Consider the following 381368-nt stretch of genomic DNA (forward strand, 5'->3'; position numbering starts at 1 on the left):
GGATAATTCTCGGGACGCCCAGACTCCCTCATGGTTTAGCCCTGGTCTCCACGCGTCTACTTAGCTTTATCCCCTAGATTGGCCGGAGTTACTTGGGGAGACGCCAGGAGGCGTTGGGCTGTCAGGTAATCGTAAGCTAGACTATGGCATCCTCCGTGTAACTGCGAAGGCCACCCCATGATGCCACCGGATCGCTATAGCAAGGGTGCAATGATTGCTACAGGGATCGCCGTGATCGTGGCACTGTGCGTTTTCAGCCTTCTGCTTTTTAACGCGTTCGCTAGATTACCCCCATCCGAAGACGAGCCGTGGAGCGTGATGTCATACGACGAGCGGTTGGCCACGGAACGCTGAAACTCGCTCAGGAAGAAGTTCGAGAGCGGCATTGCTGATCCCATGGCGATCATAAGCGTCGCTGCCGAGGCCTAGGGCAAGGAACTTGGAATCGCCGGGGTAGGGTAGGCCACCTTCTGAGCGTTCAACTAACACAGGATGGTTGTCGGAGTTTTCGAGCGGTCTATCTCACTGCAATTTCGCAGAAACCATTGCGGCCCGCGCCTGAAAATCGCGAGCGATCCGAATGATTTCAGCGTCAAACATTGCCAGTTCTGCCAAGGCGATGGGGCGAGGCAGGGTGACTTTTTGGCCATCGGTCATGACCAAATCCAGGCTTCGAAAATGCTGTAGCGTCCTGTTAAAGTGAACTGTGCTCATGCCGACGATGTCGGCAACTTCACTCTGAACAAGGGGCAGTGTGAAAGTATTACCGTGAAGCATCCCCATCGCACTGAGCCGAGCAAAAATTTCGTAGAAGAAATAGGCGACACGCTCTTTCGCATTACGTTGACCGAGAAGCAGCAGCCATTCTCTTGTAACAGCGTGACGAGTGAGCTCTTCATAAAACAGGGCCCGTTCAAGACGTGGCCGGTTCTCCACCAGCGCGATGAAACTGTTTCTGTCAATTGCGTGAGCCCAAAGCTCGGTGGCGGCGACAACGGAGTCCGTGGCGCCAAAGGGCATAATGATGCCTTTGTCGGTAAGCTCTCCCGGTAGAAGAATGGCACTGATCTGACGGCGGCCGTCTGGGAGAACACGCTGCCTTAGAGCCCAGCCAATTGCTGTCAGCCAAAGAACATCTGATCGGTCACCCTGTTGGACCAGGGGATCGTGCTTATCGAAACGTATCGGGGGGCCAATGATATCCTGGAATGCCTCAATGTCGGCTTCCGGAATAGCGCCCGCACCAGAGAGCCTGTGTGCAAACAACCTGATGGTGGAATTGAGCTGGATCATCCAAATCCTTTCCCACCGTCGAAATATCCGCCTGTTATCTTCCGCACTCTAAACATAATTGAATTTTTTTAGGCCCACCAAACCCGCGAAGGTCAGATTGTCGCTTGGTTCACAAATTCAGCCTACCACCGCTTTTTAGTAACGTTCCATCTTAAGCGTGATACGATGAACCACAAAATGTGGATTTCTTATGCCTCGGTTTTACTTCGATACCGTCGAGAATGGTAATGTGTATACTGACACGATGGGAACCGAACTTTCTTCACAAATCGAAATTCCTAAATCGGCCAGCCGATTTCTCGCCGAACTTGCCCAAGAGTTTCTGCTCCTACATTCAGGGGAAAAGCTTGCACTTGAGGTCCGTGTGCGGGACCAATTTCACACTGTGTTGCACGTTTCTTCCGTGATTTACCTTGCGAAGAACAATCTTTTAGACCCGCAATGAAGCGCGCTTGCCACCCCACCTTTGCAGTAAGCAGCGATGGGTATCCCACCGTTGCCCTAAATGCCTTTGGTCCTTGAATCAGTGCCGCCAGATTTGGTCTCTGGGATTCCCGTGTTTCGATAACATACGTGTGTCGTTATTTTTTCCGGAGATGTCATAAGAGCCTGTGCGTTGGGGGCGGGTAACCATGAGACAGGTCATTGGTGGTGGTGCTTGCGGAGATATCCTGCGTTCAATCGGAACTTACTCGTCTCTGGGGGGCTCCGACGAGTGGCCTGGCTCACTGAGGGCGACGGTCAACCTCGTGTTGAATTCCCGCCAGCCTATGTTCGTGGCTTGGGGGCCTGAGCTTACTTTTCTCTACAATGACGGCTATGTGCCCATACTCGGGAGGCGTCACCCTTGGGCCATGGGCCAGCCGTTCAGACAGGTCTGGCCTGAAATTTGGGAAGATATTGAGCCACTAATCGACAGGGCGCTGGCCGGTCAGGCGAGCTGGATGGAGAATATGCGCCTTGTCATGGAACGTCATGGCACTCCGGAGGAGACTTGGTACACATTTTCCTATTCGCCGGCATTTAACGACGACGGCACCATCGGGGGCATGTTCTGTTCATGCATCGAGACCACAAATCAGGTTAAAGCCCAGCGCCTGTCCGAATATCGGGTTCTTCTTGATGAGGAACTGCGGTCAGGCAGCGACTCTGCCGAGACGATGTATCGCGCTTCCATGCTCCTGGGCCGCAAGCTTCGAGTGGCAAGGGTAGGCTACGGTGACATCGACACATCGGGTCAATTCGTCACTGTTGAACGAGACTGGACAGATGGATCCGTGTCTACCGTGGCGGGAACACACCGTATGGAGTCGTTTGGCCCCGATATTATCGCTGAATTGCGGACCGGCAAAACCATGTCGGTGAACGATGTGGACACCGATGCAAGAGTAGGAAGCCGGTCGGAAGCCTTCGCTGAGATTTCAACGCGATCAGTCTTGGCGGTTCCCCTTCATCGCTACGGCATTTTCAGGGCTATGCTTTATCTGCATCATCACAGCCCAAGGTCATGGACGCCAGAAGATATCTCCCTCGCGGAAGAAACGCTCAAGCGCACATGGGATGCGGTCGAGAGGACCCGAGCCGAGGCATTGCTTCGCAAAAACGAAGAACGATTACGGTTTCTTGACAGTCTCGGGCAGGCGACCATCGCCATAACAGATGCTGACTCCATCCTTCAGTTTACCACACGGCTCGTAGGGGAATATCTGGGCGTAACCAGTTGCGCTTACGCAGACATGGATGAAGACGGAGATGGTTTCACGATTAGAGGCGACTGGTCTGAAGACGGATCCACAATTGTCGGTCATTACAGCTTGGCTGATTTTGGCGAGCTCGCGGTCGAGAGGCTGAACGCGGGGCAGCCGCTTGTCATCAATGACAATGCTACCGAAATCGCACCGCATGAAGCGGCGACCTTTCAGGCGATCGGGATCCGAGCCACAATTTGCATGCCTTTGGTCAAGCAGGGAAGGCTATCGGCCTTAATGGCGATCCATGATAGGGTTCCAAGACGCTGGACCGAACGTGAGTTGTCTGTTGTGTCCGCGGTGACTGAGCGCTCTTGGGCACATATCGAAAGAGTTGGCGTCGTCGCTGAGTTGGCAAATCTGAACCGAAACCTTGAGGCCATGATCGAAGAGCGGACGCTCGAGCTCATGGCTGCGGAAGAGAGCCTTCGCCAAGTCCAAAAAATGGAAGCTGTGGGGCAACTGACAGGGGGGCTGGCTCACGACTTCAACAACATCCTTGCGGGCGTGGGTGGTAGTCTAGAGCTTATGGCCAGACGTCTCGAACAGGGACGGGTCACGGAAATTGGCCGCTACATCACTGGGGCGTCGGAGTCCGTGAAACGGGCCGCTGGGATCACTCAGCGAATGCTTGCGTTTTCACGCCGTCAAACTTTGGATCCCAAGGCAACAAATGTCAGAGCCCTCATCGAGGGTATGAGCGAACTCATATCCCGTAGTGTGGGACCGTCTATTTCTGTCAAGGCCAGCCTGGATGATGAGCTCTGGTGCTCTTTTATCGATGCAGTCCAACTTGAAAGTGCGCTTCTCAATCTCTGCATAAACGCGCGTGATGCCATGCCAAATGGTGGCGCAATCACCATTAGCGGACAAAACTATAGCGTCGGTCCAGATGACTCCAAGAAGCTTGGCCTGACCATTGGGGACTATGTTCGCGTCTCTGTCCAAGACACCGGAACCGGCATGCCACTCGACGTCATCGCACGAGCGTTTGATCCGTTCTTCACAACCAAGCCCATCGGCAAAGGTACTGGTCTGGGCTTGAGCATGGTTTACGGCTTCGCTGGACAGTCTGGTGGCAACGCCCAAATTTCGTCCACGCTGGGAGAGGGGACGACCATCACTCTGCACATCCCGCGCTATGAGGGCCTTTTTGAAGAACCATCTCAAGCGGAACAGTCTGAGAAAACCTATCAGGCGGTCGAGCAATTACCGATCTTATTGGTAGACGATGAGAGCCTCGTCAGGATGTCGGTTGCGGAACAGCTAGAAGACTTCGGTTATAGGGTTGTAGAGGCACAGGATGGTCCATCAGCGATGTTAGCGTTGGATCGCTTGACCAGGATCCAGATGCTGATCACAGACGTCGGTTTGCCAAATGGAATGAACGGCAGACAATTGGCTGATGCGATCAGATCGCGGTTTCCTCAGCTCCCTGTTCTATTCATTACTGGATATGCGGAAAAGGAAGTGCTCGATAACGGTGATCTGAGCGACAATATGGGCGTTTTGACCAAACCGTTTACGTCCAAGCAGCTGGCAGAAGCAGTGGGAGTGCTGCTTCAGTAGAGAGATCTTTTAGGTTCTCGCGCCACCTCGAGCTGCGTCCGCGAGCCTTCAACCTGATCCGCCGACACGGCAGATCAATTGCATAGCTATGGGCATGATGAGCGATGCGCCAACCACCTTTAAGGAAAGAAATTTCTGCAAAGATCGTACGCCTAACTTGCAGCAATGGACCTTAGGCCCGCGACGAATACATTGCAGCAGCAGCCCGTTAAATCGCTTTTGCTTATTGGTAGTCTTCGTAAAGCTTTTGGCGCCACATCATGATAGCTGATCTACGATACGCGGCGGAAGTACCCAGTGATGCAGTTTCGGTACGTATATATTGGGACGACGGTCAGCCGGTAGGCTCGATCGATGTGCCGCCAAAATTGGAGAACTGGATTGAAGCGGAGAACTTGCCTTCCCTTGAGCCCCTGCCTGTAACGTCAGCAATAGCCTATGCCATCGTCTTGGCGTCTCGGATTGACGCCGATCTCGTAGTTACAGGAGATCCTTCGGCCTGGCTGAGCACGTGGGGAAAGCTCATATCAACACCAACAAGATGGAGCGATATCTGCTTAGCAACATAAGACAGGTGAGACTAATCAGGATACAGCATGTCAGCTGCGAGTCCTCGGGGCCAAATGCCGTTTGGAACCCGATCCAGTGCTCATTGTGAAAACCGTCGGTAACGTCCAGACTGCTCAGCAGAAGCTGAAGCGCTTTTTTGCCATGTGACTCATTTTCGCTAACCCTGAGGCTTAATGAACCAAGGCGCTCGAGCCCGCTCGACCTTCATCCCAGCGGCCCAGGCATGTCTGCACACTAGGTCTCCGCTACAATAGCCGGCGAAGAGTTTCAGGGTCTTCGTGGCCGCGATAGAACTCCAGAATTACTTCGGAAAATATGGGCTCGTCAGGTGCAGCGTGTTTAAAGAGCGTCATGCATGACCGGAATTTTAGATCATCTGGGCTGCTGAGGATTTCGTAAGCAGTCTTTATACCTCGATGTTTCAGGATGGCTTTCGTAGCTTCACGCAGTCTGGAACCAAGAACAGGGTGCGAAAAATACTCTCGAGCGTGGCTGAGTCCCGTCAGCGAGAAGCGTTGTGACATTTCCGAATGCCCCAATCCTAGCAACTGAGGAAAAGTAAACCACATCCAATGGCCCTGTTTTTTTCCTCGCTCCAACTCTGACAATGCCAAAGCGAACGTGTCGGCCTGCGCATCGATAAAATGCTGAAGCATTCAGCTTCTCCTGGGATGAATGTAGCACGCATCAGCATGCTTCATGTGATCCGTCCTGCACCCCGATAATTATGACAACGTGTCGTAAGCCTGGTACCGGCGGTGAAGTAAGAGTTAGCCTTGCAACTGGCTATGACGCGGCCGACACTTACTCTCAAGACATCCGCGCCCCGTGTCGATGAGGCGGTATCCAAACCTCTGCGGGGCGGCGACAGCGTCGCCTTACCATTATCCACTTTTCAGACGCCAAAGCCTCTTTAAGGAATTCCTTGGCCGTCGTTCAGCGAAGTATAAGGGACGCTGGTCTTAATCCTCGGTCCAATTACTTCTTAGCGGTCGCGCCTGCCTCGTTAAGCGCGGCGAATTTCAGCGTGACTGTGGCGATGTTTTCATCGAGCCATTGGGCCATGGCAATCTCTTCTTGGAGGTTCAGTTCGAGGTCGGAAATGGCTGTCTGATTGCCGCTGGCATTAGCCAGAGCGATTAGAGACTTATAGGCGGCGATCTCAAAGTTCTCGAAGGCAAAGTTCGCCATGGAATTTTTTAAGATTTCGTCTGGAGCAACGGTATGCCCGACGGCGGCAAAGGTTCCTGCCAGAGACAAGGCAAGATCCTTGAGGCTCGATTTGTCTTCGCCTAAGGCGTCAAGGATTGTCTCAAGACGCCGAATTTGCCCTTCAGTTTCCCTGATGTGTCGCTGCAGCTGAGCTTCGACTTCAGGATAGGTCTCGATTCGATTGGCCTGTGGCTTCATTATCGAAAGCGCTTGGTTTTCCATCGCATGTGCATTGCGAAGGCCGGTGATGAAAAGGTCGCGAGAGGAAGTCGTCATAGCAATCTCCTGTATGAGCGGAACGAACGACACCCGCTGCTCGGAGTTGCGCAATCTATCCAAGGTGTATTGGCCGAGGCGCCATCGGGGATCGCAATAAAGATCATCCTCCCTTTGGCCTATTAAAAACCAAAGTTGAATTATTATCAGGGCTCTCTAGGAAATCAAAGTAATGAAAGATGTAGTGGCGCTTGTGACCGGTGGCAGTCGCGGAATTGGCCGAGGAATTGCTCTTGCTTTATTAGCTGAAGGGGGAACGGTGCATGTCACCGGCCGGACGATGACGGAAGAGCAGGCTAGGGCACATCCACAGGGCTCCGGCTCCTTGGAAGGGTTGCGCGCGGAGGCCAAAGTTCTGCCGGGGCGTCTAGTGTTGCACCGATGCGATCATGGCATTGATGCAGAGACCGAAGCTGTTCTCGAGCAAGTTTGTCGCGACCGTAGGCTGGATATTTTGGTGAACAATGCATGGCCTGGTTACGAGCGCATGGTGGAGAACGACGACTTCACTTGGGCTCGGCCTTTTTGGCAACAGCCAACCTGGCGTTGGAACTCAATGATAGACGTGGCGCTGCGCTCGGCCTTCATAGTGTCCAAGATGGCAGCGCCCACTATGATCGATCAAAGACGTGGACTGATCGTCAATATCTCTTTTTGGGCGGCTGAGATGTTCAACGGCAATGCCATCTACGGCGTGGCAAAGGCGGCCACAAATAAGATGGCTTTCGACTTCGCGCATGACTTGAAAGCTCACAACGTCGCATCTCTCGCACTATATCCTGGATTGGTTCGAACCGAAGCAGTCATGCGGGCCGCTGAGTTTTTTGATTTGTCCAACTCGGAGTCGCCGCAGTTCATTGGCCGTGTCATAGCCGGCCTATGGAAAGACGCAGAGTTGATGGAAAAATCTGGCAAGGTGCACGTCGCGGCGCACCTGGCCAAAGAATACGGGATCTCAGACATCGACGGACTCAAACCACGTCCGCTGACTGCATCTGACATTGTATAGCTTACCGCCTCTCCGTGTGCGTGGTGATGAGCTTGGAGGAGCGTGGGATCTGGTGCGGTGACTGGGAAAGCCAGCAGAGCGAGTGGGAAATATGAAAACCAAACAAGCTTCGCCGACGATCGTTCGAATGCGCAAGTTTATCGACCATGAACTTACTGCATTGCCGGTGGCAGGCGTAAACATAGGGCGATTTGATGAAGCACGTCACAGATTGCAAGCGCACCTCCTTCTTCACAGTGCCTACAGCAACGGGCTTGGGTACGTCCCCGACGTCGACCCTTGGTGGAAAGGAGTCTCCAGCGACGAAGAGTTCGATCCTGCGTTGCTGACAGTCGCAGAAAACGAGTCCGGCGAAGTTATCGGGTTTCTGCATGCTTGGGATTCGGGATTCGTAAAAGATGTGGCGGTCGCAGCCTCAGCTCGCAGGCGCGGTATCGGAACGGCTCTCCTGAATGATATCTTCCATGCCTTCAAACGTCGGGGCGCCAGCAGGGTCGATCTGAAGGTCATGTCAACGAATTACGCGGCCATTGCGTTATACAAAGCTGCAGGAATGAGCGTTGTTAATGAGGTAGGTTGATGTGCGGACGCTTCACCAACGAGCTGACTTGGGCGCAGCTTCACGCACTCTACAAGCTTGCTGACGAGCTTTTCCCGGTTAAGTCGAACCTGCAGCCGCGGTTCAACATCGCGCCGACACAGGATGTGGATTTCGTCCACCTCGATAAAGCCGGGAACATGGAGCTCGACCGCGGTCGGTGGTGGCTGGTGCCGTTTTACGCCAAGGAGCTGCCAAAGAACGCCATGTTCAACGCTCGCATCGAGGGCGTCGACACGTCCGGCGCTTTTCGCGAAGGCTTCAAGTCGCGACGCTGCCTGATCCCCGCAGACGGTTACTTCGAATGGACGAAGTCGGAAATCGACGGCAAAAAGGATCCCTGGCTTTTACAGATGCCAGGCGGCGCGCCTTTCAGCTTCGCCGGCATATGGGCCCATAACGACAATTTAGGCGTGACAAGCTGCACCATCATCACGGCGCCGGCGGTGCCTGAGATATCTGACATTCATGATCGCATGCCGATCATCCTGCCGCCAGAGGCTTACCGCACGTGGCTAAACACAGAGATCCAAGGCAAGGAGGCCAAGGCGCTTCTGCTCGATGCCCAAATCGACAGTCAGCTTGAATTTCACCGGGTCAGCCGCGAGGTGAATTCCAGTCGCTATGAAGGGACGGATACCAAAAAGCCACTGATCAACTCGCTATAGGGATGAGCAAATGATGAAACTTTATGGAGTGCGAGGCTGGGGCTCGGGTATCGTTGAGATCATGCTGTCGTTGTCCAAGATCGAATACGAGTTTGTTGACGTCACAGGCTTTGATAAAGATGGATCTCCTCGGACTAAACTGTTGGCCGTTAATCCACTCGCCCAGGTTCCGACGCTCGTATTGAAGAGTGGTCAGGTCATGACCGAGACTGCTGCGATCGCCTTGATGCTGATCGATCGAGTGCCTGACCTTGCTCCACCCGCCGGGACCCAAAGACGCGAAGAGTTCTACCAGCTACTGATTTGGCTTGTGGCCAACGTCTATCCGACGTTCACGTATGGTGACTATCCGCATCGATGGTCGCCGTCAGCTCAACGAGAACTTCGGTCTGCAACCGACCACTATCGTCAAAAGCTTTTTCTCTGGCTGGAAACCAAGGTTACGGCGCCATTCGCGATGGGCGAACAGGTGACCGCAATAGACGCGTATCTGTCAGCTATGACGTCATGGCGTCCGGGCGCTGCCTGGTTTTCCGAGCATTGCCCAAAGATTTTGGAATGTGCTCATTGTTTGGAGGCGGTGCCTTTAGTGACCTCGGTCATTCACTTGAATGGTTGGTCTCACATCAAAGGGGATTAGTCTAAAACCACTTCATGTAACCAATATCGATTACATCCACCCATCCAACAACTCATTCTGCAACTATGAAGCTCGCCCACTATCAGCACATCGATTCCAGTGACGGCCTTTGGCATCTCGTTCTCGATCTTGAGAAATCCACGACAATTCCGGAGCATCAAGCTCACATCGACTGGAAACTCTCCGAGCCTTGCTCTGATCAGCTTCTTCATCGATATTCAGAAGACCTAAAGGCTTCCGGATTTGCTGTCTTCAAAGGGCTTCCACTGGTTTCGCCCGGTGCGGAGCCTGTCACCGAGACGTAAGCCAGCTTTTGCTATCGTCGTCAGACGATGAAGAAGCCGCGCTACAGCAAGAAGGCAACATTATTGGGTGCGATGTTCGTTTTCGCTCTCGCTGCTTTCCTGTGCTTTATGATCCGGCAGGCATTCCCAGGTCTTACTGCCTCAGGAACATAGTCCATACGCGATTTTGCGCGATTGTCGTTGAACCTCAGCAGTTGGCCTCATGGCCAGCCAGCCTCGTCACGGCCTTTAGCGACACAATCCACGCAACGCCCCCTACGGCAGGCATCGGATGGCCCGGTAAAGGGGGTCCGAACCATGAAGTCATCAATCCGCTGTTCTTAAAGCGAGGCGCATCAGCAAGGGTGAAGTCCCTGTGGTCATGGCAGTCAAGACCAATATATCTGATATCGACTGCAGGGGAAATTTAGATCAGTTCAAAGCCGCAGGCGGCGAGGGAGACTTCGTTTCTGCGCCCATTGGTCACGCATTGTCGTTCGAGCCTGCTTTTTGGACGCAACACGTAGGCCAATACCTTCAAAGCCTAGCGGATTAAGGAAAACTAGGAGGGCGGCGTTGCGACCCACCTAGCACAAAAGCCGACAGTCCGCTACCTACCCGTTGCGGACGCCGCCATCTAACTCGAGATGTTCTACGACTGTCATTATGATCGTCGGCTCACGCTAACATTGTCCCATGAAATTGGCAGTACTAGCCACCACAGTGTCATATCCCTCAAAGTCAGATGACTCAGCACGGTGGCTCAAAATTCATTCCAATCTGCAGAAACAGCCGCCGATCCGCTCACAGCGAGCCTGGGGACGCCGTGTTTTGCGTGGTCTGTAGATGCCCGGGTGTGCTGAACACCCAATCGCGAACTATCGACAACGAACACTTCGACCAGGCTATCTAGCCTACTCGCCTGGCTCTCGGTCTGCTCAATGGCTGCGTTTGTTTGTTCCACCAAAGCTGCGTTGTGTTGAGTCATCTCTTCCATCTGCCCCACTGCAGAATTGACCTCCGCGAGCGCTGTTGCTTGTTCTCCGTTTACACGCGCAATCTCGTCCATGAGGTCTGCGTTTTCTTGAACGCGGTTGACCGACGCACCAAGACGCTCAGTGGCGAGCGCAACGAGATTTGTTCCTTGCGCGACAGCTGTGTTCGATTGCTCGATCAAACCCTTCACTTCTTTTGATGCACCTGCGGCTGATTGCGCAAGCCGCCGAACCTCCACGGCGACCACGGCGAAGCCTTTCCCCGCATCACCTGCGCGTGCCGCTTCAACCGAAGCGTTGAGTGCTAGTAAATTTGTTTGGAAGGCGATGTCGTCGATCAACCCGATAACACTCGAGATTTTCGATGTTTGAGACCTGACTTCGTCCATGGCCAAATTGGCCTGTTGCATAACCTGTCCAACTTCCGCAGCCCCTAGTGCGACTTCACGAGCATTGCTTCGTGCCGCGTCGGTCCGTTGAGCATTCTCAGCGACGTCCTGCAACAGCTGCTCTACAGCGGCGCTCGTCTCCTCATTTGCAGCAGCTTGTCGAGTGGTTCGCTGGGCGAGGTCGTTTGCGCCAGCCAGGATCTCACCCGTAGCTGAACGCAGCACACCTGACGTCTGGCGGAGTTCATAAACAATGCCACGCAACCGGTCGACAGTGTCATTGAAGGCTAGCCGTACTTGCTCAAGTTCCCCCGGGAAAGCGTTTTGGAGGCTACAGCGAAGATCCCCCTCAGCGAGCACGGCAAGTACAGCGCTCAGTTCGCTTACAGCCGCCTTACGTTGTGTGATGTCGTTGGCATATTTTACAACTTTATAAGGACGTCCATTGGCGTCGAAAATGGGATTATAAGATGCTTGTATCCAGACTTTACGTCCATCTTTACCAAGCCGCTGATACTCACCCGACCAAAACTCCCCGGCAGCCAGCTGGCTCCAAAACTCGCTGTAAGTGGGTGATTTGGCCTCTTCGGGCGTAACAAACATACGATGATGCTGACCGCGTATCTCCTCCAGTCGGTATCCCAACGCTTTACAAAAATTGTCGTTGGCGGTGAGGATTGTACCGTCTAGTGAGAATTCGATCACTGCTTGGGAGCGGGAAATAGCTGCAATTTGGCCTTGGGCGTCTGCTGACGCATGGTGGCGCTCGGTGACATCACGTGCCACCTTAACAATCCGGTACACTTGCCCGTCAGCCCCGATAAGGGGGTTATAGGATGCCTCGATCCAAACTTCCGTACCGCCCTTGGCAAATCGCCGGAACTGAGCGCTTTCGTACTTCCCTGTCGCGAGCCTGCTCCAGAACTTTTTGTATTCGGCCGATGCTGCATAATCCGCGTCGAGGAAAATACTGTGAGGTTGTCCCTGAACTTCCGCCAGAGTGTATCCCATGACCGAGAGGAAATTTTCGTTGGCTGTGATGATGGTGCCATCGGGCTGAAATTCGATCATAGCCTGCGACAGGTTAAGCGCGGTTACAGTATCAGCGTTGACGGAATTACGAGTGGCATTTCGACTCCGAAACAGTCGGAAACTCATCTTGCATGTATTTCTGTTAAGTAATGCATCGGCGTGGTCATCGAAGCCCAACTTTAGCTAAGCTGGCCTCACCCCACATGTCGCTGTACTAACGGGCCTAGGAACACGCTGGATCCTCAAAATACGATGTGAGCGTTCTGGTTAGTTACCCGAATATAAACTGGGTGACTGCCGCCCCCCAGTTTTGGAGGTCCGCCACGCACCGTAATTGAGAGCTGCCACGCATGGCTAAGGTTCGTGTGCTATCTTGATGTGAAGTTATACGGGTGTGAACGCATGGATACCCAGCGGGTCGTAAAGCGCCAATTCTTCATCTGTGGGAGACTCGAATAGGTGTGATCACCTGAAGACGTCATTCCGTGAGATTTCGAACGTATCGGCTGGACGCGCAGCGTTCCGGTTGGCGATCCTGTTCCAGAGCTCCTCGAACGGAACATCAAGGAAGCATTGGGCGACCTGCGCACCAGCGGCGAGCGTCTTCCCGGCAGGCGTCTCGTTCTGCCCGTGGCCACACTCCCCCAATCTACCACGACGCTGCAGTCAAGGCGAAGGACTTGGAGTGCGATCTGCCATTGCAGATGCTCAACTCGGCTGCGGCAGGGCCCATGTTCAGCTTCTGGCGTGGAAATTCGGGGTAATGCCTATGCATCCAGTGGTCGCTGGTCAGTAAGCGGTGTCCTACCCCCACCTTTCTCCCATTTGTGAGCCATGAGATTGCGCACTGATTAANGCCAGAGGCCATTTGGTCTAAACCTATGCGGTCATCACCGGATCTTCCAGTGTGGCGTAGAAGTTTACCTTGGCTTCTGTTGGCGGGCTCTCAACAACCGCCTCGAGCAGCCTATAGTGATTGAACCAAGGAACCCATTAAAGAGTGGCGAGCTTCATCTCATAGCCGCGCCAGGGGTAGGGTTGAGAGCTGGCCTCTGCCTTGCAGAAACCGTTGATGGTCTTGCCAAAGCACTGTCATGAGAGTCCCCATCGCTGCCCACTGACGGCTCAATGCCGGCCTCGGCCAGCCCCATGGGCAGTCCGCTACGCATGCCATTCGACGAGGCGACGGGCAGAGGCATCGATGATTTCGGCTCAACTGCGCAGCATTTTTCGCGAGCCCAAGTAAACGAAGTTGGACCATGTGGCGACATGGGTGAAGTCCGAAAGCAGGAACTGATCAGGTGCAGGGGCATGAAACTGACGCTTGCCGTGATCGAGTGGGCAAGGAGCTAACTTGTCGCTGATTGTGGTGCGAACTGGCTTCCTTTGAGTGCCCCCCGCAGGCCGAGGCTCCAGGATAAGTTTTTGCACCGTGCATCTTGCAACATCGACCCCTTCCCGCTGCATCTGTCGCCAAACCTTGCACGCCACAGACCGAAAAGTTCTCGGCAACGACCCGCATGACCTTGGGCCTCAAGGGCTTCATAGCGTTGGGCAGGCGTCGACGGTCGCGCGGGACCAAGCCGCTAGACAACATGCTCATGCTAGTTGGACGGGGCGACTGGCCAAGCCCAACAGATCGGCTCGACCCCGTAACAACCATGATGTTCTCCAATAAAGGCGAACATCGCTTCAGTGGGCGGTCGAGCTACGCCTCGGCGAAGTGTGCGGGAGGCTTTGCGTAGGATCTCAATGGCCTGCCGCAGTCCCAATTCTCCCACTCCAGAGCCTTAAGCTTCTCTGCCACATCGCTCGGCGCGCTGGCCACCATCGACCTTGGCCTCCTTCACCCAGTCGTTAAGGAAGTGGGCCGAACAGCCGATCTTCTGGAAACCGAAACCACGGCAGCCCAGCGCGACGGATACTCCCCGCCATGCTCCAGCACCATCCGCACCGCTCCGGTCCGCATATCAGGGGAATACTTTTTCGTTGTCCAGCTAATAAAGCTCCGTTTTACTTGGGAGCCAGAATCGGCGATAGCCCCTAGCGGGTTATGCCCACAAGGCATTCTGTCTCGCGGGTCTTTTGGTTGCGGAAGCGCGCAACACTCGAGACCCTAAATTCGTTCTGGTCTCCTGAGGATGATCCCTGCTCCGGTTTATTTTCAACTGCATCAATAGTTTAATGATTAAAAAACTGGTAAAATTCGTCCAAATTCAGCATACTGAGTTGGATCAGAGTCCAAAAACCAGTTAGAAAACCGATCGGTCACTCGGATATAGAGTTGGTCCGGGTAGCGCAGGACGAACCTTTGAAAAAGTTGAGGACTAGACTTTTGCTGGCTCTGGCAGCTGGGGCTCTTGTGGTCTGGAGCATGATCCTACCGGTAGTTGGACTGCTCTACGTAGTAGGCGTCCTTAGGTAACGACAACTACTGAAGACTTGGACAAGGCGCGTCTAATCGGCCCATGGCATTGGTTTCCCCTTTCCGACTAAATGCATGGCCTCTATGCAAAAGACTGCTACCCACGAAATCCGTTGAAATTCATAGGATTTACCTTCCTCCGCGCGCTAACCATTTCTGAAAATACGAGGTACCTTGGCTTCTCGCGCTAATTCTTTGAGTGTAATGAAGCCTCAAGCATACTTGGGGACACTTTTATGCACATCACGATGATTGGCAGTGGTTACGTCGGCTTAGTCAGTGGCGCCTGCTTTGCAGATTTCGGCCACGACGTGACCTGCGTCGATCTTAACGAAAAGAAAATCGAAGCCCTCAAGAACGGTCAGATTCCAATCTTCGAACCCGGCCTCGATACCTTGGTCGCGAACAATGCCAAAGCAGGCCGCCTGAAGTTCACCACCAACCTGGCTCCCGCAGTTGCAAAAGCCGATGTGGTCTTTATCGGGGTAGGCACACCATCGCGCCGCGGCGACGGCCATGCGGATCTTTCCTATGTTTATGCTGCCGCTGCCGACATTGCCCGCGCCGTGCAAGGCTTCACCGTCGTAGTGACGAAGTCGACTGTCCCAGTTGGCACTGGCGACGAAGTCGAACGGATTATCCGCGAAACCAACCCGGGCGCCGACGTGGTTGTCGTTTCGAATCCGGAATTTCTGCGCGAAGGCGCTGCCATCGACGACTTTAAGCGTCCCGACCGTATCGTCGTTGGCTTGGAAGACGAGCGCGCCCGCGACGTGATGACCGAAGTCTATCGGCCGCTTTACCTCAACCAGGCGCCGCTGATGTTCACCGGCCGCCGCACAGCTGAGTTGATCAAGTACGCCGGCAACGCTTTCCTTGCGATGAAAATCACTTTCATCAACGAAATCGCCGACCTGTGCGAGCGCACCGGCGCCAATGTGCAGGATGTTGCGCGCGGTGTCGGTCTAGATGGCCGTATCGGCAGCAAGTTCCTCAACGCTGGCCCGGGCTATGGCGGCTCATGTTTTCCTAAGGATACATTGGCCCTGGTGAAGACCGGCCAGGATCATGACTCCCCTCTTCGCCTTGTCGAAGCAACCGTCGAAGTCAACGACCGCCGCAAGCGTGCCATGGGCCGCAAAGTGATAACAGCAATGGGTGGCAGCGTCCGCGGTAAGACGATCGGCATTTTAGGACTGACCTTTAAGCCAAACACTGACGATATGCGCGACGCGCCTTCGATTGCCATTGTTCAGGCGCTCCAAGACGCAGGAGCAAAAATACGCGCTTTCGATCCCGAGGGGATCGAGATGGCAAAGCAGGTGATCAACAACGTCGACTATGCCGATGACGCCTATGACGTTGCCGATGGCGCCGATGGACTTGTGCTCGTTACGGAATGGAGCGCATTCCGCGGCCTCGACCTCAAGCGTCTTCACGCGGCGATGAAAGGCAACACCTTCGTCGACCTTAGAAATGTGTACCGGCAAAAAGAAGCAGAGGCCGCCGGCTTTTCTTACACCAGCATTGGACGCCCTACGGGCGTCGATCAGTCGGCTGGTACGATCGCCGCCGAGTAGATGACCTCGTCGATCCTGTGATCGATTGAGCGACTGTACAGATGGAGTGGGGGAATGAACCTAGACAAAACAGCGTTGGACGGCGTGGTGGAGATCGTCCCCAGCCGGCACGGCGATCATCGCGGGTACTTTTCGGAAACGTTCCGGGACGATTGGTTTCAGGCGAACGTCGCCAACTTTGCGTTCGTGCAGGAAAATCAGTCGCTCAGCCGCGCTCCCGGCGTTTTGCGCGGCCTCCATTTTCAATCCAATCCTTCCGCTCAAGGCAAGCTTGTGCGCTGCATCTCCGGTTCGATTTTCGATGTTGCCGTCGATATTCGGGTCGGCTCGCCCTCTTTTGGCAAATGGGTCGGCGTGACCCTCACTGCTGAAAAAGGCAATCAGCTATGGGTGCCCCCCGGGTTCCTGCATGGCTTTTGCACCATGGAGCCAGACTGCCTGGTCGCCTATAAGGTGACGGCCTATTACGACCGCGCCTGCGACAAAGGCGTAAGCTGGGACGACCCGGCGATCGGCATCGACTGGCCAGATATCGTCGATCCCACACAGCTCTCGCCAAAAGACACGCAGCAGCCCCGCCTCGCTGACCTGCCGAAATACTTCACCTTCGAGGGACACTGACATGCGGGTTCTCGTTAGCGGCGGCGCCGGCTTCATCGGATCCGCGCTCGTGCGTTACCTTGTTATCGAAAAGGGATATGAGGTCCTGACGGTCGACAAGCTGACCTATGCGGGTAATCTCCAATCGCTCAAACTGGTCGAAGGCCGGCAAAACCATCGGTTCTTGAAGGCCGACATTTGCGACCGGCGGGCAATGGATGAGGCGCTTGAGAGCTTTCGTCCGGACCGTGTTATGCACCTGGCCGCTGAAAGCCATGTCGATCGCTCGATCACTGGCGCGCAGGACTTCGTCCAGACGAATGTCATCGGTACGTTCACCCTCCTCGAAGCGGCGCGGGCTTACTATGGCAAGCTTGACGCAGAGGCTCAGGGGCGCTTTCGGTTTTTGCATGTCTCGACAGATGAGGTCTACGGTTCGCTCGGCGATGAAGGTTTTTTTACAGAGACCACGCCATATGATCCCAGCTCGCCCTACTCGGCCTCGAAAGCTGCGTCGGACCATTTGGCTAAGGCTTGGGAACGCACCTACAAGATGCCGATCGTGGTCTCGAATTGCTCGAACAATTATGGGCCCTATCACTTCCCCGAAAAGCTGATCCCGCTGACTATTCTCAATGCTCTCGCCGGCAAGGACCTTCCCGTCTATGGCAAGGGCGAGAATGTGCGCGACTGGCTCTTTGTCGAAGATCACGCGCGGGCGCTTGATGTCATCATCGAGCGCGGCCGCATTGGCGAGACCTACAATGTCGGCGGCCGCAACGAACGCCGTAACATCGATGTCGTGCGCCGCATTTGCAGCGTGCTCGATGACCGCGTGCCCAGTACTCAACCGCGCGAAGAGCTGATCCGGTTCGTAACCGACCGACCAGGTCATGATGCGCGCTATGCGATCGATGCGACCAAGCTTGAGAATGAGCTCGGTTGGCGCGCCCTCGAAAACTTCGATACCGGAATCGAAAAGACGGTGGATTGGTATCTCGGCAATAGCTGGTGGTGGGAGCCGCTGCGCGATCGCTATGCTGGCGAACGCCTCGGTGTATTGCCTGCTGCGTCGGCGAAGGTTGGCTGATGCGCCTTCTCGTCACCGGCAAGACCGGACAGGTTGTCACCGCCCTTATCGAGCGTGGCGCCGCGACAGGGATCGACATTGTTGCTCTCGGACGGCCGGAATTTGATATGGCCAATGCCCAGGCTGGCATGGACGCGATCGCAGCGGCAAAACCAAACGCCATTGTATCCGCTGCAGCTTATACAGCAGTCGATAGGGCAGAAAGCGACGAAGCGGCAGCAGAAGCTGTCAACGCTACAGGGCCAGGCGTGGTCGCGGGCATTGCAGCGCAACTGGGCGTACCCGTGATCCACCTGTCGACTGACTATGTCTTCGACGGGAGCAAACCCGAGCCTTATGTCGAGACAGATCCGACCAACCCGCTTGGTGTCTACGGTCGGACCAAGCTGGGTGGCGAGCAGGAGCTAACAGCTGCGACGCCCAACCATGCCATTCTTAGGACGGCTTGGGTCTATTCGCCCTTCGGCAATAATTTCTTGAAAACGATGCTGCGCGTTGGCGCGGACCGGCCCGAATTGCGGGTGGTTGCGGATCAATTAGGAAATCCGACATCGGCATTAGATATTGCCGACGCTGTTCTTCAGGTGGCGCGCAACCTGATAGAGCAACCAGACAATCATGAGCTCCGCGGCGTCTTCCACATGGTGGGCACTGGAGAAGCCAGCTGGGCGGACTTCGCGACAGAAATCTTCGCGATCTCCAAGCAACTGGGTGGGCCATCACCAAACGTGTCCCGCATCACTACAGACGAATACCCGACGCCAGCGCGGCGGCCGGCCAACTCAAGACTAAACGCATCCAAACTGCAGAACATCCATGGCGTGGCACTACCCGCCTGGCAAACCTCAACCCGCGCCACGATCGCTCGGCTCCTGGCCAGCACCGTTTGATGCGCATGACGATTTCTTTGGAGCAGATACGATCATGAAGGGCATCATCCTTGCCGGCGGCAGCGGTACCCGTCTTTATCCAATCACCAAAGCTGTCTCGAAGCAGCTTATGCCGGTCTATGACAAGCCGATGATCTACTACCCGCTCACCACGCTCATGCTGGCGGGCATCAGAGACATTCTCATCATCACGACGCCTCATGACAGTGAGGGCTTTAAGCGCCTTCTCGGCGATGGATCGCAATGGGGCATATCGCTGTCCTATGCGAGCCAGGAACATCCCAATGGCCTCGCCGAGGCATTCATCATCGGGGCCGATCATGTCGCTGGTGGTCCCTCCGCCCTGGTTCTCGGAGACAATATCTTCTACGGCCACGGGCTACCGGAACTGATGAATGCCAGCACGGCCCGCCAGAGCGGCGCCAGCGTGTTTGCCTATCATGTGACCGACCCTGAGCGGTACGGCGTCGTTGAATTCGACACCGACATGCGCGCTGTATCGATCGAAGAGAAGCCCATAAAGCCGCGCTCCAACTGGGCAGTAACGGGACTTTATTTTTACGACGAGCAGGTCGTCGACATTGCCGCAAACCTCAAACCATCCCCACGCGGCGAACTTGAGATTACAGATGTGAACCGAACCTATCTAGAAAGGAGCGAGCTGTCAGTTGGACTGATGGGTAGAGGTTACGCTTGGCTGGACACGGGCACGCCAGACAGCCTCCTCGATGCCGCGCAGTTCGTCGCTACACTTGAAAAGCGCCAGGGATTCAAAATTGCATGTCCAGAAGAGGTTGCTTACCGCATGGGCTTCATTGACGTGGAGCAGATCTCGAAGCTCGCCTTGGAGCTAAGAAAAAGCACTTATGGCGTATATCTCAGCAGCGTGGCCAAAACGTAAGTTCGTGAAATTCCGGCCGCCATAAATTTCTATCAGATCGAGAAAAATCCATGCGCTATTTCGTGGCCATCGCCTCGCGTTACGGCGCCATAGTGATCCAGTTCGCAATTGTAGTTCTTGTGGCTCGCTCACTAACGCTGAGTGACGCGGGAATCTATTTCATCGCCTTCAGCTTGGTTGCCACCCTTTTCCCACTTGCCGGCCTCGGCATGCCCGATGGAATGGTAAAGGCTGTCGGACTCGCAATTGCCACCAACCAGGATGGATCTGTATTACCAAGCGTAAAACGTGCTGCACTCTACACTGGTCTGACGACAATCTGCTGCGGGCTAATTGGCATGCTAGCTGCTTCGTTCGCAGGGGTAGAATTTTTCCTCAGCTTTGCAATTGCCTGTTGGTGGGCACTTTATTGCTCTGTTTTTTTCTTCAGCCAACTGTTGGTAGCTCTTCATAAGCCCGGACCAGGAGCCTTCTTTGGATATACAGCTACTAATTTTGCCTATCTTGTAAGTCTCATTCCCTATCTATTCATCGTCCATAACCCAACCGTTCTTCAAACGCTTTGGATAGCTGTGCTTGGATCGGCAATTTCTGCGCTTTTCGCGGGGTTATATTCAGTGCGAGCATTGGCGCCGTACATCTCTTCAAGCGACGTGACAAATCCAAGCCCTATGTTCCGAGTAGGATTTAGCCTGGCCGCCTCCCGTCTTTTTCAGGCATCGCTTGCATGGACTCCAATCTGGACCACGGCTTACATCCTTGGCCCGGAGGCATCTGCAGTTTATTCAGCCGGAGGCAGGCTGATGGTGGGAGTAACTGCCGTTGTGGCCTCATTAAGGTTTGCTGTACGGCCAGAGATAATCAAGAAAGCAGCTCTTGCAGATTGGCGAGCTATAGAGCGCTTGGGCCGCATTATCTCACTCGGTTCCACGGGCCTCGCAGTTGTTGCGTTAGCGGGCGTCTTAATTTTCGGCCCTTTCGTCATCCCACTAGTTTTTGGACCAGACTACGTTCAGGCGGTTCCTGTCCTAGCCGTGCTGTTAATAGGTGCCATAGGGGAAGGCATCGGCGGGCCAGTAGACGAGGTACTCAAAATGACAGGATACCAGCAGTTCGTACTGATGACCGTGGTAGTTGCAGCACTCTCTATAGTGTTGTTGTCCGTCACATTCTCTCAAGGCGGGGTAGTTGCAGTCGCCGCCGCCCCCGCGATAGTTTTTTGTGTGATGTACGCGTCACAGGTACGCTTCCTATACAAAAAGACAGGCGCCTTATTAGGCCCTCTACTACCTCGGAATTAAGAAAATGAAGTTAGCAATCATATACGTTCTTTATAGATCGTACGACGTGCTTGAAAAAATGCTATTAGATCAGGATTGGAAAACAATATCCAATCTAGATATCGATATTTTTGTGGTCGACAACACCACTGGTTCAGAAAAAAGAATTGATTACGCAGACCATTGTAAATTGAATTACGGCGTCAACGTTCTCGATCCTCAAGATAACTTAGGATATTTTGGGGCACCCAGATGGGCGTTAAAGAAAATTTCCAACCCTGAAGATTATGACTATGTCGTAGTCTCAAATGTGGATCTGACATATTCAATCGTGGATATGTTCAAATCGCTTCAATCGAAGAACGCGAATGAAAGTAAAGATGTCGGCATGTACGCGCCTTGCCTGGTAGACGATCGCGGCCAAATGACAAGACAACTTCACTATTACAGCAAGCCCAGTAGGAAAAAATACGAATTTCTTTCAAAAGTGTACAGTAACTACGGGACAGCGTTGATCCACCGACTTGCTGCCGATGTGAAGAGACGCATCAGACGAGAATCTAGCCCCAATCTGCAGCCATTCCTTTTTGCGCCGCACGGAGCGCTGATGATTTTCACAAAGCGCTATGTGCAAATTCCCGGCAGTTTCGACCATCCAGCGTTCTTGTTTTGCGAGGAGGTTTTCGCAGGCGCAAAGTGTGAGGCGGCAGGGCTACGATGTGAGCTTGCGCCAGACATTGCCTATCAGCACGACAATCATGGCTCGATGGGCAAGATACCATCGCGCGCGATAGTTGAATATCTTCGTCAAGCTCATCTAGCCGCAGCACAGTGGCTATGATGGCCGACCGTAATGGGATTCAAGCTCGCGTACAGCTTCAGTTTCAGATTGTTGCAACATTCAATTTTGGGGCGACGCGTTGACTAGAAACGTGTCGCTTAGCAAAATATTTTAGAGCTAGGGGACCAAGCACGAAGCACGCAATGTGTGACGTGAAGCTGAAAAAGCTAATGACGAAACTCCAAAGCATGAAACAAATAATTGCTGTGTAGAGAGAAAACATCATCAGCCGACCTCTTCGCATGCCCTTGTAGGCGACACCTCCCAGAGCCCCTAATAAGAAGCAAAACACCCCAGCGCCCGTGAAGCCAAAATCCATAATTAGTCCGCGAAAGATCGTGTAAACATTTCCCCTCTCGCCGGCAGCGAGCGCAACATACTCATCAAAACCGCCTTTAACGCGTTCTGCGATTCCGAGGTTATCTAGAATACCTGTAAAAGTATAATAGCCGAAAGGGGTCTCTACCCTGCCGCTCCATCCTTCCCACCACATGGAGAACGACGGCAAACTACCAAATGGCCACTTTCTTAAGTGTTGCAAAACTTCAGCAGCGTCGCGTGCGCCAGACTCGCCGAAGCGAAGGGTTTGAACAAAATAGAAGAGGCCCAGAACTCCGGCACCACCTAAGATCAGAGTTAACAGTACGCGGGCGTTCCAGAGTTTTATGGGAGCGAACTTGTTGTTCACTATCGCCTTACCGTAAATAAAAGCGAACGCCACGATTGAAGCGGAAAATATAATCGGGGCACGAGTGGTGATGATGATATTACCGAACCAAAAAATCAGAATCGGAACATATGCCCACCAGGCATGCTTAAATCCCAACCCAAGGGTTACACCTAGCACGATAGCGTACGTCAGCAGCAAGGAATTCGCGACGTTATAGGTCATGGGAAGACCTAACCCCGCGGTGTAACGCTCTTGGGTAATTTGCTGGGCGATAGACATTAACCCAGACGGAGAAAGGAGCTGCACAAAGGAAGTGCCGGTGGTTTGGAGAGTAATCAAGAGGCCTGCCACTGCCGAGACATAACCCAGAATGTATAACTGTCCCCGTCTTAGTTCGAAATTCGTTATCTTTGTGGCTCTAGGACTTATAGGTACGGCAAAGTAGCCTACAGTGCTCCCCAGTAAGGTTGTAATTAGAAAGACAGAGACAATCATCAATCCGTCAGCGGTCATTGAATATTCCGGAGCAAAAAGCGTAGTTCCAATCACGCTCGCGCTCATGACAGCCGCAAGTAACGTGGCTGGCCCGAGCCACGATCGCTCCACCAATGCCGAGATGAAGGGCATGGCAGAAACTACAAGCCAAGAAATTTCGTACATTCGCAGATCTCGACGCTATACTGCAATATACAATTTGTATTTAACAGTAATTATCACTTTTTGTCGTTCAAATTTGGATTACAATAAAATATTTAGCATGCATTTCATTTGTGCATAATCCCAAGAACTACTTAAAATGTAATTCTAGTACATTTTGTATTTCTCTAAGTTTATCAACATTACTTTCTATCCTATGCAGCCTTTTGATCGCAAGTGAAGCCTGAACCTCCGAAGTCGCGGCGATACCTTCAGATACAACATCTCGCGTTTCGAAGTCGGAGTGGTCTGTTATGGATACGGCAATCGCGTGAAAGCTTTGTACGCGCGCCTGCAGTCCTGCGCGCTCCCTCTCGTATTCATCGATTGCTTTGCCAATGGCTGATGTAACTAAACTTACTCTCTTTTGGTCAGCCTCCAGATCGCGATCGGCTGATCGAGTTTTGAAAACTCTTCCAAACATAGATAGCACCTTTACGAAATTGCCCGCTGGCCTGCGCAGCACGCAACCGCGTTATCCATTAAACCGTATTGTATTAGCCTCTGGAGGCGTATTTGGTCTAGATAGCAGTCATCTCGGGGGATTGGTATTTGTCAGACGGCGCGATAGTAGTTTTCGGCGGCAGCGGTTTTGTTGGAACACATTTGGTTCGGCGCCTAAAGCGCCTTGAGCCAGACCGTCCGGTTATAATCTTTGATAGACGCGCTCCGAAGACGCTACCAGGGGGCGTCCAATTTATCGAGGGCGACGTAAGACGTTCTGGATCATTCGAGTTACCTGATAACGTTTCGCAAATATATAATTTGGCAGCTGTACACACTACCCCAGGCCATCCCACCCACGAATATTATGAAACAAATGTACTTGGCGCGTTAAATATTACAGAATACGCACGCCGCCATGGAATAAATTCCATACTTTTTACTAGCTCGATTTCTGTCTACGGACCCAGCGAGCAAACTAAATCGGAACACACACCGGTGGCTCCCGAGTCAGCGTATGGATGGTCAAAATGGCTGGCGGAAGAAATCCATAGGAGTTGGCTCGCAGAAAAATCAGAGCGTCGCTTGGTCGTCTGCAGACCAGCCGTAATTTTCGGCCCCGGCGAGGGTGGCAATTTTACACGACTTGCCAGTCTTTTGAAGCGCGGCATTTTCGTATACCCTGGTCGAAAAGATACGATTAAGGCGTGCTTCTATGTCGAGGACCTAATTCAGACTTTTGAATATGCATTGAAGCATGAAAGTCGATACATCCTCTACAATGGATGCTATCCCGACAGATACACACTGCAAGATATAGTCGAAACTTTCCGGAAAAATCACTTTCCAGGCGTGAAGACTATTTTGGTTCCTAAGACGATTATGCTTGCGGCCGCGGCTGCGCTTAGACCGGCATCTGCGGCGGGCCTTGGGATCCATCCAGATCGGATAATGAAATTGGTTCGTTCCACAGACATTACGCCAGGCTGGTTGCAAGAGCAAAATCAAGCCAAAAATGGTCAGCTCAGTGGTGCAATTGATCGATGGCACGAACAATCACCTACTTTCATCTGACGATGTAAAATTCGATTCCTGAGATCAAAATGCTCCTCGCGACAGCCGCCCTATTAACGTTTATTTTCGCTATTCTCTTGGTCTACCCGTACATAATTTATCCAAGGGTTTTGCAGTATTTTCCGAGAAAGCCTATTGTGACACGACCTGTAAATGCAGGAAACGGATCACAGTTCAGCCTCCTGTTTTGCGCTTACAATGAAGCTGCTTCATTGCCGGCGAAGATCGAGAACCTGAATAAATTGAAGTCTCAATACCCTGGCATAGAGGTGCTGGCATTTGACGACGGATCGTCAGATGGGACGGCCGAGATGATCGAGCAGGGAGCCCCCTTTGTACGCCTAATCAAAGGCGCCGGGAGAAGTGGTAAAGCCCGAGGCATGAAAACATTAGCCCCTTTGGCAACTGGCGAATACCTAGTATTTACAGACGCTAATGTGCTTTTGGACGACAATGCACTGGACGCCTTGGCAATAGCGTACACCGATAATTCAGTTGGCGGCGTTTGCGGCGCACTCCATTACTTGGGTGCAGACGGTACTGTCACAGCGTCGGTCGGCGGGCTTTATTGGCGCATAGAAGAAAAGATAAAAGACCTAGAATCCTCTACTGGATCAGTAATGGGGGCAGATGGTTCGATATTCTCAATTCGGAAAAATCTGTATCCTGAATTTCCGGACACTGTGCTTGATGACTTTACCGTATCTATGGAAGTCGTATTTAGAGGCAAACGCCTGATCAAAGATAATGACGTTGTAGCATATGAAAAGCTCGTCTCAGCAAGAGCGGACGAATTCAATCGTAAGATACGTATTGCAGCCCGCGCTTATCACACTCATCAGATACTAAGAAATAAACTGCGCAAGTTGGACAAACTAGATAGGTTCAAGTATTTATCACACAAACTTATACGATGGTTTGGTGGAGCTTTTTTTGTTGCTGGAGCATTATCGGGGATAACAATGATGTTCGCTGCAGATCAATTCTCAGGCTGGATCAGCATTGGAATTTTGGCCGCCTGTTTACTAATTGGGTCCTCTAACAAAATTCGAGTTTTATCTTCGGCGTTCGAAATTCTATTAGCGATGTTCGCAACGTTAATCGGCGTTACAAAGGCTATACAAGGAAAGACATTTGTTACTTGGAGACCGGCGAAGTCACGATAGAGATACTAGCGATCTTATAGCCGAACGATCTCGCTGAAGCTCCTGAGTTTAACAATGTAAAATTCTGTGTTATAATTCGGGGGCAGAAGTCATGCTTGCCTTTATGCTTTCTCGAATAGCGATCTATTCTGTCGGTCAGGCGCTTCACCGCATCGTCGACACGGTTGACCGCTTGGGTCAATCCACCTTCGGTCGCAAAGTTCTCAGCGGCATAAAGCTTGTGCGCTTCGAGCGACCGGCGCAGCTCATCCTCTGCCAGCTTGGCGCGGCTATCGACCGCGCCAACCAAAAGGCCGGCATCCTTTTCGAGCTTATCGATTGCCGCGTCGCGCTTGCCCAGCTCGGCCAGCACCCAGCTTACGATGTGCCAACCAGTCAACAGCGCAACCGATCCTGTACCCGCCATCCAGATCAAAACCTCCCACGTCACGGTGCCGGTCATCAGTTTGCCAGCCCTTCTGATTTGTTGACGTTGAACTGGTAGCAGCGACGTTTCGAGGCGTTAGCCATGTCAAGCTGGACACGCTCGCGTAGGAGCACAGTCGCCACCTCCTGCCCCGCCAATAACGAAGCATGAGGTGTGTCGATTGCACACTCCGCAGGTTGCGGTTCGAGCGTCACCTGCGCTGTCGCAACGCCAAGTCGCACGCCAGCATCAATTTGCTGACGCTGAGACCCGACCGTGCAGCCAATCAATGTCAGTGTCAGTAAGCACGCAAGAGCGGCCTTCAGTGGCAAGTTCGGCTTCATAGTCGGCAATCTCCTGATCGAGTCGGGTCTGCGCCTCCATGGCCGCCCTCTCGCTATTGGCTAAGGCTTCGCGATAGATGCGAAGGGTATCTGCGCCCGCCATCCTTTGCCGCTCGCGTTCGGCATCTTCCGCGCGCTTGGCGGCATCCATGATGCGGATCGTCGCCGCGTCATTCGCTTTGTCGGTCGCGGCCTGGAGGATCGCCGGCCGCTCGATATGATCGAAGATGAGGCCTCTGCTAAACCAGCCAACGGGTCCGGCAATGATAGCGGCCGAGACTGCCGCCGCCATCAAGCTCAAACGAGCGAAGTCGAACATCACCGCACCCCTTCTAGGCAGAAGCGCTGTTCGTCGGCGCGGCGATTGATAAGGCCAGGCACAACCTTGCCGCTCGGGCGGTTCCACATGGGAATAGCGTTGCATGCGCCCCGATAGTCGCCAGCATTGGCCTTTCGAGCGACTGTGGAGCCACAGAACGCACCAGTACCGATATTGTAAGACAGGGAGAGGAAGGCGACATATGGCTTGTCGGGCACAGCATCCGGCGAAACGAGGCATTTCCGCATGCCAGCCTCAAACTCGATCAATGCGTCGCCCAGCATCACCTGACATTGTGAAACGGTGTAACTGTCGCCGAGCTTCACGCCACGCGTCTCGTCAAAGCAAACGGTCGGAATGCCGTTCGCCAGGCGGTCGGGGTAGACGACGGTGCGCAATCCCTCCCAGCCACCGACGAGCGCGACTGCCGAGGCCATCAGGGTGGCGCCAATTTTGAGACGGCTACGGGTTGCCACTGAACCGCGCCGGGACTGTCGGAGGCTCTAGCTCCCAGGTAGGATAGAGCCTGATGAGCAAGACAACGAACAAGTTTTCTCCCGAGGTGCGAACCCGGGCGGTGCGGATGGTGCTGGAGCACGGCGGTGAGTATGCGTCGCGCTGGGCTGCCGTTGTTTCGGTTTCCCAGAAGTTCGGCTGTTCGGCCCACGCCCTGAACTACTGGGTGAAGAAGGCTGAGGTCGCTGGCGGCCGGCGCGCTGCGGTGTCCAGCGAGGTGGCCGAGAAGCTCATGCTCTGGAGCGGGAGAACCAAGAGCTTCGGCAGGCCAACGAGATCCTGCGCAAAGCCTCCGCATATTCGCCCAGGCTGAGCTCGACCGCCCGCTGAAGCGCTGCAGGGTCCTGCCAGTCGCCCCATCCACCTATCATGAACATCTTGCCCAACGCCTGGATTCCTCGCGGCTGTCGGCCCGTGCCCAGCGAGATGAAGATCTCAAGCCTGAGGTCATGCGTGTTTGCCGAGAACTTTTCGGTCTATGGCGTCCGTAAGGTTTGGCGACAGATGCAGGGGCAAGGGTTCGATATTGCACGATGCACAGTGCAAAGACTGATGCGGGAACTGGGCCTGCAGGGTCTCATTCGAGGCAAGCCAGTGCGCACCACGATCAGCGACAAGGCCGCTGCTTGCCCGCTCGATCACGTCAATCGTCAGTTCCATGCTCCAGCGCCCAACAGGCTCTGGGTCTCCGATTTCACCTATGTGGCGACCTGGGCTGGGTTTGCTTATGTGGCCTCGCGACAAATGCTGCGCATTTGCGCTGAAGTCATCGACGTCTACGCCCCCTATATCGTGGGCTGGCGGGTCAGTCGCACCGCCCATGCCAGCTTCGTGCTCGACGCCCTTGAGCAGGCTATCCACGACCGCCGCCCCATCCATCGCGGCGGTCTGGTTCATCATTCGGACCGCGGATCACAATACGTCAGTATCCGCTACACCGAACGCCTGGCCGAGGCCGGACTCGAGCCTTTAGTCGGCAGTGTCGGAGATAGCTACGACAATGCCTTGGCCGAGAGCATCAATGCTCTCTATAAGGCCGAGGTGATCCACCGACGCGGGCCTTGTCGGACCATCGAGGCCGTCGAGTTTGCCACCCTCGAATGGGTCGACTGGTTCAATCACCGGCGCTCCTCGCGCCCATCGGCAACATCCCGCCGGCCGAAGCAAAAGCAAACTTCTACGCCGCGCAGGAACAACCGGCCATGGCCGCATAACTTAAACCAAATAGCCTCGGGCAAAGCCGGCGCGGTTCACGGGCCGAAGTGCGATGTTCGATAACTGGCTTTACCTGGAACAATTCCAGGCCCTCGAGGATGGGAAATGGTGAGCTCGCCACTCGATATTTTTTCAATTTCAGCAGATGAGCGCGTTCTGATCACCAGCCTTACGCGCGGACGATAAGCTGCTAGCTGATCTTCGTTTCAACACCGATCTAACCGCCCGATAGGATAGCTGAAAAAAAGCTCTGGCCTTCTCCTCGCAGCGGCGGTGGCGTTGGATCTATTGAGGCCAAATTTCGAGCCTGAAAGCGTCAGACGACGTAGCGCCACCACCTCAACCTTTCGCCTGGCTTGCGCGCTTCCAGAAACGGGTATCCAAGCGGCCAATCGGTGCGCCGGCTTTGGGAGAAAGCGCCCTGCCCATATCCGAATTCGATGTGCGGCTTTAGACAACGCCTTGATCCACCAGGATTTTCCGACCCTTCTCATTTCGTTAACCATAAAAATCATCTCCGAGGCCGAGATGACGATTAGGCCTTGTGCAACGAAAACGGATCCTGATGTTAGCGGTGTCGGCGCCCAATGGCCCGATATGGTTGTCTCTCAAAATCGAGAGAGCGGCTGACGGAAGGTCTCGCAAACCCGCCGCCAGCCTGACCATCCAACCCCTGGTTTAGACAGAGGTCCAAATGGCTAATCTTTCTTCTATCGCCACGGCTGTGGCGAGCAAGCCCCTTCCTGCTTTTTCTCCTCAGAACGATCTGCCCGTTCTCGCCAACGGCAGGGTCCATCATGCGCTGATGTCCCCCTCGGTCCAAGTCCGGATCCTCGCTCTGATCGACGAAACTGGCTCTACGACGCTCGGTGAAGTCGTGGCGCACTTCCCGGACCACTCAGATCCGGTCGGAGCTGTTCTCGTCATGGCCGGTCTTTGCCTTCTTAGACTTGACCATGCCGAGAAGCTCCTCGATGCTAACACTCGTGTGCGCCGTTACCCGGTGAATGGTTTTCCGCCCGAAACCATGATGCTGTCCCCGCCAGAAAAGAAGCAAGAAATCGAGCCTGTGAAGGAGCCGGCTCACCCTGAACCCCTCAAGCTGCCAGCAAGCCTTCGGAGGCTTGAGGCGCGCTCTTTCCGGCCCACGGTCGTGATTGGCTCCGGCGACGATCGCCGCGACTTTGCGAAGATGCAAGAGCTTCGCCGGCCCGGAATTTACGGGCTCATGAACAGCAGCAGTCTTTATATCGGCTTCGGCATTGACGCCGGAAACCGCGTCGCTAGCGGGCAGCAGCCTATCCAGGACATCGAGACAATTTTTGTCATCACAGATGCCGAAAATATCCTGACGGCCGATGATGCCGAAGTCGCTGAGCGGATTCTCTGGTCTCGGGCTGCTGCGGCCCGGGAGCGTCTCATGGTCAACGGTTTGCCAAGTGGTGTTGCTGTTGATCTGCAGCGCTTTAGCGACATCGACGCATTCGTCGCCGAAGCCTGTCTGACCTTGCGGCATGAGGACGTGCTCTTTACCCGCGGGTCGCCGCGCACGGTATTGGCGGGGCCCCGTTCCGAACCGGGCCGAACTGCGCCACCACGGCTTTTCGACGATCTGCCGGATGGCGAGGTCATGGAGTTGGTCTTCAATGAGGGGCGTGTGGCGCTTGCTGCGCGGAGCTCGGACGACGACTGGGTTCTCTTGAAGGGCTCTGAAGTGCGGCCGGAAGTCGTTCAAAGCGCCAATTCTTCCGCAAGCTTCTTGCGGGCTGCTTGGCTCCATTCTGGCATTCTTGTCCCGTCGCCTGACGGGATAAGCTATCTGCTGACGAAAGACATGCGGTTCCGCTCGGCCGGTGCCACCGCTCATTTCGTGACCGGAAGCAAAGGTCGTGGCCGTGGCGGTTGGCAGCCGATCGACCCGGATGGCGGCTTCGATCCAGAAACCGCGGCGCTGATCGCATCCTGAGCGGCTTCTCGCTTCCTCAATTTCAATCACATCCCATTCATCCGCGCGGACAGGCCGACAGGTCCTGTCCGACGCCTCGGAGCATATTTCCATGTCCGATTTTTTCGACAACAGCGACGACCATGATGACGAAGTCTCCCCGATCACCATCGACGAGACCGATGTTTCAGAAAAGGAATATTCTGGACCAGCCCTTGCTCATATGTCGCTGAGTGCTGCTCTCAATCGCAAGGGCCGCGCTCTTCTGAAGCGGCATCCGAACCTGAGCATCGTGCATGTGCCAGACCGCGAGTGGATTCCTGTTATCGCTGCCGCGATCAAGAATCTGGACAAAGCGCCTGCCGTGCAGATCGCCGCAGACCGGTACAAGAAAGCCGGCGTCTACCAACGGGTCGGCCATGACGAACTCGCCTACCTTCGCACCGGACGAAGCATTCTCTATATCAGCCAAGATCCCGATGAGATCTTGGCTGAGGCGGTGCTAGCGGCGGCCGATATCCGCATCACGCTCGAGCCCATGAGCGCGGCCCTGCTTCGTCGTCTGATCCGCCGGATCACGAATGGGACCGCGCGTGGGGTTACCCAAGACATGGCCCGTCTTCCGATCTCGGTCATTCTCGGCATCGTGCGTCCAGAGCGAACGGCACGGCAATGCGTTCAAGGGCTGCAACGCGCCTTAATGCGCAAGCCGCGACCAAAGCCGCCAAACGTCCCGCTCCTGACCGATCTACCGCTGACCGATGGCGTCAAACGCTGGTCAAACGAGGCTTTGACAGATCTCAAGGCTGTTGAAGCAGGCACACTGGGAGCCGAAAATCTAGTTTTTGGCCTCCTCGAAGGACCGCCTGGAACCGGCAAGACCTTAATTGTCGAAAGTCTCGCGCATACCGCTCATTGGAATTTCATCTCGACCTCAATCGGGGCTTGGTTCGCTTCGGGCGATGGCGCACTCGGTGGCGTTGCCAAAAATTTGCGCAACTTCATCGATGACATCATTGCACACGAGCCAGCGGTGGGTTTCCTCGACGAACTGGATGCGCTGCCCAACCGGGCGACCATCGACAACCGTGCAAGAGACTGGTGGACGCCCGTCGTCACGTTGTTCTTAACCGAAATCGATCGGCTCCGGACATCCGGGAAGCGCGTCCTTCTTCTAGGCGCCACGAACTACTACGATCGCCTCGACGGTGCCCTCATTCGTCCAGGCAGATTGCAGCAGCGTGTCTCGGTCCTCCCTCCGGGGACCCAGGATGAGGTTGCCGCGGTGTTCAGGCACTATCTGCGCTCCGACCTTCTCCCTGCCGAGATTGTCAAACTGGCCAATATCGGCAAAGGCGCGACGCCTGCGACGATCGAAGGGTGGGTGAAAGAAGGCCGCAATCTTGCACGTTCTCTCGGCCGCCCGCTCGGCGCCAAGGACATCTGGCAGCAGATGATTCCACCCGATGACCGGAGCGAGGCTGATATCGCGGCAATCGCCATCCACGAACTCGGGCATGCCCTAGTGGCACATCGGCTTGGCCATACCGTGGAAAGAGTGTCGATCGTTGCAGAAGGTGTGAGCGCTGGTCACACAAAAATGCGCATGCCCAGTCTCGTCCCCACCTGGTCCAGCCAGCTCGACCTAATCGCAATCAATCTTGGCGGGCGCGCTGCGGACATCCTTGTTGGAAACGGCGCGAATGCTGGGGCGGAGCGTGACCTTGCGACCGCAACCGAACTCCTGATCGCGGCGCATAACAGACAGGGTTTGCGGGAAAACCTGGTTTATTTGCCGCAAACCAAGCTGGATCCCGCGAGCCACGAGACGCTCAATGCGGAACTCCACCGTCAGCTCGAACGGGCCCTCGAGCTTCTTCAAGCCGATCGAGAAATCCTCCTCACCCTTGCAGCACGCCTTGCGGACGAAAAGCTGCTGAGTGGGGATGATGTGGCGCAAGCGCTTGGGCGCACAGCGCCGCCACCGGAGCGACAGGAGTCGAAGCGAACCGCGGGCCGAAAGGCCTCACGACCGTCCCGGGGAGTGATCAACCCATGACCGCACTCATCAGAAAAAGGCACGTCGTCAGCCCTGCTCTTCAAAGAAAGATCCGGCGCCACCGCCGGGCCTTTCAACATTATGGACAGCTCATTCCGCTAGGGGATCCAATCGATCTGCGCTTTTCTCCAGACCATGCCGGCATGCTGGATCGCGTCCAACGGCAGGAGTATCGCGCACGGATGGCATTCCTTGCTCATCGCGTTGGCTCGCTCGCCGACGTCACCGCGAAAGCGGGCTATCTGCTTGGTCATGCCAAGAGTGAGTACCAGATTTCCGGCCCAGAAGAGCTCGGCGTCTTCCTTCGATCCCTTATACCGCGCGAATGATCCACCCTTGGCCCGTGTAGTTGCCGCATCGACTGTCGCCGTATGGGTCAAGTGCGCAGCAGAACAGCTCTCGCTTGGAGGGGGGTGAACGCCAATATCGATTATGGTGAAAGGTCGCCTTTGAGCAGCGTCCATGCCGGAACGTCGAGGGCTTTCGCCAACCGTGAAATATTGTCGAGCGAGATATTGCGAATGCCCCGCTCGACATCGCTGACGTAAGTTCGATTGACGCCGGATTCGAAGGCCAGCGTTTCTTGGCTCATGCCTTTTTCCGCGCGCAGCAGCCTCAAGTTGCGCGCGAAAGTCTCTCTCAAATCGTCTGGATGATTGCGTTTCACGCCGCCAGTTGAGCGGCATTGTTGCATTTAAGGCGACCGGATTTAAGATACATTAGCATGTCGCTTTTAAGGTACATCCAGATTGTATTCTGGGGACCTCAATGACCTTACGTTCTATCCTCGCCACTGTGGCCATTGCGCTTTTAGCGTCCGCCGCTGCCGCACAAGACATCGTGCCTGAAGTGCTCTTGCAGCCCGCCCAGTCAAGCGTTCCGGGCCGGACCATCGACATTCGCGGGCTTGTAACCGGCATGAGCGTCGAGGAAGCACGATCAGCCTTTGCCGATCTCGGGGGCGACGCGCCAAACGAGAACACCTCAAGCTTTGTGCTTTCGGGAAAGGGGCAAACGGTTCAAAGCGCGCCTTACACAAGCGTCCTTTACCAAGGCGATGAGACCGACCAACTGAGCGCCAAATTTTCTGCACTCTCGAGCGGCAATCAGATCACGCTGGTCGCCCGGGAGGCCGACTATCGGCGCGCGCCCGAGGCCGCGCCGCTTTTCGATGATTTCGTCAGCGCACTGGTTGCCAAATATGGCGAACCCAGTTTCCGCAAGGACGGTCGCGAGGTCACCTATCTTCGCTGGACATACAAAGATGGATTGCCCGTGCCCTGCTACCCCGAAGGCACGCCGCAATGTCTCGAGCCGCAATCGGCCATGATGATGCTGCCGCAACAGGCCGAGGCCTTTGACGTGATCGTCTCAGCAATGGTCGGTCGCAAGCGCGGAGAAGACAGTCTGATCGCATTCAAACTGGCCCTGACCAGCCTTGAACTCAAGCTTGCGGCGGATATGGCCGACGAGGCCGGCATGCGCCCTGCCCTTGAACAAGCCATCGCGGCTGCAGCCGCAAACGCGCCAAAGCCAAAACTCTGATCAGCACGCCAATCGGACCATCAGCATGACCTCGACGGAATCCAAACTCCAGTCCCAACCCACCGCTTTCAGAACGAAAGGCGCAGCCCTCCGTGTCGCGGCGCTTGTCATTTCCCTCATTGGGCTTCTGCTTCCAGCAGCGACGAGCTCGGCTTTTGGCACGACCCAGTCGACCAGCGGCTTCCAGATCGCGAACTGGTCCATCCTCGGGCCTCTTGCGATCGGTCTGGCGCTCATTATGCCAGGCGTTACGCCGCGCTATGGGAGGTTGGCCGATATCGTAGCGGCTGTCATCACCGCAATGGTCCTCATCTATCTGTCTTACGCCGTGTTCGACGCCTGGCGCCAAGTGTCAGAACTGACCGGACAAGCCACCGATTTCATGCGTGGCATGGCCGGCAATAATTCCGACATGCAGGCCTATGCCAACAGCTATGGGCAAACCCTTGGCGTCAGCGTGATGCCTGGGTTTGGTCTTGTGGCCATACTCGTTGCCACAAGCCTGATGGCCATGCTTTCCTGTCGCATCAAGCAATAGCGAGCATCTTCGAACGCTCATCGCCGAAGAGATGCGACGTCGCAGGAGCCAGGCCTTTTAGGCTGGCTCCCAACAATATCGATCACGTCCAAAGATCAAGATCGACATTCTCGACATAGCGGGCAACCACTGCCACCGATCGCCAGCCACCGGCGCGCATGATCTGCAATATGCCGTTGCCATTGATGGTAAGCTGCTGCGCCGCCCCAACCCGCAGCGAATGGCCGGACACGCCTGTCCTGGCATCTTCGGCCGCGGCGCTGCGGCGGGCCAGTTTTTTCAGTACCCGCGACACGACCACTGGATCGAGATAACGCTGGAGCACGCGGTCATCATAGACTGGCCGGAACAGTGGACCGCGTTCTATGCCGGTTTGCTTGAGCCAACGACGAAGGCATTCGCTCGTCTTGGTCGAAAGGGGCGCCGTACGCCCCTGCCCGGTTTGATCGTTCTTGGCGCGTCGAACGAGGATCGAAAAATTGCCGCGAACATTCGTCGTCAGATCGTCGGCCCTGAGACGCACGAGTTCGCTGCGGCGGCAAAGCGTATCAAAGCCCACCCTGAGCAGAGCCTCGTCGCGAAGACCGATGAGATCGTCAGTGCATGCGGCAATGAGGGTGTCGAGAAGATCGGTTTTGACGCCAAGAGCCTGACGCGGACGTTCAGGCTTTTTGCGTTGGGCCCGTCGCATCGCCAGGTAAACGTCATCGTCCCTGGTCGGATCCTCATGTCGCAACAGCCGATGAATCCGCGAAATGCCGCAGAGCCGGCGTTTGAGGGTGGAGGGGCGCAGACGCCCAGCCTCCTCATCGACATAGAGAACGACCGTATCGGGCGATGCAGGAAGAAAACTCAGTCCACGCCCCTCGCACCAGAGCGCGAACTGATTCACATCCGAAGTGTAGCCGCGCAGGGTCTCGTCCGCATAGGCGCCCTCGAGCTTTTCAAGACCCTGCCTCCAGTCGGTCGTGATGCGGCACCAGACACGAGCGCTCTCGCGCGCGAGGGCTTTTGACGGTGTTGGCGTGCGCGAACTGCTTTGGCGAGAGCCAAGCTGATCAGGTGCGCAGGACGACGCGCAAACCTGATGACCAAGCGGACGATACGCCCTCGCTCAACTCCATTGGTACCCACCGATTGCTCGGGAGAATGACTTTCCGCAGAGCGCTGGCTCGGAAAGGCGATCAATGTTCTCGACGACGATGGCCATTTCCCCCGCGGTGCCCGATCGTTGAGGTCGGCACCGGGCGGACCTTTGCTTTCGATATCGCGGCCGCAGGAGATCACAGTGAAAGGCGTCAGCACACCCGGTGCGCGGCTCAAATGCCCTGCATCAACGAGCGCCATGATGGCGGTGACTGGTGCCGGATGACCAGGCAGCGCCGCTACGAGATCACCGATCGTTACACAGCCGGTTTCGATCACGACGCCCATCAGGATCGCCTGTACGTCGTAGTCGACCGCCCAGTGCTGAGCGACGCCATCGGCATTGATGCCAGGGTGTTCAGAATTAAGTTTATGAAAGAGCGTTGAACAAGGCTTGCCTGCACAACTGCAAGCGTCGAGAAAGGGATCAACCACTTGGGCCTCCGAGAAGGATTGAGTGGCGAGGCTGCCGAGACCGCGCCAACGGTTTCGGCAGCCGCTCTTAGTCAAAGAGCGCCACGAAAGACCAAATTGGCCTTCTGTTCCCGGAAATGTTTATTCCTGTTTTGTTCTACAAGGGTCGGGACGGGACGGACCGATTTCATCGTTAAAATCGGTTAGGCAGCCTCGGAAACGCGCTATAATTTTAATCGAATTGCTGCGCGGATCCGGTCATAGCCGCAGGTGCGAGGGCGCTGGGATCGGCCGCGGGGCCAGGCAAAAGTCCGATAACGCCATTTGCTCGAACCGCGATCATCAAGGCCGGGCATCTGAAGAAGCGCCACCTGCGCGAAAAAGATCGGCTCGAGCCCTCAATGCATTTTGGATCAGAAGGCAATGAGTTGAGAAAACCTCATTCATAGTGATCGGGGCGCTTATAACGATCTCAGTAGAACGACACGCCGTAGCGGACTGTTTCAGAAAAATGTCCGGCAAGGGTTGCCGCGCCTGTGCGGAATTCTCTCCCCGAGCCAAGTCTGACTTGGCAAGTCTGCGGTCCTTGTCGCATAGACAGGTCTTTATCAGGCGAACCCAGCGAGACCACATCGCTGCGCGGAAATAAGAAGGGGCTGAGATGAAGATCGCTGCTGTCACCGGCTTTTATGACGTTGGACGCGCTCACTATGATGGCCGGACGCCGGAACGCTATATCGACTGGCTCAATCTGACGCTTCAGACCCCCCTGCCCTTTTTCGTGTTCCTTGATCCCGATTTCGACGCCTCCGACATTGTGTTGAAGCCCGGCGACCGCATCGTACGTGTTGCACGGTCCGACCTCACCATGTTCAAGCACGCCGATCGCATCCAAGACATCGTTGCCAATAGCCCGACCGTTAATCGGCGCGATGTCTCTTTCAATATCCCTGAATATGGGATGATCGTGATGTCCAAGCTCGAAATGGTCAAACGCGCGGCTGAAATATCGGACGCTGATTTTCTGGTCTGGATCGACGCAGGACTGTCCCGCTTCATCCCTGACCTCGGCGACGGCAAGATCAAGGTCAGGGAAGCTGATCTCAAAGGCGTCAACCTTGGCATAACAACCACGCTCCATCTCGCCCAGCGGATGCGCATCGGCAAATTTCCGCGCAAGATGGTTGGACGAACGCTGGCGATGATGAGCGCGGGTGACTTCATTGTCAGGCGCGAATTCGCGCACGAGCTCTCGGACCGCATGGATTTTCTCGTCGAGACCGAATGGCTTCCGGCGGGACTTTGGGACAACGAGCAGGTGGCGATCGGATCCTTGCTGTTCCGCGGCGGGCTGCCCGGCACCCGCATCATCCGGACCCATGTCGGCGGCGGCGCCAATACCGTGAGTTGGTTGTTCGGGGCCGAACCTTATGGCCGCAAACCGCCTTTATACGTGCGCTGGAGAATTCTCCTCGACGAATTCCGGACAAGGTTTGCCGACCGCAAGGGCTGCTATCTTCCTGGAGATTTCCCGGAGCAGGCGTTCCAGACCTGGAGAAACGTTCGCCGAAGCATTTAGAGCTTCACCCTCGTCGTCCGAGCCTGGCTTGTCTGTCTCCTCGACCGCGCGAAGCCATTTCTTTGTCGCCCCGCGCCAATGAGCTCAGCATAGCTCAGTGATCACCGAGCGATGATAGTCCGAGGCCGTGCCTAGTCTAATCTTTTCTGAAAGGGATGACGCGTTTTCGAACACCATAGAATTGCTGCGCCCATAAGTTACGACCCGCCATGACAATGTCCCGCCTGACGAAATCCCGAATGTTATGTCCAGTTCGACGCCAGAAATTTTGGCTGTCGAGCAATGAACGTTCGCGGCGGAAAGTCTCAAGGTCGCTCCCGGCACGATCGCTATCTGACAGTTCCGTTCGGTCTTCTTGCAATATCAGCGCAGGGTCCAGCTGACGCACGACAAGACTTTTCGATATGGACTGCCGGGGGTTAAACATCGCTTCATCGGCTGGATTACGCAGAATATCTTCGCTGGCCGAAATGCGCTGGGCTCCATTGCGTGAAATGATATAGCCGGCTGAACCTGCTACCGAAGCGTGAAGTTTGAAAACTGCGAAACCCGGGAAGACATGCTCGGGCTGCGGGGCAAGGCGTAGCCGCACGTTATCTGCTTCGATCCGGAGAAGGTCGACGCCAAGATGATGACGTTCAAAATCATCTAAAAGCTTTCCCAGCGAAGCGGAAAGGATAACATCGTCTTCGAAGATGGCCGCGAACCTGCTGCCTGTCGCCAAAAACTGCCTCATCGCCGCCTGATGACTGAGACTGCAGGCAAGCTCACCTTCAGTCAGCCAGCGATAAGCTTTGAAATTGCCAAATCGAGCCTTCTGCTCTTCGGTTATGGCAGCGGGCGTCAACGCTTCTACCCTTTCTGCGACAAGACCCAGGCGATTGAAGCGCGCTTCCATGCGCTTCCGACGATCAGTCCTTGCCGCCAGGTTGATGTAGTAGATTTGCATCTTGCGTCGACACGTCCCGAATTTTGATGCCGTTGCCTCTACCGCTGCGAAGGACGCGGTGGGTAATCAGTCTTTTAGCGGCGAACGAGAACGACCACCATATCCAGTGTCAAGCTCGTCTTGAGTACCCTTTGCCTGAGTTCAACGGAAAGAGTTCGCGCTCAGAAGCCGAAGTTCTGCGCAGTTTCGGGATCGCCATTCCATTTTTGGGCCGTTGAAAATACTCAGCAATCTTGGCCTGTTCGTCCTAGCTTTTCAGTACTCCAAAAAGTGGGACACTTCTGTTCTGATTGGGTTCACCAGGGCGCTAGAGTCGGAGCCGGTAGACCGTCGCCGTCAGACCTGCCCTTCCCAAGCCATACCGGGCGAAAGCCATCCCAGCCGCAATAGCTCAGGCGGCCATCGGCACGCAGCGTGCCAAAGGCCGAGTTGGGCGCACCACACTCCTCACAGAAGTAGATTGGAAATTTATGGGTAGCGTCAGCAGTCAGTGAGATAGCGCCGCTCTCGGATTGGAACTCGGTCGGTATCGACTCGTCTCTTGCGGAGCTGACTGCTGACGCTATGTTCGACGGGAGGAACGGTCCAGGAGCGCGCATGCCCTGATACGAGATCACTGTTACTCCAGCCCAGAAAAAGGACCACGTATAGGCCGGCCGAGCGATATTCGTTTCGAAGATGAAAGCTTCAGACGGGCAAGTGCCGCCTCCGGAATGAGCGAGCGTCTTCCATGGCGCCGCACCTTTGAGCGAGAGCACGAGGACAATTCTGCCTTCGATGGCGTACGCTAGAGGCCTCCTATCAATATTGGAAAGACGATGTTCACCAGCCTTTGCGGCTGGCCTTGCATCGAGCGATGCGCCCAGCCTTTATCTGTTGAGGAAGAAGCACATGCGCGATCTAATGTCGGTTGCTGCTAGGGCCTTGATCGGCTTTACTGGCGTCTGGGCTTTCTCGATGCCCGACAGAACTCCTCGATGCTTCCTGCGGCCATTGCGGGTGTCGGTCAGAACTGCAATATTAAGGGCAATGTCAGCATCGAAAGCGGCGAGCGCATCTATCATGTGCCCGGCCAAAAATATTACTCCGCTACGAAGATCGACGCCCGGTCTGGGAAACGCAGGTTCTGCCTAGAGACAGAAGCTCGGCAAGCTGGTTGCGGAAAGTCTGGCGTCTAAGAAAACCCCAGGAGAACAGATGTCGCCCGTTTTCAAGATCGCACTCGCCACGGTCGCGCTTGGCGTCTTTGGCTTTGTCGTCGATAGCGCCACCGATGGCGGCCATTGGATCATCTGGGCAGCCGCCGGCGCAGTTTATGGCATCGTCTGCCATCCTTGGTTTGCCGCTCTGAAGAAAAGCTAGGCGCTAATTACCCGCGACGGCATCTCGGCCTACATCTTTTCCATATTACCAAGAACTCACTTTACGAAGCCGTCTCAGCATTGTTCAAAAGGCATCGTTCAGGGCCATCCCATGCCGTAGTCAGTGACCCTGAACGACAACGGTAGAGGGAGGCTTCGTTTTTCGCCAAATGAAGCCTTCCTTGCCGATGGGCCGAAGAAGTTTCCCGTTGTTGGACAAAGAAAAACCCCGCTGGAGCGGGGCTGAATGGTCACCAATGCTAACGCGCCGATGTACTACTGGTGCCGAACTATCACGATCGGATCAGTCCTTGTCATAGGTGCGAGGGTCTTCTGAAGGCTTAGGCGCCTGTGCGCCTGATTGCCCACCGCCTGCAACCTTATCTAGCGCTGCGTCAGGAAGCTCGTCAGTTTTGCCGGCCGTGTTGTTTTTCGAAACGTTTTTGGTCATCGAATTCTCTTAGTTACTTGGTCCGTACGGCCTGTTCCTGATCCATGCCGACCGGAGGGTTACAGGCTGGCGATCCGCCGCCAGCAACCTTATCGAGTACACTGTCGGGAAGTTCCACGGATGGTTTGGTGAAGGCTGGAGAAGAAGGCTTGCTGTGCTTGGTCATACGAGGCTCCTCGAACTGAATCTTCATTAGCAGGCAAACGAACAAGGCGCTTGGGCGAAAAGGCTCAAAGCATCCCAATCCTACGCCTCGGTGTCTCACTCCCAGATGACGTCAAGACGTACAGATATGGCGCCTAGCCCAACTGATCGCTTTTGGCTTCGCCATTCTGCTGGATTGCGTCTTCACCGCCCTGACAATGATCGTAGGCGCCCTGCTCTAGCTAGATTAGCAAGCAACTACATCGCCCGTTGCACATTGATCGTCGCTACTGACGCGTAGCAATCCCCTTGACGACTAGGCCCCTGCGACCCTCCCTGGCGCAGGGGCTTTTTTATTCCCTTGATGTTGGGCCCGCCTGTTTACCAACAAGGCTAAATGAACTCGCCGATTGCGCAGCCTGAGATAGAACTGAAATCGCGGCGGCCGTCGCTGGCGGGTCATGGGGTAACGCGTCGCAGCATTCGCTCCATGGCCCGCTACGGCGTGCATTTCGGCTGCGGTTTTTTTGCAAATTTCCCAAAAACCGACTTTAGACGTCCGTCTTAGCACTTTGCAAAAGACATCGCTCGGGGCCATCCCATGCCGTAGTCAGTGACCCTGGACAACAACGGCGGGTAACGGTTTTGCTCGTACGAAGTCTTCCGTTCGTATTGGTAGCGAGGCTTTCCATCTCCGGCATTTTTAAAACGCAGACGGTCCAAACTCGCCCACCTGTTGGATCTTAACGGCTCGTTAGTGCGTTCGTGTCGCAACAAGGAGGCGATCCGATGAGCGAACTTTATCTACTTGGTGCGCTGGCTGCTGCAGCCTTGATCGCCTGGGCCTTCTTTTCCCCAGCCGACTTAACGACCGACGATTAAGTCTTCGAAGCGCCACATGCAGGTTTCCGTATTCTATTCAGCTGGCACACGCGCGGTCTTAATTATGCCTGCGAGCAAGACACTTGAATTGCCAGAGAGTGTTAGTGGCATGGCTTGGGCGCCAATGCAGGACACGAGCCTAGCAGATCCTCTCTTGCGCCACGCTGCACCTGTCATCGAGGCCGAAATCAGCGCATATGGCTTCTCAGTCCTACCGCTTGTCGAGCAGACCGAAGAAGGTCGGAGGCATCAACCTTTTTGGAGACGCTGGAGGCAGCCAGGGCTGTAGGCCGGCAGTTCAATCTCCCGAGCATCTGGTCCGAAATTTTTGAGCGCGAGCCCAATGCCATGCGGGACGAAAGCTGCCGCCAAAGCGGTCGCATTGATGATCAATTAGGAAAGAGTGGAGAACCGTGCCCCTTCAATCGGGGCTGGCCTTCGGTTGACACCTTCGGAAAGGCACAGGCGTTTGGAGCGGTCGGGCGGAAGTAGGCACCAACCAAAGGGCTTTGTTGTCGGTCTCGCCGAAATCTGACCACGCCCCTCTGAGACTGCCTCCTCGGTGGAACCACGACCGGACAGTCGACGACCCGAAGAAGTCACTGCCGCCCAAAAGACCGGCAGCGACCGATAGTGAAAAGATCAGGCGGCTACCCCGGCTTCGGCCGCCAACTGCCCGAGCTTGACCTGAACAAGCAGGCTCAGTTCGTCATAGACATTCCATTCGTCGACGATCTTGCCGTTCTTCCAGTGGTAGTGGCTCATGCCCATGACTTGGACGCGCTTGCCGGTCGGATCCCCCAGCGTGCCGAGGATGCCGTAGCCGAGGTGGTGGCCTTCCATCAGCCAGCGCACCGCAACCTTGGTGCCGCCCTCTTCGCAGGGGTTCGAGGCCACATGCTGGACTTCGAACGACGCGTCCGGCAGCGAGCCGATTAGTCCCAGATGCTGATGAATGATGGCCGCCTGACCATAAAGCTCCTTCATCAGCGGCCCGTGATATTGAGCATTGGGCGCATAGTCGCGCGCGATGCGGCCGAACATGCGCTTGGTGAAAACCTCATGCAGCATTTCGATCGTCTGCGCTTCGATGTCGTTATGCGCGAGCGAGGTATCGGCCTTTTCGGTTGGCGGGGTCTGGCCGAGAAAGCGGCGGTTCTCGCCGATGTCGAGCGAGATCAGGCCAGCATCGAACTTGGCCTTGGCCGTCTTCATCGCAAAATGGTGCGGATCGAGCCCAAGCTGCTGAATGATGGCCATGGTGTCCGCCACGACCCATTCGCGATAGATCTTATTCTGGTGGATCATGCAGTCGGCAATGGTGCGGCTGACGAAGGGCCTGCCGGTAGGCTGGCCAAGATGACCATATTGGGTATGGCGGCCTGAGCCCGTGACGAGATGGCTCGTATAAAAGCCTTCCTTGTCATCGCCGTTCCAGATCACCTGCGTGCCCATGCCGCGGCGCTCGGGGAAGGACACGAGACGCTGGATGGTGTCGCGCACCACGTCTTCACGATTGTAGATCGTGCCCATCGTGCCATAGAGCACGCAGTTATGGGTGTAGTGAGTGTAGATCAGCCCGATATCGCGCTCGTCCCAGATTTTGTGGGTGCAGCGAATGATGTAGTCGACGATATCGGTGTAAATATCGTCGAACCCTTCGAGCGATTGCGAGCGCGGCCGATCGGTCGGCGCCAGATCAGAATAATCGCGGCGTTCCACCTGCAGCACGTTTTCAACGGCGACGGGCGAAGTGGCCTTGGTCTGGGGTTTGCTCGTTGCGTCGCTCATTTCCGCTCCTTGGGTCTGTGACGGCTCATTCGAGAGTGTTTCATTTGTCCAAGCCAGCCAGTCGCGCACATGACGCGCCACAGCGGCAGGATTTTCAAGCGGGCTGAAGTGCCCTGCCTTCGGAATGGTAAAATAGCGGGCCACGGCAATGCCGCGCGCCAATTCTTCATGCGCCTCGAGCGGGCACACCTGTTCATCTGCCCCCGCCAGCACCAAGGTCGGCACGGCAATCGCGCCAAGCCGCGGCCGGCCATCGGCGCGCGCAATGGCGATCTCCGATTGCTCGGCCAAGACATCCGCGCCGGCATCCTCGGCCATGGCAATAAGCAGCTGTCTGAGCTTAGTATTGTCAGCGTGAACCGGCGACACGAGCTTCGTCCAGCTGTTAGAAATGTACGAGGCCATTCCATTCTGCCGCGCCTTGTCGACGGCGTCGCGCCGCACGGCCCAGTTTGTGTCTGGGTCGGGCCGCGCCGTCGTATCGATGAGCGCGAGCCGCTCGACCCGCTCTGGCGCCTGCGCCATCATCTCCAGCGCCACGATCCCACCCAGCGACACGCCAAGCAGCGAGAAGCGCTCAGGCAGGTCTTTAAGGAATTTTGCAGCCATCGCCTCGGCAGATTGTGCGCCGGTCAGCGGCGCGATTTGAACATAGGGATGATCGAGTTCAGCTAAGAGTGGCGCGAACAACCGCGCATCGCAAACCGTACCCGGGAGCAGCACCAATGGGGGCCGCTCGGCGTCCTCCTCTCGATGCTCCAGCTTGGGATTGGCGTGCGTGTTCATCTTGACCGATCAGAGGCGAGCTCCAACCAAAGATGGATGCTCATTTCGCAAAAAACTCTGGCAAATTTTGAATACGTATGCAAGATCAATCTCACCTCATGGACGGCTTTCAACGTTACTGGAATGCTAACGGATCGCCGCCCCTCGCTGTCGTTTCGGAGACCTGATGCTATGAGCAATTCCCCCTTCCCCGGCGTCACCTACGTCAAGGCGCCAGAGCGGTCCTCGATCGGCGACAATGCTCCCGTCGAGACCCTCGTCTCCGAAATTATCGCCAATGTCCGCGCCAACGGCGATAAGGCGGTCCGCGAATATTCGGCCAAGTTCGACAAGTCCGACATCGACGCTTTCGAAGTCACCACGGTCGAACGCGAAGCCGCGCTCGCAGAACTTGATCCGCAAACCCGCAAAGATACCGAGTTTGCCATTGAAAACGTTCGCAAATTTGCCCAGGCGCAACTCGCGACCATCCTGCCCCTCGAGGTCGAAACCCTGCGCGGCGTCCATATGGGCCACCGCGTCATCCCTATTCAGCGCGTCGGCTGCTACGTCCCCGGCGGCCGATATCCGCTCCTCTCCGCCCCGATCATGACCATCGTCCCGGCCAAAGTCGCCGGCGTCGACGAAGTCATCGCCTGCCTGCCGCCCAATGCCCATAAGGCGATGATCGCCGGCTGCCATCTCTCTGGTGCGGATAGGATTTTCCGCATTGGCGGCGCACAGGCAATAGCCGCCATGGCCTATGGCACCAAGACCGTTCCGGCCGTCAACAAGATCGTCGGCCCCGGCAATGCCTTCGTCAACGAAGCCAAGCGCCAAGTTTTTGGCCCGGTCGGAATCGATCAACTCGCTGGCCCGTCTGAGATTTTTGTCGTCGCTGACTCTTCTGGCGATGCCGAAATGATCGCGACCGACCTCCTCGCCCAAGCCGAGCACGACATCCGCACCCGCGTCGGCCTCATCACCACCGATAAGGCGCTCGCCGAAGCGACGCTCAAGGAGGTCGAAGCCCAGCTTGAGACCCTCTCGACGGCCAACACCGCCCGCGAAGCCTGGATCAACTATGGCGAGATCACCATATGCGAGGACGAAGCCGCGATGATCGCCTATTCCGATCTGATCGCTGCCGAACATCTTCAGGTCCACACCGTGGACGCCAAGGGTTTTGCCAAAAAGCTGAGGAATTACGGTAGCTTGTTCATCGGCGAACTTGCCAGCGTCGTTTATTCCGACAAGTGCTCGGGCACCAATCATACCCTGCCCACTATGGGCGCCGGCGCCTATACCGGCGGGCTCTGGGTCGGCGCCTATGTAAAAATCGCCACTCACCAGTGGCTCGACGAAGAAGGGGTGAAGCAGGTCGCACCGCCCGCCGCCCGCCAATCCGCGAGCGAAGGCCTCGAAGGCCACCGCCGCGCCGCCCAGCTTCGTTTGGATCGCATGCAGGCCAAGTAAGCAAAAGGCCCGCGCAAAGCGGGCCTTTTCATCTCTCCATCGTCCCTTCATCCGGCGCTTTGCGCCGCCTTCCTCCCGAGGGGGGAGAAGAAGAGATCGGCACACACCGGTTGTTCCTGGCCCCCCGGGCAGAGGTGACCCGACGAAGCCGGGTCGGTGAGGGGGGCTCACCCCAGTCAAGAGTCTATCGATGAGAGGCAGAGGTTTAGCAGCAAGCTACCGAACTAGGTGATCTTGTCAGCCTCAAGCCAAGCCGCACGCAGCTTCTCAACCGTAAAGCCGGGCGCCCGCGCTGCCGAAAGGATCGGCACTTCCTTACGCATGACGACGTCGATCGCCCAAGGCATCAGCTCGATATGCTCTGCCGGGATAACGACAGCTCCGTGACGATCGGCATGGATCAGATCGTTGGGTCGCACGCTCATGCCAAAGACGGTGACGGAACAATCAAGCTCTGTCACATGCACAAAAGCATGGCTCGGGCCCACGGCGCCGGCGATGACCTGATAGCCTTCATCGAGCATGCCAAGGTCGCGCAGGACGCCATTGGTCACCGTGGCAGCGACACCAAGCCCCTTGTGCTGGGCCACCTGCATCTCGCCCCAGAAGCCGCCGATGACATGGGGCCAATCGGTATCCTCGATGACAGCCACGATCGGCCCTTCGCCTCCCGAAACATATTCATAATACTGCATGCGCAGCGCCCGCACTTCAGTGGCGGGCTTCTGTGCCGGCGAAGAAGCCCGGATCTTTGCCGTACGCGCAAAGCCCACCACTGCCGGCAGGGACGGATCGGCGCAAACCACCGGCGTCTTGGTAAACCCCTCGGCAGTGCGGCCGCCCATCACGTGCTCGAGTGCGTTGCACACGGTCGGCGTATCGGCCTTGCGCAGGGCGGCCAGCGCCTCAGGTGAAATCTTTGCCATATCCAATCTCCCTCAACAGCCGTCACCACCCGGCTTGTCCGGGTGGTCCATGCCGCGACAGGCAATGGATTGCCCGGACAAGCCGGACAATGACGGCAACAATGAACTACGCCGCCTTGCTGGCGATCTCCGCGCCCTCGCTCAGCGCCTTCAACTTCGCCCAGACGATATCCGGGTCAACCGCGCCAAACCCGGCGAAGGTCGAGAACCCGCAATCGGTCCCCGCAATCACTCGTTCGGCCCCAACGATATCGACAAAATTCTTGAGCCGCTGCGCAATCAATTCCGGATGCTCAACGAAATTCGATGTCGAGTCGATCACGCCCGGGATCAGCACATAATCATCCGGCAGATCGACATTCTTCCAGTCCACCCATTCATGCGCATGACGTGGATTGGCGCCTTCGAACAACAGCGCCCGCGGCTTGGCCTTCAGCAAACTCGGCAGGATTTTCTTCAGCGCGATGTCGCAGATATGCGGGCCTTCGTAATTCCCCCAGCACACATGCATCCGCACCTTATCCCCCGGCACATTGCGCAGGGCATGGTTCATCACCTCGATATGCTTTTCCGCCGCTGTGACGAAGCCAGCATCGTCGAGATCCTTGTACATCATGTGACGCCCGAGCCCGAGATCGGGCGCATCGAGCTGCAGGATGAACCCGGCCTCGACAATGCCCTCATATTCGACGCGCATGCCCTCGGCGACGGCTTCGAGATAGTCGTCCTGTGTCTTGTAGAATTCATTGGGCTGGAACAGCGCAATGACGCCCGGCGTCGCCGAATTCATGAACCCCTTGGCATAGCCATTGGCTGAAAGCGCGGCCTGAAACGCATCGACATCATCCTTGAGCGGCTCAAGGCTCTTCACCGTGATTTCGCTGACGCATTTCGGTCGGCGGTAGGTCGGCGTGCCACCAGAGGAGGCCTGGCGTTTCAGAAAATTTGGGAACAGCTCAAGGTCGGCAGGCGGCCGACGTGAGCTGTCGCCGTCAAAGCCAGTCAGCCGATCTTTGATATAGGTGGCGTAAGAAATCTTGCTCATCTCGCCGTCAGACGGCAGGTCGATGCCCGCCGCCTTCTGCTGCGCGACGATGTCCTTCACCGCCGCCGAAATGATCTCGTTGAAGCCGGCTTCCTCGATCGGGACGCCGGCCTCCTTGGCGAACACAAGATCGGTCACCTGTTTGCTGCGCGGCAGCGAGCCGACATGCGTGGTGAGGATCTTATGTGCCATGCGTTTACTCCGCGGCTTGAGCGGTTGCGAACTCTGGGGCGGCCGGAGAGGCGGCGCCGCGGATAACGAAGGTGATCGCATCGGCCGAGGCCGGATTGCGGAAGCCGTGCGCAAGGCCAACCGGCACGGTCAACGTATCGCCAGCACCGAGGATCAGCGAGCCGCCGTCCCAGGTGAACTCCAGCGTGCCGGACTGCACGAACAGTACTTCCTGCTCCAGACGCGCATGCGACGGCACGATCGCGCCGGTTTCAAGTTTCAGGCGGCGCACGGTAAAATCGTGCTTCCAATGGCCGACGATCGGGCCGGCCTTGATGCCGTCCTGCCCGTCTACGTCGCCGATTACAGGCGCTTCTTCAACGCCTTCGCCGGCCAGAGGCGAATTGGGATCGCCCTTGATGTCGGCAGCCTTGATGGCATATTTCGACAGTTCGGACATCGGCGGGGTCGCCAGTTCCTTCATCTTGGCTTCGTCCGGCGGCAATTCAAGCTCAGCGCCTTCCGGCACCTTCTCGCCCAGGGTCGTATCGACGAGCTTACCGCCCTTGAGCAGTTTGAGCCCGAAATCCTCGGCCATCTTGAAGACGCTCGGCGCCCAGACAACCTTGCCCGGATCATCATGGCCGAGAACCACCGCGAGGAAGCCGGTGCCTTCATCGCGCTTTTCAAAACCGCGGAACATATGGGTCGGCACCGTCGCCACATCACCCGGCTCGACGTCGAGATAGCCTTCATCCTTGTTCGCGCCAAAAACGAAGCGCCACTTGCCGGTATGCACGAGGAATGTCTCGGCGGTCAGGTGCGAATGCTGCGAATTCACGCAGCCAAAGGGCTGCCGGGCAGCACCGAAGTTGAAGCCGTGGGCTTCCGGGATATGCACGACCTGCGCCGGATTCTCACTCACGCCCGGCCCGATGATGGTAAAGTTCTCTTTGCGGTCCGATCCCGGCGTACGCGCGTCAATAAAGGCATTGCGCAGGCCTTTCAGATCCGCATAGCGCACCAGGCGCTTTTCCATCTCGGCCTGGGTCCAAGTCTTGTTCTCAGTCATGGCGATATCCCCTTTTCGCTGGCAGGATAACAGTTTTGCATTCGTATGCAATATGGCACGCAATGGAGGCGGAAGCGTGTCGTGGAAGACATCGGCTCAGCCTTTTGCGGGTTTGAAAATGCGCCGTCCGTCGACATCAACGACACCGGCTTTGGGCAGGCGGGCTGACGTGCGGACGACCAGTTCGCCATTGAGAATGCGGTGTTCAGCCTCGATCTCACCGCTCGAAATCTGATCCATCAGGATGCTGACCGTCGCTTCGACCATGCGTTTGAGCGGCTGGCTCATGGAGGTTATGCCATAAGAGGTCCAGCGTGCGGCGCCGACATCGTCATAGCCGACGATTGAGATATCCTCTGGCACCGACAGACCCAATTCATGCCGGGCCACGTCCATCACGGCCACAGCCATATGGTCGTTGGCGACAAAGAGTGCATCGGGCCGATCGGGCTTCGAAAGCATCTTTCGCGCTGCAGCTTCCGCTTCGGCGCGATCATAATTCGCCACCTCGACCATGATCTCGGTATGCCCAGCGTCCGCGAGAGCTTCTTTGTAGCCGGCAAAGCGATCGCGATTGGTCGACGAGCTTTCAAGCCCGGAAATATAGCCGAATTTCTTATGCCCCCCAGCAACAAGAAATTCCGCCACGCGCCGCCCACCTTCGCGATTGCGCGTCGTCACGCTCGACACCGCATCACGCTCGGTCGTGCGGTTGAACAGCACCACCGGAATACCAGCCGCCGCGCATTCTTCCGACAGATCAGACGATAGCGAGGTCGAGGCGAGCACAATGCCATCGACGCGATACTGCATGAGTTGATCGAAAATCGGGTCGCTATCGCGATCCATGAAGCCGGTGAACAACAGCAGGCGGTAATTCTCTTTGGCCAGCAGCCGTCCCAGCTCTTCGAGCACATCGGGATAAAAGAGGTTCTCGAGATAGGCCATCACCACGGCGATGATGCGCGAGCGATTGGTGATCAGCGAACGAGCAATGGCATTGGGCCGATAGCCAAGTTCCTTGGCGGCAGTCATCACCTTGGCGCGGGTTTTGGGCGAGATGGACGCGCCGGGCGTAAAAGTGCGGGACACGGCGGATTGCGACACGCCTGCGCGGCGCGCCACTTCCGAAGAGGTCACCCCCGGCTTTTTTACTCCGCTGTCCATCCACCATCCACCAAGAGCGCGGTGCCGGTGATCAGCCCCGCCGCCTCCGAGGCCAGAAAGACGATCGGCCCCATGATATCCTCCACCCGACCCAATCTTCCGAGCTTGATCTTGGACAGAACCCAGGAGCGGAAATCGGGATCGCTCAGATTCTTGGCCGTCAGTTCGGTTTCGATAAATGTCGGGCACACTGTGTTGACACGAATATTGCTGGCACCGAGCTCAATAGCCATGGCCTTTGTCAGGCCTTCAACAGCATGTTTACTGGCAGAATAGACAGCGCGATTGGGTCCACCGACATGGCCCATCTGCGAAGAGACATTGATGATCGAGCCGCCCTGCCCGCTTGCCTGCAATTTTCCGACAACAGCCTGAGTGACGAAAATCGTTGCGGCAAGATTAAGTTGCATCACCGCCTGGTAGTCTGGCTCGGTGATCCCGCCAATTGACGAGTGCCGCGCCGTGCCTGCCGAATTGACGAGGACATGGTAGGGCTCGCTTTCCTCCACAAATGCACGGACGGCGTCGAAATCAGTGATGTCGATGGCGACACCCTCGGCCGCAAGACCCGCCTCGGCCATCGCGTTGACGACGCGCTCGACATCTTCCGCCGTGCGCGCAGCCACAGTCACTTCGGCGCCGGCTTCAGCAAGCGCCACGGACGCCCCAAGCCCGATGCCGCGCGTTCCCCCGGTCACGAGGGCCCGCTTTCCATCGAGGCGAAATGTCGGCGTTTGGGGCAGGCTCATGGTTTACTCGGCAGCTTTGAGAGGTGCAGCGGCCGTACCATAAGGCACATTGCGTCCGCCATAGCGCCGAACGCGAATATTGGCCTGCTCGGCATGGCCGACAAAGCCTTCGAGCATCGACAGGCGCGACCCATAAGCGCCGATTGTCGCCGAGGCCTCGTCGGTCGTCACCGTCTGCCACGTGCAGGTCTTCATGAATTTGCCCACCCAGAGGCCACCGGTATAGCGCGATGCCTTCATCGTGGGGAGGGTGTGATTGGTGCCGATGACCTTATCGCCATAGGCCACATTGGTGCGCGGTCCGAGGAATAGCGCACCGTAGTTCGAAAGCTTATCGCGGAACCACATGTCCCGGTCGGTCATGACCTGCACGTGCTCCGAAGCAATGCGATCGGCCTCGGCCAGCATCTCTTCGTAGCTGTCGCAGACGATGACTTCGCCGAAGTCGGCCCAGGATTTTTTTGCGATATCAGCCGTCGGCAGAATGGTCAGCAAACGCTCGATCTCCGCCATAGTGTCGCGGGCCAGCTTCTCCGAATTGGTGAGGAGGATCGCCGGGCTCGTCGGACCATGCTCCGCCTGACCGAGAAGATCAGTGGCACAGAGTTCGCCATCGACGGTTTCGTCAGCAATCACCAGCGTTTCTGTCGGGCCGGCGAAGAGGTCGATACCAACACGACCATAAAGCTGCCGCTTGGCTTCGGCGACGAAGGCATTGCCGGGGCCAACCAGCATGTCCACGGGCGAAATGCTTTCGGTGCCGATGGCCATGGCGCCAATCGCCTGGATACCACCAAGCACATAGATCTCGTCCGCACCGGCCATGGCCTGCGCAGCGACGATCGCTGGCGCCGGTTTGCCATTGAATGGCGGCGCACAGGTGATGACACGCGGGCAGCCGGCAACCTTGGCCGTCAGAACCGACATGTGTGCGGAAGCCAGCAGCGGATATTTCCCGCCCGGCACATAGCAACCGACGGCTGAAATCGGCACGTGCTTATGGCCCAGCGTCACGCCCGGCATGGTCTCGACTTCGAGGTCGAGCATCGTGTCCTTCTGCTTCTGCGCGAAATTGCGAACCTGCTTTTGAGCGAACTCGATGTCGTGCAGATCCTGATCGGTCAACTGCGCTTTGCAGTCGTCGATCTCTTTCTGGCTCAGCCGAAAGTCCGGACGATCCCACCTGTCGAACTTTTGCGACAGTTCGCGCACAGCTGCGTCGCCGCGCTTTTCGATGTCGCCCAAAATGCCTTCGACCGTCGCGCGAACCTGGCGATCCGCCTCCGCCCGCTCCTCGACACCCTTACCGCGCTTGAGCCAAACCGGCATGGAACGCTCCTCTTATGGTTGGTTGAAGCATACTGAATACGTATGCAATAGTTCAAGTGAATGACGTCAGCCAGTTCAACTTTGGCTGCAGTCAGCTTGGTATTGGTGGTCGCCGCAGGCTGAAATCTGTGGCCTGCTCAAAGGCATGACCGACCTGGATTATCCGAGCTTCGTCGTGATGGCGTCCGATGATCTGCATCCCGATCGGCAAGCCCTCGTGGAAACCAATGGGCATCGCCAAGACCGGATGCCCCGAAACATTGAAGCCAATGGTCCGCATCGGCGTCCAAACCGCTTCCTTTTCAAAAGGCGCCGCTTCCAGCGCTGTCGTCAGAGCGCCAACCGTGATGATGACATCATGTGCATCGAGTGTTCGGTTGACGCCTAACGTAAACTCACGCCCGATCTGCCGAGCCGCTGCCAGTTCGCGATCGTCGATCGCGAAGCCACCAGCAAGGCTGAGGAAAGCGCGACGGCCATAGGCTTCGGGGTGCTCCCGCAACTCTTCGGCATGAAAATCGAAACTTTCCTTATGGAGGATCGCCGCGGCCGCAATTTCGACCGACGGATAGTCCGGCAGATCGATCTCGCTGATCGTAGCGCCCAGTTCACTGAGCTTTGACACGGCAGCATCCATGGCCGCCACCACGGCCGGCATGACCTGCGGATCGTTGGCAAACCAGTTGCGGGCGTAGCCGATTCTCAGTCCGCCAATCGGCTGACCTAGGAGACGCGTCGCAGCCCCGTCGTCATTCTTGCCGGCAATCACATCGAAAGTCAGTGCCGCTTCGGCGACGGTTCGGCTCATCGGCCCGACATGATCCATGCTCGGCGACATGGTAAGGGCACCATCCTTGGGCACCGACCCGAATGTCGGCTTGAAGCCGACCACACCGCAATAAAACGCCGGACCGCGCACCGAGCCGCCCGTATCCGTACCGATCGTTGTGCGGAGGAGCCCCCCTGCAACCGTCACCGCACACCCCGAAGACGAACCACCGGTAATATGCTCAAGGTTCCAGGGGTTCTTCGCGGGCGGAAACAGCCCGCGCTTATCCGGCCCCACCGTGCCCCATTCGTAGGTCGCGAGCTTGCCGATGATCACTGCCCCAGCCCCACGCAGCCGCCGCACCACCTCAGCATCTGCGTCAGCGATGGCTTCACGCCGTCCCGGCGCGTTCGCGGTTGTTGCAAGGCCTGCAACGTCGATCATGTCCTTGATGCCGACTGGAATGCCATGAAGTGGGCCACGATCCTGCCCCTCGGCAAGTTCGGCATCGGCCTTATGCGCGTCCAAACGTGCTTGGTCCCCGGTCACGGCATAAAAAGCCAGATAGGATGAATCCCGTTCTGCGATCCTCTGTAAGGTCGCTTCGATCAGTGCAACCGACGTCAGCCGGCCATCGCGCAGCCGCGCGCCAAGCTCGGCGATATCGAGATCCAACACCGCATCGTCAGGCGCTGCCCGCGTCGGCCCTGCGAGACCATCGCTCATCCAGGCGGCAAGACCAAAAAGGCTTTGAGACTCACCTTCGCTCAAGCGCAGCCCGGCTGCCTTAGCACGATCGCGGAAATAGTCGGCCCGATTGGACCGGTCGTCACTGCACATTTCAGGCGATCCGCGCACCAGTCGGATGATCGAAGAGATGGCAGGCCGTGGCGGGAATGGCAACGCGCGCCATGTCTCCGATTTCGGCGCGATAATCCTTGCTGACCTTGATCGAAACTAGTTCGCCCGCAACGCGCATCGACAGCATGGTCGCTTCACCGAGGAGTTCGACCGTATAGATCGGCGCCTCAATCTGCCCATTGCTTTCTGCCAGCGTCGCATCTTCCGCACGAAAGCCCAGCGTCACCGGCCCCTTGGCCGCCGAGGTTAGCCCCTCGATACGAATACCAGCCGCAGTAAACGCACCGCCCTCGATTGATCCCTTGATCAGGTTCATCGCCGGCGAACCGATAAAGCTCGCAACAAACGTATTGGCCGGACGATCATAGATCTCCATTGGTGTGCCGACCTGCTGCACCAGACCCTTGTTCATTACCACGACGCGATCGGCCAGGGTCATGGCCTCGATCTGGTCATGCGTCACATAGATCGTCGTGCGCTTGAGCGTATGATGCAGGTTCTTGATCTGGGCTCGTGTCGAGACACGAAGCTTCGCGTCGAGGTTCGACAGCGGCTCATCCATCAGGAAGGCATTGGGCTCGCGCACAATCGCCCGCGCCAAGGCCACCCGCTGGCGCTGGCCACCCGAAAGGGCTGCCGGACGACGCTGCAGGAAATCATCGAGCTCCACCATTTTGCTCGCCGCCATGACGCGCTCATGATGCTGATCCTGCGGGATCTTCCGCACTTTCAGCGGAAAGCGGATGTTCTCGTAGACCGTCATGTTAGGATAGAGGCCATAGCTCTGGAACACCATCGAGATGTCCCGATCCTTGGGCTCGAGCTTGTTGACTAGCCGATCTCCGATCCAGATTTCGCCTTCGGTGATCTCTTCGAGTCCGGCGATCATCCGCATGGTCGTCGTCTTGCCGCAGCCCGAAGGCCCGAGCAAAACCAGAAATTCCTGATCGGCAATATCGAGGTTGAAATTGTCGACGCCGACGAAATTGTTCCAGCGCTTCGAGACGTTCTTGAGACGGATCTGGGCCATGATTGTTATCCCTTGACTGCGCCGGCCGTGAGGCCCGAGACGATCTGGCGTTGGAAAAAGAGCACGAGAATAAAGAGCGGCACAGTGGCCGAAACCACGGCTGCCACGGCAAACATGACATTGCCCTGCTCCTGCACCGACCCAAGGAAGCTCGAAATCTTCGGCACCATGGTCTGGTTGTCGGCGCTCAGCAGCATTGAGGTCACCGCAAAGTCATTATAGGCGAGAAGAAAGCTGAAAAGCCCCGTCGTCACCACGCCCGGCCACATCACCGGAATGATCACGCGGCGGAACGCTTCGAAGCGTGAACAGCCATCAACCATCGCGCTTTCATCGAGGTCCTTGGGGATTGAGAGGAAGAACGAGTGCAGCATCCAGAGGGTAAATGGCTGGTTGATGGCGACGAGCACAATGATCGAGGTCGGCAACACGCCCCAGATATTGAGCTGGAAGAAGGGCAGTAGATAGCCTGAAACCAAGGTGATATGCGGCATGGCGCGGAATACCAGCGCCAAGATCAGGATCCAGAAAGCATAGCGCTGGCCCGAACGCGCCAGGGCATAGCCACCGAGGGTGCCGAGGGTAAGCGAAATGATTGTGACCGAGACGGTCACGATGGCCGTATTGCCGACGGCCCGCCAGAATTCGCGGGTCACCCAGGCGCCATAGTAACCCGAGCCGGTAAAGGCGCTGCCGTCGTTCTGGCGCTGGGTATAGACGCCGAAAATCGCGTTCCACCAACTTTCGCGGGAGAAGAAGTCAGGCTCGACCTTGAATGATCCCCAGACCGTCCAGAAGAATGGAAAGGCGGCAAGGACGACCCAGACGACGATGAAGCCGGTGATCAGGATGGTGAGGCCCAGCGGGCGCTTGTGGGATAGCGTGGCTTGGGACATGTCAGACCACCTTATGGTTGAATTCGCGCCAGGTGCGGACCAGTACCGGCGTAAGGAGAATGACGACGCCGATAATGGTCAGAACCGAAGTGGCGCCTGCCGAACCGAAGAGCTGCGCATCACCAGCGAGATCATTAAAGATCATCCAACTCAGTGAAGTCGCATTGGCCTCAGCCGAGAAACCGACGATCGGTTCGAACACGCGGAAATTGTCCATGAGCTGCACCAACGCGACAAAGGTCGCGAGCGGCGCAAGATGCGGAATGACGATATAGCGAATGCGCTCCCAGCGCGAAGCGCCGTCGATCATTGCCGATTCAAGCGTATCGGCCGGCACGGTCTGGAGCCCTGCATAAAAGACCACGAAGCTGAACGGCGCATTGGTCCAGACGCCATAGAACAGCAGCGAGAACCAGGTCAGCGCCGGCGACTGACGCAGCGACAGGGTTGGATCGTTGAAGACGTGGCGCAGCGTTGCGCCGATGATCCCATTTGGCTGGATCATCCAATAAAGGATCAGCGAGCCGATCAGTGGCGTGATGATCATGGGCAGGAGCGAAAAGAAGATTACCGGTCCCTTGGTGACCTTTGGCAGCGTGTTTACGGCCAGTGCAATGGCAAAACCGAGTGCCATCGCCAACGGGGTCACGACAAAGCAGAAGACCAGCGTGAAGCTGAGCGCCTTGTAGAACGGCAGATTGTAGATGCGGGTGACGATATCGCCAAAGCCATTATTGCTGGCAAGGATAGCGCCAATCTCGTTCACCGCCAAATGGCCACGGTTGAGATAGGTCCCAAAACCATTGAACTGGCCCATCGGCTGCGCGGCCTTGAGCTCGGCCGTCGCCGAAGTATCGACGCGCGTTTCCTTGGTACATCCGCCAAACGGCTGGCAGCTTTCCACCTCAACGAGAATGCGCCCATGTTCGACATGGAAACTCTGCACCACGACCGAAACGATCGGCAGCGCGATAAAGAGCGCCATAGCGATCAGGGAGGGCAGAATGAAAGCAAAGAATGTCTTGTGCGGCATGCAATGCCTCCTCGAAGTTTGAGCGGGGAGTACGCACTGAGCGTGCACCAGGAAGGGCGCGATGTCTCAGTCGACACCTTCCCGTTTGTGGGAGGGATCAAGGGTGAGGGTCGATCGCCGCGATATCGTGGCTCACATCCCCCCTCCCCGCCTCCCCCATCAACGTGAAGCTGCGGTTCAGTGCACCGGGGCAGTCACCTGCCCCGGGAAAGAGACGACCTTAGAGGTAGCCGCCTTCCTTGGCAGCGGTGTCATAGGCGGCCTTGACGTCCGCCAGGGCCTGGGTGGCGTCTTCCTTACCGGCCATGTATTCCGCCAATTCCGAAGAGAGCGCAGTGTGCAGCAGACCCATATAGGGCTGCATCGGATAAGCACGAGCACCGGCATTTGCGGTCGCGATCACGCCGACGGCGTTCGGGCCGGGTTCATAGCCAGACACGAGCCAGGTCGCGACGGCTGGGTTGGCAGCAACCATTTCGGGGCTAATGCCATGCACCATGGCCTGGAAGGAGGCGGCAGCGTCTTCATCCGAAATGTTCTTGGCGATGGTGAAACCATCCCACCAGAGCGCAACGGCCGGGACCGTCCCGCCACCGATGGTCGGCGCGCCAGCCATGACGGTGTTTTCGACGACGCCTTCGGCAGCGCCTTCACCCTTGAGCATGTCGCCCGCGAGCGAACCCCACTGCACCATCATGGCAACCTTGCCGGCCTTGTATTCGGCCTGGATGCCGTTGGCGTCAAAGGTCAGGTAGTCCGGATCCATATAGGCGGTCAGCGCCTTCATGGTTTCGAGAACCTTCATGCCGTTTTCGTTGTCGATGGCGAGTTCGGCCGAGCCGGGCGCGAAGAACTCGCCACCGGTGCCGAGATAGGCATTGACGAATTCTGCAGCGAGGTCCCAACCGGGCTTGTCGGAAGCAGCCAGCGGATATTCCATCAGGCCATCGGCTTTGATCTTTTCCGCGGCAGCCAGCATGTCTTCATAAGACTTCGGCTCGGCAATGCCTGCCTTGTCGAGAATATCCTTGCGATAGAAAAGATGCTGAGCATTACCCATGAAGGCGACAGCCATGGTCTTGCCGTCGATCTTGATCAGCTGGTTCGGCTGCAGCGAAGCGCCATACTCAGCCACGAGATCGTCGAGCGGACGAATGAGATCGTCATTCATCAAAGGAACGATGGAATTGTTGGCGACGACCGCAACCGTATATTCCGCTGGATTGATCGAGAGCGCCGGCACCTGGAGGTTCTTGTGCTCGGCCGTGGCGTTAGCAGTGACTGTCACGGTATCGCTGGCGCATTCTTCGGCCGTCGTGTTGACGAGACGCAGCGCCTCAAAGTCATTGCTCAGAATACGAACCGAACCGGCTTCGATCCCGCATTCGGCATAAGCAGCACCTGCTCCAAGGGCCAAAGCAAGCGTCGAAACGGCGAGCATAAAGAAGGGCTTCATTGTGTTCTCCTGGCTCGGCACATTCGTGCCGGTGCGTTATCGCGACGTCCCTGGATGTCGCACTCCCCGCTGGCGTTCCCTGCCAACCACATCCGAACGCACCCCATTTTGCATTCGTATGCAAAATGAAATTTGCACATTTCCGCGGCTTCAGCAAGATCGCAAATTCGGTTACGCCCGCTCAATCGCGGGACGCGGGAAAACGTCACGCAATCCAGAGGTGAATAGTCTGCAGCACGCATTGGGCGAGGAGATAGCCGAAGTCTCTCGACCTGCAGTCATCAGGTTTCGGCTTCGCGCACGAATTGTGCAAAGGAGTGCGGGTGCCTGCCCTCAAATGATGGGGGGCAAAAAACGCGACCGTTAGGTGCCGTTATCGAACATTCGCCGGGTCGAGGGCCCGCCACCGCGGCCACCTGCCAACGTGCATTTAGGTTCGGCAGCATCCTACCGCAATCGAATTCCGACTCCCCCGCCTCCCTCAGAAGTCGGTAAATTTCATCGCGGTTTCCGCCACTCAACAACAAGGGCTTGGTTTCTTGGTTCCGCCGCTCGGTAATGATCTTTCGCTGGAGCAAGGGTGGTGCAAGCTTCACTGACCACGGCGAATGCTGCATAATGCTTAGCAGCTGGCGTCGAAATGACCCTCTCTCATCGATCAAAAAACGTTGCAGCGATGACTGCCTTCGGAGCGTGAAAAGACGCTATTTCACCACCTGGTTATATTCTATAAAACCTTGAAATATAAAAGATGTTATTATATAACGGAAGGCGATATTGTATCTCTTGGTACACCACTTTGTCCCAAAATTGTCCCAAAGGACGGCCACTGCCTTCTCGGCAGTCATTTTCCGACCGGATCGAATCCACCCATCATCGTGGCGATGGGAGGTGTGTCTGTCGCCCGCGTGAGGCAATCGGCATGACCTGCGAGCACCTATGAATTTCGGCGGACGCCAAGCCAGAAGCAGGTGATGAATCTGTCGTCAGCATTGGCGATACTTTGCCATTTAACTCCTACGTCATCACGCGACAGATTGAGCCAGCGTTCCACGCACCTAGCGCCGGAAATTCATTTCGAGGCATTAACCGCTCCCCGATTTAACAGCGGCTTCCGACAACATGCGCCATCGAACTCCAGGCTGAAATCATGGTTGATAGAGTCAGAAGTAAAGTTGGCCTACTTCCCAGGTTTCGAACATTTTGGGTTCGAGGCGTTATCCCAGTTCCCAAAAGCTTTCCGAAAACCGTTGAACCCGATCCCGTTTGACTATCGCCGTCAAACCGGAGGCAGCCAGCGCAAGATTCAAGCCTGATCAGCCTCGTCAACCTACTGTTAACGAAGCCGGCCGAGGACAACGGCTCTCATTCTCAGCATATAATTAACTATGAAGACGACTAGACCGTTAAGTTCCCACTCTGTCACCACGCCCGCTTCCAAGGACAGTGGATATGATTATCCGGAGGTCCAAGAACAGGCATTGGCGTAATTTATAGTCGTAATCTCGGCTTGCGAGACGCGCAGGTTGGCTCATGTCGATGCCGTCTATTTGAGAAAGGCCGGTGATGCCCGGAACAAGTTCTAGAATCCCAAATTTTCGTCGCAATTCCAAAAGCTCTGCTTGCACTGGTAGGCAAGGCCGTGGACCAACCAACGTCACCTCGCCCGCAAGCAGATTGAGTACTTGGGGCAGCTCATCCAATTTGCTGCGGCGCAAGAACCGACCCAACGAAGTTACAGCACTGCCGGAGATCTCGTGGGTAGCCAATTCGCGCGTCCCAACCTGCATTGTGCGAAACTTGTAACACCGAAAAGGCGCCCCGTGGCGGCCAACTCTAGTCTGCACAAATAGTCCAGGACCGGAAGACTGCAGCCGCACTCCAAGCCAAATGAGTGCCAGAAGCCACCAAAAGGCCAGAAGGATCGTTAAAGCGGCCGCTATGTCCATCAGGCGCCTGACCCCATGATAGAACAGATTACCATCCTGCCCATCGGTCAAAATAACACTGAGATCGTTTGGTCGGCGCTTAGCAATGGCAACTAGGTAGTCGGCAATCCGGTCAACATGAACTACCGGCCGAAAAGCACTTAGAACGGTCTCGGCTCGACGTCTAAAGGAGCCGTTCCAAGAATTCAGGAATGACCAGCGCCCTCCCCAACGGTCGCCATGCACCGCGGCCAGATAGACGGTCAGGACATCTATTTCTGGGACCGCGCTGAGTGCATTAATCGACGCCCGCTTACTCACAGCATAAGGCTGAGTTCGGTTTAGGTCGAGCGCGTGTAAAGACGAGATATTGACGAACCGCTTCACTCCGGCAGCGACAGCTAACTCCGCTAACCAGACTACAAAATCGACATTGACCGTCGAAAACTGCTTCAGCGTTCCCTCAGCATCTGAATTTCGAACGGCTAGGTTTACCAGCAAATCAGAGCCATGCGCCAACTCCGCGAGATTCTCATAGCTGGTGCACGCGTGTCCTGGATATTGCTCGCGCAACTTCTCCATATCGCGGCCCACAAGTAACAATTGAATCCCGCGCTGCTTAAGCCGTGGCACAAGCATGGACCCAAGGAAGCCGGATGCGCCGGTCAGAATGATCTTCATTAGTCTCCTCGTCGAGGTCGCTCCCACCAACGGGAATGGCAGTCGCGCATCAAACAAGAAACTGCCGAAGGCGCAAGATATGTCAAAAGAGAACATCAGCGAAACACGTGTGCGATGCGACTTCCATTTGAGTGTGCAACAACAATGCTGCACTCCGCACATTCTGACCGCTCATTCTCACCGTTGGCATCGCTAGCGGAATTCTGTAGGGGTCAATTTTTGAGAGCTGGTTGCTACGGCGATCGTCAATTGGACTGTTGTTAGAGCGCGGACGGAGATCGACCCCTATATGCCCATATCCAGCCTAACGTTGCACAACAAGCAGAAGCTTATCGCCTGGCTGGGCAGTCTACCGAGGTTTTCGAAACGCGTGATAATCGTTGCCTTCGATGTGCTCGCCCTTTCATTTGCGCTATGGGCAAGCTTCTCGTTGCGATTTGGATCCTGGACCCCACCCAACACCATCGGCCAGTTTGTGATGATAGGCTCGGCCCCGCTGGTCGCGATCCCCATCTTTGCACGTCTCGGGCTATACCGCGCCGTGATCCGTTACCTTCCGGAGCGCGCTCTCTGGAGCATATTGCAAGCGACGTCATTGGCTGCGGGATGCTGGCTTCTTCTCGTTTTTCTGTCCGCTATGTCCGGATACACGATCGTGCCCAGATCTGTGCCAATACTATATTGGGCAATCGCGACCATGCTCATCGGAAGCAGCCGATTTCTGGTGAAGCGGTTCTTATGGTCGAGCCGCACCACACAAGCCAAGCACCGCCAGATTTTAGTCTATGGCGCCGGAGAGTCGGGTGCACAATTAGTCACAGCGTTGCGCAGGAATGGTGGCGACCGCATCGTCGGATTCATCGATGATAACTCATCTCTGCATGGCCGCGACGTTGCGGGTATTCGCGTTTTTCCGCTTTCACATTTTGAGCGACTGGTCGAACAGCACGGTATCGACGAAGTTATTCTTTCGATACCGAGTCTGACCTCTCAGAGAAAACAAGAGATCATCGCGCGAGTGTCGGGACAAGGCGTCAAGATAAAGACACTGCCGCCCATTTCAGAGCTAGTGAGCGGCAAATACCTTGTCAGCCAGATTCGAGACATTGAGATCGATGAATTGTTGGGACGATCAACTGTACCAGCTGATCGAGCGCTCGTTCGAGAGATAATTGAAGGTCGCACCATCATGGTAACCGGCGCCGGTGGGTCCATCGGCTCGGAACTTTGCCGCCTCATTGCCCAATGGTCGCCCCAGCGCCTCGTCTTGTTCGAAAGCAATGAGTTCGCACTTTACAGGATCGATCGTGAGCTCACCGCAGCCTACGATCATGCCATCGTCCCCATTCTCGGTTCGGTTGTTGATCGGCGCAGGCTGGAATCTGCTATTGACGCGTTTGGTGTGCAGGTCCTGTTTCATGCGGCGGCCTACAAGCACGTACCGCTGGTAGAAGCGAATGCTCTGGAGGGGATCAGAAACAATGTCTTGGGCACCCTCAATGCCGCGGAGACGGCGTTGAGTAAGGGGGTCGAGCATTTCGTGCTCATTTCTTCAGACAAGGCGGTGCGGCCAACTAACGTCATGGGGGCCACAAAGCGCTGGGCAGAGTTGATCATTCAAGACACGTCAGCGAGAGCCCTGGCTCGCCAAACCGGCCAGCGGTTCTCTGCCGTACGGTTCGGTAACGTACTGGGATCAAATGGTTCAGTAGTGCCCCTATTCAAGGAACAAATCGCTGCTGGAGGCCCTTTGACTTTAACGGATCCTGGCATGACCCGGTATTTTATGTCTATTCGAGAGGCAGCCGAGTTGATCGTGCAAGCAGGACAACTGTCTCAGGGTGGAGATATTTTCCTACTTGAGATGGGATCCCCAGTGCTGATCAGCGATTTGGCCGAAAATATGATACGGCTCGCAGGCTTCAGTGTTCGTAATGCCGATAACCCAGAAGGCGACATTGAAATCGTTGTGACCGGAAAGCGTCCCGGCGAAAAAATGTATGAAGAGCTGTTTTACAACGAGGCCGACGCCGCACCCACCGGCCACCCGAAAATTATGCGCGCAACACACCAGGCGGCCATCAACTTGGAAGAATGGATGCTTCGGCTAAAAGAGGCAGTGGACACAGAAAACGAGTCGGACGCTCGGCGAATTCTATTCGAAGCCATTAGATAGTGCTCGAGACGCGTCGGTAGCAACGCGAAATCTCGGTACGCATCAGTACTATGACAAGGCCTTTAAACGCTCATCGAGCGTTCAAAATCCTGAAGAGATACTGCCCATAATTACTCTTGCCGTAGGATATCGCAAGTCTTTCGAGCTCACTACTGTCGATGAGTTTCAACCGGTAGGCGACCTCTTCGAGGCACGCAATTTTGAACCCCTGCCTGCGCTCCATGGTCGCGACAAACTCCGAAGCCTCCAACAGGCTATCGGGCGTCCCAGTGTCCAGCCAAGCATAGCCACGCCCCATGTGCTCTACGTTGAGTGTACCTTGATCGAGATATGCCCGATTGACATCCGTAATCTCCAGTTCGCCACGGGAAGACGGCTTTAGGTTAGCAGCGATGTCCACCACCTTCTCGTCGTAGAAATAGAGCCCGGTTACGGCCCAGTTCGACTTCGGTTTGCTCGGCTTTTCTTCGATTGAAACGGCCCTGTTGGTCGCGTCGAACCCAACAACGCCATATCGCTCCGGATCATTCACGTGATATGCGAACACGGTAGCGCCGTCACCACGCGACATCGCGCTTCCGAAAAGGTCGCTTATGCCGTGGCCGAAAAAGATATTGTCACCAAGAATCAGACATGATGGTTCGCCGTCTACGAAATCGGCACCGATAATGTAGGCCTCCCCCCACCACCATTCATTCTCTAGGTACCACCTTACGGTCTTTTCGATACCGCTGTCGAAATCCCTCCTGCGCGCGCCAGCCCAACTCCTCCTCCAGTTTGGAGGCGTCGATCGCGTAGCGAGCATCGTGACCCGGTCGGTCCGCTACATATGTTATGAGACTGGTGTGTGACGAAGATTTCGGTGCGAACTTATCCATCAGCTCGAAAATGCGAGTGACGACATCTATATTTCGGCGTTCATTGTGCCCGCCGACATTGTACGTCTGCCCAACCCGGCCGCGCTCTGCGATAATGTCGAGTGCACGCGCATGGTCCTCTACGTAGAGCCAATCACGAATATTGGCACCATTCCCGTATACTGGCAGCGGCTTACCTTCCGCCGCATTAAGGATCGTCAACGGGATGAGTTTTTCCGGGAAGTGGTAGGGCCCATAGTTGTTGGAGCAAAATGATGACTGGAAGCCCATAGGTGCGCTCCCAAGCTTTTGCCAAATGGTCAGAGGCGGCCTTTGAAGAGGAATAGGGAGAGTTTGGATCGTAAGGCGTCGTTTCCGTAAACTGGCCTTCCTCGCCCAGCGATCCGTAGACTTCATCAGTCGAAACATGCAATAAGCGGAAGTCGGCCTGCTGCCTGTAATCGAGGGCGCTCCAATAGTGCCGGGCGCATTCGAGCATGTTGTAGGTACCGATAATGTTCGTATCGATGAATTCTCTGGCACCCGTAATAGAGCGGTCGACGTGGCTCTCAGCGGCAAAATGCATGACCCGCTCTGGTCGAAATGTCGACATCGCCTCTTAAATCACGGCGAAATCGCATATGTCCGCTTTCAGGAAGCGGTAACCTGGTAGTCCGGAAACGGCCGCAAGAGATGTCAGCGTCCCCGCATAAGTCGGTTTGTCGATATTAAGTACGTCATAGCCCTTAACCCGCAGCAAATAGCGTATGACCGCAGATTCGATGAAGCCTGCGCCACCTGTGACCATCACCTTCATAACGTTTATCCTTAAGCGAGGTTAGCGAACCTAAGTGGTCTCATACCTAAAAGCCTGACCAAGATTGGCTAACGTCGGCTGCTTGCGATCCTTGTCGGAGAGTATCGCATCGCCGGACAAAACAGGCCATTTTATGTTGACGTCCGGATCGTCCCAAGCCAGACCGCGATCATGTTCCGCGCTGTAATAATCCGTGACTTTGTAGCTGATCACGGTATTTGGCTGCAGCGTGCAGAAACCATGCGCGAAACCCGGCGGCACCCACAATTGACGGCCATTCTCGGCGGAAAGCTCCTCTGCAACAAACTCACCGAATGTTGGTGAACCGCTACGGATATCAACCGCAACATCAAGCAAGGCGCCGGACGTACATGAGACCAGTTTGCCTTGCGCCTTCGGTTCTAGCTGAAAATGCAAACCGCGCACCGTACCAGCTTCCGTCGACATCGATGAATTTTCTTGGACGAATGTGTATTGCCCAACCTCGGCCTCGAACACAGAGGCCCGAAAGCTCTCCATAAACCACCCCCGCAGATCACCCAGCTTCTTAGGGGTTATCAAAATTGGCCCGGGAACCTTTAGTCTTACAAAAAGCATCATGCTCACTTGCCTAGTTCAGCGGCGTACTACCCGGAAGTGCACCGATTTGAGAGCGTGCCTCACTGGAGCCGGCACGTGCGGGTATAACCGGTAGAATACCTTTTTGGCTGCCAGACGAGGATCCATCAGCATGGACCACCGGCGCTTTCGCATTAGCGGAGAGAAATACTCACGGTCCCCCGATATCAATATTCCGTAGTCGGTGAGTTGACCTAACCGACGAATTTTGAACCGCCGGAAAAGGTTCATCCACCCTCTCTTCACCACCGGATTTTCTCGCTGATCTGCGCCAAATCTCTCAAAAAGCAGCATCGCCTCGCCGAGCTCAACCTCGATGTCGTCTCGACAAATCTCGGTTACCTGATGGGTAGCATTGGTCGGCGTGGAAATCAGCGCTTCTGGCGTGAACGCGAACTTGCGGTTTCTCATGAGCATACGGAAATAGTAGTCGATATCGACAAGCCATTTCATCCGCTCATCATAATTGAGATTGGCAGTGCGCCTACTGATGGTGGCACTTGGCGCGCCAATGCAGTTTCCGAGGAACAAGCTCGCAGGATCAGTCTTCAGATCGGCAATCTGCTTGTCATCCGGACAGTGAACGCGTTTGAGACCGCTATCAACATGGTTAACTAGTGTCGCAGAAAAGCCAAAGTCAGCTTCCGGACTATCTTCCAGGAGCTTAACAAAGAGCCCCAATGCATCCCGCCGAATGAAATGGTCGTCGTGGTGAAGAATTTTTACGTATTCGCCGCGGGCCATATTGACGGCCGCATTCCAGTTGCGAGGAGACCCAAGTGAGGGCGAGTTGTGAACGTAGTGGAGCTTATCACCAAAGGAGAACTCCGTCAGCAGATCACGCACGCTCGAGTCGTTCGAGTCGTCTGAAACAATAATCTCGTAGTCCGTAAAATCTTGCTCCTCAATCGAGCGCAAAGTTTCCCGGAGAAACTCCACCTGACGGTAGGCCGGAATACAAATAGAAACTTTCACAGCCAACGCTCCAATATCCTGATCAGCTTTCGCACTACACGTTGTCGAAACATTCTATGAGGAGCTTGCGTCGGCACATCTTCTTCGGGAGAGCGAGTCTGGAATGAAAAGTAATCTTGCGCCCACCAGAAAGGCGCGATGAGCATACCCTTACGCTGCTCGACAAGCAGCTTGCATCGCTCCCATGCCTGAAGATTATGGCGCTTTCGCTCTTCGTCGGCAGAACCGCTAGTCAGTGAAAGGTTTGTATTGCGAGACCCCGTGCTCACATAATAGGTCGCAGTGAAATCCTCAACCACGGCCGGCTCGTGGTAGAAAGCCAGCCGGAGTAAAAAATCCCAATCCTCAGACCGATCCAGGTCCTCGCAGAATGGCCTATACCTTAGGCTGACATGCAACCTATTTCGGTCAATCAGGAAGCTATGGATAGGGAGAAAGTTCTCCTCCCATAGAGCTTTCAGGGAGAAAGCAAGCCTTCTGAAGGGACGGGTCTCGGACACCACTTGCAGCGCCTCGTCCTCTCTGCGCAGGACTACCTGTGCGTAGGCCCACGCGCGTCCGCTACCCTCGATCGCTTTCTGCAGTAACTCAACATGGGAAGGTTCCAGCGTGTCATCGTCATCCAGGAATCCTACGTACCGCCCCTTCGCCGTGTCCCAGCCTATATTAAGGCTCTCTGCACGTCTGTCGCCCAACCCAGCATTCCTGATCGCGTGCACCTGCAGATCAGGAAATTCGCCCGACAATAATTGCACGCCTGTCCAACGCTCATCATCCGACCCTTGGTAGACGATAATTATTTCTAGCGGGCGCTGATTATTGGCTAGGACACTTTCGAGAGCACGCCGGATTTCACGCGGCCTTTCGCCGACTGTGCGCATAACTATGCTCACCAGATTGTTTTGGAACATCTGATGTTTCTCCATCACGACAGCCTGATACGAGCCGAAATTCGCCTAAGCGCAGCGTTAATCCGCCGCGCAGTTTGCAAGAAAAGCCGTTTAGTACGAGGTTGCGGCTTCAAGTCTTTGATATCTTCAGCGGACAAGTAGTGCTTAGTGCTCGAATTGACTGCCAGGTCGAAAAGGTTTGTTCCCGTCCTCTGTGCTGTTTCAAGAAACTTGCTGCGAAGAATCGAATGCAATGCCTCAGCGTCCCAATATCCACTTCGTCCATTCGCCTGTTCCAAACGGAGGAACCATGCGGCGAGATTCGGCATGTAGTCAGCGATGGCTATAGGCCGCTCTAATATCACACTTTCATGCAGCGCAATGTCCTCATCATCTACAAGGACTCCACACTCTTCTAGCATCTTCCTGCGCACACGCAGAGAGGCAGCGTACTGCTTGTCAGACGAATCGGAACTTACTTGTTGCGCATGTAGTCGATAATTCAGGACTACATCGTGGAGGTTGGCTGCCCTTACAGTTAGTAACAGGCGACTCCAAAGGTGATAGTCTTCGGCATGGCGGAAGTCGTCGTCGTACCGCATGAGGCCTCGATCTACCAGCTCTCGCCGAAAGGTTAGCGCCGGGTGAGCCAGCGGGCAGTAAAAGAGCATTGCGGCGCGTATCGCCTCATGGTCCGTCGGAAAATGAAAATCCTTTGTAGAAATATTCCCAAAAAAGCGGATCCCACCACCAACTATCGCTACCTCGGGATTAGCCTGGAGATAAGCGACCTGCCTCCCCAAGCGCTCTGCATCACATACGTCATCAGCATCCATCCGGGCGATCAGTGGCGCTCGGCATTGAGCATAGGCATGATGGAGCGTAGCTATTAGCCCCATGTTTCGGTCGTTCCGAAGCAATCTTAGCCGGGCGTCGTGCGCGAATGACTTTAGAATCTCGCTCGTTCCATCCGTCGAGCCGTCATCCACCACCAGTAGCTCGAAATCGCCGAAGCTTTGGCCGAGTACGCTGGCGACTGCTTCCGCAAGGAATTTTTCCGCGTTGAATGTAGGGATAACAACGCTTACAGCCGGGCCGGCGCCAAGGCCACTCACATTCGCACCCAGCGAGCCGGGAGAAGATCGCGTGGATCTGGGGTGTTCCCAGCAAACCATTGTAAGGGCGCAACGGTGACGGAATCCTCACGACCGTCAAGCCATGCGCCCCACCAGCTGAAGGAGCTGTTCGCGATCACGTGATGGCGACAAGCCGTCATCAATCGCAAGTCCTCATAGTTTGACGCTGCGTCGTTGTCGCGTACGAGATACATGGCGCCAGGCAACTTTAGATTTGCGGCGACCCAGTCATGATCATCAGAAAAAACATACGCAACCAAGTCGAGGCCTGTCACATCACGCAGGTACGTGACGGCACGCTCGTAGTAATCGATACCACAAGTGCCGTGGAAGGCAGCCGCGGCTGGCGTCGATACGTAGTCTCCTCTGCGGATATGCAGGGATACAGAATTGGTGCTCGCGATCTGCTCCAGCCAACGCAGGTTGGCCGCGCTCGGCGGATTGCGGATCGCGAAATCCGCCCTAATGACTTCCGCTACATCGCCAAAATATTTTTCAGACTGCCAGTAGCCATCCAGGTAGGTATTGTCGGGTAGACCTATTACCTGTTCATCAAACGTAAACGTGCGCTCCGCGTAAAGTCTGAGCGGTCCGGGCCGAAACCTACGGAATATACGATGAAAACGTCCTTCACCCGGCATGTTAGGTACCAGGTAGCTCGGCGCGTCTGAAATAGGCGCATTGAAACAGGCCATGCCGAACGCATGAGTCTTGTAGTCGCCAAAGGCTCGGCGATCGATGCGAAACGGCACTCCAAGCCTTTCCGCCAACGCTCGGCCGGCAGCATACTGAAACATTTGGTTGCCAAGGCCACCGATTAAACGACTAACGATCATATTTATAGCTTGAGCTCTGTCGCAATTGCCTGAATGCGCGTACGCGCCTCTGAAGCAGGGAGTTCCCACCAGGCGCTTCTAAGGACGGCTTTGATTTTGTCCGCCGGAAACCGATAGCCGATGCATCGCGCCGGGGAACCTGCCATGATCGCAAACGGCTCCACATCGTGATTGACGAAAGAATTGGCTCCTATGACCGCCCCTATGCCTACATTAACACCACGACGTATCACGCAAGATGCGCCGATCCAAACATCGTGACCAATGACGCAATCAGCGCGGGTGAGTTTTTCATAGGGCTCGTCATAGAACAGAGAGCTAGTTGAAACTTGATCCAGGAAATGCTCTCCAGGACCAATTAGCACCCCATCAGCAACGGAAACATAGCGGCCAATATTTGTTTTTGTTATATGGCAATTGAATCCTATATATGTGTTCGCGCCAATGTTACTGTCTGGCGATACTATGCTCCCTTGCATTACTTTTGTATTTTCGCCATTAAAGAATGGAGCGGTATTATCATCGGAATTGATGCTTTTAACCAACGGCATTTGTAGTGAGCCCTGAACGTCCCTCGCGATGCAGTCGCGAGCAATCCAGTGGGCCCATTCGACTGATGCAGCACTCAACGGCTTTTCCAGAAGCGCGTCGTGTCGATCGCGAGCCAAAAGCAAGTCAGCTGGGCCTTGTGGCAGTGCAGCGCGTAGTATCCATTCGGCAGCCTCGCGCTGGCTGCGATCTTCTGCCGTTCTTGATCTCGATACAGCGAGCAGCGCGGCCGTTTCCGGTCGCAGCCCACGTGCAACGATAGAACGTGCGAATCGGTAAAGCGGCCTCTTTAACCATGCGATGATCGCGCGTTTCGTCATGGTTGTCGGTTACCTGTCCCCCGGCCGAATAGCTTAGAAAATGCCTTGGTGAGAACTCTTCCAGACGATGCCGGCTCCACACCTCCAACAACATCGTCTAAAGTGATCGGGAATTCTGAATTCGGAGCCAACGTCAATCGCGCTGGAGGACGGTCGACTACTAACGTTTGAAGCCTAATCGCGAGGTTGGCAAAAAACTGTAGATTGTAGAGATAGTATAGGCGTGCCCTCGCTATATAACCGAGGCTATCTTCGTATACGTCCGGTGTGTTGAGCAGACGTTCGATAGCATTCAATGCCGCGTCAGGATCCTCGATATCGATTCTAAGATACGCATTTTCAGGCAAATAGCGCTCAAGGTTGCTGCATCCATAATAAATTGGGTAGCAGTACGCTAGCAGCGCGTCCGGCAGTTTCTCAGTAAGCCAATCTGGACCCTGGTAGTTTTCTAGCACGATTGCGAAACGGTACGAAGACAGCAAGTCCCATTTGCTATCAAAATCGCGTATTCCACGGCCCCAGACATCTATGCGATCTCCGAAGCGGGCCTTGAGCTTATCGACAAATTCGAGCCTTCCGCGGTGACCGTCGGTAAAGGCCTTGTCTGATGATATGACGCACATTTCACGTTGCTTGGGAAAAGGTTGCATGGACGCAAGCTCGTCGAAAGTCTTCTCTACAAACCAGGGATGCCCCTGTTGAATTCTGACTTGTCCGCCGTGGTCGAGGTCATTCCGCCCGCTGACTACATGGGCAAACTGGTTCAAAAACGCCGGCTTGTATGAGCCAACTGAATCAGGCTCTCCAGCGATAAAGATAACGTTCTCCGGCGGGCATATTGTTTCCTCTGGTTGAGATAAGGACTCGAAGACAACCCACGCGTCGCAACGCTCTACAAACTTATCCACATGGAACCTAAACGGACCCCATTCCATCTGAGCATTAGGCGTTTGGCGGGCCCAAGGCCAGTTGGGGGCGCATGTAGTGAGTTTGATATCTATCATATCAGTCGGAAATCCGCTCGAGCTGCCACTGAGGCCGCAGATATACGTGACCGAATGTCTGCTCCCGTTCGTGCTGCAGATTGAACAACGTCGGGCGGCTGATCCGAAAGGGCTGCAGTGCATTACTGGCGAAGTAATCACGTACGCCAAACTGGCTCGAGTGGACCTCCAGAACGTAATCACCCGCTACAAGGAACCCCTCCGGAATTTGTGCCGTCGCGCGATAGGTTCCCGGCTCTACACTTTCCAGGTCCGGCGCGAGATCCGCAAGAAGTACCCGCGAAATAATCTCGCCGAATATACTCTTGATGTAAAAGCCTATCCGGAAGTTCCTGAGGGACTCCTTCGCATGGTAGATCAATTCGATATCGATCGGCAGATTGCCGTCAAAGTTAAAGTTAGGATTCTTGCGGCCGCCTTGGGTGGCGTGCACAGCAAGCAAGTCGATCTGGTCCGTTTCCAGAGGCATGTTGGCACCACCGACATGCATGGCATGCCTCATGTAGTCGCCAATCGCGTCATCGACCCGCGTCTTCTGCTTGATCCGACCATGCTCAATGAGAATTGCAGTTTCGCAAAGGTCCTTAACGGCGCTCATGCTATGACTGACAAAAAGTACAGTTCGGCCTTGCGATGCAAGTTCACGCATCTTTGCATAGGATTTCTGCTGGAAATGAGCGTCCCCTACGGACAGAACCTCGTCAAGGACGACGATATCAGGCTCGAGGAACGCAGAAACAGCGAATGCCAACCTCACGTACATTCCGCTAGAATAGCGTTTAACTGGCGTATCCAGAAAACGTTCAACTTCTGCAAAGTCTACGATGGCATCAAATTTCTTCCGTACCTCTGCACGAGACATACCGAGCAGCGCGCCATTAAGAAAAACGTTCTCTCGGCCCGTCAGCTCTGGATGAAAGCCTGTACCAACTTCAAGAAGGCTGCTTAGGCGCCCCCGGATTTCAATGCGCCCTTCCGTGGGGGACATAACGCGCGAAAGTATCTTCAACAGCGTGGACTTGCCGGCGCCATTTCGCCCGACGATCGCCATTCGCTCGCCTTGTTCTACCTCGAAGCTAATGTCGCGGAGAGCCCAAAAGTCTTCGTCCGAGGATGATTGATTTTGATCCCCTCGTGTCAGAAATTTTCCTAAAAGGCCACGCCGAGCGCCTTTGCTTTGCTCTTGGTGATGAATCCTGAACTTCTTAGATATGCCGTCGACGACAATGCTCTTACTCATGGTCAGAGCGCGTCCGAAAAACGGTGTTCACTACCGCGGAAGAAACGCAGACCTGTCCAGAGGATCAATGTGGTCACTATTACAGACACCAGTACCTCGATCGGCCGCAAGCCCTGTGCATCGCCTAGGAGAGTCCAACGAAATCCGTCAATGATTCCAACCATGGGATTCAGAGCATACAGCAGACGCCACTTCTCAGGGACAACACTACTAGCGAAACCAACCGGCGACAGATAGACGCCAAGTTGGAGAACAACGGGCAGCAAGTGCCGATAATCACGATACCAGACACTCAAAGCCGCAACCCACAGACTCGATCCCAAAATTAGGAAACATAACTGCAACAAAAAAAGCGGCAGAAATAGCGCATTGAGCCCTGGCGGCATGCCGTAAACGAAGGACATAACGAGATATACCGTCATGGCCAATAGGAAATCCGCCAGCCCTACCAATACGGAAGACAACGGGATGATGAGGCGCGGAAAGTAGACCTTCGACACCAAGTTGGCATTGCCCACAACACTGTTGCTTCCGTCCGATAGCGCTGCCGAAAAAAACAGCCAAGGCAGCAATCCCGCGAACACCATGAGTGCATACGGCGCTCCGTTGGAAGGAAGATTGGCGATATTACCGAACACTAGAGAGAAGACCAACATAGTAGCGAGCGGACGCAACAGTGCCCAACCTATGCCCATGGCCGTCTGTTTGTAGCGTACCACCATATCGCGCCACACCATCATGCCAAGGAGCTCGCGCCCTTCCCAGAGCTCGTTCCAATAGCGCTGCCCGTCAGGCTTGGACGTGATTACAGTTACCGGTCCGACTGCGTGCGCCCGCGCCGCCTTAATTTCGTTAGCGTCACCACTCATGTGTTTGCCGACTTAGTGAGCTCGTTCAGGGCGGCCCTCAGAGTTTCGAACTGCTCCGTCAGTTCATAATGATGATTACCGATGAAAAGCCCGTTCTCGTCGAGATCGTCGGCGTTCTTCAGCCCCCCGTGGATCTCATAGTCAAACCAGCGTAGCACCTCATTCTTGGCAAAGTTCCCAGCCACGATCGGGCGTACGTCGATCTTGTGCGAGTTGAAGACGCGCACAACATCCGCACGCTTGAATGGCATCCCCGCTTCAACAATCAAGCTGAACCCGAACCAACTGCTCTCGCCAATTTCCTCTTGCGTACGGAATTGCGGATACTCGCGCATAAGCTCCTTAAAAAGCTGCGCATTTCTCCGGCGCTCAGAGACGATGTCTGGAAGTTTTCGGACCTGCTCAATCCCGATCGCGCCGCTCATTTCCAGCGGACGCAGGTTGTATCCGGGAAGAACGAACTTGAACGACTCTACAAAGGCATCGTCACTTTTAGTGCCCGTCAGTAAGTTGTGCTTCGGCAGGTTGCGCGTCCAGCCATGGGCACGCACGGAAAGCATGATATGATAGAGTTCCTCGTCATCCGTCACCACCATCCCGCCTTCCATCGTGGATATATGATGACTGAAGAAGGCGCTGTAACTGCCCAATAGCCCGAACGTGCCGGTTTGACGACCGCCATATGTGGCGCCTAGTGACTCGCAATTATCCTCGACAACGATGATATTGCGTTCGCCAACAATGTTGCCGATGGCAGCGAAATCGTTGGAGTTTCCGAGCAGATTGACAACCATGATCGCGCGCGTCTTTTCAGTCACCGCATCCGCGAGAGCGCCTAGATCGTAGTTTAATGTGTCCCGGTCCACGTCAACAAATTTGAGCTTGAGACCGTATTGCTGAAGTGGATGGTACGTCGTGCTCCAAGAAACCGCCGGCACTATGATTTCATCGCCTGCCAGAAGCGCGTTATCCTTGCGGAAGCGTAGCGCAGCGATCATCAAGAGATTGGCCGATGACCCTGAGTTCACCATTACGCAATAGCGACTGCCTGTGTAGGCAGCGAACTGCTTTTCAAACTCTTGAACATGCGCTCCCATGGTGAACATGTCAGACTCGATCACCCGCTGGATCGCCTGATACTCTGCATCATCCCAGGTCGATGTCGCCAAAGAATAGTTGCGATTGCTCATGCCTGATGTCCCTGCAAATAAAATTGGTAGGTCTGCTCGACGCCCTGATCCAGATTTGTCGTCGCGCGCCAGCCCCATTCTTTAAGCTTGTCGATATTCACAAGCTTCTGAGCCATGCCTTCCGGTTTGGTAAGATCGTGAACGAACGTACCCGAATACCCGACAATACGGGCGACAGCATGATAATAATCGAGGATCGATAAGTCCGAACCGAGGCCAACGTTCATAAGCCCAGGTAGCGCCTCAAACCGCTCCACTGCACTCCATACACAGTCGGCAAGGTCGCCGGCATACATAAATTCGCGCCTTGCGTTACCCGTGCCCCAGACTTCCACTTCTGTGAGACCGGTCCTCTTGGCCTGAGAGACCTTATGGATAATCGCGGGAACGAGATGCGAATGCGCCGGATCGAACTTGTCGTGCGGCCCGTAAAGATTGCACGGGACCAACGTTTTATACTGAAAGCGCGGATCTTCGCGTTCGATATATTCGCAAAGCCGAGCAACGAGAATTTTCGCCAGAGCGTAGCCTTCGTTGGTTGGCTCTAACTCCCCCGTCAAAATCATCTCTTCGCGTAGAGGATTCTGGGCATTGCGCGGGTACATGCAAGAGCTTCCAAGGTTCAGCAGGCGCGTCACCCCGGCCTCACGAGCCGCCAGAAGTATGTTGCGCCCCATGTCAAGGTTGTCTGTGAGGAATGCAACGGGTTCGCGGATATTTGCCTGAATGCCGCCAACACGGCCAGCAGCATGAATAACGAAATCCGGCTTATACCGTTTGAACCAGCTACTGACGGACGCAAAGTTCCGCAGGTCTAGCTCTTGACTAGTAGGTCTGAGCATCTCGTGCTCTGCCGCCTTCGAGTGGTCAATAATATTCCGACCGACCATTCCGCGGCCACCGGTTAGCAAGATGCGCATACGATTCCAAGGTAGCTAGAGGGACAACCAACAACCCGCGTCAGTCACGACGGTCGAATGCATCAAAACCATGCTGCTTAACCAGCTCGTCTCTTTGCGCTGAAATTAGATCCTCCCGGACCATCTCGGCCACCAAATCCGAGAATTTAGTCCGTGGCTCCCATCCCAGCTTCGTTTTCGCTTTTGTCGCATCGCCTAGCAGAGTCTCGACTTCTGTCGGCCGGAAATAGCGTGGATCAACCTCTACTATCGGACTGCTTAGGGTCGCGCCTCCTGGTTTAATCCAGTAGCCCTTCTCATCGACGCCGGCCCCCTCCCACCGGATTTGCATATCAAGCTCCTTCGCTGCAGCGTCTACGAAGTCACGGACACTGTACTGCACGCCTGTGGCTATGACAAAATCCTCAGGCTGGTCTTGCTGGAGCATCAGCCACTGCATTTCCACGTAGTCACGCGCGTGACCCCAATCGCGCTTCGCATCCAGGTTGCCGAGATAGAGACTCTGCTGCAGCCCAAGTTTAATTCGGGCGAGTGCTCGCGTAATTTTTCTGGTGACGAAGGTCTCGCCGCGGTTGGGGCTTTCGTGATTGAACAAAATGCCGTTACAGGCATATATTCCATAGGCCTCGCGGTAGTTGACGGTAATCCAGTAAGCGTAGAGCTTCGCAACTGCGTATGGGCTACGCGGATAAAACGGCGTGGATTCCTTCTGCGGCACCTCTTGAACCAATCCATATAGTTCAGATGTACTTGCCTGATAAAACCGAGTCTTGCTGGTCAAACCAAGAATACGAATAGCTTCCAAAATTCTCAACGCACCCAAAGCGTCTGAATTTGCCGTGTACTCCGGCTCCTCAAAACTTACCGCCACGTGACTTTGCGCAGCTAGATTGTAAATTTCATCCGGCTGGACCTTTTGGATAACGTGAATAAGGCTGGATGAGTCCGTCATGTCGCCATGATGAAGGACAAAGCGCCCATCTGAAACATGCGGGTCCTGAAATAAATGATCGATACGATCGGTGTTGAAGAGAGACGTCCTTCTCTTCAGCCCATGTACCTCATAATCTTTCTCCAGCAAAAATTCCGCTAGATAGGCACCGTCTTGACCGGTAACACCTGTAATGAGAGCGATTTTTTTCATGCTTATTACCGCGGCAAGCTTTACTATTTAAATAATCCACATATTTCGCATGCAGCGACGCAAGTGGATCACAGGTGAGGTTTGAAGAGTATGGGGTTCACGCCGGGATATAAGAACTCTGGTTTTCGGTCAACAGAGCTACCGAACTGCGGCCAGCCTAAGCGTGACTATCACCCCCTACCCGCAATCATCCGATGATACAGGGCCAAAGTCTGCCCGATCACTTGTTGCGATGAGAATTCCGTTTCGACACGAGCCCGCCCCCTTTTACCCATTTGCGCGCGGAGGTCAGGATCACAGATGAGCTTCAGCAACGCTTGTTGCAGTGACGTTGCGTCGCGCGGCGCGACGAGCAGGCCATTGTCACAGTGGCGTACTGCGTCGCGGCAGCCAGGAACGTCGGTTGTAACGCAAGGTAGACTCGCGGCCATCGCCTCGAGAAGCGACTTCGGCAAACCTTCTCGATACGATGGAAGACAAGCGATTGCTGCCTGCTGAAGCACGGAAGCGATGTCTGTGCGAAACCCCCAGAACTCAACATGCCCCTCTTTGCGCCAATCTCTGAGTGTGGCCTCATCAATTGAAGCTCGATTGCCTGGATCAATATCACCGATGACAGCAAACCTAACCGAGATACCCGCCCGTTTTATCCGACGGGCCGCCTCGACAAATTCACCAATCCCCTTGTCCCAGAGAAGTCTCGCGACCAGTACGACCAAAGGTGGCGACGCAAAAACCCCTCCCGCCGGGTAGTCATCCGGCCTAACACCTGCGCCCGCTATCAACACTGCGTCATTCTCCCGCACGTACCCCCCGTTCGCAAAGGTGCTTAGGTCGTCATTGTTTTCAAATACCACCTTGCTTCCACGCGGATTCATTAGACGCTTCAATGCGATCTGAGCGATGGGGCGCAGTAATCTGGTTGTAAATGACCGGGACGAGAACAAGTAACCAGTTCCGACGACAGCATTAATGATGTGAGGTATACCGCTGAACTTCGCCGCTAGACTACCGATCAAAATCGGCTTCAGTGCCACTTGGTGCACTAAGGCGGGCTTCTCATAACTGAACACTCGCCAGACATGAAATAAGGCCTTCACCCCCCCCAGGGGATTCAAAGAGCGACGATCCAGATCGAGGTGGATAACCCTTAGCCCAGCAGCTTTGATGCGCTCGCCATGATCAATAATACGGGTGAGTACGACAACTTCATATCCGGCATCACGAGCCGCCATCGCCCGCTCTAGGAAATGCGAATAGAAGAACCAATCGACGGATACAAAAAAAACTAGCTTCGGACGAGACGTAGTCATCCGTCAAATCCGTCACGTTTTTGCCTTGCGGTTCGATAGCGTCCAATTCCTGGAAGCCATCTTGCAAAAATTGCCTTCCCAGAAGCTAAAAGAAAGCCGTAAAGACGCCGCCAACTTGGGGCTACCAACCACTCTCTCAGCCAATGCCCCGCAACCTCGGCATAGCCAATAGAGGACATTATCGTTTGCCGCCTGTGCACACGATACTGTAGCAGCGGGCTCGGCAGATTGGCCATGGTTGCACCAGCCCTTTGCGCACGCAGCCACAGATCGGTATCCTCAGAAGCAAACCCGCCTAGGTAACCTTTCATATCCAGAAGAAACTGCCGACGAATGGCGACGGCGGGATGACAGAACACTGTACGCGTTGGCAACGCACGCACGATAGCCCGATGGGTTATGGGAAAATCCATTTGCCCAATGCACTTGCCAGCATCATCGATCAGCACCACTGCAGACCCGAGTATATCAACCGCTTCTGTTGCGAGACTATGTCTCAACACACCAAGACGCTGGGGAGTGCACACGTCGTCCGAGTCCATGCGTACAAGGTATTCCCCACTAGCCTCGTTTGCCAACACGTTTAAATTGAAAGCAAGTTGACCGACTGCAGTTCTAAAAAGACGGATGCGATTATCTTTAGAACAATATGAGACAAGCTTAGACCACAATGCATCATCACAATCGTTCGCAGCAATCAAGAATTCGAAATCGCGATCTTCCTGCATAAGGACGCTGTCGATTGCTTCGATGAGCCAAGGGTTATCTCGATTGACGCACATGACAAAAGACGCACTCGGACCAGGCGCATCACCTACTTCCATTCGCATGCGAGCCACATCTATCCTTAGTCAGCGATTTGTCTAATTTTTAGCCCGCGCGCCCGGCGTCACGCTGTGGCACAGCGCCCGTTCTGCCGCAGTTAGCAATCGGTCGCAATGGGGTACGATCGGAAGTGGTGGATCACCTCAATATTTAACCAAGCAAAAAGCCGCCGATCGTTCCGCTATTGGCATAGCCGACAAGAAGGGCCCGTTTGACGAAACAGGGCCCTCTCTTCTGCCCGTAGAGTTTAGGGCCTGCCGACTACGGCACGGGATGACCCTAAGCGCGATCCAGCCTCTTGCTCTTCAATTCGGATCCGGTCTGATATAGGCCGGCGGAGTGGCGTCGGAGAGATGGATGAGCCGGATCAAATCAGGGCAACTCGATACCGTCCAAGCTCTCCGGGGATTAGCAGCATTTCTTGTTATGCTCGCACACCTAGGCGGAATTGGCTCGCTGTACTCTTCGCTGCCCCTATTCGGCGCCCATCATGGCATTATCGGCGTCGACATATTCTTCGTTATCTCTGGGTTTATAATGGCCTACACCACCAGGCAAAGCTGGGGCATGGTTGGTCGTTTTGTATGCGCGAGAGTTACCAGAATTTACCCACTTTGGTGGCTTTGCTTGCTGATTGAAGCACCCATCATCTTTTCCTATCTAACAGGGTTCTGGGACGAATACGGAGCCTACTACATCAAATCACTGCTTCTGCTGCCGGCAACAAATCCGGGAGGAGAACCCTATCCAGTTTTAAGCCCCGGTTGGACGCTCATTTACGAGATGATCTTTTACGCCGTGTTCGCAGCCGTGATGACTACGTCTCGTGCAGGACTGACGGCCAAGATCACAGTTAGCTTGGTGTCACTTTGTCTAGTGGCGTTCATCCTGCCGACTGACTGGGACCTTACCGTCTACCTTCGGAACCCGGTCTATCTCGAGTTCGCTTTCGGCGTAGCGCTAGCAAGCGCTTACTCTCGTCGAAAAATTTCGGGCCGGCTCTTACTATGCTTGTTGGTTACAAGTGTTGTGGTCGCGTCAACGTATTCATTAGGCCAGTCGGCGAGGTTCATATATTACGGAGTGCCAGCATCATTGTTTGTTGCAACTGCGCTATACCTGCAGCAGCAAAACTGGCGAGTTCCGGCCTTTGCAAGATGGCTTGGAGACATTTCATATCCCCTTTACCTCCTTCAATCGATCGTCATGTTCAGGATGACGCCTGTTGTTTTGGGATGGAACATCTTTTCCGGACCTATGACATTGGTCGCCGTGGCAGCTTTATGCATAGCGGCCAGCGCAGCTGTACATTACTTATTCGAACGACCCGTGATGAACGCGCTCAAGCGAAGAAAAACACCCGCCACGACTCCCGCGTAATTCGACGCAGCCTAAAAGCAAAATTCTCCAGCGTTTTTCGTTGGTTGCCCGTGGCTTAATGGGGAGAGGGAAAGGTATTTGCCGCTTCGCCTAACTAGGCGAGACCAATTTGAGGTCAACAGTGAGGTATTTGCAAGTATCCGGCCGTCCAGCAAGATGTGGGGACACTCTGCCGACAAGGAAGGCCCATTCGGGGAAACAGGTCCTCCTCTGCAGGTCGAGTCCAAGGGCTATTGACTACGGCATGGGATGATCCTCAGCGCGATCTATCAAGCCCGATGCCGGCGGGCGGCCTGTCAAGTCGACAGGCCGAAGGTGAAAAAGCCGCGGCTCGTGATTTTTTGGATCACGCGATGGCCTTGGGGTGAACATCCAGCAGGGCCGCGTCTAAGACCCACGCCAGATGCTCGGCTCTATGGACTTGTCGGGCCGGAATTGATTTCGTGGAAATGGAGAAGGCTTCTCCCTCCTCAGCGTCGAAGCCTTCTTGCCCCATGCGCTCCAGCGTCCGGAGCCGTGCCACGGTCTCGTCAACCTTGGGCTTGCGGTAACGCAACAGCGACTTGATATCGACGTGCCCTGAAAAGTCCATAACCAGCTCGCTGGTCCAGCCGGCGTCAAAGCAACGGGACACCGCCTCGTGACGGAAGTCATGCCAGCGCAGCGTCCTAACACTTCCGAGGTCTGGGCGTCCGAGTGCCTTGGCTCTCTTGGCAGCACGTGCATATTCGAAAGCCTTCTTGAGCTTGCTGCCTGTGCATTTGAAGATTGCTCCACCATCCTGGCGCCCCGGCAGCGCTTCGACGATGTCTTGGGCGAGCTGCGAGAGGATGAGATAACGTCCACGACCATTCTTCGCATCAGCAAGCCAGATGGTTCCTGCTTCAGCATCGTAGTCTCTCCATTGAACCCGGAGTTGCTCGCTGCGCCGGCAGCCAGAGTCCAGCGCGAATTGCGCTGCAAGCGGCACGATGGGGTCATCCGCTGCGTGTAGTTCCGCAAACAGCAGTTCCTCCTCTTTCTCCAGCAGACGTCGCGGCCGCTCGTCGATCTCACGTGGCGGCTTGATGTATTCGAGCGGGGAACGACGCAAATCGTATGTACGAACGGCTTTTGCAAAGAGCGGCTTGAGCATGGTAAAATCGCGGAGCACCGTGTTCGGCTTCACCGTTTCGAGCCGATCCTCGATCCAATCCTCAAAGATATCTTCGGTAGCGTCCGAGAGCGGCGTCGACATCAGAACAGGATAATTTCGTTTGATGGCCTTGAGCCGGTAGAGCTCTTCTTTGGCGCCCTTGATTTTGCGCGTGCCGTTCTCGATCGCGGTTATGGCAGCGTCGATTACGTCCGCTACGGTTTTACGATGAGAGACCAAGCGGTCCACTTTGTGACCGCGATCATGGTCGCTCAGCACCTGACGCACAAACCGCTTGGCTTCCTCCAGGTCATCGAAAGATACTGTTTGGCTCGGGAAGCCTTTGCGGCGGATTTTGACCTGGTAGGAGGTCAGACGACCGTCCACGGAATCCGTTCGTAGATATGATCGGCGCCTTTGAGTTTTACAGTCGGCATACGTCTTTCTCGCGTTCTGGCGAAAAGATCGTTCACGCTGACGGCAGGAGCAACCGAGATCGAATCGTTTCTGTGGAGAGAGAGCGTTGTCCCAAAACTTGTCCCAAATTTAATGTTTTACATCAATTACTTAGGCTAAGTATTGGTGCACTCGACGAGATTCGAACTCATGACCTCTGCCTTCGGAGAGCGACGCAGGACAAGCGCCTCATGTAAACGCAGCCGCTCGGTTACCATCGTCGATTATCATGAGCCGGAAGGCCAGTCGGCGGTCAACAACAGTTGACGACTTGTTCTTGTGGATGCACCTCAAGAATGGATGCGGGTATGAGAAGTTCGCGGCTAACGCTCGTCTCGCTCCGGCACTAAGCGAGGACCACCGAATTTCCTCCTGAATAGCGGCGGCCGTCTGCATCGGTGGGACCAGGAAATGTCTGATAACGCCGAATATTGGATAGAGGTTTGGCAAATGACACAAAAGACCGTTGATGCACATCTGCGGTCAACCGGACTACTATTATCTCCAAGTGATGCTGCGTCTAAGGGATCTTTCTGAAAGGTCGAGCAACTGCCAGGATTTCTCGGATGGAGCGAAGGCAAAGCCTTTTGTCGATACTGATGCTTGGGTTCCCAATCGACGGCCGATAGGCCAGACTTCTGTTTGCGAGAGCCATTATCTTCAGAGCTGATTGGGGCATATTCCAGAGCCGCCTCTCTCTGCCACCACGTCAACAAACTCGAGCCTTGTAACTCAGACGAATTTTGCGCCGTTAAGGCGGTTGTTTTTCGCGGTGCACCTACGCATCTGGAAGTCGTGAGCCCTTTCCCCGCCATAGCCCACGAACTCTATCGCTCTGAGACGCAGCATCCCTAGTGGCTGCTACGGTTCAAGCAACATGATCGGCTCCGCCTCAGATGCGGCTTTCAGCGCATGAGGACCCCCCTATGTCGCCATTTTTGAAAGCGGGGTACGACGCCCTCAACTTTTTAAGAGAGTTAGCCCGAACTTGGCTGCGATCCCTGTCCTGGCTCATCGCAACAGCAGAAATCCTGCGACAAGCAACGCCGTAAACGCCCCATTGAGCGCCATGGCGATGCCGGCGAAGGCGCCGGCGGTGTCGTTGACCTGAAAGGCGCGAGCCGTGCCGATACCGTGCGCGGCGATGCCGACGGCAAAGCCGCGCGCTGCATAATTGCGGACCCCCAAGGCGTTCATCAGCGGCGTGACGGTGATGGCACCGGTGATGCCGGTCAGGATGACGAGCACGGCTGCGAGCGAGGGAACGCCGCCCAGACCCTTGGCCAGTTCCATGGCAATGGGTGCACTCACCGATTTTGGCGCAATGGATGCCAAGACGTCTGCCGGCGCGCCGAAAGCCGCGGCAATGGCAAGGGCACTGCCCATCGCCGTCAAGGAGCCAGCGACCAGCGCCGCAATGATGGGCAGGATGGAGCGCCGCACCGCAGCAAGATTGCGATAGAGCGGCACAGCCAGCGACACAGTCGCCGGCCCGAGGAGAAAATGCACGAACTGCGCGCCCTCGAAATAACGTGGGTAAGACGTGTGCGTGAGCAGCAGCAGCGGGATGACCATGGCCGCGGTCAAGAACACGCTGTTGGCGAGAGGCGAATTGCCAAGGCAGGCCGCGATACGCAGGGACAGAATATAGGCCGCAAGCGTTACGCCGAGCCAGGTCAGTGGCGATGCGGCAAGGTAGACCCAGATTGTGCTCAAGCCGCTCATCCCTGCCTCCGCCTGATCCATGCTTCGGTGGCAAGGAAGACGCCTACGGTGACGACAAGCGTGAGGACGGTCGATCCGAGGACAGCCAGGAGCAGCGGACCGCCCCAAGCGAGGATCATGTCGCCATATTGAATAATGCCGATAGCCGAAGGCACGAAAAGCAGGGATAAAATGCCCAGCAAGCCATCGGCCGCGGCGATGATGGGCCGGGCGCGATCGCCAAGACGGGTCAGCAGAGCCAGAAGCAGCAGCATGCCGGCGACGGGACCTGGAAAGACAAAGCCGGGCAAGACCAGGCGGAGCAGTTGCACCAGGGTTTCGCCAGCCAATTGGCAAAGGATCAATACGGTGAAGCCGGCCAGCCAGTCGGCCGGCCGCAGCGGCTTGGCAGGATTGTCAATCATCGAGAACGACCAGTGTGAGGCGGCCTAGTGGAGCACGTTTTTGATCACGCGCCCGTTCGCCATGATCAACGGCATGTGCGCGCCGTCGTCCTGAAGCAGGGAAATGTCGGACAGCGGATTGCCGTCGACGATAAGCAGATCGGCAAAGGCGCCTTCGGCGATCACGCCGACCTGGCCTTCGAGCCGGCAAAGCCGCGCGCCGATCACAGTCGCCGATTGGATGATCTCTTGCGGTGTCAGCACCTTGGCGAGAAGATCGAATTCCATGCAGTGATACTTGCGGAGCTGCCCCAACAGGTCAGAGCCAAAGGCCATGGGCAGGCCAGCGTCGCGCATGACCTCGAGCGAACGCAGGCCACCCTTGCGAACGATGTCTATCTTGGCAAACTCGGCGGCCCCCAGTCCATGAGCCTCACCTTCGAGCGCCAGCGCATCATAGGCAACAAGCGTCGGCACGGCAATGCAGCCCTTCTCGGCAGCCATTCTGGCGGTGTCCGGCTCGATCAGGTTGCAATGTTCGAGGGAATGGACGCCAAGCTCTACGCAGCGGGCAATCGAGCGGTCGGTATAGACATGGGCGGCGACATAGAGCCCGGCATTATCCGCCTCTTCCACCATAGCGAGGATTTCGTCGCGCGAATATTGAATCGAGTGGATCGGGTCATTGGGCGAGGAGACGCCACCATTGGCCATGACCTTGATGAAGTTGGCGCCCTCCTTGATCATGGTGCGGCAGGCGGCGCGGACATTGTCGACGCCATCGACGATAAGGCCCATTGAGCCAAGGCGGTCCGAAAAAAGTCCCGGTCGGTCGTCGGTGCGATTGCGCAGGTCGGCATGGCCGCCGGTCGTCGTCAGGCCCTTGCCGCAGATGACGAGACGAGGGCCCGCGATGACGCCTTCATTCACCGCGCGGACGAGGCCATAATCGGCGCCGCCCAGATCGCGGAGCGTGGTGAAGCCGCGATGCAGGGCTTCGTCCATGACCCGGACAGCGCGCAGGGCCGCGAGGGACGCGGGCGCGATCATATTGGCCCAGAGATCGAGCGTTTCGGCAACGACATGAACATGACAATCGATGAGACCAGGCATGATGGTCTTGCCAGCGGCATCGATGATTTCCACGCCTTCCGGACGGGCGAGGCCGGCACCGATGGCGGTGATCCGCTGGTTTTCGACCAGGACATCCAGACCGGACTTGAGGACACCCGCTTCGGCGTCGAGCACATTGCCGCCGATGAAAAGATAAGACGTGGTCATTAGGTCAACTCAGCGGTTGTGGCAGGCGACGAGGCGACCATCGTCGCGAGCCGTCAGGGCGGGCTCGGTGGTCTTGCAGACGGCGGTGACGAGGGGGCAGCGCGTATGGAACGGGCAGCCGCTCGGCTTTTTGGTCGCGCTCGGAATATCGTCATTACTGGCGCTGAAACTGTGACGCTTGCGCGGATCACGCGAGGGCGCCGAGCGCATCAGCAGTTCGGTATAAGGATGGCCGGGTGCGGCAAAGATCGCGGCTTTCGGGGCAATCTCGACGATCTTCCCGAGATACATGACCGCCACACGATGGGAGATAAACTCCACCACGCCGAGATCATGCGAGATCGCGAGATAGGAAACGCCAAGATCGCGTTGCAGATCGCTGAGGAGATTAAGGATCTGCGCCTGCACCGACACATCGAGGGCCGAGACGGGTTCGTCGCAGACGATGACGTCGGGGTTGAGGGCCAGTGCCCGGGCAATGCCGATGCGCTGGCGCTGGCCACCGGAAAACTGATGGGCAAAATTGTCGGCCTGGTCCGGACGTAGACCCACGCGCTCCATGAGTTCGGCGACGCGAGCATCGCGCTCGGCGGAGGTGCCGACATTGTGGATGTCGAGCGGGGCGCGGATGATGTCCTTGACCCGCTGGCGCGGATTGAGCGAGGAGAACGGGTCCTGGAAGACGATCTGCATCCTGCGCCGATAGCTCTTCAGCGCCGCGCGGTTGAAGCCGCGGATTTCCTGGCCGTCGAACTGTACCCGCCCGCCCGTCGGTTTGACGAGACCCATGAGCGCGAGGCCGGTCGTTGACTTGCCGCAGCCGCTTTCGCCCACAAGGCTGAGGGTCTCGCCGCGATTGAGCGAAAAGCTGACGCCGTCGACGGCTTTCACCGCGCCCACCTGCCGCTGCAGCACGCCGGCGCGAATGGGAAAGTGCACTTCGAGATTTTCGACCGAGAGCAAGGGGGTGCGATCAGGCTGCATCATCGTGCTCCCAGCAGGCAGCCCAGTGACCGGGGCGTTTTTCTTCAAATGGCGGTCGTTCTTCAAGGCAGCGCGCCGAGGCGCCGGGGCAACGCGGCGCGAAGGCACATCCCTTAGGCAGGGCCCAGAGCGGCGGGACGGTCCCTGGAATATCGGCCAAGCGATCCCCGGCTTCGCTCGATGCGCCGGCACCGGGCACGGCGCCCATCAGGCCGATCGTATAGGGATGAAAGGGGCGATCGAAGAGATCGAAAATACTCGCTTCCTCGACCTTGCGCCCCGCATACATGACGATGACGCGGTCGGCGACTTCGGAAACAACGCCGAGATCGTGGGTGATAAGGATCTGCGCCGTGCCGAGGCGCTTTTGCAGATCAGAGATCAGGCCCAGGATCTGAGCCTGGATGGTCACATCGAGCGCCGTGGTCGGCTCGTCGGCGATAATGATCTTTGGATCGCAGGCGAGTGCCAGGGCAATCATGGCGCGTTGGCGCATGCCGCCCGAAAGTTCATGCGGAAACTGACCCGCGCGACGTTCGGGATCGGGCATCTGTACGAGGCGCAAGACATCGACGGCCCGGGCATCGGCCTCGCGGCGGCTGCATTTGCGATGCTGGCGCACGGATTCCGCGATCTGTTCGCCGATGCGCAGCACGGGATTGAGCGCAGTCAGCGGTTCCTGGAATATCATGGCGATCTTTTCGCCGCGAAAATCCTCAACCTGGCGCTGGTTCATGGCGAGAAAATCTTCGCCATCGATCAAAACCTTGCCGCCGGCGATCTTTGCAGCATCCGGCAGGAGCCGAAGGAGCGACAGCGCGGTCATGGATTTGCCGCAGCCGCTTTCCCCGACGATGCAAAGGGTCTCCCCTGCCCTGACGGACAAATTCATGTCGGAGACGACGGCGAAAGCGCCATTAGCGCTCTGGATCTCGATTTCGAGATCCGAGACTTGCAGAACCGGGAGAGAGGTATCTGTGGTGATGTCGCTCATTGCCGTCGTCTCCTATGTCGGGCAAGGGGTGTGCCCGACATGTTGGGAATATTAGTCGGTCGCGCCGTCGAGATTGCCGACCATGAAGCCATAGTCGCCGCTATGGACGAGGTTGCGGGTCAGGTGCTGCATGATCATCACGCCGTTCTCGAATGGGGTCGGGATTTCTTCGAGCACTTCGAACGTGTAGGGGCTGACGACGCGCCCGAGCAGCTGGCCGCCCTTGATCACCTCACCATTGGCCGGGGCCAGCGGCTCGAGCCAACCGCCCTGGGTCGGACGAATGCCGGCCAGTTCATTGACGACGATCTGCTTGGGATTGGTCCAGGGATCGCCCGGGATGGCGCCGATGGTCTTGAGCATGTTGAGCACACCGTCGACGGTCTGCTTCACGTAAGGAGTCTGGTCGACGATACCGCCACCAAGTTCGATCACCGCCACCGGGATATTGCGGGTGTCAATGGTCACCGACTTGGTAGTGCCGCCGAAGACGGTGCCCTGCTTGTTCTCAACCGGCCGATAGAGGAGCTTTGAGCCGAAGGCGCGCGACAGGCGCTCGTCGTTCCAGATGTAGACATAGTCGACGGTCGGACGATCGGTGCCTGAATGGAGATCGATATGCACGTCGATGACGTTGAGGAACTCATTGGTCAGCGCATGGGCGAGCTGCTGGGAATAGGTGCCCTTGGGATTGCCGGGAAACTGGCGGTTGAGGTCGACCTTATCGATAGTCGCAAAGCGCTCGTTGACGGCGAAGGCATAGGGATTGGCGACGGGCAGCAGCAAGATGCGGCCCTTGAGCGGCTGGTCCTTGAGCGCGCGATAAAGGTCGAGAACGGCTTGGGAGCCGCTGTTTTCATTGCCGTGGATCGAGGCGGAAATGCCGATGGTTGGGCCATCTTCCTCGCCGACCAGTTCGTGAATGAAGAGCACAGCGTCGCTGCCATCGGCATGGGTCGTGAACTTCGGGCGAAGCTGGTTGATGGACTTGACCATGAAAGAATTCCTTTAGTTACTTTGCCTTGGCGGATTTGCCGCCGCCGCGAGAGAGCTGGCGCGGGTCGAGCACATCGCGCAGACCATCGCCGAGGAGATTGAAGCCGAGCACGGTCACCATGATGGTCGCGCCCGAAATGATTGAGAGCCAGGGCGCGTCGCGCATGAAGCGGGTGCCATAGGCAAGGGTCCACCCCCAGGTCGGGGCCGGTGGCGGCAGGCCGAAGCCGAGAAAACTCAGCGCCGATTCCGAAATGATCGCGGTGCCGAGGCCAAGCGAAGCGAGGACGATGATCGGCCCAAGGGCGTTGGGCAGGATTTCCCTGAAGATGATGCGCATTGGACTTGCGCCCAGCGCCTTGGCCGCCTGCACATAGTTCTGTTCGCGCAGCACCAGGGTCGTCGAGCGTACGACGCGGGCATATTCGGTCCAGGCGACGACGATAATGGCAAGCGCCACATTGGTGATGCCTGGGCCAAGCACCGCAACGATGGCGAGCGCGAGGACGATTGCTGGAAAACCGAGGAAAATGTCGGTGATCCGCATCAGGACTTGATCGACCCAGCCACCGAAATACCCCGCAACCAGCCCAACGACCGTACCAATGGCAGCCGAGACCGCAACCGCGATGACGGCGATGGTCAGCGAGATGCGGGCGCCGAAAACCAGACGAGACCAGAGGTCGCGGCCGAAATTGTCGGTGCCGAGAATATGCTCGAGCGTCGGACCGTCGAAGCGATTGCGCATATCCATCTGCTCTATGCCATGGGTCGCGACAAAGGGCGCGAAGATGGCAAGAAGGATGATGGTCAGCGAGATCAATGCGCCGACGACGAGCGAGACATTGGTGAAGGCTTTTGGCAAACGCATGGTCATCACCCGAGCCGAATGCGCGGGTCGACCGCTGCGTAAAGAAGATCCACCACAAGGTTCACTAGCGCGAAGACGATGGCGAAGGTGAGCACGATTCCCTGGATCAGCGGCAGGTCACGTTGCGAGATCGCGGCAATGGTGAGCTGTCCGAGGCCCGGCCAGGCAAAGATGGATTCGGTGAGAACTGCCCCGCCAAGTAGAGCACCGAAGCGAAGGCCGATCACACTGAGAACCGGGAGAAGCGCATTGCGCAGGGCATGACGGATCACGACGCGCCCCCTGCGAAGCCCCTTGGCATAGGCGGTGCGCACGAAGTCCTCGCGCAGCACTTCGAGCATCGAGGCGCGCACGAGACGCGAGATGATGGCCGCCGAGTTCGCCGCCAGCGCCAATGCCGGCAGGGCAATATGGCTGATGGAATCCCAGAGCACTTGCGGGCGTCCGGTGACAGCCGCCAGGAATGCTTCCGGCAGTGGCACGCCACGACCGATGGATGGCAGCCAACCAAGCTGAACGGCAAAGAGCAGCATGAGCAACAGACCGAGCCAATAAACCGGCATGGACACGCCAAGCTGGGCAAAGAGCATGGTGACGGTGTCGATCCACGAACCCTGACGAATAGCGGCGAGGACGCCCAGCGTCAGTCCGATCAGGGTGGCGAGAAGCAGCGCCACGACGGCAAGTTCGATGGTCGCGCCGAGGCGCCCAAAGATAATCTCGGCGACCGGCTGATTCTGGAAGATCGAGCGTCCCATATCGCCTTGCAACAGAGCAGCGAAATAGTCCCAAAGGCGGATATACCAGGGGTCATTCAGCCCCAAAGTATTGCGCAGGTTGGCGATGGCTTCCGGCGTCGCGTCCTGGCCGAGCAGCACGGCGGCCGGATCACCCGGGATGATCAACAGGAGACCAAAGGTGACCACCACCATGCCGATAGCCATGGGGATCAGCAGCAGCAGCCGGCGGATGACATAGGCTAGCATCGGCATTGCCCTTGTGTGTCGGAGTTGCGCTCAACCAAGGATCACCTCGTCGAGTTTGCGCGGAAATTTGGTGAGACTGTCTGGACCATTTTCGGTGACGAGCACCGTATCGGCGAGGCGGAAACCGCCAAGGCCGGGGACATAGAGTGCAGGTTCGGATGAGCAGACCATGTTGGGCACGAGCACAGTATCGTCGCCGCCTTCCACCCATGGCGGCTCGTGGAACATCACACCCATGCCGTGGCCGACGCGATGGAGGCAATATTGCCCGCCCCCCTGCTCGCGGATAAAACCGAGCGCCCGATCATCGGCCGAAGCGCAGGTGGCGCCGGCAACGAGCCCGGCCGTTCCGATGGCCTGGGCTTCCTGGGCAAGATTGTAGATGCGTTCCTGCTCTTTGCTGGGTTCGCCGAGGATAAAGGTGCGCTCGCTTTCAGCAGCGCGCCCGCCAACCCGGCAACCGAGCGAGAGGATCATGCTTTCGCCGCGCTGCGGGCGATGCCCGGTCGGCATGCCATGTGGAAAAGCCGAGCGCAGGCCGGAATAAACGAGACCGCCGGCAATGCCCTGGACGAGCATGATGTCCTCGTGCTCGCGATACATCGTGTCGAGCGCGTGGCGAATGATATGGGCCTCGATCTCGATTTCGGTCGGCATGGTCTTGCCGCTGCGCAGCGCCTCGTCGATGACAGCAACGCCTGCGCTCACCATCGAATCGGAGATCCGCGCGGCTTCGCGCTGCAGCACCAGTTCTTCTGGACGCTTGGTCAGGCGCATTTTTCCGACGATGCCAGACGCCGTCACCTTGGCATTGGGGAATGAACTTTCGATCTGGCCCACGCGGGCCAGCGAGATGCCAGGCGAGTGCGCCACGGTCCCCTTGATGTCGCCGAGGGTGCGGGCAAGGACGGCGAAGGGACGATCGCGGCCGGGGAATTCGAAGTAAACGACGAGCTCCGCCGCGGTCTTCTGGTCGAGCGCATGGTGGCGTTCGAGTTCGGGGATCAGCAGATAGACGTCGGTCTGCGTCAGCGCAAAGACGACGGGGCGTTCGGTCGTGTAGTGGGAAAAACCGGTCGTATAGATGACGTCGTCATTGGAATCGAGCAGCAGCACATCGACGCCGTCTTCGGCCATCCGCGCACGGATATCGCGATGGACGGAGGCGTAATAGTCGGCGCTGAGGCGCTGGGAGAAGGCCATGGCGATGTCCTTGGAATGGGCATGAGGCCGGCCGGCACAGAAGCGCCGGCCGGGATGGTCTCAATCAGTCGGTGAGGCCGATCAGGCCACGCAGATTGCCGCGCGGTGTCGCCTGGACTTCGACGGGCAGGTCCTTGGCGTAGAACAACTGATAGCCCTGGGCCGAGATGATGTAATAGGGCAGCTCTTCCGCCAAGATCGTCGCAGCCTTCTGATAGGCAGCGGCACGGCCAGCCTGATCGAGGGTCGAACGGCCTTCCTGCAGCAGCGCATCGACTTCGGGATTGGAGTAACCACCCCAATTGGTCGGCCCGCCGGTCGAGAGCTGGGCAAACATCAGGCGATCGGGATCGACGATGTTGAGCCAGCCGAGCAGCGCGATCTGGTGCTTACCCTGCTGCACATAGTTGGTCGAGAAAGACGGCCAGTCGGTGATCTGCGCCGTTGCCTTAACCCCAGCCGACTCGAACATGGCCTGGAGGAATTCGACGGTCTGCACGCGGTTGGTGTCTTCGCTGTGGGTCGAAAGAACCACTTCGAGGTCCTTACCGTCCTTGTCGAGGATGCCGTCGCCATTGCTATCGGTCCAGCCAAGCTCGTTGAACTGGGCGATGGCCCCTTCCATGTCGAAGGTCGGTTGCGCAATGGTGTCCAGATAGGCCCAGGACGAGGGCAGGATGATCGAATGCGCTTCCTGATCGACTCCCTGATAGATGTCCGCAACGATCGTCGTCTGATCGACGAGCTTGGCAAAGGCCTGGCGCATCTTCGGATCTGCGAGCAGCGGATCCTTGACGTTGAAATTGAGGTAATTGACGCCGAGGCCCGCGGTGATGACATTGCCGAAACGATCGTCGGCTGCGAGGCGCTCGATATCCTGAGGGGCGAGCGGAGACTGAATGACGTCGAGATCGCCGGCTTCGAAAGCCTGCGAGCGGGCCGAATTGTCGCCGATAATTTTCAGCGTCACGTTTTCGATGGTCGGTGCACCGCGCCAGTAATTTTCATTGGCTTCTAGCACGATCTCGCTGCCACGATTCCACGAGACGAGCTTCATCGGCCCCGCACCGACCGGATTGAGCGCGATATCAGTGCCGCCTTCGACAAGCGCCTTGGGAATGATGCCGATATCGAGATAGGTGAGAAGCGGCGCATAGGGCGCCGAAAGCGTAAACTTGACCGTCTGCGGATCGACGGCTTCGACAGCCGAGATCGGCGCGTAGAGCGCACGGCTTGGTGCATTGAGATCGGGGTCGATCAGCGTCGTATACGTGAAGACGACATCGTCGGCCGTCAGCGGGCTACCGTCCGAGAATTTGAGGTCCGGCCGCAGCTTGAAAATGAACGTCTGCGGATCCGGCGTTTCCCAGCTTTCGGCGAGGTCCGGCACCGGCTCGAGGCTCGGGGTGATGTGGACGAGGCCGGAATAGATGAGGTCAGCGGTGCGCGAGGCAGTGGTGTCGCGCATCAGGCGCGGATCGAGCGTACCGGCGTCCACGTCCATCCCCACGATGAGCGTGTCCTGATCCTGCGCGACGATCTCCTGCATCGGCAGCATGCTCAGCGCGACAAGAGCGCTGGTCGTCAAAAGTAGTTTTCTCATTCCCTGTTCCCTTGCTTTGACTAATTAAGCGGATAGTCGGCCCGCGAGCTGACCGCCCTTGGCGCGCCTGAGATCGGCGAGCCGCGGGGCCAGAATGGTGTCGAGCGCGCCGGAATCCGGCGCATGGCGATATTCGAAACATTGGACGCCGGGCCGCACGAGTTGGGCCACATGATCGGCGCCCGAGGCATAGACCACCGCATCCGAGCCGGCGATCACCTCGGCCAGATCATCGGCCGAAGACCAGGTGACGCGGATATCCGAGATATGCGGGGCAAACTCACGCACGCTTGGACGCATGATCGCGATATATTCCTTGAAGTGGGTGACGGCAGCGACGCGCGACCGGGAGTCGAGCCCGGCCAGGTTCTGCCGCGTGCGCTGGGACGGAATGAACCGCAGGCCGAGCACTTCCCCACCCTCGACCAGCGCACGGACCTCCGCTTCCCTGTGCCCGAAGGTCAAGACGATATCGGCAGCGGCACAGGCGCGGCGCTGTGGACCGTCTTCGCGAATGCTGTCGAGCGTGACGAGATCGATATGGTCGTTGCTCGCAAGCGTCGGACGGATTTCCTCGACATAGTCGCGGCCCGGCCCCTCGAAAATACAGACAAAAACGATATTGAGCCCGGTGGTCGGGCGCCGCATCTGCGCGCCAGCATTGATCATCGAGACAAGCGCCATCGAAGACACGCCGAGCGCCTCGGCCTTGGCCAGGATCGCCTCGATATCACCGCGCAACGCATTGATCGGCTGGCCGGAGCCTGCCGCAGCCAGGGGATCGCGTGCGGTAAAAGCGCCAAGTCCCGCCCGCATCTCGATCAGGCCCTCATCGCGCAGCTGCTGATAGACCTGACTAACGGTCATCGGCGCGATGCCGATCTCGCTCGCCAACTGCCTGACCGACTGCAGCTTGGTGCCATAAGGCATGTCGCTGAACGCAAGCATATAGCTCAAAAGGCCATGCAGTTGCGTCCCCACCGGAACGGGAAGCGACTTGTCGATGCTGGACGCGTCTAACGTAAACATGTGTTCTACCACGTTGATACACTGACCGTAACCGCGCGTTCTCTACATCGCAAGTGGGCATGCAATTTTTTTGTACAGCGTTTGATTTCGCTGTTTGAATGTGCACAAATGGATGAAATCACGCGAAAATCTGCGGTAAGTTAAGCCGCCGCAGACGAACCGATCATGTTTTCCTGCTGAAGGTGTACTAATGGATTATAGCAACCTGGGCCGTACGGGCCTTAAAGTCTCGCGACTGGCACTCGGCTGCATGACCTTTGGCTCACCGACCTGGGCGCCATGGGTTCTCGACGAAGCCGCCACGCGACCGATCATCGACAAGGCCGTCGATCTCGGGATTAACTTCTTTGACCTCGCGGATATGTATTCGCTGGGCGCAAGCGAAGAGGTGGTCGGCAAGATCCTCTCCGCGCAAAAGCGCCAAAAGCTCGTGCTCGCAACCAAGCTCTACAACCCGATGAGCAGCGACCCCAATGATCGCGGCCTATCGCGGAAGCACATCTTCGAGGCGGTCGATGGCAGCCTGAAACGCCTCGGCACCGACTATATCGACCTCTACCAATTGCACCGGTTCGACTACGACACCCCGCTCGAGGAAACGCTGGATGCGCTCAACGACGTGGTGCGCGCGGGCAAGGTGCGCTACCTCGGCGCCTCCTCAATGCATGCCTGGCAATTCATGAAGGCGCTCGGCTTGCAGCGTGCCAATGGCTGGGCCCCGTTCGTCTCGATGCAGCCGCACTACAACCTGATCTACCGCGAAGAAGAACGCGAAATGCTGCCGCTCTGCCGGTCCGAAGGCATTGGCGTTATCCCTTGGAGCCCACTCGCCCGAGGGCGCCTTGCGGCACGCACCGACACCGAAACCACTCGTTCGCAAACCGACAAGACCGCGTCCGCGCTCTATGATCGCTCCCGCGAACAGGATGATGCGGTGGTTGCAGCCCTCCGGACCGTTGCCGAGCGCCATGGCCGCCCACCGGCCCAGATTGCTTATGCATGGGTCGCGACACGCCCCGGCATCACAGCCCCTATCGTCGGCATTTCAAAGCTTCACCAATTCGATGATGCCGTCGCCGCGCTCGAGGTGAAACTCAGCGGCGAAGACGTTGCCCTCCTCGAAGCCCCCTACCACCCCAAGCCGGTCGCCGGCCACCAATAGGACGTTTCTCATGCTGATCGGCAATGAACTTGCGGGCCTGACAGCCGGCATCGACGCGCTTTATCGCAAGACACCCCGCAGCGATGGCTTCCTCGATAAGGAAGGCCTCATTCCCGTGGCCATGGCAGAAGTCGAACCGATAGGGCTGCGCGACTACACCGAAGTGCGCGAAAAGCTTGAGGCGCTCGCTATCCGCAATGCCAGCGAGGCCGAAACGCCGCTTCGCCGCGACTATGTCGCCGAAATGATCGACTCGCTTCTCGCGCTCGTGACCACGTTCGAAGAAAAGCCGATCAGCTTCGCCGACCGTGTTGCCCGGCAAATCCGCGTAAAAACGCAATTGGTCTCGGATGCGGAACTGGATGTCTATCGCCAGACAATCCGCGAAAAACTAGACGAACTTGGCTATGCCGGCGGCAGTCTCACCGACGATTTCAATCGGTGGGAAGCCCAGGCCCGCGTGCCCAAGGAGGCGGTGCTCGCAGAACTCAAAGGCTTGATCCTCGAAGGCCGCGAGCGCGTCGACGCCACCATGTATCCCTTCGCACACGAATGGATGGAGCCCGAAGGCGTCACCGCCGTGCCCTTCTCCGCCTATTGCGACTATCCAACGCGAAAAGTGCTGCTGAACCTAGACTTTCCCTACACCCGCTTCTCGCTCAAGCACCTGGCAACGCACGAGGTTTTCCCCGGACACCTCGTCCATATGAACCTGCGTGAGCGGGCCGTCGCCGAGGGCAGGATGCCACTCGACGGCGCCCAGGTGGTGACGAGCTCGGCGAGCAGCGCGCTCTTCGAAGGCATTGCCGACAATGGCATGTTTTTCCTCGATTGGGTCGATGGCCCCGAGGACGAACTCGGCGTTGCCCTGCAGCGACTGCGCAGCGCGATGCGCTGCAATGCCGCCTGGATGATGCACGCCGAGGGCATGAGCCTTGATGAGATTGTCCCCATCACGGCCGACAAGGCCTTGCAGGACCCGGTCACCGCGCGCTCGCGCCTCGCCTTTCTCAACCACAACCTCCGCGCCCCCTTCGTTTATGCCTATTACGGCGGCGACTTGGCCGTGCACGAGGTTTGGAAAACGGTCCCCAAAGACCGACGCAGCGATTTCTGGAGCTATCTCTACGACAACATGCACACGCCAACGACGCTCGCCCAATATTGGCAATGAAGGGCGGCCATCTCGCCAACATGGTGTTGGTCGACACCTTAGAGTTGATCGCGGCAGGCGTACGAAAGCTGCGATCAGTACTAACGCAGCTTCGGCGGCGCAGAAGCGGCATACGGAGCGAAACGCGCTGCAAAAGTGAGGGGTCAGCAACCAATTCCAGCGGCGATATAGCCTCCGAGATTGTCGTCTTAGATGGCATGATCCTGTTGCCCAAGGCTAAATCTGGAGGGAAGCAGCGGAGTTAGGATGGTGGGCGGTCGGCTGCAGTGCGCAAATCGACCAACGAATCATCGTACCTTTGCGTCCGAAGAAAATCGACAAATGCGCGCAAGGGTGCGGGGACGAGGCGGCGTCCCGGATAATAGAGAAACGGACCGGAAAAGCTGGTCCACCATGGTTCGAGCACCGGAACGAGGGCGCCGTTGGCAAGGTGAGGGCGTAGCCAGTCTTCGAACAAGGCGATGATGCCCGAGCCGGCAATGGCGACATCGATGGCCAGTTCGGTCGCTGCACCGGCCTGCACGATTAGCGGACCGTTCGGCACGATGCGGACCTCTTCGCCGTCACGTTCGAAATCCCACGAAAAGACGACGCCACTCGGGAAGCGGCCCTGGATGCAGGCATGGTCCAGCAAGTCGCGCGGATGCTGAGGCGTACCGCGGCGCGCGAGATAATCCGGTGACGCTGCAAGCGCGAAGCGCTGCACCCGCGGCCCAATAGGTACGGCAATCATATCTTGTGCCAGTCGCTCCTCATAGCGGATGCCCGCGTCGCAGCCGCTGTCGAGGATATCGACGAAGTTCTCATCGGCGATAATCTCCACCCGAATATCGGGATAGGCTGCGAGAAAGGCCGGGAGGATCGCTGGCAACACGGTGCGGGTGGCGCTGGTGGGAACATTGAGCCGCAACGTTCCGATCGGCTTGTCCCGATGTGCATTGACCACATCGAGCGCCAACCGAATTTCCTCTAGCGCTGGCTCCAGCCGCCCAAGCAGGTCACGCCCCGCTTCGGTGGGCACGACGCTCCGCGTGGTGCGGTTGAGAAGGCGCGTTCCAAGGCCAAGTTCGAGCCGACGCACGGCATCGCTGAGGCTCGATGCACTCTTGCCCAACACCCGGGCTGCATCGCGGAAACCGCCGAGCCGTGCCACCGTTGCAAAAGCCCTGAGATCGTTGAGATCCTGATCCATTGTCCGCCTGCCTGCACAGCGTGTGCCGATAATGCTTACTTATCATCAAAATCGCCAATGACTAATTAGGCTGCAGCAATGGAGAACGAGATGTCCAATATTCAGACTGCCGGCACCTATCGCCTCGGCGACCGTGACGTGAACCGCCTCGGTTATGGAGCAATGCAGTTAGCAGGCTCTCACGTCTTTGGGCCGCCCAAGGATCGTGAAGCGGCGATCGCCGTGCTGCGCAGCGCAGTCGCCAACGGAGTCAATCACATCGACACCAGCGATTTCTACGGTCCACACGTCACCAATCAGATTATCCGCGAGGCCCTCCACCCGTATGGGGATGATCTGACAATCGTCACCAAGATCGGGGCGGTTCGGGGCGATGACGCCTCTTGGCTGCCAGCCTTTTCGGCTGCTGATCTCACTCGCGCCGTTGAGGATAATCTGCGCAACCTGGGTCTCGAGGTGATGGAGGTGGTCAACCTGCGCATCATGTTCGGCATGGAGCCAACCGAAGGCTCTATCGAAGCGCCGATGACCGCCGTGGCCCAATTGCAGCAGCGGGGCCTCATCAAGCATATCGGGCTCAGCAGCGTGACGCCAATCCAGGTCCAGCAAGGTCGTTCGATCGCGGAGATCGTCTGCGTGCAAAACCAGTATAATCTCGCCCATCGTGGCGATGATGCTCTGGTTGACGAACTTGCAGCTGTCGGTATCGCTTACGTGCCGTTCTTCCCCCTTGGCGGATTTGCGCCTCTCCAATCGTCCACCCTGTCGGACGTGGCTCAGCGGCTTGGCGCCACGCCCATGCAGGTCGCGCTTGCCTGGCTCCTGCAACGCTCGCCAAATATCTTGCTGATCCCCGGCACATCGTCCGTGGCGCATCTGCAGGAAAACCTGGCCGCCGCCAACTTAGTCCTGCCGCCTCAAGAGATTGCCGCTCTGGATCAGATTTATACCATCGGCGCCTGATGGGCAGAGTCGTGAAGGGCCGGTTTTTACGGCTGGCCCTTCTCACCGGGTTCTGACCAAGACAGAGGGCTCAGAGCGAACTGTCATTCCGGAACGGTCGCCTGATCTGCCCGAACCGAATCCGACCGGGCATCGTGGCGTTGCTGCGATGCTCGGATCGTTTGCCAATTGGCTTCGCTCCAATGCGCGAGCGGTATGAGCGTCGTGGTCAGGGTATGCCCAAGTTCGGTGAGCTCATACTCGACCCTTGGCGGCACCGTCGCATAGGCGGTGCGTGTCACGAGCCCGTCGCGCTCAAGTCCACGTAAGGTCAGGGTCAGCATGCGGTGCGTTATCCCGCCGATCTCGCGCATGATCTCGGTAAACCGCGCAGGTCCATCGGTCAGCTCCGACACCACCATAATGGTCCACTTATCGCCGATCCGGTCAAGCACTGCGGCAACGACCCTGCAATGATCGGCGCGGTTCGGATCGATCCCGGGGGTCACGGGCTTGCTTGGCGTCATCATGTCTCCAATCCGATCATGGGTGATCGTAAGCCACCATTCTGTGCGTTCTTGTGGGTATGGCCGATATCAAACATATCGTCACGTACATTTTGTTCGTAAAAGAGATTGGACCTCAGATGTCAGTCATTGCAATTCTCGGCGCCGGCCAGGGCATGGGCCACGCGATCGGCAAATTGTTCGGTAAGGAAGGCTACAAAGTTGCGCTATTGTCGCGCGATGCCGCCAAGCTTGCGTCGCTCGTCGCGGACCTCACCGCACTTGGCATCGACGCTGCAGCCTTCCGTGCCGACGTGACGGACGTGGACTCGATCAAATCCGGCCTTGCTGCCGTTAAGGCGCATTTCGGCGCGATCGACGTCCTCGAATATTCTCCGTCCAACGCCACCCTGCCGCAGGCGCCGGCATCGCGGGTCACGCCTGATACCCTGCAGCCATGGTTCGAGTTCCAGCTCTTTGGCGCAATTGCCGCCGTCGCCGAGGTCTTGCCAGATATGCTGGCGCGCAACAGCGGTACGATCCTTGTGACCACCGGCGCGTCTTCCGTGCGCCCAGAAATGGGCTATCCGGCCTTTGCCGCCGCAGGCATCGCCATGGGCGCATTGCGCAACTGGTCTTTAGCGCTCCATACCGAAGTAGCGCCCTCAGGCGTGCAGGTCGGTCATGTGGCAATCGGCGCCTTCATCGGCCAGGATGCCGAGGCCACAGCCGACGCCATAGCCCCGCTCTATTGGGAGCTTCATACCGAGCGCGACGCGCTCGAGCGGGTCTTCCGCTGATCACCGGAGAGGGCAAGAACCTCGGCAGGATCTTTCTCGGAAGAGCGTGGCTTATAGCTATGCTTCACAGCAAGCCCGGCCCAGACCTATTTCAAGCCCAAACCGCGTGCTCAATTTTAGCGCAATAGCCCGAAATTTCACCAGCCCACGATCATCCAACCGCCCGCCGCGCCCAATATCCGTTGATCTTGGGCGCGGTTTGGCTTGGCATGGTCCTTGCAAAGTCATGGTCAGAGTTGGTGGCTAGGGTTCCGGCGCAGATGCGCGACAGGTCCGAGAGCTGCCGCTGGTCCGGGAGACATCGGGCCAGATGCACGGCGGGATAAAAGCCCGGGAGACCTCGTAAGCCAGGGAATGGCGAGCGCAGCGTCTCGCCGTCCCTCAAGTTCGGAGGGATCGGCATGAAGCCGGCAGAAGCTAAAGCAATATTCCGGTGGCGCTCATGACCGCTGTCAAGCGCATGTTCGTGCTGCTCTGCGGTTACGAAATCCTGCCGATGACCGTGTCGCTGCGCGGCGCCGATCCGAAATTCATCGTCTCCGTCCCGATCTGCACCTATCTCCTCGACACACGTGACGGCTGGGTCCTTCTCGATGCCGGGCTCGATAGCCATCACCTGGTCGATCCCGGCCAAATAGAGAAATACTTTTCTCCCGGCCGCTGGTTTCCGCCGCCGGTCGTCAAGCCGGTCCACGAAATGGAAGCCCAGCTCAAATCGATCGGCATCGGTTTTGAGGACATTTCCGTCCTCATCCTCTCCCATCTCCACGCCGATCACAGCGGCCACATCAAGCGCATGCCGCAAGCGCGCATCGTCGTCCAAAAGCGCGAATACGACTACGCTTTCTCGAACGCCGAAAAGATCGCCTACTTCCCCGAAGACTACGACCTTCCCGGCCTTAGCTGGGACGTCATCGACGGCGACTCCAAAATCCTCGATGGCATTGAAGCCATCTTCACCCCCGGCCACACGCCGGGTCACCAATCGCTCATCGTCGATCTGCCGCAAACCGGCAAGGTCATCCTCACCGCCGATGTCGGCGATTGGATCGAAAATTTCGATCAAGAAATTCTACCCGGCTCCGCCACGAGCGACGAAGAAGCCATCGCCTCGATCCGCCGCATCAATGCGCTCCGCCAGCAAACCGGAGCCCCGATGTTCCTGACCCACGATCCGGTGCTGGTGCAAAAAATCAAACTGGCGCCTGACTACTATGCGTGACCCCGTCCTCTCCATCCGCGGCCTTCACGTTCGCCTCAGCCGCGATGGTCAGGCGAGTACCGTCCTCGATGGCATCGATCTCGACATGGCGCCCGGCGAAGTCGTCGCGCTTGTCGGCGAAAGCGGCTCCGGCAAATCGACGATCGGCCTCGCCATCCAGGGCCTCCTGCCCGCCGAAAGCCAGCCCGACATTTCGGGCAGCATCCGCCTCGCCGAAAGCGAAGTCGTTGGCGCCAAGCCGGACGCGTTACGCCAGATCCGCCGCACCCTCGTGCGCGGCGTGCCGCAGGACCCGATGGGCGCGCTTAATCCCACCATGACCATCGGCCGGCAAATGGCCGAAACCGGCCTCACGTCAGTCGAAGTGCTCGATTGGCTGACCCGCGTCGGCCTCCCCGACCCAGAGCGTATCGCCCGCGACATGCCCCATCGTCTCTCGGGCGGTCAGCGCCAGCGCGTGCTGATCGCCATGAGCATGGCTGCGAAGCCGCGGCTTCTCATTGCCGACGAACCGACCACCGCCCTCGACGTCACCGTCCAGGCGCAAATCCTCGCTTTGCTTACCGATCTCGCGCGCGAGCAGGAAACCGCCATCCTTTTCATCACCCACGATCTCGCCGTCGCCGCCGAACTCTCCGATCGTGTCATGGTGCTGTTCGGCGGCCGCGTCGCCGAGCTCGGCGACACACGAAAAGTAGTCGTCTCCCCAGCCCATCCCTATTCTGCCGGCCTGCTCTCCGCGCGCTTCGATCTCGACACCGATCGCAATCGCCAGCTCACTAGCCTCTCGATCGATCGCGATCGCCGTCGCCCGGAAGGTACCCATTGCAACTACCAGGCACGCTGCCCCCTCGCGAGCAGCGCGTGCCGCCTCCAGCGGCCGGACCTCAAGGAAACCGCAGCCGGCTCCCGCGCCGCCTGCTTTCACAGCGACCGCGTTCCTGAACTTCTCCTCAGCGCCCGCACTGCGCCGGAATGGCCCGAAGCTATGGCAAGCGATGCCGATGCCCTAGAACTCTATCGTATCCGCAAGAGCTTTCCCGCCGGCCGCAACACGCTCTTTGGCAAGAAGCGTCACACCCAAGTGCTCGCCGGCGTCGATCTTCGCATCCGCCTCGGCGAATGCGTGGCCCTTGTCGGCGAAAGCGGCTCGGGCAAATCGACGCTCCTCCGCATTGCCGCCGGCCTCACCCAGGCCGACGAGGGTGATGTCTCCTGGTTCGGCGGCGTACCGCCACAAGTGGTCTTTCAGGATGCCGTTGCCGCGCTGACGCCATGGCTCTCGATCGGCGAGCAGATCCGCGATCGCCTGCGCCCTCTTGGCCTTAACCGGTCCGAACAGGACAAGCGGATCGCCGAAGCCCTCAATCTTGTCGGCATCGATCCGGCCCTTGCCGAGGCCCTGCCCTCCGAACTTTCCGGCGGCCAGTGCCAGCGTGTCACCGTCGCTCGCGCTGTCGTCGTGCCGCCGCGCCTCCTTCTCTGCGATGAGCCGATCAGCGCCATGGACGTCTCCCTCGCCGCCCAGACGCTCAATCTCCTCGGCACCCTCCGCCGCCAATTGGGCATGGGCATGCTGTTCGTCACCCACGATCTCGCCGCTGCGCGCCTCATCGCCGATCGCATCGCCGTCCTCGAAAAAGGCCAATTGGTCGAAATTGGCGAACCCGACCAGATCATTTCCGCCCCGCAGGCGCCCTATACCAAAACCCTGGTCAGCGCCGTTCCGCGGCTCCATGCGCAGGAGGCACGGCTATGAGCGTCATGACCTCCGGACCCATCACCAGCCAAAACACCGGCGGCTGGCTGCGCCGCATCGGTTGGCTCGAACGCGTCGGTCTCCTCGGCGTTCTTGCCGTCACCTTTCTCGCGGTCTTCGGCCCGCTGATCGCGCCGTTCGATCCCATGCTGCGCGTCGCCGATGCTTATCTGCCGCCCGGCGCGACCCACCTGTTCGGCACCGATGAAATCGGCCGCGACCTATTCTCGCGCGTCCTCCTCGGCGTGCGTTACACCTGGCTTCCGGGCCTCGCCGTCATCGGCATCGCGCTCGTCATCGGCAGCGCCGTCGGCGTCTTCGCCGGCATGATGGGCGGCTGGGTCGATGCACTGTTCCAGCGTATCGTCGAGCTTTTCCTCGTGCTGCCCTCGACGCTGATCGCCATCTCCGTCGTCGCGGCGCTTGGCCCCGGCCTTCTCAACACCATGATCGCCATCACCATTTTCTGGTGGCCTTGGTATGCCCGCATGACGCGCGACGAAGTCCGGCGCATTCGCAGCCGCCCCCATGTCGAGGCCGCCCGGATTGCTGGTGTCAGCCGCATGCGCCTCATGCTGCGCTATCTGCTGCCCGGCACCGTGCCCGCGCTCCTCGTCGCGGCGACGCTCGATGTCGCCAATATCATCCTGACCCTGTCGCTGATGTCCTTCCTTGGCCTCGGCCTTCCCGCCCCGGCGCCCGAACTCGGCGCCATGACGGCCCGCTCGATCGATAGCCTCACCACTTATTGGTGGCTGCCCATTCTCCCGGCAATCGTGATTTTCGTCATGTCCGTCTGCGCCAACCTTGCCGGCGATGGCATTCGCTCGGCGCTGCGGGGAGCCTGAGCCATGGCCTCCTACCTCCTCAAGCGTCTGGCCGGCCTCGCTCTCGTCCTGCTCGTCATGAGTTTCATCGTTTTCTGCCTCCAGAGCATCATCCCTTCCGATCCGGCGCGCTCGCTGGCTGGTCCTTCCGCTCCGCAAGAAACTGTCGATCAGCTCCGTCAAGATATGGGCCTCAATGACCCGCTCCTCGTGCAATACGGAAGTTTTGTCAGCCGCCTCACCCAAGGCGATCTTGGCACTTCCATCCGCACCCGCCAGCCGATTGCCGAAGATGTCCTGCGCTATGGCCCGGCCACGCTCGAACTGATCATCGCCGCCATGCTCATGGGCACGGCGCTCGCCTTCATCCTCGCCTTTGCCCAGGCAACTCTCCAGCGCTCCGGTGGCGTCCGTGTCGGCATGCTAGCTCTCGGCTCCGTCCCCATCTTCCTGACAGCGCTGCTTCTCGCCTATTTCCTCTGGTTCCGCCTCGGCTGGTTCCCCGGCAGCGGCCGTCTCGACATTCGCCGCTTCTCCGGCCCCACCGGCTTTTTCGTGCTCGATGGATTGCTCCTCGGCCGCCCCGAGGTCAGCCTCAGCGCGCTGCGCCATCTATTCCTGCCCGCCCTCGCCCTCTCCGTACCGATTGCAGTTTCAGTCGGCCGTTCGCTGAGCTCAGCGCTCGTCGATGTCATGCGCCAGCCCTATATCCGTACCGCGCGCGGCAAGGGGCTCGGCGCGGGCTATATCTTCGTGCGCCATGGCCTCCGCAACGCTGCCTCCGCCCCGCTCGCCATGCTCGGCCTCCAGGTCGGCCTGCTGTTCGGCAATCTGCTGATCGTTGAGCGCGTCTTCGCCTGGCCCGGCCTTGGGCTCTACACCGTCCAGTCCTTCGCCACCTCCGACCTGCCCGCCGTTCTCGGCGTCGCTCTGGTCTTCGGCGCCTTCTACATCCTGGTCACCATGCTGGTCGAAATCGCCCAGTCCCTGGCCGATCCCCGTATCGCGCTCTAGCGCCAAAAGGAGAAAGAGCCATGCCGGCTTCCGATACCGAAACAGAGCAGCAGATCGCCGCCAACCGCGCCCGCTACGAAGCGCTCAAGGCCGCCGGCACCGGGCAGGCGCCCAAGGCCATGCCGGGCCCGACCGACCCGACCCAGGCACCTCTCGAACCTTCCTCGGCGATCTTTTCCGAAACCGTGCCTGGCGGCTGGTACGCCAATTACCGGCTGAAGAAAGGCGAGCGCCTGCGCATCCTCTCCCCCGAAGGCAAGAGCGCCGTCGCCCTTCTCGCCTGGAATGCCATAGACACCTCCGAGCGGCTCAATCACGCCGACACCATCAAAATCCAATGGACCGCCGCGCTCGGCAAAGGCCGGCTGCTGTTTTCGGATATGGGCCGCGTCCTCTTCTCGATTGTCGAGGACACAAGCGGCGCGCATGACGTCCTCGCTGGCGGCCTCAACGCCGCTGGCACAGTCCGCAAATATGGCGACGACCCAAACCTCCGCAACACCCGCACCAATTTCCTCCTGGCCGCGGCTAAATTCGGTCTCGACCCGCGCGATATCCCGCCCTTCATCAGCTTCTTCGCGCCCGTTACCGTTGCCGAAGACGGCACGCTGTCCTGGCAACAAGACGCACGAAAGCCCGGCGACTTCGTCGAAATCCGCGCCGAAATGGACCTCCTCATCGCCATCTCGAACTGCCCGCACCCACTCGATCCCGCGGCAACCTACACAGCCACACCCATCGACGTGTCCATGCTGAAGCCGCAAGCTTCGTCGGGCGAAGATTTCTGCCGAACGGCCACGCCTGAAGCCGTTCGCGGCTTTGAAAATACCGACGCTTACCGCCTGTCCTGAGGAGCGCGCCATGACATCAAAGACGCCCATTTTCGAGCATGACATTCCAGCGCGTCAGCCCTGGTCCGGCCTGGTCCGCAAGGGTCAGGTCCTCCGCATCATCGATACCCGCGGCCAACAAGCGATCGACACGCTGTTTTACAAAGCCGACGATTTCGCCGAGCGCTATAGCGCTCAGGATACGCTCCAGGCCCAAGGCTCGGCCTATATCAGCACCGGCTCGAAACTGATGTCGAGCGAGGGCAATGTCATGCTGACCGTCACCGACGACAGCTGCGGCCGCCACGACACCTCGGCCGGCGCCTGCTCATGCGAAAGCAATACCGTCCGCTTCGGCCACCACACCAAGTTCGAGCACGCTTGCCGTGAAAACTTCGTCGCCGAGGTTTCGCGCCACGGCATGAGCAAGCGCGACATCGTGCCAAACATCAACTTCTTCATGAACGTGCCGATCGCACCCAATGGCGATCTCGTCATTGACGACGGCATTTCCGCGCCCGGCTCCTATGTCGAAATGGTCGCAGAAATGGACGTGCTCTGCGTCATCTCCAATTGCCCCCAGATCAACAATCCCTGCAACGGCTTCAACCCGACCCCCGTCGCCGTGCAGATCTTCGCAGGAGCAGAGGGATGACAAACACCCTTCCCCAAATCCTCGATTTCACGAGCCTCCGTGCGCTCTACGCTGCCGGCACATCGCCGCTCGACCTCGTCAACGCCCTGATCGAACGGCTCGACGTGGCAACCGATCCGGCCGTGTTCATCACCCGCGCCACACCTGACCAGCTCCGCGCCGCCGCGGCCGACCTCCTCGCGCGCGCACCGGAGCCCAATAGCTTGCCGCTCTGGGGCATCCCTTTCGCCATCAAGGACAATATCGACGCCGCAGGCTTTCCGACCACCGCCGCCTGCCCCGCCTTCGCGTACTCCCCCGAGCAGGACGCGACCGTCATCGCCCGGCTCCGCGCAGCGGGGGCCATCGTCGTCGGCAAGACCAATCTCGATCAGTTCGCCACCGGCCTTAACGGCACTCGCTCGCCCTATGGCGCGCCGCGCTCTGTTTTCAACGCTGATTACGTCTCCGGCGGATCAAGCTCCGGCTCGGCCGTCGCCGTCGCCAGCGGCCTAGCCGCTTTCGCCCTCGGCACCGACACCGCGGGCTCCGGCCGCGTCCCCGCCGCCTTCAACAATCTCGTGGGCATCAAGCCAAGCCCCGGCCGCGTCCCCAATACCGGCGTCGTCCCCGCCTGCCGCAGCGTCGACGTGGTGACCGTTATGGCCGCCAATGTCACCGACGGCATCGCGGTCCGCGCCGTCATGAATGGTTACGACGCCGCCGACCCCTTCTCGCGCAAACCAGCGTCCATGAGCCTCCCGCCAAAACTCCGCGTCGGCGTCCTCATCGGCAAGGACAAGGAATTTTACGGCAACCACGCCTTTGCCGATCTTTACGAGGAAGCCATCGCGCGCGCCAAAAAACTCGGCGCCGAAATCGTCCCCATCGACTACACCCCCTTCCGCGATGCCGCCGCCCTCCTCTACCAAGGCCCCTGGGTCGCCGAACGCCTCGCGGCCATCGAAACCTTCTTCGCCAAATCCGCCGATGACATGGACCCAACCGTCCGCACCATTATCGGCGGCGCCACAAAATTCAGCGCCGTCGACGCCTTCAATGGCCGCTACGAACTCGGCCGCCTGCGCCAGTTGACCCTCCTCGAATGGGCTAAGGCCGACGTTCTCCTTCTCCCCACCTCGCCCGATATCCAGACCGTCGAGGCCATGCGCGCCGATCCGATCGCGCTTAATTCCCGCTTCGGCCTCTATACCAATTTCGCCAACCTCCTCGATTGCAGCGCCATCGCCGTCCCCGCCGGTTTCACCGCCAATGGCCTGCCCTTCGGTGTCACGCTCGTCGCCCCACAAGATTGTGACGACGCCCTCGCCCCCTTCGCCAATGCCATGCACCAAGCCGCCGCCACCGGCAGCGGCCTCGATCGCACCAAACTCATCCCCGCCGTCACGATCCCCGCCACCGATCGCATCGAAATCGCCGTCGTCGGCGCTCATTTGACCGGCATGCCGCTCAATCCCGAACTGACCGCGCTCGGCGGCTGGCTCGTCGAAGAAACTAAGACCGCGCCACAATACCGGCTCTACGCTCTCAAAGGCACTGTGCCACCCAAACCTGGCCTCCAGCGCGTCGCCGAAACCAACGGCGAACCCATCATTATCGAGGTCTGGTCCCTCCCCGCCGCCGGCTTCGGCACGTTCGTGTCAAAGATCCCCGCGCCCCTCGGCGTCGGCAAGCTCGTCCTCGCCGATGGCCGCCACGTCACCGGCTTCCTTTGCGAAGCCACAGCGCTCGACGATGCCGCCGACATCACCAAGTTCGGCGGCTGGCGCGCCTATATCGCCAGCAAGGCTAAGACCACCGCCTGATGCGACCTGCGGCAGCGCCCACCGTTTGTGCAGCCTGCCGCAGCTTTCACCGCTGAAACGCTCAGAAGCCCGCCGATCCGCCCGGAAACACCCGCCACAACTTGGCACGCCGATTGCAACTCACCCTGCATGAGTTAGCGGCTAGGGTTCCGGCATCAGGGATGCGTCTGGTCCGAGAGCTGCTACCGGACCGGGAGACATCCGGCCGGGTGCACGGCGGGACAAAAGCCCGGGAGACCTCTGTGGCCAAGGGATTGGCGGCATGATGGTCGCCACCAATCCCCTTCCAGTTGACCGAACGGAAAGGGACTAGACATGAACCTCTTGAAGACCGCCGCGATCGTCCTCGCAGCGACCACGGCGCTCACCTTGCCTGCCTTTGCCCAGGCCAAGACCGATTTCAAGGTCGCCTGGTCGATCTATGTCGGCTGGATGCCCTGGGGCTATGCCGAGGAGCACGGCATCGTCGACAAATGGGCCGAGAAATACGGCATCACCATCGAGGTGACCCAGTTCAACGACTACGTGGAGTCGATGAACCAATACACCGCCGGCGCCTATGACGCGGTCAGCCTCACCAATATGGACGGCCTCTCGATCCCCGCTGCCGGCGGCGTCGATACCACCGCCGTCATCGTGGGCGATTTCTCCTCGGGCAATGACGCCGTCATCCTCAAGAACGCGACCGAACTCGCCGACATCGCGGGTCAAACCGTCAACCTCGTCGAGTTCTCCGTTTCTCACTATCTCCTCGCCCGCGCCCTAGACAGCGTCGGCCTCACCGAGCGCGACGTGAACGTCGTCAACACCGCCGATCCCGATATGGTCGGCGCCTTCCAGACGGCCGACGTCACTGCGCTGGTCACCTGGAACCCCATGGTCTCGGAAATCCTCGCTCTGCCCGATGCAACGAGCGTCTTCGATAGCTCCATGATCCCCGGCGAAATCATCGATCTCATGGTCGCCAATACCGAAGTGCTCGAGGCCAATCCCGACTTCGGCAAGGCCCTGGCCGGCATCTGGTACGAAACCGTTTCCCTTATGACCGCTGACACGCCGGAAGGCGCCGCCGCCCGCGCAGCCATGGGTGCCGCATCAGGCACCGATCAGACCGGATTTGAAACCCAGCTTGCCGCGACCAAGCTCTTTGCCGATCCAAAGGAGGCCGTCACCTTCGTCACCTCGCCCGATTTGTCCGCGACCATGGACCGGGTCCGCACCTTCCTCTTCGATAAGGGCCTCCTCGGCTCGGGCGCGCCTTCGGCCGACGTCATCGGCATCGAACTGGCTGACGGCACGGTCCTCGGCGATCCCAACTTCGTCAAGCTGCGCTTCACTGACGACTATATGCAGCTCGCCGCCGACAACGCGCTCTGAGGCACCCTCCCATGCGGTGGATCAATTATAAGCCGTCGCGGATCACGGCGCTGACGCTGGCCCTGTGCCCATTCATCCTGGTCCTCCTGGCCTATGCCATCGGGTCCGCCGCGCGGCTCGCCGACAATCCTGCGGATAAGCTCCTGCCGGGGATTGCGGCGCTTGGCGATGCCATCAACCGCATGGCCTTTACCCCCGATGTCCGCACCGGAGAACTCTTTCTCTGGGCGGACACCCTCGCCAGCCTTGGCCGCCTCGGCGCTAGCCTCGGCATAGCGACGGCCATCGCGCTCGTGGTCGGCATGCTCGTCGGCATGTTCCCCTATTTGCGGGCGCTGCTCGCGCCCTTCATCGCCGTCGTCTCAATGGTCCCGCCCCTCGCCCTTCTGCCCGTGCTCTTCATCGTCATGGGCCTCGGCGAAGTGTCAAAGATCACGCTGATCGTCATCGGCATTACCCCGATCATGATCCGCGATCTGGCCTTCAAGGTACTCGATCTGCCCCATGAGCAATTGGTCAAGGCCCAGACGCTCGACGCCTCCTCGTTCCAGATCGCCATGCGCGTCGTCCTCCCCCAGACCCTGCCGCGGCTCTTCACCTGCCTCAAGCTGCAGCTTGGCCCCGCCTGGCTGTTCCTGATTGCCGCCGAAGCCATCTCCTCGGATTCCGGCCTTGGCTACCGCATCTTCCTCGTCCGCCGCTATCTCTCGATGGATGTCATCTTCACCTATGTCGCCTGGATCACGCTGCTCGCCGTCATCATGAATGTCGCGCTCGATTGGCTGCGCGTCACCATCTTCCCCTGGACGCGGGGGACCGCCCAATGAGCCGGATCGTGGTCAAGGATGTCTGGCAGGAATATGGGGATCAGGTGGTCCTCGAGCGCATCTCGCTGACCATCGAACCGCGCTCATTTGTGGCGCTCGTCGGCCCCTCCGGCTGCGGCAAGAGCACCTTTCTCCGCCTGCTGCTGGGCGACGAAAAACCGACGCGCGGCACGATCACGCTCGATGGCGCGCCTTTGGTCGCCGAGCCGGGTCCCGATCGCGGCGTCGTCTTCCAGCGCTATTCAGTGTTCCCGCATCTCACCGTTCTCGGCAATGTCCTCTTCGGTCTCGAAATGCGTGGCTCGTCCACGCGCATTCGTCTCCTCGGACAAAAACGCCGTCAGGCCATCGAAACCTCCCGCGCCATGATCGCTGCTGTCGGTCTCTCGGGCAGCGAGGATAAATATCCCGCCCAACTCTCGGGCGGCATGCAGCAGCGCCTGGCGCTGGCGCAGGCTCTCGTCATGAAGCCGGCCGTCCTCCTTCTCGACGAACCTTTTGGCGCGCTCGATCCCGGCATTCGCGCCGAAATCCACGAGCTCATGAAAACGCTCTGGCACGAAACCGCGCTCACCGTCGTCATGGTCACCCATGACATGCGCGAGGCCTTTACCCTCGCCACCCGCGTCATCGCCTTCGAGCGCCCCCGCGACCGCCCTGAAGAGCGCGAGCGTTATGGCGCGCTTCTCAGCCAAGACATTTCCATCTGGCCGCCCCGCATTGCGGGCGCCGCACATCCATCCAGCCCGGACCGGGACGACCCGGCATTCCCCCTGGGCCAGACGCGGGACGACCCGGTCATCTCTGAACCGCCGGGAGCCTGATCCATGTTCACCAAAGTCCTCGTCGCCAATCGCGGCGAGATCGCCGTCCGCGTCATCCGGACCCTCAAGCGCATGGGCATTGCCTCGGTCGCCGTCTATTCCGATGCCGATCGCTTTACCCCTGCCGTCACCCTGGCCGATGAAGCCGTGCGCCTCGGCCCGGCACCGGCAACGGAAAGCTATCTCAACATCGACGCCGTCATTGCCGCCTGCCGGGCCACCGGCGCAGAGGCTGTCCATCCCGGCTATGGCTTCCTCTCGGAAAATATCGGCTTTGCCCGTCGGCTCGCCGCGGAAGGCATCACCTTCATCGGCCCCCGGCCCGAGCATATCGAAGCCTTCGGCCTAAAACACACGGCCCGCGACCTCGCCAAGGCCAATGGCGTCCCGCTCCTCCCCGGCACCGGCCTCATCGCCGATATCGATGAAGCGCTGAGCGCCGCCGAAACCATCGGCTATCCGGTCATGCTCAAGAGCACCGCCGGAGGCGGCGGCATCGGCATGCAGCTCTGCGCCGACCCCGAAATCCTCCGCGAAAGTTTTGCTTCCGTTCAGCGCACCGCCACCGCCAGCTTTGGCGACGCCCGGGTCTATCTCGAACGCTTCGTCTCCGATGCGCGCCATGTCGAAGTCCAACTCTTCGGCGATGGCGCGGGCCGTGTCATCGCTCTGGGCGAGCGCGATTGCTCCCTCCAGCGCCGCAACCAGAAAGTCATCGAGGAAACCCCCGCACCGCTTCTCTCGGACGAGGTCCGCGCGCGCCTTCACCAGGCCGCCGTCGATCTCGGCAGTGCCGTCTCCTATGCCTCCGCCGGCACGGTCGAATTCATCTACGACCCCGCGCGCGAAGAATTCTACTTCCTCGAAGTCAATACGCGCCTCCAGGTCGAACACCCGGTCACCGAGGCTGTCTTCGGCATTGATCTCGTCGAGTGGATGATCCGCCAGGCTGCGGGTGAAGACGTGATCGGCGCGGCCGGTCCGCTGATCCCCAAGGGCGCCGCGATCGAAGCCCGCCTCTATGCCGAAAAGCCCAATGCCAATTTCCAGCCCAGCGCCGGCCTTCTGACCGAAGTCAGCTTCACCGAAAACGCCCGCATCGATGGCTGGATCGCCACTGGCACCGAGGTCTCGCCCTTTTACGATCCGATGCTGGCCAAGATCATCGTCTGGGGCGAAGATCGGCCCGCCGCCATCGCCGCGCTCCAGACCGCCCTTGCCGAAAGTGCGGTCAGCGGCATCGAAACCAATCTCGGCTACCTTCAGGCCATCGCGTCCTCCGATCTCCTCGCCTCTGGCAAGGTCGCAACCACCGCTCTGCGCCAGTTCGCCTATGTCGCCGACAGCATCGACGTTATCCAGCCCGGCGCCCAGTCGAGCCTCCAGGAACTACCGGGGCGCCTCCATCTCTGGCATGTCGGCGTCCCCCCGAGCGGCCCCATGGACGAACGCTCCTTCCGCCACGCCAATAGGCTCGTCGGCAATGCCGATGTAACGGCCGCCCTGGAGCTCACCGTCTCCGGTCCGGTCCTCAAATTTCACGCCGAAGCGGCGGTCGCCCTAGCGGGCGCCAACATGCCCGCGACGCTCGATGGAATTGCCGTACCGCACGGCAAAGCCTTCACCATCGCCGCTGGCCAGACCCTTTCGATCGGCGCGATCGCGGGCGCGGGCCAACGCACCTATCTCGCCGTCCGCGGCGGATTCAAGGCACCTCATGTCCTCGGGTCCCGCGCCGCCTTCGGTCTTGGCGCCTTCGGTGGTCACGCCACCGGCACGCTCAAGGCCGGGGACGCGCTGCACCTCGCCCGTACCCCACAAGACAATGTCCAACCAGCCGGCGACCCGGCCGAACTCTCCCGGCATTGGGATGTCGGCGTTCTCTATGGCCCCCACGGCGCCCCCGATTTCTTCCAGCCCGAAGATATCGAAGACCTTTTCTCCGCCAATTACGAAGTCCATTACAACAGCGCCCGCACCGGCGTCCGGCTCATGGGCCCCACACCCCGTTGGGCTCGCAGCGATGGCGGCGAAGCCGGCCTCCACCCCTCCAACCTCCACGACAATCCCTACGCCATCGGCGCAATCGATTTTACCGGTGATATGCCGATCATTCTCGGCCCCGATGGCCCGAGCCTTGGCGGTTTCGTCTGCCCCGCCGTCATTGCCCGCGACGAACAATGGAAAATGGGCCAGTTCCGCCCCGGCGACACCATCCGCTTCCATCCCGTCGCGCGCCCCGCCGACCCCATCAAGGCACCCAGCATCAGCCGCTCCGGCATCGATACCGGCTCGGCCATCGTGGGCGCCGATGACTCTGGCGTCGTTCCAGTCGTCTATCGCCGCCAAGGAGACGATAATCTCCTCGTCGAATATGGGCCGATGACCCTCGACATCGCCCTCCGCCTGCGCGTGCATCTGCTGATGGAAGCGGTTGAGGCGGCGAAACTGCCCGGCCTCATCGACCTCACCCCCGGCATCCGCTCCCTCCAGATCCACTATGACAGTACGGTCCTCAGCCGTGAGCGCCTCCTCGGCATGCTGGCCGAAATCGAAAAAAACCTGCCGCGCGCCGAAGACGTCAGCATCCCAAGCCGTATCGTCCACCTGCCTCTCTCCTGGAACGACCCGGAGGCACAGCTTGCCATGCGCAAATATCAGGACCTCGTTCGCCCCGACGCCCCCTGGTGCCCCGACAACATCGAATTCATCCGCCGCATCAACGGCCTCGACAGCATTGAAGCCGTCCGCAACGTGATATTTGACGCGAGTTACCTTGTCCTTGGTCTCGGCGACGTCTATCTCGGCGCGCCCGTCGCCACCCCGGTCGATCCGCGTCACCGTCTCGTGACCACCAAATACAATCCCGCCCGCACCTGGACGCCGGAAAACGCTGTCGGCATCGGCGGCGCCTATATGTGCATCTATGGCATGGAGGGGCCCGGCGGCTATCAGCTCTTTGGCCGCACCATCCAGGTCTGGAACACCTGGCGCACGACGCCCTACTTCCCCAAGGGCTCGCCCTGGCTCCTGCGCTTCTTCGATCAGATCCGCTTCTTTCCCGTCAGCCACGAAGAGCTCATGGACGCCCGCGCCGCCTTCCCCCATGGCGCCTATCCCCTCCGCATCGAGGAGGCCACATTCTCCTACGCCGACTATGCCGGCTTCCTTGATCGCAACGCCGCCTCGATCAGCGATTTCCGCTCCGGCCAGCGAGCCGCCTTCAATGCCGAGCGGCAACGCTGGAAGGACGAGGGCCTCGACAGCTTCGTCGCCGACGATCTACCGCCCGAAGGCAGCGACACCGACGTTCCCGAAGGCTGCTTTGCCGTCTCGAGCGCCGTCCCCGGCAATGTCTGGAAAGTGCTCGTCGAGGAAGGTGCTTCCGTCGCGGCTGGCGAAACCATCGCCATCATCGAATCCATGAAAATGGAAATTGCCGTCACCGCCCACGCGCCGGGTCGCATCCGCACCGTCAAGGCTGCTCCCGGCCGCACGGTCCGCGGCGGAGACATCATCGCCGTCGTGGAAACCGCCGCCTAACTTCTAATCAGCACTTGGGAATGCGACTAATTTCTACGCAATTCCCCGTTCTCTATCCAAGTCGCCTTTGCCAAGAAGTCAACGATAACGGAATGTTAGCACTCCCCAACCAGATGGCACACGCTTTGCACTAATGACAATGAGATTGGTGGCTAGGGTTCCGATGCCGAAAGGCGTGTCTGGTCCGAGAGCTGCCACCATGGGGCAGCCGCCCCATGGACGCACGGCGGGACAAAAGCCCGGGAGACCTCGCAAGCCAGGAAGTGGCGCGGATGGTCTTCGTCACTTCCTTGTCCAACAAGGAGACCCCATGTTGTTTTCAGGACTGCCGGCCTACCGGCAATGCACGCTTCGCCTCGCTGTTTCGGCCGCCATCCTGATCGGCGTAATCGCTTCCGGCGCCCTTAACCCATTGCAAGCACAGGAAGTTCTCCGCCTGCCGATCGCCACCGATTTCGACAGCTTCGACCCCGACAACGCCTTCGAAATGGATGGCCTCTCGGCCATCAACAACGTCTACGAAGGCCTCGTCGAATACGTCCCCGGCAGCGCCGAAATTCGCGGCCTCCTCGCCACCGACTGGACCATTTCCGAAGACGGCCTGACCTACACCTTCAATCTCGTCCAAGGCGCCACCTTCCACGACGGCACCCCGTTCAACGCCGAAGCCGTCGTCACCTCTTTCCAGCGCCGCAAGGACAGCGACCTGATCCTCTCCTACTTCCTTTGGAACATGGAAAAGATCGAAGCTGTCGATGACGACACGGTCGCTATCACCCTCGGCATGCCCCAGCCATCGTTCCTCGATAGTCTCGCAAGTCCTTGGAGTCCAAAGGTTATCAGCCCGGCCGCGCTGACTGAACATGCCGGCACCGATAATGCTGCATCTTGGCTCGACACCAACGCCGTCGGCACCGGCCCATTCACCCTTGCAAGCTTTGATCGCGGCCAGGGCTATTCGCTCGAACGCTTCGACGGCTACTACGGCAAACCGTCTTTTTTCGACACGGTCGAACTGCCGTTGATGCCCGAAGTCAGCCAGCAGGTCCTCAGTCTCCAGGCCCAGGAAACCGACGCCGTACCAGCCAATTACCCCTGGGCGCAGCTTGCCGCGCTACCACCAGGCCTCGAGATCACCTCTGCGCCCAGCACTTCGTTGATCATCGGTTTCGTCAAGCCGGAATCTCCGCTGACCGACCCCGACATCCGCGCCGCCTTCCTCACCGCGGTCAACCCGGGCAACTGGGTCGCCGATGCCTATGGCGCCTATGGCCACACGGCCAAGTCGCTCTATCCAACCATCATGCTTGATCCCAAGACGCCATTGGAGTTTCCCACGGACACTGCCGCCGCCGAGGCGACCGTTGCCGCCAAGGGCCCGATCACGCTGACCATTGGCATCAGCACCGAAGAAGCCAATTCCCTGACCCGCGTCACCGACCTGATGGTCGCTGAACTTGCCGGCATCGGCATCAACGCGACGGTCACCATCCTGCCCTCCGGTGCCGCTTTCGGCCTCAAGGACAATCCCAATGGCCCGGACCTCTATATAGGAAAACTGACGCCCGACGCGCTCCACCCTGAAAACCAGGCGGCAATTTTCTTCACCGAAAAAGCGCCCATCAACTTCTATGGCCGCGCCCTTCCCGAGGCCGATGCCCTCGTCAACGAGGCCGGCACCCTGACCGATATTGCTGCCCGCAACGCGCTCTACGAACAAGCCAGCCAGCTCTATGTCGACAACGGCCTCTTCATTCCCTTCGTGGAAGTAGACGATGTCGTCGTGCATCCCGAAGGCCTGATCGACCTCGAACTTCGCGCCGCCTATGCCCCCGGCAATATCGATTACGGCTCCGTGCGCTGGGCCGACTGAACACTAGGCGGCCTGCGGGCCGCCTCTCCCTGCCATGAGGAATGTGCCATGAACACCGTGGAAATCACGCACGTCGCGCAGGATAAAACGATCGAACGCGCGCCCTTCACGCCCAATATGCGCGTCGCCAACCTAACCGATTATCTCATCTGCTTTTACGACGGCCGCGATATCGCGAGCTATCCAGATTGGCTGCAGAGCAATATCGACATGCAGCTCGGCGTTTGCTGCTACGTCATCCATCGAGGCGATAAGGCCATCATCTTCGACACCATGCTCTACAAGGAGCACATTCTTTGGATCGATCGCTTTATCCGGGACATGGGCATCCGGCACGTCTCGGTCATCAATTCTCATTGGGACTGCGACCACATCGCCGGCAATTTTCTCTATAAAAACAGCGACATCATCAGCACGTCGACGACGCGCCTCAAGATCGAGTCCAATGCCGAACTCTTCCGCACCGGCGAAATCTGGGCACTTGCCGGCGATCCCTATTATCCCGGTGTCGAAGAAGTCGTCCTGCCCAACCGGACCTTCGATGGCCGCATGACGCTTCATCTCGATGATATCGAGATCGAACTGATCGAGACCTTCGTTCACCAGTTCGGGCATCTCGTCGCTTATCTGCCAAAGGACAAAATCCTCCTCGCTGCCGACGCCTGCGAGGACACTGTGCCTTTCAACACCATGGCGATGACCTCGGAACTCCCTCTCCAACTCCGCACCTATCGCCAGATCGCCGCCATCCCAGCCGAGCGCGTCTATCCCTGCCATGGCCGCTTCGATGTCATTGCCAATGGCGGGTACACGCAGGATTTTACCGAGGCGATGATCGCCTACAATCTCCAGCTTATCGATCGCATGGATAGCGGAGACTTTCTCACCGACCCGCTCGAAAGCTTCATCGAGCCTGCCCTCGCCCGCGGAACGCTGGCGTTGCACGAACCCTATCGAGCGCTCCACGCCAACAACGTCAACCTGATCCACCGCATCTATGGATCGCGCGGAAAACCTATTGTTTCCCGATAGTTAGACGCTCTGCAAACGGCAAATCAAAGGTGATGAAAACGCCCAAAGCGGATCGCGTGCTCTGCCCTCGGCAGTCTCAAATGTCTTGAAAAAACTGGTGCACCCGGCGAGATTCGAACTCACGACCTCTGCCTTCGGAGGGCAGCGCTCTATCCAGCTGAGCTACGGGTGCAGGCCGGATTCGGGGACTGGCCCCGATCAGTGGGCGCAAACTAGTCGATGGGGGCGCGTTGTGCAACGGGGTTTCCGATGCTCTTTCGGTAGCATCACGTTAGCATCGAGCTGGCCTTTTGGCGGAATCGGTTACGGTTTGGGGAAAATGGAATGAGCGGAACCTTGCCCGGCCCGGATGAGCGCGAGCGCTGTGCCTGGTGTGCGGGGGCGCCGGAATTTGTGCCCTATCACGACCATGAATGGGGTTTTCCAGTCAGCGACGATCGCCGGCTTTTCGAAAAGATCTGCCTAGAAGGATTTCAGTCCGGGCTGAGCTGGCGGACAATCCTCAACAAGCGCGATGCGTTTCGGACCGGATTTGCCCATTTCGAGATCGATGCGGTGGCAAAATTCACAGAGGCCGATGTCGAGCGGCTGCTGCAGGATAAGGGCATCGTGCGGCACCGGGGAAAGATTGCGGCCGCGATCAACAATGCCAAGCGCGCGCAGGAGCTGATCAAAGAGGCGGGGTCGATCGCGGCTTTCGTCTGGCGCTATGAGGTACCCGAAGGCGAAGCCCCGCCCCCGCAGAGCCAGACGACGAGCCCGGAGGCCATCGCGCTCTCGAAGGCACTGAAGAAGCGCGGCTGGGCCTTCGTGGGGCCGACGACGGTCTTTGCCTTCATGCAGGCCATGGGACTGGTCAATGACCATGCTTTGGGGTGCGTGAGCCGGGAGAAGGCGGCGGCGGAGCGGGCTGCTTTCAAGGTGCCTGGACGCGGATGAGGCCCCCTCCCAACCTCCCCCTGAAGGGGGGCGGAGCTGCACCGCGTGCGGTAGGAGATCGAGCGTAAAAAGAATAGCCCGGCTTTCGCCGGGCTATCTTGGGCAGCGTGGAGGAGCAAAATTACTCCGCGGGCTTCGCCTCGACGTGTCCGTGCTCGTGATCATCCGGCGCTTTAGGCATGAAGCGGCGGGTGAAGGCGCTGAAGCTGTCGATGTAGGTGAGAAGCACCGGGACGACGAGGAGGGTCAGCGCAGTCGAGCTGATGAGCCCGCCGATCACGGCGTGGGCCATCGGCGCGTTTTGGCCGGAGCCTTCGTGGAGGCTGAGGGCCAGGGGCAGCATGCCGAAGATCATGGCGAGGGTAGTCATGATGATCGGGCGGAAGCGGGTGACGCCGGCTTCGACCAGAGCCTCATAGAGGTTCCAGCCATCGCGCATATGCTGGTTGGCATTGTCGACGAGCAGGATGGCGTTTTTCACGACGAGACCCATCAACATGATGAAGCCGATGGCCGAGAACATGTTGAGCGTCGAGCCGCCAACGAGAAGGCCGACCATGACGCCGATCAGCGCCAGGGGCAATGAGCCCATGATGGCGATCGGTTGGAGAAAGCTGCCGAACTGGCTGGCGAGCACGAGATAGATGAAGATCACCGCCAGGAGGAGGGCAGAACCCGCAGCCGCGCCGGCATCCTGGATCTGCTCGACGTCGCCGCCGAAGGACGAGCGATAACCCGTGGGGAAATCGAGCGTGTTGATCGCCTGTTGCAGTTGCGGCGTGATGGTACCGAGTTCGACGCCTTCGACATTGGCCTCGATGGTGACGCCACGCTGCAGGTCCTGCCGGTTGATGGTGGCCGGACCCGTGCTTTCGACGACATCGGCAACCTGACCGAGGGTGATCATGCCGCTCGACCCCGTCGCAATCGGCAGATTACCAATGGCGTCGATATCGCTGCGCAAGGCTTCGGGGAGACGCACGACGACCGAATAGACCTGGCCATTGGGCGCGGTCCAATCCGAAACATCGTCGCCGCTGATCAGAGGCGCCATGGTCGAGGCGATCTGAGCGATCGAGACGCCGAGGCTATCGGCGAGGTCGCGATTGATATTGATGCCCACCACGGCCTGCGCATCGTCAAGGCTCGACTTGATGTCGATAAGGCCATCGATCTTGCCAAGCTCGCGCATGAGTTGGTCGCCGAGGCGCTTGAGAACGATGAAGCTGTCGCCGTAAAGCGTGATGGAGACGGGTGCGGAAGAGCCGCCAAGACCCGACGCTGCCGCCACCTGGAAGGTAGCACCGGGCACCGCATCAAGAGCACGTCGAACTTCAGGCATGAACTCGACAGGCGTGACGTCGCGATCTTCCTTATCGACCAGCGTCACCGTCATCGAGCCAGTGTTCTGGCCCGAGGCTTGCAGACCCCCTGCGACGGTCGAATAGGTGGTTTCGACGACTGGGAAGGCGCGGATGATGGTCTCTGCCTGCCGCATCTTTTCGGCGGTGTATTCCTTGCTCGAGCCAGCAGGCGTTTCGACGCTGATGGTGAAATTGCCATTGTCGGTTGCCGGGATGAACTCGACGCCCACCTGCGGGAACAGCGCGAAACTGCCGAGGAACGACAAAAGGGCGATCAAAAGCACGCTCTTGCGCCATTTGAGGCCCCAGCGAATCAGGTGGCGATAGCCCTCGGTGATCCACTCGAAGAACCGATCGAACTGCTGCACCGCCTTGCCGATCGGGCCGCGCTTGGCATTGGGATTGGACGCCGGATCATACCAGACGCTCGACATCATGGGATCGAGCGTGAAGGCGATAAAAAGTGAAATCAGGACGGCGACGGAGACGGTGACGCCGAACTGCAGGAAGAAGCGGCCCATGATGCCGTCCATGAAGGCGACGGGCAGGAACACAGCGACGATGGAGAGCGTCGTCGCCATGACGGCGAGGCCGATTTCGTTGGTGCCATCGAAGGCTGCCTGCCTATGGCTCTTGCCCATATGGAGATGGCGCGTGATGTTTTCGCGCACCACGATGGCGTCGTCGATGAGGATACCGACGGCCAACGAGAGGGCGAGCAGCGTCATCATGTTGAGCGTAAACCCCATGACGTTGAGCGCCACCATGGTACCGATGATCGAGATCGGCAGGGTCAGGCCCGTGATGACAGTCGAGCGCCAGGAATTGAGGAAAAGGAACACGATGACGACGGCAAGGAGTGCGCCTTCGATCAGCATGTTCTGGACCGCATGGAAGGAATCTTCCACCGGCTTGGCATTGTCGACGACGACCTCGATCTTGACATCGCCACCCGTCAGTTCGGTTGCGAGCAAGGTATCGATGGTGTGGCGGATTTCCTCGGCGACGCCGACGGTGTTGGCGCCCTGGGTCTTGAGAATATCGACGGCGAGCGCGCGTTCGCCATTGAGAATGGCAAGGCTCGAGGCTTCGCCCGTGCCGTCCTCGATGGTCGCGACATCGCGCAGGGTGACCGGCTGACCGCCCTGATTGCCGACGACGATGTCGTAAAAATCCTGCTGATCTTCGAGCCGGCCCAAGACCTGGATCGACTGGACGATGCTGCCCTGCGTGATCGAGCCGGCGGCCAAATCCTTGTTGGCATTCTGCAGCGCCTGGGTGACGGCGCTCGGGGTGATGTTGAACGCAGTCAGGCGATCGGGATCGATATTGATATTGAGCTGACGCGGCACGCCGCCGACGACACTGGCGCTGCCGACGCCGGAAATATTGGAGATGCGCTTGACGATGATGTCTTCGGTCAGCGCAGTGAGATCGCGATCGGAGAGCGTGGTCGAGCTGACGGCGAGCGACAGGATCGGCAAGGCGGAAGGGTCGAAGCGCAGCACCTGCGGCTCCCCTGCCCCATCGGGCAGATTGGCTTTGACCGGATCGAGCTTGTCGCGAACGTCCTGGGCTTTTTGCTGCGAATTTTCTTCGAGATTGAAGATCATCAGCACCATGGCCTGGCCGGACTGGGCCGTGGACTGGATGGTGTCGAGGCCCGCAATGGTGTTCACCGCGTCTTCGATAGGCTCGATGATATCAGCCTCAACCGCCTCAGGCGAAGCGCCGGGATAGCTGACGACGACGGCAACGACCGGGAAATCGACATCGGGCATCTGCTCGATGGGGAGGCGCTGATAAGAGTAAAAACCGAAGACCACGATGGCCACCATGATCATGGTGGCAAAGACGGGGTGATTGACGCTGATACGGGTCAGAAACATCGTCTAGCCCTCGATCTGTTCATAGGCTTCGCCGGCCGAAAGTTCAGTCAACGGGGCGGTGACAATGGTGTCGCCGGCGGTCAGACCTTCAACTTCGACGGTGGCGCCACGGTCCCAGGTTGTGCCGCGAGTGACGGCCTGACGGGCGAGCGTGCCATTGTCGAGTTTGAGGACATAACTGCCCTCGGCATCTTCACGCAGGGCCGCAAGAGGGACGGCAATGGCGTCGGCCTTTTCGGCGACGGTGATCTGGCCGGTGGCGAACATGCCGCCGCGCAGGCGACCATCCTCATTGTCGAGCAGCACATAGATCGGCACGGTGCGGGTGCCGGTCTGGGCGACCGGATTGACACGGGTTACCTGCCCATCGAAGGTTTCGTTATCGAGGCCGGTGGCAGTGACAACCACGTTCTGGCCGGGCGAGACGAGCGCGCTCGAATTGACCGAGGCGGCGGCCTGGAATTCCATCTGCGAGAGATTGACGACAGTGATGACCGGCGTGCCGGCGCTGATCGTCTGACCCGGCTCGACCGAACGTTCGGAGACGATACCGGTGATCGGCGCGGTGACGGTGGCGTTGCTGAGCGCCAGTTCGGCCGTCTGCACGGCGCTTTCGAGTGCGGTCAGGTTGGCTTCGAGCGCAGAAGTGGCGGACCGGGCTTGTTCCAGCGCCGAGGGGCTGGCGAGGCCCTGGCGGGCAAGTTCCTGGGTGCGTTCGAGCTGCTGCTGGGAGGAGACGAGCTGGGCGCGGGTGGCATCGGCCGTGGCGCGCTGCTGAGCGAGCGCGAGGGAGAGATTGGCCTGGTCGATTTCGACCAGCACATCGCCCTCGGCGACACTATCGCCGGGACGCACGGCAACGCTGAGGACGCGGCCGGCAGCCTGGGAGGCAACGACGGACTGCTGGGCGGGAACGAGCGTGCCCGTGACCTTGACGGTCTGGCTTAGGGTTTGTGGGGCAATCGCGGTGACTTCGGAGGTCAGCAATTGGCGCACGACAGGCGCGGCTTCCGCTGTATCGGTTTCAGGCGCCGGTGCGGGCGGGCGGGTCAGGAAAAAGGCGACACCACCGATAATGATCAGGCCAAGGACGACCCAAGGGCCCCAGCGGCGCCTGGGCTTCTTGCCCTCAGCGACCAGGCGGGCATTCTTCTTTTCCCGCTTGCTCTGTGCCCATTCGGGCTTCTCATGGGCTGTGGTCATCGAGGTGTCCTGATATTTGGTCGATCAATGGTCTATCGGCCTGGGGCACTGGCCTGGCGCAAGCTTATACGGAGCCCTTTGGAAGTGGATCATCGCCGCCGGGGCAGCACGGAGTGCATGAAATCACCACTATGACGCCGGACCCGAACGGACCCGACGCGTCTTAAATGCTCGTATCGCCATTCTTTTCCACCAGCCATATTGCCGCAACATTACGGAAAGGCCAAATCTGCGCAATGCAAAGGCAATCATTGCGCGGCATAACCAGCGCCAAGACGAGGTAGCCATGCGTATTCTTCTGGTGGAGGACGAGGTTGATCTGGCCAAGGCTTTGATCAGTGCACTCGAACGCCACGACATTCTTGTAGATCATGTGACAACGCTGGAAATGGCACTCGAAGCCGTCGAAAGCGGCGTGCATTCCATTGCCGTGCTCGATCGGAAATTGCCAGATGGGGATAGCCTCACCATCATTCCGCGCATCCGCAAAATCCAGACCGGCCTGCCAATCATCGTGCTGTCGGCGCTTGGGGCGCCAGAGCAGAGAATAGAAGGGCTCGAGACCGGGGCCGACGATTATCTGGCAAAGCCCTTTGTCGTCGACGAACTGGTGGCGCGCATTCGCGCCTTGATGCGGCGGCCGGCGATGATTGCGGACATGGCCGTGACCGTCGGGCAATTGACGTTCAATCTCGGCGATGGCTCGGCCGTGGCGGCGGGCGAGCCGCTGACGCTGACGCGGCGCGAAGTGCTGGCGCTCGAAGTTTTGGTGAAGCGCGCGGGGCGGACCGTGGCGCGCTCGATCCTCGAAGAGGCCGTCTATGGCTTTGACGACGAGATCGCCTCCAACACGCTCGACGCGCATATTTCGCGGCTGCGGCGCAAGATCGCGCCGGGGCGGGTCGAAATCCACTCGATCCGCGGCATCGGCTATCTCTTGAAAGCCACGGCATGAAGCATGCTCCGCTCTCCCTCAGACGCGTTCTGACCAAGGGCCTGATCGGCATTCAGATCGCTGTTCTGGTCGGCTTCGTCATGCTGGCGGCCGTGCCGATCTTGCTCGCCATGGGCGTGCAGCAAAATCTCGATGAGGATGTCGTGGGCGATATCGCGCGCTCGATCGAGCGCGGGGCCGATGGGGGCTTCGTGCTGGCGCCCAATGGCGACCTTGAAAAGACCATCGCGAACTATCCCGAATTCTGGTTTCTGGTCGTCGATGTCGACGGCAAGATGCTGACGCGGGGTAATGTGCCACCGCCGGCCATGCAGCATCCGGAAACGCTGGTGCATGTTGCATCGGCCAATATCAACGACCTCGGCGATCCGCGCTCGCCCTATGCCATCGTCCGCTCGCGCAATACCGATATCGGGCGGCTCTGGGTGATGACGGGTGGCGGACCGACACTGAGTTTTGGCGTGCTTGGCAAGGCGTTCGGTAATCCGGCGTTTCTGGGGCTCATATTCCTTCTGTCGACCGCGACGGTGCTGACAATCCCGTCGCTGATCCAGCGCTCGCTGCGGGGTACGGAGAAGATCGCGCAGGATGCGGCGCTGATCGATATCGGGCAGAGCGATGTGCGGCTCTCCTATGAGGACGTTCCGACCGAACTCATTCCGCTGGTGCGGGCCTTTAACGAGGCGCTCGATCGGCTCGATAGCGGTATCGCGCGGCAGCGGCGGTTTCTCGCGGATGCGGCGCATGAATTGCGCACGCCGATCGCGATTTTGCAGACGCGGCTCGAGAGCCTGCCCGATGGGCCGCACAAGCGGCAATTGCAGCGGGACTCGGCCCGGCTCGGCGGCATGGCCAATGAATTGCTCGACCTTCACCGCATGGCGCTGTCGCCCGATGGGTTCGAGCCGGTCGATATCGTCGATATCGCGACGCAGGTGACGGCGGATCTGGCGCCGCTCGCGATCGATGCGGGGAGCGAGATCGAGTTCGTGGGGCCCGAAAAGCCGGTGATGGTCAAGGGCGATGCCTCGGCGCTGTCGCGGGCCATCGCCAATCTCGTCCACAATGCCATGTCGCATGGCGGCGCGGCGGTGTCGGTGCGGGTCGAGGTCAATACCGATGGGCGGGTGGTCGTTTCGGACAATGGGCCGGGGATCGACCCGACACAGCGCGAAGAGATCTTCTGGCCGTTTCACCGGCTGTCGCAATCGCCCAATGGCGCGGGGCTGGGCTTGAGCCTGGTGCGCGACATCGTCAAGCGGCATGGCGGCAAGATCACGGTGGCGACGGCACCGCAGGGTGGCGCGCTGTTCGAAATCAGCCTGCCGGTGATCGCCGCCAACGGTCCCTAAAGAGATAGCCGAGCGCGAAAAGGCAGAGGCCGGTGAGGCCGAACCAAGTCACCGCATAGATCAGGTGATTGTTGGAAAAACTGATCACGGTCATCCCGCCGCGCGGATAGACGTCCCCTACCCTATCGGCATCGATGAAGAAGGGCGCGAGGTTTTCGAGCCCTAGCGTTTCGCCGATGGCGGCGACATCGCGGGAGAACCAGCGATTGGCCGCGGGATCGTTGCTGCGGAGAAAGCCGCCCTCTGGCTCGGAGACTCGGAGGAGACCTTTGATGGTCACCGGCGTCTCCGCATCGAGCGCGACATCCATATCCTTGGGCGCAAAGCCGCGATTGATCAGCACCGCACGGCCGTCAGGCAGACGCAGCGGCGTCATGACCCAGAAGCCGGGGCCTTCGGCGGTCACCGCCTGGGTGAGGATGTCGCCAGGGAGCAGGCTGCCATTGACCAGCACGCGCTGATATTCGCTGGCCTCGGGATCGATGGTCGACCAGTCGGTCGTGTTGAGTGCGACAGGTTCGGAATGGGCGCGGGTTTCGACGGCGGCGATCAGCCCGTTTTTCCAGGCGAGGCGTTCGACCTGCCAGATGCCAAGGCCGAAAAACAATACCGCGCAGACGCCGGCGAATGTCGCAAAAGCGATGAGGCCCGGGGAGAAGCGCTTTCCCCCCTGGGCCGGATGGTCGGTCATCGGCGCTAGATCATGTCCGCGGGGTTCATGGTGTGACCCGGCATCATGTTGGTGTTGAGGTGGAACATCACCCAGAGCGAGCCGGAGAGCGCGATGACGATGACGATGATGGTGAAGATCGCCGCCATCATGGTCCAGCCGCCCTCGGACTTGGTGTTCATATGGAGGAAATAGACCATGTGAACGAAGATTTGGGCAACACCAAACGCCATGATGAGGAGCGTTGCGATCGTGCGATCGGCGATGACATCGCCCATCACCAGCCAGAACGGAATAGCCGTGAGGATGACCGACAGCGCGAAGCCGATGAGATAGGTGCGGCGTGTGCCGTGATCGTGCCCGTCCCCATGAGCATGGGGATTGGGGTGGGCATGGGCCATTTCGGAGGCCGTCAATGTGTCCGGGCTTTGAGCGCTCATCGCAGCATCCCCATAAGATAGACAACCGTGAAGACGCCAATCCAGATGACGTCGAGGAAGTGCCAGAACATCGAGAGGCACTGAACGCGGATCTTGTTGGCCGGGATCAGGCCCTTCATGCTGATCTGAGCGACAAGCGTGATCAGCCACAAGATGCCGAAGGTGACGTGGAGGGCGTGCGTGCCGACCAGGACGAAGAAGGCGGAGAGGAAAGCGGAGCGCTGCGGCACCGCGCCTTCCTGGATCATGTGGTAGAATTCATAGAGCGTCAGACCCAGGAACACCGCGCCCAAAAGCCCCGTGATCGAGAGCCAGATCAGCGTGCTCTTCTGCTTGCCCTCGTCCATATCCAGCATGGCAAAGCCATAGGTGATGGAACTCAGAAGCAGGGCCGTCGTGCTGACGGCAACGAGAGGCAGATTGAACAGATGCTCGGGCGACGGACCGGCGGCAAAACTACCACCGAGCACGCCATAGATGGCAAAGAGCGACGCGAAGATGAGGCAATCGCTCATCAGGTAGATCCAGAATCCGATCTGCGTCGAGGCGTGAGCGGGGTGATCGTGCGCCACGATCTCGTAGAATTCTGGCGCGTCGGCAGTCGTCGTGTTGGCGGGTGAACTCATCTTAGCGTGCTCCGCTCAAGAGGCGCGTGCGCTCGTCTTCGACCTCGGCCACAGCCTCGATCGGGATGTAATAATCGCGGTCATAATTGAAGGTATGCATGATGGCCGCGCCGATGATGGCGACAAAGCTCAGGATGACGAGCCACCACATATACCAGATGAGCGCAAAGCCAAGGACGACGCTGAGGCCGGCAAGGATGATGCCCGTGCCGGTATTGCGCGGCATATGGATGTCCATATAGCCCGTGACCGGACGCTGTGCATTGCGCGCTTTCATATCCGCCCAGGCATCGCCATCGTGGATGATCGGGGTAAAGGCGAAGTTGTATTGTGGCGGCGGCGAAGACGTTGCCCATTCGAGGGTGCGGCCGTTCCACGGATCGCCGGTCGTGTCCCATTCCTTGTTCTTGGACATGATCGAGACGGTGAACTGGATGATCATGGCGCCGATGCCGCCGGCGATGACGAGAGCACCGATACCGGCAATGATGAACCAGATCTGGAGCGATGGATCATCGAATGTGCGGAGACGCCGGGTGACACCCATCAGGCCCAGCACATAAAGCGGACCGAAAGCGAGCCAGAAGCCGACATTCCAGAGCCAGAACGAGATCTTGCCCCAGAACTGGTTGAGCTTGTAGCCGAAGGCCTTGGGCCACCAGTAGTTGATGCCGGCAAAGATGCCGAACAGCACGCCGCCGATGATGACGTTGTGGAAGTGCGCCACGAGGAACAGCGAATTGTGCAGCACGAAGTCAGCCGGCGGCACGGCGAGCAGCACGCCGGTCATGCCACCAATGGTAAAGGTGAGCATGAAGGCGATGAGCCACATCATCGGCAGTTCGAACCGGATCCGGCCCTTATACATCGTGAAGAGCCAGTTGAAGATCTTCGCCCCCGTGGGGATCGAGATGATCATCGTCGTGATGCCAAAGAACGAATTGACGCTCGCACCGGACCCCATGGTGAAGAAGTGGTGCAGCCAGACGAGATAGGACAGCACTGTAATAACGACCGTGGCATAGACCATGGACGTGTAACCAAAGAGGCGCTTGCCCGAAAAGGTCGAGGCGACTTCGGAGAAGATGCCGAAGGCAGGCAGGATAAGGATGTAAACTTCCGGATGGCCCCAGATCCAGATGAGGTTGACATACATCATCGGATTGCCGCCGAAATCGGAGGTGAAGAAGTTCGTCCCCACATAGCGATCGAGGGCGAGCAACGTCAGCACGGCGGTCAGGATCGGGAAGGACGCCACGATCAGGACGTTGGTACAGAGCGAAGTCCAGGTGAAGACTGGCATCTTCATCAAGGTCATGCCTGGCGCGCGCATCTTGATGATGGTCGCGATGAGATTGACCCCCGAAAGGGTCGTGCCCACGCCCGCGATCTGCAGCGCCCAGATGTAATAGTCGACGCCCGAGGCCGGTGAATGTTCGATGCCTGACAAAGGCGGGAAGGCCAGCCAACCGGTCTGGGCGAATTCGCCGATGAACAAGCTCGCCATGACCAGCACAGCGCCGCTCGCCGTCATCCAGAACGAGAAATTGTTGAGGAAGGGGAAGCTGACGTCGCGCGCGCCGATCTGCAACGGAACGATATAGTTCATGAAGCCGGTGATCAGCGGCATGGCGACGAAGAAGATCATGATCACGCCGTGGACGGAAAACAGCTGATCATAGTGGTGGGCGTTGAGATAGCCTTCAGAACCATTGAAGGCGATGGCCTGCTGGAGGCGCATCATCAAGGCATCGGCAAAGCCGCGCAGCAGCATGACGAGGCCCAGCACCATATACATGATGCCGACCTTCTTGTGATCGACGCTCGTGAACCACTCTTTCCAGAGGTAGCCCCAGAGCTTGAAATAGGTGATGGCGCCGACGACGGCGAGGCCTGCGATGGCGACCACGATGAAGGTGACGACGACGATCGGTTCGTGCAGCGGCAGCACGTCCCAGGTCAGGCGCCCGAAGATGAAGGACCAGAACTCGTTTGTCATAGCGCGTCAGTCGATGTGTTTTGATTGAAGGCGAGCTTGCCGGCGAGCCAGTCAAGAGCGGGTGCATTGCTTTGGGCAACAGCTTCCGGCCGGGCAATGCCGCGGCCAAGCAGCGGCGCGCTGTTCGGCGCGTGGATGGCCGGGAGCTTTGCGGTCATGGCGATGGCTTCGTCGGTCGAGCAGATCGCCGCGACATAGGTCTTTTGCGGGCCAAAGGGCGAGCGATTGCGTTCGCCGCCGCCATAAAGCGCGGGTGCGAGATTATCGATGCCGGCATGGCCAAGGCCGCCCTGCTCGTCAATCGACATCATCTCGCTCATGCACATCTTATCGAGTTCGACGCACATATTGACGATGGCGGTATAAAGCCCGCTTTCAACGCCGGCAAAATGCATGACCGGCACGTGTTCGCTGGGCTTTTCGACTTCGAGATAGCGCTGGCGGTTGAGCATATCGGGCGAACCCTTGACGTCGCCGACCCAGGTATCGAATTCAGCGTCGCTGACACCCTTGGTGACGAAGTGCATGCCCGAGAAACCATGGCCGCTATAGTGAGCGGCAATGCCCTTGTATTCGCCGGGATTGTTGATGACGCCATGAAGGCGGGTCTGCATGCCGGGCATGGCGTAGATCATGCCGGCCATGGCAGGGATGTAGAACGAGTTCATCACCGTCGACGCGGTCAGCCGGAAGCTGATCGGACGATCGACAGGCACGACGAGTTCGTTGACGGTCGCGATGTCGTACTGGGGATAGATGAACATCCACTTCCAATCGAGCGCGACCACTTCCACTTCAAGCGGCTCGGTATTGGCGGGGACCGGACGATCGGGGCCGAGGCGGCCAAGTTCGCGATAGGGATCGAGCAAATGCGTCGACACCCAAGTGACCGCGCCAAGACAGATGATGATGGCGAGGGGCGCCGACCAGATGACGAGTTCGAGCCGGGTCGAATGGTGCCAATCTGGCTCATATTCGGCTTCAGTGTTGGACGCCCGGTATTTTCGGGCGAAGAGCACCACCAGCACCATGACCGGGATGATGATCAGGAGCATCAGCACCGTAGCGATGATGATCAGATCGCGCTGTTGCACGGCGATATCGCCGGCCGGCGCCATCACCACGGCATTGCAACCGGCAAGGAATGGTGCCAGCAAAGAGACAGACAGGAATTTGGCAAAACGTGACATGGCGGCCCTTGGGAGGAAGACTGCGCTTTCCTTGCGGCCTACTCTCATGGAGCGAACAGCGCCATCGGACATTTTGTCCACTCGTAAGTCGCCGCGCTATAATGCATGAGAAAACGAAATTGCCCATATCCTGGGCGTCCTATTGAGCGAGCCGGAATAGCCCTCAAAGGAAAATCGATTAAAGTCAGGAGCTTAGCGATATGGCCGCTTCTTCTACGCATGTCGGTGAAACATCGGCTGAGCAAGACGCGCGCAACGTCAACGACAGTCATCGACCAGTTGACGCTGGCGAAATCGCCATCGGTGTGATTATTGGTCGCACGTCCGAGTTCTTCGACTTCTTCGTCTATGCCATTGCCTCGGTGCTGGTTTTTCCCTCGGTCATCTTTTCCTTTGCCGATCCGGTGACCGGAACACTGCTTTCTTTCGCGGTTTTTGCGCTCGCATTCGTCGCGCGCCCGTTCGGTACGGTGCTGTTTTCGGCAGTCGACCGAAACTATGGCCGCGGTGTGCGGCTGACCATCGCGCTTATGTTGCTCGGCGTTTCGACGGTGGCCGTGGCGTTCCTCCCAAGCTATGATCAGGTGGGTTGGCTTGCCATTGCCATCCTCATCATCTTCCGCATCGGCCAAGGCCTCGCGCTTGCCGGTGCTTGGGACGGGCTCGCCTCGCTCCTCGCGCTCAATGCGCCGCAGCACAAGCGCGGCTGGTATGCGATGATGCCTCAACTGGGCGCTCCGATCGGGCTGATCGTCGCGAGTGCGCTGTTCGCCTATCTCTCCTCGGCGCTGTCGGCCCAGGATTTCCTCGAATGGGGCTGGCGCTATCCGTTCTTCGTGGCTTTCGCCATCAACGTCGTGGCGCTGTTCTCACGCCTCCGCATCGTTGTTACGCCGGAATATACCAATCTCTTCAAGAGCGGCGAACTGATCCCCTCGACCATTCGCGAAACGCTCGCCAATGACTGGCGCAATGTCGTCATCGGCGCCTTTGCTCCGCTTGCCAGTTTTGCGCTCTTTCACATGGTCACGGTGTTTCCGCTCTCCTATGTGTTCCTCTATACCGAAGATCCGCCGGTCGATTTTCTGCTGATTGAAGTCGGCTCGGCCTGTGTCGGCCTTGTCGCGGTGATCCTTTCGGGTTTCCTCGCCGACCGCTTCGGGCGCCGCTGGCTGCTCGGCGTCTCGGCCGCTTTCATCGGTGTCTATTCCGTGTTTGCCCCGCTGCTGCTGGGCGCCGGACAGATCGGCGAAATCATCTACATGGTCGTGGGCTTTGCCCTTCTCGGCGTTTCGTTTGGCCAATCCTCGGGCGTGGTCGCCTCGAACTTCAGCCGGCTCTATCGCTATACCGGTTCGGCGCTGACTTCGGACATGGCCTGGCTCTTCGGCGCCGGCTTTGCGCCGGTTGTGGCGCTGGCGCTTTCGGCCTCGTTCGGGCTGATTTCCTCGGGTGCCTATCTGCTGTCGGGTGCGGTCTGTACGCTCCTCGCGCTCTACTTCAACCGGCAGTTGGCGCGGACCAACTGAGCGCCAAGCATCTGAATTGTTGGAAAGAATCGAAACGCGCGGCTCCCTTGGGGCCGCGCGTTTCGCCTTTTTTAGGTTGCGCCAAAAGAACAAGTGCACGCCGCCAATCTTGTATGGTACATGTAACCGCGCGGCGAATACCCCTGTTGATCGCGCCGCGGATGAGCCGGCATGCAAGGAGCGGAAATGGCCAAGACTTATGCAATCGTGGGCACGGGCGGACGGGCCAGGATGTTCTACGAGGCCATTCTGGGACCCCACAAGGACAATTCCCGCATGGTCGCACTCTGCGACACCAACCAGACGCGCATGGACTATACCAACCGCGTCTTCGTCGAAGAACTCGGCGGCGAAGCCGTGCCGACCTATAAGGCCGAAGATTTCGAGCGCATGATCGCCGAAACCAAGCCGCAATATGTGATTGTCACTTCGGTCGACCGCACCCACCACAAATACATCATCCGCGCCATGGAGCTCGGCTGCGACGTCATCACCGAAAAGCCGATGACAGTCGACAAGGAAAAGTGCCAGGAGATTCTGGACGCCGTCGAGCGCACCGGACGCAATGTCCGCGTGACCTTCAACTACCGCTATGCCCCGCACAACTCGGCCCTGCGCGAGCTGATCGCCGAAGGCGCCATCGGCACGCCGACCTCGATCCACTTCGAATGGCTGCTCGATACGCGCCACGGCGCCGATTATTTCCGCCGCTGGCACCGCGACAAGCGCAATTCCGGTGGCCTGATGGTCCACAAGTCGACCCACCACTTCGACCTCGTCAATTTCTGGCTCGGTAGCCAGCCCGACACAGTCTTTGCCATGGGCGATCTCAAGTTTTACGGCCGCGCCAATGCCGAAGAACGCGGCGTTTTCACACCCTATACCCGCACGACCGGCGTCGAAGCGGCCAAGGACGACAAGTTTGCCATCGATCTGACCGCGACCCCGACGCAGAAGGCGCTCTATTGGGACGCGGAGAAGGAAGACGGCTACCAGCGCGACCAGAACGTCTTTGGCGACGGCATTTCCATCGAAGACACAATGAATGTCATGGTCCGTTATCGCAACAAGGCGGTGATGACCTATTCGCTCTATGCCTATGCGCCCTGGGAAGGCTTCAACGTCGCCATCAACGGCACCGGTGGACGGCTCGAGCTGATGGTTCGCGAGACATCCTATATCAATGCCGGCTCGACCTCGACGGCAGAGGGCGCGGCCAAGGGCGTCGACCTCTACCACTTCCCGCTCCATGGCGAATCTCGAGTGGTTCACGTACCGGCCGGCGAAGGCGGCCATGGCGGCGGCGACAAGATCATGCTCGAAGAGATCTTCGGCAACGCGACGCCGCGCCCTGGCTATGGCGCCAACCATCGCGATGGTGCGCTCTCGATCCTGACCGGTATTGCGGCCAACCAGTCCTTTGCCACCGGCTTGCCGGTCGATGTGCGGACGCTAGTCAAACTCTGACCAAAAAGCGGATCAAGGCTTGATCGACACGGCTGGGGGCCCGTTGGGAGGCGGGCCCCTTGCTTCCCTGCAGCGACGGCATGAGGAGGAGATCATGCGCAAGACATCAGAGCAATTGCGGTCCGCGCGCTGGTTTGCGCCTGACGACCTCCGGAGCTTTGGGCACCGCTCGCGCCTGATGCAGCTCGGCTATTCCGAGGCCGATTTCATGGGCAAGCCCGTGATCGGCATCCTCAACACTTGGTCCGAACTCAACGCCTGCCACAGCCACTTTCCCGAGCGTGTCGAAGCGGTGAAACGCGGCGTGCTCGCGGCAGGCGGGTTTCCGGTCGAGCTGCCGACGCTCTCGGTCGACGAGAGTTTTACCAAGCCGACATCGATGCTCTATCGCAATCTCCTTGCCATGGAGACCGAGGAAACCATCCGCTCGCACCCGCTCGACGGTGTGGTGCTGATGGGCGGTTGCGACAAGACCACGCCCGGCCTCGTCATGGGCGGGATCACCGCCAATGTGCCGATGATCTACCTGCCCGCTGGGCCGATGATGCGCGGCAATTATGCCGGCAAGACACTGGGCTCAGGCTCCGACGCCTGGAAATATTGGGACGAGCGCCGCGCCGGCAATGTTTCGGACGAGGAATGGCAAGGCCTTCAAGGCGGCATCGCACGCTCGGCGGGCGTCTGCATGACCATGGGCACGGCGTCGACCATGACCGCCATTGTCGATGCCATGGGCCTCACCCTGCCCGGCGCGTCATCCATCCCGGCGGTCGACTCAGCACACCAGCGCATGGCCGCCGATTGCGGGCGGCGCATTGTCGACATGGTCTGGGAGGACCTCGCGCCCAACCGTATCGTCACCGAAGCCTCGATACGCAATGGCGCCATTGTCGCCATGGCCACCGGCTGCTCGACCAATGCCGTGGTCCACATCATTGCCATGGCGCGCCGCGCCGGGGTCGACCTCGATCTCGACGATCTCGACGCGCTGGGACGGACGACACCCCTTCTCGCCAATGTCCGCCCGTCGGGCACCGGCTATCTGATGGAAGACTTTTACATCGCCGGCGGGATCAGGGGGCTGATGGCCCAGATTGCCGATCGCCTCCACCTCTCTTGCATCACCGCCAATGGCAAGACGCTCGGCGAGAACCTCGATGGCGCCAAGGTCTATAATGACGATGTCATTCGCCCGCTGTCGAACCCGGTCTATCACGAGGGCTCCCTCGCCGTGCTGCGCGGCAATCTTTGTCCCGATGGGGCGGTGATCAAACCTGCAGCGTGTGACCCGAAATATTATCAGCATCAGGGCCCGGCGCTGGTCTTTGATTCCTATGCCGAGATGAAGGCGGCGATCGACGACGAAGATCTCGATGTCACGCCAGACCACGTTCTGGTGCTTCGCAATGCGGGTCCGCTCGGTGGTCCCGGCATGCCCGAATGGGGCATGCTGCCCATCCCGAAAGCCCTTATCAAGCAGGGCTTTCGCGATATGCTGCGCATTTCCGACGCGCGCATGAGCGGCACCTCCTATGGCGCCTGCGTGCTGCATGTGGCGCCGGAGGCTTATGTCGGCGGTCCGCTGGCGCTGCTGCAGACCGGGGATATCGTCAAACTCGATCTCGAAAATCGCCGGCTCGACATGCTGGTCGCCGAAGACGAAATCGAGCGCCGACGCGCTGCCTGGACGCCGCCCGAACCTCGCTTTCAACGCGGCTGGGGCTGGATGTATTCCAAACATGTCACCCAGGCCGACAAGGGCTGCGATTTTGACTTTCTGGAGCGCGGGTTTGGGCCTGCGGCTGGGGAGCCGGATATTTATTGAGGGAATGCGGGGACCTCGTGGTGAACACGATGCCCTCACGTCCACCGACTGTCATCCCCCCGCAGGCGGGGATCCATCTTCGAGATCTCAGGATGGGCCCCGCCTGCGGGGGGATGACATCGAGCATAGGGCGCCACTGGAGCACAAGGAAAAGCATATGCCACTCACTCTCGACCAGGCACTGACCGGCATTTCCGGAATTCTTGTCACCCCCTATGACGACAAGGGCGACGTGGCGCCGCAAAAACTGGTGCCGATCATCGATCGCGCGCTTTCCGCGGGGCTTCATATGCCGGTGGTCAACGGCAATACCGGCGAATTCTATGCGCTGACGACCGACGAGGCCTCGACCATGGTGCGCGAGGTCGTCGCGCTGGTTGATGGCCGAGCGCCTGTGCTCGCCGGCATTGGCCGCGGCATTCGCGACGCGACGACGCTGGCCAAGACCTCCGCCGAAGCTGGCGCTACGGCGCTGATGATCCACCAGCCGCCCGATCCCTTCGTGTCGCCGCGCGGCGTCGTCAATTACATCAAGGCCGTTGCCGATGCCTCGGGCGGATTGCCGATGATGCTCTATCTGCGCAACGACGCGATCGGCACCAGGGCCATTGCCGATCTCTGCGCTGTGCCGGGGGTCAAGGGCGTCAAATGGGCGACGCCCAATCCGCTCAAGCTTGCCGAAGCCAAGGCCGCTTGCGATCCCGCGATCGTCTGGGTCGGTGGGCTCGCCGAAGTCTGGGCGCCGAGTTTTTATGCTGTCGGCGCGCGCGGATTTACCTCAGGGCTCATCAATGTCTGGCCAGAACGGTCGCTCGCCATTCACGCCGCACTTGAGGCCGGAAATTATGCCGAGGCCAATGAACTCGTCGCCGGCATGCGCGCCTTCGAAGATATCCGGGCCGAAGAAATGAACGGCACCAATGTCACTGGCGTCAAGGCCGCACTCAAGGCGCTTGGCCGCGAGTGCGGCCCGACGCGGCCGCCTTCCGCCTGGCCGCTCACACCGGCGCAGCAGGGAAAACTCGACGCGTTTATAGCCGCGAACCAGCTCCGCTGATTTTGCGGTTTTCTTGCAGCGGTTGGGAGGCTAGATAGCAAAAAACTATCGAGCCTTCCGGAGCCGCCATGACTGAAACCGCCCGCTATCCCAGCCTTGCCGGCATGCCGGTCGTCATTTCCGGCGGCGCCTCGGGGATCGGCGAGTCGCTTGTCCGCCTTTTTGCGGCGCAGGGGGCGAAGGTGGGCTTTGTCGATATCGCCGATGAGGCGGGCAAGGCCTTGGCCGAGGAACTAACCGCGGCCGGCCAGACTGTTCTCTTCACCCTCTGCGACGTCACCGACACCGAAGCCTATCAGGCCGCCATCGCCGGCTTTGCCGCCGCCCATGGGGATACGCTGGCGCTGATCAACAATGCCGCGCATGACCAGCGCCACGACTGGAGCGAGGTGACCCCCGCCTATTGGGACGAGCGCATGGCGGTCAATCTCAAGCATGCTTTCTTCGCCATCCAGGCCGTGGCGCCCGGCATGATCAAGGCTGGGCGCGGCTCGATCATCAACACCGGGTCGATCAGCTGGATGATCATGACCTCAAAAATCCCGGTTTACGAAACAGCCAAGGCTGCGACTCATGGGCTGACCCGGTCCATGGCGCGCGAACTTGGCAAGAGCGGCATCCGCGTCAATACGCTCGTGCCCGGCTGGGTGATGACGGAGCGGCAGATCACCCATTGGCTCAATGCGAAGGGGGAAGCCGAAATCGAAGCCAACCAGCCGCTTGCCGGAAGAGTCATGCCGGAGGATGTCGCGCGCATGGCGCTGTTCCTCGCGGCGGATGACAGCAAGATGATCTCGGCGCAGCAGTTCGTGGTGGACGGCGGCTGGGCGAATGCCTGAGGGGGTTTTCTCCTTAGCATATGATCAAACGCATACCTGAGCAGACGACAGCCCACTCTTGATGTCACCCCGGCCTTGAGCCGGGGCCATCCTGAGATCTCAAGATGGATCCCCGCCTTCGCGGGGATGACAGCCGGTAGATGTGAACAGGCAAGCGTGCCGCAATGGCGGGCCCAAAAATCAATCCAAAAACACCGTGACGCTATCCCCCCTGCCCTCGGCGTCGACGACGGAGAGCGTCACATAGCCCGGACCATCCGGCGTCCAGCTATCTTGCCTTCCGAATTGCGACCGCCCAAACGGCGCACCATTGGCAAAGAAAGTGAAAGGCGGGACGCCGTTGCGGACTTTTACGGTGAGCGGCGCTTGCGATCCCGAGGCTAGGCCGAGATCGACGTCTACCCCATCGCCGGGAAAGGCGATTTCTGGCGAAGCGACGCGGGCGACGAGGTTTTCGTTGGGGTGCCGGAAGCGGCGAAGCGGGGTTGGCAGCTCCGCATTGGAGGCCGAGAGCACGCCCGGCGGGGCCTTAGGCAATGGCGCCTTGCGGCTGCCGAGGCGATCGAAGGCTTCGAACAGCACGGGTGCGGCGCCCAATATCCCAGAAAGCCCCGGCACGGGCGCGCCATCGGGGCGGCCGACCCAGACTCCAATGACGGTCTTGCCATCAAAGCCGATGGCCCAGGCATCGCGATAGCCATAGGACGTGCCGGTCTTATAGGCGATGCGGCCGGGCGAGCCGTTCAAAGGCGGCGGCACGTCGGCCAGAATATCGGCGACATACCAAGCCGAGACCGGATCGAGCACGGGCGCTGCCACCTGCTGCTCCGGCCGCGGGCCGATGCCATCGTAAAGCGTCACCGGCACGCCGCCATGGCCGATGGCGGCATAAACAGAGACGAGATCGCGCAAGGTGATACCGACACCGCCAAGGCCCACGGCAAGGCTTGGGGCCGTATCGACCGGCAGGCGCGGATCGGCGTGGGCGCGGCGGAGACGCGAAACGAGTCGCGCCGGGCCGACGGCATCGAGCACGACAACGGCGGGGATATTGAGCGATTCCGTCAGCGCGTCGTGAATGGTGACGGTGCCGCGACTAAAGCCGTCGAAATTGACCGGCACATAGCCGCCGAAAGCGGTGGGGCGATCTTCGATCAGGCTTTGCGGATGGGCAAGGCCAAGCTCGAAGGCGAGGCCATAGATCATGGGTTTTAGGGTCGAGCCGGGCGAGCGGATGGCCCGCGTCATATCAACGAAGCCCGCGCTTTGCTGATCGAACAGGCCTGCCGAACCGACGGAAGCGAGGACCTCGCCGGTCTCGATATCGGCGGCGACAATGGCGACTGAGACGCGCGGATCGATCAGCCTTGCCCGCGCTGCTGCAAGACGCTCCAGCGCATCCTGCAATTGCCGATCGAGCGTCAGCGCCACGGTGCGGGCTTCGGGTTGGGCTTTTGTGGCCTGCTCGGCCATATGCGCCGCGAGCATGGGGAATGCGCGGCGGGCATCGGGTATGGGTTCGCGCTTGGCGGCCTCGGCCTCTTCTGCAGCGATCGTACCGGTGGTCACGAGTCTATCGAGCACCTTGTTACGGCTCGCGAGTGCGGCAACTAGGTCGCGATCGGGACGCCGTGCTTCGGGGGATTGCGGCAGGGCGACGAGCAGCGCTGCCTCGGCTGTCGTCAGCCGCGTCGGCTCCTTGCCGAAATAGGCCAGGCTCGCGGCGCGAATGCCCTCGATATTGCCGCCATAGGGGGCGAGGGTCAGGTAGAGATCGAGGATTTCGTCCTTGCTGAGATTGGCCTCGAGCTGCTGGGCGTGGACCATCTGGCGCAGCTTGCCATAGGCATTGCGGGTCGGCTGACCTTCAACGAGCCGCGCGACCTGCATGGTCAGCGTCGAACCACCAGAGACGATTTTTCCGCCGGCCAAGACGAACTGCCCGGCCGCGCGCGCCATGGAGGACCATTCCACGCCTTCGTGGCGCGCGAAATTGCGGTCCTCATAGGCGAGCAGCATGTCGATGAAGCGCTTGTCGACATCGGCCTTGGTCGCGGGCAGGCGCCAGCGGCCGTCGGCGGTGGTGAAGGGCCGAAGAAGGAGCCCGTTGCGGTCGGTGACGGCAACCGAGACCGGCATGAGGGCGACATTGGGCACGGGCGGCAGATTAGCCGAAATGGTCGTGACCCAGGAGGTGAGCTGGATCACAGAGGCGAGTACCAGCACAAAGAGCGAAAAGCCAAGCAGGGTCAGCCGCGCCACCCAGGGGCGCGGCCGTTTGGCTTTGTTATCTCCGTCCGCCTCGATCATGGACCGCTGGCGGTGATCTCGATGGCGCCGGCGGCGGTATTGGCGCGGAACTCGGGCCGATACATGTCTTCCACCGTCGCGCCCGGCAGCACGAAGCTGCCCGGGGTCACCGCCCGCACGAGATAGGCAGTGGTGAAGGTGCCGGGATCGGACGAGTAGCGGAAGGCGGCGACATATTGGTCGGTCCGCGATTCCACATGGCTCGGCGCATCAAGGCTCAGCCAATTGAAGTCCGACGCACCATCGCCGGCCGACAGGCTCGGGTTCTCGATTTCTAACCCGGCCGGGAGCGGATCGGCGACGATATACTGGCCAGAGCCGAGATTATCCGGCCGCACGCGCAGCACGACGACGAGCCTGTCGTTCTGGCTGAGCGATCCGTCGGTCGGATCGACCTCGGTGCCATCGGGCAGGTAGTAGTCGCGGGTGATGGTGAAACCGTTCTCGCTCGCCTCGGGCGGGGTCGCGGGATATCCCGTGACAGTCACCTTGGCCTCGGTATCGGCTTCGCCATTATTGCCGATCTCGATCGGCGTGAAGCCAGTCTCTTCGAAGCGGCGATAGACCTGGCCCGTTAGCGCCTCGCCATTGAGGCTCACCGAGCCATCGGTGGTCGAAGCGCCAAGTGCTGCGGCGGCGAGCAGCGTCCAGCTATCTTCTTGGGTGGACGTATATGTGGTGCGGTCCCGCATCTTGGCGAGCTGGTTGGAAAGCGAGGTCAGGTCAACGCCCGAGGGCTTGAACTCAGCCGCCAGCGCCAGGACGCCGGCCATGTCGCGCATGCGGCTGCCATAGTCGTCGCGATAGCGATTGGCGTTTTCGCGGGCGCTGAGGCTGTCAAGCGCGGCGGCAAAAGCCTCGCTCGCCCGGCTGGTATCGCCATAAAGGGCGAGTGCTGCACCGAGCTGTGCCTTGGCCAGCGGCGAACCGAAGGCGGAGAGGCGGGCTTCGAAATAGTAGCGAAGATCGCCCATCGCCACGCGTCCGGCGCGCGCCAGATCGTAGAGCGCATAGGCAATGGCTTCGCCGCCATTGTCGAAATCAGAGGCATAGGAGAGCTGGTTCGAGAGATTATCGAGCGCCATCCCGAGCGCCTGTTCGGGCACGGCATAGCCGGCCGCCTTGGCGCGGAGGAGGAAGTCGGTCACGAAACCATCGAGCCAGAAATCACCGCCATCGAATGGCCCCCAAAGTCCGAAGCCGCCGGCCGATGTCTGCTTGGCGAGAACGCTGGCAATGGCATCGGTGACGGTCTTGCTGAGCTTGTCGTCCTCGGCGACGCCGATCATGCGGGCGACATCGTTGAGGTAAAGGAGCGGCAAGGCACGGCTCGATGTCTGCTCGGCGCAGCCATAGGGGTAGCGATCGAGCGAGAGGAGGAGCCCCGGTACGTCGAGACGGGCGATGGGGCCGATGGCAAGGGTGACCGAGCCGGTATCGGCGAGGAAGCCCTCGAAGATATCGCGGCCGATTTCAGCGGTTTCGCCAGCCTTGATCGGCAGGAGACGGCTGGTGGTCACCGGCGCAGAGGTCGGCCGGACGCCAAGGAGCAGGTCCTTGGTCTGGACCGTGCCATCGGGCGCGGTGATGGTGAGCGCCACCGGCCAATCGCCGATTTGCATGCCATTGAGGCTCAAATCGAGCGAGGTGCGTGCTTCCTTGTCGAGGGTGACATCCTGCTCTTCGGACGAGACCGAAATCCCCTCCACGCTTGAAAGCGCGAGCTTATAGGTGCCGGCTTCGCCGCTGACATTGTTGACCTCGACGAGAAGCCGCGCCTCATCGCCGACGCGGAGGAACCGCGGCGGGCTGAGGGTGACGACGACCGGATCGCGCACCAGCACATCGGCTGAGGTATGACCCACGGCGCTCGCCGTCCAGGCCATGGCCATGACCCGCACCGTGCCGGTGAAATCGGGCATGTCGAAGCTGACTTCGGCCGTACCGTCTTCGCCTACGGTGACAATGCCCGAATGGAGCGCCACGAGAACCGAAGTCGGCGGCGGCGTGCCCAAGCGCGAACCGCCACCATCGCCGCCCGAGCGCATCGCGCCGGCCAGACCCTGCGTCGGATCGATCAGCGAACCGTAGAGATCGCGGATATCCATGCCGAGTTGGCGCTGGCCGAAATAGTAGTCATCGGGCGCCGGCACTTTGAAATTGGTGAGGTTGAGAATGCCGAGATCGACGGCCGCCACGGCGACATAGGCCGTTTCGCCCGGTTGTACATTGGCGATTTTGACCTTGGTGGTGAAGGCTTCGCGCGGCAGGGTTTCGGTCGGCGTCTCAAGGCTGACATCGAGCTTGCGGTCGCCGGGCTCCACATCGGCGAAAGCGAGGCCAAGCGCGCGCGAGGGCATGCGCTTTTCGGCAGCGTCGGACGGGCGATAGAGGATCGCGGTCACATAGGCGCCGGGGCCCCATTCCTCGGTGACCGGCAGGCCGACAGTCGTGCCGCCTTCTGGCACATCAACGGCTTCCATGGCGATGACGCGATTGTCGATCACCATGACCAGCGCCTTGCCGGCAAATTGCGGATCGAGTTTCAGATTTGCCGTGTCGCCGACCTTATAGGCGTCCTTATCGAGGGCCACCTGCAGCGTGTCGGGCGTGTCCGAGCCGGCATCGGCGTAATAATAGCCGGCATAGAATTCGTAGCTCGACGAGGTGCCATCGCCCTCGACTTCAAGGCGATAGAGCCCCCAATCGACATTGGCGCCGACAGTCGCGGAGCCGCCATCGGTGGTTTCGGCGGTGCCATTGGCGATATCGCGGGCGGTGGTGATCCCTTCCCACTTCCAGGTGCTGCCATCGCGATACCATTGGTAATTGGTCTCGACCTTGGACAGCGTCCAGTTGAGATCGCTGGCCGCGACCTTCTCGCCTTCGGGCGAAACGGCGATCAGCTCAAACTGCGCCTGGCTGCCTTCCTGCAAACCAGAGGCATCATCGAAGACAGGCTTGATGCCAATGCGCACGCCATCGGCTTCGACAGCGCGGGTGATGCTGCGCTCGACCGTGCGGCCGCTGGTATCGACAAGGCGAAGAAGAATCTGGGCTACGAGCGGCCGCGTCGTCACCTGCGCTTCGGGCAAGGTTACCTCGGCAACGGCATTGCCTGCATCATCGGTGATGCCGACGATGCCGAGCGGCTCGCGGGTAGTTTCGATGGTGTCGTCGAGCCGGCCGAAGGTGAAGCCGGGGAAATCCGGCAGGGTCGTGCGCGGGCTTAGGATCGCATCGGCTTCGATGGAAAGCCCAGGCGCTGTCGCACCATAGAGATACTTGGCCGCGATATCGATCGCATTGACTTCGCCGGCCTTGAACGGCCCATCGCCTTCCGGCTTGATTTCAAAGGCCAGACGCTCGGGTTCGAAGTCTTCGACAAGGAAGGTGGTTGTCGAGAGCGCATCGGCGTTCGGATCGGAATAAAGGCGCAGCGTCCACGAGCCGCGCATGGCCTCATCGGGCATGGGCAGAGCGGTGAAATAGCCGCCGGCGCCTTCGTCATTGAGCACCTGCGTGTCGGCCAAGACGCCATCGGGCCGCTCGATCTGCAGCGTCAACGGCAGTTTTGTAACCGCCTCGGCCTTGGCATCGCGCAGGAGTGCCGTGAGATAGACCGTCTCGCCGGGGCGATAGACGCCGCGCTCCGTGGTCATGAACGCATCGAGCGGGCCGGGCGACGGACGCCCTTCGACGCCGCGATCGGTCAAGTCGAAGGCGGGCTTCGAGAGATCGAGGAAGGCATAGTCGCCATCGGCGGTTTCCGCCACCAGCAATTGCGGCGCGCGGCCACCAGTGCCACGGGCGAGGCCCGGCGCAAAGACGGCGCGGCCATCGGCATCGGTTTTGGCTTCGCCAAGGATTTCATTGTTGACCGCAACGAGCCGGACAGTGGCATCGGCCACCGGCTCAGCACTATCGAGGCTGCGCACGAAGGCGTGGACGCCATCATCGCCGGCAATGGTGGTGAGGCCGAGATCGGTGACGATGAACCACTGCGTGGCCAGCTCGGTCCAGTATTCCTCATCGGTATCGCCCTTGATGCGGGCGGTGATGACATAGGCGCCAGCTTCCATCTGGCCGAGCGTGTCCGCCACTGGAATAGCAGTGGTGACGAGCGCGTTGGGTTCGCCCTGGGCGAGATCGACCTCGCCCTTCCAGACTTCCTGGCCGGTTCGGTCGGCGATTTCCTCGGCATTGTATTGGGCAAGATTGCCCTGGAAAATGCCATCGCGCACGGCAGTAGCGATCGAGCGGTCGCCGATCCGGTAGATCATGACTTCGGCGGTTTCGGCATTGACCGAGGTGATCGGCAGGCCGCCGCCAAGCCCGGCGGGCATGACATAGGCATTGTTGGCAAAGCCGACAAAGGGCGCGCGATCGGGCACATAGACGTTGAGATCGACGTCTTTGGCCAGTTCTTCGCCATCGGCGGATTTGAGGCCGGCGCGGACCTTGATGTCATAGCGGCTGCCATGCTGCACGCCTTCGACGCAGATCTGGCTGGTCTCGGTTTCGACCGACACCTGCGGCGCATTGGCCACCGAAACGAAGGCAGACAAGTCGGTGCTGCCGAGGGGATCGGAAAAGACCATGCAGATGCGCGGCGAGGCGGCTTCAGCGTCGACTACGTGATCGGTGATGCGGAAACCATGCTGGGCAACAACATCGTCCAGATGCGCTTCGATATCGGCATCAGGCACGAGCTTGACGGCCAAGCGGTAGGTCGCGATCGCTTCGCGCCACATCTCGCGATATTCAAGGCTATTGGCGAGTGCACGAAGGGCGGAAGCGCGGGTTTCGACTTCCGTGGCGCGCAGGAACGCGTTCATCGCCGCGTTGGAGCCGACATAAGAAAGATCGTAGCTATTGTCGCCCTCGCTCTGCCCGGCGACAGCATCGGCACGGCGGAGCGCGGCTTCGGCCAGCGCCTGCCAGACAGCGCCGTCATTGGGATTGATGGCGAGCGCCTGACGATAGGCGACCATGGCGGCGGGATAGTTTTCTTCGGTTGCGGCTTCATCGCCCGACGTGACGAGATCGCCATAGACAGCCTTCGGCGCAGGAGCGTCGGTGTCGGGAAGGCTAGTCGCGAAAGACTTGGCAGAGTCGATAATGTCCTGAGCGGGGAACGGCAATTCGGCCTGGCGTACCGCTTCGGTCACGGCGGGCGATGGTGAATGGCTCACGCGGCCGGAGGTGGCGCCAGTAAATTCGGCTTCGTCACCAAGGCCGCCCTTGAGGAAGCACCACTTGCTCTGCGCATTGAAGGTGAAGGCACGGCAGATATTGTCGTCGGTGCATGCCGCCTGACAGGTGGGCAGATCGGTATCTCTAATGATCTGATAATCGAAGCCCGGGAGATCGGTGTTCTCGATCAGCGTGACCTTGCTTTCGGCCGAGGCCGGCAAGGATGTTGCCAAAGCCAGCGCCAGAGCACCGAACACGAAACGAACCAGATGACGGCCAGAGATCATGCTGCCCTCCCACAAGCTGCACCGCCGAGATAAGGACCTCAACGGTAACAAGATTGCAAGAGGGCGCTGGCGGACCTCGGCCAATGATTGTGCTGGACTTTGCCGCACCGTCACAATTGCCTAAGTCTCGGAGCCCAATCATGATCGCCGGATTTGAGCGGCGCGGTGGCCTTACCCGGTGGCGCCGCCTTCGGTTTCGAAGCCACGGTGCTTGAGAAGGCCCCCGACATCGGGATCGCGGCCGCGGAAGAGGCGATAGGCCTCGGCATAATCGCGCGAACCGCCGGCCGAATAGACATAGCGGTAGAGCCGTTCGGCCGTCGCCGTATCGAAGGGATCGCTGACCTCCTCGAATGCGTCGAATCCGTCGGCATCGAGCACTTCGGACCAGAGATAGCTGTAATAGCCGGCCGCATAGCCATCACCGGAGAACAGGTGAAGGAAGTGGGTGCTGGCGTGGCGGAGGGCGATTTCGGCCGGCATGCCGATATCGGCGAGAGTCTCGGCTTCGAGCGCTACAATGTCGGGATTGTCGCCGAGCGGCTTGGAGTGGAGATCCATGTCGAGCAGCGCCGAGGAAACGAATTCGACGGTTTCAAAGCCTGAATTGGCCTTGCCCGCCGCCTTCAGCTTTTCGAGCAAGTCCGGTGGGATAGTCTCACCCGTACGATAGTGGACGAGCCGTTCAAGGACGGGCTTGGATTCCAGCCAGTGCTCGTAAATTTGCGAAGGCAGTTCGACGAAATCGCGCGCGACGCTGGTGCCGGAAATGCGTGGGAAGGTGACATCGGAAAGAAGGCCATGGAGCCCGTGGCCGAATTCGTGGAACACGGTGCGGGCTTCATCCAGCGAAAGCAGAGCTGGTTGGCCGGCGGGCGGCTTCATGAAATTGCAGGTGTTGACGATGAGCGGCAGCACGTCGCCATCGAGCTTGGACTGCTTGCGGAACGACGTCATCCACGCGCCGCTGCGCTTGCCGGGGCGGGCAAAGAAATCGCCATAGAAGAGGCCAATGCTGCGCCCTGCCCGCTGGACTTCCCAGACGCGGACATCGTCATGATAGCCTTCGATATCGGGACGCAGCACGAAGCTGACGCCGAAGAGGCGCTCGGCCGTATAGAATGCGGCTTCGATGACTTTATCGAGTTCGAGATAGGGTTTGATGGCGGTTTCGTCGAAATCGTAGCGGGCAAGGCGCAGCTTTTCGGCGTAGTAGCGCCAGTCCCAAGCGGCGAGCTTGAAATCTCCGCCTTCGCTGTCAATCAAGTGCTGTAGCGCGTCCTTGTCCGCCAGCGCCCGTTCGCGTCCCGGCGCCCAAACGCGCTCCAGGAGATCACGCGCGGCCTTCGGCGTTTTTGCCATGCTGTCGGCGAGCTTGAATTCGGCATAGGTCGAATAGCCGAGAAGTTTAGCGAGCTCGGTGCGGAGGCCGAGGATTTCGGCGATGACGGCGTGGGTATCATTGGCATTGCCATTGGCGCCGCGCTTGACGAAGGCGCGCCAGACTTTTTCGCGCACCGATCGATCGCGCGCGAAATGCAGCACGGGCTCGACGCTCGACCGCGATGTCGTCACCGCATAGGGGGCGTTGAGTTTCCGGTCGCGCGCGGTTTCGGCAGCGGCGGCAAGGGCGGATTCGGGCAGCCCCTCTGCCTCGGCTTCGCTGAGCGCGAAGACCGTATCCTGCTCATCGGCCAGCACTTTTTGACCGAAGGTGGTGCCAAGGACGGCAAGGCGCTCGACGATATCGGCAAAGCGCTGGCGTTCGTCGGCCGAAAGCTGCGCGCCCGCGCGGACGAAATCGAGATGATAGCGCTCAAGGACGCGAAGGGCTTCGGGCGAGAGTCCCAGAGCATCGCGCTGCGTATAAAGTGCATCGACGCGGGCGAAGAGCTTTGGATTGAGGAAAATCGCGTTCCAGTGCCGGGCGAGGAGCGGCGCAACATCGCGCTCGACGGCCTGCAGAGCATCGTCGGCCTTGGCCGAAGTCAGTTGGGAAAAGACGAGATCGAGCCGATCGAGATTTTTGCCGCTCAGTTCGAGCGCGACAACCGTGTTTTCGAAGCTCGGCGCCTCGGCATTGTCGGCGATCGCAGCGATTTCGGCGGCATGTTCGGCGATGGCTGCATCATAGGCCGGGGCGAAATGCTCGGTCTTGATCGCGGAAAAGGGCGGCGCCTCAAAGGGCGTGGTCCAGGCTTCTAAAAAGGGATTGGTCATCGGCAAACTCCTTGGCTCAACAATGGGCTGGCAGATGCCCAGGAACAAGGGTTGGCTGATGAAAAAGGCGGCTCAAACCCGCAGCATGTGATTGTCGAAGTGAAAATCGAAACTTTGGGTTGGACGCTCGGCCCCGGCAATACCGATCATGTCGCCCATGCCGCTGGTGGCGATGAAGCCCGCGCCATCGGCCGCGAGGCCGCAGCCGCTGCGGAGCGTTTCAACGACCGCGGGCTGCCTGCCCTCGGCATCGATCGCGACGAGCAGGTCGCCTTCGGGTGATGAAACACCGATCTTGCTGCCATCGGCGGAGACGGCAACGGAGCCCACATAATTGCGCAGGGAGAGGATGGTGTCGGCGGGCAGTTCGATGAGGCGAATGTCGCCATCCATAGTGGCGTAGCCAACGAGCTGGGGCGCATACGAAGGACTGCCCTTATATTGGCAGCCGAACCAGACGCGGCTACGAGCATCGATGGCCATGTGGCGGATGGAGAGTTGGTGGAGACCGGCATCGAGGCGCAACTGGCCGACTAGCCGGCCGTCGCGCCGGTCGATGAAGACGACGGATGGGTCCATGGTCTCGATATTGAGTTCGGCGCGGCCGAAATCGGGGTGGGTTTCAATGCCGCCATTGGCGACGACGAATGTGACGCCATCGGGCATCAGCAGCATTTCGTGGGGGCCGGTGCCATAGGTGGGGAATTCGCCAATGCGGCGATAGCCATTGGTCGCGTCATAGATGCCGACAACGCCTTGGGCGGCCTCATAATCGCTTTCGGTCGCGTAGAGCAGTTTGCCATCGGGCGAGAAGACGCCATGGCCGAAGAAGTGGCGGCCGTCGATGCTGGTCAGCGTTTGAGGTGCGGCTTGACCATCGGGATCAAAGACCACCGCGAACGTTCCGGGTTGGCGGGCGAAGATGACTCCCCTGCCCGCCTCGCGACTGATGGTGATGTCGTGGCCGCGATCCGGAAGATCCAGAGTAGAAATGATGTCGCCGCGCTCGCCCATCAGCACCGCGCCATAGGCGCCGGAAGCGGTCTGGATGGCGCTGGCAAAGACCAGATCATTGCGCTCGAGCGCGAAGGCCTGACGCGGCAGGAGGCTCGCGGCAAAGCCGGCGCCAGTCGCTTTGAGAAAGGCGCGGCGCTGCCACATGATCAGTCTCCGTCGAGCGAGGAAAAGCCGACGCTGAGGCCGAGCGTGGACGAGAGTTCCTCGCCGATCAGTTGCTGCAGGTCCTGCGTTGCAACGACGAGATCGCCAAGCGCCGCGGTTTGTGCGGGGTCGGCGAGCGCTGTGTCGATCGGATCGGTGACCCGATCAAGGGCGGCCTCGGCACGATCAAAGGCGTCGGTGACTTTGGCAGCGAGCGCACCATCCGAAACCATGCCCGAAAGTTCGACGAGTTGGCGCAAGCCGCTGACATTGGCGCGGAGCATGGGGATCGTCTGCTCTGAACGCCAGAACAGGGCGAGACGCGGATTGGGCTTGGCATCGTCCTTGGGCAAGAAGGGATTGATACGGGTATCGCGGACATTTTCGATCCCGTGCGCGACGACGCCGATCAGCGCCTCAAGCGCCTCCGTCGTATCGCGATAGTCGGTATTTGCCGGATCTGGCTGGGTAAGGCGCTTGGCGATGCCGTTCGGGTCACTCCAGCCGTCGGCAAGGGCAGCGGCAATCTGGGCAATGTTTTGCGCGATAGCCTTGCCATAACCACAACGCGCTTGGCCGGCGGCTGAGGCCAGGGCTTCCTGTCCGGTGCCGAAAAGGACGAATTCGAGAGCGCCGAAACCCTGAACGGCAACACTTTTGCCTGTCAGCTCTTCGAGCGACGGCGTTTCGGATGCGGCGAGCACGGCCTGCACCTGCTTTAGACCGATACTGCGCCGATCGGGCCAGAATAGCAGCCGATCGGCGCGATTGTCCTCCATCAGCGGGCCAAGGCGCAAAAACTCGACGCGACCATAGGCCGTGGCAGCGCCGCTAAAGGCGGTCTTTGCCTCGGCAAGCGTTTCGGCAGACGGAGTGGTGCAGAGCGTCATCACTGCCGACGAGAGCGTCTCGGCCTCGCGGGCAAAAGAATTCATCTGCGGGCGGACGAAATTGCTGACGCTCGAGCGCAGCACCTCGGAAGGCGTCGTCGTTTGAGCGGCAACCGGAGCCGAAAGCGCAAGGGCAAGAACCGCACCAAAAAGAATCCGCATCACATCGACTCCAGGAAGGTCACGAGATCGGCGCGCTCGTCCGCACTCATTGCCGCGAAGGCATCGCGCGAGGCTTGGGCTTCGCCGCCGTGCCAGAGAATGGCTTCGGTGAGGTCACGCGCGCGGCCATCGTGGAGGAAGAAGGTGTGCCCCGAAACCGTCTGCGTCAAGCCGATGCCCCAGAGCGGCGGCGTGCGCCATTCATAGCCATCGGCTTGGCCTTCCGGTCGATGATCGGCAAGGCCTTCGCCCATGTCGTGGAGGAGAAAATCGGAATAGGGCCAGATCAGCTGGAAGCGATGCGCTGGATTCTCGGCGGCCTTGCTGGTGACGAATTTGGGCACGTGGCAACTCGCGCACTCGGCGCTATAAAAGGCTTTCTTGCCGGCCAGCACCTTGGGATCGTCGACGTCGCGCCGCTCGGGGACACCGAGGGTCTGGGCATAAAAGGTAACGAGATCGAGGACCGGATCGGGCGCCTCGCTGACGCCGAGACGTGGCTGTTCGCCGGTCAGCATGGCAAGGCAGGCGGTCTGGAATTCGGTGCAATCGCCATGGGGCAGATTGACGAGCGGGGTCGAAATCCCGACGTCGCCGGCAAAGGCGGCCGCGGATTGACTGCGGATGGTCGCCATCCCCGCTTTCCAGCCGAAACGGCCTAGGGCAACGGTCTTGGTTTCGGGCGCAATGGTCCAGTTCGGTCGGCCGGAAATGCCATCGCCGTCGCGATCTTCGGGATCGGCATGGGCGAGGATGTCTTCGGCCGGAATCTGCTCGACGAGGCCAAGGCCGATCATGGGATTGGCGATGCGCGGCGAGAGGCGGACGTCAGCGGCGAGCGGCCCATAGGCAAGATCGGCAGCGGAATAGGTTGGCTGGCGAAGCGTGACGACGGTGCCATCGCCAAGGGTAACCGGCAGGTCCTTGTAGTCGATGACCATGCGGCCTTCGGCCTTGAGGCCCGGAACGGCAAAGTCCTGAAGCTGAGTTCCGTAGACAGGGTCGCCGACTTCACCGGCGATGACACCATCCATGGCAAGGCGCGTATCTGGCTCTTTCGGCGGCACCGAAAGGCGCAGAAACATTGAGACGTTTTCGGCCTGGCCGGGGAATGGCGGATGGCCGCGACCATCCTTGATGTGGCAGCTCTGGCAGCCGCGAGCGTTGAAGAGAGGGCCAAGGCCATCCGAGGCCTGCGTGGAGCTCGGCGAACTCACCCAGATCTTGCGAAAGAGCGCATTGCCGAGCTTGAACTGTTCTTCCTGCTCGAACGTGAGATTGGCCTGAAAATGGCTGAACGAGTCTGCGTTGACGGAAAAGCGGGTCGTTGCCTTGCCGGCAGGATTGGTTTCGAACTTTTCGGGCTTGGAGAAATCGGTCGCAGGTGCCGTAACGGCCGCCACACGGGCGAGGTCGTCGCCGGAAATATCCGTGCGCTGCGTCAGGTCATTGGCAAAGACGAGACCAGTGCCAAGGAGGGCAACGAGCGCGAATGTCAGGCGGATGTGCATGGAAAAGACCGAACTGAAACCTTCACACCGGTTGCCACCCCGGCTTCAAGCCGGGGCCTATCTTGAGATCTCAGGATGGATCCCGGCCTTCGCCGGGATGACAGCCGGTGGTTGAAGACTTATGCGAGATTTACTCGAACACGGCATCTGGATGTGAGAGCGAGTCGCTGTCTTCGATGGTCACATCCGCAAGATCGAGAAGCGCCACGGCGCGTTCGATGCCGCGGGTCTGGGCGATGAGCCCATCGATGGCGGCCTGAACGACGGCATTGCCTTCGGTATTCCCCTCGGCGATCTGCTGGTCATAGGCTTCGACGGTCTCGGCACGCTTGGCCATGACGTTCATCTTGGCGACGGTATCGGCCAGCAGATCCTTGATCTCAGTGTCGAGAGCGGCGTCCTTGTCGGCGATGACGGCCGAAATGGAGGGGCCTTCGACGACGGAGCCATCAACGCGCACATAGCGGCCGAGATAGACGTTCTGGATGCCGACGGCGTCTTCAAGATGGGACACGTGGGTATTGTCCGAGAAGCAATCGTGCTCTTCTTCCGGATCGTGCAGCAAGAGGCCGAGCTTCATACGTTCGCCGGCCAATTCGCCGAAGCTGAGCGAGCCCATGCCGGTGAGAATGGCGGAAAGACCACGCTCCGGCAGGGCCTTGCGGGCTGCGCCATCGGCCGTCCAGTTGCCGACCATTTCTTCGAGATCGCTGACGAGGAGGGTCGTTGCGGCCTTGAGATAGGCTCCGCGGCGATCGGCATGTTCGGCGGTCGAATAATCGGTATAGGGGCGATTGCCGGCGCCAGGGCCAGTGCCGTTGAGATCCTGCCCCCAAAGGAGAAACTCGATGGCGTGATAGCCGGTCGCGACATTGGACTCGACGCCAGCGGCTTCCTGCAATTCGTTCTGCAGGAGTTCGGGCGTGATATTGGTGGCGTCGACCTCGGTGCCGTCGATCGTGATCTTTGGGTTGGCGATGACATTGGCGACATAGAGCGCGTTGCTGTCGCTTTCGGTGCCGTAGCTGGCATCGACATAGTCGATCAGGCCTTCGTCGAGCGGCCAGGCGTTCACCTTGCCTTCCCATTCATCGACGATCGGATTGCCGAAACGGAAGGCTTCGGTCTGCTGATAGGGAATGCGGGCGGCTTTCCAGGCGGAGCGGGCAGCGGCCAGGGTCTCTTCGCTGGGCTTGGCGATCAGGGCATCGACGGCAGCCTCGAGCGCCTTGGCGGTGCTTAGCGCATCCTCATAGCCGGCAAGCGCGAGATCGGCATAGTTTTGCAGAACCGCTTCCTCGCTCGGCGCTTCGGCCATGACCGCAACCGGGGAAACCGACAGAGCCAGAACCAAGGCCAAACCGCGCAGCGAGCGCCTGCCAATCGAAAACATCGCGCCATTCTCCAATGAAAGCTGCAAAGGTGATTAGGCTCATCACCTTTTGAAATCAACTGGCATGGACAAGCGCCGCGCTACAAATTAGACACTGGGCATCATCTTTAGCCGCCGCGGGCGGCATTTTTCGATGGAACAGTCGGAATGATCCGCAAACTGCCGCTTTTCGTCGGGACGTTCATCTCCCTCGCGCTCTCTACCGCCGCTTTTGCCCAGCAGGACCCGCTCATCGTCTACAATGCCCAGCACGAAACGCTGGCGCAGGAATGGGCCTCGGCTTTTACCGACGAGACCGGCATTCCCGTGGTGCTGCGCCAGGGGTCGGACCTCGAAGTTGGCAACCAGATCGTGCAAGAAGGCGAAAATTCGCCGGCTGACGTGTTTTTGACGGAGAATTCGCCAGCCATGGTGCTGGTTGATAAAGCTGGTCTCTTCGAAACGCTGCCGGAGGATCTGCTGGCGCAGGTGCCGGAGCAGTTCCGCCCCACCAATGGTAATTGGATGGGCATCGCCGCCCGCTCGACCGTCTTTGCTTATAACAAGGACAAGCTGACCGAAGCCGATCTGCCCAAGACCATGGCGGAACTGGCTGATGCCAAATGGCAGGGCCGCTGGGCCGCTTCGCCCAGTGGCGCCGATTTCCAGGCGATCGTCGCGGCCTATCTCGCGCTCGAAGGCGAGGACGCCACGCTGGCCTGGCTCAAGGGCATGCAAGAAAACGCGGTGATCGTCCGTGGCAATCGCGCTGCTCTGGCGGCAGCCAACAATGGCGAAGTCGATGGCGCACTGATCTACCACTATTATTGGTATGGCGATCAGGCCGGCACGGGCGAGAACAGCAACAGCACCGCCCTCCACTATTTCGGCAATGAGGACCCGGGCGCGTTCGTCTCGATCTCGGGCGGCGGCATTCTCAAGACCAGCAAGCACAAGGACGAGGCCGAAGCCTTTCTCCGCTTCATCACCAGCGCCAAGGGCCAGGATGTGCTGCGCGATGGCACTTCGTTCGAATATGCCGTCGGTGTCGATCACGCGTCCAATCCGGCGCTCCCGGCCCTCGATAGCCTTGATGCGCCAAAGATCGATCCGAGCCAGCTCGACACCGTCGGCGCGGCGCGTTTGATGACGGAAGCCGGGCTTCTCTAGTCAGCTCATGAGCGCGGTGACGGAAATCGCTATGGCGGATGGCCCGCGGCGCCGCTTGCGGTGGCGCCCGGCGCATCCCGTCGTCACCGCTTTTGCTGTGCTAACCGGCGCACTCTGCCTGCTGCCGCTTATGTTCGTCGTCTATATCGCGGCAACCAGCGGCTGGCAGGTGATCGCCGACCTTGTGCTCCGCCCCAAGGTTGGCGCGCTGCTGCTCAACACTTTTGCGCTGCTTGGGCTGGTCTTGCCGCTATCGGTAGCGCTGGGGCTGGGGCTGGCGTGGTTGATCGAGCGGACGGACCTGCCCTTTGCCCGCTTCTGGTCCTGGCTGGTCGTCGCGCCGCTGGCGTTGCCGGCTTTCGTCCATTCCTACGCCTGGAGCGCCTTTATGCCGCGCTTTCATGGGCTTGGCGCGGCGGTATTGGTTTCGATCCTTGCCTATCTCCCCTTCGTTTACCTGCCTATCGCTGCGCAATTGCGGCGGCTCGATCCGGCGCTCGAAGAAATGGCGCAGTCCATGGGAAAGCCGCCGCATCTGGTTTTTCTGCAGGTGGTGCTGCCGCAATTGCGGCTGGCGATCATGGGCGGGGCGCTGCTGATCGGGCTGCATCTGATGGCCGAATATGGGCTCTTCGTCCTGACGCGCTTCGACACTTTCGCCACCGTGATCGTCGATCAGTTCCAGTCTGCCTATAGCGGGCCATCGGCGAATTTGCTGGGCGGCGTCTTGGTCTTGCTGTGTCTGATGCTGCTTGGGCTCGAGACTGGCTTGCGTGGGGAGGAGCGATACGCGCGGGTTGGCGGCGGCGCCGCACGCGGGCGCATGGTCCAGGCATTGGGCAAGTGGCGCTGGATAGTCCTTATTGTGCCAGCCGGTCTTGCGGCTTTATCGCTGGGCGTGCCGATCCTGACGCTCGGGCGTTGGCTCTGGGCGGGCGGCGCGGAAATCTGGCAATTTGAGTTCATTCTGCCGGCATTGAGCCAGACGGCGGTTTTGGCGCTCAGCGGGGCGTTGCTCACGACGCTGGCCGCGATTCCAATGGCCTGGCTTGCCGTTCGGGCCCCAAGCAAAGTGCAGCGCTGGCTCGAGGGGAGCCACACCTATGTCGGCGCTCTGCCAGGCGTGATCATCGCGCTGGCGCTGGTGACGATCACCGTTCAGGTCGCACTGCCCCTCTATCAGACCGTCGCGACACTGCTTTTTGCCTATGTGCTGATGTTCATGCCTCGCGCGCTTGTTGGCCTACGGACCAGCATTGCGCAGGCGCCGGTCGAGCTTGAACGGGCAGCAGCAAGCCTTGGGCGCAAACCGCTGGCTGCGGTCTGGCATACGACGATCCGGCTTGCAGCACCCGGCGCGGCGGCGAGTGCGGCGTTGGTAGCGCTGGGGATCACGACGGAACTGACAGCGACGCTGATGCTGGCGCCCAATGGCACGCGGACGCTGGCCATGCGCTTCTGGTCTTATACAAGCGAACTCGACTTTGCTTCCGCCGCACCCTATGCGGTGCTGATGATCCTCTTCTCCTGTCCCCTCGTCATCCTGTTGCAACTGCAAGCCGATCGCCCGGAGCGCGGCTGATGCTCGTGCTTGACGGCGTGACGAAGCTTTACGGCGGCCAGCCGGGCGTGCGCGATGTCAGCCTAACGGCGCCGCGAGGCGGCCGGACGGTGGTGGTCGGCCCATCGGGCTCTGGCAAAACAACGCTATTGCGGCTGATCGCCGGCTTCGAGAACCTCGACGCCGGCAGCCTCACACTCTCGCACCGGTCACTCTGCAAGGCGGGGCAAAGCGTGCCGCCCCATCGGCGCAACATTGCTTATGTGGCGCAGGAAGGTGCGCTGTTTCCCCATATGAGCATTGGGGAAAATATCGGCTTTGCCGTGCCCAAGAGCGATGCTGGCCGGAGCGCGCGGATCGGGGAACTGCTTGAACGCGTCGGCCTGCCACCGGAAATGATAGCGCGCCGCCCCCACGAACTTTCGGGTGGCCAGCAGCAGCGCGTGGCGCTTGCGCGCGCGCTCGCCCAGAAACCGGACTTGATGCTGCTCGATGAGCCATTCTCGGCGCTCGACACCGGTCTCCGCGAGGCCATGCGCGACATGGTGGGCGATTTGCTCGCTGAGGCAGGGATCACCACTATACTTGTGACCCATGATCAGGCCGAGGCACTGGCTTTTGCCGACCATCTCGTCGTCATGCGCGCCGGATCGGTGGCCGATGCGGGCCCGCCGCAGCGGCTTTACGCGCAGCCGGCCGATGTCGAGACTGCGCGGTTCTTAGGCGAGGCCATCGTGGTCACAGGGGCGCTTGAGAACGGTGTCGCCCACACGCCTCTGGGCATGATCGCGGTCAACCATCCGGATCAGGGGCGTGCGGAGATTCTCGTGCGGCCAGAACATATAGTTTTGGGTCCCGACGGCGCGAAGGGTGTCATTACGCACCGCGCCTATCGTGGCGCGCAGTGGCGGCTTGAGATCAAGCCGGATGCGGATGTCCCTTCGATAATCGTCGATGTGCCCGCGACGGTGGAGCACCAGCCGGGTGACGTGGTTTTCCTGCAGGTCGCAGGAAAAGGTCACGTCTTCGCCTAGGCCTCCGAGGCCTCGCGCAGACGATAACCGACGCCGGTTTCGTTTTCGATGAGGCCCGTTCCGGCGCCAAGTTTTGCCCGCAACTGGCCGACGAGCACCCGCAGATATTGCGCATCGTCCTTGTGAGCGGGTCCCCAGAGCCGTTGCAACGCCATGGCATGGGTCACGACGCGCCCGGCGTTATCGGCCAACAGCACGAAGAGATCGTATTCCTTGGGCGTCAGGTGGATGGTGTCCCCTGCCCGGTGCACGAGCCGCTTGTCGCGATCGAGGACGATATCGCCGAAGGCTTGCGGCTTATGCGGTATCGTTGCGGGTTCGCGATGCCGGAGAGCGACCCGGAGGCGTGCGAGAAATTCGCCGATGCCGAACGGCTTTTCGATATAGTCGTCCGCTCCCGCGTCGAGCGCAGCGATCTTCTCGGCCTCCTGATCGCGGGCCGACAACACGATGATCGGCACGGTCGAAAAGGCGCGCACCGTCTGAATGACTTCCTTGCCATCCCCATCGGGAAGGCCTAGGTCGAGGACGATCAAGGCAGGCGAGCGTGTTGCGGCTAGGCGCTTTGCAGCGGCGACGGTTTCTGCGCTTTCGACTTCGAAATCGGTCGCTTCGAGTGCTGCGCGCAAGAAGCGCTGGATCTGGGGTTCATCATCGACAACGAGGATACGCGGCTTCACGAGGCTGCTCGCTCGCTGCGCGGCAGGCGGATGACAAAACGCGTGCCGCGGCGACGTATGGCAGGGCTTTCAGCCTTGATCGTTCCGCCCATGGCCATGATGAGCCCGCGCGCAATGGCAAGGCCAAGGCCCGTGCCCGCGGCGCGCCCATCGCCCTTGGTGCGGCGATAAAATTTTTCAAAGATGCGTTCCAGATCCGCCTCCGGGATGCCTTTGCCTTCGTCGGTCACGGCGAGCACAACTTCGCGGCCCTCGCCACGGGCATAGACCGAAATCGTCCCATCGCCACCATATTTGCGCGCATTATCGAGAAGATTGAAGAGAACCTGTTCCAAAAGCGGAGCATCGGCGGCGGCGGCGGGCAGATCATCGGCGAGACTGACGTCGAAATCGACGCCGGGATGAATGCGCCGGGCGCGGGACACTGCGGAGGCGATGACATCGCGAAGGTCGATGGGATCGCGACGCGCCTTGATCATTCCCGCTTCGATGCGGGTCATCTCGAAGAGATTGGCGACAAAGCGCGTCAAGCGCCCGGCTTCCTCTTCAATTGAGAGCAACAGATCGGAACGTGTTTCGACAGGCATTCTATCGCCGAGTTCGCGAAGGCTTGTAACGGCTCCGGTGATGCTGGCGAGCGGGGTCTTGAGATCATGCGAGAGCGAAGAGAGGAGCGCCGCTTGCACCTTTTCGCTTTCGCGGGCGACGGTCGCGCGGGCACTCTCGCGGGAAAGCCGGGCACGATCGAGCGCGATCGCGGATTGTTCAAGGAGCGCATCGAGCGTGCGTTGTTCGCTCTCGCGTGGAGCGCCATCCTCGTGCCGCATGGCAAAGCCGGCGACGGCGAGCACCCGTTGCCCGGCCATGACGGGCCGCAGGAGATAGGGCACTTGCGGCAGGGTGCCCGTGAGAAAGCCGGCAGGCTCGCGCTTGTCGAGCGCCCAGCGCGCCGCGATCATCGCGGTGGCATCAAACGTTTGGTCGGGTGGCCAAGCGGAAATGACATCGAGTTCGCCAGTTTCATCTGGCGCAAGGACGATGACGCCACGACCGAGCGCCGTGTGGAAATGGCTCGCCATGGTGTCGAGCACCTGATCACGGCCAAAGGTTCCAGTCATTTTCCGCGCGAAATCGAGAAGCGCTTGCGCCTGTCGGGCCTGTTGGGCGGTGCGGTCGACGCTGAGCCGCAGGCTCGCCGCGAGTTGGCCCGCCGCCAGCGCCACGGCGACGAAAATGGCAAGTGAGAGCAATTCTTCGGGTCGCGCGACGGTGAGGCGGCCCGTCGGATCGATGAAGAAAACATTGTAGGCGAAAAACGAAAGGAGCGACGCGATCAGCGCCGAGAGGCGACCCGCGACGACCGCCGAGATCAGCACCGCCGCAAGGTACAGCATCGAAAGGTTTTGAAGGGCCACCAGCGCGGACACGCCAAGCCCCAGAAGCGTCGTCGCACCCACCGCGAGGATCGGCACGCCGAGGGTCAACGCCCATTCGGGTGGCGTCTTGCGCCGAGAGAGACTGATCCGGCCTTTGTCCTTTCGCGTCGCCACAACATGAACGCTGATTTCTCCGCCGCGTGCGAGGAGCGCATCAGGAAGGGAGCGACGCCAGAAGGGCGCCTTGCTGCTACGGCCGATGACGATCTGAGTGATATTTTCGCGCCGGGCAATCCTGAGGATGGCGTCAACAAAATCGCGCGCACTTTCGCGGCGGGTTTCTGCGCCGAGACGCTCCGCCAGGCGCAGCGTTGCTTCAAGCGTGTCATTGGCGGCGCCACTCGGTGGCAGGCTATGCGGGCGGAAGACCGATAGCACGATCCACCGGGCATTGAGACCCGAGGCGAGCCGGCTGGCTTCACGCACCACCGTGTCGGACATGCCATCGGGCCCGACGCAGACAAGCAGCCGCTCACCTGTCGCCCAGGGGCCTTCGATGGCACTCTGGCGGAGGAAATCGATCATCTGATCGTCCACCCGATCGGCGGCACGTCGGAGACTGAGCTCGCGTAGCGCCGTAAGCGTCGATGGTTTGAAAAACCCATCGAGCGCCCGACCGGCATTGTCGGGCAGATAGATCTTTCCCGCCTTGAGGCGCTCGATCAGCTCGGCCGGCGGCAGATCGACGAGAATAACCTCATCGGCCCCCTTGAGGACGATATCGGGCACGGTCTCGCGCACGGGAACGCCCGCGATGCGGCCGACGAGTTCGGAGAGGCTTTCGAGGTGCTGGATGTTGAGCGCGGTCCAGACGTCGATCCCCGCGGCGATCAATTCTGCGATATCCTGGTAGCGCTTGGGATGCCGGGCGCCGTCGGGATTGGTGTGGGCGAGTTCATCGACGATCAGCAATTGCGGATGGCGCTTGAGGGCGGCGTCGATATCAAATTCACCATAGGCACCCTGCGCGTCCCGGCGCGGCAGGGTTTCGAGACCTTCAGCGAGGGCGCTGGTCTCCGAGCGGCCATGTGTTTCGACCAGCCCCACGACCACATCGACGCCGCGCTCCTTCAGCGCCTGAGCGCGTTCGAGCATGGCAAAGGTTTTGCCGACGCCCGGCGCCATGCCGAGAAAAATCGTAAGCTTGCCGCGCTTTTCACGCGCGGCAAGCTGCAAAAGAGCGTCCGGATCGGGCCGGTTCTGCTCGCTGCCTTGGCCCATTTTACCTCGCCTCGGGCGCCAATTCGTCGAGCGCCAGATTGAGGGCGAGAACGTTGACACGCGGTTCGCCGAATATACCCAAAACCGGCAATTGCGTCATGCTGGCAATGAGCTCTTCAAGACGCCCCGCTTCAATCCCGCGCGCCTGCGCCACCCGCGCCACCTGCATCTGTGCATTGGCCGGCGTGATATCGGGATCAAGGCCCGAAGCCGAGGTTGTGACGGCATCGGCAGGAATATTTTGGCCCCCCAGTTGCTGGCTTGCCTCAGCAACGCGGTCCACCAGCCGCTTGTCGGTCGGACCATAGTTGGACCCGCTCGATGCCGCAGCATTGTAGGGATCGGGACCAGTGGCCGATGGGCGCGGCCAGAAATAGGTCGGGCCGGTAAAATTCTGGCCGATCAGGGTCGAGCCGATGACGGTGCCATCGCGTTCGATGCGGCTGCCATTGGCCTGGTAGGGCAAAGCGGCCTGGCTGACCCCGGTAATGGCAAGCGGATAAGCGACGCCAAGAAGGAGGGTCAGCGTGACGGTCAGTACGAGGGCCGGGCGAATTTGGTTGAGCATGGCAAACTCCTAGATAATGCCAAGGCCGGTGACGATCATGTCAACGAGCTTGATGCCGACGAAAGGCGCGACGAGACCGCCAAGGCCGTAGATCAGCAGATTACGCGAGAGCAGCGCGGCGGCGCCGACCGGGCGATATTTGACGCCGCGGAGAGCCAGCGGGATCAGGGCGACGATGATCAAGGCATTGAAGATGACGGCCGAGAGAATGGCCGATTGCGGCGAAGCGAGGCCCATGATGTTGAGCGCAGCAAGGCCGGGATAGGTCGCGACGAACAGCGCCGGGATGATGGCAAAATATTTCGCGACATCGTTGGCAATCGAGAACGTCGTCAGCGCCCCGCGCGTCATGAGGATTTGCTTGCCGATCTCGACGATCTCGATGAGCTTTGTGGGGCTGCTATCAAGATCGACCATGTTGCCGGCTTCGCGAGCGGCTTGCGTGCCCGACTGCATGGCAACACCGACATCTGCTTGGGCGAGGGCGGGCGCGTCATTGGTGCCATCGCCGCACATGGCGATCAACCGGCCGCCGGTCTGCTCCTTGCGGATGAAGTCGAGCTTCTGCTCGGGCGTCGCTTCGGCGAGGAAGTCGTCGACGCCAGCCTCAGAGGCGATGGCGGCGGCGGTGATGGGGTTATCGCCGGTGACCATGACCGTGCGGATGCCCATGGCGCGCAGCGCGGCGAAGCGCTCCTTGATGCCGGGCTTGACGACGTCCTTGAGATGCACAACGCCGAGCAGGCGATCGGCTTCGGCCACGGCCAGCGGCGTGCCGCCGGAACGGGCGATGGATTCAACCGCTTTGATGAACTCGGCACCGGCTTGATCGCGATCGAGACCCACGAAGCGGAGCACGGCGTCGACTGAACCCTTGCGGATGCGACGGCCTTCGACATCCACGCCCGAGAGGCGGGTCTGGGCGGAGAAGGGGATGAACGTCGTTGCTATAGCGGCGTGTGGGGGTTCGGTCACGCGATACTCGTCGCGGGCGAGAGCGACAATGGAGCGGCCTTCGGCTGTTTCGTCGGCGAGGCTTGAGAGCAGAACGGCTTCGGCCAGCGCCTTGTCGCTGACGCCACCGACCGGAATGAATTCCGAAGCCATGCGATTGCCGAAGGTGATGGTGCCGGTCTTGTCGAGGAGCAGCGTATCAACGTCGCCTGCAGCTTCCACGGCACGGCCCGAAGTGGCGATGACGTTGAAGCGGATCAGCCGATCCATGCCGGCAATGCCGATGGCCGAGAGTAGCCCGCCGATCGTGGTCGGGATCAGCGTCACGAGCAGCGCCGCCAGCACGACCGCCGAAAGATCGGTGCCGGAATAGGCGGCCAGGCCATAGAGCGTGACGACGGCAATCAGAAAGATCAGCGTCAGGCCCGACAGCAGGATCGAGAGGGCGATCTCGTTCGGCGTCTTCTGCCGCTTCGCACCTTCGATGAGGCCGATCATGCGATCGACGAAGCTTTCGCCGGGACGCGTCGTGATCCGGATTTTGAGCCAATCCGAGATCACCTGCGTGCCGCCGGTCACAGCCGACCGGTCACCGCCGGCTTCGCGGATCACGGGTGCTGATTCACCGGTAATGGCGCTTTCATTGACCGAGGCGACGCCTTCAATGACTTCGCCATCGCCTGGGATGAGGTCGTTGACCTCGACGATGACGACATCGCCGATCTTGAGGGCCGTCGATGGAATGACTTCGCTGGAACGGTCGCCGGGCTTGTCGGGGAAAAGCAGCTTTTTGGCGAAGAGATCGGTCTTCGCGCGGCGCAGACTTTCGGCCTGTGCCTTGCCGCGCCCTTCGGCGACGGCCTCGGCAAAGGTGGCGAATAGTACGGTGAACCAGAGCCAGAGCGCGATCTGGCCGGAAAAACCAGCGGTCGTGCTGCTGGTCAGAAGGTCCTGGATGAAGATGACCGTCACCACCACGGCGACAATCTCGGTGACAAAAATCACCGGATTGCGCACGAGCTGGCGCGGGTCGAGCTTTATCACGGCATCGCGCAGGGCCGGCACCAGGATGGTGGGGCTGAAGACAGATATGGATTTTGTCGTCGTGGACATTTGCGTTGGTCCTAAAAGCTTTGGCCGGCGAGCATGGCGAAGTGCTCGGCGATGGGGCCAAGAGCGAGAGCGGGGAAGAACTGCAGCCCGCCCATGATGAGGATGATGCCGATGATGAGGCCGACAAACAGCGGCCGGTCGGTCGGGAAAGTGCCCGAGGAGGCCGGAACGCGTGGCTTGGCGGCGAGCGATCCGGCAATGGCCAGAACCGGCACGATATAGGCGAAGCGGCCAAGCATCATGGCAATGCCGAGGGTCGTATTGTACCAAGGCGTATTGCCGGTGAGACCGCCGAAGGCCGAGCCGTTATTGCCCGCAGCCGAAGTGAAAGCATAAAGGATTTCGCTGAGGCCATGCGGTCCCGGCGTCATGATCGAGCTGACCCCGAATTCGGCGACGGCCGAAATGGCGGTGAACCCCAGGATCACGAAGGGCAGGATGAGAATGGCCAGCATGGCCAGCTTCATTTCCCGCGCTTCGATCTTCTTACCCATGAATTCCGGCGTACGGCCAACCATCAAGCCCGCGACGAAAACCGCGAGGATGGCAAAGACCAGCATGCCATAAAGCCCCGAACCCACACCGCCCGGCAAAACTTCACCAAGCTGGATCAGGAACATCGGCACCAGCCCACCGAGCGGGGTGAGCGAAGAATGCATGGCATTGACGCCGCCATCGGAAAGACCCGTGGTGACAGCGGCATAAAGCGCGTTCATGGACTGGCCGAAGCGGACTTCCTTGCCCTCAAAATTGCCCATGGCGACATCGAGACCGGCGCCGTGCAGCAGCGGATTGCCCGCCGTTTCGGCCCAATAGACGACGCCCGTGCCGACGACGAGCATGATGATTGTCACCGAAATCAGCGCCCAGCCCTGGCGGCGATTGCCGACCAACTGGCCGAATGAATAGACCAGCGCCAGCGAGATCGAGAGCATGGCGATGATATTGAGATAGTTCGAAAACGCATTCGGGTTTTCGAACGGATGCGCGGCATTGACGTTGAAGAAGCCGCCGCCATTGGTGCCAAGTTGCTTGATGGCTTCCTGGCTTGCAACGGGTCCGGTCGCAATCGTCTGCTGCGCGCCTTCAAGCGTCGTTGCGACGAAGTTGGCATCGAGGTTTTGCGGTAGGCCCATGGCAACAAAGGCCAGCGCCACTATGATGGCGAGGGGGAGCAGCACATAGAGCGTGGCGCGGGTCATATCGACCCAAAAGTTGCCCAGCGCCGAGGTTTTCGAGCGGATGAAGGCCCGCGTAACAGCCATGGCAACGGCGATACCAGTCGCAGCCGACAGGAAATTCTGCACCGTCAGCCCAGCCATCTGACTGAAATTGCTCAGCGTGCTTTCGCCGGCATAGTTCTGCCAGTTGGTATTGGTCACGAAACTGACCGCGGTGTTGAAGGCGAGGTCTGGCGCGACGGGCCCGAAGCCCTGCGGATTGAAAGGCAGCACGCCCTGCAGACGCAAGATGGCAAAGAGCGCCAGCAGACCCGCAAGGCTGAAGGCGAGCACCGAAAAGGTGTAGCTGAGACAGCCCTGTTCGTCTTCGCGCCGAACGCCGGCCAGTTTGTAGAAACCGGTTTCGACCGGCGACAGGACCGGCGAGAGCCATGTGCGCTCGCCCGAAAAAACGCGCGCCATATAGAGCCCGAGCGGCTTGGCAAGCAAAAGCGTTGCAATCAGCACAAGGCCGATCTGCACCCATCCGATGATGGTCATTTGAAAACTCCGATCCGGTCAGAACCGCTCGGGACGCAGCAGCGTCACCAGAAGATAGATGGCAAGCACCAGCGCGACGAGGAATGAGACAAGCAACATGGCAGGGCTAAAGCCGATCGAGCGCCAACGCATAGCCCGCGAGAGCGGCGAGCATGGCGGCACCAAGAAAGATGAAGAGAATATCGAGCATGGACAGAACTCCGACTGGAGCCTCTCCATTGCATCCGCGGCGCCTCAAGCTTCCATATGGATTGGATGGCGGCGGTATAAAGATTGCATAAAAGCGAAGGCCCGCATCATGTGCGGGCCTTCTCAAGATCACGCCTGGACTGGCGCGACGTCTTCGCGCGGCGGCTCTGGTTCGGGCTTGATCCTGAACCAGGTGACATAGAGTGCCGGCAGGAAAACCAGCGTCAGCATAGTGCCGACGAGGATGCCGCCGATCATGGCAAAGGCCATGGGGCTCCAGAACACTTCGGTTGCGATCGGGATCAGCCCAAGGCTTGCGGCCAACGCGGTGAGAAGGATCGGGCGGACGCGATGCTCGGTGGCTTCCACCACCGCTTTCCAGGCTGCCATGCCTTCGCTCCGCAAATGCTCGATCTGGACAATCAGGATAACCGAATTGCGCACGAGAATGCCAATCAGCGCCAGAATGCCGAGAATGGCGACAAAGCCAAGCGGCTTGCCCGACGGCAGCAGCGCGGCGACGACACCGATCAAAGCAAGCGGCGCCACGGCCACGACGAGGAATAGTCGCGAAAAGCTCTGCAATTGCAGCATTAGCACCGTCGCCATGACGAAGAGCATGAGCGGAACGACGGCGATGATCGGTGCCGTGGATTCGGCGCTGCTCTCGACTGTGCCGCCGACGGCAATTGAATAGCCGGCGGGCAACGTCTCGCTGAAAGCATCGACTGCAGGCTTCAGACCGGCAGCAACGGTTGCCGGCTGGAGATGGCCGAGCACGTCGGCACTGACGGTGAGCGTCGGGACGCGATTGCGCCGGACGATCATCGGATGCTCCTGAGTATAGGAAAGCGTTGCGACCGACGAGAGCGGAATGGCACGGCCGTCACCCGTCGAGAGCTGCAGGTTCTGCAGCGTTTCGAGCGAGTCGCGTTCGGCCGCTTCCGCCCGGCCTACAACCGTGACGAGGTAAATGCTATCGCGGATCTGGGTGATCGGTTGGCCGCTCGAAATACCGTTGAGACCATTGGCGATATCGGCATTGGTGATGCCTAATTGCCGCGCCTTGTCCTGAAGCACATCAACTTCGACGACCCGCATGGTCTCCATCCAATCATAGCGAACGAGCCCGAGATTAGGATTTTCGCTGATCTTGGCCGAGAGCTGCTGGGAAAGCGTGCGGACGGTTTCGATATCGGGACCACTGACGCGGTACTGGATCGGGCGGGATACCGGTGGGCCAAGCGAGAGCGTGCCGACATAGGTATCGGTGCCGGGGAAAGTCGTGCGGAGATAGGCTTCGATCTCCTCCTTCACCTGATCGCGGACCTCGATGCTCTTGGTGACGATCACGGTCTGGCCCAGCGAGGGCCGGCCGGCGGGAACGTCGAGCGTCAGGACGAAGCGCGGCGCGCCCTCCCCGACATGGCTCGAGAAGTGGTCGATATTGGCATTGCCGATCAGCGCTTCGCTCTCGAACTTGGCGATCTGCGCCTGGGTTTCGGCGATCGACGCATTCTGCGGCAGGTGCCAATCGACGATCAGTTCGGGCCGGTCCGAGGACGGGAAGAATTGCTGCTGCACATGGGTGAGCCCATAGACCGAGACACCGAAGAGCGCGACGGTGAAGGCTATAGTCAGCCATTTGAGCCGCATGGCGCCTTCGATGAGATTGGAAAAGCCCGTCATCAGGCGGCCCTTGCCATGCCCCTTGTGCTTCATCTGCTTGGGCAGAATGGTGACACCAAGCAGAGGCGTAAACAGCACTGCAACGACCCAGGACACGATCAGCGAAATCGCGAGGACCACGAAGAGGGTATAGGTGAATTCACCGGCTTGGCTCGGATTGAGGCCGATCGGGATAAAGCCCGCGACGGTCACGAGCGTCCCGGTGAGCATCGGGAAGGCGGTCGAGGTATAGACAGCCGTCGCCGCGTTGCGGAGGCTCTCCCCCGCTTCGAGCTTGGACACCATCATCTCGACCGCGATCATGGCATCGTCGACGAGGAGGCCCAGCGCAATGATCAGCGCACCAAGCGACACACGCTGGAGCGAGATACCGAGATAGGACATGGCGAGGAAGGTGATCGCCAAGACGAGCGGGATCGATAGGGCCACAACCATGCCGGCGCGGAGGCCAAGGCTGACGAAGCTGACGATCAGGACGATGGCGACGGCTTCAAAGAGCGCCTTGGTGAAGCCGTTGACGGCTTCTTCGACCACATGCGGCTGGTCGGAAACGCGATGGATTTCGACGCCATAGGGCAGTTCCGCGACGATCCGGTCAACCTCATGTTCGAGGCCTTCGCCGAATTCGAGCAAATTGCCCCCTGCCCTCATGCCGATGGCGAGGCCGATAGCCGGCTGGCCATTATAGCGGAACAGCGCGGTCGGGGGATCGGTGTAGCCCCGGCTGATGGTGGCTACGTCAACGAGGCGGAAGAAGCGCTCGCCGAGCCGGAGATTGATGTTCTTGAGGCTCTCGTCGGAGGTAAACTGCCCACCGACGCGAACAACGACGCGCTGTGACCCGGCCTGAACGACGCCGGACGAGGTGATCGCGTTTTGATCTTGCAGCGTCGCGATAACCTCGGCCTCGCTGATGCCGAGGGCGGCAAGCTGGCGGGTCGAAAATTCGAGGAAGACCTTTTCATCCTGCGCGCCGACGAGTTCGACGCTGCCGGCTTCGGGGAGCGTCAGAATTTTCGAGCGGGCGTCTTCGACATAATCGCGCAATTGGCGCTGGGTCAGCCCATCGCCGGTGAACGCGAAGATATTGCCATAGACGTCGCCAAACCGGTCGTTGAAGAACGGGCCCTGCACGCCTTGGGGGAAGGTGTAGGCGATGTCGCCAATCATCGAGCGCACTTCTTCCCACACCGAACGGACGGTAGCGGCAGGCGTCTCATTGCGCAGCGTGACATAGACTGTCGTCTTGCCGGCAACTGTCACCGAGCGGCTATAATCGAGCGTCTGCAAATCCTGGAGTTCGCGCTCGATCCGTTCGGTGACCTGATCGGTCACTTCCTCGGCCGACGCGCCCGGCCATTGGGCAACGATGACCATGGTGCGGATTGTGAAGGCCGGATCTTCCTCGCGGCCGAGATGGAGATAGGAAAAGACGCCGGCGACCAGAGCTACGGCCATGAAATACCAGACGAGCGAGCGATGCTGGAGCGCCCAATCGGAGAGGTTAAAGCCCTTCATTTACTTGCTCTCCTGCTCGAGCTTGATCTTCTGGCCATCGGCAAGGCTATTGACCCCGGCAATGACGACCCGCTCCCCTGACTCCAAGCCGGATTGGATAGTCACGAAGCCGTTGGCGGCCGGCGCAACGGTGACGTTGCGTTGGCTGACGGTCGCATCGGTTTCGTTGACGACGAAAATGCTGGTCGCGCCATCGACGGTCTTGATGGCCACCTGGGGGAGTTCGATCGCCCCGCTCACGCCACCTTGCGGAACAGCGCTTGCGGTGGTGCCGAGCCAGAAATCCTGCGATGGATTTTCAAGGCCGATGCGGAGGCGCCAGGTGCGGGTCACGGGATCGGCCTGCGGCCCGATTTCGCGCAGTGTCCCATCGGCAGCGACATCGGCTGCAAGCTGCGGCACGACCGTGAACCGATCGCCCAGCGAGAGGCCCTGCACCACTTCTTCGGGCACATCGATGACGAGATCGCGATCCTGCGGCTGGGCAATGGTGACCACGGCCTGGCCGGCAGCGACAACCGCGCCGGGCTCGGCACCAATGGCGGTCACGACGCCGTCGATCGAGGCTTTGAGGCCAGTATAGGCCAATTGCTCCTCGGCCTGTTTGACGCGGGATTGGGCCTGGACGAGACCAGCACGGGCGGCTTCCGTCTGTTGCTCGGATTCTTCAAGATTGGACGTCGAAATGACATCACTCTGGTTGAGCGTGCGCAGCCGGCCTTCGCTGGCGGCGGCATTGTCATATTGCGCCTGAGCGGTCTGGAGATTGGCGCGCGCCGTTTCGAGCGAAAGATCGTAGGTGGTGGCGTCGAGCGTTGCGATGGGGTCGCCGATGCTGACGGTATCGCCGACTTCGGCTGTGCGGGTCACGAGCGTGCCCCCAACACGGAAGGATTGGTCCACCGAGACTTGCGGCTCGATGACCCCGACAAAGCCAGCGACCGCGGCGCTGTTGGGCCCGGCGACAATGGAGAGCACCGGGCGGATCGGCGCTTCTGGTGGCGCCTCGGAACTGCAGGCAGCCAAGGTGCTGGCGAGCACCAGGGTAAGGGCGATGGAATAAAACTTGTTCATGCGCCGAGGTCCTGAACATCGACTTTTTGCTGGGGTGAAAGGAATTGCGTGCCGGAGACGACGACGCGATCACCGGGCTCGAGGCCGCTGCTGATCACCACATCGTCGGTGCCGTAGGATTCGATTTCGACGGGCTTGAGCGCGACGATGTTCTGCGCGTCCACCACCCAGACCTGTGCCACCTCGCCCGTCTGCCAAAGGGCGCTCGCGGGGAGATCGATGCGGGTTTCCGCAGGCCAGTACAGCACCGCCGTTACCGCTGATCCCAAAGGCATTTTCGAGCCGTCGTCGAGCGTCACCTTGACCTGAACCGTGCCGGTCGCATCGAGTGAGGGAGCTACTTCTGTTACCGTTCCGGTCGTCGAGATCGCAGGATTGGAGACCAGCGACACCTGCACCGGCCTCGACCTGTCCCAACGCGCAATCGCAGTTTCCTGCACATTGAGCGCCGCCTTGCGCGGGCCGTTTTCAGCGATGACGTAAACCGGGGAGCCGGCCTGGACCACCTCGTCGATCTCGTACAGTCGACGGATGATGACGCCATCGGCCGGTGCCTTGAGTTCGGTATAGCCGGCGCTTTCCTGCGCCAGATCAAGCTGGGCCTGGGCGCTGTCACGGGAATTGCTGGCGGTTTCCAATGCGGTCTGCGCACCATCGAAGGCGCTCTTCGTGGTCAGCCCTTGGTCGAACAGCGATTTCTGACGATCGAGCGTCGCGTTGGCCTGCTTCAGCCGCACTTCGGCGGCCTGAAGGCCGGCAGCGGCCGCTTCGACGTCCGCTTCCTGCTCCTGCGAGGAGAGGCGCGCGAGAACCTGGCCTTTGGTCACAGCCTCGCCGATCTTGGCGCCAAGCTCGGTCAGTTGCCCCGCGGTCAAAAACGCGACCGGCGTCTCGGCACGCGATTGAACGGCTCCGGTGATCTTGAGCGACTTGGCAACATCGGAAAGTGCAACAGACTGAACCTGCACCAGCGCCAGCGGCTTTTCCGGCGGGGTGGCGCTGGAAAAGCACGCGGAAAGGGACGCCATGACCGCGACTACCGTGGCGGATCGAAGGATTGATGATGAACGGGACCGCATATGCGAGCTCTCCGACTGGCTGCGGCCATACTGCCGCCTATTTGACAGATGTAAAATTACGGCATAGATTTACGATTGTAAAGTAGGTTATGCAAGGACCCATGGACGCTCGTCTCGAACGATCCCGCGGCGCCATTTTGGACGCTGTCATTGAACTGCTGGACGCAGGACCTCTGTCCGGCCTCTCTATTACGCAGGTCGCAACAAAAGCTGCCGTCACGCGCCCCACATTCTACCAGCATTTTCCAGATCTCGCCGCCGCAGCGCGCGCGGCTGCCTTCATGCGCCTTGATGAGGCTCTGGCGCATTCAGAGGAAAATGAGGAATTGGCGGGCGAGGCGCTACGGGCGCATATCGAAAAGGCGGCGCTGGAAATTTTCGCCTATCTTGCACAACACCGCACTTTCTTTGTGCGGGTCATGGAAGAGGCCGGAAACGCGAGCTTTTTCGATGACCTGGTTTCGCTGACGGGAACGCGCCTCGTGCCCGGCCATATCGCACCTTCGGAAGCGAGCTCGGTCTATGCCCAGACGGTGAACCGCTTTTTTGCAGGTGGACTAAGCTGGCTCGCCATCAACTGGCTCAGAACCGAACCGGTGGAGCCAGCAGAAAAACTAGCCCAGCGGATTGCGACGCTAGTCTCAACGCTCAGTTTTGAGGGACGCTAACGCGATCAAGTGGCGCGGACGGCCTGCAACTCGTCGAGGCTGCCGCGGACGCGATCGACGGCCTGCTCGACAGCTTGGGCAAGCATTTGCGGCAAAGCCGGCTTGTCGCAGAACGAGGCATCCGGATAACGCGACGAGAGTTGGTCGTGGCTGGCATGGCCGGAGTGAAAAACAATCGGGACGCCGGCCTCTGCCAGCACATCTGCGGCAGGCAGGACTTCCCCGTCTTCAAGACGCACATCGAGAACCGCGCAAAGCGGCAAATTGTTCTCGAGATAACGAAGGGTATTACGAACGCTGGAGAACGGACCGTCTACATCCCAGCCCGCTTCACGCAGGGTGTCTTCAACGTCCATCGCTGTAAGAAGCTCATCTTCGACCAGCAAGATCTTGTTATTCATCTAACTCAATTACCGAAGTCGGCACGCTCAACTCGTGTTTCAGGCGATTGTCATCCACTGTGGTGATCAGTTCGCCCGCCAATTGTCGCGCCGAGGTCTCCATAAGGATGGTTCCAAAACCGGAACTTTCAATGTGCGGCACAGCGGTCGCCCGCTGCTCTGTCCATTCGAGGGACAGCCGGTGGTCCTGAACAGACCATTCCACCAAAAGGTTCCCCGGCTCGGGACCGAGGACGCCATATTTGACGGAATTGGTGGCCCATTCGTGGATGATGAGGGCAAAGGACGAGATGGCCGATGCCTTGACCTCCAGCACTGGCCCCGACGAATGGATTTGCGCATGGCCCTCATAGGGGGCAAGCGTCGCCAGAATGAGGTCCTTGATATTGGCCGACTGCTCGCCCTGCGCGCTGGTCGACAAGGAGTGGGCCCGGCCAAGCGCGGCGATACGCGAGCCAATATCCTCGGCCATGTCGCCAACCTTCTCGTACCGGCGCGACGCGATGCGGATCATCCCGGCGATGAGCGCGAAGAGGTTTTTTACGCGGTGGTTCATTTCGCGCAGCATCACGTCGCGCGTTTCGGCCAATTGGTGCTCCGGCGTGACGTCGATGGTCACGCCAATCAGGCGACGCTCACCGTTATCGTCGATCAGGCGGCCAAAGGCTCGGACCCAGCGAATGCCAGCGGTCGCCGATTGAAGACGAAAGGTCGCTTCGAAATCACCGCGGCCAAGCGAGGCGTCGTGGAGCTTTTCCTTCACCACCCTACGGTCGGCGGGGAAAACGTAGTTGATGAGATCATCGACAGCGCCATCGCGCTCATAGATGCCGAAATTGGCCAATTCAAAATTGTCGAGAATGGCTCGACCCGTTAGCGGGCTATATTCCCAGACGCCAATTCCGGCGGTGCGGACCGCCATATCAAGGCGCTCACGGCCCTGCTCGAGCTCGCGCTCCATGGAGAGGAGATCTGTCAGTTCGGTGAGAACCAGCATGGCCCCATCGATCTCATTGGATGCGAGGCGATAGGGGCGGATCTTGAGCGCGAAGGTCCGACGACCGTCCTGGCTTAGCACGCGACGTTGGATGGACTCGCCCGTTTCCGCGACACGCTGAGCATCGTCCAAGTAGTCGGGCGAGGCCAGACGGCTTGCGACTTCGGAGAGCGAACGGCCACGGTCGCCGGCTTGCAGCGGGAAGACTGTCGTTGCGGCATTGGTGAAACTACGGACCCGCAGGTCACGATCGAGAACGATAACGGCGAGATCGGTTGAATCCAGGAAATTTCGGAGGTCGGCGTTGACGACGGAAATCTGATCGACCTTGGTCTTGAGCTCGTCGTTGACGGTCGAGAGCTCTTCATTGGTCGATTGAAGCTCCTCGTTCATCGACATCATTTCTTCGTTGGAGCTCTTGAGCTCCTCATTGGCCGTTTCGAGCTCTTCCACGGCGGAGCGGAGCCGATGACGGGTCAGACGCAGTTCGCTCTCGATGGCTTCGAGATGTTCATCGCCATCGCTTTCAGCCAGCGTGTCGCCATCGGTAAACATGGCAAAGGGCGCGGATTCCTGGAACACGAAGAGGAAGGTGCCATCAGCCAATGGATCGCAAACGACCTCAGCTGTCACCGTGCCGAAGTCGGACTGCACCTTTACGTCGCGGCTGACGACACGGCGCTTGGCTTCTTTGGCCTGGCGCAGCAGCGGAGTGATGGTGTTGCGAAGACCGGGACGTGCCAAAGACGTCGCGCTCGCTGTATCCATCGGGGTGACGGGAAAATCGAAGAAGCGGCCTAACCGGCCATAGGCAGCAACGATTAGCCCTTCGCCATCGACAACAAGGCTTGCTGGAACATAGCGCTCCATCAGCCGCGATTTGGCGAGGCCACCTTCCTTGACCACCCGTGTCACTTCGCTTGTGTCACGATCTGCACGACGCGGAGCGGCCTCACCGCGTCCGCCAGGCAGCTCCATGGGATAGCTCGGTGACGCGTTCGAGCGCTTGAAGATGCGTGCCTGGGCGTTGACGGCTGGGAAGAGATTGTCGAAGCGGCCGACGGTCTCGGACGGACCAAGCACCAGAAAACCACCGGGCTTCAATGCATAGTGCAGCAGCGGCAGGACCGACTGCTGCAGCTTGTCGTTGAAATAGATCAGCAGGTTTCGGCACGACACGAGATCGATGCGCGAGAACGGCGGATCCTTGACGACGCTATGATTGGAAAAGCGAATGAGATCGCGAATGTGCGAGGCGATCGTAAAGTGGTCTTTGTGGGGGACCGTGTATTTTTCGCGCAATCGAGCCGGAATGTCCGCCATGGCCGAATTGGGATAGGAGCCATCCCGCGCGATCTGAAGCATTTGCTCGTCGATATCGGTGGCGATGATCTGCACCGTCAACGGCCGGTTGAGGGTTTCCGCAGCCTCGGCAAAGAGCATGGCATAGGAATAGGCTTCTTCGCCCGACGAGCATCCCGGGATCCAGACCCTGATACCATCCTCGTCGGCATCGGCTGAGACAAGGGGCTTGATCGCCTCTTCGGCAACCTGCCGGAAAATGGCCTCATCGCGGAAAAAGCGCGTAACATTGATCAGAAGGTCGCGGAACAATGCCTCGCATTCGGCGCGGTCGGTGCGCGTCCGATCAAGATAATCCCGGCCTTTGGCTATGCCGAGGACATGCATGCGCCGTTCGACGCGACGCACGAGGGTCGAACGCTTGTAACCGGAAAAATCGTGTCCGACAGCAGTCCTCAAGACGCGGCAGAGTTCATCGACATGATCGGCGACAACTTCGGCCTGATCGTGTTTGTCGACTTTATGGCGATTGAAGAAAGACTGGAGCCGGCCAACGATCTCGGCGGGTGCGGCAACGAAATCGACCAGGCCCGTTCCCACGGCCGAAAGCGGCATGCCATCATATTTCGCGGTGCCGGGCTCCTGGACAACACTGATGCCACCATGCTCCTTGATGGCGCGCAGACCCGTGGTGCCGTCGGCACCCGTGCCTGAGAGGATGACGCAGGCCGCGTTGGTCGTCTGGTCGAGCGCAAGCGAAATGAAAAAGTCATCGATCGGCCGCCGAAGGCCACGCGGCTGCTCGAAATCGGTCAGGGTCAGGTGACCATCCATAATGGCAAGGCCGTGGCCTGGCGGAATGATGTAGACCGTATCTGCCTCGACCTTTTCACCGCCCTCGCATTGCTTGACGATCAGCTCGGTGTGCCGATCGATCAACTGAGCCATCATGCTTTCGTGGTTGGGGTCGAGATGCTGCACCACGACAAAGCACATGCCCGGTGATGTGCCTGCTGCTGCAAACATGTCGCGGAGCGCTTCCAACCCGCCCGCTGATGCACCGATGCCGATAACCGGCACAGTGGCGTCTTCCTCGATGTCTGTCGTCACCGCCGGTTGGTTGAGGGTCACGAGTTGGACGCCTCCAACTGGGAAAGGATCATCTTGGCCTGAGCGATCATGGCGGCGGAATTGGCGATGGTTGCGAGCGAACCTTCGATGATCATGCCGCTTTCCTGCAGCACGGGTGAGAGACCCGAAATGGCTTGCGACAATTGCAGATCATAGCTGTCGAGCATGGAAAGATGCGACCGGCTCACATCGAACTGCGAGGCAAATATGTAGCGCGTCGTTCCGCTCGGTCCCTTGAGTTTTGACATGAAAAGCAAATTGACAAAGGGCTTGTCGTCCTTGGTGAAGTTGACGATGGGTGTACGCACCGTCTGGACGTCTGGTTCAGAGAGGAAACGGTGGATGTCGGTCAACGCGTCGACATTTTCGGATTTACCCCGCGACCGCGACACCTGAAGGAAGCGGCAATTCTGCCCGACGACTTCGTCGCTGCCATAGCCCGTCAGATCACAGAAAGCCGTATTGACCATGACCAGACGATGGTCGTCGTTGACATCGGCGAGAGCCAGGGCGACCCGGGCGCTGCTGATATAATTGGCCAATTCCGGAGTGATCTGCTGATCTGCCACGAGAGTCTCCAATGTTGGATCATGGACCGGGCCAGATCGAGTAAGACGGTTCTGCCAGAGAATGCACATCAAGGGCCAGAGGTTCTTATCCCTTTGCCCGACACGTGTCGCGAGAAACGACGGATTGGGGCAGGAATTGCGGACCACCCGAGGCAATGAACTTCGGGCGGATAGATTTTGTCCAAACAAATTAAGGCGATAACCGGTCCGTCCGCTCAGTTATCAGTATTGTTAGTGCGGCGCCGATGGGCTTTCCGAGACGCGCTGCCCCTCCCATGCACATGCCCGGAACCCGGCTCGTTGGATTGCCATTGTCGTAGGCTGCCTGTCGCAGCCTGTTGTTTATGCGCATGACGCTCTTGCGGACGAGACTTCTCGCTTCCGTAGGCACATGCGTTAGCCAAGGTTTTGCAATGCCTGTTTACGCCTCTGACCGGGACGAGCGTCCCGTCCCCCGCGCCAGCTATCGTCTGCAGCTTAACAAGGATTTTGGATTTTCAGACGCCGAGAAACTGGCGCCGTACCTTGGCCGGCTAGGCATCAGCCACGCCTATCTCTCGCCAATTCTCAAAGCGCGGCCCGGCAGCATGCATGGCTATGACACGGTCGACCATACGCTCGTCAACCCAGAACTCGGCACGCTCGACGGCCTCAGGCAAATGGCGGCGGCGCTTCGGCGCGAGGGAATTGGCATCATCCTCGATATCGTGCCCAACCACATGGGCATTGGCGGGGCGGAAAACCCCTATTGGCTCAACGTGCTCGAATGGGGGCGCGATAGCCGCTATGCCTATTGGTTCGACATAAACTGGGCGCCGTCTGAACCATCGCTGCAGGATAAGGTTCTCATGCCATTCCTCGGCTCTGCGCTGGGCGAGGCAATTGAAACCGGACGCATGTCCCTCAAGTTTGATGATGCCACAGGTAGCTTTGCGATCTGGGCTGAAGACACGCACAAATTGCCGATCGACCCACGGCACTATGGGGAAATCCTCAAACATGCAGGCGACATAGACGAGGCCCTGCTCTCCGGCTGGGGCGTCGATCAGGATGTCGCAGCACAGCTCAAGACGCGGTTGGCAGAGGCTCGCGCCCCGGGCATCGAGATGGCAGTTCAGCACTTCAACAGCGAAGCGGGGCGGCAGGATCTCGCGGAGCTGATCGCCAAGCAGAACTGGCGCGCGGCGCGCTACTCCGTCGGTGCGGACGAAATCAATTATCGTCGCTTCTTCATCGTCTCCGATCTCGCGGCGATCCGTATCGAGCGGCAGGAGGTCTTCGACCATGCCCACAAGCTGATATTCCAGCTTGTCGAAGAGGGCTTGGTCGAGGGCTTGCGCATCGACCATATCGATGGCCTCTACGACCCCAAGCAATATACGTTGCGGCTGCGGCAAGCTTGCCCGCGACCAATCTATCTCGTCGTCGAAAAAATCCTCGCGCCCGGCGAGGCTTTGCGGTCGGATTGGGATATCGACGGCACGACGGGCTATGAATTTGCCAATGTGACGGCTCAATTGCTTGTCGACCCTGCGGCAGAAGGAACGCTGACCGAGTTTTATCGCGATTTTACCGGCGAGACGGGCACGCTCGACGCGCTGGAGCGGGAAGCCAAGCTCGAGATCATCGACTATGAAATGTCGGCCGAGCTTGACGCCCTGACGACGCGGCTCACTGCGATTGCTGGAAGCCACAGGGCATCGGCAGATCTTACGCGCAACGGCATCCGTAACGCTCTGCGGCATTTCCTGTCCTGCCTTTCGGTCTATCGGACCTATGTCGAAGGCGACACGACGGCGAGCGACCGAAATTATATCGAAGAGGCGCTGGCCGAAGCGCAGACGATGGCCCCGACGCTGGATGGGGCCCTGTTTGATTTCCTCAGGGATGTCGCGCTCCTCAATATCGAGGGCGACGACGTGCTCGAAACCGCGATGCGCCTGCAGCAATTTACCGGCCCGGCCATGGCCAAGGGTCTCGAGGATACGGCGCTCTATCGCTACAATCGCCTCATTGCCTTGTCGGATGTTGGCGAGCGGCCGGACCAGTTCTCGGTCAGTCCCGATCAGTTCCACGCATTCAACCGCGATCGCGCCGCAAATTTCCCCGGCGGCATGCTGACGAGTTCGAGCCACGACACCAAGCGCGGTGAAGATGTCCGCGCCCGGATCGCCGCGCTGTCGCTGCTACCGGATGAATGGATAGCAAAGGTCACCGAATGGCGCGCCCATTTCGGCGAGGATATCGACGCCAACGACCTTTATTATTTCTTCCAGCAATTGCTTGGCGCCTGGCCGGCGGAATTTGCGCGCTCCGGCGCGATCGACCCAGACAAACTGGAAACATTCCGCGAGCGCACAAGAGACGCCATGACCAAGGCTGTTCGCGAAGCGCGGCGGCATACGACTTGGACGGCAAACTCGGAGGACTACGAAGGCGCACTGATGGCGGTGGTCGATCAGACACTTGATCCAGATGGCGAGTTCCTGGCCGATTTCCGCGCCTTTGCGGACGAGATTGGGCCGCTTGGCGCGCGGAACAGCATCATCGCCGCGACGCTAAAGCTGACCGTGCCGGGCATGCCCGACATCTATCAAGGCGCCGAGCTCTATGAGCAGAGCATGGTCGACCCTGACAACCGTCGCCCAGTCGATTTTGCCGAGCGCACGGCACTGCTGAACGCGCTGCCCAATGATCTCAGCGAGACCATGGCCGATTGGACCAGCGGCAAGACCAAGCTTGGCGTGATCAGCCGGCTCTTGGCTCTTCGCAAGGAGATCCCAAACCTCTTTGCCAAGGGCCGTTACGAGCCGATCGCTTTCGACGAGGAAAATTCGCGCGCGGTCGGCTTCCTGCGGCGCGATGGCGATGCGGCCATTCTGGTTCTGGCGTGGCTGGGGCTGCCGGAAGATACACCGGATCTAAAGGTGCAATTGCCGAGCGAACTGGCGGCAGGAGACTGGACCAATGTGTTCACTGGCCGCGAAGTCGACAGTGGTTCGCTCAACGAAATCCTTGGCGAGATGCCAGCCGCAGTGTTGCGGCTGGCCTGAGGGTCAGACTGGCTCGGTGGCGCGGTCGCGGGTATGCCATTGCCCGTCGCGCCACTCGCGCACCGTCACGGTGATCAGCTCATTGCTGATATCGATGAGGTTATAGGCATTCGGCTCGCCCCGCAGGCGAGTTGAGATGGCCGAGGACGCCTGGGCAATCAGGATGGGCGCGACGACGGATTTACTCAGGCCCATGGGCTGGCCCTCGCGCCGTTTGTCCGTCTGCTCGTGTTTACGCACATAAGACAGATGAAAGTGCCCCGAAAGAACAAGGCGCACGCCAAGGCTGGCGAACGTTTCGAGCGCATCGTCCGCTCGCTTTACCCGCTTGGTTTTTTGGATCATCGGCTCGGTGGGAAAAAGCAGAGGATGGTGGGCCACAATGACGCGCACGGCGTTGGATGAGGCCTTGGCAAAGCGCTCGTCGAGATCTTCGAGTTGGCCACGCGAGATCGTGCCATGCCCCCAATTCCACTCAAGCCGCGCGCGACGTGATGTGCGCATGCCAACAAGCGCGACGCCGTCCATTTCGATGAAGGGCTCGAGGTCGGGCGAAATGTACTTCTTGTAAAACCCGTAGGGATTTAGGAAGCGTCGGAAGATGTTGACGGCTGGCACGTCGTGATTGCCCGGAACGGCAAATACCGGCGCGCTCAGTTTGTCTAGAAACTCGCGCGCTTGCTCGAATTCTTCCTTGGTGCCGATCTGGGTAAAATCCCCACTCGCAACGATGAGATCGGGGCGCTGGGCATTGATGTCGTCGGCAAAGCCTTCGGCCAGCTTTGGATCGTGATGGCCGAAATGCAGGTCGGAGATATGCAGAATCTTCATGCGGCTTCCACAGTGGATTGAGTGGCAAGTTCGGTCGGGACGATGACGGACAAAGCCCGCGGGCGGATCGAGAAATTGAGCGGGCTCTGCAGCGCCTGGACTTCGCCGTCGAGCATGACTTTGACTAGCCCCTTCTTGGTGGTGATGACGACGCCGTTGATGCTTTCCATCGACAGCGCCTCATCGCTGCGCCAGCGGCCGAACAGCATGTTGGTGGAGAGACGGAAAAAGTCGCCGGCATTGAGATGCCGCAGCACGTACAGCGTCAGCGTCCCACGATCGAGGCTGCTGCGCGAGAAGAACTGGCCCAGCCCTTCGTCATAGGAATTGCTGGCCACCGCAATCGCCTGCACCCGCTCGAGCCGCCGCTCCCCTTCAAGCGGTTCGATGGCGATGGCAAGGCGCTTGGCCCGCGAGAGGCGCCGGAAAAAGTAACGCACAAAGCCGATCTTGGCGGAAAAGGTCTGCTTGCCGCGAATATGCTCGCGCCCAGCGGCGAGCCCCGGAATTAGCCCGATAACGACCTTATGAAGAAAAATCTGGCCATTGACCTCGCCGACATCGATACGGTGCTCTACACCCGTCGCCAAGGACGCGATGGCCGCAGGCAGATTCAATGGGACGTGAAGATCCTTGGCGAGCGCATTGACAGTACCGAGCGGCAGGATAGCCAGGGCTTTCTCAGAACCGACAAGGGCGGACGCGACCGCCGTGATCGTGCCATCTCCCCCCGCGGCCACGATGACGGATGCATCGCTTGCCATAGCATCGGCAAGTCTGACGTTGAGCGTCACGTCGGTCCGTGCGTCAATCGTTGCCTGCATTTCGTGCGAGGCGAACATATCCTTGATGGAATCGGCGGAAACGCCTGTTGCGATGGCGGTTCCGGCATTGGCATTGAATAGGACGTAATAAGTGTGTTTGGTCACGGTGCCTGGCCCGGGTAAGACTTTGGCATTGGAACGTGCGGGCAGCCTATGCGTTGCCAAAGGCGCCGAAGGAAATCCATGTTCGACACACTCAGCCGTTCAAAACACTACCGCCGCGTCCACAGCTTCGTGACCAAGGAAGCCAAACTCTTGACTGGCATCGCGCTGGTCTCGGGGCTCATTCTCGCATTTCTTCGCATTGCGGATGAAATGATCGAAGGCGAAATGGAAGCCTTCGACAATGCTATCCTCATGGTTTTCCGCGACCCGAACAATGTCGATCAGATCATCGGCCCGGCTTGGGTCCATGAGATGGTGCGCGATCTGACCTCCCTCGGAAGCTTCGCGATCCTGGGACTTCTGGTCCTTGGCGTGTGCAGTTACCTGCTTCTCGCACGCATGCGGACGGAAGCACTGATGATCGTCGTTTCCGTGCTTGGCGGAACGCTGCTCAGTACGTTTCTCAAGATGGGGTACAACCGCCCGCGACCCGATCTCGTCGCGATGTCGACCCAGTTCACCGCGAGCTTCCCGAGTGGACACGCGATGCTGTCGGCCGTGACATTCCTCACGATCGGTGCCTTGCTCGCACGTCTCGCGCCAACGCGGCCGCTCCGGATCTTCAGCATCAGCGCCGCGATTGTCCTGACCGTCATCGTTGGCATAAGCCGGCTTTACATGGGCGTGCATTACCCCAGCGACGTGCTGGCGGGGTGGTGCCTCGGCGCGGCGTGGGCCCTGTTTTGCGTGATGTGTGCAACCATGTTGCAGCGTCGCGGCGCCATCCAACAGGGCCTGCCCGAGGACGCTTGAGACTTGCTCTGGTAGCAAACAAGCAAGATGATGCTCTCATTGCACTTGCGACCGACTCGCCGGTTGAGCGTTTGGGTCCATAGTGTCGGGAAAACCGGAAAGCTATGACCAGCGCTATTGACCCCCTGCTTCACCGCCTTGAGACGATCGGCAAACTGACCGACGCCGACCGCGACGCCTTGCGGCGCCTACCGTTGCGAGAGAGCGATCTATCCAAGGGGAGCGAGATCGTCTCGGATGGCGAGGTGTCGTCGAGCTGCTGCCTCGTGGTCAGCGGGTATCTCTGCCGCTCCAAAACCCTCCCGAACGGCAATCGTCAGATCTTCTCGCTCCATACCGCGGGCGACATTCCCGATCTCCACAGCCTCCACCTCAACAGGATGGACCATAGCCTCAGTGCTATCAGCGATTGCCGAATAGCGCGTATTCCGCATGACGCGGTTTATGAGGCGCTCGACCGGTCGCCAACGCTCAACGCCCTTCTCTGGCGCGACACGCTCATCGATTCCGCCGCGTTCAGGGCTTGGATGCTGATGTTGGGCCAGGCCGAGGCTGTGTCGCGGATGGCGCATTTTTTCTGCGAGCTCTTCACCCGCGCCGCCATGGCTGGGCTGACCGATAACAACACCTTCCCACTCCCCCTGACCCAAGCCGACCTTGGCGACATTCTGGGCATTTCCATGGTACACGCCAACAGGACCCTGCAGGATCTGCGCGGCCGGGGCGTGATGGATTTCGACCAGCAGATCGTGTCGATCCTGCGCTGGGAAGAGTTGCGCAAACTTGGGCAGTTTGACCCCTCCTACCTGCACTATCTTGACGGCCGAGTGGGCCGGGATAATCCCGCAAAACTGTAGCCAAGGATTTTTGAAGGAACCCAAGCCACTAGAGCGCACTTCTCACTGCCGAGGAGTTCGCTAGATGCCCCGGTTCTACTTCGATTTCGCGTCCAACGATGATGTCAGTGTCGACACGATCGGCCAGGAGCTGGAAAACGAAGAAATGGCCCACAAGGAAGCGGTAAAAGCTCTTGCCGAGATCGCGGCCGAGGAAATTCCAAGGGATGGCGAATTGGTCCTAACCGTCACGGTTACCGACGCCGAACGGCAAACCCTGTTCACGGCGCAGATGACATTTCAGCCGACGATCTAGTCCATCGCGCTGTGCTTGACGAACTTATCCGCACAAAATTGCAGCCAAGCCCTCAGACCCTCTGCTAGAACTCACCGCTGTCGACGTGACGTCTTGTGAGACCCGGTATTGGCTTCGGAACGCAGCATTATTCTTGGCGATCTGGGTCACTCCGCTCGGCTCCGCCACATGTTTCTATTGGCAGTGATATCAATCCTCTTGCTGATCGCGTTCATTTTGGCGATCTGCCTCGGCTCCACTTCCATACCGCTCCAGTCGGTCGTCGCAGTTCTAGCCGGGCAGATAAGCACTGCCCCGGGTGACGCAGAAATCATCCTCTCCATCCGCCTGCCCCGCGCTTTGACTGCAGGCCTCGCCGGATCCGCACTCAGCGTTGCCGGGCTTCAAATGCAGACGATGATGCGCAATCCACTGGCCGATCCCTTCGTTCTCGGCATTACGTCGGGCGCAAGCCTTGGCGTCGCGCTTGTGATTCTCGCCTCAGGCAGCGCTATCGGCATATTTTTGACGGGCGGCTTGGGCATCGGCACCGATTTTGCCCTCGTCATCGCGGCCACGCTGGGCGGCTTGGTGGTTCTAATGCCAACGCTGGCTGTTGCAGCGCGCCTCCAAAACCCAACCACTGTTCTGGTTTTTGGTTTGATGACGGGCTACGCCGTTTCCGCCTTCGTGACGCTCCTCGTCGCCGGCGCGGCGCCGGAACAGTTGGCGCGTTGGGTCGCCTGGGGGTTTGGATCGTTCAGCGCGGTGACCTGGACGCAATTGCAGGTGCTGGCGCCGGTGGTCATCATCGGCCTCCTGATTGCGTGCCTCAGCATCAAACAACTCAACGCTCTGCTCCTCGGAGAGACCTACGCGCAATCCATGGGCCTCAACACCAAGGCAATGCGCCTCGTGACTATGGGGACAGCGTCCATGCTCGCCGGCGCGGTAACTGCTTTTTGCGGGCCAATCGGCTTTCTCGGCGTAGCAGTGCCGCATATCGCGCGTTCTTTGCTCAAATCCTCCGACCACTGCGTTTTGGTGCCAGCCTCGATCATGCTTGGCGCTCTCCTCGCCCTTTTCGCGCAATTGATTTCGCTGCTGCCCAGCCAATTCGGCGTCTTGCCACTCAATGCAGTGACGGCGCTGATCGGCGCTCCGGTCGTCGTTCTCGTGATCCTCCGCGCCCGAAACGGGGGCTTTGTCGGATGACGGCGCTGCTTGAGGCAAGGGATCTCGCGGTCGGCTATGACCGTCGGCGCGACAAGCGCACCGTTCTGAACGGGCTCAACCTGACCGTCCAACCTGGCGAGATGGTTTGCCTCTTGGGCCCCAACGGTGTGGGCAAATCGACATTGATGCGGACTCTTGCGCGGGCCATGCCACCGCTCTCCGGAACCGTTGCAATCGCGGGCAGTGATACCGCCCGAATGTCACCTGCCGAGCTGGCCCGGCACGTTGGGGTCGTGCTGACAGAGCGCATCACCATCGGGGCCATGCCGGCTTTTCGACTGGTCGAGCTTGGCCGATACCCGCATGTAAACTGGGCAGGACAGCTGAGCGATGCGGATCGAGAGATTGTACGGGAGGCTATTGTCTCCGTCGGCGCAGCGCATCTGGCACATCGCGATATCAACGAATTGTCGGACGGCGAACGCCAGCGCTTCATGATCGCGCGGGCTCTCGCACAAAAGCCATCCGTTCTGTTGCTCGATGAACCATCGGCATTTCTTGACGTATCGGGGCGCGTCGAGATGGTCGCCATGCTCCGCCATTTGGCGCGAGATCAGGATATTGCGGTCATTCTCTCAAGCCATGATCTCGACCTGTCGCTGCGCACCGCCGACACGATCTGGCTGATCGATGGCAAGCGCCACCTCCACATCGGTGCGCCGGAAGACCTGCTTGCCGATGACACCTTTGCGGCGGTGTTTTCGGGGCCAAACGTTACCTTTTCGGTAACCGATCGAAGCTTCAGGATCAGAACGCATCCTCGCGGTCGCGCCTTCGTTTCCGGTTTTGCAGGCCGAGTAGATTTTGCGCGTTCAGTTCTCGAACGGGAGGGATTTGCGCCCTCAGATGCGCCCATGGCCAAGTTGATCGTGACCGTCGGAGAACAAGGATGGACGGCACAAGGAAACGGCACGCAGGCGGAGGGGCAAAGCTTTGCAGAGCTCGCCCGCTTTGCGCGGAGAACTGGAGAAAGCGTCCAGTGATTTGTAATCGAGGTTTCGTCGGCATTCTCCTCGCCCTTTTCAGCGTGTCGCCGTCGATTGCAGCACCCTCGCTCGACACGAAGGGTTGTGCGACCGCTTACGAGGCGGGGCAGGACTATTTCGCAGCCAAATCGAGCATCGAATTCTCGGACAATTTCTCCGTCGCGTATTTTGGGAATTATAAAATCGTCACCGTCGACCGACCCTATCCGGGCGGTCAACCCGAGCACTATGTGCTGGTGCAATGCGGCACGCCAAGCCCGGACCTCGGACCGGACATGGCCAATGTGCCGCGGATTAGCGTGCCGGTTCAGTCGCTGTTTTCAGGCAGCACGGCACAGGCTCCTGCGCTTGTCACCGTCGGCGGATTGAAGGCGCTGACCGGAGTAGCCCGGCGAGATTTCATCGCGACGCCGGAAGTCATCGCGCACATGGAAACGGCTGGGGTGGTCGAATACGAAACCTCAGGTGTCGTCGATATCGAGGCCGTGGTGGCGGCGCGGCCCGACGTGTTCATGGCAGGCGGGAGTGGCGAGGCCGAAATCCAGCGGCTCGCCGCTGCAGGCATTGCCGTCGTCAACTTTGCCGATTGGCAGGAGACATCGCCGCTCGGCCGGGCCGAATGGGTCAAGTTCATGGGGCTTTTTTTCAATGCCGAGGCCAAGGCCGACGAGAGCTTTGCAGCGGTCGCAAAGCGATATGCTGCGGCTGAGGCATTGGTCTCAGGGGTTGCTGAAGACGACAAGCCGTTTGTCCTCAGCGGTCAGGCGTTTGGTGGCGTGTTCTTTGCGGCGGGCGGCAAATCGTTCATCGCGCAGCTCATTGCCGATGCAGGCGGACGCTATGTCTTTGCTGACAATACCAGCACCGGTAGCTTCGAAATCCATGACCTCGAACAGCTGGTGACCCGAGCGCGGGAGGCAAAGGTCTGGATCCAGGCGGCAATGACCTATCGCAACCTTACCGATATCGCAGCAGAAAATCCCCGCCTCGCCGCCCTGCCGGCGGCCCAGGCAGGAGAGGTATGGATACCCGATGCACTGAAGGGGCCGAACGGCGGCGTGCAGTTTTATGAACTGGGCACCATGCGCCCCGATCTGGTGCTGCTGGATCTGATATCGATCCTCTATCCAGAAAAACTGCCGGGCTACAAGCGCGTGTTCAATCGCGCGATTACGATCGACTAAGGCGACACTGTGGATAGCCCCTCGCGAACGGCCTTACGTCGTTGACTTGAATTAAGGCTTTGTTCATTTTCGGCCCGTCCATGGTCCTCGCAAGGGGATAATAGGGAAGCCGGTCAAGGAGCGATCCCCAGTCCGACGCTGCCCCCGCAACTGTAAGCGGAGACGACGTTTCAGTGTCCACTGGCTTTTGGGCTGGGAAGGCGAAACGTCGGCTTGATCCGCGAGCCAGGAGACCTGCCATGGAAGTGGAATCCATTTCAGGCTGATCGGGCGGATCGGGCGGAGGACAAGACAGACGATGAGCGATCGTCCCCCGATGCCGTCGCGCCGCTAATCCGGCCGCACGCCCCACCTCGTTTTAATCTTTGTGCGCCGCCGCGCGGGAAGCATTGACGCTTCCGCCTGAGCCGTCGCGCCACCTCGAAAGCCACGCCCTATGCGCTTCAAGACGCTCACCTCGTCCATCGCCCTGCTGACTGCCACTTTGGCGATAGCCCTTCCCGTTGCAGCTCAGGAAACGATCCTCCCCAAACTCGTCATCAATGCCGGTGGACTGACGCCGTTTGAAGAAAATGAAATCGGCCGGTCTTATACCGTGATCGATGGTGATCAGATCGCATTGAGCGGCACGCCCTATATCGCGGACGTGCTGCGTCAGGTGCCGGGGTTTGCGGTGTCGCGCACGGGCTCATTCGGCAACAAGACGCAGATCCGTGTCCGTGGCGCCGAAGCCAATCATGTACTCGTGCTGATCGATGGCGTGCCGGTCAGCGAAAACTCGGACGGTGAATTCGACTTTGCGCGTTTGGCGATGACCAATGTCGAACGCATCGAAATTCTGCGCGGTCCGCAAAGCGCCTTCTGGGGCGCCAATGCCATGGCAGGCGTTATCAATATCGTGACCAAATCGGTATCCGAGGACGGTTTGCACGGCACTCTGGCGGGTGAAACGGGCACAGACGGCACGAAGATGACGAGCGGGGCGCTGGCCTATGGCCAGGAAAACTTCGACATTTCGGGTTCGCTGACTCTGCGGCACACCGACGGCTTCAATGTCTCCTCGTTTGGTACCGAGCTCGACGGAGCCAATCACATCGATGCCAATGGTCGATTTGCCGCCGATATCACGCCGCAGCTTACCCTTGATGGCAGCATCCGTTATGCGCGCATCGATGCGGACGCTGATGGCCAGGATTTTTCCGGGATCGTTCAGGACACCCCGGACACCGCCACCATCAAGGAGCTTTCGGGCGCTCTTGGTCTTGGCTGGGTGAGCGAAGATGGCCTTTGGTTTCAAAATGCCCGCGTGAGCGCCGGGACGATCGAGCGCGGCGCCAACGATCAGTTTGGTGCGTCGCTCAATACCAACGATCGCTACAAGGCGTCCTATCAAGTCGGCCGCAACTTCGACACGCCCGATTTCCTCGACAGCACGCATACCGTTACGCTCGGCTATGACATCGTCTACGAAACCTTCCAGCAACTCGTGCCGACCAAGCTCGATGTGCAGAAGCGCGTTACCAATTCGCTCGTCGGGGAATATCGCGGCACATATTTCGATCAGGTTTTCCTGACTGCAGCCCTGCGCCACGATTTCAACGAAGGCTTTGCCGACGTCACCACCTATAGCCTCAGCGGCGCATGGCAGGTTCCGGATACCGGAACGCGCCTCCACGCTTCGCTCGGGACCGGTTCGACCAATCCGACCTTCTACGAACAGTTCGGCTTCAATCCTGCCCTGTTCATTCCCAATCCCGGTCTGGTGGCGGAATCGAGCTTTGGCTGGGATGTTGGGATCGAACAGAGCCTGCTTGACGGCGTGGTCGTTCTCGATGCGACCTATTTCAGCCAGACGCTCGAAAACCAGATCCAGACGCAGGGTTTTGCACCCAGCACGGTCGTCAATCTGCTCGGCACCAGCACCCGCCAAGGCGTCGAGCTATCGGCGCGCGTCAATATCGTTGAGGGACTGACGGCTGGGGTGACCTACACCTATCTCGACGCTCGCCAGCCGAATGGTGCACGAGAGATCCGTCGTCCCGAGCATTCCGGCGCGATCGACATCGCCTATACGCTGCCGGAAATTCCGTTGACGCTGCATAGCGAGGCGGTTTTGAACGGGCCAAACCTCGATACCGACTTTTCGCAATTCCCAGCTGTCAACGTGACGCTTCCGGCCTACACCGTCGTCAATGCCGGCCTGAATTATAAGATCAGCGATCAGGTAGAGGTCTATGGCCGCGTGCAGAACCTCTTTGACACCAAGTACCAGGAGGTTCTGGGCTACAACACGCAGGGCCGGACTTTCTATGCAGGAGCCAAGGCGAGCTTCTAAGGCGACTGCGCCTTCACATCTGCCGGCATGAGCACCACATCTGGCTTGGCTTTCTTTTCCGAAAAACCCTCGGTAAAAGGCCAGGAAAGACGAGGTCATCATGCCGGCAAACCCATCCCCCAGCCGTAAGCTCCTGGAAAAATTGGCGCGTGAGCGCATCCTTGTTCTGGATGGCGCCATGGGCACGCAAATCCAGGGATTGGGGCTTTCCGAGGATGACTTCGTCGGCCACGGGTCTGGTCACGCATGCCGGCATCATTCCGATCATCCGCAGAAGGGCAATAACGACCTTCTGATCCTCACCCAGCCCGAAGCGATCGAAGAGATCCACTTCAAATACGCCATGGCTGGTGCCGATATCGTCGAGACCAATACTTTTTCGGCGACCACGATTGCCCAGGCCGATTACGGCATGGAATCGGCGGTGCATGATCTCAATGTCGAGGGTGCGCGTGTCGTGCGCCGCGCGCTTGATCGCGCGACCGCTATCGACGGCAAGCCGCGCTTTGTGGCCGGCGCCGTTGGACCAACCAACCGCACGGCATCAATCAGCCCCGATGTAAACAATCCCGGCTTTCGCGCGGTGACGTTCGAAGACCTGCGCAAGGCCTATTCGCAGCAGGTCAACGGCCTCATCGCGGGCGGCGCAGACGTCATCCTGATCGAAACGATCTTCGATACACTCAATGCCAAGGCGGCGATCTTTGCCTGCATGGAAGCTTTCGAAGCGACCGGCGTGGCGCTGCCGATGATGATCTCGGGTACGATTACCGATGCCTCGGGGCGGACGCTGACCGGGCAGACGCCGACTGCCTTCTGGCATTCGGTCAAACATTCGCGCCCCTTCACCATCGGGCTAAACTGTGCGCTAGGAGCCGAGGCAATGCGCCCGCACATGACCGAAATTTCGGGCGTCGCCGACACCTTTACCTGCGCCTACCCCAATGCCGGCCTGCCTAACGCCTTCGGCCAATATGATGAAGGCCCAGAGGACACCGCCAAACAGGTGGGCGAGTTCGCGCGCGAAGGCATTGTCAATGTGGTGGGCGGCTGCTGTGGTACGACGCCGGACCATATCCGCGCCATCGCTGATGCCGTTGCAGGCGTTGCGCCGAGGGTCGTCCATTGAGCCGCTATCTCCGCCTTTCCGGCCTCGAGCCTTTCGTCCTCACGCCCGATATTCCCTTCGTCAATATCGGCGAGCGGACCAATGTCACGGGCAGTGCGCGCTTTCGCAAGCTGATCACGGCGCGGGATTATACGGCGGCGCTCGCTGTGGCGCGCGATCAGGTCGAGAATGGCGCGCAGGTCATCGACATCAACATGGACGAGGGGCTGATCGACTCCAAGGCCGCCATGGTCGAGTTCCTCAACCTCATCGCTTCGGAGCCGGAAATCGCCCGCGTTCCGGTGATGATCGACTCTTCCAAATGGGAGGTGATCGAGGCGGGCCTCCAATGCGTGCAGGGCAAGCCGATCGTCAATTCCATCTCGCTCAAGGAAGGCGAAGAGCAGTTCCGGCACTATGCTGGTCTCTGCATGGCCTATGGTGCCGCCGTCGTCGTCATGGCCTTTGACGAACAGGGCCAAGCCGATACCTATCAGCGCAAGATCGACATTTGCGCGCGTGCCTATAAAATCCTAGTCGAAGAAATGGGCTTTCCGCCCGAAGACATCATCTTCGACCCCAATGTTTTCGCCGTTGCCACCGGCATCGAAGAGCACGACAATTACGGCGTCGACTTCATCGAGGCGACGGCCTGGATCCGCCAGAACCTGCCCTATGCCCATATTTCGGGCGGCGTTTCCAATCTCTCATTCAGCTTCCGCGGCAATGAGCCGGTGCGCGAAGCGATGCATGCCGTGTTCCTTTACCACGCCATCAAGGCGGGCATGGACATGGGCATCGTCAATGCCGGGCAGCTTGCCGTCTATGACCAGATCGACCCGGAACTGCGCGAAGCGTGCGAGGATGTCGTCCTCAACCGCAAGCCGAAAACCGGCGGTACGGCGACCGAGCGAATGCTTGAAATTGCCGATCGCTTCAAGGGCGGCGCGCGTGAAGAAAAGGTCCGTGACCTTGCCTGGCGCGAATGGCCTATCGACAAGCGGATCGAGCATGCGCTCGTCAATGGCATCACCGAATTCATTGAGGCCGATACCGAAGAAGCGCGCCAGAATGCCGAGCGCCCGCTGCATGTGATCGAAGGCCCGTTGATGGCCGGCATGAACGTCGTCGGCGACCTCTTTGGCGCGGGGAAAATGTTCCTGCCGCAGGTGGTGAAATCGGCCCGCGTGATGAAGCAGGCCGTGGCGGTGCTCCTCCCCTATATGGAAGAGGAAAAAGCCCTGACCGGCGGCGATCAGCGGCAATCGGCCGGCAAGATTCTGATGGCGACGGTCAAGGGCGACGTCCACGATATCGGCAAGAACATCGTCGGCGTCGTGCTCGCCTGCAACAATTACGAGATCGTCGACCTCGGCGTCATGGTGCCGCCGCAGAAGATTTTGGAAACGGCGCGGGCAGAGAAGGTCGATGTTATCGGTCTCTCGGGTCTTATCACGCCTTCGCTCGATGAAATGGTGCATCTTGCCTCGGAAATGGAGCGCGAGGGTTTTGATATTCCGCTGCTGATCGGCGGCGCCACGACGTCGCGCGTGCACACAGCTGTGAAAATCGCGCCACGCTATACGAAGGGCCAGGCCATTTATGTGACCGATGCCAGCCGCGCCGTGGGTGTGGTTGGCCAGTTGCTCTCTGAGACGATGAAGCCGGATTATGTCGCCGGCATTCGCGCCGAATATGTCGAGGTTGCTGAAAAGCACGAGCGCGCGGAATTGGCCAAGCAGCGCCTGCCGCTGACCTCGGCGCGCGCCAACCATTTCAAGATCGACTGGACCGACTACAAGGTCAACGCGCCTCAGTTTTTCGGCACGCGGGTCATCGAGGATTGGGATCTCGCCGAGATTGCGCGGTACATTGATTGGACGCCGTTCTTCCAGACCTGGGAACTGAAGGGCGTCTATCCGCGCATTCTCGATGATGAAAAGCAAGGCGAAGTGGCGCGTCAGCTGTTCGCCGATGCGCAGGATATGCTCAAGCGCATCATCGCCGAAAACTGGTTTAAGCCGCGGGCGGTTGTTGGCTTCTGGCCCGCCAATGCCGTCGGCGACGACATCAAACTTTTTGCCGACAAGGACCGCAATGCGGAACTCGCGACGCTCTATACGCTGCGACAGCAGACCTCGAAGCGCGGCGATAGCCCCAATGTGGCGCTGGCCGATTTCGTCGCACCGATCGGCACCCATGACTATCTCGGCGGTTTCGTCGTTACGGCGGGTCCCGAAGAAAACGAGATTGCCGAACGCTTCAAAAGAGCAAACGACGATTTCGGGTCGATCATGGTCAAGGCCCTGGCCGATCGTTATGCCGAAGCCATGGCCGAGATGTTGCACCAGCGCGTGCGCAAGGAATTCTGGGGCTATGCCGAAGACGAGACCTTTGCGCCCAATGAACTGGTCGGCGAGCCCTATCGCGGGATCCGCCCTGCCCCGGGTTATCCCGCCCAGCCGGACCATACCGAAAAGGTGACGCTGTTCCGCCTGCTCGATGCAGAAGCCAATACCGGCGTGCAACTGACCGAGAGCATGGCCATGTGGCCGGGTTCATCGGTGTCCGGCATTTATATCGGCCATCCCGATGCTTATTACTTCGGCGTCGCCAAGGTCGAGCGTGATCAAGTGCTTGATTATGCAAGCCGAAAGGGCATGGAAATCGCCGAAGTGGAACGCTGGCTGGCGCCCGTGCTCAACTACGTGCCGGCCTAGGTTTCCAATAGCGCTCATTGCCGCCCGACGCGACGCGGGCGGCGATGAACAACAGGTCTGAGAGGCGATTGAGATAGACCCGCCCTTGGGTTGTCCGCTCTTCGTCGAGCGATAGCAGGCGGCGTTCGGCACGTCGGCAGACCGTGCGCGCGACGTGCAGCGACGCGACGGCGGCAGAACCGCCGGGCAGGATGAATTCCTTAAGCGGCGGCAGATCGGCGTTCCAGTCCGCGACGATCTGATCCAACGCTTCGATATGGGCTTCGGTCAGCACCGGGTGACCGGGCATGGAGAGCGCACCACCGAGATCGAAGAGGTCGTGCTGGATGTCGATCAGCACCTCGATAATGGCGGCGTCGGTCTGCTGACTCTCGGCAAAGCCTATGGTGCTGTTGAGTTCATCGACCGTGCCCATAGCCTCGATCAGCGGCGCGTCCTTACGAAGGCGCGAGCCGTCAGTGAGGCCCGTTGTGCCATTGTCGCCGGTGCGGGTGACGATTTTCGACAGACGATTTCCCAAAACAACCTCCAGCACAGCGACCATGCCTGTGGTGAGCATGGGTCGCTGCGCTGTCAAGGACGTCGTTAGAACGCGCTTTGGTAGATCGCCAAGATATCGGCCTCGGCAAGGGGGCGCGGATTGTTGTCGATCAGCCGCTTGATGGCGAAGGCTTCTGCAGCCCAGAGCGGAAGGTCGGCTTCATCCGCGCCGTGGCTTTTGAGGCTCATATTGACGCCGAGGGCGCTGCAATAATCCTGCGCACCAGCGAGAACGATGCGCTCGTCGGCATGGGCGGGCAGGCCGAGGGCGGTCAGCACCGCGGCGGTCTTTTCCGGGCGTGCCGACGCGTTGAAGGCGAGGACGTGCGGGAAGATGATCGCATTGGCGAGGCCATGCGGCAGTTTGAGGCGCGTGCCTAGAGGGTAGGCCAGAGCGTGGCCGCCAGCGGTGTTGACGGGTCCGAGGCAGACGCCGCCGTAATACGAGGCGAGCATCATGCCGGCGCGGGCTTCGGTATCGGAGCAGTTGGCGACGGCGCGGGCGAGGTATTTTCCGACGAGTTCGATGCCCAAGGTGGCGTAGCCGTCGATCAGCGGGTGTGACTTGATATTGGTGAAGGCTTCGACGCAGTGCGCCAGCGCATCGATGCCGGTGGCGGCGGTGACGGCGGCGGGCACAGAATAGGTGAGTTCGGGATCAAGGACGGCGATATCGGCCAGCATGTGCCGGCTTTCGATCGCGAGTTTGGCGAGGGTTTCGGGATTGGTGACGAGCGAGCGGATGCCGGCTTCGGAGCCGGTGCCGGAAGTGGTGGGCACCTGGGCAAGGGCGGTGCGGCGGCCGAGGACCTTGTTTGGGCCAACGACATCGAGAATGGATTGCTCGCTGTCCCAAAGAACGGCGACGAGTTTTGCAACGTCCATGACCGAACCACCGCCGAGACCGATGACTAGATCGGGCTTGAAGGCGCGAGCAGCGGCGAGGACGGCTTCCACCGCCGGCAGATCGGGCTCGGGCGGAATGTCGGTGAAAGTTTCGACAGCACCCTTGAGGCCGATGCGATCGACAAAACCAACGGTTGGAGCCATGGCGACGACGAAGATGCGATTGTAGCTTTCGGCCCACTCGGCGAGGCGCGAAACGGCGCCAGCGCCGATTTCGAGGCGGGACGGCTGCACCAGCGTGATCTGGCGGGCCATGGAGAGGATGGCGTCAGACATTTTCCTGCGCCTCCAGCTCGGCCATCTTGGCCCAGACGGTGTCGAGCTCGGCCGGGGTCAGATCGACCAGCGGCGGGCGGACGCGGGTCCAGCCGGCGTGGTTACGACGCTTGGCCAGCATGGCCTTGATGGTGGGGAGTTGCACATAGGCGTTGGAAAGATCGCGCCAGGCATTGATGCGGGCCTGGGCGGCATCGACCTTATCGTTCTGCGCGGGATCGAACCAATTGTCGAAGACGACGCGCAGATGCTTGCCGATGAGATTGGAGCTGGAGGTGATGCACCCTGCCCCGCCCGAGCGCAGCAGCGGCAGCATGAAGGGGTCGGCGCCGGCAAGGACAGAAAAATTCTCGAATGCCCCAGCGAAGGCCTGCATGCTCTCGATTTTGCCTGAAGAATCCTTCACGCCGACGATGACGCCGGGAAAAGCTTCGCGGAGGCGCGCGGTGAGGTCGAGCGAGATGCCGATCTGGGCGATGGGCGGGATGTGGTAGAGGATGACGCGCAGGTCATTGCTGCCGACGCCTTCGATGAGTTCTGCATAAAAGCGGAAGAGGCCCTCGTCGCTGACGCCCTTATAGTAAAAGGGCGGAAGCACGACGCAGGCTTTTACGCCGGCTTCGACCGCGTGCTTTACAAGCGTAATGCTGTCGGGAACGTTGGTCTGCGAGGTGCCGGGGAGCAAGCGCTGCGGATCGAGGCCTGCGACGATGACCTGTTCGAGCAAGTCCTGACGCTGGGCGATGCTGAACGAGTTTGCTTCGCCGGTGGTGCCGAGGAGAGCGACGCCATCGCAACCCTCTTCGATGAGGGCCTTACAATGGGCGGCGAAGGCGGCGTGATCGGGTGCGCCGTTCTCAAGGACGGGCGTTGCGGAGGCGCAGAAGACGCCGGAGACGGGGAGATTTTTAGCCGGATTCATCACTTCTTCCCCGAAACGAGTCGCCGCGCATAGGCGATGGCGGACTGCATATTGGTGTGGTTGGCCTTGCCGGTGCCGGCAATGTCGAAGGCGGTGCCGTGATCGACCGAGGTACGGTCGATGGGCAGGCCAAGCGAGACGTTGACGGCGGTATCGAAGGCGACGAGCTTGATCGGGATGTGGCCCTGATCGTGATATTGCGCGACGACGAGATCGAAGGCGCCGGTATAGGCACGGTGATAAACCGTGTCGGCCGAGATGGGGCCGACGACATTGATGCCTTCGGCCTTGGCCATGGCGACGGCGGGGACGACCTGTAAATCGTCTTCATTGCCGAAGAGGCCGCTTTCGCCGCAGTGCGGATTGATGCCGGCGACGGCGATGCGCGGGTTTTCGTAGCCGATGCGCTTGAGGTGTTCGTTGCCGGTGCGAATGGTCGCGAGGATGCGCTCGGGCGTGGCGCGATCGATGGCGGTCTTCAGGGACACGTGGGTCGAGACGTGAATGACCTTGAGCCGTTCGGAGCCGAGCAGCATCCAGGCCGTTTTCTGGCCAGTGAGGTGCGCCAGCATGCCGGTGTGGCCGTCGTAGTGATGACCGGCGAGGTTCAGCGCTTCCTTGTTGATCGGAGCGGTGACGATGCAGCCGATATTGCCGGCTTCGGAATCGCGAACGGCTTTTTCGATGAAGCGGAAGGCGGCGTCGCCACCGCGTGGATCGAGCTTGCCCCAGGGTAGCGGCCCGCCTTCGATAGGGAGGTCAACAACCACGCCATCGAGGTCGACATCAACGCCAAGGGCCGTGCGTGCTTTATCGAGGGTTTCGCGATTGCCATAGATGCGGGTGCGGGCGCGTTCGTCGGCTGACATCTCCGCCACGGCTTTCACCGAAATTTCGGGGCCGACGCCAGCCGGGTCGCCCATGGTAATGCCGATGATGTCGCTCACGAGTGTTCTCCGTCGATCCATCCCACGGGGAGACGGACATATTTGATGGCACGCCGGAAATAGGTGTAGGCGACGTGCAATGCGCCGTCCTCGCCTTCCAGCAGATAGGGGTAGGACAATTCCTTGTTCCGTCCATCGACGGAATTATTGGACAGGCAGGTGCCGGGGCTGTCGTCGACAATGCGGCGCAGCGGCCAGGTTTTGCCGCCATCGCTCGAGACGCAAAGCGCCATCGGCGCGCGGGGCACGCCCCAGATCGGGGCGCAGCCGCCGGAGGCGTCGGGACGATCGTCGCCCTCTTCGATCTCGTCATAGAGCGAGACGCGGCGATCGGACGAAGTGGCGGCCGAGGTCGGATTGCACAGCATCGCCAAGCGCCCATCGGCAAGGCGGATGACGTTAATCGAGGAATTGTTGTTCGGCACGTCGGTCGGCGCGGGCGCAGACCAGGTCTTGCCTCCATCAAGGCTTTCCGAGCGATGGACGAAGTCCGACTGACGGCGGCGATACAAGGCAACCATGTGATCGCCATCGAGCGGCACGATGGTCATGTGGACCGAGCCGATCGAACCAGGCACTTCGGACATGGTCCAGGTCTGGCCCTCGTCGGTGCTGACGGCAACGGCGGCGGTATCGTGGCTGCCATTCCAGCGTTGGCCGGGACGGGAGATACAGCGGAAGATCGGCATCATCCAAGCGCCGTCATTGCGACGGACAAAACGGCCGCGAATGAAGCTGCCGAGCGGCAGGTCGATGGTGCGCGGCTCTTCGCCGGTCAGCGTGCCACCCGAGACGGAAATAGTATGGGCGCGCAGCAAGCACTCGTCCTGATTGCCCGAGGGCTGGGCGGTGTGAAAAAGCTGCCACTGGCCGGCGCCATTGCGCCAGAGCACCGGGTTTTGCTCGGAGCGATCGGGATCGTGGCTGAGCCGCACCGATGGCGTCCAGCTTTCGGCGCCGCCGCTGAGCGTCGTGCCATAGATGGAAATATCGGACTTGCCTTCGAGCGTGCCGCCGAACCAGAGGCAGGCAAGCGTGCCATCGTCCAGGCGCTCGATGAAGGCGGCGTGATTTTGCACCATGGGCGAAGGCAAAAATGCCTCAAGCCGTCCATCGGCACCAGAAACCAGACGACCATCCATACGGGCCGCAATTTCCTCCGGCGACATAGCTCTCCCCTTCACTTTGGTTGGGTCAAATTTCACATTCGCAGACATGTTGTCAATCTTGAGTTTCTTAAAATTTGCAATCATTGCCAGAGCCGTATCTCTTTTTATTATGCATTTTCAATGTCTTAAAGACGCACAAAGTATGAAGTTGTAATGTCGATAATTTTTGGTTTGACAACATAGGTCCGAATGGAATTAGCTCAACCACAAGGAAGGACCTCGTCCGTCCTCGGAGGAATATGCATGAGCGCCCCGCAGCGACGCTCATGGCACCGTCAAGCTGCGATGGGAGGTTACCTTGTTGCTAAAGCCGATTCTGGTCGGCGCCCTTTTGGCGTCCACGACCATTGCCCCTGCCCTGGCGCAGGCCAATACCGATATCACCGTTGTGCTGAGCGAAGAGCTTGATCTGGTCGAGCCCTGCATGGCGACCCGCTCCAATATCGGCCGCGTTATTCTGCAGAATATCAGCGAAACGCTGACCGAACTCGACGTGCGTGGCGACAAGGGTCTCACCTCGCGCCTGGCTGAAAGCTGGGAAGACCAGGGCGACGGCGTGTGGCAGTTCAAGCTGCGCCCGGACGTAAAGTTCTCGGACGGTTCGGCTTTTGATGCTGCCGACGTCAAGCATTCCTTTGACCGCGTTTTCTCCGACCAGATCACCTGCGAGAGCAAGCGCTACTTCGCTGACACCGCGCTGACCTTCGATGTGGTCGACGACCTGACCATCAACATCAAGGCCGAGCCCGCCCAGCCGGTGTTGCCGCTGCTGATGAGCCTTGTCACCATCGTTCCGTCGGAAACCCCGATGGAATTCGTCCGCGACCCCATCGGCACCGGCCCCTACAAGCTGACCGAATGGACCGCCGGCCAGCAGATCGTGCTCGAGCGTCGCGATGACTATTGGGGTGAAGCCCCGGCCGTAACCAAGGCGACCTATGTGTTCCGCTCGGAGCCAGCCGTTCGCGCTGCCATGGTCGAAGCCGGTGAAGCCGATATCGCGCCGCAGATCACCGCCGAAGTTGCCAACAACCCGGCGACCGACTTCAGCTACCTCAATTCGGAAACCGTCTATCTCCGCGTCGACAACCAGGATGCGCCAACCAGCGACATCCGCGTTCGCAAGGCGCTGAATGCAGCAATCGACCGCGAAGCCTTTATCGGCACCGTTCTGCCTGAAGGCACTGAACTCGCCGTCGCCATGGTCCCGCCGACGACGCTCGGTTGGAACCCGGACGTCAAGGTCCCGGCCTATGATCCCGAACAGGCCAAGAAGTGGCTGGAAGAAGCCAAGGCCGACGGCGTAGATACGAGCCTTCCCATCGAGATCATTGCCCGTACCGAAAACTTCCCCAACGTGACGGAAGTGGCCGAAGCCCTGACCGACATGCTCAAGGACGTCGGTTTCAACGCCACCGTGCGCATGGTCGAAGTGGCCGAGCACGAGCAGTTCTACTCCAAGCCCTACCCCGAAAGCGAAGGCACCCGTCTGGTTCTTGCCCAGCACGACAATAGCCGCGGCGACCCGGTCTTCTCGATGTTCTTCAAGTATGACAGCGAAGGTACCCAGTCCGGCGTCAACGATCCCAAGGTCGACGACCTGATCGCCCGCGCCTCGGCTGCAACCGGCGACGAACGTGCTGGTCTCTGGTCCGAGCTCTTCGCTTACCTCCACGACGAAGTCGTTGCCGACGTCCTGCTGTTCCACATGGTTGGCCTCAGCCGCGTCAGCGAACGCCTCGACTTCACGCCGACCATCGCGACAAACCAGCAGCTGCAGCTGAGCGAAATCGGCTTCAAGTAAGACCTGTCCCAGGGTCTGATTGCGAGGTGCCGGGACTTTCCCGGCACCTCAAATTTTCAAAATACGGGTGACCGGCATGACCAAAATGATCGGACAGCGAGCGATCGCCAGCCTTCTCTCCCTTCTGGGGTTGATGATCTTGGTGTTCTTCCTTTCGCGCTTGACCGGCGACCCGGCAGTTCTCTTTCTGCCCATCGACGCGACCGAAGAGATGAAGCAGCAGTTCCGCGCGCTCCACGGGCTTGATCTGCCACTCATCGAGCAGTTTGGCCGCTATGTGCTCGATCTGCTGCAGCTCGATTTCGGCGAGAGCCTGCGCAAGGCGCGGCCGGCCATCGATGTTGTGCTCGAGGCCTATGCCTGGACGCTGCCGCTGGCGCTGATCACCATGGGCCTTGTCGTCACTTCGGCGATTATCCTCGGCTCGCTGGCCGCCTTTAATGTCGGCGGGTTCTTTGATCGGCTGGTGTCGATCGTCTCGCTAATCGGCGCTTCGGCCCCCGATTTCTGGATCGCCATCGTCGCGATCGTTGTCTTCTCCATTGGCCTCGGCTGGGTGCCCACCTCCGGTGTCGGTACACCGATGCACTGGGTGCTGCCGATCGCCGTACTGTTCATCCGGCCCTTTGGGCTCGTGGTGCAGGTGGTGCGCGGCTCGATGATCTCGGCCCTCGGCGCGCCCTATGTGAAGACCGCCCGCGCCAAGGGCGTCAAAAACCTGCCGCTGATTTTCGTCCATACGCTGCGCAATGGCATGCTGCCGGTGATTACCGTCATCGGCGACCAGGCTGCGGCCTTGCTCAACGGCGCCGTCATCGTCGAGACCATTTTTGGCTTCCCCGGAGTCGGCAAGCTGATGATCGACTCCATCCTGCAGCGCGATTTCAACGTGGTGCTGGCGGCCATCATGGTCACCGCCGTGGCCATTTTCATCATGAACATCCTGATCGATCTCGCCTATGGCCTGCTCGATCCGCGAATTCGTAACTAGGAGGCGATGATGGCAGACCTGTCGCTCGCCAAAACCTCTGCGCCAACTGCGCACGGCCCCTCGCTGCTCTCGATGCTGTGGCGGGACAAGCTGGCCTTTATCTCAGCCGTGGTGCTGCTGATCATCGTCCTCTTTGCGCTGCTTGGTCCGACCTTGCTCGGCGAACTCGCGGGCGATCAAAACCTGCGTGGCCGCAATTTCCCGCCGTTCAGCTTTGATCGCGGCTGGGCCTTCTTCCTCGGTGGTGATTCGCTGGGCCGCCCTATGCTGGCACGTCTCGTTGTTGCGGCGCACTCGACCATGTTGATCGCGGCCGGCACCGTGGTTGCCGCGTTGACGATCGGCGCCGGACTCGGCCTTGTCGCCGGCTATATGGGCAAGAACACCTCGCAGGTGATCATGCGCCTCGCCGACGTGATCATGTCCTTCCCCTCGCTGCTGATCGCCGTGGTCGTGCTTTATGTGTTGGGGCCATCGATCCCCAACATGATCCTCGTACTCGCCATCACCCGCATTCCGATCTATCTGCGCACCACCCGCGCCGAAGTGCTTGAAGTGCGCGAGCGCATGTTCGTGCAGGCGGCGACGGTGATGGGCGCAAGCCATGCGCGCATCATCCTGCGCCATATCCTGCCCGTGGTGGCGCCGACGCTCGTGACCATCGCAACGCTCGATTTCGCCTTCGTCATGCTGGCCGAGTCTTCGCTGTCCTTCCTCGGCATCGGCGTGCAGCCGCCCGATATCACCTGGGGTCTCATGGTGGCGCAGGGCCGGCCATATCTGAACACCGCCTGGTGGCTGGCCTTCTGGCCGGGCCTGATGATTGTCATCACCGCCCTATCGCTGAACCTCCTGTCGAACTGGATGCGCATTGCACTCGACCCCGCCCAGCGCTGGCGCCTCGAAGCAAGGAAGACCAAGAATGTCTGAACCCCTGCTCACGGTAAAAAACCTTTCGGTCGACTTTCACACCGCCCGCGGCACCGTCAATGCGGTCAAGAATGTGAGCTGGTCTGTCGGGCGTGGCGAAACGCTGGCAATCCTTGGCGAAAGCGGCTCCGGAAAATCCGTTTCCGCCAATGCGGTGATGAATCTGCTCGACATGCCGCCGGCCGAGATCGTTTCGGGCGAGATTTTCTATGAGGGCGAAGACCTTCTTAAGGTCTCCTACGAAAAGCACCGGGCGCTCAACGGCAAGAAGATCGCCATGATCTTCCAGGATCCGCTGGGCCATCTCAACCCGGTCTATACCGTGGGTTGGCAAATCGTGGAGATGATGACCGCCCATGGCCGGCCCGCCGACATGGCGCGGGCCCGTGCGCTGGAACTGGTGACCCGCGTCGGTATCCCTGAGCCTGAAAAGGCGATGCACAAATATCCGCATCAGTTTTCCGGCGGCCAGCGCCAGCGCCTGATGATCGCCATGGCGCTGATGCTGAAACCCGATATCCTGATTGCCGACGAGCCGACCACCGCGCTCGACGTGACCATTCAGGCCGAAGTGCTGGCGCTGCTCAAGGAATTGCAGGCCGAAACCGGCATGGCGCTGGTGCTGATTACCCACGACCTCGGGGTCGTCGCCGAAATCGCCGATCGCGTCGTGGTCATGAACAAAGGTGAGATCGTCGAGGAAGGTGTCACCCGCGATGTCTATCACAACGCAAAACACCCCTACACGCGAAAGCTGATCGACGCGGCGCCCGGCAAGGGCGAGATCAAACTACTCGATAAGGCGGCGCCGCTGCTGCTTGACGCCAAAAAGCTCTGCAAAACCTATGGCAAGTTTGCCGCGCTCAAAGACGTGTCGCTGACACTGGCGCGCGGCCAGAGCCTTGCCGTTGTCGGCGAAAGCGGCTCGGGTAAATCGACCTTGGCGCGCACCCTGCTCCGGCTTGAAGAAGCCGATAGCGGGGAAGCGCTGTGGAAGGGTCGCGATCTCATCACCATGGGCCGCAGCGAACTCCTGGGCGTGCGCCGGCAGATCCAGATGGTGTTTCAGGATCCGACGCAATCGCTTAATCCGCGCATGTCGGTCTATCAGCTCATTGCCGAAGGGTGGGACATCCACAAGCTGATGCCCGATCGGAGCAAACGCCGGGCGCGGGTGATCGAGCTGCTCGAACAGGTCGGCCTCTCGCCAGAACATGTCGACCGCTATCCGCACCAGTTTTCCGGTGGTCAGCGGCAGCGCATCGCCATTGCCCGGGCGCTGGCGCTCGAGCCGGAATTGATCATCTGCGACGAAGCGGTGTCAGCCCTCGACGTGTCCATTCAGGCGCAGGTGATCGCTCTACTCGATGGCCTGCGCCAGCGGCTCGGGATTTCATTCCTGTTCATCGCGCATGATCTCGGCGTTGTCAGAGACTTTGCCGATACCGTCATCGTCATGAAATCGGGCGAGATCGTCGAGTACGGCCCGACTGCGCAGATTTTTGACGCACCGCAGCAGCCCTATACCCAGCGCCTGCTGGCTGCCAACCTCGATCCCGATCCCGATGTACAGGCCCAAAGGCGAGCAGCTCTCATCCATGCTTGAACGGGCGATCATAGCCGACGATCTGACCGGCGCATTGGACGCAGCCGCGCCCTTTGCCATGCGCGGGATTTCGACGGCCGTGGCGCTCAATGTGGCGGCCCTACCCCAAGCAATCGCCACAGGCGCGCGCATCGTCAGCGTCTCGACCGATAGCCGCGAAATCTCGCCGCAAGCGGCAAACGCCGCTGTACGCGATGCGCTTGCCGCACTCCCGACTGGGACGCCACTGTTCAAGAAAGTCGACTCCCGCCTAAAGGGGAACATCGAAGCCGAGCTCGATGCCATCCCGCATCAGAGGAGTCTTGTCATCCCTGCGATCCCGGCCTTTGGGCGCTTGGTGAAAGATGGCGCGATCCGAGGTTTTGGCGTCCCCGAACCTATCATCGTTGCCGACCGTCTCGGCCGCCACGCGCTCGCTTCCGTGGTTCCCGATATCGCCGAGCAGGTGGACATCGACCAGGCGCTTAACAGAGCATTCGACCTGCCCATTGGCGCCCGTGGGCTCGCCGAGGCGATGGCGAAAGCCATGGCACCAGATGCTGCCGAGCCGAGGATCACCTTTCCCAAAGGCCCGGCCTATTGTGTCATCGGCTCGACCGATCCGATCACTCTCGCCCAGCTCGATCGCCTGCGCGCCGCTGACCAAAAAATCAGCTATATCGACGCGCCAAACGGGCACGGCGCGCCGCTGGTCGGCGCCTCAAAACTCACCATCATCCAGGCAACGCCAGGCACGTCGCCGGCCGATGGAAAGGCCGTGGCCACCACCCTTGGCAAAACCCTGGCCGCACTTTCTCCGCCGCCGGGCTCACTGCTGGTTCTCTCGGGCGGCGCCACGGCACAGGTCATTCTCGAGCAACTCGGCATCGCCGTGCTCGAACTCCTGGGGGAAGCCTTGCCTGGACTGCCCAATGCCCGGGCCGGAGACTTGACTGTCATCACCAAATCGGGCGGTTTTGGCGATCCGGACACCTTGTCCACCCTACTCGCCCCATATCTCAGCGCCGGGAGCCCAGTGCATAGCCATGTCGGATAGTCTCACCGGGCGGCGCAACCTCGCGGATACGGTTTTCGACCGCATCCAGCGCTCGATCAAATCCGGCGCCTACGCTGTCGACGAGCGTCTGCCGACAGAGCATGCCCTCGCCGCCGAGTTTCAGGTATCGCGCCCCGTCGTCCGCGACGCGCTCCAGCGCCTTCGCGACCAAGGCATGATCTATTCCCGCCGCGGCGCCGGCAGTTTTGTGCGCGAACAAGGCATCCGCGAGCCGCTCGGCTTTGGCCAGATGGAGAACCTGTCGGACCTGCAGCATTGCTATGATTTCCGCCTGACCATCGAGCCAGAAGCCGCGGCAATGGCGGCCCAGCGACGCAGCCCCGAGGCGCTTGGCAAGATCAAGACGGCGCTGAACCTTTTGCGGGACGCGACCAATCGCCAGGCGCACCGGGCCGATGCGGATTTCATGTTTCATCTCAGCATCGCCCAAGCCTCGGTGAACCCCTATTTTGTGACGGCGATGCAGGCGCTCGAAGAGCACATCGCGGTCGGCATGCGGTTGCATGGTCTGTCGCTGCGGCGGACCAGCGACGGGTTGAGCCATGTCCTCGTCGAACACACAGCCATCTTCGAGGCGATCTCGACCAGCGACGGCGATACGGCACGAACCCTGATGCGCAACCATCTGATGGGCTCGCGCGATCGGCTTTTTGCGCCCAAGCAATAGGCCGACTGTTGCCCAAAGTCCCTTGCCAAGCCTTGGCTTTGGGACCAATCTCGCCGCTGCCAGCCTGGGAGAGGCAGAGACCTCGGGTCGGGCGGCAGGGAGAATTCAAGCATGAGCGCTGATATGACCGATGCGGTGAAGAGCATGGCCGGTGGCCTTGGGGCCAGTTCGATGAGCCGGCGCATGTTTCTCGTGGGGTCTGCGAGCCTTGCAGTCCTCGGCATGGCGGGCTGCGCCTCGACCGGAACGGGCATGAGCACGGCTGAAGCCGAGCGGATCTATGGCCCCCTGCCCAATGAGCGGTTTCCGGTTCCGGCGGTCAACCTCAACAAGCTCAATCCAAAATATATGCGCCGCACATTGCGTTACGACAGCAAGGAAGCCGTCGGTACGATCATTGTCGACCCCAAGAATTACTATGTCTACCGTATCGAAGGCGACGGGATGGCGACACGCTATGGCGCCAATATCGGCCGCGCCGGTTTCCTTTGGAGCGGCGAAGCCTATATCGGGCGCAAGGCGGAATGGCCGACCTGGACGCCGCCGAAGGAGATGATCGCGCGGCAGCCTGAGGTCGCCAAATATGCGGGTGGCATGCCGCCGGGCCTTGGAAATCCGTTAGGCGCCAGAACGCTTTACCTCTATCAGGACGGCCGCTACACGCTGTTCACGATCTATAGCACCATCATGCCGGAAACGATCGGCAAGGGCGTGACGAGCGGCTGCGTGGGCCTTCTTACTCAGGATATGATGGACCTCTATGCCAAGACCCCGGTTGATACCAAGGTCATCGTGCTAAAGGCTTGAAATGATTGAGCCCGCCAAGTTGGCGGGCTCTTTTTTACATGAGATCGCGGGGGAAGGATTGGCTCCATTCCCGCGTTTTGACCACCGTGCCATTCTCGCTGACCGAGAGGGTTCCGGTGAGATAGAACGTGTCCTTGTCCGCGCGCATTTCGGTCGTGCTGTCGATGCCGATGCGCCAACCGTCGCGGCCCATCTGGTACGATTGCGTTAGCAGATAGTTAGCACTGAGCGGCTCGTAGTCCGAAATCGTTAAATTGCGCTTCAGCGAGTGGCTGAGCTCCGTGCCGATATCATCGAAGCGCAAAATGCCCTCGCCGAAGAGACCTCCGATGCCTTCGGTGACATAGGTGGTCGTGCCTGCGACATGGTCCTGGCTCGACCAGCGGCGGACGGTGCCGGGATCGAGTTGGGTGGTCGTGGTCGCGGGACCGTGGGCCGGCGGCGGGAGGACGACCGACGCGTCGTTCGACGAGCGGACGGGCAGCGAGAGCGTGCTGCTCGATGTGTCGATGGTGAGGGTCGCGAGTTCTGGCGATGGCCAGACCATGGGCCAATAGGATGTGCCGATGGCGACGCGGATCGCGTGGCCGGCGGCGAAGCGGTGGCCGCAGTCGTTGAGTTTTACCGTGACGTCGTAGAACTGGCCGGGGACGAGCGCTTCGGGGTTCTCGTGGCTGTCGCGATGGGTGAGGTTCAGGACCTGATAGCTGATCCGGGTGACGGTGCCGTCGGGGCGGATGTCGGAGAGACGGACCGAGACCTGGGCGACCGGCTTGTCGGAGGCCACGCGGAGCTTGAGCAGCGGAGCGCCGAGGACGTCGAAGCTTTCGGTCAGGGCCGGCGTGTCGAAGACAAGGGCGGCGCCATCGTCGAGGCGCTGGTCAGTCGGGTGTTCGCCGACGCAGCCGGTGCCCATCCATTCGCCGCCGGCTTTGCCGTGGCTTTGGGGGGAGCAGATGGTCAGCGTGCCGGCAGGAGCCGTGCCGGTGTGAAGGGCATGGTCGCTGCCAAGGGTGAAGGTCTTGGGCGCGATAGATGGCGACGGCCAATTGGCTTCGCCGACCCAGCGACCGGGCGCGTCGGTGCGGGTACCGGTGGGGGCGACGCTGTCATTGATATAGGCGCGAAGATCGGGCTCGTTCATGACGCCCGTGTCGCGGCCCTTGAGCCAGTGATCCCACCAGCGCACCGCTTCCTGCAGGAAACCGATGGCCGGACCGGGGACGCCGTCCTGCGGATAGATATGGCCCCAAGGCCCGATGATCGCCTTACGCGGAGTTTTGAGACCTTCGAGGAGGCGCGGCACGGCATTGGTGTAGCTGTCGGCCCAGCCGCCGATGGCGAGGACCGGGACTTCGATATCGGAAAAATCCTCGCAGACCGAGCCGTGCTTCCAATAGTCGTCATAGCGCTGGTGTTCGAGCCAGAGCGCGGGGAAGAAGGGCAGGTCTTCGACGCGCTTGAGCCAGGCGTCGCGCCAGCCTTCGCCGACGATTTCGGGGTCGAGCGGGCGGGCTTGGTAGGCCAACATGATCGTGCCCCACCAGAGATTATCGTTGAGCAGCAAGCCGCCCATATAGTGGATATCGTCGGTATAGCGATTGTCGGTCGAATAGGCCGTGATGATGGCTTTCAGAGCCGGCGGCCGCCTTGAGGCAACCTGAAGGCCGTTGAAACCGCCCCAGCTCTTGCCCATCATGCCGACATTGCCGTCGCACCAAGGCTGGGCGGCGATCCAGGCGATGACTTCGAGCGCATCGTCCTGTTCTTGCTTGAGATATTCGTCGGCCATGTGGCCGTCGCTTTCGCCCGAACCGCGCATGTCGACGCGGATCGCGGCATAGCCGTTTTGCGCGAAAAAGCCATGCATAGGCTCGTCGCGGCCACGGGTGCCGTCGCGCTTGCGATAGGGAATGTATTCAAGGATAGTCGGGACCTTGGCATCATCTTCCGGGAGCCAGAGGCGCGCGCCGAGGCGCGTGCCGTCGCTGAGGGGGATGCAGATGTGTTCGGTGATGCGGATGGTCATGGGGTGGTCCGAGTGTTTTTTGGGGGCGTGGGCTCGCCCATTTGCGGTTGTCACCCCGGCGAAGGCTGGGGCCCATCTTGAGATCTCAGGATGGATCCCCGCTTTCGCGGGGATGACGGCCGGTGTGGGTGATGCCCCCCGCTCAAGGCCGGGGTGACATCGAGAGTGAGGATAACTTGGAGCTAAACCGCCACCTTGCGCTTGGCGAGAACGTCGTCCAGCCAGTCGCGGCGGAGTTCGGGGACGGAGATGACGAGCTCTTCGGTATAGGGGTGGAAGGGCGGCTGGAAGATTTCGGCCGTTGCCCCCTGCTCCACGATCTTGCCGCGTTGCATGACGAGCGTGCGGTCGGCAAGGCGGCGGACGACGCCGAGATCGTGGGTGATGAAGAGATAGGAAAGGCCAAGCTCGGACTGGAGGCTCTTGAGGAGTTTTAGAATTTCCTCGGCCACCAGCGGATCGAGGGCCGATGTGACCTCGTCGCAAATGATGAGATCGGGCTTGGCCGCCAGCGCGCGGGCGATGCAAACGCGTTGCTTCTGGCCGCCGGAAAGCGCGCCGGGGAGACGCGTGGCGAACTCCTGTGGCAGGCCGATGAGATCGAGCATGCGCGCGACCTCCTTCTCCCGCGGCACGTCATGCATACCGAAGTAGAATTTCATCGGGCGGCCGATGATCTCGCCGACGGTCTGGCGCGGATTGAGCGCCACGTCGGGGAGTTGATAGACGAGCTGGATGCGCCGCAGTTCTTCTTTCGAGCGCTTCTTGTAGGAGCGTTCAAGCCGGTTCTTGTCGAAACTGATCATGCCAGACGAGGTCGGCAGGAGCCCCGCGATGCAGCGCGCCAGGGTCGATTTGCCTGAGCCGGATTCCCCGACGACAGCGAGGGTTTCGCCGCGGCGGAGCTGGCAGGAGATGTTCTCGAGGACTGCGGTCTTGCCATAATAGGCGTCGATCGCCTTTACGTCGAGCAGCACCTCGCCAATCGGATGGTCGGTCACGGCATTGGAGAGATTTCCCTGCCGCTCGGCGACGAGCATACGGGTGTAATCCTCGCGCGGGGCTTCGAGCACCTGTTCGGCGGTGCCCTCTTCCACGAGCTTGCCGTGGCGCAGCACCATGATGCGATTGGCAATCTGGGCGACGACGGCGAGGTCATGGGTGATGTAGAGGGCCGAGGTCTTGTAGCGCTGGATCAGGCTACGAAGCAGCGCCAGCACTTCGATCTGCGTCGTTACGTCGAGGGCCGTGGTGGGTTCATCGAGGACGAGCACATCGGGGCGGCAGGACATGGCCATGGCGACCATGGCGCGCTGCAACTGACCGCCCGAGACCTGATGGGGATAGCGATCGCCAAAAGTTTCGGGATTGGGCAATTGCAGGGTTTTGAGAAGCTCGAGCTTCCAGGCTTCCGCTTCCGGCCTTGTCATCTTGGCGTGGTAGAGCGCGCCTTCGACGATCTGTTCGCCAATGCGGATGGCCGGGTTAAAAGCCGCCGCTGCCGACTGGGCGACATAGGCGATGCGGGCGCCACGCATTTTTTCGCGGGTGGCGCGCGAGCCGTCCATCAGCGAGGTTTCGCCAATGGTGATGCTGCCGCCGACAATGCGGCAGCCACCACGGCCATAACCCATGGCGGCAAGGCCGATGGTGGACTTGCCGGCGCCGGATTCACCGATCAGCCCCAAGACTTCGCCGGGGGCGAGATCGAGGTCGATGCCATCGACGAGGATGGCGCCGTTAGGAGCCGCGACCTTCAGGCCACGAATAGTCAGGATATTGCTCAACGATCGGCTCCCTGAACTGCGGCGCCGGAATTGAGCAGCCAATCGACCACGAGATTGACCCCGATGGTGAGAAGCGCAATGGCGGCGGCCGGGAAGAGCGGCGCGTAGAGGCCGTACAAAATGGCCTGCTGATTATCCTTCACCATGCCACCCCAATCCGCGAAGGGCGGCTGGATACCGAGGCCGAGGAAAGAAAGGCCGGCGACGAAGAGGAAGGTGAAGCAGAAGCGCATGCCGAATTCGGCGATGAGCGGCGGCAGGGCATTGGGCAGGATTTCGCGAGTGATCAGCCAGAAAAGGCTTTCACCGCGGAGACGCGCAGTTTCGGCATATTCGAGGACTGAAATGCCCTGGGCGACGACACGGGCGAGACGGAACACGCGGGTGCTGTCGAGCAGCGCGATGGTGAAGATCAGCACCGGCACGGATGAGCCGAGCGCCTGCAACACCACCAGAGCCGAGATCAGCACCGGAATGCACATGACGGTATCGACGATGCGCGACAGCACCGTATCGACCCAGCCGCCGAAAAGCGCGGCGATGAAGCCGAGCGGTATCCCGATCGAAAAGGAGATCAGCGAGGCGGCGAGCGAAACGCCGATGGACATCTGCGCGCCGGCCAGAAGCCGAGAGAACATGTCGCGGCCGTTTTGATCGAGACCGAACCAGAACTGGGCCGATGGGGGATCGAATGGCGCGCCGACGATTTCGTTCTGCCCATAGGGCGCGAGGATCGGCCCAAGGATGAAGACGAGGAGGTTGAGCGTCACGATGGCGAGGCCCAGCCAGGCGGAGATGGGGATTGCCTTGAGTTTGGCTGTCATCGTGGATGCCTCAGACGCGGATTGAGGGCGATGGCGGCGATATCGGCAATGGAATTGAGGATGACATAGGCCGCCCCAAAAACCATGGCCGCAGCCTGCACCAGCGGCAGATCGCGCTTGGCGACGGCATCGACCATGAAGCGCCCGAGCCCGTTATAATTGAAGATCGCTTCGACGAGCACGACGCCGGTGATGAGGTAGGCGATGTTGAACGCCACCACATTGACGATGGGCGCGGCGGCATTGGGCAGTGCGTGCCGAAGGACGACCCGCTTGGTGCGGAGGCCCTTGAGGAATGCAGTTTCCACATAGGCCTGATCCATGACCGAGAGCACGGCGGTACGCGTCATGCGCATCATCTGTGCCACGGTGACCAGAACCAGCGTCAGGGCCGGCAGGGTCGTGGCGCGAAGCCAATCGGGAAAGCTCATGCCCGCATAGGTATCGGCAAGGCTCGGCAAGAGGTTGAACTGCACCGACAGGAAGAGAATGAGCAACAGGCCCAAGAAGTATTCGGGCAGCGACACGAAGGCGAGCGCGACGATGTTGATGCCGCGATCGAAAATGCCGCCGCGGCGGACCGCAGCGGCAAGACCGAGAAGGACGGCAATCGGCACCGAGACAATGGCAGCATAGGCGGCAAGCGCCATGGTATTGCCAAAGCGGGGCCAGAGGAGATCGGCGACGGGCTGGCGATTGGCCAGCGACATGCCGAGATCGCCCGTGGCGAAGCCCTGGAGCCAGGTGAGGTAACGCTGCCACGCAGGCAGATCGAGGCCGAGGTCCTGTCGGAGCGCCGCAAGCGATTGCGGCGTTGCATTCTGTCCGAGAATTGCCGAGGCGACGTCACCCGGCAGGAGCTGGGTGCCCGCGAAAATCAACGCGGACACCAGCAGAAGCGTCAGGATCCCCAGCGCGACACGCTTAAGGATGAGTTCGATCATTATGCTTCGAGCCAAACCTTTTCAGCGAGGCGCGCGCCCATGAAGTTGAACATCGGGTGAGTGGTGACGCCGCCGAGCTTGGTGGAGACGGCATCGAGATAATCGCCGAACATCGGGATCATCGCGCCACCATCGTCTGAGATCAGCTGCTGGAGCTCAGCGTAGATTTCCTTGCGCTTCGCATTGTCGAGAAGCGCGCGGGCTTCGACGAGCTTGGCGTCGAACGTCTCGTTCTTCCAATGCGTGTCGTTCTGCGCGGAGGTCGAGGAGTAAGCGATAGTGAGCATCTGGTCCGCCGTCGGACGGCCGCCCCAATATCCCATCGAGAACGGCGCCTTCATCCAGACATTGGACCAGTAGCCATCGCTTGGCTCACGCTTGATCGAGAGATTGATGCCCGAGGCCGCAGCCGAAGACTGGAAGATCGCAGCCGCATCGACGGCGCCGGAGAAGGCAGCATCAGAGGCGGAGAGCTCGATATCGAGGGAATCGAGGCCCGCTTCCTTGAGATAAAATTTCGACTTTTCCGGATCGTAAGCGCGCTGCGGCAGGTCGGCGGCATAGAACGGATCGGTGACTGGGATCGGGTGATCGTTGCCGAGCTTGCCATAACCACGAAGGGCGGTGGTGAGGAGCTGCTCGCGATCGATGGCGTATTTGATCGCCATGCGGACATTGTTGTCCGTATAGGGGCCCTGGGTGCAATCCATGAGGAAAGTGAAGTGCTGGCCGCCGGCGGACTGCACGACTTCAAGGTTGGGATTGCGCTTCAAAAGATCAACGGTCTTGAAGTCGAGCTGGTTGATGGCGTGGACCTGGCCGCTCATCATCGCATTGGTGCGGGCCGCGATATCGTTGATGACGATGACTTCGACGGCATCGACCCAGGCGGTGTTGGGCTTCCAGTAGCTTTCATTGCGCGTGAAGCGGGCTCGCACGCCGGGCTCATAGCTTTCGAGCTTGAAGGGGCCGGTGCCGATCGGCTTGGTCCAGTCTTCAAAGCCCTCGGAGACGATCAGGAAGTGATAATCCGACAGGATATAGGGCAGATCGGCATTGCCGCTATCGAGGACGATCTTGATCTCGGTATCCGAAACCTTGACCACATCGGCGAACTGGCCGGCGGTGGAACGGGCCGCGGAGGTCGAGGCTTCGCCGCGATGGAGGTTCAGCGAATAGAGGATATCTTCGGCGGTGAGCGTCTTGCCATCATGGAAGGTGACGCCCTGGCGGATCTTGAAGGTCCACTCTTTCGCATCGGCCGAGGGCTCCCAGCTTTCGAAGAGCTCGGGCTGGACCTGGTTGTCCTTGTCGATTTCGACGAGGCCGTTGAAGGTCATATAGGCCTGGTTGACCGGCACCCAATCATTGAGCACGCGAATGTCGAACGTGTCGGTGGTCGAGCCGCCGCCGATGCCCAGTTTCAGGACGCCACCGCGCTTGGGGGTTGCTTCCTGCGCAAAGGCCTGCGGCACGATGAGACCGCTGGCCAGAGTGGTGAGACCGAGCCCGGCGGCGCCGGCCATGAACTGGCGGCGGCTCAGCGCGAACGGCGACTGGTTGTTCGACATATTCCTACCTTGTTGTTGTTTGACTTCCGCCGTTCTGCCAGGGCAGCAGAGGCGTCCCCATGGCCGGAATACTAGTGGGCAAATGATGGCGCCCGGCATGATATAAAATCATACCCCTATCAGAATCCGGCGTGCATGGTTTGGTCGGGTTCGAGGCTAAATGCCCCTCTGTTTGGGGAGGATGGCGCAGCGCAAAACGGCGCCTATCGTCCCGGATTCATGATCAGCACTGCAGCGCCGCCCCTGGCGCATTTTGGAGCATTTGAGATGGAGCTTGCGACTGCCGTAGGGCTCGTTGGCGCAGTAGCCTACCTGGCAGGCTATGCGTTGATCCAGATGCGCGTGCTCTCGATCGATGACGGCCGCTATGCGGCGCTCAACGTCCTCGGGGGCGTGGCCCTGATATACTCGCTGATCTGGAATTTCAACCTTGGCTCGCTTTTGACCCAGGTCGCCTGGCTGATTTTCACCGTCGTCGGCTATCTCCACAGCCGCCATCAGCGCCGGAAAAGCGCGAAGCCCGCGACCATTCAGGCGCCGGCCAATGACGAGACGCTGCCGCCGACCGAGGTCGCAGCTTAAGCCTCGTTATTGACGTTATTGGCGATGAGCCAATCGGCGACTTCGCGGGTGATGCGACGTTGATGCCGATCGGCGGGGCGCATGAGATAGAAGCGCCCTTCCGATTTCATCGTGTGCTCATGCATGGGCACGAGCGTGCCGGCTTCTAGCTGCTCACGGATGAGCCAGGTCCAGCCAAGCACATATCCCCCACCCTGCATGGCGGCGGCGACGCAGAGGCCATAATCGCCAAGGAGCCAGCGGCGTTGATCCGTGGGCGCGGTGAGGCCGGCGCTGCGCCACCAATGTGGCCAATCCTGCCATTCGCGCAGGGTTTCCTCGATGCCGATGATGACGGGATCGGGCACATCCATCAGCGGGAGAAAGCCAGGCGCTGCGACGGGGACGATTTCTTCGCGGCCGAGGACGATCGTGTTGACCCCAAGCGGCTTTTCACTGCGGTAAAAGACGGCGAGATCGAACTCGTCGAGCCGCAGGTGCATGATGTCGTCGGTGACTTTGAGGCGCAGTTCGAGCCCGGGAATATCGTGCTGCAGTCGCGTGAGGCGCGGCATGAACCACTGATCGGCAATGCCGCGCGAACAGGCGACGGTGATCTGGCGAGCGCCCGTCCAGGTACGCACGCCATCGGTGACGGCGGCAACTTCACCCAATACCCGCGAAATGTCGGCCGCATAGGCCTCGCCGACCGGGGTCAGACGGACGCCGTGGACGGCACGGGCAAAAAGCTTTGAGCCGATAAAAGCTTCGAGCTTGCCGATCTGGCGGCTGACGGCGCTCTGGGTCAGACCAAGCTCAAGACCGGCCCGGGAAAAGCTGCCAAGCCGCGAGGCGGCTTCGAAAACGACCAGGGCATTGAGCGGCGGCAATTTGCCGAGCTTGGACATCGGGAATGGGTTCGCGCTTCGGGGTGTTGTACCTCCGATTAGCACAGGCAGGCGCGGCGCCGAAAGAGAGCCGCGTCAAGACTGCTTTCCGCAAATGCCCGCGATGGCGATGAGGACGCGGCGGCGCGCGGTTTCGGCATTGTCGCCGTAACGGTCGATGGCCCAGGAGAGCGCTAGGATCAGTTCATAGATCTCGTCAGCCGTGACATTTTCCGCAGCTTGTCCGGCCGCCAAGGCGAGTTGAAGCAGGCGATCCGTTTCGTCGATCAGCGGCTGGTTCGACGCACTGAGCGAGCCGCCGGGCTCGGCATGGGCGGAGGCGAGGCAATAGGGCAGATCGTGCCAGATGCGCAATTGCCAGGCGAGGCTGACGAGCCACGCGCTGAGTGCTTGACCGGGCGGTAGCGTTTCGGAAAGCACCCTGCCCTCTGCCAACGCCGTCTCGAAACTCGATTGAATGATCTCGACGAGCAGATCGTCGCGCGTCGGAAAATTGCGATAGAGCGTGGCATTGCCTACGCCGGCCAGCGCGGCGATGCCGTCGAGCGGGGCCATGACACCCTCCGCCTCGAATGTCTGTCGCGCCGCCGCCAGAATCGCATCGCGGTTTTTGAGCGCATCGGCGCGGGGTTTCCGGGCCTTTTCCGTGCTCGCCAAGTCAGCCTCTTAAAAATAACGCCACACCACCTTGCTTAAGTGGGTAGTGTCCCCATTTAATTTTCGGGGATCGTCCCCACTTCATATAGAGAGCTCACATGGAAAAGTCACTTGATGGTCGCACGGTGTTTGTAACGGGCGCCAATGGCGGTTTAGGCGAGCAGTTCGTTCTGCAGGCGCTGGAACGCGGTGCGCGAAAAGTCTATGCCGCCGCACGGAAACCGCGAAACTGGGAAGATGCACGTATCCAGCCTTTCGCGCTCGACATAAACGATCCGCAGGCCGTGACCGACGCTGCGACGGTTGCTGCCGACGTCGATCTTCTCGTCAACAATGCTGCCATCGCGCCGGAAAACGACTCGCTGGCGGGTCCCGAAGAAAGCCTCCGGCGCATTCTCGAAACCAATCTGTTCGGCAATCTGCGCGTCGCCAACGCTTTTGCGCCTGTGCTCGCGACGCATGGCGGCGGCACCATTTTGAACGTACTATCGGCCGCATCCTGGATCGGGCTTGGCACCGGCTATTCCGTTTCGAAGGCCGCCATGTGGTCAGCGACCAACGGTCTGCGCTTCCAGTTGCAGGACCAGAAGACGCAGGTGATTGGCCTATTGGTCGGCATGATCGACACGGCCATGTCCGCGCGTTGGGATGTGCCCAAGGTCAGCGCGGCAAGCGTCGTGTCGCAGGGCTATGACGGCGTTGCCAATGGCGCACTCGAAGTTTTGGCCGACGACGACACCCGGGGCTTAAAATCCATGCTGAACATGAAGGCCGAGGAGCTTTATCCGATGTTGCATGCGCAGCTTGCCGGCTTCAAGGCCTAGGACGGACGGTTGCAGCTCATCGTTCCGGCTTCGGCCGGGACGGCGAACTTGCGCCCGCGGCCAAAGCCCTGCACAAATGCGAGAATTGCGTGGCACATCAAGGGGCAACGACCTGCACAAGGGCAAACTTATTCTCACAACCATGGGGCTGATCGGCGTCGCCGTGATTGCGGCTTTCGTTCTCGATCGTCTCGGCGTCAATGCGAGCCAGGAGGTGGTCGTCGGCTTTGGTGCGGTTTGCGGTCTTTTGGCCTGTGGATTGGCCTTTCGGGGCAAGACGGCGTCTCTGGCAAGGTTGGCGATGGTCTTTGTTTTTGCGGCCGTGGTTCTTGCTGGACCGGTGACGGCATTTTTCGTGGCATTCGGCCTGGCGAGCGGCTTTGGCGGGCTCTCGGCCTTTGCCGGGACATGGGGCAGCCCCGGAATGGACGGCGTCCTCGGCCAAAGTCTTGTTTGGGTGCTGATCGGGACGGTCGGTTTTTTCGGCTTCATGAGCCAGGCATGGGCCCTGTTGCGCGCGTTTGGCGTTTTTGCTGACGCGAGACGCGGAGCTTAGGCCGCATCATGCATATTGTCCTTGGAGCGCCGGGTCCGGGGAAATCAACCGTCATTGCCTTGGTTGCGAGCCAGCTACCACAGTGGGTTGTCTTGGACTGGGATGCGCTGATGAAACCAGCGGGCTTACTCGCCGGCGCTGATATTCCGTCGACACCCAGCACTTGGACCACTTATGCAGCGCTCGTGCGCACCATGGTGGAAAGCGTGGGGCCGGATCGGGTGGTGTTATTCGGCGTCCAAACGCCGGACGAGATGGTTGATTGGCCCGAAGCGACGTGGACTTTGCTGGACTGCGCGGATGACGAGCGCCAGCGCCGCCTTGAAAAGCGCGGCGAACATGCGCCAGGCATCGTCGAGGCGATCGAGGATGCGGCGACTTATCGGCGGCTGGGGATTTTTACGATCGACGGGACCACACTGACGCCGGCCCAGGTCGCACGGAACGTCATCGAGCGAGTGCAATCACTCGGATAAGCAGCGCCAACAGGTTCTTCGCTTAACCTGTGACGCCTTTCGTTTTCGTTCGCTTTTCTTTCGATTGGGTCTATAACCGATTCCAGTGGCTGGCCGAATGACTGTGCCCAAGCAGCGGCTGGCTGGGGAGCAATTTTGAAATGAAAAAGCAATCTCGCCTGTTCCACCTGGGATGGGTGGTCATCCTTATCGGTGCGCTTCTCGCGCACTTTATCCAGACCTCCGGCGGCATCAGTATTCGCGATATACGCTTCAACGGCGCCAATGGTCAGGTTCTGAGCGGTCTCCTGTATGTGCCGCCCGGCGTGACCGCGGAAAACAAGGCACCCGGCATTCTGGCGGTCCATGGCTACATCAATAGCCGCGAAACCCAATCGGGCTTTGCCATCGAATATGCGCGCCGCGGCTATGTCGTGTTGGCGCTCGATCAATCGGGACACGGCTATTCCGATGCGCCCGCCTTTGCCAATGGCTTTGGCGGTCCTGCCGGTCTCGCGTATCTCCGCAGTCTCGACATTGTCGACACCAACAATATCGGCCTTGAAGGCCACTCCATGGGTGGTTGGACGGTGCTGGCAGCGGCTGCGGCCATGCCGAACGATTATAAAGCGGTGGTTCTCGAAGGCTCCAGCACCGGCGCGCCCTTTGCGCAGGAAGGCTCGACCACCTGGCCGCGCAACCTTGCTGTCGTATTCTCGAAATTCGACGAATTCTCGCCGCTGATGTGGAACGTCGATCGGGCGCAGGACGTCGTGACGAGCCCGAAACTGCAGGCCGTATTCGGCACGACCGATGCGGTGGTTCCGGGCAATGTCTATGGCGACATTGCCGCCGGCACCGCGCGCATGCTGCAGACCCCGAACACGACCCATCCGGGCGATCATATCTCGCCCGAAGCCATCGGCTATTCGATCGACTGGTTTGCCCAGACGCTTGAAGGCGCCAAGCCCATTCCCTCCTCGGACCAGATCTGGCTCTGGAAGGAAATCGGCACGCTGATCGCCTTTGTCGGCTTCATCATCTTGCTCGCCGGCACATTTGAAATGCTGCTGTCGACTGCGACCTTCGCCCATCTGCGCCAGGCGCCGGTGGCAACGGCGCATCGCAGCCGCACGGCCAAGTGGTGGATCGGGTTTGCGCTCAGCGCCTTCATTCCGGTGCTGACCTATTATCTGTTCCTTTATTGGGGCGGCCAGCTTCTGCCGGGTTCGGCGCTGTTTCCGCAGACGATCACCAGCCAGATCGCTTTCTGGGCGGTGCTCAATGGCGTCATCGTCTTCCTGATCGGCTTCGTGTTGCGGGGCGAAAAGGTTTCGGCGCGGGGCAATGTGCTCGGCTCGATCCTGATTGCGCTGGCGACAGTCGGGATCGGCTATCTCTTCGTCATCGCAGCCGATTTCCTCTTCAAGATCGACTTCCGGTTCTGGGTCGTTGCGTTGAAGCCAATGAGCCTCTTGCAGGCCAAGATCGCGCTCGTCTATCTCGTGCCGTTTACGCTGTTCTTCGTGCTGGCCCTGCGTGGCCTCCACACCGGCCTGACGGTGACGGGCGACAGCCGGGCCAAGCAGTATCTGAGCAATATCGGCGCACTGGCGATGGGGTTCCTCGTGTTTCTCGTCGTTCAATATGGCTGGTTGTTGATCAACGGACACCTCCTGAGCCTCAACGAGCCGCTCAATACCGTTGTCGCCATCCAGTTCCTGCCGCTGATGGCCATCATCGCGTTCCTCTCGACGTTCACCTATCGGAGGACCGGTAGCTATCTGCCGGGCGCGCTGATCAACTCGCTCTTCGTGACTTGGTATATTGTCGCGGGGCAAGCAACGCAGTTCCCGGTCAGCTGAGGCTGGGACAGAATGACGAAGGGCCGGTCTCGCGACCGGCCTTTTTGTTTTGATGGGTTTAACTAGCTGCCGAAAATATAAGGCGGCAGGCCGGGCGTGGCGACGCGAAAGCTGACGATGCCGTCATGGCCGGGTGCGGCGAGGCCGGAATCAAGGCTTGTGACGAAGACGGTGCGCAGGTCCGGTCCGCCAAAGCAGGGCATGGTCGGCTTGGCGATGGGCAGATCGACCCAGTCGAGCAGATTGCCATCGAGATCGATGCGATTGATGCGGCTGCAGGAGGGCGCGGCTGACCAATAGATATCGGTGATATCGAAGGCGCCGCCATCGGCGCGCCCGTTAGCGAGATCGTGTTCGCGCAAGCGGCGCTTGTTGGAAATGGCGCCGGAGGACGGATCGAAGTCCCAGCGATCGATGAACATCTCGCCCTGCGAATCCGAGTGGCACATGGTTTTCCCGTCCTTGGTCCAAGCCAGACCATTGGAGGTAGAAAAGCCTTCGGTAAGGAGGGTGACGCGACCGGCGGCATCGACGCGGTAAAGTGCGCCCTTCGGCTGAGGCGAGCGATCCATGCTGCCGACGTAAAAGGCGCCATCGGGGCCAACCTTGCCATCGTTGAGGCGGCTGACTTGGGGCGGCAGATCGATCGACGCCAAAACCTCGCGGGTGCCGGTCTCGGGGTCGAAGAGGATGACGCTCTTTGATAGGGCGACGACGACCCCCCCGCCTGTGGCGAGGCCAAAGCTGGCAACCTCGTCGCCCAAGGACCACTCCCGCCTTGCGCCGCTTTCAATATGAAGAGCGTGGATCTTGCCGGCGGGGATGTCGCACCAGAAAAGCTCGGCGGTTGCGGCGTTCCAGGTTGCGCTTTCGCCTACCCCGAAGCGCTCACGGATGACGAAGTCAACGGGGCCAGTTGCAGCGGTCATCGCGGTTCACCCGTCTGGTGTTCAAGGTTCCAATTGCGATAGCGCCGGCGGCCATTATCGAGATGGATACGCATGCTATCGCGCGCCAGTTGCGGCTGGCGATCAGCGATAGCATCGGCGATGGCCCGGTGTTCTTCCTGGATTTTCTTGAGAAAACTGATCTGCTCGTCGCTATCGGCAAAGGCAGCGCCAAGGGCTTTGCGCGGGATCAGGCGCTCGCCGAGCTGATCGACGAACTCGACGAATTTCGGATTGCCGGTCGCCTGGGCAATCGAGCGGTGCAGCGCCCGATCGGCGTCGCTCGCCATAGCCTTGTCCTCGATATGCCGAGAAAAGCTCGTCATGGCCTGTTCGATCCGCAGGAGATCGGTTTCGTTGCGCCGCTCAGCAGCAAGGCCGGCTGCTTCGATTTCGACGCTCATGCGCAATTCCATGAACTCGATCACATCGGCAATATCGTTGGGTGATCGCATCACGAGCGAGCCGGGAGCCGGCGACGGCGCTTCGCTGACATAGACGCCCGAACCGCGCTTCGAGACGAGCCGGCCCTCTGCCTGCAAGCTAGCAGTGGCTTCACGCACAACGGTCCGGCTGACACCAAACTTCAAGCACAGCTGTTCGGCTGTCGGCAGTTTGTCGCCTGGCTGCAAGTTTTCGGACGCGATGAGGCTGATCAGCCCACCCTTGACCGTATCCGTCAGCCGCGCCGCACCCTGCCGCATCATCAACCCACCCAGAATGTGATGTCTTCGAGCCCCTCAGCCTAGAGAAGGTGGCCCGAATTCAACTTGTAGCACCGGCAAATATTTCATACAACTTTTTCAAAGTTCACACAACTCTGGATCATCGATGTATGTAGGAACCCAGCTTAGCGGCAAAGACGTGGAGCGTCTCGGCGACGGCTACCTCCGGCAACTGGGCCAACTGGGCCTTAAGCACGTCTGCATCGACCCGCCGGGCAATCCCTATGAATGGACGCGTGATGTCATCGCGCGCCATATCGAGCGGCTCGACAAGCACGGGCTCGTGCTCGATATGGTGCAGTTGCCGATGCCGTCTTCGGGTATCGGGACCCACCAATCGCCGGGCGTCGTGCTGGGTAACTCGCCCGAGCGCGACCGCGAGATCGATGGCATGTGCACCATCATTCAAAATCTGGCGGCGCTTGGTGTCCACGCGACCAAATACAATTTCAACCTCCTGGGCATTCCGCGCACGCCATCCGAGCGCGGCCGCGGCGGCGCTATCGTCCCGACCTTCCGGCATGAGCAACTGACCAATAGCGATGAGCTGACCGAAGCCGGAAAAGTCAGCGCCGAGCAGTTCTGGGAGCGGATTACCTATTTCCTCAAACGCGTCGTGCCGGTGGCGGAAGCCGCCAAGGTCCGCCTCGCCTGCCACCCGCACGATCCGCTGACCCCGCCGGGCTATCGCGGCGTCGAACAGCGCGTGCTGGGCAATGCCGAAGGCCTCAAGCGCTTCGTGCAGATTGCGGAAAGCCCCTATCATGGGCTCAATTTCTGCCAGGGCACGATCGCGGAAAGCATGGAAAATCCGCGCGCTGAAATCGACGAAGTGATCCGCTGGTTCGGCAGCCGCGGCAAGATTTTCAACGTCCATTTCCGCAATATCAAGGGCGGCCGCTATTCCTTCACCGAGGTTTTCCCGGACGATGGCGACATGAACATGGCCCAGAGCTTTAAGGCCTATCACGAGAGCGGCGTCGACTGCATGATCATGCCGGACCACATGCCGGAGATCGATGGCGAGGCACCCTTCGAGACGGCATTTGCCTTCGCGTTCGGCTACATCATCGCCCTGTTCCAGGCCAATGGGCTCGATCCCTACGGCCATTGATCTAGAACCAAAGATATGAAAGGCCCGGTATCTTGCGATGCCGGGCCTTTTGCTGAGTAGATCAGCGGTGGTGCGTCGCGATGAGATCGGCGAGTGCACTCGGTCATTGGATCAGGGAGCCACCACCCCAGCGGTCGGATTAGTACTATTTCATGGAATTAGTATGATCGCAAATGCGGTCGACGGCGATGCGCATCGCCCGGAGCCATTCCCCTGAAGCGCTGGTCGCAGTGCGCAATTTCAAAGCACCGCGGCGTTGAGAGATGGTATGTCTGGCCGCACACCGCAGGAGCGGAGGATAAGAGCTTGAACCATCTGCTCGCGGACTTTGATATCGGCCTGTTGCTGACCTTCGATGCCATGCTTCGGGATCGAAACGTCACGCATGCTGCGGCACGGCTTAACATTACTCAGTCGGCGCTGTCGGCACGGCTGACGCGTCTCAGGCAATTGCTCGGCGATCCGCTCTTTATTCCATCAAATTCAGGCCGGGGCATGGTCGCATCGCCCCATGCATTGGCCTTGGCGCCCGACCTGGCGAGCCTTCTGGAACAGCTCAGCGATTTCATCGGCACCGCGCGGGTCTTTGATCCCAGCGTCAGCAGGCGCATCTTTCGCGTGGCCGCAACCGATAACCCGGTTTCGATCCTGGCGCCCGACCTTATCCCGCTAATTCGAAGCGCGGCGCCTGACGCGCGGATTGCCTTTACTGTACCCAACAAGGCCCGGATTGCCGAAGACTTGGAACAGGGAGAGGTGGACGTCTTCATCGGGGTCAACGAAGACGCGGCGCCTGGCCTGATGGCGCGCAAACTGTTCGAAGAGGCATTCGTGACCGCCTATCGGCATGGCCATCCGCGAAATCCGGGGCCGATGACGCTCGATGAATTCTGCGCTCTCGATCATCTGCTCATCTCCACCAGCGGTGGGCACTTTTCAGGGATGATCGATCAGGCGCTGACAGAGCTTGGTCGGGCAAGGCGGGTCAGCGTCTCTGTGCAAAGTTACGCATTGGCACCGCTGATGCTGGCCAGCACCGATCTGATCTGCACCCTGCCCCGGCGGTTTCTGCAGCGGTTTGAGTCCATGCTCGAGATCATCGAGACCCCGCTCGATTTGGCGCCATTCGAAATGACGATGTTTTGGCATCCGCGAATGAACGCGGATGCTGCCCATGTCTGGCTACGCCAGCAAATTCTCTCGACGGCAAGGGCCGGGCTTTGGCCCTGACGTAAGGCTCAGAACTGCTGAAGCAGGTAGTCGCCCACCTTTTCGGCCTTCGGGTCGAAGAGGGTGTCGAGGCGCGAATTGAGGACGTAGACCCCATTTCCGGCCTCGACCGCCGCGGTCGGCATCGAGAGTTCACTCTTTTCGCTGCGCGTGATGGTCGTAGATTTCCAGCCATCGGTGGAGGTCAGTTCGACTGTCCGATCAGACCCCAGGTTCTGGACGACAAGCAGGTGTTCTCCATCGAGGAGATGAATACCGTCTGCGCCAAGCAGTGGCTCGGGCAAGGCCACACTCGAAATGTCCGTTGGATCGGAGAGGCTCACCCGGAACAGTTCGCCGCTGTTGTATTTGCCGACGATTAGATAGCCGTCTTCATGCACGGCAATGCCGTTGAGATTGAAGCCGTCTTCGGACCAGAACTGTGGGTCTTGCGCAAAGATCGACGCCTTCCCCGATGTGTCGATCTTGTAAATGATCGGCGCGAAGCTGTCGGTCACATAGGCATTGCCCGCAGCATCGAGCGCGATATCGTTGGCAAAATGCGTGCCTTGGCTGAGCGCGCCGAGATCGTAATAGTCCTTTGGCGTGCCGGATTTGGCGTCATATGTCGCGACGCAAGCGAGTTTCCCTTGGGTAGCTATGCTGGTGCGTGCCCCGGCTCCGGGATCGGAATTGGTCACCCAGAGCGTATCAGTCTGATCATCGACCAGTAGCCCCACGGTCGAGACCAGCTTGTCGTCGGCGATAAACGGCGTGTAGGCGCCGGTCCGGTCGAGTTTGGCGACCAGCCCTTGAGTGACGGAGCCGAGCAGGAATACGTCCTGTTCGGCCGAAAAGGTGAGGCTCTCGGGATAGGAGCGGTCCGAGGCGAAGCCGATATCGGCAGCCGTGGTGGGCACTGCCAGAGAGAGAAGAGCGGCGCTTGCAACGCCGGCGAGCAAAGTGCAGGAGATCATCATGCGGTCCTTTCGATCATGATGCCCATGATCTAGGACACGCTCCGCCAGGCTTGAAACGCGGCTCGGCGATTGGAGCTATCGATCAAATCGATGGCTTACTGAGATCAAATGCAGGGGCAGCTATCGATCTCAGCGATAGCTGCAAATCTTCGTATCGATTTCCGGGTCAGGCGACGCGGGGGCATCTTCGGCCGCAGATGAGCCCGAAACCGCGGCTAGACAGGAGACATCAATGCTCGATTTCTATTTTCACGCGACGCCGAATTCGATGAAGGTTGCGGTGTTGCTGCACGAACTCGCCCTCCCCTTTTCGGTCAAACCGGTGGACATCTTCAAGGGCGAGCAGCACCTCCCTGGCTTTCGGGCGATCAACGCCAATGGCAAGGTGCCGGCGATTGTGGACGGCGACACGATCGTCTTCGACTCTCACGCCATTCTGCTCTATCTGGCCGACAAGCACGGCGCTTTCGTGCCGACAGACCGGCGCGACTATGCCGCCATGCTCTCATGGCTCGAGCTGGTCGCAACTGGGCTTTCGCCCTTCTCCGGCCAGGCCATCCATTTCATGCATTACGCTCCCGAGCACCTGCCCTACGCCGTCAACCGGTATACCAAGGAAGTGGCGCGGCACTATGAGGTGCTCGACGACCGCCTTGGCAGCGCCCAGTATCTAGCGGGGGAGACCTATTCGATCGCTGACATGGCTCTTTGGGGATGGGCCGCTTCGGCAGGCTTCATCTTTGGCGATGCAGGGCTCTCGGCCTATCCCAATGTCCAAAGGTTCATGACGGAAATGGCGTCGCGTCCCGCGGTGCAAAAGGCGCTGGAGCTGAAAGCGGCTCACACATTCAAATCCGACCTCGATGCAACTTCGCGCAAGGCGATGTTTCCGCAAAACGAGAGCGATGCAGCCTAGCGTTTTTCGGATTTCGGGCCACCGTCTCCAACTTTGGCCGCGAAATCGACCAGTAGGCGAGCGAGTTGTGCGGGCTGTTCCTGCTGGATCCAGTGCCCCGCACCTTCAACGAACGCGACATCCCTCAGTTGCGTCGTTGATGTAGTTTGCATTAGGTCCAGCGCACCGGGCGAAATGTAGGGTGCCCAATCCTTGTCGCCGCCAATAAAGAGCGATGGCACATCGAGCGTCCGGCCGGAAAAGAGACGCAGCTCGGCGCCGAGTGCGGGGTCGGACAGCACACGGTAGCCTTGCATCGCGCCTTGGAAGCCGGTGCGCGAGAATGCCTCGACATAGACATCGAGCTCAGGCTCGGTGAGCCAGTGGGCGGCGGCAACCTCTGCGTCTGAAGGACGGAATGGAGCGACGTTCTCGGGCATCGTCTTCCCCTTTTCCATCACATAATAGGTGGGCAGTGCGGCGAATGCTTCAGGACTTGCGGGGCTGAGCGGATGCGGCGCATTGCCGGCCCAATCGGCGCTTTTGACGTGAAAGAAGGTCCTGAAAAACTGGCGGAGGCCCTCTGGTGCATTTTGCGGATCATCACTGGCGCTGCGCGATGCGAAATAGTGCTGATAAAGCTCTCGCGGTGGATCGAGCGCGGCAAGGCCGGCCGCCAATTGATGCACCGGGGACTGTGCTGGCTGGGGCTGCGGGGCTTTGTCGGCGGTGTCGAAGGGAAAGGCCGGCACGCCGGGAAAGGGCGCGCTCATCAGGACGACTGAAGGAAACACATCGGGGCGGGCGATGGCGCAATAGGCCGCGATGGGCGAGCCGAAATCGTGTCCGACCAGCATGGACGTGTGGGAATAGCCCAAGGCCGCAACCAGGGCGAGTGTATCGCGCACCATGTTGAGAATGCCAAAGGGCGCGAGAGGCGCATCATAATCGGCCGACCATCCCGTGGTTTGACCATAGCCGCGCTGATCGGGCGCAACGACGTGGTAGCCGGCCTCTGCTAGGAGCGGCATCACATGGCGCCAACCATAGGCGAGATCCGGAAACCCATGGAGAAGCAGCGCCAGCGGGCGTCCGGTCTCCTTATGCCCGGCTTCAAGAATATGAAGATCGAGGCCATTTACCGCTGGGATCATTCGCGAGCGAATTGCCGCCGGCAGCGCGCCCTGAATATCTGTGAAAACCATTTGATCGGCACCTCTCTCATAGGCGGTAAACGCGTCGAGTTGCGTGAGCCAAACAACTATGGCGATCACCATACTATGGCGGTTGGTATAGTATGGTCAAGGCTCTTGTGGTAGGACACCGTATGACCCGCAAAACCGACGCCCGTGAAAATGCCATCGCTGCAGCTATTCGCCTGTTTCGTCTTCAGGGCTATACGGCCACCGGCCTCACCCAAATCCTTGAGGAAAGCGGGGCGCCCAAGGGTTCGTTCTATTTTCATTTTCCCAAGGGGAAGGTGCAGTTGGCAGAAGAGGCGATCGATCGCTATGTCGCGCAGCGCATTGCCGTTATTCAGGCAGTGTCGGCGGAGACAACAGGCGATGCGCTGGGCTTTACGCAAAGGCTGATTGGGTCGTTCGCCGCCGACATGAAGGCCTCCGACTTCCGATATGGATGCCTGATGCAGAACCTTGCTAATGAACTGCCGGCCCTCGATGCCGACCTCACACAACGGGTGGCCCAAGGCTTTGCGACCTCGACCGAGATCATAAGGCGGCATTTCGAGGGGTGCGGGCTGAGTGGCGGGAAGGCAAGGTCTGCGGCAGCCGCGCTGGTGGCCTCGCTCGAGGGCGCGCGAACGGTCGCGCGGCTCGAGCGGAGCCCAGCAGTGTTCGAGGCACTGTCCGAAATGGCCGCTCAGCAATGGGCCGCCTAGTCGCACAGCGACTTTGAGGAGGTGTCGCCTTCGCCTTTCCTATTGAGCCGGCAAGCGCGCCAGCCAGGCTTGCATCTGGCGGATTTCCACCTGCTGCGTAGTGATGATTTCCTGAGCAAACATCTTGATCCAGGGATCATTGGCATATTGCTGGGCGACCCTTGCCATCGCGACCGCGCCCTGATGGTGCGGGATCATGCTGCACACGAAGGCGGTCTGAAAATCGGTCGGCGTCATGCCACGCATCATATCCGAATGCATCGGCTCCATGGTCTGGAGCAGCGCCGCATGGGCAGGATCGGCATTGGCTGCCATCATGTCGATGTGCTCCTGCATCGAAGCGCCACCATGGTCGGCACTGGCATCGCCGCAAATGGGCGGCAGAGGGAGTTGAGCCGCAGCCTCCGCAGGCTGATCGCGCACGAACAGCGCACCGACAAAAGCGACCGCCAGAATTCCTGCCGCACCCCACTTCATCACGTCCATTTTCTCAGACTCCTGGGCCTCGTTGCTAGCCCGACTATGCCGCGCCCATTTCCCGAGCCGTTTGATCGAGATCAAGGATGCATGGGCGATGCACGTTTATGCCGACCTCAGCTGCAGTCGTTGCAGAACTGATGGAGTCGCAAGTGATAGTGCACCAAGGAACCGTCGCCACACTGCGCAGGGGGGCTGGACGCCGGCTTTCCCTGGGCCTACCGCTCGGCGTTCTTCTCGCGGGGTTCGGCGCCGCAACGCCCGCTTATGCCCATGTCAAATGGTTTGCACCCTACGTGGTGGGCGCTGCGCCTGCCCCGATCACCAGCACGCTGGCCAATGGCTGGTTCTGGCTCGGTATTGTGCTGGTCCTTGCCTTCTTCGCGGCAACGGTCGTCATTGCAAAAGGCAAGTTTGGCAGCGCGGTCAGCAGCGGACTTGACTGGGCGAGCGCGCCGCTCTGGACCCGGTCGGACGATTTCATGCGGGCCATTATCGGTGCCTTCTTCGTCGCGATCTTTGCCGTTGGCGGGGTTTATCTGACGCCAGACCTGCAAACGCCCAATGAGTGGGTCTCGTGGCTGCAATTGCTGATCGCGCTGCTGGTATTCTCGCGCCGGACCATGCCGCTGGCTGCGGCGGGCATTATCGGGCTCTGGGTCATTGCGCTGCGCGACTATGACTTCTTCCACCTGCTCGACTATCTGGCGCTTGGCGTCGGCGTCGCCGGATATCTGGCGCTTGCCAGCGCTCCGGAGAGCAAGTGGTATAAGCACCGATTTGCCGTGCTTCGCTGGGGTGTCGCCATTGCGCTGATGTGGTCGAGCCTTGAAAAGTTCGCCTATGCCGAATGGTTCTATCCGCTTGTCGAAGAACGGCCCTACCTGACCTTCGGCATGCCGCGGGACACGTTCATTCCCATGGCGGGCGTCGCTGAATTCACCATGGGTTTTGGCCTTCTTTGGACGCCGTTGATTCGCCGACTGTCGGCCGTGGCGCTGCTGGTGATTTTCACCACCGCGGTCTATCCCTTCGGCCGTATCGATCTCGTCGGTCACGCCCTGATAATTAGCACGCTGTTCCTGATAGCTGCCGATCCGACGCCATCGGGCCCACGCCTCAAAACGCTGATGCCGGCAATTGGCGCAGTGCCTGCGGGTCTCCTCGCTGCCATGGTGATCATTGCGGGAAGCTATTGGGGGCTACACACGGTGTTCTACGGCGATGCCGTGCGGACAGAACCGCTGGCGCCCAATACCGAACTCCTGACGCATATGCCGAACGCCGAACAACCCCATGGCATGGTGCACTCGCCCCAGCCCTGAGCACTGAACCCCAGCAACCCCGCTTCGGCGGGGTTGTTTCGCTTAATGGCAAATGGCTACCGATCTCAGCGGCGCTTTTGGCCGATTGAGCCGGCGCCGACGGCGACGAGAATGAGCGCGCCGACAAGAACCTGACGGATATAGCTATCGACGCTCATCTGGGTGAGGCCATTGTCGAGGACGCCCAGCACGATGACCCCGACGACAGTGGCGAGAATGCGGGGCTCGCCGTGACGGCTCATGGTGGTGCCGAGAAAGACCGCGGCGATGGCATTGAGCATGAGGCCACTGCCCTGGACCGGATTGGCCGAGGCGACGCGGCTCGCATACATCAAACCGCCAGCGGCGGCGGCAAGACCAGTCAACGAGAAGGCGATGAGCCTGAGGCGCTTGACGGCAATGCCGCTCAGATGAGCGGCTTCCATATTGCCGCCGATGGCGTAGAGGCGGCGGCCGAAGGTGGTTTGCTCGAGAAGGACCCAGACCGCGAGGATTACCACGATAGCGATGATGGAGAGATTGGGGAGGCTGATGGCGACGCCGCCCCATTCGCCGAGCGGAATGCCGGCGCGGGCGAAATTGCCAAAGTCCTCGGGGATGGCGCGGCCCGAAATGGTCTTGCCGCCGCTGACAACAAAGGCGAGGCCCGAAAACATGGTCATGGTCGCCAGGGTCGCGATGAACGGGAGGATGCCGACAAGGCTGACCATGGCGCCATTGAAGGCGCCGCCGAGGAGGCCGACCAAAAGCGAAACCGAAACGGCGGCCCAGATCGGTTGACCGGCGACCATCATCAGGGCTGCGACGATGCCTGCAAGGCTCGCGGCAGAGCCGACCGAAAGATCGAAATCACCCATGACCATGACGACCGTCATGCCGGCCGCGACGACCATCAGCATGGAGGTCTGCTGGGTGATGTTGAGCCAGTTGCGCGCCGTCGGGAACGTGCCGGGGAGCATGACGGAGAAGAAAACGAGGATGGCGACGAAGCCGATCAGGGTGCCATAGCGGCGGATGAAGACCATGTTCTTAGGCAACCATGCCGGTGGTCCGGCCATAACAGAGATTGACGAGATCGTCTTCGCGCAGACCTGCGGCGTCGACAATGGTGGTGATGGCGCCATCGCGCATGATGGCGATGCGATCGCAAAGGCCGATCAGTTCGGGGAGATCGGAGGAGACGAGGATGACGCCAGAACCCTTGGCGGTGCGCTCGCGGATGATGGAATAGATGTCGAATTTGGCGCCGACATCGACCCCGCGGGTGGGTTCTTCGAGCAGCAACAAACGCGGATCGCCCGCGACCGCCTTGGCGAAGACGACCTTTTGCTGATTGCCGCCGCTCAGTTCGATGACGTCCTGACCCGGACCGACGGCTTTGAGGCGCATATTGGCGCCGAGGTCGGCGGCAAAGCGCTTTTCGCGGTTGGGGGTCAGCCAGGTACCGGCGCTGCTCTGGCGCTTGAGGTGCGCAAGCGTGATGTTCTCGTAGATCGGCCGGCGCATGATGAGGCCTTCGGCGCGGCGTTCGCGCGGGACATAGGCCACGCCGCTTTGCCAGGCAGTAGCGGGGGAGAACGGCGCATAGGGCGCGTTGCCGAGGGACATTGTGCCCGCGGTCATGCGGGCATCGCCGAAAATGGCGCGGATGAGTTCGCTTTGGCCGGAACCGGAGAGGCCGGCAATGCCCAGAACTTCGCCTTCGCGGAGAGAGAAGCTGGTGGGTTTGAGGCCGGGGCTGACGAGGTTAGTGGCTGAAAAGACGGTGGCCTCGCGCGGCGCGACGACGGCCTTGGGATAGGCTTCCTCGACTTTTCTACCGATCATCAGGGCGACGAGATCGTCGTGGGTGATGTTGGTCAGGGCGCCGCTATCGATCGAGCGTCCGTCGCGCAGCACGGTGGCTTTGTCGCAAAGCATCATCACCTCGTCGAGGCGGTGAGAGACGTAAAGAACCGAGCTGCCGGAGGCGCGGATTTCGCGGAGGACGCGGAACAAGCGTTGGCTCTCGTCGGCGGTGAGCGCGGCTGTGGGCTCGTCCATGACGTAGAGTTTGGCATCGTCGAGCAACGCGGCGGAGATGCGGACGAGCATCTGATCGCCAAGACCGAGCGTGCCAAGGTTCTGACGCGGGTCGATATGGTCGATGCCCAAACGATCCAGCGCGCGCTGAGCCTGACGGTTCAACTCCGCCCAATCGACGAAAATGCCGGCGCGGCGCGGATAGCGGCGGCCCATGAAGATGTTTTCGGCGACAGACAGGGTTGGGACGACGTTGAATTCCTGATGGATAAAACGGAGGCCCAGGCGATATGCAGCCTTGGTCGACTCGATGCTGACCGGCGTGCCGTCGATCGCGATATCGGCCGTGTCCGGAGCGACGACACCGGCGAGGATTTTGATCAGCGTCGATTTGCCAGCGCCATTTTCGCCCATAAGGGCGTGAATTTCACCTGGCGCAACGACGAGACTGGCCCCGGACAGGGCCGGAACGCCGGCATAGGCCTTGGTGACGGATGTGGCGGAGAGAAGCGGGATGGGAGGGGCCATAGCCGGCCCCTGCCCTAAAGCTGTTTCGGACAAGTGACCAATTACTCGGTGGCGTTAGCCTTGGTGATCAGCTTGGTAGGCACATAGGTGACCGACTGCAGGATTTCTTCGCCAGCCAGTACGCGGGCAACGGCATCAGCCGTGGTCGCGCCGATGCCGGAAAAATCCTGGGCGACGGAGGCTTCGAAATTGCCGCCGGCGGCGATGGCTTCGCGGGCCTGGGGATTGGCGTCGATGCCGGTGATGACGATGCCTTCGCCGGAACGACCGGCGTCTTCGATGGCCTGCAGCGCGCCGAGAGCTGGCTGATCCCATGCCGCCCAGACGGCCTTAATGCTGCCCGGCTCGGGATTGGCGGCGAGGATCGCTTCCATCTTGGCGCGGCTATCGGCAATGCCGCCATCGGCGACGTCCGGGGTCACGCGATCGAGCACCTTGATATCGGGATAGTTGCCGAAGACCGCATCGGCGACAACGCCGCGGACCTGCACCGGCGGGAAAGCCTCGAAGACGAACATGACGACATTGCCTTCGCCCTTGATGCGATCGGCAACATAGGTCGAGGTTTCGGCGGCCATGGCATAGCCATTGGACGTCACATTGGTGACGAGCAGCGGATCGGCGCCGGCATCCATGCCGAAGACGGGAATGCCGGCATCCTTGGCGGCCTGGAGACCAGCGGTCACCTGGGTCGGATCGACATTGATGACGATGGCATCGACGTTCTGGACGACGAGATCTTCCATACGGCTGATGACGGCGGCAACATCGCCGGCCGTATCGATCACATTGACGTCCCAGTCATTTTCGTCGGCGACGGCCTGGAAGGCTTCGACGTAAAACTGGGTGCCGGGCTGAGCCATATAGGGCGTGACGATGGCGACCTTGGCCTGAGCAAAGGCAGCGCCTGTGCCAAGAGCGGTCGTCGCGAGAAGAATACCGGCTAAAGCCAGGGTGGATTTATTGAGCGACACGAGACAGCCCTCCTGCTATCTCCGCCAGCGGGGCAGCGGGCGGTTGTTATCCTTGTGCTTCAAGGCACTATAAGGGGCGCCTGCCGGACGGCAAGCTGGATTCGGGGGAGAACGGGCATGGAATTTTGCCTGATCGGGATCGACATCGGGACAACGGCAACCAAAGCCACATTGATCGATGCATTGGGTCAGCAATTGGCAAGCTTCGAGCATCCCCATTCCACCTTTCGTACCAGCCCCGGCATGGCCGAGCAAAGGCCGGAAGATTGGCTCCGCGGCGTTTTCGGCGCACTTGGACATTTCGCCGAAATGGTAGAACCGTCGCGGTTGATAGGCATCGGCCTGACCTCGCAGGTCAATTCCCACGTCTTTGTCGATGCGCGGGGAGAGACGCTGCGGCCCGGTATCACCTGGCAGGACACGCGGGCGGCGGACGACGCGGCGCAGCTCGACCGACAGGTGAGCATTGAGCAAAAAAACGCGTGGTTTGGCGGACCGGTGCCGATCGACGCCAGTCACGCCCTCTCCCGCATGGCCTTCGTCGCCCGGACGGAGCCGCAGAATTGGGACGCAACGCGGCATGTGCTGTTGCCCAAGGATTTCATCGCACTCAAGCTGACCGGTGAAGTGGCGAGCGATGCGGTCGCGGCCGTGGGGCTGGTCGATACGGCTGGGCGCTATGTCGATGCGCTCCTCGCCCTCGTCGATTCAGCCGCGGCCAAACTGCCACCGCTTTACCCGTTTCATCATCAGGTGGGGCGCATGGATGCCGGGCTCCCCTTTGCCGGCACCCCCGTTATGGTTGGCGCCATGGATGCCTGGGCAGGCATGTTCGGCTGCGGTGTCGTTGCCAATGGCGATGCCATGTATCAATCGGGGACCAGCGAAATCCCCGGTATCGTCTCGGATACGGTTATCCCAACGGCGGGCGTAATCCTGTTTCCGCCCTATGAGGGTATCCGCATGCATGCCGCGCCAACCCAATCGGGTGGCGCGTCGATGACCTGGCTCGCAACGCTTCTTGGCCGCTCGCCGGCAGACTTGATCGAACGCGCTTCGACGGAGACGCTCACCGAGACCACACCGATCTTCTTGCCGCACCTCGCTGGGGAACGCGCGCCCATTTGGGACGCCTCATCCCGGGGCGTTTTCGCGCGGCTCGATACCAATTCCGGCCCCGAGCAACTGACGCTCGCGGTGATGGAAGGGGTGGCGCACTCGGTGCGCTGGGCGTTCCAGGCGCTGGAAGGTTCAGCGGGCATAAGCCCCGAACGCATCCGCATTAGCGGTGGCGGCGCGCGCTCCGATATCTGGTGCCAGATCCGCGCCGACGTTCTGGGAAAAACCCTGACTCGCACCAGCATTCCCGCTGCAGCCGCGCTTGGCGCTGCGATCATCGCGGGCGTGGGGAGCGGAGCATTCCCATCGCTGCCGGATGCGGTGCGCAGGCTCGTCCAATTCGAGCGCAGCTTCGAGCCGGATCCTAAACGCGTCAATTTCTATACCGACCGTTTTGAACACTATCGCGCGCTCTATCAGGACCTGCGGGCGTTCAATCAGCGATTTGGATAGCCGATGGTGCTGAACTTCAACTCAGCTTGTCGCCATCGATGATGGCCTGCACTTCGCGCTCGACCACATCGATGATGCGGCCGATGGCATCCACGGCGGCATCGGGGTTTTGAGCAAGGATTGCGTCGGCCAGATCGCGATGGATCGGGAAGGAATCGAGGCCGAAGGCATCGGCCGAAAAGGGTGACTTGCCGCCACGCTCGAGGGCATCGTCGAGATTGACCAGAAGCTGGCCATACATGGGATTGCCGGAAGCGTCGTAGATGGCGCCGTGGAAAGCGTGGTCGGCCTTGCGCCAAGGGAGGCCGGCATCGACATCGACGAGCAGCGCCGTGCAGAGACGCCCAATGTCTTCGCGCTGGGCCGGCGTCGCTTTTATCGTCGCCTTGCGGACGACGTCGTTTTCAAGCGTCCGGCGGATTTCAAGGAGGCGCAGCAACGCTTCGCCTTCAAGCCGCACCATGGTGGGGACGAGGCCGCGCGAGGTCTGGACGCGTGCCGAAAGATAGGTGCCATCGCCGCGGCGGCGGCGGATGATGCCGAGGCCTTCCCAGCGGTTGAGCGCTTCGCGGATGGTGGAACGGCCGACGCCGAGAGTTGCCGCAAGCGAAACTTCGGGCGGAAGACGATCGCCAATCGTGAGGCCCGATCTCTCGACCATATCGGCAAGCGCATCGAGCACCGCTACGCCACGCGTGCGGGTTTCGAGCGGCTCGAGATAGTCGAGTGCTGCCTGGCTCACGGCGTCATTCCTTCACAGCGGCGCGGGCCACCTTTCACCACAGTTTGCCTACTTTGTCAGCCCTGGCTTGCTGCACGACCTCGCAACGATCCGAGATCGAGAAGCTCGGAGAGGGCGTCGATCAGCTTGTCCATTTGCGGCTTGGAATTGTAGCCCTGAACCGAGAGGCGGGCGATGCAATGGTCCTGCCATTTGAACACTGGAATTTCGACGCGATAGCGCTCGAAGAGCAGCTTGTGAATTTCGGCTGTGTCGCATTCGGGGATGGGCATGGCCACCATTTGCGGGGCCGAAAATTCCGGGCTGCTGAGCGGAGCAAGACTCGTCAATTCGCCAAGCCGGCGCGCAGTGTCCTGCGCCAATTGCCGACAATGATCGGCAATCGAGAGCCAGTCGTTTTCCTTCCGGAACGCGATCGCTGCAGGCACGGTGAGCCAGGCCGAGGGATCACGCGTGCCCTGAACCTCGATGCCATCGATGAATGGCGAATTGCCGAAGGCGCCCTGCGCGCCGGGCTCCTTGGACTCCTTGGTCCAGCCGTGACTGATCACGAGCGGATCGAGCAGGCCCTGCACTTCGGGGCGGGCGTGGAGGAAGGCCGAGCCCTTGGGGGTCATCATCCACTTATGGCAATTGCCGGAATAGAAATCGGCGCCGAGCGCATCGAGCGACAGTGGAATATGGCCCGGCGTATGGGCGCCATCGATGACCGACCAAATACCGCGCTTACGCGCCTCGGCAATGGACCGCGCGATGGGGAAGACCAAGGCGGTTGGCGAGGTAATGTGGCTGAGAAACAGGACCTTGGTGCGGTCGGTCATGCCGGCGATAATGGCGTCGGTAAAGGCGTCCTCGGAAACCAGCGGCATCGGCACTTTTACGACGACGATTTCGGCGCCGGTCTTGCGGCAGACATAAGCCCAGGTCTTTTCGAGCGCTGAATATTCGTGGTCGGTCGTCAGGATCTGGTCGCCGGGCTTGAGCGGGAGCGACTGCGCCACGACGTTGAGGCCGCTTGTCGCATTCATGACCGCGGCGATATTGGTTGGGGCCGCGCCCAATTCTGCCGCAACGGCCTCGCGCGGCGTGCGCATCAGGTCGTTGAGGCGGCGACCGAGGAATTCCACCGGTTCGCTCTCGAGCTCAAGCTGAAACGCCTGATAGGTTTCAAACACCGGACGCGGGCAGGCACCGAAAGAGCCGTGATTGAGAAAGGTCACGTCCTCGCGGATGAGGAACTGACGGGCGAGATTGTCGGACACGGTTAGCGGCCTTTCAGGGTCGGATCGAGCGCGTCGCGCAGGCCATCGCCGAAAAGCGAGGTCGCGAGCACGGTGATGGCAAGCGCGGCGGTCGGGAAGACGGCCAGGTGCCAGTAAAAGAACATGAAGTCGATGCCTTCATTGATCATCTGCCCCCAGGTCGGCGTGGGCGGGGGAACGCCGACGCCGAGGAAACTGAGGCTGGCTTCGAGCATCATGGCGAGCGGAATGGACAGCACGAAGCCAATGATGATCGGGCTGATCGAATTGGGGATGAGATGGCGCCGGATGATATACCAGGGCGAAGCACCGAGCGCCTGGGCGGCGCGAACGAATTCCTTCTCGCGGAAGGCCTTTATCTGCGCGCGGACGAGGAGGCAGACCTGCACCCAGCCAAAAAGTGCAGCGATGAAGACGATGGTGCCATAACCACCGCGGGTGATCGCGCCGAGCAATAAGGCTGCCAACAAAGGCGGAACCACCGAGAATATCTCAATGACCCGCATGATGGTCCAATCGACGCGGCCGCCAAAATAGCCGGCAAGCGCGCCGAGAGGAATGCCGACGAGCACACTAAAGAGGGCGGCCGTGAAGCCGATGGTCAGGGAAACGCGCGCGCCATAGACGACGCGCGAATAGAAATCGCGGCCGAGATTGTCGATGCCAAACCAATGCTGGGCAGAGGGAAAGGCAAGCGCTTCGGTGAGGAAGCTCTGTGCCTCCGGGTCATAGGGCGTGATCAGAGGCGCAAAAATCGCCATCAGGATGAGGACCGTGAGCACCGCGCCGCCAACGACGGCGGCCTTATTCGAAAGAAACCGCCGCCAGGCAAACCAGAGCGGGCTACGCATACGGACGGCAGGAACCGGCGCGCTGATATCGGTCATTCGGCGCCTCCTACCCGGATGCGCGGATTGAGGAGCGCATAGGCGATGTCGGAGAGGAGATAAGCAATGCAGTACATAAAGGTGATGAGCAGCATCAGCGCCATCTGAAGCGTGTAATCGCGCACCTGGATCGACGAGACGAAATAAGCGCCGAGACCCGGGACGCGGAACATGGCTTCGACAAAGATCGAGCCCGTGGCCGTACCGATGAACATGGGCAGAAACACCGTAACCAGCGGAATGGCAGAATTGCGCATGACGTGCTGGAAGATGATGCGACGTTCGCTGAGGCCCTTGGCACGCAGCACGGTGACGAAGGGGCGATTGAGCGTATCGAGCACCGCCGAGCGCGTATATCGCGCATAGGTCGCGAGCGGGATCGCGGCATAGCAGGCGATCGGCAGGATCCAACGATTGGGCTGCGGCCAGCCGCTTGCCGGAAGCCAGTTAAGCCAGACCGCGAAGATCAAAATAAGAAGCATCGAGGTCACGAAGACCGGGATGGTGAGCCCAAGGGTCGCGACGGTCGAGGCGACATAATCGATCCAGGAATTGCGGTTTAGGGCTGCGGCCATGCCGAGCAGAATGCCGAGTGGCGCCCCGATCAGCACACCCAACCCGCCAAGGACTAGGCTTGGCACCCAGGCGCGGGAAATGAGCTCGACGACGGTTTCGCCTGGGCTCTGGAACGGCACCCCGAAATCGAGGTGCAGGACGCCCCACATGTAATTGAAATATTGCACATGCAGCGGCTGATCGAGCCCCCACTGCGCCATCATCTTGGCGCGGACGGCCTCGGAGACCGGCATGTCATTGGCATCGAACGGCCCGCCGGGCACGGAATGCATCATCAGGAAGATGATGACCGACACGATGATGAAGGTGAAAGCGACCGAGAGGACGCGGCGGATGATATGGCCTAGCATCGCTTATCTCCTCACGTGGTCACGATCGCCTCGACCCGATGTCCTGGGGCGATGGTGACGAGTTGCGGATCGGGACTGGGGGCGGAGCCGGTCTGGATGACGGTATAGCGCGGGGTGCCGGCGCGGATTTCCTCGGCGGTGAGGAATGTGCGTTGCCGCTTTTCGCGCGGATTGGTCGCCGGGATCGCATCGAGCAGTGCGCGGGTATAGGGATGTCGCGGATCGGCGAAGAGACGCGCGGTCGGCGCTTCCTCCACAACCCGGCCGCGATACATGACGACGACACTGTCGGTGAGCGATTTGACCGTCGACAGATCATGGCTGATGAAGAGGATCGACAGCCCGAGTTCGGCCTGCAGGTCCTTGAGGAGATTGATGATCTGCGCCTTGACCGTCACGTCGAGCGCCGAGGTTGGTTCATCAGCGACGAGCACGGTGGGCTCGAGGATCAATGCCCGGGCGATGGCGACGCGCTGGCGCTGGCCGCCGGACAGTTCGTGCGGGTAGCGGCTGGCAAAATTGCGCGGGAGCCCCACCCGTTCGAGCCAAGCGAGCGCTTTCTGGGTTTGCTCGCGCGATGAACCGATCCCGTGAATATGGAGCGGCTCAGCGATGATCTGGCTCAGCGTCATCATCGGATCGAGCGCGGAATAGCTATCCTGAAAAACGATCTGCATGCGCTTTCGGAAGGGGATCAGTGCCGCTGCGTCCAGCCCCGAAATATCGGTACCATCGACCAGGATCTTGCCCCTGCTCGGCTCCGTCAGGCGCATGGCCATGAGGCCGGTTGTGGTTTTGCCAGAACCGGACTCCCCCACCAGAGCCACGATCCGGTTGCGCGGCAGGACCACATCGACCGACTTTACCGCCTGGAACTCGCCGTGAGTGACGCGAAAACCGCTGCGGCGGCGCGTGTGATAGGATTTCGCGAGACCGCGCAATTCGAGCGCCGGCGCCACCGCGTCCGGGTCGCCCTTGGATGGTTCGAAGCGCGAATGAAGGCTCGCCAGCAGCGCCTTGGTATAGGCGTGCTTGGGTGCTTCGAAGATTTCGGTAACCGGCCCCTCTTCCATGATCTCGCCGCCATACATGACGACGACCCGATCAACTGTTTCGGCGATGACGCCGAGATCGTGGGTGATCATGATGAGAGCCATGCCGAATTCGGCCTGCACTTTTTTGATCAACTGCAGGATCTGCGCCTGAATGGTGACGTCGAGCGCCGTGGTCGGCTCGTCGGCAATCAGCAGTTTCGGACGGCAGGACAGTGCCATGGCAATCATGGCGCGCTGCAACATGCCACCGGATAATTGATGCGGATAGTATTTCAGAACATCGGCTGCATTCTTGATTTCGACCCGCTGCAAAAGCTGCTCGGCTTCCGCCAGAGCCTCGCGTTTGCCGATCTTCCGGTGCGCCTGAATTGTCTCGGCGATCTGATGGCCAATGGTGAAGACCGGATCAAAGGCCGTCATCGGATCCTGAAAGATCATGGCCGCGGAACGACCACGCAGCCGCGCCAGGTCCTCCCTATTTGCCTTGAGGACATCGACGCCATCGAGCCGCAACGTGATTGCCTCAACTTCCGCGGTCGCGGGCAGCAGCCGCAGCAGCGCTGAACAGCTCACGGATTTACCGGAACCGGATTCCCCGACAATGCCGACGCTTTCGCCTTCATTGACGCTGAAGCTGACATGGCGAACCGCATCGACCCGGCCACCATATTGGCGAAAGCTGACGCGCAGGCCTTCGATTTCGACGAGAGGCATGAATAGGCCCTTGGTAGAGGGCGCCTCCCGATCAAAGCCGGGAAGCGCGTTGGGCGAGGAGCGACTACTGCTTCGTGATGTGCGTGAAGAAGTAGTGGCCGAGACGATCGAGCTGAGTGAAGCCCAGCGAATTTGGCTGTACGCCATCGCCAGTCAACTGATCGGACACCACCGCAATGGTCACCGGATGCACCAGTGGCACGATGAGGCCCTGGTCGATCATGAGCTGCTCGGCTTCCGCATAGAGCTTGTAGCGCGTGTCCCAATCGCTCTCGCTATCGGCCTTGGCGACGATCTCATCATATTCGGGAATGAAATAGCCGTGGCGGCCGCCATTGTAGAAGATGCCGTAGAAGTTGGACGGATCGAGATAGTCGTATTCATAAGGGGCAATGAAGATATTGTTCTTCTTGCCGCGAAGACCATCCATCCATTCGGGCCCTGGCAAAGCGCGGATGTTGAGGGTGATCCCCAGCACTTCCTTGAACTCGGCCTGCAGATACTGCGCCATGGCCGGCACGATCGCCTTGTTGTATCCGCCCTCGTCGCGGTACCAGATTTCGACATCCGGGAAGCCTTCGCCATTGGGGAAGCCCGCATCGGCGAGGAATTTCTTGGCCTTTTCCGGATCGAACACGGCTTCCGCCGCGATATCGGGATTGTAGCCAGGATAGCCGGGCGGCAGGATCGAGCCGGCCGGAATGGCGATGTCCTTGAGGACCGTCGAGGTCAGCTCGTCGCGGTTGACCGCATAGTAGAAGGCACGGCGGACATTGACGTCGTTGAACGGCGCGGCATCGAGATCGTACGAAATGTACGAGGTCGCGAAAACCGCGTTCTTGCGGATGCCGTCGGGATAACGCGACGTTGCGACGGGCACCTGTCCGGTATTGAGGAAGGAATAGTCCGCATCGCCGGCAAGGAAGGCCGGGAGGCCGACTTCAGGCGCATTGAGCGTCGGATCGAGTTCGAGCCGGTCGATCATTGGCGACCAAGGGCCCGTATAGGTATCGGACTTGGTCAGAACGACGGAATTGTTCGACTTTTCCCAGCTCTCGATTTCGAAGGGGCCCGAGGACACGATGGTCGAGACATCGAGCGACCAATCGTCACCCAGTTCATCGACCTTGTGCTTCGGCACGGGATACCAAAGGCTCGTCACCGATGGCAGATAGGGCTTTGGCGCGACCGTCGTCACTTCGATTGTGAGATCATCGACCGCCTTGAGCCCAAGGGTCGACACGTCTGCCGTGCCTTCAGTGACTTCCTTCCAACCCTTGATGCCGCCGGCGAAGTCCCAATACCAGGCAAAATCGTAGCCGGATGTCGCGGCGTGCTGGAGCGCAAAGACAAAGTCCTCAGCGGTCAGCGGCTCGCCGTCCGACCACACAAGGCCGGAGCGCAGTTTAAACGTCCACGTTAGACCGTCTTCCGACTGGGTCCAGCTTTCCGCCGCCATCGGCGTCAGTTCGAATTCCTTGTCGAAGGTCGCGATCGGGATCTGCAGCAGTTCAGAGCCGGTGCCGCGATCGTAGACCGTTTTCATGTAGTCCATATAGGTGCCGGCGGTGCTGCCGCTTGGCGCAACAACAGTCGTTTGGGCGAATGCCGGTATTGAAAGCGCCGTGGCGGCGACCAACACGCCGGCCAGTCTCACAAGTGTATTCATAGAGCTCCCTCCTTAATCCAGAGCCAGATGGACGTTCCCTCATGCGCCGTCGGTGCAGGCATTTGGCCAGCAAGAGACGGTCGCTCTCTTGACGCCGAACCCCCCTCAGGTCCGGCGCTGCGCGCGATCTGATTTCCTTAACAATGGTCTAATGACATATGTCTGACAAATAGAACTGGACTTGGCAAGGCGTGAATCCGCGCTCTCGTCTGCATCCCGTTGGATTGCCTTTAGGTCCGGTTGATGCTCGGCTATTGAAGGCTCATGATCCGCGCTCGTCTCCTCACCGTCATCTCCGGAATTTTGGTGGTTCTCGCCGCGGGGGCCAGCGTCCTCATCTGGAACCTGGCGAATGCCTATGAGAGTTTTGACGCGACTGCGCTGTCTCTTCAGGGTCGGGCATCCGCTCTCGTTGAGCAGCACATCGCCCTCTCGACGGCCTTGGCCGCTATCCTGCAATCCGGCGACGGACAAATGTTTCAGGATGCCGCGGAGGCAATCGAGGCCGCTTACCCACGTGTGATTTCAATCGAGGCCACGTCATCCGAGACGAGTGGGCTCAAAGCCGGGCGGGGAGAGCAGTATAGTTTCATCACTGTGAGCGAGGGACGTGGTGTCGACCTGACGATCGACGCAGGCGATCTGCTCCCGCAAGACCTCGGCGATATCGTCGCGAACCTTGCTTTGCCCGGTGGCACGCTGCTGGTGGGACCGCCAATTGCAGACCCCGAATTTGTGGGGACCTTGGAAAGCGCGAGCCAACCGCTGGTCCTGTCCGCAACGGTTGTTCCGGAACTAACATCGCTCCTGCCAATCTGGCCCACGCTGGCGGTGAGCGGATTGACGCTTGTTATTTACTGCCTCGCTCTCATTGCCTGGCAGCAGTGGCATACGGCCCGTCGCGCTGAGCGCCGCGCGCTTCGTGGCGAAAATCTTGCGCGTCTTGAACATGCTTCGCGCGTCAATGGACTGGGTGAGATGGCGAGCGGGATTGCGCATGAATTGACCCAGCCCCTGACCGCAATCCTAAGTCAGGCGCAGGCGGGGCGCCGCCTGCTGGCGCGCGGCGACGTGGCGGTGCTGGAACCAATCTTGGACGAGACTATCCTTCAAACCAAGCGCGCCTCGGCAATCCTTGCCAAGCTGCGTCAATGGGTGCGGCTTGAAAATCATGAGTCCGCGGTGGTCTCCTTGGCTGACGCGATAAGCAGTGTCGAAAGTCTGGTGCGGGGCGATCTCGCGGCGCGGCACATCAACCTGGTGCAGGTTCACGCCGATCCGCTGCTGACGGTTCGGGCCGACGCGGTTCAACTGGAACAGGTCATCTTCAACTTGGTGCGCAACGCCATGGACGCCATCGCGGACGCTAGGGGAACAATCACCGTGTCAACGCGGCGCGATGGCGAGACGGCGGTAGTCGATATCGTGGATACCGGACGGGGCGTGGACGACAGTGTAAAGGCGCATCTGTTCGAGCCATTCATAACCAGCAAACCTGCCGGCATGGGGCTCGGGCTGGCTTTGTGTCAGCGGCTCGTCGAGCGTATGGGCGGCAGTCTGAGTTATGTCGAGAGCGAAAACACTACCTTCCGGATTGTCCTGCCGGTTTCAGGGAGAGCAGAGTGATGGACATCGTTCACCTCATCGATGACGACCCTGCCGTGCGCAAAGCTCTGGCACTGCTGCTTGAAACCGTTGGATTGAAGGTTTTCAGCTTTGAAGGCCCAATGAGCTTTCTGGCGCAATTGCCTCATCTCGGTGCCGGCGTCGTCGTTCTTGATATGCGCATGCCGGTAATGTCCGGGCTGAAACTGCAAGAGGAATTGCGCAGTCGGAACATTGCCTGGCCGACGGTGCTCATAACCGGCCATGGCGATATCGATGCGTGCCGTCGTGCCTTTCGAAACGGCGCGGTGGATTTTTTGACCAAGCCTGTCGACGAGCAAGACCTGATCGAGGCGATCCAGCGCGGCCAGGAGGTGCTCTCTGAAATCTCGCAGCGGAACGCCGAACATTCCGAATTTCGCCTATTGCTGGACCGGCTGACGCCGCGTGAGCGCGACGTCCTTGCTTTGATCTCCAAAGGTCTCGCGACCAAGGACATCGCGTTGGCGCTTGAGCTATCCCCAAGAACCGTCGAAAGCCATCGATCCTCCATTTGCGCCAAGATCGAAACGACCTCGGTGGTCGAATTGACCCGCGTCTGGAACGCGGCCGGCGCCGCCACTCCGTAGAACTACGGAAGTCCTCGGCAGGCCTCGCCATGGTGCTCAGAGCGCCCTGCCCTCAAATGCCTCGCAACAGCGCCGGAGGCAATTTTGGGGATGAATTTCTACGCACCGATCAACTGGTTGTCGCATCGGCTACCAGGCAATCTCAAGGGACAGAACGTCGTCGGCATCGCCATCGGTGCCGTGGCGCTTTACGCATTGGCCCTGTCGGCATTCGAACTGATCGGCGCGACGGATCTGCGGCTTGCGACCGGCGATTTCCTCCAAAATGGCAGCAAGGACGATCCGCTCTACGAAGCGGGTAGTTCCCTTGGCTTTTATGCCGCTTTGCTTTTTGCGCTGAATTTCATTCTCGCGACGCGCTGGCATTGGATGGAGAGGCTTTTTGGTGGCGCCAGCCGGGTCTATGCGCTTCATACTTTTGCCGGCAAGACAGCGCTTACCTTCGTCGTGCTCCATACTGGCGCGCTGGTGGTGCAGGCCCTTCCGAACTGGAGCCTCGTCGCGACCTACATGCTGCCGGGGCGTGACTGGGCCTATACGCTGGGCATGGTTGGCACCTTTGGCCTTCTGATCCTCGTAGCCATGACCATCTGGATGAAGATGCCCTATCGGCGTTGGCTCAAAACCCACAAGCTGATGATCATCCCGTTTCTTGGGGGCACCGTGCATGCGATCATGCTGCAGGGGGATTGGTATATGATCCTGACCGTCGCCGTGGGCACCTATGCGTGGTTCGACAGCGTCTTCCTGCAGCCCCGCCGCGGCGTCCGAGTGAGTGTGCAATCGGCAGAGACTTTTGGCGATGTACGTGAGCTGGTCTTTGCAGGCACCACGTCATTCGTCCCCGCGCCCGGTAAGTTTGTGCTGCTCCGACTGGGTCAAGACCGTCACCCGTTCTCGATCTCCGGCATCGACGATCAGGGCAGTGTCCGCCTGTCGATCAAAATGGCGGGGCCATTTACAAAGGGCTTGGCTGAGCTCGATGCCGGAAAAGAGGCTATTCTCCATGGTCCCTATGGGCATTTTGGCGAAGATATTCTCTCGAGCTCCGCGCCCCAGTTATGGATCGCCGGCGGGATAGGCATCACCCCGTTTTTATCCGCCCTGCAGGCCCTATCCAAAACGCGTCCGGAGCAGGTTATCCATCTCATCTGGTCGGTTCGCGGCGAGGAACAGGCGATATACAAAGCTGAAATCGAAGCACTGATGGCAGCGCTGCCCAATGGCCGTTTCACCATCCACGACAGCACCATCAAAGGTAGGCTTGCCGCAGTCGATGCTCTCGAAGGCGCGCCGCGGACACAGCGCGTCTTCCTTTGTGGGCCGAGCGCGATGACAGATGACCTCAAAACCCAGCTTGAATCAGCGGGGCTGCGGAGCGAGGAAATCATCACCGAGCGTTTCGAATTTCGTTAGGTTTGGGCGGCACCGTCAGCGACGGCGCGTGGTCAGAGGCCAGCTTACTGCAACAAAGACCAGCCCCACTGCGACAAGGATAAAGGCTGTACTGAGGGTCCAGTGTTGGGCAATGAAGCCGATCGCCGCGGGGCCAGCCAAGATACCGGCATAGCCGAGCGTCGTGATAGCCGCGATGGCAAGGCTCGCCGGCATGCGGGTCTGATTGCCCGCAGCGGTAAAGAGAACCGGCACGATATTGGACGCACCCAGGCCAACGAGCAGGAAGCCGGCAAAGGCCAGAGGCTGGGCCGGCGCAAACACCGCAAGAAGAAACCCGGCAGCGGCGAGGAGCCCGCCGATAACGACGACTTTGGTGCCGCCAAGGGCCTTGACGATCTTGTCGCCTGTTAACCGTCCAAGGGTCATGGCAATGGCAAACATGGTGTAGCCAAAGCCGGCCTGAACAGGATCGACCTGATGGGTGCCGATGAGAAAGAGAGCACTCCAATCGAGGATCGCGCCTTCGCCAAGGAAAACCAGGAAGCACAGCAGGCCAATGAAGATGACGATGCCCTTGGGAACGACAAAGAGCGGCGTATCGCCGGCTTCACGGTTGCCATAGGGCAACAGGCCGGAAAAGGAATAGACCAGCAAAACTGCAAGCATGGCGCTGATCGCGAGAGTGGCAGCCAGCGGGCTGACGCCAAAGCCGAGCAGCAGGCTTACTCCACCAGCGCCGACAATGCCGCCAAGGCTGAAGAGGCCATGGAAGCCGGACATCATATTGCGTCCGCTGTCCTTTTCGACCATGACCGCTTGGATATTCATGGCGACGTCCACTGTTCCGACGCTTGCCCCGAACAGGGCAAGCGCTATGGCAAGGCCCGGAACGGTATCAACCACGGCGAGGAACGGCACGACGATCGCGACGGCTATCGTGCTCGCGACGATGATGGCGCGGCAGCCGAAGCGGCTGGCCAGCACGCCGGTGATCGGCATGGCGACGATCGACCCCAATCCCAGACACAGGAGCAACAGGCCAAGCGCGCCGTCTTCCACCCCGACCCGCGCCTTGGCGAAGGGGACGAGCGGCGCCCAGGCCGCCATGGCGAGCCCGGCAACGAGAAAGACTGCTCGGGTCGCCCATTGTTCCCTTGTTCCCGAAAGGACGTGATGCGTTTCGCTTGGCGCGGCAGGTGTTGCAGACATGGCTTTTAACTCGTGACGGTTGGCGTCGTTTAGACGCGATTGAAGACGGGGCGGGCAGAGACAGCGATGATCAGCATCGCCGCGCAAAGCAGGAAAAATGCCGTTTGCAGGCTCGTGGCGTGGGCAATCAGCCCGATCGCGGCAGGCCCGGCGATGATGCCCACATAACCAACGGTCAGGACCGAAGCGACCGCGAGGTTTGCCGGCATATGACGGGTTTGGCCGGTCAGGGTAAAAAGGATCGGCGCGATGTTGGATATGCCGGCGCCCACCAGCAGAAAGCCGACAAGGGCTGCGCCTGCCGTGGGCAGGAACAGACTGGCGAGAAACCCAGCCATAGCCAACATGGCGCTGGCGACCAGCAGGGCGAGATCGCCGAATGCCATGCGCAGCCTATCGCCAAACAGTCGGCCGATAGTCATCGTTATCGCAAAGGCAGTGTAGGCAAAACCAGCCAAGCTTATATCGGCGCCGTGGGCTTCGACGATAAAAAGGGCGCCCCAATCCAGCACGCCGCCTTCTGCAAGCATGGCAAGTAGACTGAGCGCACCGATCGCCAAAACGATGCCTTTGGGGATGACAAACGCCGGGGGCTTGGCCCCGCGCTCTTCACGATAGGGCAGAAGGCCCGGTCGGGCGACAACAAGGAGGCCCAGCATAAAAATGGAAATAATGAGCGCCGCTGCATAGGCAGGCACGCCCACGCTCAGCAACACCGCCATGCCACCAGACCCCAGAATACCGCCGAGGCTAAACATGGCGTGAAAGCCGGACATCAGCGATAGTCCCGCATCGCGTTCGACAAGAACCGCCTGGAGGTTCATCGACACGGACGTGCAGCCCATGACCACGCCAAAGCCGACCAGGGTTGCTGCCATAAGCAAGACCGTGTCCACAGTGGCCAAAAGCGGCAGGAGAATGCAGAGGCCCGAGGCGGAGATGGTGATGACTTGCCGGCACCCGAACCGCGACGTGAGAAAGGCTGTCATCGGCATGGCTAAAATGGACCCGACGCCCATGCACAAAAGGAGGAGGCCCAACGCACCCTCGTCGACGCCGAGCCGAGCCTTGGCCAGCGGCACCAGTGGCGCCCATGCGCCGAGCACGATGCCGCCCAAGGCGAAGATGAGCCTTGTCGCTATCCGATCGTTGCCCCGTATCAGTCCCGTGCCATGCATGCTTGTTCTCCACTCGCGAATTACGCTATGACAAAAGATGCATAAACATGCAAGAACATGAATGAACGAGAAGATCCATGCTAACTGATGAACGGCTCGACGCTATTCGCCAATTGCTGAGCGAAAACGGTAAGGTGCTGGCCAACGATCTGGCGGCGAAGTTTGGGGTGTCGGATGACACGGTCCGCCGGGATTTGCGCGAACTTGCACGTTTGGGCCATTGCCGCAGGGTTTATGGCGGTGCTCTGCTCCCCGCCCCCGATACCGGATCTTTGTCAGTCCGGACGACGGACCGGGCCGATCAGAAAGCCCGGCTCGCCACGGCGACGGCAGCTCTGGTCAGAAATGGACAGACGATCTTCATCGATGCCAGCTCAACCAATCTCGCCATTGCGCAGGCCCTGCCGAAAGATCTGACGCTGATGATCGTTACCAACGCGCCGGCGATCGCTACGGCACTGTCGAAAAATCCCAAACACACGATCATGGTCCTTGGTGGTCTCTACGATCAGTCCAAAGGCGCCTGCCTCGGCCTTCAAACCATTCGCGAGGCAGAGCAAATCTTTGCGGACATGTTTATCCTCGGCGCCTGCGGCATAGACACAGCGCTCGGTGTAACGGCCCTCGACGCCAGCGAAGCCGAAATCAAGCGCGCCATGATAGCCCGCAGCAGCCTCCTTACCATCGCCGCCACCACCGACAAACTCAGCACCATCGCGCCCTTCAAACTGGCCGACGCGGCGCGCATCGATCACCTCGTGCTAGAAGCTGGAGCGGCCGACCCAGAGCCGTACCGACGCCTCGATGTCGAGGTGCATCTTGTGACGACGGATGGTGTGCCTTGACACTGCTTTCATGCGCAATGGCGTCGTGGTCAGGCTGCCTATCTTTCGCCGAAACTCGATCGGGACGATAACGCTTGGAGCCTTGTCGGCCTCGGTCACCGCTCCCGCAACTAGCGCGGCAGACTAACCGCAAGCGGCCTACCATGCGAAAGCGACGGATGCAGAACGCTGGTCAACAGGAGCATGGGGATGGGGGCGATGGCCCGCGTCCGATATCACCTGATCGTCACCCACCCAGCCTCTTCGTGGCTTTGGGCCATGGCGTGGACTGTTCGTTCGATTTCCAGTCCGTTCGCGAAGTCGATCACCCTACCCTTTTGGCCCCCTATGGTTTGGAGAAGCTCGTGGCATTCGATGACCTTGAGGTCATTGAAGCCGAGGCCGTGGCCGGGGGCTGGGATGAAGCGGTCATAAGGTTTGTGGGCGGGGGCCGAGAGGATGGTTTGATAGCCTTGGGCGGTGGAGGGGCCGGTGGCGCGGTAGAGCTGCAATTCGTTCATCCGCTCCTGATCGTAAACGAGGCTGCCGGCGGAGCCGAAGATCTGGAGCGCTATGCGGCCTTTGCGGCCCCAGGCCGAGCGGTTGACCGACAGGACGCCGCTGATCTCGTCGATCTCGAAGAGGACGCTGGCAATATCGAAGGTTTCGACCGGGCGGCGGCTGCCGTCTCTCAGAGGGCGATCGGCATAGGGCTTGGACTGGTGCGCAAAAACGCGCGTCGGATTGCCGAACAGGACCTGGAGCAGGCTCAGAGTGTGCACAGCAAAATCGTCGAGTGCGCCGTAGCCGGAACTCGCTTCGCTCTTCCAGTAGAACAAGGCCTCTGGATCGGCCATGAAGTCCTCGTCCATTTCGACGCGGACATGGTTGACCGTGCCGATCGCGCCGGAGGTGATCAGCTCTTCCATCTGCCGGATGAGCGGGTTCTGGATGTAATTATAGCCAAGGATGGCAACCTTGCCGCTGGCGCGCGCAGCGGCTTCCATGCGCTGCGCTTCGGCAAAGCCCACCGCCATGGGCTTTTCGCACCAGACATGCTTGCCGGCCTCAAGCCCGGCAATGGCCATCTCGGCATGGAAGGCATTCGGGGTGGTGATAGAGACGACGTCCACATCCGGATTGTTGATGAGTTCGCGCCAATCCGCCGTCGCCCGCTCGAAGCCGAACTCGTTGGCGCGTTGACGGGCAAGATCGATATTGGCCTCGGCAAGATGAATGAGGCGCGGCCGTGGGCCGGAACCGAATACCGATTTCACAGAACTCCAGGCCAAGGCGTGGCATTTGCCCATATAGCCGGTGCCAATGAGGCCGACGCCGATCGTGTCTGTCATGATTCCCTCGAGATACACGAGATGGCGGGGCGCTTTTGGCGCCCCGACTATTCTTCAGATTGTGCCGCCGAGCGAACTGCTCAATTCGGCGAGTTCGGCGCCGCCTGCCATCATATCCTGCAACTGTTCGGGCTGAAGTTCGCCCTTGCGGGCAGTGCCGAGTGTCTTGCCGCGATTGAGCACGGTGAAGCGGTCGCCCACAGCCATGGCATGGCGAACATTGTGGGTGATGAAGATGATGCCGACACCGGTCTTCCGCACTCGATCAATCGTGGCGAGGACATTGGCGGTTTGCCGCACGCCAAGGGCCGAGGTCGGCTCATCGAGGATCAGCACCTTGGCGCCGAAATAGACGGCGCGCGCGATGGCGACAGTCTGTCGTTCGCCGCCTGACAGCGTGCCGACGGCCTGGTCGGGTTCCCGCAAACTGATGCCCATGCGGCGCATTTCTTCGAGCGTGACCCGATTGGCCTTGTCCATATCAAGGAACTGAAACGGTCCCCAACCTTTGCGCGGCTCGCGCCCCATCCAGAAGTTTCGCGTGACGGACATGAGCGGGATCATCGCCAGGTCTTGATAGACTGTGGCGACGCCTGCGGTCATGGCATCGCGCGGATTGGCGAAATCGACCTTGTGGCCATTCATGCGGATTTCGCCCGAGGTCGGCTTGTGGACGCCGGCCATGGTCTTGATGAAGGTCGATTTACCGGCACCGTTGTCGCCGAGGAGGCAATGGCATTCACCGGGCATGACAGAAACCGAAACGCCGTTGAGCGCGATGACGGGGCCGAACTGCTTCTTGATATCGATAAGTTCGATGAGGGGTGTATCGGCCATGATCTAGCGCTCCCCCGTGATGAGGCGACGGATATAGGTGTTAAGGATCACCGCGAGGAGCAGGATGACGCCGAGGAACACGCGGAACAGCGAGCTTTCGACGCCGGCAAAGAACAGCCCCTGCTGAACCACGCCGAAGATCAGTGCGCCCAAAGCCGCGCCGATGACAGAGCCATAGCCCCCGGTAAGCAATGCGCCCCCAATAACCACGGCGATGATCGCTTCGAATTCCTTGAGAAGGCCGCGATCCGCGGCCGCCGAGCCAAACTCCATGACCTGGCAGGTGGCGAAGACCGTGGCGCAAAAGGCCGAGAAGACGAACATGGCGATCTTTACCCGATCGACGGGGACACCGACATAACGGGCGGCCTTGGCGTCGCCGCCCGCGGCATAGATCCAATTGCCGAAGCGAGTGCGGGTGAGAAGGATGTGGGCAAAGACGATGAGGATCAGCGCCCAGACCATCAGCATGGGAATGCCATCGACGACGGGCTGGCCGGCTTTATTGCCGGCCTGGAAGGTCGCGATCAGGCCCATATCGGCGAGCCAGGTGAAAAAGAAGCCGAGGACTTTTCCGCCGAAGACCGGCGCAAGCCAATCGCCTTCCGCCGCTTCGCGAACGCCGCTGATGATGGTCTGGCGCGTGGTGGCGATCGAGAAATAGATCGTCAAGCCGCGCAGGATATAGAGCGAAGCCAGCGTGACGATGAAGGATGGCAAGCCGGTCTTGATAACGAGATAGCCGTTTATCATGCCGATCAGCATGGCAACGATGAAGGCCGCGATGATCGAGGCCCACATGGGCCAGCCGAGATGCACGCTTAAAAGCGCGATGACGATACCGGCAAAGCCGATCATGGACCCGACCGACAGATCGAATTCGCCTGCGATCATCAGGAGGCAGGCGCCGACCGCAATGATGACGAACTGCGCGGACACGACGCCCCAGTTCATGATGCCATCGGCGGCGAACATGCCGGTCCCGCCGGCGACGACGGCGAAGTAGATGAAGACGACGACTGTTCCGGCCATGGCGCCCAGTTCGGGACGCACGAAGGCCTTGCGCAGGGCCGACTGGCGCTGAACGCGCTCGTCTGCGGCCGCTACGCCCGAAGGCTGCTCAACCATTTTTGAAACCTTTGCCGAAGGAGGTAACGGGGCCATCGAAACGGCCCCGTCGCACAGAAATCAGCGGTACTGACCGGCATATTGCTCGACGAGGGCAATATTGTCCTTGGTGATGAAGCCCGGGCCGGAATTGATCGAATTGCCCGGGACGACGCCATAACGCGCAAGATTGGTCAGGATGACGACGGGCAAATAACCTTGAAGGAATGGCTGCTGATCGATGGCGAAATTGATCGTGCCATCCTTGATACCGGCGGCAATCTCGCTCGACAGGTCGAACGTGCCGAAGAAGATCGTGCCGGCTTTGCCATTGTCATTGAGGGCAGCGATGGTTGGGTGCGCAGAGGTTGGCCCGAGGGTTAGAATGCCATTGGTATCGGGATTGGTCTGGAGATAAGCGGCAACCTTGGACTGGATTTCTGCGGGGTCCTGGCCCGCATCGATCATCTGATTGCCCAGTTCTACGCCGAGAGCGTCGGCAAAGCCCTGGCAGCGTTCGACCGAAGCTGGATTGGTGATGTAGTGATTGACGCAAACAAAGCTCGTCACGCCGGCCGCCTTGGCCTTTTCACCGGCGCCGAAACCGGCGTCATATTCCGGCTGGCCGACATGAAGAAGCGCGCCGATTTCCTTGGACTGTTCTTCGGTGCCCGAATTGATGGTGATGACGGGGATACCACGCGCCACAGCATCGGAGAGCGGGCCAGACAAAACGTCGAAATCGGCAATAGTGGAAATGATACCGTCAGGGTTCGACGCAGCGGCCTGCTCGATAATGCGCGCCATATCGGCGAGATCGCCGGTCGGCGGATTGCGGTATTCAACAGTTACGCCCATCTGCTCGCCCGCGAGCGCAATGGCGTTCTTGATGGTGTTCCACCAGCTATCAGAATCCGGTGCGTGAGACACCAGAACGAACCGCTCGCCTTCGGCATAAGCGGGGATGGCAACTGCCGGCAATACAATGGCAGCCAGCGCGAGGGCGGCAAGGCCCTTCGTCAAAACGTTCATCGATTTCCTCCCATGTGAGCGGAACCAAATGACATTTTTGTTCTATATGGTTCAGCTGCGAAACAAACATTCCATTTTCCTGGACTTTAGTCAACGACAGTTTTCTTGAATGCGGTACTGATGATTATCAAGAAACGACAGACGTTTAGTACTGCATTTGTGCGATACTACCAATGAATGTCGGATGTTTAGCCGATGGTCGCCAATATTGCTGCTCCTCCGGTTACGTCGCGTAAACGTCCAGATCCGGCGTTTTTAGCTTTCGTGAGAAGGCGGTCCCCATCACCTTTCTGAGTGGCGGCGTGCTGGCGAGATGAAGGGCGGCGTGGAGGAACTTGATACCGATCGAGGTTTGGGGGTTCATCATCTTGATGCCAAATTTCGGCACGCCTTGGCCATCCTCGACCATTGGGCGCATGGCTTGCTCATAGCGCGAAAAAGCAGTTTCGATATCGGCGTTTCGGGCGAGCTCTTGGGCCAGCACATAGGCGCCGGTGACCGCCAGCGTGGCGCCTATGCCGGCCATGGGTGTCGCACACCACGCGGCGTCGCCAAGGAGGGCTATCCGGCCCTTCGACCAATTTTCGAGGCGAACCTGACGTAACACATCGAAGTAAAAGTCGTCGGTTTGATCAAGCCCGGCGAGAACGCGGTCGGCCTGCCAGCCGGCGTCCTTGAACTGATCCCGGAGAAAAGCGCGCTGCTGCTCCTCTTTCCAGTCCTGTTCTCCCTCATGTGGCTTGCGTATTGATAGCATAGCGCGAGCAGTGCCGTGATCATCGGGCCGGAGGGAAATGCTGCGGCCATGGGTGGTATTGTACCAGCGCCACATGCGATCATCATCGGATGCGCGGGGAATGGTGAAATAGGCGATCGTGAGGTCCATCCAACGTGGTTCATTCTCGCCGGGAAACACCAGTTCACGCGAGGCGGAGCCGACGCCTTCGGCAATGATCACAGCGTCAAAGCTATCGATGCGGCCGCTCTGGAACGTCACCTCGACGCGGTCGGCATGATCGATGAACTCCGCGATACTGTCTCCAAAGCGGAAGTCGCATCGGTCCTTGGCCGCGTCATAGATCAATTCGGCCAGGTCGCCACGAAGGATCTCGAGTTCCGCGGTCGGACCATCGGCGCCAAGGTCTTCGGTGACGAATTCTGCGACAACCTCTCCGTCATGGTCGATCCATGCCGTGCCTTCTTCCTTCGTACCCCGATCAAGCGCGGCCTCATCAAGTCCCATGCGCCGCAAGACGTCTCGACCGACATCGCGGACATCGATGTTCTGCCCGCCTTTACGAAAATCCGGCCACTTTTCGACGACGGTCACGTCAAAGCCCAGCTTGCCGAGCCAGAAGGCCGCCGTATTGCCGGCAATGCTGGCGCCCGAAATCAGAATGCGTTTGCTCATGGTATCATCTCCCGATGGTCCAATAACATCACTTCTGATATTTCGTTCCTGATGACTTGGTGAGATTGTCGCTGAAGCGTTGAAGGAGCGCGACCAGTTGCGCAATCTCTTCGGTCGAAAACCCGGCAAGGCCGATCTTGTTGAGCGAGCGCAAGATATCCCCGCCCCGCAGCGCCGCCTGTTTTCCCGCCGCGGTCAGCTCGATCATTGCGGCGCGTCGGTCAGCGGCAACGGCCACTCGTTCGATCATTTGGAGGTGTTCGAGCTTGCCAAGGACGGCGACCAGGGCTGGTTGCCGCACTGCCGAATGCAGCACGATATCGCGCTGCAACATTGGCCCCTTCCAATGAAGCAGCATCAGCGGCGCTACGAGCGCCAGCGATAGACCATCGGCCCGCAGGGCCTCGTCGGCAAGACGATTGAACGTCTGTGCGGCATGGGTTGTCAGGAAGCCGGGCGCAACAGCGGCCTCAGGATGCACCTCGCTGTCATGTGCTCCCATTGCCAATTCCCAAAGCCAGTCTTGAGCGACTGGTTTTAGGAACGCTCAACACTGCTTGCAAGACCAGAGATCGCTTGGTGTGGAGCACCGACGACCTAAATCGCCGCAAATGCTCTCTTCCCCTATCCAGCCCATGATCGTTCCCGATCAGGAGTTCAAAGATGCGAGCTAGAGATAACTGGCTTCGAAAAGCTGCTTTGAGTAGGCGTGATGTGTTGCGCCAGTCTCAAGATCTTGCTTGTCGAGTTGATCAACGAAAGTGCCGTCTTTCATGACGAGGACGCGATCGCACATGTGGGCGATGACCGCCAGATCGTGGCTGACAAGGACGTAGGTCAGTTGCTTTGTTTCCTTGAGGTCACTCAAAAGGTTGAGGACTTCGGCCTGGACAGACACGTCGAGCGCCGACGTTGGTTCGTCCAATAAGAGAATATCCGGCTCGAGCATCAAGGCGCGCGCAATAGCAACGCGTTGGCGCTGGCCGCCGGAAAGCTCGTGAGGAAACCGTTCGGCAAAACTACTTGGTAGACCAACCTGCTCAAGTGCAGATCCGACCTTGTCCCACCCACCGCCGCGTTTCATGGCTTGAATTGGCTCCACAAGCACACGCTCGATGCGGTGACGCGGGTGAATGGAGCTGAACGGGTCCTGAAATACCATTTGCGCTAGGAGGAGCTGCTCGCGGCTGCGATCTTTGCTCACCGGTTTGCCGGCGAGGCTGATCGAGCCCTCCCAATGGCGGTCCAATCCGGCAAGCGAGCGCAGCACGGTGGATTTTCCGCACCCGGATTCGCCGACAATTCCGAGAGTCTCACCCTTCGCGACGGCGAAGGATACGGATTTTACCACTTGGCGACGCGCATCGCCTTGGCCAAACGCGACCGCAAGATCACTGACTTCGATCATGGCTGAACTCCCGCTGCGTCGATGGCTTTTCGATCGAGCACTTGCAGGCGCCGAACCGGTTTGCGTGGATCGGGCATGGCTGCGATCAGTCCGCGAGTGTAGGGGTGCTGCGCATCTTCGAGTTTAGTCAGGGTCTCGACGACCTCGCCCTTATACATCACCAAAATGCGTTCGCAGAAGGCTGCGACCATGCGGATGTCATGGCTGATAAGCATGAGACCCGAATTATTCTCACGCACCATTTCGTCGAGGAGCCGTAAGACATCGCCGCGCACGCTGACATCGAGAGCGGAGGTTGGCTCGTCGGCAATCACGAGCCGCGGCTCGGCCAGCAGCATCATGGCGATCATCACGCGCTGACCCATGCCACCTGAGATCTGGTGCGGATAAAGCGCCATGGTGCGTTCAACATCTGCGATGCGGACACGGCTCAGCATCTCTGCCGCGCGGGCGTAGGCGGCCTTCTTCCCGACCTTGAGATGGAGCGTTGCGGCCTCAGCGACCTGCTTGCCCACGGGCAGAACAGGGTTCAGCGAATAGCGCGGATCCTGCATGATCAGAGCCAGTTGATTTCCACGCAATCCGCGCATGACGCGCTCGCTGCGGGTCAGAAGCGGGGCACCTTCAAAGTCGAGCTGATCTGCACGGACTGTCGCGACGGGGGGCAGAAGGCGCATAAGCGCCCGGCCCACCGTGGACTTGCCGGAGCCTGACTCGCCAACCACGCCAAGACGCTCGGCGCCCAAGTCGAAGCTGACCCCGTTTACGGCGTTGACAGAGGCACGGCCGAAACGGACCGACAGATTGCGGACTTGGAGAATGGGATCAAGAGCGGGCATGGCGCGGATCCAGAATATCGCGGAGAGCATCACCCGCCAGATTGAAGGCAAGGCTGGTGACGAGGATGGCAATGCCGGGCATGACCGCGACCCACCAATTGTCGAGCATGAACTTGCGGCCGCTGGAAATCATGGCACCCCATTCCGGCGCTGGCGGCTGCGCACCAAGGCCCAGAAAGCCGAGCGCGGCTGCGGTGAGGATGATGCCAGCCATGTTCATTGTCAGGCGAACAACGACCGAGGGAATGCACATGGGCGCGATATAGCGGAACAGCAGCCGAAGCGGCGATGCGCCATAGAGACGGGCAGCAGCGACATAGTCAGTATTGCGTACGATGAGCGTTTCTGCCCGCGCAAGCCGTGCAATCGGAGGCCAACCGGTAAGGGAGATCGCAATAATCGCTGTTTCCAGGCCTGCCCCGAGCGCAGCCGCAAATGCCAGTGCCAAAATGAGCGAGGGGAAAGAAAGGACGATGTCCGTAATCCGCATCAGGATAGCATCTGTACGTCCGCCGACAAAGCCAGCGACGATACCGATCAGCATGCCCAGCGGGCCCACGATGACCGTAACCGCCAGAACGGTTTGCACGGTGATACGCGTGCCGAATATGAGGCGAGAAAGGATGTCGCGGCCAAATTCGTCGGTGCCCGCCCAGTGGGTCCAGCTGGGCGGCTTGAGAACATTGGATAAGTTCTGCGCTGTCGGGCTGTAGGGCGCAATCAAGGGCGCGAAGATGGCAATAACGACCAGCAAAAGCAGGACAATGAAGCCGAACATGCCAAGCGGTTCGCGGCTGAGCTTGGCTATGGCAGAGCCAAAGCCTGAGCCGAGGCGAGACGCGGAGAGGAAGCTTTTGGTTCGCGGCGGGACGGTCTGGGAAACGTTCACGTCGTCACCTCACGAGTACGCGGATCGAGCACGAGATAAGCGAGATCCGAAAGGAAATTGAGGACCATGAAGATGATGCCGATGATCAAGGTTGCCGCCACGACGGCGTTCATGTCGCCGATCATGAGGGCATTGGTCATGTACTGGCCGATGCCGGGCCATGAAAACACGACCTCAGTCACGACGGCCCCTTCGAGCAGCCCGCCATAGGCAATGGCCAAAACCGTTACGAGCTGGACGGCGATATTGGGAAGAAGATGTCCCGAGACGATGCGCCAATTGGAAGCGCCTTTGGCGCGGGCCGCAATCACATAGTCCTGGTTCAGCTGCTCGAGAGTGAAGCTCCGGGTCATTCGGGTGATATAGGCCATAGCCGAATAGGCCAGAATGCAGGCGGGCAGAATGATGTGGCTGACTGCATTCCAGAAGACTTCATAGTCACCAACGAGGAGACTATCGATCAACAGCAAGCCGGTCTGTGGTTCAACGAGACCTTCAAGGTAGATGTCGATACGACCAGGACCACCAACCCAGTTGAGCGTCGCATAAAAGATGACCAGCCCGACAATGCCGAACCAGAAAACGGGAATGGAATGGCCGACAAGCGAGATGACGCGGGCAAACTGATCGAACCAGCTATCCCGAAAGAACGCTGCCGTCATCCCGAGCGGCACGCCGATCACGGTCGAAAGAACGACAGCAAGGGTCGCCAGTTCGAGAGTTGCCGGAAAAGCGGCGCGCAAGTCGTTGACGACTGGGTTGCCGGTCAAAATGGCGGTTCCGAGATCGCCCTGAACCATTGATGTCAGATAGATCCAGAACTGCTGATAGATCGGCAGATCCAGACCCAACCGCTGGCGCATGGCTTCATAGGTCGCCGGATCGGCAAGTTCGCCGACAATAGCGCCAACAGGATCGGTGGGCAGCACGCGGCCGATCACGAAGGTGACGAGGAGGAGGACAAAAAGGCTCAGGAGCAACTGCCCAATGCGCCGGCCCAACTCTATAAAAGTGAATTCCTTCATGATCGGCCGTTCGTCCGTTAGTTGCCGGAGCTTTTTGTTACGTCTTCAAGCCGTGTCAGGGACAGGGGATGACCTTCATAGCCCTGAACCTTGGCATTGATCACATAAGGCTCGAACCGTTCGAACATCGGGATCACTGCGGGGCTTGAGGCAAGGAACAGTTCCTGAATTTCCTTGATCAGCTCGGCACGACGCGCATCGTCACGCTCGCCATTTGCTTCGTTGCGCAGAGCGTTGAGTTCAGGAATGTCCCAGTCAGAACGCCAGACAAAATTGCCGGCATTGTTCGCTTCAAGCGAGTTGTCCGGATTGGTGACGTAATTGTCGATAGAACCCAAAGCCGTTGGCATGAATGCGCCAGTCTGTGGGATCAGCAGATCGAAGTCGCGCGCACGGTGGGCAGCAACGATGTCTGATCCATTCCCCTGCTGGACGCGAACATTGAGGCCGATCTCGGAAAGGCTTGCCTGGATGGCGGTTGCCATATCGACGCGCGGGGTCTGAGAAATGGTCTTGATGGTGAGGTCGAAACCGTTGGGATAGCCGGCTTCGGCCAACAAGGCGCGCGCCTTTTCGGGCTGGAACGACCAGTCGGGATTGGCAATAGCGCCTTCAAAATCTTCTGGCACCGGCACATTGCGCGCACGTCCATATGGGCCAAGGATCGTGTTTGCGATGCCTTCGTAGTCAATGCCGTAAGCAATGGCCTGACGAACCAGAGGATTGCTGAGTGGCTCGCGACCGGCATTCATCGCCAGGGCATAAAATCCACCAGTCTTGCTCTGGCCGATCTCAAAACCTTCCTTGCCGTCAAAGACCAACACGTCAGGCGCAGTCAACGCATTGGCGATATCGATATCGCCACGCTCAAGCATCAAACGAGCTGCCTGGCTTTCCGGTGCGTGACGCATGGCAACACGGCGCATCGCCGGGGCACCGTCCCAATAATCGGCGTTCGCTTCGAGGAGGACAATGTCATTGGGCGTCCAACGGCGGAGGGTAAAGGGACCGGAACCTGCAGCATTGGTCCGCAGCCACTCGTTGCCATAGTCGTCATTCACGACATGCTTTTGCACTTCGACGCTGTCGACGACACTCGCCGTGCCCATTGTCAGGCGGTAGAGAAGGGATTCTGGGATGACGCCGTCGGTCATTTCGATACGAACGGTCTTGTCATCGACCGCAGTGACCAAGCTCTCGATACGATCAGCGGTGTAGCCGGCATTCTTGAATGACGCGGCAGCAGACTGATCGAGCTTGATCAGGCGGACGAGCGAATAGACGACGTCCTGCGCACGCACCGGATTGCCGGACGTAAACTTGGCGTCCCGCAGATGAAAGGTGATCCCGGTATCATCGATGTCCCAGCTTTCTGCCAACTGAGGACGGACAGCATAGTTGTCCTCCGAGCTGAACTCGACCAGGCGATCATAGATATTGGCGAGGATTTCCTGGGTCTTCACCTCGGTACCCTGCTGCGGGTCGAGAGAGAGAACCTGGGCCAGGGATGTACCGATAACGAGTTGATCATCGGGGGTAGCCGCGAATGCGAGAGGCGACACCGCGCTCATCAGGGCGAATGCGGCACCTGCCAGCAGATGCTTTGAAAAATGCTTCATAAAGACTCCTCCGTCTTGTACCATATCCGCCATAGCATGTCGGTTGTATGTCGTATTATGATTATGGCGTTTCCAAGCGGATGGCAATAGTCTGTCACATACCGGTGTTTGTTGAGGGGAGAGACCAAGTGGAACAAGTGGTTACGCGGCGCCGCCCGCGCTTGGCGCAGATTGTCGTGGACGAATTGCGTCGCCGAATTGCCTCTGGAGCGCTTCCCGTCGGCTCTCAACTGCCGACCGAACCACAGCTGGAACAACAGTTCGAAGTGAGCCGCACCGTTGTGCGAGAGGCCATCGCCGAGCTGCGCGCATCCGGGCTCGTAACCCCAATCCAGGGCAAGGGGATCTTCGTCTCGGAGCAGACGCGACCTGCCATGATCGATCTTACGCCCGGCGAGATTCAGAGCATTCCCCAGACCCTCGAAATGCTCGAATTCCGTATGGCCATTGAGACCGAGGCGGCAGCAATTGCAGCCTATCGCCGCTCAGCTGAACAAGAAAATGCTATCCGCGCAGCCCACCATGACATGGCGAATCGGGTGATCGAGGATCGACCGACCACTGACGCAGATTTTGCATTTCACCTCGCGATCGGGGCAGCGACGAACAATCGGTTTTTCATCGATGGCCTGAAACGGTTTGGGCCTGCATCGATCCCGCGCAGTCAGTTCCCTACCCTGCCAAGTGCAAAAGATCCGGCTTATCTCGCCGGCGTTGTCGCAGAGCACGAGCGCATCCTCGATGCCATTGCCGATCAGGATCCTGATGCTGCGCGGCTCTCCATGCGCGAACATCTGCTTGGCAGTCAGAAGCGCTATCGCCGCCTCGCACGCTAAGTGGCAACGACCTCTCGACATCGTCGATAAATTCATATTATGTCATACCTCATATCAGGAGGTTGATATGACTTCGCCTTTTTTGGCATTCTTTCAGCATCGCAAAGGCTGCGCTGGACTCCAGCCACCTCGTCGATCTGACGTGCAAAATGCTGATTGCTTCCACGATATCCTGCCCTGCCGACGCTCAACTACACTCGGTAGCGCGAAATGAGGGTGCGGCTTTGCAAGCAGTCACGTCGCGCTGTTCCTTCTTCCTCCAGGCTTGAATTGCAAAGCGGCTGAACCGCTCCACCATCTTCCAACTCTTCACTCACCCTATTCAGGAATCTTGTTATGACGCCTTCCGAACTCAAGGTTGCACTTGGCAGCGGGCTGCTCTCCTTCCCCGTCACGACGTTCACCAAGGACCTTGCTTTCGATGAGGAAGCCTATCGTGCACATATCCACTGGCTCGATGGCTATAAGGCTTCAGTGCTTTTTGCGCCGGGCGGTACCGGTGAACTCTTTTCCCTCACGCCGCTAGAAGTCGCCTACGTAACGAAGGTCGCCAAGGCAACGTCAACCAATACCCCCATCGTCGGCGGCGCCGCTTATGGCACCGCAATGGCGGTTGAAATGGCAAAGGCGGCAGAGGCTGCGGGCGCTGACGGCATACTCTTGCTTCCGCCCTATCTGATGTTTGCCGAACAAGACGGTTTGGTCGCTCACGTAAAGGCTGTCTGCGATGCGGTCGGCATTGGCGTCGTCGTTTATAATCGCGACAACATCATTCTCTCTGCCGATAGCCTACAGCGTCTGTGCGATCAGTGCCCCAATCTGATCGGCTTCAAAGACGGACATGGGGAGGTCGATCGCGTCATCGAGATCACGACCAAGCTTCAGGATCGCCTGGTCTATATCGGCGGCATGCCGACCCATGAGCTCTATGCTCAGGCCTATTTCTCTGCCGGCGTTACCACCTATTCTTCAGCCGTCTTCAACTTCGTGCCAGAGCTTGCCCAAAAGTTCTACTCGGCCCTGCGCGCTGGCGAAAAAGCGACGACCGACCAAATCCTGAAAGACTTTTTCTTCCCGCTTGTTGCGCTGCGCAATCGCAAGAAGGGCTATGCCGTTTCGATCATCAAGGCGGGTCTTGAAGCACGTGGACGCATCGCGGGCCCCGTTCGTCCACCTCTCACTAACCTGACCGCGACCGAAATGGACGAACTCAAGGCGCTGATCGCCAAAGTCGCCTAACCCTCATCCTGCGGCTTTTGCCTCCCTGTGAGCCGCGGGCAGACTCTCTGGCTCTTAGCCGGAGAGTCTCGCAATTGCCCCACTCAAGCGTGTGTTGCCGCCACAGCCATCAAGCCTGTCTCGGCGCCGTGGCGAGACCGCACTTCCATAGTTGAAGGACACTAAACATGTATGTTGGCACCCAGCTAAGCGGCGGCATGCTCGAGGAATTTGGCGACGCCCATCTGCGCCAGCTCGCCCAGCTTGGGCTTTATCATGTCTGCATTGATCCCATCGGTGCGCCACGCGATTGGACGCGTGACCTGCTGGCGCGCCATATCGAGCGCGTCGATGCTGGCGGCCTCAAGCTGGACATGGTGCAACTCCCGCTCGCCTCGCTGAACATCGATACTCAAAACATCGATAAAGTGAGTTCGCCTGCCATCGTCCTTGGACAGGGCGACGAGCGCGATCGTCAGATCGAGGGGATTTGTCGGCTTATCGAAGACCTCGCAGCGCTCGGCGTCCACTCGGCCAAATACAATTTCAGCTATTTGGGCGTTCCCCGAACGCAATCTGAACGCGGACGTGGCGGCGCGCTGGTGCCGACATTCCGCGCTGATCAGATTACCAATGCCGACGATCTGACATCCGCCGGACGGGTGACTGCGGACCAATTCTGGGAACGCATTACCTACTTCCTCGAACGCGTTATTCCAGTGGCCGAGGCCAACAAGGTTCGCCTCGCGTGCCATCCAAATGATCCGATGACGCCCCCGAATTATCGCGGCATCGAAGATAGCGTCATCTCACATGTCGAGGGGCTGAAGCGCTTCGTGTCTATCGCCGAGAGCCCCTATCACGGGCTGAACTTCTGCCAGGGCACGATCGGTGAGAGCCTCGAAAATCCACGCGAGGAGATTGCTGACGTCATTCGTTGGTTCGGTACACGCGGAAAGATTTTCAACGTCCACTTCCGCAACATCAAGGGGAAGCGCTTCTCGTTTACAGAAGTTTTCCCGGACGATGGCGATATGGATATGGCCCACAGCCTGCGCGTGTACAAAGAATCCGGCGTCGACTGCATGATCATGCCGGACCATGTGCCGGAGATCGATGGGCAAGCGCCATTCGAGACAGCATTCGCTTTCTGCTATGGCTATATCATCGCCCTGTTCCAGGCGAACGGCTGGGATCCCTACGGCCGATAGACCGACCGCACGATCTCCAAGTGGCTAGCCCGCTTGGACTTTTGTATGAAGGAGCAGGACGGGTAGTACCCAGTCCTGCTTTTTGATTATCGCGACAGATGTTTTCTGCGGGCAGCGAGAAGATAGGCGCGGTCCGCTATTCCCAGACAGACGCCTCAACTGCAGCAACCTCGCCCTAGCTGCGATGGCGTGACATTTCGCGCGGGCTTACGTCACGCAACTGGCGCGCAGGACTGATATTGCACGCAATTTATGATGAGACTGTCTGGAAAAGAGTTCCTTGCTGGCAGTGCAAAGAAATGGCGCGCCCGAAGAGATTCGAACTCCTGACCCCCAGATTCGTAGTCTGGTGCTCTATCCAGCTGAGCTACGGGCGCGCATACCGCACGATGGCGGATGCTATTCGGTGGGGAGCAACTTCGCTCTCCCCGAAAGCGAGGCAACCCATATAGTGGTGCTTTGCGCATTGCAAGCGTGTGACACGCACTTTTTAAGCGAAGCTGTCAGAGGCTGTGAATATCTCTTGGAAGCGTCAACTCGAACTGGGTGCCCGGCTCGGCGCTGTCGATGTAGCGCAAGGTGCCGCCATTGGCCTCGGTGAGTTCACGAGCGATGGCAAGGCCAAGACCTGTGCCGCCCGCACGCGCAGAGCCTTCGAAGGCGACGAAGAGATTGTCCTTGGCACGAGGCGGCAGGCCGGGGCCATTGTCGCTGATGAACACGATCGCCTGTGTATCGGTCAGCGTGACGGTCGCGGTGATTTTCTGGCCGGACGTCTGCTGCGTCGCTTCCAGAGCCTCGCGGGCGTTTTTGAGGAGATTGACGAAAACACGCGTCATCTGCCCCGCATCGAGAAAGACGGAGACCTCACCCGGCGCTGCAAGATCGAAAGCAATCGTGGGATGACCCGCGAGGTGCGCCTCGAACGCGGCATCCTCAATCAGCGCCTTGAGTTGCACGGGCGCAGGCTGCGGCACGCTGGTGGCCTCGCGACCATAATCGAGCACCGATTGAGCAAAGCCGATGGCGCGGTCGAGCGTCGTCACGAGACGTGGCGCGAGACGCTGGACCTTGGGATCGTCCAAAGTCGCCACCTGATCGGACAGAAGCTGAGCGGAGGTCAGCGTATTGCGCAGGTCATGATTGATCTTGGCGACCGCAAGGCCGAGATCGGCCAAGTGCCTTTGCTGGCGCAGCATGCTGAAAAGCTCGCTCTCCATCGCCGATAGTTCGTGTTCGAGAACCCCGATTTCATCGCGCCGCGAAGTCGGATCGAGGATGAGCGTTGCGTTCTCAGGCGCCTTGCGGAAGCGGAGGATATTGGTGGTCAACCGCTGGACCGGCAGGATGAAAAGCTGGCTCACGAGCATATAGAGCGCGAAAGCGGTGACGGCCGCGATGCCCAGAGAAACCAGCACGATATTGCGCGAATAATCGATGAGGTCCGCCCGCAGTGGCCGCTCCGACATCAGAATCTCGACCTGAGCCTCTTCGAGATCGCCCTCGCCAATGATGCGGAGCGTGCGTCCGGGGCCGGCAAAGAGCGTATCGAGCGCCCCCACAATGAGGCTCGGCAGATCGCGCTGGCGCATATCGGCTGTAACCACGCGCTCAGGGGTCACCGGATCGGCAAGTTCAATGAGCTGGCTCTGGCCTTCGCGGCGATAGACGATGGCGTTAGCGCCTGCAGACGTCAGAAGGCGATCGGTCAGATTGCGCGGCAGCGACATGACATCAGGCACGGCATCGAGAACACGCGCCGCGACGATGCCGACGCGCAAACGATCATCGAGCCAAGACGCGCGATAGGTGGCGAGCGAGGGCAGATAGATGATGATTTCGACAAGCAGAATCACGGCGATGATCGTCGCGATCAGCTTGTTGGAGAGGCCGAAAAAACGGGCCGGTGTCACATTGGATTCGTCTGTCATCGCAGCTCGATCATAGGAGATGACGGGCTTGGGCGTCAGCCCCTCAACCTACCGCTCGAACAGACGACGGATCGCGCGACCGCCCTGCCCTCTCTTTGATACGTCTTGAGCGGGCAAATAGTTCTCTCCAAGTCGTGAAAGAACCTCCATTAGGCTGGGACGCGGCATGGGCAGCCGGGCCAGTTCGAGCAGACCGCCTTTGCGATCCGCGACGAGCGACAGCACGCCGGCCAATTCGGCGGCGTCTGGCCCCAGAATAGTCGCGCGCCCAATCTGGCCGCTTTCGCTCACGCTGACTTTGAGAAGGCCGGAGCCCTGGCCCATCGCAGCGGCGCGGTCGTTTTCCGCGAGGTTTTCGCGGAGGATCGATTCATTGCCGCCTTTTCGCCCAAGGCCAGCCGGAGCGATTTCGGCCAGTGCGGGCTCGGTGAGAACAGTCCGCGGTATGCGCAGAGATGGCGGAGAGCTACGCCCAAGCGCGGCTTCGACTGCCGCCCGGCCTTCGGCCACGGCCTCGGACCACTCAGCGCGGCCTGCAGCATAGCCGGCAAATCGCACGAAGCGCGAGGACGAGGCGCCAAGGGCACCGCGGACGAACCCAATCGACGCTGAGCTCGGCTTGAGCTTCAGCTTGGCGATGTCGAGTGCGTCGAGATCGACTTCTCTACCCATCGAAATCAGCAGATGCGAGGCGTCGAGTGCGTCAGTCGTGCCATCTGGCCCGGCAATTTCCACGCCGATTCCCTGTGACCGCTTCTTTATTGCGGAAACACGCGCCCCTTCATGGATGGTAATGCCTTCTTCCCGGAGCGCGCGCAGCAGCAGTGATACCGCCTCGGGATCAAAGCCCGGAAGCAGTTCGCCGTGCGGTACCAGTGTCACCTCGGCGCCAAGCCGGCGCTGGATTTGGGCATGCTCCAATGCGCTGGCATCGCCGCCGACGATAACGAGGTGCGTCAGCTTGCGCTGATTCTCGAGGATGGAATCGGTGGTGAAGGCAGACACATCTGCCAAACCTTCGAGATCAGGAACGACGGGCAGGCCACCTATGGCAATGATCACCCCACGCGGTTTGATTGTTATATCGCCGATCACCAGCGACCGCGCATCGATGAACCTGACATCCCCACGCATCACCGTGACACCACGTGCGGTGAGAATTTCCGGCGCAGTCGCGCGCATGCGGTCTTCAACGAGCTTGGTGGCGAGCTCGCTGATCTGTTTGAGCGAGACTTTGAACTCGGACGCACCAATGCCGAGATCGGGTGCCCTGCGTATATCTTCGACACGCCGGGCGCTTTCCGCCAAGGCGGCCTTGCGCAGGGAAAGATGAGCGGCATCGCCCGGCTCGGGCGCGCCGCGATCGGCCAGAACCACGTTGGCGCCAAGACGACGAGCATAGAGCGCGAGCTCGACGCCGAGGCTCCCGGCACCGATGATGCAAAGATCAGGAGGAGTGGACACGGGCAAAGCTCCGCCGCAGGCTGAATAATGCCTGCACTTATGCTGTTCCCTGCCCGGCTTTACAACCGCCCCGAAAGCGCAAGAGAACAGGCCTTGCCGCGTTGACTTGGCGGCTGGTTTTCCCTATAGACCCCTCGAACAAAGCTGGCGCGCTCTGCCCTGCCGGCCGGATAAGTTTTATGCGCGAGAAGCGCCAGCAATAGAGGAACCGTGCGGTTGCGCGGTTAAAAGTCATGAAGCGTACTTACCAGCCTTCCAAGCTCGTGCGTGCTCGCCGTCACGGTTTCCGCGCCCGCATGGCCACCAAGGACGGCCGTGCGATTCTGAACCGCCGCCGTCGCGACGGCCGCAAGAAGCTCTCGGCCTAAGGCTGTTGGCCGGATGACGGCCGACGCTCCAGCGGAAGCGACATTGCGCCGCCTCAAGCGGCGCTCGCAGTTTTTGAGGGCAGCCCGGGGCAATCGCGCCGGGCGCTCTGCGTTTGGAATGCAGGTTGCACCCGTCGAGGATGCGCTGCCTGGCGTCGGGTTCACCGTCACCAAGAAGGTGGGCAATTCCCCGGAGCGCAATCGCATGAAGCGTCGCCTGCGGGCGGCTGCGGCAGCTTGCGCAGATGACTTTCGGCCCGGACACGACTATGTGCTGCTGGCAAGGCGCGAGGCCCTGAGCAGGCCCTTTGCCAAAATGATCACCGACCTTAGCGGTCTTATCGCCCGCGTGCATGACACGGAAGCGGACGACAATCGGATACGGCCCGGGCGCGGCCCACGGAAATCGACATCATGAACCTAGACAATCGCAATGTGATTCTCGCCGTCGTGCTCAGCATGCTCGTGCTGTTCGGCTGGCAGTTCCTCGTTGCCGGACCGCAAATGGAGCGTGCGCAGCAGCAAGCTCGGATCGCCGCTGAACAGCAGGCCGAACAGGAAGCGCTGGCCGTCCCGGCCGCCAACCCCGATGGCACTGTGTCGGCAGCAACGCCCGCTCAGCCCGCCAGCGCTCAGACCTTTGCCGATCGTGCCAGCGCCCTCGCTGCTTCGACCCGCGTCGCCATCGACACCGAAGATCTCGCAGGCTCGATCAACCTGACCGGCGCGCGCATCGATGATCTCCGCCTCGAAAAGTATCGCGAAACGGTCGATCCCGAATCCCCGATCATCACGCTTCTCAGCCCCTCGGGCGCCCCCGGCGGCTATTATGTCGAGCATGGCTGGGCTCCTGCGGCCGGCGCGACTGTCGCTCTGCCTGATTCCAATACAGTCTGGGCTGTCGAAAACGGCGCGACGACACTGACCGCTGCGACGCCTGTGACGCTGGTTTGGGACAATGGCCAAGGCCTGATCTTCCGACGCACCATTGCGCTTGATGAGCATTATCTCTTCACCATTACCCAGTCGGTCGAAAATACCGGTGCGGGCGATGTGTCGCTTTTCCCCTATGCCCGCGTCGTTCGTCAGGGCACTCCGCCGGTCCAGAACTTCTTCATCCAGCATGAAGGCCCGATCGGCGTTCTCGGCAACAACAACTACGTCTCGCGCAAGTACCACGATCTGCAAAACGACAAGCAGGTCGACTTCGCCTCGACCACTGGCTGGCTCGGAATCGCCGACAAGTATTGGGCAACCGCCGTGCTGCCTCAGCCGGGTGCTGGCATCAATGCGCGATTTGCCTATTCGACCCAGGGCACGACCCCGATCTACCAGACCAACTATGTCGAAACCCAGCCGGTCGTCGTGCCGGCCGGCGGCACCGCATCGAGCGAAAGCTTCGTCTTTGCCGGCGCCAAGGAAGATCACGTCATCTCGGCCTATCAGACCGAGCATGGCTTTGATCGCCTTGAACTCCTGATCGACTGGGGTTGGTTCCACTTCCTCACCAAGCCGATGCATTGGCTGCTGGTGACGCTCTATGGTCTCCTCGGCAACTTCGGTCTCGCGGTTCTCGCCGTGACCATTATCGTCAAGGCCATCTTCTTCCCGCTGGCCAGCCGGTCCTATGCCTCCATGGCCGCCATGCGCCGCGTGCAGCCGGAAATGAAGGCGATCCAGGAGCGTCTCAAGGAAGATCGCGCTGCTCAGCAGCAGGCGATGATGGAGCTCTACAAGAAGGAAAAGATCAATCCGCTCTCTGGTTGCTGGCCGATCCTGATCCAGATCCCGGTCTTCTTCGCGCTCTACACGGTTATCTTCATCTCCATCGAAATGCGGCACGCGCCGTTCTTCGGCTGGATTCAGGATTTGGCCGCGCCCGATCCGACCAATATCTTCACGCTCTTTGGCCTGATCCCGTGGAATCCGACCGTTCTTCCGGTCGTTGGCTCCTTCCTCCACCTTGGCGTGTGGCCTGTGATCATGGGCATCACCATGTGGGTGCAGATGAAGCTCAATCCGCCGCCGCCGGATCCGACCCAGGCAATGATCTTCAACTGGATGCCGATCATCTTCACCTTCATGCTCGGCGCCTTCCCCGCTGGTCTCGTGATCTACTGGGCATGGAACAATACGTTGTCGGTGACCCAGCAATGGGTGATCATGAAGCGCCACGGCGCCGAGGTGAACCTTTTTGGGAACATCCTCGACACCTTCCGCAAGAAGCCTAAACCGGCTGAAAATTCCAAGAACTAACGACATTCCCGCACGATACGGGGCCCGCTGGAAAACCAGCGGGCCCTCGTCTTTGAGGCCGAGGACCACATGACCGAAATCGATTACCCAACCGACCTCATCGAACGCGGCCGCCTGATGTTTGCGCGCCCGATCCTCTTCACCAAGGGCTGCGTCAGCCTTGCCGACCTGCCGCCGATGGACCGCGTCGAAATCGCATTTGCCGGCCGTTCCAATGTCGGCAAATCGAGCCTGATCAACGCGCTTTGCGGCACGTCCAACCTGGCGCGCACTTCCAACACGCCCGGCAGAACGCAGGAACTCAACATCTTCGAGAGCCAGAGCGAAAACCTACGCATCGTCGACATGCCGGGCTATGGCTATGCCAAGGCGCCAGAGCCGAAGGTGAAGGCCTGGACCAAGCTGGTCCATCAGTACCTCGTCGGCCGCGCCACGCTGCGCCGCGTCTATGTACTGATCGATAGCCGTCATGGCCCCAAGGACAATGACCTCAGCGTCATGAACGAGCTCGACCGCGCCGCCGTCAGCTACCAAGTCGTGCTGACCAAGGCGGATAAGCCGAATTCGGCCGATGTCGAAAAGGCGCTGGAATTGACGCGCTGGTCGATCGCCAAGCGCCCCGCCTCGCACCCCCATGTGTTGCTTACCTCAAGCGAAAAAGGCACGGGGATCAAGGAATTGCGCACCGAAATCGCCATGCTGCTCGCGAGCAGCAGCACCTGACATGCAAAAGCCCCGCCGGTCCTCTGACCCGCGGGGCTTTCTTTTGAAGCTGCGGCTAATTTCAGGCAGCGTAGCGCGTTGCGGAGCGTGTGTCGCCGATATCGAAGACCGCGACGATCTGATCGAGTTCTTCAGCCTGTGCCTCGGTCTGCTCGATAGCCGCATTGGTTTCTTCCACCAGCGCAGCATTATGCTGGGTGATCTCATCCATCTGCCGCACGGCGACGCTGACCTCACCGATCGACTGCGCCTGAGCGCGGCTCGCTTCGGCGATTTCGCCGATCAGCTTGGCGCTTTCCTTGACCGAAAGATTGAGCGAGGAAATCTGTCCGGCGATCTGCATCACGACTTCGGTGCCGGCATGGACCTCGCCGGCAGAGATTTCGATAAGCTGCTTAATCTCCGAGGACGCCTCGGCGGCAGATTGAGCAAGGCGTCGCACTTCGACGGCAACCACGGCAAATCCTTTGCCCGCCTCCCCTGCCCGCGCCGCTTCAACCGACGCATTGAGCGCGAGGAGATTGGTCTGGAAGGCGATGTCGTCGATCATGCCGATGATGTTGGAGATCTTGGAAGACGAAGTCGAAATTTGCTGCATGGCGGCATTGGCAGATTCCATCGCAATGCCGCTTTCAACCGCAATGCGCGAGGCATCGTTGACGGAGCGATTAGCCTCGACGGCACGCTTTGCATTCTCGGTCACGGTGCCTGAAAGGCCAGCCACGGTTGATGTCGTCTGCTGCACCATGGCCGCCTGGCGGCTGGTGCGTTCGGCAAGGTCGTTCGAGCCAGCGAGGATCTCGCCTGTGGCTGTCTTGAGGAGATGCGAAGTATCCTTGAGGCGCCCCATCAATTCACCGAGCCGGTCCGCTACTGCATTGGTATTGTGCTGCAATTCGGCAAAGGCGCCGCGGAATTCGCCATTGACGCGCTTGGTCAGATCGGCCTGTGCCAGGGCCGAAAGTACCTTTCCGGTACCGGTCAGGCCCTTGTCGACGGCATCAAGGAGAGAATTGACCTCGCCGGCTAAACCGCTGAGTTCAGGCTGGCTGTAATCTGCGGAAACGCGCATGGCGAGCTGACCACCCATGACGGCCTGCAGCGTCTCGCGCAGGTCTTCGGTCAACCGGTCGGATGCACGGCGGCGGTGCCCGCTTTCCGTGCTGCGCTCCTGCTCGGTGCGCTCGAGTTCGGCCTGTTCGATCAGCGCGCCGCGGAAGCTGGCAAAGGCGTCGAACATCACCGTCAATTCGTCCGAAACCTTCTGCGCCGGAATTTCGATGTCGGTATTGCCTTTGGACAATTGGGCAGTAATGCCAACGAGTTGTGCGAGCCGCGCTGCGACGACCTTTTGGAAAAATACGAGGACGGTCAGGCAACCGATTGCTGCGCCAAGCCCCGCGAGCAGTAGTGTTGCGATCGCAAAGACCTGAGCGGTTTCGAGACGATCAAGTCCTGCCTGCAAGTCCGCATGGACGAGACTTTCAAGGCTTGTCGCTTCGTTGATGACGCGATCATAGCCTGCGTCGAATGCCGCGTCGGCGGCTGATCCAACGCCCTCTTGGCCATTGCCGCGCGCGGCATAGCGCTGCTCACCGGCGGCGCGGAACGCGCTGAGCGCCTCCGCGACCTTGGGAATGGCGGCTTGGACGCCTTCGTCGGTCGAGGCGAGATAGGCTTCGTCGCCGCTCGTGGCGCCATTTTGGATAGCGCGCAGATAGAATTCGGCGCGGTCGAGTTTGGCCCAAACCTCTGCAATATCTTCGGTTTCGTCGCCGCCCATGATCTCTTCGAACTGAAGATGGGCTGCTGTCGTGTTCAGCTTGATTTCCATCGCCGCCTTGATGTGGGGCGCGAAACTGGTGCCGACTTCGTCGCCACGATCGGCAAGTGATTTGGCGCTGAAAAGAGCCATGCCACCGAGGGCGGCGACGATAACACCAAAGCCTATAAAGACGATGAGGAGCTTTTTGGTGATGGATAACCTATTGAAGCCAAACATATTTGCAGACCTTGACGCTAGGGCATGCCTGCAAAGATGAACCTTCTTAGTTAATACGCTGTTTCACATAAGTTATGACGCGTTGTTACGGAAGAAGGCGCCAATGTAATTGGCCACCCGAGAACTGTCGGATTGCTTGTCGAATGACTTGAAACCTGTCTCGACAACTTCATCTGGCGCGATGCCGCGCCGGAGATCGACGAGCGCCTCGGCATAGCTATCCACAAACTCCGGATGTGGCTGAAAACTCAGGGCTTTTCCCGTTTTGTAGAGGAGGCCGGCATTAGGGGTAAAGTCCGAGCCTAGGATGACTTCGGCCGCTGTTGGCGCCTCGACAACCTGATCCTGGTGCGAACAGGCGATAGAGAGGGTTTCGGGCGCATCGGGCATGAAACCGGGACGGGTTTTGACCTCGTAGGTGTGGCGGCCAAGTCCCCAGCCCTTATGGGATTTTTCGACTTTTCCGCCCAGGGCATCGGCCATGATCTGGTGGCCGAAACAGACGCCGAGCATGGGGATTTGAGCGGCGTAGGCTTTGCGGATGAAATCGCGGAGCGGGGGCAGCCAGGCGTGATCTTCGTAGACGCCGGCGGGTGAACCGGTGATCAGAATAGCGTCCAACTGCGCTGGATCCGGTAGCATTCCGTTATCGTCGACAGCGATGACGTCAAAACTGAAATCGTCACCGATGCTGACGAGCATACGCTCGAACATTTTTGGGTAAGAGCCATATTCGGGACGGAGAGCTTCGGGGACGTAACCGGTCTCAATGATGGTGATGCGCATCGGAGCCAATGGGCTGAACAGGATGCTCCACCTATAAAAGCTCGGGCCGGAAGTGCAACTCCGGCCCGCTCAACTCAGCCATGCCGATCAGGCGGCGACGAATTTCAGCGAGACGCCATTGATGCAATAGCGCAGGCCCGTCGGCGCGGGACCGTCGTTGAAGACGTGGCCCTGGTGACCACCGCAATTGCTGCAATGGACTTCGGTGCGCGTCATGCCAAAGCTGTTGTCTTCGGTGGAGCCGATGGCAGCGGGAATAAAATCGTAAAAACTGGGCCAACCGGTGCCACTGTCGAACTTGGTTTCCGACTTGAACAAAGCCTGGTCGCAACCGGCGCAGTGGAAGACGCCCGTGTCATGCTCGTCATTGAGCGGAGACGTGAAGGGTCGCTCTGTGCCTTCGTGACGCAGAACGTCATAGGCAGCGGGGTCGAGCTTGGCCTTCCATTCCGCATCGGTGAGCTTGAAGGGAAAATCGCCTTCGGCAGCGCTCGGCTGATCGCCCGTGCGCCAAAGCGTCAGCGCCGAAATCGCGGCCACGGCCGAGCCGGCAGCAAGAAAACTGCGACGAGAGATCTGCATGGTAAAATCCTTTCGAGCACAGGCGCATCTTAGCCGATCGTCGGGGCGCTGATGCGTCAAAAAATAGAGAGGCTTCGCACCGGGGGGAGCGAAGCCTCATCACCTCATGAGGGTCGGCGTGGACGGGTTACGCATTCAGGCCGGGGAGTGGAGCCACTCATTGCCGAATGCACCCTTCGACCCAGTTGAGATTACATCTTGGGGGTGAGAACCTTGTCGATGACATGGATCACGCCGTTGGACTGGATCACGTCGGCGATGGTGACATTGGCAACGGTGCCGTTTTCGTCGGTCACGGTAACCTTGCCATCAGCAGCCTTAAGGGTCAGCTTGCAGCCACCAACGGTGTCGACGACATGTTCGCCGCCATCAGCTTCAACCATCGAGACGATATCGGTCGAGAGAGCCTTGGCCGGGATAACGTGGCAGGTCAGGATCTTGGTGAGCTGATCCTTGTTTTCTGGCTTCAGGAGCGTTTCGACAGTGCCGGCTGGCAGAGCGTCAAATGCTTCGTTGGTCGGGGCGAGAACGGTGAATGGGCCCGGGCCGGAGAGGGTTTCAACGAGGCCGGCAGCCTTGACGGCAGCAACGAGCGTCGTGTGATCAGCAGAGTTCACAGCGTTTTCGACGATGTTCTTGTCAGCAAACATTGCTGCGCCGCCAACCATCGGGTTGTCCTGCGCAAATGCTGCGGTGCCGGTGAGAGCGCCAAACGAGAGAACGGCTGCAACGGAGAGAGCACGAAGAGAAATGGTCATATGAAAGTTCCTTCCTGTGTAATTCTGTTCCCGTTCATCGTCGGGACATGGAGAGATACGAAGGAATTTTCGGATCAGTTTTCGCGAGTTTCAGTGTTTTTGCGAGAAAGTTAGTGAAACTTTTTGGCGACGGCCGCCGTGCGGGTTTGTTCAGGAATGGGGGCGGATGCCGTCGAGAGGCGTGGAAGCAGCTGAGGCTTCTTAGACGTGCACGACCTCGCACCTATCTCTCCTGATCCACGGCGCTTCCCTCGGGCTTGACCCGAAGGCCGCTCGCACAAGCCTAGATGTTGGTGGGTCCCACAGAGGCCCTCGGGTCAAGCCCGAGGGAAAGGCGGTGGGTGGGGAAGTATCAAGGATGGAGTTGTTCGGGTTGTCCCGATTGGAGACTACGCACTCGGGGCCGTTTGAACCCTATCACCCCACCCGCAGCGTCAATCCCGCGAAAGCGGGAATCCGGGTTTCGGGAAGGGAGATTCCCACTTTCGCGGGAATGACGTGGGGGACGTGGGTGTTGTTCAGCAACGGGGCTGAGTGCGCGCGTTGGAACAAGGCACCATTGCTTCGTGCATCGGCGAGTAAAATGGAGAGATGAGCAGCCGTCACCACCCGGCTTGTCCGGGTGGTGACGGCTGGTGAAAAGATGACGATCGTGAGGAGAGCTGGGCTAACGAGCGCGCAAATGCGCTCGGCTAGATCTTCGTGACGGCGCCCTGCGCGACGATTGGGCCGGTGGGGACGCCGTTGGGGGCGCCGCCGGCGGGTTCCAGGGTTATGGCAAGGACGGAGCCTTCGCCCCAGCCGGAACGGACGGCGTCGGTGAGTTCGACCGTCGTGCGGGCGTCGATCGGGACGAGACCCATCGAAATGGGGTCGTGACCGCCCTGGATGGCCCAGAGTTCATAATCGCTGCCCGGTACGGAGTGACCGGAGAGCGAAGTGAGGCGAACAGCGCCCGTGCCGTCATAGAGGGCGACGAATTCGACATCGCTGCCTTCAGCCTGGAGCGCGGCGACGAGCTGATTGGCGAGCTGGCCGGAATCGGGGCGGGGCTGGAGCGTGCTGAACCCGACGGCAATAGCGGCAACGGCCAGAGCGACGGCGGCGACGGACCGCCACAGGGCAAGGCTATCCCAAAGGGAAGCGCGCTTTTGAGCGCCGAAAAGTCTCGTTTCGAGATCGGAAAAGATATGGGCCGGTGGGCCGACAGGCTCGACCTGATTGTCGAGATAGGCAAAGCGCTGGACCCAGAAATCGCGTTCGCGCTGGAGGGCAGCATCCTGCTCGATCCGCCGTGTCATCTCGGCATGAGCCTTGGGGCCAAGCAAGCCGAGGACGTATTCGGCGATCGCGGCGCGGCCCTGGTCCTCTTCTGTAAAATCTTGCTCGGTCATGTCGTCAGGCACTCTCGTAACTTTATGAGGCTGCGGCGCAGCCATGTTCTCATCGTGTTGACCGGCACGGAATGGCGGACTGCCAATTCCTCGTAGCTGAAGCCATCAAGATAGGCCCCACGCACCGCATCGGCACGATCGGGATCGAGCGTTGCGAGGCAAACCTCGATACGCGCGCCATCTTCGGCTGCTTCCGCCTGCCGTTCAGGGTCAGGACTGAGATCGGGGATATCAAGGGCAACGTCTATGTCTTCACTGATCGGACGCCGCGCCCGGATGATATCGAGGGCGTGATTGCGGGCGACGGCGCAAAGCCAGCTAATGGGGCTGGTATTGCTTGAGACATATCGATCGGCTTTTTGCCAGATCTTGACGTAGACTTCTTGGATCGCTTCCTCGGTTTCGGCTCTGTCTTTTAAAATACGCAGAACTACACCGAAAAGTTTCGCGCTTGTCCTATCGTAAAGTGAGCGAAAAGCGACACGGTCGCGCAAGGCACAACGAGAGATTAGGTCCGCAATGTCGCGGGCTTCAGCTTGCATCGGCAAATGTCCGGAATGACGTTCCGGCTCCTCCATGCGAGCATCTTTCCACGCACTCGCAGCACGGACAACGCAATTGTGGAGGAAATGGATCATCGGCCACGATTTTGTCGCGTCCAATCATTTAAACGGACGACAAAATGCACTAGACCCTTGCCCGTCCGCAGGTCTTTCCCGAGGAAACAGTCGACCCATGACCGACCAGAACACGACCGATCGCTTCAGCCACGATGCCGGCATCCTCGCGCAAGCCCTGCCCTATATGCAGCGCTACGAGGGCAAGACCGTCGTGGTGAAATATGGTGGCCACGCCATGGGCGACGCCCAGCTTGGTCAGGCTTTTGCGCGCGACATCGCGCTATTGAAGCAATCCAAGGTCAATCCGATCGTTGTGCATGGCGGTGGTCCGCAGATCGCGTCGATGCTGAAAAACCTCGGCATCGAATCCAAGTTCGAAGGCGGCCTTCGCGTCACCGACGCGCGGACGATGGAAATCGTCGAGATGGTGCTCGCCGGTTCGATCAACAAGGAAATCGTCGCGCTGATCAATGCCGAAGGCGAATGGGCCATCGGGCTTTGCGGCAAGGACGGCAATATGGTCTTTGCCCGCAAGGCCGAAAAGAAGGTGAAAGATCCCGGCTCGAACATCGAGCGCGTTCTCGATCTCGGCTTTGTCGGCGAACCCGTTGAAGTCGATCGGACCCTCCTCGATCTTCTCGCCCGCTCGGAAATGATCCCGGTGATCGCCCCGGTGGCGCCCGGCCGCGATGGCAATACCTATAATATCAATGCCGATACCTTTGCCGGCGCCATTGCCGGTTCGCTCGGCGCCAAGCGCCTTCTGTTCCTGACCGACGTGCCGGGCGTGCTCGACAAGGACGGCAAGCTGATCCCCGAACTGACGGTAAGCGACGCCAAGAAGCTGATCGCGGATGGGACGATTTCGGGCGGGATGATTCCGAAGGTCGAAACGTGTCTTGAGGCGCTCGATTCAGGCGTTGAGGGTGTTGTCATTCTCAATGGCAAGCAGCCGCATGTGGTGCTGGTGGAGCTGTTCACCGAATTTGGTGCGGGTACGCTGATCGTTCGGTAGGCGGTTACCCCCACCTAGCCTCCCCCTGGTAGGGGGAGGGATCTGCCAGTGGCTCACAGGCATCAAAGCAAACTCGACGAGTCCCTCCCCCTGCCAGGGGGAGGTTAGGTGGGGGTAACCACCGGAACTGAATCTGCCCCGGCGCAGTTTGCAAAACCGACTGAAGCTGGGGGATGCTTTTGGGTTCGGAGTTTTTCATTTTCGCCGTGGTGGGCTTTCTGGCCCAGATCGTCGATGGCGCGCTTGGCATGGCTTATGGCGTCGTCAGTTCGACGATGCTGCTCTCCTTCGGTGTACCGCCGGCCGCAGCCTCGGCCAGTGTCCATGCCGCCGAAATGTTCACGACGGCCGCTTCGGCGACGAGCCATGTGCGCAATCGAAACGTCAATTGGAAGCTGTTCTGGCGGCTCGCTCCGGCGGGGATCGTCGGCGGCGTGCTTGGCACCTATGTGCTGACCGCGATCGATGGTGCGGTGTTGCGCCCATTCGTGACCGGCTATCTCGGATTGCTTGGTGTCTTCATTCTCTATCGCGCGTTGCGCGTGCGGGGCGCCTATCGCGAACCGCAGACCAAGATCGTCATGCCGCTTGGTGTCGCTGGTGGCTTTGTCGATGCCGCGGGTGGTGGCGGCTGGGGGCCGATCGTGACCTCGAGCCTCATCGGGTCAGGCGGCGCGCCGCGCTACATCGTCGGCACGGTCAACACCGTCGAGTTCTTCGTGACGACGGCGGTTTCGATCGCCTTTATCACCGCCCTTCTCACCGGGCACTGGAGCGAGGCCGAGGGGATCGATCAGTATTTCTGGTCAGTGGCGGGGCTGGTGGTCGGCGGCGTGATCGCGGCGCCATTGGCAGGCTTTATCGTCCGCATCCTGCCACCGAAGCGCTTGATGCTGCTGGTCGGCACCTTGGTCATTTGCCTCGCGCTATTCCAGACCTGGGAACTGCTGTTCAAGGCGAGCTGAGGGACGGCAGCGCACCGCCGTCCCCCCCAAAAGATCAAACTTCGATCGCGATATGCTGCTGCGGGGCGCCGCCCGGCGCCCGGGCAGCCGGACGCTTGAAGGCAAAGGCCAGCAAGAGCACGAGGCCGAAGCTGATCACCTGATACCACAGCGCCAGGGCGGTCGAATCTGCGAAAGCCGCGTGCGGTGCAGAGCCCGTAGCCATAGAATTGCCGAGGTGGGTGAAGAAGATTTCGCCGATGATAGCCACACCAAGCGCGCCACCCACCTGCTGGAACGCCTGGAGCGCGCCCGAGCCGGCACCGGCATCGCGCTGAGGCACATTGGCCAGAACGAGCTGGAAGAGCGAGGAGAAACCAAGGCCAAGGCCGATACCCGCGATGAGGAGCGGCGGCAGGAAGGCCCAATGGTCGATCGTGTCGCCAACACCGGCAATGTAGAAATGCAGCCAGCCAATGCCGAAGCTAAGGAGCGCACCAGCGGCAGCGAGGCGGCTGCGGAGATAGTGGGCGCCAAAACGGCCGGCGATGAGCGAGGCGATCAGGACGCCAACCGAGAACGGCGTATTGGTGAGGCCTGATTCAAGCGGGGTGAAATTGAACCCGCCCTGCAGGAGCAGCGAAATCACCATGAACATACCCGGAATACCCGAAGCGAAGATGGTGACGACCAAGGCGCCGAACATGAACTGACGATTGGTGATCAGGTCGAAGTTGAGAAGCTGCGACTGGCCGGCGGCGGCGCGGTGGCGGGTCCAGAAAACGAAGGCCACGATGAGCGCAAGGCCGGCGACGATCATGGCAAAGCACCAAGCGGGCCAGCCATAGGCGCGGCCTTCGACGATCGGGAAGACCACCGCCATGATGCCCAGACCGAAGAGGGCAATGCCGACATAGTCGTTCTTGAGCGACGGATGACCCGGCAGGCGCGGGATCAGGAACCAGCCGGCGACGACGGCCGCGATGCCGATCGGGATATTGACGAGGAAGATCGGCTGCCAGGAAAGGCCGAAAAGATTGGCCGAGATCAGCACGCCACCCAGGATCGGGCCGCAGACCGAAGCAAGGCCCGCGGAAAGACCAAAGAGCGAAAAGGCCTGGCCGCGCTCGTGTGGCGGGAAAGTGACGGTCGCGATCGCGAGGACCTGCGGGGTCATCATGGCGCCGGCAAGGCCCTGAATGATGCGGGCGACGATGAGGAATTCGATATTGGGCGCGAGACCGCAAAGGGCGGAAGCCGCGGTGAAGCCGGCGACGCCCCAGAGAAAGAGCGTCGTGCGCCCCAGAATATCGCCGAGGCGGCCGAAGGGCAGCAGGCCAAGGGCGAAGGCGAGAATATAGGCCGCGATGACCCATTCGATCTGCGTATCCGAGGCACCGAGCCCCGTACGCATCGAGGGGAGCGCGACATTGACGATGGTAACGTCGATCAGGTTCATGAAATTGGCGATGAGCAGCACGAAGAGCGCCACCCAGCGGCGTGGATCGGGCGGCGTCGCAGCGCCGGCTTGAGCATGGGGAGAGGACATGGATCTATCCTTGTGAGGAAGGGATTGAAAAAGCGCGTTCGAGTTCGGCAGTGACAGCGGGGAGCTGGGCGCGCCGATGCGGGCGCCAGCAATCGGACAAGGCGGCCGTGGTGATGACGGCGGCAGCCTCGGGGTTGAGATCGGGCCGGAACGAGCCGTCGCTCACCCCGGTCCGGAAAATTTCGGCATATTGTCCCGTCCAGAAACTCTGCAGGGGCAGGATGATGTCGGCGATCGACGGATCGCGACGGGCCCGATCGATCAGTTCGCTAAGGACACCGATCAGCTCGGGCGAGTCCGCGACGATCTCGGCGAATTCGACGAACTCGATGCGGAGCTGTTTGAGGCCCGGTAGGTCGGCGCGCGGATGGCGCTGGGCCGAGGCCTTGAAGTCTTCGCGAAGCGATGCGGCAACGAGCGTGACCAGGGCTTCCTTGGTCGGCACATGGTAGTGAAGCGTCGCAATATTGATGCCCACCCGCTCGGCAATGTCACGGGTGCGGAGACCCTCGAGCCCTTTTTCGATGATCAGAGCGCGTGCGGCCTGGGCGATGGCGATCCGCCGATCGTCGCCGCTTTCGCGCCGGGTCATAGATGGAGACGAGGAGGGCATCGAGACGCTTTAGCAATTTCTGGCGCGGATCATTAGCTCTACCGCAAACATCAATCAATCATTTGATTGAGACAATGTGTCATGCCTGCCGCGCATGGGTGTGTGGCTGAGGCGATTGACATTTTCTGTCAGCAGGCGTCCATCACGGCCAATTCCGGGAGCCCGCAATGACCGACTATGTCCGCAAGATCCTGACCTCGGCGGTCTATGAAGTTGCCGAACAGACCCCGCTCGATCCGATGCGCCTTCTCTCGCAGCGCCTCGGTCAGGATATCCTCCTCAAGCGCGAGGATTTGCAGCCGGTCTTTTCGTTCAAGATCCGCGGCGCCCACAACCGAATGAGCCAATTGACGGCGGAAGAACGGGCACGCGGCGTGATCTGTGCTTCGGCAGGCAATCATGCGCAGGGCGTGGCGCTGTCGGCGACACGGCTCGGGGTGCGCTCGATCATCGTGATGCCGACGACGACGCCAGAGATCAAGATCAATGCCGTCAAGCGTCTGGGTGGCGAAGTGGTGCTGTTCGGCGATGGGTTCGACGCAGCGCGGGCCCATGCCTCAGGCTTGGCCGAACGGCATGGCTACGTCTTCGTCCATCCGTTCGACGATCCCGATGTGATTGCCGGCCAAGGTACGGTGGGCATGGAATTGCTCCGCCAGCATCCTGGCGAAATCGGCGCCATCTATGTGCCGGTGGGCGGGGGCGGCCTTGCGGCGGGGATCGCGACTTTCGTCAAGTTTTTGCGGCCCGAGATAAAGGTGATCGGCGTCGAGCCGGAAGAAGCCGCGAGCATGAAGGCGGCGATCGCCGCAGGACACCCCGTGCCGCTCGATCAGGTCGGGCTCTTTGCCGATGGCGTGGCGGTGCGGCAGGTCGGCGACGAGACGTTCCGGCTCTGCCGGGACCTGCTCGACGACATTGTCACCGTGACGGCCGATGAAATCTGCGCGGCGATCAAGGATATCTTTGACGATATGCGCGCCATTGCCGAACCGGCGGGCGCCCTGGCACTGGCAGGATTGCGGCGGCATGTCGAGGATGGCGCGGCGCCTAAAGGCAGCCTCATTGCCATCAATTCGGGCGCCAATGTCAATTTCGATCGGCTGCGTTATGTGGCGGAACGCGCCGAAATCGGCGAGCGGGCCGAAGCGCTCTTGGCCGTGACCATCCCCGAAATACCGGGCAGTTATCGCGCGTTCATTCGCCTGCTCGGGCGGCGAGCCATCACCGAATTCAACTATCGCTACGCCCACGGCGTCGGCGCCCATATCTTTGTCGGCGTAAAACTCACCCAGGGCGACACCGAGAAGCGCGAGATCATCGACCTCCTCTCGTCAAATGGTCTCTCGGTGACCGATATGACCGACAATGAAGTGGCAAAACTGCATGTGCGGCACATGGTGGGCGGGCGCGTGCATGACCTCGACGATGAAATGGTCTTCCGCTTCCAGTTTCCGGAGCGGCCGGGCGCTCTGCTCAAATTCCTCGAAGGGCTGAACGACGCCTGGAACATTTCGCTGTTCCATTATCGCAATCACGGCGCCGACTATGCCCGCGTTCTGGTGGGCGTGCAGGTGCCGCCCGAAACGCGCCAGGACTTCTATGCCCATATCGACGCCATCGGCTTTCCCTATTGGGACGAAACGGAAAATTCCGCCTATCGGCTCTTTCTTGAAGCAAATTGAACCGAATTGGCTAAGCAGAGTTCGACATTGTGGCGAAATAAACCAGTGCCATAAGAACGGACGCAATTCTGCCGCTTATCGACTGCAGTCAGTCTTCGAGGGGCAATTCAACCGGGGGACAGGCGGGCGTTCGAGTAATTCCGCAACCTCATTAACATCAAGGATGACGCAGACCATGATGAAGACCACGAAGATCCAGGGCCTGATGCTTGCATCCGGCTTGGCGACCCTCGCGCTGATGCAGCCAGCAATGGCGCTCGACGCGCAGACGTTCGTCGACCGCCTTGCAGCAGTCTACAAGGTCGGGGGCTATGACATTACGTTTGGCACCGCCACCCTGGATGGCACCACCATCACCGTCGATGGTGCCACCGTTGCCGTGGCCGGCATGGAAGGCGACCCGCTCACCATCAATACCGAACTGACCTTCACCGGCGTTGCCGACGCCGATGATGGCGGCTTTACTGCCGAGGCGCTGACCGTTCCCGATATCGACACCGACTTTGCCGAAGAACCGACGGGCCACCTGACCCTGACCGACATTTCGGCGACGGACATTTATCTGCCGCCCGAAGACGAGGTGAACATGACCGCCCTCCTCGCTTCGGTGGGCAGTGTTTCGACCGGTCCGCTCAAGATCACGCGCGATGGCGCCGATTTCCTCTCGATCGACTCGATCGAGGCGACGAACGAATTCACCTATGACGATGCCGACGCCGTCACCGATATTGCCTCGACCTTCGACATCACCGGCATCTGGGCCGACTTGACCTCCATGGCTGAGGAAGACCCGCAGGCAGGCCCGGTGATCCAGGCGCTTGGCCTGACCGAAATCAACGGCAATATCAGCGAAAAGATGACCTGGGGCCTGGCTGATGGCCACATGATCATCGACCAGTTCTTGCTCGATTTCGCCGATGTCGGCGCCATCAATTTCAAGATGGACATGTCGGGCCTGACCCCTGCCGTGTTCGAAAAGATCAATGCCATGGAAACGGCAAAGCCGGGCGCGACGCCGGAAGAGCAGCAGGCCCAGCAGATGATGGTGGGCATGGAACTGCTCCAGGCCGTAACGCTGACGAGCTCGAGCCTGCGTTATGACGATGCCGGTCTTGCACCAAAACTGCTCGACCTCTTTGCCAGCCAGTCCGGTGCCGATCGCGCCGCGTTCGTCGAAAGCCTCAAGGCCATGGTGCCGCAGCTTGTCGGCCAGGCCGGTGTTCCCGAGCTGACCGACATGGTCGTGCCGCAGGTCAACACCTTCCTCGATGACCCCAAGAGCATCGAGGTTGCCGTCAAGCCAGCGACCCCGACCACGCTGTTGGTTCTGAGCGCTGCTGCAGCCAACCCGGCCAGCTTGATCTCGGCTCTCGGCCTTGCCATCACGGCTAATCAGGCTGCCGCCGAATAAGCGCAAAACTTCGCGAGCCTCCTACGGGAGGCTCGCACCCCTGATGAAGCTTTCATCATTTTGTGCTAGCTTGGCGCCATGAACAGCCCTGCCGCACCAAACCTCAACCACATCACCGATTGGGTCTTCGACCTCGACAACACGCTTTATCCGCGTGAGTGCAATCTCTTTGCCCAGATCGACGTACTGATTACCCGCTATGTGATGGACGTGACCCGCCTCGACTTCGAGGAAGCGCGATCCCTGCAGAAAAGCTACTATCGGGACTTTGGGACGACGCTCAACGGGCTGATGCACGGACACAAGATCGACCCTGAGCATTTCCTCAACACGGTCCATGCCATCGATTATTCGCCCGTCACCGCGCATCCGGCGCTGATCGACGCGATCCGCGCCCTGCCCGGCCGGAAGTTCATCCTGACCAATGGCGATACCAACCATGCGCGCTCGGTGCTGGGGCGTCTTGGCGGGCCCGACCTGTTCGAGGACGTGCACGATATCCGCGCCATGACCTTCGTGCCCAAGCCGCATAAGCAGGCCTATGACGGGTTCCTCGGCCGCTATGGGATCGACCCGACCAAGGCGATCATGTTCGATGATCTCGAAAAGAACCTCGTCGTGCCGCACGAGATCGGGATGGCGACGGTACAGGTGGTGCCGGGCGCTGAGTTTGCGCATGACCAGGTGGAAGCCTGGGAGCTGGGCCAGACGACCGGCCCGCATGTGCACCACGTGACTGGCGATCTCGCAGGGTTTTTGCGCAATCTGCGCTGAGCGCTACATGCTGTTGAGATGCAAAATATTGCCGTCGGGGTCCTTGAACCAGACCATGTCGAAATCGCCGGCGCGGTGGATGCCGTCGGCATAGTCCATGCCGTCATAGTGCTCGAAGGTGACGCCCTTTTCGGCGAGGCGCCGGGTGATTGCCTCGATTTCGTCGCCGACGCCCCAGACCACAGCATTGGCCTGATTGGTGCCGGCAAAGTCCGAGACATAGACGACGAGCGCCGTCTTGCCGGTCTTGAACTCCAGCACCTGATCGCCGTCGCTCGTCAATTCGAGTTCGAGCACATCGCGATAAAAGCGGCGCGCGCGGTCGATATCTTTGACCGCGACAATGGCGGCGCTGTCTTTGTCCTTGAGCATTGGTTCCTCCTCCATGCGTTCCGAGGGAACGTTTGTCGGGGAGCGCGGTTGCCTACTCGCCTAATCTGCGGCGCCCAACTAGAATACAGTCATGACCGATCTTCCAGGGCGCCGACCACCGCCCATTCCCGAACAATCTCCGACTTTTAGGCAGCGGCTCGACAATCTGCGGCATCTGGGGCGGCTCGTCGCGCAGATCTGGCGCACCAGCCGGGCGATGACGGCGGCCAGCATTGGCCTCAGGCTCGTCGCCGCGCTGCAGCCCATTGCCGTGCTCTATGCCGCCAAGCTGATCGTTGACGAGGTTGTGCGGCTTTCCGCGCTGACGCCGCCCGGACCGGACTGGACCGATTGGTGGAATGCGGGGCTGTTGAACCCGATCCTCTTGCTGCTGCTGCTCGAAATGGCGCTGGTGCTCGGCAATGATGTGATTGCGCGTGGCATCGGGCTCGTCGATTCCATCCTCTCGGAACTGCATTCCAACCAAGTCAGCGTCGAGCTTATGGGGCATGCCGCCAAGCTCGACCTCATGCATTTCGAAAGCGCGGAATATCAGGATCGTCTGGAGCGGGCGCGGCGGCAGGCGGCGGGACGCAATGCGCTGCTGAGCCAGCTTTTCGGCCAGGCGCAGGACATGATCACCGTCGTGACGCTGGCGGCAGGGCTTTTTGTCTATGCGCCTTGGCTGATCCTCTTGCTGCCCCTAAGTTTCGTGCCTTCGATCTGGGGCGAAACGCGGTTCAACACCATGGCCTATATGGTCAGCCGTTGGCGGACGCCGGAGCGGCGCGAGCTCGAATATATCCGTTATATCGGGGCCAGCGCTGAGACGGCCAAGGAAATCAAGCTTTTCGGGCTCGGCGAGTTTTTGATCGAGCGCTTTCGCAAGCTCGCGCATGACATTTTCATCGAGAACCGGCGCATCGCCATTTTGCGCAATGGCTGGGGCGCGCTGTTCGGCGCGATCGCCACCCTCGCCTATTACGCCGCCTATGCCTTTATCGTCTGGCGCACCATTGCCGGCGAGTTCACCATCGGCGATCTGGCTTTTCTGTCGGGCTCGTTCCTGCGGCTCAATGGATTATTCCAAAAAATCCTGCTCGGCTTTACCGCCATTGCGGGCCAATCGATGTTCCTCGACGATCTCTTTTCCTTCTTCGAGATTGAGCCGACGGTTTTGGCGCCGGCCAGCCCAAAACCGTTTCCGGTGCCGATCCGGGATGGCGTGCGCTTTGAAAATGTCGGCTTCCGCTATCCTGAGGCAGAGAATTGGGTCGTCCGCAATCTCTCCTTCACGCTGAAGGCGGGGGAGACGCTGGCGCTGGTGGGCGAGAATGGCGCGGGCAAGACGACGATCGTAAAACTTCTGGCGCGACTTTATGATCCGAGCGAGGGGCGCATCACCATCGATGGTGTCGATCTCAAGGATATGGCGCCACGCGATATCCACGCCCATCTCGGCGTCATCTTCCAGGACTTCATCCGCTATAGTTTTACCGCGCGCGACAATATCGGCGTGGGGCGGATCGAGGATAAGGACGATCAGGGGCGGATCGACGAGGCGGCGGAACAGAGCCTTGCCGATGCCGTCATCGCCAAGCTGCCCAAGGGGTATGACCAGCAATTGGGGCGGCTCTTCAAGCAGGGGCGCGATCTCTCGGGCGGGGAATGGCAGAAGGTCGCCATTGCGCGTTCTTATATGCGGGATTCGGAGCTGATCATTCTCGACGAGCCGACGGCAGCGCTTGACGCCAAGGCCGAGGCGGAAGTGTTTTCGCGCTTCAAGGGGCTGGCGAGCGGCAAGACGGCGGTCATCATCTCGCACCGGTTTTCGACCGTGCGCATGGCCGATCGCATTCTAGTCTTGGAGCACGGCGCTATTCTCGAGGCCGGCACGCATGAAGAGCTGCTGGCCCTTGGCGGGCGCTATGCGGAGCTCTTCGAATTGCAGGCCGCGGGTTATCGCTGAGGGTTGAGAAACGCAATCATGCCCTCGGCGGCGGCGCGGCCGGTGGCGAGGCACGCGGTAAGGAGATAGCCGCCGGTGGGCGCTTCCCAATCGATCATCTCGCCGGCGACGAACGTGCCGGGCAGCGCTTTGAGCATGAAGTTTTCGTCCATTGCACTCAAGGCGACGCCTCCAGCCGAAGAAATGGCTTCGGCGATGGGTCGGGTACGCTCGAGGGTTATCGGCACGGCCTTTATGGCAGCCGCAAGGGCAGTGGGGTCGAGCGCGTTGGCGTTTGAAAAACATTCGCGGAGGAGCGCGGCCTTGACGGGATCGAGCCCCGCGCCTTTGCGGATGCGGTTGGCAAAGCTCAGTTTGCTCGGCTGACGCGCGAGATCGGCGGCTAGGCGCTCAGTCGAGCGGCCCGGCATGAGATCTACGGTGAGCACGGCGGTGCCCTTGACGATGAGTTCATCGCGGAGGGTCGCGGCATGGGCATAGACCAGGCTGCCCTCGATGCCCCAGCGATTGACGACGAACTCGCCCGGGATGGTGCCGGTGGCGCTGGTGGCGGTCACCGATTTCAACGGCTCGCCGGCGAAGCGCTCGGCAAAGAATGGGCTCCAGGAAACCTCAAACCCGCAATTGGCGGGGAGGAAGGGCGAGATCTCGACACCTCGCGCGCGCAAGGGTTCGACCCAGGCAGCATCGGAGCCAAGTCGCGGCCAGGAGGCGCCGCCGAGGGCGAGGAGAACCGCGTCGAATTGGTGGCGTTCTTCGCCCGTGCGGGTGTGGAAGGTGAGGCTGTCGCCGTCGAACCTAGTCCAGCGGCATTGGGTGCGGATGGTGACGCCAAGATCTTGTAGCCGCGCGAGCCAGGCCCGCAGGAGCGGCGAGGCTTTCATCGCCTTGGGGAAAACGCGGCCGGAGGAACCGACAAAGGTCTCGACGCCAAGGCCGGTGCACCAAGTCCGGACGTCCTCGCCGGTGAAGCTATTGAGTGCGGTTTCGAGCGTCGGGCGGGCAGCGCCGAACCGGTCGAGCAAAGCGGAATGGCTTTCGGCATGGGTGATATTGAGCCCGGATTTGCCGGCCATAAGGAATTTGCGGCCGACAGTGGGCATGGAATCGAAGACGGTGACGGCATAACCGGCGCTGCCCAGCACTTCGGCCGCCATGAGCCCCGCAGGCCCGCCCCCGATGATTCCGACCTTATTCAAACCGCGGCTCCAGAAAATTGAGGCCGATGCATAACCAGTTTCGTGGGCTGCGGCTATGGCATCGTCTGGCGCCGAGGAAAGGCAGAGGCTAGTGTCGGCGCACCTTTTCTTCCAAGACCATCCATGATCACCTGTTTCGATATTGGCGGCACGACGATCAAAGCCGCAACCGCGACGACTCCTGATTCCCTTATCCATCTCGGCCGCCAGCCTACGCCAACGCAGGATTTCGAGGTCTTCGTTGCTGTCATCGCTGGTTTCGTAGCCAAAGGCGGCGCGCCGGGGGGATCGCCGATTGCCATTTCCATCACCGGCGTGATCGATCCGCAGACGGGTCTGGTTACATGCGCCAACATTCCCTGTATCGACGGAAAAGTGCTGTCCGACGAACTGGCTGCGAGGCTTGACCGGCCAGTGACCGTCGCCAATGATGCGGATTGCTTTGTGCTTGCGGAGGCGACATCGGGCGCCGGGCGCGGACATCGCGTGGTGTTCGGCGCCATCCTTGGGACTGGGGTTGGCGGCGGCATCGTCGTTGACCAAAAGCTGCATCCCGGCGCGGGCGGGCTCGGCGGCGAATGGGGGCATGGGACGATCGTCGCGACCAAGGTCGATGTCGCGCCCTATGATCTGCCGCACTTTGCCTGTGGCTGCGGCCTTTCGGGCTGCCTCGACACCGTCGGCGGCGCACGAGGCATGGAGAGGCTGCATCGGCATCTTCATGGCGCGGAACTGCCGAGCACCAGCATCGTGGACGCGTGGTCGGCCGGCGATAGCGCAGCGTCTCAGACCATCGATCTTTTCATTGCCCTCCTCGCGCCGCCGCTGGCCCTGGTGGTCAATATCATCGGGCCAGACATCGTGCCGGTGGGCGGTGGGCTCGGCAATAGCCGCGAACTCATCGCGCGCATCGACGCCGCGGTGCGGCCACGCATTCTCCGGCATCTCGATCGGCCGTTGATCGTTCCGGCGGAACTAACAGCCGATGCGGGTCTGGTTGGCGCCGCGGCGCTCGGGCTGGGAGCAGGTGCATGACTATTCTCGAAGTGTGCATCGACAGCGCCGAAGGACTGTGCGTGGCGCGAACCAATGGTGCCGACCGGGTGGAGCTCTGCTCGGTGCTGGAACTCGGCGGTTTGACCCCGAGCATCGGCTTGGTGACTTTGGCTGCACGCGCCGGGATTTCGGCGCGTGCCATGATCAGGCCACGCGCTGGCGACTTCGTCTTTGACAGTAATGAACTGGCGCAAATGCTGGCTGAGATCGATGCGATCCGGGAAACAGGGATCGAAGGCGTTGTGTTGGGCGCAAGCCATGCAGATGGGCGCCTCGATATTGAGACGCTGACGCAACTCTCGGAACGGAGCAAGGGTCTGAAGAAAACCCTCCATCGGGCCTTCGATCTGGTGCCCGATTTGGACGAGGCTATCGAGCAGGCAATTACGCTGGGTTTCGACACCATCCTGACCTCGGGCCGCGCCCACACGGCGCTCGAAGGCATCCAAGATCTTGCACGAGCGCACCAAGTAGCTGCCGGGCGCATTGCCATCATGCCCGGCGCGGGCATCAGCGCCGCTAACGTCCGCAGCCTTCTGAAGAATGCGCCTTTTGCCGCCATTCATGGCTCTTGCTCAGCACCGGCGAAGGCGGACAACGAATTGGCAGCAAAACTAGGATTTACGAGCTTAAATCGCCGAACAACCTCTGCAAAATCTGTAGCAGACTTGAAAACAGCACTTCGACTTTAGGGTAAGGCCTTGTTTTTCTTGAGATATGGCCGATTCATAAGTGCTTCACCATACATTAAGAGGAAAACTACTATAGTGCGGAAGTAGACCGCAATTCGGCGACAAGAACCCAGAATAGGTGTTCGGCAGATGGGCGGCTTTTAACCAAGCCGTAACCCCACGGCGCACTGAAAAGGTATTGTCGCATGCGCATCCGCGGCAAGGTTTTGACTATCGTCGGCATCATGGGCGTTGTCGCTGCCCTGATCACCGGCATTGGCCTATATGTCGTGGCCGAATATGACCACCAGATCGAACGCCTCGATCACGCCTCCAAGCGCGCGCTCTACGGCGAGTCGCTCAATCGGCGCGTGACGGCCGTGGTCATGGAAGCCCGCGGTGTCTACGCGGCAGCCAATACCGAAAAAGCCGGCCAGTTCGCCGAAGGTATCCTGACCCAGCTCGACGAAATGGACCGCGTCCTCGATCTCTGGCGCCCTCTGGTTGAAGCCGAAGATCAGGCTGCGTTCACCGCCATGGCTGATAAAGCCGCGACCTTCCGCACCTTCCGCGCCGAGACGGCGCGCCTTGGCCGCGATGTCGACCCGGCCCAGGCGAATGCCCAGGGCAATACCGACGAGAACCGCGCCAATCGCAAAGCCTTCCAGGCCGATATCGACGCGATCGTCGCCACCGACCTTGCGGACTATCAGGCCATCCAGCAGGATCTTGTTGGGTTCGAAGGCACGATGCGCACCCTCTTGCTGGCAGTCGCCGGTCTCGGGATCATCGCCGGCACCGGTGCAGCCATTTATATCGGTTCGTCCCAGCTTGGCCGACCCGTCACCCGCCTGACCACCGCGATGCGGGCTCTCTCGGAAGGCGACTTCGAAACCGAAGTGCCCGGCGCCAACCGCGCCGACGAAATCGGCGAAATGGCGCAGGCCGTGCAGGTCTTCAAGGACAACGGCATCAAGATGGCGTCGATGACGGCACAGGAACAGGCCGCTGCACTCAAGGCCGCTGCACGCACCAAGACCATGGAAGTCTTCCAGGCCGAATTCGACGACGTGGTGGAAGCTGCCATGGCTGGCGATTTCAGCCGCGCGATCACCACCAACTTTGCCGATCAGGACATCACGCGCCTGTCGCAGAACTTCAACGCCATGGTGTCGAGCGTGCGCACTGGCCTTGCCGATGCCGGCTCGGTCCTCGGCGCGCTTGCCGATACCGACCTGACCCAGCGCATGACCGGTTCGCACCAGGGCTCTTTCCTTGAACTGCAGACCGATATGAACCGCGTTGCCGATACGCTGACCGATGTGGTGACGCGTCTCCGCACCACCTCGCGCGGCGTAAAGGTGGCAACCGGTGAGATCCTGGCCGGCGCCAACGATCTCTCCGAACGCACCACGCGCCAGGCAGCAACGATCGAAGAAACTTCGGCCACCATGGAGCAGCTTGCTCAGGCTGTGACCGAGAACGCCAAGCGCGCGCAGCGCGGTAGCTCCACTGCCGAGGCTGTCACGCAATCGGCCGTGCAAAGTGGCCAGGTGATGGATGAAGCCACCGCCGCCATGGGCCGGATCACCACCGCCTCGGAAAAGATCTCGAACATCATTGGCATGATCGACGATATCGCCTTCCAGACCAACCTCCTCGCGCTAAACGCCTCGGTGGAAGCGGCACGCGCCGGCGAAGCGGGCAAGGGCTTTGCCGTGGTCGCCGTCGAAGTGCGCCGCCTGGCACAATCGGCTGCCGAAGCCTCGTCGGACGTCAAGGCGCTGATCGAAGAAAGCGCGCGAGAAGTCGATGGCGGTGCGCGCCTCGTTTCCGACGCGGCCCACAAGCTGAGCTCCATGCTGGAGGCCATGCGTGCCAATAGCGCCATGATGGCCGAAATCGCCCGCGAAAGCGCGCAGCAGGCCCAGGCCATCGACGAGGTCAATGTGGCCGTGCGCCAGATGGACGAGATGACCCAGCACAATGCTGCGCTCGTCGAAGAAACCAACGCGGCCATCGAGCAGACCGAGGCCCGCGCCAACGAACTCGACACGATCGTCGAAGTCTTCCGCGTCTCCGAGCGGTCGGCACCTGTCGACGTGGCGCCCGTCCGCCGCCCGACTGCCAAGGCCAAGCCGGCACAGGCCCAGTATCTGAGCCACGGCAATGCTGCGGTCTCGACGGATTGGGACGAATTCTGATCGATCAACTGTTTAGACAGTAAAAAAACGGCGGCATCGAAAGGTGCTGCCGTTTTGCTTCAGATTTCAGAATAGACGCTGCGCACCAGAACTATAAATCAGATCATGCGGGATCAATATCGTTAAATATAATTAAATTGACCTATATCCTCGCAATGAATCTGCATTGACCCAATGAGGGATCAGTAAAACACTCAGAGCTGTCCATCCAATGAGGGGTAGGCCGATGTTGAGCGTCAATGGCACCAGAGTAGTTTCGCGCGTTTTCAATATCGGTCTGCTGAGGGATAGATGCCCGTTAGCAGATGGCGGCGGTGCACCATGAAGATATTGGTGCTGGGCCTCAATTACGCGCCCGAGATAATCGGTATTGGACCCTATACCACCGGCCTGGCAGAGGCCCTGGTGCGGGCTGGACATCAAGTCAGGGTTGTTGCGGGTCAGCCATATTATCCCGAATGGCGCGCTCGGCCGGGGCACGGTTTTTGGAATTCGGAGCGGCGGGGACGGCTCGACGTGCTGCGCGTGCCGCATTTTATTCCGCGGCACCCCACTGGCGCGATGCGCCTTCTCCATCATTTCAGCTTTGCTCTCGCGGCATTCTTCCCAATGCTGTGGGCCGCACTGCTCTGGCGGCCCGATCGCGTTATTGCCATTGCGCCGGGTTTGATGGCAGCCCCCGTGGGTCTTGTTGCCGCGCGCCTGAGCGGCGCCACCGCCTGGCTTCACGTCCAGGATTTTGAGCTCGAGGCGGCGGAAGCGACGGGGCTTATCGGGCGCGGTTGGTTTTTGGGGAAAATCCTGCGTCAGATCGAGAGGGGCATTCTCTGCGCCTTCGATCACGTCAGCACCATTTCCCCGGCAATGTGTCGGCGCCTTGAGGACGAAGGCGTACCGGCAAACCGGATTGCCGAGCATCGCAACTGGGCCGGCGTCGACCGAATCGTGCCGCAGGACGAGCCATCGCCCAATCTCGCGCGCTTTGGGGTATCGGCACGGAGCATGTGGCACTCTATTCCGGGGCACTCGGGCGCAAGCATGGGCTTGATCTCATCCTGGCGGCGGCGAGGCAGTTATCTCACCGAGACGATCTGACCTTCGTGATCTGTGGCAATGGCCCGGACCGTGCGGCGCTCGAAGCATCAGCATCAGGTCTGCGCAATATCCGCTTTCACGACCTGCAGCCGATCGAAAAGCTTGGCGATCTGCTCGCTCTCGCCACCATCCATCTGCTGCCGCAGATCGCCTGCGCGCAGGATTTGGTGCTACCGAGCAAGCTGCCCAATATGCTGGCTTCCGGACGTCCCGTGGTGGCGACGGCGAGCCCACATTCGGCGCTATTTCAGGAGGTCTCGGGGTGCGGCATAGCCACGCCACCGCAAGATGCAGTGGCCTTTGCTCAGGCCATTGCGGACCTCTGCGATAATCCGGTGCTCGCGCGGCAATTGGGCAGCGCTGCACGCGCCAGGGCCGAAGCGCGCTGGAGCCGGCAGGTTCTACTAGCCAATTTTGTCGGCGACATCGAACAGGCCGAAAAGGCAGCAGCGCCTGCCATATTGGGGCAGCGGCCATGACGCTCGCCGTAGCGCTTTTTCTGGTCACTATCGCGCTCCCGGCGATGGCATTCGGCGTGCGGCACCAGCGCCCTGCCCTTTTGCTGCTAAGCGCCGCCATTCTCGTGTCACACGGATTGCCGCTGATTTCTTCCGATCCGATGCACGGCTCGGCGACCATGGTGGCTTATCAGGGCGAGGTCATGTTGATGACGGTGCTCGCCAGCCTCGCCTGGTTGCTGGGCTACTGGATAGTCGCGCGGCAGCCGCTCGAAGGCGCCGGCACCATTTCACGTGGTTGGACCTTTGATCCCCTGGCGTGGCACATTGCCGTGCTGATCGGCCTTGTGATCTCGATTGGCCTCGCACCTGGCGGACCGATCGGTTTCGCACAAGCCGGATTTTTGCGCCTGCCGGTCGAGACCCCGCTCTTTTCAGTCACCTATGCCTTCGGTTGTCTCGGCGCGCTGACAACGAGCCTTCTATGCCTGCGCCAACTCCGCAATAGCGGGCCATCGCCCTGGTTCTCGATGGTCCTGATCCTGGCCGTGTTCTGGCTTCTCGGCGGACGAACCCAGCTTGCGATCACGGGGCTGAGCTTTGCGCTAATTTACCTCGCACATGGCCAGATCAGACTGCGCCGCTTGATCGTGCCTGGTGCCGTCGTGGCGGTCCTTGCCGTGCAGACATTGAGTTTCCGGCTGACACTCCAGGGCGAGGAGACAGACTTTTTCGCCAGCCTGCCGATGACGCTATCGCAAATGTCGCTGCTTGAGGGCTATGCGCTTTCCGCCCGTTATGCAGCCGAGATCGGGTTCAATCCCGGGCAATACTGGGACGTGATGCAGCAAGTCCTGCCGCGTGCGCTGTTCTCCGAAAAGCCCATGCAGTTGAGCCGGGAATTGCGGCTGATGGAGGCGCGCGATCTCCTTGGCGGTTTGACGCCCGGCCTTGCCGGCGAAGCCTTTGCAGCCGGCGGCCATGTCTTTGTGTGCGTGATCGGGCTGTTGTTCGGCGCCGTCTTGGCGCTCCTCGATAATGCCTATGGGGCGCTACGGGGGCTTACGCCACTCAGTCAGGCACTGGTTACCGCGCTCATTCCACTCCTCGCGATTTTTGTGCTGCGTGGCGGTTTCGATACCGGGATTTTCAGGCTCGCCGTCATCCTCTTTGGCGGCGGAGTGCTGGCGGTCTTCCAATCCGCAATACTCGATCCTGCGCGGCTTCCGCGATGAAGCGGGACACGCGTCACAGGCTCACAAAAGTCATCGATCGCGGTGCCGGGATGCTGCGCAGCCTCTGGTATCGCCGCCTCTATCTGTCCTGGGTGCGCTTTGGAAAATCCATCACCTTCGCCGGGCCGATCCGCTGCCCAGGCGTCACCGGCACGATTGCAATCGGCGATCGCGTCTATCTCGGCGGCAATATCAGCCTTGCCGTTGCCGAGGGCGGCGAGATCGATATCGGACCTGATTGCTCGATCAACCAGGGCACGATCCTCTCGGCGCGGCGATCGCTTCGCATTGGCGCGGGAACGCGCGTCGGGGATTATTGCAGTATCCGCGACAGCGACCATCGGATCAGCGCCTACACACCAGTTCTGAGGAGCGGCTTCCATAGTCGTCCGGTCTGCATCGGCGCCGATGTCTGGATCGGGCGGCTGGTGACGGTCATGCCGGGCGTCAAAATCGGTGATGGGGCCGTGATCGGGGCTCATAGCCTCGTCAATTCCGACATCCCGCCCCATGCCCTCGCGTTTGGAACGCCTGCTCGTGTCCAAAGGAGCCTGCGATGAGAGGCGCGCGGCATGTGTTCGGGCTGGGTATCGCCGCCGCACCGGCACTCAGTCTTTTCGCGGCCAAGACCCTGTTGATCGGTCAAGGCAAAACCGAAACAGTGCTCGGGCTCGCGCAGTTTAGCGGGCTTCTAGGTCTCTTGTTCTTCGTCTTCGATGGCCAATCGGGCCTTGCACCGGCCATGATGCGGCTCCGGCATGACGACGCGACCATCCGCGCAGCCTATCGCTTCTACTGGATTGACCTGATGGCGTACCGCGATCGACGCACCGCCGGCGCCAAAACCTAGGGTGACGCTCGACGCCGTGCCGCGCCAGACCGATCCAGGCAGTCGATAAGCCCGGCCCGATGAATTGATCAGCCCGGCAATGGTGCGATAGGCGCCCGAGCCGCTGCCACCGGCACCCGTGACACGAAGGGCGCCAGAGGTGACAGCGACAGACCCGCCAACACCGGTCCAGTCAGTCGAGGTCCCGGCAGCGAAACTGCCATCGGCCAACAGTTCCTGCGCATCCAGGGCAACATAGGGCCCCAGGAACAGATGCCCCGTCGGCGCGACCGTACCGCCTGCGGCGAGGCGGAACTGCGCCGGATCGGAAAAGGAACGACCGGCAAAGCCATATTGCCCCGCGACGAAATCAGCATCGAGCCAAGGGCCCGACGCCGCTCGGGCGCCAGACCGGGTTTTGAGGGCGAGGCCAAGCCCATTGCTCCCCACCATCAGTAAAGCCCGACAAGAAAGCTGGCGGTGCTCGCAGCAAGGACGCGACGCACGCGCACCGGCAGAATAGCGCCGGCCGGAAGACCTTCGAAGAAGACTGACCCGCCCGAGAGCATTTCGACGGCGAGTGTGCCGGCTGCACCGACATAGACAGCGCGCGTCGGTTGATCGAAAATCGTGGTGTCGCTCGGCGTAATGGCGAAGGCGCCGGTTGCCGGCGCGGCAAGGTCGAGGCTGTGTGAGGAGAAAATATCGGCCATGATCGGCTCCGCTGAAAGGAATGCGACAGTCTAGGACTGGCGCGGATCAGCGGGAGCAAAGCGCCTATCGAAGCGGGCGGCATGGCCCTGAGCTAACGGGCTCTTCAGGCTTTTCGCCTAAGGCTCGGAGAGATAAAGCGGCGGGGATAAATGAAGATCTTCATCACCGGCACGGCCGGTTTCATCGGATTTCATCTGGCAAAGCGTCTTTTGGCCGACGGTCACACCGTCTTCGGCCTCGATGGCATGACGCAGTATTATGACGTCACGCTCAAGGCGGCGCGCCTCGCCATCCTGCAAAAGTCCAACAGCTTCTCGTTCGTCGAAGCCATGCTCGAAGACTATGCCGCGCTCGAAACGGCGATTACGGATTTCAGACCCGATATCGTCGTCCATCTCGCCGCGCAAGCCGGTGTGCGCTACAGCCTCGAAGCGCCGGAAACCTATGTCAGCGCCAACATAACCGGCACGTTTAATCTCCTCGAAGTGCTGCGCAAGACCGGCATAGGCCACCTGATGTTTGCCTCGACCTCGTCGATTTATGGCGGCAATGAAACCGTGCCGTTCGCCGAAACCGATCGGGCCGATTTTCCGATGTCGTTCTATGCGGCGACAAAAAAAGCCGGCGAGGCGATGACGCATTCTTATGCGCATCTGTTCGATCTTCCGACCACCTGTTTCCGGTTTTTCACCGTTTATGGCCCCTGGGGCCGTCCGGATATGGCGCTGTTCAAATTCGTCTCGGCCATTTCGCGCGGCGAGGCGATCGACGTCTACGGCCAGGGCAAGATGCTGCGCGACTATACCTATATCGATGATCTCGTCGAAGCGATCACGCGCCTGATGGTCGTAAAGCCACAGAAAAGCGAGGCGGTGGACATGATCGATGGAATGGACTCGATTTCGCCCGTCGCGCCCTGGCGCTCAGTCAATATCGGTGGCGGGCAGCCGGTTGGGCTGATGTCCTTTATCGAGACGATCGAAACGGTCTTGGGCAAGACGGCACGGAAGACCATGTTGCCGGTGCAACCGGGGGACGTCGAACACACCCATGCCGCGCCCGCGCTTCTGGCCGCGCTGACGGGCTACAAGCCCGAGACGACGCTCGATATCGGGGTCAAAGCATTCGTTGATTGGTATGCGGATTGCTACGGGCCGATCACTTAGCGCGAGGCATAGCTCAACTGGGTCAGCGACAGCGACCATTTGAGCGTATGCGGCTGCATTGACAATACCGGGTGCACGGGAATGTGCCGTCCGCCCTGGCTGGCCCTGATCGAAACCAGCATATCTTCCAACGCTCGGCGCTCCGCCCTGCCCCAGCCCGCGACAAGTACAACAGCATCGGCATGGCGAAGGATATGCGAACTATCCGCCGGCCAACGAAACGACGGCATGTCGATCACCGTCACATCGAAGCTCGACCGCGCGCTTTGGAGCAGTTTTTCCAAAATCCCGGTGCCAAAGATCGCCTCGGCCGGCAATGTGCTCGGTCCGCTATTGATCAGAACGTTGAGCGCCGACAGCGGATCGCGCTGCACGAGGGAGGGGACATCGGCAAGGCCGAGCGCTCCGGACAACACCGCCTCGAACCCGCGCGAGGATGGCACATCGAGATGCTGCCGCAGGGCCGCCGAGCGCACATCGGCATCGATGAGCAGCACGTTTTGCCCCGCTGCAACAAACGCCCGCGCGACGCCGAGCGCGGTCGTGGTCTTACCCTCTCCTTCACCAGCCGACATCACGGCAATCACGCGGCTCGGCTGCGCGTCGGGCGAACGGGTTAGATGCATCTGCAGGCTGCGCATGGCTTCCGAAAATGGCGAGAGTGGCGCTGTCACCACCTGATCGGCATGGCTCGTACCGTCGGACCGACGCATCCGGAGCCTGGGCATGGCGATGGCCAGCGGCGCGCCGACAAGTGTGGCAAATTCTGTCGTTGAGCGAACGCCGCTCGCCCAGCCATCGGCGGTGAAACCAATACCGATCGCAGTAACGGCGGCGAACAGAGCCGCGATGAGGGCGGTATTCCGCACATCGGGAAAACTCGACTCGACCGGGATTGATGCCGGGGCGGCGAGACGCGCATCGGGCAATTGCAAAGCGGCCTGCATCGTCAGTTCCAGCGCACGATGCTGGAGCGCATCGCGCTGATTGCGCAGAGTTGCAAGTTGCGGCGCAAGGTCTGGGTCCGCCTCGGCTTCGATCAGCCGCGCTTCTGCCGTCGATAATTGCACATCGACGAGCCCCTTTGCCCGATCAAGCGTCTCCGCCTTGGCCTCCCACTGAAGTTCCATATGCGCTTGCGCCATGGCGTTGGCCATGCGGGCTGCGAAAGACGGCGAGGCAGAACGGGCAGAAATCGCGATGACCGGCGTCAGGCCTCGGCGATTGACCGTGACTGCCGACCGCGCCAGCTTGAGAACCTGCGCTTCAGGACGATCGGCAGACGGACCTTCCGCGCGAGCATTGCCGAAAAATGCCAGGACCTTGCTGCGAAAATCGAGCGATGACGAAAAGGCATTGGGGTCGACGGGTGCCACCAGCGCAAGCGCCCGCGTCAACACGGGCTCGGATCGCATCAGTTCGACAGCACCATCGACCATGGCGGTATTGGGTGCCGTTGCTGGTCCGAGGCCACCCGGCTCGAGCAAATCTGAAGGGGCTGGCTCAATAAGGACGAGGGCCATCGCGGTAAAACTGGGACGCAGGGCAAGCGCGGCGACAACGGGAACTGCAAAAAGTACAAGAAAGCAAAGCGCCACAAGCCGAAATTGCCGATGCAGCACACCGATGAGATTCTCAACATTGTTGCGAAAATTAAACAGAATATCCCCCTTCTACCCTCGCAATAGAACGGCATTTATTCGGTTTTGACAATATAGCGCCGATGAAACCTTCGGCTGCAGTATGGCCCGAATATCCCGTTCAAAATCACTTAAAAGGTGCTAGCGAAGGCGCCAGGCGCGCCGATACGGTCGTGCGACACACTCGGACCTCAAGGGCCATGTTCAACATCTTCGGCAAGCGCCCCCCAGCCGAAACGGCGCCGCGCATTCATCTCGAGACCCAGCCCGACGTAATCTACGCGATCGGGGACATTCACGGCTGTCTTGATAAACTCAAGGCGCTCGAGGCCTTCATCGCGGAGGATGCGGCGTCGATAGACGGCGAGAAGCTGATCATCACGCTCGGCGACTATATCGACCGCGGCCCTGCCTCAGCCCAGACGCTCAACCATCTGATCCGCCGCGCGCCCGAAGGCTTCAAACGGATCTGCCTCCAGGGCAATCATGAGGTGATGTTTCAAAAAGCCGTCGAACAACCCAAGTCCATGGGCGATTGGCTTGAGTGGGGCGGCCGCGAAACCCTGACATCCTACGGGATCGATGGCGATGCGTTCCGCTCCATGAGCGTCAGGACGCGTGGCCAGGTGATGCAGAGTTTCATCCCGGAAGATCACCTCGACTTCCTCAAGAGCCGGCCGATCATGGTGACAGCGGGTGCCTTTACTTTCGTCCACGCCGGTATAAGGCCGAAAGTATCGCTGGAGCAGCAGCGGGACGAAGATCTGATCTGGATCCGCGAACCCTTCCTCAGCCAGCCGCACGGACTGCCGACGACAGTTGTACACGGACATACGCCGATGGACGCTCCTTCCGTTGCCGAAGGCCGGATTGGCATCGACACCGGCGCTTATGCCGGCGGCCCACTGACGGCGGTTAAAATCCTGAAGTCCGGCGCGGTCAGCTTCATGTCGACGAGCGCGCCAAAGCCCGCCGCGTAAAGAAAAGGCCGGGACAAGCCCGGCCTTTCGGATCAGTCGGCGTAATAGGACGAATATTTGTAATTGTAGGACCGGGCATTTCCCGGCTCCTGAGTCATCGCCAGAACCAGCGGCGTATCTTCCACCTTGGACCGATCGATGGTCTTGAGCGCGTTCAGCACTTCGCGCTGCGTCGTGCTGGCATAGCGCGTCAGGAACAGGATCACGTCGGCAAACTGCATGAGATAAACGCCGTCGACGACGACGCCAGCAGGCGGGGTATCGATGACCACGATATCGAAGGCCTGCGTCGCTGCCTCGATGAGCTGGACGAAGGTCTTGCTGGTCAGCAGGTGTTCCGTCGGCAGATTGCTCTGGTTGGCGCTGAGGACGACCGAAATGCCGGACTGCGGATCGCGATTGATGATCGACTTGCTCTCTTCGGGCGAAATTTCGCCCGCGAGATATTCATGCAGCCCCGATGTCGATTCCACATTGAGCTGCTTGTGGAGCGATGGCTTGCGCAGATCGGCATCGATGATGAGGACCCGCTGGCCGGCCACACCATAGGTGCGCGCAAGAGCGAGTGCCGTCGTCGTCTTGCCTTCGACCGGCAGCGAGGACGTCACGAGGATGACCTTGCCCCGGCGCTGTCGGCCATCGGCGCGCGGCGCCGCGAGCAATTGATCAAGGCGCAGGCGCACGCGGCGCAAGCTTTCCGAATAGTGCGAAAGCGGCGAGGTGACGACGAGATCGGCGGCGCTGGCGATATGGCCATCATCGCGTTTGTTGGGGCGCTGCAGCGGAATGCCGGTGATGACTTCACGGCGAGTGACGGTTTCGAGCTGGTCCGTCGAGGTAAACCCACCGACAAAATTGTCGACGACGAAGGCTAGACCGACGCCCAGACCGACCGCGGCGAGGCCGGCAAGAACGAGGATCAGGCGCGAATTGGGGAAAGATGGCGCATTGGGAGGCGTTGCCTGCGCCACAACGCGGCTATCGGCCACCTGCAGGTCGGCCTGTGCCCGCAGATCGTTCACACGCGCGACGAGACGTTCGTAATTGGTCCGCGCCAGTGTCGAGTTCTGCTGCAGTTCATAAATGCTGGTGAGCACGTCCGGCGGCAGATCGCTGCCGAGGAACCGCTGCCGCACCTGATCGCGAAGACCCGAGGCTTCATCCTGGAAGGTTGAAACCTGCTGTTGCAGTCCCTGGATTTCCTGCTGTGCCGTCGTCTGCAGGCGCTGCTCAACCTGGGCAAGGCTGCCGCGCAGATCGACTGCATCGGTTGAATTGGGCTCAAGTGAATTGATCCGGTTCAACAAGTCGGTGCGCTGCTGTTCAAGGCCGGCGACGGCTTCGGACTGCAGCGAGCTGGCAAGCTGCTCGTAATTGAGCTGCTGCAGGCTTTGGTTTGCCGTATCGACGATGCTGCCAAGCCGCTGACGTTCGCTTGTCGCTTGGGCAAGCTGCTGGCGGAGCGCCTCGATATTGCTGCTGTCCCCGGCCGAAAGACGGGCGACATTGTCTTCGACGAACGTGTCAAAGGCGCCTTCGCTCTGCGCAAGCCGTGAGGTCGCTTCGGAAATGCGCGGCTCAAGCACGTCGAGCGAATTGAGCACTGACTGCGTCTTCGATTGAATCTGCAGCGCGATATAGGCATCGGCTGTCGCATTGGCGATACGCGCCGCCGTTGCCGGAGACGCCGCTTCCGCATTGATCGAAATGAGATAGGTGAGGCCCCGGCGCTGCACCGAAATTGCACCGCGGAGACGCTCGACAAGATTATTGAGCGCTTCTTCCCCTGTCGGCAGCGTCGGTTCGGCAAGCCGAAGGAACGCCATCAGCTCCTGCCGCAACCCGAGCTTGGGCATGAATTCAGGGTCGTTGAGCAGATTGGCGTCCTGGATCACGCGCAAAAGCGTCGGGATCGACCGGACGATCTCGACTTCACTATCGACTCGGGCGTTGTCTGCAGCACTCGAGCCGGCGGCCAGCGCTTCGGGATCCAAGAGATCCTTGCGCGCCGTATCGACATAAACAAGCGTCGTTGCAGTATATTCGGGCTTGAGCGAGTAAACCACGCCGCCGGTGATCACGAGGACCGTAACGACCACCAGAACGATCAGCCTTACATGGCGCCGCAGCACCCCCAAGATCGCCCTGAGATCAATTTCCTGTTCGTCCATGGAGCACCCGCCGATTTTCGTGGATGTGTTATCTCTATGAAGTCAGCGCCGCGCAACCACTTTTCGGCCATATGAATAACGTCACAGCGCCCAAGTCATGGGCGCCATGCAGGTTTATGATGACTTTGCCTCAGCTCCAGCGACGAGGGTCGGCGCCAGACATGGCAACGACGCGATAACCGGCTTGGTGGAACGGCCTGATTTCACCGACGAGGTTGTCGAGCGTAAGATCGCCCTGATCGGTTTTGACGACCAGAACCGCGTGCCCCAATCCCTGACGCGTCTTGACGTAAGCGATCCGCAGAGCGCTTGCTGGAAGACCGGCACGGATCAACTCGTGACGTTTGCTGATCGCATAGCTTTTGCAGTCACCGGAACTGGGATTGACGCGCCAAACTTGGACCAACGGATTGTCAAGCTTTGGTCTGATGGATCTGTTCACGCGGCTGTTTACACGCGTCAAGATGCGCATGATGCTTTGATCGAGCGCGATCTTTGACGCTCCCCCAGGCTGACATTCATGTGGGTTGAACGCACAGAAAGCCTGAAAGCTGGCCGGCCCGCGCGAACTGACACGCTCCTGCACGAACCCCTGCCCGCCCCGGTTGGCAAACGCAGCATCGACTGTACCAAAAACAGCGATGGCACTGACCACAGCTGCAAAAACCATCTTCTTCATAACGCCCATCCTTGGACTGACCTGATAGGCATCACTCTGCAGGGGCCGATTTGCCGCCTTCTCTCAAAACCACTTCAAATTTTATGAAAATACTTCGCACCACAGTTGCAAGCGGACCTGAAATTAACTACTGAAGCTGTTATGCATGCGGCGCAGACCAACTTCTACGCGCAGACACTTGACATATTAGAGGCCAGTCGTGTTTGCTAAACAAAGAATTAACACGAGGGTTTTCCCATGATGCGTAACCTCTTTAAGGTTTTGCTTGTTTCGAGTGCCTTGGTGGCCGTATCGGCTCCCTCCGCTTACGCTACCCCCCAGGAAGAAGCTGCTGCTGCGACGTCCAGCAATTTTGACGTGCTTGCCACGTTGATCCAGGAACCCACCCTGGCGAACCTGAACCTCGCAGTCGGCCAGTGCGCCCCCGGCGACAAGCTCTGCGTGATCAACCTGCTGACCGCTTATGGCCAGTTGGGTATTGTGCCAAACGGCACGCAGCTCGCAACGATCGCTCAGACTGCTAACGTAGAATTCACTCAGGCTGAACTCAGCCAGTACTCGATCGGTGCCGTCGGTGGTGCTGGTGGCGGCGCTGGTGCTGGTGCCGTTGGTGGCGCTGCCGTTACCGGTACTCCGGAATCGCTGAGCCCGACTGGTGGCGCATCGACAGATGCTTCCGTCAGCCCGAGCTGATCGGTTATTAGATTTAGAAAAGGGCCCCTCGTAGGGGCCCTTTTTTGTTTGTCCATTCATCGAGGAAGGCCAGGGGTCTCCTGCTCGCGCCGAAGAATGGCATTGAGCAACAATCAATCTCAGCATGGTGACAGCACCTCGGCCGCCAGCCACGGATGCACAAGCATTACAGCGAACGCGAACTAAGAGAGATTAGCTTGGACGGGACCCGAAAGGTTTCTGGTTTCTTCCTTTGTCCAAAGCTACATATAGCAATCTCATACGCACATCGGCGACGTGATATTCGTTTGCCGGCGCATCTGCTCCCAAAAGATAGCCCAAACCTATCCCGCCGAAGAAGCGCTTTGTCGCATCGACGCTGCGAGACCCAGGGCGGCTATGGCGACGAAAAGAAACGTATTCGCTTGAATCTCAAGACTGAAATCGACAAGCGAATGGATGGCGCAGGTCAACATAACCCCGATCGCCGCCAATCTCGCTGGATTGAGAGTCAACCCAGTCATCTGTGACCAGAATATCCGGCCAAACAGAATGAAGCTGGCGATGATCAGAAGGGAGCCGGCAGGAATACCAAGCTCGGAGAATAGCGCCAGATAGGTATTATGGGCCTTATCGTAAAAGCCGACGAGACTGAGGGGCGGGCCGAAAAAGGCGGGGAAGAAAAGCGAGAACGCGCCGCCACCATATCCGATCCATGGACGTGTCAGGATCGTATCCCAAACTTGTGCGTAGATCTCCAGGCGGTTTTCGCTGGACCCTTCCAGATCAAGGGCACGCGTTATCACCCCCTGCCCAAACGTCCAGATCACGAGCAGAGACACCGCTACGCCCAGCAAGAGGGCTGCTGGTATGAGTATTTTCCAGTAACGGCTATACTTGAGAACGAGTAACAACACTACGAAAGCACCGAGAAGGCCGGCAAAAAGGCCCATGCGCGACTGCGTAGCCAACAGCGCGATCATGATGACGAAAAGACCGGCGACATGAAAAGATAGCCGGAAGATTTTATCCATCACTGTCTCGTTGCGCGCCCTCTTTGCGGTAATGATTGCGGGTAGAATGGCTATACCAACACTCAGGCCCATGGCGAGGAACGTGGCGAACGAGTTGCGGTTGATAAAAGTCCCCGTAGCAACGCCCATATAGGCGATCTTGGGAAGTCCCAGGATCGTGTCGCCGAATTGTGTAAGCTGGATGAGCGAAAATCCGGCATGGACGACGATGCCCCAGAAAATGACGCCAAGCATGAGGCCCGACCTTTTCTCCCGGGCGCCAGCCTGAAGGGCCAAGACGAAAAATAGACCATATGCTGCGATCCTGATCAGCATAAGCCAAGTCGCACCGGGCGCAGTACTGATCGTATCCGTCGTGATGGTTCCGCCGGCAAGTGGGATAGCGAATGGTCCAATCAATGATCCGACTGGCATTACCTGGGTGATTAGCCAAACCAAAAGCAACGCCCACAGAATAACTGAGGGGCCGATCCTGCGGAGCGGTATGCGAAGGCTTTCTCCATTGCGGGCGCTCAGAAAAAAGTAGGCAAGCGCCCCTGCCCCTATGACGAGCCCCGACAAAGCCCAGAAAAATGGACGATTGCTACCGAAAGGGATGGGAGACAAAACCACCAGGAGCACGACCAGCGTGCCGGCAAAGTTATTCAGTTTCGTCATGACCTGGCACCCTGCGTAGACACGGCACGAATAAATGCTCGCTGAAGGTTGGGCGGAGCCTTTTCGAGATTTGCGGTAATGTCTTCGGCAAAAGCCGGATCGGCAGCGTATCTCTGCGCGAGCCATTGCCGTCCATTGTTGGAGTAGGCGAGCACTATAATATCGGCGCCGAGTTGTTCCTGGAGCGTCAGTGGTAAGGAACTCCAATACTGATACGCCAACCTGAGCCGCAATGAGGCCATAGCCCATTGGTTAGCCGTCGTCAGTTGCGATTGAGCGAGCGAATGTTGAAATTCTGACGTCTGCCCATCGACCACCTGCGCTAGTGCGAGTGCGAACCAAGCATAGGAAAAGATCGGCGACTCTTCTGTCAGCGTTTTGGACAATATAAGACAATTGTCTTTGGCGCGAACCTGCTGGTCGCCGAGCGGCGCCTTAATGAGCGGAAAAAGCGTCGAAACGCAGTCATCCAGCATGAGCCGTTGGGCTTGCAGCGAGAGACCTGGGTCCGGCGGCTGAGAAGCCAGAAAGGCTAGACGCACCTCTGCCTGGCTGCCGCCTGTAATATAAGGAACGAGTTCTCTATAGGCTGCAGCAGCAGATCCAAAGAAAAGTACTGCTGCCACCACAGCCGCCGACCATAACCCCCACACACGCGTCATAGACCCGTCCGCTCCCCCTCGAATCATCCACTTATATCAGTTTCTTCTTAACCCCAGCGGCGTGGATCTGCCCCGGACATACCGACCACACGATAGCCCGTTTGGCGGAAATGCTTGATCTCGCCCGTTAGGTTATCGAGCGTCAAGTCACCGTCATGGGTCTTCACCACAAGTACAGCGTGACCCTCGCCATCGCGCGTCTTCACATAGGCGATGCGCAACGCACTCGGCGGCAATCCAGCGCGGATCAGCTCGTGACGCTTACTCACGACGTAGCTTTTGCAGTCGCCCGCGCTGGGATTGACGCGCCAAACCTGGATGAGCGGATTGTCTAGTTTGGGCCGAATAGCGCGATTGACCCGCGCATTTACTCGGGTCAGCAGCCGCAGCACTCCATCGTCTAGAGCAATCTTGGACTCACCACCTGGCTGGCATTCGCGCGGATTGAAGGCGCAAAACGCTTGGAAGCTTTGTGGTCCGCGCGAACTCACACGCTCCTGCACCACAATTTGGGTCGGGCGATTGGCAAACGCCATATCGACTGAACCAAACATAGCTACCGCGCTGACGACAGCTGCAAATACGACCTTCTTCATTTTGCCCATCCTTGGACTGATCCGGTGGGAACAATTTGCCGGTTCGCTTTTGCTGCCTTCTCTCAAAATCACTTCAAATTTTACGAAAATTGCCATAATCAAGCGGCAAGTATCGCGCCGCGTTAATCTTGATGGCAGCCATGTCTTGAACGCACGAGACATTCCGTGCGATCTCTGTGATAGTTAGTAAAGAGTTAAGCGGCGTAAAACGCTGGGGGCTAAGATGGACGGGACAGCCAACTTGGTAGATCGCGAAGCAATCGCCTTGCGCGACGACATATCTTCAAGTGTCGTTACGCAACGCGAGAGTGCAGTTGAGTTGAATTGGAGCCCGTCGGTTCCGCGTGAACTGACGCGTACGCAAAATGGGCTTTCGGTGCAGTGGGTTGATGGCGCTCCAGCAGCGCCGGCATCGAGCTTTTCGCGCAGCGTTTCTCTCATGATCAAGCGGTTGATCGACATCGCGGGCGCTGGCGCAGGCCTGCTGTTCCTTGCCCCACTTCTCATCATCGTGGCGCTGCTGATCAAAAATACGGACAAGGGTCCGGTCTTTTTCCGTCAGTCCCGCGTCGGTCTTGATGGCCGAGTTTTCCAGATCATGAAGTTCCGCTCCATGTATGCGGATCGGTGCGATGTCTCGGGAATCGCGCAGACGGTTGCAGACGATAAGCGCGTTACCCCGATTGGCGCCCTGATCCGCAAGACCAGCATCGATGAGTTGCCGCAGCTGATCAATGTGCTGCGTGGTGACATGTCGCTTGTCGGGCCGCGTCCGCACGTCGCTGGGATGCTCGCTGGCGGCATGGCCTACGAGGACCTGGTCCCTCACTATGGCTTCCGCCACCACGTCCGTCCGGGTCTGACCGGCTGGGCGCAGTGCCAGGGCCTGCGAGGCCCAACGGTTGATCGCTCCAAGGCGCTGCAGCGCATTGGCCACGATTTCGCTTATGTGCAGAATTTCTCGCTGTGGCTTGATGCAAAGATCTTGGTCAAAACCGTAGCGTCCGAATTGCTGAGTTCAACGGCCCACTAGAAGGGCCAGTCAGCTGAGAACACTGGCGACGGCTTGGAAAGCGGTCGTTGCGGCAGCGACAAGGGCGAGGACAAGCAGCCAGCTTGCGATGCCGAAGCCGAGGATGATCCAAAGGCGCGGGACATTTGCATGTCCTAAATGACCTTCAATTCCTGCACTGCGCTGCGACATCATATGGTCCTTCCGAAATTGGAAGTTTGGGCTACCACTTCATAAGACGCTTAGAGATTTAACGGTCGCTGTCACCGATCGTTGCAATTGTCTGCAATTTGTATGGACTGGCCGGCGCCCCAGCCGTGACATTCCCGTGCGAAGGGTTTAGGGAGCGCACTCCCTTTCCTGCCGCCATGCTAATGCCCCACCTCACCCTCCGCGGTTTTCTGTCCTTTCTTCTGACCCTCGTCCTTGCAGCGGCAGGTGGCGGATTGGCAAGCGCGGTCGGCTTGCCGGCGGGCTGGTTGATGGGTTCGGCGCTGGCCGTCACCATCGCTGCCATGGCGGGATTGCCGGTTCGCCTCCCCGATGGGCTTCGCAATGTCATCTTCATTCTCATCGGCATGTCGATGGGCGCGACGGTCTCGCCGGATAGTCTCTCCCTCCTCGCCAGTTGGCCCATTAGTCTTGCGGCCCTCGCGCTGGAGCTCGCTGTCATCATCGCAACGACGGGCTGGATGCTGACGCGCTTTTTCAAGCTCGATCCAGGAACGGCCTATCTTAGCTCCTTCCCCGGCCACCTGTCTTTCGTGATGGGAATAGCCGCAACAGGCGTCGGTGACGCGCGGCAAATCGTGATCATCCAGGTCATTCGCATCCTGATGCTGACCATCGCCGTACCGATTGGGGCGACGTTTCTGCCGATCGATCATTTCGAGATCAAGCAAGCAACGGCTTTCCTCGGCCCCTTGCAACTAGGCCTGGTGGCGCTGGGTTGCGCTGCCGTAGGCCTAGTGTTCATGCGGCTCAAAGTGCCCGCTGGCATGGTCCTCGGCGCCATGGCGGCAGCCACCGCAGCCAAGCTTGGCGGTCTTTATACCGACGCCATTCCCCTACCCCTCGTCGTTCTCACTTTCGTGTTGACCGGGGCAATGATCGGCTCACGCTTCGTCGGCATCACCCGCAGCGAGTTCCTGGCCGCAGCGAAAGGCGGCGTGATCGCGACCGCCATGACCGTCGGCATCGTGACCCTGGTTGCATTCATCGTGTCCCAGCTTGTCGATATGCCGTTCGGCCAACTTTGGCTGGGGCTATCGCCCGGAGCGATCGAGGGCATGGGTGCCCTTGGCATTGCGCTCGGCTATGATACGGCGTTCATCGCTGCCCACCACGTTATTCGTCTGTTGATGCTGAGCGTCGCCATTCCTGTGGTCGTCGTATTTATTCGACGCCATGAGCGCGCGCTGGCACAGCAGCGCCACAATTGACCGGCATTTCATAGTCCAACGGAGATTACCATGATGCGCCCAATTGCCATTGCCTTCGGCTTTACTGCCCTAATGACCGCAGGAGCCTATGCTGCACCCTTTTGCATCGATAGCACCCGTGGCATCGAAGTCGCGCAGGGCTTCACGATCGGCGACGATTTCGATGAGGACGATCTCAACAACTTCGACCTGATGCAGCTTCGCCAATTGGGCATTGATGCCACCCGCGTCGAGCGTTGGAACGGTTGCATCCGCGCTTTCGTGAAGAAGGAAAGCGGCGTCGGCGAAGAGATGCAGTTTTTCCAGCCAGGCAGCTATCAGCGCGTCTACTAATTTTAGCCGGACTTACTCAGCCCTTGAGACCGTGAGCAGTTGCACCGGTTCAGCCGCGGGAACGGTGCGCAGCACGGTCGCCATTTCCGCGTCCAGTCCCACGGCCAGCCTGACATAGGCGTCCGTCGGGCACATCTGCCGCTGCGGATCAAAACCAATCCACCCCAGACGATCGTCGAAGGCTTCGGCCCAGGCGTGGAGAACTGCCGACTCGTTGGTCTCGTTGGTCTCGTTGGTCTCGTTGAGGCGATAGCCGGTGACAAAACGCGCCGGAATATCGAGAGCACGCGCAGCGCCGATAAAAAGGTGCGCGTAGTCTGCCGCGGCAGGCAAAGTCTTTTGCTCGGTGGTCTGTGACTGGGACTGCCCGCCATCGGCCTGCATCTGCGTCTGCGCCGGGGTCTCGTCCGGAAGGCCGAGCATGTCACCGACGCGCGCCATCAGACTGTGAAGCACGTCGACACGGCTTTCCTTGGTTCCACGAAACGTCGCGACGAGCGCTGGCGGCGCCTTGGTTGCCGTCGTCAGGCGTCGATAGAGCGCCGGCACGGGTTCGCCCGCAGGGCGCCCGATCACGCCATGCGTGTCTCGCGTCGAGACCGTGCCGCGGACATGGATCGTGACCTCGTCTTCGGACCGGGGCTGATTGACGAGATGAGCGACATTGCCAAAGCCATCGACAAAGCGGCCGGCAGTTTCAAAACCCGCCATATCGATATCCCAGCGTTCGACGCTCTGCGTCGGTCCGTTAGGCGGCGTCAGCAGCAGGTGAAAAACCGATTGGAACGGCCCCGCGGGCGCGGTGAGGGTCAGCCTATGGTCAATGGCAAGGCGCATGACTTGGGCCTCAATAGAAGTTGTAGCTGGCCGAGAGTGTGTCGGTGACACGATTGTTCCGGGCGATGAACTCATCGAGAAATTCGTGGAGGCCATGGGCGAAAATCTTGTCCATGCTTGAATCCTCGACCATCGAGAGGAGGTCGTCGATCGCATCCTGGCACGCCTCCCGCCGTCCATAGAGTTTGGCGAGCAAATCGAGGTTCTGCTGCACGAAACGAGCGCAATAGACCAAGGAGCGCGGCATTTCCGGCCGGAGGATCAGGAAATCGGCGATGTTATGGGCCTTATAGCGGTCATGATAAACGTGGCCATAGGCGCGATGGGCCGAAGCAGCGCGGAGGATCAGCGTCCACTGCTGGATGTCGATCTCGCCTCCGACCAGGCTCGAACGCGGCAGCAGCACATAATATTTCATGTCGAGAATGCGGGCCGTATTGTCGGCGCGCTCGACGAAATTGCCGGCCTGGAGGAAGGCGAAGCCATCATCGCGGAGGATGGTGCCGAGGAGGGCGCCGCGGAATTCGTGGCTGCGCTGGCGCACCCATTGCAAAAGCCCGAGAAGCTTGGCGCCGCGGACGTCACGCGGCTTGATCTGCGAAAATTCGAGCCAAGCGCCGTTCATGCTTTCCCACATATCCGTCGTCAGCGCCGTGCGCACCGAGCGCGCATTGGTGCGGGCGGCCTGGAGGCACGAATAGACTGATGAGGGATTGGCGGGATCGAACATCATGAAATGGGCGACGGTGTCGACATCGGCAACCTCGTGCCGTGCGGCAAAGGCCTCGTCCATTTCGGCGGCTTGCAGCATGGACACCAGATGTTCGCTGGCTCCCCCTTCGCGGCGGCTCGTCAGCGACATGCGGTAGCCCACTTCAAGGAGGCGGGCCATGTTTTCGGCGCGCTCGACATAGCGCGACATCCAGAAGAGATTTTGGGCGGTGCGTCCAAGCATGGTCATGGCGTCAGTCTTCCAAAACCCAGGTGTCCTTGGTGCCCCCGCCCTGGGAGGAATTGACCACGAGGGACCCTTTCTTGAGCGCCACACGCGTCAGGCCACCGGGCGTGATCCGCACCTCGTCGCCCACGAGCACATAGGGCCGCAAATCGACGTGGCGTGGGGCCACATCGCCGCTGATATGCGTGGGGCACGTGGAGAGAGCCAGGGTCGGCTGCACGATGTAATTATCCGGCCGCGCGAGGATCTTCTTCTTGAATTCGGCGTGCTGCGCCTTGGTGGAGGTCGGTCCCACCATCATGCCATAGCCACCCGAGCCATGGACCTCCTTGACGACGAGATCGCCGATATTGTCGAGCACCCAGGCGCGCTGGTCGGCATCGGTGCAATTATAGGTCGGCACGTTATTAAGCAGCGCCTTTTCCCCGAGATAGAATTCGATGATCTCGGGCACATAGGTATAGACCGCCTTGTCGTCGGCGATCCCGGTGCCAGGCGCATTGACGAGCGTCACATTGCCCGCGCGATAGGCGTCGAACACACCCGGCACGCCCAGCATGGAATCGGGCTTGAATGTCAACGGATCGAGATAGTCGTCGTCGATGCGGCGATAGATGACATCGACGCGCTCGGGGCCGGTGGTCGTCCGCATATAGACCTTGCCGCCATCGACGAAGAGATCGTGCCCTTCGCAGAGCGCCGCACCCATCTGGTCGGCGAGGAACGAATGCTCGAAATAGGCGGAATTGTAGATGCCGGGCGTGAGGACGGCGATCACCGGATTGCTGCCGGCCCCTTCCGGCGCAACGCTCTGCAGCGTCCGGCGCAGGTTTTCGGGATAGTTCTCGACCGGGGCGACCTTGGAGCGCTGGAACAGGTCCGGCGCCAGGAGCATCATGGCTTCGCGGTCTTCCAGCATATAGGAGACGCCCGATGGCGTGCGCAGATTATCCTCGAGCACATAGAATTCGTCGACACCGACGCGAACGATATCGACGCCGATAATGTGGGCATAGACCCCGCGCGCGGGCTCCAGCCCCATCATTTGCGGACAGAACGCTGCGTTGTTGAGGATCAGCTTTTCCGGGATGCGCCCGGCCTTCAAAATCTCCTGGCGGTGATAGACGTCATAGAGAAACGCATTGAGCGCCTTGACGCGTTGCTCGATCCCCTTGCTGAGCTTGCGCCATTCATTGGCGGCAATGATGCGCGGGATGACATCGAAAGGAATGACCTTCTCGGTCCCCTCCTCCGAGCCATAGACGGCAAAAGTGATGCCGAGCTTGCGGAAGATCGCTTCCGCATCCGTCTGCATCAGCGCCAGACCCCTGTCGGGCTGTTCGGCGAGCCATTCGCTGAGGGCTCGATAAGGTTCTCGGACGGTGCCGTCCGGATTGTACATTTCGTCGAACGGCGTCGTTTCGCCCATTATACTTCGCAAGTTTGATACGGCGTTCCCATCGCGCCAACCATTGCTACACGATTGTCGCCTGCCGTCCAGACAGTCATCTGGTGCACATGCCGCTTTTTAATGCAGGACTGGCTTGCGCAAATGGAGGGCAAGATGCTCTGATGCGCGCGGCTGATTTATCGCCCACCTGCCTTGCCTCTCGCGGCTGAGCCGCTAGTCTCATGGGACGAGAGGATATTTTCATGACCATCGAGATTCTGCAGACCGGCCCGTTGCTTGCCTCTTGCGAGAAGGCGCTCGCAGAGCGCTATACCGTCCACAAGCTCCATGAGGTGTCCGACAAAGACGCCTGGCTCAAGGAAAACGGCGCCCGCATTCGTGCCCATGCCGGGTCCGGCGTGCAGAAGCCGTTGATGGACCAATTGCCCAATCTCGAAATCATCGCCAGCTTCGGCGTCGGTTATGACAATATCGACACCGCCACCGCCAAGGCCAAGAATATCCGCGTCACCAATACGCCCGATGTGCTCAACGACGCCGTCGCCGAATTGACCATTGGCCTCATGATCTCGTTGGCGCGTCGTATTCCGCACAGCGACCAGTTCGTCCGCCAGGGCAAATGGCCCTCCGGCAGCTTCGGCCTTTTTTCCGAACTGACCGGCAAGACCGTCGGCATTCTCGGCCTCGGCCGCATCGGCAAGGAAATCGCGACACGCGCCCAGGCCATGAAGATGCGCGTCGTCTATTATGGCCGCAAGCAGCAGACCGGCGTGCCGCACATCTACTATGACAATCTCGAAGACATGGCCCGCGACAGCGATTGGCTCGTGGTCATTGCTCCCGGCGGCAAAAGCACCGATGGCATCGTCTCGCGAAAGGTCCTCGAAGCGCTCGGGCCGAAAGGCATGTTGGTCAATGTCGCCCGCGGCACGCTGATCGATGAGCCGGCCATGGTCGAACTGCTACAAAATGGCGGCCTCGGCGGCGCGGCGCTCGATGTCTTCGTCGATGAGCCAAAGGTGCCCGAGGCCCTGCTTGGCCTCGAAAACGTCGTGCTCTCGCCCCATCAGGGCAGCGCCACCAACCAGACCCGCGACGCCATGGGCGCGCTTCTCGTCGCCAATCTCGAACGGCATTTTGCCGGCGAACCGCTGATCTCGGCAGTCGTCTGATGGCAGGCGAAAGGATGGTGCGCGTCGCCGAGATCGAGGTCGACCCCGCGCAGCTCGATGCTTATCTCGCGTTTCTGACCGAGGAAATCGCCGCCTCGGTCGAGCGCGAGCCGGGCGTGCTCATGCTCCATGCGGTCGCGGACAAAACCGCGCCGCACAGCATCCGCATCCTCGAAGTCTATGCTTCGCGCGCGGCCTATGAAGCCCATATCGAGACGCCGCATTTCCGCAAATACAAGGAGGGCGTGGCCGACATGGTCACGTCCCTTCGCCTCGTCGATAAGGACCCGATCATTCTCGCCGCGCGGTAATCCGTTTCAGAGAACGGCGACGTAAATCCCATGCAGCTTGCCGCCAACTTCGACATTCTCCGCCAGCCGCCACCCTGCCCGCTCGAACAGCTCCCGCGCTTCTGCCGTCAGCGCATGAAGCCGCGAAAAGCCCAGCCGCTTGGCCTCGACCTTGGCGCGATCCAGCAAAGCCAATCCGACGCCGTGCCGCCGCAAGGCCGGCTCGACGAGGAGGCCCCCGAGCCATGGCGAGCGTTCGGTCAACCCGCCAGACATGAGCGTCAGCGCACATGTGCCGGCCAATTGCCCATCCGCAAAGGCGACGATCCCCAGGGGAAGGCGATTGCGCTCCAGCCGCTCGGTCAGATCCGCCCGCGCCGAAGCGCCGCGCGGATTGTAGCAATCAACCCATTCGCTCTCATAGAGATCGACAAGCGCGCTCATCGCCTCCGTGTGGTCGATCAGCAATCCGGTGGTGATGATCATGGGTCCGGCCTCTGGCTTATTCAATTTATCCCCGCGTCCTCGAACCGCTTTATGCTCTTTCCACCCAACCTCGCACGGACGGTCTGCAGACGACAGTAGCGAGGGGGCCTTGGCGCTGGATCGTCTCCAGCGCCCGTTCGGGATTGGCCGCCTTGCGACGAGCGATCAAAAAGGCGCTGTGAGTCCTGTCCGAAAAAGGGCATCCCGGAGCGGTCTCCGCTTCATCTCTCAAAAAATCTCAGAAGCGAATGCCGCTCCGGGATCCGTCCATCGCAAAACCGGAAGCCTTGGCGCTGTCCGGCAAAAAAGCATGCCCCAATTGCACCGTCCTGCCACAGACGGCCATTAACAGCGTCACGCGAACCCGCTAGCCTTCGGGTGATTTGGCCTTGGGCCGACATGGAGCTTTGACAATGACGGAATGGTGGCGCGGCGGAGTGATCTATCAGGTCTATCCGCGTTCGTTTCAGGACAGCAATGGCGATGGTATCGGCGACTTGCCCGGCATCATCGACCGGCTCGACCATATCGCCAGCCTTGGCGTCGATTGCATCTGGCTCTCGCCGATCAATTCCTCGCCCCAGGCCGATATGGGCTATGACGTCTCGGACTATATGCAGGTCGATCCCCTGTTCGGCTCCTTGCAGGATTTCGACGTCCTGATTGATCGCGCCCATGCCCTTGGCATCAAGGTCATCATGGACCAGGTGGTCAGCCATACCTCGGACCAACACCCCTGGTTCCGCGAATCCTGCTTCTCAAAGGATAATGGGCGCGCCGACTGGTATGTCTGGGCCGACGCCAATCCCGATGGGACCCCGCCAAACAACTGGCTCTCGGTCTTCGGTGGCTCGGCCTGGGAATGGCATACGGCGCGCAAGCAATATTACCTGCACAACTTCCTCACCTCCCAGCCCGACCTCAACTACCACAATCCCAAGGTGCAAGACGCCGTGCTCGACGTCATGCGCTTCTGGCTCGATCGCGGCCTCGATGGCTTCCGTCTCGACACGGTCAATTACTATTTCCACGATGCGCAATTGCGCTCGAACCCGCCGCTCAAGTCGCTCAATGGCAAGCCGGCGGTGAACCCCTATGACATGCAGAGCCATCAGTTTTCCAAGAGCCAGCCGGAAAACGTCGCCTGGCTCAAGCGCGTGCGCGATCTGCTCAACGACTATCCCAATGCGACCACGGTCGGCGAGGTGGGGGACGACGAGCGCGGCCTTGAACTGATGCGCCAATATACGTCCGGCAGCGACCTGCTGCACATGTGCTATTCGTTCGACTTCCTCGGCGTAAAGTTCAGCGCGGCCCATTTCCGCTCCAAGATCGAGGCCTTCTTTGCCGATAACAGCACCGGCTGGCCCTGCTGGAGCTTTTCCAACCACGACGTCATCCGCCACATGACCCGCTGGGCGCCACATAGCGTCTCGCCGGCCGACTTGTCGCGCCAGGCCGTGGCACTGATCATGACACTCAAGGGCTCGGTCGGCCTCTATCAGGGCGAAGAGCTTGGCCTCCAGGAAGCCGATATTCTCTATGAGGAACTGACCGATCCGCGCGGCATCCGCTTCTGGCCCGAGGACAAGGGCCGCGATGGCTGTCGCACGCCGATGCCCTGGCAGCACGCCATGAACCATGCCGGCTTCACCACCGGCACACCCTGGCTGCCCGTCAAGCACGCCGCCGCAGCGCTCAGCGTCGAAACACAGAATGCCGACCCCAATTCGACGCTGCAATTTTATCGTGAGATTATCGCCTGGCGCAAAGGCCAGCCGGCGCTCCTCACCGGCTCGATCGAATTTTTCGAGAGCGACGAACCCGTCCTCGCCTATCGCCGCTCTGCGGGCAACAAGGACATCATTTGCGTGTTCAATCTTTCGGCCGAAGAGCGGGTTGTCACCATGGCTGGCACGGCGGTTGAACTGGAGACAGTGAGCCACAATGCGGCGTTCGATGGCAAGGCCCTGACGCTGGGGCCGAATGGCTATGCGCTAGTCGAGGCGCCTGCGGGTGAGGGCAAGGTGAGCTATCGGGCAGTTTGAGTACCCCCACCTAACCTCCCCCTGCTAAGGGGGAGGAACCTATCGAGTTTGGCTTGATGGCTGCGAGCCACCAGCAGATCCCTCCCCCTATCAGGGGGAGGCTAGGTGGGGGTTCCGACCTAAACCCGCTCCCCCTTCCAAGCCAAGAGCCGCAACGCATTGGCCGTCACCAGCAGCGTCGCCCCGGTATCGGCCAGGATCGCCGGCCACAACCCGGTAACGCCGATAATCGTCGTCACCAGAAACACTGCCTTCAACCCCAGCGCGATGGTGATGTTCTGGCCGATATTGGCCATTGTCGCCCGCGAAATCCGGATCAGGTTGGCGACGTCGATCACGCGGCCATGCAGCACCGCCGCATCGGCCGTTTCGAGCGCCACATCGGTCCCACCGCCCATGGCAATGCCGATGTCGGCGGCAGCAAGCGCCGGCGCGTCGTTGATGCCATCGCCGACCTTGGCGACGATCTTCCCATCGGCCTTGAGACCCGAAACGATACGCTGCTTATCCTCGGGCAGCAGTTCGGCCTTAACATCGATCCCAAGATCAGCCCCGATAGCCCGAGCAGTACGCGCATTGTCCCCTGTCAGCATGACCACATTGGCGCCCAGCGCCTTGAGCGCGGCAAGTCCCGCCCGTGCGTCATCGCGGGGTTCGTCCCGCATGGCGATGAGACCGGCCAACGCGCCGCCAGCAACAAGGACGGAAACCGTCTTGCCCTCATCATTGAGCTGGCCGATCCGCGCCAGGAAGTCTTCGGGTAGCGACGCGCGATTCCCAGCCGCCTTGGGTGAACCAAGGAACAGCTCCACGCCCTCGAGCGTGCCGAGCACACCCTTGCCGCCCAGCGCACTTGCATTGCTGGCAGTGCTGGGTTCGACACCGTCAGCTTTTGCCTTGGCAAGGATCGCCGTCGCCAATGGATGGCTGGAGCCGACTTCCAGCGCTGCGGCCAGTCGCAGAAGCTCAGGCTCGGAACGGCCCACCGCCATGACATCCGTCACCTGCGGCCGACCTTCGGTCAGTGTGCCGGTCTTGTCGAGCGCGACCATGTTGATCTTGCCTAATTGTTCGAGCACCACGCCGCCCTTCATGAGCAGGCCCTGCCGCGCGCCGGCCGAAAGCGCTGCAGCAATCGCAGCGGGGGTGGAAATCACCAGCGCACAGGGGCAACCGATGAGGAGAATGGCGAGACCCTTATAGATCCACTCGTCCCAGGATGCGCCCGTGACAAGCGGCGGCAGAATGGCAATCAGCGCACCGGCGAGCAGCACGCCCGGCGTGTAATAGCGGGAGAAACGATCGATGAATCGCTCCGTCGGAGCCTTGGATTCCTGGGCTTCTTCCACCAGCGACACGATACGGGCAATGGTATTGTCTGCCGCCGCCGCGGTCACCTTGATGCGCAAGGCGCCATCCTGGTTGACCGTGCCGGCAAAGACAGAATCTTCAGGGCCTTTGTTATTCGGGACGCTCTCTCCGGTGACCGGCGCCTCATCAACCGAACCTTCGCCCGACAGCACGAGGCCGTCGGCCGGAATACGATCGCCGGGACGGACGAGAACAGTGTCACCCACTGCAAGCTCTGCCGCATCGACCTCGCTTACGCGGCCATCCACCTCGCGCTGCGCGCGGCGCGGCACGAGATCGGCCAAGGCCTTTATACTGGCACGAGCCCTTCCAGCGGCGATGCCTTCAAGCAATTCGCCGACGAGAAAAAGCAGCACGACGATCGCTGCTTCTTCCGCTGCATCGATGAATACGGCACCGACGGCCGCTACCGTCATCAACGTTTCGATGGAAAACGGGCTGCCATTGATAGCACCTTGGAAGGCACGGCGGGCGATCGGGATCAGGCCGACCAGCATGGCAAGAATGAAAAGCGGCGTGTGCCACCCCGGCATAAAAATTTCGAGCGCGAAGGCAGCAACGACCGCCACGGCGCTGAACAGCGTCAACCGCGCCTTGCCGGTTTGCCACCAAGGACTGGTCTCGGCGCCATGGTCGTGACCGTGCATGCCGGCCAAGGCATCAGGGGCTTTTTCGCTGTGGTCATGATCATGGTCGTGATCGTGCGCGTGGTCATGGGTTGGCCGCGGAGCCTGACGGCCGGGTATCAGTGGCGAAACGCGATAGCCAAGATCGCTGACTTTCTTCTGCACCTGATCGAGATCAGCGCCCTTATGCCCAATCGTCATGGTGCCTGCGACAACGGAGACGGAGACATCATCCACACCCGGCAGGCGGCGCACGGCGGTGTCGATCTTGCTGGCACAACTGGCGCAATCCATGCCCTCGACACGGAAGCGTGTGGTGGTTTCCTCTGCGCTCATTTCGCCGGCTCCTTGCAAATCATCGAAACCGGCGTACATCCTCTAGTGACTAGAGGAGCAAGCGGAAAATGAGCCAAGGCATCACAATCGGAAACGTCTCCAGCGCGAGCGGCGTCAAGGTGCCAACCATCCGCTACTATGAGCAGATCGGCCTCCTCCCCTCTCCTCCCCGCACGGAGGGCAATCGCCGGAGCTATGACGCGACGGATCTCGAACGCCTGACCTTTATCCGCCATTCGCGCGAACTCGGCTTCGAGATCGACGAGATCCGCACGCTTCTATCGCTACAGGACCAGCCGAATGTCTCCTGCGAAGAGGCAGACCAGATCGCCAGCAAGCATCTGGTCGACGTCAAGCAGAAGATCGCAAGCCTGACGGCGCTGCAGCACGAATTGGAAAGAATGGTTGAGGGGTGCTCGCATGGCCGGGTCGAGACCTGCAAGGTCATCGATATTCTGGCCGACCACGGCAAATGCCGCTTTCACGCCGACCATGCCCCGCACCTCTAATATGTGGGGCGCAAGGCTCTTGCTTCAAGCCCGCCACCATCCACTATAACAACGCTCCCCCTTCAGAGGAGCGTTGAATGATCTACTATCACGGCACGCGCGCCGACCTCAAAACCGGCGACCTGCTGACCGCCGGCTTCAACTCCAATTTCGGCAAGCGCAATCGCGCTTCGTGGATCTACTTCGCCGCCACGCTGGAAGCCGCCATTTGGGGCGCGGAACTGGCCGAAGGCGAAGGCCGGCAACGCATCTATATCGTCGAACCCACCGGCGACTTCATCGACGATCCCAATCTCACCGACAAGAAATTCCCCGGCAATCCGACGAAATCCTACCGGAGCCAGCAGCCACTGCGGGTCCTCGGAGAAGTCGAGGGCTGGGTTGGCCATCCGCCGGAGCAACTGCACAAAATGAAAGAAGGGGTCGAGAGGGCACGGCGGATTGGGATCGAAGCGATCGACTAGGGCTGAACCACTTCCCGGCTCTCGATCTGTGCCGTCCTGACCGTCGAATAGGCGAAGGCGCCGAGGAAAGCCACGGTCAGGAGCAGCACGATGGTGGGCGCCGGGGCGCTGTCGATGAAGAAGGACAAGTAGACGCCAAGCAGCGAGCCGACGAGCGCGATGACGGTGGCCAGCATCAGCATGGTGGCAAAGCGGCGGGTCAAGAGGAAGGCGATCGCACCCGGCGCGATCAGCATAGCGATCGACAGAATAATCCCCACTGCCTGTAGCGCACCTACAATGGTCAGCGAGATCATGGCGAGAAGACCATAATGGAGGAGATTGACCCGCAGCCCAACCGCCCGAGCCTGGGCTGGATCGAAAGCGTGGAGCAGAAAATCCTTCCACTTGATGCCGATGATGCCTGCAGTGAGAACCGCGATAACAAGAGCCTGGATGATGTCGTTGGCGCCGACGCCCAGCATGTCGCCGAAGAGGATATGGTCGAGATGAACGTCGGACTGGATTTTGACATAGAGCACCAACCCCAGGCCAAACATGCCGGAAAAGACGACACCCATCACCGTATCCTGCTTGATGCGGCTATTGTCCTTGAGGAACCCGGTGGCGATGGCCGAGAACATGCCAGCGACGAATGCGCCGATGGCGAGGGGAATGCCGACGATATAGGCGATGACGACGCCGGGAAAAACGGCATGCGAAATGGCGTCGCCCATCAGCGACCAGCCTTTCAGCACGAGAAAGCAGGACAAGAGCGCCATCGGCACGGCGACGAGCGCCGAGATGATGAGCGCATTGACCATGAAGTCGAACTGAAACGGCAGCAGCAGGAGATCAAGCGTGCTCATTCGACGGTCTCCAGGGCGGCGGCTGCCCGGCGTCGCGCAGCGAGCATGCCGTGCTTGGGGGCAAAGAAGAAAGCGAGGAGGAAGATCGCCGTTTGCATGACGACGATGATCCCGCCCGTGGCGCCATCGAGGAAAAAGCTGACATAGGCGCCGACAAATGAGGTGACAGTGCCGATGAGCACAGCGATGACGAGAAGGCGCGGAAAGCGATCTGTCAGCAAATAGGCCGTCGCGCCGGGCGTCACGACGAGGCAGATGACGAGGAAAGCGCCGACGGTCTGCATGGCGGCAACGGTCGAGGCCGATAGCAGCACGAAGAACACGGCACGGAGCAGGGTCGGCTTGAGGCCGATGGACCGGGCATGGTTCTCGTCAAAGAAAACCACCATCAGGTCCTTCCACTTGGCGAGGAGAATGGCCAGCGAGACGAAGCCAATGATGGCGAGCTGCAGCGTGTCTTCGGGGGTGATGGCGAGAATATTGCCGAGCACGATGGTCTGGATGTTGACCGGCACCGGCGAGATCGAGACCATAAAAAGCCCCAACCCAAAGAAGGCCGAGAAGATGAGGCCGATAATGGCATCTTCCTTGAGTTTGGTTCGCTGGTTGAGAAACAGCATGGCCGCGGCGGCAAGGCCGCCCGAGAAAAAAGCGCCGATCGCGAAAGGCAGCCCGAGCATATAGGCACCGGCCACGCCGGGGACGATGGAGTGGCTCAACGCGTCGCCGATCAGCGACCAGCCTTTGAGCATGAGATAGCAGGAGAGGAAAGCGCAGACGGCGCCGACAAGGGCCGAGACCCACATAGCATTGGTCATATAGCCATAGGCGAAGGGTTCGAGGAGCACCTCCATTTAGCTGCGCTCCGCCTCGCCGGGCGAATGCCGCCGGGCTCGTCCCCCCTCGAACAAGAGCGGCCGCTCATCATCGGTGAAGACGCGAACGCCCGCGTGTTCATTGCCGGAAGGATGATTGATGACGAAATGCCGGAGCACGCCGCCAAAAGCTTTTTCGAGATTATCCTGAGTGAACGTCTCGTCGGTCAGGCCATAGGCCAGCACCGTGCCCTTGATCAGGATCGTCCGATCGCAGAATTCAGGGACGGAGCCGAGATTATGGGTCGAAACCAGCATGACCCTACCCTCGTCGCGCAGCTCGCGCAGCAGGGTAATGATCTGATCCTCGGTTTTGACGTCGACGCCGGTAAAGGGTTCGTCGAGAAGAATGACGCGGCCGTCCTGCGCCAAAGCCCGGGCGAGGAAGACGCGCTTTTTCTGCCCGCCAGACAATTCGCCGATCTGGCGCTTGCGGAATTCGCTCATATTGACGCGGCGGAGTGCCCCTTCGACCGCGTCATGGTCGGCTCTCTTGGGGATGCGCAGCATACCCATATGACCGTAGCGCCCCATCATCACGACGTCTTCGACCAGCACCGGAAAATTCCAGTCGACCTCTTCCGATTGCGGCACATAGGCGACGAGGTTTTTCCGCAGGGCATCGGCCACCGGCATGCCGAGCACTGAAATCTCCCCCCGCGCCAGGCGGACAAAGCCCATGATGGACTTAAAGAGCGTCGACTTGCCCGAGCCGTTGATGCCGACAAGCGCCGCGATAGTCCCGGTCGGGATTTCGAAGCTGGCATCGCGCAGCGCCGTGTGGCCGTTGCGATAGGTGACCGTGGCATTCCGAACGGCAATGCCATTGGTATCGAAGCGTGCGGGAGCGTTCATTCCGCCAATCCTTTGGCGATGGTTTCAGAGGTGACGCGAAGGAGGTCGAGATAGGTCGGCACGGGACCATCGGGCTCGCTGAGCGAATCAACATAGAGAACACCGCCATATTTGGCGCCGGTTTCCCGCGCCACCTGCTCGGCCGGAGCGGGCGAAATGGTGCTTTCCGAAAAGATCACCGGAATGGCATTTTCGCGCATGATGTCGATCACATGGCGCACCTGCTGCGGCGTGCCCTGCTGGTCGGCATTGATGGGCCAGAGATAAAGTTCCTTAAGGCCAAAATCCCGAGCGAGATAAGAGAACGCACCTTCACTGGTTACGAGCCAGCGACGCGCTTCGGGCACGCCGGAGAGCTCGGTCTGGATTGGTGCGATCGTCTCGGTGATCCGCGCCTTATAGGCTTCGGCATTGGCCTTGTAGGTTTCGGCATTGGCCGGGTCGTGTTCGACGAAGGCGTCGCGAATATTGTCGACATAGATCAGCGCGGCGCTGGGCGACATCCAGGCATGGGGGTTAGGCTTGCCCTCATAGGGCCCCTCGGCAATGCCGATGGGCTCGACGCCTTCGGAAACTGTTGCACTCGGCACATCACGCAGATTGGCGAAGAAGCGCTGGAACCAGGTTTCAAGATTGAGCCCATTGTAAAAGACGAGATCAGCGCCCTGAGCGCGCTGAATGTCGCCTGGAGTCGGCTGATAGTTATGGATCTCGGCGCCTGGTCGCGTGATCGATTCAACGACCGCGGCATCGCCGGCGACGTTCTGGGCAATGTCGGCGATGACGGTGAAACTCGTCACGGCCTTGAACTTGTCCTGCGCAAAGGCGGGAAAGGCAGCCAGTGTAACCGCGAGGCATACGGCGATCATTGTGCGAAGGGTCTGGCGCCGCGTACCGATTAACATTGAGCAAGCCTTGTTGCGAATGATTTGCATTACCAGACAATGGATCGCATCCGCAAAAGTTGCAAGTAGGAATGGTTTGCAAAAAGGCTGAATTTTGCCTGGCCGCACGGACACTACATCTAGTAGGTCATGAAAATGGGCGAGTATGGGCTGAAGCGCGGAAAATCCCGGTGGAGTTCTGTGTGTTTGACGGGGATAAGGCGGCGATGCCGGCTATGTCCATATAGGGAAAGGGAGAATCCCACTGCTTGGAAAGACTGTCCCCTGGGATTCCGTTGGCTGAAAAAAGTGATCGCTTTTTGGTACATCAGCCATGCATCACCAAGGGCGAATCTGGAAAGGTCGGAAACGCCCCGAAATCCGGACATTTTTTGGACGAATTTCATTCGCCGCAGGATCACAAATGGCCTGTCAAGCGTTGATGACAGACCTGACACAAACCATATACCTTGCAGTAAGAATTAGACGGGATACTACATATAGCGTTCAGGGCGCGTCACGATTCGAAAGAGCCGGACGAACCCGAGCCCCTCGAAAGCTGGTTATTTTCAGCGGTCGGTCGGCAGACGTTTGTAGCGATTTACAGCGTTGAACTACTCCATTTTTAGCCCACTTCCGTGAGGATCCGATGACCATTACCGTTTATTCCAAGCCTGCCTGCGTCCAATGCACCGCGACCACGCGCGCGCTCGACCGAAAGGGCATCGACTACACGGTCGTGGACATCTCCGAAGACGCTGCAGCTTATGCGCGCGTCGAAGAAATGGGCTATCGTCAGGTACCAGTGGTAGTAGCTGGTGATCAGCACTGGGCCGGCTTCCGTCCCGACATGATCGGTAGCCTTTCCTGATTTTTTGAAGGCGCGCGAGCCCAGCTCGCGCCAACGGAGCCCGACTGCGGGATCATGGGCAATATCGTCTATTATTCCAGCACTTCGGAAAACACCCATCGCTTCGTTGAGAAGCTTGGGATGCAAAGTGTGAGGCTGCCGGTAGATGCCGGCAGCGAGCCGCCTCAAGTGGATGAGCCATTCGTGCTCGTGGTGCCCACTTATGGCGGCAACGACGGTAAGGGCGCAGTGCCCAAGCCAGTTATAAAGTTTCTCAATAATCCGGCCAATCGCAGCCTCATTCGAGGCGTCATCGCGGCCGGGAATACAAATTTCGGCACTTCCTATGGCGCGGCAGGCAATATCGTCAGCCAGAAATGTGCAGTGCCACTCCTCTATCGGTTCGAGTTGCTCGGAACGCCGGAGGACGTTGAAAACGTCAAGCAAGGACTCGAACGGTTTTGGACACGCTCACACTAGACCGCACCGAAGAACGCCCCGCCGCCAAGGGCCAAAGCCAGGATCAGTCGCTGGATTTCCACGCGCTGAATGCCATGCTCAATCTCTATGATGACAATGGCAATATCCAGTTCGACAAGGACAAGCAGGCTGCGCACCAGTACTTCTTGCAGCACGTCAACCAGAACACGGTCTTCTTCCATAATCTGCGCGAGAAGATCAGCTATCTCGTCGAGGAAGGTTATTACGAGCAGGACGTGCTCGATCAGTACTCCTTCAACTTCGTTCGCGATCTCTATGATTACGCTTATGACAAGAAGTTCCGCTTCCCGACCTTCCTCGGCGCGTTCAAATATTACACCTCCTATACGCTGAAGACCTTCGACGGTAAGCGCTATCTCGAGCGCTACGAAGATCGCGTTTGCATGGTGTCTCTGGCGCTGGCGCGTGGCGATGAAGTACTCGCCAAGCAGCTTGTCGACGAGATCATTGCCGGCCGTTTCCAGCCCGCGACCCCGACCTTCCTCAATGCCGGCAAGAAGCAGCGCGGCGAGCTCGTTTCGTGCTTCTTGCTGCGCGTCGAAGACAACATGGAATCGATCGGCCGTTCGATCAATTCCGCGCTGCAGCTCTCAAAGCGCGGCGGCGGCGTGGCCCTGAGCCTGACGAACATTCGCGAAATGGGAGCTCCGATCAAGCAAATCGAGAACCAGTCCTCGGGCGTGCTTCCGGTCATGAAGCTTCTCGAAGATAGCTTTTCCTATGCCAACCAGCTCGGCGCTCGTCAGGGCGCAGGTGCGGTTTATCTCCATGCCCACCACCCCGACATCATGCGCTTCCTTGATACCAAGCGCGAAAATGCCGACGAAAAGGTGCGCATCAAGACGCTCTCGCTTGGCGTCGTGATCCCTGACATCACCTTCGAATTGGCCAAGAACAACGAGGACATGTACCTCTTCTCGCCATATGACGTGCAGAAGGTCTATGGCGTGCCGATGACCGAAATCTCGGTCAGCGAGAAATATCGCGAAATGGTCGCCGATGGGCGGATAAAGAAGAAGAAGATCAAGGCGCGCGAATTCTTCCAGATCATCGCCGAGATCCAGTTTGAGTCCGGCTACCCCTACATCATGTTCGAAGACACGGTGAACAAGGCGAACCCGATCGCGGGTCGCATCACCATGTCCAATCTTTGCTCGGAAATCCTACAGGTCAGCGACGCCAGCGAGTTTTCCGAAGACCTGAGCTACACCAAGATGGGCAAGGACATTTCCTGCAATCTTGGCTCGCTCAACATTGCCAACGCCATGGACTCCGAAGATTTCGGCCGGACCATCGAGACCTCGATCCGTGCGCTGACGGCCGTGTCGGACATGAGCAATATTTCGTCCGTGCCCTCGATCGCCAAGGGCAATGACGACAGCCATGCCATCGGCCTCGGCGCCATGAACCTTCATGGCTACCTTGCCCGCGAACGGATCTATTATGGTTCGGACGAAGGCGTCGATTTCACTAATATGTATTTCTACACGGTGACCTATCACGCCATCCGTGCGTCGAACCTGATCGCCACCGAGCGCGAGCAGACGTTCAAGGGTTTTGAAAAGTCTAAATACGCTACGGGCGAATATTTTGACAAATACACGACCCAGGAATGGAAGCCCGCCACGGATAAGGTCGCCAAGCTTTTCGAAGACGCCGGCATTCACATTCCGACCCAGGAAGACTGGCTGAATTTGAAGGCCAAGGTCATGATGACCGGCATGTACAACCAGAACCTGCAGGCCGTGCCGCCGACCGGTTCGATCTCGTACATCAATCACTCGACTTCTTCGATACACCCGATCGTGTCCAAGATCGAAATCCGCAAGGAAGGCAAGATCGGCCGCGTCTACTACCCGGCTGCCTTCATGACCAACGACAACCTGGAATACTACCAGGATGCCTATGAGATCGGCCCGGAAAAGATCATCGATACCTATGCGGCGGCCACCCAGCACGTCGACCAGGGCCTGTCGCTGACCCTCTTCTTCCGCGATACCGCGACCACCCGCGATATCAACAAGGCGCAGATCTACGCCTGGAAGAAGGGCATCAAGACCATCTACTACATTCGCCTGCGTCAGTTGGCGCTGGAAGGCACGGAGGTGCAGGGCTGTGTCTCCTGCGCTCTCTGATAAGAAGGCTGCCAAACCGATGAATATGCAATTCCGGCCGGTCAATCGCGTACGCGCCATCAACTGGAACCGCGTCCAGGACGACAAGGACCTCGAGGTCTGGAACCGCCTGACGTCCAATTTCTGGCTGCCTGAGAAGGTGCCGCTCAGCAACGATATTCCGAGCTGGGCGACGCTGAACCCGGAAGAGCAGAAGCTGACGATCCGCGTCTTCACGGGTCTCACCCTGCTCGACACCATCCAGAACGGTGTCGGCTCGATCCGCCTGATGGCCGATGTGCAGACCCCGCATGAAGAAGCGGTTCTCTCGAACATCTCCTTCATGGAAGCGGTGCATGCCCGCTCCTACTCGTCGATTTTCTCGACCCTGTGCCTGACGCCGGACGTCGACGACGCCTATCGCTGGTCGGAAGAAAATCCCTTCCTGCAGCAGAAGGCGACGCTGATCATGCAGCAGTATGACAGCGGCGATGCGCTCAAGAAAAAGGTCGCTTCGGTCTTCCTCGAAAGCTTCCTGTTCTATTCAGGCTTTTATCTGCCGATGTACTGGTCGAGCCGCGCCAAGCTCACCAATACGGCCGACCTCATCCGCCTCATCATCAAGGACGAGTCGGTGCATGGCTACTATATCGGCTACAAGTTCCAGCGCGAGATCGAGCGCCTTCCCGAAGAGCGCAAGCAGGAAATCAAGGACTTTGCGTTCGATTTCTTGCTCGAACTCTATGACAACGAGGCGCGCTACACTGAAGACCTCTATGACAGCGTCGGCTTGGCCGAAGACGTCAAGATGTTCCTCCACTACAACGCCAACAAGGCGCTGATGAACCTCGGCTACGAGCCCCTCTTCCCGCCCGAAGCTTGCAAGGTCAACGCAGCGATCCTCTCGGCGCTCTCGCCGAACGCGGACGAAAACCACGACTTCTTCTCGGGCTCTGGCTCAAGCTACGTGATCGGCAAGGCCATCGCGACGGAAGACGAAGACTGGAATTTCTAGTCTTAAATCAATGACTTAAAAGGGCGCCGCATGGCGCCTTTTTTCATTGTGCCTGGCGCGCGGCCTTTCGTTTGCGTCTGCGCTTGAGGTCCTTATAGTGAGGGAGTCGCTTCGGCTTGGAGGAAGCTTGGGCGGCGTTAGGGAGGAATGCACTTGAGCTTGCCGAAGCCAAAGAAATCCGTGGCGCTTTCGGGCGTCGTTGCAGGAAATACTGCGCTCTGCACAGTTGGCCGCACCGGAAATGATCTTCATTATCGCGGCTATGACATCCTTGATCTCGCAAAGAATTGCGAATTTGAAGAAGTCGCGCACCTGCTGATCCACGGGACCTTGCCGACGACGAGCGAACTCAAGGCATATAAGGCTTCGCTGAAGCGGATGCGGGGACTGCCGGAGGTGGTCAAGGCGGCGCTCGAACTGCTGCCGGCAGCGACGCACCCGATGGATGTGTTGCGCACCGGCGTGTCGGTCCTGGGCTGCGTCCTGCCGGAAACGCACGATCATAACGTTAGTGGGGCGCGGGATATTGCTAACAGACTGTTAGCGTCTCAAGGCTCGATGCTGCTCTATTGGTACCATTTTGCGCAAAATGGCCGGCGGATCGAGGTCGAGACCGACGACGAGAGCATTGGGGGCCATTTCCTCCATCTGCTTCATGGCACCGCGCCGAGCGAGAGCCATGTCAAAGCCATGCATGTCTCGCTGATCCTTTACGCAGAACACGAGTTCAACGCCTCGACCTTTACCGCGCGGACCATTGCGGGGACCGGCTCGGACATGTTCTCGGCGCTGGCCGGCGCGATCGGTGCGCTGCGGGGCCCCAAGCATGGCGGGGCCAATGAAGTCGCCTTCGATATTCAGAAGCGTTATGCGAACCCCGATGAAGCGGAGGCGGATATTCGCCAACGGGTCGACAATCGCGAGGTGATCATCGGCTTCGGGCATCCGGTCTATACGGTTTCCGATCCGCGCAATGAGGTGATCAAGACGGTCGCGCAGAACCTGTCGCAAGAGGCGGGATCGACGCGGATGTATGACATTGCGGCGCGGATCGAGGCGACCATGATGGACGCCAAGAAGATGTTCCCCAATCTCGATTGGTTCAGCGCCGTTTCCTACCACATGATGGGCGTGCCGACGGCGATGTTCACTCCGCTCTTCGTCATTGCGCGTACCTCAGGCTGGGCGGCGCATGTGATCGAGCAGCGGCAGGACAACAAGATCATCCGGCCGAGCGCCAATTATACCGGACCGGAAGACCTCGCCTTCGTCCCAATCGAAAAGCGATGACCCCATCTCGATGAGCCCTCTTCTTGGAATGACGCGGGAACGATAAGACCGCTGGACGCGCGGCAGAACCGGCCAGCGTCGAAAGGAACTGACCATGCCGTATCTTCTCTCCTCCGACATGCCCAACGAACCGGCAGGGCTGCGCTTTCGGGCGCTGATCGAGCGCGGCGGCATTTTGCGTTTGCCGGGCGCGCATAATGGCATGGCAGGGATCCAGGCGCGCAATGCCGGGTTCGAAGCGCTTTATCTCTCGGGCGCGGCGATGACCGCCTCGATGGGCCTGCCCGATCTCGGCATCATTACGGTGGACGAGGTGTCGTTCTTCATCCGCCAGGTGGCGCGGGCGAGCGGACTGCCGGTCTTGGTCGATGGCGATACGGGTTATGGTGAAGCGCTCAATGTCATGCACATGGTCCGCACCTTTGAGGATGCAGGCGCCGGCGCCGTGCATCTCGAAGATCAGTTGCTGCCCAAGAAATGCGGGCATCTCAACGACAAGAAACTCGCCGATGCGCGCGACATGGCGGCAAAGGTCGCGGCAGCAGCCAAGGCGCGGCGGCATCTTTATGTAGTGGCGCGCACCGACGCGGCGGCGAGCGAGGGCATGGATGGCGCAGTGGCGCGCGCCAAGATGTACATGGAGGCCGGGGCCGACGCGATCTTCCCCGAGGCTTTGAACACGGCCGAAATGTTCCGCGAGTTCGCCGCGCGCATGCCGGGCGTGCCGCTCCTTGCCAATATGACCGAGTTCGGCCGCACGCCGTTCTTTACCGCGAGCGAATTCGAGGAAATGGGCTATCGGATGGTGATCTGGCCGGTCTCATCGCTGCGCGTCGCCAACAAGGCGCAGGAAAAGCTTTATGGCACCATCGCGCGCGATGGTTCGACCAAGGCAATGCTCGAAGACATGCAGACGCGGGCCGAGCTTTATGCGGCAATTGGGTTGGCGGAATACGAGGCGCTCGATGCGTCGATCGTGGCGACGGTGATTCCGGAGCCGATTGACGGCAAGTGAACCATTGAAGCTAGCGCAAGCACGATGTCACCCCGGGCCTGACCCAGGGCCCATCTCCAAATCTCGGGATGGGTCCCGGCCTGCGCCGGGATGACGGCCGGTGGGCTTGAATACATCGAGCGACACTTCGATGTGACTCTCGCGCCACCTGCATAACGATCCGCTGAAAAACTGGAAATCCTTCTGCGCTTTTGCTATGCCGCGCGGATGAGCGAAGATTTTGAACGTCCAGTCCTGACCCCTCCCACCGGCGAAAAGAAGGTGCTGCTGCATTCGTGCTGCGCGCCGTGCTCGGGCGAAGTGATGGAGGCAATGCTGGCCTCCGGCGTTGAATATACGATCTTCTTTTACAATCCCAACATTCACCCCAAGCGCGAATACCTGCTGCGCAAGGATGAGAATGTTCGCTTTGCCGAAAAGCACGGCGTGCCCTTCGTCGATGCCGATTATGACCGCGACAACTGGTTCGCGCGCGCCAAGGGCATGGAGCATGAGCCGGAGCGCGGCATTCGCTGCACCATGTGCTTCGATATGCGGTTCGAGCGGACCGCGCTCTATGCCCATGAGCATGGCTTTCCGGTGATGACGAGCTCGCTTGGCATTTCGCGCTGGAAAAACATGGCGCAGATCAATGACTGCGGAAAGCGGGCCGCGGCCCCTTATGAGGGTCTTTCCTATTGGGATTATAATTGGCGCAAGGGCGGAGGCTCGGCGCGTATGATCGAAATCTCCAAGCGCGAAGAATTCTACCAGCAGGAATATTGCGGCTGCGTCTATTCGCTCCGCGACACCAACGACCACCGTATTTCGACTGGCCGTGACCGCATCGTCCTCGGTCAGAATTACTACGGCAAGGACACCGCTTCGGAATAGAACCGACGCGTTGATTGGGATTAGTCCCAATCGTAATGGCAATAAATTGCGAGTTAAATCGCCCTATTGCACCTCAACTGGTGCAATGCCGTATAAATTTTATCGGTTCTCTTAAATATGGCGAAAAGAAGTCGCTCAATGCTGCAGCTTCGTAATGCCAGCAAGTAGAGGGGTTGGGTAACTCCAGTTGCTATCCCGCATTGCGGCCTTGGCAGGCATGTCATGAATGAGCGGCTTAATTATCGCTTCATTAACCATGCTTTCCTAGTTTTGTCATAGCTATCCAGCAGGCAGGACGCCGTTGCTAGCAATCGTGGGCTAAGCTCGGATTTATCTGACATGCAGGACAAAACGCGCACTGTGCTCCCGTGGGGCAACATCGTCCGGAATGGTATTGCAGCTACGCTCGTAGCGGCGACCATGGCTGGCTGTGCCACAACGAGCGACATGCCAAGCTCGGAAGCCGAGATCATCCGGCCCTCGAAGGCCATCATCCTGCCTCCGCCGGGCGGACCGGCGATCATCACAGTCGTGGAAACGACCTATCCCAATGCCATCCGGCAGGATATTTCGCTCGCGACCGAAGCGCGCAGCGTCGGCGAGAACAAGATCAGCGTCATCCGCTTCACCAGCAAGGGTGGCGATGGCAGCGATGCCGCGCTCAAGGACGTGCCATTTACTCAGGTCAACCTGACCGAAGAAGCGCTGGCCGCCTGGCCCGGCTCGGGCATGGCCGTGTCGCCCTATTATGTGCAGAACGACTACGGTCCCTTTGGCTATGCCATCGCGCGGCCGCCCAATGGCGACGTCTGCCTTTATGCCTGGCAGCGGGTGGAGCCGACCCTGCGCCCATCGGGCGCGGTTGACCGCGGCACCATCATCCTCCGGGTACAACTTTGCCGCCGCGGCGTTTCCGAAGAAGCGCTGCTCGACATCATGTACCGCCTGCGCATCAACACCGATGTCTTCCCGCCGAGCGCGGCGCCAGCCGCAATCGGCCGGATCGCCGCGCCGATCAGGCCCGAAAATGCCAATGGCTTTGCTGACGTCATTCCCATCAGCCAGCCTGTCGCCGTGACCCGCCCTGCGCCGACGCGCGCGGCCCAGCCTGTGCAGACGGTTCAGACGACGACACCCATCCTCACCCCACCGCCAGGCGCGCCGATCGTGCCCGCGCCGGGTGGAACGACCACACCAATCGGCGGCGGTCTGCCGCGGCCAACCTCCACAGGGGTAACGGTTCCATCGCCGCTCTCGGGCGGCAATTAGGCAAGGAAGCAGGCCATGAATAAGGCGCTGACCGTTATCCTCTGGATCGCGATCTCGGCGGTCGTCATCACGCTGGTGACGATCCCGGTAAGCTTGCAGACCCATCTCGTGATGGGCGCCGTGCTGCTCCTTGCCATGATGGTGATCAAGCTCCTGAAGCTTGAAGGGAATTGGCGGCTGCTGCTGCTGACATTTGGCACCATTATCGTGCTGCGCTATGCCTATTGGCGCACGACGAGCACCCTGCCCCCGATCGATCAGTGGATGGACTTCATCCCCGGGCTGATCCTTTATCTCGCTGAGATGTACTGCATTCTGATGCTGTTCCTCAGCTTGTTCGTCGTGGTGCGGCCGATGCCGAGCCACAAGTCGATCCGTTTGCCCGACGACGAGCCCGTGCCTTTGGTCGATGTGTTCATCCCGACCTATAACGAAGATTATGAACTGCTTGCCGGCACGCTCGCCGCTGCCAAGGGCATGGACTATCCAGAAGACCGCTTCACCGTCTGGCTGCTCGACGATGGCTCGACCGATGCCAAGCGCAACAATCCCGATCCCGAGCAGGCCGCCGACGCCCAGGAGCGGCACGAACAGCTCAAGAAACTCTGCGAAGACCTCGGCTGCCGCTATCTGACCCGCGCCCGCAACGAACACGCCAAGGCCGGCAATCTCAATAATGGTCTTGCCAACTCGACCGGCGAATTCATCGCCGTGTTCGACGCCGACCATGCCCCGGCCCGCGATTTCCTTCAGGAAACCGTTCCTTTCTTCGGTCGGGACAATCGTCTTTTCCTCGTGCAGACGCCGCACTTCTTTCTCAATCCCGATCCTTTGGAGCGCAATCTCCGGACGTTCGAAGTCATGCCGTCGGAAAACGAGATGTTCTATGGTGTGATCCAGCGCGGGCTCGACCGCTGGAACGCCGCTTTCTTCTGCGGCTCGGCAGCGCTGTTGCGTCGCGAAGCGCTCGTCACCACCAATGGGTTTTCAGGCCGCTCGATTACCGAGGACTGCGAAACCGCCATCGAACTGCATAGCCGCGGCTGGAATTCGATTTATGTCGATAAGCCCCTCGTGGCAGGCCTGCAGCCGGTGACGTTTGCCAGCTTCATCGGGCAGCGTACGCGTTGGGCGCAGGGGATGATGCAGATTCTCCTCTTCAGCTTCCCGCTCTTCAAGGCCGGCCTCAACCTGCCTCAGCGGCTTTGCTATCTCTCGAGCACCTTCTTCTGGCTCTTCCCCATCCCGCGCATGATCTTCCTTTTTGCGCCGTTCTTTTATCTCTTCTTCGATCTGCAGGTGTTCACCGCATCGGGCGGGGAATTTGCCGCCTATACCCTGACCTATGTGGTGGTGAACCTCGTCATGCAGAACTCGCTCTTTGGGCGCTGGCGCTGGCCGTGGATTTCCGAACTCTACGAATATATCCAGTCGGTCCATTTGCTCGGTGCATTGTTTTCCGTGGCCCGCAATCCCTACAAGCCGAGCTTTACCGTGACGGCAAAGGACGAGAGCGTTGAATCCTCGCGCCTGTCCGAACTTGCACGTCCCTTTTATCTGATCTTCCTGCTGCTGGTGATCGCTGTCGGCATGACGATCTGGAAGATCGGCGCCCAGCCCTATCAGGCCGAAGTCACCATGGTGGTGGGCGGCTGGAACATCTTCAATCTGATCCTTGCAGGCTGCGCCCTGGGCGTCGTTTCCGAGCGTCGCGAAGGATGGGGCAGCCGGCGCGTTGCCGTGGAACGGCGCTGCGAAATCCGTGGGGCCGACGGCGAATGGATGCGCGGCATGATGGTCAACGTATCGAGCGGCGGCGTTGCCGTGCGCCTGCCGACCGGGGCTGCCGGTCTTGGGCGCGGGATGCCGACGGGGCTGCGATTTACCCCGCTCTCCAATATCGATGGCACCGACCTTCCCGTGACCATTCAGTCGGTCACCCAGGAAGGCAAGGGCGTCATTTTCGGCTGCCGCTACGCGCCTGATCGCGGTTACCACTACCGCCTGATCGCAGACCTCATCTACGCCAACTCGGGCAATTGGCAGATGCGCCAGAGCGCCCGCCAGGTCAATATCGGCATTCTGCGCGGCACCGCGCGGTTCCTCGGCATCGCGCTCTATCAGACGGGCCGTGGGCTGGGTTATCTTCTGCGGTTCGGCTCGGGGAAGGTGCTCGGCAAATGATGATGCGCGCACTTCTGTCTTCCGCTGCCGTGATTGCGACCCTGTCGCCAGCCTGGGCGCAGCCGGTGCCATTCGACATGACGCCGGAAAACGACCTCGTGGTGCAGCCAGCGCCGCAAGCTGTCCCCGGCACGCCAACTGTGACTCCCGCCCCTGTTGCCGCCCCAGCGGCCTTCGAGCGGCCAATCCTGCCGTTCGACAGCCTTCGGCTGACGGGCGAAGAGGACAAGCACGGGATCGTCGTCTATCTGACCGAGGCGCAGGCCGCGGCGCCGGCAACGCTCGATTTTTCCTTTATCAACGCCCTCGTCGTTGCGCCGGAAATTTCGAGCCTGCGCGTGCGCATCAACAATACCGAGATTTCCAACACTGCGATCGCCTCGTCCTCGGCCGCGACACCCGTGAGCCTGCCTGTACCCGCAGGCATCTTGCGGGCCGGGCCGAACATGATCGAGTTCCGCGCGAGCCAGCGGCACCGCACCGATTGCACGGTGGATTCGACCTATCAACTCTGGACCGAGATCAAGAGCACGGACGCCAAACTGGTCCTCGCCGGGGCCGGGCTGGCGCCGATCCAGCAATTGACCGATCTTGCGGCAGTGGGCGTCGATGCCCAGGGCGATACGGCGCTGCGCTTGATTACGGCGAACGGGCTTGCGGATGCGCAAGCGCAGAGCGCCGCCATGCGGATTGCCCAGCAGATCGGGCTTTCGATACGTGTACCCAAGCTCGACATTTCCTTTGCCGACGCGCCATCCGAGGCGGCGGCCCCAGGTGTGCTGGATGTCGCCATTATGCCGGCGGCAGAACTGCCAGCCGAATTGGAGGCCGCACGGGCCCAAGCGAGCGCCGGGCCGATCGCGGCCATGGTTCCGGTCGCGACAGGCGCTTATACGCTTGTAATTTCCGGGCCGAACTGGGAATCCATTGCGCGGGCCGGGGATGCCCTGCTCACGGCAGCGCCGGCAAGCGAGGATCGGCCACGGCTCGATCTGCCCTATCCTCTGCCGATGATGGAAGAAGGGGCGACCGCCAGCATGGCAAGCCTCGGCGTCGACCGGCTCGAGTTCAACGGGCGGCGCTTTACCACCACCATGCAGTTTGAACTGCCATCCGATTTCTATGCCTATCGCTATGGCGAACTCGAATTGGTGCTTGAGGCGGCCTATTCGCGCGACGTGCTGCCAGGTAGCGAGATCGATATCTACACCAACGGGCAGATTGCTTCGGCGACCCCGATGCTGCGCACCGAGGGCGGGCTGCTCAAGGATACGCGCATCCGCATTCCGATGACCAATCTGCGGCCGGGGCGCAACGAAGCGACCTTTGCCGTGAACCTGCAGACGCGCTCGGACGTGGCGTGTGGCGCAGGCTGGACCGGTTCGGCGCCGACGCGGTTCGTGCTCTCGAACAATAGCTACTTCCACATGCCTGATTATGCGCGGGCAACGACAGTGCCCGACCTGCAGGTGCTGACCGGTTCGTCCTGGCCCTATGTTGACGAAACCAATGTGCCGGCCGCGATCGGCCAGGGGCGCGACACGGTTCTCTCGGCTCTGATGTTCGCGACGCGTTTGGCGACTGCCTCGAACAGGATGATCAATTTTACCGTCATTCCGGAGGCCGATTTATCGCCCGAGCAGGATGCGGTGCTGATCATGCCGACGGGCGCCGTGTCGCAGACCAATATCGGCCGCACTGGCGTGGCCGCGGCAGGCCAGCCCGGCGCGCAGGGCGGCGACGATTCCTTGCTCGATCAATTCGCGGGCGGGGAAACCAGTAGCCCTTTGACCAATGTCGAATCCTGGTTGCGCGAGCATCTGGGCGTGGACACCGCCGACCTCAGGCTGATACCGCCGCCCGACACGCCCTATGTGCCCGGTGCCGAGGCTGTGGTCGTTTCTCAGACGCATCAACCCGAGGGCGGGGTCTGGACCTTTCTGACCTCGACGAGCCCAGCGACCTTGCGCGCCGGGACAGAACGCCTGATCGACACCGTCATGTGGCGCGAAATTGCGGGCCGGGTCAGCGCACTTGCGCCGGGAGACAATGAAGTGACCTCCGTGCCGGCCGAGATGGTCAGCATCGTGGTGCCCGAGCCATTCTCGCCGACAAATCTGCGTCGGATCGCAGCTAACTGGTTCTCAGGCAACATTTTATACTTTACCTTCGCGATCGTTCTGGGCGCAGTTTTGCTGATGCTCATGACCTCGCGCATGTTGACCAAAATTGGACGGCCATCATGAAAAGGCTCATCGCTCTCGCTGTGGGAGGCCTCATGACCCTGCCAGCGCAGGCTGCCTCGGTAATCGAGCCGCAGGAATGGCAAGCCTATCTCGATGGTTTCGTGGCCGAGAACGGCCGCGTTATCGATACGGGCAACGGCAATATCAGCCACAGCGAAGGCCAGGGCTATGGACTGATTCTGGCAGCGCTGGCCGAAGACCGCCCGAGTTTTGAGCGCATCCTGAGTTTTACCCGGACCGATCTGATGATCCGCGACGACGGCCTTGCTGCCTGGCGGTGGGAGCCGGATGCAGATCCGCATGTGACCGATCCGAACAATGCGACGGACGGCGATATGCTGATCGCCTATGGGCTGGTGCTCGCCGGACAGGTCTGGAACGAACCATCGTACACGGCCGAAGCCAAGGCCATTGTCGTGACCATCGGGCGCGATCTGCTCGCTTATGCCGATGGCCTCCTTGCCATCCTTCCCGGCAGCAATGGCTTTGCCGGCAGCGATGCAACGAGCGGCCAGCCCATCCTCAATCCGTCCTACTGGATTTATGAGGCACTGCCGGTCTTCAAGGATCTCGACCCCTCCGCCGATTGGGAATCTGTCGGCGGGACGGGGCTTGAACTGCTGAAGCGTGCGCAGAGCACGCCCGCCGGCATTCCGGGCGATTGGGTGGTGATGGCCGCGGGCCAGCTTGGTCCGGCGCCCGATTTTCCGGCCGAGTTCGGCTATAACGGCATCCGCATTCCGCTCTATCTGATGCGGGGCGGCGCCGATCCGTCCTATCTTGAACCGTTCCGCGCCAAGGCGTCTTCGGTTGGGCTCTTCAAGATCGACCTCAATACCGGGCAGGCGGTGGAGCCGATTTCCGAACCTGGTTATCGGCTGATCCAGGCGAGCATGGAATGCATCGCCAATGGTCAGGTGGTGCCCGAAGACCTTCGCAGCCTTTCAGCAACGAGCTATTATGCGGCGACCCTTCAGCTTCTGTTGCTGGACTATCTCCGCCGCAGCCGCCCTGATTGTCTTGGTCAGGGGGCTGGCTCATGAAATATTGGACCTGGGCCTTCTTTGCCCTGAGCGTATCGGCCATCGGCCTGGCCGCTGGGCTGAACACGACATGGAATGCGCCTGCCGTCGCGCAGACGCCGGCCGCCGTGCCCCAAGAGCCCGCGGCTGCAAGTACTCCGGTTGATCCGATCACCACCGCACGCACCGGAACCATCCCGTTTGCCATAGTGCCGCCGACCGGTGCGCCGGCGAACGCAATTGAAGCCCAGCCAGCGACCACATTGGCGCAAACTGCTGCGCCCGTTGCCCCGCAAACGCCGGTCATTGCGCAAGCAGTGCCGCAGACAGCGCCCTCCGGCCAGCCCGACGAAACCGCGCTGCGCTATTTTGCTCAACAGGGCGATACGCAAAGACTGCAGCGGGAAATCGAACGGCTGCAGGCGCTCTACCCCAATTGGCAGCCACCAGCAGATCCGCTGACCACCGATTTCGTGCCCGACCAAACAATCGTGCGGATTTGGGAATTGGTGACGGCCGGCGATTTTGCCGGCGCGCGAGCGGCGATTGCGGAAAAGCAGCAGGCCGATCCAGGCTTCGTGCCCACTGTCGACCTCCTCGAAACCATCGAGCGCGGCGAGGCAGGAACACGGTTTCGTGCGGCTTCTGACGCCGGGCAATTCGAGGCGGTCATTTCGATCGCGGCAAATGCGCCGCAGCTTCTAACCTGCGCCAGCGTCGATAATCTCTGGCGACTGGCAGAAGCTTTCATCAAGACCGATGCCAAGCAACGCGGCATCGACGCCTATTCCTATATCCTCAACAATTGCACTGACACGGCCGAACGCTTCGCAACCATGCAGAAAGCCATGGCTCTGCTGAGCCGAGCCGAGCTCGATCCGCTGCTGGCGCTTGAAAAGCCGGGGACCGATGGCACGCCGGAATTCACTGCGCTCCGGATCGACCTGGCGCGAAGCGCAGTGGCTGCGGCACTTGATGAGAACGGCGAAAAGCCGGAAGAATCGGACGTCGAACTGCTGGCCAAAGAAGCGACCACGTCGAAAAACGCGGAAGACCTGCGGCTCCTTGGTTATTTCGAACTGGCGCGCAGCGAGCCTGAGGATGCACGGCGCTACTTTGAAGATGCCGTTGATGCCGATCCCTCTGCCGCATCGGCCGAAGGGCTTGGGGTTGCCTTGATGCAGCTCGATGATCCTGCGGCCGCCGAAAAGGCCATGGCCGAATTCTACGACGACAACGACACCATTGAAGGCGTCTATCGCGATGCAGCGGCGGCAATGATCGCCATCGAGCCGCGCCTGACCATTCCCGAGGACACGCTCTCGCGGATCGTCCGGGTGGCGCTCAAGGCGCGCGATGCCGACATAGCTCAGCAACTCGGCTGGTATGCCTATGCGTTCAACCAGCCGCAGACGGCCTATGAGTGGTTCCAGACAGCGCTGGGCTGGCAATCGGATCTCGAGCCTGCGGCCTATGGCATGATGGTTGCGGCCAATGCGCTTGGAAACACCGCCCAAGTGGAAGAAATCCGGCGCAGTTGGGGCGGGCGCTCGGCACGCATCGCCCAGTTTGGCTCTGTGACGACGACGGGGTTCAACGTACCCCTGCCAAAGCCAAGGCCGCAGCATGTGACGCTATTCCCCGCACAGGTGCAGGCCGTTCGGGCGACGACGACCCAGGCGCGGCAGGATTATGCCGCAGCCCCTGCGCAGGAGGATGCGGTCCCCAGCGGTGGAGGTGGCGGCAGCAGCGGCGGTGGCAGTTGCCGAAGTTTTAGTCCGCCTGCCAGCCTTTCTCCGGGTGGCGCGCTCTCCCATGCGTGGTGTCTCATGGACCTCAACCGCCCCGCCCAGGCGGTTGATCATTTCGGACGGGCGCTTGATTCGGCCAGCCAATCGATCCGCAGCGATGCCGCCTATGGGCGCGCCCTCGCCTATGTGCGGCTTGGCTTGCCTGATGAAGCCGCCGTGGCTGCCGCTGCAGCCCCTATCTCGGACAAACGCGCCATCGAGCTTGAAATTTCAATCCTGACGCTCAAGGCCACGAGCGCCTATGGGATTGGCGATTATCGGCTCGCCTTGGCCATGCTCGATGCCCGCTCGCGCTACGCGGCAGAACGCAACGATCTGCTGACCCTACGGGCCTGGAGCTATTATCAGCTCAAGCGCTATCGCGAAGCCGAGCGAATTTTCGAGGCTGTGGCTGCTACGGGTTACGGCGACGCTTTGGCAGGGCTTGAAGCGGCTCAGTCGCAGCTACGAGCGTCACAGTATTAGGCCGATCAATCTCACCCCATGACCGCTTCAACCTCCCCACAAGGGGAGGTTGAAGCATGATGCATAGCTCTTGAAGACGCTCAGCTTTGGGCCAGTAATTTCCGCAGTTTGCCCAGAGCCGTCGCCGTCTCCTCTCGATAAGCGATCGTCCCTTCGAAATTTCCGTCCTTGTCGAGGAGGAAGATCGAAGCCGTATGGTCCATGGTATAGTCGCCGTCTTCGAGCGGCACCTTCTGATAGTAGATGGCCCAGGCCCTGGCGGCCTTGGCGATCTCTTCCGGCGTGCCTGTGACGCCGGTGACATGGCCGGTCCAGGCAACATAGTCTTTGATGACCGCTTCCGTGTCGCGTTCGGGATCGACGGTGACGAAGTAGGCCTTTAGCTCCTTGGCTTCATCGCCGAGGGTTTCGTACCAGGAGGTCATTTCCGCAAGCGTCGTGGGGCACACTTCCGGGCAATGGGCAAAGCCGAAGAACAGCATCGAGGGGCTGCCATCGAAGCTGGCTCGGGTGAAGGGTTGGCCTTCGGCGGTGATCAATTGATAATCGCCATTGCCAAGGGTCTGCGCTTGGGCGGGCCGCGTGGCCGTATAAGCATAGAGGCCGGTAGCCGTCAGGCCGGCAGCGACGACGAGTCCCCAAAGGACGGTGCGGACGAGCGTGATCTGGCGCATCAATGGTGACCTGCTGCCGGAGCATCGGCAGCCGTGCCGGCAGCCGCAAGATCAAGAGTCACTTCCCCTGCCTTTTCAAAGGTCAGGGTAACAGGAACAGTTTCGCCTTCGGTGATGGTGCCGGTGAGGCCCATCATCATGAGATGCTTGCCGCCGGGCTTGAGCACGACGGTTTCGCCAGCCGGAATGATCAGGCCATCATCGAGTTCGCGCATCTTCATCACATCGCCTTCCATGGCCATTTCATGGATCTGCGTTGCCTTGGCTATGGGGGTGCTGGCCGACACCAGGCGATCGTCTTCGCTGCCGGTATTGTGGATGGTGAAGAACCCACCGCCCACGGGAGCATTGGGGAGGGTTGCGCGGGTAAAGGCGCCGGAGATTTCGAGCGAGCCGACAGTGACGACATCACCGGCTGGAGCGGCGGTGTGGCTATGGGCATCCTGCGCAAAGGCAAGCGTTGCGGGGCTGGCAAGAAGCATGGCCGCAAGGGCGAGAGTGGAGAGACGACGGGTCATGAAAACCTCGAATGAGCAAGCGCCCGAGTAACCGGCGCAAAAATAGGGAAAAGTTTTACTTCAGCTCAGGCGTGCGCGGGTGGCGCGCGAGGCTGGCCGGGATGATCGGCAGCACGTAGTGCGTGCGTGAGCGAAGCGCTGTCATAAACGACTGGCGACGCCAGCCGCTCGATTTCGGCGACGAGTGGGACAGGCGTCGGCCCGAGCGGATCGGACTTGCCGATGCCGGCGGCCGGGCACTTGGCGAGGAGCGGCGAACTGGGGTCGCCGTGATCGGCGAGCGAAGCGCAGACGGACCAGGAAACGCTTGATTCAAAGCCGAGCCGCGACAGATCGCGCTGAAGGCCCGCGGCCTGATGCAGCGGGGCGAGCAGCACGAGCAAATAGAGGGCGAGCACCGCGAAGGCGGTGCCCAAATCTCTTGCTATGTGGCGCATGCGAAAGGGCATTGCGGCTCCTGGAACGCCTTGATCGCTAGCGCCTCTGAAGGGCAGGCGCAAGGCGCGCGGTGTCGCATGGTGGCATCGGCATTGGGCTTCTTGACGGTTGACCGCAATGGTTAACGCACTAGGGTGCCCTCCCCTTCCAGCCAGAGCGCGTAGCCATGACGAAAGACGACTGGGCGACAATCGGGCCGGCCCTCAGGTCGATTTATCTGCAGTTTTGGCGCCACTCCCGGCTGATGCTGGCGGGAATCGCTGTGATCGTGGCGATTAATGCGATGCTCGGCATCGCGACGCCCTACCTCTTTTCGCGGCTGATCGATGGTCTCACCGCGGGCGATCTCGCGAGCACCATGGCGCTGGCTTTCGTCGGCTATGCGGTCATGCGCGGGCTTGAAACGCTCTTTTCCTATTCGCAGAACTACCTGTCGCTGATGACGTCGGAGGACTTGAAGTTCATCGCGGCGACGGAGTTTTTCGCCCGTCTCCTCAAAAAGCCGGGCACATTTTTCATCGAGCACAATCCTGTGGCGATCCAGACGGCACGGTCACAGGGCGAAGGCGCGGTGCAAATGCTGGTGCAACTGGTGCTGATCGTCTTCATCCCCGGCGTAACGCAAATCAGCCTGGGCATCGCACTTCTCGGCGCAACGATCAGCGCTGATATCATCGCTATCGTCACTATCTATGGCGCGATCTTCATCACGCTCACCTATTTCGCCAACAAGTGGACGCGGCCGCTGCTTGATCAGGCAATCGAAGCGACGCAAGACAATGCCCGTTTTGTCGGCAATGCCGTCAACGGCATGGAAGCGATCCGCTATTTTAACGGCGATCGCTGGATCAGCGAGAAGTTTGCGGAAAAGGCCGATCTGGCGCGGGCGTCCTGGATCGGCTGGTCCTGGCGGCGGATTGCGCTTTCGGGGATTTTTGGGCTCGCGCTCGGAGCGCAACTCGCGGTCACCTATCTCCTGATGCTGCCGCGGTTCGAAGCGGGCGAAATGACGGTGGGCGATATCGTGCTCATCAACCTCATCCTTGTCCAGCTCAACCGGCCATTCGAGATGATCGGCATGGCGATCGATGATGTCATGCGCTCGATCTCACGCTTCCTGCCGTTTGCGCGCATGTGGCAGGAGCCGGAAGATCGTGCGGGGCATGGAGATCGGGCGATCGGCGCGATCCAGGGCAATATCGCCTTTGAGGGCGTCGCCTTTCGCTATGGTGAGCGGCAGACACTGATGCCGCTTTCATTCACCGTACCGGGTGGCAGCATCGCCTTCATCACGGGACCGACGGGTTCGGGCAAGACGACCCTCTTCCGGCTAGCGCTCAAATCGTTAGAGCCAGGCGAGGGGCGCATTCTGATCGATGGCGTCGATCTCGCCGCGATCAAGCGCGAAAGCTGGTATGACGCGGTCGGCGTTGTGCCTCAGGACGTCATGCTGCTCAATGACACACTGGCGGCCAATATCGTGCTCGGACGCGTCTTTGATGCTGAGCGCATGCGGCGGGCGGCGGCGCGCGCCTCGATCCTTGATTTCATCGAAAAACTCGACGACGGCTTTGAGACGACGGTCGGCGAGCGCGGGCTTAAGCTTTCGGGTGGCGAGCGGCAGCGTGTCTCGATTGCACGGGCGCTCTATGGCGACCCGAAGGTGCTGTTCCTCGACGAGGCGAGTTCGGCGCTCGACGAGACGACCGAGAGCCAGATCATGGATGAGTTGCGCCAGCTCGAGGATGTGACGATCCTCGCCATCACCCACCGACGCAGCATTATCCGGCCGGGCGATCAGGTGGTAACGCTTGACGCGTCGGCCGAGCCCTTGGAAGCCTACCAGACGACCGAGTGAGTTTTTCCCGTCTGGACATTGACGAAGCCCTCGGGTGCCAGAGGGCCCGGCGCGACGAGCACCCAGCGCCAGGGCGAGCAGGTGAGCGTTGCGAATGACAGGCGCTCGGGGAAGCCGGGAGACCAGCGCGGGCTGAAGGTCGGCTCATACATCCACTCGATAGCCTTCGCCTCTTCATAAAGATTCTGCATGTCGGCATCGAGATCTTCGGCCGAACGGCAGGACATAAGACCGGCAACTTCGTAACGAACAGTGGCGACGACCTTATTGTCGCGCACTAGCGCCCAGCCCCCATTGATGTCGCGCAGCGCATTGACTGCCATGGCCATGGCTTCATCGGACGAGCCTGCGCACCAGATATTATGCTTGTCGTGGCCGAGCGAACTGGCAACGGCACAATGGGCCGTCTTGGGCCCGGTGCCAATCCAGAACATTTTCGAGACTGACTTCTTATCCGAGAAGCGATCAACGATGGCGAATTTGGTGATGTTGCGGCTTTCGTCGCGCTGCACCTGACCATCCCGGACCGGCAGGTCATAGGTGAGGAAATCATCCGCCCAATGGAACGGCCGAATGACAGCGGCGGTCATGTTGTCGCGGCCGGGTTCAGCGGGGATCGCAAAATCATCCGCGACGAACGGGCCGCCGGTCTTGACCGTATCGGTCGCCCATTGCGGCCAAGCGATAGGGGGCACGGACTCGATATAGGTCTTGCCCTCGGACACCTGGCGACCATCCGCCCAGACTTCCGCGATAGAAAAACTTTTGACGTCCGAGAGGAGTACCATATCCGCAAAGCGGCCGGGGGCAATCGAGCCGACCCATGGGGTCAGGCGCATGTGGCGCGCCGGATTGATGGTGACGCACTGGATGGCGATTTCGGGCTTGAGGCCGGCTTCGATGGCGGTTCGGACATTGTAGTCTGTCGCGCCTTTTTGGAGGGTCTCGCTAGCGCTGCGGTCATCGGTGGCGAAGGCGATCTGCGACCAGTCTTCGAGCCCGCGCTCGAGTAGCCCCTTGAGCACATCGGGCATCGAATGGACGCGCAATTCCATGAACAGGCCGTGGCGGAGCTTGTCCCAGAACTCCTCGGCGGTCCAGGCTTCGTGGTCGGACGCAAGCCCAGCGGCGGCGAATGCATTGATGGTCGGCAGATCGCGGATACCCGCGGCATGGCCTTCGACGACACCACGCTGGGCAAAGGTCGCTTCGATCATGCCCCAGAGGCGCTTATGCGATCCATTGGTGGCGTCCCAGACGGCGGGCCAATCCATGACCTCATCGAGACCGGCCACCATCAGGCTCTCATTCATGAAGCCAGCCTGCTCATCATGGCCGAGATAGCCACCGCCATGCTCATAGGCCGTGGGCGGCACGGCCGAGCCCGGCAGTGGGAAAATCTTGAGTGGGGAGCCGTGCTGGCGTGCCGTCATCCAGAATTCAACGGTCTTGGCGCCGTTGACGTTGGAGAATTCGTGGCTCGCTTCGCAAGTCCAGGTATTGCCGCGCGGCAGCACAAGCGCTGCCTCCCATTCAGGCGTCAGGTGCGAACTTTCGATATGCTTATGGATTTCCCCAAGACCTGGAACGGCCCAGAGATCGGGGCGGTGTTCGCGTTGGCCAACCTCGCCGGTATAGCTGCCAGCAGGACCCACATAGGCGATGCGATCGCCCTTGATGATGATTTCCTGATCGTCGAGCCAGGTGCGGGTCGCGACATCGAGCAGGTGGCCAACGCGCAAAGCCCGATCGGCCGGCGCCTTTCCGAGAGCCACCAGGGTCAGATGCTGGCGGATGGCGACTTCGGACTTGGCGTTGATCATTGGAAAACCGGGGGTCGTTGTAACAGGGCAAGCCGGAGGGACCGGCAGGGACAGTTGATGAGGAAACTGCGCCGCGCTGTCAAAGTCGAAATTCTCATCGACTGCGAATGAACCGATCCTGGGTATTTTCCGTAACGGAATCCACGTGCTAGCTATTGCCGCCCTGCCGTTTTGAGTTCACTCATGTTTGTCGATAGCCACCTGCATCTTGATTTCGATGACTTTGCTGAAGACCGCGAGGCGGTTATGGCCCGTGCAGCCGCGGTTGGGATCGACGCCTATGTGAATATTGGCATCCGCGTTCGAAGTGCAGCCCGCGTGATCGCGATAGCCGAGCGCTACCCCAATGTCTTTTGCACCGTCGGCACCCTGCCCCATCTGGCCGATGAAGAAGCGGATGTTACTGCCGAAGAGATCATACCGCTGACCCGGCATCCAAAGGTGATCGGCATCGGCGAAGTTGGCCTTGATCGTCTTTACGGCAATGCGGATTGGAACACACAGAAGCGCGTCTTTTCGGCCCATATAGAAGCGGCTCAACAGACCGGTTTGCCGCTCGTCATCCACTCGGTGCGCGAGGACGACTCCATGTCGGAAATGCTCCGTCGGGCGATAGCGGAAAAGCCATTTGCCTTCGTCGTTCATGCCTTTTCAGGCGGGCCTCTGCTCCTCAAAACAACGCTCGACCTCGGTGGGTATTTCGGCTTTGGCGGGCTCCTCACCTATAGAGATAACGAGCACATTCGGCACGCTGCCCAGCGCGTACCGATGGATAGAATACTTCTTGAGACCGACTCGCCCTCGATGGTACCCGCGCCGCTTGAAGGCGACCGCAACGAGCCGGCAAATCTTCTAACCACCGCCACGCTTCTCGCAGCGCTTCGCGGGATCGAAATTGATGTGCTTGCAAAGGCGAGCACTGACAATTTCTATCGCCTTTTTTCCAAAGCAGGGCGTATGTAAGGACTATGACCAACGCACCATCCCGCACCCTCGCCCTGCCCCCTGATCTGGAGGCCTTTGTATCGAGACAGTTGGCCGAAGGGCGCTATAGTTCCGAGGGTGACCTTCTCGCTGCGGCCCTGCGGCAATTGCGTGTGGGATCGAGCACGGTTTCCACTGTCAACTGGCCTGTCGATGGCGGCGCCTGTGGCGCGCTGATCCGCGGGATCGATTGGACAAAAACCTCGCTTGGCCCAGTCGACACCTGGCCTCACGCGCTGCGGGCAACAGTGGTCAATATCGTCAATTCCCCCGTCGCCAAGGTGCTGATGTGGGGCCCGGAACATTTGATGTTCTATAATGACGCCTATGCGCCCATCATCGACCAGCGGCATCCCATCGCCTTGGGACAATCCGTGGCGACGGCTTTGCCCGAGGTCTGGGATTTCAATCGCGGCATTATCGAGCGGACGCGAACGGGTGAGCGCATCTCACACAGCAGCGTTCCGATCACTCTCAACAATGCGGGCGGCGCGGACACCTATACGTTCGACCTGCACTACACCCCGGTCTATGACGACTTTGGCACGGTCAATGGCGTCATGTGCACCGTGATCGACCAGACCGAGCAGGTTGCTTTGCAGCGCAATCTAGCTGCGAGCGTCGGTCGCTTCCGCGCGGCCATGGATGCCGTCCATGGCGTGCTCTGGACCAATAGCGCCGATGGCCGAATGTTGGGCGAGCAGCCGGGCTGGGCCAAGCTCACCGGGCAAAGCTTTGACGACTATCAAAATTTCGGCTGGTCAAACGCCGTGCACCCCGACGATCAAGATAGCTCGGTGCAAACCTGGAACGACGCAGTCGCGGCCAAGTCCATGTATGTCCACGAGCACAGGGTGCGCGAGAAGAGCGGGGTCTGGCGCACCTTTGCGATCCGCGCCGTGCCAATTCTAGATGCCGGCGGCGAGATCATCGAATGGATCGGCGTTCACACCGATATCACCCATCGCCGCGCAGCAGAGAATGCCCTGCGCCAGCTCAACGAAGATCTCGAAGCGCGCGTCATTTCTGAAATCGACGAGCGTCGCCGAGCGGAAGCAAAACTGGCGCAATCTCAGAAAATGGAAACCGTCGGCAAATTGACCGGTGGCGTCGCGCACGATTTCAATAATCTGCTGCAGGTCGTTTCGGGCAATCTTCAGCTTCTCGCCAAAGACATTGCGGGCAATGAACGCGCCGAACGGCGTATCGCCAATGCAATGGCAGGTGTGTCACGCGGATCAAAACTCGCCTCGCAACTCCTGGCTTTTGGCCGACGGCAGGCGCTTGAGCCAAAGGTCACCAATATCAGCCGCCTCGTGCGCGATATGGACGACATGCTGCGCCGCGCCATCGGCGAAGCGATCGAAGTCGAGACCGTCGTCAGCGGCGGGCTCTGGAACACTTTCATCGACCCTGTTCAGGTCGAAAATGCCCTCCTCAACCTTGCCATCAATGCGCGCGACGCCATGGATGGACAGGGCCAGCTCACCATCGAGCTTGGCAATGCTCACCTCGACGATGATTATGCGCGCTCCCATGATGAAGTGACGCCGGGGCAATATGTGATGCTGGCCGTCAGCGACACCGGCTCGGGCATGTCTCCCGACATCATCGATAAGGTGTTCGAGCCGTTTTTCTCGACCAAGGGCGAAGGCAAGGGCTCAGGGCTCGGGCTCTCCATGGTCTACGGGTTCACCAAGCAATCCGGCGGCCATGTAAAGATTTATTCCGAGGTTGGCCTCGGCACGACCATCAAGCTCTACCTCCCCCGTGCGCTCGAAAGCGAAGACGTGGAAGTGGTGGCGAGCACCGGACCGATCATCGGCGGCACTGAAACCGTGCTGGTGGTCGAAGACGACCATGAGGTCCGCGCGACCGTCGTCGAAATGCTGACCGATCTCGGCTATCGCGTTCTCAAGGCCGTGGACGCGGCGAGCGCCCTCAATGTCATTGAGAGCGGCATGCCGATCGATATTCTTTTTACCGACGTCGTCATGCCCGGCACGCTCAAGAGCCCGGAACTGGCGCGCAAGGCGCGCGAGCGGCTGCCCGATATCGCGGTGCTCTTTACCTCCGGCTATACCGAGAACTCGATCGTCCACGGCGGCCGGCTCGATGCGGGCGTGGATCTCCTTTCAAAGCCGTACACGCGCGAAGCCCTGGCCTGGAAATTCCGGCAGGTTCTCGGCAAAGGCGAAAAAGGAAAACCACTTTCTGATTTAAAGGCCGAAAATCCTATCCCGACCGAGGGAGGGCGCCCCGTCGTCACGACCAAGCGCACGGTACTTTTGGTTGAAGACGATGCACTCATCCGCTTCTCAACGGCGGATTTGCTTGAAGAGGCCGGCTATCTCGTGGTTGCAGCGGGAAGCGCAGAAGAAGCCGTGGCCGCACTCGACACCGCGCCGGTCGATATTCTCGTGACCGATATCAACTTGCCCGGCATTTCCGGTGTCGAACTAGCCCGTCAAGCCAAGGCGAAACGGCCCGACTTGAAGCTGGTTTTTGCGACCGGTGACACATCCGCGATCAAGGATCAGCCCGACGCACAGGTGCTGATCAAGCCCTATTCGCAGAGTGAACTGGTTCGCGCCCTGGTCGCTTCCAGCAAGGTGCCAGCCACGGCAAAATAATCCTGGCGGCCGGCCCTCGCGGGCCGGTTCACCACGGCACGAATGCATGCGTTGACAGACGCTGTCGAAGAGCGCATTTGAGCAGCGAGACGCCCGGCGTCTTCTTTGAAAGAGAAAGATCATGAACCCCGACAGTCGAAGTCGAATTCGACACTGCCGCAGGGCCTGAAGGATCTGACTAGGTCAGTTCCCGCGGGCCCATGAGCCTGCATTGAGGAACTGCCATGCTGCGCATCTACACGCGTACCGACGATAAACTTGTGCCATTCGACATGGACAAGAGCACCAGCCTGCCCATTTGGCTGGACCTGATTTCGCCAACCGCCGACGAAGTGAACCAGGTCGAGAACATGCTCGACGTGGAAGTGCCAAGCCGCGCCGAAATGGAAGAGATCGAGCTTTCGGCCCGGCTCTACGCCGAGAACGGCGCACTCTTCATGACGCTGACCGCGCTTGCCAAGCTCGACACCGATGAGCCGATCAAGACCCCGATCACCTTCATCCTCAAGGATCAGACGCTGGTCACGGTGCGCTATGCCGAGCCCAAGCCATTCCTTGCCTATATGAACCGCGCGCAGCGGCCAAAAGGAGCGCCGCACAAGTCGGGCGAGGAAATCATGCTGGGCCTGATTGAAGCCATGATCGATCGCACCGCAGACGCGCTGGAGCGGATCGGCAACGAGACCGACGGTTTGTCGCGCAGCATTTTCAAGACGGCGCAGGCCAAGACCAAAGCCAATGTAAAAACGCATGACCTCGAAAACGTCATCTCGCTGATCGGACACAAGGCCGAATTGCTGACTATGGTGCAGGAGAGCCTCGTCAGTATTGCGCGGCTCACGGCCTACTATGCAGCGGCGGACGAGACCAATGACGACAGGGAAAGCCGGCACCTTGTTCGGCTGATCCAACGCGATGCGCTCTCGCTCGGTGAGCATGCGCGGGCGCTGTCGGCACGCCTCGGCTTTTTGCTCGATGCAACGCTCGGTGCGATCAATCTCGAGCAGAACCAGATCATCAAGATCTTCTCGGTCGCGGCCGTCGTCTTCCTGCCACCAACGCTGGTCGCCTCCATCTACGGCATGAACTTTGCGATCATGCCTGAGCTCAATTGGACCCTCGGCTACCCTTGGGCAATCGGGCTTATGGCTCTCTCTGCGCTGGTGCCGTTCCTCTATTTCAAGCGCAAAGGCTGGCTGTAGAGCAAGAGGCCGCAAGGATGAAAATAGGCATCGAACCCGCGTCCTTGTCAGGGCGCGGGCACCGGGTCTAGGCATGACGCTCAGCTTCTGAACGGATCGAAATTGGGCAGAAGCTGCTGATATTGGCCACGCCAATAGAGGAGCGGCTGCTCCGAGGTCGTCACCTCGACATGGCGTACGCGCCCGAAGACCAGTGCATGCGTATGACGTTCGATAATCTCGTCAACGTCGCAATCGAGCACAGCCAATGCCGATTGTAGACCGAGAACGCCACTCTCGAGCCTGTCCCACTCCCAGCCAACGTAACGATCATTGCCCTTGATGCCACCCTTGCCCGCGAAGCGATCGGCGACGGGGCTCTGACCGTCACTGAGAATATTGCAGGCAAACGATGCGGCATCGCGCAGGATGGGCCAGGAGGACGACGTTTTGTTGAGGCTGACGAGTATGGTCGGCGGTTCAGCGGAAAATGAAGAGACAGACGTTGCGGTAAAACCGGTGCGATTGCTTCCCGTGCCGACGGTTATGACGCTGACGGCCCCGGCCAGATTGCGCATGGCCAATTTGAAAGCGCTGTCTTCCACTTCAGCCCTTTGAGCCGGCCGGAAGCTTGCAATATCGATGATCGACAAAGGGCCTCTCCCCATCTGACGCGTCCCAAATGACGCTTGTGCCCTACCCTAGCCCGCTCCCGGACCGCGTACGATATCGCCAGGGAGCACAGTTTGCCGGTTGGAGACGGCAGAAAGAAATTTATATCTACAAACTTTATAGACTAAAACAGTTTCCTGGCAGCGTGGTGCCGATGCGTCCGATCTGTCCCGTGGCAAAAGCATCACTGTCGGCATTTACCGAGGGCGCCGGGTTGCAGTTCCGCCCCAGTCGGCGTTAGCTTTGTCCCAATCTTTAGGGAGATCAGAATGAAAAACGTCATGTCCGACACATCCGCACTTCGTCTGCAACAGGACATGACCGTTCATGCATTCCCAATCTCCCAACGGGGCCAAGCGCGCGCAAAAAACCACTAGCCGCTGCCTCTTTCCATTTCTCAAATCAAGCGCTGACCAGACTATCGCGCGGGACAAAGCCCGCTCTCGGTTTCAGCGCTTTACGTCATACTATCGGCCTCATCTGCCCCTGTTCTCGGCGGTCGTCGGCGCGGCCGTGCTGGTAGCTGCCGCTGCCATTGCGCTGCCCGTAACGACAAACGTCATCATTCTCCGCCTACCCGAATTGCTCCAGTCCCAAGATGCCTTTGGGCAACTGGCCGGCTTCGGCGCCATCCTGCTGGCCGCCTTTCTGGTGCAAATCCTCGCCGTCTATTTCGTCGACTACAAAGGTCACGTCATGGGCGCACGTATCGAAGCGCAAGTGCGTCGGGATCTGTTCGAGCACTGCCAGAACCTGTCGTTCAGCTTTTACGATCGTCAGCGGACCGGCCAACTGATGAGCCGGATAACCAATGACTCGCTCTGGCTCGGTGAACTCTTTCACCATGGGCCGGAAGACGCTTTGATCGGCGCCCTGAAGCTCGCCGGCGCTATGGCGGTCCTGATCTGGATCGACCCGCTGATTGCAGCCGTTGTTGCCGCAATTGTCCCTTTTGCCCTCGTCTATGCCCTCTATTTCAATGGACGGATGAAGCATGCGCTTGCGGCCAGCAAAGAGCGCATAGCGAGTGTCAATGAGCGCGTCGAAGACGCCCTGGGTGGTATTCGCGTCGTCCAATCCTTCGGTAATGAAAGGGACGAGTTGCGCCGTTTCGATACCGAAAACCAGTTGTTCCTGGAGAGCCGGCGGGACGGTTACCGGAGCGAGGCCATGCTTTGGTCCGGGATGGAGGGGTTCAACCAGTTCCTGACCGTTGTCGTCATTCTCCTCGGCGCCATGCGGGTCGTTACCGGAGAACTTGTTGCTGGAAATCTTCTGGTCCTGCTGCTGACCCTTGGCGTGTTGACCGATCCGCTGCGGCGGATGGATAATTTTATCCGGCTTTGGCAAGAGGGATATACCGGCTTCAACAGGGCTATGGAATTGCTCGAGGAGGAGCCGGCGATCGCTGACCGTCCAGGGGCTCAACGAGTGGGTACCCTCAAGGGACGGATCAGCTTCGAGGCTGTCAGTTTCCGCTATGAGGGATCAGGCCAACCGGTGCTTCGCGACCTGTCCCTGACCATAGAGCCAGGCGAGTTCGTCGCCTTGGTCGGGCCTTCGGGCGTAGGCAAAAGCACTTTGTGCAGCTTGGTGCCACGCTTTTACGATGTCGAACAGGGGCGGGTAACGATGGACGGGCGAGATGTACGCGATATCCGACTTGCTGACCTCAGGCGCAACATTGGCCTCGTGCAGCAAGATGTCTATCTCTTTGGCGGTACGATTTGGGATAACCTGCTTTATGGACGGCCTGACGCCTCCCAGGCAGACGTCGTCGCTGCAGCCAAGGCAGCCAATGCGCACGATTTCATCATGGCACTCCCCCAGGGCTATGAGACCGACGTAGGGCAACGAGGGGTAAAACTGTCGGGCGGGCAAAAGCAGCGACTGACCATCGCCCGCGCCTTCCTCAAAAATCCTCCAGTGCTGATCTTCGACGAGGCCACGTCAGCGCTCGACAATGAAAGCGAGCGCGCCGTACAGCAGGCCCTTCTTGGACTTTCGAAGGGCAGAACCATGCTGGTCATTGCCCATAGACTTTCGACCGTCCGCCACGCCGACCGTATTCTGGTCCTGACGGAAGACAGCATCGTCGAAGACGGCACCCATGATACACTCATGGCCGCTGACGGCGTTTATGCAAGATTGCATTCGGTTCAGGGTAGTATCTAGCTAACCACGAGCCCAGCGGCACCGCTGGGCTTATTCCACGCGCAAGCCGCAAACGGTCTTGCGTATAGACGTTGGCTACAGGTGAATGATGATTGGGATGTTCTGGTAGCGGAGGAGGGATTTGAACCCCCGACACGCGGATTATGATTCCGCGTGTCAGAACGAACGGACGATCTCGGCACACGGAAACTAGGGCGCATTATCCACAGAGAGCCGCATCACACAAGGATCTGCGCGATAATTCTTGCAACGGAAAGCCCAGGCGTGGATGGATGCGGTCGCGCCCTAAACGCGCCCTATTTAGATAGCCGTCCGCCTGGAGACGCTTGTATGCCCATTCAGATCACCAACGCGACCATTACGGCCGCGAAGGCGAAAGCCCGTCCTGGCGCCTCGCAGGAAGAAATCCTCGACAGCCGGGCCGAAGGTCTTCGCCTCAGGATCGGCGCAAGAGGAGTCAGGTGGCAGCTACGCATGCGGCACGCCGGGACGTCGATCCGTCTGGATTTGGGCGACGTCGACGAATGGGGAATCGCCGAAGCCCGGGAACTCGTCATCGATGCGCGCCGGCTTTCAAAGTCAGGCCAGCAGCCTGACGCCGCCTGGTTGGATGCCCGCAAGGTAGCGTCAGGCAAGTTGGCGGCACCCACTACGCCAGTTTTCCATCCCGGCACATGGAATTGGGAGACTGCGCGATCGGAGTATCTCGAGGAGGTCGAACGCACCAAGAAACCCGCGACGCACACGGACTATCGCCGGATGCTTGGGACACCAGAACTCGAAAGGTTCTCCGGCCGACCAGTCGCCGGGATCACCCTTGAAGAGATGTCGATCGCTGTGGAGGACGTGCACAAGCGTGGCGTCGAGAGACATGCCGAGCACCTCGCTTCAGTCGTTCGGCCGATGTGGCGGTTTCTCGGATCACCGACAAAACGAGGTCGGTCGGGCGTACAGTCTGGTGTCATGAAAGAACTGGCGGCACCGGAACGATCCCGGCAGGCGGACGGCAGCGCGAAGCGGAAAGCCAAATACGTCCCGCCCATGGAGGAGGTCGGCAGGATTGTGGCTATCTGCCGATCAGGCGCTGTGCACCCCGTCATTTCCGCAGCGATCGAGTTCACGGTCTTTACCCTCCAGCGCGTCGCGGCGATCAGCCAGGCGCAGCGGGATGATTTTGAGGACAGGCAGGGTTACGAGGCGACTTGGGCGATTCCTGCGCCTCATCGAAAGACTGCCGAGCGCCGCGGTGATGAAGCCGACCACGTTCTTCCACTAACGCGATCAGCATGGCTGGCGGCGAAGGGGGCCTTTGATTGGGCGCTCGAAACCGATGAAGACAGGATCCAGCGTTCGACGCGGGTTTTCCCTCAACTCAGAGCGCGATCCAAAGCCAACCAACCCGGCCTGGACGCCCACCTTTCTCCGAGCACGCTTACTCACACCATGACGTATATGCCCGGCGTCGAAGCCACCCCCCACGATCTTCGCCGTGCATTCGCTACCCATGGTGCCGTCGATCTCGGATTTGACGAGCTGCAGACAAAGTGGATTTTGGATCACCTGGAAGGACGGACGTCGGGCGACGTTACGGCAGCCAGCTATGCCCTTCATCACCGGCTCGAACCGAAGTCCGTAATGCTTGAAGCGTGGGCAGCGCACGTGGAGAAGCACGTGATCCTTGCCATCGATGCTGACCCGCGGCTCAAAGACGTTGCATGGATTTCGAAGCGGCTTCAGCTTGCCCAGGACGCCGCCAAGAACGTCAAGTCACCTCGCCATGCTCAGGGAAAACTCGCGCTATTGTCGAAGAAAAAGAGCGTTGAAGAATGACAATTTAGTTGACGCAGCAGCCCGGCATAGCAGTGGAGAATTTCCTATTCTTGCAGTATCCATTTTTGGTCCGAAAAAATAAGCAGAATACACCGGAGTGAAAAATGGCGAGAGCACCGGTTGAGCCGACAACGACCGCTGTGAGGAAAGCAGGTCCCTCTTCTCTTCCCCCGAAGTTGACGCACTACACCGATCTCGCGGGTCTTCAAGGGATTGTAGAGAATAAGGAGCTGTGGCTGAGCAACGCCGTGTTTTTGAATGATCCCGAGGAAATAAATCATGGCATCAAAATGGCGCAGAGGGTACTCAATTCCCTTCTAAAAAGCACGAAGACGCCCGACGCTGTGTCAAAAGGCCGACAAAAACTCATCGCAGACATTGCGAAGGATTTTGAAAAATTTCAGGCTCCGGACGTTTTCATCACCTGTCTCTGTGAAGACAGCGACCTTCTTAGCCAGTGGCGGGGATACAGCTCTAGACAAGGCGTCAATATTACGTTCGACACAAACGAACTGCTGCAAATGCTGTTCGGATCTAACGTGGAGTTGCACCAAGTCCAGTACGGGATGGCCGCGACAAGAGCTCATTTGACGGCTCTGATTAGTGATGAGCTACCTGACATCTTCGACGATTTCGAGTTTATGATGGGGGACCTTTCGACCACCGAAATTAAGGCTGCTTTTTCCAAACTAGTAGCCAATCTCGTTCCGCGTTTCAAACATGCTGGATTTCAAGAAGAGCGCGAATGGCGGTTGGTTATGATGAACCCTGAACCCGAAGACATTCTTTTCCGCCCACGTGCTCAAATGATGTTACCCTATGTCAAAGTCAAGCTTGAGGACGATTTTGACTTGCTGCCCATTGAGAATATTACTGTGGGTCCCGGAATGCAGGATGCCGCTGTAGCCAAGAGCATTTCATACTTCCTACAAGCAAACGGCTACGATCCCGACATTGTTGACCAAAGCGCGACCCCGTATAGGACCTGATATAGCACCAGCCTGATAGAAACTGTGGGACCAGTCCTATGTGACTTCCGTTCTCGTTTCGTTCATGCGTATATCGGACCCTTGGCTTAGCCCTCGCCAAGGAGTCGGAATGCAGATCAGTCGAGTAGTTATGGCACCTGGCGGCATGCCCGTGCCCTTACAATCCCTGATCGCGCTCAAAGTCCCGCTCGTCGGCCAGGCCGTCCACGCCGGCTTCCCGTCGCCCGCCGACGACTTTATCGAAGATCTGATCGACCTGAACCAGGTCCTGATCGCGAATCCGACCGCCACATTTTTGTGGAGAGTGGTTGGGGATTGTATGATCGACGTCAAAATCTTCCCCTGGGACGTCGTCATCGTCGATCGCAGCGTGCAGCCGAAGCACCGATCGATCGTGCTTGCCATCATCGACGGCGAGCCCACGCTCAAGCGGCTGAACCGGCGCGGCGGCGTCATGGTGCTGCACAACGAGAACGCCAAGCTTCCGGCGTTCTTGATCTCCGAGGGCACGGAGGTGTCGATCTGGGGCGTCGTCACCGCCACCATCCGCGACCTAAAGAAATGACCGCCCTCGCCCTTATCGACGGCAACAGCTTCTACTGCAGCTGCGAACGCGTCTTCGATCCGAAGCTCGAGCGACGACCGGTCATCGTCCTCTCCAACAACGACGGCTGTGCTGTCGCCAGGACGTCAGAAGCGAAGGCTCTCGGCATCAAGATGGGCCATCCCATGTTCCAGATCCGCGACCTCTGCCGGCAGAACAACGTGGCCGTCTTCAGCTCTAACTACGCGCTCTATGGAGACATGAGCCGGCGGATGAACTCGGTCTATCAGGGCTTCTCGCCTGACATCGAAATCTACTCGATCGACGAATCCTTTCTGGACGTCACCCATGTCCGGCCTGGCGAGCGGACGGCTTGGGCGAGCGACCTGCGCGCCACCACGCGCCAGTGGACCGGCATCCCCACATGCGTGGGCATCGGCCCAACCAAAACGCTGGCGAAGCTGGCCAACAAGGCGGCGAAGGCATTGCCTGCGGGCGTTCTGGATCTGACGGACGAGTGCGTCCGAGCCGAAGTGATGGCGAAGTTTCCGATCGGCGACGTCTGGGGAATCGGGCGGGCAAGCCAGGAAAAGCTGGCGCATCTTGGCATCGAGTTCGCCGGACAGCTGCGCGACATGGATCCCAAACTCGCCCGCCAGCTGATGACAGTTGTGGGCGAGAAGACCATCCATGAACTCAACGGCATCCCCTGCGTCGGCCTAGAGACCGTGGCGCCGCAGCGAAAAGGCTGCGCGGTCACCCGATCGTTCGGCGAGCGCGTGATACACAAAAGCCAGATGGAACAGGCCGTCGCAGGTTACGCTACGCGGCTCGGCGAAAAACTCCGGCGTCACGGCCTGGCCACGGACCATGTGACGGTCTTCATGCACACCTCGCCGTTCGCCGACGATCCGCAGCGCAGCGTGTCGATGACCGTCGATATTCCGGAAGCGACGAACGACAGCCTGACGTTGATCAAGGCTGCAAGGCGGGCAGTCGACGCCCTCTGGAAGCCCGGCTTTCGATACAGCAAGGCCGGCATCATCACCCAAGACCTGGTGCCGCCAGCGGAACGGCAGCGGGCATTGTTCGATGCCATGGATCACGACAAGGCGGCGAAGGTCACGGCCGCAATGGACGAGGCTAACCGACGCTGGGGCCGCGCTACCGTGGTGCCGGCGGCGACGATGGGTGGGCCCCGGAAGCAGCAGACGTTCACCACCAAGTTTGATATGCGGTCACCGCGGTTCACGACTCGATGGGACGAGCTGCCGCGATGTTGATGCCGAGACATAAAAGCTGAGCTCGGAGAACTTCGATGTCAGCCCACACCGGAACTTCGATTTCGGCGGATCCGTGTTCGAGCATTTCCGACAGCGCTCGATGCGACGCCGAGATTGGCACTCCGCTGCCGCCAAGCGACCTTGCCGCGCCGGGCGTATTTGGTGCGACGTCGGGATTCAAAATCGTGAGTGTCAGCGTGCTATGAGTGATCGAATTCGTCATCGCGATACCACTCCTCAAGCCAATATCGCGATCGAATACGATGCAGCCTGTCGAGCGAAACGTAGCGACGCCGAAGGTCGTTCCGCCGACCGCCACGATGATTGACGTCCCACTGCCAGCGTAAAAAGGCACGACCGCGCGCAGTGAAAAAGGTCGTGCTAATGACCTGACGGATAGCATTGAGCCAGTCGGTCAGGCCGTAAGTGGGGCCGGTCGCGATTGTCTCAAAAAGGGGCTTCGTACTAAGGAATCGATCCAGCCTCGCATGCCATGGCCATGTCGTAGGATCCGTCCGCAGTCTGCCGATCGCAATACGGAGTTCCTGATCTGCCCCGCGGGCCGATTTTGGGATCATCTGCTATCATCCTCGTGCAGCGGCATCGCTACGTGTTAAGTGAAGGTTAACACGTATCGACCGTGGCGCCGATCCCGACACAAGGAAAGCGAAATTAAGGCTGTGAACTTTCGCTATCGGGAATTGCGATGACGAGCCCCGGATCGAATCCGCTGGAATTCTCGCTGCCGTACCCTCGCGGATTGGCCACCACCCTGGTGCTGCCGACGACATAATCGTGGCTGCTGTGCACGTGCCCATGCAGCCAGGCAGCAGGCCGATGCCTGAGCATGACCGGCTCCAGATCTGAGGAGAAGGCGGCGCTCAAAGCATCTCCTTGAAAGCGGCTCGAGACGCTTTGGCGCGAAGGCGCATGGTGCGTCACGACCAGGGTGGGCCCGGCATGCGGTTTCCGTAAGCGGCCTTCGATATAGCCCAACGTCCGCGCATGCATCTCGCGAGCGTGCTGGGGCTCGAAAGCGTCTGAACTCAGATCGCGGAGTTTGATCTGACGGTGATCGTTGATGCCAAGGTACGACTGCGTCATTGCCGTTGACCGCGCGCCTTCATCTCCACCCGCGTAAAGGTCGTAGTCCGTCCACAAAGTGCCACCGATGAACCGCAGGCTGCCGAGGATAATTTCATTGTTATCGAGCACGTAGATCCCGCTGATCGACGCATATGCGCGCGCCTGCTGCCGCTCGCGCTCGATGCTGGAAGAATAAAATTCGTGGTTGCCGAGAACGTATACGATCGGCCCCTCGAAACCGGAATCGTAACGGAGCCACTCCATCGCTTGGATCGCTCCCGGCATTACGTCGCCGGCCACCACCAGCACGTCGGCGTCGGGGACGCTCGACGGAATCCATGGCGCGTGGTCGAGGTGAAGGTCGGAGATCAGCCAAATTTTCATGCGAGGCACTATCGCAGGACCCGCAACAGAATGGAGCTCTGAGTTTTGGACAAGGTTACGGAAGGTCCTACGCGGCCTCTTCAAGATGTGAGACGTCGACGAACTTCCCACGCCCAAGCCGTTCCAAGCCAGCGACATAATCCTCCCAAGTGATCCGGCCGGCCGCGGCTCGCGCCCAAATAGTCACAAGTCAGTCACCGACTTCTCTGGACCGCCGACTGACATATTCTTCCGTACCCTGCTCCCAGCGCTCGACTTGGAAGGCTAGCGCTCCGGCTTTGCAACCCACCTGGACGGCCTCGATATCGAACTCTTCGACGCCGAGGCCGAGGCCGAGATCGGCACCCTCGACACCACCGGCGCGCTCTGAATGGTGGAACTCATAGATCCAGCGGCCAACGGCCTCCTACAGCTTGCAGATGAAGAAGCCGGGGCCGGGCTCGTTGCCGTAGTCCGTGTGATCGTCCCAGAGCAGCGTCCATTCACCCTCGTGATCGGGCCCGGTCCATTCGGCTGCCGCCAAGGCGTCCATGGTGGTGATCGCAGGCGGTACCGCTTCCGGCTTCCTGGCAGGTGCACCGGATCCGTAAAGTTCGTAGTCCATCTCAAATCTCCAGCGGCGCATAAACGCGCGACTTAACTTCACGAAGTCCGATCGCTTTGAGCACGGACGGCGGCATAGGCCTGCGCGAGTTCATGATGTCGGACATCGACTGCCTGGTGATGCCGATCTTCTTGGCGAATGCTGCTTCCGATCCAGCCGACTTCACCGCATCTCGAAGCCGAAGATATGTCTGGGCTTCATTGAGACGCAGCGCCTCATTTGAACGATACGCGCGCGCATCGAGGTCGTGGATCGCGTTTACGATATGCAGCGGCACGTCGTCTCCAAGGGCGGCGATGATGAAGGCGGCGCGCATCAGAGAGCGTCCCTGCGAAGCTTCCGTCGACCAGCCCTTATTTGTCGAAGTGCCTCTTGGCCGACATCAACATCCTTGACGGCTTCAAGGTAGGTTTTGGGAAGCACCGCGGAGAAATCCACGGTCGCTGCAGCTTCGTTGATCGCTGCCTTGTCTTCGTCATTCAGACCGCCTGACACAACACCGAGAATGCCTGCCCTCTTCGCGGCCCGGTAGCAGATGCCATGATCGACGCCATAGTGCGCGCCGATCTGACGCCAGGACATGCCTTCCTGCCGCATCCTAAGGAGGTCGGAATCGTTGATGGTCGGCTTGCCGTTCCTAAGCGCCTTGATGGCTTCAATGAAAGCGAAATCGGTCTCGAACGGGGAAACGAGCTTTGGAGCGATCTGGGTCATCCTAGAATCCTGTCGTAGATGGTTCGTGTCGATCCCCAGGCGTAGCCCGGAGGGAGGCGCGTGATGCGGCCGGCGGAGATGGCTTCGTCAGCGAGGCGGCGCATCTCTGCGAGATCCGTCTGCTGAGCTGCGATGGACAGTTCGCGACGCCTAAGGTCGTACCGGCGCCGGAGGGCCCGATCGCGCTCCTGTTTCGTTAGATGAGTTGTTGGAGCCGGCCGGTCGCGGCGAGGCTTGCGGGACGGCTTCGCCTCAAGGCAGACACCCTGGGGGTGCGATCCGCGGTACACCTTGAGGCCTGCCCTATCGATGGCACCGGCCAGCGCCTCTTCGTGATGCCGTATGCTTGGGCGATCTCCGACATGGTGCGGCTGCCGATATGAGCCATCTCGTACTCGATGGCGTCGAGCATTGGCTTGTGCTTGCTCGTCATGCAGCCAACCCGGTTTCAAGAGACCGGAAGGCATCCATGTAACTGTCGGCCATTTCCCGAGACTTGTTCCTGATGAAGGGCAAAAACTCGGACATGGCGGCGTGGAATTCGCCGTCGACCATGGGATTGAAAACGCGAGACAGCGCCTCCCATTCTATGGTCTGCGACGTGACATTCCCGCCGTTTTCGGGGACCACGTTGACGGTCACCGAAACGTCGACCTTGAGCCTGTCCCGATGGACGAAAATTTCCGAAAGCGAATAACCGGCATAGACGCACGTGCGGCCGTTCATGATGCATCTCCATTGATTTTGGTGACGACGCCGGCGCGGAGGCTGTAGCCCTCACGCTTGAGCAGAGCGTGGACGGATGCGCGGGACACGCCAGCCTGCCGAGCGATCCGAGCGGGACGGACGCCGGAACGGATCATTGAGATGATGTCCTCGGTGGCCGGCAGCTTCCGGTTCGGATGGACTTCACCAACTTCATAGCGGCTAAGCAGGACCGCCATCTGATACACGAAGTGGTAGCGGACGCTGCACTCGACAGCGACGGCGCGGCAGATAGCGTACGTGATCGGACCATGTGTCGGCAGGGCATTCAGCACCTGGCGCTTCCGGTAGCCGCGGCACGTGCCGCCTTGAAAAAGGACGCCAGGATCCATTTCACCGGACGCAAGCCACTCGACGAAACGGAAAGCGAATTCAGTGAATTCAGGCTCTGGCGCGGTCTCGGCCGCTTCAATGTTGCAGTGGTGGGCTGTCATGCTCGCCCAACCTTCTCAACATCGAAGCCGAGTTGATGAATGGCTTCCGCGACTGCGTTGATAGACCTCAAATCACCTTTAACCAGGAGAAGAACAGACCCACCGGAAAAGGTGTAGGACCCTACAGGATCGACTTCGAAGGCATGCATGATATCTGCCGTTCCCCGGGCCGCATCGCGCCGTGCGAATTCGGAACGAGCTGAAGCTTCCGGGTCTCCGCCGCCCTCGATGCGGAGGATAGCAGCGTTGCATGCCGCCACCTGATCCACGAGTTCCGAATCTGTGCAGCCATCGGGTCCACGCAGGAGCTTAAGGCGATCAAGACACCTCTGCAGTTCTTCGGCGAGATCACGCTCGATGATGGCGGTGAAGGACTGCCCAGACGGCAGCACAACATCGACCACGGTGTTGGTGCCGGTCAGCTCTTCGAGCGATTCCATGTGATTGATGCCATGGATCGCGGCGTGGATCTCGGCGAATTCCTGTGCCTGGTCGAAGTCGCCGACCCACTCGCCGTCATGTACGTAGCGATCAAGAAGCACGTCAGCGCGCTTCTCCAGCGCCCAACGCGCATTGCGGAGGATGTCGGAATTTGGGGTGCAAGAACCCGTGGCTGCCGAGGCAGCATTTTCGTCGGCCATTGTGATGGTCCCCGTTGTCTTGTCGGTACCGGCCGCAGATCTTCCTGTGGAAAAATCGTTAACGACCGTTCATATCCACAAGATCGTAGGACCCCGCGAATCAGTCAATCACCGCGGAAGCCGAAAACGACTTAGCGCCAATTACGATAATTGGAACATGGAGTTATCGCCCACGTATTTTTTCGGGCGCATGGCGCTATCGCGGTAAAACGCCCGTCATACCCCCGAATCGGTTGCAAAATGTCAAGTCCTGTGGTGGCTTTCATGGATTGAAACCATAGTCCTAGCATCGCCGCCGGAATGGCGGCCAACTAGGAGTGTTTTGAATGCGGAATTTCTTCGCGAAGATCGCCGCCATTATGAGAGCGATGGGGTCTTTCGGGATGCGGATGGTCAAACGCGGCGGCACGTGGATCGCCGAAATCTTCAACGTGCCGGCGGCACCTGTGGGGGAAGCAGAGGCGGCCGATGCCGTTCCGGATATGACCCCGTCCAGGTCAGATGACATGTCCGCTGTCCGTGAGCTGGCCAAGACCCTGGCGGCGGGAATGGATCCGAATCCAGAGATGCTGAAGGGCATTCCGGATTTGAGCATCAAGTGGCTGCGCGCAATGGATCGCGCTGCCTTGTGCAAGGTCATCTTGGCTGACGATGCCAAGATCGCTGCTCATCTCCGTGGACAGGCGGCGATCCGGGGCCTGGTTCCTTACAATGCGGAAGCGATCGACGATGTCGCCGCCGCCAAGAGCCATCCGAGGCCAAGGGATCGGCAGCCGACGTTTAGGGACTTGCTCGAAGCGAAGGGTGTCAGCCTCGCTGCCTGACAGGCGGCATCAGATATGAGAAAGGCCCCCGTCGATGCCGGGGCCTTTTTGTATGGTTGACGCTCTTAGCAATCGGCTCACAAAGCCGTCGCGGAAAGGAGGCCGTCGGCTATTTCACACCCTTTGTCCAACTGAAGGCTCGACGCTGACCTCGATTTTCTTTGACGTCAATTGCGTCAGTTCAAAGGGGTGTCGAGCAGGCGGTTCACGCGATCGAGACGCATCTCGGCGGCGTGCCTCAGAGCGCGCTCGTCTTCCAGTTCAGCAAGCACACTTTTGAGAGCTGCGCGAAGAGCATCGATGCTGCCATTCTTACTATCAACGATGGCCTGCGCATGGGAGACGGTGTTCGAAAGCTCGCGATTATAGCGCATCGAGAGTGCAACTTCTGTATCGCTGAAACTGAGCATTTTCCGATCTCCTTAGTTGATTTCAACCTAGCACTCGGGAGCTCACAAAGGGCGCCCCCAATCTATCGCATTCGATTAAATTTCAGTGCCGTTCGTCCCCACTGGTCGCCGGCCAAATCCGAACGGCTTCCGCAAAACAGGTGGTGGCTGAAATGCGACCACGTTGTCTGCTGGTGCATGACGCTCTCTCTTCGACCTCGGCGGCTTTTGCCAAGTGCCCCCCCTTTCCGCTTCGATATTTCGTAACTTTTCGGCTATCGGACTCGGCGCAGGACGGCGGACGAATATGACAATGTCACGCACGCGGCCGATGGATTTCGACACCGTTCCCGACCGCCTCATCTCGACGTCGATCGTCAGGCCGCAAGCATTCCAGGCGTCCTGAAAGGCAGGTTTCAGGAATTTATCCATCAATGCGCTGGGCGGAACTTTCGGCAGTCGAAGTGCCCTTTCCGCCTTCGCGTAAGGCATGGAAATCGTGCAATACTCGTCGTCCCAGGCCTTAGTTTTAGGATTGGTCGGCCCGAGCGCATGCAACGCTAGAAGACGGCATGACAACTCAAGACCTCCTCGCGTGGATGCCCCTGCGAGGAGGCTGACGGGAATGCGGACACGGTCGCCGGCGGAGGGACGGAATGCATCGAGTAGGCCGGAATCGATAACCCAGGAAACCTCGTCGCCGAGGTTATGCATGACGGGTTCGGATCGTCCGGACTGCAAGCGGAAAAGCGTCGTCGGCAGCTGCATCCTACGGCCGTCGTCGATCCGGACGGTGCTATCGCGGAGGCGGACGTATCGCGCAGCTTCAGTTTCGAGACCGGAACGTCGGCTAAGCCCGAGCGCGGCGCGCAAGCGATTGTCGGGGATGCGGTAGATCTCACCCTCTTCGTCCTCCGGTTGCCGGTGCAGCGCGAGGTAGATGACGCACAGCGCATAGCTCAAATCACGTGCTGAGAAGCGATCTGCGCCCTCGACATTCATCTCCGAAACGGCACGTGCGGATAGCTCGATTTCAGCTGGAAGAACGGACATTCCCACGCTCCGGCGTGAAGTTGATGATTTAGGGTAATGGGGCATGATGCTAAGTTCAAGCGTCGTAAAGACTTTTTGCCAATACCTACCCCTTCGTTGATACGCGATAAGGGTAGTTCAAAAATTCTAGTGCATTGAAATTAAAAGTCTATTTAGATACACCTACCCTTATCGCGTTAGGCTATAAAGAAAGAATAGATATCTAACTCTCCCTTAGCTAGCTGGTCGGATAGGAATCGATCAGGGTCGATATCTGTTCGGACAGGAAGCAGCGACCGACTGGTAGCGGCGACACCGGTAGCGGAGGTCCGGCGCAGACCGATCCTCTTCGATTTTAGGCGTTGCGTGCTCAAAGGGATGAATCGCACTGATCATCGATAGCAGATCTTTTTTTATTATATACCCGATAGCGGACAAGCGCGTGCTTGCAAGTCGACGACGGGGCTCGAGCCCCGGGGGCTCCAGTCCCGCGCGCCCATCCGGCGTTACGGTGTAACGCTTGTCCCTTGCAACGTCGGGTCGCATATACTCCTCATGGCACGTACTAGACTCAAAAAGCGGGAAGCTGATTTGGCGGCGGGTGCCGTTCGCCAGTCGAAGAGGCGCGGACGTATGAAGCAGGCCAGACGTCCTGATACACAGGCCTGCGACCGAGCGATCGTCGAAGCCGTTAGCTTCAAGTTCTCGGAAGTGCTCCGCGACATCCGGCAGCGAACGGAAGGCGACCGCGAGGAAGCAGCCCGGCTGATGGTCACTGCGATGGTCGGCGTGTCAACATTGGCTGCGCTTGCGTGTCAGATCCTCGTCGATCGATACGGCTATGATCGCACAGCGACCGTGAAAGCCATTCATCTGCGGATCGCCAAGCGTGACGAGCACGATGACCCTTCGTTCTTCCCCAGTCTCAATCCGGATCACGAGGCACAGGCAGATCGAATGGAATCGGTGCGTCAGGCTCGCTGCCTAACGTCCAACCCCGATGGCGATTTGGTTGGAGCCTGATTTCGGAAAACCTATCGAACGCTCCCGTTACCTCCTCGGATCTCGTCACGCAAAATTCGCGGACGTCGTCACGCTATCGGTTGTGTCTCGCAACCCGGTCGGATACAATCCGAGCACTGTAATACACCAAAACCTCAACCCCGCCGGTTCGTCCGCGCGGGGTTTCTTTTTGGATCAAATTCTTTGAGTAATTTTTGTTGTGCCATCGAACAATAGGGGGCCGCTGGCAGACTGGCAGCTTTTGATCGCCGGTCATAGAAAGCGGCCATTGAGCGGAGCCCACTACCGGTGGCCCATCTGGGGCCGGAAGCAGTCAGGCAGCTTTTGTCGCCGCCCTAGAGAAAGCAGTCATCGGGCGCGGGATGGTGCCGGCGACGCTTCCGGGGCCGCAAGCGGTCTGTTTGGAGCACGCATGGGGGGGCGTACCTATTTCGCGGTCAATTACCGCCCCCGGGGGCACCGACAGAACTGGCGGAGTTCCCGCGGGAGGCAGCCTTGATCAAGGACTATGCCTACAGTCGAAGCGGTACAGGCCGCTTCCCCATTTCCGTTAGCTTCGCTTCTGCCGCTTGTGCTTGTCCGATGGCTTAGTTGCGTTAGCGGCCTCGGTGGATGTTTCATGACCGCGTGCGGTGCGATCCGTCATGACAGACCTCGACGCATGAACAGGTAGCTTTGCCAACGCGGCGCCGGCGGCCGCCACTTCGTCCAGGGCATCCAGCAGCCGCAACAGTCGATCGGCGCCCTCCGGAGTCCTGTCCCACAGTTTAAGTATTTTTGCGGTTAGTCGCTCCTCGTGTCTCGAGGAAAGCCCCGGCAGCACGACTTCGACGTCGAGGAACATGCATATCTGCATAATTGTTTGCGATACGGTCTGAAACTTCCCTGCACAGGCCCTGCTAACCTGGCTCTGGCTGATGGCTAACTCTTTTGCAATCTGCTCGTGGCGATAGCCTAATTCGATACGCCGAGCCTCCAGGCGTTTTCCAAGCTCTTTCGAAGCAGACCTATTGATGTTCATGCAAATCTGCATATACTTTAGCGCAGGTCGGTGGCAAGGAGTATCCATGAGCGTTTCGGAAATACGGTTCTATCGCGCGAGCGAGAAGCCGTTCGGCGCCTTCAGCAATCTCTTCCGCCGCTCGATCGTGTTCGAGGGCGAGACATTCAAGACCTCCGAGCACGCGTACCAGGCGGGTAAAGCACGGAAGCCAGAAGTCCGGCGTTGGTTGATGGATGCACCGTCGCCGGCATTGCTGGCGATGGCTGCTCACGGACTCTACTACTGGGACGTCGCGCCCGGCTGGTCCAAGTTCAAGTTCGATCGCATGCGGGGCGTCCTAGCGGCAAAGTTCACCCAACATGATGATCTGCGCTCGTTGCTGGTATCCACCGGCGATGCCCGCCTTATCGAGACCGCGACCGAAGACAATGCGGTCAATAGGCTCTGGGGCGAGGTGAACGGCGTCGGGCAGAATATGTTGGGGCAAATGCTGATGGAGCTCCGGTCCGAACTGCAGTCACCCACGGGCAAGCTCGACACCTGGGGTACGATGCAGGCAGCGGAATAGTCGGGAAGCTTCAGCTTTCCGACAACAGGCGGCGAACACCATCGACACCGATACCGTCGAATACGCCGCGCGCGCCGAGATATGCGCAATTGGTGGCCGCCAGCACCTGACCCGCACGAACACCCGCCGCGAGATCGGTTATGTCCCACCGAGCGCGGGGACGCTTATGTCGGACCAGCCAGTCGATCAATCCGACGCTGACCATATCGCCCGAGCCGCTGGTGTCGACCACCCGGGCCGCGGGAGTTGCGTTACACCACATTGATTTCTGCCCCTGGCGAAGCTCGAGGCCCGAGGCTCCGTGCGTCACTATAGTAAGGGCGTGCTCGTCGACGGGGGCGTCTTGCAGGCTCGATATCCGCTCCTCCGAGCACTTGAGGACAGACACGTGGCGGACCGCGCGGCGGAAGAGAGTCTCGTCCCCGATCTCTGATGGCTCGAAGAACACCACGGCACCAGCGCTCCACGCCATTTCCATCGCGTCGGCGATCGTCTCGGTCAAGCGGTCCGCATAGAACACGGAACAACCGCGGATCAGGTTGCGGGCCGCGACTGCCTGTCCCGCATCGATAGCGGAATATCGCGGGAACCTCTCATTCGATCCTTGGGGAGTGAAACTGAAACTGTGTGTCCCCGTGGCCGTCTCGACCACCTGCAGCAACACCGGTGAGCCGATGTCGGCCGACTGGCTGATGTACTTAGTGACGGCGCCGGCATGACGGAATTCGTCCACGAGAAATCCGCCCACGGCATCCAGTCCCAGTCTCGCGACAGGAGCCACCGAGCGGTGGAGCCGTGCGAGCGAGATCAGAACGTTGCCGCACGAGCCGCCGAGAGCCTCGGCAGCACGGCTACCGTCTTCGTAGATCACGTCCAAGGTAATGAAGCCGGTCCCGACCACGTCCACCGCAGCGTGGTCGTTATTCTCTGTGATCATTCGAGCGCGTCATCCAATGTCAGGTTGAAAACACCATGCGACGACTGCCTCAGACCTTTCAAGATGGCCAATAGTGCGTCCGGTCCGGTCAGATGGTCACCGAACAGGGGCCAGCAACAGTCCGCGCGGTGGCAGACTCGGCCCACGCTGATGCCATGTCGGTACCCGAGCAACTCGAAATCGTTACCCCCGATATCCCCGCTATCCCCAACGCATAGGACAGAAAGATCCGTTCCGATCGCAGACTGAACGTGGCGAACGACATTGGTTTTTGAACTAGCCGCAGAGATGATGTCGATGGAATGACCGGATCTCACCATTCTGACTGAGCCGTCCCGCAGGAAGGACGCATTTTCCAGAGCGTCGTTGAACTCGGCGGGCGACACTAGCTCGGACAGCCGGATCGTGATCTGGCGGGTGGGACGGAATTTCCTGCCGTTGTTGAAGAGGCCGGTGCGCTCCGACAACCAAGCGATCGCCGGATCGAGGTCATTGTCGGGGTCAGCGGGTTGCGCCTCGATATCGACTGACAGGGGGCGAAGCCAGCTTCCGTTGTAGTATCCGACCAGAACGTCATCCCAGTGCTGGGGCGGTATGATCGCCCTCAGGGCTCGGCATCCGGAACCCCCGCGACCTGTGGCGAACGCGAGGTTCATTCCTTCGTCCAGCAAGCGGACCAGCTGCCCGACGATCTCTCTGGAAGCTGGTTCGAGACGTTGATCCGTGGACACCATGGTGCCGTCGTAGTCCAGCACCAGCCCACTGAAACGCGATCCTGCCAGGGAGGCGGTCGCCGCGGAGTGCGCCATCACGATGTCGGCCTGCGGGTGGTCGGGTGAGTCATACTCCAAAACGGCAGCCAGCTTTTTGCGGGCACCGCCCGAGAGGCTTTGCTCAAGTTCAATAAGTGAGGGTGCCTCGTAGATGGATTTGGCAAACTCGCCGACACCCGGCTTACCGGGATCGATATTCACGCGACGGCCGATAGCTTCGACCAAAAGCAGGGCGTCCAGTACAGCTTTGGCAGCCGAGAACCTGCCGCAATTACCGTAGTCGAGTGCGATGCTGCGCATCGACGAAGGCAGCCGGGTGCGCAAGTCCTCCCAGGCCCGCCTGGTCGCGTGGCCAGTCAGGGCGATCACGGTGGTGCTCTCTAGATTCTTGGCGAACCAGGTATGGCGACCATGCGCGAAGTTCCGGAAGTCCACCCTCTGTACGCTCCCGAGCGCTGCTTCCCAGATCGAGGTCTCGATCGTCACTGCCGCAGCCAGGAGGCTGGGGTCGTGAAGGACAAGGATCGTGTCGTCTTCCTTCATTCCGATATCGACCAGCGCGTCGCCCAGCGAAGTGCGATGGTCAGCCGCGATCCTGGACAGCAGCATGGCGTCGAGCGCCGACAGTAGATTCTGGCCGGAACCAGCCATGGTCGACGACGAGGCCAACAGGGTGCCCCATACCGCACTCATCAGCGAGTGAGTGGAAAGGAAACCGTCTTTGGGGTCAGCGACAGGAACGACGATGGTTTTAAGTATCGACGGAAATCTAGAACGTATGGATGTGTCCGGATTACTGGTAACTAGATAGATTTCGCTAGCCATCCGTTTTACCGCCGCCGATAAAGCTGCGTCGATATCAGGGTTTTCGCCACGTGCCGTAAATAGCCAGACCGGGGTTCCGGCCAAGCTGAAATTGTCTAAGACGAATTCCAGCGGCGTCCGAATTATCGTGGGTGGCGCGCCGCGGGTATCTCTACTGCGGGCGAAGAACATCGCGGTCGCGGTCGAGCCACCGGAGCCAACGACAACAGCGCCGCGGTCCAGGCCGTTGTGAAAAAAATTGGTGAAATCTGCAAGATCATTGCTTCCGACGACCGCAAGGGTGGCGGCAAGATTGTCGATCTTGCTAGATAGGACAGTCATGTTATTGCCTGGGCGTAGTAGTGAATCATTTTTAGCGGCGGATGGCGCGTGAACGATACGTGAACATTCTGCTGTTGTCATCCGCGCGCGGAGAATGGCGACAGCTGTTTAAGAAATTGAACAATGAATAAAACGGTAGCACTCCGATTACTCGCCGAGATCATGGGTTGGGACGACCGCACTGCGGGCGAGGAATACCAGTGGCTCGGCTTTATGGCTAAGCTCAAGTACGACGGTTATCGCGATTTCGTCGCCGGCGCCCGCTTTCTCGAGAGCCTGGCCGGGTGGCTGCGGCAGTTCGAACAGGATGATCGCCCTGCCGCCTATGCCTTGATGAAGGAAAACCTCGTCTATTTCGGTCCCATTGAAATCCGTCGACTGGTCGAGTCATTCTATCCGGACGTCGTCTTCCCTTGGGCGATCGGGGAGGTAGCCCGGCGCGAGTCCATACCGGATTGGCTCGTGGCAGCACAAAGGCCCGCACAGCTTCGCAAGCTGTTGCGACAGACGCTGTTTGTCGCCTTGAGCGAGGGTGCCCACACCGACGCTATAAGGCACGCGAACCCCAGCCTATCCAACGAGCAGATCATCGTCTCTCACCAGGTCGACGACGAGAAGTGGGAAGGGTTAGTGAAGGACCTGCGCACGGACACGGGCGACCCGAATGCCTTGTTTGCCCGAGCCTACCTGGTCGACGATTTCACCGCATCCGGCACGACTTTGATTCGTCGCGAGGTGAACGGGGCCTGGAAGGGCAAGATCCCCAAATTCCTGGACCGCGTCGCGATGACCGAGAGCAAGTCGAGCATTTTCGAGAAGGGGTGGACGCTTGGCGTGCATCACTACATATCGACGACGCAGGCGGATGCAGCGTCCAAACTTTTGATCCGCCAGTCGGAAGGCGACAGTAAACTAGAGTTGCCGGCCGGACTCGACATGACCTACGGCTACCTCCTTCCGTCCACGACCAGACACGATGTCGAAGTCGATCCCCTCAAGTCGCTGATCCACCGATACTATGACAAGGCGATCGAAAGCCGGCACAACTCTGCCGGCGGTGGTGGCACCGCGATCAATGCCGGCTACAAGGATTGCGCACTGACCGTGGTGCTCGATCACAATACGCCGAACAATAGCCTGCCTATAATATGGGCCGAGTCGGCCGGTGAGACAGGCCACGCCATGCGGCCCCTATTCCGTCGGAGACAGCGGCACACCTGATGTTCAATCCCTTTTTGAAACGCGCTTCGGAACATCTCCGCGATGACGATGCATTCCTAGCGACCGTGAGCGCTGTTCCGGTGCGGGCGTACGTTGCGCCCAAGGTGTCGGCATTGTTCGACAGACTGGTGATATTCACCGGAACACCCGGAAGCGGGAAGACCACGTTCGCAAAGCTTCTGCGCTTCAGTACGCTGTCGACGCTAAATCGCTTGGCTACATTGCCAGAACATCGTGATCTGCTCGACGCGATGACGCAGATCGGGGCTACGGCCAACGGGCTGCCGCAGGTTGCCGGCAGCAGGCTACCGATGGATCCGCGGTATCGCGAAATCTGGGAGCTGCCGTACAGTCCCGAGCTTCGAAACAAGTTCCTGGCCAGGCTTATCCAGGCCCGAGCCGTTCAGGAGTGGGTCAGTGGCTTCAAGACCGCCGGCTTGGATCCCGATACCGTCACGATCGTGCCCCGTGCAGTCGGCAGCGCCAGCCTGGAGTCGGTGGGGGGGCGGAGCCTTGACGAGCTTGCCCTGAGGGCAAAGTCTGTTGAGACGGCCATATTCAAGATAACGCGTGCGCTTATCCCGCCGAGTGAGGCCGACCTGCCGGCTGGGGACCTTGACGCCTACGACCCTTTCAACGCGATCGAAGCGTTTCGTCACTCGCCTAGCGACGGCAAACCTCGCGATATCAAGCCGCTGGTGCTGCTCGACGACGCGCATGACCTGCACGGCAAGCAGTATGAATTCATGACGGAATGGCTCCGTCAGCGCGAAATCGGTCCCGCACGCTGGGTTCTGACGCGGCTCGATGTCCTCGGGTCGAAGGAAGTTCTTGGCGAGGATGATGATGTCGAGGCGAAGGCGGGGTTCGAGGCCCAGCGGGAGCTGACATATATTCGCCTCCAGGGAGGCAAGAAAGGTCGAGGTGGAGAGCGGTCGGAATTTCGCTCCATGGCAACGGACATCTCGAAAAGGGCGCTAAGCCAACTCGACACTTTCAGCCGGAAGGGGCTGGTCAGCCTGTCGTCATTGCTCGAGACCAACCTCCCGGAGCTCGCCGACAAAGCCATCGGCGAACTGGACACGGCGATAGAAAAGCACCGGTCCGAGAAAAACGTAAACGTTGATCGCGTCTCCACGATAATGTCCGAGGTAGAGGCGTTCTCCGCCAATAAATCTGACATGACCCGCGGCGTTAAGCTGAAGGTCGCGTCGATCTTGCTGCACCGCTACACAGGTCGCACCCAGACGTCCCTCTTCGACGACGAGGATCCCGAGCCTTCCCGCGAACTTAACATCGGCCCCGAAATCGTGGCCGGTGCGAGACTCCAGTTGATGCACGAGACCGGGGCGCCATTTTACTATGGCTTCTCCGATCTCGCGGACGGTAGCTGGGAAAATGCGCAGCAGTTCCTGACTTTCGCGGCTGCGATCGTCGACGCCATTGAAACCAAGATCATCCGGGACCGCGGACACATCTTGGACGCCAACGAGCAAAACAAAATCCTTCGCGATGTGGGCCGGTCTCTGGTCGAAGAATGGAGCTTCCCATTCAGCTCGGAGGTGCGATCGATGACTGATTGGATCGCCCAGGTCGCATTGGCCCGGACCATGCTTCCGAACGCACCCCTGTCGGCCGGAGCGAATTCGGTCGCCATTCCTCAAGAGCAGTTCGAAGCGCTGAAGTCCTCCAACGACAAGCTACTGTCCGTGCTAAAGTACGGGGTCGCATATAACGCGATTTCGATATTGCCCGACCGGACGATCAAGGGGCGGCCCTGGACGCTGATCGAACTCGGCGGACCTTTGGTCCTGATGCACGGACTGCCGTTGCGACGGGGAGGAACCGTGCACAAAACCCTCAAGGAGCTCCAGCTGTCCATTCGGGGGGACGAGTAATGCCGGGCCGTTGGGATACCTGTGTCCGCCACGACGAGGGCTCCGTCGACAAGTTCTTGAAGGAATACCTTTCAAGCCCGGATCGTCGGCACTTGTTCATCGGTGCGGCGGGCTTCGATCCTCGATCGCTCATTTTCCCCAGCAAGATATACGAACTGGCGGGGGCCCGGACCCATGCGATCGCGTTGCGCGAGGAACGCGGCGACGCAGCGGCAGAGCTTGTGACAAGCGGGAACCGGCACGAGTTAGCTTTCCGGGAAATGTTCCCGACTGCGGTGACGATACAGGCCGCGATCTTCGCGGAAGACCTCGCGGTGGTGGGCGGCCGAAAGTTCGTCAACGAGCTGAACAAGATCGACCTGACCGAATTCAGCGACGTCTTCTTGGATGTCAGTGCAATCTCGGTTGGCGTCTATTACCCCGTCTTCTCACTTCTGTTGGAGAAGTCCACGGCTCTGGGGATCAACCTACACCTTCTCTTGGCGTCCAATCCGGATTCCGACCGACGCGCGGTGCCGACATATTCCGACAGGATCGATAGTCCCCACGGCATGGCATTCGACAGCGGTATGCTTGGAGATGTCCGCCCCCCGAACGAGGGCCGGCTTTGGCTCCCGCAGCTCAGGCTGAATACCAATGCCGAGTGCTCTCGGATATTCGATGCGGTCAATCCGGACGACGTCTGCCCGATCCTGCCGTTTCCTACTCGAGATCCAAGGACCGCAGACCAGATCGCAATGCGGTTTGCGGCCGAGTTCGAGGCTTGGGGTGTCGACCCAAGGAGCGTGCTTTTGGCATCGGACTATAATCCCCTCGACATCTATCGATCCATCATCAGGTTGTCGCAGGCCCGTCGGCACGTCTTCGGCAACACGCATTCGTCGATAATCGTGACCCCCATGGGATCGAGAGCTACGGCGGTGGGAATGCTTCTGGCGGCCTATGAGTTGAAGCTGCCAGTGATTTCCTCTGAGGTGCTGAGCTATCGATGGGAACCTGACGTGCTACCGGCCGAAAATCGGTTGACCCATCTTTGGATCAACGGGCCTCTCGATCCCGTTGCCGTTTAAGTTTCCGTCTCGCTGGTAGGATAGCAGGCAGCGGAATCGCTAGTGCAAAATCGAAAACCCATTCGTCTTTTGGGTTTCGACTACACTTGGAGCGTTGGTGCTCCGATGTACTTCCGGCACTCAAGCTGGCTTGCTCATCTCGGGCTGGCCAGCTCATGTTAATGCTACTAGGTCTGGGAGCAGGCCTTTGTGGTCCGGATATCCGGCGATTCAGCGACTGCTGGACCAATGTGCAGATGATCCGGCATTTCTCAGGACAAAAACGAAGTTTCCAGGGGAATGGTCGCCAGCCTCCTTACCTGTGTATCCCACCACCGTTGTACAGGTGCTGGAATGGATAGTGCAGAAGTAAAGCCTTTAGGAATCTACGAGCGCGGTCCATACCTCACGGAGGGCTGTCAAAGACCGATTTTCCAACTAGCCGCTCGCCGGGTCGTCGAAGGAGAACGTCCGCTTTCGGGAGATCGCAGTGGCAAGGCCAATGGCCGGAAAGGGACTCACGGCTGGTCAACGCCAGCGGACGCCTGTCCGCTTCGGGCTCAAGCAGACACGAGAGCTGAGTTTGTGTCGCTACTCGGCCGGCAACGGACCTGAGTTCGAGCGAACAGTCAGCAATGATCAGGTTTCATCATGCTCCGAAAGTTAAGGGCTGACACAGGACCAAAGCTTGGCGGTGGCGGCCGATGATCCGGCGAGATCTACTGTGATCTGCTCTCTGCCCATCCGGAAGACAAGTTCTGAGCTCGACTCGAATAGCGGCTGGAAGCCCTCCTCCTCGCCACCACCGAACAAGGTAATGACCTGCGGATTTCGCACTTCAACGTCAGCGATGGGGAAGGTCGTGCCATCGAAAAGCAGGTCAGCGTCTAGATTAGCGTTCGGTTCGAGTGCCCATTTCGAATTGTGGAAGTTGAGTTCGAACGCTTCGTTGCCGTTGGCGTAGACCATTAACGTCACGTTCTGATTGACGTCTCTTACCATTAGGCAGCCCCCATCGGGGTCGTCCGCTAAGGGTGCTCCCACCCAAGCGCCGACTGTGAATTCCTGGGGGTTGGATGAGGGCCGCGTTTCTGCGCTGGAATCAAGGTCGGTGAATTTGGGCTCGGAGCCATCGGTCCTGAACTGAAGGAGGTATGCACCGCCCCTGTCGTCGATAGCTTGGCAGCTTATGGTCATTGGACCATTGTATGGATTGCTGTAGGCGCAGTTGCCTGTTGTCGCTGAAGAAGTAGGCGGGACGCCTTCGATCCCCAAGTTCAGGATAACCTTATCGACGCTCTGCAACTGGGAGTCTGGGTCGGGTTTGGCGCCTTCAGCTCCCGAGAAGGTTACGACTGTCCCTTTGTCACCCACCGTCACAGTGAAGCCGGTCCGCCCCGTGCTGTAGATTGACTGAATGATGGTGGTGGAGCAACCAGCAGAAAAGTCTTTGCCATCCATCACCAGCCGTTCGCACGTGCCCGTGAGGGAGGCCATTCCCTGGAGATCACTGAGGCCTTGCGCATAGCCCGATCCTGCACCCAGCGCCGATACAACTCCGATGGAAGCAACTGACGTTGATCTAAAAATGCCCATGATACCACCCCTAGTGCTCGCAGTTGGATTACTGCCGATCTGCACAATCCGTTTACGCCATAACGTTTCTATTGCTGTCTGCAACTGGGGCTTTTCACAAGTGGGCTGGCACGAGCCCAATTGGCTAGTGAATTGGACTCGTGAACGCTCAAGGTCCAACAACACCGCTTTATCGCGCCTCATTGGTGACGCAGTGATTTACCGAGCCAGTTTGGTTGAGGGGAAAGGCCGAACGGCAGCTTTTGGCATTCCCAGATATGGATCTGAACGGCCGGAATGGGGCGCATCGCTGCCAGACTGCTGCCGACCCCATTTCTGTCGTTAGTGGTCTGGGTGCCAACGGCCATTTTGGGGCCGACAGCGGACTGGCAGCTTTCGGGAGACGATCTGGAAATAGCTGCCGTGAGCCGCGGAGCGGGCAATGGCAACTGCCGACCCGATTACCGCCGTCCAAGGTGAATGTCGGAAACCTAAAAGCAGACGTTGGCTTGGACTGACCCGAAGGTGTCTACAGAATGCGGGGCTATTCGGTCTTCGAAAGTTTCTGCAGGCTCACGATCAAAGTCGCGTCGTATTCTCTGCCCTGTCGGCACATCCAAGTTTACCGGCCAGCTGGGGTTCGTAGGGGTTTGGTCGCCGGCCTGTCGGACGGCTTTGGTGGGGGTGGTGCCAGGGTGCGTAAAATGCCCTGGCAGTTCGATATTGACACCTAACGCCCAAGCGATAATTATCGCCAAACAATAATTTCACTGAGAATGCCTTTTGGCACATGCGCTGGCACATCGGTTGGCAGCGCAAACGACTTCCATTGCTGGGTGCTCAAAATGCATATGCACGAGTCGGACTACGTCCAGAGCATTAAGTCGGCTACTGCCCCAACGAGCATCATCGCTACCTTGCGAGAGCTCGCGAGAGAACTTGGTTTAGCCCATTTGACATATATTCCAACCGGATCGCGGTCGGTGGAAACCGCGCTGGAACAGGCGGTTTCCACCTATCCTGATTGCTGGATCGAACGGTATCACCTGAAGAATTATCGTCATATCGATCCAATCACTAAACGCTCAATCGAAAGTTCGTTGCCATGCGAGTGGTCCTTGGCAATGGCCAAGGAGCCAGACGTCCTCATGTTCTTGGAAGATGCAAGACAGCACGGCGTCGGACTGAGGGGCTTAGCCTTTCCGGTTTTAGGGATTGGTGGTGCAGCCGGCATCTTTTCAGTCACTTCAAACCATTCCGACAGGGAGTGGGAGGCGCTGCCGCTAGCCTTGGTTCGTCATATAACCGCGGCAGCCTATGCCGTTCAGAACCGTGTGCATGAGATGCGGACAACAGAATTGCCCATGCCCAGCCTTTCAAAGGGCGAGGCTGCATGTCTCAGTTTTTTGATGAAGGGCGAAACGCCGAAATCGGCCGCTGCCAGGCTAGGTGTCTCAGAAAGTCGGGTACGCGCCGCCCTGCAAAAGGCCTGCAAAAAACTTCAGTCAAAAACATCCACGCAGGCAGTAGTTTCAGCAATGACGGCGGGTCTGCTAGATTAAGTCTACAGAATAGTCAAGATGTTATTTTGCTATGTTGTGACTAAATCCCCAAAGCACCAGACTAGATCACGCAATCTCCAATATTCTCATCAACAGATTTTGGTGCATTAGGTTGGAGATCATTGAGAGAGTGTAAACTTTCTCTACTGCGTCTTTCATTTCTAGGGGAGTGCAGAAATGGAATTGGATCTGGATCGTCACAAAGTATCTGAGCGCCGAGTCCGAGAATCCATCCCTGGCCAGCCGAGCCGACAGGAGATTGGAGAAGTGTACGGGCTTCTGGGAGCGCTTTTCGATGAATTGTCGGAAGAAGAGCAGGCGGAGTTCGGGACGCTCCTCTTTGGCGAAACGAAGCCTGCTTCCATGAAGATACGCGCGTTGCCGGCAGCGGAGGTGCTTAACCAGTCGGAGTTGGCGACCCTGGCTGCCATAGAAGAGGTGGAGGTCAGTCAGACGCGGGCCCAGGCCGGGACGATGGTTTTGGTGATGAAAGGAACGCGCCTCTGCAACCTGCGCTGCACCTATTGTCACTCCTGGCGCGAGGGCCCTGGCAATGTAATGTCGTTCACAGTGCTTGCGCGCAGCATTCGAGACGCCCTGCTCGCGCCTGGCATCAAGCATGTCGAGTTTGTTTGGCATGGCGGCGAAATCACCCTTCTCGGTACGAAGTTTCTCCGAAATGCGCTTTGGCTGCAGCAGCGTTACCTCACGGATGGAGTCTCCGTCTCCAATAGCGCTCAAACCAATGCCGTGGATGTCTCCGACGAAGTCATGTTTTTCATGCGCGATCATGGCATCTCCGTCGGAGTTAGCATTGATGGTCCACCGGCGCTGAACGATACGAGGCGTGTAGACAAAGACGGTAACGGTACATCGCAACGTATTTTCGAAACGCTGCGGCGCTTCAAGGAAAATGAGGTGCCATTCGGGTTGTTGGCGGTCATCGACGCGGAGATCGCCGCGATACCACCCAGAGATCTCCTGGATTTCTTCGTATCCACCGGTACCGGCGCAATGGACGTTCTGAACGTGTTGCCAGAGAACGACACGGATGGGTGCGCCGTAGTGGGAACCTACATACCATGGCCTCAATACGTCGAGTTCATGAGCAATCTGTTCGAGATTTGGTGGTCGGACTACAAAGACCGCTTGGATATCCGCTCATTGTCGTCGCTCGTGGACAAGGTGGCCAACCGCGGGAATAGCCTTTGTGTGTTCGCGGGCAATTGCCAGGGTAAGTATCTGACGATTGAGGCCAACGGCGGCATAAGCGCCTGCGATAAGTACGTCGGACACAAAGAGTACGAATACGGTTCGCTGTTCCAGGGAAATCTTAACGAAGTTCTATCGAACTCGCCGAAGCTGGCTGCCGCCAGACTTGAGCTGTCGGGCTACAAAGCAAAATCAGAGCCGTGCGAATGGTATGCGACCTGCAATGGTGGATGCCCCCACGATCGGAAGCTCACCCATACGCATTTGCAGGACCAGAACGGGTGCTGCGGGTTGAAGCCACTCCTCCGGAAGATCAGCGACACGATATCCACCCCCGCTCTCGCCGCAGAGTAGGTACTTATTGCCGGCAACCGCCTGCTGGGCGAGGCGGAGCCGTGTCGGCAATCTCCGTCAATCAGCCCAGAAAAGGACTAGACTATGCACACTGCCACTCTACCGGCTTCGCATGGCGTCGCCGACCGCATCCTTTCCTTTGGTGCAAACCTTTCGGCTCGCCAACAGTCCATCCTGAACGCGATGGTCGTGAAGGGGCGTTCTCGCCTTGACCGTGCCGAAACGCGCATGTCTGCGGCGGATGCGAGCGAAGTACTCGCCGAGCGCGCCAAATCCGGAATGGACAATCAGTCCGCTTGGACCTTCGATATCTGGAAACACTCCTTCTAAGAACATTTTTCCTCGGGGCCTTATGGCCCCGAGGTCCCTATTTGCAGGAGAGAATTATTGCGATACGATAACTCCAACATCCTAGAGCGGAGTGTCGAGAATGTCTGTGCCCTTCAAGCGGTCGAAACTTATCGCTCGGCTTGCGCGATACGGATCGGTCGCGTGCGGCGCGTTGATGATCATCATACCCCTTGCGACTATCGCGTACTGGCTTTTGGCAGACGCGGGAATTCTCATGGGAGTCTATTTTTCCCCCGAGGTTTCCTTGTCGGTGGAGCAACGCATTGCCGGGCTCCTGGTGACGCTCATTTCAGTAGGCGCGATCGGCATTGTCCTTATGAGCCTTCGCGCCCTGTTTCAGCATTTTTCAGAAGGCAGGTTGCTCTCCACAACCAGCTCTCTCCTGGTGCGCAGGATCGCACTGGGAGTATCGATCTACGCAACGCTGATCATCCTTTCCCAGACTGCTCTTTCGGCTATCCTGACGATGAACGCTCCTACGGGGAGTCGAGTGGTGGCCTTCACCATCTCATCGGAATCGTTAGTGCTTTATGCCGTGGCAGCAATACTCTGGCTTTTCAGCTTGGTCTTGGCACATGCTTCGGACGTCCAGCAGGACAACGAGATGATCGTTTGAAAGATGCCCATAGTGGTACGCTTGGACGTCATACTCGCTCGCACGAATACAAGGTCGAAGGACCTAGCTTCCGCTATCGGAATTACCGAGGCGAATCTCTCACTTCTGAAATCAGGAAAAGTGAGAGGCGTTCGGTTCGAAACGCTTGCTGCGATTTGCCGCGAATTGAAATGTCAGCCTGGAGACATTCTGACTTACGTCGAAGACGACCCCCGGACTCCACTGCCAGAATTTTCCCACGAACCCTAGGTGGCAGGCGCCCCGGAGGTGATGCATGACTTCCAAGCTCAGCGGCGCTTTGCTCGCTTCCGCCGTTACCTGGATTGGGTTAGTCGTTTCGTTCGCAGTCGTTTCGCTATGCCTTATTTTCGTTCGGGGTGAACTTTTTTTCGATCACGCCGTGCCGCACCTAGAAACGACCTACCGCCTAAACCTAACAATTAATCCACCTGGTAGTGATCCGATATATTTGCCTTCCGCAACAGCGGGTACCGGTCCGGCTTTGGAGAGCCAAGCAGGCACTTCGTTGGCTGGTTTCACAAGGCTTTCTCGCGAGGAACTTCCCGTCAGCGTGGGCGGCGACGTCAGAAGGCTGGAAGCCTATGTTGTTGACGCTAACTTTCTAGAGTTCTTCGGCATAGTTTTGGAAGCAGGCAGTGCAAGCGGAGCTCTGGCGAGACCAAACACTGCCGTCTTATCAAAAGACACAGCGTCTCGCCTATTCGGTGTAGAGGACGTGATCGGCCGCACGTTTGAGACGAATGGCCAATTGGTAGAGGTGACCGGACTAATCGAGCACCAGCAAAGTTCCCACCTTAGCCCAAACCTATTGATTTCATCCTCGACCGACACGACAAAGCTGGCTGCCGCCGACAGTACTAGCATGTCTGGAGAGTTTTTCGTCCACACTTACGTGCGGGCCAGCGAGGGGGCGTCAGATTTACTGAAGTCCAGTTTGGGCACGCTACCGGGTGCCTCCTTTATGCCAAGCCCACAAGCCGAAGCACTCGCTCCTGAACTTGAGCTGATGCCAGTAGCAGATATCCACCTCAACGGAATGCCTGCCGGCGAGCTTAATCAGGGCGGTAGCAAGGTGCTGGTAGCGGCCATAGCGGCGGTCGGGACGGTCATTCTGTTGGTCGCGTGCTTTAACTACTCAATCATGGTTGCGGCGGAGTCAGAACGCCGGATCACTGAGATCGGTGTCCGTAAGGCCTTTGGAGCTGATGCGAGACAAATCGTCTCGGACTTCGTGAAGAGGGGCGCGATTGTAACAGGCAGCGCAATCTGTGCCGCACTGCTTTTGATCATCCTTTCAGCGCCGCTTCTCTCCTCGCAATTCGGGCAACAGCTCACACCGAGTTGGCCAGTTGATTTTATCGTCATTCTGGCCGTTCCAGCCATAGCTCTGACTATCTCAGGTTGGACATTGCTGGCTTCCAACGCAGGCGCTGTAAACACCAAGCCGGTCGACGCAATACGAGGCGAGACCAAAAGACGAGGCGCCTTTTGGCGAAACGCTGCCGCGGCGATGCAGTTCGCCGTGTCCATCGTGCTGATCGTCGTCACTATGGTCATGTCGGACCAGGTTCGCCTCGCTCGCGACGAGACGATCAACACGGGCGATGACGACGTGCTCATAGTCGATGGGATGGGAGCACCATTTCCAGCGGCAAGCACATACACTCTCGCAAATATTATGAAGGAAACTCCTGGCGTGAGCGCTGTGAGCATGTCCGAGATCGTTCCGACAGACTTTTCGACAACGCTGATCGGAATTGCCAGCCCCAGCACGGGTCGACCTGAACCGATTGGTGTTGCTGCCAATGCGGTGGATTCAGGATTCTTCGCGACTTACGGAATTCAAACGATCGGCGGGCAGGTTTTCCGGCCCGGGACGGAAGGCGGAGGCGCGAACGAGATAGTACTCACGTCATCCGCGGCCTCGACATTGGGCTACGAGAATGTCGATGCCGTAGGTAAGTCCGTGTCGATGGCAAGCGCAGATGGCTTGGTGCCATTTACCATCATTGGGGTCACAGCCGACATACCCATGAAATCGATTATAGGGAATACGGAGCCCTTGGCATTCACGAAGCTTGGCGAGAGAGCTCGGTACCTTTCGGTGCGTTTCGGCGCAGCTGCCCGAGCGGATGTTGTAGCGGCGCTTGAAAGCGCCTGGCCCACACTTTCAGAAATACCCTTGGACTACTTTTTTCTGAGGGAAAGGTTGGCGGAGTTGTATCGACCTCTGGATCAGGCCTTCCGATTTTTTCTTGGTTTGGCCGGTACAGCCCTTGCGATCGCGGCTTTTGGAGTTTTTGGAACAGCTACATTCGCAGCAGAACGCAGACAGAAAGAAATGGGCATCCGGAAAGCTTTGGGAGCTTCTCGTTGGAACGTTTCAACCGAACTTCTCAGGATGCTGACGCGCCCGCTTTCGATAGGTGCTGTCTTAGCCGTACCTGCAGCGTTCATCGTTTCGCAGTGGTGGCTAACAGGCTTTGCTCAACGCATATCTCTGTCGCCATGGCCGTTTCTAATAGCAATCGTGGCCGCAGGCGCAGTCGGAGTGTTCTCCATGAGCCTTCAAACGTTCCGCATGGCAATGACTGATCCGGCGACCGTCCTGAGGCGTGAGCAATGAATCATCCAGCGAGTTATCAACGTAAGGGAGCGACAGTTACGCCAATAAGGGTGGAGCTTGCACCCAATGATAAAGTCAGGATCAGGAAACTCCCGTGGAAGGCTATGGCATTGGGCCTTCTTGCCGCAATGGCCGTGGGGGCAATGATCTGGCGTTTTTCCCCGCTACTCTTTGGAACGCCGGTGGTGCTAGCGTCAGAAATTCGGATTTCCACTGCTGTCGCAAACCCACTGGTCGAGTTTGTTTCGGTCAGGGGTTCTGTGGTCCCTATGGCATCAGTGACTTTGTCCGCTACCATATCGGGCCAAGTAAAGGAGATTTTCGTCGCCCCAGGCGACAACGTAGTGTCGGGGCAGCCCATCGTCAGACTGTCAAACTCCGCTCTCGAACTTGAGGTTCTTACGGCTGAAACTCAGGCGACCGAGCAAGTCAATAGTCAAAGGGCTTTACAAGTCTCTCTTGCGAGCAGCATCTCGCAGAGCAAGCTCGCTGTCGTCGATACGAAGTATCAAATCGCACAATTAAGGGCCGAGCTTGATCGGGCTACGGTTCTTGCCGATCGTGGGGTAGGTACGATCGTTCGCCGGGATGAACTGGCCGGTCAGGTAGATTACCAGGAAAACCGGCTGCAACTGCTGGAGACGGCAGTCCGAGAGGATATCAGCCTCTCAGACGAGGTCTCGGCCTCTATTGGTCAGAATTCCTCTCTTCTTTCTGAGGTCGCCGAACGGCGCAGGGCACAACTGGATGCGCTTTTGATTCGAGCGCCGAGCGCAGGTCAAATCGGGTCATTCGATCTCACGGTAGGGGAGCAGATCGGAGCCGGAAGCCCCGTCGCTACGGTAGATGGTGAGAGCGGTTTCAAGGTACGGTTTACGGCTGACGAGTTTTACCTGCCTAGAATCGCCCTGGACCAAGAAATTCTTTTAGACGCGGCCGGAGAGGGAAGACTTCGAGTCACCCAGATATTGCCTGGGATCGTCGACGGTCAAATCAGCTTTGATGCACAGTTTCAAACGCCCCTGCCCGGACTGCTGCGCAGAGGCCAAGCTCTTAGTGGCAAGGTCATAGTGAGCGACGACGGCAGTAAGCCCCTGTCACTGCCTGTTGGACCATATCTTCAGCAAACCGGCGGATCTTGGGTTTTCGTAGTTGATGAGCCAGGCATGGCCCACAGAAGAGAAATTCAGGTGGGGCGTCGTACGCCGGAACTTATCGAGATCATTTCCGGATTACGGGCGGGTGATCAGGTTATCACGTCCAGTTATTCGCTTTTCCTCGCTTCAGAAGCGCTTCGCATTCAGTAGGAGTCGACACATGATAGTAAGCTTGCGCAACGTAAGCAGAAGTTTCGCGGCGGCCGATGTCGAAACGTCCGCGTTAGACAAAGTCTCCCTGGATATTGCGGAAGGCGAATTTGTGGCTGTCACCGGGCCATCGGGTTGCGGAAAGTCGACATTGTTGGCTCTCATCGGTCTCCTTGATCGGCCCGACGCAGGACAAATTCAAGTAATGGGATCCGATTTATCTCACGCGGACGAACGGCTTTTAACGCACCATCGGCGCCGCAACATCGGCTTCATTTTTCAAGGTTTCAATCTTATCCCCGATCTTACGATACATGAAAATGTCGAAGTGGGCCTCAAGTACCGTTCTGTTCCTAGAGCTGAGCGTCTTCACCGCGTAGATGAGGCACTTTTCGCAGTAGGCCTGTCACACCGCGCCCGACACTACCCGTCCCAACTTTCGGGAGGGCAGCAACAAAGAGCTGCAATCGCGCGGGCCCTGGTCGGGCGCCCGGCTTTGATACTGGCGGATGAACCAACCGGTAATTTGGATAGCCGTAACGGTGACGAGGTGATGGATCTCATGACTGGCCTCGTTCGCCAGGGCGCCACTCTGGTGATGGTCACGCACGAAAAGGCCAGGGCAGCGCAGGCCACCAGGATAGTGGAAATGCGGGATGGCCAGATTTTACAATAAAAGCGACAATAGCATTTCGATCATGCTGTCGTTCTCGCCAATGCGGCAAGGATACCGGGCATCGATCCGGTAGCCTCGCTTTTGGTAAATCCCTAAAGCCAAGTGCTTGCTGGTGGTGGTTAATCTGACGCCAAGAAGCTGTCTGGCCTTGGCAAACGACTCTGCTTTTTCTAAGAGCGCGTTACCGATCCCGGTTCGTCTCGCAAACGGTTCCACCCACAGAGATTCTATGTGAATCCACCCAAGCCGTTCGCAATAGACCACACCGCCCGTCGGCTTGTCTTCATTCAAGGCCACCTCGACCAAAACGTCCGCAGTCGTTTTCGAGATGCCTCCCAAGTCGTAGCTTTGAAGCTTCGACCTGACCCAAACGTAGTCCTCAAGCGACGCCGGAGCGATGCTTGAGCGAAAGTGTGTCACCATCTCAACCGTCATGCCTCCTCCTGCATCGAATTGACCTGCTAATGGGGTCTTGGACAAGGTTGTGAAACACCACACGTGAGCCGCTTACGCAAGTCGCCTTCGATGAAAGACTGAGACCTGTTTTCGCTGCCTCGACACAAAAGCCGACGGTCCGCTTGTGACGACCCCATTGCGGTCACTGCGTATCGTTGACGTGGTCCTGAAAGCGGACCCTGCAGGCAGGCCAGAAGCTACCAGTGACACGGGGCTAAGATGCAGGGCAAGCGGTGTCTTACCCTCACCTTCCTCCCGTTTGTGAGCCATGAGATTGCGCACTGATTGATGTGAGTGCGGGAGTTTCTCCATGGACGCTACAATGGAGCTTCTCACAAATGGCGGTAGGCGGCGCCGCAATCGGCAGTGGCCCGATGCGGTTAAGGCGCGGATTGTCGCCGAGACGTTGCGGCCCGGAGCGACCATTAGTGAAGTTGCCGAGCGGCATGGGCTCAAGCCTAACCATGTCTCGTCTTGGCGAACCCTTGCACGGAGGGGGAAGTTGGTGCTGCCGGCACCAGAGGATGCGGTGGAGTTCGCGACGCTGCTGGTCGCTCCGGTTGTGGAGGATGTGACGGCGGTGGAGCCGGCGGCATCGGCTGGGCCGGAGATTATGATGGGATCGGTGATCATCCGGCTCGAGCCAGGCGCCTCGGCGATCCGCATTGCCTCGGTCGTACGCGCGCTGACGGCGATCCCATGATCTTCCCCTCGAACCGGGTGCGGATCATGGTGGCGACCAAGCCGATCGACTTCCGCAAAGGCCACGACAGCTTGGCTGCGATGGTGAAGAACGCATTGCACGAGGACCCGTTCACCGGCACGGTCTTTGTATTCCGGGCCAGGAAGACCGATCGGCTGAAGCTCCTCTACTGGGATGGCACCGGATTGGTCATGACCTACAAGCGCCTCGAAGAGCACACCTTCAGTTGGCCTGCGGTGACGGATGGCCTGATGACGTTGAGCCACGCCCAGTTCGAGGCGCTGTTCTCTGGGCTCGATTGGCGGCGGGTTCGGGCGGTGGAAGCGAAGGCGNTGTGATGCGCACCGCCGCAGGCCTCCAACGCCACCAGGCACTGTGGCTGACGGGCGAAAAACTCCAGCAACTTCGTGCGGCTGATCTTGCGGCTGAACAGCGCTCGACCGCTCGCATCGGCACCGTGGGCGTGAAAAACGTTCTTCGCGATATCCAGACCGAT

General features: G+C 59.5%; 325 protein-coding genes, 2 tRNA genes, 7 pseudogenes, 4 riboswitches and 1 other annotated feature. Of the genes and pseudogenes, 154 read left to right on the plus strand and 180 right to left on the minus strand.

Annotation, left to right across the window (positions count from 1 at the left end; all coding sequences use genetic code 11):
• Positions 1-522: 522 nt before the first annotated feature.
• Positions 523-1293: a Crp/Fnr family transcriptional regulator gene (locus ASE94_RS05640; RefSeq protein ID WP_062629571.1), complete on the minus strand. Its 771-nt coding sequence runs from the start codon at positions 1291-1293 to the stop codon at positions 523-525.
• 632 nt (positions 1294-1925) lie between these two features.
• Between ASE94_RS05640 and ASE94_RS05650 the strand changes: the two genes are divergently transcribed.
• Positions 1926-4610, plus strand: coding sequence for a GAF domain-containing protein (locus ASE94_RS05650; protein WP_082460964.1), 2685 nt, complete (start codon positions 1926-1928; stop codon positions 4608-4610).
• An 815-nt stretch (positions 4611-5425) separates the two neighbouring features.
• Here ASE94_RS05650 and ASE94_RS05655 read toward each other — a convergent pair.
• A complete protein-coding gene (locus ASE94_RS05655) occupies positions 5426-5836 on the minus strand; it encodes a DUF1810 domain-containing protein (protein ID WP_062629574.1) in 411 nt (136 codons plus the stop codon).
• Positions 5837-6158: 322 nt separating this feature from the next.
• Entirely contained in the window at positions 6159-6668 is a 510-nt protein-coding gene (locus ASE94_RS05660; protein WP_062629575.1) for a ferritin-like domain-containing protein, read from the minus strand.
• 172 nt (positions 6669-6840) lie between these two features.
• Between ASE94_RS05660 and ASE94_RS05665 the strand changes: the two genes are divergently transcribed.
• The 4 genes from ASE94_RS05665 to ASE94_RS05680 all read left to right on the plus strand — a co-directional run bounded on the left by ASE94_RS05665 (position 6841) and on the right by ASE94_RS05680 (position 9583).
• Complete coding sequence (locus tag ASE94_RS05665) at positions 6841-7677, plus strand: SDR family NAD(P)-dependent oxidoreductase (RefSeq protein WP_062629576.1); 837 nt, start codon at positions 6841-6843, stop codon at positions 7675-7677.
• Positions 7678-7768: 91 nt separating this feature from the next.
• The gene (locus tag ASE94_RS05670) at positions 7769-8257 is read left to right on the plus strand and encodes a GNAT family N-acetyltransferase (RefSeq protein ID WP_082460966.1); all 489 of its coding nucleotides are present in this window, start codon (positions 7769-7771) and stop codon (positions 8255-8257) included.
• Positions 8257-8943, plus strand: coding sequence for an SOS response-associated peptidase (locus ASE94_RS05675; RefSeq protein WP_062629578.1), 687 nt, complete (start codon positions 8257-8259; stop codon positions 8941-8943). The genes ASE94_RS05670 and ASE94_RS05675 overlap by 1 nt, the downstream gene beginning before the upstream one ends.
• Positions 8944-8953: 10 nt before the next feature.
• On the plus strand, positions 8954-9583 hold the full coding sequence (locus ASE94_RS05680; protein WP_062629579.1) for a glutathione S-transferase: 630 nt from the start codon (positions 8954-8956) through the stop codon (positions 9581-9583).
• A 1047-nt stretch (positions 9584-10630) separates the two neighbouring features.
• Here the strand turns inward: ASE94_RS05680 and ASE94_RS05690 are convergent.
• The 3 genes and pseudogenes from ASE94_RS05690 to ASE94_RS20590 form a co-directional block, all read right to left on the minus strand.
• Positions 10631-12409 (minus strand): methyl-accepting chemotaxis protein, encoded by a 1779-nt coding sequence (locus tag ASE94_RS05690; protein WP_062629581.1) that lies wholly within the window; start codon positions 12407-12409, stop codon positions 10631-10633.
• A gap of 342 nt (positions 12410-12751) precedes the next feature.
• A pseudogene (locus tag ASE94_RS21450) lies at positions 12752-13076 on the minus strand (AAA family ATPase); the annotation flags it as partial.
• Positions 13077-13162: 86 nt separating this feature from the next.
• Positions 13163-14285 (minus strand): annotated as a pseudogene (locus tag ASE94_RS20590) (transposase).
• Positions 13897-14013: a sequence feature (AL1L pseudoknot), on the minus strand. (Overlaps the previous pseudogene by 117 nt.)
• Before the next feature lie 659 nt (positions 14286-14944).
• On the opposite strand from ASE94_RS20590, the gene ASE94_RS05705 reads away from it, so the two are divergent.
• From ASE94_RS05705 to ASE94_RS05735, 7 genes are read left to right on the plus strand one after another with little or no spacing between them, the layout of a single operon-like run.
• A complete protein-coding gene (locus ASE94_RS05705) occupies positions 14945-16288 on the plus strand; it encodes a UDP-glucose/GDP-mannose dehydrogenase family protein (RefSeq protein ID WP_062629584.1) in 1344 nt (447 codons plus the stop codon).
• Positions 16289-16342: 54 nt separating this feature from the next.
• Complete coding sequence (gene rfbC / locus ASE94_RS05710) at positions 16343-16909, plus strand: dTDP-4-dehydrorhamnose 3,5-epimerase (RefSeq protein ID WP_062629585.1); 567 nt, start codon at positions 16343-16345, stop codon at positions 16907-16909.
• A 1-nt stretch (position 16910) separates the two neighbouring features.
• Complete coding sequence (gene rfbB / locus ASE94_RS05715) at positions 16911-17978, plus strand: dTDP-glucose 4,6-dehydratase (protein WP_062629586.1); 1068 nt, start codon at positions 16911-16913, stop codon at positions 17976-17978.
• Positions 17978-18868: a dTDP-4-dehydrorhamnose reductase gene (gene rfbD, locus ASE94_RS05720; protein WP_062629587.1), complete on the plus strand. Its 891-nt coding sequence runs from the start codon at positions 17978-17980 to the stop codon at positions 18866-18868. Before rfbB (ASE94_RS05715) ends, rfbD begins: the two co-directional genes overlap by 1 nt.
• Positions 18869-18902: 34 nt before the next feature.
• A complete protein-coding gene (rfbA, locus tag ASE94_RS05725; RefSeq protein WP_062629588.1) occupies positions 18903-19769 on the plus strand; it encodes a glucose-1-phosphate thymidylyltransferase RfbA in 867 nt (288 codons plus the stop codon).
• A 50-nt stretch (positions 19770-19819) separates the two neighbouring features.
• Positions 19820-21070, plus strand: coding sequence for a lipopolysaccharide biosynthesis protein (locus ASE94_RS05730; protein ID WP_062629589.1), 1251 nt, complete (start codon positions 19820-19822; stop codon positions 21068-21070).
• Positions 21071-21074: 4 nt separating this feature from the next.
• Positions 21075-21890 (plus strand): hypothetical protein, encoded by an 816-nt coding sequence (locus ASE94_RS05735; RefSeq protein ID WP_062629590.1) that lies wholly within the window; start codon positions 21075-21077, stop codon positions 21888-21890.
• Between the two features lie 43 nt (positions 21891-21933).
• On the opposite strand, the gene ASE94_RS05740 is transcribed toward ASE94_RS05735, so the two are convergent.
• Together ASE94_RS05740 and ASE94_RS21245 are read right to left on the minus strand one after the other, a co-directional pair.
• A complete protein-coding gene (locus ASE94_RS05740; RefSeq protein ID WP_082460968.1) occupies positions 21934-23220 on the minus strand; it encodes an O-antigen polymerase in 1287 nt (428 codons plus the stop codon).
• Positions 23221-23347: 127 nt separating this feature from the next.
• Positions 23348-23680 (minus strand): hypothetical protein, encoded by a 333-nt coding sequence (locus ASE94_RS21245; protein WP_156351895.1) that lies wholly within the window; start codon positions 23678-23680, stop codon positions 23348-23350.
• 128 nt (positions 23681-23808) lie between these two features.
• Here ASE94_RS21245 and ASE94_RS20595 point away from each other — a divergent pair, with 128 nt between their 5' ends.
• Together ASE94_RS20595 and ASE94_RS05745 are read left to right on the plus strand one after the other, a co-directional pair.
• Entirely contained in the window at positions 23809-24774 is a 966-nt protein-coding gene (locus tag ASE94_RS20595; protein ID WP_156351898.1) for an NAD(P)-dependent oxidoreductase, read from the plus strand.
• Between the two features lie 29 nt (positions 24775-24803).
• Positions 24804-25940 carry a glycosyltransferase gene (locus ASE94_RS05745; RefSeq protein WP_062629592.1) on the plus strand — a complete coding sequence of 379 codons (1137 nt, stop codon included), beginning with the start codon at positions 24804-24806 and terminating at the stop codon, positions 25938-25940.
• On the opposite strand, the gene ASE94_RS20860 is transcribed toward ASE94_RS05745, so the two are convergent.
• From ASE94_RS20860 to ASE94_RS05760, 3 genes are all read right to left on the minus strand, one after another.
• The gene (locus ASE94_RS20860; RefSeq protein WP_156351901.1) at positions 25912-26382 is read right to left on the minus strand and encodes a hypothetical protein; all 471 of its coding nucleotides are present in this window, start codon (positions 26380-26382) and stop codon (positions 25912-25914) included. The genes ASE94_RS05745 and ASE94_RS20860 overlap by 29 nt on opposite strands.
• Positions 26383-26595: 213 nt before the next feature.
• Entirely contained in the window at positions 26596-27009 is a 414-nt protein-coding gene (locus ASE94_RS05755) for a hypothetical protein (protein WP_062629594.1), read from the minus strand.
• Complete coding sequence (locus tag ASE94_RS05760) at positions 27009-27485, minus strand: lysozyme (RefSeq protein WP_244483983.1); 477 nt, start codon at positions 27483-27485, stop codon at positions 27009-27011. Before ASE94_RS05760 ends, ASE94_RS05755 begins: the two co-directional genes overlap by 1 nt.
• 53 nt (positions 27486-27538) lie before the next feature.
• Here ASE94_RS05760 and ASE94_RS05770 point away from each other — a divergent pair.
• The 4 genes and pseudogenes from ASE94_RS05770 (at position 27539) to ASE94_RS20865 (ending at position 33073) form a co-directional block, all read left to right on the plus strand.
• A pseudogene (locus ASE94_RS05770) lies at positions 27539-28739 on the plus strand (IS3 family transposase).
• A 695-nt stretch (positions 28740-29434) separates the two neighbouring features.
• The gene (locus ASE94_RS05775; RefSeq protein WP_062629597.1) at positions 29435-30706 is read left to right on the plus strand and encodes a DUF4357 domain-containing protein; all 1272 of its coding nucleotides are present in this window, start codon (positions 29435-29437) and stop codon (positions 30704-30706) included.
• A gap of 91 nt (positions 30707-30797) precedes the next feature.
• Positions 30798-32744: an AAA family ATPase gene (locus ASE94_RS05780; protein WP_062629598.1), complete on the plus strand. Its 1947-nt coding sequence runs from the start codon at positions 30798-30800 to the stop codon at positions 32742-32744.
• Positions 32741-33073: a hypothetical protein gene (locus tag ASE94_RS20865; RefSeq protein WP_156351904.1), complete on the plus strand. Its 333-nt coding sequence runs from the start codon at positions 32741-32743 to the stop codon at positions 33071-33073. The genes ASE94_RS05780 and ASE94_RS20865 overlap by 4 nt, the downstream gene beginning before the upstream one ends.
• Positions 33074-33174: 101 nt before the next feature.
• Here ASE94_RS20865 and ASE94_RS05790 read toward each other — a convergent pair whose 3' ends face one another.
• Positions 33175-33438: a helix-turn-helix transcriptional regulator gene (locus ASE94_RS05790; RefSeq protein ID WP_062629600.1), complete on the minus strand. Its 264-nt coding sequence runs from the start codon at positions 33436-33438 to the stop codon at positions 33175-33177.
• 74 nt (positions 33439-33512) lie between these two features.
• Here ASE94_RS05790 and ASE94_RS05795 point away from each other — a divergent pair, with 74 nt between their 5' ends.
• Complete coding sequence (locus ASE94_RS05795) at positions 33513-34289, plus strand: hypothetical protein (protein WP_062629601.1); 777 nt, start codon at positions 33513-33515, stop codon at positions 34287-34289.
• A gap of 25 nt (positions 34290-34314) precedes the next feature.
• The gene (locus ASE94_RS05800; RefSeq protein ID WP_062629602.1) at positions 34315-34827 is read left to right on the plus strand and encodes a hypothetical protein; all 513 of its coding nucleotides are present in this window, start codon (positions 34315-34317) and stop codon (positions 34825-34827) included.
• Between the two features lie 82 nt (positions 34828-34909).
• On the opposite strand, the gene ASE94_RS05805 is transcribed toward ASE94_RS05800, so the two are convergent.
• Complete coding sequence (locus tag ASE94_RS05805; RefSeq protein WP_156351907.1) at positions 34910-35719, minus strand: tyrosine-type recombinase/integrase; 810 nt, start codon at positions 35717-35719, stop codon at positions 34910-34912.
• Between the two features lie 431 nt (positions 35720-36150).
• On the opposite strand from ASE94_RS05805, the gene ASE94_RS20870 reads away from it, so the two are divergent.
• Complete coding sequence (locus ASE94_RS20870; protein WP_156351910.1) at positions 36151-36360, plus strand: hypothetical protein; 210 nt, start codon at positions 36151-36153, stop codon at positions 36358-36360.
• Between the two features lie 688 nt (positions 36361-37048).
• Positions 37049-37966 (plus strand): hypothetical protein, encoded by a 918-nt coding sequence (locus tag ASE94_RS05820; RefSeq protein ID WP_062629606.1) that lies wholly within the window; start codon positions 37049-37051, stop codon positions 37964-37966.
• Between the two features lie 136 nt (positions 37967-38102).
• On the opposite strand, the gene ASE94_RS05825 is transcribed toward ASE94_RS05820, so the two are convergent.
• Both ASE94_RS05825 and ASE94_RS20875 read right to left on the minus strand, forming a co-directional pair.
• On the minus strand, positions 38103-38915 hold the full coding sequence (locus tag ASE94_RS05825) for a glycosyltransferase family 25 protein (protein ID WP_062629607.1): 813 nt from the start codon (positions 38913-38915) through the stop codon (positions 38103-38105).
• Between the two features lie 869 nt (positions 38916-39784).
• Positions 39785-39979, minus strand: a complete 195-nt coding sequence (locus ASE94_RS20875) for a hypothetical protein (RefSeq protein ID WP_062629608.1) — start codon at positions 39977-39979, stop codon at positions 39785-39787.
• A 133-nt stretch (positions 39980-40112) separates the two neighbouring features.
• Here ASE94_RS20875 and ASE94_RS20880 point away from each other — a divergent pair, with 133 nt between their 5' ends.
• The gene (locus tag ASE94_RS20880; protein WP_156351913.1) at positions 40113-40277 is read left to right on the plus strand and encodes a hypothetical protein; all 165 of its coding nucleotides are present in this window, start codon (positions 40113-40115) and stop codon (positions 40275-40277) included.
• A 303-nt stretch (positions 40278-40580) separates the two neighbouring features.
• Here ASE94_RS20880 and ASE94_RS20885 read toward each other — a convergent pair whose 3' ends face one another.
• From ASE94_RS20885 to ASE94_RS21455, 3 genes are all read right to left on the minus strand, one after another.
• Positions 40581-40727 carry a hypothetical protein gene (locus tag ASE94_RS20885; protein WP_156351916.1) on the minus strand — a complete coding sequence of 49 codons (147 nt, stop codon included), beginning with the start codon at positions 40725-40727 and terminating at the stop codon, positions 40581-40583.
• Positions 40728-40740: 13 nt separating this feature from the next.
• Positions 40741-40893, minus strand: a complete 153-nt coding sequence (locus ASE94_RS20890; RefSeq protein ID WP_156351919.1) for a hypothetical protein — start codon at positions 40891-40893, stop codon at positions 40741-40743.
• A 1502-nt stretch (positions 40894-42395) separates the two neighbouring features.
• Positions 42396-44330, minus strand: coding sequence for an alpha/beta fold hydrolase (locus tag ASE94_RS21455; RefSeq protein ID WP_244483984.1), 1935 nt, complete (start codon positions 44328-44330; stop codon positions 42396-42398).
• A 171-nt stretch (positions 44331-44501) separates the two neighbouring features.
• Here ASE94_RS21455 and hisD (ASE94_RS05845) point away from each other — a divergent pair, with 171 nt between their 5' ends.
• A complete protein-coding gene (hisD, locus tag ASE94_RS05845) occupies positions 44502-45785 on the plus strand; it encodes a histidinol dehydrogenase (RefSeq protein ID WP_062629609.1) in 1284 nt (427 codons plus the stop codon).
• A 224-nt stretch (positions 45786-46009) separates the two neighbouring features.
• On the opposite strand, the gene ASE94_RS05850 is transcribed toward hisD (ASE94_RS05845), so the two are convergent.
• The 12 genes from ASE94_RS05850 to ASE94_RS20605 form a co-directional block, all read right to left on the minus strand.
• Positions 46010-46711 (minus strand): acyl transferase, encoded by a 702-nt coding sequence (locus tag ASE94_RS05850; RefSeq protein ID WP_062629610.1) that lies wholly within the window; start codon positions 46709-46711, stop codon positions 46010-46012.
• Between the two features lie 106 nt (positions 46712-46817).
• Positions 46818-47948, minus strand: coding sequence for a cobalamin-independent methionine synthase II family protein (locus tag ASE94_RS05855; protein WP_062629611.1), 1131 nt, complete (start codon positions 47946-47948; stop codon positions 46818-46820).
• 4 nt (positions 47949-47952) lie between these two features.
• A complete protein-coding gene (locus tag ASE94_RS05860; protein WP_062629612.1) occupies positions 47953-48999 on the minus strand; it encodes a cupin domain-containing protein in 1047 nt (348 codons plus the stop codon).
• A 96-nt stretch (positions 49000-49095) separates the two neighbouring features.
• Positions 49096-50166, minus strand: a complete 1071-nt coding sequence (locus tag ASE94_RS05865) for a LacI family DNA-binding transcriptional regulator (protein WP_062629613.1) — start codon at positions 50164-50166, stop codon at positions 49096-49098.
• Positions 50151-50915, minus strand: coding sequence for an SDR family oxidoreductase (locus tag ASE94_RS05870; RefSeq protein WP_062629614.1), 765 nt, complete (start codon positions 50913-50915; stop codon positions 50151-50153). The genes ASE94_RS05865 and ASE94_RS05870 overlap by 16 nt, the downstream gene beginning before the upstream one ends.
• A gap of 3 nt (positions 50916-50918) precedes the next feature.
• Positions 50919-52244: a histidinol dehydrogenase gene (gene hisD, locus ASE94_RS05875; RefSeq protein WP_062629615.1), complete on the minus strand. Its 1326-nt coding sequence runs from the start codon at positions 52242-52244 to the stop codon at positions 50919-50921.
• A 91-nt stretch (positions 52245-52335) separates the two neighbouring features.
• A complete protein-coding gene (locus ASE94_RS05880; protein WP_244483985.1) occupies positions 52336-53853 on the minus strand; it encodes an amidase in 1518 nt (505 codons plus the stop codon).
• A 1-nt stretch (position 53854) separates the two neighbouring features.
• Positions 53855-54904, minus strand: coding sequence for a sn-glycerol-3-phosphate ABC transporter ATP-binding protein UgpC (ugpC, locus tag ASE94_RS05885; protein ID WP_062629616.1), 1050 nt, complete (start codon positions 54902-54904; stop codon positions 53855-53857).
• Between the two features lie 5 nt (positions 54905-54909).
• Complete coding sequence (locus tag ASE94_RS05890; protein WP_062629617.1) at positions 54910-55800, minus strand: carbohydrate ABC transporter permease; 891 nt, start codon at positions 55798-55800, stop codon at positions 54910-54912.
• 1 nt (position 55801) lies between these two features.
• Positions 55802-56833 carry a sugar ABC transporter permease gene (locus tag ASE94_RS05895; RefSeq protein ID WP_062629618.1) on the minus strand — a complete coding sequence of 344 codons (1032 nt, stop codon included), beginning with the start codon at positions 56831-56833 and terminating at the stop codon, positions 55802-55804.
• Between the two features lie 220 nt (positions 56834-57053).
• Entirely contained in the window at positions 57054-58289 is a 1236-nt protein-coding gene (locus tag ASE94_RS05900; RefSeq protein WP_062629619.1) for an extracellular solute-binding protein, read from the minus strand.
• A 1406-nt stretch (positions 58290-59695) separates the two neighbouring features.
• Positions 59696-60898, minus strand: a complete 1203-nt coding sequence (locus tag ASE94_RS20605) for a sugar transferase (RefSeq protein ID WP_162236053.1) — start codon at positions 60896-60898, stop codon at positions 59696-59698.
• 289 nt (positions 60899-61187) lie between these two features.
• On the opposite strand from ASE94_RS20605, the gene ASE94_RS05910 reads away from it, so the two are divergent.
• A complete protein-coding gene (locus tag ASE94_RS05910) occupies positions 61188-63074 on the plus strand; it encodes a nucleoside-diphosphate sugar epimerase/dehydratase (protein WP_062629620.1) in 1887 nt (628 codons plus the stop codon).
• 70 nt (positions 63075-63144) lie between these two features.
• Here ASE94_RS05910 and ASE94_RS21250 read toward each other — a convergent pair.
• The 16 genes and pseudogenes from ASE94_RS21250 to ASE94_RS05985 all read right to left on the minus strand — a co-directional run.
• Positions 63145-63753: pseudogene (locus ASE94_RS21250) on the minus strand (sugar phosphate nucleotidyltransferase); the annotation flags it as partial.
• A gap of 3 nt (positions 63754-63756) precedes the next feature.
• Positions 63757-64748 (minus strand): annotated as a pseudogene (rfbB, locus tag ASE94_RS21460) (dTDP-glucose 4,6-dehydratase); the annotation flags it as partial.
• 30 nt (positions 64749-64778) lie between these two features.
• Complete coding sequence (gene rfbC, locus ASE94_RS05920; protein WP_062629982.1) at positions 64779-65345, minus strand: dTDP-4-dehydrorhamnose 3,5-epimerase; 567 nt, start codon at positions 65343-65345, stop codon at positions 64779-64781.
• Positions 65346-65363: 18 nt separating this feature from the next.
• Positions 65364-66341 (minus strand): glycosyltransferase, encoded by a 978-nt coding sequence (locus tag ASE94_RS05925; protein ID WP_062629621.1) that lies wholly within the window; start codon positions 66339-66341, stop codon positions 65364-65366.
• A complete protein-coding gene (locus ASE94_RS05930; protein ID WP_162236054.1) occupies positions 66338-67252 on the minus strand; it encodes a glycosyltransferase in 915 nt (304 codons plus the stop codon). The genes ASE94_RS05925 and ASE94_RS05930 overlap by 4 nt, the downstream gene beginning before the upstream one ends.
• 14 nt (positions 67253-67266) lie before the next feature.
• Complete coding sequence (locus ASE94_RS05935; RefSeq protein WP_062629623.1) at positions 67267-68346, minus strand: glycosyltransferase family 2 protein; 1080 nt, start codon at positions 68344-68346, stop codon at positions 67267-67269.
• The gene (locus ASE94_RS05940) at positions 68343-69203 is read right to left on the minus strand and encodes an alpha-1,2-fucosyltransferase (protein ID WP_062629624.1); all 861 of its coding nucleotides are present in this window, start codon (positions 69201-69203) and stop codon (positions 68343-68345) included. The genes ASE94_RS05935 and ASE94_RS05940 overlap by 4 nt, the downstream gene beginning before the upstream one ends.
• 2 nt (positions 69204-69205) lie before the next feature.
• Entirely contained in the window at positions 69206-70072 is an 867-nt protein-coding gene (locus ASE94_RS05945; protein WP_062629625.1) for a CatB-related O-acetyltransferase, read from the minus strand.
• Positions 70069-71076: a glycosyltransferase family 10 gene (locus ASE94_RS05950; protein WP_062629626.1), complete on the minus strand. Its 1008-nt coding sequence runs from the start codon at positions 71074-71076 to the stop codon at positions 70069-70071. The genes ASE94_RS05945 and ASE94_RS05950 overlap by 4 nt, the downstream gene beginning before the upstream one ends.
• A 1-nt stretch (position 71077) precedes the next feature.
• Positions 71078-72316, minus strand: coding sequence for a polysaccharide ABC transporter ATP-binding protein (locus ASE94_RS05955; RefSeq protein WP_062629627.1), 1239 nt, complete (start codon positions 72314-72316; stop codon positions 71078-71080).
• Between the two features lie 2 nt (positions 72317-72318).
• A complete protein-coding gene (locus tag ASE94_RS05960) occupies positions 72319-73185 on the minus strand; it encodes an ABC transporter permease (RefSeq protein ID WP_082460980.1) in 867 nt (288 codons plus the stop codon).
• Complete coding sequence (locus tag ASE94_RS05965; protein ID WP_062629628.1) at positions 73182-74375, minus strand: DegT/DnrJ/EryC1/StrS family aminotransferase; 1194 nt, start codon at positions 74373-74375, stop codon at positions 73182-73184. Before ASE94_RS05965 ends, ASE94_RS05960 begins: the two co-directional genes overlap by 4 nt.
• A complete protein-coding gene (locus tag ASE94_RS05970) occupies positions 74372-75295 on the minus strand; it encodes a GDP-L-fucose synthase (RefSeq protein WP_082460982.1) in 924 nt (307 codons plus the stop codon). Before ASE94_RS05970 ends, ASE94_RS05965 begins: the two co-directional genes overlap by 4 nt.
• 40 nt (positions 75296-75335) lie before the next feature.
• Positions 75336-76439: a GDP-mannose 4,6-dehydratase gene (gene gmd / locus ASE94_RS05975; protein WP_062629630.1), complete on the minus strand. Its 1104-nt coding sequence runs from the start codon at positions 76437-76439 to the stop codon at positions 75336-75338.
• A 170-nt stretch (positions 76440-76609) separates the two neighbouring features.
• Entirely contained in the window at positions 76610-77752 is a 1143-nt protein-coding gene (locus ASE94_RS05980; protein WP_062629631.1) for a glycosyltransferase family 4 protein, read from the minus strand.
• Entirely contained in the window at positions 77749-78582 is an 834-nt protein-coding gene (locus ASE94_RS05985) for a glycosyltransferase (protein WP_082460983.1), read from the minus strand. The genes ASE94_RS05980 and ASE94_RS05985 overlap by 4 nt, the downstream gene beginning before the upstream one ends.
• Positions 78583-78934: 352 nt before the next feature.
• On the opposite strand from ASE94_RS05985, the gene ASE94_RS05990 reads away from it, so the two are divergent.
• Entirely contained in the window at positions 78935-79957 is a 1023-nt protein-coding gene (locus ASE94_RS05990) for an acyltransferase (protein ID WP_156351925.1), read from the plus strand.
• A 346-nt stretch (positions 79958-80303) separates the two neighbouring features.
• Here ASE94_RS05990 and ASE94_RS05995 read toward each other — a convergent pair whose 3' ends face one another.
• The 12 genes from ASE94_RS05995 to ASE94_RS06055 form a co-directional block, all read right to left on the minus strand.
• Positions 80304-81479 (minus strand): tyrosine-type recombinase/integrase, encoded by a 1176-nt coding sequence (locus tag ASE94_RS05995; RefSeq protein ID WP_062629634.1) that lies wholly within the window; start codon positions 81477-81479, stop codon positions 80304-80306.
• A gap of 1080 nt (positions 81480-82559) precedes the next feature.
• Positions 82560-83273 carry an LrgB family protein gene (locus tag ASE94_RS06005; protein ID WP_062629636.1) on the minus strand — a complete coding sequence of 238 codons (714 nt, stop codon included), beginning with the start codon at positions 83271-83273 and terminating at the stop codon, positions 82560-82562.
• Positions 83270-83677: a CidA/LrgA family protein gene (locus ASE94_RS06010; protein WP_062629637.1), complete on the minus strand. Its 408-nt coding sequence runs from the start codon at positions 83675-83677 to the stop codon at positions 83270-83272. The genes ASE94_RS06005 and ASE94_RS06010 overlap by 4 nt, the downstream gene beginning before the upstream one ends.
• 24 nt (positions 83678-83701) lie before the next feature.
• Positions 83702-84937 (minus strand): amidohydrolase family protein, encoded by a 1236-nt coding sequence (locus ASE94_RS06015; RefSeq protein WP_062629638.1) that lies wholly within the window; start codon positions 84935-84937, stop codon positions 83702-83704.
• Positions 84938-84946: 9 nt separating this feature from the next.
• The gene (locus tag ASE94_RS06020; RefSeq protein ID WP_061911930.1) at positions 84947-85921 is read right to left on the minus strand and encodes an oligopeptide/dipeptide ABC transporter ATP-binding protein; all 975 of its coding nucleotides are present in this window, start codon (positions 85919-85921) and stop codon (positions 84947-84949) included.
• Complete coding sequence (locus ASE94_RS06025; protein ID WP_062629639.1) at positions 85911-86915, minus strand: ABC transporter ATP-binding protein; 1005 nt, start codon at positions 86913-86915, stop codon at positions 85911-85913. Before ASE94_RS06025 ends, ASE94_RS06020 begins: the two co-directional genes overlap by 11 nt.
• A 51-nt stretch (positions 86916-86966) precedes the next feature.
• The gene (locus ASE94_RS06030; protein WP_062629640.1) at positions 86967-87911 is read right to left on the minus strand and encodes a succinylglutamate desuccinylase/aspartoacylase family protein; all 945 of its coding nucleotides are present in this window, start codon (positions 87909-87911) and stop codon (positions 86967-86969) included.
• Positions 87912-87927: 16 nt separating this feature from the next.
• Positions 87928-88782, minus strand: coding sequence for an ABC transporter permease (locus ASE94_RS06035; protein WP_062629984.1), 855 nt, complete (start codon positions 88780-88782; stop codon positions 87928-87930).
• A 5-nt stretch (positions 88783-88787) separates the two neighbouring features.
• Positions 88788-89768, minus strand: coding sequence for an ABC transporter permease (locus ASE94_RS06040; protein WP_061911953.1), 981 nt, complete (start codon positions 89766-89768; stop codon positions 88788-88790).
• Positions 89769-89798: 30 nt separating this feature from the next.
• Positions 89799-90971, minus strand: coding sequence for a Xaa-Pro peptidase family protein (locus ASE94_RS06045; RefSeq protein WP_062629641.1), 1173 nt, complete (start codon positions 90969-90971; stop codon positions 89799-89801).
• A gap of 64 nt (positions 90972-91035) precedes the next feature.
• Entirely contained in the window at positions 91036-92574 is a 1539-nt protein-coding gene (locus ASE94_RS06050) for an ABC transporter substrate-binding protein (protein WP_062629642.1), read from the minus strand.
• A 24-nt stretch (positions 92575-92598) separates the two neighbouring features.
• Positions 92599-93603 (minus strand): GntR family transcriptional regulator, encoded by a 1005-nt coding sequence (locus ASE94_RS06055; RefSeq protein WP_062629643.1) that lies wholly within the window; start codon positions 93601-93603, stop codon positions 92599-92601.
• A 190-nt stretch (positions 93604-93793) separates the two neighbouring features.
• Here ASE94_RS06055 and ASE94_RS06060 point away from each other — a divergent pair, with 190 nt between their 5' ends.
• Positions 93794-94765, plus strand: a complete 972-nt coding sequence (locus tag ASE94_RS06060) for an aldo/keto reductase (RefSeq protein WP_062629644.1) — start codon at positions 93794-93796, stop codon at positions 94763-94765.
• Positions 94766-94775: 10 nt separating this feature from the next.
• Positions 94776-95939, plus strand: coding sequence for a hypothetical protein (locus ASE94_RS06065; RefSeq protein WP_062629645.1), 1164 nt, complete (start codon positions 94776-94778; stop codon positions 95937-95939).
• Between the two features lie 241 nt (positions 95940-96180).
• On the opposite strand, the gene ASE94_RS06075 is transcribed toward ASE94_RS06065, so the two are convergent.
• Positions 96181-97131: a LysR family transcriptional regulator gene (locus tag ASE94_RS06075; protein ID WP_062629647.1), complete on the minus strand. Its 951-nt coding sequence runs from the start codon at positions 97129-97131 to the stop codon at positions 96181-96183.
• Between the two features lie 90 nt (positions 97132-97221).
• Here ASE94_RS06075 and ASE94_RS06080 point away from each other — a divergent pair, with 90 nt between their 5' ends.
• Positions 97222-98094 carry an aldo/keto reductase family oxidoreductase gene (locus ASE94_RS06080; protein WP_062629985.1) on the plus strand — a complete coding sequence of 291 codons (873 nt, stop codon included), beginning with the start codon at positions 97222-97224 and terminating at the stop codon, positions 98092-98094.
• Between the two features lie 83 nt (positions 98095-98177).
• On the opposite strand, the gene ASE94_RS06085 is transcribed toward ASE94_RS06080, so the two are convergent.
• Positions 98178-98603, minus strand: coding sequence for a helix-turn-helix domain-containing protein (locus tag ASE94_RS06085; RefSeq protein WP_156351928.1), 426 nt, complete (start codon positions 98601-98603; stop codon positions 98178-98180).
• 116 nt (positions 98604-98719) lie between these two features.
• On the opposite strand from ASE94_RS06085, the gene ASE94_RS06090 reads away from it, so the two are divergent.
• The 14 genes from ASE94_RS06090 to ASE94_RS06155 all read left to right on the plus strand — a co-directional run bounded on the left by ASE94_RS06090 (position 98720) and on the right by ASE94_RS06155 (position 116967).
• The gene (locus ASE94_RS06090) at positions 98720-99379 is read left to right on the plus strand and encodes an SDR family NAD(P)-dependent oxidoreductase (protein ID WP_062629987.1); all 660 of its coding nucleotides are present in this window, start codon (positions 98720-98722) and stop codon (positions 99377-99379) included.
• Positions 99380-99611: 232 nt separating this feature from the next.
• A riboswitch (guanidine-I (ykkC/yxkD leader) is annotated at positions 99612-99718 on the plus strand.
• 103 nt (positions 99719-99821) lie between these two features.
• Positions 99822-100601 carry an N-acyl homoserine lactonase family protein gene (locus ASE94_RS06095; RefSeq protein ID WP_062629988.1) on the plus strand — a complete coding sequence of 260 codons (780 nt, stop codon included), beginning with the start codon at positions 99822-99824 and terminating at the stop codon, positions 100599-100601.
• The gene (locus ASE94_RS06100; protein ID WP_062629648.1) at positions 100594-102360 is read left to right on the plus strand and encodes an ABC transporter ATP-binding protein; all 1767 of its coding nucleotides are present in this window, start codon (positions 100594-100596) and stop codon (positions 102358-102360) included. The genes ASE94_RS06095 and ASE94_RS06100 overlap by 8 nt, the downstream gene beginning before the upstream one ends.
• Complete coding sequence (locus ASE94_RS06105) at positions 102357-103208, plus strand: ABC transporter permease (RefSeq protein ID WP_156351931.1); 852 nt, start codon at positions 102357-102359, stop codon at positions 103206-103208. The genes ASE94_RS06100 and ASE94_RS06105 overlap by 4 nt, the downstream gene beginning before the upstream one ends.
• 3 nt (positions 103209-103211) lie before the next feature.
• On the plus strand, positions 103212-104201 hold the full coding sequence (locus ASE94_RS06110; RefSeq protein WP_062629649.1) for an ABC transporter permease: 990 nt from the start codon (positions 103212-103214) through the stop codon (positions 104199-104201).
• Between the two features lie 20 nt (positions 104202-104221).
• Positions 104222-105052, plus strand: a complete 831-nt coding sequence (locus ASE94_RS06115) for an urea amidolyase associated protein UAAP1 (RefSeq protein ID WP_062629650.1) — start codon at positions 104222-104224, stop codon at positions 105050-105052.
• Between the two features lie 10 nt (positions 105053-105062).
• Positions 105063-105686, plus strand: coding sequence for an urea amidolyase associated protein UAAP2 (locus ASE94_RS06120; RefSeq protein WP_062629651.1), 624 nt, complete (start codon positions 105063-105065; stop codon positions 105684-105686).
• Entirely contained in the window at positions 105683-107491 is a 1809-nt protein-coding gene (atzF, locus tag ASE94_RS06125) for an allophanate hydrolase (protein WP_062629652.1), read from the plus strand. The genes ASE94_RS06120 and atzF overlap by 4 nt, the downstream gene beginning before the upstream one ends.
• Positions 107492-107621: 130 nt before the next feature.
• A riboswitch (guanidine-I (ykkC/yxkD leader) is annotated at positions 107622-107729 on the plus strand.
• A gap of 77 nt (positions 107730-107806) precedes the next feature.
• A complete protein-coding gene (locus ASE94_RS06130) occupies positions 107807-108868 on the plus strand; it encodes a putative urea ABC transporter substrate-binding protein (protein WP_062629653.1) in 1062 nt (353 codons plus the stop codon).
• Positions 108869-108879: 11 nt separating this feature from the next.
• On the plus strand, positions 108880-109695 hold the full coding sequence (locus ASE94_RS06135; RefSeq protein WP_062629654.1) for an ABC transporter permease subunit: 816 nt from the start codon (positions 108880-108882) through the stop codon (positions 109693-109695).
• Entirely contained in the window at positions 109692-110519 is an 828-nt protein-coding gene (locus ASE94_RS06140; RefSeq protein WP_062629655.1) for an ABC transporter ATP-binding protein, read from the plus strand. Before ASE94_RS06135 ends, ASE94_RS06140 begins: the two co-directional genes overlap by 4 nt.
• A 3-nt stretch (positions 110520-110522) precedes the next feature.
• Positions 110523-114062: an urea carboxylase gene (gene uca / locus ASE94_RS06145; protein ID WP_062629656.1), complete on the plus strand. Its 3540-nt coding sequence runs from the start codon at positions 110523-110525 to the stop codon at positions 114060-114062.
• A 141-nt stretch (positions 114063-114203) separates the two neighbouring features.
• Positions 114204-114310: riboswitch (guanidine-I (ykkC/yxkD leader) on the plus strand.
• A 62-nt stretch (positions 114311-114372) separates the two neighbouring features.
• Positions 114373-115935 (plus strand): ABC transporter substrate-binding protein, encoded by a 1563-nt coding sequence (locus ASE94_RS06150; RefSeq protein WP_062629657.1) that lies wholly within the window; start codon positions 114373-114375, stop codon positions 115933-115935.
• A gap of 48 nt (positions 115936-115983) precedes the next feature.
• On the plus strand, positions 115984-116967 hold the full coding sequence (locus ASE94_RS06155) for an MBL fold metallo-hydrolase (RefSeq protein WP_061911908.1): 984 nt from the start codon (positions 115984-115986) through the stop codon (positions 116965-116967).
• A gap of 95 nt (positions 116968-117062) precedes the next feature.
• On the opposite strand, the gene ASE94_RS06160 is transcribed toward ASE94_RS06155, so the two are convergent.
• Positions 117063-117139, minus strand: a tRNA-Arg gene (locus ASE94_RS06160).
• Between the two features lie 152 nt (positions 117140-117291).
• On the opposite strand from ASE94_RS06160, the gene ASE94_RS06165 reads away from it, so the two are divergent.
• Positions 117292-117906, plus strand: coding sequence for a DNA-3-methyladenine glycosylase I (locus tag ASE94_RS06165; protein ID WP_062629658.1), 615 nt, complete (start codon positions 117292-117294; stop codon positions 117904-117906).
• 121 nt (positions 117907-118027) lie between these two features.
• Here ASE94_RS06165 and ASE94_RS06170 read toward each other — a convergent pair whose 3' ends face one another.
• Both ASE94_RS06170 and ASE94_RS06175 read right to left on the minus strand, forming a co-directional pair.
• Complete coding sequence (locus ASE94_RS06170; protein WP_062629659.1) at positions 118028-121159, minus strand: efflux RND transporter permease subunit; 3132 nt, start codon at positions 121157-121159, stop codon at positions 118028-118030.
• A 3-nt stretch (positions 121160-121162) separates the two neighbouring features.
• Entirely contained in the window at positions 121163-122362 is a 1200-nt protein-coding gene (locus ASE94_RS06175) for an efflux RND transporter periplasmic adaptor subunit (RefSeq protein ID WP_061911905.1), read from the minus strand.
• A 286-nt stretch (positions 122363-122648) separates the two neighbouring features.
• Between ASE94_RS06175 and ASE94_RS06180 the strand changes: the two genes are divergently transcribed.
• Positions 122649-123317, plus strand: coding sequence for a response regulator transcription factor (locus ASE94_RS06180; protein ID WP_061911904.1), 669 nt, complete (start codon positions 122649-122651; stop codon positions 123315-123317).
• Positions 123314-124669: a HAMP domain-containing sensor histidine kinase gene (locus ASE94_RS06185; RefSeq protein WP_062629660.1), complete on the plus strand. Its 1356-nt coding sequence runs from the start codon at positions 123314-123316 to the stop codon at positions 124667-124669. Before ASE94_RS06180 ends, ASE94_RS06185 begins: the two co-directional genes overlap by 4 nt.
• On the opposite strand, the gene ASE94_RS06190 is transcribed toward ASE94_RS06185, so the two are convergent.
• Genes ASE94_RS06190 through cyoA form a run of 5 tightly spaced genes read right to left on the minus strand, consistent with a single transcriptional unit; the run spans position 124635 to position 129594 of the window.
• Positions 124635-125360, minus strand: coding sequence for an SURF1 family protein (locus ASE94_RS06190; protein WP_062629661.1), 726 nt, complete (start codon positions 125358-125360; stop codon positions 124635-124637). The two genes, ASE94_RS06185 and ASE94_RS06190, sit on opposite strands and share 35 nt — an antisense overlap.
• Positions 125361-125365: 5 nt before the next feature.
• Positions 125366-125779, minus strand: coding sequence for a cytochrome o ubiquinol oxidase subunit IV (cyoD, locus tag ASE94_RS06195; RefSeq protein WP_200913600.1), 414 nt, complete (start codon positions 125777-125779; stop codon positions 125366-125368).
• Positions 125776-126405: a cytochrome o ubiquinol oxidase subunit III gene (gene cyoC / locus ASE94_RS06200; RefSeq protein WP_061911901.1), complete on the minus strand. Its 630-nt coding sequence runs from the start codon at positions 126403-126405 to the stop codon at positions 125776-125778. The genes cyoD and cyoC overlap by 4 nt, the downstream gene beginning before the upstream one ends.
• Before the next feature lies 1 nt (position 126406).
• Positions 126407-128404 carry a cytochrome o ubiquinol oxidase subunit I gene (gene cyoB, locus ASE94_RS06205; RefSeq protein WP_061911900.1) on the minus strand — a complete coding sequence of 666 codons (1998 nt, stop codon included), beginning with the start codon at positions 128402-128404 and terminating at the stop codon, positions 126407-126409.
• Complete coding sequence (gene cyoA, locus ASE94_RS06210) at positions 128401-129594, minus strand: ubiquinol oxidase subunit II (RefSeq protein WP_061911899.1); 1194 nt, start codon at positions 129592-129594, stop codon at positions 128401-128403. Before cyoA ends, cyoB begins: the two co-directional genes overlap by 4 nt.
• 200 nt (positions 129595-129794) lie before the next feature.
• On the opposite strand from cyoA, the gene ASE94_RS06215 reads away from it, so the two are divergent.
• The 5 genes from ASE94_RS06215 (at position 129795) to ASE94_RS06235 (ending at position 136311) form a co-directional block, all read left to right on the plus strand.
• On the plus strand, positions 129795-131123 hold the full coding sequence (locus tag ASE94_RS06215) for an MFS transporter (protein WP_062629662.1): 1329 nt from the start codon (positions 129795-129797) through the stop codon (positions 131121-131123).
• 186 nt (positions 131124-131309) lie between these two features.
• Complete coding sequence (locus tag ASE94_RS06220; RefSeq protein WP_061911897.1) at positions 131310-132590, plus strand: Gfo/Idh/MocA family oxidoreductase; 1281 nt, start codon at positions 131310-131312, stop codon at positions 132588-132590.
• A gap of 94 nt (positions 132591-132684) precedes the next feature.
• Positions 132685-134415, plus strand: a complete 1731-nt coding sequence (araD, locus tag ASE94_RS06225) for an L-arabinonate dehydratase (RefSeq protein ID WP_062629663.1) — start codon at positions 132685-132687, stop codon at positions 134413-134415.
• A gap of 157 nt (positions 134416-134572) precedes the next feature.
• Complete coding sequence (locus ASE94_RS06230; protein WP_062629664.1) at positions 134573-135472, plus strand: dihydrodipicolinate synthase family protein; 900 nt, start codon at positions 134573-134575, stop codon at positions 135470-135472.
• A 68-nt stretch (positions 135473-135540) separates the two neighbouring features.
• Positions 135541-136311: an SDR family oxidoreductase gene (locus ASE94_RS06235; RefSeq protein ID WP_062629665.1), complete on the plus strand. Its 771-nt coding sequence runs from the start codon at positions 135541-135543 to the stop codon at positions 136309-136311.
• Between the two features lie 180 nt (positions 136312-136491).
• Here the strand turns inward: ASE94_RS06235 and pbpC are convergent, their stop codons facing one another.
• The 7 genes from pbpC to ASE94_RS06270 all read right to left on the minus strand — a co-directional run bounded on the left by pbpC (position 136492) and on the right by ASE94_RS06270 (position 151432).
• On the minus strand, positions 136492-138621 hold the full coding sequence (gene pbpC / locus ASE94_RS06240) for a penicillin-binding protein 1C (protein WP_082460989.1): 2130 nt from the start codon (positions 138619-138621) through the stop codon (positions 136492-136494).
• The gene (locus tag ASE94_RS06245) at positions 138618-144104 is read right to left on the minus strand and encodes an alpha-2-macroglobulin family protein (RefSeq protein WP_062629666.1); all 5487 of its coding nucleotides are present in this window, start codon (positions 144102-144104) and stop codon (positions 138618-138620) included. Before ASE94_RS06245 ends, pbpC begins: the two co-directional genes overlap by 4 nt.
• A gap of 171 nt (positions 144105-144275) precedes the next feature.
• Positions 144276-146324: a M3 family metallopeptidase gene (locus ASE94_RS06250; protein ID WP_062629667.1), complete on the minus strand. Its 2049-nt coding sequence runs from the start codon at positions 146322-146324 to the stop codon at positions 144276-144278.
• 72 nt (positions 146325-146396) lie between these two features.
• On the minus strand, positions 146397-147485 hold the full coding sequence (locus tag ASE94_RS06255; protein ID WP_061911891.1) for a DUF1513 domain-containing protein: 1089 nt from the start codon (positions 147483-147485) through the stop codon (positions 146397-146399).
• A gap of 2 nt (positions 147486-147487) precedes the next feature.
• A complete protein-coding gene (locus ASE94_RS06260) occupies positions 147488-148537 on the minus strand; it encodes an imelysin family protein (protein WP_061911890.1) in 1050 nt (349 codons plus the stop codon).
• Complete coding sequence (locus ASE94_RS06265; RefSeq protein WP_062629668.1) at positions 148537-150048, minus strand: di-heme oxidoredictase family protein; 1512 nt, start codon at positions 150046-150048, stop codon at positions 148537-148539. Before ASE94_RS06265 ends, ASE94_RS06260 begins: the two co-directional genes overlap by 1 nt.
• Positions 150049-150178: 130 nt before the next feature.
• The gene (locus ASE94_RS06270) at positions 150179-151432 is read right to left on the minus strand and encodes an imelysin family protein (RefSeq protein WP_062629991.1); all 1254 of its coding nucleotides are present in this window, start codon (positions 151430-151432) and stop codon (positions 150179-150181) included.
• Positions 151433-151588: 156 nt separating this feature from the next.
• Here ASE94_RS06270 and ASE94_RS06275 point away from each other — a divergent pair, with 156 nt between their 5' ends.
• The 3 genes from ASE94_RS06275 (at position 151589) to ASE94_RS06285 (ending at position 155185) form a co-directional block, all read left to right on the plus strand.
• Positions 151589-152590 carry an iron ABC transporter substrate-binding protein gene (locus tag ASE94_RS06275; protein WP_061911888.1) on the plus strand — a complete coding sequence of 334 codons (1002 nt, stop codon included), beginning with the start codon at positions 151589-151591 and terminating at the stop codon, positions 152588-152590.
• A gap of 130 nt (positions 152591-152720) precedes the next feature.
• Entirely contained in the window at positions 152721-154172 is a 1452-nt protein-coding gene (locus ASE94_RS06280; RefSeq protein WP_244484000.1) for an iron ABC transporter permease, read from the plus strand.
• Entirely contained in the window at positions 154172-155185 is a 1014-nt protein-coding gene (locus ASE94_RS06285) for an ABC transporter ATP-binding protein (protein ID WP_061911886.1), read from the plus strand. Before ASE94_RS06280 ends, ASE94_RS06285 begins: the two co-directional genes overlap by 1 nt.
• On the opposite strand, the gene ASE94_RS06290 is transcribed toward ASE94_RS06285, so the two are convergent.
• The 9 genes from ASE94_RS06290 to ASE94_RS06325 form a co-directional block, all read right to left on the minus strand.
• On the minus strand, positions 155182-155865 hold the full coding sequence (locus tag ASE94_RS06290; RefSeq protein WP_061911885.1) for a response regulator: 684 nt from the start codon (positions 155863-155865) through the stop codon (positions 155182-155184). The genes ASE94_RS06285 and ASE94_RS06290 overlap by 4 nt on opposite strands.
• Complete coding sequence (locus ASE94_RS06295; protein ID WP_061911884.1) at positions 155862-158522, minus strand: sensor histidine kinase KdpD; 2661 nt, start codon at positions 158520-158522, stop codon at positions 155862-155864. Before ASE94_RS06295 ends, ASE94_RS06290 begins: the two co-directional genes overlap by 4 nt.
• A 1-nt stretch (position 158523) precedes the next feature.
• Positions 158524-159090 carry a potassium-transporting ATPase subunit KdpC gene (kdpC, locus tag ASE94_RS06300; protein WP_062629669.1) on the minus strand — a complete coding sequence of 189 codons (567 nt, stop codon included), beginning with the start codon at positions 159088-159090 and terminating at the stop codon, positions 158524-158526.
• A 9-nt stretch (positions 159091-159099) separates the two neighbouring features.
• Complete coding sequence (gene kdpB / locus ASE94_RS06305; RefSeq protein ID WP_062629670.1) at positions 159100-161157, minus strand: potassium-transporting ATPase subunit KdpB; 2058 nt, start codon at positions 161155-161157, stop codon at positions 159100-159102.
• Between the two features lie 11 nt (positions 161158-161168).
• A complete protein-coding gene (gene kdpA, locus ASE94_RS06310; RefSeq protein WP_062629671.1) occupies positions 161169-162878 on the minus strand; it encodes a potassium-transporting ATPase subunit KdpA in 1710 nt (569 codons plus the stop codon).
• Between the two features lie 18 nt (positions 162879-162896).
• A complete protein-coding gene (gene kdpF, locus ASE94_RS21120) occupies positions 162897-163010 on the minus strand; it encodes a K(+)-transporting ATPase subunit F (protein WP_162236055.1) in 114 nt (37 codons plus the stop codon).
• 186 nt (positions 163011-163196) lie between these two features.
• Complete coding sequence (locus tag ASE94_RS06315) at positions 163197-166274, minus strand: efflux RND transporter permease subunit (RefSeq protein WP_061911880.1); 3078 nt, start codon at positions 166272-166274, stop codon at positions 163197-163199.
• Positions 166275-167348: an efflux RND transporter periplasmic adaptor subunit gene (locus ASE94_RS06320; protein ID WP_062629672.1), complete on the minus strand. Its 1074-nt coding sequence runs from the start codon at positions 167346-167348 to the stop codon at positions 166275-166277.
• Positions 167345-168376, minus strand: a complete 1032-nt coding sequence (locus ASE94_RS06325) for an efflux RND transporter periplasmic adaptor subunit (RefSeq protein ID WP_062629673.1) — start codon at positions 168374-168376, stop codon at positions 167345-167347. The genes ASE94_RS06320 and ASE94_RS06325 overlap by 4 nt, the downstream gene beginning before the upstream one ends.
• Before the next feature lie 152 nt (positions 168377-168528).
• Here ASE94_RS06325 and ASE94_RS06330 point away from each other — a divergent pair, with 152 nt between their 5' ends.
• Entirely contained in the window at positions 168529-169095 is a 567-nt protein-coding gene (locus ASE94_RS06330) for a TetR/AcrR family transcriptional regulator (protein ID WP_062629674.1), read from the plus strand.
• 5 nt (positions 169096-169100) lie between these two features.
• Here ASE94_RS06330 and ASE94_RS06335 read toward each other — a convergent pair whose 3' ends face one another.
• The 3 genes from ASE94_RS06335 to ASE94_RS06345 are packed head-to-tail and all read right to left on the minus strand — an operon-like array spanning position 169101 to position 173495.
• Positions 169101-169496: a response regulator gene (locus ASE94_RS06335; RefSeq protein ID WP_062629675.1), complete on the minus strand. Its 396-nt coding sequence runs from the start codon at positions 169494-169496 to the stop codon at positions 169101-169103.
• Positions 169489-172926: a chemotaxis protein CheB gene (locus ASE94_RS06340; RefSeq protein WP_244483987.1), complete on the minus strand. Its 3438-nt coding sequence runs from the start codon at positions 172924-172926 to the stop codon at positions 169489-169491. The genes ASE94_RS06335 and ASE94_RS06340 overlap by 8 nt, the downstream gene beginning before the upstream one ends.
• A complete protein-coding gene (locus ASE94_RS06345) occupies positions 172923-173495 on the minus strand; it encodes a PAS domain-containing protein (RefSeq protein ID WP_061911875.1) in 573 nt (190 codons plus the stop codon). The genes ASE94_RS06340 and ASE94_RS06345 overlap by 4 nt, the downstream gene beginning before the upstream one ends.
• Before the next feature lie 413 nt (positions 173496-173908).
• Between ASE94_RS06345 and treY the strand changes: the two genes are divergently transcribed.
• Positions 173909-176548, plus strand: coding sequence for a malto-oligosyltrehalose synthase (gene treY, locus ASE94_RS06350; RefSeq protein WP_062629676.1), 2640 nt, complete (start codon positions 173909-173911; stop codon positions 176546-176548).
• 3 nt (positions 176549-176551) lie between these two features.
• Here the strand turns inward: treY and ASE94_RS06355 are convergent, their stop codons facing one another.
• Complete coding sequence (locus ASE94_RS06355; protein WP_062629677.1) at positions 176552-177379, minus strand: metallophosphoesterase; 828 nt, start codon at positions 177377-177379, stop codon at positions 176552-176554.
• On the minus strand, positions 177376-178308 hold the full coding sequence (locus ASE94_RS06360) for a diacylglycerol kinase family protein (RefSeq protein WP_062629678.1): 933 nt from the start codon (positions 178306-178308) through the stop codon (positions 177376-177378). Before ASE94_RS06360 ends, ASE94_RS06355 begins: the two co-directional genes overlap by 4 nt.
• Before the next feature lie 78 nt (positions 178309-178386).
• Between ASE94_RS06360 and ASE94_RS06365 the strand changes: the two genes are divergently transcribed.
• From ASE94_RS06365 to metH, 8 genes and pseudogenes are all read left to right on the plus strand, one after another.
• Positions 178387-179121, plus strand: coding sequence for a phosphatase PAP2 family protein (locus ASE94_RS06365; RefSeq protein ID WP_062629679.1), 735 nt, complete (start codon positions 178387-178389; stop codon positions 179119-179121).
• A gap of 104 nt (positions 179122-179225) precedes the next feature.
• Complete coding sequence (locus tag ASE94_RS06370; RefSeq protein ID WP_062629680.1) at positions 179226-179978, plus strand: Crp/Fnr family transcriptional regulator; 753 nt, start codon at positions 179226-179228, stop codon at positions 179976-179978.
• Between the two features lie 64 nt (positions 179979-180042).
• Entirely contained in the window at positions 180043-180273 is a 231-nt protein-coding gene (locus tag ASE94_RS06375; RefSeq protein WP_062629681.1) for a hypothetical protein, read from the plus strand.
• A 168-nt stretch (positions 180274-180441) separates the two neighbouring features.
• Positions 180442-181467 carry an iron ABC transporter permease gene (locus ASE94_RS06380; protein WP_082460999.1) on the plus strand — a complete coding sequence of 342 codons (1026 nt, stop codon included), beginning with the start codon at positions 180442-180444 and terminating at the stop codon, positions 181465-181467.
• Positions 181464-182471: an ABC transporter ATP-binding protein gene (locus ASE94_RS06385; protein WP_062629683.1), complete on the plus strand. Its 1008-nt coding sequence runs from the start codon at positions 181464-181466 to the stop codon at positions 182469-182471. The genes ASE94_RS06380 and ASE94_RS06385 overlap by 4 nt, the downstream gene beginning before the upstream one ends.
• Positions 182468-183658: an ABC transporter substrate-binding protein gene (locus ASE94_RS06390; protein WP_062629684.1), complete on the plus strand. Its 1191-nt coding sequence runs from the start codon at positions 182468-182470 to the stop codon at positions 183656-183658. The genes ASE94_RS06385 and ASE94_RS06390 overlap by 4 nt, the downstream gene beginning before the upstream one ends.
• Before the next feature lie 64 nt (positions 183659-183722).
• Positions 183723-183915, plus strand: a riboswitch (cobalamin riboswitch).
• Between the two features lie 179 nt (positions 183916-184094).
• On the plus strand, positions 184095-185993 hold the full coding sequence (locus ASE94_RS06395; RefSeq protein ID WP_062629685.1) for a TonB-dependent receptor: 1899 nt from the start codon (positions 184095-184097) through the stop codon (positions 185991-185993).
• A 133-nt stretch (positions 185994-186126) separates the two neighbouring features.
• A pseudogene (gene metH / locus ASE94_RS06405) lies at positions 186127-189821 on the plus strand (methionine synthase); the annotation flags it as partial.
• Here metH and ASE94_RS06410 read toward each other — a convergent pair.
• From ASE94_RS06410 to ASE94_RS06430, 5 genes are read right to left on the minus strand one after another with little or no spacing between them, the layout of a single operon-like run.
• Positions 189802-190380 carry a cob(I)yrinic acid a,c-diamide adenosyltransferase gene (locus ASE94_RS06410; RefSeq protein WP_244483988.1) on the minus strand — a complete coding sequence of 193 codons (579 nt, stop codon included), beginning with the start codon at positions 190378-190380 and terminating at the stop codon, positions 189802-189804. The pseudogene metH and the gene ASE94_RS06410 overlap by 20 nt on opposite strands.
• Before the next feature lie 26 nt (positions 190381-190406).
• Positions 190407-191543, minus strand: coding sequence for an iron-containing alcohol dehydrogenase (locus ASE94_RS06415; RefSeq protein ID WP_062629687.1), 1137 nt, complete (start codon positions 191541-191543; stop codon positions 190407-190409).
• Complete coding sequence (locus tag ASE94_RS06420; RefSeq protein ID WP_062629688.1) at positions 191536-192465, minus strand: dihydrodipicolinate synthase family protein; 930 nt, start codon at positions 192463-192465, stop codon at positions 191536-191538. The genes ASE94_RS06415 and ASE94_RS06420 overlap by 8 nt, the downstream gene beginning before the upstream one ends.
• Positions 192465-193412 carry a 4-hydroxythreonine-4-phosphate dehydrogenase PdxA gene (pdxA, locus tag ASE94_RS06425; protein WP_062629689.1) on the minus strand — a complete coding sequence of 316 codons (948 nt, stop codon included), beginning with the start codon at positions 193410-193412 and terminating at the stop codon, positions 192465-192467. The genes ASE94_RS06420 and pdxA overlap by 1 nt, the downstream gene beginning before the upstream one ends.
• Complete coding sequence (locus ASE94_RS06430) at positions 193409-194581, minus strand: exo-alpha-sialidase (protein WP_062629993.1); 1173 nt, start codon at positions 194579-194581, stop codon at positions 193409-193411. The genes pdxA and ASE94_RS06430 overlap by 4 nt, the downstream gene beginning before the upstream one ends.
• A 301-nt stretch (positions 194582-194882) precedes the next feature.
• Here ASE94_RS06430 and ASE94_RS06435 point away from each other — a divergent pair, with 301 nt between their 5' ends.
• The 7 genes from ASE94_RS06435 to ASE94_RS06465 all read left to right on the plus strand — a co-directional run bounded on the left by ASE94_RS06435 (position 194883) and on the right by ASE94_RS06465 (position 202443).
• Positions 194883-196385: an ABC transporter substrate-binding protein gene (locus ASE94_RS06435; protein ID WP_062629690.1), complete on the plus strand. Its 1503-nt coding sequence runs from the start codon at positions 194883-194885 to the stop codon at positions 196383-196385.
• A gap of 76 nt (positions 196386-196461) precedes the next feature.
• Positions 196462-197376: an ABC transporter permease gene (locus ASE94_RS06440; RefSeq protein WP_061911941.1), complete on the plus strand. Its 915-nt coding sequence runs from the start codon at positions 196462-196464 to the stop codon at positions 197374-197376.
• Positions 197377-197385: 9 nt separating this feature from the next.
• Positions 197386-198306 (plus strand): ABC transporter permease, encoded by a 921-nt coding sequence (locus tag ASE94_RS06445; protein ID WP_061911860.1) that lies wholly within the window; start codon positions 197386-197388, stop codon positions 198304-198306.
• Positions 198299-199912, plus strand: coding sequence for an ABC transporter ATP-binding protein (locus ASE94_RS06450; protein WP_062629691.1), 1614 nt, complete (start codon positions 198299-198301; stop codon positions 199910-199912). Before ASE94_RS06445 ends, ASE94_RS06450 begins: the two co-directional genes overlap by 8 nt.
• Positions 199905-200948 (plus strand): four-carbon acid sugar kinase family protein, encoded by a 1044-nt coding sequence (locus ASE94_RS06455; protein WP_062629692.1) that lies wholly within the window; start codon positions 199905-199907, stop codon positions 200946-200948. The genes ASE94_RS06450 and ASE94_RS06455 overlap by 8 nt, the downstream gene beginning before the upstream one ends.
• Positions 200938-201636: a FadR/GntR family transcriptional regulator gene (locus tag ASE94_RS06460; RefSeq protein WP_061911857.1), complete on the plus strand. Its 699-nt coding sequence runs from the start codon at positions 200938-200940 to the stop codon at positions 201634-201636. The genes ASE94_RS06455 and ASE94_RS06460 overlap by 11 nt, the downstream gene beginning before the upstream one ends.
• 111 nt (positions 201637-201747) lie before the next feature.
• Positions 201748-202443, plus strand: a complete 696-nt coding sequence (locus ASE94_RS06465; RefSeq protein WP_062629693.1) for a L,D-transpeptidase — start codon at positions 201748-201750, stop codon at positions 202441-202443.
• 34 nt (positions 202444-202477) lie between these two features.
• Here ASE94_RS06465 and ASE94_RS06470 read toward each other — a convergent pair whose 3' ends face one another.
• The 5 genes from ASE94_RS06470 to ASE94_RS06490 all read right to left on the minus strand — a co-directional run bounded on the left by ASE94_RS06470 (position 202478) and on the right by ASE94_RS06490 (position 209598).
• Entirely contained in the window at positions 202478-204472 is a 1995-nt protein-coding gene (locus ASE94_RS06470; RefSeq protein WP_062629694.1) for a CocE/NonD family hydrolase, read from the minus strand.
• A 182-nt stretch (positions 204473-204654) separates the two neighbouring features.
• Positions 204655-206259 (minus strand): ABC transporter ATP-binding protein, encoded by a 1605-nt coding sequence (locus ASE94_RS06475; RefSeq protein WP_062629695.1) that lies wholly within the window; start codon positions 206257-206259, stop codon positions 204655-204657.
• Positions 206256-207083 (minus strand): ABC transporter permease, encoded by an 828-nt coding sequence (locus ASE94_RS06480; protein ID WP_061911853.1) that lies wholly within the window; start codon positions 207081-207083, stop codon positions 206256-206258. The genes ASE94_RS06475 and ASE94_RS06480 overlap by 4 nt, the downstream gene beginning before the upstream one ends.
• Positions 207080-208027, minus strand: coding sequence for an ABC transporter permease (locus tag ASE94_RS06485; protein ID WP_061911852.1), 948 nt, complete (start codon positions 208025-208027; stop codon positions 207080-207082). The genes ASE94_RS06480 and ASE94_RS06485 overlap by 4 nt, the downstream gene beginning before the upstream one ends.
• The gene (locus tag ASE94_RS06490; protein ID WP_062629696.1) at positions 208027-209598 is read right to left on the minus strand and encodes an ABC transporter substrate-binding protein; all 1572 of its coding nucleotides are present in this window, start codon (positions 209596-209598) and stop codon (positions 208027-208029) included. Before ASE94_RS06490 ends, ASE94_RS06485 begins: the two co-directional genes overlap by 1 nt.
• Positions 209599-209865: 267 nt before the next feature.
• Between ASE94_RS06490 and ASE94_RS06495 the strand changes: the two genes are divergently transcribed.
• A complete protein-coding gene (locus ASE94_RS06495; protein WP_061911940.1) occupies positions 209866-210180 on the plus strand; it encodes a hypothetical protein in 315 nt (104 codons plus the stop codon).
• Here the strand turns inward: ASE94_RS06495 and ASE94_RS06500 are convergent.
• Together ASE94_RS06500 and ASE94_RS06505 are read right to left on the minus strand one after the other, a co-directional pair.
• Positions 210177-211067, minus strand: a complete 891-nt coding sequence (locus ASE94_RS06500) for a LysR substrate-binding domain-containing protein (RefSeq protein ID WP_061911850.1) — start codon at positions 211065-211067, stop codon at positions 210177-210179. The genes ASE94_RS06495 and ASE94_RS06500 overlap by 4 nt on opposite strands.
• A gap of 75 nt (positions 211068-211142) precedes the next feature.
• Positions 211143-211724, minus strand: coding sequence for a TetR/AcrR family transcriptional regulator (locus tag ASE94_RS06505; protein ID WP_061911849.1), 582 nt, complete (start codon positions 211722-211724; stop codon positions 211143-211145).
• A 98-nt stretch (positions 211725-211822) separates the two neighbouring features.
• Between ASE94_RS06505 and ASE94_RS06510 the strand changes: the two genes are divergently transcribed.
• From ASE94_RS06510 to ASE94_RS06525, 4 genes are all read left to right on the plus strand, one after another.
• Positions 211823-212548: an SDR family oxidoreductase gene (locus ASE94_RS06510; protein WP_061911848.1), complete on the plus strand. Its 726-nt coding sequence runs from the start codon at positions 211823-211825 to the stop codon at positions 212546-212548.
• Between the two features lie 76 nt (positions 212549-212624).
• The gene (locus ASE94_RS06515) at positions 212625-213104 is read left to right on the plus strand and encodes a hypothetical protein (protein ID WP_156351937.1); all 480 of its coding nucleotides are present in this window, start codon (positions 212625-212627) and stop codon (positions 213102-213104) included.
• Between the two features lie 8 nt (positions 213105-213112).
• The gene (locus ASE94_RS06520; protein WP_062629698.1) at positions 213113-213580 is read left to right on the plus strand and encodes an AAA family ATPase; all 468 of its coding nucleotides are present in this window, start codon (positions 213113-213115) and stop codon (positions 213578-213580) included.
• A 140-nt stretch (positions 213581-213720) separates the two neighbouring features.
• Positions 213721-215424 carry an alpha/beta fold hydrolase gene (locus tag ASE94_RS06525; RefSeq protein ID WP_062629699.1) on the plus strand — a complete coding sequence of 568 codons (1704 nt, stop codon included), beginning with the start codon at positions 213721-213723 and terminating at the stop codon, positions 215422-215424.
• A 62-nt stretch (positions 215425-215486) separates the two neighbouring features.
• Here the strand turns inward: ASE94_RS06525 and ASE94_RS06530 are convergent, their stop codons facing one another.
• Entirely contained in the window at positions 215487-216353 is an 867-nt protein-coding gene (locus ASE94_RS06530) for an SMP-30/gluconolactonase/LRE family protein (protein ID WP_062629700.1), read from the minus strand.
• Positions 216350-217078 (minus strand): FadR/GntR family transcriptional regulator, encoded by a 729-nt coding sequence (locus tag ASE94_RS06535; protein WP_061911843.1) that lies wholly within the window; start codon positions 217076-217078, stop codon positions 216350-216352. Before ASE94_RS06535 ends, ASE94_RS06530 begins: the two co-directional genes overlap by 4 nt.
• A gap of 124 nt (positions 217079-217202) precedes the next feature.
• Here ASE94_RS06535 and ASE94_RS06540 point away from each other — a divergent pair, with 124 nt between their 5' ends.
• Both ASE94_RS06540 and ASE94_RS06545 read left to right on the plus strand, forming a co-directional pair.
• Positions 217203-218210, plus strand: a complete 1008-nt coding sequence (locus tag ASE94_RS06540) for a mannonate dehydratase (protein ID WP_061911842.1) — start codon at positions 217203-217205, stop codon at positions 218208-218210.
• 306 nt (positions 218211-218516) lie between these two features.
• Complete coding sequence (locus ASE94_RS06545) at positions 218517-219440, plus strand: LysR family transcriptional regulator (RefSeq protein ID WP_061911841.1); 924 nt, start codon at positions 218517-218519, stop codon at positions 219438-219440.
• Between the two features lie 8 nt (positions 219441-219448).
• Here ASE94_RS06545 and ASE94_RS06550 read toward each other — a convergent pair whose 3' ends face one another.
• Entirely contained in the window at positions 219449-220399 is a 951-nt protein-coding gene (locus ASE94_RS06550; protein WP_062629701.1) for a hypothetical protein, read from the minus strand.
• Between the two features lie 232 nt (positions 220400-220631).
• Here ASE94_RS06550 and ASE94_RS06555 point away from each other — a divergent pair, with 232 nt between their 5' ends.
• A complete protein-coding gene (locus tag ASE94_RS06555; RefSeq protein ID WP_061911839.1) occupies positions 220632-221315 on the plus strand; it encodes a glutathione S-transferase N-terminal domain-containing protein in 684 nt (227 codons plus the stop codon).
• Here ASE94_RS06555 and ASE94_RS06560 read toward each other — a convergent pair.
• Positions 221312-222499 (minus strand): alpha/beta hydrolase, encoded by a 1188-nt coding sequence (locus ASE94_RS06560; protein WP_244483989.1) that lies wholly within the window; start codon positions 222497-222499, stop codon positions 221312-221314. The two genes, ASE94_RS06555 and ASE94_RS06560, sit on opposite strands and share 4 nt — an antisense overlap.
• A gap of 122 nt (positions 222500-222621) precedes the next feature.
• Here ASE94_RS06560 and ASE94_RS06565 point away from each other — a divergent pair, with 122 nt between their 5' ends.
• Positions 222622-223194, plus strand: a complete 573-nt coding sequence (locus ASE94_RS06565) for a TetR/AcrR family transcriptional regulator (protein WP_061911838.1) — start codon at positions 222622-222624, stop codon at positions 223192-223194.
• Between the two features lie 39 nt (positions 223195-223233).
• On the opposite strand, the gene ASE94_RS06570 is transcribed toward ASE94_RS06565, so the two are convergent.
• The gene (locus tag ASE94_RS06570; RefSeq protein WP_061911837.1) at positions 223234-223680 is read right to left on the minus strand and encodes a DUF305 domain-containing protein; all 447 of its coding nucleotides are present in this window, start codon (positions 223678-223680) and stop codon (positions 223234-223236) included.
• A gap of 143 nt (positions 223681-223823) precedes the next feature.
• On the opposite strand from ASE94_RS06570, the gene ASE94_RS06575 reads away from it, so the two are divergent.
• Complete coding sequence (locus ASE94_RS06575; protein ID WP_244483990.1) at positions 223824-224996, plus strand: hypothetical protein; 1173 nt, start codon at positions 223824-223826, stop codon at positions 224994-224996.
• Between the two features lie 65 nt (positions 224997-225061).
• Here the strand turns inward: ASE94_RS06575 and ASE94_RS06580 are convergent, their stop codons facing one another.
• From ASE94_RS06580 to ASE94_RS06590, 3 genes are read right to left on the minus strand one after another with little or no spacing between them, the layout of a single operon-like run.
• Complete coding sequence (locus ASE94_RS06580; RefSeq protein WP_200913601.1) at positions 225062-226033, minus strand: ABC transporter permease; 972 nt, start codon at positions 226031-226033, stop codon at positions 225062-225064.
• A complete protein-coding gene (locus ASE94_RS06585; protein WP_062629702.1) occupies positions 226026-227546 on the minus strand; it encodes a sugar ABC transporter ATP-binding protein in 1521 nt (506 codons plus the stop codon). The genes ASE94_RS06580 and ASE94_RS06585 overlap by 8 nt, the downstream gene beginning before the upstream one ends.
• A 41-nt stretch (positions 227547-227587) precedes the next feature.
• Entirely contained in the window at positions 227588-228520 is a 933-nt protein-coding gene (locus ASE94_RS06590; protein WP_061911834.1) for a substrate-binding domain-containing protein, read from the minus strand.
• A gap of 117 nt (positions 228521-228637) precedes the next feature.
• Between ASE94_RS06590 and ASE94_RS06595 the strand changes: the two genes are divergently transcribed.
• Positions 228638-230092: an FGGY-family carbohydrate kinase gene (locus tag ASE94_RS06595; protein WP_061911833.1), complete on the plus strand. Its 1455-nt coding sequence runs from the start codon at positions 228638-228640 to the stop codon at positions 230090-230092.
• 16 nt (positions 230093-230108) lie between these two features.
• On the opposite strand, the gene ASE94_RS06600 is transcribed toward ASE94_RS06595, so the two are convergent.
• The 6 genes from ASE94_RS06600 to ASE94_RS06625 form a co-directional block, all read right to left on the minus strand.
• A complete protein-coding gene (locus tag ASE94_RS06600) occupies positions 230109-230834 on the minus strand; it encodes a FadR/GntR family transcriptional regulator (protein WP_061911832.1) in 726 nt (241 codons plus the stop codon).
• Positions 230835-230890: 56 nt separating this feature from the next.
• Positions 230891-232096 carry an aminotransferase class V-fold PLP-dependent enzyme gene (locus ASE94_RS06605; RefSeq protein WP_061911831.1) on the minus strand — a complete coding sequence of 402 codons (1206 nt, stop codon included), beginning with the start codon at positions 232094-232096 and terminating at the stop codon, positions 230891-230893.
• Positions 232097-232098: 2 nt separating this feature from the next.
• The gene (locus ASE94_RS06610) at positions 232099-232983 is read right to left on the minus strand and encodes an ABC transporter permease (RefSeq protein ID WP_062629703.1); all 885 of its coding nucleotides are present in this window, start codon (positions 232981-232983) and stop codon (positions 232099-232101) included.
• The gene (locus ASE94_RS06615; RefSeq protein WP_061911829.1) at positions 232980-233909 is read right to left on the minus strand and encodes an ABC transporter permease; all 930 of its coding nucleotides are present in this window, start codon (positions 233907-233909) and stop codon (positions 232980-232982) included. The genes ASE94_RS06610 and ASE94_RS06615 overlap by 4 nt, the downstream gene beginning before the upstream one ends.
• 11 nt (positions 233910-233920) lie before the next feature.
• On the minus strand, positions 233921-235678 hold the full coding sequence (locus tag ASE94_RS06620) for an ABC transporter ATP-binding protein (RefSeq protein ID WP_061911828.1): 1758 nt from the start codon (positions 235676-235678) through the stop codon (positions 233921-233923).
• A gap of 64 nt (positions 235679-235742) precedes the next feature.
• Positions 235743-237347, minus strand: a complete 1605-nt coding sequence (locus ASE94_RS06625) for a peptide ABC transporter substrate-binding protein (protein ID WP_061911827.1) — start codon at positions 237345-237347, stop codon at positions 235743-235745.
• A 306-nt stretch (positions 237348-237653) separates the two neighbouring features.
• Between ASE94_RS06625 and ASE94_RS06630 the strand changes: the two genes are divergently transcribed.
• From ASE94_RS06630 to ASE94_RS06640, 3 genes are all read left to right on the plus strand, one after another.
• A complete protein-coding gene (locus tag ASE94_RS06630; RefSeq protein ID WP_162236056.1) occupies positions 237654-238973 on the plus strand; it encodes an ATP-binding protein in 1320 nt (439 codons plus the stop codon).
• Complete coding sequence (locus ASE94_RS06635) at positions 238973-239581, plus strand: response regulator (RefSeq protein ID WP_200913620.1); 609 nt, start codon at positions 238973-238975, stop codon at positions 239579-239581. The genes ASE94_RS06630 and ASE94_RS06635 overlap by 1 nt, the downstream gene beginning before the upstream one ends.
• 90 nt (positions 239582-239671) lie before the next feature.
• Positions 239672-240997 carry a ferric reductase-like transmembrane domain-containing protein gene (locus ASE94_RS06640; protein WP_061911824.1) on the plus strand — a complete coding sequence of 442 codons (1326 nt, stop codon included), beginning with the start codon at positions 239672-239674 and terminating at the stop codon, positions 240995-240997.
• A 15-nt stretch (positions 240998-241012) separates the two neighbouring features.
• Here the strand turns inward: ASE94_RS06640 and ASE94_RS06645 are convergent, their stop codons facing one another.
• On the minus strand, positions 241013-242188 hold the full coding sequence (locus ASE94_RS06645; RefSeq protein ID WP_061911823.1) for an MFS transporter: 1176 nt from the start codon (positions 242186-242188) through the stop codon (positions 241013-241015).
• A 29-nt stretch (positions 242189-242217) separates the two neighbouring features.
• Positions 242218-243366 carry an MFS transporter gene (locus ASE94_RS06650; protein WP_062629704.1) on the minus strand — a complete coding sequence of 383 codons (1149 nt, stop codon included), beginning with the start codon at positions 243364-243366 and terminating at the stop codon, positions 242218-242220.
• Positions 243367-243443: 77 nt separating this feature from the next.
• On the opposite strand from ASE94_RS06650, the gene ASE94_RS06655 reads away from it, so the two are divergent.
• Entirely contained in the window at positions 243444-244211 is a 768-nt protein-coding gene (locus tag ASE94_RS06655) for a DeoR/GlpR family DNA-binding transcription regulator (RefSeq protein WP_061911821.1), read from the plus strand.
• 215 nt (positions 244212-244426) lie between these two features.
• Here the strand turns inward: ASE94_RS06655 and ASE94_RS06660 are convergent, their stop codons facing one another.
• The 11 genes from ASE94_RS06660 to ASE94_RS06710 all read right to left on the minus strand — a co-directional run bounded on the left by ASE94_RS06660 (position 244427) and on the right by ASE94_RS06710 (position 255709).
• Positions 244427-245542 carry a Gfo/Idh/MocA family oxidoreductase gene (locus tag ASE94_RS06660; RefSeq protein ID WP_061911820.1) on the minus strand — a complete coding sequence of 372 codons (1116 nt, stop codon included), beginning with the start codon at positions 245540-245542 and terminating at the stop codon, positions 244427-244429.
• Between the two features lie 54 nt (positions 245543-245596).
• Positions 245597-246379 (minus strand): ATP-binding cassette domain-containing protein, encoded by a 783-nt coding sequence (locus ASE94_RS06665; RefSeq protein ID WP_062629705.1) that lies wholly within the window; start codon positions 246377-246379, stop codon positions 245597-245599.
• Between the two features lie 3 nt (positions 246380-246382).
• On the minus strand, positions 246383-247507 hold the full coding sequence (locus ASE94_RS06670; protein ID WP_062629706.1) for an ABC transporter permease: 1125 nt from the start codon (positions 247505-247507) through the stop codon (positions 246383-246385).
• Between the two features lie 60 nt (positions 247508-247567).
• The gene (locus ASE94_RS06675; RefSeq protein WP_061911817.1) at positions 247568-248518 is read right to left on the minus strand and encodes a sugar ABC transporter substrate-binding protein; all 951 of its coding nucleotides are present in this window, start codon (positions 248516-248518) and stop codon (positions 247568-247570) included.
• 223 nt (positions 248519-248741) lie between these two features.
• Entirely contained in the window at positions 248742-249929 is a 1188-nt protein-coding gene (locus tag ASE94_RS06680; RefSeq protein WP_062629707.1) for an FAD-dependent monooxygenase, read from the minus strand.
• A 28-nt stretch (positions 249930-249957) separates the two neighbouring features.
• A complete protein-coding gene (locus ASE94_RS06685; protein WP_062629708.1) occupies positions 249958-250431 on the minus strand; it encodes a MarR family winged helix-turn-helix transcriptional regulator in 474 nt (157 codons plus the stop codon).
• A gap of 168 nt (positions 250432-250599) precedes the next feature.
• Positions 250600-251337: an ABC transporter ATP-binding protein gene (locus tag ASE94_RS06690; RefSeq protein ID WP_062629709.1), complete on the minus strand. Its 738-nt coding sequence runs from the start codon at positions 251335-251337 to the stop codon at positions 250600-250602.
• Positions 251334-252176 (minus strand): ABC transporter ATP-binding protein, encoded by an 843-nt coding sequence (locus tag ASE94_RS06695; RefSeq protein WP_062629710.1) that lies wholly within the window; start codon positions 252174-252176, stop codon positions 251334-251336. The genes ASE94_RS06690 and ASE94_RS06695 overlap by 4 nt, the downstream gene beginning before the upstream one ends.
• Positions 252163-252984: an ABC transporter permease gene (locus ASE94_RS06700; RefSeq protein WP_274532538.1), complete on the minus strand. Its 822-nt coding sequence runs from the start codon at positions 252982-252984 to the stop codon at positions 252163-252165. The genes ASE94_RS06695 and ASE94_RS06700 overlap by 14 nt, the downstream gene beginning before the upstream one ends.
• Before the next feature lie 77 nt (positions 252985-253061).
• Entirely contained in the window at positions 253062-254090 is a 1029-nt protein-coding gene (locus tag ASE94_RS06705) for an ABC transporter permease (RefSeq protein WP_061911811.1), read from the minus strand.
• Between the two features lie 17 nt (positions 254091-254107).
• The gene (locus ASE94_RS06710; RefSeq protein WP_062629711.1) at positions 254108-255709 is read right to left on the minus strand and encodes an ABC transporter substrate-binding protein; all 1602 of its coding nucleotides are present in this window, start codon (positions 255707-255709) and stop codon (positions 254108-254110) included.
• 80 nt (positions 255710-255789) lie between these two features.
• On the opposite strand from ASE94_RS06710, the gene ASE94_RS06715 reads away from it, so the two are divergent.
• The 3 genes from ASE94_RS06715 (at position 255790) to ASE94_RS06725 (ending at position 258974) form a co-directional block, all read left to right on the plus strand.
• Positions 255790-256545, plus strand: coding sequence for a FadR/GntR family transcriptional regulator (locus tag ASE94_RS06715; protein WP_062629996.1), 756 nt, complete (start codon positions 255790-255792; stop codon positions 256543-256545).
• A gap of 336 nt (positions 256546-256881) precedes the next feature.
• Positions 256882-257784 carry a 5-dehydro-4-deoxyglucarate dehydratase gene (gene kdgD / locus ASE94_RS06720; protein WP_062629712.1) on the plus strand — a complete coding sequence of 301 codons (903 nt, stop codon included), beginning with the start codon at positions 256882-256884 and terminating at the stop codon, positions 257782-257784.
• Between the two features lie 167 nt (positions 257785-257951).
• A complete protein-coding gene (locus tag ASE94_RS06725; protein WP_062629713.1) occupies positions 257952-258974 on the plus strand; it encodes a mannonate dehydratase in 1023 nt (340 codons plus the stop codon).
• A 300-nt stretch (positions 258975-259274) separates the two neighbouring features.
• Here ASE94_RS06725 and ASE94_RS06730 read toward each other — a convergent pair.
• From ASE94_RS06730 to ASE94_RS06740, 3 genes are all read right to left on the minus strand, one after another.
• Positions 259275-259351: transfer RNA gene (locus tag ASE94_RS06730), tRNA-Arg, on the minus strand.
• 126 nt (positions 259352-259477) lie between these two features.
• Positions 259478-260905: a HAMP domain-containing sensor histidine kinase gene (locus ASE94_RS06735; RefSeq protein WP_062629714.1), complete on the minus strand. Its 1428-nt coding sequence runs from the start codon at positions 260903-260905 to the stop codon at positions 259478-259480.
• 48 nt (positions 260906-260953) lie between these two features.
• On the minus strand, positions 260954-262369 hold the full coding sequence (locus tag ASE94_RS06740; RefSeq protein ID WP_062629715.1) for an FAD-dependent oxidoreductase: 1416 nt from the start codon (positions 262367-262369) through the stop codon (positions 260954-260956).
• Positions 262370-262602: 233 nt separating this feature from the next.
• Between ASE94_RS06740 and rpmH the strand changes: the two genes are divergently transcribed.
• From rpmH to yihA, 4 genes are all read left to right on the plus strand, one after another.
• Positions 262603-262737, plus strand: coding sequence for a 50S ribosomal protein L34 (rpmH, locus tag ASE94_RS06745; RefSeq protein ID WP_035077916.1), 135 nt, complete (start codon positions 262603-262605; stop codon positions 262735-262737).
• 13 nt (positions 262738-262750) lie between these two features.
• Positions 262751-263155 (plus strand): ribonuclease P protein component, encoded by a 405-nt coding sequence (gene rnpA / locus ASE94_RS06750; RefSeq protein WP_062629716.1) that lies wholly within the window; start codon positions 262751-262753, stop codon positions 263153-263155.
• A complete protein-coding gene (gene yidC / locus ASE94_RS06755) occupies positions 263152-264993 on the plus strand; it encodes a membrane protein insertase YidC (RefSeq protein WP_062629717.1) in 1842 nt (613 codons plus the stop codon). The genes rnpA and yidC overlap by 4 nt, the downstream gene beginning before the upstream one ends.
• A gap of 69 nt (positions 264994-265062) precedes the next feature.
• Complete coding sequence (yihA, locus tag ASE94_RS06760; RefSeq protein WP_062629718.1) at positions 265063-265716, plus strand: ribosome biogenesis GTP-binding protein YihA/YsxC; 654 nt, start codon at positions 265063-265065, stop codon at positions 265714-265716.
• A gap of 61 nt (positions 265717-265777) precedes the next feature.
• Here yihA and ASE94_RS21465 read toward each other — a convergent pair whose 3' ends face one another.
• The 6 genes from ASE94_RS21465 to ASE94_RS06790 form a co-directional block, all read right to left on the minus strand.
• A complete protein-coding gene (locus ASE94_RS21465; protein ID WP_062629719.1) occupies positions 265778-267718 on the minus strand; it encodes a methyl-accepting chemotaxis protein in 1941 nt (646 codons plus the stop codon).
• Positions 267719-267790: 72 nt separating this feature from the next.
• Positions 267791-268504 carry a gamma-glutamyl-gamma-aminobutyrate hydrolase family protein gene (locus tag ASE94_RS06770; RefSeq protein ID WP_062629720.1) on the minus strand — a complete coding sequence of 238 codons (714 nt, stop codon included), beginning with the start codon at positions 268502-268504 and terminating at the stop codon, positions 267791-267793.
• Between the two features lie 87 nt (positions 268505-268591).
• Entirely contained in the window at positions 268592-269080 is a 489-nt protein-coding gene (msrB, locus tag ASE94_RS06775; RefSeq protein ID WP_062629997.1) for a peptide-methionine (R)-S-oxide reductase MsrB, read from the minus strand.
• Positions 269081-269277: 197 nt separating this feature from the next.
• On the minus strand, positions 269278-269844 hold the full coding sequence (locus ASE94_RS06780) for a fasciclin domain-containing protein (protein WP_062629721.1): 567 nt from the start codon (positions 269842-269844) through the stop codon (positions 269278-269280).
• Between the two features lie 692 nt (positions 269845-270536).
• Positions 270537-271238: an anti-sigma factor gene (locus tag ASE94_RS06785; RefSeq protein ID WP_062629722.1), complete on the minus strand. Its 702-nt coding sequence runs from the start codon at positions 271236-271238 to the stop codon at positions 270537-270539.
• Entirely contained in the window at positions 271235-271816 is a 582-nt protein-coding gene (locus tag ASE94_RS06790; protein WP_244483991.1) for a sigma-70 family RNA polymerase sigma factor, read from the minus strand. Before ASE94_RS06790 ends, ASE94_RS06785 begins: the two co-directional genes overlap by 4 nt.
• A gap of 157 nt (positions 271817-271973) precedes the next feature.
• On the opposite strand from ASE94_RS06790, the gene argB reads away from it, so the two are divergent.
• Positions 271974-272873 (plus strand): acetylglutamate kinase, encoded by a 900-nt coding sequence (argB, locus tag ASE94_RS06795; RefSeq protein WP_061908945.1) that lies wholly within the window; start codon positions 271974-271976, stop codon positions 272871-272873.
• Between the two features lie 173 nt (positions 272874-273046).
• Complete coding sequence (locus ASE94_RS06800; protein WP_062629723.1) at positions 273047-273838, plus strand: sulfite exporter TauE/SafE family protein; 792 nt, start codon at positions 273047-273049, stop codon at positions 273836-273838.
• 34 nt (positions 273839-273872) lie between these two features.
• Here the strand turns inward: ASE94_RS06800 and ASE94_RS06805 are convergent, their stop codons facing one another.
• Both ASE94_RS06805 and ASE94_RS06810 read right to left on the minus strand, forming a co-directional pair.
• The gene (locus ASE94_RS06805) at positions 273873-275366 is read right to left on the minus strand and encodes a DHA2 family efflux MFS transporter permease subunit (protein WP_082461008.1); all 1494 of its coding nucleotides are present in this window, start codon (positions 275364-275366) and stop codon (positions 273873-273875) included.
• A 4-nt stretch (positions 275367-275370) separates the two neighbouring features.
• A complete protein-coding gene (locus ASE94_RS06810; protein ID WP_062629724.1) occupies positions 275371-275958 on the minus strand; it encodes a TetR/AcrR family transcriptional regulator in 588 nt (195 codons plus the stop codon).
• A gap of 188 nt (positions 275959-276146) precedes the next feature.
• On the opposite strand from ASE94_RS06810, the gene ilvA reads away from it, so the two are divergent.
• The 3 genes from ilvA (at position 276147) to ASE94_RS06825 (ending at position 279849) form a co-directional block, all read left to right on the plus strand.
• Complete coding sequence (gene ilvA, locus ASE94_RS06815; protein ID WP_062629725.1) at positions 276147-277664, plus strand: threonine ammonia-lyase, biosynthetic; 1518 nt, start codon at positions 276147-276149, stop codon at positions 277662-277664.
• 175 nt (positions 277665-277839) lie between these two features.
• Entirely contained in the window at positions 277840-279075 is a 1236-nt protein-coding gene (locus ASE94_RS06820; protein ID WP_156351949.1) for a hypothetical protein, read from the plus strand.
• A 78-nt stretch (positions 279076-279153) separates the two neighbouring features.
• Complete coding sequence (locus ASE94_RS06825) at positions 279154-279849, plus strand: pyrimidine 5'-nucleotidase (protein ID WP_062629727.1); 696 nt, start codon at positions 279154-279156, stop codon at positions 279847-279849.
• A 3-nt stretch (positions 279850-279852) separates the two neighbouring features.
• On the opposite strand, the gene ASE94_RS06830 is transcribed toward ASE94_RS06825, so the two are convergent.
• Positions 279853-280221, minus strand: coding sequence for a VOC family protein (locus tag ASE94_RS06830; RefSeq protein ID WP_062629999.1), 369 nt, complete (start codon positions 280219-280221; stop codon positions 279853-279855).
• 91 nt (positions 280222-280312) lie between these two features.
• Here ASE94_RS06830 and ASE94_RS06835 point away from each other — a divergent pair, with 91 nt between their 5' ends.
• Complete coding sequence (locus ASE94_RS06835) at positions 280313-282190, plus strand: ABC transporter ATP-binding protein (protein ID WP_062629728.1); 1878 nt, start codon at positions 280313-280315, stop codon at positions 282188-282190.
• Here ASE94_RS06835 and ASE94_RS06840 read toward each other — a convergent pair.
• Positions 282181-283389 carry a TIGR03862 family flavoprotein gene (locus tag ASE94_RS06840; protein ID WP_280137165.1) on the minus strand — a complete coding sequence of 403 codons (1209 nt, stop codon included), beginning with the start codon at positions 283387-283389 and terminating at the stop codon, positions 282181-282183. The two genes, ASE94_RS06835 and ASE94_RS06840, sit on opposite strands and share 10 nt — an antisense overlap.
• Positions 283390-283512: 123 nt before the next feature.
• On the opposite strand from ASE94_RS06840, the gene ASE94_RS06845 reads away from it, so the two are divergent.
• From ASE94_RS06845 to ASE94_RS06875, 7 genes are all read left to right on the plus strand, one after another.
• Positions 283513-284424 (plus strand): ROK family protein, encoded by a 912-nt coding sequence (locus ASE94_RS06845; RefSeq protein WP_062629729.1) that lies wholly within the window; start codon positions 283513-283515, stop codon positions 284422-284424.
• Entirely contained in the window at positions 284421-285137 is a 717-nt protein-coding gene (locus tag ASE94_RS06850) for a copper homeostasis protein CutC (RefSeq protein ID WP_062629730.1), read from the plus strand. Before ASE94_RS06845 ends, ASE94_RS06850 begins: the two co-directional genes overlap by 4 nt.
• 185 nt (positions 285138-285322) lie before the next feature.
• A complete protein-coding gene (locus ASE94_RS06855) occupies positions 285323-287320 on the plus strand; it encodes a methyl-accepting chemotaxis protein (RefSeq protein WP_062629731.1) in 1998 nt (665 codons plus the stop codon).
• Between the two features lie 321 nt (positions 287321-287641).
• Positions 287642-288415, plus strand: a complete 774-nt coding sequence (locus ASE94_RS21265; RefSeq protein ID WP_062629732.1) for a glycosyltransferase — start codon at positions 287642-287644, stop codon at positions 288413-288415.
• On the plus strand, positions 288325-288894 hold the full coding sequence (locus tag ASE94_RS21270; RefSeq protein WP_200913602.1) for a glycosyltransferase: 570 nt from the start codon (positions 288325-288327) through the stop codon (positions 288892-288894). The genes ASE94_RS21265 and ASE94_RS21270 overlap by 91 nt, the downstream gene beginning before the upstream one ends.
• The gene (locus tag ASE94_RS06870) at positions 288891-290108 is read left to right on the plus strand and encodes a hypothetical protein (protein ID WP_062629734.1); all 1218 of its coding nucleotides are present in this window, start codon (positions 288891-288893) and stop codon (positions 290106-290108) included. Before ASE94_RS21270 ends, ASE94_RS06870 begins: the two co-directional genes overlap by 4 nt.
• Positions 290105-290668, plus strand: a complete 564-nt coding sequence (locus ASE94_RS06875) for an acyltransferase (RefSeq protein WP_062629735.1) — start codon at positions 290105-290107, stop codon at positions 290666-290668. The genes ASE94_RS06870 and ASE94_RS06875 overlap by 4 nt, the downstream gene beginning before the upstream one ends.
• Before the next feature lie 131 nt (positions 290669-290799).
• Here the strand turns inward: ASE94_RS06875 and ASE94_RS06880 are convergent, their stop codons facing one another.
• Positions 290800-291390 (minus strand): hypothetical protein, encoded by a 591-nt coding sequence (locus ASE94_RS06880; protein ID WP_062629736.1) that lies wholly within the window; start codon positions 291388-291390, stop codon positions 290800-290802.
• The gene (locus ASE94_RS06885) at positions 291390-291650 is read right to left on the minus strand and encodes a hypothetical protein (RefSeq protein WP_062629737.1); all 261 of its coding nucleotides are present in this window, start codon (positions 291648-291650) and stop codon (positions 291390-291392) included. The genes ASE94_RS06880 and ASE94_RS06885 overlap by 1 nt, the downstream gene beginning before the upstream one ends.
• A 150-nt stretch (positions 291651-291800) precedes the next feature.
• On the opposite strand from ASE94_RS06885, the gene ASE94_RS06890 reads away from it, so the two are divergent.
• On the plus strand, positions 291801-292817 hold the full coding sequence (locus ASE94_RS06890) for an NAD-dependent epimerase/dehydratase family protein (protein WP_062629738.1): 1017 nt from the start codon (positions 291801-291803) through the stop codon (positions 292815-292817).
• On the opposite strand, the gene ASE94_RS06895 is transcribed toward ASE94_RS06890, so the two are convergent.
• Positions 292814-294340, minus strand: a complete 1527-nt coding sequence (locus tag ASE94_RS06895; RefSeq protein ID WP_156351952.1) for a tyrosine-protein kinase domain-containing protein — start codon at positions 294338-294340, stop codon at positions 292814-292816. The genes ASE94_RS06890 and ASE94_RS06895 overlap by 4 nt on opposite strands.
• A gap of 317 nt (positions 294341-294657) precedes the next feature.
• On the opposite strand from ASE94_RS06895, the gene ASE94_RS06900 reads away from it, so the two are divergent.
• Positions 294658-295437 (plus strand): metallophosphoesterase family protein, encoded by a 780-nt coding sequence (locus ASE94_RS06900; RefSeq protein ID WP_082461014.1) that lies wholly within the window; start codon positions 294658-294660, stop codon positions 295435-295437.
• 32 nt (positions 295438-295469) lie between these two features.
• On the opposite strand, the gene ASE94_RS06905 is transcribed toward ASE94_RS06900, so the two are convergent.
• A complete protein-coding gene (locus tag ASE94_RS06905) occupies positions 295470-297608 on the minus strand; it encodes a Wzz/FepE/Etk N-terminal domain-containing protein (protein WP_062629740.1) in 2139 nt (712 codons plus the stop codon).
• 130 nt (positions 297609-297738) lie between these two features.
• Complete coding sequence (locus tag ASE94_RS06910; RefSeq protein WP_162236057.1) at positions 297739-298287, minus strand: transglutaminase-like cysteine peptidase; 549 nt, start codon at positions 298285-298287, stop codon at positions 297739-297741.
• A gap of 237 nt (positions 298288-298524) precedes the next feature.
• On the opposite strand from ASE94_RS06910, the gene ASE94_RS06915 reads away from it, so the two are divergent.
• Positions 298525-298980, plus strand: a complete 456-nt coding sequence (locus tag ASE94_RS06915; RefSeq protein WP_062629742.1) for a hypothetical protein — start codon at positions 298525-298527, stop codon at positions 298978-298980.
• Between the two features lie 323 nt (positions 298981-299303).
• On the opposite strand, the gene ASE94_RS06920 is transcribed toward ASE94_RS06915, so the two are convergent.
• From ASE94_RS06920 to ASE94_RS06930, 3 genes are read right to left on the minus strand one after another with little or no spacing between them, the layout of a single operon-like run.
• Positions 299304-300650 carry an O-antigen ligase family protein gene (locus ASE94_RS06920; protein WP_062629743.1) on the minus strand — a complete coding sequence of 449 codons (1347 nt, stop codon included), beginning with the start codon at positions 300648-300650 and terminating at the stop codon, positions 299304-299306.
• Positions 300647-301312: a hypothetical protein gene (locus ASE94_RS21125; protein WP_062629744.1), complete on the minus strand. Its 666-nt coding sequence runs from the start codon at positions 301310-301312 to the stop codon at positions 300647-300649. Before ASE94_RS21125 ends, ASE94_RS06920 begins: the two co-directional genes overlap by 4 nt.
• Positions 301313-301359: 47 nt before the next feature.
• A complete protein-coding gene (locus ASE94_RS06930; RefSeq protein ID WP_082461018.1) occupies positions 301360-302070 on the minus strand; it encodes a transglutaminase-like cysteine peptidase in 711 nt (236 codons plus the stop codon).
• A gap of 61 nt (positions 302071-302131) precedes the next feature.
• On the opposite strand from ASE94_RS06930, the gene ASE94_RS06935 reads away from it, so the two are divergent.
• Entirely contained in the window at positions 302132-302941 is an 810-nt protein-coding gene (locus ASE94_RS06935) for a sugar transferase (protein ID WP_082461020.1), read from the plus strand.
• A gap of 9 nt (positions 302942-302950) precedes the next feature.
• Here the strand turns inward: ASE94_RS06935 and ASE94_RS20900 are convergent, their stop codons facing one another.
• Positions 302951-303112 carry a hypothetical protein gene (locus tag ASE94_RS20900; protein ID WP_156351955.1) on the minus strand — a complete coding sequence of 54 codons (162 nt, stop codon included), beginning with the start codon at positions 303110-303112 and terminating at the stop codon, positions 302951-302953.
• Between the two features lie 182 nt (positions 303113-303294).
• Between ASE94_RS20900 and ASE94_RS06940 the strand changes: the two genes are divergently transcribed.
• Together ASE94_RS06940 and ASE94_RS06945 are read left to right on the plus strand one after the other, a co-directional pair.
• Positions 303295-304362, plus strand: a complete 1068-nt coding sequence (locus tag ASE94_RS06940; RefSeq protein ID WP_062629747.1) for an AbrB family transcriptional regulator — start codon at positions 303295-303297, stop codon at positions 304360-304362.
• Between the two features lie 30 nt (positions 304363-304392).
• The gene (locus tag ASE94_RS06945; protein WP_062629748.1) at positions 304393-304695 is read left to right on the plus strand and encodes a hypothetical protein; all 303 of its coding nucleotides are present in this window, start codon (positions 304393-304395) and stop codon (positions 304693-304695) included.
• 12 nt (positions 304696-304707) lie between these two features.
• On the opposite strand, the gene ASE94_RS06950 is transcribed toward ASE94_RS06945, so the two are convergent.
• The 3 genes from ASE94_RS06950 to ASE94_RS06960 are packed head-to-tail and all read right to left on the minus strand — an operon-like array spanning position 304708 to position 307919.
• Positions 304708-305532, minus strand: a complete 825-nt coding sequence (locus ASE94_RS06950) for a transglutaminase family protein (protein WP_062629749.1) — start codon at positions 305530-305532, stop codon at positions 304708-304710.
• A 10-nt stretch (positions 305533-305542) separates the two neighbouring features.
• On the minus strand, positions 305543-306493 hold the full coding sequence (locus tag ASE94_RS06955) for an alpha-E domain-containing protein (protein ID WP_244483992.1): 951 nt from the start codon (positions 306491-306493) through the stop codon (positions 305543-305545).
• Positions 306494-306497: 4 nt separating this feature from the next.
• Positions 306498-307919: a circularly permuted type 2 ATP-grasp protein gene (locus ASE94_RS06960; RefSeq protein WP_062629750.1), complete on the minus strand. Its 1422-nt coding sequence runs from the start codon at positions 307917-307919 to the stop codon at positions 306498-306500.
• A gap of 224 nt (positions 307920-308143) precedes the next feature.
• Between ASE94_RS06960 and ASE94_RS06965 the strand changes: the two genes are divergently transcribed.
• The gene (locus ASE94_RS06965; RefSeq protein WP_062629751.1) at positions 308144-309073 is read left to right on the plus strand and encodes a 2-hydroxyacid dehydrogenase; all 930 of its coding nucleotides are present in this window, start codon (positions 308144-308146) and stop codon (positions 309071-309073) included.
• Positions 309073-309384, plus strand: a complete 312-nt coding sequence (locus tag ASE94_RS06970; protein ID WP_062629752.1) for a putative quinol monooxygenase — start codon at positions 309073-309075, stop codon at positions 309382-309384. Before ASE94_RS06965 ends, ASE94_RS06970 begins: the two co-directional genes overlap by 1 nt.
• A gap of 6 nt (positions 309385-309390) precedes the next feature.
• Here ASE94_RS06970 and ASE94_RS06975 read toward each other — a convergent pair whose 3' ends face one another.
• Positions 309391-309849 carry a GNAT family N-acetyltransferase gene (locus tag ASE94_RS06975; protein ID WP_062629753.1) on the minus strand — a complete coding sequence of 153 codons (459 nt, stop codon included), beginning with the start codon at positions 309847-309849 and terminating at the stop codon, positions 309391-309393.
• Between the two features lie 413 nt (positions 309850-310262).
• Between ASE94_RS06975 and ASE94_RS06980 the strand changes: the two genes are divergently transcribed.
• Positions 310263-311897, plus strand: coding sequence for an alpha-glucosidase family protein (locus ASE94_RS06980; RefSeq protein ID WP_062629754.1), 1635 nt, complete (start codon positions 310263-310265; stop codon positions 311895-311897).
• A 119-nt stretch (positions 311898-312016) separates the two neighbouring features.
• Here the strand turns inward: ASE94_RS06980 and ASE94_RS06985 are convergent, their stop codons facing one another.
• Positions 312017-314230 carry a heavy metal translocating P-type ATPase gene (locus ASE94_RS06985; RefSeq protein ID WP_062630003.1) on the minus strand — a complete coding sequence of 738 codons (2214 nt, stop codon included), beginning with the start codon at positions 314228-314230 and terminating at the stop codon, positions 312017-312019.
• A gap of 68 nt (positions 314231-314298) precedes the next feature.
• Between ASE94_RS06985 and ASE94_RS06990 the strand changes: the two genes are divergently transcribed.
• Both ASE94_RS06990 and arr read left to right on the plus strand, forming a co-directional pair.
• Positions 314299-314739 carry a helix-turn-helix domain-containing protein gene (locus ASE94_RS06990; protein WP_062629755.1) on the plus strand — a complete coding sequence of 147 codons (441 nt, stop codon included), beginning with the start codon at positions 314299-314301 and terminating at the stop codon, positions 314737-314739.
• 77 nt (positions 314740-314816) lie between these two features.
• Positions 314817-315203: an NAD(+)--rifampin ADP-ribosyltransferase gene (arr, locus tag ASE94_RS06995; RefSeq protein ID WP_062629756.1), complete on the plus strand. Its 387-nt coding sequence runs from the start codon at positions 314817-314819 to the stop codon at positions 315201-315203.
• Here arr and ASE94_RS07000 read toward each other — a convergent pair.
• From ASE94_RS07000 to ASE94_RS07015, 4 genes are read right to left on the minus strand one after another with little or no spacing between them, the layout of a single operon-like run.
• Positions 315200-316051: a metal ABC transporter permease gene (locus tag ASE94_RS07000; RefSeq protein WP_062629757.1), complete on the minus strand. Its 852-nt coding sequence runs from the start codon at positions 316049-316051 to the stop codon at positions 315200-315202. The two genes, arr and ASE94_RS07000, sit on opposite strands and share 4 nt — an antisense overlap.
• Positions 316048-316905: a metal ABC transporter permease gene (locus ASE94_RS07005; RefSeq protein ID WP_061909028.1), complete on the minus strand. Its 858-nt coding sequence runs from the start codon at positions 316903-316905 to the stop codon at positions 316048-316050. Before ASE94_RS07005 ends, ASE94_RS07000 begins: the two co-directional genes overlap by 4 nt.
• On the minus strand, positions 316906-317781 hold the full coding sequence (locus ASE94_RS07010; protein WP_062629758.1) for a manganese/iron ABC transporter ATP-binding protein: 876 nt from the start codon (positions 317779-317781) through the stop codon (positions 316906-316908).
• Positions 317778-318686 (minus strand): metal ABC transporter substrate-binding protein, encoded by a 909-nt coding sequence (locus tag ASE94_RS07015; RefSeq protein WP_062630004.1) that lies wholly within the window; start codon positions 318684-318686, stop codon positions 317778-317780. Before ASE94_RS07015 ends, ASE94_RS07010 begins: the two co-directional genes overlap by 4 nt.
• A gap of 628 nt (positions 318687-319314) precedes the next feature.
• On the opposite strand from ASE94_RS07015, the gene nrdH reads away from it, so the two are divergent.
• From nrdH to ASE94_RS07075, 12 genes are all read left to right on the plus strand, one after another.
• A complete protein-coding gene (gene nrdH, locus ASE94_RS07020; protein WP_061909032.1) occupies positions 319315-319536 on the plus strand; it encodes a glutaredoxin-like protein NrdH in 222 nt (73 codons plus the stop codon).
• Positions 319537-319590: 54 nt separating this feature from the next.
• Positions 319591-319995 (plus strand): class Ib ribonucleoside-diphosphate reductase assembly flavoprotein NrdI, encoded by a 405-nt coding sequence (nrdI, locus tag ASE94_RS07025; RefSeq protein WP_062629759.1) that lies wholly within the window; start codon positions 319591-319593, stop codon positions 319993-319995.
• A gap of 50 nt (positions 319996-320045) precedes the next feature.
• Positions 320046-322151, plus strand: coding sequence for a class 1b ribonucleoside-diphosphate reductase subunit alpha (gene nrdE / locus ASE94_RS07030; RefSeq protein ID WP_280137167.1), 2106 nt, complete (start codon positions 320046-320048; stop codon positions 322149-322151).
• Between the two features lie 19 nt (positions 322152-322170).
• Positions 322171-323145 (plus strand): class 1b ribonucleoside-diphosphate reductase subunit beta, encoded by a 975-nt coding sequence (nrdF, locus tag ASE94_RS07035; RefSeq protein WP_062629761.1) that lies wholly within the window; start codon positions 322171-322173, stop codon positions 323143-323145.
• 153 nt (positions 323146-323298) lie between these two features.
• Positions 323299-324435 carry a 2-methylcitrate synthase gene (prpC, locus tag ASE94_RS07040; protein WP_244483993.1) on the plus strand — a complete coding sequence of 379 codons (1137 nt, stop codon included), beginning with the start codon at positions 323299-323301 and terminating at the stop codon, positions 324433-324435.
• A 94-nt stretch (positions 324436-324529) separates the two neighbouring features.
• Positions 324530-325450 carry a methylisocitrate lyase gene (gene prpB / locus ASE94_RS07045; protein ID WP_062629763.1) on the plus strand — a complete coding sequence of 307 codons (921 nt, stop codon included), beginning with the start codon at positions 324530-324532 and terminating at the stop codon, positions 325448-325450.
• Positions 325451-325657: 207 nt separating this feature from the next.
• The gene (locus tag ASE94_RS07050; RefSeq protein WP_061909044.1) at positions 325658-326323 is read left to right on the plus strand and encodes an epoxyqueuosine reductase QueH; all 666 of its coding nucleotides are present in this window, start codon (positions 325658-325660) and stop codon (positions 326321-326323) included.
• A gap of 339 nt (positions 326324-326662) precedes the next feature.
• Positions 326663-327592, plus strand: a complete 930-nt coding sequence (gene bcsN / locus ASE94_RS07055) for a cellulose biosynthesis protein BcsN (RefSeq protein WP_062629764.1) — start codon at positions 326663-326665, stop codon at positions 327590-327592.
• 15 nt (positions 327593-327607) lie between these two features.
• The gene (gene bcsA / locus ASE94_RS07060) at positions 327608-329776 is read left to right on the plus strand and encodes a UDP-forming cellulose synthase catalytic subunit (RefSeq protein WP_062629765.1); all 2169 of its coding nucleotides are present in this window, start codon (positions 327608-327610) and stop codon (positions 329774-329776) included.
• The gene (locus ASE94_RS07065) at positions 329773-332022 is read left to right on the plus strand and encodes a cellulose biosynthesis cyclic di-GMP-binding regulatory protein BcsB (protein WP_062629766.1); all 2250 of its coding nucleotides are present in this window, start codon (positions 329773-329775) and stop codon (positions 332020-332022) included. Before bcsA ends, ASE94_RS07065 begins: the two co-directional genes overlap by 4 nt.
• Positions 332023-332054: 32 nt before the next feature.
• Positions 332055-333065, plus strand: a complete 1011-nt coding sequence (locus tag ASE94_RS07070; RefSeq protein WP_200913603.1) for a glycosyl hydrolase family 8 — start codon at positions 332055-332057, stop codon at positions 333063-333065.
• A complete protein-coding gene (locus ASE94_RS07075) occupies positions 333062-335320 on the plus strand; it encodes a tetratricopeptide repeat protein (RefSeq protein WP_062629768.1) in 2259 nt (752 codons plus the stop codon). The genes ASE94_RS07070 and ASE94_RS07075 overlap by 4 nt, the downstream gene beginning before the upstream one ends.
• Before the next feature lie 80 nt (positions 335321-335400).
• Here ASE94_RS07075 and ASE94_RS07080 read toward each other — a convergent pair whose 3' ends face one another.
• The 3 genes from ASE94_RS07080 to ASE94_RS07090 all read right to left on the minus strand — a co-directional run bounded on the left by ASE94_RS07080 (position 335401) and on the right by ASE94_RS07090 (position 336961).
• Complete coding sequence (locus ASE94_RS07080) at positions 335401-335994, minus strand: SCO family protein (protein WP_082461027.1); 594 nt, start codon at positions 335992-335994, stop codon at positions 335401-335403.
• Positions 335994-336512, minus strand: a complete 519-nt coding sequence (locus ASE94_RS07085; RefSeq protein WP_062629769.1) for a copper chaperone PCu(A)C — start codon at positions 336510-336512, stop codon at positions 335994-335996. Before ASE94_RS07085 ends, ASE94_RS07080 begins: the two co-directional genes overlap by 1 nt.
• A 65-nt stretch (positions 336513-336577) precedes the next feature.
• Positions 336578-336961, minus strand: coding sequence for a hypothetical protein (locus tag ASE94_RS07090; protein WP_156351958.1), 384 nt, complete (start codon positions 336959-336961; stop codon positions 336578-336580).
• Positions 336962-337116: 155 nt separating this feature from the next.
• On the opposite strand from ASE94_RS07090, the gene ASE94_RS07095 reads away from it, so the two are divergent.
• Entirely contained in the window at positions 337117-338808 is a 1692-nt protein-coding gene (locus ASE94_RS07095) for an ABC transporter ATP-binding protein (protein ID WP_062629771.1), read from the plus strand.
• On the opposite strand, the gene ASE94_RS07100 is transcribed toward ASE94_RS07095, so the two are convergent.
• Positions 338790-340631, minus strand: coding sequence for an adenine deaminase C-terminal domain-containing protein (locus ASE94_RS07100; protein WP_062629772.1), 1842 nt, complete (start codon positions 340629-340631; stop codon positions 338790-338792). The two genes, ASE94_RS07095 and ASE94_RS07100, sit on opposite strands and share 19 nt — an antisense overlap.
• A gap of 183 nt (positions 340632-340814) precedes the next feature.
• Here ASE94_RS07100 and ASE94_RS07105 point away from each other — a divergent pair, with 183 nt between their 5' ends.
• The 3 genes from ASE94_RS07105 to ASE94_RS07115 all read left to right on the plus strand — a co-directional run bounded on the left by ASE94_RS07105 (position 340815) and on the right by ASE94_RS07115 (position 345450).
• Positions 340815-341594 (plus strand): TatD family hydrolase, encoded by a 780-nt coding sequence (locus ASE94_RS07105; protein ID WP_062629773.1) that lies wholly within the window; start codon positions 340815-340817, stop codon positions 341592-341594.
• 5 nt (positions 341595-341599) lie between these two features.
• Positions 341600-344248, plus strand: coding sequence for a response regulator (locus ASE94_RS07110; protein ID WP_082461029.1), 2649 nt, complete (start codon positions 341600-341602; stop codon positions 344246-344248).
• Between the two features lie 224 nt (positions 344249-344472).
• Positions 344473-345450 carry a magnesium transporter CorA family protein gene (locus ASE94_RS07115; RefSeq protein WP_061909066.1) on the plus strand — a complete coding sequence of 326 codons (978 nt, stop codon included), beginning with the start codon at positions 344473-344475 and terminating at the stop codon, positions 345448-345450.
• A gap of 80 nt (positions 345451-345530) precedes the next feature.
• On the opposite strand, the gene ASE94_RS07120 is transcribed toward ASE94_RS07115, so the two are convergent.
• Complete coding sequence (locus tag ASE94_RS07120; RefSeq protein ID WP_244483994.1) at positions 345531-346082, minus strand: flavin reductase family protein; 552 nt, start codon at positions 346080-346082, stop codon at positions 345531-345533.
• 346 nt (positions 346083-346428) lie between these two features.
• On the opposite strand from ASE94_RS07120, the gene ASE94_RS07125 reads away from it, so the two are divergent.
• The 5 genes from ASE94_RS07125 to ASE94_RS07150 all read left to right on the plus strand — a co-directional run bounded on the left by ASE94_RS07125 (position 346429) and on the right by ASE94_RS07150 (position 352922).
• Positions 346429-348276, plus strand: coding sequence for an ABC transporter ATP-binding protein (locus tag ASE94_RS07125; protein WP_062629774.1), 1848 nt, complete (start codon positions 346429-346431; stop codon positions 348274-348276).
• 330 nt (positions 348277-348606) lie between these two features.
• Positions 348607-350106 carry an integrase family protein gene (locus ASE94_RS07135; RefSeq protein ID WP_062629775.1) on the plus strand — a complete coding sequence of 500 codons (1500 nt, stop codon included), beginning with the start codon at positions 348607-348609 and terminating at the stop codon, positions 350104-350106.
• Between the two features lie 104 nt (positions 350107-350210).
• Entirely contained in the window at positions 350211-351095 is an 885-nt protein-coding gene (locus ASE94_RS07140; protein ID WP_082461031.1) for a DUF2971 domain-containing protein, read from the plus strand.
• A gap of 109 nt (positions 351096-351204) precedes the next feature.
• The gene (umuD, locus tag ASE94_RS07145) at positions 351205-351660 is read left to right on the plus strand and encodes a translesion error-prone DNA polymerase V autoproteolytic subunit (RefSeq protein WP_244483995.1); all 456 of its coding nucleotides are present in this window, start codon (positions 351205-351207) and stop codon (positions 351658-351660) included.
• On the plus strand, positions 351657-352922 hold the full coding sequence (locus tag ASE94_RS07150; protein WP_062629778.1) for a Y-family DNA polymerase: 1266 nt from the start codon (positions 351657-351659) through the stop codon (positions 352920-352922). Before umuD ends, ASE94_RS07150 begins: the two co-directional genes overlap by 4 nt.
• Here the strand turns inward: ASE94_RS07150 and ASE94_RS07155 are convergent.
• The 8 genes from ASE94_RS07155 to ASE94_RS07195 all read right to left on the minus strand — a co-directional run bounded on the left by ASE94_RS07155 (position 352888) and on the right by ASE94_RS07195 (position 357550).
• The gene (locus tag ASE94_RS07155) at positions 352888-353145 is read right to left on the minus strand and encodes a hypothetical protein (RefSeq protein ID WP_156351961.1); all 258 of its coding nucleotides are present in this window, start codon (positions 353143-353145) and stop codon (positions 352888-352890) included. The two genes, ASE94_RS07150 and ASE94_RS07155, sit on opposite strands and share 35 nt — an antisense overlap.
• A gap of 449 nt (positions 353146-353594) precedes the next feature.
• Entirely contained in the window at positions 353595-354392 is a 798-nt protein-coding gene (locus tag ASE94_RS07160; RefSeq protein ID WP_062629780.1) for a metallophosphoesterase, read from the minus strand.
• A gap of 406 nt (positions 354393-354798) precedes the next feature.
• On the minus strand, positions 354799-354996 hold the full coding sequence (locus ASE94_RS07165; protein WP_062629781.1) for a hypothetical protein: 198 nt from the start codon (positions 354994-354996) through the stop codon (positions 354799-354801).
• A gap of 1 nt (position 354997) precedes the next feature.
• Positions 354998-355312, minus strand: coding sequence for a helix-turn-helix transcriptional regulator (locus ASE94_RS07170; RefSeq protein ID WP_062629782.1), 315 nt, complete (start codon positions 355310-355312; stop codon positions 354998-355000).
• Positions 355312-355710: a hypothetical protein gene (locus tag ASE94_RS07175; RefSeq protein ID WP_062629783.1), complete on the minus strand. Its 399-nt coding sequence runs from the start codon at positions 355708-355710 to the stop codon at positions 355312-355314. Before ASE94_RS07175 ends, ASE94_RS07170 begins: the two co-directional genes overlap by 1 nt.
• Positions 355711-356139: 429 nt before the next feature.
• Positions 356140-356436, minus strand: coding sequence for a hypothetical protein (locus ASE94_RS07185; protein WP_062629785.1), 297 nt, complete (start codon positions 356434-356436; stop codon positions 356140-356142).
• On the minus strand, positions 356433-356909 hold the full coding sequence (locus ASE94_RS07190; protein WP_062629786.1) for a helix-turn-helix transcriptional regulator: 477 nt from the start codon (positions 356907-356909) through the stop codon (positions 356433-356435). The genes ASE94_RS07185 and ASE94_RS07190 overlap by 4 nt, the downstream gene beginning before the upstream one ends.
• Positions 356906-357550 carry a hypothetical protein gene (locus tag ASE94_RS07195; RefSeq protein WP_062629787.1) on the minus strand — a complete coding sequence of 215 codons (645 nt, stop codon included), beginning with the start codon at positions 357548-357550 and terminating at the stop codon, positions 356906-356908. The genes ASE94_RS07190 and ASE94_RS07195 overlap by 4 nt, the downstream gene beginning before the upstream one ends.
• Before the next feature lie 326 nt (positions 357551-357876).
• Between ASE94_RS07195 and ASE94_RS07200 the strand changes: the two genes are divergently transcribed.
• Entirely contained in the window at positions 357877-358374 is a 498-nt protein-coding gene (locus ASE94_RS07200) for a hypothetical protein (RefSeq protein ID WP_062629788.1), read from the plus strand.
• A gap of 176 nt (positions 358375-358550) precedes the next feature.
• Here the strand turns inward: ASE94_RS07200 and ASE94_RS07205 are convergent, their stop codons facing one another.
• On the minus strand, positions 358551-358784 hold the full coding sequence (locus ASE94_RS07205) for a hypothetical protein (RefSeq protein WP_062629789.1): 234 nt from the start codon (positions 358782-358784) through the stop codon (positions 358551-358553).
• A 75-nt stretch (positions 358785-358859) separates the two neighbouring features.
• A complete protein-coding gene (locus ASE94_RS07210) occupies positions 358860-359816 on the minus strand; it encodes a hypothetical protein (RefSeq protein ID WP_062629790.1) in 957 nt (318 codons plus the stop codon).
• 612 nt (positions 359817-360428) lie between these two features.
• On the opposite strand from ASE94_RS07210, the gene ASE94_RS07215 reads away from it, so the two are divergent.
• Positions 360429-360818 carry a hypothetical protein gene (locus ASE94_RS07215; protein ID WP_062629791.1) on the plus strand — a complete coding sequence of 130 codons (390 nt, stop codon included), beginning with the start codon at positions 360429-360431 and terminating at the stop codon, positions 360816-360818.
• Between the two features lie 550 nt (positions 360819-361368).
• Here ASE94_RS07215 and ASE94_RS07220 read toward each other — a convergent pair.
• Positions 361369-361839, minus strand: a complete 471-nt coding sequence (locus tag ASE94_RS07220) for a helix-turn-helix transcriptional regulator (RefSeq protein WP_156351964.1) — start codon at positions 361837-361839, stop codon at positions 361369-361371.
• 46 nt (positions 361840-361885) lie between these two features.
• Here ASE94_RS07220 and ASE94_RS07225 point away from each other — a divergent pair, with 46 nt between their 5' ends.
• Positions 361886-362389, plus strand: a complete 504-nt coding sequence (locus tag ASE94_RS07225) for an NADAR family protein (RefSeq protein ID WP_062629793.1) — start codon at positions 361886-361888, stop codon at positions 362387-362389.
• Positions 362390-362399: 10 nt separating this feature from the next.
• Here the strand turns inward: ASE94_RS07225 and ASE94_RS07230 are convergent, their stop codons facing one another.
• Positions 362400-363326 carry a PfkB family carbohydrate kinase gene (locus tag ASE94_RS07230; protein WP_062629794.1) on the minus strand — a complete coding sequence of 309 codons (927 nt, stop codon included), beginning with the start codon at positions 363324-363326 and terminating at the stop codon, positions 362400-362402.
• Entirely contained in the window at positions 363323-365245 is a 1923-nt protein-coding gene (locus tag ASE94_RS07235) for a hypothetical protein (protein ID WP_062629795.1), read from the minus strand. The genes ASE94_RS07230 and ASE94_RS07235 overlap by 4 nt, the downstream gene beginning before the upstream one ends.
• A gap of 123 nt (positions 365246-365368) precedes the next feature.
• Between ASE94_RS07235 and ASE94_RS07240 the strand changes: the two genes are divergently transcribed.
• The 3 genes from ASE94_RS07240 to ASE94_RS07250 are packed head-to-tail and all read left to right on the plus strand — an operon-like array spanning position 365369 to position 369434.
• Complete coding sequence (locus ASE94_RS07240) at positions 365369-366466, plus strand: hypothetical protein (RefSeq protein WP_062629796.1); 1098 nt, start codon at positions 365369-365371, stop codon at positions 366464-366466.
• Complete coding sequence (locus tag ASE94_RS07245) at positions 366466-368364, plus strand: hypothetical protein (RefSeq protein ID WP_062629797.1); 1899 nt, start codon at positions 366466-366468, stop codon at positions 368362-368364. Before ASE94_RS07240 ends, ASE94_RS07245 begins: the two co-directional genes overlap by 1 nt.
• A complete protein-coding gene (locus ASE94_RS07250) occupies positions 368364-369434 on the plus strand; it encodes a hypothetical protein (protein WP_062629798.1) in 1071 nt (356 codons plus the stop codon). Before ASE94_RS07245 ends, ASE94_RS07250 begins: the two co-directional genes overlap by 1 nt.
• A gap of 642 nt (positions 369435-370076) precedes the next feature.
• On the opposite strand, the gene ASE94_RS07255 is transcribed toward ASE94_RS07250, so the two are convergent.
• Entirely contained in the window at positions 370077-371009 is a 933-nt protein-coding gene (locus ASE94_RS07255) for a hypothetical protein (protein ID WP_156351967.1), read from the minus strand.
• 830 nt (positions 371010-371839) lie between these two features.
• Here ASE94_RS07255 and ASE94_RS07260 point away from each other — a divergent pair.
• The 8 genes from ASE94_RS07260 to ASE94_RS07290 all read left to right on the plus strand — a co-directional run bounded on the left by ASE94_RS07260 (position 371840) and on the right by ASE94_RS07290 (position 379713).
• On the plus strand, positions 371840-372550 hold the full coding sequence (locus ASE94_RS07260) for an autoinducer binding domain-containing protein (protein ID WP_062629800.1): 711 nt from the start codon (positions 371840-371842) through the stop codon (positions 372548-372550).
• 177 nt (positions 372551-372727) lie between these two features.
• Complete coding sequence (locus ASE94_RS07265; RefSeq protein ID WP_062629801.1) at positions 372728-374116, plus strand: radical SAM protein; 1389 nt, start codon at positions 372728-372730, stop codon at positions 374114-374116.
• An 84-nt stretch (positions 374117-374200) separates the two neighbouring features.
• Positions 374201-374446, plus strand: coding sequence for a DynW-associated RiPP peptide (locus ASE94_RS07270; RefSeq protein ID WP_062629802.1), 246 nt, complete (start codon positions 374201-374203; stop codon positions 374444-374446).
• A 100-nt stretch (positions 374447-374546) separates the two neighbouring features.
• Entirely contained in the window at positions 374547-375083 is a 537-nt protein-coding gene (locus ASE94_RS07275; RefSeq protein ID WP_062629803.1) for a hypothetical protein, read from the plus strand.
• 3 nt (positions 375084-375086) lie between these two features.
• Positions 375087-375332 carry a helix-turn-helix transcriptional regulator gene (locus tag ASE94_RS20620; RefSeq protein WP_082461037.1) on the plus strand — a complete coding sequence of 82 codons (246 nt, stop codon included), beginning with the start codon at positions 375087-375089 and terminating at the stop codon, positions 375330-375332.
• 25 nt (positions 375333-375357) lie between these two features.
• The gene (locus tag ASE94_RS07280; protein ID WP_082461039.1) at positions 375358-377730 is read left to right on the plus strand and encodes an ABC transporter permease; all 2373 of its coding nucleotides are present in this window, start codon (positions 375358-375360) and stop codon (positions 377728-377730) included.
• A complete protein-coding gene (locus ASE94_RS07285; RefSeq protein WP_156351970.1) occupies positions 377727-379037 on the plus strand; it encodes an HlyD family efflux transporter periplasmic adaptor subunit in 1311 nt (436 codons plus the stop codon). Before ASE94_RS07280 ends, ASE94_RS07285 begins: the two co-directional genes overlap by 4 nt.
• Before the next feature lie 10 nt (positions 379038-379047).
• Positions 379048-379713, plus strand: a complete 666-nt coding sequence (locus tag ASE94_RS07290) for an ABC transporter ATP-binding protein (protein ID WP_200913605.1) — start codon at positions 379048-379050, stop codon at positions 379711-379713.
• Here ASE94_RS07290 and ASE94_RS07295 read toward each other — a convergent pair.
• A complete protein-coding gene (locus ASE94_RS07295; RefSeq protein WP_062629806.1) occupies positions 379705-380148 on the minus strand; it encodes a GNAT family N-acetyltransferase in 444 nt (147 codons plus the stop codon). The genes ASE94_RS07290 and ASE94_RS07295 overlap by 9 nt on opposite strands.
• A 343-nt stretch (positions 380149-380491) precedes the next feature.
• Between ASE94_RS07295 and ASE94_RS21575 the strand changes: the two genes are divergently transcribed.
• Entirely contained in the window at positions 380492-380872 is a 381-nt protein-coding gene (locus ASE94_RS21575) for a transposase (protein WP_280137168.1), read from the plus strand.
• Positions 380869-381204, plus strand: a 336-nt coding sequence (gene tnpB, locus ASE94_RS07305; RefSeq protein ID WP_156352053.1) for an IS66 family insertion sequence element accessory protein TnpB, incomplete at its 3' end; no start/stop codon positions are given. The genes ASE94_RS21575 and tnpB, both read left to right, overlap by 4 nt.
• 1 nt (position 381205) lies before the next feature.
• Here tnpB and ASE94_RS21475 read toward each other — a convergent pair.
• Positions 381206-381368, minus strand: a pseudogene (locus ASE94_RS21475) (IS110 family transposase); the annotation flags it as partial.

The sequence above is a fragment of the Devosia sp. Leaf64 genome, assembly GCF_001421945.1.
Taxonomy (GTDB): Bacteria; Pseudomonadota; Alphaproteobacteria; order Rhizobiales; family Devosiaceae; genus Devosia.

Coding starts and splice junctions, on each gene's coding strand:
- yidC (WP_062629717.1), top strand. CDS start 263,152: ATGAACCTAGACAATCGCAATGTGATTCTCGCCGTCGTGCTCAGCATG.
- ASE94_RS05950 (WP_062629626.1), bottom strand. CDS start 71,076: ATGATAGATATCAAACTCACTACATGCGCCCCCAACTGGCCTTGGGCC.
- ASE94_RS06985 (WP_062630003.1), bottom strand. CDS start 314,230: ATGAGCGCAGAGGAAACCACCACACGCTTCCGTGTCGAGGGCATGGAT.
- ASE94_RS07205 (WP_062629789.1), bottom strand. CDS start 358,784: ATGCTCAGTTTCAGCGATACAGAAGTTGCACTCTCGATGCGCTATAAT.
- ASE94_RS07190 (WP_062629786.1), bottom strand. CDS start 356,909: ATGACAGCCCACCACTGCAACATTGAAGCGGCCGAGACCGCGCCAGAG.
- cyoA (WP_061911899.1), bottom strand. CDS start 129,594: ATGTCACGTTTTGCCAAATTCCTGTCTGTCTCTTTGCTGGCACCATTC.
- rnpA (WP_062629716.1), top strand. CDS start 262,751: ATGACGGCCGACGCTCCAGCGGAAGCGACATTGCGCCGCCTCAAGCGG.
- ASE94_RS06530 (WP_062629700.1), bottom strand. CDS start 216,353: ATGACCGCTGCAACTGGCCCCGTTGACTTCGTCATCCGTGAGCGCTTC.
- ASE94_RS06810 (WP_062629724.1), bottom strand. CDS start 275,958: ATGACCCGGCGCGAAAGCGGCGACGATCGGCGGATCGCCATCGCCCAG.
- ASE94_RS06540 (WP_061911842.1), top strand. CDS start 217,203: ATGTATGTAGGAACCCAGCTTAGCGGCAAAGACGTGGAGCGTCTCGGC.
- ASE94_RS06055 (WP_062629643.1), bottom strand. CDS start 93,603: ATGTTTACGTTAGACGCGTCCAGCATCGACAAGTCGCTTCCCGTTCCG.
- ASE94_RS06045 (WP_062629641.1), bottom strand. CDS start 90,971: ATGGCCTTCTCCCAGCGCCTCAGCGCCGACTATTACGCCTCCGTCCAT.
- cyoD (WP_200913600.1), bottom strand. CDS start 125,779: ATGAGCGCTCAAAGCCCGGACACATTGACGGCCTCCGAAATGGCCCAT.
- ASE94_RS06455 (WP_062629692.1), top strand. CDS start 199,905: ATGCTTGAACGGGCGATCATAGCCGACGATCTGACCGGCGCATTGGAC.
- ASE94_RS05855 (WP_062629611.1), bottom strand. CDS start 47,948: ATGGCACATAAGATCCTCACCACGCATGTCGGCTCGCTGCCGCGCAGC.
- bcsN (WP_062629764.1), top strand. CDS start 326,663: ATGCAGGACAAAACGCGCACTGTGCTCCCGTGGGGCAACATCGTCCGG.
- ASE94_RS06695 (WP_062629710.1), bottom strand. CDS start 252,176: ATGCCCGCTCTTGATCCCATTCTCCAAGTCCGCAATCTGTCGGTCCGT.
- atzF (WP_062629652.1), top strand. CDS start 105,683: ATGACAAACACCCTTCCCCAAATCCTCGATTTCACGAGCCTCCGTGCG.
- ASE94_RS06870 (WP_062629734.1), top strand. CDS start 288,891: ATGACGCTCGCCGTAGCGCTTTTTCTGGTCACTATCGCGCTCCCGGCG.
- ASE94_RS06010 (WP_062629637.1), bottom strand. CDS start 83,677: ATGATTGACAATCCTGCCAAGCCGCTGCGGCCGGCCGACTGGCTGGCC.
- kdpF (WP_162236055.1), bottom strand. CDS start 163,010: ATGCGTTGGCGCTCGATCGGCTTTAGCCCTGCCATGTTGCTTGTCTCA.
- ASE94_RS21465 (WP_062629719.1), bottom strand. CDS start 267,718: ATGTTTGGCTTCAATAGGTTATCCATCACCAAAAAGCTCCTCATCGTC.
- hisD (WP_062629615.1), bottom strand. CDS start 52,244: ATGCCGGTTTGGCTCAAGCGCGGTAAGGGTGTCGAGGAGCGGGCGGAG.
- uca (WP_062629656.1), top strand. CDS start 110,523: ATGTTCACCAAAGTCCTCGTCGCCAATCGCGGCGAGATCGCCGTCCGC.
- ASE94_RS06705 (WP_061911811.1), bottom strand. CDS start 254,090: ATGAAGGAATTCACTTTTATAGAGTTGGGCCGGCGCATTGGGCAGTTG.
- ASE94_RS06735 (WP_062629714.1), bottom strand. CDS start 260,905: ATGACAGACGAATCCAATGTGACACCGGCCCGTTTTTTCGGCCTCTCC.
- ASE94_RS05640 (WP_062629571.1), bottom strand. CDS start 1,293: ATGATCCAGCTCAATTCCACCATCAGGTTGTTTGCACACAGGCTCTCT.
- ASE94_RS07200 (WP_062629788.1), top strand. CDS start 357,877: ATGCGGAATTTCTTCGCGAAGATCGCCGCCATTATGAGAGCGATGGGG.
- ASE94_RS06805 (WP_082461008.1), bottom strand. CDS start 275,366: ATGTCCTCTCCCCATGCTCAAGCCGGCGCTGCGACGCCGCCCGATCCA.
- ASE94_RS06640 (WP_061911824.1), top strand. CDS start 239,672: ATGAATTTCTACGCACCGATCAACTGGTTGTCGCATCGGCTACCAGGC.
- ASE94_RS20865 (WP_156351904.1), top strand. CDS start 32,741: ATGACCGCACTCATCAGAAAAAGGCACGTCGTCAGCCCTGCTCTTCAA.
- ASE94_RS06365 (WP_062629679.1), top strand. CDS start 178,387: ATGTTCGACACACTCAGCCGTTCAAAACACTACCGCCGCGTCCACAGC.
- ASE94_RS05985 (WP_082460983.1), bottom strand. CDS start 78,582: ATGCGAATGGAAGTAGGTGATGCGCCTGGTCCGAGTGCGTCTTTTGTC.
- umuD (WP_244483995.1), top strand. CDS start 351,205: ATGCAGATCAGTCGAGTAGTTATGGCACCTGGCGGCATGCCCGTGCCC.
- ASE94_RS06235 (WP_062629665.1), top strand. CDS start 135,541: ATGACTGAAACCGCCCGCTATCCCAGCCTTGCCGGCATGCCGGTCGTC.
- ASE94_RS07105 (WP_062629773.1), top strand. CDS start 340,815: ATGTTTGTCGATAGCCACCTGCATCTTGATTTCGATGACTTTGCTGAA.
- ASE94_RS06480 (WP_061911853.1), bottom strand. CDS start 207,083: ATGACAGCCAAACTCAAGGCAATCCCCATCTCCGCCTGGCTGGGCCTC.
- ASE94_RS06185 (WP_062629660.1), top strand. CDS start 123,314: ATGAAGCATGCTCCGCTCTCCCTCAGACGCGTTCTGACCAAGGGCCTG.
- ASE94_RS06495 (WP_061911940.1), top strand. CDS start 209,866: ATGGAGCTTGCGACTGCCGTAGGGCTCGTTGGCGCAGTAGCCTACCTG.
- ASE94_RS05650 (WP_082460964.1), top strand. CDS start 1,926: ATGAGACAGGTCATTGGTGGTGGTGCTTGCGGAGATATCCTGCGTTCA.
- ASE94_RS06710 (WP_062629711.1), bottom strand. CDS start 255,709: ATGAAGCATTTTTCAAAGCATCTGCTGGCAGGTGCCGCATTCGCCCTG.
- ASE94_RS21125 (WP_062629744.1), bottom strand. CDS start 301,312: ATGACGCGTGTGTGGGGGTTATGGTCGGCGGCTGTGGTGGCAGCAGTA.
- ASE94_RS06980 (WP_062629754.1), top strand. CDS start 310,263: ATGACGGAATGGTGGCGCGGCGGAGTGATCTATCAGGTCTATCCGCGT.
- ASE94_RS05880 (WP_244483985.1), bottom strand. CDS start 53,853: ATGTGCAGTGACGACCGGTCCAATCGGGCCGACTATTTCCGCGATCGT.
- ASE94_RS07250 (WP_062629798.1), top strand. CDS start 368,364: ATGCCGGGCCGTTGGGATACCTGTGTCCGCCACGACGAGGGCTCCGTC.
- ASE94_RS07050 (WP_061909044.1), top strand. CDS start 325,658: ATGAGCGAAGATTTTGAACGTCCAGTCCTGACCCCTCCCACCGGCGAA.
- ASE94_RS07195 (WP_062629787.1), bottom strand. CDS start 357,550: ATGGCCGACGAAAATGCTGCCTCGGCAGCCACGGGTTCTTGCACCCCA.
- bcsA (WP_062629765.1), top strand. CDS start 327,608: ATGAATAAGGCGCTGACCGTTATCCTCTGGATCGCGATCTCGGCGGTC.
- ASE94_RS06355 (WP_062629677.1), bottom strand. CDS start 177,379: ATGAAGATTCTGCATATCTCCGACCTGCATTTCGGCCATCACGATCCA.
- ASE94_RS06915 (WP_062629742.1), top strand. CDS start 298,525: ATGATGCGTAACCTCTTTAAGGTTTTGCTTGTTTCGAGTGCCTTGGTG.
- ASE94_RS07280 (WP_082461039.1), top strand. CDS start 375,358: ATGACTTCCAAGCTCAGCGGCGCTTTGCTCGCTTCCGCCGTTACCTGG.
- nrdH (WP_061909032.1), top strand. CDS start 319,315: ATGACCATTACCGTTTATTCCAAGCCTGCCTGCGTCCAATGCACCGCG.
- ASE94_RS06120 (WP_062629651.1), top strand. CDS start 105,063: ATGACATCAAAGACGCCCATTTTCGAGCATGACATTCCAGCGCGTCAG.
- ASE94_RS06105 (WP_156351931.1), top strand. CDS start 102,357: ATGAGCGTCATGACCTCCGGACCCATCACCAGCCAAAACACCGGCGGC.
- ASE94_RS07080 (WP_082461027.1), bottom strand. CDS start 335,994: ATGCGCCAGATCACGCTCGTCCGCACCGTCCTTTGGGGACTCGTCGTC.
- ASE94_RS07275 (WP_062629803.1), top strand. CDS start 374,547: ATGTCTGTGCCCTTCAAGCGGTCGAAACTTATCGCTCGGCTTGCGCGA.
- ASE94_RS06325 (WP_062629673.1), bottom strand. CDS start 168,376: ATGGCGTCCCTTTCCGCGTGCTTTTCCAGCGCCACCCCGCCGGAAAAG.
- ASE94_RS07140 (WP_082461031.1), top strand. CDS start 350,211: ATGGCGAGAGCACCGGTTGAGCCGACAACGACCGCTGTGAGGAAAGCA.
- ASE94_RS07170 (WP_062629782.1), bottom strand. CDS start 355,312: ATGCGCGCCGCCTTCATCATCGCCGCCCTTGGAGACGACGTGCCGCTG.
- ASE94_RS06445 (WP_061911860.1), top strand. CDS start 197,386: ATGGCAGACCTGTCGCTCGCCAAAACCTCTGCGCCAACTGCGCACGGC.
- ASE94_RS06175 (WP_061911905.1), bottom strand. CDS start 122,362: ATGACCACAGCCCATGAGAAGCCCGAATGGGCACAGAGCAAGCGGGAA.
- ASE94_RS06460 (WP_061911857.1), top strand. CDS start 200,938: ATGTCGGATAGTCTCACCGGGCGGCGCAACCTCGCGGATACGGTTTTC.
- ASE94_RS05660 (WP_062629575.1), bottom strand. CDS start 6,668: ATGACGACTTCCTCTCGCGACCTTTTCATCACCGGCCTTCGCAATGCA.
- pbpC (WP_082460989.1), bottom strand. CDS start 138,621: ATGATCGAGGCGGACGGAGATAACAAAGCCAAACGGCCGCGCCCCTGG.
- ASE94_RS21245 (WP_156351895.1), bottom strand. CDS start 23,680: ATGTTTGGAAGAGTTTTCAAAACTCGATCAGCCGATCGCGATCTGGAG.
- ASE94_RS06165 (WP_062629658.1), top strand. CDS start 117,292: ATGAGCGGAACCTTGCCCGGCCCGGATGAGCGCGAGCGCTGTGCCTGG.
- gmd (WP_062629630.1), bottom strand. CDS start 76,439: ATGAAAAAAATCGCTCTCATTACAGGTGTTACCGGTCAAGACGGTGCC.
- ASE94_RS06330 (WP_062629674.1), top strand. CDS start 168,529: ATGGACGCTCGTCTCGAACGATCCCGCGGCGCCATTTTGGACGCTGTC.
- ASE94_RS06380 (WP_082460999.1), top strand. CDS start 180,442: ATGTTTCTATTGGCAGTGATATCAATCCTCTTGCTGATCGCGTTCATT.
- kdpC (WP_062629669.1), bottom strand. CDS start 159,090: ATGCTCAACCAAATTCGCCCGGCCCTCGTACTGACCGTCACGCTGACC.
- ASE94_RS06490 (WP_062629696.1), bottom strand. CDS start 209,598: ATGTCGAACAACCAGTCGCCGTTCGCGCTGAGCCGCCGCCAGTTCATG.
- ASE94_RS05850 (WP_062629610.1), bottom strand. CDS start 46,711: ATGGCAAAGATTTCACCTGAGGCGCTGGCCGCCCTGCGCAAGGCCGAT.
- ASE94_RS06585 (WP_062629702.1), bottom strand. CDS start 227,546: ATGGCCCCTCCCATCCCGCTTCTCTCCGCCACATCCGTCACCAAGGCC.
- ASE94_RS05665 (WP_062629576.1), top strand. CDS start 6,841: ATGAAAGATGTAGTGGCGCTTGTGACCGGTGGCAGTCGCGGAATTGGC.
- ASE94_RS05895 (WP_062629618.1), bottom strand. CDS start 56,833: ATGCCGCACAAGACATTCTTTGCTTTCATTCTGCCCTCCCTGATCGCT.
- ASE94_RS06885 (WP_062629737.1), bottom strand. CDS start 291,650: ATGGCCGATATTTTCTCCTCACACAGCCTCGACCTTGCCGCGCCGGCA.
- ASE94_RS06645 (WP_061911823.1), bottom strand. CDS start 242,188: ATGTCTGCAACACCTGCCGCGCCAAGCGAAACGCATCACGTCCTTTCG.
- ASE94_RS06960 (WP_062629750.1), bottom strand. CDS start 307,919: ATGGGCGAAACGACGCCGTTCGACGAAATGTACAATCCGGACGGCACC.
- ASE94_RS06690 (WP_062629709.1), bottom strand. CDS start 251,337: ATGATCGAAGTCAGTGATCTTGCGGTCGCGTTTGGCCAAGGCGATGCG.
- ASE94_RS06845 (WP_062629729.1), top strand. CDS start 283,513: ATGATCACCTGTTTCGATATTGGCGGCACGACGATCAAAGCCGCAACC.
- ASE94_RS06970 (WP_062629752.1), top strand. CDS start 309,073: ATGGCAGGCGAAAGGATGGTGCGCGTCGCCGAGATCGAGGTCGACCCC.
- ASE94_RS06370 (WP_062629680.1), top strand. CDS start 179,226: ATGACCAGCGCTATTGACCCCCTGCTTCACCGCCTTGAGACGATCGGC.
- ASE94_RS05690 (WP_062629581.1), bottom strand. CDS start 12,409: ATGAGTTTCCGACTGTTTCGGAGTCGAAATGCCACTCGTAATTCCGTC.
- rfbA (WP_062629588.1), top strand. CDS start 18,903: ATGAAGGGCATCATCCTTGCCGGCGGCAGCGGTACCCGTCTTTATCCA.
- ASE94_RS06080 (WP_062629985.1), top strand. CDS start 97,222: ATGTCCAATATTCAGACTGCCGGCACCTATCGCCTCGGCGACCGTGAC.
- ASE94_RS05870 (WP_062629614.1), bottom strand. CDS start 50,915: ATGAGCCTGCCCCAAACGCCGACATTTCGCCTCGATGGAAAGCGGGCC.
- ASE94_RS07165 (WP_062629781.1), bottom strand. CDS start 354,996: ATGGACTACGAACTTTACGGATCCGGTGCACCTGCCAGGAAGCCGGAA.
- ASE94_RS06025 (WP_062629639.1), bottom strand. CDS start 86,915: ATGAGCGACATCACCACAGATACCTCTCTCCCGGTTCTGCAAGTCTCG.
- rfbC (WP_062629982.1), bottom strand. CDS start 65,345: ATGCTTTTTGTAAGACTAAAGGTTCCCGGGCCAATTTTGATAACCCCT.
- ASE94_RS06900 (WP_082461014.1), top strand. CDS start 294,658: ATGTTCAACATCTTCGGCAAGCGCCCCCCAGCCGAAACGGCGCCGCGC.
- ASE94_RS06265 (WP_062629668.1), bottom strand. CDS start 150,048: ATGCACATCCGCCTGACATTCGCGCTCGTTGCCCTCCTTGGCACTGGT.
- ASE94_RS07010 (WP_062629758.1), bottom strand. CDS start 317,781: ATGAACGCTCCCGCACGCTTCGATACCAATGGCATTGCCGTTCGGAAT.
- ASE94_RS07265 (WP_062629801.1), top strand. CDS start 372,728: ATGGAATTGGATCTGGATCGTCACAAAGTATCTGAGCGCCGAGTCCGA.
- ASE94_RS06470 (WP_062629694.1), bottom strand. CDS start 204,472: ATGACCATCCGCATCACCGAACACATCTGCATCCCCCTCAGCGACGGC.
- argB (WP_061908945.1), top strand. CDS start 271,974: ATGACCGACCAGAACACGACCGATCGCTTCAGCCACGATGCCGGCATC.
- ASE94_RS05965 (WP_062629628.1), bottom strand. CDS start 74,375: ATGAGCAATCGCAACTATTCTTTGGCGACATCGACCTGGGATGATGCA.
- ASE94_RS06335 (WP_062629675.1), bottom strand. CDS start 169,496: ATGAATAACAAGATCTTGCTGGTCGAAGATGAGCTTCTTACAGCGATG.
- ASE94_RS05745 (WP_062629592.1), top strand. CDS start 24,804: ATGCTCCTCGCGACAGCCGCCCTATTAACGTTTATTTTCGCTATTCTC.
- ASE94_RS06065 (WP_062629645.1), top strand. CDS start 94,776: ATGCTGATCGGCAATGAACTTGCGGGCCTGACAGCCGGCATCGACGCG.
- ASE94_RS05945 (WP_062629625.1), bottom strand. CDS start 70,072: ATGACGAAACGCGCGATCATCGCATGGTTAAAGAGGCCGCTTTACCGA.
- ASE94_RS05655 (WP_062629574.1), bottom strand. CDS start 5,836: ATGCTTCAGCATTTTATCGATGCGCAGGCCGACACGTTCGCTTTGGCA.
- ASE94_RS06110 (WP_062629649.1), top strand. CDS start 103,212: ATGGCCTCCTACCTCCTCAAGCGTCTGGCCGGCCTCGCTCTCGTCCTG.
- kdpB (WP_062629670.1), bottom strand. CDS start 161,157: ATGTCCACGACGACAAAATCCATATCTGTCTTCAGCCCCACCATCCTG.
- ASE94_RS06170 (WP_062629659.1), bottom strand. CDS start 121,159: ATGTTTCTGACCCGTATCAGCGTCAATCACCCCGTCTTTGCCACCATG.
- ASE94_RS06665 (WP_062629705.1), bottom strand. CDS start 246,379: ATGGCCGATACACCCCTCATCGAACTTATCGATATCAAGAAGCAGTTC.
- ASE94_RS06615 (WP_061911829.1), bottom strand. CDS start 233,909: ATGCTAGGCCATATCATCCGCCGCGTCCTCTCGGTCGCTTTCACCTTC.
- ASE94_RS05790 (WP_062629600.1), bottom strand. CDS start 33,438: ATGCAACAATGCCGCTCAACTGGCGGCGTGAAACGCAATCATCCAGAC.
- ASE94_RS06100 (WP_062629648.1), top strand. CDS start 100,594: ATGCGTGACCCCGTCCTCTCCATCCGCGGCCTTCACGTTCGCCTCAGC.
- ASE94_RS07015 (WP_062630004.1), bottom strand. CDS start 318,686: ATGTTAATCGGTACGCGGCGCCAGACCCTTCGCACAATGATCGCCGTA.
- ASE94_RS05960 (WP_082460980.1), bottom strand. CDS start 73,185: ATGAGTGGTGACGCTAACGAAATTAAGGCGGCGCGGGCGCACGCAGTC.
- ASE94_RS06030 (WP_062629640.1), bottom strand. CDS start 87,911: ATGGTCAAGTCCATCAACCAGCTTCGCCCGAAGTTCACGACCCATGCC.
- ASE94_RS06190 (WP_062629661.1), bottom strand. CDS start 125,360: ATGACCGACCATCCGGCCCAGGGGGGAAAGCGCTTCTCCCCGGGCCTC.
- ASE94_RS06260 (WP_061911890.1), bottom strand. CDS start 148,537: ATGCGGATTCTTTTTGGTGCGGTTCTTGCCCTTGCGCTTTCGGCTCCG.
- ASE94_RS06975 (WP_062629753.1), bottom strand. CDS start 309,849: ATGATCATCACCACCGGATTGCTGATCGACCACACGGAGGCGATGAGC.
- ASE94_RS07230 (WP_062629794.1), bottom strand. CDS start 363,326: ATGATCACAGAGAATAACGACCACGCTGCGGTGGACGTGGTCGGGACC.
- ASE94_RS06655 (WP_061911821.1), top strand. CDS start 243,444: ATGCTAACTGATGAACGGCTCGACGCTATTCGCCAATTGCTGAGCGAA.
- ASE94_RS06785 (WP_062629722.1), bottom strand. CDS start 271,238: ATGACCGAGCAAGATTTTACAGAAGAGGACCAGGGCCGCGCCGCGATC.
- ASE94_RS05820 (WP_062629606.1), top strand. CDS start 37,049: ATGAAGATCGCTGCTGTCACCGGCTTTTATGACGTTGGACGCGCTCAC.
- ASE94_RS06255 (WP_061911891.1), bottom strand. CDS start 147,485: ATGTGGCAGCGCCGCGCCTTTCTCAAAGCGACTGGCGCCGGCTTTGCC.
- ASE94_RS07290 (WP_200913605.1), top strand. CDS start 379,048: ATGATAGTAAGCTTGCGCAACGTAAGCAGAAGTTTCGCGGCGGCCGAT.
- ASE94_RS06990 (WP_062629755.1), top strand. CDS start 314,299: ATGAGCCAAGGCATCACAATCGGAAACGTCTCCAGCGCGAGCGGCGTC.
- ASE94_RS05705 (WP_062629584.1), top strand. CDS start 14,945: ATGCACATCACGATGATTGGCAGTGGTTACGTCGGCTTAGTCAGTGGC.
- ASE94_RS05955 (WP_062629627.1), bottom strand. CDS start 72,316: ATGAGTAAGAGCATTGTCGTCGACGGCATATCTAAGAAGTTCAGGATT.
- ASE94_RS06675 (WP_061911817.1), bottom strand. CDS start 248,518: ATGAACGTTTTGACGAAGGGCCTTGCCGCCCTCGCGCTGGCTGCCATT.
- ASE94_RS06040 (WP_061911953.1), bottom strand. CDS start 89,768: ATGCTAGCCTATGTCATCCGCCGGCTGCTGCTGCTGATCCCCATGGCT.
- ASE94_RS05670 (WP_082460966.1), top strand. CDS start 7,769: ATGAAAACCAAACAAGCTTCGCCGACGATCGTTCGAATGCGCAAGTTT.
- ASE94_RS06140 (WP_062629655.1), top strand. CDS start 109,692: ATGAGCCGGATCGTGGTCAAGGATGTCTGGCAGGAATATGGGGATCAG.
- ASE94_RS06565 (WP_061911838.1), top strand. CDS start 222,622: ATGACCCGCAAAACCGACGCCCGTGAAAATGCCATCGCTGCAGCTATT.
- ASE94_RS07270 (WP_062629802.1), top strand. CDS start 374,201: ATGCACACTGCCACTCTACCGGCTTCGCATGGCGTCGCCGACCGCATC.
- ASE94_RS06090 (WP_062629987.1), top strand. CDS start 98,720: ATGTCAGTCATTGCAATTCTCGGCGCCGGCCAGGGCATGGGCCACGCG.
- ASE94_RS06280 (WP_244484000.1), top strand. CDS start 152,721: ATGTTCGTCGTCTATATCGCGGCAACCAGCGGCTGGCAGGTGATCGCC.
- ASE94_RS06790 (WP_244483991.1), bottom strand. CDS start 271,816: ATGGAGGAGCCGGAACGTCATTCCGGACATTTGCCGATGCAAGCTGAA.
- ASE94_RS06095 (WP_062629988.1), top strand. CDS start 99,822: ATGACCGCTGTCAAGCGCATGTTCGTGCTGCTCTGCGGTTACGAAATC.
- ASE94_RS06880 (WP_062629736.1), bottom strand. CDS start 291,390: ATGGTGGGGAGCAATGGGCTTGGCCTCGCCCTCAAAACCCGGTCTGGC.
- ASE94_RS06020 (WP_061911930.1), bottom strand. CDS start 85,921: ATGCAGCCTGATCGCACCCCCTTGCTCTCGGTCGAAAATCTCGAAGTG.
- ASE94_RS06890 (WP_062629738.1), top strand. CDS start 291,801: ATGAAGATCTTCATCACCGGCACGGCCGGTTTCATCGGATTTCATCTG.
- ASE94_RS06415 (WP_062629687.1), bottom strand. CDS start 191,543: ATGTCTGACGCCATCCTCTCCATGGCCCGCCAGATCACGCTGGTGCAG.
- ASE94_RS05940 (WP_062629624.1), bottom strand. CDS start 69,203: ATGATCGTTAGTCGTTTAATCGGTGGCCTTGGCAACCAAATGTTTCAG.
- rfbB (WP_062629586.1), top strand. CDS start 16,911: ATGCGGGTTCTCGTTAGCGGCGGCGCCGGCTTCATCGGATCCGCGCTC.
- ASE94_RS06660 (WP_061911820.1), bottom strand. CDS start 245,542: ATGACAGACACGATCGGCGTCGGCCTCATTGGCACCGGCTATATGGGC.
- ASE94_RS06770 (WP_062629720.1), bottom strand. CDS start 268,504: ATGCGCATCACCATCATTGAGACCGGTTACGTCCCCGAAGCTCTCCGT.
- ASE94_RS06850 (WP_062629730.1), top strand. CDS start 284,421: ATGACTATTCTCGAAGTGTGCATCGACAGCGCCGAAGGACTGTGCGTG.
- ASE94_RS07085 (WP_062629769.1), bottom strand. CDS start 336,512: ATGACCCGTCGTCTCTCCACTCTCGCCCTTGCGGCCATGCTTCTTGCC.
- ASE94_RS06685 (WP_062629708.1), bottom strand. CDS start 250,431: ATGGGAGCACATGACAGCGAGGTGCATCCTGAGGCCGCTGTTGCGCCC.
- ASE94_RS07210 (WP_062629790.1), bottom strand. CDS start 359,816: ATGTCCGTTCTTCCAGCTGAAATCGAGCTATCCGCACGTGCCGTTTCG.
- ASE94_RS06150 (WP_062629657.1), top strand. CDS start 114,373: ATGTTGTTTTCAGGACTGCCGGCCTACCGGCAATGCACGCTTCGCCTC.
- ASE94_RS06250 (WP_062629667.1), bottom strand. CDS start 146,324: ATGACCAATCCCTTTTTAGAAGCCTGGACCACGCCCTTTGAGGCGCCG.
- ASE94_RS21575 (WP_280137168.1), top strand. CDS start 380,492: ATGGAGCTTCTCACAAATGGCGGTAGGCGGCGCCGCAATCGGCAGTGG.
- ASE94_RS05930 (WP_162236054.1), bottom strand. CDS start 67,252: ATGTTCCAAAACAATCTGGTGAGCATAGTTATGCGCACAGTCGGCGAA.
- ASE94_RS20620 (WP_082461037.1), top strand. CDS start 375,087: ATGCCCATAGTGGTACGCTTGGACGTCATACTCGCTCGCACGAATACA.
- ASE94_RS07095 (WP_062629771.1), top strand. CDS start 337,117: ATGACGAAAGACGACTGGGCGACAATCGGGCCGGCCCTCAGGTCGATT.
- ASE94_RS07090 (WP_156351958.1), bottom strand. CDS start 336,961: ATGCCCTTTCGCATGCGCCACATAGCAAGAGATTTGGGCACCGCCTTC.
- ASE94_RS07285 (WP_156351970.1), top strand. CDS start 377,727: ATGAATCATCCAGCGAGTTATCAACGTAAGGGAGCGACAGTTACGCCA.
- ASE94_RS07255 (WP_156351967.1), bottom strand. CDS start 371,009: ATGGGCATTTTTAGATCAACGTCAGTTGCTTCCATCGGAGTTGTATCG.
- ASE94_RS06285 (WP_061911886.1), top strand. CDS start 154,172: ATGCTCGTGCTTGACGGCGTGACGAAGCTTTACGGCGGCCAGCCGGGC.
- ASE94_RS20870 (WP_156351910.1), top strand. CDS start 36,151: ATGCCCTGCATCAACGAGCGCCATGATGGCGGTGACTGGTGCCGGATG.
- ASE94_RS06965 (WP_062629751.1), top strand. CDS start 308,144: ATGACCATCGAGATTCTGCAGACCGGCCCGTTGCTTGCCTCTTGCGAG.
- ASE94_RS06620 (WP_061911828.1), bottom strand. CDS start 235,678: ATGCCTCTCGTCGAAATCGAAGGCCTGCGCGTCAGCTTTCGCCAATAT.
- ASE94_RS07110 (WP_082461029.1), top strand. CDS start 341,600: ATGACCAACGCACCATCCCGCACCCTCGCCCTGCCCCCTGATCTGGAG.
- arr (WP_062629756.1), top strand. CDS start 314,817: ATGATCTACTATCACGGCACGCGCGCCGACCTCAAAACCGGCGACCTG.
- ASE94_RS06680 (WP_062629707.1), bottom strand. CDS start 249,929: ATGAGCAAACGCATTCTGATTTCGGGCGCCAGCATTGCCGGCAATACG.
- ASE94_RS06375 (WP_062629681.1), top strand. CDS start 180,043: ATGCCCCGGTTCTACTTCGATTTCGCGTCCAACGATGATGTCAGTGTC.
- ASE94_RS06935 (WP_082461020.1), top strand. CDS start 302,132: ATGGACGGGACAGCCAACTTGGTAGATCGCGAAGCAATCGCCTTGCGC.
- prpB (WP_062629763.1), top strand. CDS start 324,530: ATGCCGTATCTTCTCTCCTCCGACATGCCCAACGAACCGGCAGGGCTG.
- ASE94_RS06060 (WP_062629644.1), top strand. CDS start 93,794: ATGGATTATAGCAACCTGGGCCGTACGGGCCTTAAAGTCTCGCGACTG.
- ASE94_RS20890 (WP_156351919.1), bottom strand. CDS start 40,893: ATGACCAAGCACAGCAAGCCTTCTTCTCCAGCCTTCACCAAACCATCC.
- ASE94_RS06950 (WP_062629749.1), bottom strand. CDS start 305,532: ATGCGCCTTGCCATTGACCATAGGCTGACCCTCACCGCGCCCGCGGGG.
- ASE94_RS07240 (WP_062629796.1), top strand. CDS start 365,369: ATGAATAAAACGGTAGCACTCCGATTACTCGCCGAGATCATGGGTTGG.
- ASE94_RS06075 (WP_062629647.1), bottom strand. CDS start 97,131: ATGGATCAGGATCTCAACGATCTCAGGGCTTTTGCAACGGTGGCACGG.
- ASE94_RS06940 (WP_062629747.1), top strand. CDS start 303,295: ATGCCCCACCTCACCCTCCGCGGTTTTCTGTCCTTTCTTCTGACCCTC.
- yihA (WP_062629718.1), top strand. CDS start 265,063: ATGACCGAAATCGATTACCCAACCGACCTCATCGAACGCGGCCGCCTG.
- ASE94_RS06525 (WP_062629699.1), top strand. CDS start 213,721: ATGAAAAAGCAATCTCGCCTGTTCCACCTGGGATGGGTGGTCATCCTT.
- ASE94_RS06035 (WP_062629984.1), bottom strand. CDS start 88,782: ATGCGTTTGCCAAAAGCCTTCACCAATGTCTCGCTCGTCGTCGGCGCA.
- ASE94_RS06510 (WP_061911848.1), top strand. CDS start 211,823: ATGGAAAAGTCACTTGATGGTCGCACGGTGTTTGTAACGGGCGCCAAT.
- ASE94_RS06715 (WP_062629996.1), top strand. CDS start 255,790: ATGGCAATAGTCTGTCACATACCGGTGTTTGTTGAGGGGAGAGACCAA.
- ASE94_RS06155 (WP_061911908.1), top strand. CDS start 115,984: ATGAACACCGTGGAAATCACGCACGTCGCGCAGGATAAAACGATCGAA.
- ASE94_RS06780 (WP_062629721.1), bottom strand. CDS start 269,844: ATGACCATTTCTCTTCGTGCTCTCTCCGTTGCAGCCGTTCTCTCGTTT.
- ASE94_RS06910 (WP_162236057.1), bottom strand. CDS start 298,287: ATGAAGAAGATGGTTTTTGCAGCTGTGGTCAGTGCCATCGCTGTTTTT.
- ASE94_RS20900 (WP_156351955.1), bottom strand. CDS start 303,112: ATGTCGCAGCGCAGTGCAGGAATTGAAGGTCATTTAGGACATGCAAAT.
- ASE94_RS07215 (WP_062629791.1), top strand. CDS start 360,429: ATGAAGCAGGCCAGACGTCCTGATACACAGGCCTGCGACCGAGCGATC.
- ASE94_RS06410 (WP_244483988.1), bottom strand. CDS start 190,380: ATGCTCACCACAGGCATGGTCGCTGTGCTGGAGGTTGTTTTGGGAAAT.
- ASE94_RS05890 (WP_062629617.1), bottom strand. CDS start 55,800: ATGTCCCAAGCCACGCTATCCCACAAGCGCCCGCTGGGCCTCACCATC.
- ASE94_RS06115 (WP_062629650.1), top strand. CDS start 104,222: ATGCCGGCTTCCGATACCGAAACAGAGCAGCAGATCGCCGCCAACCGC.
- ASE94_RS06625 (WP_061911827.1), bottom strand. CDS start 237,347: ATGAATACACTTGTGAGACTGGCCGGCGTGTTGGTCGCCGCCACGGCG.
- ASE94_RS21265 (WP_062629732.1), top strand. CDS start 287,642: ATGAAGATATTGGTGCTGGGCCTCAATTACGCGCCCGAGATAATCGGT.
- ASE94_RS06275 (WP_061911888.1), top strand. CDS start 151,589: ATGATCCGCAAACTGCCGCTTTTCGTCGGGACGTTCATCTCCCTCGCG.
- ASE94_RS06230 (WP_062629664.1), top strand. CDS start 134,573: ATGCCACTCACTCTCGACCAGGCACTGACCGGCATTTCCGGAATTCTT.
- kdpA (WP_062629671.1), bottom strand. CDS start 162,878: ATGACCATCATCGGATGGGTGCAGATCGGCCTTGTGCTGATTGCAACG.
- ASE94_RS20605 (WP_162236053.1), bottom strand. CDS start 60,898: ATGAAGATCATTCTGACCGGCGCATCCGGCTTCCTTGGGTCCATGCTT.
- ASE94_RS07260 (WP_062629800.1), top strand. CDS start 371,840: ATGCACGAGTCGGACTACGTCCAGAGCATTAAGTCGGCTACTGCCCCA.
- ASE94_RS05970 (WP_082460982.1), bottom strand. CDS start 75,295: ATGCGCATCTTGCTAACCGGTGGCCGCGGAATGGTCGGTCGGAATATT.
- kdgD (WP_062629712.1), top strand. CDS start 256,882: ATGACGCCTTCCGAACTCAAGGTTGCACTTGGCAGCGGGCTGCTCTCC.
- ASE94_RS06560 (WP_244483989.1), bottom strand. CDS start 222,499: ATGGTTTTCACAGATATTCAGGGCGCGCTGCCGGCGGCAATTCGCTCG.
- ASE94_RS07155 (WP_156351961.1), bottom strand. CDS start 353,145: ATGACGAATTCGATCACTCATAGCACGCTGACACTCACGATTTTGAAT.
- ASE94_RS07070 (WP_200913603.1), top strand. CDS start 332,055: ATGACCCTGCCAGCGCAGGCTGCCTCGGTAATCGAGCCGCAGGAATGG.
- ASE94_RS06520 (WP_062629698.1), top strand. CDS start 213,113: ATGCATATTGTCCTTGGAGCGCCGGGTCCGGGGAAATCAACCGTCATT.
- ASE94_RS06465 (WP_062629693.1), top strand. CDS start 201,748: ATGAGCGCTGATATGACCGATGCGGTGAAGAGCATGGCCGGTGGCCTT.
- ASE94_RS06920 (WP_062629743.1), bottom strand. CDS start 300,650: ATGACGAAACTGAATAACTTTGCCGGCACGCTGGTCGTGCTCCTGGTG.
- ASE94_RS06905 (WP_062629740.1), bottom strand. CDS start 297,608: ATGGACGAACAGGAAATTGATCTCAGGGCGATCTTGGGGGTGCTGCGG.
- ASE94_RS05825 (WP_062629607.1), bottom strand. CDS start 38,915: ATGCAAATCTACTACATCAACCTGGCGGCAAGGACTGATCGTCGGAAG.
- ASE94_RS06725 (WP_062629713.1), top strand. CDS start 257,952: ATGTATGTTGGCACCCAGCTAAGCGGCGGCATGCTCGAGGAATTTGGC.
- ASE94_RS05980 (WP_062629631.1), bottom strand. CDS start 77,752: ATGACTACGTCTCGTCCGAAGCTAGTTTTTTTTGTATCCGTCGATTGG.
- ASE94_RS07005 (WP_061909028.1), bottom strand. CDS start 316,905: ATGGAGGTGCTCCTCGAACCCTTCGCCTATGGCTATATGACCAATGCT.
- ASE94_RS06440 (WP_061911941.1), top strand. CDS start 196,462: ATGACCAAAATGATCGGACAGCGAGCGATCGCCAGCCTTCTCTCCCTT.
- ASE94_RS05990 (WP_156351925.1), top strand. CDS start 78,935: ATGAGCCGGATCAAATCAGGGCAACTCGATACCGTCCAAGCTCTCCGG.
- ASE94_RS06515 (WP_156351937.1), top strand. CDS start 212,625: ATGCGAGAATTGCGTGGCACATCAAGGGGCAACGACCTGCACAAGGGC.
- ASE94_RS07220 (WP_156351964.1), bottom strand. CDS start 361,839: ATGAACATCAATAGGTCTGCTTCGAAAGAGCTTGGAAAACGCCTGGAG.
- ASE94_RS06500 (WP_061911850.1), bottom strand. CDS start 211,067: ATGTCCAAGCTCGGCAAATTGCCGCCGCTCAATGCCCTGGTCGTTTTC.
- ASE94_RS06430 (WP_062629993.1), bottom strand. CDS start 194,581: ATGTCGCCGGAGGAAATTGCGGCCCGTATGGATGGTCGTCTGGTTTCT.
- ASE94_RS06595 (WP_061911833.1), top strand. CDS start 228,638: ATGGAATTTTGCCTGATCGGGATCGACATCGGGACAACGGCAACCAAA.
- ASE94_RS06855 (WP_062629731.1), top strand. CDS start 285,323: ATGCGCATCCGCGGCAAGGTTTTGACTATCGTCGGCATCATGGGCGTT.
- rpmH (WP_035077916.1), top strand. CDS start 262,603: ATGAAGCGTACTTACCAGCCTTCCAAGCTCGTGCGTGCTCGCCGTCAC.
- ASE94_RS05775 (WP_062629597.1), top strand. CDS start 29,435: ATGGCTAATCTTTCTTCTATCGCCACGGCTGTGGCGAGCAAGCCCCTT.
- ASE94_RS05910 (WP_062629620.1), top strand. CDS start 61,188: ATGCCCATATCCAGCCTAACGTTGCACAACAAGCAGAAGCTTATCGCC.
- cyoC (WP_061911901.1), bottom strand. CDS start 126,405: ATGAGTTCACCCGCCAACACGACGACTGCCGACGCGCCAGAATTCTAC.
- ASE94_RS07225 (WP_062629793.1), top strand. CDS start 361,886: ATGAGCGTTTCGGAAATACGGTTCTATCGCGCGAGCGAGAAGCCGTTC.
- ASE94_RS05780 (WP_062629598.1), top strand. CDS start 30,798: ATGTCCGATTTTTTCGACAACAGCGACGACCATGATGACGAAGTCTCC.
- rfbC (WP_062629585.1), top strand. CDS start 16,343: ATGAACCTAGACAAAACAGCGTTGGACGGCGTGGTGGAGATCGTCCCC.
- ASE94_RS07245 (WP_062629797.1), top strand. CDS start 366,466: ATGTTCAATCCCTTTTTGAAACGCGCTTCGGAACATCTCCGCGATGAC.
- ASE94_RS07150 (WP_062629778.1), top strand. CDS start 351,657: ATGACCGCCCTCGCCCTTATCGACGGCAACAGCTTCTACTGCAGCTGC.
- ASE94_RS06825 (WP_062629727.1), top strand. CDS start 279,154: ATGAACAGCCCTGCCGCACCAAACCTCAACCACATCACCGATTGGGTC.
- ASE94_RS07295 (WP_062629806.1), bottom strand. CDS start 380,148: ATGACGGTTGAGATGGTGACACACTTTCGCTCAAGCATCGCTCCGGCG.
- ASE94_RS06015 (WP_062629638.1), bottom strand. CDS start 84,937: ATGACCACGTCTTATCTTTTCATCGGCGGCAATGTGCTCGACGCCGAA.
- ASE94_RS05900 (WP_062629619.1), bottom strand. CDS start 58,289: ATGAAGCCCTTCTTTATGCTCGCCGTTTCGACGCTTGCTTTGGCCCTT.
- nrdI (WP_062629759.1), top strand. CDS start 319,591: ATGGGCAATATCGTCTATTATTCCAGCACTTCGGAAAACACCCATCGC.
- ASE94_RS21455 (WP_244483984.1), bottom strand. CDS start 44,330: ATGAACACGCACGCCAATCCCAAGCTGGAGCATCGAGAGGAGGACGCC.
- ASE94_RS06820 (WP_156351949.1), top strand. CDS start 277,840: ATGATGAAGACCACGAAGATCCAGGGCCTGATGCTTGCATCCGGCTTG.
- ASE94_RS05800 (WP_062629602.1), top strand. CDS start 34,315: ATGACCTCGACGGAATCCAAACTCCAGTCCCAACCCACCGCTTTCAGA.
- ASE94_RS06215 (WP_062629662.1), top strand. CDS start 129,795: ATGGCCGCTTCTTCTACGCATGTCGGTGAAACATCGGCTGAGCAAGAC.
- ASE94_RS06385 (WP_062629683.1), top strand. CDS start 181,464: ATGACGGCGCTGCTTGAGGCAAGGGATCTCGCGGTCGGCTATGACCGT.
- ASE94_RS05795 (WP_062629601.1), top strand. CDS start 33,513: ATGACCTTACGTTCTATCCTCGCCACTGTGGCCATTGCGCTTTTAGCG.
- ASE94_RS06945 (WP_062629748.1), top strand. CDS start 304,393: ATGATGCGCCCAATTGCCATTGCCTTCGGCTTTACTGCCCTAATGACC.
- ASE94_RS07000 (WP_062629757.1), bottom strand. CDS start 316,051: ATGAGCACGCTTGATCTCCTGCTGCTGCCGTTTCAGTTCGACTTCATG.
- ASE94_RS06955 (WP_244483992.1), bottom strand. CDS start 306,493: ATGACCATGCTTGGACGCACCGCCCAAAATCTCTTCTGGATGTCGCGC.
- ASE94_RS07175 (WP_062629783.1), bottom strand. CDS start 355,710: ATGACCCAGATCGCTCCAAAGCTCGTTTCCCCGTTCGAGACCGATTTC.
- ASE94_RS06485 (WP_061911852.1), bottom strand. CDS start 208,027: ATGATCGAACTCATCCTTAAGCGTGTCGCGCTGGGGATCCTGACGCTT.
- araD (WP_062629663.1), top strand. CDS start 132,685: ATGCGCAAGACATCAGAGCAATTGCGGTCCGCGCGCTGGTTTGCGCCT.
- ASE94_RS05755 (WP_062629594.1), bottom strand. CDS start 27,009: ATGTTCGACTTCGCTCGTTTGAGCTTGATGGCGGCGGCAGTCTCGGCC.
- ASE94_RS06005 (WP_062629636.1), bottom strand. CDS start 83,273: ATGAGCGGCTTGAGCACAATCTGGGTCTACCTTGCCGCATCGCCACTG.
- ASE94_RS06420 (WP_062629688.1), bottom strand. CDS start 192,465: ATGAATCCGGCTAAAAATCTCCCCGTCTCCGGCGTCTTCTGCGCCTCC.
- ASE94_RS20880 (WP_156351913.1), top strand. CDS start 40,113: ATGTCGCCCGTTTTCAAGATCGCACTCGCCACGGTCGCGCTTGGCGTC.
- ASE94_RS06875 (WP_062629735.1), top strand. CDS start 290,105: ATGAAGCGGGACACGCGTCACAGGCTCACAAAAGTCATCGATCGCGGT.
- ASE94_RS05735 (WP_062629590.1), top strand. CDS start 21,075: ATGAAGTTAGCAATCATATACGTTCTTTATAGATCGTACGACGTGCTT.
- ilvA (WP_062629725.1), top strand. CDS start 276,147: ATGACCGACTATGTCCGCAAGATCCTGACCTCGGCGGTCTATGAAGTT.
- ASE94_RS06570 (WP_061911837.1), bottom strand. CDS start 223,680: ATGGACGTGATGAAGTGGGGTGCGGCAGGAATTCTGGCGGTCGCTTTT.
- nrdF (WP_062629761.1), top strand. CDS start 322,171: ATGAATATGCAATTCCGGCCGGTCAATCGCGTACGCGCCATCAACTGG.
- ASE94_RS06555 (WP_061911839.1), top strand. CDS start 220,632: ATGCTCGATTTCTATTTTCACGCGACGCCGAATTCGATGAAGGTTGCG.
- ASE94_RS06135 (WP_062629654.1), top strand. CDS start 108,880: ATGCGGTGGATCAATTATAAGCCGTCGCGGATCACGGCGCTGACGCTG.
- ASE94_RS06180 (WP_061911904.1), top strand. CDS start 122,649: ATGCGTATTCTTCTGGTGGAGGACGAGGTTGATCTGGCCAAGGCTTTG.
- ASE94_RS07185 (WP_062629785.1), bottom strand. CDS start 356,436: ATGAACGGCCGCACGTGCGTCTATGCCGGTTATTCGCTTTCGGAAATT.
- ASE94_RS06895 (WP_156351952.1), bottom strand. CDS start 294,340: ATGGCCCTCGTCCTTATTGAGCCAGCCCCTTCAGATTTGCTCGAGCCG.
- ASE94_RS07115 (WP_061909066.1), top strand. CDS start 344,473: ATGCTGCGCATCTACACGCGTACCGACGATAAACTTGTGCCATTCGAC.
- ASE94_RS06830 (WP_062629999.1), bottom strand. CDS start 280,221: ATGCTCAAGGACAAAGACAGCGCCGCCATTGTCGCGGTCAAAGATATC.
- ASE94_RS07135 (WP_062629775.1), top strand. CDS start 348,607: ATGCCCATTCAGATCACCAACGCGACCATTACGGCCGCGAAGGCGAAA.
- cyoB (WP_061911900.1), bottom strand. CDS start 128,404: ATGACAAACGAGTTCTGGTCCTTCATCTTCGGGCGCCTGACCTGGGAC.
- ASE94_RS06220 (WP_061911897.1), top strand. CDS start 131,310: ATGGCCAAGACTTATGCAATCGTGGGCACGGGCGGACGGGCCAGGATG.
- ASE94_RS06085 (WP_156351928.1), bottom strand. CDS start 98,603: ATGATGACGCCAAGCAAGCCCGTGACCCCCGGGATCGATCCGAACCGC.
- ASE94_RS07235 (WP_062629795.1), bottom strand. CDS start 365,245: ATGACTGTCCTATCTAGCAAGATCGACAATCTTGCCGCCACCCTTGCG.
- ASE94_RS06670 (WP_062629706.1), bottom strand. CDS start 247,507: ATGGTTGAGCAGCCTTCGGGCGTAGCGGCCGCAGACGAGCGCGTTCAG.
- ASE94_RS06245 (WP_062629666.1), bottom strand. CDS start 144,104: ATGATCTCTGGCCGTCATCTGGTTCGTTTCGTGTTCGGTGCTCTGGCG.
- ASE94_RS07160 (WP_062629780.1), bottom strand. CDS start 354,392: ATGAAAATTTGGCTGATCTCCGACCTTCACCTCGACCACGCGCCATGG.
- ASE94_RS05860 (WP_062629612.1), bottom strand. CDS start 48,999: ATGACTGAGAACAAGACTTGGACCCAGGCCGAGATGGAAAAGCGCCTG.
- ASE94_RS20875 (WP_062629608.1), bottom strand. CDS start 39,979: ATGATAGATGCGCTCGCCGCTTTCGATGCTGACATTGCCCTTAATATT.
- ugpC (WP_062629616.1), bottom strand. CDS start 54,904: ATGGCCCAGATCCGTCTCAAGAACGTCTCGAAGCGCTGGAACAATTTC.
- ASE94_RS20860 (WP_156351901.1), bottom strand. CDS start 26,382: ATGACCGGCACCGTGACGTGGGAGGTTTTGATCTGGATGGCGGGTACA.
- ASE94_RS07100 (WP_062629772.1), bottom strand. CDS start 340,631: ATGATCAACGCCAAGTCCGAAGTCGCCATCCGCCAGCATCTGACCCTG.
- rfbD (WP_062629587.1), top strand. CDS start 17,978: ATGCGCCTTCTCGTCACCGGCAAGACCGGACAGGTTGTCACCGCCCTT.
- ASE94_RS07065 (WP_062629766.1), top strand. CDS start 329,773: ATGATGATGCGCGCACTTCTGTCTTCCGCTGCCGTGATTGCGACCCTG.
- ASE94_RS07125 (WP_062629774.1), top strand. CDS start 346,429: ATGCATTCCCAATCTCCCAACGGGGCCAAGCGCGCGCAAAAAACCACT.
- ASE94_RS20885 (WP_156351916.1), bottom strand. CDS start 40,727: ATGACCAAAAACGTTTCGAAAAACAACACGGCCGGCAAAACTGACGAG.
- ASE94_RS06315 (WP_061911880.1), bottom strand. CDS start 166,274: ATGAAGGGCTTTAACCTCTCCGATTGGGCGCTCCAGCATCGCTCGCTC.
- ASE94_RS06395 (WP_062629685.1), top strand. CDS start 184,095: ATGCGCTTCAAGACGCTCACCTCGTCCATCGCCCTGCTGACTGCCACT.
- ASE94_RS05865 (WP_062629613.1), bottom strand. CDS start 50,166: ATGGACAGCGGAGTAAAAAAGCCGGGGGTGACCTCTTCGGAAGTGGCG.
- ASE94_RS06610 (WP_062629703.1), bottom strand. CDS start 232,983: ATGACCGATATCAGCGCGCCGGTTCCTGCCGTCCGTATGCGTAGCCCG.
- ASE94_RS05675 (WP_062629578.1), top strand. CDS start 8,257: ATGTGCGGACGCTTCACCAACGAGCTGACTTGGGCGCAGCTTCACGCA.
- ASE94_RS05730 (WP_062629589.1), top strand. CDS start 19,820: ATGCGCTATTTCGTGGCCATCGCCTCGCGTTACGGCGCCATAGTGATC.
- ASE94_RS06835 (WP_062629728.1), top strand. CDS start 280,313: ATGACCGATCTTCCAGGGCGCCGACCACCGCCCATTCCCGAACAATCT.
- ASE94_RS06050 (WP_062629642.1), bottom strand. CDS start 92,574: ATGAGAAAACTACTTTTGACGACCAGCGCTCTTGTCGCGCTGAGCATG.
- ASE94_RS06930 (WP_082461018.1), bottom strand. CDS start 302,070: ATGTCTCGTGCGTTCAAGACATGGCTGCCATCAAGATTAACGCGGCGC.
- ASE94_RS07075 (WP_062629768.1), top strand. CDS start 333,062: ATGAAATATTGGACCTGGGCCTTCTTTGCCCTGAGCGTATCGGCCATC.
- ASE94_RS06295 (WP_061911884.1), bottom strand. CDS start 158,522: ATGGGCCAAGGCAGCGAGCAGAACCGGCCCGATCCGGACGCTCTTTTG.
- ASE94_RS06650 (WP_062629704.1), bottom strand. CDS start 243,366: ATGCATGGCACGGGACTGATACGGGGCAACGATCGGATAGCGACAAGG.
- hisD (WP_062629609.1), top strand. CDS start 44,502: ATGAGCAATTCCCCCTTCCCCGGCGTCACCTACGTCAAGGCGCCAGAG.
- ASE94_RS06800 (WP_062629723.1), top strand. CDS start 273,047: ATGCTTTTGGGTTCGGAGTTTTTCATTTTCGCCGTGGTGGGCTTTCTG.
- ASE94_RS06550 (WP_062629701.1), bottom strand. CDS start 220,399: ATGATGATCTCCTGCACTTTGCTCGCCGGCGTTGCAAGCGCCGCTCTT.
- ASE94_RS06635 (WP_200913620.1), top strand. CDS start 238,973: ATGGACATCGTTCACCTCATCGATGACGACCCTGCCGTGCGCAAAGCT.
- ASE94_RS06130 (WP_062629653.1), top strand. CDS start 107,807: ATGAACCTCTTGAAGACCGCCGCGATCGTCCTCGCAGCGACCACGGCG.
- ASE94_RS06450 (WP_062629691.1), top strand. CDS start 198,299: ATGTCTGAACCCCTGCTCACGGTAAAAAACCTTTCGGTCGACTTTCAC.
- ASE94_RS06535 (WP_061911843.1), bottom strand. CDS start 217,078: ATGATGCGGCAGGGTGCGGCGCGGCTGACGGATACGGTCAAGGGTGGG.
- ASE94_RS05740 (WP_082460968.1), bottom strand. CDS start 23,220: ATGTACGAAATTTCTTGGCTTGTAGTTTCTGCCATGCCCTTCATCTCG.
- ASE94_RS06320 (WP_062629672.1), bottom strand. CDS start 167,348: ATGAACAAGTTTTATTCCATCGCCCTTACCCTGGTGCTCGCCAGCACC.
- ASE94_RS05680 (WP_062629579.1), top strand. CDS start 8,954: ATGATGAAACTTTATGGAGTGCGAGGCTGGGGCTCGGGTATCGTTGAG.
- treY (WP_062629676.1), top strand. CDS start 173,909: ATGCCTGTTTACGCCTCTGACCGGGACGAGCGTCCCGTCCCCCGCGCC.